Origin of the sequence: Mesorhizobium sp. B2-3-2 (assembly GCF_006442295.1) — a bacterium.
GTDB lineage: Bacteria > Pseudomonadota > Alphaproteobacteria > Rhizobiales > Rhizobiaceae > Mesorhizobium.
This window is the reverse complement of record NZ_VFWA01000002.1, coordinates 335,152-705,921: the sequence shown is the minus strand read 5'-3', so window position 1 is coordinate 705,921 and position 370,770 is coordinate 335,152. Positions and strand designations below refer to the sequence as shown.

The window sequence follows — 370,770 nt, the reverse complement described above, 5'->3', positions numbered from 1 at the left end:
ACCGATTGTCTAACCGGGTTGTCTAACCTATGCTGGAAGCCTTGGAAAACAAGGCGACTGGTGGGCCCGGAGGGACTCGAACCCCCAACCAAGCGGTTATGAGCCGCCGGCTCTAACCATTGAGCTACAGGCCCCACGCGGGCTGGATTAATGTTTTTCGCATCGCGACACAAGGCTTTCCGGGACCGCTGGTCACGATCGTCCAAATCAGCCCATAATCGCGCCATAAGGAGCCGCGTGCGCCCCGCTGGGCGCGGATATGCTTACCCGAGGAGATTTTCATGACCAGACCTCTTTTGCCCCTCGCACTCGCCGCCGCCATCGCCTTTCCGGCGCTGGCAGCGGCCGCTGAGTCGCCGACACCGCCCCGTATCGTGGTGTCGGGCGAAGGGGCGGCGACTGTAGCGCCCGACCTAGCGGTCCTGACGCTCAGCGTCATGCGCGAAGCCAAGACGGCGCGCGCCGCACTGGATGCCAACAACGACGCCATGGCCGCCGTGATCGCCGCGATGAAGTCGGCCGGCATCAAGGACCGCGACCTTCAGACCGCGGGCATCCAGATCAATCCGCGCTATAACTACACAAACAAGCCCGACGGCGGCCAGGAGGCCGAATTGATTGCCTACCAGGTAACCAACACGCTGTCGGTGCGCGTGCGCGACGTCGACAAGACCGGTGAGATCCTCGACAAGGCGGTGTCGCTGGGGGTCAACCAGGGCGGCGGCATCGTCTTCACCAACGACAATCCGGCTGCCACCGTCACCGAAGCGCGCAAAAAGGCGGTGGCCGACGCCATGGCCAAGGCCAAGACGCTGGCGGAAGCGGCCGGCGTCAGCATAGGCCGGGTGATCGAAATCACTGACCAGAATATCGCGCCGCCACCGATGCCGATCAACGCCAAGGCCTTCGACGCGGCCGTCGGTGCGGCTCCGGTGCAGGCCGGCGAGAACGTCTACAATGTCCAGGTCACCGTTACCTTCGAACTGAAATAAGCGCCTTCGAGGGTCCATGGCCGAGCCCGGCCCTGAACCGTCCGCCGTGGTGCATGAAAAACCCCGCGGGATCGCTCCCGCGGGGTTTTGGAGCCGCATTCTTCCCGAAGGAAAACGGCTCCACTACTCCAGACCGACCTTCGCAGAAGGTCGTGTCTCCAGACTAACCCTAAGAGGACATGTCTCCAGACGGATCTTCGCAAAGGGTGGTGTCTGCCGACTGACCCCGCAGAGGATCATGCCGCTACCAACCCTCGCAGAAGGTTGCGCCTTAAGAGGCTCAGCGGTTGATGATCGGGCAACCACGCTCATTGGCGAACACGATGACGACGCGGTCGCCATACTGGCGGCCCATCACCTTGACCGTGCGGCGGCTGACGTCGACGATGCGGGCACGGTGCAGCCCCATGCGTTCGGCCTTATTCAGGGCCCAGTCGGGCGAACAGCCGCGGCGCCAGTCGCGGCGTTCATCGCGGCGGTGGCGATAGCCGTCATCGCCGGCATAGACGCCGAAGCGCGGATCGTTGTTGTTGCCGAAGCCCAGGTAAAGGCTGTCGGCATGGGCGGGAATGGCCGCCAGCGTGCCGAGGCCGACGAGTGCCGAAAGGGCTGCCGTTTTCACCGTGTTGAACATGGTCTTCTCTCCTTGTTGCGGGCTATCGCCCGTCCTCTTGAAATCTATGATGGGAGAATGCACCCGCCTGTCTGAACTATTTACGAACCCGCCGTTCATCGGCGGTTCATGTGGCGGAAAAAGGAAGCTTCTGCCGGTTTTCCAACGATGTGCCCCAAACGTCTCGCAGGTTCCTGGTTCCTGCTCGCGCTTGCGGACACCGGCCTTATGGCTCGTCATCCCGATGCGAGCTTATGGCTCGTCATCGAGCATATAGTCGAAATAATCGTCCGGCTCGGCCAGGTCCGTCTCGCTGGCCTTGACCCGGCCGCGCATCGACATGCCGGCCTCATGCACCGTCTCGGCACTGCCCGACACCAGCCGGTGCCACCAGTAGAGATCGCGCCCCTCCGCGACCAGCCGGTAGGCGCAGGTGCTGGGCAGCCAGCTGATGGTGCGTACATTTTGCGGCGTCAGCCCGACGCAATCGGGAACGCGTGCCAGCCGGTTGTGATAGTCAGAACAGCGGCACGTCTGCGCGTCGAACAGGCGGCAGCCGACACTGGTCCAGTAGATGTCGCCAGTATCCTCGTCCTCGAGCTTCGACAGGCAGCATTTGCCGCAGCCGTCGCAGAGCGATTCCCACTCGGCCGGGCTCATTGCTTCCAGCGTCTTTGTTTTCCAGAACGGCGTTTCCATCCCCGGCATGTGGCCCCAGCCGCTGCGAAGGTCAAGCAGGGCAAGGGCTGGAATGGGGCGGCGACCCCGTCGAAAGACATGAAGTTGCCTTCAAAAGGCCGGCCAATCGCCCCGTACGGTCCCTAACCATGAGCTGCCGGAACCAATTTCGTTAAAATCGGTTTCGGCAAGGATGGGACCCCACAAGGAGAAATTTCGATGAAACGCCAACCACGGATTCTGGCAGGCACGGCACTCGGCCTGCTGATGGCATCCGCGCCGTTGGGCGCATCCCCGCTTCAGGGAAGTGCCGCGTTCGGCCCCATGCGAGACAGCGCAATGCCGCTGGTCCTGGCCCAGGACACCCAGACTGACGCACAGCAGAGCGACCAGGAACTGCTACGCAAGAAGAAGCGCGATCAGCAACAACAGCAGACCGAACAGGCACCCGCACAGCAGGCCGCGCCAGCCGCCGAGGAACAACAGCCACGCAGGAAGAAGCGCGACCAGCAGCAGGTCGAGCAGGCGCCCGCCGGTGAAGCCGCGCCCGCCGTCGAGGAACAACAGCCGCGCAGGAAGAAGCGCGATCAGCAACAACAGACCGAACCGGCACCCGCACAGCAGCCCGCGCCAGCCGCCGAGGAACAACAGCCACGTAGGAAGAAGCGCGACCAGCAGCAGGTCGAGCAGGCGCCAGCCGGTGAAGCCGCGCCCGCCGTCGAGGAACAGCAGCCGCGCAGGAAAAAGCGCGACCAGCAACAGCAGACCGAGCAGGCGCCAGCCGGTGAGGCAGCACCCGCCACCGAGGAACAGCAACCGCGCAGGAAGAAGCGCGACCAGCAACAGCAGACCGAACAGGCACCGGCCGGTGAGGCGCCGGCGATCCAAACGGAACCTGCCAACGACAACCAGCGTAAGAAGCGCAAGCAGGACCAGCAGGCCGAGCCCAGCGCCGTGCCAACACCGAAGGAAGCACCTGCCGCCGAGGCACCCAAGACCGAACAGGCACCGTCAGGCGAGCGGCCGGCAGCCCAGGGCGAACAACCCCAGGACAAGCGGAAAAAGAACGGCAGGCAACCGGCCGGCGAGCAGCCGGCCAATGGCGAACAGGAGCAAACCGGCAGGCAGCCGGCAACGGGCGAGCAGCCGGCCACGGGTGAACAGCCCGCTACCGGCAAGGCCGCGCCTGTCCAGGGGCAAAACCCCGAGCAGGCCGAGACGCCCGCCGACAAGAACGCTGCCCCCATTCTCGACAGCCAGAAGGATGCCCGGCGCCGCGGCCGCGGCGAGAACGGCCAGGCCAGCAGGAACCCCGCCAACCAGAATGGCGAGCAGCAGAATGACGAGCAGCAGAATGGCGGGCAAAACGCCCAGCAGGGCAGTGCTCAGGGCCGCCAGCCCGCGGTCGCTCCCGTCGACCAGGGCCCGCCTCCGACCGACGATAGAGCTGCCCAGCAGGAGATCAAACCGGAAAAAATCGTTCCGGTCACCGAGGAGAAGGGCAAACGCCTCGAGCGCGCACCGGACGAGAACATCCGCGACCGCCGCCGCCCCAAGGGTGTCGACGTGCTCAAGGAGATCGGCGATCGCGTCATCATCCAGCTCAACGATCAGACATACGTTCAGAGCAGTGACCGGCCGCGCCTGACCCGCGGCGCCAGAGATGTCTACTATGAGGATCTGTCGCAGGGCCGCACGCGCGAAACGGTCGAGCGCGACAACGGCGTGCAGATCGTCACCATCCGCAACCGCTACGGCGACATCATCCAGCGGTCGCGTATCATGCCCGACGGCCATGAGTATGTGTTGAGCTATGTCGACGAACGAAGCTACGACGACGATAATGATTGGCGCGATCCGGGCGACGACCTGCCACCGATGCGGCTGACCATTCCGCGCCGGGACTACATCCTCGATTCCGAAGAGGTCGAAAGCCCTGACGACTACTACACCTTCCTCGAGCAGCCGCCGGTGGAGAAGGTGCAGCGCCTCTATTCGATCAACGAGGTCAAGCGTTCCGCACGGGTACGCGACATTGCCCGACGCATCGATCTTGATACGCTGAACTTCGAATTCGGCTCTTCCTCGATCTCCGATGCCGAGGTGCAGAAGCTTGAGGGTGTCGCCACGGCCATGGAGAAGCTGTTGAAGAAGAACCCGGCCGAGACCTTCCTGATCGAAGGCCACACCGACGCTGTCGGCACACCGGAGGCGAACCTCGCTCTGTCGGACCGCCGCGCCGAAGCGGTGGCCGAAGCGCTGACCAACGCCTTCGGCATACCGCCTGAAAACCTGACCACTCAGGGCTATGGCGAGGAATATCTGAAGGTCGACACCTCAGGCCCCAACCGCGAGAACCGGCGGGTCGCCATCCGCCGCATCACCTCGCTGGTGGCGCCGGTGGCGAGCAACAACTGACCATGGTCGGGAAAGCTGGAAACCGGCTTTCGGAAAAGATCATGATCCATCAAATGTCTGCATTTCCAGACGCTTGAGCGGGCTTCTGGAATCAGATCGGTAAAGGCCCATCCCGGCGAAACCGGGATGGGCGAGATCGCGAGCAACGGCCCAAGTTCAACAAGAATTGTCCTGGCGTCAGATCCCGCTCATTGAATCGCGGGGTAGCCTACCCCAGATTCAGGATCGGGCGTTCCCTGCCCCGTCCCGACTCCAGCGGGACGCATTGAGCCCCGCCGGCCCTCTCCGGCGGGGCTTTTTGCCCAGAGCAGCTCCAGGAAGTCTGGAACCGAGTTCCATCCGGAATTGCGCCTCGAGACATCTTTTAGAAAGCCGTCCTGATCTTCGTGGCGGAATTGGCAAACACCTCGTCCGGGACAAAAAAATCGCCGGCCAGCGGCCCGGCCGCACCCGGCGCATAGACCGAAAAATCGCTGATCCCCTCGGCGCGCAGCACTTCCTCGTCGATGTAGAAATTGCCGGTCGCCTCGCGCGATGGCCGCATGAAGATGGCATGCGCGGCATCGGCCATGATGTCCGGGGAACGGCTCATCGCGGCCACCGTCGCGCCGCCCAGGAGATTGCGCACGGCCGCGGTATCGATGGTCGAGATCGGCCACAGCGAATTGACCGCGATGCCGTCTTTGGCGAACTCCGCGCTCATGCCCAGCGTGCACATGGACATGCCGAACTTGGCCATTGTGTAGGCGACATGGTTCTTGAACCACTTGGCCTTCATGTCGAGCGGCGGCGCCAGATTCAAGATATGAGGATTCCCGGCCAACTTCAGGTGCGGAATGCACATTTTGGAAACGAGAAACGTGCCGCGCGTGTTGATCTGGTGCATCAGGTCGTAACGCTTCATGTCGGTTTCCAGCGTGCCGGTGAGCTGGATGGCGCTGGCATTGTTGACGCAGATATCGATGCCGCCGAATTTTTCGACCGTCTTGGACACCGCTTCGGCCACTTGCGCCTCCTCGCGAATGTCGCACAGGACCGGCAGCGCCCTGCCGCCGGCTTGCTCGATCTCTTCAGCGGCGGTGTAGATCGTGCCCGGCAGCTTCGGATGTGGCTCAGCGGTCTTGGCCGCGATCGTCACATTGGCTCCGTCGCGCGCGGCGCGCAAAGCGATCGCCAGCCCGATGCCGCGCGATCCGCCGGAGATGAACAGCGTCTTTCCCTTGAGCGACATTTTTCCTCCGCTTGCATTGTCTCGCAGCGCGATCCTTGCCTGTGGCGGTCCCGGATACAAGAGCTTGCGGCAGCGGACGATGATGACGCTGCGGACGCTAGTGCGAGTTGATCGGAAAACGGTTGGATTGGCAGACTGGCGCGCTAACCCGCACGGCGTCCCTGAAAGCCATGCTGATCGATATCAGACCAGCACCAGCCCCTGCCGCATCGCAATGGCGATGGCGTCCGTCCGGTTAGCGGCGCCGAGCTTGATCAGGATCGCGGCAACATGGAACTTCGCCGTGTGAACGGAAATGTCGAGCCGGCGCGCGATCACCTTGTTGGGCGCGCCCTCGGCCAGAAGCGCCAGCACTTCCGCTTCTCGCGGCGACAGCGCCGGGCGGGCGGCATGCTCGTCGGGATGCTCGTCGCCGAAAAGGCCCTCACCGCCAATATCGCCGTCGTGGAAATCGTCGCGGCGGCCAGGAACGGATCCGCTGTCGCCAAAGACGCGGTAGCCGGCCGCCGCCAGCCTGGCGGCGGCCGCAATCAGCATTGCATCCGCCGCCGTCGGCAGCACGGCGAACACCTGCCCCTGCGGCCGTGCCAGGCCGGCCTGCGAAGACAACAGCACCCGCGCGGTCGCGGCGGGAACGGCGTCGCCCTTCCCTGTTCCCGCACCCGTGGACCCGACAGTGTCGTCGACGATGGCGACGTCGGCCGCTTCGCTGCTGCCCGGCGTCACCGGCAGCAGATCGTCGGTCGCGGCAAGCGACGCGGACAGGCGCTCGGCGCGCGCGGCGTCACCGAGCGCGATCAGCACGACCAGCTGCCGCTCGCCGGTGCCACTTCCCGTCATCTCGCCTGCCGCGATCGCGTCCATTAATCCTCTCAGCTGAGCGGCTTTTCGCCGATCGTCAGCGCCACGTCTCGCTGTTCTCCGCCGCGCACGACGCCGAGCGTAACCGAAGCACCGGCGCTGTCGGGCCCGAGCCTGCGGATCAACTCGCGCGGGCCGCTCACCGCCTCGCCGTTCCACGCGACGATGATGTCGCCGAGGGAAAGGCCGGCGGCCTTGGCCGGACCGTTTTCGTCAAGGCTCATGACGATGGCGCCGCGAGCCTCACCGTCGCGGATCGGATGCAGACCGGCGCCGAGATAGCCGCGGGCGACATGGCCTTTCTCTCGCAGCGTGGCGACCGCCCGCTCGATCGTCTCGTAAGGCATGACCAGCGCGCGGCCGCGCGGCCCGAACAACAACATGCCGATCAGCGCGCCCTTGGCATCGAGCACCGGGCCGCCCTCGAAACGGCCGCCGGCGCCCACCGCCAGGTTGATGCGCCGGTCGATGGTGCCGCCGCGCATCGAGCGCCAGGCCGGGCCGACTTCGCCGACCGAGCCTGAAACCGCCAGCGCCGAACCCCGGCTGTTACCGATGGCGACGGCAATATTGCCGGGCCGCACCGCATCCGCCCTGGCCAACAGCGCGGCATTGACGGCACCGGTCGGCTTGAGCAGGGCGACGCCAGTCGAGGGATCGCGGCCGACAAGATCGGCCTTCACCGTCTCGCCCGAAGCCAGCGTCAGCTCGATCTCCTCGCCGGCCTCGACGGCTTCCTCGGCGGCAACGAAGTAACCGTCTCGCCAATGGAAAGCGCTCGCTGTGCGATGATGGTGCGTGGTGAAGCTCGCGGTCGCTGGTGCCGCCTTGGCCGCCAGATCGGCGATGGCTTCCGAAAAGGCACTTAGATTGAATTCGCTCATAACGGTCTCCTGGGTTCATCCATGCCCCAGATATCGCGCGGCAGCGCGCTTGGAGATACTCGCCTGACGGCTAGTCGGCCGGGTGACTGGCCATCTGGTCAGGTCGCGGCGGATGAAGCCGCTCCGCACATATAGTCATCGTTGCGCCTGAAAACATGGAGCCCGCCAATGGCCGTCGCTGCCGCCAAATTCCAATCCGACGACACGCTGCTTGACGCCTATTCGACGACGGTCGCCGACGCTGTCGACCGCATAGGCCCGGCCGTCTGCCGCATCGAGCGTATCGGTGGTCAGGGCGGGCATGGTTCGGGCTTCGTCATTGCGCATGACGGGCTCGTCGTCACCAACTTCCACGTCGTCGGCGATGCCAGAACGGTGCGCGTGTCGATGCCTGACGGCGCCTCCAGCGAAGGCCGCGTGCTCGGCCGCGATCCCGATACCGACATCGCGCTGGTGCGTGCCGACGGCAGCTTTGCCGATGTCGCGCCGCTGGGCGATTCCAAGCGCCTGCGGCGCGGCCAGATCGCCATAGCCATCGGCAACCCGCTCGGCTTCGAATGGACCGTCACCTCGGGCGTCGTCTCGGCGCTCGGCCGCTCGATGCGCGCTTCCACCGGGCGGCTGATCGACGATGTCATCCAGACCGACGCCGCGCTCAACCCCGGCAATTCCGGCGGACCGCTGGTGTCCTCGGCGGGCGAGGTGATCGGCGTCAACACCGCCATGATCCATGGCGCGCAAGGCATTGCCTTTGCCGTCGCCTCCAACACCGCCAATTTCGTCATTTCGGAGATCATCCGTTTCGGCCGCGTCCGCCGCGCCTTCATCGGGGTGTCGGCCGACACTGTCAACCTGCCCCGTCGCGCGGCCCTTCTGTCACAAGTATCGAGCAAGACGGCGGTTCGGCTGCGCAGCGTCGAGAAGGAAGGCCCTGCGGCCAGGGCCGGCCTCCGGGAAGGCGATATCGTCGCCGCGATAGACGGCCGACCGGTCACCGGCGTCGACGACCTCGTGCGTTTGCTCGACGCCGAGCGGATCGGCCGCGAGACGCGGTGCACGGTCGTGCGCCGCACCGGTGTCAGCCAGGTGACGGTGATGCCAGTGGCAAGGGCTGGTTGAGGATTGCTACTCAGGCGCTCGCTGCACCTTGCGCATACTGCGCCAGGAATTCCTCGCTCGGCGGGATCGGCTTGATGACATCGATCAGGACGCCGTTGGGGTCCCTGGTGATGAAATGGCGCTGGCCGAAAGGCTCGTCGCGCAGGGACCTAAGGATGGGCAGGCCGGCGGCTGTGATCCGCTCGTAGACCGCATCGGGATCACGGACTTCGAAGTTGATCAGCAGGCCCGAGCTCCGACCCCTTCCCTCTTCCGGGATCGTCTCATGGTCGCCTTGCACGATGCCGAGATTGACGCGCTTGCTCTCCACCGATTGCAGATGCACGTACCAGTCGCTCGTAAACAGCGGCCGGAAGCCGAAATGCTCGACATAGAACGCCGCTGTGCCGGCAACGTCCCCGGTCATCAGCACCGGATAATAGCTGGTCGTCTTCATCTTTCCTTCTCCCGTCAAGCAACATACAGTCTGCATGTAAATTGAATTAACATACAGGCTGCATGTATGCAACAGAGATCAGCGCGCCGTTCCAACCGTGACCGCACCGAGGCGACACGAGCCGATCTGATCGCCGCCGCGCGAAAACTGTTCATCGAAAAATCCTACGCCGAGACCGGCACGCCGGAAATCGTCGCCGCAGCCGGCGTGACGCGGGGGGCGCTCTACCACCACTTCTCCGACAAGCAGGCGCTGTTTGGCGCCGTCGTCGAGCAGGAGGCAGAGGCGGTGGCGCGGGAGATCGAAGGCGCCGCGCCGCCTTCGCCCAATGCCCGCGACGCGCTCATTGCCGGCTCCGACGCCTATCTTGCCGCCATGCGCGCGCCCGGCCGCACGCGGCTTCTGCTGCTCGACGGCCCGGCCGTGCTCGGCCGCGCCGAAATGGACGCCATCGACAACCGCCACGGCAACCGTTCGTTGCGCGAGGGGCTGGTCGCGGCGATGCGCGCGCGGACGATGAAGAAGCTTCCGGCCGAAGCCACGACCGCCTTGCTCGCCGCCGCCTTCGACCGCGCGGCGCTTGCCATCGAGGCGGGTGGTTCGGCAGAAGACTACCGTGCCGTGCTCATGGCGCTGATCGATGGGTTGTCCCGCGCCTGACCCGAGGCTCTCGCCTGATATAACCGCCGAGCAAAAGTTTGAATCAAAATTCCGCGTTGGAATTTTCCGGCTCTTCATCCGGCACTTCGCCCGGCTCGAACTCGTTGAAGCAGCCGAGCTGACGCTTGAACTGCTCGATAAGCCAGGCCGCCGCCGGCTTCGGGCTGCGGTCGGCGCGGTGCATGGCATAGAGCGGCGAGCGCACCTCGCTGAACGGTTCCAGGTCGAGTTCCACCAGCCGGCCGCTGGCCAGATCATCGGCGATCAGCCAGCGCGGCAGCCCGCCCCAGCCCAGCCCGTCGCGCATCAGCGTGTGCTTGGTGCGCACATCCGTCAGCCGCCATGTGCGATACGCGAAGACACCATAGTCGCGCCCCTTGGTGCGCTCGGACTGGTCGGTGACGACAAGCTGCGTGTGTTCGCGCGCATCCTCGATCGCCACCGGTTTGGGTAGCAGCGCCAGCGGGTGGCTGGGCGCGGCAGCCAGCACTATCGACATGAAGCCTATGCGCACCAGGTGGACGTCGACATCGCCCAGCAGGCCGCCGATGCCGAGATCGGCCTGGCCACCGACAACATGGTCGGGGATAAGGCCGAGCGTGCCGATATGCAGACGCAGCATCACGGTCGGAAACTGCGCCTCGAACGCCTTGAGCACCCGCACCAGCACGGGTGAAGGCAACGCTGCATCGACCGACAGTGCCACTTCGGCCTCCAGCCCGTGATGATGGCCGTCGACGCGCGAGCGGATACGCTGCAGCACGCCGACCATCCGCCGCGCATCTTCCAGCATCGCGCGGCCGATCTCGGTCAGTTGGGGCTCCCGCGTGCCCTCGCGCTCGAACAGCTTCAGCCCGAGTTGCGCCTCGAGATTGGCGATGCCGTAGCTGATGACGGATTGCGCCCGGTTGAGCTTGCGGCCGGCGGCGGAAAAACTTCCGGTGTCGGCAACGGCCACGAGGATCTGAAGCTGGTCGAGTGTCGGGTTAGGCTGCATCATTGTATCTAATTCATGGATGGATCGTATAGAAAATATACCAGTTTATCTGATGGGTCGAAAGCCCATATGTAGCGGGACAACGCAATTCCACTGGAGAGACCCGCCATGTCCATTCTTCTCGTCACGTCGAGCCCGCGCGGCGCTGCCTCGCACTCGACCCGTATCGCCACCGAACTCGCTCAGAAGCTGCTCGCCGCCGATCCGACGAACACGCTTGTCGTGCGCGACCTCGTCGCCAACCCGCTGCCGCATATCGACACCGATTATGCGACCGGCATCTACACGCCGGCCGAATCCCGCACGCCGCGCCAGGCCGAAGTGGTCGGCGTCTCCGACGCAGTGCTGGACGAACTGTTCGCCGCCGACACGGTGATCCTGGCCACCGGCTTCATCAACTTCAACATCTCCTCGACGCTGAAGTCCTGGGTCGACCATGTCGCCCGTTCCGGCAAAACCTTTGCTTACGGCGAGAGCGGCCCGAAAGGCCTCGTCACCGGCAAGAAGGTCTATATTGTGCTCGCTTCCGGCGGCATCTATTCGGAAGGCGCTGCCGTCCAGTTCGATCACGCGATTCCTTACCTGCGCAGCGTGCTCGGCTTCATCGGCATGACCGACGTCGACGTCATCCGCATCGAGGGCGTCGCCAAAGGTCCTGAGGCGGTCACCGAAGCACTCGCCAAGGCGACCGCCAAGGTCGATGCCGTGGTGGCTGCGAGCCGGGACGTCGCGGCTGCGGCCTGAAGTACCCGTCCTCATCGCTATCAAAGGCAGGCGTCCGCGCCTGCCTTTTTCGTCTAGCCGACAAGATGTCTGAGCAGGCCCGCAGCGCCCACGCCGATCAACACGGTGGGCAGCATGGAAAGCCGGGTCGCGGCGACGAAGGTGACAGCCAAAGCCAGCAGATCAGCCGGGTTTTTCGACACGAAGGCCGGCGCGATGACAGAGATCAGTACGCAACCGGGCGCCGCCTCCATCACTGCGGTCGCACGCGCGCTGAGCACGCGGTTGCGCAGCACGACATAGCCGCCGATCCGGGTGAGATAGGTGACGCCTGCCATCAGCACCACGGCGAGAAGGGTTGTCATGTCGATCATGCATCACCTGCCGTCAGCCAGGCAGCAAGCAGCCCCGACAGCGCGCCCGCCGCGACATACCAGGCGCCGGGAACGAAAAGGTAGGTCAGCGCCGCGATGATGAGGCTGACCAGCCACGGTCGTGCCGCGGCAATGCTTTTCCACATGCCGCGCAGCAGCACCAGGAAGACGGCCGCGAAGGCCATGTCGAAGCCGTAGGTCTCGGCGTCGCCAAGCACCGGGCCGAGCAAAGCGCCAGTCGTGGTGAACGCCACCCAGGTCAAGTACATCGCCAGTGCCGCGCCCATGTAGTAGCGCGGACTGAAGGCCGGCGTGACGCCGTCGGCGGCGCGCCGTTTGGCGTCGGCCAGACCCAGCGCCCAACTTTCATCGCACATGAAGAACAGCGCCGGAAACACCCTGCGCCGCGGCAGGTCGCGCAGGAAAGGCGCCAGTGCCGCCCCCATCAAGAGATGGCGGCTGTTGACCAGGAAGGTGATGGCGACGATGAGCAGGATGTGCGGCGGCGACGTCCATAGCTGGATCGCCGCGAATTCCGAACCGCCGGCGAAGTTCAGGCCAGTCAGCAGCGACAGTTCGACGGTGCTCAGTCCCTTCTGCGTGGCCTGCGCGCCGAGCACCAGCGCATAGGGGATGGTGCCGAGCAGCACCGGCGCGCAGGAAGCCACGCCGCGCCGGAACTCCGATCCCGAACCCCCGTCAGCCGCCGATGTCGCCTCTGCAATGCTCATGGTTCTTCCCTGGGCGCCTCGCGGCCGCCTCTGCCGGTTCCGATGTCGGTGATGTCTGCGCCAACCATAGCCATTTGGTCCCGCAATTTGGTTGCGAAGATTGTTGTGTTTCATCATGTTTTGGCATCTGATGTCAGAAATAAGCGAAGAAATGGAATTGAGAGCCATGAAGCTGGATGAGATCGACAGGCGGATCCTACGGGCGCTGCAGCGGGACGGGCGTATGGCCAACAATGAGCTGGCCATCGAAGTCGGACTGTCGCCGTCGCCCTGCCTGCGCCGCGTCAAGCTCCTGGAGGAGGCCGGCGTCATCGACCGCTACGTCGCCGTGCTCAACCCGGCCAGCATCGGCAAGGGCCTGACGTTCTTCACCCGCATCTGGCTGAAGGCGCAGGACGAGGACACGATCGAGCATTTCGCCACCGAGGTCGCCAAGCTGCCGCAGGTGATGGAATGCTATCTGATGCTGGGCGACTGCGACGCCATGGTGCGCGTGGTGGCGGCCGGCATCGACGACTACCGTCGCTTCCAGTCGGAGCATCTCAGCCGCATCAAGGGCGTGCAGAACGTCAAGACCGATGTTCCCAGCCAGACCATCAAATACACATCGGAACTGCCGATCTAGGCGCCGGGAAACGGTGTCATCTCGGACTGGATAAAAAATGCAACCGGATTGTAGGATCGGAGCCGGCGCGGGCGTCCTTCGGACGCAAGCGGCAGGCCAAGCCAGGCCGTGCCGCACAACAAATGCCTTACGGCATGGGAGAAAACCATGAACCTTTCCTATCGTTGGGTCATCGTCGCGGCCGGCGCGCTGATGTCTTGTGTCGCCATCGGCACGATGTTTTCGCTGGCGATCTTTCTCGAGCCGATGGCGCTCGACACCGGCTGGTCGCGTGCCGGCATATCGAGCGCCATGACGCTCAATTTCCTGGTCATGGGCCTTGGCGGCTTCGCCTGGGGCGCGCTGTCGGACCGCTTCGGCGCCCGCATCGTCGTCACGATCGGCGCGGTGCTGCTCGGCCTGGCGCTGGTGCTGGCCAGCCGCGCCGGCTCGCTTGTCACCTTCCAGATAACCTTTGGCGTGCTCGTCGGGCTCGCGGCCAGCGCCTTCTTCGCGCCGATGATCGCATTGACGACCGCCTGGTTCGACACCAACCGCGGCCTTGCCGTGTCGCTGGTCTCGGCCGGCATGGGCGTCGCGCCGATGACGATCTCGCCCTTCGCCCGCTGGCTGATCTCAGCCTATGAATGGCGCACCGCCATGTTCGACATCGGCATCATGGCCTGGGTGCTGCTCCTGCCGGCGGTGCTTCTGGTGCGCCAGCCGCCAAAGCCGGCCGCAACCGGCGCGGCCGCCGCACCGGTTGCCGAGGGCGCCGGTATGAGCGTCGGCCAGGCGCTGCGCTCGCCGCAATTCATCGTGCTGGGGCTGACCTTCTTCGCCTGCTGCGCGGCGCATTCGGGGCCGATTTTCCACATGGTCAGCTACGCCATGCTGTGCGGCGTGGCGCCCATGGCCGCCGTCTCGATCTACAGCGTCGAGGGCCTTGCCGGGCTTGGCGGGCGTCTGCTCTATGGCGTGCTCGCCGACAGGCTGGGCGTCAAGCCGGTGCTGATCGCCGGATTGGTGATCCAGGCCGTGGTGATCGCCGCCTATCTCTCGATCAGCCAGCTCGACCAGTTCTACATGCTGGCCGTCATCTTCGGCGCCACCTATGGCGGCGTCATGCCGCTCTACGCGGTGCTGGCGCGCGAATATTTTGGCCAGCGCATCCTGGGCACCGTGTTCGGCGCCGCCACCATGCTGTCCAGCCTCGGCATGGCGCTCGGCCCGCTCGCCGGCGGCATGGTGTTCGACGCCTACGCCAACTACCATTGGCTGTTCATCGGTTCGGCCCTCATCGGGCTCGGTGCAGCCGGCATCGCCATCGCCTTCCCGCCACTGCCGCGCAGAACGTTGCAGCCGGCATAGCGGGAACAAACGAAAGGGCCGGCCCATATCTGGACCGGCCCTCGGCTCTCTGGAATTCTTGAGCCGTTCGTCGGCGGCCTACCCGAACATCCGCTCGCCCTGCTCGTCGACGAGCTGGATGCCCTTCTTGATCGAGATGTCGACGGCGTCGTCCAACCCGGCAAAGCGGTCGGCGCGGATGAATCTATGTTCCTTCAGGACGCCGTCGACGTCCTTGGAGACGACGCCGCAGGTCTGGTACTGGCCATCGGCCTTGTAGGGCGTGGCACTGATCGTGAAACCCTTGTGCTCCACCTGCTTGGCCGGTGCGGCGCTCTTGGGCTCGGCCGCTTCATCGCCGCCACCACCGCCGAAAAGACGCTTCAGAAAAGACATCGGGCTTCCTCCACACCATTCATCCTGCACCACATAATGCAGCGCGGGATGATTTTCACTATCGGTCCTTGCCTGTACGGGCAAGAGATGTGTCCGGCTGGACCGGAGACCAGCTATTTGCGCGACAGCGCTTCCAAAGCCGCGGCGGCGTCTTCGAGGATGCTCATCGCCTCGGCCTGCTTGTCCGCCGGCGCATCGACGATGTCGCTCAGCGCGGCGCGCAGCCGGTGGCGCAGCGCACGGAATTCATCGCGCTTCTCCGAACGGCCGCCTCGGCCGCCGCGCCGATCCTCGCCCTCGTCGTTCCAGCCGAACCAGTCGCGCGCCTTGGCCATCTTGCGGCCGAACCGCTCGAGATGGTCGAGCACGCCGTCGATCATCTCGCGGTTGTCGGCAAGATGCTCCTGCCCGGCCTCGGTGATCGAAAACACCTTCTTGTTGCCTTCGCTCGAGGACACGGCATAGCCTGCCTCTTCCAGGAAGGTCAGCGTCGGGTAGACCACGCCCGGGCTCGGGCTGTAGATGCCGCTGGTGCGCTCCTCCAAGGCCTTGATGATGTCATAGCCGTGCCGCGGCGCCTCGGCCAGCAGCGACAGCGTGATCAGCTTGAGGTCGCCGTCGGCCAGCATGCGCCCGGCGCGGAACATGTCGCCCGGGCCGCCGCGTCCGCCGCCCCTGCCGTGGCCGAACGGGCCAAAGCCGCCGCCCCCTCTGCCGCCAAATTTTCCGGCCATGTGCATGAAAACGCGCTCGGCGCGATCGCCAAAATGATTATGTCTGTGCATTGACTGCTCCTTGAGTTCTATCTTACGATATATCTTAATTAGGAGTGCTCAATCGAGGAGTCAAGATATATCTTACGATGTATCTAACTGGAAGCAGCATCTGTCGGCCTCAACCAGGCGGGCAGCGCTCGAACTATGCCTTCGTCATGATTGGAGCAGCCCGCGCTACCAGCGGCCGCTGCGCCGGTTCCATGCATAGAGCAGGTCGGCAAAGCGGTCGTAGCCGAAGCGAGCGAGCGGCAGCGTGACGGCGTTGCCGAACAGCTTTGCCAGCCAGCCCTCGCCCGGCGTTACCCGCCAGACCGCTACTGCAACATCGGCGCCGACCAGCAGCCTGCCCTGAGCATCCGTTGCGTGCAGCCGGCGGCGGATGTCTTCCAGCGAAGCGCCGAATCCGGCCAGTGCTTCGGGCTCATGATTGATGTCGCGAAATTCGATCCGTCCGGCCTTGACCGCCTCGATCAGCCGCCGCTTCTGCCTGCCAATGCCGGCATTGCAGACCGGGCAACGCGTGTTGTACCAGACGGTCAGCAAAGGCCCGGACCTCGAAACAGAAGTATAACCTGAACTATCCGGAAAATGCCGCCGCCCCGCAATATGCCGGCTTAACGGCTGTCCGTCGAAGACGGTCAGGAAGCTCGCCGCCAAGCGGGCGTCGTCAAGACGGCGCCCTGCCCGTCGGCCTGCGTGGCGGCTATCCAAGCGAGGAGATGATCTCGCGGTAAGCAAGTTCCGGAAAAGCCTTCAATGTCCTTGTCTTGACGTTGCCGCCCGTGGCCAGCATCAGCGCGAAACGCGCCAGCACCGCATCATCGGGCGCTTCGACAACTGCCACCATGTCGTATTCGCCCATGGTCAGGTAGAACGACTTGAATGATCCTCCCATCTCGCCCAACTGCGTCCTGGCGGCGTCGAGGCGCTTTGGCGAGTCGCGCACATTTTTGGCGCCCTGCTCGGTCCAGTTGATAAGTATGATGTAAGTCGTCATGGCACACCTCCTCCGGGGCCACGGAGCACGGTGCTCAGGCCATGGAAATGTCGACATGGCCTCGACCGGGGCAGGCTTCCCGGGTTGTCGCCCAGAAAAATGCATCCGACACGAAATTATCCTCCCCAAGGGCAAATGCCGCAAGCCGCCCCAAGAAAAAGGGCGCCACGATGGGCGCCCTTTTCTCCAATACCGATTGGCAAGTCTCAGCTGTCGAGGAAGCTGCGCAGCTTGCGCGAGCGGCTCGGGTGCTTGAGCTTGCGCAATGCCTTGGCTTCGATCTGGCGGATACGCTCGCGGGTGACCGAGAACTGCTGGCCGACCTCCTCGAGCGTATGGTCGGTGTTCATGCCGATGCCGAAGCGCATGCGCAGCACTCGCTCCTCGCGCGGCGTCAGCGAGGCGAGCACGCGCGTGGTGGTCTCGCGCAGATTGGCCTGGATCGCCGCGTCGATCGGCAGGATCGCCATCTTGTCCTCGATGAAGTCGCCCAGATGCGAATCCTCCTCGTCGCCGACCGGCGTTTCGAGCGAGATCGGCTCCTTGGCGATCTTCAGCACCTTGCGCACTTTTTCGAGCGGCATTGCGAGCTTCTCGGCCAATTCCTCCGGCGTCGGCTCGCGGCCGATCTCGTGCAGCATCTGGCGCGAGGTGCGCACGATCTTGTTGATCGTCTCGATCATGTGCACCGGAATGCGGATGGTGCGCGCCTGGTCGGCGATCGAACGCGTGATCGCCTGCCGGATCCACCATGTCGCGTAGGTCGAGAACTTGTAGCCGCGGCGATACTCGAATTTGTCGACGGCCTTCATCAGGCCGATATTGCCTTCCTGGATCAGGTCGAGGAACTGCAGGCCACGATTGGTGTATTTCTTGGCGATGGAGATGACGAGGCGCAGATTGGCCTCGACCATTTCCTTCTTGGCGATAGCCGCTTCGCGCTCGCCCTTCTGCACCTGGTTGACGATCTTGCGGAATTCCAGGATCGAGATGGCCGTTTCCGTGGCCAGATTCTGGATCTCGGCGCGCAGATCCCTGATCGCGTCCTTCTCGTTCTTGGTGAACTCCTTCCAGCCGCGCGAGGTCAGATTGGCGATCGAGCGCGTCCAGTTCGGGTCGAGTTCGGAGCCCTGATATTCCTTCAGGAACTCCTCGCGGCGCACGCCATAGCTTTCGGCGAGACGCAAAAGCTTGCCCTCGTTCTGCACCAGGCGCTTGTTGATGTCGTAGAGCTGCTCGACCAGCGCCTCGATGCGCGCCGTGTTGAGCGACAGCGACTTTACCGCCTTGATGAGCTGGTCCTTCAGCTCCTTCAAGCGGCGGTCCTGGCTGGGCGACAGCGTGCCGGCCGCGGCCAGCCGGTTCTCGACCTGCTGATCCTGCAGCTTGCGCAGCTTCTTGTAGGTGTCGGCGATGACGTCGAGCGTTTCCATGACCTGCGGGCGCAGCTCGGCTTCCATTGCCGCCAGCGACAGGCTGGCCTCGTCCTCGTCCTCCTCGTCATCATCCCCGATGCCGCGCGTGTCGGCGCCGACATTGGTGATGTCGTCTTCATCGTCGCGCCCGCGGCGCGGCTTTTCCTCGACCTTGGGCGCTTCCTCGACGCGCTCCACCACCGGCGCCTGCTTGGCCTCGGGGCCGGCATAGGTGGCTTCGAGGTCGATGATCTCGCGCAGCAGGATCTTGGATTCGTTGAGCTCGTCGCGCCAGATGATAATGGCCTGGAAGGTCAGCGGGCTTTCGCACAAGCCCGCGATCATCGTCTCGCGGCCGGCCTCGATGCGCTTGGCGATGGCGATTTCGCCCTCGCGCGACAACAACTCGACCGAACCCATTTCGCGCAGGTACATGCGGACCGGATCGTCGGTGCGGTCGGTCGGCTCTTTCTTCGTGGTTGTGGCGGCAACGGCGGTGCCGGTCTGCTCGGCCAGCTCGTTGGCGTCTTCCTCGGCATCCGCCGCGGTGTCGCCGGCCTCGGCCTCTTCGCCCTGCTCGTCGTCCTCTACGACGTTGATGCCCATGTCGGACAGCATCGCCATCGTGTCCTCGATCTGCTCGGAGGTCACTTCCTCGGAGGGCAGCACCGAATTCAGCTCGTCCATGGTGACATAGCCGCGCTTCTTGGCGGCCTTGATCATCTTCTTGACAGCATCATCGGAAAGGTCGAGCAGAGGGCCATCGGTGGCGCCTTCGCGTTCGGTCTCGACCTCTTCCTTTTCCTTTGTCGCCATAGTCTTTATCTTCTCCTAGCGGCCCGACATCGAGGCCGCGCAAGCTGTCGGACCGGTCAAATCGGCTGGGCTCGCTTTTGCAACGCGCTTCACCGGGCCAATAACTGCATCATCTCTTTGTTGGTGCCCTGTCGTCGCCCAAAACCGGTTTCCATTTTTGGGCGACATGCATTAAGTCCAGATTAACCCTGATATCTGTGGCAGGCTGGCTGCCTGTCCAGTGACCAAGACCTCACATCGCTGCTTTTCCCGTCGACGCGGGTGCGGGTTAACGTTTCGAATCGTCCTGATTCCGCCATTCTGCCGGAAGGTCAAGCGCCTCTCGCATGATTCGCATGAAAAAAGCGAATCAATTACCCGACTTAGCGCGGTCCGGCTCTAGAAGATCCATGACCACGCCGTCATTCCTGCACTTGCTGGCACGACCCCGTCCCAACCCTCGGGCCGGAATGAGCTCCGCCTTTCTTCTGCTGGAGCATGATCGTTCCCGAAACCAGGTCCCGCTTTCGGAACCATGCTTCAGGCCCGACCAGCCCTGCCCGACGAAACACCGAAGCCTTCGATCAGCGCTTCCGTCGCTTGTACATCCCGAAATTGCGCTTGAATTTCGATCAGATGGCGGAAATTCTCGTCCGAAGGATCCGCATCCATCGCCGCTTCCGCCTGTTTCAGCTCCTTATGTAAGGTGCGCGCGCTGCGCTGCAAGTGCAGCGCCTGGTTCAGAGCGTCGCGGGCATCCTCGAGCGCTGCCGTCTCCAGCGCCGGCCACTGCCGCGCCCGCCTGATCAGGCCGACGGCACGCTCCCAGATCTCGGCGCAGCCGGCGCGCTCGATCGTCGCCACCACGGCGTGGCGGTCATTGGCCATGTCATGCGCCATCGCGTCGAGGATGGCGCCGTGCAGCCGCCTCAACTCGGAGTTGGCGAGATCGAGGAACTCGACATGGGCGAAATTCTCGTCGATCAGCGCCGGGTGGTTGACCAGTGCCACGATGATCGTCGCTTCGCGCACCGGCATTCCTTCGTTGCCGCGCTTGACCAGTGCCGACTGGCCGAGGCTTTCCGTGATGGCGATGCGACCACCGCCGGCCTTAGCGAATTGTCCGCCGGGAGCGGGCGCCTTGCCCTGCCCCGGTTTCCAGTCCGGACGACCTTGCCGCGTTCCGCGCTGAGAACCGAAGAAGCTCAGCACGCGCTCGCGCATCTCCTGCTGGTAGTGATATCGCAGGCTTTCATCACGGATGCGGCTGGTCAGTTCGCGCAGCCGCTTCTCCAGTTCGGCCCGCCGCTCCGGCGTGTCGAAGACGCCGCCCGCCGTTTCGCGCATCCATAACAGATCGGCAAGAGGACGCGCTTCCGCCAGCACGGCGCGGAAGGCGTCCGGCCCCTCCGCCTTGACCAGGTCGTCTGGATCCTTGCCTTCCGGCAGCAGCGCGAAGCGCGCCGTGCGCCCGGCCTGGACTACGGGCAGCACCATGTCGGCGGCCCGCCATGCCGCCTTCAGCCCAGCCTTGTCGCCGTCGAAGCACAGCACCGGCTCGGCGGCCATACGCCACAACAGTTCGAGTTGGTTTTCGGTAAGCGCCGTGCCGAGTGGCGCCACGACATTTTCGAAGCCGGCCTGCGCCAATGCGATGACATCCATATAGCCTTCGACAGCGATGACCGTGCCGCCCTTGGCCAGCGCTTTTCGCGCGCGGGCGAAATTGTACAGCACGTTGCTCTTGTGGAAGAGCTCGGTATCGGGCGAGTTCATGTATTTGGCGAGCGCATCCGGCGTCAGCGCTCGCCCACCGAAAGCGATGATCTTGCCGCGCGAATCCGGAATCGGGAACATGATGCGGTCGCGGAACCAGTCATAGGAGACCGGAATGTCGTCGCCATGGCGCACCAGCCCACAGGCCTCGATGTCGGCCTTCGGCACGCCCTTTGCGGCCAGATGCTCCTTCAGCGCATTGCGGCTGTCGGGCGCATAGCCCAGCCGGAACGCATGCTGCGTCGCGGGCGTCAGTCCGCGGTCGCGCAGATACGCACGGGCTTTGGCGCCCTCCGCGCCCTGTAGCCGCTCCTGGAAAAAGGCAGTCGCCATTTCCATCACGTCGGTGAGGCTGGCGCGTTCCTTCTCGCGCCGCTCCTCCTGCACGTCGCGAACCGGCATCGGCACGCCGGCCATGTCCGCGATCTTCTCGACCGCCTCGGGAAAGCTCAGTCCGTCAAGCTCGGTCAGGAACTTGAAGTGATCGCCCGAGACCGAGCAGCCGAAACAATGATAGCGGCCCTTCTTGTCCTCGCAATGGAAGGACGGGCTCTTCTCGCCATGGAACGGGCAGCAGGCCCAATAATCGCCGCGCGACGCATTGGTCTTCTTGCGATCCCAGGCGACGCGCTGGCCGATGACCTGCGAAATCGGCACGCGGTCGCGTATCTCGTCGAGGAAGGCGGGCGGAAAGCGCATCGGGGAACTCGTTTATCCCCCATATAATCATGCCCGCGAAGTCCGGCGACCCCTAATGCTGACGATGCCCGGTTTCCACAGGGCAAAAGGAAAGGCGGCCGTTGCGGGCCGCCCTTCCTCCAGTCTGGCACTATCGGGACATTACTGCGCGGCAATGGCGCCAAAGATGATGCCGGAGAGGGCGCCGACCAGCACATAGTCGTTGCCGACGCGGATCCATTCCTGGCCACGGCCGGGACGATGCAGGCCGTAGCGACCATAATCGCGGACCGGCTGGTGCTGCCGCCAGCCGGAATATTTCTGGCCATTGCGCCAGTTGTTCCGCTTCACGACGACCTTCTTTTGAATGATGCGCTTCTGGATAACGCGCTTCTGGATGACGCGTTTCCTGACATCCCGGTTGGTGGGCTTCTGCCAGTCGACGTTGGTGTAATTCGACTGCGGCGCGACCGGCGCATTGAGCGGCGCGGCCTGGCCCGTCAGGGACGTAGCGGCGAGCATCGAGAATGCAAGACCGGAAAGAACAATGCGTTTCATGAAGGAATCTCCTTGGTTGTCGATGCCGCAGAAATAGCCGTCGAAGAATGAACCGAAACTGAACATGCGCATTACAATTCCGTAATAAATTCGAAGCTTTAGGCCGATTGGTTGAACATCCTCGCAAATTCCGGGCGAAGGGCGGGCGGCAACACCGGCCGATCCGCTGCGTCAAGGCGGCGAGGCTCATGCAACCATTTCGGCATCCGTCCATTCTCCGACACGTCCCGTCGCGCGTGGGGAGCCCTTGAAATCGACAAATTTTTATTATCCGGCTAAAATATTCGAGCTATTATCTGCCAACGCCATGATCATGATTCGCACCCCTCGTCTTTCCCCCGGCCGCCGCGCTGCCTGTGTCGCCGGCTTTGCCTGTATCGGTGCGCCGCAATGAGCGGCTCCGTGGTTCTTCTGCATCTGGCCGGCGCCGTGGCGTTGATGCTGTTTGCCACGCGCATGGTGAAAACCGGCGTCGAGCGCGCCTATGGCGACGTGCTGCGCCACAAGCTGCGCGCCACCATGCGCAATCCTGTCATGGCGGTGCTGGCCGGCACCGGCCTCGCTATAGCGCTGCAGAGCTCCACCGCCGTCACGCTGCTGGTCGGCTCTTTCGCCGGCTCCGGCATCGTCTCGGGCGCGGCCGGGCAACTGGCCGTGCGCGGCGCCGAGATCGGTTCGGCTCTGGTGGTCAAGCTGCTCACCTTCGACCTCACCCTGCTGGTGCCGCTTTGCCTGATCACCGGCACGGTCATGTTCATGGCCACCGAGCGGCGCGACTGGCGCCAGACCGGTCGCATCCTGGTCGGCATCGGCCTTTTGATCCTGTCGCTGGAAATGATCGGTCAGGCATCCGAGCCGCTGCGCAACAGCCAGTTGATGCCGGTCATCATCAATTACTTCTCCGGCGATTCCATCACCGCCTATCTGCTGGCGGCGCTGACCACGTGGCTGTTCCAGTCGAGCATCGCCGCGGTCCTGTTGATGGCGACGCTGGCGGGCCGCGGCCTGATCACGCCGGAACTCGGCGTCGTCCTCATCCTGGGTGTCAATCTCGGTTCGTCGATCATCGCGCCCATGCTGACCCGTTCCTCCGGCCCCGAAGTGCGCGTAGTGCCGATCGGCAATCTCTTGATGCGCGGGCTTGGCTCGCTGGTCATGCTGATCCTGGTCATGATCTTCAGGCCGCATTTCGCGTTCCTTGGCGCGACGGCAGCGGACCAGATCGTCAATGCCCACATCCTGTTCAATGTGCTGATCCTGCTCGCCGGCCTGCCGCTGGCGGGTCTCGTCTACCGCGCCTCTGAGAAGATCGTGGCGCTCGGCACCAAGGCGCCAGCCGCCACGCTTGACGTGGTCGAACTCTCGGCGCTCAACGAAAGCGCGCTCGACGTGCCGAGCCAGGCGCTGGCCAATGCCACCCGCGAGGTGGTGCGGGTCTGCGAGACGGTCGAGATCATGCTCAAGCGCATCATCGAGCTCTACGAGAGCGCCGATGCCGACAAGATCAAGGCGCTGGCCGCGCTTGACGACCGCGTCGACCGCAAGCACGCGGCGATCAAGCTCTACCTCGCCAAGGTCACCAAGAACCCGCTCACCGAGGACGAGGCGTTGCGCTGCCAGGAACTGATCGGCGCCTGCGTCAAGCTGGAGCAGGTCGGCGACATCATCGTGCGCAACATGCTGGTGCATGTGAAGAAGAAGTTCGACCGTGGGCTGGAATTCACCGACGAGGGCTGGAGCGAGCTGTGCGCCTTCCACGCCTCGGTGCTCGCCAATGCGCGGCTTGCCTTCAACGTGCTGGTGTCGCGCGATGCCGAGACAGCTCGCCAATTGGTGCTGGAGAAGGAACGGCTGCGCGACGCCGAAAAAGAGACCAGCGCCAGCCATTTCCTGCGGCTGCGCGAAGGCACTGCCAAAAGCGTCGAGACCAGTTCGATCCACCTCGACACGATCCGCGATCTCAAACAGATCAACTCGCTGCTGGCATCGATGGCCTATCCCGTGCTGGAAGAACGCGGCCTCCTCGGCGGATCCAGGTTGAAGGCGAGCTGATCAACGACATCTCTCCCTTGGGAAACCTCATACGACCTGGCTTTGCGACGCCACCCCCCAACAAACGAGAGCAGCAGGGAGAGCGCCGCACTCCCCGCAAAACTGTATGCACAAAATTGCATGCGTCTGCCTTTCCGCGGCAAATTGCCATTGCCGCGTTTCCATCGCTCGGGCTAGGCATATCAGCCAAAGCTTTCGGAGGAGATCGATGGATACCCATTCGCGCAGTTTCGCCAAGGCGCTTTCGTGGCGCGTGACCGGCACCATCGATACGATGATCATCTCGCTGGTGATGACCGGAAGCGTCAAGCTGGCGGCCGCCATCGGGGTGACCGAGGTCTTCACCAAGTCGCTGCTCTATTATTTTCACGAGCGGGCATGGCTGAAGGTTCCTTATGGACGCAAGACCCCGTTCTGAACCCGGGGATCAAGAAAAGCTAAAGCGGCGACAAAAATTTCTGGATTGCCGGCAGCGCGCATCCGTGGTTTGAGGCCTCCATTCGAGGATTTAATTCCCGCCATGTCGCTTCCGCTCATCGCCCTGTTCATCGCTGCCTTCGCTTTCGGCACCACCGAATTCGTCATCGCCGGCGTGCTGCCGCAGGTGGCACAAGGGCTTGGCGTTTCGGTTCCGACATCGGGCTATCTCGTCTCCGGCTATGCCTGCGGCATCGCCATCGGCGGTCCGCTTCTGGCGCTTGCCACCAAGTCCTTGCCGCGCAAGACCTTGCTGCTCGGCCTCGCCGTCGCCTTCACCATCGGTCAGGCGGCCTGCGCGCTGGCGCCCGACTTCACCTCGATGCTGCTTCTGCGCATTGCCGTCGCAGTCGCGCATGGCGCTTATTTCGGCGTCGCCATGGTGGTGGCGGTCGGGCTGGTGCGCGAGGACCAGCGCGGCATGGCGGTGGCCGTCATCCTGTCGGGCCTCACCGTCTCCAACGTGATCGGCGTGCCAGCGGGCACTGCCATCGGCAACATTTGGGGCTGGCGCGCGACCTTCTGGGTTATGTGCGCATTGGGCGTGGCGGCCACGCTTGCCATGGCAGCTCTTTTGCCGCGCACCACAGGCTATCTGGCCAAACCGGCCGGCCTCGCTCGCGAGGTCCGTGTGCTTGCCCGCCAGCAGGTCTGGACCTCGCTGATCTTGATGCTGATGCTGATGATAGGCCAGTTCGGCCTGTTCACCTACATCACCCCGACATTGCTCGAGGTCACCGGCCTCGACGAGGACCTGGTGCCCTGGGTGCTCTTGCTCAACGGCGTCGGCGCCACGCTTGGCGTCTTCCTCGGCGGCAGGCTAGCCGACTGGAAGCTGATGCCCTCGCTGATCACCATGCTGGCCCTGCAGGCGGTGACGCTTGCGGTGATCTATGCCGTCAGCCCCTATCCCGTGCCGATGGTCGTGGCGATCGTCATCTGGGGCGGCCTCAACTTCGCCATCGGTACGCCGATTCAGACCCGCATCCTGTCCTGGACTGCGGATGCCTCGAACCTGGCCTCCTCGCTGATCCCATCCGGCTTCAATGTCGGTATAGCGCTCGCGGCATCGCTCGGTGCCGCCATGCTCAATGGCGGTTACGGTTATCGCAGCCTGCCGCTGCTTGGCGCTTTGGCGATGCTGGTCGCCGTCGCGGTGGCGCTCGCCTCGCACATCTGGGAGTGGCGCAGCAACGCCACGCCACCGCTGACGGCAGCGGCGGAGTAGATTATCCGCGCCACGACATACCCCGATCATGCCTGATCCGGGCGTCCACCGGCGCAAGCGACGCGATGAACAGTCATGTCTCCCCGGTGGTTGCGCAGCTCCAACGCATTACAGATCGATGCGGAACCGCAGGCTCTCCGCTCCGCCATAGGCGGCATCTTCGAAGAAACGTTCGACCAGTCTGCCGCCGTTGGCCAGGATCACTTTGTGCGAGGCCGGATTGCCAGGTTTTGCGGTGATGTCGACATGAGCCAGGCCGACCGCCCTCGCCTCATCCAGCATCAGCCGCAGCGCTTCCGTCGCATAGCCGCGTCGCTGTTTCCACGGCACCACGGCATAGCCGATATGGCCAAGCACGTGCGGCGGCAGCGCCGACGTGCCCTTCTGCCAGCGCAGGCCGATCGAGCCTGACGCCTCGCCGTCCCATATCCAGCGCCTGAAACCCGGCAGGCGCGGGACCTGTCTGCCGTCGGGCAAGGTGATCGGCGGCCCCTTGGCCTCGGGATCATCGAGGCTGGCCAGGAACGCCGCCGGATCCTCATCGATTGCCGCAAGCTGCTCGCGCGTTGCCTCCATGAGCCGTACATTGTCGGGCGACCAGCCGCGCTCGAGCGCAGCCTTGTAGGACGCCAGATGCTCGAGCCCGGGCTTGACAATTTCGATCATGATCCATGCTCCCTCGCAGGCCAAGCAGGCATAGCGATGGCCACTGGAACGCTCAAGCGGGCTGGAAGCGGATCTCGCCGCTGTTGAGGAAACACGCCTTGCTGAACAGCGACAGATCCAGCGGGTTCGGCAACCGGACGTCACTGATATCGGGAAACGGCTTCATCGATGGATCGTATGACCTGTCGATCTGCGATGATGAACACCAGGATCACGCCCCTGTCGCGCGCAAAAGCTTCAATGTGCGGACCTGCACAGTTGGTCCGGTGATCGGATTGCCCCGCATGAACAATGCTTTCCCGACTGAGGGAGGAGGCGTGGGCGCGCCGGAATCAGACGATACCGCAATGCTGGCGGGTCGAAAACGCGCATATATGCGGGAAGCGCTGAACAAGATGTGTTTCGCCGGAGGGCGCGAGCCGATTTATGATCGTGTCGTAGTGATTCACCAAGAAAAACGCAAACGCTTCGACAGGAGAATGGGTCCGGTGCGGTTGATATCTGTCCCGCTGGGTGTCGTCGCCAGCCTCCTCCTCGTTGTCGTTGCCTTGACGGCACGGTCCTTTGCCGCGCCCTCGGCCATTCCGGCATGGCTGCAGGCCCATGTCGGCGAAGGTGATGGCCAGATCTCAGCTGTGGTCCTGGAGCGGGCCCGTGCGCTTTACCTGAAGAAAGTCGGCGCAGGAGTTGTTAACAATCCATGCTACTTCGCCATGGATGCGACGCGCCCTAGCGATCTGGGCAACAACCAACTGGGTCACCGTTATTACATCATCTGCGAAGCCAGCCGGGCGTTTCGCGCGGTTTCGGCGGGCCACGGCAGCGGCCGGAATCTGAAGGGCGTCGCCGATTTCGCCAATGGCAAGCGTTGCGCGAAAAACTTCGGCAATGCGCTGGATTCGTCACTGACCGCCGGCGGCGCCTATATGACCGGGGAGGCCAAAACCTCGTTCAAGGGCTATTATCGCACCGCGGCGAAGCAGGACGTGGCTTTCATGCGTACCTTCGTGCAGTTCGACGGCGAGGGCGAGGCCGCGAACGCCAGGCAGCGCGTGATCGGCGGGCATCCGGCGGAAGTGTTGAAGGGAATGTGTCTTCGCAAAGACCCGGCCAGCTCGCATGCCGACCATGACGGCTACGTGCCGTTCGGCAAGCTGGTGGATTATGCCGGCGGCCGCAGCAATGGCTGCACCAGTTGGTCGGCGGCGGATGCGCGGCAGATCGTCCAGATGGTGAAGGACAATCCGACGACGCTCTACATCTACCCTGAATCGCGCGACATCGCCGCCGTTGCGCAAATGGTGGCGGCGGGTCGTTCGCTGTCGGGCGCTGGGCCCTATTGGAACGCATCCTGCCTGAAGGAAATCGGCTCTCCGAAATTCTGGCCGCGAAAGACGCTCGAGCCGATCATTGCCCAATACAGGAAGGACCACCCGCCACCACCGCCGCAGCCGGTGCCGATCTGCAAGGAGCCGTGAAGTTCGCCCACAGTGCCGAATTGCGGACTTTGCAAGCCAAGAGAAACAGCACCCTACTGCAGCAGCCCCTTGACGATCCCGCTTGCCTTGCCGAAATCCATCTGGCCGGCATATTTTTGCTTCAGCACCGCGATCACCTTGCCCATGTCCTTCTGGCTGGCCGCACCGGTCGCTGCGATCGCCTCACGCGCCGCGGCGGTGATGGCGGCATCGTCGAGTTGCGTCGGCAGGAAATCGCGGATGATCGCCATCTCGCCGCGCTCCTGCGCGGCCAGTTCCGGACGCTTGCCGTCTTCGAAGGCCTTGGCCGATTCTTCGCGCTGCTTCACCATCTTGGCCAGGATCTGCAGGATCTCCTCATCGCTGGCCGGCTCTTTGCCGGCACCGCGATTGGCGATGTCGCGATCGTGGATGGCGGCCTGGATCAGCCGCAATGTCGGCAGCCGGTGCTTGTCCTGCGCCTTCATCGCGCTCTTCAGGGATTCGGCGATTTTTGCGCGCATCGTGCTTTCTCCTTCGGTCGGCGCGGACAATAGCGCCCGGTGCGGACCAACGCAAACCCTGATATGTTGAGGCAAGCCTATGATATTGCTCAATGAAATAAATCGCAGCGGCATTTCCCATCATCATTGACCGACCTGCCCCCTTCCCCTATGTACTGGGCCTTGCATGAACTGAAGCTTGAGTGCGTGGAGGCCGCGAATTCGCCGCTCCGCGCCGTTTGCCGCGCAAATGGGCCGCTGGGCCGGTTTGAAGCGCGCGGCCTGATAGGAGTGCCGCCATGGCCGACACCGCGTCCACCCCCGCTTGGGCAACCGAGAAACCGACGGCATTGCTGGTGCTGGCCGACGGCACCGTCATCGAGGGTCGCGGCCTGGGCGCAACGGGTTCGGCGGTCGCCGAGGTCTGCTTCAACACCGCGCTCACCGGTTACCAGGAGATCCTGACCGATCCGTCCTATGCCGGCCAGATCGTCACCTTCACCTTCCCGCATGTCGGCAATATCGGCACCAATGGCGAAGACATCGAGGACCTCAATCCGGCCGCTCGCGCCGGCGCCGTCGGCGCCGTGTTCAAGGCCGACGTCACCAATCCCTCCAACTACCGCGCTGCCGGCCACCTCGACCAGTGGCTGAAGAAGCGCGGCATCGTCGCCCTCTCCGGCATCGACACGCGCGCACTGACCGCGTTGATCCGCGAAAAGGGCATGCCCAACGCCGTTATCGCGCACGCGCCCGACGGCGTCTTCGATCTCGACGACCTGAAGCGCCGCGCCGCCGCGTGGTCCGGCCTGATCGGCCTCGACCTCGCCAAAGAGGTCACGTCAGGCCAATCCTCGGTGTGGCGCGAGACGCCTTGGGTGTGGGACGAGGGCTTTGGCGAACAGGACGAGCCCTCCATGCATGTCGTCGCCATCGACTATGGCGTCAAGCGCAACATCCTGCGCCTGCTTGCGGGGCTTGGTGCCAAGGTGACCGTGGTTCCGGCCAAGACCGGCGCCGAGGAGATCCTCGCCATGCAGCCGGACGGCATCTTTCTGTCCAACGGCCCGGGGGACCCGGAGGCGACCGGCGACTACGCCGTGCCCGTCATCCAGGACCTGTTGAAGACCGATATTCCGGTGTTCGGCATCTGCCTCGGCCACCAGATGCTGGCGCTGGCGCTGGGCGGCAAGACCGCCAAGATGCATCAGGGCCATCACGGCGCCAATCACCCGGTCAAGGACCACACCACGGGCAAGGTCGAGATCGTCTCGATGAACCACGGCTTTGCCGTCGACGCCGACTCGCTGCCGTCAGGCGTCGAGGAAACCCATGTCTCGCTGTTCGACGGCTCGAATTGCGGCATCGCGCTGACAGGCCGGCCGGTATTCTCGGTCCAGCACCACCCGGAGGCCTCTCCCGGCCCGCAGGATTCGCATTATCTGTTCCGCCGCTTCGTCAACCTGATCCGCGAAAAGCGCGGCGAGGAACTGCTGGCCGAACGGGCTTAGTCCCGACAGATCCTCATACGCGTGCCCCATCTTCCGCGACGCCTTTGGTGACCGTTCCGAGTGCCGCGGGCCTCGCCACTTTCGTAACGAAGACAACGAGCGCCAGCACTAGGAAAACCGCGCCAACCAGGTAAGGCGCACCGCCGAAGGTCACTGGCGCGCTTGGCCCGGTGAACCAGGAAAAGATCGCGGTATAGAGCAGCGGAGTGATGATCGATGTGATCGAGAAGATCGACGTCATCGCGCCTTGTAATTCACCCTGCGCCGAAGGCGGCACCTTGGCGGCGGCGAGGCTCCTGAGCGGCGGGTCGGCCAGCGCTTCCAGGCAGCCGACGACGATCACCGCATAAATCATCCAACCCTGCGTCGCGAAGGCGTAGCCGAAAGCGCTGAGCGCCGTGAACGCCAGACCGATCACCGCCGTCCTCCACTCGCCAAGCCTGGGAATGATGCGTGGCAGCACCGTTGCCATGACGATGGCACCGCACAGGCCGAAAGCGCCGAGCGAAAAACCGATCTGCTGCTCGTTCCAGCCATAGCGATAGTTGGAGACGAACGACCAGACCGCCGGATACATCATGTGGCCGAGCGTCATCAGGAAGAAGACCAGTCCGATCCAGCCAATGCCTTGATATTGGCGCATCTGCAGAAGCGTGCCGACCGGGTTGGCGCGCTTCCACTCGAAGCGGCGGCGGTGCTTTTCGTCCAGCGTTTCGGGCAGCAGGAACAGCGCGATCAGGAAGTTCACAAAAGCAAGCCCCGCGGCGAAAAAGAACGGCACGCGCGGCCCGAAGGTGCCGAGCAGGCCGCCAAGGACCGGCCCGATGACGAAGCCGACGCCGAAGGCGATGCCGAGCAGGCCGAAATTCTTGGCCCGGTTCTCATCGTTCGAGATGTCGGCGATGAAGGCTGATGTGGTCGAATAGCTGGCGCCCGAAATGCCGGCCAGCACGCGCCCGATGAACAGCATCGGGTAGGACCAGGCTATGGCGCAGATCAGATTGTCGATGGAAAACGTCAGCACGGAGGCGAGAAGGATCGGCCGCCGGCCGAACCGGTCGCTCAACCCGCCCATGATGGGCGCGAAGAAGAACTGCATGGCCGCATAGACGAAGAACAGCCAGCCGCCTTCGATCGCCGCCTCAGAGACGCCGACGCCGGTCAACTCTTGCAGGTAGGCCGGCAGCACCGGCATGATGATGCCGAAGCCGATGATGTCGAGGAGCAGCGTCGTGAAGACGAGCGCAAGACCCCGCTTGGCGGTTTTGGGATCGATCATGGGTTCGTTTGCTCCTTGCCCGACGCCTGGCGCACAGGCGGAGGCACTTATAGGTGAGCCCGCCGTCAGGAACAATGAGGGAACAAGCAGGACGTTCGCATCCTGACATCCCCTGACGGCATCCCTGCCGTCAGGTCACCCGTGAAAGAACCGGGATGCTCAGATCGGGTTGTTGAACGTATCGCAGTCGGAAAGCTTGCCGCTCTTGTAGCCGCGCGCCAGCCAGGTCTGCCGCTGCGCCGACGTGCCGTGGTTGAAGCTTTCGGGCACCACATAGCCCTGCATTTTCTTCTGCAGCGTATCGTCGCCGATCTGCCTGGCGGCATTCAGAGCGCTTTCCATATCGCCTTGCTCCAATATGCCCTTCTGCGCCGTATAATGCGCCCAGACGCCGGCGAAGCAGTCGGCCTGAAGCTCGACGCGCACCGACATCTGGTTGGCTTCGGCCTCGTCCATGCTTTGCCGCATCTGGTTGAATTTGGACATGATGCCGGTCAGATTCTGCACGTGGTGGCCGACCTCATGCGCGATCACATAGGCCCGCGCGAACTCGCCCGAGGCGCCGAACTGCTGGTCCAACTGCTGGAAGAATGTCATGTCGAGATAGACCTTGTGGTCGCCGGGGCAATAGAACGGTCCGGCCGCCGACGAGGCGAAGCCGCAGGCCGAGCGGATCTGCCCGCTGAACAGCACCAGCTTAGGGTCCTCATAGGTCAGTCCGTTGGCCTTGAAGATACCGGTCCATGTGTCCTCGGTCTCGGCCAGCACGGTTGCCACGAACTGCTTCATCTCGTCGGAAGCCGGCGCACCGGTGCCGCCGTCCTGGCTGCCGCTGTTGTCCGTTATCTCGCCGCCGCCAGGCAGCAGGCCTCCACCGCCGCCGCTCAGCACCTGGATCGGATCGATGCCGAAGGCTTTCAGGCCGAAATAGAGCACGACGAGGATGATGATGGTCGAGATCGACATGCCGCCGCCGCTGCTGCCGCCGATCGGAATGCGGAACTGGCCGGGTCCGCCGCCACCAAATCCGCCGTCGCCGCTGCTGCGCTGGTCCTCGACATTGTCACTCTGACGACGGCCTCTCCAGAGCATGGCAACTCCCCGCTGCGAATTTACTGGTCGATCCGGCGCGAGGCCGGCTCCACCTCATGAACAATTATCTCAATGGTTGCGCCAAGTCACAGCATTTTTCGCGGCCGTGGCCGTGCTGGCATGTTGGCTCCGCTGCTCTGGCCGCGACTGTGGTATGTCCATGGCTTCGCCGGCGAAACGAGCCCAACGGCTTGGCAAAGTCCCTAGCCCGCCGTCATCGCCTTGCGGAACGCTTCCAGCGTCTCGGCGCTGACATGGTGCTCTATGCCCTCGGCATCGATGCGCGCCGTCTCGGCGCTGACGCCGAGCGAACGCAAAAAAGCCTCCACCGTCTGGTGGCGAATGCGGCTCTCTTCCGCGACCTTGCGGCCGGCTTCGGTGAGGAACACGCCGCGATAAGGCTTTCTGGACACCAGCCCGTCGGCACACAGCCTGGTCAGCATCTTGGCAACTGTCGGTTGGGCGACCCCCAGCCTGGCAGCGATGTCGACCTGGCGGGCCTCGTTGCCATCCTCGATCAGGTCGGCGATCAACTCGACATAATCCTCGACCAGCGCGCTGCGGCGCGCTTCGCGCGTCTGCCGGAACCCTTCCGAATGGACATCGGCATCGGGCAGCGGCTCACGCGGGACCGGTCTGTTCTTCAGCGCCAATATGCGCTCCTCCTTGGCTGCCCGAAGATTGAATCGGCCCGCATTCATAGCACGGGACCCGACAATCCTGGCGTTTATTTGCATTCGGACCCAGGCGCAACCGCATCGCCGCCCCGTCAGCGCAAGATCGATCACATCACAAAAGCACGATCAATGAAATATAGCATATTGCATAATGTTGAGCCGTGGCATAGATAAGGGGTATCATCCATCAAGCGGAATTCCCCATGTCCGAGACCGACGCCGCCGCCATAGCCAGACCCGCGTGGCGGTTCGACAGGCCAGGCGACGAGCAGCCGAGCCTGCGCGAGGTCAATTCTTCGATCGCTGTGCCGAATTCGGGCGTCTGGTTCCGTCGCCTGTTTGCTTTCATGGGGCCGGGCTACATGGTCTCGGTCGGCTATATGGATCCCGGCAACTGGGCGACCGACCTCGCCGGCGGCGCCCAGTTCGGCTACACCCTGCTGTTCATCATCATGCTGTCCAACCTGATGGCGATCCTGCTGCAGGCCTTGGCCGCGCGTCTGGGTATCGCCACCGGGCGCGACCTCGCCCAGGCCTGCCGCGCCTACTATCCGCGTCCGGTCAACTTCGTGCTGTGGATCGCCTGCGAGCTCGCCATCATCGCCTGCGATCTCGCCGAGGTGATCGGCACCGCGATCGCGCTGCAGCTCCTGTTCGGCATTCCGCTAATCGGCGGCGCCATGCTCACCGCGCTCGACGCCTTCCTGGTGCTTTTGTTGATGAACAAGGGCTTCCGCTATCTCGAAGCCTTCGTCATCGCGCTTCTGATCATCATCTTCAGCTGCTTCGCCATCCAGATCTTTGTCGCCGCGCCGCCGGCCGGCACAATCCTGCATTCGATGTTCGTGCCGTCATCCGAAATCGTCACCAATCCGGCGATGCTCTACATCGCCATCGGCATCATCGGCGCCACCGTCATGCCGCACAATCTCTATTTGCACTCCTCGATCGTGCAGACCCGCGCCTATGAGCGCACCGACAAGGGCAAGCGCGACGCCATCAAATGGGCAACGACGGACTCGACCATCGCCCTGATGCTGGCTCTGTTCGTCAACGCCTCGATCCTGATCGTGTCGGCGGTTGCCTTCCACGGCACAGGCCACCAGGACGTGGCCGAGATAGGTCAGGCTTTCGAGCTGTTGTCGCCGCTGCTCGGCCTGAGCATTGCCTCGATCCTGTTTGCCGTGGCGCTGCTCGCCTCCGGCCTGAACTCGACGGTGACCGCCACGCTTGCCGGCCAGATCGTCATGGAAGGCTTCCTGCGCCTGCGCATCCCGCAATGGGCGCGGCGCCTGCTGACGCGCGGCCTCGCCATCATTCCCGTGGTGGTCGTCACCGCGCTCTACGGCGAAAAGGGCACCGGCCAGTTGCTGGTGTTCAGCCAGGTGATCCTGTCGATGCAACTGCCCTTCGCGGTGATCCCGCTGGTGCATTTCGTCTCCGACAGGAAGAAGATGGGCGCTCTCGCCATTCCGCGAGGCGTTGCAGCGCTGGCCTGGGTGGTCGCCGCCATCATCCTGGTGCTCAATTTCAAGCTGCTCTACGACACGCTGTTCGGGATCGGCTGAGATCGGCCGCGACAAAGACGCGGCCCGCGCTATTTTTCGGTCGGTCATGACCACGATAGCCCAATCCCGAAGCTTCTACGCCAAGCTGATGGCCGCCCAGGCACGTTCCGCCGATCCGCGTCTTGAAGAGGTGTTCGCGGCCGTGCCGCGCGAGGCGTTTCTCGGTCCTGGTCCATGGACGATCGTCGCCGGTCAAGGCGTCATCGAGACGCCGAGCGCCGACCCGCGTTTCATCTACCAGAACGTGCTGGTGGTGCTCGATGCCGATAAGGGCATCAACAATGGCGAGCCGTTCCTGCACGCCATGTGGATCGGGAAACTGGCGCCCAGGCCCGGCGAGGCTGTCACTCACATTGGCGCCGGCACCGGCTACTACACTGCTTTGCTGGCCAGGCTGGTTTCACCTGGCGGCACCGTTGCCGCCTTCGAACTGGACGCCGATCTTGCCTTGCGGGCCAAGGCAAATCTTACGGCCTACGAGAACGTCATTGTCGTTCCTGGCGACGCCGTCACATCGGGCTTGCCGCCATCGGACGCGATCTATGTCAATGCCGGCGTCGCGGCACCTCCACCCGGCTGGCTCAAGGCGCTGAAGCCGGGCGGCCGCATGATCTTCCCGTGGCGCCCGGCCGAGCGCGTTCCCCTCGCCGTACTGGTGACCCGCACCGAAAAAGGTTTTGCCTGCGACCCTTTCATGCGCTCCTGGTTCATCCCTTGCTCCGGTGCGTCGGTTGCAGGCCTCGCGGCAAAAATCCCGACGCGCGATCAGGCCGCGCGCAGCCGCTCGATCTGGCTGACCGCGGACAAGATGCCGGACCGCACCGCCACCGCGATCTTTGAGCATGTCTGGTTTTCGTCACGCAGCCTCGATGCGCGGCCTCGGGATTGATGCGCAAAATTTCGGCATGCCCTGTCGGACGGCCAGCCAGTCATCCGTCCTTGGGCTGAAGTCCCGCCCTAACGACGTGGATCGAAACAGGAGGAACATCCCATGAGAAAGATCAAAGCGGCGACATTCGTCAGCCTCGACGGCGTCATGCAGGCGCCGGGCGGCCCGGAAGAAGATCCGGCCGGCGGCTTCAAGTTCGGCGGCTGGACGTTCCATTACTTCGACGAGGTGGCGGGCGGGGCAATGGATGAGCTATTCTCCAAGCCCTTCGCCCTCTTGCTCGGCCGCAGAACCTACGACATCTTCGCCGCGTACTGGCCGTATCAGAAAGATCCGATCGCGGATGCCTTCAACCCTGCGACCAAATACGTGGCGACGCATCATCCGGACTCGCTCACCTGGCAGAACACGCAATCGCTTGGGCCTGATATCGTCGCGGCGTTGCGCCGCCTCAAACAGGAAGAGGGACCTGATCTGCTCATCCAGGGATCGGGCAATCTGATCCAAACCCTGCTCGCCAACGGGCTGATCGACGAGATTCGGCTGATGATCTTCCCGCTGTTGCTGGGCAAGGGCAAGCGGCTGTTCGGCGATAGCGCGATGCCGGCCGCCTTCAAGCTGACCCGCTCGCAGAGTTCCAGCACCGGCGTCATCATGGCGACCTACGAGCGCGCCGGCGAAATCAAGACCGGTTCCTTTGTCACGGGGGAGCCATCCGACGCCGAGCTCGAGCGGCGCAGGACCTGGAAGTAAACGCTTCTTTTCCTCTCCTCACGAACGTGGAGGAGAGGAAACCAAGTTCGGAGAAGTCCCTCAAGCCGCCTGCGGCCGCCGCGCCAGACCGTCGCGTATATGCCGAGCAAACTCTTGCGCTGCCGGGCCGACACCATGCCTGGGCAAATGCAGGTTGATCGAGAAATTCGGCAGCGGCGGCAGGCCGGACTCGGATGGCAATATGTCGAGATCGGCCGGCACCGTGGAGGCCAGCCAGGTGGTGACGGCCAGGTCGGAACGCACCGTCGCCGTTGTGGCGTCGATATTGCCGTTCTCGAACAAAGTGCGCCATTCCAGCCCATGCTCGTTGAGCGCCGAAAGCACGACCGGCCGGAAGGCGCAGCTGTCGGCGACCATCGAGACCGGCAGGGGGCGCTTGGCGCGCGCGACACCGCCCTTGGCGCCGACCCACACCAGCCGATCGATGGCGAGGCATTCGCCATCCGATGGCCCTACCCGTTCCTCGATGACCGCCAGGTCGATGGTGCCCGCCGCGAGCGCCGCGGCCAGTTCCGGCGAGGAGGCACAGACCAGCGATATCTCGACCTGCGGATAGGTTTGCGCATAGGCCTTCAGCACCGGCGCCAGCGTCGTGCCGACAAGGTCGTAAGGCACGCCGAACCGCACCTGGCCGGCCACGACATTGGCAGCCATTTCGGCCCAGATCTCGTCATTGAGGCTGAGCAGCCGCTTTGCCTTGCCGAACAGCCGCTCGCCGGAAGAGGTCAGCCGCAAGCCGCGCCGGTCGCGCTCGAACAGGCTGCGGCCGAGCGCCTCTTCAAGTCGCCGGACCTGCTGGCTGACGGCGCCTTGGGTCAGATGCAGCGCATTGGCCGCCGCCGTCATGCTGGCCTTGTCGGCGACGGTGACGAAGGTGCGCATGAGCGTCGTATCGAGATTGCGGATCATGCCTGCATTATAGATGCTAATGATCGTTATCGCAAATATTGCATTTACTGATATTCGGCTGCATCTACCATGGGGCCTCCGACTGAGGACGCCGCATGCTCCAGCCCGTCATCCCCCTGATCCTGTTCGCCCTGGTGGCGACCAGCACGCCCGGCATCGCCACCACCTTGTCGACGGCGTCGGGCGCGCAGTTCGGCTTTCGCCGCTCCATCCCGCTGGTGGTCGGCAGCGCGGCCGGCTTGGCCACCGTCACCGGGGCGGCGGCCGCCGGGCTGGCCGGCCTGCTTCTCGCCATGCCGTCCTTGCAGCTTGCCATGAAGATCGCCGGCTCACTCTACCTTGTCTGGCTGGCGCTCAAGATCGGCCGTGCGGGGGCACCCAAGCTCGACGTGACGATGGTCAAACCGAACAGTTTTCTTGGCGGCGCCGGCATTCAGTGGGTGAACCCCAAGGGCTGGGCGATGGGGCTTGGAGCCGCGGCATCCTTCGCCGCACTCGCCGACGGACCGGCGCGTCTGGCGCTGCTGCTCGGTTCCGCCTTCGGCCTCACCGCCGCTTTCTCGCTGTCGCTATGGTGCGTGGCCGGCATGCTGCTTGCCCGGCTGCTGAAGACCGAGCGGCAATGGCGCGCGCTCAATATCCTGCTCGGCCTGGTGCTGGCAGCATCCATCATTCCGATGTGGCGGCAGGCGTAGAGCGCAGCCTTGCAAGACTTGGGTTTCTAGTCCCCGCCAGAGCGGGGGAGAGGGGGCCGCGAAGCGGTCGGAGAGGGGGCCGGCGCCGCCGGTTGGGGAGATTCTCCAAGTCTGTTCACGGATAGGATTGCGCCAGTCCCCTCTCCGTCCCGGCTTAGCCGAGCCACCTCTCCCCACATTCGTGGGGCGAGGAACTCCCAGTCCTGCTAGCTCAAGCTGCGTAGCGTGCCGCCGGCTTGTCAGCGTGCAAGCTGCCAAAAAAGGCTTGCCGGGCGCCGAGGAAAGTGTCCAGCTTGGCGGGGTCGGCAAGTCCCGGCACGGTGACCGCCTCGCCCCTCGCCAGCCCGACAAGCGCGGCATCGACCAGATCGTCGGCCGTCATGACGATCTCCTGCGGAACGGCGTTGATATCGCTTCCGGCACTTTCCCAGAAATCGGTCCGGGTCGCCCCCGGCAGCACCACCTGCACCTGGACATGGGTGCCGGCGACTTCGCGCTGCAGGGCTTCGGTGAAGTTGACGACATAGGCCTTGGTGCCGCTGTAGATGCCGCCGAACGAGGTGTCGAAGGCCAGCACCGAGGCGATGTTGACGATGGCGCCCCGGTTGCGCGCCAGAAGTCCCGGCAGCACCGCGCGGGTCAGGCGCGTCAACGCGATGACATTGACCTTGATCATGCGTTCAGCCGCATCGGCGTCCGCCGTCGCAACCACCTGCGCACCACCAAGCCCGGCATTATTGACCAACAGCGTGACGCTGTCATCCGTCGATACCGCCCGCTCCACCCGCCGCACATCATCGTCGTCGGCCAGATCGGCACTGATCACGCTGACCTTGCTTCTATAGGCATAGCGCAGCTTTTCAGCCAGTTCCTCGAGCCGGTCGGCGCGGCGCGCCACCAGCACCAGGTCATAGCCCTGCCCCGCCAGCCGGTCGGCATAGACAGCACCGATGCCGGAGGAGGCGCCGGTGATCACGGCCGTGCCCTTGTTCTCATTCTTGCTCATTGTCTCCTGTTCCTTTTTCGCGCTCTTCGCTCTGGTTCGGCTTCGGCGGATGCCGGCTGCCGGGTTTCTGGATCAATTAGTGGCATATGCCACTTTTGGCGAAATAGGTATATGCCACTATCTTGTCAACCGCGGCCGCGAAAACTATTTCTGCGGCAGGCTGGCACAGTCTTTGCCGGCGAGGAGTTGACATGACCGACCTTCAGCAACCGGGATTCAGCCGGTGCAACAATGCCACCTTGCGCCGCACCGCGCGCAGGCTCGGCCGCTTCTACGACGACGCACTTGCGCCTTCCGGGTTGAAAGGTACGCAATTTGGCCTGCTCTTTCAGATCAGTGCCAGCAGCGAACCGGCGATGGGAACCGTTGCCGAGGCGCTGATCATGGATCTCTCCGCGCTCGGCCACACGCTGAAGCCGCTGGTCCGCGACGGCTATGTCGAAACCTTTCCCGACAAGGACGACCGCCGCGTCAAGCGCGTCCGGCTGACGCCGCACGGCCGGGCCAAGCTCGAAGAGGCGATCAAGCTGTGGAGTGTCGCCCAGCAGCGCTTCGAGGAGATGGTCGGTGCGGAGCAAGCCGCGAAGCTGCGTGCGACGCTGGATACTGTGGCCTCTCTGGACCTCGAAATGCCGGCGGCCGCTCCCTCCAGGTGAAGCGGCCGCGAAAGAACCAGCGACGAAAAGCTCGGCGCCCTCTACTCCGCCGGCATGGCGACCGGCCGCGCCAGCATCCGGCCGGCCAGCACGATGCCGAGCCCGACGATCGGGAAGACGGCCGCGATGAAGCCGAGATCGGCCGGCGCGCCATAGCGCAGCACGGCGCCGCCAACCACCGCGCCGAGCGCCACGCCGAGATAGAGCGCCGAGGCGTTGAGCGACAGCACGATCGGGGCAGCGTCGGGGGCGAGCTTGATGATGCGGCTCGCCTGCGCCGGCGGGAAGGCCCAGCCGACAATGCCCCACGGTACCATCATGCCCATCAGCGCCGGCCCGGCGAGATGATGCGGCAGAAAGGCCGGGATCAGCGAGAAGGTGACGAGCATGGCAGCGCTCAGCGCCAGCGACCAGCCGACGGTGCGCGTGGCGCCGAACCGATCCGCGGCCTGGCCGCCGGCGATATTGCCGATGACGGCGCCGACGCCGAAGGCGAGCAGCATGCCGGGCAGCGCTATCGGGGAGAGCCCGCTGGCTTCGATGGCCAGCGGCGCGATGAAGCTGAAGACGGTGAAGGCGCCGATAAGAGCAAGCGTGGTCGTGACCAGGATCGGCATCACGCCGGGACGCATTGCCGCCGCCAGCCGGCGCTTCAGCGGCAGCTTGGTGCCGATGATGCCGCGCGGTAGCCAATACCAGAGGATGGCGCCGGCGAGCGCGCCGAGGCCTGCGATGGCATAGAACGTGCCGCGCCAGCCGGCGATCGCCGCGACCAGCGCGCCGAGCGGGGCGCCCACCGCCACCGCCACCGTGGTGCCGCCGACGACGACGGCAATGGCGCGGGCCCGGTGATGGTCATCGACCAGCGCCACCGCCGTGCCTTGCGCGGTCGCCGCGAACAGGCCCGACGACAGCGCCATGATGATGCGCGCGGCGAGCAGCACTTCGAAGGAGGAACTCATCGCCGCGACAACGTTGCCAATGACGAAGAACACCAGCGTCCACAGGATGACGCGGCGCCGGTCCCATTCGCCGGTCAGCGTCGCCAGGATGGGCGTGCCGACCGCATAGGCGAGCGCGAAGGCGGTGATCAGCGTGCCGGCGAGCGGAACGGAGATGCCGGCATCCCTGGCGATGTCGGGCAGAAGGCTGGAGATGACGAAGCCTTCGGTCGAGATCGCAAACGATCCGAGCGCAAGCCAGAAGATCCGCTTGTCCATTGCGATGGGTCCTTAGTTCAAAAGTTATTGAACAATTGGACATAACCCGGCAGGATGTCAATGAAGCCAGGGAAAAATAGCACGACCATCCTGACAGCCCTGTGTCAGCACGGTCGTGAAAGGGAGAGCGGTGTGCATGGCAGACGCGGAGCGGATGCGTTGAAATCGGCCGAAACTGTGCTTAGGTTGCAGCCATGAGCCTGCCACATCCCAATACGGACCAGATCAGCCTGCCGATCGTGCTCGCCGTGCTCGGCGACCCGACGCGGCTGGCGATCGTGCGCTACCTCGCCAGCAAGGAAGGCGTGCCGCTTAACTGCAGCAAGTTCCTCGATCTCGCGTCGAAGACCAATCTTAGCTACCATCTGGCCAAGCTGCGCGAGGCCGGCGTCACCCGCGCCGAAGCGGCCGGCACCAACCGTCTGATCACGCTGCGCCGCGCCGATCTCGACGCCCGCTTCCCCGGCCTGCTCGACAGCATCATTGCCGCCGCCGCGGATGATGCCGCGCTGCCGGCGGTCGGCGGCCACGATATGGAAGTGCCGGCCTAGTAGATTTCGGCCACCGCGAACGTTGGTGGCGAAGGCCGTGGTGACCGCAATCTCCCCCTTGTGGGGGAGATTGGCAGCTTCGTCGCCGCGCCCTTCCTTCGCAAGCGCGAAAACCGGTTCGTTTCTGGTTGACTCCGTAGAACGTCAACCGTGGCGCTGCTATGCAAGTGCCCGACCAACGGAAGCCATCGCATGCGCATCGCCGTCCTCGCCGATATCCACGGCAATGTGCTGGCGCTTGACGCCGTGCTCGCCGACCTCGAGCGGCGCGGCGGCGCGGACATCACGGTCAATCTCGGCGACAGCGTTTCGGGTCCGCTCTGGCCGCGCGAGACGTTTGCGCGGCTGGAAGCGCTGGACCTGCCGACCGTGCGCGGCAACCATGACCGCCGCGTCGCCGCCGATCCGGCCGATGAGACCATGTGGGCCTCCGACATCTACGCGCAGGAACGACTGACCGGGGCGCAGCGCGAGGTGCTGTTCGCCCTGCCGCTGACGCTGGAGATCGCGCCCGGCGTGATCGCTTTCCATGCACGTCCAGACCACGACGAGAAATACCTGCTCGATGCGATCACCGATGGCCGGCTGGTGCGCGCGCCGCTGGCCGCGATCCGGCGGCGGTTGAAGGCGCTCGATCCGGCCTGCCGTCTGGCCCTGTGCGGCCACAGCCACCGCGCCGAGCTGATCCGCATGCCCGGCGGTCCGGTGATCTTCAACCCGGGCAGCGTCGGCTGTCCCGCCTATGAAGACTCGACGCCGCCGGCACATGTTTCCGAGCAGGGCGGGCCGCATGCGCGCTACGGCATCGTCACTTCAGGCGAGCCCGGCCGGCCCGACCGCTTCGAGGCCATCGCCGTCGACTACGATCACGAGGCCGCGGCGCGCCAGGCCGAGCAGGCGGGACGGCCCGAATGGGCCCATGCGCTGCGAACCGGCTTCATGCCGGGCTGAGCGAGCTCATGCCGGGCTGAGCGAGCTCATGCCCGGCTGAATGCTTTTTGCATTCATACCGCCCGGCTGAATGCCCTTGCATTCATGCCGCCAGGCTGAATGCTTTTGCATTCATGCCGCGATCAAGCGCATGCTTGGCTGAGCTCGCTCCTCGCTCCCCCGATGATCCCCTTCACACAGATCGGTCCATGCCGGAAGAAATCTCGCTTCTGGACATGGCGCGGCGTAGTCGCCTATAAAATCGGCTTCGCGTGTGGCGGCGTTTTCGTATCTGGCGGTGCCTTTGGTAATGCAATCTATCGGCCACGGCGAAGCGATGAAGCGCCGGTCTACGCTCCGAACGACGCTCTTCGCGCTGATCGCCGCTCCTTTGCTTCTGACGGTGGCCCATGCCGAAGATGGGCCGTTCATCTCCATCGTAACCGGCCTCGCCCCCGACGATCTCCTCAACGTCCGCGCCCAGCCATCGCCGATCGGCAAGACCGAGGCGCGTCTGGCCAATGGCGCCAGCGTGAACAATCTCGGCTGCACCGATGTCGACGGCCGGCAATGGTGCAAGGTCGAGGCCGAGAACCCGAAAATCAGCGGCTGGACCCCCGCCCGTTACCTCAACCCCGTCAATCCGGCATCCCCACCCGATCCGAATCAGGCGGATTCAGGCCAGGCGCTCGATGCCGCAACCGCCAGCCCCGCGGCCGCTCAGTCGCCGCCCGCCTTGCCGCCCGACCTGACGGCGCGGCTGGGCGGAGCCGACAATGCGGCTGCCCCCGCAACCACGCCGAAATCCGCAGCGGCGATCGCCATGCAAGATGCCTACGCCCTGGCGCTGGTGGCGAATGAACCGCCGCCCGGTGGGGAGAATCCGGCACAGGCGGAGGCCACCGGCGGAGGCGCCGCCATTGAAATTCCCTGCGCGCGCAATGTCGGCCAGCCGATGACCCTTTGCGCGGCAAGTGTCGAGCGCAAGGGCAGTGACAAGGCCGACGTCACCGTAACCTGGCCCGACGGCGGCAGCCGCGTCATCTCCTTCTACGGCGGACTGCCAGCAGGTTCCGACGGCGACAGTGATTTCCGCTTCACCCGCGAAGGCAGCCTGAGCATGATCCGCGTCGGCGTCTCGGAACGATTCGAGATTACGGACGCGGTCGCGTTTGGGGATTAGTTTTGGAAGGGGCAGTAGGGCAGTAGGGCAGCAAGGCAATATGTGAAGTGCCTGGAAGGCCTTGCCCTACTGCCCTACTGCCCTCATTTTCGGGGTTACATCAGGCAAAACTCTTCCCTATAAGGCCCTCCTAGCCTGATACCAGAATCGCAAGCACAACCGGCCGGGTCTCCCGTCCCGGTTTTTCGTGCAAGCCGCTCGCCGAACGGAATTCATAAAGATGCCAAGACGCACCGACATCAAGTCGATCCTGATCATCGGGGCCGGCCCCATCGTCATCGGCCAGGCCTGCGAGTTCGACTATTCCGGCACGCAGGCCTGCAAGGCGCTGAAGGAGGAGGGTTTCCGCGTCATCCTGGTCAATTCCAATCCGGCCACCATCATGACCGACCCGGAACTGGCCGACGCCACCTACATCGAGCCAATCACCCCCGAAGTCGTGGCCAAGATCATCGCCAAGGAGCGCCCGGATGCGCTGCTGCCGACCATGGGCGGCCAGACCGCGCTCAACACCGCGCTGTCGCTGCGCCGCATGGGCGTGCTGGAGCGCTACAATGTCGAGATGATCGGCGCCGACGCCACGGCCATCGACAAGGCCGAGGACCGGGCGCTGTTCCGCGAGGCGATGAAGAAGATCGGCCTGGAAACGCCGAAGTCGATGCTGGCCAACGCCACCGACGTCAAGAACGCCGACCGCAAGACGCATGAGGCCGAACGCGCCGCGCTGAAGGCAGAAAAGCCCGACCATCTCGACGCCGCGCTCGACGCGCTGGAGACAAGCTGGAACCTCGGCGAAGGCGACCGCAAGCAGCGCTACATCAGTCACGCCATGGCGATCGCCGCCCAGGCGCTCGACCATGTCGGCTTGCCCGCCATCATCCGCCCCTCCTTCACCATGGGCGGCACCGGCGGCGGCATCGCCTACAACAGGGCCGAATTCTTCGACATCGTCCAGTCCGGCCTCGACGCCTCGCCGACCACCGAAGTGCTGATCGAGGAGAGCGTGCTCGGCTGGAAGGAATATGAGATGGAGGTCGTCCGCGACAGAGCGGACAATTGCATCATCGTCTGCTCGATCGAGAACATCGACCCGATGGGCGTGCACACGGGCGATTCGATCACCGTCGCGCCGGCGCTGACCTTGACCGACAAGGAATACCAGATGATGCGCAACGCCTCGATCGCGGTGCTGCGCGAGATCGGCGTCGAGACCGGCGGCTCCAACGTGCAGTTCGCCGTCAACCCGGCCGATGGCCGGTTGGTGGTGATCGAGATGAATCCGCGCGTCTCGCGCTCCTCAGCGCTGGCCTCGAAGGCGACCGGCTTCCCGATCGCCAAGATCGCCGCAAAGCTCGCCGTCGGCTACACGCTGGACGAGTTGGAGAACGACATCACCGGCGGCGCCACGCCCGCCTCGTTCGAGCCGTCGATCGATTACGTCGTCACGAAAATCCCGCGCTTTGCCTTCGAAAAATTCCCCGGCGCGGAGCCTGTGCTGACCACCGCCATGAAGTCGGTCGGCGAAGTCATGGCCATCGGCCGCACCTTCCAGGAATCCTTGCAGAAGGCGCTGCGCGGGCTGGAAACCGGCCTCACCGGTCTCGACGAGATCGAAATCCCCGATCTCGGCTCGGCCAACAGCGCCGACGACCGCAACGCCATCCGCGCCGCCTTGGGCACGCCGACGCCCGACCGGCTGCGCATGGTGGCGCAGGCGATCCGCATGGGCACCTCTCTGGAAGACGTGCACGCCATGTGCAAGATCGACCCGTGGTTCCTCGAGCAGATCGCGGGCATCCTCGCCATGGAAGCCCGCATCCGCGAACACGGCCTGCCTGAGGATGCCGCCAATCTGCGCATGCTGAAGGCCATGGGTTTTTCGGACGCCCGCCTCGCGTCGCTGACGAAGAGCGACGTGGAAGTCGTTCAGAAGATTCGCGAAAAGCTCGACGTTCATCCGGTTTATAAACGCATCGACACCTGCGCGGCCGAGTTCGCCTCGCCGACCGCCTACATGTACTCCACTTATGAAGTGCCGTTCGCCGGCGCGCTCGCCAGCGAGGCGCAGGTTTCGTCGCGCAAGAAGGTCGTCATCCTCGGCGGCGGGCCGAACCGCATCGGCCAGGGCATCGAGTTCGACTATTGCTGCTGCCACGCGGCCTTTGCCCTGCGCGATGCCGGCTATGAAGCGATCATGATCAACTGCAACCCGGAGACGGTGTCGACCGACTACGACACGTCGGACCGGCTCTATTTCGATCCGCTGACGGCGGAGGACGTGCTGGAGATCCTGCGCGCCGAACAGGCGTCGGGCGAGCTGGTCGGCGTCATCGTCCAGTTCGGCGGCCAGACGCCGCTGAAGCTGGCCGACGCGCTGGAGAAGGCCGGCATCCCGATCCTCGGCACCTCGCCCGACATGATCGACCTGGCCGAAGACCGCGACCGCTTCCAGAAGCTCTTGCACAAGCTCAACCTCAGCCAGCCGAAGAACGGCATCGCCTATTCGGTCGAGCAGGCCCGCCTCGTCGCCGGCGAGCTCGGCTTCCCCCTGGTGGTGCGCCCCTCCTATGTGCTGGGCGGCCGCGCCATGCAGATCATCCATGACGAGGGCATGCTGCAATCCTACCTGCTCGACACCGTGCCCGGCCTGGTGCCGGAGGACATCAAGCAGAAATATCCCAACGACAAGACCGGCCAGATCAACACGCTGCTGGGCAAGAACCCGCTTTTGTTCGACACCTATCTCTCCGGCGCCATCGAGGTCGATGTCGACTGCCTCTGCGACGGCAAGGCGACCTTCGTCTCCGGCATATTGGAGCACATCGAGGAAGCCGGCATCCATTCGGGCGACTCGGCCTGCTCGCTCCCCGTTCACTCGCTGCCTTCGGAGCTGGTAGACGAGCTGGAGCGCCAGACGGCGGCACTTGCCCGCGCGCTCAATGTCGGAGGCCTGATGAACGTGCAGTACGCGATCAAGGACGGCACGGTCTATGTGCTGGAGGTCAACCCGCGCGCGTCGCGCACTGTGCCCTTCGTCGCCAAGACCATCGGCCGACCCATCGCCAAGATCGCAGCCCGCATCATGGCCGGCGAGAGCCTCGAAGACGCTTTCGCCCATTACGGCGCCATGCCCGACCCCAGGAACCCCGGTCACATCGCGGTCAAGGAAGCCGTCTTCCCCTTCGCCCGCTTCCCCGGCGTCGACATATTGCTCGGCCCGGAAATGCGCTCGACCGGCGAGGTCATGGGCCTCGACCGCGATTTTGCCCTCGCCTTCGCCAAGAGCCAGCTCGGGGCGGGTGTTGATCTCCCCCGCTCCGGAACCCTATTCGTCTCGGTGCGCGACGAAGACAAGAAAGGCATATTGCCGGCGGTCAAGCGCCTCGCCGGCCTCGGCTTCAAGGTGATGGCCACCTCAGGCACCGCCCGCTTCCTGGCCGAAAACGGCGTCGTCGCCGAGAAAATAAACAAGGTGCTCGAAGGCCGCCCCCACATCGAAGACGCCATCCGCAACCGCCAGGTGCAGATCGTGTTCAACACGACTGATGGCCAGAAGGCGGTGTCGGACTCCAAGTCGCTGCGGCGAGCAACGCTGATGCAGAAAGTGCCGTATTACACGACGCTATCGGGCGCGGCAGCGGTGGCGGAGGCGATCGCCGCGCTGAAGGCGGGGAGCCTGGAGGTCAGGCCGCTGCAGGAGTATTTTGCTTGAGGCATTTACTTCCGACAATCGAGCCGGCAGCGAGCATGAGTACATCCGTAGGATCAGATAGCCGCTCTCGCTGCGGGAACACATATTGACAGGTTTATTTCACTGTCCTGCGACTCCATTTCGATCCGGTCGACTAGACTCTTTAGAGTAGACGCAGAAACCCCTTCTTTCAGAAGTCTGATTTTATACTTTCTAATTAAAGAAAGAAACGTAGCGCGCGGTGCGGCATACGGATGTCTGAGGACAATTTCTATATCTTTTCTGAGCTCCAATCCTATATTTCCGTAAAGAAGATACTTTTTCAATAGCTGGCTTTCGTTCAGCCCCGATAAAAACTCATACTCATGTAGCTTCTCGCGCAGGTAACTCATCGCAAATAGCGTTCTAGCTTTCGGCTCAGCAGAAAGGAAATTAAGTGACGCCTTGACTACGGTATCAATTCTTCCACCTTTAGATGGATATCTCGCTGAAAACCTCCTTAGCTCTCTGTCGAAAGCGCCTATATTCTTCTTCGAAACAGAGCTAAGTAATGAGAGTGCCCGATACTCTCGGAACTCGCGCCTTGAAAAGTGCCTCGTCTTAGATGCATTGAAATTTAGGCCCAGATTTAGCAGGAGCCTCGATGCTTGATGCATTGTATTTTCAAGTTGAATCCTTGATTTTCCAAACAATACGATGTCATCAGCCCATCTTAGATATAATATTTTCTCAGTTTTGCAATGCTCAATAAATTTTCTGTCAAACTCATTTAGATAGAAATTTGAGACTATTCTAGACGCGTCTGAGATTATTTCCTGCGGTATACCTTTTGACGACGGGCTGTACCCCTTGATGCGTCGATCCCAATAATTCAAAAAATACCCCAACAGGGAAACGATCTCATCGTTTCCAGGAACTTTGCTTCTGATATTATTTATTAGGCCGCCTATATCGATCGTGTCATAAAAATTTGCGACATCGGACACTAGGACGTAATTGCCAACAGTAGAATCATTGCACGTCTCAATGAGAAGATCGGTAAACTGCGACCAATCTTTGAACCAAGCTCTCCTAGAAAACGTGTCGCGAAAATAAGGATCGATGATATCGTCTTCTTTCTCTGGGTCCTTTACCTTTTTGGCTGATTTGGGAACAGACCGGTATGCACCGTACACACCCTCGAAATCCTCAATGAGGTACTCTTGGAGGGCGAGCACGATTAGGTAATATACCGTCATGTCATCAGCTGTCAGAATCGGGACGAACCGAGTGCATCCAGCAGATTTCAGGTATCCTAAGTAGCCATGTCCTATTGATGGAATGTACTTATTTTGCTTAATATCTGCTTTTAATTGATCTACTGACGCAACGATCTCTTTTAATTCTTTTGCACCAATGATTGGAACGATACTCTCGCTAAGTTTTTTCCAGATGGGTCGGGCATTTTTAGCTGTGATTATTGCGTCAAAAGCACTCATACGTATCCTAAGTAATTGGAAGACATTTAGCGCCGGCACGGGCTAAGCCCGCAGTTGACTGCTGGTTGGCACCGGCAAGAGTGTTAAGAATCAACTGAAGTGTCACGTCTCAACGTTAATAGCAATTGGCTTCGCCGCCTTAGCTTTGGCTCTTTCTAATTTGCTCGCGGCCTTCCGTATCTTGGCCACCGCTTCCTTGGCTTTGTCGCCTTCGATCGTGTCCCGCTTGATTACTTCATTTTCAACCAGCAACGACAAGTTTTCATTGCCTACTTTGATGTCAGGAAAGAGCTTCCGAATTTCACGGCGCACAATCGAAATCACCGGCTCAGATCGGATAATCGCGGAAACGGTAAACTTGTTGAACAGTTGAGCGTGCTGATGAAAGGCATCCATTGCGTCGGTCGTCAGCCCTTCCTTGGCAAACAGGAAGAGGCATTGCAAGTGATCCTCGTTCTTGGGATTCATATTCGCAAGGACGATGCGGCAAACTTCTTCATGGCTGATTTGATTTGCCACATAGATACGGACCAGCCGCCATTCGACTGCATTGGTCAGGATCACCCAGTGAATGCCTTGGTGAGCCCCATAGTCGATAACCTGCCTCAGGTGATTGTCGGCCAAGCTGCTACCTGCTGATTTCACTTCGACAAGCAATCGAAGTTTTCCCGCGATCTTGATCGCGAGATCACAGTATGTCGCCTTAATCTGGTGCTCCGACGTCAGTTCGTCATATTTATCGTAGCCAAAGACATCAGCCAGAATATCCTTAACCAAGGTAACCGTGTCAGCCTCAGCGACATCGGATTTTTGCTGAGCCAGCGTGATCCGCTGATACTTCTTGAGACTCGACGCAACTCGTTCGATGAATTTCTTCGGCAGTTTGTTCAATGACTCGCCCTCCCTATCCCCCAAGAGAGTTGAGAGCGAGTTTACTTGAAAGACAAGTAAAAACTTACGCTAGGGATTGCCGGTCCTTCGCAGGCTCGGGCGTTCGAAGCTCGCAAAGTCAAGCAATTGGCTTTTCGGTCCGCTGCGCGGACAGCTTCTCACCCTCACGCCACCGCCACGCACTCGATCTCGATATCAAACTCCATCGGCCAAGACGCCACCGGCACAAAACTCCGCGCCGGCGGGTTCACGCTGAAATACCGGGCATAAACCCGGTTGATCGCGCTGTAGAATCCCGAATTGACGGCATAGATCCGCACCATCACTACGTTTTCCAGCGAGGTGCCGGCGGCTTCCAGGCAATGTTTCAGCGCCTTCAGCGACGCCTCGGTCTGCACCTCGATGTCGCCGCGCACCATCTCGCCGGTCACCATGTCCACCGGCGGCGTCGCCGAGATGAACACGAAGCCGTTGGCCTTCACCGCCGTCGAACAGGGCAGGCCGAGTGAGCGCACCTTGTCCGACATGACGGGTACTTCGATGACTTCTTTTTTCATGGTGATGCTCCCTGGGTTAGCGGGAGCTTATCGCGGCGCCGGCCGAATGCCAGCGTCTCTTCCTTCTCCCCTTGTGGGAGAAGGTGGATCGCCGCATAGCGGCGAGACGGTTGAGGGGTGTTCCAGCGGAGTGAGGCGTTGGCGTTCCCTGGAGCACCCCTCATCCGTCGCCTGCGGCGACACCTTCTCCCACAAGGGGAGAAGGGAGACCAGAGCCAGCGCTCACTCCTGCCCCGGATACGGCGTGCCGTCCTTGTGCAGAAAACGCCCATCGGCGCTGGGGCTCATCATGTCGACGTCGGAGCAGGTGATGACATCGTCCGGGTTGCGCGAGCCGACCTCGAGGTAGAGCGCCGTCGTGGACGAGCGGTTGATGAGATGGTGACCGTTGCCGCTGTTCTTGGCGAAGGTCGCGCAGTCGCCGGCGCTCAGCAGCGTCTCGCCGCCATCCTCGACCAGCGTCAACTCGCCTTCCAGCACATAGACGAACTCGTCCTCATAGCTGTGCCAGTGGCGCTGGCTCGACCAGCCGCCGGATGGCAATGTCATCAGATTGACGCCGAAATCGGTGAGGCCGCCGGCATCGCCAAGGCGGCGGCGCGTGCGGGTCGCACAAGGGGCGTCGAAGGGCGCGGGGTAGCCCGAGCCCTTGCGGATGGGCAGGGATGCAAGGTCGAGTTTGGGCATGGGATCCTTCTCTCGGATAGACGACCGCAGTCTAAATTCGCAGAGCGTCGCGCTCTACGGCGCCCCCCTCTGTCCTGCCGGACATCTCCCCCACTTGGGGGGAGATTGGCGGCTTCGGCGCCGGCTCTCTTCTTGCCACGTTGGAGATTGGCGAAGGCCGAAAGTACAGTCAATCTCCCCACCTGTGGGGGAGATGTCCGGCAGGACAGAGGGGGGCGCCGTAGAGCGCTATCGTCAGCCGTTCAGCTCCTGTCGAACGCCCCTCACCCCTGATGCGCCGCCCCCAGTTCCTTCACGTGCTTTTCGTGCATCTTCAGCACCGGCAGCGTCTTCTTGGCGAATTCCTTCATCGCCGGATCATCGCCCGATTTGGCATAGGTGCTGAACAGCGCCACCGCCTGTTTGTGCGCTTCGGCCTGCATCATGATGTATTTGGTGTCGAAGTCCTTGCCGCTGGCGGCCTTGAGTTCGTCGAGCTGGCCCTGTTCTTTCGGCTGCAGCGCCGGGCCGGCCGGCTTGGTCGAGGCGGTGGTCTGGCCTTGGGCGAGTGCCGCCTTGAAGTCCTCACCGGCCTTGGTGTGGTCGGTGATCATCTGTTTGGCGAAGGCCTTGACGTCGGCCGAGGCGGATTTCTGCTCGGCGAGCTTGCTCGACTGGATCTCGAACTCGTTGGCGCCGGGCACCGTTGTGATGAAGGTCTGCGTGTCGACCTTGCTGTCGGCGGCCAACGGGGTCGTTTGGGCGGTGGATTGGGCAAGCGCTGCGGGCGCCCCGGCGAGCAAGGCCGCGGCGGTCATGGTCAGAAGCGTTTTCATCTGCAATCTCCGGTCGGAATGGATCCCTCGGGATTCCAACGCCGCAGAGGAGCGGAAGTTGCGCCGGGCGCCCTGCCTTCAATGGCAGCACGCCTCGCCATATTGCAGCTGCTCGTCCCAGTTCGGCCGGCCTTCCGGCGTGAAATCCATCAGATTCCAGAGGATCTCGCAGGTGCCGATGGCGCGGGGGTCCTGGCCGGGTTCGGGCGCGGCGAAGTCCAGCTCGGACGACCAGAAATGGCGGATACCGTCAGCATCGCGGTGGAACACCGACAGCAGCGGGATCTGCGCGCCGTCGACCGCCTCCGCATTGTAGTCGCGCTTGAAGCTGTTGGAGGCCGACGACACCAGCCGCATGTTCTTCCAGCCGCGGTCGCGGCCGAGCGTGAGCAGGTTTTCGAGCGCGGTTTTCGCCACCACGGCGAAGTTGAAGCCGGCGGCTTCGAGATGGCCGACCGCGCCGTCGAACTGGTCGAGCAGCGCGGTGCAGGACGGGCATGGCTGCTCCTGCCGCGCCAGCTTCGCCGTGCCGCCCGTCATTGCCACGTCGCGCGTCTCCTGCGGATGGCGCGGAAACATCATCTGGTAGAGGATCAGCGTGTCCTTGCCGGGCGCGAACAGCTGCGACAGCTTTATCTCAGCCGGCCTGCCCTCGGCATCCAGCCCGTCGAACACGTAATCCTGTGGCACCAGCCCGCCCGGCGGCAGCGAGCGGCGCGCGACGGCAACCGCTTCCATGGCGCGGCGCAGCTCGATTTCCTTCTGCAGCAGTTTTTCGCGGGCGGCGCGATATTTGGCGGATTCGTTGGGAAAGGTGATCATGATCGGCTCCTTGGGTCACAGCGCCGGCGTCCCGGCGCGGTTGCTCTACGACCTAAGGACGGGCCGCTCAGGCCGATTCCGACAATTTCCCTTCACCCTTTCACGCCGCCGGCGGTCAGGCCCGAGACGATCTTGCGCTGGAAGATCAGCACCAGCACCACCAGTGGCACGGTGACGATCACCGACGCGGCCATGATGTTGCCCCACGGGATCTCGAACTGCGAATTGCCCGACAGCAGCGCGATCGCCACCGGCACGGTCCGCTGCGCGTTGTTGGAGGTGAAGGTCAGGGCAAACAGGAACTCGTTCCACGCGCCGATGAAGGCGAGCAGCCCGGTGGTCGCCAGCGCCGGCCACATCAGCGGCAGGAAGATGCGCGTGACGATGATCCACGGCGTCGCGCCGTCGAGGATCGCCGCCTCCTCGACCTCGACCGGCAGGTCGCGCACGAACGCGGTCAACACCCAGACGGTGAACGGCAAGGTGAAGATCATGTAGGAGAAGATCAGCGCGAAAAGCGAATTGTAGAGGCCGAACATCCGTACCAGCTCGAACAGCCCGGCCAGCACCGCCACCTGCGGGAACATCGACACCGACAGGATGGCGAAGAGCAGCGCCGAGCGGCCACGGAAGCGGATGCGCGCCAGCGCATAGGCCGCGGTGACGCCAAGGAACAGCGAGAGCGCGACGACCGCGCCCGAGACCACCAACGAGTTCATGAGGTTGCGCGCGAAGGCGCCTTCGGTCAGCACGTTGCGGTAGTTGCCGAGGCTGAACGTCCGGGGCCACAGGTCGGCCTGGAAGAGCTCGGTGCCCGATTTCAGGCTGGTGACGATGGCGTAGTAGAACGGGAAAACGGCGACCAGCACGATGACCGCGACCAGCAGGTAGAAAGCCGTCCGCTTCAGGATCCCCATCTCAGCGCCCTCCGTCCAGGCTGACCCGGCCGATCCGGATATAGGCCATGGTGAGAAGGGCAAGAATAAGGAACAGCAGCGTCGAAGCGGCCGAGCCGTAGGCGAACTTGTCGAACTCGAACAGGTTCTCGCGCGCGAACACCGACATCGATTTGGTGTGCACGTTGTTGGGCGTCAGCACATAGATGAGGTCGAAGATGCGCAGCGCATCGAGCGCGCGGAAGATCACCGCCACCATCACCGCCGGGCGGATGAGCGGCAAGGTCACCCGCCAGAAGATCTGCCACGGATTGGCGCCATCGAGCTTGGCGACCTCGATGATCTCGCGCGGCAGCATCTGCAGCGCGGCGAGGATGAGCAGCGCCATGAACGGCGTCGTCTTCCAGATGTCGACGACCAGCACGGCCGCCATCGCCGTGTCGGCGTTGGCCGTCCAGGCGATTTTGCTGTCGATCAGGCCGAGATTGAGCAGAACCACATTGATGATGCCGAACTGGTCGTTGAGCATCCACTGCCACATCTTGGCCGAGACGATGGTCGGGATCGCCCAGGGGATGAGGATCGCCGCCCTGACGACGCCGCGGCCCGGGAATTCGGCATTGAGCACCAGCGCGACGATCATGCCGAGGATCGTCTCGCAGCTCACCGAAATCACCGCGAAACGCACCGTGTTCCAGACGGCGCTCCACCAGACCGGGTCGGCCAGCACGCCGTCATAGAGCACCCGGCCGCTCGGCATATGCAGCACCGAGAAGTAATTGGCGAAGCCTGCCCATTGGCGGGCGTCGAGGTCGGCCAGCGAAGCGTCGGTGAAGCTGAAATAGATGGTGCGGGCGAGCGGCCAGCCGGCGGCGGCGGCGAGCACCAGGAGCATCGGCGCCAGGAACAGCCAGGCCGAGCGCACGCGCTGGCGCATCAGCCGCGCGCGCGGGCGGCGGGTCGCGGCTGTTTCAGGCATCGGCTCCGTTTCTGTCATCCCTCCGGCCGGGCGGGATATGGAGGCGCGTTGTGGCGTCACCAGCCACGACCCTTCAGCCTGGTCAGCATGGCTTCGAGGTCGGCCAGATTGTCGCCGGCGGCGCCATCGCCCGACAGCGTCTTGTGGACGGCGTTCCAGAACTGGCTCGACGCCTCGTTGTACTTGATCTTGGCCGCGGCCGAGGGACGCGGCACGGCATTGAGGAAAATCTGCTTCCAGCGCGGGACGATCGGCTGTTGCCTTGCGATGTCGGCATCGTCATAGAGCGCCTGGATGGTCGGCAGGCTGGAGTTCCTCAGCGCGCGGTATTTCTGCATCGCGGGCGAGGCGATGAATTTGACGAGCCCGATCGCCGCGTCCGGGTGCCCGGAATATTTGGACACGGCAAGATTCCAGCCACCCAGCACTGCCGCCGGCCGCGCGCCTTCGCCGGTGCCGGCCGGCAGCGGCGCGACGTCGAATTTGCCCTTGATCGGCGAGCCTTCGGAATTGCCGAGTGCATAGGCATAGGGCCAGTTGCGCATGAAGACCGCATTGCCGGTCTGCCACACGCCGCGCGATTCCTCTTCCTGATAGGCCAGCACGCCGGGTGGCGCGATGGTCCCGACCCAGCCTTTGGCCATATCGAGCGCTGCCGCCGCTTTTGGGTTGTTGATGGAGATGGTGCCGTCCGGCTCGATGATCTGGCCGCCGCCGTTCGACATCACCCATTCGAGCGCGTCGCAGGTCAGCCCCTCATAGGCATTGCCCTGGAAGACGAAGCCCCAGATATCCTTATTGCCGGCAGATCGCTCCTCGTCCATGACCAGCCTGGCGGTGTCGGCCAGCTCCTTCCAGGTCGCAGGCACCTTGGCGCCGTATTTGTCGAGCAGGTCCTTGCGGTAGTAGAGCGCCGGCGCATCGGTGAAGATCGGCAGCGCCACCAGCTTGCCGTTGACGGTCTGCGACTGGATGATCGAGGGGAAATGGGCGCCGACGACATCCTTGGTCGCCGCGGTCAGGTCGACGAGCTGGCTGGCGAGCTGCGGCGCCCAGATCACGTCGGTCTGGTAGACGTCGATATCGCTGTTGCCGGCAGCAAGCCACAGCCGGTACTGGCCGAACTGGTCGGTCCCGGATGCCGGCATGACGACGATGCTGACCGTGTTGCCGCTGGCCTTCTCATAGCGGTCGAGGATTTCACGCAGCACCTTGATGCCGATGCCGGTGTCGCCCGAGACGATCGACAATTCGACGGCTCGCGCAGGGACGGCCGCAATCATCGCGGCAGCGACCAGCGCGGCAAATGGATAAAAGAGCCTCATGGCGGCGGAGGATCTCCTTTTGGAACCGCGACGCAAGCCTTCCAAGCGCCGGAAGCTGGTCGGACCCCTCCACCACTCATTGAATGCGGAGCGGCGCTCTGGGTTCCCGAGCCATGCCGGCGAGGGGCGGTGGACAAGGCCGCGGTGGCCTCAGCCCCAGGCGACAGGACTCATCCCAAGCCGTTGATAGAGCCGGACTGCGGCGGCATTTTTCACCGTGTTGGTCTTGAGGTCGACATGGGGAGCGCCGCGTTCGCGAAAGACGGCGAAGGCGTGCCACATCAGCGCCTCGCCGATGCCCCTGCCCCGCGCCTGCGGATGCACGGCGAGATCCCTAACGAAGGCACTCGTCCAGCACAGCGCCGCCGCCGCCAGCAGGCCCTTGGCGTCGATGACGAGGAAACAGAGCGCCGGGTCGAATTCGGGGTCGCCTGAGACGCGCGGCCACCATTCGTCGAACGGGCCGTCGGCACCGTCGTCGAACACTTCGGTCAAAAGCGCATGCAAGGCCGGCGCGTCACCGTGCCCGAGGCTGCGCATGACGAAGCCTTCGGGCCAATGCGGCGCGACCAGCGTCTCGTCGAGGATCTTGCGCAGCCGGATGTCGTTGGGAGCCGGCGGGCGCGGTTCGGGCATTTCGCTCAGGCGTCGGGCAGCAGGCGCCGCCGCTTGCGGTCGACGCCGAGGCCGGTCGCCTCGAGCAGGCCTTTGCGCTTGGCGTCGAAATAGTAGCCGGTCTGGTAGAGCCAGTCGGCGCGCTTGGCGTTGCCGTCCGACACCAGCCAGGCGCCACGCAGGTATTTGACGGCGTATTTCAGGTTGGTTTCGGCATCGAACAGGCCCCTGGCCGGTCCGTCATAGCCCATGCCGCGCGCCGTCGCGTGCTTGATCTGCATCAGCCCCCAATGGCCGTTGTTGTAGGCCTTGGGATTGAAGGTGCTTTCGCGGTTGACGACATGGCGCACCAGGTCGACCGGCACCTGATAAAGCGCGGCGTATTTTACGATCAGCCGGTCGATATCGCCGCGCACGCCGGTCGCATGCTCTTCCTGCACCGGAGCGGCAGGGAACTGGACGAGGGCAGCCGGATTTTGCGGCACAACGTAGGCGGCCTGCTGCACGCCGGGCATGGCTTTCTGATCGTTCCTGGCGATCGCCGGCACGATGAGCCCGGCGGTGGCGTAGGCGGCTGCCGCCTTGATTGGTGCGCCGGCGCCAGCCGGCGGCGGCGCCTGCCAGGCATTGGCGGTCATCACCGCCGGCACGGCCGGCGCGGTTGGGGTCGCTCCGGCAAAGGCCGCGGTTGCCGCGGCCGCCTGCGTGGCCGGGCCGGCGGGCAACTCAGCGGTTTTAACGGGCGCAATCCCCGACGATTCCGGAAGCACCGAAACCGTCTCCGGCAACGGTATGGTGAAGCCGGCATCGGTGCCGGCAACGGTCGCCGTTTCGGTGAGGGAAGACGCGGATTTCATCTGCGAGGTCGACGTGCAACCGCTGACGCCGGCCATGGCCGCGATCACGCCGAGCAGGATAAGGGTTTGTTTTGCTGGCAAGCCGCGTTCGGGTCCGGTTCGTCGGATGTTAAGAAATCCCTTACACCAGCGATTCCTGGCGAGCAATCGGGGCGCTCAGGTGGTTTTCGGGTGGCGAGACTCAGGCTGAAATGCCATATTGTTCCTGATATGTACCGGCACGAATGCCGGTTTCTGGCCATTTTGCGAAAGGAGTACGGCATGCAAACGCCATCGCAGATCACAGCCGGCCACGCAGTGTTAGAAACAGTGATCGGCTTCATGGGCATTGCCTGGAGCGAAAAGGGCCTGATCCGGCTCTGCTTGCCCGAACGCAGCCGCGAGGCGGTGGAGCGGCGGCTGATGCGCCATGCCGGCGTTTCGGCCTCTACCGTGCAGCCGCCGTGGGTGGTCGAGCTGATCGCCTCGATCAAGGCCTATGCGGCCGGCGAGGACGTCGATTTCTCCTCCGTGCCGGTCGATCTCGACGGCATCGACGATTTCCGCCTCGCCATCTATGACGCTGCGCGAAAGCTCGCCTATGGCGAAACCACCACCTATGGCGAACTGGCCAAGCGCGCGGGCCATGCCGGCCTGCCGCGCGAAACGGGTGCCGCACTTGGCGCCAATCCGGTGCCTCTGGTCATTCCGTGCCACCGCATCGTCGCCGCCGGCGGCAAGATCGGCGGCTTCTCGGCGCCCGGCGGCTCGACCACCAAGGAAAAGATGCTGGCCATGGAAGGCGTGCGCGTCGGCCCGCCGCCGCCCGCGCAGGTCTCATTCGGGTTTTGACGCGACAACGGCCGCGCCGAGCGATTAGCTAGTCGTTATGAAAAAACCGCCGGCGGAAATGCCGGTCGTTGTCCGGGCGCTTGCAATTGTAGACGGGGCAGGATTTCGTATCGGCGCTCGGCACGTAGGCGCGTGTCCTCACCTCGCCCATGGTGCAGAATTGCTGGCTCTGCACATAGCGGTCGTAGAGCGGCAGCCCCGGCACCCGCCTCGACTGATAGCGCAGGATGACGGCGCCCTGCCGCGCGATCGTCGCCTGCACGCGGCCACAGTCCATCCGCGTCGGATCGTAGCGCGAGATCGCCTGCGCCTCGGCGGCAACCAGCGTCAGGCATGCCGCCAGCAGAATGGTCTTCATGGTCCTCTCCCCTGATGCGCGGCCCACGGACGGCGCCATCTGACGCAACGGTTTCAGCAGATTGGGGCGGCCGTTGGGCGATCCTCCGATCACGGCTTTCTCACGCAGTCTTGTATTTCGTGCGAAAGCAGCCTATATCAGCCCCATTGATATTTCGGCCGATCGATCCGGGCCTCGCGATCTTCGCGTTTGCTGACGTCTATCTCCAAAATCTCGATGCACACCGGCTGGACCTCGGTTCGGTCAAACCAAAGCAAATGTGAAGGACTATTTTAATGGCAACTGGAACGGTCAAGTGGTTCAACGCCACCAAGGGCTTCGGCTTCATCCAGCCTGACGCGGGCGGCGCGGACGTTTTCGTCCACATCTCCGCTGTCGAGCGCGCTGGACTGTCGACCCTGGTCGAAGGCCAGAAGATCAACTTCGAGATCGAGCAGGACCGCCGCACTGGCAAGTCGTCCGCTGGATCTCTGAGCAAGGCAGCCTGATTTTGAAAATGGCGCGCGCCGGGCGACAGCCCGGGGCGCGCGGCAAGTCACGGATGTACTGACGGTCGCGCGAGAAGCGCGCCGGAGCGGAAAGACCCGACAAGCTGGAACAGCAGATAGCTGCCAGCCCGGACCGGACGCTCCCGATCAGGCTACCGAAATGGGAAGGCGGGCACTGTCCCGCCTTTTTATTTGCCTGGATTCAAGGCATCTAAAGCCGAGCCTATGGTCCTACCTATGGTACCATCGAGCCAAATAGTGGTACTATCCGGCCATGAGCAAGCTTGAGCAAATCGAGAAATCCATCACTGAACTGAGCCCCGAGGAACTGAAAGCGTTTGCCGCTTGGTTCGAGGCGCTCCAGGCGGACATGTGGGATCGGCAGATCGAGGCCGACGCGAGGGCAGGCCGATTGGGCAAGCTTGCCGAACAGGCATTGGCTGACCATCGCGCCGGCCGGACTCGGCCTCTGTGAACCACGTCGCCTCTCCATCATTCTGGGAGGCTTATGAAAAATTGCAACCATCGATCAGAGCAAAGGCGGACAGGCGTTTTGTCAGACTGCGTTCCGATGCTTTTCATCCCTCCTTACATTTCAAGCAGGTCGGTCGCTATTGGTCGGCGCGAGTCGAACGAAACTACCGGGCTGTTGCCATACGCAACAATGAAGATGTGATCTGCTTCTGGATCGGAACCCATGCCGACTACGACCATTTGTTGAAATAGCTCCCGCGCAGCTTCTTGGACGATGGGGTGGCCGGGCCTCGCGCCTGTTGGCGCGCCTCGCCCCCAAAAGAGCCGCGAGGCGGCGGCGAGGTTAAGGATAAAACTACCCTACCCACTCCATTGAGACGTGCCCCGGATCCGCCACCACACGGTCAAGCCACGCGGCCACCGCCGGATAGGCGTCGAGCTGGAAGCCGCCCTGCTCCGCCGTATGCGTATAGGCATAGAGCGCGATATCGGCGATGCTGTAGGCGTTTCCGGCGAAGAAAGCGTTGCTCTCCAGGTATTTATCCATGACGCCGAGCGCCTTGTTGCCGCGCTCCAGCGTCACCGCCAGCCGCTCGGGCGTGGCGTCCTTGGCCCTTTCGGGAAAAGTCAGCAGCGCCTTGCGCACGGCGATATAGGGCTCGTGGCTGTATTGTTCGAAGAACAGCCATTGATAGGCGAGCCCGCGCTCATACTTGTCCGCAGGCAGGAAGCGCGTGCCCTCGGCGAGGTAGAGCAGGATGGCGTTGGATTCAGCGATCCGCCGTCCGTCGTCGAGTTCCAGCAGGGGCACCATGGCGTTCGGATTCTTGGCGACGAAATCCGCTTTTCGCGTATCGCCCGTGTGCGAACTCACCTCGACAGTGGTGAAAGGGAGGCCGAGCTTGGCCATCAGAAGGCGCGGCTTGTAGCAATTGCCGCTGTCGATCATGCTGTAAAGTATCATCGCGGGTCCCCCGAGCGCTGCCACGTGCAGACGCGATTATCGCAGCCGCGCCGTCCTCGCCAATGATTAGTTTTGGCGCGATGATCAGCGCCGCTGATGTGTAGCACGCGGCGCTACCCGAACAGCGGCACCACCTTGCTGTCCCTGCCCAGCAGCGCATCGATGGCGAGCGGTTTCTCGTCGAAGATCATCCCCGCCAGTGCCGGCCGGGCAAGCAGAAAACCTTGCAGGAGGTCGACGCCGCCATCGAGCGCGACGCGCAGATGGGTGGGCTGTTCGATGCCCTCGACCAGGACCTTGGCGCCGCGGTCGTGCAGGCTGGAGACCAGCGGGCGGAAGAACCGCTCGGCGGCGGCGTGCCGGCAGAATTGCGCAAACCAGCCACCGTCGATTTTGACGATATCGGGCTTGAGCAGGCTGACCCGCTCCTCGGTCGAGTGGCCGGTGCCGAAATCGTCGATGGCGATGCGGATGCCGTCGCGGCGCATCTCGCGCACCAGCCTGGCCAGCAGCGCGTCGTCGGCCGCCTGTTCGGTGATTTCGCAGACCAGCATGCCGGGGGCCAGGCCGAGCTCGCCGAGATGCCTGCTCATCAACCGGATTTCGGCCAAGGCCCGCCCCCGGTGGTCGTTGACCAATGGATTGTAGTTGAAGAACAGATCGAGCCCATCGACGCCGATATTGCGGAAATTCCTGAGATGCAGCACCCGGCACATGGTTTCGACGAACAGCCGGTCCTGGGCCGCGACGCCTTCGAAGAACGCCCGCGCCGCGCCCGGCTGGCCGGCGCGATGCGGCTCGATCAGACCCTCGACCGCCGTTGCGTGCAGGAAGCGGCCGCGCGGCGCGAAGATCGGCTGGTAGGCACTGCGCAGGCGGAAATCGCCATAAACGCCATACTCGATACCGACCTCGTCCATGAAGATCGCATCGCCGACATCGCGCCGCCGCTCGGGCCTCATCGTTTGCCCCTGCGCCCGAAGACCTTCGCCGCTCGCGCCGCATGCGGCGCGCCGGTCGTGACAGAAGATGCACCGGCGGCGACGGGCGACGGCCCATCCCTGCCGAAGACGCGGAAGCTGGTGGGCGCCAGCTCCGGCCGCGCCAGCACGAAACCCTGGACCATCGAAGCTCCGGATTTCTCGGCCAGCTCCAGCTGCCAGCCTTCCTCGATGCCTTCGAACACGGTGCGGATGCCTTGTGCCTCGAAGCTTTTCACCATGGACGTCAGCAGCGCGAAGCCGGCGCCGGACTCCATCAACTGCGTGATCCAGTGGGCGTCGAACTTGACGATGTCGGGTTTCAACTCCTTGATGCGGTTGATGTCGGAATCGTCGGCGCCATAATCATCGACGGCAATGCGAAAGCCGTTGCCCTTCAATGCCGCGACGAAGCCATGCAGTGTCTCCTGCGAGGCTGAGCGCTGCTCGGTCACCTCGCACACCACACGGCCCGGATCGATGCCGGCCTCGTGGAGCACCAGGCGCATTTCGCGCAAGGCATTGTCGGCAACGGCGCGCTCGGTGAACACCGACGGATCGAAATTGACGAAGATCGATGCTTCCTGCGGCAGGCAGGCGCCGGCATTCAGCAGATGCAGCGTCCTGGTCAGCGCCTCGACATGGAGCCGGTCGGCGGCCGGACAGGTGCTGAAGAAGCTCATCGGCGATTGCGGCTCGCCGTCGCGGAACGGCCGGATCAAGCCCTCGAAGGCGGCAACCGACAGCTTGCCTTCCCTGAAGGCGAAGATCGGCTGGAAGGCGCTTTGCAGCGTGTAGATGCCCCAGACACCTGACGAGGTGCCGTCATCATGACGGATGATATGGGCAAGCCCGACGCTGCGCGACAAGGTTCCTGGCTCCGCGAACTGGCGCAATTGGGTTGCGATCCTGCCACGCAAGCCTCTACCGCCCGTTAATGAACTTTCTGTTGCAGATCACGGCTCATTGACCTCCTTGCGGCACTGGCCCAGCCGACAATGCTTGCACTCACGGGAATGATGCGACATGAGAAGCGCCGCGGCCGCTCCTGGCCGCGCCGATCCTTTCTGGAGAGAAAAAGGTCATGGCCTTCCTTGCCGACACCCTTTCACGCGTGAAGCCTTCCGCCACCATCGCGGTGACGCAGAAAGCCCGCGAGCTGAAAAATGCCGGCCGCGACGTCATCGGCCTGGGTGCAGGCGAACCGGACTTCGATACCCCCGACAATATCAAGAATGCGGCGATCGAGGCCATCCGCCGTGGTGAGACCAAGTATCCGCCGGTGTCGGGCATCGCGCCGCTGCGGGAAGCGATCGCGAAGAAATTCAAGCGCGAGAACAATCTCGACTACAAGCCGGAGCAGACCATCGTCGGTACCGGCGGCAAGCAGATCCTGTTCAACGCCTTCATGGCGACGCTGAATCCCGGCGACGAGGTCATCATCCCCCGCCCCTATTGGGTCAGCTATCCCGAGATGGTGGCGATCTGCGGCGGCACCTCGGTGTTCGCCGACACTTCGATCGACAACGGCTTCAAGCTGACAGCAGAAGTGCTGGAAAAGGCGATCACGCCGCGCACAAAGTGGCTGCTGATGAACTCGCCGTCGAACCCGTCGGGCGCCGCCTACACCGAGGCCGAGCTTCGGTCGCTCGCCGACGTGCTGCTCAGGCATCCGCATGTCTGGACGCTGACCGACGACATGTACGAGCATCTGACCTATGGCGACTTCGTCTTCAAGACCATCGCCGAGGTCGAGCCGAAGCTCTATGAGCGCACCCTGACCATGAACGGCGTGTCGAAAGCCTATGCCATGACCGGCTGGCGCATTGGCTACGCCGCGGGTCCCGTCCAGTTGATCAAGGCGATGGACATGATCCAGGGCCAGCAGACGTCGGGCGCCTGCACCATCGCGCAATGGGCCTCGGTCGAAGCGCTGAACGGGCCGCAGGACTTCATCGCCAAGAACAAGGCGATCTTCCAGGGGCGTCGCGACCTCGTCGTCTCGATGCTCAACCAGGCGCGCGGCATTTCCTGCCCTTCGCCGGAAGGCGCGTTCTATGTCTATCCGTCCTGCGCCCAGTTGATCGGCAAGAAGACCAAGGCCGGCAAGGTGATCGACACCGACGAGGCCTTCTGCTCGGAGCTGCTCGAGGCCGAGGGCGTGGCTGTGGTGTTCGGTTCGGCCTTCGGCCTCGGTCCGAACTTCCGCATCTCCTACGCCACGTCGGAGACGCTGCTGGAAGAAGCGTGCACGCGCATCCAGCGCTTTACGGCATCACTGACCTGATCGTGAAAACAAAACCCGGCCAAACGCCGGGTTTTTAGATCGGCTCGACACGGTATTCAGCCGCCATATTGGGCCGGCGTCACCGTTTCCAGCCAGTCGGCATGCACGCCCTCGAGCGCTTCCTGCATGGCTATATGCGTCATCGCCGTTTTCGGCCCGGCGCCATGCCAGTGCTTTTCGCCTGGCGCGAACGAGATGACGTCCCCTGCCCTGATCTCTTGGATGAGACCGCCCCAGGTCTGGGCGAGGCCGGCGCCCGACGTGACGTACAGCGTCTGGCCAAGCGGATGCGTATGCCAGTGGGTCCGCGCGCCCGGCTCGAAGCTGACCAATGTCGCCCGCAGCCGTGCCGGAGCCTCCTTCTCGATGATCGGCGTTTGCAGCACCCGGCCGGTGAAGTACTTTTCCGGTGCGATGACGGTCGGCGTGCTGCCGCAGGCAATGATCTTCATCGTTCGATCCCTGGAACTGGTGGTGATGCGGCGGCGGCGACGCCGCTCTTCTTTCGAGACACTAGTTTCGGCCGATATGGCCGGCGACGCAACCGGGTCTGTTCGGCTTGCAAGGCAGCGGTGACCGCCCCCGCGCGCTCAGCCCCTGAGGCTACCTATTTTCCTTGCCCTGCCGGCAAACAAGTGGGACGATGCCTTTGGGCCGGTTGAAGACAAGCCCGCCCGCGACGGTCGAACAGGCCGGCCGCCGCTCAGGACCGACTGACCTTGGCCTGAACCATGAATGCCAGTCGGTCCCCAGGGAAACGCCTGAGTGGAGGCCAGTCATGGGTAATCGCGCCGGAGGACGACGCACGGGACCGAAATGCATTGCCATAGTCGGTCCCTTCGCAAGCGGTAAGACGACACTTCTCGAAGCCATATTGGCCCGCACGGGCGCCATTCCCCGCCAGAACCCGGTTTCCTCGGGCAACACCGTTTCAGACCATTCGCCCGAGGCGCGCGCCCACGCCATGAGCGTCGAGGCGACCTTCGCCACCACGGAATTCATGGGCGAGCAGTTCACCTTCGTCGACTGTCCCGGATCGATCGAATTCTCCTTCGAGGCCGAACCGGTGCTGGCCGCCTGCGACCTCGCGGTGGTCGTCGCCGAGGCCGATGAGAAGAAGATCCCCGCCCTCCAGCTCATCATGCGCAAGCTCGACGATCTCGGCGTGCCGCGCATCCTGTTTCTCAACAAGGTCGACAAGGCGATCGCGGGCGTGCGCGACACGCTGAAGATGCTGCAGCCGGCAAGTGCGGTGCCGTTGCTCCTGCGCCAGATCCCGCTGCGCAAGGACGGCGTCGTCATTGGCTCGATCGACCTGGCGCTCGAACGCGCCTACATCTACCGCGAATATGCCGAGAGCGAGGTGGCGCAGATCCCTGGCGACGAAAAGGCGCGCGAGCTCGAAGCCCGTTTTTCGATGCTGGAAAGGCTGGCCGACCATGACGACCAGTTGATGGAACAGCTGCTCGAGGAGATCGAGCCGCCCAAGGACGCAGTCTTCGACGATCTCGCCGCGGACCTGCGCGACGGCGCCGTCACGCCGGTGCTGATCGGCACCGCAGAGAAAGGCAATGGCGTGCTGCGCCTCCTGAAGGCGATCCGCCATGATGCGCCCGACATCGAGGCGACCCGCAAGCGGCTCGGCGCACCCGAAGGCAACGCGACCGTGGTTCAGGTGATGAAGACAATCCATACGCCGCATGGAGGCAAATTGTCGGTGTCGCGCATCCTTTCGGGACAGGTCGCCGATGGCTCCGAGCTCTGGCTGCCCGGCGGCGAGATGGCAAAGGTGTCCGGCATCTACAGGATGCTTGGCAAGGACCAGTCGAAGCTCACCGCGGCAAAGACCGGCGACACGGTCGCGCTCGGCAAGCTGGACGCGGTCAAGACCGGCCAGACGCTGACCTCGGCCAAGGGCGGCATGAAGCCGCTGCTCCAGTTCGAGCCGCCGCAGCCTGTCTTCGCTTTCGCCTTGCGGCCGAAGGAGCGCAAGGACGAGGTGAAGATGTCTGCCGCTATCCAGCGGCTGGCCGAAGAAGATCCCTCGCTCAGCCTGCATCATAATCAGGACTCGGCCGAGACCGTGCTGTCGGGCCATGGAGAAATGCACCTGCGCGTCGTGCGCGAACGGCTCGAGGGCAAGAACCAGATTCCGGTCGAAGGCCATCCGCCGGCGGTGCCCTACCGCGAGACGATCCGCAAATCGGCACAGCAGCGCGGCCGCCATAAGAAGCAGTCCGGCGGCCACGGCCAGTTCGGCGATGTGGTGATCGAGATAAAGCCGCTGCCGCGCGGCGCAGGTTTCCAGTTCACCGATACCATCACCGGCGGCGTGGTGCCCAAGACCTACATCCAGTCGGTCGAAAGCGGCATACGCGATTACCTGAAGTCGGGCCCGCTCGGCTTTCCCGTCGTCGACGTCGCCGTCAACCTGTCGGACGGCTCCTACCACGCGGTCGATTCCTCCGACATGGCCTTCCAGATGGCGGCCAAGCTTGCCATGAAGGAAGGCATGGCGGGCTGTTCGCCCGTGCTTCTGGAGCCGGTGATGAAGGTCGAGATCGTGACGCCCTCCGATGCGACCTCGAAGATCATCGCACTGATCCCGCAGCGGCGCGGCCAGATCCTCGGCTACGACGCGCGGCCCGGCTGGCCAGGATGGGACGTCGTCGAGGCGACCATGCCGCAATCGGAGATTGGCGATCTGATCATTGAGCTGCGCTCGGCCACCTCAGGCGTCGCCAGCTACCGCGCCGTCTTCGACCACATGGCCGAACTCACCGGCCGGCTCGCCGACGAAGCGATGAATGCCAACGGCAAGGCAGCCTGATCCTGATGCCCGTCGCCTAAAGTGATCTTGGCTTTGGGACATCGACATGCAGAGAGATTCGGGTGAGCGCCCTCTCGAACCTTGTTCGAGGGGGCGAAAAAAACGACGCCCGGGGACCGGACGCCGTTTTGTTTGCGGACCGTTTTCTTGGGAGGAAAAACGGCAGGTCCGCCGCATCTTGAAGTCGCCGCTTCGGCGAAAGAAGGTTCGGACGCGGTAGCCGCCTGAGCCCGGGCCGTCCGAGTGATGCCCCCATCTCCCGTCCGACCACACCGCGTCCTATCATCTGCTTAGCAGATACCGAGCGCCTTTGACATGTTACCAGAGGTTACATGTCACTGTTACGTGGCTATTTCGGTGGATTTTCCCGCCCTTCCGGCAGCGTCCGGGCAACAAAAAAGCCGGATCAATGAAGATCCGGCTGAGTTTGATTGGAAGTGCCTGTTAAGGCTAACCTCCAGAGGGGAACACTCAAGGGCGCTAATGGGAGGAGAACGCGCCCAGGAGATGAACTATATATGTGCTCATCATGCTCAAGAAACAAGCATCTATTTTGCAACACACGCATGCAAAAAGACCCAGGCTGTGGTCTAAGCCATTCCTGAAGCCGATAGGACCAGCAGAATCGCCGAAACGCAACGCGCGATGAGGTAGTTGCCACGACGGAACCGCGAACCATGCTCGGTTTTCATCTCGAAATGTCAAAAATGCGCAATGGCGTGGAATGAGGCAGCAGGCGTTTATTTCCGAGGCAACTAATGCATGTCGCGCAAAAGTGCCTCCGGTTCGGGCAATGACGTGCATAAAACCGCGTCGCAGGAATCGGTTTCGGCGCGACATGCTGTAGGCGAGAGACAAGCAATGCGGACCTTTTCGGCGATCGCCGGCAGCGCTGCCTTCTTCATCGCGGCACCTTGTGTCGTCGCCGGCCTCGTGCCGTGGCTGCTGACGGATCGCTGGGACCGGCCATGGTCGAACCTGCCGGGTCTCGCCCCTCTCGGCTGGATTCTCATCGCGGTCGCCGTGGCGGCTCTGCTGCATGCATTCGCCCGCTTTGCGCTTGAAGGCCTCGGCACGCCTGCTCCGATCGCTCCGACCGAGAGACTGGTGGTCGGCGGGCTCTACCGCCATGTCCGCAATCCGATGTATGTGGCGGTGCTGTCGATCATCATCGGCCAGGCGCTGCTGTTTTCAAGCTGGACGCTTGTCGCCTACGCCGCAATGGCAGCCGCGGCCATGGCCGCCTTCGTCAAGCTCTACGAGGAGCCGACGCTCGCCCGCCGCTACGGCGACGAATACGAGACTTACCGCCGCAACGTGCCCGGCTGGCTGCCCCGGCTAACGCCCTGGCGGGGATGAGGACCGTCTGCGGTCAATATGACCAGCTCCGCGCCTTGGCGATGATGAAGTCGCGAAACACGTGCAGCTTCGCCTGGTTCTTCATCGCGTCCGGATAGGCGAAATAGGTGTCGAAGGAAGGCACCTCCGTTTCCGGCAGAAGCTGCACCAGGCCGGCATCCTTGGAGATGACATAGTCGGGCAGCATGGCGATGCCGGCACCGCCCTGCACCGCGCGCTTGATGGACAAAATATCGTTGATCTGCAGCGTCGGCACGCGCTGGCCGCCCTCGAAATCGCCGACCGTTTCCAGCCAGTTCAACTCCGACAGATGCGCGGGCACCGGCACGCCGAAAGTGACGATGCGATGCGCCTTGAGCTCGGCCACCGAAGCCGGCCTGCCATGCTTGGCGATATAGCCGGGCGACGCATAGAGGTGGAAATGCACCGTGAACAGGCGGCGCTGGATGAGGTCCGGCTGCTGCGGCTGGCGCAGCCGGATGGCGCAATCGGCCTGGCGCATGGTGAGGTCGAGCTCCTCGTTGGCGAGGATCAGCTGCAGGCTGATTTCAGGATAGAGCTCGATGAATTCCTGCACGCGCTCGGTCAGCCAGCCGGCGCCGAGCCCGACCGTGGTCGTGACCCGGAGTACGCCGGACGGGCGGTCCTTGGTTTCGGTCAGCCGCGACTTGATGGTCTCGAGCTTCATCAGCACGTCATGCGCCGTGCGGAACAGCATCTCGCCCTGTTCGGTCAGCACCAGGCCGCGGGCGTGGCGGTTGAACAGCGGCACGCCGACATCATGCTCGAGCGCGCTGACCTGGCGCGAAATCGCCGATTGCGACAGGTGCAGCGTCTCGGCCGCATGCGTAAACGACCCCGCTTCCGCCGCAGCGTGAAACACGCGTAGCTTATCCCAGTCCAACGCCATGATTCCCCTCGTTCCTGTTTGGCGTCTGAATGAAAAATCAGGCTTTTACACGGCGTTTCTAAGCCGTTCTTTCAACAGTTTGCGAACGGCTATTCGGCCGCCTCGCGATGCACCTCGATGCCTGCCAGGTACTTCTCCGCCTCGAGCGCCGCCATGCAGCCCAGCCCCGCCGCGGTCACCGCCTGGCGGTAAATATCGTCGGTCACGTCGCCGGCGGCGAACACGCCGGGCACGTCGGTGCGCGTCGAATCCGGCGCCGTCCACAGATAGCCGTTCGGCTTCTGCTTCAGCTTGCCGACGAACAGCTCGACCGCCGGCGCATGGCCGATGGCGACGAACACGCCGTCGATCTCTAGCTGCGTCTCGACCCCGGTCACCACGTTGCGCAGCTTCAACCCTTCGACCGACGGCGGCAGTGGCGTCTTGCCCGGACGGCCGGTGATCTCGTCGACAACCGTGTCCCAGATGACGCGGACATTATCCTTCTTCAAGAGCCGTTCGCGCAGGATGCGTTCGGCGCGGAAGTCCGAGCGCCTGTGGATGACCGTCACGCTCTTGGCGAGGTTCGACAGATAGAGTGCTTCTTCCACCGCCGAATTGCCGCCGCCGACCACCGCGACATCCTTGCCGCGATAGAAGAAGCCGTCGCAGGTGGCGCAAGCCGATACGCCGAAGCCCATGAAAGTCTGTTCGGTTGGAATGCCAAGCCATTTGGCCTGCGCGCCGGTGGCGATGATCAGGGCATCGGCCGTGTAGACGGTGCCGGAATCGCCCGTTGCGCGGAACGGCCTCACGTTGAGATCGACCTCGGTGATGATGTCGGAGATGATGTCGGTGCCGACATGCTCGGCCTGCCTGAGCATCTCGCTCATCAGCCACGGACCCTGGATGGGTTCGCCGAAACCGGGATAGTTCTCGACGTCGGTGGTGATCATGAGCTGCCCCCCCTGCTGCAGGCCGGCGACCAGCATCGGCTTCAGCATGGCGCGGGCGGCATAGATCGCCGCGGTATAACCGGCCGGGCCGGAACCGATGATGAGGACAGGCGCGTGCTTGGTGGTCATGAAAGCCTCTGCGGAGGACTGCCGGCGTTTGCGGCATGGAAAACTCGTCGATATCGCGCGTAATGTAAGTGTTGCCCACGACGCCAGCAAGGCAAGTTGGCGTTCGTCCCCGGAAAGCTTTGTCGCACCGGGCGAACCGCTCCGGTACGGCGCGGGATTTCCCCGTGGGGGATGGCGTGGACAGCAAAGTCGTTTAATTACAAAATCCCGCAAGATTCTTTCGCCACCCATAATCATCGAAAGCCCCGAAAAATGCCGCTCAAGGCCGATCTCGACGCAATCGACTGGAAGATCCTGCGCGAATTGCAGGCAGATGGACGCATGACCAATGTCGAACTGTCGAACCGCGTCGGCATTTCGGCACCGCCTTCCCTGCGCCGCGTCAAGCGGCTGGAGGAAGCCGGCATTATTCGCGGCTATCGGGCGCTGCTCAACGCGCCGGCGCTCGGTCTCGACGTAGTCGCCTTCTGCCTGGTCGGCCTGCACCATCAGGCCGATGCCGAGCTTCGCACCTTCGCCGAGCGCACGCGCGGCTGGCCGGTCGTACGCGATGCCTGGATGGTGTCGGGCGAATCCGATTTCCTCCTGCACTGCGTGGCAAGCGACCTCGGCGCCTTCCAGACCTTTGTCATCGAGGAGCTGACCTCCACGCCGAACGTCGACACGGTGCGCACAGCCCTCACCATCCGCCGGGTCAAGGATGAAGGGCTAGTCTCGTTCGAGCGGCCGTGACGCGATGACGGCGCCCGATGCGAATTCGGGAATTTCGCCACATCGCCGCCGCGTTGATAACGGACAGACACAGGCAGCCGCAGTCCTGTACGATTTGGCGCCTGATTGGTTTCCTTGCCCAAGCAGCGTAAGTTCCAACGACAATCCGCCGTGGAAGGGGACCATGACCAGGTTTGCAAGCCCGATTTCGGCGCTCATCATCTGCATGAACGAGGCCGATATGATCGGCCCTTGCCTCGAAAGCATCGACTTTTGCGCCGAGATCGTCATCGTCGATTCAGGCTCCACCGACGCCACGCTGGACATCGTTCGACAGTTTGTCGCCGAGGGCTATCCGATAAAGCTGCTGCACAATGGGTGGCCGGGTTTTCCGCATCAGCGGCAATTCGCGCTCGAACACGCCACGCAGCCCTGGTGCCTTTCGATCGACCCGGACGAACGCGTCGACGACCGGCTGCGGCAGTCGATCGTGGCGGCCGTCGAGATGGCGGACGCCGGTATCAGCGGATGGTACATCCGCCGCCGCGACTGGCTGAAGGGCTACGGCTATGCCCATCGCTGGGTGCTGCATAACAGGCTGTTGCGGCTTTTCCGCCGGGAAGGCGCAACCATGGACGTGACCGCGCGGGTGCACGAATCCTTCGGCGTTTCCGGCGAGACCAGCACGATCGAAAGCGGCGTGCTGCTGCATCGTCGCGAAATATCGGTCGAGGAGGATATCGCCCGCGCAAATGCCTATTCCAGCCTCAAGGCGGCCACGCTGGTCGAGAAAGGCAAGAAGCCGGGCCTGGTGCGGCTGGTGCTTTCGCCGCTCGGCAACTTCCTGAAATTCTATCTGGCCAAGCGCTACTTCCTGTGCGGCCGGCACGGCTTCGTCTATTCGATGTCGGTAATGATCTATTCCTTCGCCACCGAGGCCAAACTGTACGAGGCCTCGCAAGGCAGCGAACCGGCGTGAGCGGTCGGATCCGGGTCAGGACGGCTTGGCTCGCCCATCGAGCCGCCCTATGGCGGCGACAAGACCGTCGAGGTCGCTGCTGTCCCGCAAGGGCTTGATGATGAAACCGGAGCGAAGCTGCGCCTCGCCGTCGACGAGCCAGCCCTGAGGCAGGCCGGCGCCCAGGCCTGCCTCCATGTCGGCCAGCTTGTCGCCGACGATCACGGATCGCCGGAGGTCGAGATCGAGGCGTTTCGCCGCCTCGAAGAGCATGCCGGGATTGGGTTTGCGCATCGGATGATCCGATATGCCCAGCGGCCCCACGCCGGCCTCGTGATAGGCGCAGGCCAGCACCATGTCCACGACAACGCCCTGATCGCGCAACAGGTCGAGCACGCGGCGGTTCACATCGGCGAAGGCACTCCAGCCGAAAAAGCCGCGCGCGATGCCGGACTGGTTGGTCACCACCACGACCGGGATGCCGGCATTGTTGGCCGCGGCTATCGCCGGCAGCATCTGCGGCCGGAGCTCGATCTCGGCCGGATCGCTCGGATAGTCGGTATCGACATTGATGGTGCCGTCGCGATCGAGAAACAGCGCCGGCTGGCGGGCGGAAAAAACCCTGCCGCCGATCCGCTCCACCCACAGGCCCGGCTCGGCCAGCGGGTGCGGCGCCTTGTCAGCCATTGCTGAGGCGGGCTTCCACCACCTCGCACAGATGATGGTAGAGGCACAGATGCCCCTGCTGGATGATCGGCGTCGAGGTCGAGGGCACGTTGAGCAGGATGTCGGTGAGCGGCGCGAGCTTGCCGCCTGTGTCGCCCGTCAGGCTGATCACCGTCATGTCCATGGTCCGCGCCTGTTCGGCGGCGGCCAGTATGCTCGGGGAATTGCCACTGGTCGAGATCGCCAGAAGCACGCCGCCGGCCGCTCCATGCGCCTCGACCTGGCGCGAAAAAACGGTGTCGAAGCCGTAATCATTGCCCCAGGCGGTCAGCACCGCGGCATTGGCCGGCAGCGCGATGACATTGTAGCCCTTGCGCTCCTTGAGAAAGCGGCCGACCAGTTCGCCGGCGATGTGAATGGCATCGCTGGCCGAACCGCCATTGCCGCAGATCAGCAGCGCCTTGCCCGACGAAAGGGCAGCGACGATCGCGCTCGCCGCACGTTCCATCGCGGCTGTCAGATCGCGCTCGACCAACGCCGTGATCGCGGCGGCCGAGCGGACCAGGTAATCGTTCAGTTCGGACATGAAACCCTCAATTCTTGTTGCCGGCCGAGCGCAGCCTGCCGATTGTGCCGGTCGTGCTCTTGCCGGCGATGAGATCGACCAGGACCACGCGCCCGCCGGCTTTCTGCACCACCTCCGCGCCGACCACGGTATCGACTGTGTAGTCGGCGCCCTTGACCAGTATGTCGGGGAGAAGCGCCTCGATCAGCGCCAGCGGCGTGTCCTCGTCGAAGACCACCACCGCGTCGACAGACGCGAGTGCCGCCAGCACGCAGGCGCGGTCATGCTGGTCGTTGACGGGCCGTTCCGGCCCTTTCAGCCGGCGCACCGAGGCATCGCTGTTGAGGCCGAGCACCAGCCGGTCGCACTGGCTGCGCGCCGCGTGCAGCAGACTGACATGACCGGCATGCAGGATGTCGAAACAGCCATTGGTGAAGCCGACGCTCAGGCCCTCTTCCTTCCAGGCCGCGACCATGCGCGCGGCCGATGCGGCGTCGAGAATGGCATCCTTGTGGGCGGTCGGTCCGTGCGAGCGGAACAGTGCGCCGGTGAGTTCCTCGACCGTCAGCCGTGCGGTGCCGCGCTTTCCCACCACAACGCCGCCGGCGGCATTGGCGATGGAGGCGGCCGCGGCCGGATCGGCGCCGGCGGCAAGCGCCAGCGCGAAGGTCGCGATCACCGTATCGCCGGCGCCCGACACATCGAACACTTCACGCGCCTGGGTGGCGATGTGGCGCGCCTCCGCCGGACTGACGACGCTCATGCCTTTCTCGCTGCGCGTGGCGACGACGAAGTCGAAGCCATGCGCGTCAAGCAGTTCGCGCGCCGCGGCCACGATCTCGTCATCGCTGAACACCGGCCGTTCGACCGCTTCGCCGAGTTCCTTGCGGTTGGGCGTGATAGCGGTCGCGCCGGCATAGCGAGCATAATCGCGGCCCTTCGGATCGACCAGCACCGGCTTTCCCGCCTCGCGGCAGATCGCGATCAATTCGCCGGCGACGCCTTCGAGCAGGATGCCCTTGCCGTAATCGGACAGGATGACGATATCGGCGCGCGCCAGCGCGGTGCGGAAATGCTGGACCAACGCCGCGCGTTCCGCCGCACCGAGCGGCCTGATCTCCTCCTCGTCGAAGCGCAGCACCTGCTGGTTGAGCGCGCTGAAGCGGCTCTTGGACGAGGTCATGCGGCCGCGCTCCCGCGCCAGGCCCGTCGTGTCGGCGCCAAGTTCGCCGAGCATGCGCACCAGGCTGTCGCCTGCCGTATCGGAGCCGATCACCGAGACCGGAATGGCGGCGGCGCCGAGCGAGATGATGTTGGCCACGACATTGCCGGCGCCGCCCATGGCCAGGCTCTCGCCGCGCCCATGGAGCACCGGGATCGGCGCTTCCGGCGAAATCCGCTCGATGACGCCGTTGACGAAACGGTCGAGAATGAGATCGCCGACCACCAGCACGGTGGCCTGGCCGAAATGCGCGATGGCGCGATGCAGGGGTTCGGGGGAAAGTGGATCGTGCTTGATCATGTCACTGGCAACGCGCGCAAAAACCGGTTGTGAAGATGCATCGGGGACAAATTGGCCGGGACCGGTCGTTCATGGCGATGCCGATATACCGCAATTCGAGCCAGCGCAACGCCGGCTGGCCTCGTCAGCTCTTCTGCAAGGCGACATGGACGCCGAGCCCGACCAGCACGGCGCCGCCCACCCGCTGCATCATGCGCTGCGCGCTGCCGGAGCGGCGCAGCCTGCCGATCACGGCACCAGCCAGGAACACGCAGACGATATCGGCCGAGGAGAACATCAGATTGACTGTCGTGCCCAGCACGACGAATTGCAGCCAGACGGGGAATACGGCAGAGGCATCGATGAACTGGGGCAGGAAGGCCATGAAGAAGATCGCGGTCTTTGGATTGAGCACCTCGACGGCGATGCTCTCGAAAAAGGCGCGGCGAGCCGATTTCCGCTCGATCGCCGGCAGTGCCATGTCACCTTCCGCGCGCTTGCGGAACAGCGTCACACCGAGCCAGATCAGGTAGAGCGCGCCGACGAGCTTGACCGCCATGTAGAGCGGCGGCACGGCGTGGAAAAGCACCGACAGTCCGGCGGCGGCGGCAAAGACGTGAACATAGCCGCCCAGATGAATGCCGAGCGCTGCCGTCAGGCCGGACCAGCGGCCGCGCGCCATCGTTTGCGCGGCGGCATAGAGCATGGCCGGGCCCGGAATATAGGCGAAGATCGCCGTGGTGGCGAAAAATGCGATGAGCAGTTCGGTCGACGGCATTCATGGCCCCTATGATGGCGCCCGGCGGGGCGAACCGACTGAAGCGGCAGCTTTGCGGCGCCACTGTGGCGCGCTGCGCCGCGCAAGGCAATCGCGGCGGGTTTCGCCCATCCTTCGTGCCGACATCGGGGGCCGCCCGCCACCCTGCTTTGTCGACAGCCTCGCAAGCCTCCCTTATAAGGACCGGAATCGCAAGCAACCAGAGGGCGTTCATGATCATCGTCACGGGCGGCGCCGGCATGATCGGCGCCAACATCGTCGCCGCGCTCAATGCCGAGGGTCATGACGACATTTTGGTCGTCGACGACCTTACCGATGGCCACAAGATCGCCAACCTTGCTGACTTGCGGATCGCCGACTATCTCGACAAGGGCGATTTCCTGGCCCGCATCGAGGGTGGCGGGCTCGGCCGCATCGAGGCCGTCTTCCATCAGGGCGCCTGCTCGACCACCACCGAATGGGACGGCAAGTTCATGATGGAGGTGAACTACGCCTATTCGAAGCGGCTGCTGCATGCCTGCCTGACGCTGCGCGTGCCCTTCCTCTACGCCTCCTCGGCGTCGGTCTATGGCGGCGGCTCCGAGTTCCGCGAGGACCCGGAGCTTGAGCGGCCGCTCAACGTCTACGCCTATTCAAAAAAGCTGTTCGATGACTATGTCAGGCGCAATGTCTTCGATACCGATCATTCGCAGGTCGCGGGCCTGCGCTACTTCAACGTTTATGGGCCCCGCGAGGCGCACAAGGGCGCCATGGCCTCGGTCGCCTTCCATCTGTTCAACCAGGTCGGGCGTGGCGAGAATCCAAAGCTGTTCGGCACCCATGACGGCTTCGGTCCCGGCGAGCAAAGCCGCGACTTCATCCATGTCGGCGACGTCGCCGATGTCAATCTGTGGCTGTGGAAGCGCGGCGCGAGCGGCATCTTCAATTGCGGCACCGGCCGGGCGCAACCCTTCCGCGCCATTGCCGAAACCGTCATCGACGCGATGGGCAAGGGCGAGATCGAGTACATCCCCTTTCCCGACCACCTCAAGGGCAGCTACCAGAGCTTTACGCAAGCTGATATGTCGCGTCTGCGCGCGGCCGGTTACAATGGGCAATTCCGCAACGTCGAAACCGGCGTCAGAGACTATGTCGAATGGCTGAAAGCCCAGCGATCCTCGTGATCGGCCCACGCTGGGTGGGCGATATGGTGATGGCGCAGTGCCTGTTCTCGGCGCTGAAGGAGCTCCATCCAAATGCCGCGATCGACGTGCTGGCGCCAGCCTGGGCGGCCCCTTTGGTCAAGCGTATGCCTGAGGTCCGCCAGCAGATCGATTTCCCCCTGAAACCCGGCGCGCTCGAATTTGCACATCGCCGCCGCTTCGGCCGCCTGCTGCGCGGCCGATACGACAGCGCCTATATCCTGCCGGGCAGTTGGAAGTCGGCGCTGATCCCGTTCTTTGCCCGTATTCCACGCCGTTTCGGCCATCTCAGGGAAATGCGCTACGGCCTGTTGACCGATATCGTTCCGCTGCCGGAGGCCGTGAAACGGCGCACGGCGCAGGCCTATTTCGGCCTTGCACGGGGTGGCGGTTTCCAGGCGCCTCATCTGACGGTGGACGCCAACAACCAGGCCGCCCTGCTCGACCGTTTCGGCCTGGAGCAGCAGAAATTCGTGGCGCTGATGCCGGGTGCCGAGTTCGGCCCGGCCAAACGCTGGCCGAGCGAACACTATGCCGGCCTTGCCCGGGAGTTCATGGCCAGAAGGTTCAAGGTCGCGCTGTTCGGGTCGAAGAACGACCGCGACGTGACCGCGGAGATCGCCGCCCTCGCTCCTGGCGTGGTCGACCTGGCCGGCCGGACACGGCTGGAGGACGCCATCGACCTGATCGCGGCCGCCGGACTGGCGGTCTCCAACGACAGCGGGCTGATGCATGTTGCGGCGGCGGTCGGCACGCCGGTTGTCGCCGTCTATGGTTCGACCTCGCCACAGAACACCCCGCCGCTGGCCGAACGGCGCGAACTGGTCTGGCTCGGCCTGTCCTGCTCGCCCTGCCACCGCAAGATCTGTCCGCTCGGCCACCTCAATTGCCTGAAGACGCTCGAGGTCGCACGGGTCATGGCGGCAGCGGACCGGCTGCTGGACATCCCGGCCGCCGCATGAAGGTGCTGATCGTCAAGACATCGTCGATGGGCGACGTCATCCACACTTTTCCGGCGCTCCAGGATGCGCGCCGCGCACGGCCCGATATTGCGTTCGACTGGTGCGTCGAGGAGGCTTTCGCCGGCATCGTCGCGCTGCATCCCGCAGTCGGCACCATTCACACGGTCGCCATCCGGCGTTGGCGAAAACATCTCTTCGATAGGGGCACCTGGCGCGAGGCGACCGTCTTGCGACGCGCCTTGCGCGCGTGCCGCTACGATCTGGTCATCGATGCGCAAGGCCTGTTGAAGTCGGCGCTGCTGGCCAGGCAGGCGAAGGCGCCGATCGCCGGCTTCGACCGTTCGAGCGCGCGCGAGCCTTCGGCAACGCTGCTTTACGATGTCGGCCACGCCGTACCCCGCAACCTCCACGCCATCGAACGGACGCGGCGGCTTTTCGGGCTGGCGTTGGGCTACCAGCCCGAGCTTTCGATGCTGGATTCGGGCATCGTGCCGCCGCCCGGCAATCTGACCGGCATAGCCGGCAAAACGGCCTTCCTGCTGCACGGCACCAGCCGTGAGGACAAGAAGTGGCCGGTTGAAGACTGGATCGAAACCGGCCGCCTGCTGGTTGAGCGGGGCATGACGCCGGTCACGACCTGGTCGAACGAGCGCGAACAGGCGATGGCCGAAGCGATCGCCGGGGCCGTGCCGGCCACGAACATCGTGCGTAAATCCCCATTGGCCGACATCGCGGCGATGCTCGGCCGCTCGACACTGGTGATCGGCGCCGACACGGGGCTGACCCATCTCGCCAGCGCCTTCGGGCTGCCGACGGTCGCGGTGTTTTTGGCGACGGAGCCGGGTTTAACCGGTCCACGCGGGCCGTATGCATCGACGCTGCTGGCCGCGCCGGGCGGGCGGGTGACGCCGGCGGAGGTGGTGGCTGAGGCTGAGAGGCTGATGGAGCACCAGGGTGAAGCCGCCGCTGGCAAGAATTGATCTATCCAATCGGAAAGCTGGCGCTGCCAATCTTAAAACGCGCAGATCAGCGCCCCTCGAGCTCCTTAAATAAACTGCACCTGGACGATCTCGTAGCCCCTTGCACCACCCGGCGCATTGACCTCGATGGCGTCGCCGACTTCCTTGCCGATGAGCGCCCGCGCGATCGGCGAGGAAATCGAGATGCGGCCAGACTTCACGTCCGCCTCCTGATCGCCGACGATCTGGTAGGTCTTCTTCTCCTCGGTGTCCTCGTCGACCAGCACCACGGTGGCGCCGAACTTGACCTTGTCGCCGCTGAGCTTGGTGACGTCGATGACTTCGGCCCGGGCGATGAGATCCTCGAGCTCGTTGACACGGCCCTCATTGAGGCTCTGCGCCTCTTTGGCGGCATGGTATTCGGCATTCTCGGACAGGTCGCCATGCGAGCGCGCTTCGGAGATCGCCTCGATGATGCGCGGCCGCTCCTCCTGCTGGCGCCAGCGCAGTTCTTCCTTCAATGACGCGAACCCCTCGCCTGTCATCGGGACCTTGTTCATGATACCTGACCTTTCCTGCCGCCACCCCCGTCTTTCGGGGAAAGCCTTGTCGATGGTGCAAAAAGAAAACGGTCCGGCAGCCTTGGGCTAACGGAACCGTTCACCGCAATTTCCCTGAATATAGCAATCTTTGCGGGGTTTTCACGCCCAAAAATCGGTTTCTGAAGAAATCATCACCGTTTTCGCGCGCACCGTCGCAGGAGCCGGCATGGCAACAAAGAACCGGCCGTCATTGCTCGCGGCCGGTTCGAAAGGCAATGAAGGATCAGCTCCTCATGAAATGATGGATCTGTTCGGCCAGCATGCCGTATTCGCGCGACCCTTTGCCGGCCCGCTTTTCGATCTCCATCAGCTGTTGCTGGGCGCCGGCCAGGTCTCCGATCTGGAGATGGGCCTCGCCAAGATATTCGCGCACCAGCGTGTAGTTGGGGTCGATGCGCAGCGCTTCCTCGTAATAGCCGAGGCCAACGGCGACGCGGCCGGAATGGCGGTGCGAATAGCCGAGATAGTTGAGGATGCGCGGGTCCTGCTTGTTGGCGGCGAGGCTGAGCACGGCGATCGCTTCGTCATAGCGGCCGGCCATCGCCAGGTCATGCCCGGCATCATAGATGCTGTCGTCGTCCAGCATGCCTTCCTGGGGTGCGACGCACTTGTTCTTCTTCTTGTCCCAGACCATGCCTTTCTTGCATTTGGTAGTCGTACTGGTGTCGTTACCGCTGCCCGCGGCAAACACCGGAACGGCAAGGAACTGCAGGGCGAGAAGCGCGCTCGCCGCCTGGATCAGCACTCTTTTATGCATCGGAGCCTCCTGGAGGGTGAGAATGCAACACTAACGCAGCGTGTCGGCGGTTTCATCCCGGAAAAAAGCACGGGGCTAACATGAGGTGACGGATGCTCGAAATCCGCTATCATCGGCGGCAATGAAAGCTGAGCCAGCGGAGACCGCCAGTGCAGCGACGGCTTGAAAAGAACTGGGATCTGACGATCGGACCCGACACCGTGCGGCTGCTCATCCTCAAATGCAAGGCGCTGAGCGCCGCCGTCAATGAAGACTATGCCGACGGCGCCGAACACGAAATCGAGTTCGACGGTGACACCCGTGACAATCACCACCATGACGGACTCGCCGAGGAAAGCTCGGAAAACCTCACCGAAGAGGAATTGCGCGAGCTGATCAACGACCTCAATGTCGACGAGGCGGCCGAACTCGTCGCGCTCGCCTGGGTCGGCCGCGGCGACTACGACGCCTCGGAATGGGCCGACGCCGTCGCCGCCGCGCGCGAGCGCGCCAACAGGCACACGGCCAAATACCTGCTCGGCTTGCCGTTGCTCGCCGATTGGCTAGAGGAAGGGCTGGAAGCGATCGGCGCGTAACGCGCCGGTAACTGATTGTGATCGGGCCTAAGCGCCCTCCAGGCAACTTCGGGCATCCCGGCACCGTTTCGAAGCGATGGCAACACTGAGCTTTTCCCGAAAATACAGGATTGCATTGTTCATGGTCGTGACAGCCCTGCTGGTGACGCCGGCCGATGCCAAACATCGTCACAGACATCACGAGCCACTTTCACCACGGGTGGAACAGCCGCTGACGCCGCGGGTCGACCGGCCGCTGAAACCGCGCGGCGAAAGGCATCGCAAGCCGAAGCCGGCACGGCAGAGGACGCAAAATCCTATCCCGGTACGTGCGGATGTCCCAGTGCCTGAACCGCGCCCCGCTGACACGCCAGAGGCGACAGAACCGAACACGCAAAATCCAGCCGCAACATCCGACCGGTTCCAGGACGAGGGATCGCCTCAGAAGCAACAAGCCCGGCCCGAGCCGCCAGACGATGCGAAAAGCGAACCTGAGCCGCCAGCCGTGGCGCCGACGCCGACACAAAGGCCTGAGACTGGGGAACCGGAGGTTGAGCCGCCGGCCCTCGCCCCGCCACCGCCGCCAAAACCGGCGGACGTGGACAAGAAGGAGATGCTTCCCGACCCGCGTTCGGCTGACCTGCCCGACGCGAAAATGCCTGCCGAGGAAGTCGCCTGCCGCGAGCGGCTGAGGGGTCTCGGCGTCCAATTCGAGGAGCACAAGGCGGAAAGCGATCGCGATATCGGCTGCTCGATCCCCTATCCCCTGGTGCTGAACAGCCTTGGCAAGTCGATCGCCATTGCCCCAGGCGCCGAGCTCAATTGCGCAATGGCCGAGGCGGCGGCACGCTTTGCCGGCGATGTCATCCAGCCGGCGGCGAAAGCCGAATTCGGCGCCGACCTGAAATCGATCGGCCAGGCATCGGCCTTTGTGTGCCGGCCGCGCAACGGCACGCGCAAACTGTCCGAACATGCCTTCGGCAATGCGCTCGATATCGCCAGCTTCACACTTGCGGACGGCAGGACGATCGAGGTCGGCCCGGCGCCACCGGACAAGGACGCCAAATTCCTCGACGCGGTGCGCAAGGCCGCCTGCGGGCCGTTCAAGACCGTACTGGGCCCGGGCAGCGATGCCGATCATTCGCTGCATTTGCACCTCGACCTCGAGCCGCGCCGCCACGGCGGTACCTTCTGCCAGTAGGGCCGGCTCAGAAGCGATGCCGCAATTCGGCCGCAGGCATGAACGCCGGCGCTGATTTTTCCTTTACCGTTGATCGTTAAAATCCCGCCTATCGGGGAAAGGGACTGCCGATGGACGGGATATTTCGTGCCGCGCTGGCACTTGCGCGGCAATCGAAACGCGCGCGCGCCGCGGCCGGCGGGCTGGCCGCCCTGCTTGCGCTGGCAGCGGTGTCGGCCTGCAACACCGGCAACGTGCTGGCACTGGAGCCGGCCGTCGATGTCGGCGCGCAGACCGCGGCCGTGCCGCAATATTCAGGCATGCAGCGGCTGGTTCCTTCCAATCCCTACATGACGCAGGCCGCCTATCCACGCATGGACGAGCCGATGTCGTCGGTCGAGCAGATGCCGGCCGGCGAGACCGACTGCCGTCAGCAGCTGAGGCGCCTCGGCGTCACCTTCACCGACCTGGCGCCGATCCATGAAGGCCAGTGCGGCATCGACTATCCCGTCAAGGTCTCGGCCATCGGCAGCGTCGAGATGAAGCCCGCCGCGACGCTGACCTGCGACATGGCCGCCAGCTTCGCCGCGTGGACGAAGAACGAACTCGTTCCTTCCGCCCGCTGGCGCTACTTCTCCGGCGTCAAGACCATCCACCAGGGTTCCAGCTATTCCTGCCGCAACATCGCCGGCGAAGGCGTGCTGTCGGAACACGGCAAGGGCAACGCGCTCGACGTGATGAGCATCGAACTCAACAATGGCGACGACATCGACGTGCGCAAGCCCGGCCTGTTCGCCTTCCGCACCCGCGGCTTCCTCAACAATGTGCGCGCCGATGGCTGCCAGTATTTCACCACCGTGCTCGGCCCCGGCTACAATTACGACCACCGCAACCATTTCCACTTCGACATCAAGAACCGGAAGAGCGGCTATCGCGCCTGCCGCTGAACTTTTGCCTGGCGGCGGCTTCGCCGCGTACAGTGATGTCGTAGAACTCGAGCGGCATCGATGAGCCAACGAAGCTTCCGACGACGCGCTGCGACCTGGCTGGTGTTGCTCCTGGCGACCTATCTGGCGCTGGCCTATGTCGCCGCGCCGGAATTCTGGACGTTTCGCGATCGCGGCTTTCGCAGCCAAAGCTTCGAGATGGTGACGCACACCCCGCAAGGCATTCCGGGCGACCCGATCAATGTCGGCCTGATCGGCACGCAAAAGGAGGTCGTCCATGCCTTCGCCGTCGCTGGCTGGGACACGGCCGACGCCGTGACGCTGAGAACCGCGATCGACATCGGCGAAAGCGTCTTGTTTTCGCGCCCCTATCCGGACGCGCCGGTGAGCCGGCTGCTGTTCGAAGGCCGCGCCCAGGATCTCGCTTTCGAAAAGCCGGTCGGCGTGAGCGCCGACCGCCGTCATCATGTGCGCTTCTGGCAGACCGATGCCACGGGCGACGACGGCCGTCCGCTATGGCTGGGCTCGGCCAGTTTCGACCGTGGTGTGGGCCTGAGCCACGACACCGGCGCCATCACCCATCACATCGGCCCCGACATCGACGCCGAACGCGACTTTCTTATCCGGGATTTGACCACCGCCGGGATGCTGGTTTCAACCAGCGACCTGGAAGGCATCGGCGCCACCACGCACGGGCGCAACGGCGGCGGCGACCCCTATTTCACCGACGGCAAGGCCGTGCTCGGCGTGCTGAAGGAACTGCCGTGATGGCTGAAGTCAACTCGTGACGATCACGACCTTGCCGAACGGTCCCTTCTCCAGATGCTGGAAGGCCTGCGCCACCTCCTCGAAGCCGAAGACCTTATCGACCACCGGCCGGATGCCGAGCGCCTCGATCGCCCGGTTCATCCGCTCGAAGGCGCGGCGGTGGCCAATCGATATGCCTTGCGCGACGATGCGGTTGCGCTGGGCGAGCATTTTTGGCGCCGCCCTGGGATGCCGCCTGACCGGCCGCATGCGCTGTCATCTTCTTGAAAACGGCTGCTGACTATTTTCCAATCCAGCACGGCAATGCTATTGACCCCTGATGCTGTATGTTGAAATCGCCACCGTGGTCGTCCTCATCTGCGTGAACGGCCTTCTGGCAATGTCCGAGCTTGCCATCGTCTCGTCGCGGCCGGCCCGCCTCAAGGCAATGATCGACCGCGAGGTCAAGGGCGCCGGCCGGGCGCTTGCGCTTGGCTCCAACCCCGGCAAGTTCCTGTCCTCGGTGCAGATCGGCATCACCCTGGTGGGCGTGCTGTCCGGCGCCTTTTCCGGCGCCACGCTCGGCGAAAGGCTGGCGCAGTTTCTGGCCTCGAACGGCATCCGCGAAAACATCGCCGATCCGCTCGGCGTCGGCATCGTCGTCGCCATCATCACCTATGCCTCGCTGATCATCGGCGAACTCGTGCCCAAGCAGATCGCGCTGCGCGATCCCGAGCGGGTCGCCGTGCGCGCCGCTCCGGCCATGACCGTCCTCGCCACCGTCTCGGCGCCGCTGGTCTTCCTGCTCGACATTTCCGGCCGGGCCGTGCTTTGGCTGCTCGGCCAGCGCGGCGAGAGCGAGGAGAAGGTCACCGACGAGGAGATCAAGATGCTGGTCGCCGAGGCCGAGCATCACGGCACCATCGAATCCGACGAGCGCCGCATGATCGCTGGCGTCATGCGGCTTGGCGACCGCGCCGTGCGCGCCGTCATGACGCCGCGCACCGAGGTCGACTGGATCAATCTCCAGTCCGACGATGCCACCATCCGCAAGCTCCTGATGGACACGCAGCATTCGCGCCTGCCCGCGGGCGACGGCGGCGTCGATGCCATGATCGGCGTCGTCCAGACGCGCGACGTGCTGGCGGCACTGCTGGGCGGTCGCGCGCTCGACCCGCGCCGGCACGTGCGCGCCGCGCCCATCGTGCACGACCAGGCCGACGCGCTCGACGTGCTGCAGACGCTGAAGGAATCCGACGTGCCGATGGCGCTGGTGCACGACGAATACGGCCATTTCGAAGGCATCGTCACCCCCGCCGACATCCTGGAGGCCATCACCGGCGTTTTCCGTTCGGACCTCGAAGCCGGCGAGGAGGAGAATGCCGTCAAGCGCGACGACGGCTCATGGCTGCTTGCCGGCTATATGCAGGCCGACGAGATGGCCGAGGTGCTGGGCATCGACTTGCCGGAAAACCGCGACTACGAGACCGTCGCCGGCTATGTGCTGTCGCACATGCACCATCTGCCGGCGACCGGCGAATGCGTCGATGCGCAAGGCTGGCGTTTCGAGGTGGTCGATCTCGACGGCCGCCGCATCGACAAGCTGATCGCCACGCGCCTGCCCAGCGGCCACCGCGAAGTGGTGCGCTGACTGTTCGAACGTCGCCGCGGGCCAAGAGCGGTCATTGGTCGTCGGTCCGCGCCTACTGCTCCGTGAAGGCGCGGGCGAAGGAATCGAGCATCGGCCGCGCGAGATATTCCAGGAAAGTCCGGTCGCCAGTGCTGATGAACGCCTCGACCGGCGTCCCGGGATAGAGCTGTTCGGGCTTCACGCGGGATGGCAGGGCGTCAATCTTCAGCTTCGCCCGGAAATAGGGTTCACGCGTAGCCTCGTCGATCAGCCGATCCGCGGAAACCTGTGTCACGGTGGCTGGAACCTCGGGCGTGAGCCGCGTGTTCAAGGCGGACAATCGCAGTTTCGCCGTCTGGCCGACGCGCACCTGATCGATGTCCTTCGGCCGCAGCTTCGCGTCGACGACCAATCCCGATACCGTCGGCAGGATCTCCATGATCTTTTCGCCCGGGGCGATTACGCTGCCCTTGGAATTGTAGGTCGACGACACCACGATGCCCGCTGCCGGCGCCTTGATTGTCGTGCGCCGCAGCACCGCCGCGGCCGCCCTGATCTGTTCCTCGATGTCGGCCAGGTTGGAGCGAACCTCGTCCAGCTTCGTCAGCGCCTCCTCCACCCGTTGCGTGGTCAAGCGCTCGGTCTGCTCCTGCGCTTCGACGATCTGGGTGCTGGCCGATGCAAGATTAGCCTCCAGTGCCCCCGCCTGGCCGACGAGGTCGGCTTCGCTGCGCAGAAGCTGGGAGTATTCGGTGCGGTTGGTCAGGCCCTTGTCCAAAAGGCTGGTCTTGATGCCGAGCTCCTTCTTCACCACCTCGACCTGCTGCTGGATGGCTTGTTTCTGGGCGTTCAATCCCACGACGGACTGCCGATGCATGGCGACCCGCTGCGCGAGGATGGATCGTTCCGACCGGAACCGGGCGAGCCTGGCGTCGAACTCCTTCTGCTGTTCCCGAAGCAGCATTTCGAAATCGTGCTGAAGCGGCGCCGGCGCCGCTGTCGTGATCGGCGCCAGCCTGTCCAGCCCGTCCCGCTCCGCCTCCAGCCGCGCCGCACTTGCCCTGAGCGCGATCGACTGCCTCGTCAGCCGGTTGAGCTCGGCCTGCGCGGCGGTTGGATCCAGCACGATCAGATCCTGCGCCTGCCGCACGCGATCGCCTTCGTGGACCAGCAACTCCTGGACGATGCCGCCCTCGGGGTGCTGGATGAGGATGTTCCCGCCCATCGCCGAGATCGTGCCTTGCGTGATCACCGCGCCGGCCAACGGGGCGCTGACCGCCCAATAGCCGAAGCAACCTGCAAATACCGCTATCGCAGCATAGCCGGCCAATGCCACGCGTCCCGTGTCGGTGCGCGGACTGCGTTCCCCGGCGAGGCCCTGCACTGCCATCGTCTACGATCCAAAGCGGGTTTTTTGCGGGGCGCTGCGGATCGTCGTGGCGAACGACCCCGTCACCACCGTATTCTGCTGGGGAGAATTGCCGGCGAGCGGCTGCCGCAGCAAATCGCTGCTCGGACCGAAGGCTTCGATCGCGCCGTCGCGCAGCAGCATCACGCGGTCGCAGGCCGCTGCCATCGAAGGGCGGTGCGTGATCACGATCAAGGTAGTCCCTGCCGCACGCGCGGCAGAGAGCACCACTTCGAGCGCCGCCTCGCCGGCGCCGTCGAGATGGGCGTTGGGCTCGTCCAGAACGAGAATTCTGGGATTGCCGTAGAGGGCGCGCGCCAGCCCGATCCTTTGGCGCTCGCCGCCCGACAGCGCCCTGTCAGACGGACCTATCATCGTCTGGTAGCCGTCGCGCTGCGCCAAAATCAGGTCATGGGCCTGGGCACGCTTTGCCGCCTCGACGATCGAGGCATCGTCCGCATCGGGATCGAAGCGGCCGACGTTTTCCGCGATCGATCCCGGGAAAAGTTCCACCTCCTGCGCGAGATAGCCGATATGCCTTCCAAGCTGCTTTTCGTCCCAGGTCCTGAGGTCCGCGCCGTCGATCCTGACCGAGCCGCTGACCGGTTGGAGCGCACCGACAAGCAATCTGGCGAGCGTTGATTTACCGGCTCCGCTCGGGCCCACGATCGCCACCGCCTCGCCGGCCCCGATGTGGAAATTCAGCCTCTTGACGATGGGCTGACTGCCTGGCGTATTTGGCGCGATGTAGATCAGATCCTGCGCCGATATCGCGCCTGACGGATCAGGCAAGGCCAGTTTTTGCGCCCCGGTCGGATGCGCCGAAAGGGTCGCCTCCAGGCGTTTCCATGACCGCCTGGCGTCGACGATCTGCCGCCACGAGCCGATCAGCTGGTCGAGCGGCTGCAGCGCGCGCGACGAGACCAGAGAGGATGCGAAGATCATCCCGGCCGTCATCTTTCCTTGCAGGACCAGCCATGCTCCCACACCCAGTATCGCCAGTTGCAGCATCATCCGCACGGCACGCGACGTTCCGCTGAAGATCGCATTGGCCGTCGATGCGCGGTCATGAACGATCAGCGCTTCGGCGACGTGCTTTCCCCACGCCCGCGCGGCGTTCTGGACCATGCCCATGGCGCGCAGCGTCTCCGCGTTGCGGGCAAAGGCCTGCTCCGACTGGCTGGCGACCGCCGAACGTCGTGAAAACAAGGCGTCGTTCCTGCCGACGGCAAGCTGGGTTGCCAGGACCAGTGCAAGCAGCATCGCCATGCCAGTCAGGGTAAGCCAGAACAGCACGGGATGGATCAGGTAGAGCAGGCCAAGGAACACGGGAGCGAACGGCAGGTCGAACAGGACCGCCACGCCGCGCGATCTGATGAAGGCGCATACCGAGGCGAGATCGCGCAATGGCGACAGGCCTGCGGAGGCATGGTTGGGCGCGAGGGAGGCGGCGAACGTCTGCGCACCGAGCTTGCTGTCGATGCTGGCCGCGACGCGCTGCGTGTAAATGGAACGCACTGCGTCCAGAAAACCCAGAAAGGCTAGCGCGAGAACCGCGATGATCGAAAGGTAGACAAGCGTCTCGACATTGGAAGAAGGCAGGACCCGATCATACACCTGCAACAGATACAACGGGATCACGAGCAGCAGGACGTTGATCAGCAACGAGAAAACGCCGACATCGGCGATGGCGCGCCACAAGACCGCCCGCAGACCTGATTGTCCAATCATTTCCCGCATTTCCCTAGGCCGAGTGGTCGCCCGCGACGTCCAACGGGTGGTGCTGCAGGTCATCCAGCGTATAGGCGCGGATGTAGTCGATCTTCATCTCCGCCGGCGTGGCGAGATGGTCGGGAGGCGCGCCGGCAAAGCCGCCCACGGCCAGATCGGCCAGCATGTACATGGGTGTGTGCATGTCGGACGGCGTCGCGGCTTCGGCGACCTTTACGCCGTCATATGTCCAGACGAGCGTATCCGGCGTCCACAGCAGGCCATAGGTATGGAAGCCGTCGGCGTCCGAAACATTCACCGAGGAAGAGACCTTGGTGTGCTGTCCCGTCTCGTTCGTGTGCGCCGTCATGATGAGCGTGTTCGGATCCTGCCCGCGCGCTTCCAGGACGTCCAGCTCCGGCGGCCACGAGCCGTCTTCCGGCAGCAGCCAGAAGGCCGGCCAAGCTCCTGCCGTTTCGGGCAGGTCCGCCCGCATTTCGAAATAGCCGTAAGTTTGCGAGAAGCTTTCGTGGGTCGTCAGGATGCCCGAGGTGTATTCGTAATTGTTGATCAGTGGCTTGATGTCTGCCGGCGCCTGCGCCGCGGTGATGGTGAGGACCCCGTTTTCCACGCTGAACGGATGCACTGAACTGGTCGGGCCGTAGTTGGCGTCGATGTACCATTGCAGCTCCCCATTGCTGCTCAACGTGCTTCCGTTCGGCGCACCCCACCAGAAGTTGGAATTCCAAGTGCCGTCATGGCCGTTCCAAAGGCTGAGCGTGTTGAAGTCGTCCGAAAAGGACAGCGTCATTCCTGACTTGTCGATCGGCAGTTCGAACTGGCCGGGCGCCAGCTTGTCCACCGTCGTGTTGTTGAACACCAGCACCTCGTCGGATCCGAGGTTCAGCAAGAGGTTCGCTCCTGCCTGGGTCATATGGGCCTTGACGTCATCAAACGACATGAAATCGTAGCCATTGAGGCGGACCGTGTCGTCGGCGCCGAAATCGGTGATCAGGTCGCTTCCGTTGCCCTTGGTGATGATGAAAGTGTCGGCGCCGCCGCCGCCAATCAGCACGTCGTTGCCCTGGCCGCCATCCAGTGTCTGATGGCCGGAGCCGCCCTTGATGATGTTGTCCAACGCATTTCCGAACGCATAGCGATTAGCGCCGGTGACGACGAGGTTCTCGAAATTTTCGGGGAGCTTGTAGCTCATCCATGTGTCGATCGTGTCGATGCCAGCCCCGGGATCCTCCACCACCTTGTTGTTGGTGGAATAGAGGTGGTAATAGTCGTCGCCCGCACCGCCATAGATGGTGACGTTGACGCTGGCGTCTCCCCAGAAGGAATCGTTGCCGGAGGTGCCGTGCAGTTCCGGCCCGGATCCGGTCGCCGAGAACCAATGGGTGGACGTGCCCGTATAGGGGAGAGGAATGCCTTTGGCGTTCACGACGGTGCTCATCAGGAAATCCTTTCCTCGCGCCTGTTCAAGGTCATTCGAAACGGCAACCGCTCACGGAGCAACGTTGCCATGCACGATGTCGTTCCAGGAGATTGCCACACAGTTCAGCATTACATCGGCTGTTGGATGACATTTTTTGATGCGGAAGCACTACAGGTCAGAGAATGGTCTATGGATCGTAATGAAATCAGTAAAACTTTTAATAAAATTCTCACTTATACCGAGAAAAACGGAGATATACTTGCCGCCACGCGTGGCGTAGGTCAAAAAAGGCGATTCCGGCTTTCTGGCGGGCCGTAACATTGCCGCTCTGGAGCAATGGGCGAATTCCAGGGCTGGCGCATCGAGCGAGGGAACAGGCCTCGGGCCGGCGGCGCGGTGCCCGCTATTTGTCTCAGGGGAAGACCGTCAAACCGCGGCTTCGATCGGTTCGGAAAGCTTCGGGTTCGAGTGCGAGGCGATCAGGCAACTGGCCACGATGAGGCCCGCTCCCGCCAGCGTGGTCCAGGTCACCGCCTCGTCGAAGAAGAACCAGCCAAGCGCGATCGCCCAGATGAAGGCGGAGTATTCGGTCGGGATCAGATATTGCGCTTCGGCGCGCGCGTACGCCCAGCTCATCAGGAATTGGCCGGCGAGCGACAACGCCGTCACCCCGGCGAGAGGAAGCCAGAGCTCGCTCGGCAGCGCAACGGCCAGCCAGGGCGCCGCAAGACCGAGGATGACGGCAACGCAAAGGTTCTGGAACAGCATGATCTCGATCGGCTTGGCCAGCAGCGCCTGTTGCCGCGCAAGGATCAGATTGTAGGCGTAGAAGACCGTCGATACCAACACGGCGGCCGTGCCGAGCAGGGCATCCTCGGCATAGGTCGCATGCCCGAACTGTCCGGCTATTATGATCGCGACCCCGGCAATGCCGGCCAGCGATGCCCAGATCGCCTGTCGTTGTATCCGTTCGCCCAGCAACAGCGCGGCCAAGAGGAGCGCAAACAGCGGCGCCACGAAGCTGAGACCGATCGCCTCCGCCAGCGGCAGTCTGGCAAGGCCCCAGAAAAACGACAGCAGGACAATGCCGACGACAACGGCACGCAGCGCATGCAGTCTCAGCACGGAAAGGGCGGGAAACACGCGCGACCCTGCCGACCAGCCGGCGCCCGCGACCACGCTCGCCAGCATGCTGCGCCATAGCACCGTGTTGTAGACGCCGACTGCAATGACCAGGACCTTCATCGCCGCATCCATTCCCGACAGAAGGAAGATGCCGAGCGCGCACACCAGCACCGGGATCATGGGGGAAACGACGCCTGCCAGGCTGGACGACTTCACGGGGCTTTGCTCATGTGATGGAACGCAGCCGGATATATCAGGGCAGAATGGCCGAGCCAGATGGCAGCTCCGCCCATATGGAGGGCCAATCCCATGTCCGTCCGTGATCGCGCGAAAGCAATCTCCACAGCTCCATGGCTCGGCCCGGATACGATGCTGAACTCCGCTGTGTTGCTCACTTCCGCTGCCCCGAACGTTGATGAAAACAGATGAACTTCCAGGCTTGGCCGACGTTCCCTGCGCATGATGCGGAAACTCTTCGTGTTTGGCACCTTGAAGAAAGGCTTTCCCCTTCACGGCGAGGGTTTGTCCGAAGCCGCCTTTCTGGGCGTCTACAGGACGCGAGAGCGCTTCCCGATGCTGATCGCAGGACCTCGCTTCGCTCCGATGATGTTCAATGAGCCAGGCGTCGGCTTCCAGGTCGGCGGTGAACTCTACGCTGTGGACGATCGCGCCTTGGCAAACCTCGACAGGATGGAATCCGTCGGCAAGCCCGGAAATTTGCGCGTGCTGATCGAAGCAGAGCCTGTCGGTGGCGGGGCGCCTGTCTCGGCATATGTCTACATGAAGACCCGGCATCTCGCCGCCCCGATCCACTCCGGATATCTCGAGGACTACGATGATCGGCGCTTCACGCTCTCATCGTGCAGCTAGAACCATTCCAGGAAAAGTGCATGGCGTTTCCCGCCTGGTTCGGCCCTCGTTTCTGCGACGCCAAGGATCCACCTCGCCACGGATACTCCGGCAGTTTTTTTCGGCGAGGGATTTTGAGCTAAGGTGACGCATCACCGATGCGGCAGAGAGCATCCAGATGACTGAACGTACCGGCACTCGAGACAGCAACACGGCAGTCGCAAGCGATCCCGCCGACGACGATCCTCGCCTGGCGTTCATCTATCAGGAGGCGGTGCGAGGCCTCAATCATCAGCAGAACCTCGTCGAGAACATGAACACGCGCGCCGGCAGCCTCATCTTTGCCACCGCGTTTGTGAACTCGTTACTTGGCGCAAGGGCGCTTTCCGACGGGCTCGGGCTCTGGGATTGGATCGCAGTGGCCCTGCTGTTCGGCATTGGCGGGCTGATCGTCTTCCTGCTTTGGCCCTATCACAAATACACGTTCCGCTTCGATCCGGAAGAACTGCTCCATCACTATGTCGATGGCGACAGGCCGCTGAAGATATCGGCCATGCAGCGCGCGCTTGCCCTTCGCATCAAGGCGGACATGGCCAGCAACTGGCGCATCATCCAGCGGCTTCGGGTAGCATTGCAGATCGCGCTCGTTCTTTTGTTGTTCGATATCCTCGCCTGGCTTTTCGCGGTGGCCGGCATTTGACACGCACGATTTTGGGCCGATGGCTGGGCGGCGCTGTTATCCTGCGCAGGCGCCGTCGCAAGCGAATTAATCGATCGAAACTGCAACTCTTCGGCTTTCCCGCGCAGGAACCCTCAACACCAAAAAAGGGCGGCGCAAGCGCCGCCCCACATCCTTGGGAGGATGATTTCGAAGCGGTCAGGCCGCCTTGATTTCCTCGTCGATGGCGTCGGCCTGGCGCGCGCTCTTCAGCGCCTTGGCCCACCAGGCGACGTCGTTGACCAGCGCGGTCGCGGCCTGGTTCAGGTGCTCGATCTCCTCGAGCTTCTTCTCGCCCTGACGCACGGCGAGGAAGTCGCCCCAGGCGATATGGACGGCCGACTTGACCGGCGCCATCTGCAATTCGACCGCATGGAGGCGGAGCTGTTCGACGGCCCGGGCGCCGCCGACGCTGCCATAGCCGACGAAGCCGGCCGGCTTCTTGTTCCATTCATTGGCGGCGTAGTCGATGGCGTTCTTCAGCACGGCCGTCGGGCCGTGATTGTACTCGGCGGCGGTGAAGATGAAGCCGTCATATTCGGCGACTTTCTTCTGCCAGCGCTGCGCCACCTCGTTGGTTGACGGCACCCAGGCGGAGGATGCGACCTCGTCGAAGAAGGGCATCGGGAAATCGCGCAGGTCGACGACATCGACCTCGATGTCGGCATGCGACTTGGCGATCTTGGCGATCCACTGGGTAGGCACGTCAGCGAAGCGCGCGGCGCGTGTCGAACCGACGATGATGGCGATCTTGGGTTTGGACATAGGGCTCTCCTGGTAAGCAATTCCGGGGCAGGTAAGACTGGTATCGTTTGGATACCGGGGCTATATGAGTTCCTGTCAACTTCGTGCGCAAGGAGGCACCTTTTTGTTACTGAGGAACCCGCACAACACCGAAGACTGCCGTGCCGTTTCGGAAATCCTGCAGCGCGTCGGCGACAAGTGGACCGTGCTCGTCGTCGGCAAGCTCGGCGACGGACCGCTGCGCTTCAATGAGCTGCGCGCGGCTGTCGGCGGCATCTCGCAGAAGATGCTGACCACCACCTTGCGCGGGCTGGAACGCGACGGTTTCGTCACCCGCACCGTGTTCCCGACCATTCCGCCGCGGGTCGATTACGAGCTGACCGAACTCGGCCATGAACTGCTGGTCCCCGTCAGCGCGCTCGGCGAATGGGCGCGCAGGAACACCACGCGCGTGCGGGCCGCGCGTGCGAAATTCGATGGTCTGCATGGCTGAAATTCTACTGTCGTTCAGCAATCGTTGACTGATTGTCTTCGTGCCTGCACCACCCACCCGGACTTAAAAACAGTTCGACAGCGGTCCTGGGCTTTAGCTTTCGGCTGGAACGGCCTTCGGCTTGCCCTCGCCGTCCAGCGCCACCATGACAAAATCGGCGTGCGTGACCTTTTCCATCAGGTCGGAGAGATAGCGCTGCGCCCAGGCCTCGACCTTGAGCGTCATCGAGGTGCGGCCGACGCGCTCGACATGGGTGTAGATGCACAACGTGTCACCGATCTTCATCGGCTTGGCGAACGACATCTCCTTGACCGCCGCCGTCACCACCCGGCCCTTGGCGCGCTCGGCGGCGCGGATGCCGCAGGCAAGGTCCATCTGCGCCATCACCCAGCCGCCGAAAATGTCGCCGGCGGCATTGGCGTCCGAAGGCATGGCCAGCGTGCGCAGCGTCAGATCGCCGACCGGCCGTCCGTCCGCGTAGTGCACCATGCAAGATATCCCCAGAGATCGACTGCTGCTGATCCCGTATCGTCAAGGCGCCAACGCGTCAACGCGGGATGATCGCGGTCCGCGGCTCGTGCCGGCTCTGACCTTCATTTCGCGTCCCACGCAAGGACTCGCGGCGTTCTAGAAATAGCGCTCGAGGTTCGCTCGAATGCGATCCAGAACGGTATGCCCGGAAACGTCGGGGACGAACGCCTTGCCGGTGATGGCCTCGTAAGCCTGCGCATAGACTTTGGAGGCCTGTTCGATGATCTCATCCGGAATTTCCGGAATAGGATCCCTGTAAGGGTCGCAGCGCGCCGTCACCCACGAGCGGATGAAATCCTTGTCGAAACTCTCCGGCCGCGTGCCGTTCGCCAGGGCCTGTTCGTAACTCCCGGCGATCCAGTACCGGCTGCTGTCGGGCGTGTGGATCTCGTCGGCCAGGATGATCGTCCTGTTTTTGTCGATGCCGAATTCGTACTTCGTATCGGCGAGGATCAGGCCGCGCTCGGCGGCGCGCGCCTGGCCGCGGGCGAACAGGTTCAAGGCGTAATCCGAGACGGTGTCCCACTGCGCCTGCGTGAGCAGGCGCTGTTCGATGATCTCGGCCCTGGACAGGGGCTCGTCATGGCCGCCATGCGCGGCCTTGCTGGTCGGCGTGATGATCGGTTCGGCCAGCTTCTCATTGTCGCGCAGACCGTCCGGCAGCCGCATGCCGTACATGTCCCGTTCGCCGCGACGATAGCGCGTCAGGATCGAGGTGCTGGTGGTGCCCGCCAGATAGCCGCGCACCACGATCTCGACCGGAAGGATGTCGAGCCTGGTGCCGACGACGACGTTCGGGTCGGGATATTCCAGAACATGGTTCGGGCAGATATCGGCGGTTTCCTCGAACCAGTACCGCGCCGTCTGCGTCAGGATCTCGCCCTTGAACGGGATCGAGGTCAGGATGGTGTCGAAGGCACTGAGGCGGTCCGTGGCGATGATGATGCGTCTGTTGTCCGGCAAGTCGTAATTCTCGCGGACCTTGCCCTTGTAGTGACCCGGCAGTTCGGGGATGAAAGCATCCGACAGGACACGCATGGGATCTCCTGCCTTGCGCAGAGTGGCCGATGTCCTCGCATAGGCTGTCGACCCCATGCGTATCAAGCGGGATGTTAAGGGTTTCCCCGCAAATGGACCCGGCATCGCGGTCGCTTTTTTCACAACGCATGCCGGAAGGTCCAGCGACGCGGCAAGCCCGCCCCGTCTAGGCTGCGGCCAGATTTCCGGAGCCGGCCGTACCCATCATGCAGACCTATGACTTCATCATCGTCGGCTCCGGTTCGGCCGGTTCGGTGTTGGCGAACAAGCTCTCGGCCTCGGGCCGTTTCTCCGTGCTAGTGCTCGAAGCCGGCGGCAGCGACCGCCGCTTCTACGTGCAGATGCCGCTCGGCTATGGCAAGACCTTCTTCGACCCCACGGTCAACTGGAACTACAAGACGGAAGCTGATCCCGGTCTTGGCGGCAATGTCGACCACTGGCCGCGCGGCAAGCTGCTCGGCGGGTCGAGCTCGATCAACGCCATGGTGTGGATCAGGGGCGCGCGCGAGGATTTCGACGACTGGCGCGACGCCGGCAATCCCGGCTGGGGTTACGACGACCTGCTGCCGGCCTTCAAGGCGCTGGAAGACAACCAGGCCGGGGCCGACAGATGGCGCGGCACTGGCGGCCCGCTGCACATCAGTGATACGTCTGATGCCGTCCACCCGCTGACAAAGCGCTACCTCGCCGCCGCCCAGCAGGCCGGACTGCCGTTCAATCCCGATTTCAACGGCGCTGCCCAGGAAGGCGTCGGCATCTACCAGATCTCGACCCGCAACGGCCGCCGCATGTCGGCCGCGCGCGCCTTCCTGCGTCCGGCGATGAAGCGCGCAAACGTCCGTGTCGAGACCAACGCGCTGGCAAGCCGCATCCTTTTCGAAGGCAAGCGCGCGGTCGGCATCGAATATCTCCAGAACGGCCAGACGAAGACGGTCCGCGCCGGCCGCGAAATTATCCTGTCGGCCGGCTCGATCAACTCGCCGCAGCTTCTGCAACTCTCAGGCGTCGGTCCGTCGGCGCTGCTGAAGGGATTGGGCATCCCGATCATTCACGCCAACGAGAATGTCGGCGCCAATCTGCAGGATCATGTTGGCATCAACTACACCTTCAAGGGCAAATTACCGACGCTCAACCAGATCCTGCGTCCCTGGTGGGGCAAGCTCATGGTCGGCATGCAATACATCCTGACGCGCTCCGGCCCGCTGTCGCTGTCGATGAACCATGGCGGCGGCTTCTTCCGCACCGACCCGGCCTTTTCGCGCCCCAACATGCAGCTCTATTTCCAGGCGTTTTCGACCGTGATCCCGAAGAGCGGCGAGCGTCCGATCCTGACTCCCGACCCTTGGCCGGGCTTCTCCATCGGCCTGTCCAACTGCCGCCCGTCGAGCCGCGGCGAGATCATGATCCGCTCCAGCAATCCGTTGGACTATCCCAGGATCGTCGCCAACGCCTATTCGACCAATGCCGATGTCGAGGAGATGCTGGCGGCGGTGAAATTCGTGCGCAAGATCGCCTCGATGCCGGCCATGGCCGAGATCATCGCCGAGGAGGTTTTGCCAGGCCCGTCAATCACTTCGGACGCCGACCTGATCACGGATTTCAGGAAACGCTCCGGCACCGTCTATCATCCGGTCTCGACCTGCCGCATGGGACCCGATCCCTCGCGCGCCGTGGTCGATCCGCGCCTCAAGGTACATGGGCTGGAAGGCTTGCGCGTCATCGACGCCTCGATCTTCCCCGACAACATCACCGGCAACACCAACGCCGCCTCGATCCTGACCGGATGGAAAGGCGCCGAACTGGTTCTGGAGGACCAAGAATGAAGATCACCGACGTCAAGACCTGGGTTGTCGGCAATCCCCCGCCCGGCATCGGCGGCAAGTATTTCATCTTCGTCAAGCTTACCACCGATGGCGGTGTGGTGGGATACGGCGAGGCTTATAACGCCACCTTCTCCGCCCATGTCACGGCCAGGATGATCGAGGACATGGCCGAGCGCTATCTCGTCGGCCGCGATCCGCATGACATCGAGAACTTCTTTCGTCGCGCCTATTCCTCCGGCTTCACCCAGCGCCCCGACGTGTCCGGCATGGGCTGTTTTTCGGCGCTGGAAATGGCCTGTTGGGACATCATCGGCAAGGAAGCCGGCAAACCCGTCTACAAGCTGCTCGGCGGCCAGGTGCATGAGACGCTGCGCTCCTACACCTATCTCTATCCGCATACTGGCAGCGTCCATTCCGAGGATGCCCCGAACGGCAGGAATGTCTACAACGATCCCGAAATGGCGGCGGCCTGCGCGCTCGAATATGTCGAGCAGGGTTTCAATGCCGTCAAGCTCGACCCGGCCGGTCCCTACACCGCCTTCGACGGCCACCAGCCGCGCCTGCTCGACATCGATGTCTCGACCCGAATGATCAAGGCGATCCGCGAGGCGGTGGGCACGCGCGCCGACATATTGTTCGGCACGCACGGCCAGTTCACCGCTTCGGGTGCGCTACGGCTCGCCCGCGCCATCGAGCCCTATGACCCCTTGTGGTTCGAGGAGCCGGTGCCGCCCGACATGCCCGAAGTAATGGCGCAAGTCGCCCGCGCGACCTCCATCCCGATCGCCACCGGCGAACGGCTGACGACCAAATTCGAATTCGCTCGGGTCATCGAGAACCGGGCCGCGACCATATTGCAGCCGGACCTCGGCCGCTCCGGCGGCATTCTCGAAACCAAGAAGATCGCCGCCATGGCCGAGGCCTACCACATCCAGATCGCACCGCATTGCTATTGCGGACCGATCGTCGGCGCCGCCAACATCCAGCTGGCGGTGACATTGCCCAACTTCCTCATCCTGGAATCACTGAAGCAATGGGACGGCTTCCACGCCACGCTGCTCAAGAAGAAGATCGAGTGGCAGGACGGCAACGTCATCCCGTCGAAGGAACCCGGCCTCGGCGTCGAGCTGAACGAAGCCGTCTGCGAAGCCCATCCCTACACCGGCAAGGACCTGCATTTGCAGATGATGCAAACGCCGCTGATGCCGTGAAACGGCGAAAGCCCAGCCGCCCGGCTATCGCATTAGGTTGCCATTGGGCTACCAGGCTCGTCATTCTCGGACTTGTCCCGAGAACCTACCGGCGTCCGATTTCTGGCCGCGGCACGTCCTCGTCTGACCGCAGATCCTGGGGACAAGCCCGAGGATCACGGCGCAGCGCGCCTTCTTCTTCGCTCGGTGGTCGCAAAGCAGCCGGATGAGGGGCTTTCATGCACGCTTGCCGGACCGCGGATTGATGGAGAACAACGCATGATCGACAAGCAAAGCTACGCCTTCATCGGCCTTGGCCATCTCGGCGGCAACCTTGCCGCCAGCCTGGTCCGGAACGGTTTTGCCGTCACCGTTGTCGACCGCGACCCAGCAGCCGTCGAGCGCCTCGTCGCGCTCGGCGCAACTGCTGCCGGCAGCCCCGCCGAGGCGGCGGCCCGGACCGGTAATGCCATCACCTGCCTGCCCTCGCCCAAGGTCAGCGAAGCGGTGCTCTCGGGCCCCGGCGGTCTGCTCGAAGGATTGCCCGAAGGCGGCACTTGGATAGAGATGTCGACCAATGGCCGCGACGAGATCATGCGGCTTGCGGCGCTCGCCTCGGCCAAGGGGATCGAGACGTTGGAATGCCCGGTCACCGGGGGCGTGCACCTGGCGGCGGCCGGGAAAATCACCGCGCTGGTCGGCGGCGATACCACACTCTACCAACGCCATCGCGCGGCGATCGAAACGATGTGCGCGAAGTCCTTCCTGATGGGACCGATCGGCTCGGCGGCGGTGATCAAGGTGATCACCAATATGCTGGCCTTCATCCATCTCGTCGCCGCCGGCGAGGCACTGATGCTTGCCAAGCAGGGCGGGCTCGATCTCGCCCAATCCTATCATGCCATCGTTGCCTCCTCCGGCAACAGCTTCGTCCACGAGACCGAAAGCCAGCTCATATTGAACGGCTCCTACGATATCGGTTTCACCATGGACCTGGCGTTGAAGGACCTCGGCTTCGCATTGGTCCTGGCCGAACGATCCGGCGTGCCGCTCGACCTTGCCGCGCGCGTCAACGCGATTTTTGAGCAGGGCAAAGCCGCCTATGGGGGCGGCGCCTGGTCGACTCAGATCGTCAAATTGCTGGAAGATACGGTCGGCACCGACCTGCGCGCGCCCGGCTTCCCGGCCAAGCTCGAAATCTGACCGAGGACCGGAAAACCAGGCAATTTCATCTGCTTGGGCAGATAGCCGGATTCAGTTTCGAAAAGACCTGAATCAATCCCGCAGCCGCTTGATTCAGAACCTGAGCTCCGCTCAGATAACCCGATGGCGCGAAAGCCTTGGAGGCTTTGGGGGCGGTTCATGTATCTGGCAGTCGTCGTGTTCTTGATGGGTGTCTTTCCCGTCGCCTCGATTCTCGTCGAAACCTTCGCGTTCCACGGCGATGCCGGCCTCGTTGTTCTCATCGGCAAGTGGTTCGTTTTCTGGGCTGTGGGCACGCGGCTGTTGCTGGCTGGGATGAGGCAAATGGCAAACCCTGCCTTCACCGCCGACACGATTTTCGGCATCAAGGACAAGGCGGCGGAAGTCATTGTCCGCGAGCTTGGTTTCGGCAATTTCGCCATCGGCGTGCTCGGCGCCGTCTCGCTGCTGAACCGCGACTGGGTAGTGCCGGCGGCGATGTCGGGTGGCCTGTTCTACGGGCTGGCGGGCGCCTTGCATCTGCACAAGGGCGGCCGCAACACCAATGAGAACATCGCCATGATCTCGGACCTGTTCATCTTCGTGGTGCTGGCATTCTTTCTCGCCGCCACCTTCGTGCGACCGGCCTGAATACCATCCGCTCAATATCTGAGCGTCAGCGCGCCGGGCAGGATCTCGAAGGTCGCCGGTATGCGCCCAGGCGACTCGCCGTCGATGTCGACCAGCGCGCCGTTCTTTTCCACGTCGCCCAGCGGTTCGACCACCACTTTCCTACCGCGCAATATGGTGATGGCCGGATGGTTGCGATGCCTGCCGCCATAGAGCAGGCGGATATCCCAGATCAGCTTCAGCTTGCTGGCCGCGCGCAGGATGACGATGTCGAATTGGCCGTCGGTCAGGTCGGCGTCCGGCGCGATCATCATTCCGCCGCCGAAGAATTTGCCGTTGGCCACCGCCACCAGCGCCATTCGCGCCTCGACCGGGGCGCCATCGTCGACCGAAATCGTCACATCCTGGAACCGGTAGCGGGCGAATTCGACCACGGTGCGCCACAGGAACAACGCCTTGGCCGCAACCTTGCCCTTGCGCTTGTCCGCATTGACGGCGCGATCGGTCGCGCCCGAGAGCCCCAGGCTCGCAATGTTGACGAAGTGCCGGCTGGCCAGCGCGCCATGGTCGTCGATATAGCAGATGCGTCCTGCATCGACCGCCCTGCCCTTGGCCCCGGCGATCCGCTTCAGCGTCGCATCCACCTCCTTCGGCAGGCCGAGCCCGCGCGCCAAGTCGATACCCGTGCCGCACGGCAGCAGGCCGAGTTCGGGCGCGCGGCCGTTTTCCATCGACGCCTGCAGCAGCCCGTCGGCCACCTCGCTCGCCGTGCCGTCGCCACCGGCCGCGATCACCAGGTCGAACCCGTTTACCGCGAGGTCGAGCGCGAGCCGCTCGGCGTCGCCTTCGGCCTGCGTTTCGCGCAGTTCGAACTCGCCGAAGTGGTCTTTCAGCGAAGCGGCGACCTCGGACCAATGCCGTTTCAGCCAGCCGCCGCCGGCAATCGGATTGAGTACCACCCCGACCTTCAATGCGCATCCTCCCCGCAAGGCGCCGAGCACGCGGCCCGATCTTTTGCCGGCATTGAAGCCCGCGCCCGTTGGCGGAGCAATAGGCGCTCTCGGTTCCAGGCCGAAAAAGCGGGGCAGGCTGTCTAAGGCCTTGGCGCCTGAATTTCCGAGGCTTCTGGCAATGGTCCCCGATAATCCCGCTATCCACAGCCTCAGGGCCATTCCCGAAGGCCCTTCCCCGGTGTAAATTCAACCCATCTCAGGCGGCTACCGATCATCTCGCCGAAAGGCGAAGTGAAAGGCGGATTTCCTGAGGCCCGTACGGCCCGAAGCGAGAGCAGGCTCGCCTGCTTCGAGGGACGGAAGCCGAGACCTACGGGGCCGCGGAAAGCGTGCCAACGCCGACGGCGGACCGATGCTGCCATGAAGGACGGCAAAAACCTTCGATGGCCGCAGGGCAAAGCCCGCAAGGGTGGAGACCGGCGTGGTCTGGAACGGGCGCGGCCTTCGGGCGGCGACTGGCAGGACCGTCAACATCAAGGCCGGTATGGTGCGACGACTTTACGGAAGTTGCTGCCGTGACCGTGTCCTGGTCTGACAGGGAGGCGCTGGGAGAAATCCCGGCGCCGACTGTCTTTTTCCTTCCCGCTCAGGCGCCTTCCCGGGGAAGTTGCGGGCACCGCTTCACCGCGCGCCAAAATCGGTTAGTATCGCCTTGTCAGAGCCCGCCTGCGTTTGCAGGCGGCTCGCTGAAGGGGGATACTTCATGACATTGATTCAGAAGCTTGCCGCCGCCACGGCCTGACCGGCCATGGTCCTGTTCCGCTTCATGAAGCGTATCATCAGGACGATCCTCTGGCTGATCGTCATCATTGTCCTGATCCCGGTCGCCGGGCTGGCCTACGGTTTCCTGACGACGCCGTCGCTGGACAAGGCACCCTTGCCGGGCATCGCCGAAGGCGCGCCGCCGTCGGCGCTCGCCGCCAGGGTGCGCGCCGAAATCCCCGGCTACCAGCGGCCGCAGGAATCGACCTTTCTCACCTACCCGGAATGGGCCATCGTCTATGCCGCGCGCGAATATGCCGGTTTCGTCGCCAAGGACCAGCCGAGCGGCTTTCCTTACTTTGCCTATGTCGGCCGCTTCTGGCAGGACTACGCCATGGTGATCCGCGCCAGCTCCGCCTATAAATTCAACTACGCCAACCACCAGATGCCGGTCGTCATCGGCACCAGCCACACGATTGAGCATGCCCTGCAATGGGCTTATGAAAACACGGTCGGCCGCATCACCGAGGCGATTGCGGGCAGGCGCACGGCGACTGACATCTACCAGGGCAAGGTGGCGGCCGAATACGCCGCCTTCCTCGACCAGGGGCCGTGGTACCAGTTTCCGTATGCCGAGAAGCGCGCCGGGCTTTTCGCCGTCCAGCCGGCGCCGGGCGACAGCGCCGTGCGCTCCAGCGAACGAAAGCTTGCCTTCGGCCTCGCCGACACTATCAAGCAGTTCTATGCCGACCTGATCAGGCAGGCACTCGCGGCAACGCCCGATCCGGCCTTGCTCGACATCCATGTCTGGGCCCGGGGGCCGGTCGGCGAAGCGACGCGCAACGAAGCCGACACCTTGCTCGAACGCGACTACGGCCCCGACGGCACCGTTTTCGTCACCAGGCGCTATCAGGTGTTCACCGACATGATCCCGCGCCTGATCGACAAGGGCGTCTCATTCGTCAAAATCGGCGGCAATGACGAGATCATGGTCACCGTGCTCTCCACGGATTCGATCGCCGTCCCCGAAGGCATGCGCATCCTGTTCAGCTATCCGCTGCCGGCCGATCCATCGACACGCCGCACCGGCATGGTCGTAGCCGTACCCAAGCTGCATCTGGTATTGCCGGCGCTGATCAAATCAGGCGCCAGGCTGGAGCACGTCTACGACTACTGAGGCCTTTCGGCCACGGTGCGCGGAGAACGGCTGTGTCGAGCGCCCCGCCATGCTCATTCCACAATCGTGGCCAAATCCCGCCTTGTTCGCGCGCGATGGACTGTCGCATGTCGCCTAAAGCGTGCCCGCGGGCTGCACCCAATGGGTCGCGACATGCATCTGAATGGGCTGCCGAGGGGCACATCGAGGGGACGAGACCGTGATCAAGACCGCCCTTGTCGCCATGACCATCGTCGGCTGCGACTGCGACGCCAAGCTTTGCGAATATATCGGCGAGACGCCGGCCAAGTGGTCGACCATCGCCGAGTGCGAGGCGGCTATGAAGAGCCAGATGCTGCACGAGCGCAATTTCAACTATCCGCTCGTCTCTGGCATCTGCCGCGCGAAAGGTTCCGCGTCCTCCTCGCAACTGGCCGCGACCGCTTCGCGCCCGGAGCTGAAGCCCGCCAGCCGCGCCGTTGAACCGACGAGCCCGCTGCCGCCCGAACTGAGCCACAGGCCGACCGTCCCGGTCGGCTCGCCGACGACGGCAATGGAAGCGGCCGCCGCGCGGCCGGTCGCCTATGAACAGGTGGTCGATGGCGGCACCGGCGCGCTCTACCGCACGAAAAACGGCTATGCCGTCGTCAAGACCGATCTTGGCCGCGCCGTATCGGCAACCGCCGACATGGCCAAGCGGTCGGCCAACTGGCTGGCTGGCCTGGTGCCGAGCAAGCTGTAGGGACGAAGCCTTCTTCACCGGCGTCACCAATGCCGGTCTTGTCATCGGTCGCCGCCACCTTGGATCTGAAGGGGCAAACTCGCGCCAGGGTTGCAAGCTGGATAGGAATGCAGCATTGTGTCGACCGCAATGATGAAGGGGGGCCTTCCATGAAACCAGCGGTCCGAACTGCGGCTGCCTTGATGCTGGCGCTTGCTCCGGGATCGGTCGGCGCGCAAGGCGTGGATCCAGGTGACGACAAGGGGATCATCTTCGCTCCGGGCGATCCCGACATGGCTGCGGCGACCAAGCAGGCGCTCGCCGGCCTGGATGAATTCCTGGCACTGTCCGAAATGCCTCCCTCCGGCACGAACAGGTTCAAATTGAAGGTCAAGGTGCGGGAGGGGCATGTCACCGAGCACTTCTGGGTCATACCGTTCCGCCGCGCCGGGACAGGGTTTGTCGGCATATTGGCCAATGAGCCGGAGGCAGTGCACAACGTCGTGCTCGGCCAGAACATAGAATTCACCAGGGACGACATTTCCGACTGGGGATATACGCGGGACGGCCATCAGGTCGGCAGCTTCACGATCTGCGTGATGTTCAAGCGGATGTCGAAAGAAGAGGCGGACGATATGCGCGAAAAGTACGGCTTCGACTGCTGACGGGAACGCCGGCCGATCAAGCCGCTTCGTCCCTGGCGCCGATCTTGCGCACCAGCGCCGCCGTCGCCAGCATGGCGCCCATGTCCGATATCATCGGCGCGACATGGGCCTGGTAGTCCAGTGGCACCGAAAGGGCGGGCAGTTCGAAGAAATTCTTCGCCTGCGGCAGGAGCAGAAAACCGTCGCTGCCGTTGAGGGCCACGCGCGCCGGTTCCTCCGGCCAAGTTTCGCCCAGCCATTTCAGCGCTTGCGCCAACCGGCCGCTCACCAACGGCCGCGCCGCCTCGGCATTGTCGGTGCGGAACTCATAGGCGGCATCGAGTTCCGGCACGCCGGACGACAGTTCCTGCATCTTGGCTGCGAACATGCCGCGGAAGAAGCCGACGACCGCATTGGTCCGCCGCGTCGCCACCAGGATTCCCGAGAACGGCTCGATGGCTTCGAAGGCGACGATCACGCCTTTGAAGGCCGTCGATGAGCCCTTGCCTGCCCCTTCCCGCAGTTCCGCTTCGTAGAGCTCGAACAAAAACTCTTCGTAGCGGCCGGAGACGACATCGTCGAACGACTGCCGGTTGAACGCCCCGACCGCCTCGCGTGGCAGCCGGTCGAAGGAGTTTGGCCGCCCGCCATGCGAATAGCGCACGTCGCGGATGAAGCTGAAGATGATGGGCAGCAGTGTTTGCCGAAATGATTGCTGCAGCCGCGTCGCCGGTTTCATCGCCTGGAAATAAAGCAGGATCGAAACCGCGAAGCCGGCGACATAGAGGAACACATGCGGGGTCGAGAACCATTGCTCGTTGGGATCGGCGATCTTGTTGAACAGCCAGGCGATCAGCACCACCGTCGCCAGCGCCAGGCCGACGAACAGCGGCACCCGCCAGCGCACCTGCCACACTGCCGAAGCCCGCGCCGCTTCACAGGCCTCGATGTTTTTCCGGATGCCGGCAATCACGGCGTCGCCGGGCATGAAATCCGCTGTTTCCACCGCCACCCCCGCTTGCCCGGACCGGTTCATGATAGCCGGTTTTGTCTGAAGGATCGACTGTGGCGCCTTTTCAACAGATGCTTGCGCCACCCCTCATTTCGCCAATCATCAGCGCTTGGAAAAGCGCCGACATGGCGATCTTGGCCGATGTCCACACCTGTAGTTACGGAAAAACCGCGCTCAACCGCCTCTCCACCTTGTCACGCATGCGGCCCTCCAATCCCTCCACCGGCGCCAGCCGCTCATGATCCCCGGCGCGCAGCCGCACAAACGGATGCATTCGGTAGGAAACGACAGACCCCCGCGTTTCCGCATCGGCGCTGATGTCGGCGACAAGGATCCCGCCAATGCGTCCCGGCCAAGGCTGGCGGACAAGGGCGGTGCCGAGGAAATCGCCAAGTCCATAGGCGACGATCGTATCGCCGATCCGCTCCACCGGCTGCAGGACATGGGCGTGGTGGCCGGCGATCAGCCCGACGCCCTGTCCTGCCAGGCGCCTCGCCAGTGTCCGCGTTTCGGCGCGCGGAAAGTGGCGGAACTCCCAATCCCAATGCGGCACGGCGCAGAGGAGATCGAACCCGTCACCTCGCCGGCGGGCAATATCGCCGGCCATCGAAACGCGGCCGGCGAACAGGTCCTCGCCCGCATTGCGCCACAACGTGAAGGCGGCGAACCCGACAGTCAGCGGTCCGACTTCGACAGGCTGCACCGGGCCGTTGCCGGCGAGGCCAATAGTGCGAATACCGAGCCGCGCGAGCGCAGCCACGGTCTGGTCGAAACCGGCGACGCCCTGGTCGAGCACATGGTTGTTGGCCAGCGACAGCACCAGTCTTTCGCGCGCGATGCCGACTGCCGCCAACGCGTCGCCGAGAAAGCGCTCGCTCATCGCGTGATGGGTGCCGAGCCTGGTGCCGAGCACGGCGTTTGGCTTGTCCACAACAGGGCTTTCGCAATTGCCGATCACCAGGTCGGACGCGCCAAGCAGCGTCTTGATCGCCGGATCGCAGTCCGGCGCGCGGCGGTTGGCCACCGCCGAAATGTCGCCGACGAAGGCGAGCCGCACCGTCCGCCCCGGCGCCCGATCCATCATCGTGCCGGCCATCGGCGCGAAGCCCTGCACATCACCGGCCAGCGACGGCTTCAGGAACCGCGGCAGCCACGACAGTTTGTAGGAGAGCGGATAGTTCGACACGCGATGCCCAATCGTTTGCCCTGTGTAGACCGTCCGCCGGGCGCGTTGAAGCCAGCCCAATGACAATCATGCGTCCGGGCCGGCAGACGCGGCATTGCAAATGCGTGTATGATTGCCGGCACGACGCCATGGGAGGGGGAAAATGACACCACTGGCAAGCCTGCTGGCATTGGCACTTGCTCTGGTTCTGCCGATGTCTTCGGCCCAGGCCGCTATGCCCGAAAGCGCGGCCGCTCTGTTCGAGGCCAAAACCGTGGTCGCGCGCGACACGGCGTTATCGGCGCTGGAGGCAGCCGCGCCCACCGACCCGGCATCCGCCTATGCCGCCGGCGCCGGCGAATTCTTCAGCGCGCTTGAATTGCTGGCCAGCGGCCTGCACCGCCACGGCTTCGAGAGCCCGCGATCCTTCATGCTGCCGCTGATGCGGCTACCGGTGCCGGAAAACCCGAATCCCGAGCCGCTGAGCTACGAGCAGTTCCGCGCCATTCTGGTTGCCTTCCGCGACCGGCTCGAGAAATCCGCAGCCACGCTCGGCTCGGTGCCGGCCGATGCCGATATCGGCATTGTCATCGACCTCACCCACGTCGGCATCGACCTCGACGAGGACGGCACGATCGCGCCCGACGAAAGCATCGCCGCCATCATGGCCTCGCTGTCGCGCGGCGGCGTAGCGCCCGACGATGCCGGGCCTGCGCTCACCTTCCGCTTCGACCGCGCCGACGGTTATTGGCTGCAGGGCTATGCCGAATTCCTGATGGCGCAGGCCGATTTCTGGCTGGCGCATGATTTCAGGAGCACGTTCGACGGTTCCTTCCACATGCTCTTCCCGCGTGCAAAACTGCCGTTGCAGGACATTCTTGTCCCGCCGGCTGGCGACATGGGCAGCAGCATCTTCTCCTCGGAATGGCGCATCGCCGATTTCATCTCTCTGGTGCATCTCGTGAACTGGCCGGTCGTCGAGCCCGAACGGCGGCAGGCAGCGCGCCGTCACCTGCTGGAAATGATCCGGCTGTCGCGCGAGGACTGGAAGGCAATCCGCGCCGAGACCGACAATGACCGCGAATGGCTGCCGGGGCCGCATCAGAAGGGCGAAAACCCGCTCACCGGCCTCGAAGTCGGCGAGCAGCAGGTCGCGGCCTGGCTCGCCACCTTGACCATGGCCGAGGACCTCCTCGAAGGCCGCGTGCTGCTGCCGCACTTCCGCATTGCCGGCAAGGGCATCAACATGAAGCGCTTCTTCGACGAGCCGAAACCTTTCGACCTGGTGCTGTCGATCACCGGCCCGGCCATCGCGCCGTATCTCGAAAGCGGCACAATCCTGACCAGCGACGATTTCGACCAGATCCAGAGCGAATTCGGCGGCGGTGGTTTTCTGACATTTGCGCTGTGGTTCAATTGACGGCCTAACAGGACTGCGTTCCTGGGTGGTCGGCGCCAGCCCCCACCCGGACCTGCGGTCCGACCTCCCCACAAGGGGGAGGTAGAAGCTCCGTCGCAACGCCTCGGAAGATCGCGCCCTGGTACAGCACCGCTTCCGCCTCCTCCGGCGCGAACCGCCGCGCCAGCGTGCGAAAGGCGCTGTGCACGCCGTCGCGATCGACGTTGCAGCTTCTGAGATGGCGCACGGCCAAGGTCGGATCGAACGCCGTGCGGCCATGCAGGACGCGCTGGTTGTCGAAGACCAGCACCTCGCCGGGCTGAAGCTCGGTGCTGGAACTGGTTTTGCGGGTCGCAGATCAATCGCGTCAGTTCGACCAGCACCCTGCCAGTGTGAAGCCAAGCAGGTCTATCGTTGAAGGCGAGCCAACAGCGCCGACAGCACGAGGCCGGACGGCGCGGCCTGCCGGAGAACCCGGTGGCCGATCAAGGGCCGCCGTGAGACCGCCATACGGGCCGGGAATCTGCGGCGGGCGGTAGCGGTTTTGGGCGACGCCATGGGCCTGCTCGGCAGCGCGGAATGACACGCGCTAGCGTCGCGGACCCGCTGGAACGGCCATTCGCTTCAATTAGCAAGAGCTGTTTTGCTTGACTCGGCCCGTAAAAGCATGCAGCAAAATAGTCTTGGAAGGGCTGCAATACCGCGTTCATGATCGTGGACGAGCCTTTTTTGGCACAAAGTCCACGTCTCTCGGTTGGTTTTGAGAGGGATTGGTTAACCAACTTTGTCCATATTTTGAAGCAATCGGCAACCAAAGACAGGCGCGGCAAACGCGTCGGGGACCACCTGGGATCACTCACAGAATGGTCGTCGCGGCTATCACAGCCGCGGACGTGGGAGCCGATTGGAGCAAGATTGGTTGAATGGCGTTCTTGAGTAAGAAAATCGTCGGGGACAGGCGGTGGGACGGCGAAACTGCCGACAACACGTCACGTGCCTCATCCCTCAACTCTAAGCGGATGGTCCGTTGGGTCGCCGTGCCCGGCGTCAGCGCTGCCGTTGGCCTGTGGCTGGTCGGGACAATGGCTGGTCTGAGCTCCGTCGGCGCTTCGCTGTCGTCGACCTCGAGCGTCCTGCCGCAGAGGCTGGCGATGCCGGGCTCGCTCGCTCTTGCCGATCCGCTGAAACAGCATTTGCTGTCGCCCGCTGCGCCATCCACACTGGCCAACGCCGATGGCGGCACGCAGGCGCTGAACAACCATGCCGTGCAATGCGGCTCCGGATGTTTCAGGCTGGCCGCGCTCGCCCCCCGGGCGGAAAAAGCGGCGCGCCTCGTGGCCGCGTCCACGGTACATCCTGTTACGATCGCCAAGACGACCTCGCAGGAGCGCTTCGAGCGCATGGAGGCATCACTCTCGCCAAGCAAGCTCGCCGCCGTATTCGCCAACGCGGCCAAGCCCGTGGTCGCGGCCGGCGCATCCGCCCGTCCCGTCATCTCGACCTCCGCTCCACAGGTCGCCGAGGCATCGCTGGTGCCGGGCGCCAAGCTCGTCGCCAGCCTGTCGGAAGACTTGCCGGCACCCGCGGCGGAGCGCTTCGCCCGGATCGACACCGGCTCGGTGGTTGTCCAGACCGCGCCGCAGCCGATGCATTTTGCCCGGCCGGATGCCGGCACGCCGGACAATTCGCAACTGGCCCTGGCGCTCGCCCGGTCGCTGCCTGTCGAGGACGAGGCTTTCGCCTCGCCATTGCCGATGACCGAGTCTTCGGCCGATGTCGCGGTTTCGCCCGTCGAAACGCAGCAGGAGCAGCCGGGCGATGCCGCAGCTTTACCCGACGCGCTCACCGATGACGTGCCGCTGCCGACCCGTCGCCCGCATTTCGACGCGCCGGAGCCGTTGAAGTCGGTGGAGCAGGAAAAGCCGGCTCAACAGCCCAAGGTTGTGCAGCAGAAGCCGGCACCTCAGACAAAGCCGGTCCAGCAAGCCCAGCCGGCAAAGCCGGCCCGGCAGGGCCGGCCGGCAGATGGCGGCGACGCGTTGGCCTATGCGAAGCCAGACACGCCTTCGGGCGGCTTCGGCCAGGCGTTCAGGAACCTGTTTAACGCGCCGGGCGGTTCCAGGAGCGGAGCCGGCAGCGGCGTCGCCGTCTATGACATCAGCGCCAAGACCGTCTACATGCCCGACGGTTCGAGGCTCGAAGCGCATTCGGGCATCGGCGCCATGGCGGACCAGCCGCGCTATGCCGATCAAAAGAACCGCGGACCGACACCGCCCAACACCTACAATCTGTCGCTGCGCGAGTCGCGCTTTCATGGTGTCGAGGCTTTGCGTCTGACGCCCGTCGATGGCCGCAATAAATACAATCGTGACGGCCTGCTGGCCCACACCTACCTGCTTCGGGGCCGCTACGCACAGTCCAGTGGATGCGTCGCCTTCAAGGACTATGCGCGCTTCCTCGCCGCCTTCAAGAAGGGCAAGATCAAGCGCCTCGTCGTGGTGCCGCGCCTGAACGGATCGCCGACACGCGTGGCGGACAACGCACGCGGCGCCTGACCGCAATCGGCAGGCATCACCGGCATTTGCCTCCTCCTGACAGCCTTCTGTCAGGAGCCGTACCTGGTGATGCGCCTCGGCTGATCGCGCTCTTTCCATTTTCGCCAAGACCTCCCATATTCCGGACATGGCCAAATCCACCGAAAAGAGAACGCCGCCGACGGCGAATGACGACCGCGCCGCGCCCAAGCGGCGCAGCCCGCTGACCGATTTCCTCGACGCCTCGGAACCGCTTCACAAAGGCGGCTTCGCCGAGATGCCGCAGCCCGAACTGTCCGGCACGCCGCTCACCGGTTCGGTCGCGGACTGGGCCGAGCAGATCGAGCAGGAAGCCGAACGCGAAGGGCGCCAGGCCGGCAAGGAGGGCGGCAAGTCGCCGAAGCCGTCGAAGAAGATCCCCGAGCGCTCCGCAGCGCCCGGGCGCACGGCGCGCGGCACCTCGATGGGCGGCGCGGCGACAGCCCGCGAGCGCGCGGCGGCCGGCCTCAATCCCGTCGCAGGCCTCGACGTCTCGCTCGAGGAAGCCGAGACGATGACGTCGAGCGGCCTCACCGCGACGGTGGCGGCTCTCTCGGCATTGATCGAATCCGGCAATCCGCTGCACAAGGACGGCGTGCTGTGGACTCCGCACCGTCCTGCCCGGCCGGAGAAATCCGAAGGCGGCATCACCATCAAGATGGTGTCGGATTTCGAGCCGGCCGGCGACCAGCCGACCGCTATCAAGGACCTGGTCGAGGGCGTCCAGAACAACGACCGCACGCAGGTGCTGCTCGGCGTCACCGGCTCGGGCAAGACCTTCACCATGGCCAAGGTGATCGAGGAGACGCAGCGTCCCGCCTTGATCCTGGCGCCGAACAAGACGCTGGCGGCGCAGCTTTATTCCGAGTTCAAGAAATTCTTCCCCGACAATGCGGTGGAGTATTTCGTCTCCTACTACGACTATTACCAGCCGGAAGCCTACGTCCCGCGCACCGACACCTTCATCGAGAAGGAATCCTCCATCAACGAGCAGATCGATCGCATGCGCCACTCGGCGACGCGCTCGCTGCTCGAACGCGACGACGTCATCATCGTCGCTTCGGTCTCCTGCATCTACGGTATCGGCTCGGTCGAGACCTATACCGCGATGACCTTCCAGATGCAGATCGGCGACCGGCTCGACCAGCGCGCTCTGCTCGCCGATCTCGTCGCCCAGCAATACAAACGCCAGGACGTCAATTTCGTGCGCGGCTCGTTCCGCGTGCGCGGCGACACGATCGAGATCTTTCCGGCGCACCTTGAGGATCGCGCCTGGCGCATCTCCATGTTCGGCGACGAGATCGAGGCGATCACCGAATTCGACCCGCTGACCGGCCAGAAGACAGGCGAGCTGAAAAGCGTCAAGATCTACGCCAATTCGCACTATGTGACGCCGCGCCCGACGCTGAACCAGGCCATCAAGTCGATCAAGGAAGAGCTCAAGCACCGTCTGGTCGAGCTCGAGCGCGCCGGCCGCCTGCTCGAGGCGCAGCGGCTGGAGCAGCGCACCCGCTTCGATCTCGAAATGCTGGAAGCCACCGGCTCCTGCGCCGGCATCGAGAACTATTCGCGCTATCTCACCGGCCGCCAGCCGGGCGATCCGCCGCCGACTCTGTTCGAATATATCCCCGACAACGCGCTGGTCTTCATCGACGAAAGCCACGTCACCGTGCCGCAGATCGGCGGCATGTATCGCGGCGACTTCAGGCGCAAGGCGACGCTTGCCGAATACGGCTTCCGCCTGCCTTCCTGCATGGACAACCGGCCGCTGCGTTTCGAGGAATGGGACGCCATGCGCCCGCTCTCGGTCGCTGTCTCGGCAACGCCCGGCGGCTGGGAGATGGAGCAGTCCGGCGGCGTGTTCGCCGAGCAGGTCATCCGACCGACCGGCCTGATCGACCCGCCGGTCGAGGTGCGCCCGGCCAAGACCCAGGTCGACGACGTCGTCGGCGAGATCCGCGAGACGACGAAGGCCGGCTACCGCACGCTGGTCACCGTGCTGACCAAGCGCATGGCCGAGGACCTCACCGAATATCTGCACGAGCAAGGCGTGCGCGTGCGCTACATGCACTCCGACATCGACACGCTGGAGCGCATCGAGATCCTGCGCGACTTGCGCCTCGGCGCCTTCGACGTGCTGGTCGGCATCAACCTTTTGCGCGAGGGCCTCGACATTCCAGAATGCGGCTTCGTCGCCATCCTCGACGCCGACAAGGAAGGTTTTTTGCGCTCCGAGACGTCGCTGATCCAGACCATCGGCCGCGCCGCCCGCAATGTCGACGGCAAGGTCATCCTCTATGCCGACCAGGTCACCGGCTCGATGGAACGCGCCATGGCCGAGACCAACCGCCGTCGCGAAAAGCAGATGGAGTGGAACGCCGCCAATGGCATCACGCCGGAATCGGTCAAGTCGCGCATCTCGGATATCCTGGACTCGGTTTACGAGAAGGACCATGTCCGGGCCGACATCTCGCAGTTCACCGACAGCGCCGGCGCCATGATGGGCAACAACCTCAAGGCCCATCTCGACGCGCTGGAGAAGCAGATGCGCGACGCCGCCGCCAATCTCGATTTCGAGAAGGCGGCCCGCATTCGCGACGAGATCAAGCGCCTGCGTGAGATGGAGATGTCGATCTCCGACGATCCGCTGGCCAAATATGCCGATATGGAAAGCCCGGTCTCGGGCCGCGAAAAAGGCAAGCACAACAAGGGCGTGGCCAAGCATCGTACAGCGGAGGAACAGGAGCGCTCCCGCAAGCTCGACGAAGCACGTGCCGCCGAAGAGGCCGCCAAGGCTGCCCGGCCCAACCTCTTCCGCAAGCCTGATCTCGACGAGATGGGCGCCGACGGCGCGGTGCCCGTGAAGAAGCCGCTGTTCGCCAAACCTTCGATCGACGATATGGGTCCGGGCACCGACATGCCGACGCCGGCCGGTGCGGTGTCGCGCTCGCTGTTCAAGAAACAGTCGGCGTCCGAAGCGCACCGTTCCGATTTCGGCATTCCGGGCGAGCCGGTCAAACCGCTGTTCAAGAAAAACTCTCTTGACGAGATGACCGTGCGTCGCACCGAGAAACCGGTCGAGGGAAAAGTGCCGGCGAAGCCACAGCCGATCTCCTCCCTTGTGGGGGCCGGCAGGACAGAGGGGGGCGCGAAGGAACGCGACGACAAACCAATCGTGCGCCAACGCGCCGGCATTGGTTCTTACGAAGACCCCGGCGACGCCCGCCGCGAAAAGCGCCGGCCCGCGAAGACCGGAAGGCCCGGAAAGTAGTTCATTCGAAATGCCGGCGGGACAGCGCCCCCCTCTGTCCTCCGCAGCAGTTGCGGAGGGTCGACCGGACATCTCCCCCCAGTGGGAAGATTGGCAGCTTCAGGCCCGCTCGACACTACCCTCCTCTTGCCCAGCGCATGACCTTTGGTGTACTCAGTCCCCACACCTGAACGTCTTGAAAGGAGGGCTGCGTGTTTATCGATCACCATCGTCAGCGTGGCCCGATTTCCGTCCTGCGAGCTTGCTTGCAGGGCTGACCAGGGACGGTCCGGGTTTTTCCCGCTTCGATTTTTGGTCTGCCCTTCGTGGTGCGCATTGCCGAGCCTGATGGCCGCTTGCGCACTGACAAAGTGCATTGAGCCGGACTTTCCGGACAGACCAGAGAAATCGACATGGCCCTGATCAGCCTCAAAGCCCTCGGCGTCACCATGAGTGCGCCGCTCTTTTCCAATCTCGACCTCACCATCGGCAGCGGCGACCGGCTCGGCATCGTTGCCGCCAACGGTCGCGGCAAGTCGACCTTGCTCAAATGCCTGGCCGGCGAGATGGAGCCGACCTCCGGCGACATTAGCCGCACGCGCGGCTTGCGCGTCGGCCATGTCGAGCAGTCCGTTCCCCCTGCCCTGCTTGGCCGCAGCTTTCATCAGGTGGTGGCCGATGCTCTGCCATCAGAGCAGGCCGAAAGCGAACTGTGGCGTGTCGATGCGGCGCTGGATTCGCTCGACGTGCCTGAGGCGATGCGCGAGCGAGAGATGCAGGCGCTGAGCGGCGGCTGGCAGAGGCTGGCACTGATCGCGCGTGTCTGGGTCACCGATCCCGACATGCTGCTGCTCGACGAACCAACCAACCATCTCGACCTTGCCCGCATCAGCCAGCTCGAAACTTGGCTGAACGCGCTACCGCGAGAGGTGCCGGTGGTGATCGCCAGCCATGACCGCGCCTTCCTCGACGCCGCCACCAACCGCACGTTGTTCCTGCGCCCGGACCAGTCGCCGGTGTTTTCCCTTCCCTACTCCCGCGCCAGGGACGCAATGGACGAGCTCGACGCCTCGACCGAGCGCAAGTTTCAGCGCGACATGAAGGTGGCGCAGCAATTGCGCCGCCAGGCCGCCAAGCTCAACAATATCGGGATCAATTCGGGCAGCGACCTTCTCACGGTCAAGACCAAGCAGCTCAAGGAACGCGCGGAGCGACTGGAGGATGCGGCGGCCCCGGCGCATCGCGAGAAATCGGCCGGTGCGATCCGGCTGGCCAATCGCGGCACACACGCCAAGGTGCTGATCACGCTCGACGACGCGGCGGTGGCAACGCCCGACGGCACGCTTTTGTTCAGGACCGGCAAGCGCCACATCTGCCAGGGCGACCGCATCGTGCTGCTCGGTCGCAACGGCGTCGGCAAATCGCGCTTCGTCACCCTGATCCGCAACGCCATCATCGACCCCGACACGGTTCAGAACGTGAAGGTGACGCCGTCGACGGTGCTCGGCTACAGCGACCAGGCGCTGTCCGGCATCGGCGGCGACGACACGCCGCTGGCGATGGTCTCGCGCCGCTACGACGTCGGCGAACAGCGCGCCCGCTCGCTGCTTGCCGGCGCCGGCGTCGGCATCGAGATGCAGGAGCGCAGGATCGGTGTGCTGTCCGGCGGCCAGAAGGCGCGGCTGATGATGCTGGCGCTGCGGCTCGCCAATCCGAATTTCTACCTGCTCGACGAGCCGACCAACCATCTCGACATCGACGGCCAGGAAGCGCTGGAGGAGGAATTGCTCAAGCACCAGGCAAGCTGCGTGCTCGCCTCGCACGATCGCTCTTTCATCCGCGCCATCGGCAACCGCTTCTGGCTGATCGACAAGCGGCGGCTGACCGAAGTCGACGACCCGGAGGCGTTTTTTCGGTCGGTGGCTGATGAAAACCGCTAAGCGACAGGACAAGCCATGCCATGCGAAACTCTGGCCTGTCATTGACAGGTCGGGGTTTCGTGTCATCTCATGAGACGTTTTCTTGACTTTCGAAACGTATCGTGCGATGGTACGTCGATTGGACCCGGCAGGTGATACGCTCGTTCAGGGACAAGACCAGCGAAGCTGTATCGAGCGGCAAGGCTCCAAAGGGTTTCCCGTAGGATCTTGTCCGATCGGCCCAGCGGAAGCTGTTCATGATCGACAATGCCGCTGAACTTTCGGATCTCAGGACGCCTCCCGGCAACAGGCTTGAGCCGCTGAAAGGCAAGCGTGCCGGTCAGCATTCGATCCGCATCAACGATCAGTTTCGCATCTGCTTTCGTTGGGTGGACGGACAAGCCGAGGACGTCGAGATAACAGACTACCATTGAAAGACAGGTTTCAAATGCTGAACATCAAGCCGCCTATCCATCCCGGCGAAATTCTCCGCGAAGAGTATCTCGCGCCGCTTGGCCTGAAGCCTTATACGCTCGCCAAAAAGCTGCATGTGCCGCGCACGCGCATCGAGCGCCTGGCCAACGAGGCAACACCGGTGACGCCCGATACTGCGCTGCGTCTGGCGAAATTCTTCGGAACCACACCACAGTTCTGGATGAACATGCAGGCCAGCTACGACCTCGCAGTCGAGGGAGAGGCGAAGAAAGCCGATCTCGACACGATCGAGCGCTTGGAAGTTGCCGCTTGAGTTAACCGCGCAAACCACCCGCCGCGAATCTACCGCGGTCCGACAAAAAATTTCGACGACCTGTCGGATCGCCAGAACCTGCCTCGTCCTTGGGATGCCGACACGATGATGCCGGCGCCAACCCAGGGAGAATGCATCATGTCCGTCCTTTCCTCCATCAGCCGCATCGCAACCCAATATGCGGCGGCGCGTGCCCGCCACCGCAGCGAGCGCATCCTGCTTTCGCTGCCCGCCGAACTGCGCAAGGATGTCGGTTTTCCGGAACTCTTCGATGCGCAGCACAGCCGCCGCTCAGCCGCCGTCCCGGCCAAGGTCATATGACCGGCCGAGCCATGCGCCTATCGCTTGAGTTCGCCGGTCGCCCGGCCAGTCCGGGCCCGGCCCACGAGAAAAATTTCACGCCCATGTAGGACCGCCGTCCCCTCGCGCGTCCTATGGTCCGCAAGGCCAAAACAAACGTGAAGAGGAACACGCAATGACCGACCAGACCCCTGTTCAGCCCAAGGCGAAAGTGCTCGGCGGATTGACCCCCTATCTGCAGGTGGACGGCGCCTTCAAGGCTGCCGAATTCTACCAGAAGGCGTTCGGCGCCAAGCAGGTCTTTTTCTACCCTGCGGACGAAAAAGGCCGCACCATGCACATCCATCTCCACATCAACGGTTCGACGCTGATGCTCTCTGACGCCTATCCCGAGCACGGCCACCCGCACCAGGCGCCGCAGGGCTACACGCTCCAGCTTCATCTCGGCAGCGACGAGATCGACGGCTGGTGGCAGCGCGCGGTCGACGCCGGCTGCGAGATCGTGACGCCGCTGCAGGTGATGTTCTGGGGCGACCGATGGGGCCAGGTGCGCGATCCCTTCGGCATCGACTGGGCGATGAACGCACCGGTCAAGTAAGCTCTTTCACCTCGCCTCTTGTGGGGTGAGCAGCCGGTTCGCCGAAGGCGAATTCATCGTGCAAGTGGCACGATGAAAGACCGGCGAACGCCGGGTCGCTGCGAAGCAGCGGGGACCCGGCAAGTGGATCGGCCACCGCCCGGCCCTTCGCGGGCTCAGGGCGTTCGAAGCTCGAAAAGCCAGGCAATTGGCTTTTCGTCCGCTATCGCCACCGCCTTTACCCCACAGGCGGATAAGAAAGAACCGCCGCCAATCAAGGAGACCCTAAATGTCCTATGTCGATGGTTTCGTGCTTGCCGTGCCAAAGGCAAAACTCGACGATTACAAGAAGTTCGCCAGCGACGCCGGCGCCATCTGGAAGGAACACGGCGCACTCGCTTATGTCGAGTGCGTCGGCGACGACGTGCCCTATGGCGAGATCACCTCGTTTCCACGTGCCGTACAGGCCAAGGATGACGAGGTCGTCATCTTTGCCTGGGTAACCTACGAATCCAGGCAGAACCGTGACGCGGTCATGGCCAAGGTGATGGCCGATCCGCGTCTGCAGCCGGACATGTCGACAATGCCGTTCGACGGCAAGCGCATGATCTTCGGCGGCTTCCAGACGTTCATAGAGTTGTAGGCAACGCGTCCGGGCAGAGCGGTTCAGCGCCCTGCCCGGGATGCCGAGCCGCTTTAGGCCAGTCTGTCCAGCAGCGGCTTCAGCCTGTCGCCGTAGCGCTTCCACAGGTCGACCGAGCCTTGATACATCGGCTGGCGCACCTGCGCGGCGGAAGCCGTGCGCACCGGCCGGTCGGTCTGGTGGAACGACAGCACGGCATCGTCCCATGGCAGCCCGAGATAGTCGATCAGCGCCCGGCTCTGGCCTTCCTGGTCGGCGACGAAATCCTCGTAGCGCACATCGTGCACGACGCCGGGCAGCACCTTGTGCCAATGCGCCATGATGTCCGTGTAGAGATTGTGGAAATCGGCGAGCTCGCCCAGATCATAGCCGTACCGGTGGCTGTCGCCGCGGAAATGCACCTTGTAGATCGAAAGGCAGGTTGCCGCCGCATCGCGGGCGCAATGGATGATCCTGGCCTTCGGCATCATCATGTGGATGAAGCCGACAAGCAGGAAGTTGCCCGGCATCTTGTCGGTGACGTGGCGCATGTGCGGATAGCGGGCATGCAGCATGTCGAGATAGGCGCGTCCCGCCTCGGCAAAATCCATATCGGGCGCATCCGAAACACCCCAGGGGAAACCGCCGGGCATGGTCGCCGGGAACTGCCTGCCGACCGCCGTCTTCAGGATGCCGAGCTCGCCGGCGCCGTAGACCTGCGGATGGCTGGCGATGATCTGCTCGACCAGGGTCGTGCCCGAACGAGGCATGCCGACGACGAAGATCGGCGTGTCGTCGGAGATCGCGCTGGGCCTGTGCTTCTGGAAGAAATCCCTATCGAACACCGTCTTCATGGCCTCGAATTCGGCGCGCGTCCTTTCGGCGTCGTAGTCGATGCCCTTGCGGCGGATGGCATTGCCTTCGGCGAAATAATCGAAGGCTCTGTTATAATCCTTCAGATCGTCGTTGACCTTGCCGAGGCCGAAGGCAAGCTGCATGCGCGCCAGGCTGTCCGGCAGCGCCTTGGCGTGCTGGGCCTCCATCCCGGTCAGTTCGGCATCGCGCTCCTTCTGGCGCTTGACCTGCGTCAGCATCAGCCAGGCGCGCGCCATGCCGGGATCGGCCGCCAGCGCCTGCCGGAACAGGTCGGCCGCCTCGTCGAGCTCGCCCTTTTCCATCAACCCGACGCCCAGCCCGTGCAGCAGTTCGGCGTCCTTCGGACGGATCGACAGCGCCTCGCGGAAGACGGCCAGCGCCTCGTCCAGGCGGCCCGCTTCCTGCAGGGTTTCGGCAAGCCCGATGCGGGCGCGGAAATGGAAGGGATTGCGCGCGACCGTGCCGCGATAGATCTCCTCGGCGCCCTCGAACTGGCCAAGCTGCTTCAGCGACGAGCCGAGATTGTCGCGCGCCGCGAGTTGGTCCGGCCGCAGCGCCACCGCGCCGCGGAAGAAATCGGCGGCCGCCGCGACACGGCCGAGATCGCGCATCACCGTGCCGAGGTTGTTGAGGAAATCCGGATTCTTCGGCTGCAAGCGCACCGATTGCTCGAGGAGACCGAGCCCCTCGGCGCTGCGCCCGGTCTGGTGCAGCAAAAGACCGAGGAAATGCGCAGCCGCCGCATGGTTGACCTTGTGGGTCAGCACCTGCCGATAAAGCGCCTCGGCCTCTTGCCGCCGCCCCGCCTGATGAAGTTGCAGCGCCCTCTGCACATGCTGGTCGAGACTCGACGGCGGCTGTCCGCCCGAGCCGGAATTGGCGCCAGCACCCGCCGCTCGTCTCTGATCTCTGTTAATGGGAAACCTGCCGTGTTTGTCCGCCTGCCGCGATCTAGGCCATTGGCGCGGCGGGTTCAAGGCTTTGCTTGGTTTCTTGCGCTTGCCATCGGCGCGGACGAGATCAAATCAGCCGGTTGGTCTCGGCCGTCTGCCTGGCGCGCCGAACCGTTCCGTCAGTATCGGCGATCGTCCGCCTTTCCGCCTCGTCGCTTCTGATGGTCAGCCGCGCCGACCTGACGATCACAGGTTTGCCGGTACGTCCGATGGCGACGGCATATGCGGTGGCCGGCCTGATGGGCGGGTTGATCGCGGTGGTATTGCCTCTCGAACTTCTCGCAGAAACCATGGTTTTGTCCTTATTTGGAGAAAATAAACGTAAATTTCGGGAATGAACCCCAAAATGATTTTTGAGAATTTTTGGAAACTATCATCAAACCATAGCAGAGTTTTTCGAATGAACGCAGCAATATTTTCCTTTGGCTTACTTATTTTTCAAAATCTTCTTGAAAAACGCCACCGCGCTCTTCCATACGCTCGCAATGCCGCAAATCCCTGACCGCGTGCGCATCTGCGATGAGCACGGCAGCGAGCTTTACGCCGGGCCGGCCGACGGGGCCTATCCATCCCCGTTCTAACCGTCACACGTCCCCGAAATTTGTTTTAGACGGCATCCGCTTTTCCCGAAGTGCGGAAAAGACGAACACCCGGCCTTTCAGCAGCGGCCCCCGCCAACGATGCGGTAGTCGGCGGCGCGTGCCTCGCAGGCGTTGGGGAAGGTTCGCAACTCGCCGCCCCGCCGGGCGCAGACCGGCGCGTATTCGCGGGTGCAGAAGGTCTGCTCGCCGCCACCCCCGCTGCCACCGTCACGGCAGGGACCGTCGCGCACGATGCGATAACCGGCCCGGTCGGCAAGACAGGCATTGGCGAAGGTCTGGCGGTCGCCACCGCGCCGGGCGCAGACCGGCTCGTACTGCTTGGTGCAGAATTGCGGTCCCGGCCGCGGCGGCCGTGGCCGCGGTCCAGGACCGTCGTCGACGACCACGGTACAGGCGGCAAGAACAGCCGGCAGGAACAGGATGACAAAACCCTGTCGCGAGAAGATTGCCGCAAGAAACCTCATGATCGTCTCTCCCTCGATCCCCGTCCCGCTGCGTGTCGCTCCAAATCCGCAGCGATCCCGGACAATGATATTCACGAAAGCAAGGCTCAAACCAGTCGCGCTGTGGCGATCCTCCTCATTCCATCGCCGATTGCAACCCTCGTTGCAGCCGACTGCTTAAAAAACGGCGCCTGGATTATCCCGGAGCCTCGCACCGCCAGCCGTCGCCGCCGCTGGCCCATGCGTGACGGGGCTGTGGCCGATGACCCCTCAGGCAACGAGGCCTATTTGCGGCGCGTCGATGCTCGGATTGGTCGATTCATGCGTCGGGACGCGCCCATCGGGGGCGGCCCGCGGCGCTATCTTGCAACCTTCACTTTTCCGTGCGATAAATTCCGTGTTCGGGCATTTGCGACCCGGAGAGCGGAACGTTTTGGACGACCTTTCCCCGATACTGTGAATCTCTGACGGCCCCGTTTTTCGGCGGGGGGTTTGACCATGCGCCAATGCATGACTGCCGAAAGCTACCACCGGGAACTGCCCTCGACGCAAGGTGGCGGGCAGGACCATCAAGACTGAACGGGTGAAGGAGTTTCCCCAATGGCCCAGACCGGCACCGTTAAATTCTTCAACGCGACCAAAGGCTTCGGTTTCATCACGCCCGACGGTGGCGCCAAGGACGTATTCGTCCACATTTCCGCGATCGAGGCCTCGGGCCTGCGCACGCTCGTCGACGGCCAGAAGGTCACCTTCGACGTCGAGCCGGATCGCATGGGCAAAGGCCCCAAGGCCGTCAACCTCCGCGCCGCCTGAGCCATCGGCCAAGGCGCACGCCCTTCCTGGCCGTGCGACTGGGCTCCGAAGCTTGAATGACTTCGGAAGAGGCAAACGAATTTTGAAGGCGCGGCGATTTTCGTCGCGCCTTTTTCATGTCGCAGCGCAGCAAAAATGCTGTCGCCCCAAAGTGGATCCGGTGTCGGGTCAACGACATGCATCATAACAAAAACTTAAAGCGCTACGCGCTTTAAGTGCCCGCAAAACTTTCTCTTGCCGATGACGCTAAAATAAAGGACAAATTTCCATTCGGGCATTTGCCGGCCCGAGACTGGAGTTTATGGGATCAAAGGAGCTTCCCATGCCGCAGACCGGCACCGTCAAATTCTTCAACCATGCCAAAGGGTTCGGCTTCATCACACCGGATGATGGCGCGAAGGATGTCTTCGTTCATATTTCGGCCGTGCAGGCGTCGGGTCTTCCCGGTCTTGAGGATGGGCAGAAAGTGACATTCGACACCGAGCCCGACAAGCGCGGCAAGGGTCCCAAGGCCGTCAACCTGTCGATCGGCTGAGCCGGCTCCAGACCGGCGGCGGTTCTGGCAGGACAGCTTCGCTCGCTGGAGCGGTCGATATTTGATGCCCGTGGCCCTCCGGTCAGGCAAAAATTCGTTCAGCCCCCGTTCAGCCATGGTCTCATATTAATCTTTCGTAAAGCCGGACCACATCCCCGGAATTCTTACGGGCCGGCACGAAGGAGATCGACATGAATCGAATTTTCAAGACAGCCGTGCTGTCCGCCGCAGTGGCCGCCACAATGCTCGTGGCCTTGCCCGCGGCCAACGCCGATGATTGGCGTCATCACCGCCACCACGGCCATGGCGACGCTGTTGCCGCCGGTGTGCTCGGCCTCGCCGCAGGCGCACTGATCGGCGGCGCGTTGGCCAACCAGCAGCCGCCGCCCCGCGACTACTACGATGACGACTATTACGATCGCGATGTGCGGATACGCCCGGCGCCGGTCCGCCGCTACTATGCCGAACCGCAAGTGGTCTACGCCGACCGTTATGCCGAACCGTGGACGCGTGGCTGGTACGACTATTGCTCCGACCGGTACCGCACCTTCAACCCCCGCACCGGCACTTTCACCGGCAATGATGGCGAGCAGCATTTCTGCACCGCCAACTGACCAAGGGCTTCCCTGCCCCAACAAAAAGCGCTGACCGCAAGGCCGGCGCTTTTTTGTCAAGCCGGCACCGGCTTCGGCGCGACGCGCTTCACGTCAAAAACGGATTGCTCCGCCGCTCCTCGCCGAAACGCCCGCCCGGACCGTGGCCGCAGATGAAGCCGATGTCGTCGCCGAGCGGCAAAAGCTTGTCCTTGATCGAGGCGATGAGTGCCGCATGATCGCCGCCTGGCAGGTCGGTGCGCCCGACCGAGCCGCGAAACAGCACGTCGCCGACATGGGCGAATTTGGCCGCGCGGTTGTAATAGACGACATGGCCGGGCGCGTGGCCGGGGCAATGCAGCACCTCGAAGAGATGCGAGCCGAACGAGACCGTCTCGCCTTCGGTGAGGAACCGGTCGGGCACGCAGTTGCGCACGCCGGCAATGCCATAGCGCCTGCCCTGGCTCTCGAGATTGTCGAGCAACATCCTGTCGGCTTCGTGCGGGCCGATGATCTCGACGCCGAGCGCTTCCTTCAACTCCATCGCGCCGCCGGCATGGTCGATATGACCATGCGTGATCCAAATCGCGCCGGCCGATATCGCATTATCCTTCAGCGCCGCCAGCACCTTGTCGATATCGCCGCCCGGATCGACGACGACACCGTGCTTGTCGTCCATGTCGAACAGGATCGTGCAATTCTGCTGGAAGGGCGTGACCGGCACGATGCCGGCATTGAGCTGACCCATGATCGTCCTTTCGATGTTCACGCCGTGATGTAGAGGCGCGAACGAAGGGCGTCCACCCTTGGGAACACCAACAATCGGTCGTTCCAAAGCGCGCCGCGCCTAAACGCATTTCATGCGGCGCGCTCTGGAAACAGAAATGGGCGGCCGAAGCCGCCCATTTGGCCAGCCCGAGATCGCAGGCTTACTTCTTCATGGCGCCCATGACCGCGCCGATAATGCCGGTCAGGATCGCACCGCCGCCGGCGCCGCCAACGATGTTCTGCAAGTTGAGCGCGCTGCCCAGACCACTCGTCGCTGCCGCAGCCGCTGCCGGATCGACTGTGCCGCCGAGCAGGCTGCCGAGGATCGCCGCGCCGCCGACGCCGCCAATGGCGCCGCCCAGGATCTTGGGAAGCTGCCCCATCGCCGCCGTCTTGATCGCCGCGCCGACCGCCTGACCACCGATGATGCCTGTAATGATCTGAACGATGATCGGAAGAAGCGTATTCATGTCCATCTTACCAGTCCCTCCATAGCTGCCAGCCTCCCGGGCCGACACCATCATGGAGACGCTGAATTCGGCGAAAGTCAAATGCAGAAACGCTGAAATAAAACGGGCGGTCCGAAAACCGCCCCTGCTTGCGCGAAAAGCTGTGACTTTCGTTATTCTGCGGCGATCGCGTGCTTCGGCTGAACGGCCGCAGAATAGTCATTCATCAGCGTCTTGGCGATCTCGCCGACCTCGAATCGGTACGGCCCGATCTCCGAAACCGGGGTCACTTCCGCTGCCGTTCCAGTCAGGAAGCACTGCTCGAAGCCATCGAGTTCTTCCGGCATGATGGCGCGCTCCACCACCTCCAGGCCGCGGTCCTTGGCGAGGCCGATGACCGTGCGGCGGGTTATGCCGTCGAGGAAGCAATCCGGCTTTGGCGTGTGGATCCTGCCGTCCTTGACGAAGAAGATGTTGGCGCCGGTGGCTTCCGCGACCTGGCCGCGCCAGTCGAGCATCATGGCGTCGGCATAGCCCTTGGCCTCGGCGGCATGCTTGGACATGGTGCAGATCATATAGAGGCCTGCGGCCTTCGATTTGGACGGCGCCGTGCGCGGGTCGGGCCGGCGCCACTCGGCCATGTCGAGACGTATGCCTTTCAGCTTCTGCGCCGGATCGAAGTAGCTGGGCCACTGCCAGATGGCGATGGCGCAATTGATGCGGTTGTTCTGCGCCGAAACACCCATCTGCTCGCTGCCGCGCCAGGCAATCGGCCTGACATAGGCATCCTTGAAGCCCTGCTTCTTCAGCAGGGTACTGGAGGCGTCGTTGAGCTCGGCCACCGAATAGGGAATCTTGAAGCCGAGCAGCCGCGCCGATTCATGCAGGCGCTCGGTATGCTCGTTGAGCTTGAAGATCTCGCCGCCATAGGCGCGCTCGCCCTCGAACACCGCGCTGGCATAGTGCAGGCCGTGGGTCAGCACATGGATCTTGGCCTCGCCCCATTGCACGAACTCGCCGTTCATCCAGATGAAGCCGTCCAGTTGATCAAAGGGAACGGATGCCATGGTAACCTCCCGCGGGCGGCAGCCCGCATATCGTTGTTCGTTGCGTGCTCTTGTCGGCCGCGCCATCTGGTTGGGGCGCCTGCCGCTGTCTGGAAAGGTAGGCGGATAATCGTGCTCTGGCAAACTCAGGAAGTTCCGGAAAACCCGGCCTGTCTTGCCTTTTCGTTCGCAATCCGCCCAAAACCTTGTCAAAAATTACCATTGCAGGGAAATTATGTCAATAGTACTGACATAATCTTCCCTGCCCATGGAGTAGAGATGACGGATCGAAGCCGAACAGCCGGGACACCGATCAGGACCGCGATGTCAATCGAGGATGGCATCGATTTCGCCCTCATCGAGCTGTTTTTCTTCGCCTATCGCGATTTCACCTCGGATCCCGATCAAATCCTGGCCGACTATGGCTTCGGCCGCGCCCACCACAGGGTGCTGCATTTCGTCAACCGCAGGCCGGGCCTGACGGTCGCCGAACTGCTCGATGTCTTGAAGATCACCAAGCAGAGCCTGGCGCGCGTGCTGAAGCAGCTGATCGACACCGACCATGTCGTGCAGTTGCAAGGGCCGCGCGACCGTCGCCAGCGCGAACTGTATCCAACCGCCAAGGGCCGCGCGCTGGCGCTGGCGCTGGCGCGGCCACAGTCGCGCCGCATCCATGCTGCATTGGAAGATTCCGGAGCCGCCGAACGGACCCAGGTGGAACGCTTCCTCGAAGCAATGGTCAATCCGGAACTGAGAGCCCAGATCGACGTTGGGTCCGCAAAAATGTCAGGGAAAAGCCATGGAGAGCACTGAACGCGCTGATCACGCGGCCGCACCGGACGACGATGCGCCGCATCTGCTTGTGGTCGATGACGACACCCGCATCCGCAACCTGCTCAAGCAATATCTGACCGAAAACGGTTTTCGCGTCACCGTCGCCGGCACTTCGGGCGAAGCCCGACGCAAGCTCGCCGGCCTCGACTTCGATCTTCTTGTGCTGGACGTGATGATGCCCGGCGAAAACGGCGTCGATCTGACCAAGGCGCTGCGGGCCGAGAAGAACGTGCCGATCCTAATGCTGACGGCGCTATCGGAGACCGACAGCCGCATCACCGGCCTGGAGGCCGGCGCCGACGATTACCTGCCAAAGCCCTTCGATCCGCGCGAATTGATCCTGCGCATCAACAACATCCTGCGCCGCGGCGGCCCTGCGACCACGCCCAAGGTGGAGCAGCTCGTCTTCGGTCCCTACACATTCCAGATCGCCAGGCGCGAATTGAAGCGTGGCGGCGAGGCGCTGAAGCTGACCGATCGCGAGCAGGAGATCCTGGCGATATTCGCCGCGCGCGCCGGCGAAACCATCCCGCGCCACGAACTGGTCGGCGACGAATCGGATGTCGGCGAGCGCACCATCGACGTCCAGATCAACCGGCTGCGCCGCAAGATCGAGCGCGATCCCTCCAATCCGGTCTGGCTGCAGACGGTCCGCGGTATTGGGTATCGGCTCAGCGTCGAATAGACTACCGCCTTCGGCCTGGCGGCCACGGAGCGAGCGAAAGGTGAATGGCGACCACGGAACTGGAACAGCCGGAATCTGACGGCTTGAGCACGCGTCCCACACGGCTGCTCAAGAGGGTTCCGCGCGTCTGGAACCGGTTCTGGCGCCTCGTTTCGCTCTACATGCCCAAGCGCCTCTACGCGCGCTCGCTGATCATCGTCATCGCGCCGATGATCCTGCTGCAATCGGTGGTCGCTTTCGTCTTCATGGAGCGGCATTGGGCGACCGTGACACAGCGCCTGTCGCAGGCGACCGTGCGCGACATCGCCGCCATCATCGACCTGATCGAGACCTATCCGCACGACGCCGACTACGCCAACATCATCCGCATCGCCCAGGACCGCATGCAGTTGAAGGTCGACCTCCTGCCGCCCGACCCGCTGCCGCCGCCCGGGCCAAAGCCGTTCTTCTCCATCCTCGACGACGTTCTCTCCGCCGAGATCACCCGCCAGATCAACCGGCCGTTCTGGATCGACACGGTCGGCAATTCCAACATCATCGAGGTGCGCGTCCAGCTCGAAGGCAAGGTGTTGCGCGTCTTCGTGCGCCGCAGCCAGGCCTATGCTTCGAACACGCACATCTTCCTGATCTGGATGGTCGGTACCTCGCTGGTGCTGCTGATGATCGCCATTCCCTTCCTGCGCAACCAGATCCGGCCGATCCTGACGCTGGCCGAGGCCGCCGAAAGCTTCGGCAAGGGCCGGCCGATGCCGCGTGATTTCCGCCCGCGCGGCGCGGAGGAGGTCCGCCGCGCCGGCTTTGCCTTCATCCAGATGCGCGAGCGCATCGAGCGCCAGATCGAACAGCGCACCGCCATGCTCACCGGCGTCAGCCATGACCTCAGAACCATCCTCACCCGCTTCAAGCTGCAGCTGGCGCTGGCGGGCGGCAAGGCCGAGACCAAGGCCGCGCTCAACCAGGACATCGACGACATGCAGTCGATGCTCGAAGGCTATCTCGCCTTCGCCCGTGGCGAGGCCTCGGAAGACACCGGGCGCTTCGATCTCGAAGCCTATTTCCAGAAGCTGAGCGAGGAAGCCCGGTTGCGCAAATGCAAATTGTCGACGACGCTTTCCGGCGATCCGACCGTGCATGTGCGGCCGAACGCCTTCGCCAGGCTGATGTCGAATGTCATCGGCAACGCCTTCCGCTACGCCAAGACGGTGGAGGTGGCCGCCAATCATGGCCGCGGCTCGCTCGTGGTCACCATCGACGATGACGGTCCGGGCATTCCGGCCGAAAAGCGCGAAGAGGTGTTCAAACCCTTCATGCGGCTCGACGAAGCCCGCAATCTCGATGCCAGCGGCACTGGCCTCGGCCTGTCGATTGCCCGCGACATCGCCCGCAGCCATGGCGGCGACATCACGCTCGACGTCAGCCCGCTCGGCGGCTTGCGCGCCGTGATCAAGGTTCCCGCCTGACAGGGGGTTTGATCGCGGGAAAGCGGAAACCGCTTTCGGACGAGGTCATGCTCGGCCGATTTCATTGGCCCGTCATGAAACCATGCTGAAGAGCGCGCATGAAGCGCGCGACCTCACTTGATTCGAGCCCGCCGTCTCACTTCGATCCCGTGCCCGCCCGGGTGCGCTGGAGCGAAGCGAGGGCCGCGGGCTGGTCGCCGTCCCGGCATCGTACCGAGGCAACCGCCGACCTTTCGAGCAAAGGCCCGCCATGCGCATATTGATGGTCACCGACGCCTGGCGCCCACAGGTCAACGGCGTCGTCCACACGCTGGAGCGGCTCACCGAAACGCTGAAAGCGTTCGACGTCGCGGTGGATTTCCTGACACCCAATATCTTCCACACCCTGCCCTTGCCGACCTATCCCGATATTCGCCTGGCGCTGACCACGCCAGGCCACGTCGCGCGCCTGATCGGGGCCTACAAGGCAGACCACATCCACATCGTCACCGAAGGTCCGCTCGGCATCATGGCGCGGCGCTACTGCCGCAATGCCGGCCGGCCGTTTACCACCAGCTACCACACACGCTTTCCCGAATATCTCAGCGCCCGGCTGCCGGTGCCGGAAAGCTGGGCCTATCGCTGGCTGCGCGATTTCCACAATTCCGGCCAGGGCACGCTGGTCGCGACGCAGTCGCTGGCGGATGATCTTGCAGCGCGCGGCTTCAACAAGCTGAGACCATGGACGCGCGGTGTCGATACCGATCATTTCCGGCCCGACAAGAGGAAGGATCTCGGCTTCCCCGGCCCGTTGTTCCTCTGTGTCGGCCGCGTCGCCATCGAGAAGAACCTCTCCGCCTTCCTCGATCTGGACCTGCCCGGCAGCAAGGTGATTGTCGGCGAGGGCCCGGAGCTGGCGAAGCTCAAGGCGCGCTACCCCGCCGCCCATTTCCTTGGCCACCGCCCCAACGACGAACTGGCCGAGATCTACGCCTCGGCCGACGTCTTCGTCTTTCCGAGCCGCACCGACACTTTCGGCAACGTCATCATCGAGGCGCTGGCCAGCGGCACGCCGGTCGCCGCCTTTCCGGTCACGGGACCGATCGACATCGTCGGCGACGGCTTCGGCGGCGCGGTCTCCAGCGACCTGCGCGAAGCCTCGCTCGCCGCCCTCGATGTCGACCGCGCCCAGGCGCGAGAACGCGCCATGCGCTACAGCTGGAAAGTCTGTGCGGAAATGTTTCTCGATACGGTCCAGGAAGCGCTGGGCACGACGCGGAAACTGGCGGCCTGACGCTCCCTCTCGGCTAAAACAGCCGCCCGCCGTCCGGCACCTTGCGCTCGATGGCGCCGAGCACCACGGCGCCCTCCTCGTCGGGAAAGCCGAGCGTCAGCACTTCCGACATGAATGGCCCGATCTGGCGCGGCGGAAAATTGACCACCGCGAACACCTGCCGGCCGATCAGCGTCTCGGGCGTATAATATTTGGTGATCTGCGCCGACGATTTCTTCACCCCGATCTCGGGGCCAAAATCGATCTTGAGCTTGAACGCCGGCTTGCGCGCCTGCGGAAACGGTTCGGCCTCGACGATCGTGCCGGCGCGGATGTCGACACGATCGAAATCGGCGAAACTGATCTCGGGCTTGCGCTCGCTGCTTGAACTCATGTCGAAGGCATCTTGGTCAGGCGTTGCCGAACGTCTCGAACAGCACCCCGGCCAGCGCGTCCTTGGCCGATGTGCCGGACCAGACGACGAACTGGAACGCCTGGAAGTAACATTCGCAGGCCTCCAGCGCCGACGACAGCAGCACCTCGACCTGCTGGCTCGACGGCTCGACCCCGCCGGCCAGAAGCAGCGACTGGCGGAACATGATCGCGCCTTCCTGCTCCCACAGGTCGAAATGGCCGAACAGCATCTGTTCGTTGATCAGCGACAACAGCCGCATCACTTCCAGCGCGCGCGCCTCCGGCACCTTGATGTCGAAGGCGCAGGCCAGATGCAGCGCCTCGAAATCCTCCATCCACGAGAAGGAGACGTGATAGTCGGTCCAGCTTCCGGCGACCGAGATCGAGATTTCGTCGTCGCCGGCCCGTTCGAAGGACCAGTCATTGTTGTGGGCCACCTGCTCAATGACATCCACCGGATGGATTTCGCGGGAGAATTCGAGTTCGAGAAGTTCCATGGAATGCTTCCTGTGTTCAGGGGAGCGCCACACGCTCCGCGGGGCACACACGACGAACAATCTGATCTAGAACTCGGACGGCCAGGACTTCTCGACGCAAAGACCCCAGACCGGACCCCTCCGCCCGGCGCATGACCCTGCTCCGAATCATGCAACAAATTCAGTCTATTGATCGGGAGTCGCGTGAACAGCCCAATTTTTCGCGCTGCGTCATTCGCATGTGGAAAGGCGCTGTCACACAGAGTCACGCAATGCCGGTAAGCGATTCACGGCAAAGCGCTTTTCAGGCTGGTGCTTTGTGGAAAAGTTTAACGAATTATTTTTTCGGCCTGGGCTTTGCGGAAGCCGCAGGTGTGGCCTGCCCGGTCAGTTCGGCAAGCCTGGCCTCGAGCGCCTCGATGCGGTCGACAAGGCGAGCATTCTCTTCCCTGGCCTTGGCGGCCATCTCGCGCGCGGCCTCGAACTCCTCGCGCTGCACCACGTCCATCGAATTCAGGATGCGTTCGGCCTGTCCCTTGAAGGCGGTCTCCACCTCACGCCGCACGCCCTGCGCGGCACCCGCGGCATCGGTCATCAGCTTGGCGAATTCGTCGAGAATGCGGTTCGGTCCGGTCGACATGGCAAATCCTCGGTTGCTGAAATTGAGTTAGTAGTGCGGCGCGCCGAATGCAAGAACGTTGAGGGTTGCCGCGCGATCTGCGTTGCTGTGGCGCATGGCGGTGGCATTCCTGTAAGAAGCTCAGACGGCGCCAGAGCTGTACTCGAAGGCGCCAGTTCGCCTATTCTCGTCTCGTATTGCCTCAAGCACACTTCAGTCAGGGTCACCAATGGCAACCCCTCCGCGCCGACCGACCAATCCGATGGCAGCCGCCGAAGCTGCCTTCAAACCGGTGAAGAAGCCGGCACCGCCAATTCGCGAAGCTTCGGCCGCGCCGAACGTCCGCGAGCTTGTTTCGATCCGGATCGACCGGGCCGTGCTCGATCATTTCCAGGAAGATGGCCCCGGCTGGCAGGACAGGATCAACGACGCGTTGCGGCAGTTGGTGGCCGCCAAGCCAAAGGATTGAGCTCACCGCCCGCACGGCGCGATGGGCCTGCAAGCGCTGATCCGATCCGATCCTTGACGCCGACCACCTTGCCTTGACCCCGCCAAAACCCTGCCGCATGGTCCGCGCCAAACGCAACCGAGAGCTCCCCGTTGAACGAATATTTCCTGCTGCCGCTGGCCTCGTTGCCCTTTCCCAACATCGACCCGGTGCTGATTCGGATCGGACCGCTGGCGGTGCACTGGTACGGCGTCGGCTACATCGTCGGCATCCTGTTCGCCTGGTGGTACGCCAAGCGGCTCGCCGCCAATCCGAAACTCTGGCCCGACGGCATCCTGCCGATGAAGCCGGAGAACCTCGATGATTTCATCATCTGGGCGGCGATCGGCGTCGTGCTGGGCGGGCGCACCGGCTACGTGCTGTTCTACGACCTGCCGCGCTATATCGCGCACCCGCTCGACATCTTCGCCGTCTGGCAGGGCGGCATGTCGTTCCATGGCGGCCTGCTCGGCGTCATCCTCGCCATGACGCTGTTTTCGATCAAGCGCGGCATCCGCACCTGGTCGCTGTTCGACGTCGTGGCCGCCGGCGTGCCGGTCGGTCTTGGCCTCGTGCGCGTCGCCAACTTCATCAACTCCGAGCTCTGGGGCCGGCCAACCGACGTGCCGTGGGCGATCGAGTTTCCCAATGGCGGCCCGTTTACCCGCCATCCGAGCCAGCTTTACGAGGCCCTGCTTGAAGGCCTGGTGCTCTTTCTCGTGCTGCGCTTCCTCACGCATTCGCGCCTCAAGCTGAAGACGCCGCGCTTCGTCGGCGGTGCCTTCATCTGCGGCTATGGCCTGTCGCGCATAGCAGTCGAATTCTTCCGCGAGCCCGACCAGCAGCTCGGCTATCTCCTTGGCACCAACTGGCTCACCATGGGCATGATCCTGTCCTCGCCGATGGTGCTGGCCGGCATTTGGGCGATGACGACAGCCAAGCCGGTGCCACAGTCACGGCCGCAGGCGACATGACGCGGCTGAAGGCACGCATCGTCGATCTGATCGAGGCGACGGGGCCGATCCCCGTCAACGAATACATGGCATTGTGCCTGTTCGATCCCGAGGCGGGCTACTACACCACCCGCGAACCGTTCGGCGCCGCCGGCGATTTCATCACCGCGCCGGAGATCAGCCAGATGTTCGGCGAGCTCGTCGCCGTCTGGCTCTACCAGGCCTGGCTGGCGGTCGGCCGGCCGACGCCGGTCACCATCGGCGAGATCGGCCCCGGCCGCGGCACGCTGATGAAGGACATGCTTCGCACCCTGTCGCGGCTCGAACCGGCACTGGCCAACGACGCCGCCTTCGCCATGATCGAGACCAGCCCGCGCCTGAGAGAGGTGCAGAAACAGACGCTCGGCGCCACACCCTTCTCCATTCGCTGGCACGAGACGATCGATACGCTGCCGCCGCAGCCGCTCTTCATCGTCGGCAACGAATTGTTCGACGCCATCCCCATCCGCCAGTTCGTCCGCGCCGGCACCGGCTGGCGCGAGCGCGTGGTCGGCCTCGACGCCACGAACAATCTTTCCTTCTTCGCCGGCGCCGGCTCCATCGACCCGACGCTGCTGCCCGCCGATGCCGGCGAAGCGCCGCAAGGCGCGATCGTCGAGATAGCTCCTGCCCGCACCGCCCTGATGGCGGCCATAGCCGAGCGCATAGCCGCTCATGGCGGCTCCGGCCTGTTTGTCGACTATGGCCATCTGCGGCCGGGTGTCGGCGACACGTTGCAGGCCTTGCGCCGTCATGATCACGAAGATGTGCTGGCCAATCCCGGGCAAGCCGACCTCACTTCCCATGTCGATTTCACCGCCCTTGCCGCGGTGGTGCGCGCGCATGGTCTCGACGCCCATCTGTCGACGCAGGGCGATTTCCTGCTCGGCCTGGGCATTCTCGAGCGCGCCGGCCGGCTTGGCGCCGATGCCAGCCAGGCGGCACGCGACAAGATCGCTGGCGATGTCGAACGCCTCGCCGGGCCGCAGGCCATGGGCGACCTGTTCAAGGTGCTTGCCATAGTGCCGCGCGGCGTTGCCGTTCGCCCCCTTGCCCAGGCTCCGGGCTCCGATTGACGAGCGCCTGACGGCGGTCCGTCCGGTTGTGCCGGTACATTTTCATGGCCGGCAACTCACGATAGGAATTTTTTCTTGACAGGGTGAAGGCAACTATGGTAGATATTTGGTTATGGTGCTGAGTTGCGCCAGGGACCCGCCGCACAGGCGGGTTTTTCCGTTCAAGGCTCTCTCAACAGCGCAGCGGCGAAGGAACCGTTTCCACGGATTCGTTGCATTGCCCCTTCGCCACGGCGGATTGACTTTTCACCGTCACCCCTCCCAATCTCCCGTCCGGCGAAAGAGCGGCTGAACGCCGGCCGTCTCGCTTTCCGACTTTTTCTTGACGAAACCGCCCACACGGACAACAACGCCCACATGCTGAATCAGACCAAACTGGATCCCGTGCGGTCGCCGCTGCTGGACCAGGCGCAGGCACAAGGCATCCGCCACGGTTATTTCACCCGCGTCGGCGGGGTCTCGACCGGCATCTATCAGGGCCTCAACATCGGCACCGGCTCGGATGACGACCAGGCGCTGGTCGCCGAGAACCGCCGCCGTGTCGCCGCCTGGATGGGCGTGCCGGCGGACCATCTCCTGACCGCCTGGCAAATCCATTCGCCTGATGTCGTCATCGCCAGGGAACCCTTTGCCGGTGAACGCCCCAAGGCCGACGCCATCGTCACCGACCGGCCGGGCATCGCCATCGGCGCCTCGACCGCCGATTGCGGCCCTGTGCTGTTCGCGGATGCGGGGGCGCGCATCATCGGCGCGGCGCATGCCGGCTGGAAAGGCGCGTTCACGGGGGTGCTCGAGAACACCATTGCCGCCATGGAAAGTCTCGGCGCCAGCCGTGAAAACATCGTCGCCGTGCTCGGCCCCTCGATCGGCCCCGAAAACTACGAGGTCGGGCCTGAATTCGTCGCCCGCTTCGTCGAGGCCGATGGCGAAAATGACAGGTATTTCGCGCCTTCGGCGAATCCCGGTCATTCGATGTTCGACCTCAACCGCTACACGGTGGACCGGCTCGACAGGGCGGGTGTGACCGCGCAAGGTCTCGGCCGCTGCACCTATGCCGAGGAAGATCTGTTTTACTCCTACCGGCGCACGACGCACCGCAAGGAGCCCGATTACGGCCGGCAGGTGTCGGCAATCGTCTTGGAGAGTGAATGATGGCGCTGCATTTTGAACGATCCGAATTCGACGCGCGCCGCGACCGGCTGGTGATCGAGATGGCCGAGAAGAAGCTCGACGCCATCCTGCTCTTCGCGCAGGAAAGCATGTATTGGCTGACCGGCTACGACACGTTCGGTTTCTGCTTCTTCCAGTGCCTGGTGGTGAAAGCCGACGGGTCCATGGTGTTGCTGACCCGCTCGGCCGACCTGCGCCAGGCGCGCCACACCTCGATCATCGACAACATCGTGCTGTGGACCGATCGCGATGGCGCCAATCCGGCGGTCGACCTGCGCAATCTGCTGAACGAGCTCGACCTGCTCGGCGCCCGCATCGGCGTCGAATACGACACTCATGGGCTGACCGCCTATAATGGCCGCCGCCTCGACGAGCAGCTGCAGACTTTCGGCCAGATCGCCGATGCGTCCGGCATCGTCAGCCGGCTGCGCCTGTTCAAGAGCCCGGCCGAGATCGCCAAGGCCGAGAAGGCGGCGAACCTTGCCGACGACGCGCTGGATGCGGCCTTGCCGCTGATCAAGCAGGGCGGTGACGAGGCGCTGATCCTTGCCGCCATGCAAGGCGCGATCTTTGCCGGCGGCGGCGACTATCCGGCCAACGAATTCATCATCGGCTCCGGCGTCGACGCGCTGCTGTGCCGCTACAAGGCCGGCCGCCGCAAGCTCACCAAGAACGATCAGTTGACGCTCGAATGGGCGGGAGTGTTTCATCACTATCATGCGCCGATGATGCGCACGGTGCTGACCGGCAAGGCCTCGAAGCGCCATCAGGACTTGTTCGACGCGGCCCGTGCCGCGCTGCTGGCGGTCGAGAAGGCGATGACGCCGGGCAACAGTTTCGGCGACGTGTTCGACGCGCATGCCCGTGTCATGGAGGCACGTGGACTGACCAAGCATCGGCTGAATGCCTGCGGCTATTCGGTCGGCGCCCGCTTCACTCCGTCCTGGATGGACATGCCGATGTTCTACCAGGGCAATCCCGAGCCGATCGCGCCGAACATGACGCTGTTCGCCCACATGATCATCATGGATTCCGAAACCGAGACGGCGATGACGCTTGGCCGCACCTATCTCACCACCGAATCACAGCCGAAGCCGCTTTCCCGCCATGATCTCGACTTGATCGTACAGTGAATCCACGGGTGGGAGGCGTTCTTCGCCAAGGAGTTAGAAGGCAAATGAGACGATCGCAGGTGACGACCGTGTCATTGCTCGTGGTCCTGGCGCTCGCCGCCTGCACCAACGCAAAAGACGTCCTCGAACCCTCCGCCATCACCCCGCCCACGGCCACGGCGCCGACAACCCAGGGCGGCGGCACCGCCACCCCGGCCCCGGCTGGCCCTGCCACGACCACGGCGGGCGCTCCTGCAACGACCACGACGTCAGCCACGCCGGCCCAGACCGCGGCAATCCTTGCCAGGACGCGCCTGCAGATCGCGCCGATCGTCGGCGCTTCGGTGGAAGCGGCCACGCCGCTGACGGCGGAGTTGCAGACGCGCGCCAGGCAGCGCGGCATCACGCTGGCCGGCAGCGCCGACCAGACCGCGACTCATGTGCTCAAAGGTTATTTCTCGGTGATCTCCGAAGGCAAGGACACCACCGTCATCTATGTGTGGGACGTCTACGATCCTTCGGGCAACCGCCTGCATCGCATCAACGGCCAGCAGAAGGCGGCTTCGGCCAATTCCGGCGCCAGCGGCGGCGGCGACAGCTGGAAAGCGGTGGCGCCAGCCACCATGCAGGCGATCGCCGACCAGACCATCGACCAGTTCGCGGCATGGCTCGGCGGCAAGGCGGGCTAAACCATCGGACCCGAATGGAAACGGCCGCGGGGAAATCCGATGCTCGAACAACGGGGAGGAGCAGCGGCGCCGGGTCCGCTGCCCGGTGTTGCCCATACGCGATGGCGCGAACATTTCCCAGGATTAGCCGGCGGATTTCCAATCACGGTGCTTGCAATAGCCGCGCGGGCCGCTAAAAGCCCGGTGAAAGCCTCCACCAGGAACGGTGCATGAAACTCTTCGCGGGCAATTCCAACAGGGTGCTGGCCGAAGCGGTCGCCCGCTATCTCAACATCCCGCTGGGCAAAGCCAGTGTCAGGCGCTTCGCCGACCAGGAAATCTTCGTCGAGATCCAGGAGAACGTGCGCGGCGAGGATGTCTTCATCCTGCAGTCGACTTCCTTTCCGACCAACGATCACCTGATGGAACTGCTCATCATGATCGACGCCTTCATGCGCTCCTCGGCCAAGCGCATCACGGCGGTGATCCCCTATTTCGGCTATGCCAGGCAGGACCGCCGCGCCTCCGGCCGCACGCCGATCTCGGCCAAGCTGGTCGCCAACATGATCACCCGCGCCGGCGTCGACCGCGTGCTCACGCTCGACCTCCACGCCGGCCAGATCCAGGGCTTCTTCGATATTCCGACCGACAATCTGTTCTCGGTGCCGGTCATGGCCCGCGACGTGAAGGCGAAATACAAGCAGCTTGGCAACGTCGTCGTCGTGTCGCCCGACATCGGTGGCGTGGTGCGTGCACGCGCGCTGGCCAAGCGCTTCGACGCACAGCTCGCCATCGTCGACAAACGCCGCGAGCGTCCCGGCGAATCAGAGGTCATGAACATCATCGGCGCGGTCGCCGGCAAGGACTGCCTGCTGATCGACGACATCGTCGATTCCGGCGGCACGCTGTGCAACGCCGCCGATGCGCTGCTGGCCAACGGCGCCACCAGCGTCACCGCCTATATCACTCATGGTGTGCTGTCGGGCGGCGCGGTCGCCCGCATCAGCGGCTCCAAGCTGCAGGAACTGGTGATCACCGACTCCATCCAGCCGACCCAGGGCGTGCTCGACGCTCCTAATATCCGCGTCATCTCGATCGCCGACCTGATGGGCGAAGCCATCTCGCGCACGGCAACCGAGGAATCGGTGTCGAGCCTGTTCGACTGATTGTCGATCCCGGCGGGCGCGCAGCGCAGCAAAACCGATTACAACGTGCAATCAGTGCTCCTGTAGATGGAACTTAGACCGAGGGTTGGCGCATCAGCTTGATGCTATCGGCGCTGCCTCAAGCGGCGATCGGACCGCCTATGCGCCGCGGGTTTTCGCCGGCATCTCGCGCGCCGCGCATATAGCCGCGCGGCGAGGCACCCAGCATGCGCTTGAACATGGTGATGAAGGCCGGCACGCTGTCATAGCCGAGATCGAGCGCCACCCGGGTGATCGGCTCGCCATCGGCGAGCCTCGGCAGCGCCGCGAACAGGCATGCTTGCTGGCGCCATGTCGATAGCGACAGTCCGGTCTGGCGATGAAAGGCGCGCGTGAAGGAGCGTCGGCTCATGCCGGCGGCGTCCGCCCACTCGTCGATTGTCGCGCGCGGCGACGGTGCCGCCACGAAACGCCGGCACAGCGCCGCCAGCCTGGGATCGGAAGGGAACGGCAGGCCAAGCGGCCGCTCCGGCAAAGTCGGGATTTCGTGCAGCAGGAGATTCATGATCAGCCCGCCGCGCCCTTCCAGCACGCCGCCTTGCGGCAGTTTCTCCGATTCCACGATCAGGCTGTGCATCAGGTCGGTGACGCCGACGACGCGCAAGCCTTCCGGCAGTCCGGGGATCGCTCCCGGCATGACATAGACCGAGCGCATCGAGACATCGCCCAGCATCTCGACGGAATGCTCGGTTCCCGCCGGAATCCACATGGCGTGATCGGGCGGCACCATCCAGCGCCCGTGCCGCGTCGTCACCAGCACGACACCGACCAGCGCATGCAGCAACTGGCTGCGGCTGTGGCGGTGCCGCGGCACATGGTAGCCGTCGGGATATTCGGTCGGCAACGCCACCGCCGGCCCGGCCACTTGCTCCAGCCATAGCCAGCGACGCTCGTGCAACTGCTCGAGGTCGGCACTATCAGCGTGAAAAATTTCCCTGCCATGCGGCATAAGCTATGGCCCACTTGCGAAACTATTGGACCAAACCACGAAAGAAGTCGTCCTGCAAGCAGCCTATAAGCCATCCGTTCCCAAAGCGGCCGCAGGAGCGTCCGCCAGCTTGCCTGTGGCATATACCCGCCAAAAAGACTACGGAGCCTGCCTTGACCGATACGACAGCCGTCGCCCCTCCCGCGACCGCCAGCCATGCTTCAGCCCAGGCGACAGCCTTCACCGTCATCCTGGCGGTGAGTTTTTGCCATTGCATCAACGACATCATGCAATCGCTGCTATCGGCCATCTATCCTCTGTTGAAGGAGAATTACGGCCTCGATTTCTGGCAGATCGGCCTCCTGACCTTTACCTTCCAGGTGACCGCGTCGCTGCTGCAGCCGGTGATCGGCATGATCACCGACAAGCGGCCGATGCCCTATTCCCTGCCCTACGGCATGGCCTCTTCGCTGATCGGCCTGATCGTGCTTGCCTATGCCGGCCACTACACGCTGCTCCTGATCGGCGCTTCGCTGATCGGCATCGGCTCGGCGATCTTCCATCCGGAATCCTCGCGCATCGCCCGCTTCGCCTCCGGCGGCCGCTTCGGCCTGGCACAGTCGCTGTTCCAGGTCGGCGGCAATTTCGGCCAGTCCATGGGACCGCTGCTGGCGGCATTCATCGTCGTGCCCTTCGGCCAGACCAGCATTTCATGGTTCGCCGTCGGCTCGCTGATCGGCATCGTCGTGTTGTGGCAGGTCGGCGGCTGGTACAGCCGCTTGCGCGCCACGCAGGCGAACCGCAAGACGTCCAGCTTCGTTTCGCCCTTCCCGCGCCGCAAGGTGATGGGCGCGCTGGCCGTGCTGACGCTGCTGGTGCTGACCAAGAACGCCTACATCGCCAGCCTCTCCAGCTACTACACCTTCTACGCCATCCATAAGTTCGACGTCTCGGTGCAGATGTCGCAGGTCATGCTGTTCCTGTTCCTCGGCGCCTCGGCGCTGGGCATCCTGCTCGGCGGTCCGTTCGGCGACCGCTACGGACAGAAGGCGATGATCTGGTTCTCCATCGTCGGCGTGCTGCCCTTCACGCTGGCGCTGCCCTACGCCAACATGGAATGGACGATGGTGTTGACGGTGCTGATCGGCCTGATCCTGTCGTCGGCCTTCTCCAACATCGTCGTCTTCGCGCAGGAACTGGTGCCGGGCCGCGTCGGCATGATCGCCGGCATCTTCTTCGGCTTCGCCTTCGGCGTCGGCGGCATAGCGGCAGCCGTGCTCGGCATCGTGGCCGACATGAAGGGCATCGACTTCGTCTTCCAGATCTGCTCGTATTTGCCGTTCCTGGGCCTGCTGACGGTGTTCCTGCCCAACATGAAGGAAGCGCGGAAGGCTTAGCCGGGAAAGCGCCTCGACACGTGCGAGCGCGTCGAGGCCTCAGTGCAGGCCGAATTCGCGCAGCAACTCTTCACGGTGGCGCACGAAGCGGCTTTCGCTGCGGTCACGCGGGCGCGGCAGGTCGACGCTGATCAGCCGTGCCGCGCCGCCTTTCTCCTTGGGCAGGATCAGCACCCTGTCGGCGAGATAGATCGCCTCCTCCAGATCGTGGGTGACCATGACCATGGTGACGTTCTCCTCGCTCCAGATGCGTGACAGTTCCTCCTGCATGGAGATCTTGGTCATGGCGTCGAGGGCGCCGAGCGGCTCGTCGAGCAGCAGGATCTCGGGCTGCACCGTCAGCGCCCGGGCGATGCCGACGCGTTGCGCCATGCCGCCCGAAAGCTGCCGCGGGTAGGCATCGCTGAACTCGGCAAGACCGACCAGCGCTATGTAGAAGCGCGCCCTCTGCTCGGCCTGCGCCTTGGGCACGCCGCGAACTTCGAGGCCGAAGGCGACATTGCCGAGCACGCTCAGCCAGGGCAGCAGGCGCGGTTCCTGGAAGATCACCGCCCGCTCCGCGCCGACGCCTTTTATTTGCTTGCCGTCGATCGCAACGGCGCCTTCGTCGGCGGTCTCCAACCCGGCAAGGATGCGCAGCAATGTCGTCTTGCCCGATCCGCTGGCGCCGACAATGACCAGGCACTCGCCGGAGCGGATGTCGAGATTGAGCGAACGCAGCACGGCGAGCGAGCGCCCGCCGAGCGCAAAGGACTTCGATAGGTCGCGGATCGTGACCTCGCCGCGTGCTGTGGCCATGCTGGGTGCCCCCTTGCTCAATTGGTCTTGGTTTCGCCTGGCCGGTAGAGGATGTCGGCAGCCTTGAGCTTGCCTTTCGGCAAGCGGCCGTCGCGCTCGAGCACAGCCACCCAGAAGTCGATGTCGCGGTCGGTCGCCACCGCCTTTTCGCGCAGGCCGAAACCCGTCCAGTAGCGCGCCAGTTCGCCGTTCTCGCCGCGTTTGTCGAGGATTTCGGCCAGCACCTTGCGTGCCTCGTCGGGGTTCTGCCGCGACCAGTCGGCCGCACGCGCGGACTGTTCGACGAAGTTTTTGGCGGCGTCGCGATTGGCGACGATGAAATCCCGCCGCAGCACGACGAAGCCGCCCGCGATCTCGCCCAGCACGTCGGCGTCGTTGAACACGCCGCGCACACCGCCATTGGCCACCAGGGCGCCGGCGAAAGTCGCCTGCCAGTAGCCGAGTCCGGCGACATCGACCTGATGCGAGCGCAAGGTCTGCTCGAGTTGCGGCCCGGGCACGACGACGAGCTTGGCGGCGTCCGGCGGCAGGCCGACGCTGTGCAGCGCCTCACGCACCGCGTAGTCGAGATGGGCGCCGAGCGTGTTGACCGAGATCGTCTTGCCGGCGATGTCCGCGATCGACTTGATCGGGCTGTCCTCCAGCACATAGAAGACGCTTTTGACCTGGCTGTTGATGCCGTTGCTCGGATAGGCGGCGACGAAGTCGTTGCCGCCGGCGATCGAGTTGATCACCGCCGGCGTGGCGGCCGAACCCAGGTCGACGCTGCCGGAGGCGAGCGCGAACAACGATTCCGGGCCGCCGCCGGCATAGCCGACATTCTCGAGCTCGATGCCGAGGCCTTTGAAATAGCCGAGTTGGTCGGCGAGCTCATGCGGAGAGATGCTCCCGCGGCTGGCGAGATAGCGTATCTTGACGGAAGCGGCCTGCGACCGCGCGATCGACGGTAACCCGACGGCGATGATGCCGGCGGCAAGAGGAGCGCGCAGAAGCAGCGAGCGGCGTGTGATGATAGTCATGATCCGGCCTTTCACTTTCAAAAAATGACGATGATGGGGGCGGCTGTTCAACCGGCGGAACTGCTCCAGCGGCAAAGCCGCCGCTGCAGGCTGACCAGCACCTGGTTCGCGATCAGGCCGAGCGCGGCCAGGATCACGATCGACGCGAACATCAGCGGGATCTGGAAATTGTACTGCGCGTTCATCACCTGGAAGCCGATGCCTTTGTTGGCGCCGATCATTTCCGAGGCGATCAGCAGCAGCAGCGCGGTGGTCGCGCCGAGCCTCAACCCGACGAAGATCGAAGGCACGGCGCCCGGCAGCACGACGCGCCGGAATATGGTGAGCCGCCGGGCGCCGTAGACGCGCGCCATTTCGAGCAGCTTCGGATCGACCTCCTTGACGCCGCTGATCGTGTTGAGCAGCAGCGGAAACAGCGTCGCCCAGAAGATGACGAACACTTTGGAGGCCTCACCCAGACCCAGAAGCAGGATGAAGACGGGATAGAGCGCCAGCGCCGAGGTCTGCCGGAACAGTTGGAGGATCGGATCGAGCGCCGTCTCGACGCTGCGGACCTGACCCATGACGAGGCCGAGCGGGATGGCGACCGTAGCCGCCGCGGCGAAGGCGAGGCCGGCGCGCTGCAGGCTGATGGCGACGTCGCCGAGCAGACTGCCCCCGGCGAGGCCCTTCCAGAGCGCTACGACGATCATGTCGATCGGCGGCAACACCGCGGCATTGACCCAGCCGCCACTCGCCGCCGCCTGCCAGAGCGCCAGGAAACCCAGAAGCACGCCATAGCGCGACAGCAGGCGCGCCAGGGTTCGGCCAGCGAGGCTCAGAATATCGGCACCGAGCCCGTTGCCGTTTTCCTGCGCGCCGATGCCGGTCGGCCGTTCAATGTGCTGCAAAGTCATCGTCATGCCTTTCGCTTCAACGCATCATTCGGCGGCGAGCACGGTCGAACGGGCGACCGTCCAGGGGTTCTGCGGCCGCTTGAGGCCAAGATTCTCGCGCAGCGTCCTGCCCTCGTAAGCGGTACGAAACAGGCCGCGCCGCTGTAATTCGGGGACCACCAGGTCGACGAAATCGTCTAGCGCGCCGGGCAGCCATGGCGGCAGGATGTTGAACCCGTCGGCGGCTTCGTTGCTGAACCATTCCTCCAACTGGTCGGCGACCTGGGTGGCGCTGCCGATAACGGTGTAGTGGCCTCGTGCGGTCGCGACCCATTGATAGAGCTGGCGGATGGAGAAGTTGTGCTCGTCGGCGATCTGGCGGATCAGCGCCTGGCGGCTTTTCATGCCTTCGGTTTCGCGGCTCGGCGGCAGCGGTCCGTCGAGCGGATAGCCTCTGAGATCGAGCGTTTGACCGGCAAGCCCGTTGAGCAGCGCGACGCCGTCCTCGGGCAGGATCAGGTCGTTCAATTGCTGATACTTGGCTCGCGCCTCTTCTTCGGTGCGGCCGACAAAGGGCGCCACGCCCGGCATGATCAGCACCTGTTCGGGGTCGCGGCCGGCCGCCGCCACGCGGGTCTTGATGTCGCGATAGAATTCCTGCGCGGAGGCAAGGTTCTGATGCGCGGTGAAAATGACTTCAGCCGAGACCGCGGCGAGCTTGCGCCCATCCTCGGACTGGCCCGCCTGCACGACCACGGGGTGGCCCTGCACCGGACGGGGCACGTTGAGCGGCCCTTTGACACTGAAATGCTCACCCTTGTGGTCGATGTCGTGAAGCTTGTCCTTGTCGTAGAAGCGGCCCGTTTTCTTGTCGCGGATAAAGGCGTCGTCCTCCCAGCTGTCCCACAGCGCCTTGACCGTCTCGACATGCTCATGCGCTCGTGCGTAGCGCTCGGCATGGTTGGGCTGGATGTCGCGGTTGAAGTTGCGCGCCGTGTCGTCGCCGGCCGAGGTGACGACGTTCCAGCCGGCCCGGCCATTCGACAAGAGGTCGAGCGAGGCGAATTTACGGGCAAGCGTGTAGGGCTCCTCATAGGTGGTCGAGGCCGTGGCGATGAATCCGAGATGCGTCGTCAGCGGCGCCAGCGCCGCAAACAAAGTCACCGGTTCGAAGCCCGCGATCTTGGCGTTGCCGCCTTCGCGGGCGCCAAGCCCGACCGTCAGGTTGTCGGCGAGGAAATAGGCATCGAACAGGCCGCGTTCGGCGGTCAGCGCGAGCTGCTTGTGAAACTCGAAATTGGTCGCGCCGTCGGCCGGAGCGTCGGGATGGCGCCAGGCGGCGACATGCTGGCCGCCACCGGGTAGAAAGGCGCCGAGCTTGATCTGTCTCGATTTGATGGTCATGGCTGGGTCCCTCTGTTCGAAAACCATTGGAGTTCAGGCGGCGAGGCCGACGCTGTGTGCGGTCCCGACGACGCGGGAAACCTCGGCAACCGCCTGCCGGGCGCGGGCATGGATTGCCTCCGACACCAGGACGCCGTCGGCGAAATCCTTGTCCGATGCATAGATCGCGGTCGGCACGGTCAGCGCCTCGAAAAAACCGAACAGCGGCCGCAGCTGATGTTCGACGATCAGCGAGTGGCGTTCGCCGCCGCCCGTCGCGGCAAGGATGACCGGTTTCCCGCGCAACGACGACGGATCGAGCAGATCGAACAAATGCTTGAAGAGCCCGGTGTAGCTGCCCTTGAAGGTCGGCGACCCCGCGACCAGCACATCGGCGCCGACCAGTTGTTCGACGATGGCGCGGGCCGCGGGATCGAGATCGCCGAGGCGCCGTGCCGCCGGCAGCGACGGACCGAAATTTTCAATATCGTATATAGCCGAGGTCGCCCCGATGCGGTTCGCCGTCTCGCCGGCGATATGGCTGATAAAGGCCTTGGTCTTCGATGGGCGGGTCAGGTTACCGGATATTCCCACCACAAGCTTGTTCGTCATCGGGCTCTCCTCGCGGTCCTTATTCATTAATACTACCGATTTGGTAGAATTAAATGAGCGAGAAGATTTCAAAACTGACGGGATAGGGAGATTGAGTTTGCGCCGCAGCGCCCTTCAATGGTTCGGCAGATGCGGACTTTCGCCGATGGGGTCTCGCCGCTCTCGGACACCGACGGTCCCGGTTTGGCCTCCCTCGGAACGGTTGACGGTGTTCTTGCCCAACATGGCACTGCGCCACGCATTGACGAGCGATCGTCAGGACCCGCCGCCTGGATCGGCGGGACCTGCCCCAGCCCGGATCAGGCGGATTTCAGCACGGTGAATGGACGCTTGACGGTCCGCTTTGCCTGGAAACTCCCGGCCGGAGCGGGACGGCCGACGTGAAAGCCCTGGACCTTGTCAATGCCGAATTCGCGCATGAGAGCCATCTGCTCGTCCGTTTCCACCCCTTCGACCAGGATCTTGTGGCCGCGGTTTCGGACCAGGGTGACAATGTCCTGGAGCATTGCCTTGCCGTTCGGGGTGGCGCAGTCGTGAAGGAAGGAGCGGTCGATCTTCACCGTATCGAAATCGATCAGACGAAGCCACGAGAGGCCAGCGAAGCCGGTGCCGAAATCATCAAGCCAGATCTTGATCCCCAGCAGCTTCAGGTCGCTGATGCAGCGAAGAATGTCCGAATGCATCTCCATCTCCAGCCCCTCGGTGATCTCGAAGGCCAGCCTGTTGCCGGTTACGCCGGTCTCGCCCAGTATGGTCGCGACCGACGCCGCGAAGCCGGGCGTCTTGAGCTGGATCGGAGAGACGTTGACGCTGACGACGCGCACATGATCGTGCGCAAGGAGCTCGGCGCACACAGTCCTGATAGCCCAGCGCCCGAGTTCCAGGATGGCGCCGGTTCGCTCCGCTACGGGGATGAACAGGCTCGGCGGGACCGATGTGCCGTCCAGCATTTTGAGGCGCATCAAGGCCTCCACCGCTTCCACCCGGTCCGTCGCGACATCCTGGATCGGTTGATAGACCAGTGAAACGAGATCCTGGCCGATCGCGATCTTCAGCAAAGCCGCAATGTTCTCGCTCTCGTCGCTGCTCTGGGGATCGGTTGGGTCGAACAGCCGGGCACAGTTTCGACCGCCTGCCTTTGCCAGATAGAGTGCGCGATCGGCCTCGTGGATGATCTTCTCCAGCTTGGCACCGGTCTGCGTCCTTGTGAATGCGGCGCCAACGCTTACCGTCACGACCGAGATGCCGTCGCGCCGCAGTTCGTGGGTAAGCGCCAGGTTCTCGACCGTGCGGCAAATGGCTTCCGCGATATCTATGATCTGATCCTTGTTCTCCATGCGGGCCAGGACGATGAATTCTTCGCCGCCGTAGCGACCGATCGAGCCATCGTATTCCCTGATCATATCCCGCAGGGCATTGGCGACGTGGATAAGGCAACGGTCGCCCTCCTGGTGGCCGTAGCAGTCATTGAACTTCTTGAAGAAGTCCACGTCGATGAGCATCGCCACGAAACTGGTGCCGACCCTTTGCCACTCCCCCCAGTAGTCCCGCAGCTTTTCGTCGATCGCCCGTCGATTCTCCAGACCCGTAAGCGGATCGGTCCGCGACAGCCGCAGCAGGGCCTTGCCGCGTTCGGTGGCTTCCTTGTGCTGGATTTTGGCTTCCAGCGCGTTCAGGAAGACGTTGTAGCGTTCCTCGTTCAGCTTCCAGTTCACATAGGACGTGAAAGTGAAGCACGAAACATAGAAGGCGCCGAATACCATTTTGTATGTTGCCGTGGCAGGCACAAAATAGTTCACGACATACAAGACACACATGATGATGGTTGATGTCACGATCGACAAGTTGAAACTGAATGTAAAGAATAGATTTGCACTCATCATGAATATGGTGCCGAATACCATATAGTAGGCGACGCTTTCCTTGTCCGCACTCATAAAGGCCGGGAACAACCAGCCGATATAGCCGAAAATGATGGCCCCGGCGCAAGTCACGTCGAGCCATTCCGTGGCCACTCCCCGGCGAAGTTGCGCCTCCAGGATCGACAGCGCGGTCACGCCGACGGCGAAGCGCGCCATGATCGTATAGGCCGCCACGTCCGGGATCAGCAGCAGATCCGTTGCCGAAAACAGGAGATAGATGGCCACGGCGATCCAAAGCCCAGGCCGGGCTTCCAATCTTCGCTTCGCCTGGGCTTCCCTTCGGTAAAGGACGCGGAGCTCGTCGGGGCCCGGCTCGTAGCGGACTTCGTACGGCTCTACATGCGCCATGTCGGCCAGTCTGGATGACACGCGTTCGCTCTCGACAAATCCTGGTTGAAGGGGATTTTGCGTTCCAAGTTCTTTTTTGGCTTCTGCCCCCACGCGGGCCAACTCCTTGGACGCGACGGCGACTGCGCACCTCGCACGACAATGCAACGGCGCGAAACAAATTTCAGTTAATTCGGACCGGGAATCCAATGCGGCGGGTTTTAACGCGCGAACATGGTTGGCGGGAAATTAAGCATACCATTAAAATGCGTTCGGGACGACATTGGCAAATCCAGCATTCTACGCAATAAGTTAACTGACTGTTAACTATGGAGTGCGGGTGTGCAAGGTGTCTTTGATGGCCAAAGCCTAATTACTGCCGAGATGATCGCCGGCAGTTTTCCTCGAAAAAAGCCCGAGAATCACGGCGAGGCATTCGAAACCGCCCGTGCCGAGCTAGCGCTCATTCTCCACGCCACACACCAGCAGGTCGAGGAAGGCAAAGACCCTGCCGAGATCGTTCGTCGCCTGCTGTCATACCTCAACGCCCTGCGGTCCAAGGTTCATCCCGACGTTTGGCAAGCATTGATCCCGGTGGCGCAGAACCATCCGATCCTGGACTACTTTCTCCAGGACCCGCTCACCCGGTGGTCGTTCACCAAGCCGAGGGGCTATTCCGGCGACGCGCAGTTGCTCGACTACATCTACTGTGATCCGCACGTGGCCGAAAGCGTGGCCGCCGCCTCGGACACCGGGAAAGCACTCTACAGCCATACCAAGGACGTACCGTCCTGCGTGGCGGCGCGGGAACGGCGCGATCTCCTGACCCGGTATGTCGACGAGACGGCGAACAAGAGCGGACCGCAAGCCGAGGTGCTGGCGATCGCCGCCGGTCATTTGCGCGAGGCCAATCGTTCGACCGCCTTGGCCGAGGGCCGCCTCAAGCGTTGGGTTGCGCTCGATCAGGATCCTCAGAGCGTTGGATTGATCGCGCGCGACTTCCAGGGGACCGCGGTCGAGGCCGTCGACGGTTCGGTGCGGACCGTGCTCACCAGGGGCCACAAGCTGGGCAAGTTCGACCTCATCTACGCCTCCGGCCTTTACGACTACCTCCAGCACAATGTCGCCGTGAAACTCACGAAGACTTGCCTGCAGATGCTGAAGCCGAACGGCAGGTTCCTGTTTGCCAACTACGCCGAGGGCAATCCCGACGCCGGCTATCGGGAAACGTTCATGGACTGGGTGCTGCTGCTGCGCTCCGAGGCCGACATGTGGAACATCATCAATGCCAGCGTCGACCGCAACACCGTCGAGGCGCAGGTGTTCTTTGGCGAGAACCGCAACGTGCTGTATGGCGTCATCGAAAAGCGCGGATAGGGCAATTCCAGGAAAAGTGCGCAACGGCTTCCCCCGGGAAAAACACGTAGCGCTTTCCCCCGGCAATTGCGTAACGACAAAGAACTGGAGCGGGTCGGCGGTTTTATCGAACACTGACCCGCTCCGGCGACAATCGTGGACTGGCTCCGGCGTGAAGCCTCGAGCGCTTTCGGCCGGGCGAGTCGTCCCGCCCCGGGGAGCCATTGCCTTTGGATGGTTGCCTTTGGCTTGCACCTCCGGCCGCCTTCCGCTATAGAGCCGCCACCCGCGTAGACACCCTTGGAGGCAACGCGGCGGAAGGCCGCCTCACCCGGCGGCTTTCGACGTTTACGGTCCAGGCGCAATTGCCAACCGCAAACGCTCCAGAACAACGCGAAAGGAAGTGCCATGAGCCACGATACTTACGAGCTCAAGGCCGAAGCGCGCGAACAGGTCGGTAAGGGGTCCGCCCGTGCAGTTCGCCGCAACGGTAAAGTGCCTGCAGTAATTTACGGTGACAAGCAGCCTCCCCTGGCGATCGCTCTCACCTACAAGGACATCTACTACAAGATCCACGGCGGCGGGTTCCTGACCACGATCGCCACGATCGATGTCGACGGCAAGAAGATCCAGGTCCTGCCGAAGGACTTCCAGCTCGACCCGGTCAAGGATTTCCCTGTCCATGTCGACTTCCTGCGCATCGGCAAGGACACCGAGGTCAATGTCGACGTGCCTGTCCACTTCATCAATGAGGACAAGTCGCCCGGCATCAAGCGCGGCGGCGTACTCAACATTGTGCGTCACGAGGTCGAGTTCCACTGCCCGGCCAATGCGATCCCGGAATTCATCACCGTCGATCTCACCGGCGCCGACATTGGCGATTCGATCCACATCTCGTCGGTCAAGCTGCCGGCCGGCGTCAAGCCCGTCATCTCCGACCGCGACTTCACCATCGCGACCGTCGCCGGTTCGTCGGCGATGAAGCCGGAGACGGAAGAGACGGTCGAGGCTGCACCTGAGGCGGCTCCCGCCGCCGAAGAGAAGTAACTTTTTCACGCCCGGAGCTGACGATGCCGCTTGTCTTTGCAGGCCTCGGCAATCCGGGCGCGAAATATGCCGCCAACCGGCACAATGTCGGCTTCATGGCGGTGGACGCGATCGCCCGCCGCCACTCTTTTTCGCCCTGGTCTAAGAAATTCCAGGGCTTGATCGCCGAGGGCACGCTCGGCGGCGAAAAGATCATCTTGATCAAGCCGCAGACCTTCATGAACCTGTCCGGCCAGTCGGTCGGCGAAGCGCTGCGCTTCTACAAGCTTGGTCCCGGGGCGCTGACCGTCTTCTACGACGAGATCGACCTTGCGGCCGGCAAGGTCAGGGTCAAGGTGGGCGGCGGCTCGGGCGGCCACAACGGCATCCGCTCACTCGACCAGCATGTCGGCAACGCCTATCGCCGGGTTCGGATCGGTGTCGGCCATCCTGGCGTCAAGGAGATGGTGCATGGTCATGTGCTCGGCGACTTCGCCAAGGCCGACCGCGAATGGCTGGACGTGCTGCTCGACGCGATCGCCGACGACGCTGGCTTGCTCGCCAAGGGCGACGACAACTCCTTCATGAACCGCATCACGCTGGCGCTGCGCGACAAGCTCGTGCCGACGGGCGACGACGATCGCCCGCCGCCCAAGTCCCCCAAGGCGCAAGGTTCGAAGGCCCAGAGCCACATTCGCCAGGCACGGCCGCAACAGGCGCCCGCCAAGCTGCCGGAGAGCGGCCCGATGGCCGCCATGCTGAAGAAACTGTTCGGCAACAAGGACTGAGCTTGGGTCCATGGGGCGTTACAGGGCTTGACGTTGATCACCCCTATCGCCCATAGCCCACACCAAATCTCGAATTCCCGATAGGACCGGACAAAAATGGGTTTCAAATGCGGCATCGTTGGCTTGCCCAATGTCGGCAAGTCGACGCTTTTCAACGCGCTGACGAGGACGGCCGCCGCGCAGGCCGCCAACTACCCGTTCTGCACCATCGAACCGAACACCGGCGAGGTGGCGGTGCCCGATCCGCGGCTGCAGAAGATCGCGGCGATCGGCAAGTCGAAGGAGATCATCCCGACCCGCATCTCCTTTGTCGACATCGCCGGCCTGGTGCGCGGCGCCTCGAAGGGCGAAGGCCTGGGCAACCAGTTCCTCGCCAACATCCGCGAGGTCGATGCCATCGTGCATGTGCTGCGCTGCTTCGAGGATGACGACATCACCCATGTCGAGGGCCGCATCGACCCGGTCGCCGACGCCGAGACGGTCGAAACCGAGCTGATGCTCGCCGACCTCGAGAGCCTCGAACGTCGTATCGCGCAATTCCGCAAGCGCGCGTCCGGCAAGGACAAGGAAGCCTTGACCGTGCTGCCGATGATGGAGGCAGCGCTTGAGCTTCTGCAGGCAGGCAAGCCGACCCGCATCCTGCTCGACGGCATCTCGGCGGAAGACCTGCGCATTTTGCAGGGCTTGAACCTTCTGACCTCGCATCCCGTGCTCTACGTCTGCAACGTCGCCGAGGCGGACGCGGCCACCGGCAACGAGCACACCAGGGCCGTGGAGCAGATGGCCGCGGCGCAGGGCGCCCGCACCGTCGTCATTTCGGCTGCGATCGAAGCCGAGGTTGCGCAGCTCTCCGACGAGGAAGAGATGGAATTCCTGTCCTCGCTCGGCCTTGACGAGCCCGGCCTGAACAAGGTGATCCGCGCCGGCTACGAATTGTTGCAGCTCATCACCTATTTCACTGTTGGGCCGAAGGAGACGCGGGCCTGGACCGTGCATAAGGGCGCCAAGGCGCCGCAGGCGGCCGGCGTCATCCACACCGATTTCGAGCGCGGCTTCATCCGCGCCCAGACCATCGCCTACAATGATTTCGTCACGCTGGGCGGCGAAGTAGCGGCCAAGGAAGCCGGCAAGGCGCGCGACGAAGGCAAGGAGTATGTCGTGCAGGACGGCGACATCATGCTGTTCAAGTTCAACACGTGAACAGGCCAAGCGGCGTCGCATTCCCGACAGGGTGAGGCCGTATGCAGCCGCCACCAGCCCGGCTTTTTGCCATTCCCCAGTGAAAGCGGAAGGGCGCGCATGAAAAGGACGATCCCGACCCTGGTCGGCTTCTCGGCCATCCTGACCTGGTCGTTCCTCGCGCTGCTTTCGACCGCCGCGGGCCCGATCCCGCCCTTTCAGTTGGCGGCAATGACGTTTCTGCTCGGAGGCTCAGTCGGAGCAGTCAGCTGGATCGTCCGGCCTTCGGCAGTCAGATCGCTGCGGCAGCCGTGGCAGGTCTGGGCGATCGGCACGGCAGGGCTGTGCATCTATCACTGTGCGTACTTTTTTGCCATCCAGTCCGCCCCGCCGGTCGAGGTGAGCCTGATCGCTTATCTCTGGCCATTGCTGATCGTCTTCTTCGCCGCCTTCCTGCCGGGAGAGCGGCTGAGGCCTCACCACATAGCGGGTGTGATCCTCGGCCTGGCGGGTGCGATCGTCGTCATCACCAAGGGCGGCAGCGTGGGCCTTGCCGACGGCGTGAAGCCGGGCCACGTCATTGCCCTGTTCTGCGCGTTCGTCTGGTCCGGCTATTCCGTCCTGTCGCGCCGTTTCGGCCAGGGCCGACCGACGTGGTGGCGGTGTACTGCCTCATTACCGCGGTCGTCGCCCTCACCCTCCATCTCACGCTCGAGACCACGGTCTGGCCCCAGACCATGACGCAATGGAACGCTATCGTCATTCTGGGCGTGATACCGCTCGGCGCCGGCTTCTACGCATGGGACTATGGCTGCAAGCACGGGGACATCATGATCCTGGGCGCGCTTTCCTATGCCGCGCCGCTGTTCTCGGTGATCGTTCTGCTGCTGGCCGGATTTGGTGTGTTCCACTGGTCCGTGGCGCTCGCTTGCGTGCTGATCACGGTCGGTGCGCTGATTGCCGCCAAGGACATGGTGTTCAAGCCGCGAAAAGAGCCCTCCGCGGAGGAAACAGCGCGCGCATAGGGCCCTGCGACTGGACGTGGCTATTCCCCCGCCACCGTCCTTCCGCTCACCCACACCTTGGCAATGTTGGCGCGCGCCGCATTGAGCACGATCTTCTGGAAGACATCGTCGAGCGTGTCGTCCGCCATGCTGATATGGATGTTCGAGGCCTTCGTCGTCGTGTCGATCAGCAGCGCGTCGAATTCATGCCCGACGCGAAAGCTGCCCGTCGGCAGGTCGAGCGCTTCGGCACCCCCGGCGGTGGCCAGCCAGAACGCCTCCTGATGCGTGATCGGCGCGCCGGGCGCGCCGCGCTGCGCTGCGTCCATGCCGGCATGGACACCGCTCTGCAGCGTCCTCGAGGCTGACAGCGCATGCCGGCAGCCGTCGAAGAGCGACGGGCTGTAGCCGCCGGAAATGTCCGTCCCGAGCCCGACATGCATGTGCCGGTCCAGCGCGTCGCGCAGCGGAAACACCGCATTGGCGAAATAGAAGTTGGACAGCGGGCAATGCGCGACGCCAGCCCTCTTCTCCTTGATGAGGTCCATATCCCGCCCGTCGATAAAATTCGAATGCGCCAGGATGGTGCGGCGCGTCAGCAGGCCGAAATCGTCCAGGCTTGCCGCGTCGGTGCGGCCGAGGCGCGTCTCGACGAATTCTTTCGCCCAATCGCTCTCCGAGCAATGTGTCTGCACGTGGCAGCCGAACTCGGAAGCGAGTTCGCCCAGGCCTTGCAGCGCCGCATCCGTGCAGCTTGGGATGAAGCGCGGGGTTATCACCGGCCGGACCAGGGGCCTTTCGCCCGAAGCCATCGCCCTCACCGCCTCGATGAACCGCCTGGTGTCCGACACCGCGCTTGCCGCGTCGGCATCGCGATAGAAAGGCGGGCACTGTTCGGGATCGTCCATCGCCACCTTGCCGACCAAAGCGCGCTGGCCCTTTTCGAGGCATATCTCGGCGAGCGCCAGGCTGGCCTCGACATGGACGGTGGCGAAATAGAGCGCCGTGGTGGTGCCGTTGGTGAGAAGGTTATCGACCAGGTCGGCATAGACCTCGCGGGCGTAGCCGACGTCGGCATAGCGCGCCTCGAGCGGAAACGTGTATTTTTGCAGCCAGACCTCGAGCGGCACGTCCAGTGCCTTGCCCATTTGCGGCCATTGCGGCGCATGGATGTGCAGGTCGATCAGGCCGGGCAGCAGGAACTGGCCCTCGCCGAGCTCCACCAGCCTGCCCGCCTGGCGGGCATCGCTCTTCCTCGCCGCATATTCTGGATCGCCGGGTGCGAGAATCTCCGCGATCCGTCCCCGTGCATCGATGCTGAACAGATGGTCCTTCAGCACCTCCAGCCGGCCGCGCTCGGGCGTATGGAAGGCGGTGCCAAGCAGCGTGAAGGCCTCTCTTGTCATGGATCGCTCCGGTTGCGCTGGCGCGTGTGGCCGTTATTGCATGGCGCGCAAGAAAACAGTTGGCAAACCTTTGCGCCGCTGTCCTTTGGCGCCGACTGATCCCATGATCGGCCGGGAAATTCCAGAGGGGACATCATGGAACGCACTGCACCGGAAATCACCTTGATCGCTCAGCCGGACGATCCGCTGCCACTGGGCAAGGCCGCCCTGCTCGGCCTCCAGCACGTGCTGGCGATGGATGTTTACATCGTGCCGTTCGTCATCGCATCGGTCCTGGCCTTCAGCGTCGGCGATGCCGGCGCCTTCATCCAGTCGGCCTTCGTCGCGGCGGGCATCGCGACCCTGATCCAGTCGCAGCTTCTGATGCGGCTGCCGGTGGTGCAGGGGCCGTCCTTCGTGCCGATCGGCGCAGTGCTGGCCATAGCCTTCGGCGCTGGCGGCGGCATTGCCGGCCTTTCCGCCGTGATCGGAGCGCTCATTCCCGGCGCCATATTGGTCATGCTGCTCGGTTCGCCGACGGGGCTCTTCCATCGCCTGGTGGACCGCTTTGTCCCGCCCATCGTCGGCGGCGCCATCATCATCGTCGTCGGCATCGCGCTGATGCCGGTCGCACTCCGCGAAAGCGTGTTCGCGGTCCACGGCACTGCCACCGTCGGCGGCAATATCATCCTTGCCTTTGTTGCGGCGGCGGTGCTCGTCGGCTGCATGCTGACCGGCATGGCGCTCGGCGCAAAGGGCGCCTGGCTGCGCCTGCTCTCCGTGATCATCGCACTTGTGGCCGGCTGCGTGGCCGCCGCCTCCATGAGCCAACTCAACATGGGAGCGGTCTCCGAGGCGACCTGGTTTTCGATGCCGCGCGTCGCATTCCTCAACCTCGACGTGACGTTCTCGCTCTCGGCGGCGCTCACGATGCTCATCGTCTATATCGTGGTCCTCGCGGAAACCACCGGCACCTGGTTCGCTGTCGGCGCCGTCATCGACAAGCCGCTGTCGAACGAACAGCTCGACAGGGGCGCCACCGGCGAAGGCCTCGGCTGCCTGGTCAGCGCACTGCTTTGCAGCACACCGGTCACCGGCTATTCGTCGAATGCCGGCATCATCGCCATCACCGGCATCGCCAGCCGCGCCGCCTTCGCCGCGGCAGGCATCTTCCTGGTCCTGTTCGGACTGATCGGCAAACTGTCGGCGGTCATCGCCTCGATCCCGGGCCCGGTCATCGGCGGCGTGTTCGGCGTGCTCTGCGTCATCATCGCCATGAACGGGTTCCGCGTCGTGCGCAGCACGCCGCTGACGGAAAGGAACATGCTGGTCGTCGGCCTGCCGATCCTGATGGCCCTGTTTGCCACGCTTGCGCCGCCGGATTTCGTCAAGACGCTTCCCGATATCGTGCAGTACATTCTGGGCTCGTCCATCGCCTTCGGCGCCGTCTGGGCTATCGTGCTGCACCAGATCCTGCCGAGCGCCCGATAGGGACATTCGCAGGCCGGCCCCCGGCGGGTCCGGCCTGCTCTCCACGATAAGCCCGAAGCGCGGTCGATTACCCGACCTGTCGAAGCTCTCATACTGCCGGCTGCTCGACGAATTTTTCTGAGCCTTCCTGGTGTCGACTCCAAGTCCGGCTTGTCTTGATTTTGTCATGCCGCAAGTCTAAGCGGCGGGCACAGGCTCGGCGCACGAAGCATAGTGCGATCCGATCCGACGCAGCAATCCGAACGCGCTTTCCGGCAAGGAGATCTGGCGATGATCAAGGCTTTCGTCGTGGACAATGATCGCCTGCGTCTCACCGACGATCTCCTGGCCAATGGCGACAAGGTCGTCTGGGCCGATCTCGCCAATCCGACCAAGGACGAAGAAGCCACCATCGAAAGCTGGCTCGGCATCGCCATCCCGACCCGCGAGGAGATGGAGGAGATCGAGATTTCCAGCCGCCTCTATATCGAGGACGGCGCCTACTTCATGACCGCCACCTTGCCCGCACAGACCGAGGTCGACGATCCCCTGATCTCGCCGGTCACCTTCGCGCTCGCCGGCAACAGGCTGGTCACCGTGCGCTATCACGAACCGAAGGCGTTCAAGACCTTCCCCCTGCGCGCCGAGAAGGTGGCGACCGGCTGCACCAGCGGCGACACCATCCTGATCGGCCTGCTGGAAGCGATCGTCGACCGGCTCGCCGACATCCTCGAGCGCGCCGGCCGTGACGTCGAAGCGATCTCCCGCGACATTTTCGAGGCGCGGTCGACCAAGGTGTCGAAGCGCAATCGTGACTTCCAGGAACTCTTGAAGGGCATCGGCCGCAAGGAGGACATCGCCTCCTCCGTGCGCGACAGCCTGATCTCCTTGCAGCGGCTAGCCGGCTTCCTCGCCCATGTCGCGACCCAGGCCAAGATGAGCAAGGACATCCGCGCCCGCATCAAGACCTTGTCGCGCGACGTGCTTTCTCTTGCCGACCACGCCACCTTCCTGTCGCAGAAGATCTCCTTCCTGCTCGACGCCACGCTCGGCATGATCTCGATCGAGCAGAACGCCATCATCAAGATCTTCTCGGTCGCCGCCGTCATCTTCCTGCCGCCGACGCTGGTCGCCTCGATCTACGGCATGAATTTCGACATCATCCCCGAGCTCAAATGGGAGCTCGGTTATCCGTTCGCGATCGCCATGATGGTTCTGTCGGCGATCCTGCCCTTCTGGTATTTCCGCCGCCGCGGCTGGTTATGATCACAACGGCCGGCCGATCGCCCGCGGCTGGCTCACCAGAAAGGGCTTGACCAAACGCCGTCCGGCCTGCATCCGGGTTTGCCGATCCATGTGGATCGCGCGTTCTGCAACCGGATTCCACGCCATGACTGGAAAGACATGGGCCTATGAGGACTTCGTCGAAGGAGCCTCGTTCGACCTCGGCACCAAACAGGTGAGCGCGGCCGAGATCATCGAGTTCGCCAGCGAATTTGATGCCCAGCCGATGCATCTCGACGAGGAGGCCGGCAAGGCAAGCATCCTGGGCGGCCTCTCGGCCTCGGGCTGGCATACCTGCGCCATGTTCATGCGCATGCTGTGCGACGCCTTCCTGCTGGACTCGACCTGCCAGGGCGCGCCCGGCGTCGATCAGGTCAAATGGAAGAAGCCGGTGCTGGCCGGCGACACGCTCAAGGGCAGCCTCGTCGTCCTCGCCAAGCGTCCTTCGAAATCGAAGCCCCAGCTCGGCTTCGTGACCATGCGCAGCGAGCTGGTCAACCAGCGCGGCGAAAGCGTCTTCGAGCTCGAGAATTCCGTCATGTTCCTCACGCGCAATGCCGCGGGGAGCCTCGCATGACGCTCGACGAATTCTTCCGCGTCGGCACCACCGTCACGCTGGGCTCGCATACGTTCGAAGCCGAGGCGATCAAGGCCTTCGCCCGCAAATACGACCCCCAGGTCTTCCACGTCGATGAGGACGCCGCGAAGAAAAGCGTGCTGGGCGGGCTGTGTGCGTCCGGCTGGCATACCGCCGCCACCTGGATGAAGCTCAACCTCGAAACCCGCATGGATGCCGAGTGGACCGGCCCTGGCCCGGCGCCCGAATTCGGCCCCTCGCCCGGCTTCAAGAACCTGAAATGGCTGAAGCCGGTCTATGCCGGGCAGACCGTGACCTTCACCCGCACCGTCCTTTCCCACCGCCCGATCGCCTCACGTCCGGGCTGGCGGATACTGACCTTGCGCTCGGAAGCCTTCGACTCGACCGGCGACAAGGTACTGGAATTCGAGAGCGCCGTGCTGGTTAAGGTGGAGTAGTGGCGCCTCTTCCTTCTTCCAGGGGGAGAAGGAGGAACTGCTCTCTCAATGTCCCTCGAACCCGATCAGCGTCCGCACAGGCACGCCGAGCGCTTCCAGCTTGGCGCGGCCGCCGAGATCCGGCAGGTCGATGACGAAGCAGGCGGCAAGGATATCGGCGCCGATCTGGCGCAGGAGATTCACCGCCGCCTCGGCCGTGCCGCCGGTGGCGATCAGGTCGTCGACCAGGATCACTTTCTCGCCCGGCGACACGCCGTCCTTGTGCATCTCCATCTCGTCCAGCCCGTATTCCAGGCTGTAGGCGACGCGCACCGTCTCGTAAGGCAGCTTGCCCTTCTTGCGGATCGGCACGAAGCCGGCGGAGAGCTGATGGGCGACGGCGCCGCCGAGGATGAAGCCGCGCGCTTCGATGCCGGCGATCTTGTCGATCTTCTCGCCTGCGTAGGGATGCACCAGCTCATCGATTGCGCGGCGGAAAGCGCGCGCATTGCCGAGCAGCGTGGTGATGTCGCGAAACAATATGCCGGGCTTGGGATAGTCCGGGATGGTGCGGATCGCCGCCAGCAGCGTGTCTTCGAGCGAAGGTTTCATGAGGCGGCTCCGGTGGTCCAGTTTCGGCGGAAAGGCGTGAAATGGCGCTGCGCCAAATCTAACCCGGCGCGACCGACAACGGCTAGCGCTATGTCGCGGCCGAGACAAGCGCATCCGGCGAAAGGACCACATACGTCCAAAGGCTTGCCTCTGCCGGCGCCGCGATCTTTCGCATCGAAGCGATGGCCATCACCGAAAACGCAAATTCTCGCGGGTCAACTGTTCGATCGAGCTGCACCCCATCAGCTTCATGCCGCGTTCGATCTCGATGCGCATCTGCTCGAGTGCCCGTTCGACGCCAGGCTGGCCCGCCGCTGCCAGCGGAAACAGATAGTAGCGTCCGACGCCGACGGCCTTGGCGCCGAGCGACAGCGCCTTGAGCACATGCGTGCCGCGCTGCACGCCGCCATCCATGATGACGTCGATCTTGTCGCCGACCGCATCGACGATTTCGGCGAGCTGGTCGAAAGCCGCCCGCGAACCGTCCAGCTGCCGGCCGCCATGGTTCGACAGCACGATGCCCTTGCAGCCGATCTCGACGGCGCGCCTGGCATCCTCCACCGACATGACGCCCTTGAGGCAGAACGGTCCCGGCCAGAGCCTCACCATCTCGGCGACGTCGTCCCACGTCATCGACGGATCGAGCATTTCGGTGAAGTAGCGGCTGATCGACATCGTGCCGCCGCCCATGTCGACATGCTCGTCCAACTGCGGCAGCTTGAACGCCTCATGCGTGAAATAGTTGATCGCCCATGCAGGCTTCAGTGCGAACTGGGTCATTCCCGCCAGGTTGAGCTTGAAGGGAATCGCAAAACCGGTGCGCTTGTCGCGCTCGCGGTTTCCCCCGGTGATGCTGTCGACGGTCAGCATCATCACTTCGACGCCGATCTCCCGTGCCCGCTGCATCATCGCCCGGTTGAGGCCCCGATCGCGATGGAAGTAGAACTGATAGACCTGTGGTCCACTGCTGATTTTTCGCACTTCCTCGAGGCTGACGGTGCCGAGCGAGGAGACGCCGAACATGGTGCCGTACTTTGCAGCGGCCCTGGCGACCGCCCGTTCGCCCTGATGGTGGAACAGCCGCTGGAGGGCGGTCGGCGAACAGTAGAACGGCATCGCCAGCTTCTGGCCCATGACGGTCACCGACATGTCGACCTCGCTCACCCCGCGCAGCACGTTGGGAACGAGGTCGCAGGTCTCGAAGCTCTCGGTGTTGCGGCGGTAGGTGACCTCGTCGTCCGCCGCGCCGTCGATATAGTTGAAGATCGGCCCCGGCAGCCGCCGCTGCGCCATGCGGCGGAAATCCGAAAAATTGTGACAGTCGTTGAGCCGCATCATGGAACCCCAAACGCCCTATAGGCGGCAAACCTTTCGCCGCCGTCGGGGCGTCGAATAGCAATCGCCTGCCGCGCTGCCAACCGGCTTGTTGGACAAGAAAGCGACCACCTCATGCGCCAGCCCCTTCGGCAAGCAAAAAGGGCGCCTCGCGGGCGCCCCTTTCTCGATCTGCGGCCGCGCGGCTTAGTGCGCGACGCCTTCCCAAACCTTGCGCTTGGTCATGTAGACCAGTGCGCCGAACAGGAGCAGGAACACCAAGACCCGGAAGCCGGTCTTCTTGCGGGCTTCCATATGCGGCTCGGCCGCCCACGCCAGGAACGCCGACACGTCGCGGGAGTACTGGTCGACGGTCTGCGGCGCGCCGTCGTCATAGGTCACCTGGCCGTCGGAAAGCGGCTTGGGCATCTTCAGCGACACACCGGACATGAAGTACGGATTGTAGTGCGTGCCCTCCGGGATGACCATTCCAGCCGGGGGCGTCTGGTCGTAGCCGGTCAGCAGCGAGTGGATGTAGTCCGGGCCGCCTGCATCATACTGGGTGAAGATGTCGAAGACGAACTGCGGAAAGCCGCGCTCGACGCCGCGCGCCTTGGCCAGCAGCGACATGTCGGGGGGAGCCGCGCCACCGTTGGAGGCGGCAGCAGCTTCCTGGTTGGCGAACGGCGCCGGGAAATGGTCGGACGGCTTGCCGGGACGGTCGAACATGTCGCCGGCATCGTTGGGACCGTCATGGATGGTGTATTCGGCCGCCAGCGTCTTGATCTGCGCGTCGGAATAGCCGAGGTCCGAAAGCGTGCGGAACGCCACCAAGTTCATCGAATGGCAGGCGGAGCAGACTTCCTTGTAGACCTTGAGGCCGCGCTGCAGCTGCGCCTTGTCATAGGTGCCGAACGGGCCGGTGAAGCTCCAGTCCATTTCCTTCGGTTCGTTGATCGGGAAATGCGTCGGCGCCGCTGCGTTATGCGCCTCTTCAGCCGCGATCGCCCAAGTGCCCGCGGCCCCAATGCCGGCGGCCACAAGGCCGACCAGCGCAAGCAAGGTGAGAATCTTTTTCATGCCAAATCCCCTTAGATTCTCTACCGCTCAGCCCTTGGTCTCAGGTGCCGCCGTGGCGCCCGCCGGATGCCCGCTGCCGCCCTTGTTCTTCTCGAGCACCGCCTCGGTGATCGAGTTCGGCAGTCTGCGTGGCGTCTCGATCAGGCCGAGCACCGGCATGATGATCAGGAAGAAGGCGAAGTAGAACAGCGTCGCCATCTGCGCCATGAACACATAGCTGCCTTCCGCCGGCTGTGAGCCCAGCCAGCCAAGCAGGATGGCATCGGCCACGAACAGCCAGAAGAACAGCTTGTACCAGGGCCGGTAGACCGCCGAGCGCACCTTGGAGGTGTCGAGCCACGGCACCAGGAACAGCATGGCGATGGCACCGAACATGCACAGCACGCCGCCGAGCTTGGAGTTGATCGGCCCTATGTTGAAGGTGATGGCGCGCAGGATCGCGTAGAACGGCAGGAAGTACCATTCCGGAACGATATGGGCTGGTGTCTTCAGCGGGTTGGCGACCGTGTAGTTGTCGGGGTGGCCGAGATAGTTCGGCAGATAGAAGACGAAATAGGCAAAGAAGAACAGGAACACGATCATGCCGAACGCGTCCTTGATGGTCGCGTAAGGGGTGAAGGCGACGGTGTCGGTCTTCGACTTGACCTCGATGCCGGTCGGGTTCGACTGGCCCACGACATGCAGCGCCCAGATGTGCAGCACGACCACGCCGGCAATCATGAACGGCAAGAGGTAGTGCAGTGCAAAGAAGCGCTGCAGCGTCGGATTGTCGACCGCAAAGCCGCCGAGCAGCAATTGCTGGATCCACTCGCCGACCAGCGGGATCGCGCTGAAGAAGCCGGTGATGACGGTGGCACCCCAGAAGCTCATCTGCCCCCAGGGCAGCACGTAGCCCATGAAGCCGGTCGCCATCATCAGGAGGTAGATGATGCAGCCGAGGATCCACAGCAGCTCGCGCGGTGCCTTGTAAGAGCCGTAATAGAGACCGCGGAAGATATGAATGTAGACGGCGACGAAGAAGAACGACGCGCCATTGGAGTGCATATAGCGCAACAGCCACCCGGAATTTACGTCGCGCATGATCTTCTCGACCGAATCGAAGGCGAGCGTGGTGTCGTTCGAGTAGTGCATGGCCAGCACGATGCCGGTCAGGATCTGCGCCACCAGCATGATCGACAGGATGCCGCCGAAAGTCCAGGCATAGTTGAGATTGCGCGGCACCGGATAGGCGACGAAGCTGTCATAGATCAGCCGCGGCAGAGGCATGCGCGCGTCGAACCAGCGCTCGATACCGGTCTTGGGCGTATAGGTCGAGTGTCCCTCGCTCATCGAAATATCCCCTGCCTCAACCGATAAGGATCTTGGTATCGGAAATGAACTTGAATACCGGCACAGCCATGTTCTCGGGCGCCGGGCCTTTGCGGATGCGGCCGGCGGTGTCGTATTGCGAACCGTGGCATGGGCAGAACCAGCCGCCGAAATCGCCTTCCTGGCCGAGCGGAATGCAGCCCAGATGCGTGCAGACCTGAACCATCACCATCCAGGCTTCCTTGCCGGGCGTGGTGCGGTTGGCATCGGTCGCCGGCGCGTCGGCCGGCAGGTTGGCATTGCGGGCGATCGGATCCTTGAGATCGGCGAGATTGACGGCCTCGCCGTCCTTCATCTCCTGTTCGGTGCGGTTACGCACCACGACCGGCTTGCCGCGCCACTTGACGATCAGCGACATACCCGGCGTCAGCGAGGAGACGTCGACCTCGACCGACGCGAGCGCCAGCGTCGAGGCATCGGGGCGCATCTGGTCGATGAACGGCCAGGCGACGGCGCCCGCGCCGACCACGGCGGCCATGCCGGTGGCGACGTAGAGAAAATCTCGACGGTTGGGATCCTGGGTGTCGGTTGCGCTCACGGGTGCCTGATCCTTTCGCCTCTTCCGTGCCGGTGGCCGAGCCTTGTTCCCCGCCCATTCACGCCAACCCGACAGCGCATGGCGAACAGGCTAGCGAATTCCTCCGGCATTTGGGCTTCGGTTTATGCGTGAAGTCCGTTTTTGTCCAGACGGGTGAAGGCACAAGGGCAGATTGTCGCGGGGGCAGAATCCGCCACCGCCCGACAAGACGGCGAATGGCTGTGAAACACCGCCAAACAACCGGGAAACAACGGCTAATCCGGCGTCCAGCTTCGCCTCGACACCTGGCCCGGGGATGGTCTATCCTGCGCCATGGCGCATGTCATAGACCGCGAGGAATGGGCTGTTCGCCCCGACCGCTGGAAGGGCGAGTTGCAATGCGCCCCCTACGGCTCCAACTCCTGCCTGATCTTCAACTATCTGCCGGAGACCGGCGGCGGACCGCGCCTGCATTCCCATCCCTACGCCGAGATCTTCATCATCCGCCAGGGCACCGGCCTGTTCACGGTCGGCGATGAGGAGATCGAGGCCTCCGCCGGCCAGATCGTCATCGTGCCGCCCGGCACGCCGCACAAATTCACCAATCTCGGCCCCGGCCCGCTGGAAACGACCGACATCCACGAGAACGGCACTTTCGTCACCCAGTGGCTGGAGTGATCCCGGCCAAACGGTTTTCCGTCCGCAACGGCATCAAAACAATCCAGCCCTGTCGGTTTTCCGATCGCCGCCTAGATCTATGGCATAGGCAGCCGGCAGGGCCAGGACATGCAAACCTCTGAAATCGAAATCGAAGGGCTGAGCATAGCGATCCGCGAGGCAGGCCCGGCTGAAGCGCCTGCATTCCTGCTGCTGCATGGCTGGCCGCAAAGCTCCTATGCGTTCGAAGGGGTGATCGGCCGGCTGGCTGCCGACTACCGGGTCGTCGCACCTGACCTGCCCTGCATCGGCGGCTCGCAAGGCATGCCTGAGGCCGGCGACAAGAGAACCCTGGCGAGGCTGATGAGAGGCGTTGCCGAGGCTTGCGGGCTGCGGCACCTCGTGGCGGCCGGTCACGATGTCGGCGGTCAGATCGTGTTCGCCCTGCTGCGCGACCATCCTGAGATCCTTTCCGGTGCGGCGATCATGGATGTCGCCGTTCCAGGTGTCGCGCCATGGGAAGAGGTCATTCGCAATCCGCGGATCTGGCACTTTGCCTTCCATGCCGTCCCGGCGCTGCCGGAAACGCTGGTGAGCGGCCACCAAAGCACCTATTTCGACTTCTTCTTCAATGTGCTTTCGAAGGATCGGGCGTCGATCCCCGCGCAGGCCAGGGAAATCTATGCGAGAGCCTATTCCCGGCCTGAAAGCCTCCAGGCCGGTTTCGATTGGTATCGCGCCTTCCCCGAAGATGCCAAAGCCAATGCCGCGCAGCCCGCGACGCCGATCGCGATTCCGGTGCTGTATCTCAGGGGTTCGGCCGAGTCCGGCGACATCGGCGACTATGTCGAAGGCCTTAGGGCCACCGGGCTTTCCAATGTCGAAGGCGACATTATCGCCGACAGCGGGCACTTCGTCGCCGACGAGAATCCCGAAGCGCTCGCCATCCGCCTGGCGAGGTTCCACAGGGAGATCGGCGCGGCAAACGCCGACCCTACATGGCGCCGAGCCTGACCAGCACCGCCTTCGGAATGTTGTATTCGCTGATGACGGCATCGTGCTTTCGAAGGCCGCAGAGCTCGCGCTGGATGAAGTAGCCGTGCACCGCCACCGCCGCCTCCTTGAGCAGCCGGGGACGCAACTGCTCGTCGTCATTGTCGCGCAGCCGGGCCAGCGTTTCTTCGACGCGCTGTCCGGCGCGGCCGAGCGCCGCCGCCTTCTCGGCAAGGACTTCATGGCCGAGCGCGTCGAAGGCGGCCTCAGCGGCCGAGGCGCCGGTCAGACGGGACGGCGGGCGCAAGGACATTTCAACCTCCTTTCTCGAAAATCATCCGGTGCGTGACGAATTCTTCGCCCGCCACCGGCGCGAAGCCAAGCCGCTCATAAAAGCCGAAGGCTTCCTGAGGCGCACGGGTGTTGAGCACGGCGAAATAGTGGCGCGCCCTGTCGACAACGGTCTCGACCAGCATGCGGCCAAGGCCCGTGCGCCGATGGCGCGCGCCGACGAACAGATGCCGGACCCGGCCGTGGTCCCTTCCCTCGAAATAGGGATCGATGTTCAGCCCGCACACGCCGGCGAGTTCGGCGCCGTGCCATGCTCCGAACAGCGCCTCGCCCTGTTTCAGGAACTTGTTGCGGCCGCTTGTCCAGCCGTCGCGAAGCCGCACCAGCATCCAGTAGCCTTCCCGTCGGCTCTCTTCCATCAGCGCATCGAAGGCCGGCGTCGTCGGCCGCAGCCGTTTCAGCAGATAGCCGGTCTCCTGCGTCGCGCCCATGCCGCTACTCCGCCGGCCGCGTCTCTTCCAGCACGGCTTCCTCGTGATAGAGGAAGCCGCCGGACTGACGCTTCCACAGCCGCGCGTAGAGCCCGTCGAGCGCCACCAGCTCGTCATGCGTGCCTTGTTCAACAATGCGGCCGCCGTCGAGCACGACCAGACGGTCAAGCGCGGCGATGGTCGACAGCCGGTGAGCGATGGCTATGACCGTCTTGCCTTCCATCAGCCGCGTCAGGTTTTCCTGGATCGCCGCCTCGATGTCGGAATCGAGTGCCGAGGTCGCCTCGTCCAGGATCAGGATCGGTGCATCCTTGAGGAAGACACGGGCGATCGCCACGCGCTGGCGCTGGCCGCCCGATAGTTTGACGCCGCGCTCGCCGACATAGGCTTCGTAGCCCTGGCGGTCGCGATTGTCGCGCAAGGTCAGGATGAAATCATGCGCCTCGGCTTTCCTGGCCGCCGCGATCACCTGCGCGTCGGTGGCGTCGGGCATGCCGAGTTTGATATTGTCGCGCAGCGAACGGTGGAAAAGCGCCGTGTCCTGACTGACGACGCCGATATTGGCGCGCAGCGAATTTTGCGTCACCCGGGAGACGTCCTGGCCGTCGATGGCGATCTTTCCGCCTTCGAGTTCGTACAACCGCAGGATAAGGTTGGCGAGCGTGGTCTTGCCGGCGCCGGACGGCCCGACCAGGCCGACCTTCTCGCCCGGCCGCACCACGAGATCGATGCCGTTGAGCACGCCGAACCCCTTGCCGTAGTGGAACTCGACATTCTTCACCTCGATGCGCCCGCCGGCCACGACCAGTTCCCCGGCGTCGGGTGCATCGACTAGGCCGAGCGGCTGCGAGATCAGCGCCTTGGAATTCTCCAGCACGCCGAGATTGCGCAGGATGCTGTTGAGCTGCATCATAAGCCGGCCAAGCAGCATGTTGAGCCGCAGCACCAGCGACAGCGTGAAGGCGACCGCGCCGACGGTGATCGAGCCCTCGACCCAGAGATAGACGGCAAAGCAGCCGATCGCCGTGATCATGATGCCCGACAGCGTCGTCAGCGCCATGCGCACGCCGGTCAGCCGGCGCGTGAATGGGCGCAACGCGTCGAGATAAATGTCGAAGCCGCTCCTGATGTAGCGGTCGTCGCCATCGGCGGAGAACAGTTTCAGCGTCTGCACGTTGGAGTAGGAATCGACGATGCGGCCGGTGATCATCGACCCCGCCTCCGCGGTGGCCTCGGCATGTTTGCGGATCGCCGGCAGATAGAGCCTGGCCAGAAAGCCGAACGCTGTGATCCAGATCACCACCAGCACAGCGAGCCTCAGATCCAGCCCCGCGACCAGCGCCAGCGTCGTCACCGTATAGACGATCATGAACCAGACGACCTCGATGAAGCTTTCCATCAGGTCGCCGGTCGCCTGCCCGGCCTGCCAGACCTTGGTGGCTATGCGGCCGGCGAAATCGTTCTGGAAGAAGGAGTAGGACTGGCGCGACACGTGCCGGTGCGCCTGCCAGCGCACCAGATTGTAGAAGCCGGGCGTGATCGTCTGCTCGTCGACCAGCGCCGACAGGCCGACGACGATGGTACGGACGACCAGCACGACGACGACCATGAACACGAGCTCCGGCCCGGCGGCCGTCCAAAGCGCATGCCAACTGCGTTCGCCGGGAAGCTGGTCGAGGATGTCGACCAGCCGCCCGACAAAGTAGAACAGCCCGGCCTCGACCAGCGGCGCGATGCCGCCGATGACCAGCATGGCGAAGAAGGCGAACTTGGCCTGGCCGACATAGTGCCAGAGAAAACCGGCGACGCCGGACGGCGGCCGAAGATTCGCGGGCTCCCTGAACGGATAGACCCAGTTCTCGAACCAGCGATAGACGGCTGTCATCATGCGGCGGCGGCCATCATTCAGCGGCTTGTCCCTTTGCGCCATCGTCATTGGCAACAACGTCGTTTGCGACACCGATCGGGCCGTCATCGAGCAGGAAACCGCCCGACTGGCGCTGCCAGAGCTGCGCGTAGAGCCCGCCCTTGGCCACCAGTTCCTCGTGCGAACCTTCCTCCATGACGCGGCCCTGGTCCATCACCACAAGCCTGTCCATCGCCGCGATGGTCGACAGCCGGTGGGCGATGGCGATGACGGTCTTGCCTTGCATGAGCTTGTAGAGGTTCTCCTGGATGGCCGCTTCCGCCTCGGAATCCAGCGCCGACGTCGCCTCGTCAAGGATAAGTATGGGCGCGTCCTTCAACATAACGCGAGCAATGGCGATGCGTTGCCGCTGGCCGCCGGACAGTTTGACGCCGCGGTCGCCGACATAGGCGTCGAATCCCTTGCGGCCGCTATGGTCCGAGAGCCCGCCGATGAAGTCCAGCGCCTCAGCGCGCCGCGCAGCCTCGACAAGCATGTCGTGGCTGGCGTCGGGCCGGCCATAGAGGATGTTTTCGCGCACCGAACGATGCAGCAACGAGGTGTCCTGCGTGACCATGCCGATCTGGGCGCGCAGCGAATCCTGTTTCACCGCTGCGATCTCCTGGCCGTCGATCAGGATACGGCCGGCTTCGAGGTCGTAGAACCGCAGCAGAAGATTGACCAGCGTCGACTTGCCGGCGCCGGAGCGGCCGACAATGCCGACCTTCTCGCCCGGCTTCACCGCCAGCGACAGGTTCTCGATGACGCCCTTCTGCTTGCCATAGTGGAAGCGGATGTCTTCGAAGCGGATCTCGCCTTTGGCGACCGTGATCTCCTTCGCACCGGGCCTGTCCTCGACAAGGCGCGGCAGCGAGATCGAGGCGATGCCGTCCTGCACCGTGCCGATATTCTCGAACAGGCCCGACATCTCCCACATGATCCACTGCGACATGCCCCACATCCTCAGAACCAGGCCGATGACCACGGCGACCGCGCCGATCGTCACCGCCTGGCCGAGCCACAGCCACAGCGAGATGGCGGTAACCGAGAACAGGAGAAGCGCATTCAGGATGTAGAGCGAGCCGAACAGCACCGTCACCAGCCGCATCGACCGGTAGACCGTGTCGAGGAAGCCCATCATGCCCTCCTTGGCGAAGGAGGCCTCGCGGCGGGCATGGCTGAACAGCTTGACCGTCTGGATGTTGGAGTAGCTGTCGACAACGCGGCCGGTCATGACCGAGCGCGCATTGGCCTGTTCCTCGCCGACCTTGCCCAGCCGAGGAATGAAATAGCGCAGCAGAAGGATGTAGCCGACCATCCAGACGCCGAGCGGCGCGGCCAGCCGCCAGTCGGCCGAGCCGACGATGAGCAGCATGCCGAGGAAATAGACGATGACGTAGTTCAGGACGTCGATCACCTTGATCACGCATTCGCGCACGGCGAGTGCCGTCTGCATCAGCTTAGTGGCGATGCGGCCGGCGAATTCGTCCTGGTAGAAGCTCATCGACTGCTTGAGCAGATAGCGATGCACCTGCCAGCGGATACGCATGGGATAGTTGCCCATCAGCGTCTGCTGGTTGAGCAGCGAATGCAGCCATACCGTGCCGGGCAGCGCGAACAGCACGATGAAGGCCATGCCGGCGAGCTTCCAGCCCTCCGTCTGCAGGAAGGTTTCGCGGTTCTGCCCCGAAAGCCAGTCGACGATGCGGCCGAGGAAGCCGAACATCCATACTTCCGCGATGGCGATTGCAGCCACCAGCACCGCATCGACAAGGATATAGGGCCATGCGCCGCGCGTGTAATGCAGGCAGAAGGCAACCAGGGTCTTGGGCGGCTCGACCGGCTCCGCGGCCGGGAACGGATCGAGCCTTTTTTCAAACCAGCTAAACAACAACATAGGTCATGCTCATGAAATCTGTTTCCGCTCACGCGGCGCGTGAACGTACGAAGTCCTCGGACCGCATGGCGCCGAGGGCCGACGGTCCGGAATCATCCGGACCGTCGGCCCTGCTTCGCGCTATATAGGGGCTCGCGGGCTTTTCGCCGACAGGCTCTTTTGCCGATCCTGACGGTGCGGTGTCGACAAGTCGGATCTTCGCGCCCGGCCGGATCGCCCGGATGATGCGGCGCACCAACGAGGGCCGGCTCGGGTCGGGAACCGCTCGCGAGAAATCGACATCGGGCAGCATGCCGCGATGCGGACGCCGGCGAACCTCGGCGTGGACCGCCGACGAATAGGTTTCGCCGATCAACAGCGCCCAGGTCGGCAGCCGGTGGATATGCAGGCTCCTCGAGCCAGGGATTCTGTAGGGATCGAACATCGGTCCGTCCTCCGTGTGGAAATAAAGATAAAAAGGGTGTTCGACGTCCTGCCGCGGGATCGGCGGCTGATCAGTCGAGACGCGTTGGGGTGGGGCCATCGGCCCCTTCGGCAGCTTGAAAAACATCGCAGGATTCCTTCGAAGACCAGAAAATGGTTTCGGCGGAAATCGGTGCGGAAGCGTCTAAGAGATCAGGAGAACCGTCGTACCGAAACCGCCAGCGGGCATGTAAGCCCACGGAGAGGGTGCTGGATGTGCATGGTCATCATGAATTACCCCTCCTTCGGTTCGGGTTGACAATGTACGCTGTATACCCGACTTCGCAGAAAATGGCCACCCGCAGGTCCAGCAATTTCCAAAACCGCGAAGCCGCTGTGGCCGATTTGCCACTTAATAGAAGGATGCGGAAATGAACGACCGTCTCCGCATTGCCCTCTACCAGCCTGACATCGCCGGCAACACCGGCACAATCCTGCGCTTCGCTGCCTGCCTCGGAATCGGCGTCGACATCATCGAACCGGCCGGCTTTCCGCTCTCCGATAAAACGCTCAGGCGCGCCGGCATGGATTACCTCGAAATGGCTGCCCTGACCCGGCATGTCGACTGGCACGCCTTCGAGGAGTGGCGCAAGGCCCGCACGCACCGGCTGGTCCTGCTGTCGACCAAGGCCGCGACCCCATACACCAGCTTCAACTTCGCCACTGGCGACATCCTTTTGTTCGGCCGCGAATCCGCAGGCGTGCCAGATCCGGTCCATCAGGCGGCGGACGCGCGGCTGACGATTCCGATGCAGGCCGGCGCGCGCAGCATCAATGTCGCGCTCTCCGTCGCCATGGTGGCCGGCGAAGCCATACGGCAATTGGGCCAGAATGCCATCTGCTGAAGCGGCGGTCGCGGTACCGCCGGCGGCGGCGACACGGCCCTCGCCCGTCATTCTCACCCAGGCGCACATCGCCATCTCCTGTCATTTGCATGTCGATGGCTTCTTCGCTACAAGCTCAACTTAACTTGAGGTCAAGCGGAAAGTGCGAGATGGCGCCAGCAGCGGAATTAACGGTTGGCCAAGTGGCCGCGCGCAGCGGTGTCGCGGTGTCGGCGCTGCATTTCTACGAAGCTCGCGGCCTGATCCGCAGCCACCGCACGTCAGGCAACCAGCGCCGCTACGGCCGCGACGTGCTGAGGCGCGTGGCCATCATCAAGATCGCGCAGGAGGTCGGCATTTCGCTGGCCGAGATAGCGACGGCGCTTCAATCCCTGCCCGAGGGCCGCACCCCGACGCGCGACGACTGGAGCCTGCTGTCGACCGCCTGGCGCGACGGGCTCGACCGCAAGATCGGTCAATTGAAGAAATTGCGCGACGGGCTGACCGACTGCATCGGCTGCGGCTGCATGTCGATCGACAAATGTCCGCTCCGCAACAAGGATGACCGGCTGGCCAGGCAAGGAACAGGGGCGAGAAGGCTGGTTCTTCCTTCTCTCGGTTCACGGAGAGAAGGTACCTGAGCGTAGTGAAGGCGGATACAAGGGCGGCGCCTGTATTGGTTGTCCCCGTAAACAGGGCGAGGAAATCCTAATCCGCCGCCGGCAGGCGCCTTATGGTGAACTCGATCAAATCGCCCGGCCGTTCGAACCAGCTTTCGATCTCGGTCCAGTAAGCCTGCTTGGGGAAGCGCTCGAACCATTCCTTTGCCTTCAGGCGAGCGTCCGAACGCGGCAGGACGAAGGTTTCGCGCAAAAATCCGTCGCGCGGCATGCGCGCGCGTTCAGCCCGGCTTTGATCGAGCCTTTTCTTCAGGCCATCCAGCGGCGGTCTTGCCGGGGTGCGCACGAAGGTCTCCTTGCTCCGATCAGATCAGACTTGACCCTTTCCCCTAAGAGATTAGGGATCGCGCCGGCAAAAGACGAGTCATTTGTAGGGGCCGGCCGCCCCGAAACCGGAGACAGCACTTGGAACGACCTGAAATACCGGCTGGCCTGCCCGCCGACATCGAAGAAAAGAAGATGAAGGCACGCCTGTGGTTCGAGGCATTGCGCGAACGCATCTGCGGTGCTTTCGAGCAGATCGAGCAGGATCTCCAGGGCCCGCTCGCTTCATGGTCGCCGGGTCGGTTCGAAAGGACGCCGTGGGAGCGTGACTCCGGCAAGGGCGGTGGCGGAACCATGTCGATGATGCACGGCCGAGTCTTCGAAAAGGTTGGCGTCCACACCTCGACCGTTTACGGCGAGTTCTCGCCCGAATTCAGGAAGCAGATGCCCGGCGCCGAGGAGGACCCGCGGTTCTGGGCATCCGGCATTTCGCTGATCGCGCACCCTTGGAACCCCAACGTTCCGGCCGTGCACATGAATACGCGCATGGTCGTCACCTCACGCCATTGGTTCGGCGGCGGCGCCGACCTCACCCCGGTGCTCGACCGGCGCCGCGCGCAGGACGACCCCGACACAATGGCCTTCCACCGCGCCATGCAGTTCGCCTGCGAGAAGAATGCCGGTGTCGCCGACCATGCGAAATTCAAGGCCTGGTGCGACGAGTATTTCTTCCTTCCGCATCGCAACGAGCCGCGCGGCACCGGCGGCATCTTCTTCGACTGGCTGCATTCGGGGCAGGACAAAGGCGGCTGGAGTGCCGATTTCAACTTCGTCCAGGATGTCGGGCGCGCTTTTCTCGTCGTCTATGGCCATCTCGTGCGGGGCAATTTCAACGAGAACTGGACCGATGGCGACCGCGACGAACAGCTCATCCGCCGCGGCCGTTACGTCGAGTTCAACCTGCTTCATGATCGCGGCACCATCTTCGGCCTGAAAACCGGCGGCAACGTCGCCTCGATCCTCTCCAGCCTGCCGCCGGAGGCCCGCTGGCCGTAAAAAGATGGTGAGCGCGCCGTGAGCCGCATTGATGTCCCATTCGCCTCGAAATGGGCATCGAATGTGGCGCGGGAGCCCTCGCAAAGTTTCTTTTTCGTCTAATAGGCTTCGGAAAAGACCGGGCTATTTGTCAGGACGGGTCGGGAAGCGCCGGCGGTTCGCCTGCGCAATTCCAGGAGCGCAGAGCGGTTCTCCGTCCGGAATTGCGTCAGAACGAAGCGGATCGCGACTCGACGCAACCGGACGGCCCAGGACGATGCGGGACACCTTCGCCAAAAAGGGGTGCCCGCGCTTTCCAGGAGTACTTCGCAATGCGCAAGATCATTGTTTCGGCCGCAGCGGCTGCCCTTCTCGCTTCCGGTTCGGTGGCATTCGCCGCCGTCAAGCACACCACCGGCACGATCAAGACCTTTGATACGGCGGCCAAGAGCCTGGTTCTCGACAATGGATCGTCTTTTACGCTTCCCCGGACCTTCAAGGATCCTGGCCTGAAGGTCGGCGAGAAGGTCAGAGTTTCATGGGACATGAGCGGCAAGGATAAGGTTGCCGAGGCAGTCAAGATCATGAAGTGATGACCTGCCCACAGGGCTGGCGTAAGAGGGCGGAGCAGCGCTGCTCCGCCTTTTTGCCGTTGACGGCAATCAATGCCACCCCATCTGTGTTATGGTTTCACCCGCTCGCGGTCCAACCGGCTTCAAGGTCGGACAACGCGCCAAGAAGATGTGGAGTCCCTGCCGCCTTTTGCAGGACGGTCGACCGGACTCCATGGAGGAAAAGGAGAAATCCCATGAAGGAATTCCACTGCGGCTCGCTCGTTCCAGGTTGTGAATGGCACACGCGCGCCGAGGAGGAAGCCGAGGTCATGCGCCGTGCCGTCGAACATATGCGTGAGACGCATGGCGAGACGATCATCCGCGAAACGATGATCGAAGCGATCCGCTCGCGCATCGAGAAGGTCCGCGACGCCGCCTGATTTGGAGCAAGTTCCGGGAAATCGCAGCGATTTCCGCCCGGATTGCGTTGACGGATGCTTTATCCGGCCTTCAGGGCCTGCGCGGCGCGCTTGAGCAGCGCGTCGCGATCGGGCCCGAACCCGGCATCGACCCATTCCACTTCGAGATTCCTGAGGATCGCGCCGAGTTTTGGCCCGGGTATCCCCCCGATCGCCGTCAGATCGGCGCCCTTGAGTGGAAACACGGGCCTTTCCCATCTCAGCGCGAAGGCGAGAAGTCGGGAAAAGCCGCCGGCCTCGATGAGCGCATCGGTCTGGTCCACCGCGCGCACCCGTGCCGCTGCGAGTGACAGGCGAAGCCGGTCGACAACCCCCTGCCGGTCGCCGCGGTAGAGCGTCTTGGCCAGTTCGCCTTCGGTCGTTTTCGGCTCGATTCCCGGCGTAAGCGCCCAGTGGCGCAAACGGTTTGCTTCCGCCGTCGACAGTCTCAGCCGCTCGGCCAGCGTCTTCATGCGCGCCGCATCCGGCGGCACGATCGCCTCCAGCCTGAGCATCGGCTCCGCGGTCCAGCCCAGATCCTTCTCGGCTCTGGCCAGGCCGTGAATCGCATCGATGCCCCATTTCTCGCTTTCCGGCAGCACGCTGGTCAAAACGCTCGCCTGCCGCATCCACAGCAGCGCGCGGGACGGATCAGCCGCCGACAACAGCTTCTTGAGTTCGGACCAGACGCGCTCGGCCGAGAGCTGCACGAGCCCTCCCTTCAGCCGGGCGCAAGCCTTCAGCCCCTCGGCGTCCGGCCGGCCTTCGCCATACCAGGCGAAGAAGCGGAAAAAGCGCAGGATACGCAGATAGTCCTCGCGGATACGCGCTTGCGGATCGCCGATGAAGCGCAGTCGGCGCGCCTCGATGTCGGCGACGCCGCCGACCAGATCGACGACCGTGCCGTCGGCTTCCGCGTAGAGCGCGTTGATGGTGAAGTCGCGCCGCTCGGCATCAAGCTTCCAATCCCGCCCGAAGGACACTTTGGCGCGGCGGCCGTCGGTCTCGATATCCGCGCGCAGCGTGGTGATTTCATAAGGCTTGCCGCCGGCAATCACGGTGATCGTGCCGTGCTCGATGCCGGTGGGAACGGTCTTGAACCTCGCCGCCTCGGCGCGGCGGATTGTCTCGTGCGGCAGGCAGGTGGTGGCGATGTCGATGTCGGCGACGGGCTGGCCGATCAGCGTGTTGCGCACCGCGCCGCCGGCGACCCGCGCTGTCTCGCCGCCGCTCGCCAGAATGGCAAGCAGGCGCTGCAGATGCTTGTCGCCGAGCCAGTCGGCCCTGTCAGCGATCGAGACCTTCACCCATAGAGCCTTTCATAGAGCGTGCGGATGATGCCGGCGGTGACGCCCCAGATGCGCCGGTCGCCATAGGGCATGTCGTAGAAGAACCATTCGAGATCGTTCCAAATGCGGCTGTCCCTGATGTGGTTGGCCGGATCCATGAGGAAGCGCAGCGGCACTTCGAAGGCCAGGTCGACCTCCTCGGTATTGAGCGTCAGCTGGAAAGGCGGCCGCACGATGCCCAGCACCGGCGCGATCCTGTAACCGCTGCCCGCGACGTAATCGGGCATGCGGCCGATGACCTCGATATGGTCCCGGCCAAGGCCGATCTCCTCGAAAGTCTCGCGCAGCGCCGCTGCTTCCGGACTGGCGTCGGTCGCATCGATCGTTCCGCCGGGAAATGCCACCTGCCCGGAATGGTTGCGCAGCGTCTCGGCCCGCTTGGTCAAAAGAACCGTGGCATCGCCCTGGTGATCGACGATCGGGATCAGCACCGCCGCATCGCGCAGCGGTTTTGCCCGGTGGAGGCGCGGATGGCCTGGATTGAAGCGATGATCGCCATAGTCGTCGCCGGCATGCGCCTGCGGCTGCGCGGCAAAGCGGGCGCGCAGATCGGCAATGGAAAACGGCGTCCGCATCACCTGGTCCATCATGAACTGTCCGTCACGCGCTCAGCTGCCTCAGCCTGTCGGCCGGCATGATCGGATAGGCCTGGCCTTTGGAGCGAACGGCAAACATCAACCTGCCGTCGATCTCGATTTCCTCGCCATGCTCGACCAGTTCGTACATCACCGGCCGCGCCACCAGCGCCTCCAGCCGCCCGCGCACCAGCACATAAGGCTTCAGCCCGCCGGTCTCGTGCTCGTCGACGAAACGCAGCGGCCGCTCCGGCCCGGCCTCGACGACGTCGCCGACATTGGTGCGAAACGTGATGATCTGGCTCTCGCCACTGCCCGAGACATCCAACTCGACGGCGATGAAGGGTGCGTCGACGACGCGGATGCCGACCTTTTCCACCGGCGTCACCAGATAGGTCCTGCCGTCCGCGTCCTTGCGCAGCACCGAGGAAAAAAGCTGCACCAGCGGCATGCGGCCGATCGGCGTGCCGAGATAGAACCAGGTGCCGTCAGCCTTGATTTCCATATCCAAATCGCCGCAGAAGTCGGGATTCCAGCGCTCCACCGGGGCCGGCCCCTTGCCGGCGCGGGCCGCGCGCGAGATCAGCGCCTCGAGGCCGCGCGCCTCGGTCGCGGCCGCCAGGCTTTGCTGTCTTTGTTCGGAGCCCTCTGCCATCGTCACGAAATAGTCACTGTTGTTGCGCTTGTCAGCCTAACTCTGTGATTTAAATTTGACGGCAGGCGCCAGACGGAGCCGAATCGCGGCATTCTGCGTCAAGCTGGTATTTCCAACCACAAGGATCGATGCTGCATGAGCGTGATGGTCAAGGAAAGCCCGATCAGCGAAAAAGACATGATCGCCGAGGCCGAGAAGGCGCTGGCCGACATTTCCAGGGTCCGCGACGGGGTCGGTCGCATCATCTTCGGCCAGGAAAGTGTCGTCGAACGCGCTTTGGTGGCGCTTCTGGCCGGCGGCCACGCGCTGCTGGTCGGCGTGCCCGGCCTCGCCAAGACCAAGCTGGTCGAGACGCTGGGCATCGTGCTCGGCCTCGATTCGCGTCGCATCCAGTTCACCCCCGACCTGATGCCCTCGGACATTCTCGGCTCCGAGGTGATGGAGCAGGACGAATTCGGCAAGCGCTCCTTCCGCTTCATTCCGGGGCCGATCTTCGCGCAGTTGCTGATGGCCGACGAGATCAACCGCGCCTCGCCGCGCACCCAGTCGGCGCTGCTGCAGGCCATGCAGGAGTATCACGTCACCATCGCCGGTGCCCGCCACGACCTGCCCTCGCCTTTCCATGTGCTCGCGACGCAGAACCCGCTGGAGCAGGAAGGCACTTATCCACTGCCCGAGGCACAGCTCGACCGTTTCCTGATGCAGGTCGACATCCTCTATCCCGAACTCGAGGCCGAGCGCCGCATCCTTTTGGAAACCACCGGCGTCGAGGACGCGAAGGCGCAGAATGTGCTGCAGCCGGCGCGGCTGAGGGATATCCAGACGCTGATCCGCCGCATGCCGGTGCCTGAAAGCGTGGTCGAGGCGATCCTGGCCCTGGTGCGCTCGGCGCGCCCCGGCCAGGGCAATGCCGAAACCGACAGGCATGTCGCCTGGGGGCCGGGTCCCCGCGCCAGCCAGGCACTGATGCTGTGCACGAGGGCGCGCGCGCTCTATGATGGGCGGCTGGCGCCGTCGGTCGACGATGTGCGTGCCCTGGCCGAGCCGGTGCTGCAGCACCGCATGGCGCTGACCTTCGCCGCCCGCGCCGAAGGCACCAGCGTGCGCGACGTGGTGGCCAAGCTCGTGAAAGGGATTTGATGGCGCGCATCGGCGAGCTCCAGGCTCCGGCAGCGACGCGCGACGCGCTCGCCCGCGGCCGGTTGCGGGCTTCGCTCGTGCCCGACCTGCTGGTCGAGGCGCGCCGCATCGTCAACACAGTGATTGCCGGCTGGCATGGCCGCCGCAAGCGCGGCATCGGCGAGAATTTCTGGCAGTTCCGGCCCTATGTCGAAGGCGATTCCTCGCGCATCGACTGGCGCCGCTCGGCCCGCGACGACCACACCTATGTGCGCGACCGCGAATGGGAAGCGGCCCATACGGTGTGGCTGTGGGCCGACCCCTCCCCGTCGATGCTCTACAAATCGTCCGGTGCCGCCGTTTCCAAGCAATCGCGCGGCCTGGTGCTGGCGCTGGCCATGGCCGAGCTGTTGTCGCGCAGCGGCGAGCGCATCGCCTGGCCCGGCCTTACCGATCCGTTCACCGCCCGCAATGGCGCGGAGCGCATCGCGGCCCAGCTTATGCATGCCGGCGAGTTGCCGGCCAAGCCCGATCTCTCCGGCATCCGCCGCTTCTGCGACATCATCATCGCCAGTGATTTCCTCGACCCGGTGGAGGAGACCATGGCTTGGCTCGACGTGCTCGCCCGCCACGGCGTGCGCGCGCATCTGATCGAGGTCGCCGATCCGGCCGAGGAGACATTCCCCTATGCCGGCCGCACCGAATTCACCGACCCGGAGAGTGGCGACAAGCTGACCGCCGGACGCGCCGAGACGCTGGCCGATGAATATCGCCTGCTCTATGGCGCCCGACGCCAGGAACTGGCCAGCTGGTGCAAGCGGCTCGGCTGGAGCTTCACCGTCAACCACACCGATCGGCTGGCTTCCGACGCTCTGGTACGCCTGCACATGGCGATGACCGATGGCGGTCAGCCCGGGCTGACCGCTGTTGGTCGCGCCGGAAAGGCCTCCGCATGAGCTGGCTGCCGCTTTCCTTTGGCGCGCCCATGCTGCTGTGGGGTCTTTTGGCGCTGCCGGTGATCTGGTGGCTGCTCAGGCTGACCCCGCCCAGGCCGCAGACCGAGGTGTTTCCGCCGCTGAAGATCCTGGCGCGCGTGCTGAAGCGCGAGGAAACCCCGCAGCAGAGCCCCTGGTGGCTGACGCTGCTCAGGCTGCTGATGGCGGCGCTCATCGTCGCCGCCCTTGCCGAACCGGTCTTCAATCCGCGCGAGAAATTGCCGGCCGAGGGCGCGGCCCTGGCGCTGGTCGTCGACAATGGCTGGGCAAGCGCCGCCGACTGGAACAAGCGCATCGCAACCGCCGAGCGGCTGATCGCCGACGCCGGTTCGAACGGCGTGCCGATCATCATCGCCTTCACCGCCGAAAAACCCAATGCCGAGATCGGCCCGTTCGATGCTGCCGCGGCGCTCGACCGCCTGCGCGCGGCAAAGCCCCGGCCGATCCCGACCGACCGACCGGCGGTCTATGCGCGCGTCGCCGCCGCCCTGGAGCGCCTGCCGGGCGCTAGCGTCGCCGTGCTGGCCGACGGCCTGGCGGCGAAGGGCGACGAGGCCGCCTTCAACACGCTTCTGTCCAAAAACGCTGCCCGGGTCGTGTGGGCCGTCGCCGACCGGATGTCGCTGACCGGCCTGACGGGCGCCGAGAACGAGGTCGACGGTTTTGCCCTCACCGCCATCCGGCCGCCCGGCGATGCGGCGCCGGCGCAAGTCACCGCCGGCGCCTTCGACGACAAGGGCCGCCGCATCGCCGATGCGACGCTGACTTTCGCACCCGGCCAATCCACCGCCACCGGCACCATGGCGGTGCCGTTCGAGCTGCGCAACGATTTCGCTTCGATCGCGCTCGATGGCGAGCGTCAGGCGGGCGCCGTGCGCGTGCTGGACGAAAGCTCCAAGCGCCGCCGGGTCGGGCTCCTGTCGCAGGCCGAGGCCGACCAGGCGCAGCCGCTGCTGTCGCCGCTCTACTACATCAGGCGCGCGCTGCAGCCCTTCGCCGACCTGGTCGAACCCTCCAGCGCCGACCTGGCCGACGCCATTCCGCAGATCCTCGACCAGAAGCCGGCGATGATCGTGATGGCCGATATCGGCACCATTCCCGCACAGATCAGGCCAAGGCTGGTCGACTGGGTTGAAAAGGGCGGCACGCTGGTGCGTTTCGCCGGGTCGCGGCTGGCCGCCGCCGGCAATGACGACGACCTTCTGCCGGTGCGTCTGCGCACCGGCGAACGCTCGCTCGGCGGCGCACTGTCATGGACCACGCCGCAGCCGGTCACCGAATTCCCCAAGGCTGGCCCCTTCGCCGATCTGGCGCCGCCGACCGAGGTGACCGTTTCCAGGCAGGTGCTGGCCGAACCGACGCCCGATATCGTCGAGCGCACCTGGGCAGCGCTTGCCGACGGTACGCCGCTGGTCACCGGGCTGAAGAAGGGCAAGGGCACGCTCGTGCTGTTCCATGTCACGCCCGAAGCAACCTGGTCGAACCTGCCGATCTCGGGAAGCTTCGTCGAGATGCTGCGCCGCATCGTGCAGCTGTCGCGCAACCAGGGCGCCGCGGTTGCCAATGCCGAAGCCGCCGCCACCTCGCTGGCGCCCTACCGCATGATAGCGGCCGACGGAATGCTGGTGCCGCCGACGCCGGATGCGCGCCCGCTGGTGCCGGGCGCCGGCGCTCTGCCGGTGACGTTCGAGAACCCGCCCGGCCTCTATGGCTCGGAGGCCGGCGTCTTCGCTCACAATCTGCTCGATGCGACAAGCACGCTTGCGCCGCTGGCGCGCCCGCAAATCACTGTCCCGGTCACCACGATCCAGTACGCCTTTGACGAATCGCGCAATCTGAAGGGTGCGCTGGTGGCCGCCGCGCTGGCGCTGATGCTGCTCGACACGCTGGCGGTGTTCTGGATGGGCGGCCTGTTGTCGCGCAGGCCTCGCCGCGCCGCCGCCGTAACCGCCATGGCGGCCATTCTGATCGCGCTCGGCGCGTTGTTCGGCCATGTCGGCCCCGCGCGCGCCGACGATGCCAAGCCTGGCGACACCGCCGCCATAGAGGACATCTCCAAGACCCGCATCGCCTATGTGCTTACCGGCGTGCCCGGCGACGATTCGATCAGCCGCGCCGGGCTCGAGGGCCTGACCCGCTTCCTGATCGAAAAGACCGCGCTCGAGCCGGGCGCGCCGGCCGGCGTCGACATCTCCAAGGACGAGCTGTCGTTCTTCCCCCTCATTTATTGGCCGATCGATCCGGCCGCAGCCATGCCCAGCCAGGCCGCGATTGCCCGTATCGATGCCTATATGCAGCAAGGTGGCACGGTGCTGTTCGACACGCGCGACCAGTTCGCCAACGGCATCGGCGCCGACTCGACCAGCCCAGCCACCGAGCGGCTGCGCGACATCCTCGGCAACCTCAACGTGCCGCCGCTGGAGCCGGTGCCGTCGGATCATGTGCTGACCAAATCCTTCTTCATCCTGCCCGAATTCCCTGGCCGCTTCGCCGGCAGCCCGCTCTGGGTCGAGGCATCGCTCGACGCCAGCAATGCCGAAAACCGACCGGTGCGTACTGGTGACGGCGTCTCGCCGATCATGATCACCGCCAATGATTTCGCGGGCGCCTGGGCCGTCGACGAGAATGGCGACCCGCTGCTGCCGACCGTGCCCAACGATCCGATGCAGCGCATCTATGCGCTGCGCGCCGGGGTCAACATCATGATGTACATGCTGACCGGCAACTACAAATCCGACCAGGTGCACGTGCCCATATTGCTTGAACGGTTGGGGCAGTAAGATGACGCTCGTTCTTGCGCCCGCCCTCCGGATCGGCCCTCCCTGCAAGGGGGAGGGTAAGACATGAACTGGTCGATCTCCTTCGAACCGCTGATCTCCTGGCCGCTTTTGGCCTTGGTGCTGGTGCCGCTGGCCCTGCTAGCGGCCGTCGGCCTTTGGTTTCGCCAGCGCGGCGCGGTCCTGCGCCTCGTCGCCTTGCTGGCGCTCGCCGCCGCTCTCTTCAATCCGGTGTTCCTCAACGAGGAGCGCGAGCCGCAGCAAAGCGTCGTCGCCCTGATCGTCGACCGCAGCCAGAGCCAGGACATCGGTGAGCGGACCAAACAGACTGACGAGGCGCTGGCCGGGCTGCAGCAGCGTCTGAGCCGCTTCAAGCAGTTCGATGTCCGCGTTGTCGAGGCCGGCAAGTCCGCGGCCGCCGAGGAACGCACGGAAACGCGGCTGTTCGGCGCGCTCGAAAACGCCTTTCGCGATGTGCCGCCCTCGCGTATCGGCGGCGCCGTCATGATCACCGATGGCGAAGTGCATGACGCGCCCGCCGGCGCGCCCGATTTCAATGCCCCGCTGCACGCCTTGATCACCGGCAACGACCACGAGAAGGATCGCCGCATACGTTTCGAGAACGCGCCGCGCTTCGCCCTCGTCGGCAAGCCGCTCGACATGACCTATCGCGTCATTTCAACCAGCAACGAGACCGGGCCGGTCGATGTGCGCGTTTCGGTCAATGGCGAGCAGGTCGCGGTCGAGCATGCCACCGTCGGCCAGGCCATGCCGCTGCAGGTGACCATCCCCAGCGCCGGACGCAACATCATCGAACTCGCCATCGATCGTGAGCCGGGCGAGCTCACCGACACCAACAACCGCGCCATCGCGCTGGTCGACGGCATTCGCGAGAACCTGCGCGTGCTGCTCGTCTCCGGCGAACCGCACGCGGGCGAGCGCACCTGGCGCAATCTTTTGAAATCCGACGCCTCGGTCGATCTCGTCCATTTCACAATCCTGCGGCCCCCGGAAAAGCAGGACGGAACGCCGATCAACGAATTGTCGCTGATCGCCTTCCCGACGCGGGAACTGTTCGTCGAGAAGATCAAGGATTTCGACCTCATCATCTTCGACCGCTACCAGCACCGCGACGTGCTGCCGATCCTCTATTACGACTACATCTCCGAATATGTCGAAAAGGGCGGCGCGCTGCTGATCGCGGCCGGACCCGAATATGCCGGCGAAAGCTCGATCGCGCGTACGCCGCTGATGTCGGCGCTGCCGGCGATGCCGACCGGCGAGGTCGTCGACAAGGCGTTCTACCCACGCCTCACCGACATCGGCCAGCGCCATCCGGTGACGCGCGGTCTTGACGGTTCTGCCAGCGAGCCGCCGCACTGGAGCCGCTGGTTCCGCACCATCGGTGTGCAGAATCCCGAAGGCGAGGTGGTGATGAAGGGAGCCGACAACCGGCCGCTGCTCCTGCTCGACCGCAAGGGAGAAGGCCGCGTCGGCATGCTTCTGTCCGACCAGGGCTGGCTGTGGGCGCGCGGCTTCGAAGGCGGCGGCCCGCATGTCCAGCTCTACCGCCGCATCGCCCACTGGCTGATGAAGGAGCCAGAGCTCGAGGAGGAGCGATTGACCGCCGACGGGCGCGGCATGGTGCTGGAAATCCGCCGCCAGACCATGGCCGACGACCCCGGCCCGGCTCAGATCATCACGCCCTCCGGCAAGACCATCACCGTCAAGCTCGAGAAATCCGAACCCGGGGTCTTCCTGGGCAGCGCCCAGACCTCCGAGATCGGTCTTTACCAGGTCGGCAATGGCGACCTTACCGCGCTCGCCCATGTCGGGCCGGTCAACGCACCCGAATTCGCCGACGTCGTTTCGACGCAGGATCGGCTGAAGGCTCCCGCCGAAGCCACCGGCGGCAGCGTTCGCAGGCTTGCGGGATCGACCCTTGGAGGCGGCGACGTGACCTTGCCCTCGATCGTCCCCGTACGGTCCTCGGGCGAAGCATCCGGCGCCGACTGGATCGGCCTGCGCACGACCGACGACAGCGTACTCAAGGCGGTCTCGCGCGTGCCGCTGTTCGGCGGCTTCCTCGGCCTCGGCCTGCTGCTGCTGGCGATGGGTTCGATGTGGTACCGCGAAGGGCGGTAGGAGCGCCTTTCCCCTCCCACAAGGGGAGAAGGGAAAGCCCTGCTCTACTCCTCCGGCTCCGTCGTGAACATCAGCGGATAGCCCTTGGCCTTGCCGGCGTCGGTGGCCCGTGTCGCCTTTGTCTCGGCGACGTCCTTGGTGAAGACGGCGACGACGCAGACGCCGCGCCGGTGCGCCGTGATCATCACCCGATGCGCCTGGTCTTCGCTGAGCTTGAACTCGCCCTTCAGCACCGTCACCACGAATTCACGCGGCGTGAAATCGTCATTGAGCAGGATGACCTTGTAGAGCTTCGGCCGCTCGGTCTTGGGTAGGGTCTGCGTACGGGGCTTTGTCGTGATTTCAGGCATGGGAACCGGCAATTGCGCGAGCCTCGGCTACGCCCCTATTTTCGCACGGGCGAAAGCGAGCGTCCAATCACAGAGCTATGTGGGAAGTGTGGCCCGCGGTTCAACGGCCCTGACGGCCGAAGCCGCGCCGGGAGGGCAAATTTCCGGCCGCATCCGACCGGCGTTCCATCCAGGACGCGACCGGCCAGGCGGCGACGCAGATCAGCGTCACGCTGGCAAGTGCGATGAGCAGCCAGGCCTGCGCGGGCGTGATGTAATCCCAGTCGGTGGAAATCACAGGCGCGAACAGTGACGGCTCGGTGCGGCCGCTGGCCGGATCCGGCACGGGACTGGCGGTAAACAGGATCAGCAGCCGGGCGGCGCCGGTGGCGACCAGGCCACCGAACACGATCGAGCGCAGAATGGACGAAAGCCGCCTCTTCATGCGGATTGTCCTACGGCGCCGGCCTTGCAATCGGGTTAAGGGCCGATCGAGGCGGAAGCCGCCGGCACCGGCTTCGGCCACATCTTTCGGACCTGTCCGCTCGCTCCATTGCCGATACACGGCCTTCGGCTTTTCCGGGCAGGAAGAAGGCCGCTCCAGCAAAACGCGACTGGAGCGGCCTTGTCATAAGGCAGGCAGTTGTGCCCGACCTGGATTAAGCCTTCGGAGCGACCTTCTTGTCGGTCTTCTTGACGATCTTCTTCGCCTTCTTGTGCTTCTTGGCAACGACCTTCTTCACCGGAGGCTTGGCGGTCGTGGTCGCCGGAGCGGTGGTCGTCGAGGACGCAGCCGGAGCCGTCGTGGTGGCAGCGGCGTTGCCGAGAGCCGGCATGGCGAAGGCGAGAGCAACGGCGAGACCGGTGGCGGAGAGGATGGACTTTTTCATGACTTCATTTCCCTTTTCATGCGGGTCGGGTTTCGAGTGTCACTGAACCGGGTCGTTCGGTGTCACCCCCAGCAGCTTCAAAGCGTTGGCGAGCATCCGGATGCCCTGTGCCTGTTTCTTGGCGGCGCAGTACCGGTTGCCCTTTCTCTGAAGTGCCTTTGCCGCGGTGACCTGCGTTGCCGTGGCATGGGTTTCGAGGGCTTCGTCGAATTGGTGGCTGAGATTGGCACACCGCTCGGTCCGGGTGGTGAGCGTCACCTTTGCATCCGATTGTCCAGCAGCGGCTGTGACGAGCGAAATGCCCATCAACGCACCCAACAAACTGATCGACAACCTCGGCATCGGTTAATCCGTGAACCCGGAGACTTGTGTCGCGGCCAAATGACCTGACCGCCACGGCACCGTTATGCCGGCCTAGTTTTTCAGGAGTTTTTCCCGATTATAGAATTTTGTTTCTGGATTGTGTCTGGCCACCCCGGTGCAAGGCCGCCAGCGCATTCGGTGGGGAGAATGCTGGATTTGCCTTGCCTTGAAATCCAGGCATTGGCCAACATATGGCCCGAATTCTATCGTGTGGGTGGCCGCCTGCCGGCTTGGCAAGTCAACAAAGACAGGATTCCCGTGAAATCCGACGCACACATACTGATCGTCGACGACGACAAGGGCATTCGCGACCTGCTGCAGGAGTTCTTCCAGAAGCGCGGCCTGCATACCTCGGTTGCCGCGGACGGCACCGAGATGGAGACGATCCTGCGCCGCGCGCAGGTCGATCTCATCGTGCTCGACGTCATGCTGCCTGGCAGGAGCGGGCTGGAACTGTGCCGTGACATCCGGGCCCAGTATTCGACGCCTATCATCATGCTGACCGCCGTCACCGAGACGACAGACCGCGTGGTTGGCCTCGAGATGGGCGCCGACGATTATGTGCCCAAACCTTTCGATCCGCGCGAATTGCTGGCCCGCATACGCGCCGTGCTGCGGCGCAACGGCGCCCGCGAGCCCAAGCGCGCCACATCGAAGCAGATCTACCGCTTTGCCGGCTGGACGATGGATTGTTCGCGGCGCCGGCTGACCGCGCCCGACGATGTCAGGGTCGAACTGACCATGGCGGAGTTCAACCTGTTGCAGACCTTCGTCAAGAGCGCCCAGCGTGTGCTGACCCGCGATCAGCTCATCGAACTCTCCGGCGGCGACAGCGATTATTCCTTCGACCGCAGCATCGACATCCTGGTCAGCCGGCTGCGGCGCAAGATGGAAGACGACCCCAAGACGCCCAAGCTGATCCTGACGGTGCGCAGCGGCGGCTATCAGTTCCTTCCCGAAACGACCTCCGAATGAGACGTTTCCTGCCGCAGACCCTGCCTGTGTGGGTACTGCTGATCGTCATTGCCGGCCTGCTGATCAGCCAGGTCGCGACGCTCTACATCGTGTCGCGCGACCGCGCCGCCGCCAATGACGTGGTCGATCTCTACCGCCTCAACGACCGGGCCTATTCGCTGGTGCAGTTGATGCATGCCGCCACGCCCGAGGAACGAAAGGCGACCGCATCCGGCCTGTTCAACGCCACCTATGCTCTCACCGTTTCAGATACCCCCGCGGTCACCTCGTCGATCGCCGGCGACGATGAACTCGCCGAATTGGAAGACATTCTCGTCGGACGGCTGTCGAAGTTCGGCGTCACCGACGCGCGCGTCCGGCGCGATCCGGCGACGCAGGAATCCGACACCCCCGGCGGCGAGGTCATGAACAGGGACGTCGGCCAGGTCGAGCGCGACCTTCTGGTACTGGCGGCGAACTTCGCCCAGAGCGACAAACTGACGGCCTCGCTGCGCTTCGCCGACGGCCAGTGGCTGAACTTCACCGAGCCGATCACGCCTGTCGGCCCGATCCTGAGCTTCGACAGCCTGCCGCTTTATTCGCTGATCGCGGGGCTGGTGGTGATCATGTCGATCTGGTCGCTGCGCCGGCTGACCGCGCCCTACCGGATGATGGAAACCGCCGTGAACCGGATCGGCAATGACCTCAAGAGTCCCCCGATCGCCGAAAGCGGCAGCCGCGAGGTGCGCGCCGCCGCCAAGGCGATCAACGCCATGCAGGCAAGGCTGCGCGAATATGTCGAGGACCGTGAGCACCTGGCCGCGGCGCTGGCGCACGACCTGCGCACGCCGATGACCAGGATGCGGCTGCGTCTGGAGCTGTTGCGCAAATCCGCGGTTCGCGAGGCGCTGGCGCACGATCTCGCCGATGTCGAGAGCATCGCCAGCTCGGTGATCGACTTCGCCACCTTCGAGGTGACCGAGGAAAAGAGCGAACGCATCGATTTCTGGTCGCTGGTGGAATCGATCGCCGACGCCTATCCGGACGTGTCGTTCGACAATGACGACACACGCTCGCGCGGACTGATTTGCATGGCACGACCGGTGGCGCTCAAGCGCTGCGTCACCAATTTGGTGCAGAACGCCGTCACCTACGGCAAGAAGGCGCATCTCAGCCTGTACCGGTCGGGCGACACGATCACGCTGGCCATACGTGACGAAGGGCCAGGCATTCCCCAAGCCCAGATCGATGCCGTGTTCGGATCTTTCGTGCGCCTGGAGCAGTCCCGCAACCGCCAGACCGGCGGCCTCGGCCTCGGCCTCACCATCGCCCGCAACATCGCGCGCGCCGCCGGCGGCGAGATCCGCCTGTCCAACCATCCGGACGGCGGCCTGCTGACGGAGCTGCGCCTGCCGCTGGCGGCTTGAGCCGCGACTGCGCGATTACCGTCGCAGCACCGCGCTCAGCACGTCCCTGATGCCGATCGCGCCGACGAAGCGCGACTGGTCGTCGAACAGCGCCACGGGCGCGGTCTGCGACCGGTGCATGGCCAGCATCACCGTCTTCAGCGACGTGCCCGGGTTGGCCCAGAACACCTGTGCCGCTTCCTCGGACTGGCCTTCGACATCGGCGCACGACACCCATACCGCCGGCTTGCCGTCACGCTCGGCCGCCGCCACGAGGCCATGATCGTCGATCTTGAAGCGCGTCGTCTTGCGTCGGTCGAGCCACACCCAGCCGTCCTTGCCTTGTTCGAGGTCGCGGCGGTCGCGCATCACGTTCCAGGCGGTGAGCACCGACAGCGGATTCACATTGGCGATAAAGTCGCGGACATAGTCGTTGGCGGGCTTGAGCACGATGTCCTCCGCCGCGCCAGTCTGCACGATGCGTCCGCCCTCCATGATTGTGATGTGGCTGCCGATCTTCAGCGCTTCCTCGAGGTCGTGGCTGACGAAGATGATGGTCTTCTTCAGTTCGGCCTGCAGCTGAAGCAATTCGTCTTGCAGCTTGGTGCGGATCAGCGGATCGAGCGCGGAGAACGGCTCGTCCATCAAAAGGATCGGCGCCTCGGTGGCGAAGGCGCGCGCCAGCCCGACGCGCTGCTGCATACCACCCGAAAGCTCATGCGCGTATTTCTTCGACCACTGCTCGAGATTGACCAGCTTGAGTTGCCTGTGCACGCGCTCCTTGCGCTCGGCGTCCGGCACGCCGGCAAGTTCGAGGCCAAGGCCGACATTTTCTTCCACCGTCCGCCACGGCAGCAGTCCGAACTGCTGGAACACCATGGCCACCTGCTTCTGCCGCAGGCGCCGCAAGGTGGCTTCGTCGCAGGTGACGACATCGACGGTGCGGTCGCCATCCTTGACCAGAACCTGGCCGCGCGAGACGACGTTCAGGCGATTGACCGCTCTCAGCAGTGTCGACTTGCCCGAGCCGGACAGACCCATGAGGACGGAAATCTCGCCCTCATGCACGGTGAGGCTGGCGCCGGCGCAGCCGAGCACATTGCCGGTCTGCTCGAGGATCTCGGCACGCGTCGCGCCCTTGTCGATGAGCGCCAGCGAACCCGCCTGGTCGGCGCCGAAGACGATATCGACGTTCCTGAAATCGACGGCGACGGTCATTTCTTGCCTCCAACGCCAATGCGGGTCATGCGGTCGAGCACGATGGCGAGCACGACGATGGCGAGCCCGGCCTCGAGGCCGAGATCGATGCGGCGCGAACCGAGTGCACGGTTGATCTCGGTGCCGAGCCCGCCGGCGCCGATCAGTGCCGCGAACACCACCATCGACAGCGACAGCATGATCGACTGGGTCAGGCCCGCCATGATGGTGGGCAGCGCCGAGGGCAGTTCAACCTTCCACAGCAGCTGTCTCCTGGTGGCGCCGAAGGCCTCGCCGGCTTCGATGATCGATTTGGGCACCGAGACGACGCCGAGATGCGTGAGCCGGACCGCGGTCGGGATGACGAAGATGATGGTGACGATAAGGCCGGGCGCATTGCCGAGGCCGAACAGGGTCAGCACCGGGATCAGATAGACGAAGGTCGGCAGCGTCTGCATCAGGTCGAGCACCGGCAGCATGAAGCGGTAGACCTTCGGCTTGTGCGCCGCCCAGATGCCGAGCGGCACGCCGATGGCCATCGCCATGGCGGCGGCGGCCACGACCAGCACCAGCGTCTGCACCGTCTGCTTCCACAGGTTCTGGTTGATGATGAAGATCAGGCCGAGGAAGACGCCGATAGCGAGCGGGCGCGAACGCTGCAGCAGCCAGGCGATGATGGCGATGATGAGCGCCAGCAGCACCGGCGGCACCACCAGCAGGAGGTCGACCAGTCCGTCGAGGATGAAGTTCAGGCCATTGGAAAAGGCCCTGAAGACGGTGTCGAAATTGTCGGTGAGGAACCCGAAGAACGCCTTGCCCCATGGGCCGATAGGAATCTTGTAGCTGACCAGGAATTTGGAAATCGGATCCATCTTGCCCCCTCTCCTACCGGCATCGCCCTGCCACGGTGTCCGCTGTCGTCAAATCATCTTCTCACAGCATATGAAAAAGGGCAGCCTTTTCCAGTGGCTGCCCTTTGTTCTCACGCGCGCATGCCGAAGTCGGTCGGCTCAGCTTCCCAGTGCGGTCTTGATGGCCGCTGCCGCATCGCCGCCGTCGAAGGTTGTCACGCCGGCGATCCAGGGTGTCACGGCACCCGGATTTTTCTTCAGCCAGTCGGTGGCGACAGTCTGGGCGTCGCCGCCCTTGAGGATGGCGTCCATCAACTGGCCTTCCATGTCCAGGTTGAACTTGAGGTTGGCAATGAGCTTGCCAGCGTTCGGGCACTCGGTGGTGTAGCCCTTGCGCACATTGGTGTGGACGGTGGCGGCACCGAAGCCGCTGTCGCCCATGCCGTCGAGATAGGTGATCTTCATGGCGCCCATCACCGGGTGCGGCGTCCAGCCGAGGAAGGCGATCCACTCATTGTTCTTCATCGACTGCTCGGCCTGCGTCAGCATGCCGGCCTCCGAGGATTCGACCAGTTCGAAGCCTTCGAGATTGTCCTTCGGGTTCTTGATCATGTCGAGGATGATGCGGTTGCCGTCATTGCCGGCCTCGATGCCGTAGATCTTGCCGTCGAACTTGTCCTTGAACTTGCCGAGGTCGGTGAGTGTCTTGACGCCGGCATCCGCCACATAGGTGGGCACGACGATGCCGTAGCCGGCGCCGGTCAGGTTCGTGCTGATGGTCTCCACCGAACCGTCGGCCGTGTAGTCCTTGATGTCGTTGGTCATCGACGGCATCCAGTTGCCCAGGAACACATCGAGGTCTTTGTTCTTCAGCGACGCCATCGTCACCGGCACCGACAGCTGGATCACCTGCGGCTCGTAGCCGAGCGCCGTGAGCAGCACCGAGGCGATGCCGGTCGTCGCCTGGATATCGGTCCAGCCGACATCGGAAAGGCGTACCGTCTTGCAGCTTGCCGGATCCCCGGCGAAGGCGGCACCCGTCGACAAGAAAGCCGCAAGGCCGAGGCCTGCGACGAAGGAATTCATACGCGACATGAACTTTCTCCCATTTCGATTCTGTGGCGAAGCGAAGTTACGGCTTTTGTGCCCGCCTTGTTTCGTCAGCCAAACACCATTCTCGTGCGGTTTCAAGCACTAAGGCAATCACGATCAACGGCGCGGACTGGCCGATCAGCGACACGTCTGCCGCTTTTTCCATGCAAGCCGGCTTTTTTGGTGGAAGGCCTGCCATGGCCCCTCCCCGCGCCCGGCCAAGTGGGCTTAAAAGGGCGCCATGGCCAAACTGTATTTCCACTACGCGACGATGAATGCGGGCAAGACGACGATGCTCCTGCAGGCGTCGTACAATTACCGCGAGCGCGGCATGACGACGATGCTGTTCGTCGCCGGACATTACCGCAAGGGCGACACCGGCCTGATTTCGTCACGCATCGGGCTGGAAACGGAAGCCGAGATGTTTCGTGACGGCGACGACCTGTTCGCCCGCGTCGCCGAACATCATCAGCACGGTGCCGTGCATTGCGTCTTCGTCGACGAGGCGCAGTTTCTCGAGGAGGAGCAGGTCTGGCAGCTCGCCCGGATCGCCGACCGGCTCGACATCCCGGTCATGTGCTATGGCCTGCGCACGGATTTCCAGGGCAAGCTGTTTTCCGGCTCGCGCGCGTTGCTGGCCATAGCCGATGAGCTGCGCGAAGTGCGCACCATCTGCCGCTGTGGCCGCAAGGCGACGATGGTCGTGCGCCTCGGCCCCGACGGCAAGGTCGCTCGGCAGGGCGAACAGGTGGCGATCGGCAAGGACGTCTATGTCTCGCTCTGCCGTCGCCATTGGGAAGAAGAAATGGGTCGCGCCGCCCCCGACGATTTCATCGGCTTTGTCGCGCCTTGACCGGGCTGTGGCATCACGGCCGCCGCTCTTGCCGCCATGGGCGGTGCAGTCTTCCGCAATCCGCCACGATGCAGCGTTTGTTAAGGCCTCGGCCCTATTTTGCGTCCTCTCGGTCCAGCCAGAACTCGTCGGGGTCAGCCATGTTTCGAGCCGCTTCGTCTGCCGCAGCCTTTCTGCTTGCCGGCGTCCTTGCCGCCCATGCCGGCGGCGATCCGGCACTGGGCAAAAGGGTCTTCAACCGATGCATGGCCTGCCATGAAGCAGCGAGCGACCGCGACAAGGTCGGCCCGCATCTGATGGGTGTCGTCGGCCGCGCCGCCGGCAGTGCCGAGAGCTTCCTCGGCCATTACTCCGAAGCGATGAAGAGTGCAGGCGCCGCCGGTCTCGTCTGGGACGAGGCCAACCTCGCCGAGTATCTGAAGGCGCCGCGCCAAAAAGTGCCCGGTAACAAGATGGCCTTTGCCGGCCTGAGCAACGACGACGATATCGCCAATGTCATCGCCTATCTGAAGGCCGATCCCAAACCCTGAGCCGGGATTATTCCGTCCCCGCAACGGACGCCGAGCTGCCACCGTCCTCACCGCGCTCAATGCTCTGTCGGATTTCAGGCATTCGTGGCAGCGGGGATTGAATGCCTGGCCGACATCCGCCGACGTTGAAGTTCAATGACAGTTGAACCACGCGCATTCCAAACGATCCTTTCGCCATGATCGCGGATCGATTGCGTTTCAAGGGCGTGGGCAAGGTTTTTGTTTTCGAAGTGCCCCTGTCTTCACGTCTTTCAATCCCCTGAAGCCCCACATATATTCGCCGCTGTTCGCAATCAGCGACCTGATGCCGGAGCGGGAGGCCCTTATGGCGACATTGCAGAATTTCGATGCCGAAATTGCCAGGACCAAGCAGGTCGTCCAGGACATGCGCACCAAGATTGACCAGTCCGGCACCGTGCTCGACAAACTTGCCACCGCCGACAAGAAGATCGGCGATGCCAATTTCGATATCGAGAACGCCCGCATCGAAGACGTGCTGAAGCAGCAGAAGGTGATGGAAGGCAACATCGCCGACCTGATCATCGGGCTGGAGGACGCCACCAACGTTTTCGGCGCTGAGTTCGAGAGCATGAAGAACTACACCGGCTGGGAAAACTTCATCGGCATCTTCTCCAGCCAACGCAAGCAGCGTCTGCGCACCGACCGCGTCCGCAACATGTCACTGGCCGGCAACCTGCAGGAACTGCTGGCCAAGTCCGACACCATCGTCGGCATATTGAAGGCGCAGAAAGAAGTCCTCGACCAGCGCTACAAGACCTCCGAGACCAGCCTGTCGCAGGTCATCGAGCGCCGCAAGGCCACCATGTCCAACCTGGAAACCGTGCAGAAGCGCATCGAGGAGCTCAATCCGATGCTGCTCGACATCGAAAACAAGATCGCCGCCTCCACCAGCCAGAAGGAACGCACGCAACTCGAGGGCGAACGTTCCAAGCTCGCCACGGAATACAATGAGAAGCAGGCCAAGGAACAGGAATTGCTGGCCGAGAGCCAGACGCTGGAGCGCTACACCTCGATGTTCCAGACCTTCGTCGATTCGCTCAACAACCAGATCGCCGCGCAGTCGACCCTGATCAACAAGCTGACCATCGACACCGAGCAGCGCATCGTCCTCTACAAGGCACTGGAGGATTCGCTGAAGACCGCCGCCCAGCAGGATGTGGCCCACAAGATCAACACGCTGGGCAGCCAGGTCGACAACACCGCCGAGGAGACCATGGCCGGCATCGGCGCCGCCTCGCAGAAGCACATTGGCGACCTGCTCGAGATGCACGAGAAGAACATGGTTGCCACCGCCGACATCCAGCGCCGCAAGAAGCTGGCCGACGACGCCTTCGCCCGCCGTTTCGACGAGGTGCTGAAGAAGCACAATTCGGCCAATTACGTGCAGTCGTAATTGCCGCCCGCACCGGTGCGACAATGCCAAGGCCCAATAGCATGACCTCCGAAAACGACGCGGCGGCGCGGTATTTCTCGGCAATCACGGCAGCACTCGGCGGGCTGGAAGTGTTCATGCGCGACGATCGCTCGCCGCTCTACCGGCACGGCATCGTCGCTAAGATCGTCGCCGAATACATCGCCCGGCTCGAAAAGTCGTTCTCCTGCTGGCGCAACCGGCTGGGCTTCATGGACACGTTCCGCATTTCGCGCGCCGAAAGCGGATTCCCGGTGTTCCAGAACCTGCTCGAGCTCGAAAACGACCGCCGCCAGGCTGACACGCGGCTCGCCAACATCCCGCTGGCCGACGAATTGCGCGAGGAGATGGCTGACTTCATCCTGCGCCACAAGGAATTCCCCCAAGCGCTGCAGAAGTCGATGGCCGAGAGGCTTTATCTCGAGGACGTCAAGAGCGAGCAGACCTTCGGCCCCTTCACCCTGGCGCAGACGGCCAAGGTTTCCGTCAATCCGAAGACGGCGCGGCCCTACTACCTCGTCCATTGGGCGACCTTCGACGGCAGCGCCAACCTGCCGCTGGTCTATATGGTGACGGTGGAAGATTCCTCCGAAGACATGATCCGCCAGCTCGTCGACCGCAATGGCAAGCTTAACGACCAGATCGACATTCCATTGCCGGTCGATGGCCTGCTCAATCCCGAGCTTGCCCATCGCTTCGACGATTTCACCGAAAAGAACTCGGCCTATACGCTGTCGCCGGCAACGATCGCCGTCAATCTCGACAAGGACTTCGAGCCGCTGCACCCCAAGCAGCTTCGGCGCGTCGTGCTCGGCCCCTTCTATTCGGCCGGGATCACCGACAACAATTCTACGGTGACCGAGGTTCTGGCCAAGGTGCGCAAGCCGGAGAACGCCTGGCTGCTGACCTGGACCATCCAGGAGGTCTACTCCAAGGGCGAAAAACCCGGCCGCAGGGGGCTGTTTTCGAGCGAGAAGACGACGCAGGAGTTCTTCATCAACACCGACGACCTCGAGGCCGCGCGCCAGGGCGTGTCGAGCTACGAGAACCACGCGTTGATCCCGCACGAGGCATACCAGGCGCTCTATGCCGCGGGCGAAGCGCAGAAGATCTTTTCCCGATACAAGGTCCACATCCTGTCCAACGGACAGGTCATCTCGGACGTCTGACCGTCACACCACGGAGCAACCTTCATGGATACCGGCCTGACCACCATCCCGGAAGCGGCGATCGAGAAGCACCGCGCCATCGCGCAGAGCTTCATCACCCGCATCGTCGTGCTGGAAGACCCGTCCAGTTCCTCAGGCACCGCGCTTGCCGGCACCAACCGCCGCTTCGTCTCCACCGTCTCGGTCGGTTCGGTGCGCCGCACACGCGAGGTCGAGCTGGCGAAGACCGTCGGCGCCGTTCACCCCGACGACCAGTTGCTGACCATCCCGCAGCACACACTTTTGTTTCGCGCCCGGCGCGGCACGGCGCTCGCGCTCGCCATATCGGATGTTTTCGCCGAAGGGTCGGATCTTGAAAGCCTGCAGGCCAGGAACACCCGCGCTCCTCTCGAAGGCGAGGAGGCCGCCACGTTCAAGAAGCTTCTGTCGGCCTCGGCTTACATTGCCGCCTTCAGCCTGTCCTCCTATCTGTTCCAGCTCATCGACAGCGACGGCGAGGCGCCCAACGACATTCCCGAGCCGGATTTCCTCTTCGACACGCCGCAGGACGCGGTGAAGTCGATCCTGGCCGGGCTCGACAAGGCGATTTCGGGCGCATCCGACGATGCCGACCTGATGACCAGGGCGCGCGCCTTCGCCCGCGTCGCCATCGACGGCCTCCTGGCACGAAAAGGCCGCTTCGACGGCATCGGCCCGTTCGAGAACGCCCATATCCGCATCGATGCCGACGATTTCACGCTCGACGGCTTCGACGTCGCGCCGGGCAAACGTTCCAAGCCGCTGGTGATGACCTTCAAGAAACCGGAAGAGGTCGTCGGCAACCACATCGCCAAATATCAGTCGGTCAAGCTTGCCAAGATGCTGATGGCCTATGATTTCGAACGCGAGCTGAACCCGTTCGTCGAGCTCGGCGGCTTCCTGTTCACCTTCATCGGCGACGGCGCGCCCGGCACCGGCAAGACGACGCTGATCCAGATGATCGCCGGTCTCGTCAACGGCTACTGCCAGGTCGCCGGCTATCCCTTCGCCTATGAGAATTTCGGCGTCGACCAGATCTCGTCCTATCAGGGCAAGTCCGGCCAGAACTGCCGCCAGTTCATCAACAATGTGTTGAACCCGCGCGTCATCGGCTTCGGCACCATCGACGACATCGACCAGGTTGCGGCGCGGCGCTCCGACGACCGCGCCTCGGCCGGCCAGCAGGAGATCACCGGCGTCCTGATGGATGCCTTCGCCGGTGCCGCCACCGTGGTGCGCGGCAACTGCTCGTTCGGCATGTTCTCCAACTATCCCGAGAATGTCGACGACGCGCTGCGCCAGCGCGCCGGCGCCCGCTGGCTGGTCGACGGGCCGCAGACCCGTGACGATTACATCGACATCTTCGTGCTGCTCGCCGGCAAGAACCACAAGATCCCGCTCGGGGACCACAAGCTCTATGCGGCGCAGGAGATCCAGCGCGCCGTGGCCGAAGCCTATGAGGAGCACGAGAAGCCGCAGGAGGACGGGCTGATGCGGGTCCATGAGCGCTACATGAAGGAAAATGGCGCGCCCAAGACCATGGCCGACATCGGCACCTATCTGCACCTGATCAAGCAGGCCGAGCCGCGCTTCACCGGCCGCGCCATCAAGAACGTCACCGACGCCATCAAGATGCGCGCCATGGACATCGAGCTTCCCGACGACTGGTTCGAGAAGCCGGAAGCCTTCATGCACAAGAGCTATGACGAGAAGAAAGCGATGATCGAGGAACTGCGCGGCCCGTTCTCGATGGACATGGTCATGCAGGAGATCAACCGCTACGCCGATTCCGAATTCCGCTACGCCGACAAGTCCGACGACTCCGCCGTGGAAAAGCTGCTGCGTGACGCGCGGCTGCGCGAACGGGCGGCGCGTGAGATGGAGGAGATGAAGAAGAAGGGGCTGTGGAATGCGTGATGCGCTCCGGCCTTTCCTTCTCCCCTTGTGGGAGAAGGTGTCGCCGAAGGCGACGGATGAGGGGCGTTCCAGGGAACGCCAAGGTCTCACTCCGCTGGAACACCCCTCATCCGTCTCGGCGCTAGCGCGCCGATCCACCTTCTCCCGCAAGGGGAGAAGGAAAGGTCGTGCCCCTCATCGGCCCTTCGGGCACCTTCTCCCCATAAACGGGGAGAAGGAATAATGGCCCGCAAACCCGACCTTCTGCGCGACAACGAACTCATCTACGGCCGGCTGCTCATCGTCGACGAGCCGCACCTCATCCAGCGTTACAACAAGGCGCTTGCCGCCTTCGGCCTCAAGCCCACCAAGCTGAACAGCTTCCAGATCGACCGCACCGGCTTTTCGCCCGAAGTGGCGGAGGAATGCGGCGACTACGGCTATCTCGATCCCAATGAGGTCAATCGCCGCTTCATCATCCTGACACCGTCGCAGATCGATCTGCCGGTGGTGCACACCGCCTTCTCCAACACCTCGCAGCTGATGTTCGAGTTCATGTCCAGGAACCAGCGCGCCATCGACGCGCTGACCATCAAGGACGTCATCTACGGCGAGATCGAGGATTCCATCCCCAAGGTCAACGACATCGAGGATCTGCTGTCGATCAATCAGGTCGAATTCAAGGTGCTGTCGGCCGAGGATGTGCTGGGCAAGGCCGCCGAGCTCGGCAAGCTCGTCGACCGCCTGAAACAGGAGCCCGACGCCTGGCGCGACAACGCCATGCTCAGCCGCATGGTGGAACTGGCCAAGATCTGCGGCGACATCCGCGAGAACGCGCTGGTGCCCGACCAGGTGATCTTCCGCCACAACGCCTACTGGACCAGTCATTTCGGCGGGCTCTACGTGTTCGTCGACCCCGACATGACGACCGTCATCAGCGATCCAGCGGCCCCCGGTTTCCGCCGCTCGCGGCCGTGGCAGGTAAGCTATCTTTCGATCAAGGACGCCGACAAGGTGTTCAAGTTCCTCGCCGCCACCGGCCGCATCGAACTGCCGCGCGCCTCCTGGGTCGAGGCCTCGGGCTATCTCGAGCACCGCGCCGAGATGGTGGTGCGCGCGCTGATCCGCGACGCCGAGCCGGATCGCAATCTGACCGACGTCGACAAGGTCTGGCTGCAGACCTGGATCCAGGGCCATGCCGACCTGATCGCCAAGGAGGGCAATTTTCCCTTCCTCAACGCCGCCAAGCGCGAGATTGCCCAGCTCGGTCATCTCAAGATCGAGGATGTGTTCCCGCAGCAACGCTTCCTGGTGGTCCGCGCCAAGCCCGACCATCCCGACGCCTGGCTGACCAATCGGCTGATCTCGGATTTCGTGCCGTCGGACTTCGTCTCGCGCTACGTCTTCAACAAGCAGGGCTTCTACAAGGATTATGAGGGCTTCAGCGACGCCTGGCGATCGCATGTTGTGGACGTTCTGAAAACCACATATCTGAAGGACAAGGTGGCGTTCCGCACGCGCCTCTACGGCCTGACTGACTAGAACGAAACCGGCCGTCATTTCGTTCTAACTTGTTGTTTTGGCGCATGATGTTATCCAAAAAGTCCGCAACTTTTTGACATTATGCTTTGAGGGGTGACACAGCCATGCTCGATCCGATCGTGAACTTCTTCGTCAGGATTTTCCAATGGATCGGCCGCGGCATCGGCCTCCTGATCGGCGTCATCTTGTGGCCGTTCATGTGGGCCGGCCGCTGGTATGCGCAGCGCGGTTGGATCCTCAAGGCCGTGCTCGGCCTCGCCCTGTTGGTGCTGCTCGGCCTCTACGCCAATTTCTTCTACGCCACCCAGTGGTGGAACAATTTCAACCCGAGCTATCCCGACACCTACACGTTCGAGAAGCGCAACATCTCGGCGGGCGAACAGGTAGCCGCTGGTGCCGGTGCCGACACTGCCAGGACCTGTGGCAACTCCGGCATCGCCCAGATTGCCGCCGACCTGACCGACTTCAACGTCAACCAGAATGCCTGGATCTCGTCGATGATCCTCTACAAGCTCGGCCTGTTCGGCATCAGCTGGGACAACACGCCGTGGATGGACAACAAGGCCTCATTCCAGCGCGGCATCAACCAGGCGGTGCGCCGCACCGCGACCGAGCTCGCCGACAATCTCGGCCGTGTGCGCACGACATCGCAGATCGATGCCGACCTGCAGGATGCGCGCGGCAATCTGCAATTCGACGAGTACACCTGGTATTTCGGTGTAAGCCCGTTCGGCCCGAAGACGCCGACCCCGAGCTATTATCGAGACGCCGTGCGCAAGCTGCGCTCCTTCAACGCCCGCCTCGCCACCTGCCAGGCCACCTTCGATGCCCGCGCCGACAATCTGAAGCAATATATCGACCGTATCGCCAGCGATATCGGCTCGACCTCGGCCATCCTCAAGGAACGTGCCGAAAACCATAATAATGGCTGGTTCGATTTCCGCGCCGACGACCGCTACTGGTTCGCCTATGGCCAGCTCTACGCCTATTACGGACTGATGAAGGGCGCGCAGGCCGACTTCGAGGACGTCATCAAGGAAAAACACCTGCAGAGCCTGTGGGATACGATGGACGCGCAGTTCGTCTCGGCGCTGCGCATCCAGCCCTTCATCATCGCCAATGGCCGCGAGGACGGCTGGCTCCTGCCCACGCATCTGACGACCATGGGTTTCTATGTGCTCAGGGTGCGTTCCAACATGGTCGAAATCAGCAACGTGCTGACGCAGTAAGGCTGGTCGGCCCAATGCATGTGGCCCAAAAGTGGCCCGGCCTGGGGAGAACGGCATGTATGGAAACAAATGCCTGAAGCGCGATGCGCTTTAGGCCGGCGATGGCGGATTCGCGCCGCCTTGTCTGTCGCATTCCGTGCATTGCGCGGCTGTTTTGAGACGGCGGACGCGTCCCCGCTCTGGCTTCTATACGGCGCGGCAAGCGGAGCCAGAAAGAACCGGAGGCAGGTCGGTCCGCCGCAGAGGAATTTTCTTCATAGGAAACATAGTTGCATGAAAGTTGACGCCACGGCAGCGAGAGGGCTAGAACATGCCCTTGCCCGCGCGGCGTATCGAACATGCACCAGTGATCAACCCGTCCCCTCCACCGTCCAATCCAGAGGAAAGCCGTCATGGCAGAAGTGAAGTCCGACATCGAGATCGCCCGCGGTGCGAAGAAAAAACAGATCCAGGAGATCGGCGCCAAGATCGGCATCCCGACCGAACACCTTTTGCCCTATGGCCATGACAAGGCGAAGGTCTCCGCCGAATTCATCAAATCGGTGAAGGGCAACAAGGACGGCAAGTTGATCCTCGTCACCGCCATCAACCCGACCCCGGCAGGCGAAGGCAAGACGACCACCACCGTCGGCCTCGGCGACGGCCTGAACCGCATCGGCAAGAAAGCGATCATCTGCATCCGCGAAGCCTCGCTCGGTCCGAATTTCGGCGTCAAGGGCGGGGCCGCCGGCGGCGGTTATGCGCAGGTGGTGCCGATGGAGGACATGAACCTCCATTTCACCGGTGACTTCCATGCCATCACGACGGCGCACAACCTCCTGTCGGCGTTGATCGACAATCACATCTACTGGGGCAATGAGCTCGGCATCGACACCCGCCGCGTTGCCTGGCGCCGCGTCATGGACATGAACGACCGGGCGCTGCGCGAGATCATCTGCTCGCTCGGCGGCGTCGCCAACGGCTATCCGCGCGAGGCCGGGTTCGACATCACCGTCGCGTCGGAGGTCATGGCCATCCTGTGCCTCGCCACCGACCTGAAGGACCTGGAGAAGCGTCTGGGCGACATCATCGTCGCCTATCGCCGCGACAAGTCGCCGGTCTATGCCCGCGACCTCAAGGCCGACGGCGCCATGGCCGTGCTGCTCAAGGACGCCATGCAGCCGAACCTGGTGCAGACGCTGGAGAACAATCCGGCCTTCGTGCATGGCGGCCCGTTCGCCAACATCGCGCATGGCTGCAACTCGGTGGTCGCCACCACGACGGCGCTCAAGCTTGCTGACTACGTCGTCACGGAAGCCGGCTTCGGCGCCGACCTCGGCGCGGAAAAATTCTTCGACATCAAGTGCCGCAAGGCCGGGCTGAAGCCGGCGGCGGCGGTCATCGTCGCCACCGTACGCGCCATGAAAATGAATGGCGGCGTCAAGAAGGAAGACCTCGGTAAGGAAAACATCGAGGCGGTGAAGAAGGGCTGCGCCAACCTCGGCCGCCACATCGAGAACATCAGGCAGTTCGGCGTGCCGGCGGTAGTTGCCATCAACCACTTCTACTCCGACACAGATGGCGAAATCCAGGCGATGAAGGATTATGTCGCCTCGATGGGCGAAGAGGCGATCCTGTGCAAGCACTGGGCCAACGGCTCGGCCGGCATCGAGGATCTCGCCAAGAAAGTGGTGGCGCTGGCCGAATCCGGTGCCTCGCAGTTCGCGCCGCTCTATCCCGACGCCATGCCGCTGTTCGAGAAGGTCAACACCATCGTCCAGCGCATCTATCGCGGCTCGGAAGCGATCGCCGACAAGTCGGTGCGCGACCAGTTGCACGCCTGGGAGCAGGCCGGCTACGGCCACTTGCCGGTCTGCATGGCCAAGACGCAGTATTCCTTCTCGACCGACCCGAACCTGCGCGGCGCGCCGACCGGCCACACCGTGCCGGTGCGCGAGGTCAGGCTTTCGGCGGGTGCCGGCTTCGTCGTCATTATCTGCGGCGAGGTCATGACCATGCCCGGTCTGCCCAGGGCGCCGTCGTCGGAAAAGATTTTCCTCAACGAAGCCGGCCAGATCGAAGGCCTGTTCTAGAAATCCTCAATTCCAAAAAGTGCAAAGGGCGCCGCAGCGATGCGGCGCCCTTTCTGTTTCCGGAAATACTAGGCAGCGTTGCGCGACAGCGCCCGCTGGTTGGAGCCGAAGATCGTGTCGCGTTCCGGCAAGGTGCCGGTCTTCAGGCACTCGATCCATTCGGCGGTCTTGAGCACGGCGGCGAAGCGCGACTGCAGGATGATTGTCACCACGCGGTGAATCTCCTCGGCCGAGGCATAGCCGGCGCTGTTGGCGTAAGGCACCGACCCGGTCGCGTCGGACAGGAACTCGACGGCAAAGCCCATATGCACGGCGTGGATGATGGTCGACAGGTCGCAATTATGCGTCATGTAGCCGACCACCACGATCGTATCGACAGCGTTGGCGCGCAGCCACTCTTCGAGATCGGTGCCGGTGAAGGCGGAAGGCAGCGTCTTCTCGACATAATGGTCGCTTGGCCGCCTCGATATCTCGGGATGCAACTCCGCGCCTTGGCTGCCCTTGGCGAAGATTGGTGACGTCTCCGGCGCCATCTGCTTGACGACCACCACCTTGATGCCGGCCGCGGCTGCCGCGTCCATGGCGCGCGCCACGTTGACGACGCTGTCGCGGAACGGCGGATGCTGGATGGCGAGATTGCCGCCATCATAGTCATTCTGGACGTCCACGACGACGAGCGCGCGGCGCGGCGTCTTGCTGGCTGGTTCGGACATGATGCATTCCTTCAGGCTTGATGTGATGCCCCGAGCATAGGTCCGCCACCATCGGACGAAAGTGGCCCGATTGACATCATTCGAAAGAATTGGGACAATCCGGCATAACCTCGCGCAGAAATCCCTGGCACAGACATGACCCACCCGATCGTCGCCGTGCTCGCCTTCGACGGCATCAGCCCGTTCCATCTCTCCGTGCCTTGCCTGGTGTTCGGCGAAGATCGCACATCGTTCGGCCTGCCGCGCTTCGACTTCCGCATCTGCGCGATCGAGGCCGGTCCGGTCCACACCGAGGCCGGGCTGAGCGTCGCCGCGCCGCATGGGCTTGAGGGCCTCGATGGCGCCGACATCGTCATCGTGCCGAGCTGGCGGGATCTCGAAGACCCGCTGCCGGAACCGCTGACGCAGGCACTGCGGCGGGCCCACCGCAATGGTGCCCTGATCGTCGGCCTTTGCCTGGGAACATTCGCAGTCGCTGCTGCCGGACTGCTTGGCGGTCGGCGTGCGGCCACGCATTGGGCCTATGCCGAGCGGCTTCAGAAGCTTCATCCCGACATCGTCGTGGATGCCGAGGTGCTCTATGTCGACAATGGCGACGTGGTGACGTCGGCCGGCGTCGCGGCCGGGCTCGACTGCTGTCTCCACATCATCCGCGCCCGCTACGGCGCCGAGGCAGCACTGCGGCTCGCGCGGCAGATCGTGCTCTCCCCGCACCGGCAAGGCGGGCAGGCGCAGTTCATCGAACGCCCGCTGGCGAGGAGCGCCGATACCGACAGGTTCACACTAGCACTGGACGACGTGCGTGCGACGCTCTGCGAATCGCACAGCCTGGGCCGCGTCGCCGAGGCCGCCGGCCTGACCCGGCGCACCTTCACCCGCCGCTTCCAGAAATCGATCGGCACCAGTTTCGGCGATTGGCTGATCGAGCAACGGCTTGAACTGGCGCAGCGCCTGCTCGAGGCTACGGAAAAATCGATGGACGTCGTGGCCTTCGAGGCCGGCTTCGGCAGCGCCGCCTCGCTGCGACAGCATTTTTCGGCGCGTCTCAGGACTTCACCGGCGCAATACCGGCGTGAATTTTCCAGGCGGGCCGACCTGGGCGAGCGGTCACCGCACGCGCTTTCGCACTGAGCGTCCGCCGGGTATTCAATCGCGCTTGACCGCCCGCGCCGGATTGCCGACCACCGTCATGTTCGCGGGCACGTCGCGCGTCACCACGGCGCCTGCACCGACGATGGCGCCCTCGCCGATGCTGACGCCACCGAGGATGACCGCACTGCCGCCGATCCAGGCATTGGCGCCGATCTCGACCGGCCGCGCGACTTCCAGTCCGGCTTGCCGCCCGGCGACCTCCCTGTGATGCTCGGCGCAATAGATCTGCACATTGGGGCCGAGCAGCGTTCCCTCGCCGATGCGCACGCTTGCCGTGTCGAGAATGATGCAGCCGGCATTGAGAAAGACGCCGCCGCCCAGAAAGATGTTGAAGCCATAGGCACAGTGGAACGGCGCCTCGATGCGGGCGCCCTCGCCCGCGCCACCGAGCAGATCCCGCAAGGCCGGCCCGATGTTGCCGCGCTGACGGGGCGCAAGCGAATTGTGCTCGAATACGGCGCCCGCTGCCACGCCGCGCAGCGCCTCCAGTTCGTCATCCATGCACGTATACCACTCGCCCGCCGCCATTTTTGCGCGTTCGGTCTCAGCCATGCGGTGTCTCCGTCATCATTGCCACGCACGGTTACGGCGCATGAAAACGCCGATGCAAGTGCTGGCCAAATACCGGACCTATGGTAGCCTGCCGTTTCAGGGCTGTCCCGGCCCGGGATCGAGGGGGATCGACATGCTTTACATTCTTGCACTTCTGATCGGGGTCATTGCCGGCTTGCGCGCCATGACGGCGCCGGCCGCCGTCGCCTGGGGCGCCTATCTCGGGTGGCTGCCGGTTGCCGGCACCTGGGCCAGCTTCATGAGCCACTGGGCCGCTGTCGGCATTTTCACGATCCTGGCCATCGTCGAGCTGGTCACCGACCAGTTGCCGTCGACGCCGAGCCGCAAGGTGCCGCAGCAATTCGGCGCCCGCATCCTGCTCGGCGCCTTCAGCGGCGCGGTCATCGGTGCGACCAGCGGCGCCACGGTCGTCTGCCTGATCGCCGGCGCCATTGGTGCCGTTCTCGGCACGCTAGGTGGCGCTGAAGCACGGGGCCGGCTGGCGGCCGCTTTCGGCAAGGACCAGCCAGCGGCCTTCATCGAGGACGCGGTCGCGATCGTCGGCGGCCTCTTGATCGTGGCGGCTGTGGCATGACGGCGAAGACCTTCGACGCCATCGTCATCGGCGCCGGCCAGGCCGGCCCTTCGCTGGCCGGCCGGCTGACCTCGGCCGGCATGAGCGTGGCGCTGATCGAGCGCAAGCTGGTCGGCGGCACCTGCGTCAACACCGGCTGCATGCCGACCAAGGCCATGGTCGCCAGTGCCTATGCCGCGCATCTGGCGCGGCGCGCCACAGACTATGGCGTGACCCTTTCCGGCCCGGTCGGCGTCGACTATGCCAGGGTCAAGGCGCGCAAGGACAAGGTGTCGAACGACGCCCGCGGCAATCTGGAGACCTGGATCGCCGGCATGGACAAATGCACGCTCTATCGCGGCCATGCGCGTTTCGAATCTGCCAACACGGTGCGCGTCGGCGATGAGCTCCTGACCGCCGGCAAGATCTTCCTCAACACCGGCGGCCGCGCCTCGGTGCCGGACCTGCCCGGCATCCACGACATCGACTATCTCACCAACTCCTCGATGATGGACCTCGACGTGCTGCCGCGCCACCTCGTGGTGGTCGGCGGCAGCTACATCTCGCTCGAATTCGCGCAGATGTTCCGGCGCTTCGGCGCGGAGGTCACGATTGTCGAAAAGGGTTCGCGCCTGATCGGCCGCGAGGACGAGGATGTGTCCGACGCCATCCTGTCGATCCTGGAAAACGAAGGCATCATGGTCCATCTCGGCGCCGACGCCATAAGCTTCGCCAGGCAGGGCGAGGATATTGCCGTGGCCTTCTCCGCCGGCAAGCCGCCGGCCGTCGGCTCACATGTGCTCTTGGCGCTGGGGCGAACGCCCAATACCGACGATCTCGGTCTCGACAAGGCCGGCATCGAGGTCGACAAACGCGGCTTCATCACCGTCGACGACCAGTTGCGCACCAGCGTGCCCGGCATCTGGGCGATGGGCGACTGCAATGGCAAGGGCGCCTTCACCCACACGTCCTACAACGATTACGAGATCGTCGCGGCCAATTTGCTCGACAATGACCCGCGCAAGGTCAGCGACCGCATCGAGGCCTATGCGCTCTACATCGATCCGCCGCTCGGCCGCTGCGGCATGACCGAGGCGGCGGTGAAGAGATCGGGACGCCGCGCGCTGGTCGGCCAGCGGCCGATGACCCGTGTCGGCCGCGCCGTCGAGAAAGGCGAGACGCAGGGCTTCATGAAGATCCTCGTCGACGCCGACACCAGGGAAATCCTCGGCTGCTGCGTGCTTGGCCCCGGCGGCGATGAAGCCGTGCATTGTGTGCTTGACCTGATGTACGCCAAGGCGCCTGTCGACACGCTGGCGCGCGCCATGCACATCCACCCCAATGTCTCGGAACTGCTGCCCACCATCGCCCAGGAGTTGAAGCCGCTGGTCTGAACTTCGGCTTCAGCCGATCGGTTCGGCCGCTCGGCTGGGGTTCGGTCAGGGTCGTTTAGGCGGCACGGCCTAAGCACCGCTGGCAGTGCTCTTTGCTCTCCGCTTTCTGCATTGCTGCATTGCGGCAATGGCGCTTGTGCGCCATGGAGCGCTCGCGCAGTTTCCATTTGAACCGATTCAGCCTGGACCTCCCATGCCTTTGCCGATCCTTGCGCTTGCCATTGCGTCCTTCTGCATCGGCACCACCGAATTCGTCATCATGGGCCTGCTGCCTGAGGTCGCCGCCGACCTCGGCGTGACCATTCCCGCTGCCGGGCTCCTGGTCACGGGCTATGCGCTGGGCGTGGTCTTCGGCGCGCCGATCGTGGCGATGGCCACCGCGCATCTGGCGCGCAAGCCGGTGCTGGTCGGACTGGCCGCGCTGTTCGTCGTCGGCAACCTGCTCTGCGCCATCGCGCCCACCTACTGGATGCTGATGGGCGCACGCGTCTTCACCGCCTTTGGCCACGGCGCCTTCTTCGGCATCGGCTCGGTCGTCGCCGCCAGTCTGGTGCCCCGCAACAAGCGCGCCAGCGCCATCGCGCTGATGTTCGCCGGCCTGACGCTGGCCAACATCCTCGGCGTTCCCGCCGGAACGGCGCTTGGCGAAGCGTTCGGCTGGCGCGCCACCTTCCTGGCGGTGGTCGGCATCGGGCTGATCTCGGTCGCTTCCATCGCGTGGCTGGTGCCGTCGGATGTCACCGAGCCAAGCGGCGGCGGCCTGCGTGGCGAATTGCGCGTGCTGGGCAAGCTGCAGGTGTGGCTGGCCATGCTGATCGCGGCGCTCGCCTCAGCCAGCCTGTTTGCCGTCTTCACCTACATCAAGCCCTATCTCACCGACGTGTCCGGCCTCTCGACTTCAGCGGTCACCTGGGTGCTCTTGCTGTTCGGCGCCGGCATGACCATCGGCAACATCATCGGCGGCCGGCTGGCCGACTGGAAGCTGATGCCGACGGTCATCGGCACGCTGCTGCTGCTGGCGATCCTGTTTGTCGGCTTCATGCAGTTCGGCGCCATCGCCAGTGTCGCCATCGGTATCGTCTTCCTCTGGGGCACGCTCGTCTTCGTCGTCGTGCCGCCGCTGCAGATCCGCGTCGTGGAGGCCGCTTCCGAGGGACCGAACCTTGCCGCCACGTTGAACCAGGGCGCCTTCAACGTCGGCAACGCCAGCGGCGCCTGGATCGGCGGCGTGGCGCTCTCCTGGGGCGTTTCCTATGCCAACCTGCCGCTGGTGGGCGCTGCACTCGCTCTGCTGGCGGTTGCCGTGGCCATAGCCTCGCGGGCACTGGACCGGCGTGCTCCGGCCGTCGCTTTTCAGCCTGCCGCGCAGTAGCTGCTTGCGCCCATAGCGCGACAGTCTGGACCAATCGACAAGCGCACCGTCGAAGAGGCATGTCCTTCTCGCCTCTCGACGGAGAAAGACCCATGCAGAAATCGATCGAACGCATAGCTGGCGACAGCGAAGGCGTTTCCTACGAATTCCCCCTGTTTCGCTTCGCTGGAACGGACGAATCCGCGCCCTCGGCCTATCTGCAGGCGGCACTCCATGCCGGCGAACTGCCTGGAGTCGTCGCCATTGACGCGCTGATGCCAATGCTGGCCAGGGCCGAGGCGGAGGGGCGCATCAAGGGCGACATCACCATCGTGCCTTGGGCCAATCCGATCGGCCGCGCCCAGTATCATTTCGGCGAACATCAAGGCCGTTTTCATCTGGGCACGCGCACCAACTTCAACCGCGGTTTTCCGCTGCTCGCCGCGCCCGACGCGGCACTCTTGCCCGACACCGCGCATGGCACGCCCGACCAAAGGCTGAAGACGAGACTGGTGCAGCTTTCGCTCGGCCACGATATCGTGCTCGACCTGCACTGCGACGACGAAGGCCTTGCCTATCTCTACATCCACAGCAGCCTGTGGCCGGCAATGGCCGACTGCGCCGCCGCCATGGGCGTCGAGGCGGTGGTGCTGTGGAGTGAAGACACGGACGGCACTTTCGAGGGGGCCTCGATCATGCCCTACCGGAACGTTCCCGCCGATGTGGCGAAGCTCGACCGGCGCGTCGTCACCACGGTCGAATATCGCGGCATCCTCGATGTCGATGGCGCGTTCGCTGCGTCCGACGCCGCGGGGCTCTACCGGCTGCTGGTGGCGCGCGGCGTGGTCGCCGACCCGGCCCTGCCCTCACCCGGTGCCTTCACCGGGGTTGTCGCACCGCTCGAAAACATCGACATGATGCCGGCGCCCCGGGCGGGTGCCGTGCTTTACGACGTGGAGCCCGGCGACCGCGTGGCCAAGGACACGCGGCTTGCCGTCATCGTCCACGCACCGGGCGAAGCTGATGGCCGCACCGAGGTGTTCGCACCGCAGGCCGGCATCGTCCTGACCCGGCGCTCGCGCCGCATCATCCGCGCCGGCGAGGATCTGTTGAAACTGGTGGGCGACAGGAAGAGCGCCGACGCAAGGTCCGGCACCCTGGAAGATTGAGCCTCCATCGAATCCAGTTGCGTGGTCGCTCAATCGCCGCTATGGGAATCGCCATGAACATGCGTTCGATCAAGACCGTTTGGTGGTGGGCCTGCTGACAGCGGCCTGTTCGAACGCGTGCGCGTGAAAAGAGAAGGTGGCCGCAGCGGAATGTCCGGGCGGCCATTTGTTTTTTCCAAAGCCATTCCCGGGTCCGTTGCCCAAGAAGCTGATGGAGACGGCAATGACGATGAAGGTTCTGGACAACGGCGCAGAGAGTTTTGTGACCGGGGGTGGCATCACCATCACCCGCGAGCGCCACGACCGGCCTTATGAAGGCGCCATCGACGCCTATGTCGACGGGCTGAATGCGCGCCGGGGCGCGGTGTTCTCTTCGAACTATGAATATCCCGGCCGCTATACGCGTTGGGACACCGCTATCATCGACCCGCCCCTGGTGATCTCGGCGCGTGGACGGTCCATGCGCATCGAGGCGCTGAACCGGCGGGGCGAGGTGCTTCTGCCGGTCATCGTCAAGACGCTCGGCGATATCGCCGAGATCGCGATCGCCGAGGCGTCGAAAAAGCTGATCCGCCTCGACGTCGCCAAGCCGGGCCGTGTCTTCACCGAGGAAGAGCGCAGCCGCGTTCCTTCCGTTTTCACGGTGCTGCGCGCCATCACCGCCTTGTTCAAGACCGCCGAAGACGCCAATCTCGGCCTTTACGGCGCCTTCGGCTACGATCTCGCCTTCCAGTTCGACCCAGTCGACTACAAGCTCGAACGCAAGCAAAGCCAGCGCGATCTCGTGCTGTTCCTGCCCGACGAGATCCTGGTCGTCGATCATTATTCGGCCAAGGCCTGGACCGATCGATATGACTACGCCGGCAAGGGTTTTTCGACCGAAGGCCTGCCGCGCGACGAGATCGCCGAGCCGTTCAAGACCGCCGACCGCATCCCGCCGCGCGGCGACCATGAACCCGGCGAATACGCCAATCTTGTGCGCCGCGCGATGGACAGCTTCAAGCGCGGTGACCTGTTCGAGGTCGTACCCGGGCAGATGTTCTACGAACGCTGCGAGACCCAACCCTCCGAAATTTCGCGCAAGCTGAAGTCGATCAACCCCTCGCCCTATTCCTTCTTCATCAATCTGGGCGAAGGCGAATACCTGATCGGCGCTTCGCCCGAAATGTTCGTGCGCGTCAACGGCCGTCGTGTCGAGACCTGCCCGATCTCGGGCACGATCAAGCGTGGCGACGACGCCATTTCGGATAGCGAGCAGATCCTGAAACTGCTCAATTCCAAGAAGGACGAATCCGAGCTGACCATGTGCTCGGATGTCGATCGCAACGACAAGTCGCGCGTCTGCGAACCAGGTTCGGTGCGCGTCATTGGCCGCCGCCAGATCGAGATGTATTCGCGGCTTATCCACACGGTGGACCATATCGAGGGCCGCCTGCGCGAAGGCATGGACGCCTTCGATGCGTTTCTTTCGCACGCCTGGGCGGTGACCGTTACCGGCGCGCCGAAACTATGGGCCATGCGCTTCATCGAGCAGAACGAGAAGAGCCCGCGCGCCTGGTATGGCGGCGCCATCGGCATGGTCAATTTCAACGGCGACATGAACACCGGCCTGACACTGCGCACCATCCGCATCAAGGACGGCATTGCCGAGGTGCGTGCCGGCGCCACATTATTGTTCGACAGCATTCCCGAGGAAGAAGAAGCCGAAACCGAACTGAAGGCATCCGCCATGCTCTCCGCCATCCGCGACGCCAAGACGGGCAATGCCGCCAGCACCGAGCGCACCACCGCGCGCGTCGGCGACGGCGTCAACATCCTGCTCGTCGACCATGAAGACAGCTTCGTCCACACGCTGGCCAATTACTTCCGCCAGACCGGCGCCAATGTCTCGACCGTGCGCACCCCGGTGCCGGAAGAAGTTTTCGACCGGCTGAAGCCGGATCTCGTCGTGCTGTCGCCCGGTCCCGGCACGCCAAAGGATTTCGACTGCGCCGCCACCATCGCACGAGCGCGCGCCCGCGAGCTGCCGATCTTCGGCGTCTGCCTCGGCCTGCAGGCGCTGGCCGAGGCCTATGGCGGCGAATTGCGCCAATTGCACATTCCCATGCACGGCAAGCCGTCGCGCATTCGCGTCTCCAAGCCCGGCATCATCTTCTCCGGCCTGCCCAAGGAAGTCACCGTCGGCCGTTACCATTCGATCTTCGCCGATCCGGTGCGGCTACCTGACGATTTCGTGGTCACCGCCGAGACCGAAGACGGCGTCATCATGGCCTTCGAGCACCGCAAGGAGCCGATCGCCGCGGTGCAATTTCATCCGGAATCGATCATGACGCTCGGCCACAATGCCGGCATGCGCATCATCGAGAACATCGTCGCCCACCTGCCGCGCAAGGCCAAGGACAAGGCCGCCTAGAGACGATGGTCGAAACGCGGGACACGATGGCGGTCGCGGCGAAGGCCGCGACCAGGCGCAAGGTCGCAAAACTTGCCTTCTGGTCGATCGTCGTCGCTTGTGTGGTGCTCGCACTCAAGCTTGCCGCCTGGTACATTACCGGTTCCGTCGCACTCTATTCGGACGCGCTGGAATCGATCGTCAACGTCATCGCCTCGGCCGCCGCGTTCTGGGCGATCCAGGTGAGCTACAAGCCAGCCGACCAGGACCATCCGTTCGGCCACCACAAGGCCGAGTATTTCTCGGCCGTCCTGGAGGGCGTGCTGATCGTGGTAGCGGCACTCTTGATCCTGAACGAGGTCTGGCAATCCTGGCTCAATCCCGTCCCGCTCCAGCAGCCGTGGAAAGGCCTCGCCGTCAACGGTGTGGCGACGGTCATAAACGCCTTCTGGGCCTGGGCGCTGATCCGTACAGGGCGCAACGCAAGATCGCCGGCACTGGTCGCCGACGGCCAGCACATCATGACCGACGTCGTGACCTCGGTCGGCGTCTTCGCCGGCCTGGTCGGCGCGGTGCTGACCGGATGGCAGATCCTCGATCCGGCGCTGGCCGTGATCGTCGCGCTAAACATTCTTTGGCAGGGCTGGCATGTTATCGGCTCGTCGATGAACGGGCTGATGGACCGCGCCGTCGATACCCAGGAGCACATGCGCATCCGCGACATCATTTCGGCCAATTGCAAAGGCGCGCTCGAGGTGCACGACCTCAAGACACGCATCGCCGGCCGCGCCACCTTCATCGAATTCCATCTGGTCGTCGATGCCGACATGTCGGTCGGCGCCAGCCATGTCATCTGCGACCGCATCGAGGATGCGCTGCAGGCGGAAATCCCTTCCGTGCGCGTCACCATCCATGTCGAGCCCGATGATGAAGCCAAGCTGCCAAAGGGCACGACGGCGGTGCCGTTCGCGTGAGGTGGTTTCCCGTCACGACCTTGGAAAATTAGCCGAAGCTTCTCGACTTCGGGGGCGCTTACGGCGCGCAGGCTGATTGCGGCATCGGCTGCAGCCGGTAGACCTTGTCGTCGGACGTCGTCTTGCCGTTGGCCGCGGTCGAACACAGGTCAAGGATGGGCAGGCTGTTATTGGGATTGGCCAGCATCATCGTGCCGTTGGCGCCGCGCTTGAGGAAGATTTCCTTCTGCGCGATGTCGCAGGCAAAATCGCTCACCTTCGAGCTCGCCGCGCAGCGCCACTGGTCGGCCTCGCCCTGGCAGGAATAGGCCTGCGTGACCTTGCCCGACTTTTGTCGCGTCGTGACCGAAACGGCGATTTCGGCGCCGTCAGGCCAATTGGGAAGGTCGCCGCCCGCCGCGAAGGAAGCCAGTTCGACCGGCCCACGGAACACGCGGATCGACTGCGTCACCTGGTCAGGATGCGAGCCGAAATGCGCGGCATCGTAGTCGCGGCCGTAGCAGAAAGCCTGGTCCGGCTTCAGCCGCTCGCGCAGCGGGGGCCCGAGCGCCGGATCGATCGGGTCGATGCGGGCGAATTCCGCCTTGCAGGTCGCGGCCGGCATGGGGTCGAGGCGGAACTTGTCGTCCTGCGAGCCGAGCGCCTGCCTGTTGTATTCAGTGGTGCCGAGTTCCTCTTCCGAACCGGCATCGAGATAGATATCGGGCTGCAGGTCCGACAGGATCAGCCGGCCTTCGTCGTCGACCTTCAGCGACGCCAGCGTGCGGTCGCATTCCATGCCGCAGTGGATCAGGCCTGGCGTGCCCTCCTCGGATTGGTGATTGCACCAGCCGCCGGCCCATTCCGGAGCCTGGGCGCCACGCACCGTGGTGGTGACGAAGCCATTGTAGGACGTGTCGGCATTCGCGGCCGGTTCCTCGTTCGGCCTGCTGACCGGATCATGGCCATAGTAGAAGAAGATCCGCGCCACCTTCTGCTCCGGATGCGCCTTGAGGTGCTTGGCATCGTAGATGCGGCCGAAACAGGCGTCCTGACCGTTGGGACTGAGTTCGGTGAGCTTGGCGGCCTCGTCGGCGAAAGCCGTCGCGCCCAGCAGAGTTAACAAAGCCGCTCCGGACAGGACGCTTGCCAGTCTCTGTTCGAACGCCATGTGACCCCTCCGCATCGGCAGGACGCAACGTCAATTCATGCTACACTCGGCGCCGCGGCCACGCAATTCGCGGCCATCTGTCAACCGGGAGACTATTGTCATGCGCCGACGCGACATGTTCCGCGCGATTCTCGCCGGAGCCGGCACGCTGATTGGGCTCCGGGCGGCGCAAGTCGCGACCACCGAGCCTACGAGATTGAAGGTCGCCTACCATCTCAGCGACCTCGACAAGGTCAATTTTGTGCTCGGCAACATCAAGAACCATTACGAAGGCACCGGCGGCAATGTCGATATCGCGCTGGTCGTCCATGGTCCGGCTCTTGCCGGTTTCAAGTCGAAGGGGGTATCGGCGGCGATCTCCGGTCGTTTCACCGGTCTCGTCCAGCAAGGGCTAGATCCGCATGCCTGCGCCAACACCATGCACGGCATGGACATTTCCCTCGCCGACCTGCTCGACGGGTTTCATGCGGCTGACAATGGCGGTGTCGTCAAGCTCGCCGAACTGCAAAGCCGGGGCTATGCCTATCTCAGGCCTTGAAGCTGCATGGACTTGAATGCAAGGGTGGCAAGACCCACGAAAAACCCGGAGGAACGACAGTGCCAGCGACGACCATTCCCCTTGGGCTTGTCATTCCCGATCTCGCCGGCAAGGCGGTGCTGGTCACCGGTGCCTCGACCGGCATTGGCGCGGCACTCGCCTTGGCCTATGCGGCGCAGAAATGTCTCGTCGCACTGCACTACAATTCCAGCCGTGACGCCGCCGAGAAACTTGGCAGGGCCATCCGCGACAATGGCGGCGAGGTGTTTCTCGTCCAGGGCGATTTTTCCCTGGCCGCCGACGTCGAGCGTGCCGTCGAGGACAGCGCGCAGCATTTCGGCCGTCTCGACGGGTTGGTCAACAATGCCGGCGGCATGCTCGGCCGCGTGCCCTACGCCGAACAGACAGAGGCGCATTACGACGCGGTGATGGATCTCAACGCGCGTTCGGTGCTGACCGCCTCACGCAAGGCGATGCCGTGGCTGAAGAGACAGGGCGGCTTCATCGTCAACACCTCCTCGATCGCAGCGCGCAACGGCGCCGGCGGCGGCGCCGGGCTCTACGGTTCGGCCAAGGCCTTCGTCTCCAACGTCACGCGCGGCATGGCCAAGGAACTGATCGGCTTCGGCATTCGCGTCAACGCGGTTGCACCCGGCACCATCCTCACGCCGTTCCACGAACGCTATTCCACCGAAGAGCAGATCAGGGGTATGGTTGCCACCATTCCGCAAGGACGCGCCGGCACGGCTGAAGATTGCGTCGGTGCTTATCTGTTCCTCTCTTCCGATTTGTTGAGCGGCTACATTACCGGCCAGGTGATCGAGGTGAATGGTGGCCAGTTGATGCCTTGAGCCGCGACCTGCATACTGGCGAACGGCATACTCTTGTCGAAAACGCTGAAGGGAGACGAAGGGATGTACGGTCTGATCGGCAAGATGCGAGCGGCCCGCGGCCAGCGCGACGCTGTCATGGACGTCCTGCGCGCCAGCACCGGCGCCCTGCCCGGCTGCCTGAGCTATATCGTTGCCACCGACCCGGCCGATGCCGATGCCATCTGGGTCACAGAAGTGTGGACTGACCAGGCAAGCCACAAAGCTTCACTGCAGCTTCCCGAAGTCCAGGCGGCTATCGCCAAGGCGCGGCCTTTCATCGCCGGCTTCGAGTTCCAGGTGGAAACCAATCCCGTCGGCGGCTTCGGATTGGCGGACACCACAACCGGCTGACCGGATGGGCGACCCGATAACGACAATCGGAGCCATGGCCCAAAGATTCCTTTGATCGAATCCTGATCGCCCAGGCAATGGTGGACGGCATTACCTTCCTGACGATGGACGATCTTGTCGCCAGCGGTCCAGGTCCTGTTCGAAGGCTTTGACTGGGACGCCCCAGTAAAACCAGCCACGAGTGTCACAGCTTTTGGCGTCGCAGGGTTGCATCGTGCCGCTTCGAGTCTAAGACCAGAACATGGATTCCTCGCCCAAGCAGCCATCTCCGGGCCAACCGGCCGTCGAACGCATGGCGCGCATGCGCAAACCCTGGCAGTGGCTGGCCCTCCTCGTCATCTCCGTTCTGTTTGCCGGCGCGCTCGAACTGGCCGCCCTGCCGGCGGCGCTGCTGATCGGGCCGATGCTGGCGGCCATCGTCGCCGGCACCAACGGCGCCACGGTGCGCGTGCCGCGGCTTCTGTTCGGCTCCGCCCAGGCAATCGTCGGCTGCCTTATCGCCGCTTCGATCTCGGCCGACATTTTTCGCGTCTTCTACGCCGAATGGCCGCTCTTCCTCGGCGCCGTGACAGCCACTGTCGCGGCGTCCAGCCTGCTCGGCTGGCTGATCAGCCGCTGGCGCATCCTGCCCGGCACGACCGCCGTCTGGGGATCCTCCCCAGGCGCGGCCACCGCAATGGTGCTGATGGCCGGCGCCTTCGGCGCCGACCAGCGCCTCGTCGCCTTCATGCAGTATCTGCGCGTCATCTTCGTCTCGATGACGGCGGCGCTCGTGGCCAAGATGTGGGTTGACACGTCGGGCATCGAGGTGCCGCCTATCGTCTGGTTTCCGCCGCTCGACGCCCAGGCCTTCGCCGCAACCATCGGCATCGCGCTGGTCGGCGGGCTGGCGGGAAAGCTTTGCCGGCTGCCTTCGCCCTTCTTTCTGGGCACCTTCATCTTCGGCGCGGTGATCCACCTTGGCCTCGGCGTACCGATGCAATTGCCGCCATGGCTGCTGGCTGTCAGTTACGCCATGGTCGGATGGTCGATCGGGCTGAACTTCACCAGGCCGATCCTGCGCCATGCGACACGGGCCCTGCCGCAGATCGTCGCTTCGATCGTGGCTCTGATCGCCTTTTGCGGCGGCCTCGCCTTCATGATCAGCCATCTGCTCGGCATCGATCCGCTGACCGCCTATCTCGCCACCAGTCCCGGCGGCATGGACAGCGTCGCCATCATCGCCGCCGCCGCCCAGAACGTCGACATCTCCTTCATCATGGCGCTCCAGTCGGCGCGTTTCCTGATCGTGCTGCTTGTCGGCCCGAGCATCGCGCGGCTGGTGGCGCGCACGGTGAAGGAATAGGTTGCTCCGCTCCGGCTGCCGGCACACTTATGGATTCCTAATCCTCGTCGCCCTCGGCCTGCGCGTCGCGACGCCAATAGGCCGTTACCAGGTGCCGATCGCGGCCCAGGCCCCACTCCTTGCGCACGATCTTGCGGATCTCCCGGAAGTCGGTGAACTCGCATCCGGCCCAGACGTAGAGGCTATCGGCAAGCGTCATGTGGCTGCGCTCGCGCAGGGCGGCCGTCAGCAGGCCGGCGGTGCCGGCCGGGCGGTCGTGCCGGTAAAGCCAGGTGATGTCGATGTTGTCGCCTTGCGCCAGCGCGATGCGGTCGTCCGGGCCGTCGACCTCTATGAGCGCCTCGACGCGGGTTGACGGCCGCAGTTCCTCCAGAATCCGGCCAATTGCCGGCAGCGCGGTGTCGTCGCCGACCAGCAGCAGGGTTTGCGCCGTCGGCGTCTCGCCGCCGCTTGGTCCGACCATGCCGATGACGTCTCCCGCCACCGCGTTCTGCGCGAATGTGGCGGCGGGCGTGTCATGGCCGGGGTGCAGCACGAAGTCGACATCGAGCCAACCGCTAGTCGGATCCACCGCCCGGATCGTGTAGATGCGCACGGTGAGCGCATCCTCACCGGCAGGCCACACAAGCAGGCCGTCGGCGCCCATCGAGGGCCAAACGGGCGGCCTGCCTCGCGGCGGCAGCAGCAGCCGGATGTGCAGGCCGCCATGGGTAAACCGCCCAAGATCATCGCCTGCAAAGCGCAAGCGCTGCATGTGCGGAGAAATCCGCGTTGAGGAGACCACCGTGATTTCGCGGAAGAAGATCGGAGTGCCGGTGTCGCGGCCATCGCCTTGCCAGCGCAGTCCGCTCGTCGTTCCGAGATGCTGCGCGACGTGGCCGGCGACCGTCATCTTCATGTAGGAGAGGCAGGTTTCGTCTATAGCCGAGACGCGGATCAGCATGGAGTCGCCCTCGAGTGCCGCGCTCAGCGAACCGTAGTACAGGCGAAGTTCCCATCGATCGGCAACACCGGTCTCGACCTCGAATTCGCTGTGCTCGGTGCGCAGCCGGTCCATCACCGACCTGATCGCCGCATTGCTGATCCGGGTTTGCGCTCGCAGTTGGTCCATCGTTCGCGTCCTTCGAAACGGTTTGAAGCAATAGGCCGCAAGACGGCCGCGCCGGCAGCGGCATGCCATAGACGTTCCGAAGTTTCCACAGAAACTTGAATACATAAGTCATATTATATACCGTCAGGCGGGACATGGTCCGGCACGCTCCCGGCTGTCGGCATGGCTCTCGGTACTGCTTGCCTCCGGCTGGCCGCTCCTGTATGAAACCGCCATGAACACGCGCGCCACCACCGCTTCCCGTCAGACCGGCTTTGCCGGCGAGACCGTGCGCGCGCTTGCCTCGACGCTGCTTCTTCTCGGCCTTATCGGCGATCGCCGGGTTCGCTGAAGGAGCGCCCGGCGGTCGAGCCGCCGCGCAAGCGCATGCTCCTTGGCAGTCACATCAAGCGAACGAAAAACTGGTAAAAGGCGCCACTCGCCACCCATCCGTCTGAAGGCGGATTCGAGGGTCGCCGGGAGAAACGACGATGAACGCACGAGAAGAAATCCGCGTAAGCGAGGCCCCGGCGGGCCAGCAGAACGGCGGCATGCCGGATGCCGCCCGCAAGTACCAACCCTACCCAATCGTCGGCCTCACCGACCGGACCTGGCCCTCGAAAGTGATCGACAAGGCGCCCATCTGGTGCTCGGTCGACCTGCGTGACGGCAACCAGGCGCTGATCGACCCGATGGGCCACGAACGCAAGGCGCGCATGTTCGCGCTGCTGCTCGACATGGGTTTCAAGGAGATCGAGATCGGCTTCCCTTCGGCCTCGCAGACCGATTTCGACTTCGCCCGCTGGTGTATCGAAGAGGGCAGCGTACCGGCCGACGTTTCGCTTCAGGTTCTGGTGCAGTGCCGGCCCGAACTGATCACCCGCACCTTCGAAGCGCTCAGAGGCGCCACCAACCCGATCGTGCATTTCTACAATTCGACCAGCGAGCTGCAGCGCCGCGTCGTCTTCGAGAAGGACGTCGCCGGCATCAAGCGGATCGCCACCGATGCCGCCAAGATGATCACCGACATGGCAGCCAATGCCGGCGGCGGCTACCGTTTCGAATATTCGCCCGAAAGCTTCACCGGCACCGAGCTCGAAGTGGCGCTGGAGATCTGCAACGCGGTCACCGAGATCGTGAAGCCGACGCCTGACAACAAGCTCATCATCAACCTGCCGTCGACCGTCGAGATGTCGACGCCCAATATCTATGCCGACCGCATCGAGTGGATGTGCCGCAATCTCGACAGACGCGAGAACCTGATCATTTCGCTGCACCCGCATAATGACCGTGGCACCGGCATCGCCACCACCGAGCTCGGCCTGATGGCCGGAGCCGATCGCGTCGAAGGCACGCTGTTCGGCAATGGCGAGCGCACCGGCAATGTCGACATCGTCACGCTGGCGCTCAACATGTACACGCAAGGCGTCGATCCGGAGCTGGACTGCTCCGATATCAACCGGATGAAGGATGTCTACGAATATTCGAACCAGCTGAAGATTCCCGAGCGCCATCCCTATGTGGGCGAACTCGTCTACACCGCCTTTTCCGGCTCGCACCAGGATGCCATCAACAAGGGTATGAAGGCGCTGAAGAAGGCCAACACGCCAGTGTGGGAGGTTCCCTATCTGCCGATCGACCCGGCCGACGTCGGCCGCAGCTACGAAGCCATCATCCGCATCAACTCGCAGTCCGGCAAGGGCGGCATCGCCTATGTGCTGCAGGCGGATTACGGGCTCAACCTGCCGCGCAACCTGCAGATCGAGTTCAGCCAGGCAATCCAGGCGATCACCGATGCCGAAGGCAAGGAAGTGCCGGCCAGGCGCATCTATGAGCGCTTCCTCGATACCTATGTCGACCAGCCGGGCGCCAGGCTGAAATTCCTCGATCACCACACCTATCCGGACACCGAGGTAAAGGGCCGACGCGTTGTCGAGGCGGTCATTCTCGACAACGGCAAGGAGATGACGATATCAGGCACAGGCACAGGCCCGATCGACGGCTTCGTCGATGCGCTGTCGCGCCATGTCGGCGTCGATATGTCGGTGCTCGACTATTCCGAGCACTCGATGCAGCGCGGTTCGAACGCCTCGGCAATTTCCTACGTCGAGATGGAATATCCCGACGGCAAGCTCTTCGGCGCCGGCATCAACACCAATATCGTCGCTGCCTCGCTGGAGGCCGTGGTGTCCGCCGCCAACCGGATTATCGGCAAAAGAGCCGGTTGATACAGGCCCGGAACGACATCGGGACCATCGTCATCTGGCGATTGGTCCCGACCTCTGTGTCATTAACCACCGGGAAATTATCCGGTGTGGTACGCGATCGCATAATATGTGTATGCTTGTACGGTGGTGCGGTAACGATATGATCGCGCCTCAACCTGTGCCGACTTCGAGAGGATCGACACTTGCAGCATGCCACGCCTGCCGCCCCCGCAGTGCGCGATACACTGGAGCGACTGCTTGCCAGCGAAACGTTCGGAAGATCCGAACGCGCGCGCAAACTGCTTCGCTATCTCGTCGAGCGCGAGCAGGCCGGGGAAGCCGACAGACTCAAGGGCTTTTCCATCGCCATGGATGTTTTCGGCAAGGACGGCGATTTCGATTCGTCCACCGATGCCGTCGTGCGGGTGCAGGCGGGCCGGCTGCGTGAGTTGCTGCAACATTATTTCGCCAATGAAGGCATTGCCGAGCCGGTCCGCATAGCCATTCCGCGCGGCGGCTACGTCCCGGCCTACGAACTCAATGCGATCCGCTTGCCGCAAGCAGCGGAAACCGTCAGTCAGGCAGAGCCGACAGCCACCCTGCCCGAACAGTCCGGTGCCGCGGGTGACGCCGCACCCATGGCGGCCTTGCTCGGCCAGGTTCCTGCGGCGGGCCTCTCTGTGACACGCCATCTCAGGTTCTTCTGGATGGCGATCGCCGTGGTTATCGCCATGTTGGGCGTTCTGATCCTGCGCCAGGGCGGCGGTGCCTTGCTGGCGGGAGGCGACATCCCAGCAACGTTGGAGACCGCCGGCGAAACCGGCAGCATCACGCCGTCGCCCATGGTCGAAGCGCTGCCGCTCGTCTACATCGCCCTCAAGTCCAACACTCCCAACGCCAGTCGCGTCGCCGCATCGCTGCGTGCCGGCCTGAGCGGCTTTGATACGATCGACTTCATCGGTCGCAACACCGTCAACAAGGCCGATCCGGTCGCCGATGCGACGAGTTTCATTTTCGATATCCTGCCTGGACCAGACGCGGGCGACGTTACAATCGAACTGCAAAGCTTGGCGTCCGGACGGGTGCTGTTGTCGCGCAACCTGACCGCCGCCGACAGTGCGCCAACCGTGGTCGAGGATCGCATATCCGGCATTCTCAGCGCGGCACTTCCCGCTTCTGGCACCATCTACAATTACATTGAGCAGTCCGGCGCGGAGACCGGCCTGACGCAGTGCCTGCTGCTTAACGACAAATACTATCTCGACCAGAACGCCAGGACTCACGAGACGGCCTATCGTTGCCTCGAAGCCCTTGCCAACAGTGGCGCGAAATCGTCGCTGGTTTATTCGGAACTCGCCTCATTGCATTTGGAGGCCGTGACCGACCACTATGCCTACCCACCGGACGCAACGATCGAGAAGGCGATGACGTTTGCCCATCGCGCCGTGCAGATGGGGCCGACCAGCCCGTACGCACATCGCTCCTACGGCTACATCAATTCACGCCTCGGCAACGCCGACGAGGCCCTGCGATGGATGCGCAAGGCCCATGATCTCAACCCCTACGATCTCGCCATGGCCGCCGCCTATGGCTACGGGCTGGTTTTCGCCGGCCGGTACGCCGAAGGAACACCTCTTCTGGCGCACGCCGTGGATGCCTCGAGCGGCCACCCGACCTGGTGGGACTTTGGGCTTTTCGCCGGAGAATTAATGCTGGGCGATACCAGCAAGGCAGCGATAGCCAGCAGCGCTCTGAGAACCACTGCGGCGAAATCGCACTATCTCGCCGCCCGTCTGATCGGCGCCAAGATCAGTGGTCGAGACAAACAGGCACGCAGGCTGCTTGATGAGCTGATAACCGAGTTTCCGAAATTCGCCGCCAATCCGCGCGCAACCTTCATCGACAGAAAATATCCCGCCGATCTGACCGAGCGGCTCGTCGACGCCTTGCGTGCCGCCGGGCTCTTCAACGCGAGCTAGAGCCATTCCAGGGCAGCGAGTGCCGGTTTCCCTTCCGGAGTTGCGTAAAAGGCAAAGACTTCAAGCAGACGGCGATTCCATCGAATCCTGAAAGACCCCTAAAAGCGTTTCGCGTCGAAACGGATTCATGCGACACGCCTTAGGTCTCTTGTCTCGCGTGTCGTTCGCCCAAATCGAGGTCGCTTTTGGGAGCGGCATCCGCCAGCAGCCGGCTCGCTGTTCGGCCAATCGCCTAATCGCGAAAATTTTACTGGCGAATGCTCTGGACTAGGAGCAATTCAGCCACATTTCCATCGCGCCTTCTTGAATAAAGCCTCAACCTTTCATGACTTCATCACTTTATGCCGACGAACGAGGTGTTGGTTCGAAGACCATCGTCCTGCTGCATGGTTTTGGCGGCAGCCACGATGTCTGGCGCGAGGTGATCTCCTTGCTGCCACCTTCCGTACGCACATTGGCCTATGATCTGCCGGGACACGGCCTGTCGCTCGACTTTCCGTCGGCTGGACCGGCCAAGATCGCGGCAAACGCCATCCTTGCCGACCTCTCCGCACGCGCGATCAAGCGCGTCCACCTCGTCGGCCATTCGATGGGCGGAGCGGTTGCAGCGCTGATGGCGTTGGCGGAGCCGGCAAAAGTCGCCTCGCTGACGCTTCTGGCGCCGGGCGGTTTTGGCCCCGAAATCAATGGGCCCTTGTTGCGCCGCTTTGCCCGCGCACAGGACCTGGCCGAAGTCCAGGCCTGCCTCGCCGCAATGTCGGGCCCTCGAGCCGCGCCCTCGCGTCGCATGGCCGAATTGCTGTGCGAAATGCGCGACCGCCCCGGACAAACGGAAAAGCTCGTCGAGATCGCGGCCGCCATGACCAGGGGCGATCGACAGGGCGTCATCCCACGCGAGCGGCTCGATGCGCTGAACATGCCGGTGATGGTGGCGTGGGGATCGGACGACGCCGTTCTACCCTTTACCCAGGTGGATGACCCGCCGGAGCGCTTCCATGTGCACCATGTGCTGGAGGCCGGCCATATGCTGGCCGAGGAAGCGCCCGACCTGATCGCCGAAATCATTCGCCGCAACAGCAATCGCCGCGTCGGGCCGCATCGGGTGAAACTGTCCGCCGCGGCCAGCTGACTTCTTCGCGGTATGCGCCGCCTGCGCCGGTGCCCGGATGCCTTGATCTCGCCAGTGCATTTTGCCGGCGGCTGTGTTAACTCCATGTTAACCAAACCCGCGAGGCCACGCCCATGAAGGATGCAGGCGAAAAGATCATCGACCCGTCGAGAAAATTGTCCGATGCCATTCGCGATGTAAAGAATGCCTTTGCCGATCGCGACGACGTCGTCGTCGACATGCGCGAGGCACATCGCATGCGGCTCGACCTTCTTGCCGCAGAACTCGCGCCCGTTTTTGCCGACGTTCCCGCCGACATGGACAGTTTCGACTTCGTCGTCTCGTCCGGCCTGCAGCCGCGCCTGTGGATCGACGCCGTCAGCCATGTCGCCATGGGGCGCGACCGCCGCACCTACAGGTTTCTGAAGGACACCCGCATCGGTCGCGTGGTGCTGGCTGAATCGAGCGACATGAAGCCGGTTGCCGATTCCGTGACGCGCTATGTCGCCGAGCGGATCGTCGAACGCCAGAGAATGATGGAAGGTGGCGTCGAGGCTGCCGTTCCCGGCATGAAGCGGCACGTGGTGCCGGAAGCCGAGCCTCCTTTGCGATCGCCGCCGCGCAACAAGGGCTGGTCGGCCGTCCTGTCCGGTCTTGGCCTGATCGCCGCAGGCGCGCTGGTGGGACTGGCGGTTTCGATCGTGCTGTTCTGGGACCGTATCGTGGCGCTGGGGCTCAGCTTGCGGCCATAGCCGGTTGCGCCCCGAGCTCCAGCGTCTGCATATCCGAAGGCGGTATCGCCGGCCCGGTCAAGCCGCGCCGCGTCAGGCGGATGCGCCAATCGCCTTTTTCACCGTCTATGTCGAACAGATTGTACTGCGCCGCCGGAGCCTTGCCGCCGGGGGCCTGGCCGGCCGCGGCGACGCCGACCACCGGGACCTTGGCGTCGCGCGGGCCGATCTGAAACAGCGACGGCAGATGTGAATGGCCATGCAGGACGAGCTCGGCACCGTGCCGGCGAATGATTTTATGGAAGCGGGCGATGCCGAACAGCCGCTTGTGCTGCGGGACGGCGCCCCGCACCGGCGGATGATGGATCATGATCGCACGGAACAATCCTTGCTTCGCCGTCGCATCAAGCATTTTGCGCAGCCGCTCGGCCTGGCCTTCCATGAAGAAGCCATTGGCCATAAAGGGTGCCGTGGCGCGCGCCGTGGTGATGCCGATCAACGCGACATTGCCGCGCACGCGCAGATAGGGAAACGAATTGCGATCGACCGGACTGTTGACGCCGTCGCCCGTCATCCATGCCGCCCAGGACCGGCACACCTTGTCGAAGGCGCCAGGCACATAGGCGTCATGATTTCCCGGGACTACCGACACGTCATGCGGCGAGCCGAGCGTCTCCAGCCAGTGCTTGGCCATCTCGATCTCGCCGTCGAGTGCCAGGTTGACGAGGTCCCCGGTGACCGCGAGGTGATCGGGCGCGCTGGCCTTGATATCGGCCACGATGGTGTCGATGACGGCATCGTGCATGTGCCGGCGGCGGTTGCGCTGCCAGTTGACGTAGCCCAGCACCCGCTTGGAGGCGAGATCGCGATAGGTTACTTCAGGGAGTGGCCCCAAATGGATATCGGAAATATGCGCGAGCCTGAACATTTCTCCTTCATAGGCGACGCGCACGCGGCTTTCCACCCACGGTTTCGCGACTGATGACGACCGATCCCGAGAGCACTTTGCGCCAGACCGGCTGGCCGGGACTGCGAGCCAGGCTGTTCCATCTCTACTTCGTGCTGCGGCGGCCAATGACGCTTGGCGTGCGCGGGCTCATCCACGAAACGGCATCCAACTCCCTCTTCCTCATCCGCCACACCTATGTGCCGGGCTGGCAGCTTCCCGGTGGCGGAGTCGAGATCGGCGAGACGATGGCCGAAGCGCTGACGCGCGAACTGGCGGAAGAGGGCAATATCACGCTGACCGCTCCGCCGGTGCTGCGCTCGATGCATTTCAACCGCCGCGCCAGCCGCCGCGACCATGTCGGCTTGTATTTGATCGAAAAATTCAGCCAGACGGCCCCGAAACTGCCGGACCGCGAGATCGCCGAGGCCGGTTTCTTTCCCCTCGACCGTTTGCCGCAGGGCACGACGCCGGCAACGCTCCGGCGCATCGCCGAGGTTTTGGGCGGGAAGCCGCCGTCACCCTACTGGTAGTTCAGGCAGCCGCCTTGGCGAACCGTGCCCTGTCATGCCGCGCGCCGTAATCAAGTTCCGGTCCCACAGGCACGATGCGCGTCGGGTTGATCATTTCGTGGCTGCCGTAATAGTGCGACTTGATATGATTGAGGTTCACCGTGCCGGCTACGCCCGGCACCTGGTAAAGATCGCGTAGATAGTTCGATAGGTTCGGATAGTCGGCGATGCGGCGCCGATTGCATTTGAAATGGCCGACATAGACCGGATCGAAGCGCACCAGCGTGGTGAACAGCCGCCAGTCGGCTTCGGTGATCCGCCCGCCGACGAGATAGCGCTGGTTCGACAGCCGATGCTCCAGCGTGTCGAGCGCGGCGAACAACTCCCCGAACGCTTGCTCGTAGGCGGCCTGCGTGGTGGCGAAGCCAGCGCGATAGACACCGTTGTTGATGGCGGGATAAACCAGCGCATTGACCGCGTCGATCTCGCCGCGTAGCGCCTGCGGATAGAAGTCGAGATTGGGGTCACCCCAAGCATCGAAAGCTGAATTCAGCATCCGGATGATTTCAGAGGATTCGTTGGAGACGATGGTCTCATCCTTTTTATCCCATAGCACCGGTACTGTAACCCGGCCGGAATAGTTGGGGTCGGCTCTGGTGTAGATCTGGTGCAGGAAATCCAGGCCGTAGAGCGTGTCACCTGTGGCTCCGTCCTGCGCCAGGAACGTCCAGCCATCGGCGCCCATGAAATGATGGACGACGGACACGGAGATGATGCCTTCAAGCTTCTTCAGCGCTCGGAAGATCAGCGTTCGGTGCGCCCAGGGGCAGGCAAGCGAGACATAGAGGTGATAGCGACCGGGCTCCGCCTTGAAGCCGCGGCCGCGGCCTTCGGCAGGCGCCCCGTCACGAGTGATCCAGTCGCGCCATTGCGACTGCGCCCGCACGAATTTGCCGCCGCTGCCTTTGGTGTCGTACCAGCGGTCCTGCCATTTACCTTCGACCAGCAATCCCATCGCTTGTCCTTTCCTGTCTGAGACATGATGTAGGGCTTCAAGCCGTTGCGTGGAATCATCGGGCGCTGAACAGATCGTCAAGCACGTCGCGGCGCCCGTTGCTCTCTACTTGCAAACCGCCGATTGCAGCGGCGGGAAATTGATGCTAGCGGACACTCCGCATGTTCGATTTTGCTTTGATCCGGTTCGACCGACGACGAAAGGGCGCCCACGCTTGATAAAGCGCTGATTGGCGAATGCTGCCGTTTGCAGCAAACCTTTCCTCCTGTACCGGATGCAAAGACCATGAGCCTTGCCGACGTAGAATACCTGCCGGAAACTCCGGCGCATGACCCTCAGATCGAAGCCATCAATGACGAAGCCTTCGGGCCCGGCCGTTTTGTGCTGGCCGCCTACAAGATCCGCGAGGCCGGCGGGCATGAACGCGCGCTGTCCTTCGTGGCCGTGGACGGCGATCTCGTGGTAGCATCGGTTCGCATGACCCGCATCGCCGCAGGCGCCGGACGCGCGCTGATGCTCGGGCCGCTCGCGGTGCGGCCGGCCTTCAAGAATCTCGGCATCGGCCGCCGGCTGGTGGCGATCGCGCTGGAAGCTGCCGCCAAGGCCCGCGCGCCCGCCGTCATGCTGGTCGGCGACGAGCCTTATTATGGACCGCTCGGCTTCAAGCGGATCCCGCGCGGCCAGATATCGATGCCACGTCCCGTCGATCTCGACAGGCTGCTGTCGCACGAGATCATGCCGGGCGCGGTTGCAAGGCTCACGGGCGAGGTCTGCCATGCCGACCAGGCCAGGGTCGCCGAGCACTTCGCCGCGATGGCTTGACCATTCCCGCCGATTGCGCGCCTGATCCACGCCTGACTCTCATGTGAAAGGATGACGCCATGAATCCGAACGGCGAGGTCGCGGTTGTTACCGGCGGCGGCTCCGGCCTTGGCGAGGCGACGGCGCGCGCGCTGGCCGCCAGGGGCGCCCGCGTCGCCATCTTGGATGTCGGTTACGATCGGGCGGCCAAGGTGGCGGCGGAGATCGGCGGCATCGCTGTCCAATGCGATGTCGGCAGCGCCGACAGCGGTGTTGCCGCGCTTGCCGAGGTCACGGCCAGGCTTGGCGAACCGCGCATCCTGGTCAATTGCGCCGGCATTGCCATCGGGGTGAAGACGATCGGCAAGGATGGTCCCCATCCTCTCGATCAGTACCGCAAGGTGATCGAAGTCAATCTGATCGGCACTTTCAACATGATCCGCCTCGTCGCCGACCGCGCCGCAAAGCTCGAGCCGCTGCAGGGCGGCGAGCGCGGCGTCGTCGTCAACACCGCATCCGTCGCCGCCTATGACGGCCAGATCGGCCAGGCCGCCTATTCGGCATCAAAGGGCGGGGTCGTCGGCATGACGCTGCCGGTGGCGCGCGATCTTGCCCGTTCCGGCATCCGGGTCTGCACCATCGCACCCGGCATATTCAGGACGCCGATGATGGCCGGCATGCCGCAGGAGGTGCAGGATTCGCTGGGCGCCGCAGTGCCCTTCCCCTCGCGCCTCGGCGAGCCGTCGGAATATGCGGCCCTTGCCTTGCACATCATCGAGAACCAGATGCTCAACGGCGAGACCATTCGTCTCGATGGTGCCATTCGCATGGCTCCGAAGTAGCACTTGCCAGCCTGGCGCCATCGTCTGATAAGTGGAATGGATAAATCAACTTAGCAGGGCGAGCATTTGGCCGATCGAACGAAGGACGTGATCCGCGAGACCGACGCCGAGGCGATCCGGCTGGCCAAGACGCTCATGCGCTGTGCCCGCTTCGGCGCCCTAGCGGTGCTGGAGCCGCAAACGGGTTCGCCGCTGGCCAGCCGGGTCGGTGTCGCCACCGACATCGACGGCACGCCGCTGATCCTGGTGTCGGAGCTTTCGGCCCATACGCCCGCCATCCTTGCGGACCCGCGCTGTTCGCTGCTGCTCGGCGAGCCGGGCAAGGGCGACCCGCTCGCGCATCCCCGGTTGACGCTGATCTGCCGGGCAGCGCGGATCGAGCGCGGATCGGACGCGCATGCACGCGCCGAACGCCGCTATCTCAACCACAACCCGAAGGCCAGCCTCTATGCCGGCCTCGGCGACTTCTCGATCTTTCGTCTCGAACCGCAGCGCGCCAGCCTGAACGGCGGCTTCGGCAAGGCCTACCTGCTCGATCGCACCGATCTCATCACCGACGGGCCGATCGTCGAGGAACTGGCATCCAGCGAGCAATCCGCGATCGACCACATGAATGCGGACCATGTCGATGCCGTCGCCCTCTACGCGCGTCATTTTGCCAGGGCATCCGGTGACGGCTGGATCATCGCCGGATTCGACGCCGACGGCATGGATCTGGCGTCCGGCGACGATGCCAGCAGGGTCTTCTTTCCGCGGCCCTTGGTCACGGCGCACGAGTTGAGGCACCTCTTGGTCGATATGGCCAAGAGCGGCCGGGCGGCGACGTCGGCAAATAACCGCACTTAAATTACGTTTGATCAAAAGCAACGCTTGAGATTTGAACGAAATGTTCTACCCTTTGGCTGTGGCGCTGACTCGTGGCGACCATTCACAACTGAATTTATGGATTCAGGCACCATTGCCCCCATGGTGCCTCGATGAGCAAAGAGCATGGGGGATCGATGATCTCGACAAAGCTAATCGCCAACGCCGGATCGGCGGCCGAATTTCTGATGCTGATGGGCAACGAAAAACGGCTCTTGATCATGAGTTATCTCATCGACGGTGAAATGTCGGTCGGAGCCATCGCCGAGAAGGTGATGCTCAGCCAGTCCGCCCTGTCGCAGCATTTGGCAAAGTTGCGGGCGCTGGACCTTGTGGACACCCGCCGCGACCGCCAGATGATCTACTACTCCTGCAAATCCGACGCTGTGCGCGAACTGCTTGCCACGCTCGACGGCATTTTCGGCAGCGGCAAGGATGATCTGTCCCAGATGGCACAAAGGCTGCGCCGCGCCGGAACTTGAACGGCTGGTCGCGTAAACGTTTACGCCACCGGCGGCCTTCGGCAATGTGCGTCCATCCTGGGCGCGCAAAATACACTTTGACACTGCATCCGCGCATCGTGTTCTTGGCAACCGATTCCGATTGTCAGCCGAGGCTCAGATGATCCTTGTCCACATCGACGATCCGCGGGACCTGCGCGTCGCCGCCTATCTCGACATCCGCGAGCGTGACCTCGCCGGTCGACAGGGCCGCTTCATTGCCGAGGGCAAGGTCGTGCTCGACATGCTGCTGTCGGCCGCGCGCTTCCGCGCCGAATCGGTGCTGGTTCTGGAGAACCGGTTGGCCGGCCTCGAAGAAATCCTGCACAAGGCATCTCCTGACCTGCCGGTCTATGTCGCCGCCGGAGCTGTGATGGATGCCATTGCCGGGTTTCACATGCATCGCGGCATTCTTGCCATTGGTCGCAAGGAGGCGCCCCAGCCGGCCGAGGCCCTGCTGGACGGCTTGCCTGCCCAAGCATTGATCGTGGTGCTCGTGGGCATCGCCAACCATGACAACATGGGCTCGATTTTCCGCAACGCCGCCGCGTTCGGCGCCAACGCGATCCTTTTGGATGCGACCTGCTGCGATCCGCTCTATCGCAAGGCGATCCGCGTTTCGGTCGGCGCGGCCTTGAAGGTTCCGTTCGCCTCGTTCAGCGACACCGCGCGGTTCGCCGCGACGCTCGACCGGCGTGGCTTTACCCAATTTGCGCTGTCGCCACGCGGGACATCAGACATACGCGATGCAAAGCCGGCCGAACGCCTGGCACTCTACCTCGGGACTGAGGGCCAAGGTCTGCCCGAAAGCCTGCTCGCCCGTCTCAATACTGTTCGGATCAAGATGTCGGAAGGCTTCGACAGCCTGAACGTAGCGGCGGCGTCCGCCATCGCCCTGCATCATTTCTGCGCCGGCGGTGCCTGAATTCAATCTGCCGCAGCCGCCTTCTGTAACGCCCGCACGCGGTCGGCAAGGCTGCGGCCGCCGCTGTTCGGACGCGCATCCTGCGGCGCCTCTAGCGCCTTGGCGATCGGCGACCCCGGCCCTTCGAGCTTGGCTGTCAAGTTGACGACCTCCGCCGCCAGGTCATTCATCTGTTCGCGCAACATGGAACTTGCGTGGCGTGTATCGCCCTGCGGGCTGGCGGCCTCGGCGGCGGACAGATCCGCCTTCAGCCGCTTGTTCTCGCGTGCCAGTGCCGTAAGTCTGGCCTCCAGTCGCTCACGGTCGGCGTCGAGCCTGGCGATCGCCTTTTCGACGTCGTCGCGCCTGTCCGCCTGTACCTGCCCGCCGATCAACCGCAAGGCCGACGCGCCGTCCTCGGCCTTCGCTTTTTCGCGCTGCCGCGCCAGATCTTTCTCGCGGCGTTCGAGCTTCTCCTCTCGGTCGGCAAGCGTGGCGAGCAGCCGCTCGACTTTCTTGTCCAGTTCGGCGGTTTTTTTCCTCTCGGCCTTCAGCGCCTCACGCGCGGCCTTGCTTTCGGCCGCGATCTCCTGGTTGCGCCTGTCCGCCTCCTTGCGCTGGCCGCGCAGCAGCGCGATATCGCTGGCTAGCTTCTGCAACTCGGATTCGCGCGCCACGAGTTCGATCTGACGGCTGCTGGAGGAGAAGCTGGCGTCGTCATACATGCGTTCCAGCTTCTCAAGCTCAAGCGCGCGTTTCTCCAGTTTGCGTTCGGTCTCCTTGAGCCGCTCGGACAGCCGGTGCAGTTCATCCTCGCGCTCGTGCAGCGCCGCGTTCTTGGCGGCCAGTTCATCGAGCACCTGGTTCTTGTCCATGCGCTCCACCGCCAGCCCCTTCAGGGCCTCGCGGCCGCGATTGATCTCGATGAGCTGCTCGGTCGACTTCTCGCGCAGCGCCTTGACGTTCATCTCGAGGCGGCGCGTCGCCATGGCGAATTCCGCCCGGATCCGGTCCTTGTCGGCCCCGATTTCGGCTTGCGTCAGCGGGATCGAGGCTTCGATGCGTTTGCGCGTCAGGGCGACCGCCCGCCGCCAGATGGCCGGAGCCACCATCAGCGCCAGAAAGCCGGCGCAGAGAAAGCCGAGAGCAAAGAACAGGACCGACTGAACCAAGTGACTATCCGTTATCGCGCGCCGACATGCAACAATGCGAGGATCAAAAGCCGGTCGCGACCTTTGACCGTTACTCTGTTGGCATGACGGAAATCCGGCGCTGCGGCAAGGGCTCGCCGCGGCGCATGTGGGTCATCGGATCTGGATTCTCATCGAAAGCGTATGCAACATTCCGGTCGTGAGCTCGGGTCAGAACGGATTCCACGTCGCCCGTTCGGTAAGCTTCAGGTAGCCGAGATTGACGCCAAGCCGGGCGCCGACGCCGGTGCGGATCGGCACCAGCAGCACATTGTTGTTCTTCAGCACGTTGAATCCGACGCCCGCCACCACATAGGCCGAACCGGCGACGCCGCCATAACGGTTGTAGAGATTGCCGACGTCATCGAGATTATAGACGAGCATCATCACCCGCGACCCCTCGCCGCCGAAATCCCAGCCGAGCGACGGGCCTTGCCAGAACACTTTATGGTCGCCGGCATTCTTGGTGTAGAGCGTGCCTTCGCCATAGGTCAGGCCGCCGATGAGCGCGCCGGATCCCTCCTCGCCAAGCAGATAGCCATTGGGCAAGCCATAGGAAGCAAAAATCTTCTCCACGACTGTGGCAAGGCCGCCCGATGTCGCGCCGAAGAACTTGTGACCGGAATCGACAATCTCCTGAGCGGTATACTCCTGGGCCCGCAGGGCCGATGTCGAGAAGACGAGAACGCCCATGAGCGTGATCGCCATTGAGAGGACACGGAAAAAACTCCGGCCGTAGAATCGGGAAAACATGCTTCCAATCTCCGTCAGGGAGCACTTTCGCCGACGCCTCGCACCCGTACGGCTCTTTAGGCGGCCGTTAAGGATGGCTGTTAGGGGCAAACTATGCCGTAATCCTTTTTCAACCATTAAACTCGCACATGAAGATGGCGGTTCGAAGGCTGTTGGGGTCGTTCATACAGGCAAGCAGCCTGCGTGAACGCGCCATAGGCCCCAACGGCGATTTTGGGTTTGTTGCTGCACGCACGGGCGCTGTGTATTCAGAAAGCCAGGGAAGAGAGCGTGATTCGTGTGGGCAGGCGACGATCGATCGCGCGGCCATGATTTATGGGATTTTGCAGGGATTTTCGCCGATGTCCGATCTTTTCACCCTTTCCGCACCCGATCTGGCGGCACTTTTGTGCAGCCGGGTCTGCCACGACATCATCTCGCCTGTCGGCGCGATCAACAACGGGCTTGAACTGCTCGATGAAGGCGGAGCCGACGAGGACGCCATGAAGCTGATCCGTCAGAGCGCCCGCAACGCCTCGGCGCGCCTGCAGTTCGCCCGCATCGCCTTCGGCGCGGCTGGTTCCGCCGGCATGCTGATCGACACCGGCGATGCCGAAGCCGTCGCTATCGCCTTCCTCAAGAACGAGAAGCCGGAACTCACCTGGAATGGAACCCGTGCACTGTTGCCCAAGAACAAGGTCAAGCTGCTGCTTAACCTGATCCTGGTCGCCAACGCCGCCATTCCACGCGGCGGCAAGCTTTCGGTGACGCTGGAGAATCTCGAGACCGAGCCTCGCTTCGCGCTTTCGGCGAGCGGCCCCATGTTGCGGGTGCCGCCGAAATTCCTCGAACTGCATTCCGGCCACAAGCCGGACGAACCGATCGATGCGCATTCGGTGCAGCCTTACTATACGCTGCTTCTGGCGCGGGAGGCCAATATGACCATATCGATCCATGCGACCGCGGAAGAGATTGTGCTTTCGGCGGCCTGAGATTCGCACAAACCAGCAGCAAAGTATTTCAGCGCTGTAATATTGGTTGAATGGACCTGCGGGTGAAAGATGAACTTCGCCTGACAGCGCGAGCCAAAGCATCTGTAAGAAAAAGCTTGCAAACCGGCATCTTTGCAAAAATTTTACCTAATGGCTTTTCGGCTTCTTTACCAGATCGGCCTATGCTGTGCCGCAGATACCCGACGCGACCGGATTGCCACAAGGCAAAGAGGACCCGGAAATGAAGCGCTGCATGTTCGTCGACGATTCTAGCGTCATCAGGAAAGTTGCGAAGCGCATCCTGGGCGGTTCCGACATGATGGTCATCGAAGCCGCCAGCGGGCTTGACGCGCTGGAGATGTGCGCCGCCGATATGCCTGATATCATCGTCGTCGACGGTGCACTGCCGGATGTACAGGCGGTCGACCTGATCCGGCGCGTGCGCGCCATGGAAAGCCCGACCAAGCCGCAGATCCTGATCTCGCTGGTCGAACTGGACATCGCCTCGATCATGCGAGCCAAGCGCGCCGGCGCCCAAGGGTATCTGTTGAAGCCGTTCAACCGCCCGCAGCTACTCGAGCGCTTTCGCACCCTGAAGATCGCTGCCTGATCCATCGGATCACGGTTACCACTGGTCTGTGACGCAAAAACCCGGCTGTCGCCGGGTTTTTGTCTGGAATCTCGATCGGCCGTCGCTCAGGCGCTGACGCGGATGTCTTCCGGTTCGCGCAGCACATAGCCGCGGCCCCAGACCGTCTCGATATAATTCTGGCCGCCCGACGCAGCATCGAGCTTCTTGCGCAGCTTGCAGATGAAGACGTCGATGATCTTCAGTTCCGGCTCGTCCATGCCGCCATAGAGGTGGTTAAGGAACATTTCCTTGGTGAGCGTGGTGCCCTTGCGCAGCGAGAGCAGCTCCAGCATCTGGTATTCCTTGCCGGTAAGGTGCACGCGCTGGCCGCCGACTTCGACGGTCTTGGCATCGAGATTGACCACCAGGTCGCCGGTGGTGATGACCGATTGGGCATGTCCCTTCGAACGGCGCACGATGGCATGGATGCGCGCCACCAGCTCGTCCTTGTGGAACGGCTTGGTCATGTAATCGTCTGCGCCGAAGCCGAGGCCGCGCACCTTGTCCTCGATGCCGGCCATGCCGGAAAGGATGAGGATCGGCGTCTTGACCTTGGAAAGACGAAGCGTTCTCAAGACCTCGTAGCCGGACATATCGGGCAGGTTGAGGTCGAGAAGGATGATGTCGTAGTCGTAGAGCTTGCCCAGATCGACACCCTCTTCGCCGAGGTCGGTCGTATAGACATTGAAGCTTTCCGATTTCAGCATCAGCTCGATGCTTTGTGCGGTTGCACTGTCATCTTCTATCAGCAGAACACGCATTTCATTCCCCTTTTCTGCTGCCGGACCATCTTGCGACCCGTCCGGGACCGGAGCAGTGATTGCCTGGTGCAGAGGCTGCCATGGAATGGTTAACAAAACCTAATTCCGCGTCGATGACGGTACCAGATTTTTTAACCACTTTCTACACCCTCTTGAATTTAATAATGAATCACAGGACCAAACCGCTAATGCAACACATTAAAAACCTGGACTAAGTGACTCCAGGGACTCATCGACATCGCTTCCATGTCGCCCGCCGGATTTTTACCCGGCCTTAAGTCCTGACCCGTATGATTAACAATGCCCGTAAACGAATGGTTACCGCCGGCAAAAAACTTTAGGGTTTTGTTTCCCATAGGGCGGGGAAAGCCGGTGGACACGGGCAGCGCTTGGGCCTTTCCAAGTGGTTTGGACGATATGTGCAGGTGTGCGTTTCCGGGAGTACCGAATCATGAAGTCACGTGAAAACCTCGTTCGGCTGAAACAGTTTCAGGTGAATGAGAAGCGGCGGCAACTGCTGCAGCTCGACATGATGATCGCCGAATTCGAACGCATGGCCGCCGAGCTGGAGCTTCAGATCAGCGCCGAGGAAAAGAAGGCCGGTATCACCGACATCAATCATTTCGCCTATCCGACCTTCGCCAAGGCGGCCCGTTTGCGCCGCGACAACCTCAGAAATTCGCAAGGCGACCTCGCCCAGCAGCGAAGCGCCGCCGAATCATTACTCGGCGAAGCTGAAGCGGAGCTTTCCAAGGCGGAGATGCTCGAATCGCGCGACACCAAGATTCGCGAGGCCGAAACAGGCGGTCGCAGCGCGATGATCGGCTGAATCGCCCGATATACGCGTCTTTGAGCACGTCCAAGCGGGCGCGCAACGCATTGAACGAGCGCTAAGCGGCCCACTCCCCTTCATTCACGGCCGCAGCCCGCGCCCGGGCCTCCTTGATGTCGGGAACGTGTTGTTCCGACCAGGATCTGATCTGGTTGAGCAATCCCGCCAGACTCTGGCCAAGTTCGGTCAACTCATATTCCACCCGAGGCGGGACGACCGCAAACACCTCGCGCCGCACTAGGCCGTCGCGCTCGAGCACGCGCAACGTCTGCGTCAGCATCTTCGGCGTGACGCCTTCGAGCTTGCGGGCAAGCTCGCCATTACGCTGCCGGCCTTTGCGCAGCGCACAGACAACCAAGTAGACCCACTTGCTGGCCAGCGTCTCCAGCACCGTGTGCGAAGGACAGGTCCGCCGGAACGCATCATAGCCGAAGGGGGAGTCGAGATCGCTATCCATACGGAGAGTATATATCAAAAAGGTACATACTAGACAAGAGACTATTACTCTCCAAATGATAGTGGGGCCGGTCAATCAGGAGAAATCTTATGCGTGCCATTATCCAGAATTCCGTCGGCGGACCCGATGTCCTCGTCATCGCCGAGCGCCCGGCGCCCTCGCCCAACGCCGGCGAAGTGCTGGTCCGCATCAAGGCGGCCGGCATCAATCCGGTCGATGGCGCTGTGCGCGCCGGCTATTACCCGCTGCTCGGCGAACCACCCTTCATCCTCGGCTGGGACCTTTCGGGAACCGTCGAGGCGCTGGGGCCTGGTGTCAGCGGCCTCAATCCAGGTGACGCGGTGTTCGGCATGCCGCGTTTCCCAAAGCAGGCGGCAGCTTATGCTGAACTGGCCGCCGTGCCCGCCGATGAAATCGCGCGCAAGCCCGCGCACGCCGATTACATCCAGGCAGGCGCATTGCCGCTGGCCGGCCTCACCGCCTGGCAAGGCCTCGTGCGTCACGGCGCGCTGAAAGCCGGCCAACGCGTGCTGGTCCATGCCGGGGCCGGCGGCGTCGGCCATCTGGCGGTGCAGGTCGCCAAGGCGGGCGGCGCCTGGGTTGCCGCCACCGCCAGCACGGAAAAGTTGGATTTCGTCCGCAAGCTCGGCGCCGACGAAGTCATCGACTACACCAAGGATGATTTTACCGACAAGGCGAAGGACATCGACCTGGTGCTCGAGACGGTGGGCGGCGAGCACGCCCATCAATCGTTGAAGGTGCTCAGGGACGGCGGCGTGCTGGTGTCACTGCTCGACGTCAGCGACAAGACCAGGGCGGACGCCAAGGCTCGAAGCATCCGCGTCGAACGCATGTCCGTTGTTCCCGACCGCGAAGGCCTTCTGGAACTTGGCAGGCTCGTCGATGCGGGAAAGCTTACCGTGCACGTGGCAAAGACCTTCCCGCTCGAACAGGCCGGCGCCGCTCACGCTTTCCTCGCCAGCAAGCCGGTCGGCAAGGTGGTGCTGACGGTCTGAAACGGATGCAGATGCTGTTAAAAAACCAAAAGGGCGCGAACTTCGCGCCTTTTTGCAGATCCTCGACCGTCAGTGCCGGTATTGCTGGATGCGCGTCGTGCGCAGCCCGGCGAGGCCGTATTCGTCGATCGAGGCCTGCCAGGACAGGAACTCCTCGGTGGTCAGCTTGTAGCGCTGGCATGCCTCCTCGAGGCTCAAAAGCCCGCCGCGCACCGCCGCAACCACTTCCGCCTTGCGCCGGATAACCCAGCGACGTGTATTCGTCGGCGGCAGATCGGCAATTGTGAGAGGGCTGCCGTCCGGCCCGATAACATATTTGACTCGCGGTCTAACCAGATCGGTCATCGTACTCTCTACAAAAAACTCAAAGACCCAATCCCCGCCACGTTACCGCCACAGCTTTAAAAATTGCCTAAGCAGACCCTAACAGCTAGGTAATGATCATGAACGCCGCGTTAGCCTTTTCGCAAGCATTTGAAATATCTGCCGGGAAGCCCCGGATTCGGTCGAAAAATCTGCATGTGCACCGGGCCGGCAGCCGCCCGCCGATCGGTGCCCCAAGCTGGCGCAGCCGCCAAGCTTGACCTATATTCGCGTCATTGGCATGCAAGCGCCGCGCAGAACGAAAGAACCATGAACAGCCTCGATCTCCCCGGACGTCCCGAAAACACCCGTATCGTCGTCGCCATGTCGGGCGGCGTCGATTCGTCCGTCGTCGCGGGTCTCTTGAAGCGCGAAGGCTATGATGTCGTCGGCGTCACCTTGCAGCTTTACGATCATGGCGCCGCGACGCACCGGGCCGGCTCCTGCTGTGCCGGACAGGATATCGACGACGCCCGCCGCGTTTCCGAGACGCTCGGCATTCCGCATTATGTGCTCGACTACGAAGAGCGCTTCCGCAAGGCGGTCATCGATCCTTTCGCCGAGAGCTATGTCGCCGGCGAAACGCCGATCCCTTGCGTTTCCTGCAACCAGACGGTGAAGTTCGCCGACCTGCTGGCGACCGCCAAGGATCTCGGCGCCGATGCGCTGGCCACAGGCCACTACATCCGCTCCGGCGCCAATGGCGCCCATCGCGCGCTCTACAGGCCGGTTGACGCCGATCGCGACCAGAGCTATTTCCTCTTCGCCACCACGCAGGCGCAGATCGACTATCTACGCTTTCCGCTCGGCGGCCTGTCGAAGCCGCAGGTTCGCGCCATTGCCGAGGAGATGGGCCTGACGGTAGCCGCCAAGCAGGACAGCCAGGACATCTGCTTCGTGCCCCAGGGCAAATATTCCGACATCATTGCCAAGCTGAAGCCGACGGCCGCGAATCCGGGTGACATCGTTCATATCGACGGCCGGGTGCTCGGCCGCCACGAAGGCATTCTGCGCTACACGATCGGCCAGCGCCGCGGCATCGGCGTGGCCTCCGGCGAGCCGCTCTATGTCGTCCATCTCGACGCCGAGCGCGCCCGTGTCGTGGTCGGGCCGCGCGAGGCGCTGGAGACGCACAAGATCTACCTGCGCAACATGAACTGGCTTGGTGACGGCGCGCTGGCCGACATGCCCGCCGGCGGGCTGGAACTGTTCGCCAAGGTCCGCTCGACAAGGCCGCCACGCCCGGCGATGCTGCGTCACGAGGCGGGCGTCACATCGGTCGAATTGGCCGATGGCGAGTCCGGTATCGCGCCTGGACAGGCTTGCGTGCTCTATTCCGACGACGGCAACGAGGCCCGCGTGTTCGGCGGCGGCTTCATCGAACGCTCCGAGCGCGGCGCCGAGGCCGAGGCGATGTTGAGCCGGCTTGCCGCGTCACCGGCGCAGGTTCCCGCCGAGTAGGCAACGATCTCTCCGCCGCGACGCGGCCCGGCCTTCTTCAGGGATTGGATTTGGTGTGCGTGACCGTACCTGCGGTCAGGATGCGCAGCACCCGGATTGCCTCCTCGCCGCTGGTGCGCGGTTCGGCCCGCGTTTCGATGCAATGGATGAAGTGCTCGAGTTCGCGAGTCAGCGGCATGCCTTGGCCAACCGCGACATAGGAGGGCTCATTGGTGGTGAATGCCCATTGGCCGCTATCCTGCCAGACCGCGTGGCGATAGACGGCGAGCTTACGCTCCCATGGTTCGACATCGTCGAAGACAGCCATCGCCTTGGTGCCGACCACGGTCAGCCGCCGCTCCCGGTAAGGGTTTAGCCGCGAGGCAAAGAGATGGCTGCGCAAGCCGTTGGGAAAGCGCATGTGCAGATGGGCGAAGTCGCTGAGATTGTCGAGCAGCGCCGCTCCTTCGCCGCGCACCTCGATCGGCTCGGTGCCGGTGATGGCCAGGATCATCGACAGGTCATGCGGCGCCAGATCCCATAGAGCATCGTTCTCGGTGTGGAATTTGCCGAGGCCGAGCCGGTGCGAATGGATGTAGCGGACCTCGCCGAGCTCGCCCTTGTCGATCAGCCCCTTCAGCGTCTCGAACGCGGGATGGAAGCGCAAGACGTGGCCGACCATGAAGACGCGGCCCTTGTCCTTCGCCGCCTGCACCGAGCGCTCGGCATCGGCAACCGTCAACGCGATCGGCTTCTCCACCAGCACGTCCTTGCCGCTTTCGGTGGCGCGCACCGCCATCTCGGCATGAAATTGCGGCGGCAGCGCCATGACGATGGCGTCGATGTCATCGCGGACGAACAACTGGTCCGGTTCGATCGCGAGGCAGTCCTGTTCGCTGGCAAAGCCTTCGGCACGGGCACGGTTGGCATCGGAGACCGCGTGCAGCGCGCCGAGCGCCTTGAGGGTGCGGATGTGGTTGGAGCCCCAGTATCCGCAACCGAGGACTGCAATGCGCGGCTTCATCTGTTCTCAAACTCTAAAAACTCGTGGCCGAGACATAGCGACGTGCCTCTTCGAACTCAACCCCGGCGGCTGCAACCAATTATCGGCGCGGCAAAGCTTTTCAGCCGAGAGAATAAGCGCTCTGGCCGAGCGGTTCGAAGCTTGACAGGCTCACCCTCCCAACCTTATATCCGCGCGACCTTGGCGAACGCCTCGAAATGCCTTGCGATTTAAGGCGGATTTCGGGCCTTTCGCCGCCCTGGCGGGGTAGCTCAGTTGGTTAGAGCACGGGAATCATAATCCTGGGGTCGGGGGTTCAAGTCCCTCTCCCGCTACCACCTTTCCCCACACTCCTTTGACGCCGTTGGGAAAAGCGGCCTCACCGAGGAGTTTGGTGAGGCGTCCTGCGATTTCCACCTGAATTCCACCGAGCCTCGACGAATCTCGAGAAACGGTAACGGTGTCGACCAAGTTTCGCATCGCCTCTGCAGCTTCGGAATCATGATCTGCGGCGGGAAACGATGGCGCTTGTAGCTGATGTTCGCGGTGTTCATGCCATCGATCTAAGCCGCAAATCCCTGAACCCGAGTTAAGTTGATAACGCGGTTGAAACGCTCCAACAATAGCTGTGCGTAACGGATGGTCCAGCGGTGAATGGTCGTGTGATCGACGACAATACCCCGCTCGGCCGTCATCTCTTCCAGACCACGCAGGCTGAGACTGTAGGCCAGGTATCAGCGCACGCAAAGCAGGATCACCGATTGGTCAAACTGCCGGCCCTTGAACATTCAATCCCCCGAAAATGTCAGAGGCTCTCCTTGCCACAGTGCCGGTATTCAAAACGTTGCAACAGAACCAGATTTCGAACTGTTCGGCGATTGAGGGATGTGGATCAAAGCAAACCGCGCTTGCCGTTTGTGGCGACAGGGATCGCTTGTGCTCGCGCCCTTTCATCCATTGAAATTACCGGCAAGATTTATTGTCCGCTCAAGATAGCCGTGCAAGCATTCGCCCTGGCACTTCAAACAAGCTGGCCGTGCTTCAGGGCAGAAGCCCAACGCTGCGATCTTGGCGGTGGCATGGCTTGACTCCGCGAAGATCACGTAGCCGGCGGGATGAACGGTGCGACACCGGGAGGAAGGCATGGAACAGGAACAAGCCACGATGGCGCGTGTGACGTGGCGCCTGGTTCCGCTGCTGATCACAGCGTATCTCATCGCATATCTCGATCGCGTCAATGTCAGTTTCGCCGCGATAAGAATGAACGCTGACCTCGGCCTCTCGGCAGCCGCCTATGGTTTCGGCGCCGGGATATTCTTCATCACCTACACCCTGTTCGAGGTGCCTTCCAACATCATACTGGAAAAGGTGGGCGCGAGGCGCTGGATCGCGCGGATCATGCTGACCTGGGGCCTGGTCTCGGGCGCCATGGCATTCGTGACCGGCGAGACCAGTTTCTACATCTTGCGGGCTTTGCTCGGCATTGCCGAAGCCGGCTTTTTCCCGGGGGTCGTCTTCTATCTGTCTCTCTGGTTCCCTGCCGGGTATCGTGGGCGCATCTCCAGCTATTTCATGGTGGCCATTCCGCTCTCGACAGTGATTGGAGCTCCTCTCTCTGGGATAATTCTTGGAATGGACGGCATGCTCGGATTTACCGGCTGGCAATGGCTGTTCGTCATCGAAGCGGTGCCCGCGATCGTGCTGTCGGTGATTGTCTTCTGGTATCTGACCGACAGGCCCGCGGAAGCGGGATGGCTTGAGCCGGACCAGCGCAACTGGCTGCAGGCGCGCATGGACGCCGAGAACAAGGAGGACGCCGGCGGCCACCACAGCATCGCCGCGACTCTCAAAAGCCCCAGGGTCCTGGCCCTCGGTCTCGTGTGCTTCGGAGCAGTCATCACGAATTACGGCGTCAGCTTTTTTCTGCCGCAGATCATATCCGGCTTCGGCCTGTCCGCCCTTGCGACCGGCTTCGTCGCAGCCCTGCCCTATGTCGTGGGCGCCGTTGGCATGATCTGGTGGGGACGGCGTTCGGATACTCGTGGCGAGCGTAAGATACACACTGCGATCGCCATCGCGGTGGCCGTCATCAGCCTGATCGTTTCCACTATGCTGTCGGACCCCGTTCTAAAGATCATCGCCATATCGATCGCCGGCTTCGGCATGTTTGCCTATCTCGGCCCGTTCTGGGCCATACCGAACACCTTCCTGCGCGGACCGGCCCTGGCCGCGGGCATAGCGGCCATCAATTCCATCGCAAACGTGGCCGGGTTCACCGGGCCTTACATCGTCGGCTACGTCAAGACGCTGACCGGGAGTTTCGAAGGCGGGCTGCTGGCTTTGGCCGGGCTCGGCTGCGTCGCGATCGTCATCCTGCTCTGCCTTCCGATCGAGCGTACCGCGCCGCTCGCACGGACAAAGCCGCATCCCGCGGAATAGTGATTATGGGGCTTCACAGCCTGGGAGGACGGAAATGGACTATATCGAGGTCAACGGCACATCGCTGCGCTACGACCTGCATGGCGCGAGCGGCCCCATCCTGGTGATGATCCATGAGATGGGAGGCATGATCGAAAACTGGGATCTGGTCGCGCCACGGTTTGCGCAGAGGTTCAGGGTTCTCCGCTACGATACGCGTGGCTGCGGCCTGTCGGCGAAGGTAGGCGGCGAACTGTCGGTCGAATTGCTGAGCGACGATCTCCTGGCGCTCCTCGATGCGCTCGGCTTGAGGGAGCCGGTGGCGCTCGCGGCATGCGCCCTGGGCGCGGCGACGGCCTTCGCGTTCGCCGCGCGTTTTCCGGAACGGACGTCGGCAGTCGTCGTGATGAGTCCGGCGATCGACATGAAGCCGGAAGATCGGCCCAGCCGGCGTGCCATGCTCCAGAACGTATTGCGTGACGGGATGCAATCTATCGTCGACGGTGCGATGGCAAGCGGATACCCGCCAGTGTTGCGCGAGCGCGATCCCGAACGATTCCGCGCCTTCCGGGCGCGCTGGCTCGGCAACGACCCTCACAGCTTCGTCGCTCACTACGAATTGTTGATCGACATGGACATCGCCCACTACGTCGAGGCCGTGCGATGCCCGGCACTTGGTATCGGCGGCACGCTAGATGTGTTCCGCTCCCCCGAATATGTGCGCAACGTCATGCGTTCCATCCCGGACGTCGAGTTCGTCACCATCGAGACGAGCCATCACCAGACGGTCGAGACACCTGAGGAAATCGCCGAAGCGATCGACGGCTTCTTAAAGCGTCGCGTGTTGAGCCAAGCCTAGCCCGATCAAGGATGCGACCGATGAAACTCTATTATTCCCACCGCTCTCCATATGTACGTCTTGTCATGGTTGCGATCCATTGGGCGGGTCTGGCTCAGCGCATCGAATTGATGAACACGGTCGTCGACATCTACCGACCGTTGCCGGATCTGATGCGGGACAACCCACTGGCCAAGATTCCGACACTGGTTCTCGACGATGCCAGCGCGATCTATGATTCACGTGTCATCTGCGAATATCTGGACGGCTGCCATCAAGGGCCGCGTCTCTTTCCCGAGCGAGGAAAGGCGCGCGTGGAGGCGTTGCGCCGCTTGGCGCTGGGCCACGGCACGATCGACCTGCTTCTGGCCTGGTTCACGGAGCGGAACCGGCCGGGCGCCTTGAAGTCACCTGAATTCGTCGCCGCGCTGGAGACCAAACATCAAAACGTCCTGGACCGGATGAACGAAGAGGTGCCCGACCTGATCGCGACGCCGTTCTCGATCGGCCACGCAGCCATCGGCACGGCCCTGTCCTACTCGGATTTTCGTTTTGGCACGCTCGACTGGCGCACGGGGCGTCAGGCGCTGGCCGAATGGCACGATGACTTCCTGAAAATACCGGCGGTGGCGGCGGACCCGTTCTTCGACGATCTGGCGGCGGCGGCTGCCAGGTAACTGAAATTTACCGCAAGCCGTTGAGAAATCTTCCGAAAGCCTGGAAATGATTATATCCACCAGCTTAATCCGCCGCCGGGAGGACATTTCGCCCGCCGCGTTTAAAAGCCATTGGCTCGATCCTCATGGACCATTGACGGCGAAATTGCCCGGCGCGCGCAAATACGACCAGAACCATGTAGTTGCCGACGCGCCCGGAACGAATGAAGCGGCGCGCCGGCTCCGCGTCGATGGATTTCCCGTGCTTGCCTTCGACAGCCCGGAAAGCCGTCGCTTGTCGCATGGCTCGCCCGAAATGGCGGCTTGCAACAAGGATTCCCTTTTTTTCATCGGTGCCGTCGCGCGGGTGATCAGCGACGATGGTGGGGCGCAGGCGCCGGCCGGAACCGAAACCGCGATCAAGCAGCTTCTTCTGGTCCCGGGGGACAGGGGAGTCTTCGCCCTGCCGGACGTCATCGCCGAGCTCGATGGCGTCCTCGGCTCGATCTCGCATACTATCCTCGAGCAGGGAGCCGCCCCCAGCAGTGCCGTCCCATTCATCGGTTTCGGGGTGAGCGCCCTGGCGGAGCTATGGGTTCGCGACGATAGGTCAGTCGTCGCGAATGCGGCCCGGCTCGAACGGGAAGCTCCCGAAGTCGCGACCTTCGCCGTTCAGGTGCACAGGTTCTTCTGAATACAGTACCGGTTTCGTGGGGCGGAAACATCAGGGCGGGTAGCAGCCGCGCTCGTCGCGAACTGTCCATAGTTAGTCTTACCTTGCCGAAAAATTGTGCGACGGGCATTGCTCCTCGCACAATACGTGCCGGAGATCCCGGTCGATCACTCCAGCACCATCACGTCGCTTGGCTTGACGCTGAGCGTGATGGACCGGCCACGCTCCATCGCTCGGAAAGCCCTGGTCGTCAGTCGCCGCACATTAACCGTCTCGCCATCGCCCAGGCGAACCTGGATATCGACGACACCACCCGTAAGGGTAACATCTTCCACCGCGCCGGTAACGGTATTCGGCCCCTGTTCGCCATCCGTTGCGACGGCGAAGGATTCCGGGCGGATCATGATCTTGGCCGTGGGCGCGGACAAGGACGTCGCAACGCCCGCTATCTGGAAGCCGCTCCGGGTAGACAGCTTCGCCTCTGTTCCACTGGAGACGACAGACACGTCGAGAATGTTGGATTCTCCGAGGAAATCGGCGGCGAAGACGGTCCGCGGCCTGAAATACAGATCATCAGGGGTCCCGATCTGCTCCACCTCGCCCCCGTTCATCAGACAGATGCGGTCGGACAGGACCAACGCCTCGCTCTGGTCATGCGTGACATAGAGCAGAGTGACGCCCAGTGTCCGGTGGATGCGTTTGATTTCGAGCTGCAACTGATCGCGAAGCTTCTTGTCGAGCGCGCCGAGCGGCTCGTCCATCAGGATCAGATCCGGATTGTAGACGAGGCACCTGGCAATGGCGATGCGCTGCTGCTGACCGCCGGACAGTTCCTTCGGCTTGCGCGCCCCGTAGCCGCCCAACCCAATCACATCGAGAACTTCGTCCACCTTTTTCCTTATTTCCGTCTCGGAGCATCTCCTCACCCGGAGAGGAAAGGCGATATTCTCGAACACGGTCATATGCGGCATCAGCGCATAGTTCTGGAACACCATGCCAAGTTCGCGCTGGTTGGGCCGCAATCCGGTGACGTTGCGCCCTCCTATCCAGATCGTCCCCGCTGAAGCGGCGATCGATCCCGATATCAGGTTGAGGATTGTGGTCTTGCCGGAACCGCTCGGTCCGAGCAGCGTCAGGAATTCACCCTTGGCAATCTCCAGGGACGTGGGAGACAGCGCCCGCACGGCGCCATAGTCTTTCCCGACGGCGTCCAGCCGGACCATCGCTTCCGTCATCGGTCATTCCTTTGCAGCAAGGACATCGCGACGCACGCGCCGAACGACAGGACAGTCAGCAGACTCGAAATCGCTGCGAGAACCGGAGAAATCTCCCAATGGATGCTGCTGTACATCTTCACCGGCAGCGTTTCCGATTGAACGCTCGAGATGAAGTAGGAAATAACGACCTCATCGAACGACAGAAGGAAGGCGAACAGGCCTGCCACGACAAGCGAGGGCATGACCAGCGGCAGCACGACTTTCCAGATGATGCGCAGTCTGCCCGCTCCCATCGTTTGCGCGGCCAGTTCAAGGTTGCGGTCCACGTAGCGAAGGCCGGTGAAGGCGGTGACTATGACGAAGGGAACCGTAACCACGGTATGGGCCGCGACAAGTCCGAAAGTGGTGCCGACCAAGCCGAGCTGTGACAGGTAGAGATACATCGCGAGCGCAACGGCGATGTGCGGCATGAACATCGGGCTGAGCAGCAGGATCGTCAGCGGCCCCTTGCCTGTGAAATCGGCCCTGGTGATCCCGTACGCGGCGGAAAATCCCAATCCTAGCGACGCGGCCATGGTCGCCAGGCCGACCTTCACGCTTTGCGCGGTGACAGCCATCCAGGTCGATTCCTGGAAATACTGCCGGTAGAGTTCGAGCGAATACGAACGGGGCGGGAATACGAGTTCGCCTCCTGTGCCGAACGACATCGGAATGACGATCAGGCTCGGCAGGACGAGAAACACGTAGCCGAAAATGGCCGCCGCGATTCCAATACGTGGAAGGAGGCGTTCCGCGAGTGATGCGGCGCCGGGAAGTCGATCAGCCATGAGTTCCCAGCCCCCCGCCTCTGATACGCGAAATGAGAGCGCTCAATGCCGCCGTCATGACGATCAGCATCACGGTAAGGGCGGCAGCCAGGCCCCAGTCCAGCGTCTGCCGGATATGCATCTCCACCAGATTGGCCAGCATCATGTCTTTCGGCCCGCCAAGCAGCGCCGGCGTCACGAACATCCCCAGCGACAGGACGATACAGATGAGACAGCCGGCGCCGACGCCCGGCAGGCTGAGCGGCAGCGTGATGCTGCGAAATATCTTCAGCCGGCCCGCTCCCATCACTTCGGCCGCTCTTCGTAAGTCCGGATTCTGGGCCATCAGGCTGGTCAGTATGGCGAAGATCATGAAGGGCAGCAGGTAGTGCGCCATACCTATGATGACCCCCGGTCGGTTGAAGAGCAGCTTCAATCCAGTCTCGGGGCCGAACAGGGCGCGGGCAATGGTATTGATGACGCCGTCCTGCCCTAGCAGCACGGTGAAGGCGAAGCTCTTGACGAGGATGCTGGTCCAGAACGGCAGCAGAACCAACGTCATCAGCATTGTACGTCGCCGCGGCGGCTGCTTGTAGAGATGATAGGCCACCGGGTAGGCGATCAGAAGCGTCACGATCGTCGACAGGCCGCTGATCTCAAGGGTCGAACGCAGAACTCGCACGTAGAGCAGCGATGTGAACAGTTCCTGGTAGTTCGACCCGGTCACGACCGGATCGAACAGACTGGCCAGAACGACCATCCCGAGCGGCAGCAGGAAGAAAACGACAAAGAATGCCGCGATGGGAAGGACAAATATGATCATTCGGCCGCACTCACGCGAACGCCGTCACCGACCGGGTGGATGTGAACGTCACGTCAAGCGCCACTCGAGAAAGCGACGGCTCGTCTCGACGTAATTCTGGGCCCACCAGTCAACATCCACGAACATGACTTCTGGATCGTCGAATTTCGGCTGATTGGCTTGAACCTCCGCCTTCATGAGCGGAACCGCGCCCGGATTTATAGGAGTGGAACCGGTCTGATTGCAGAATTCGGCTTGCAGGTCGGGCCGCAGGAAATGCCCCATAAGCTGCATGGCGATGTCGCGCTTCTTTGTCCCCTTGGGGATTACGTGCGTTCCCGGCGTCAGGAAGTTCGGCCCGTAGGCAAAATCGACCGAAGACCCCTGCTTCTGCGCGGCCTCGATGCGTGAACTGTAGGTGAATACGAAATCCACCTCGTTGTTCTGCAGGAGTGACACGGTCTGGGGCGTTTCCGCGATCCAGTGCGCAACGCTCTGCTTGATCTTGTCGAGCGACGCGAACGCGCGATCGACATCGATGGGATAGACATCACGCGGAGCGACGCCATCCGCTATCAAGGCCATCTCCAAATTGTCTTCGGGCCGCGAGCGCAGTCCCCGCCTGCCGGGAAAACGTTCAATGTCCCAGAATTCCGCCCAACCGGTCGGATGCCTGCCGGCGGGGAATTTCTCGGGATTGAAGCCTATGCCGCCCCGGGAAAAATAATAGGTGTTGAAGAATTTGGACTGGCCCCGCTCAAGCGGCCCGTTCTTGTGGACAACCGCATAATCGATCTCCTCCAGCAGCCCGTCATTGCCGGCTGCCGACGCCTGCGGCCCGATAAGATTGACTAGGTCCCATTCGATATTTCCGGTCTGCACCTGCGCCTTCAACTTGGCCAGGTCTGCGCCGGGATTGGAGATGATTTCGATGCCGGTTTCCTTGGTGAACGATTCGATGAATACCTTGTTGATTACGTCCTGTGTCGAACCGCCATATCCGATATAGACAAGAGATTCAGCGGCCCGAGAGCGGGTCGTCAGTAGACTTGGCGCGGCCAAACCGATGCCCACCGCTGCCGAGTTTCTCAAAAACTGTCGGCGCGTCACGGTTTTGTGGATCGAATTCTTGGATATTATCGACATTCCACCCCTCCCGATGGTGAAAGTGCGCCAAGGCGCTCTTCAGTCTGATGTGAAAATCATATCAAGCAGCGGCCTTTGCCCGCGCGCTTGAATTCGCCGAATTCCGGACAATGAAATTGGCCTGCATTCAACCAGATTTGGAAATAGCCCACCGGCACCGGCGCGGCGTTCCTTGTCCCGGTTCTGAAAAGACCGCGCCGCTCACTTTGCTCGGATATGAATTCGGCCATCGCCTGGGGCCGGCCAGATGTCTAGGACCGAGTGAGGGAGTTTCGGATCTGGCGCGATTTGCACGGCGCCGATGCGCTCCAGCGCATCTTCGGGCACAAACGTGCTCGCCATTGCTCTATGCCTAGGACGGAAGGCGCAAGACAGGCACGGCTCAAATGGCTTCGCGACTTCTGTGCGTCCGGGCGACCGACCCAATTGAGGTCAGCGCTTGTTCAGCAGCCCCATGTCGCCTGCAATGTCGTGGATGAGGAATTTCCTGCTGAACAGCCATTGGCCGCCGACTTCCTTGAAACTGTCTTTGTAGGTGCCGCCCATCACCGGGATCAGTCCGGCTTCCGATTCCCTGACGATGAGATAATCGGAAACGGCGGATGCCTCCTTGCCCGCCACCTCGATCGCGGTGTTGCAGATGTAGTGCTTGCGCTGGGGGCCGTTTCCCTTCGTTGGAACGACCGTCGCCAGGAAGGCTTCGATCTCGCCTCGCCCCGTCGCGGCGCCATAATCGGTTTCCCATAAGCCATCCTCGGCGAACAGGGAGGCGACTCCAGCGAAATTGCAGGCATCGAGGTTATGGCAGTATTTCGCCATCGCTTCGCGGATGGCATCCTTTGCCAACAGGACGTCAAGTGTGCTCATTTTCAACTCCGGGATCGACCGTGCCACAAGAGGACGCGTCGCTGCTGTTGTCACTGAAATCTTCCGTCAGGGGGTTGGCCTTCGCCAGTTGCGATCGCAGGAGCGACAGCTTCTCGTCGATCCGCTCGATGGCATCCGCGCCGAGGATAAGGTGCAAGGGCGGATCCGCCTCGCTCGCCAGGTTCCATACGGCCGCTGCCACGGCGCGTACGTCGCTGCCCCTGCGGGCGGCATTGCGCCCAAGTTCGTCCGTGCGTGCGCCGGCGGTCGCCTGATAGGCCTCCATCCGGACATCCGCCTGCCAGATCGAAGGACCGTTGAAACCGGTGCGCATTCCGCCCGGCGCGACCATAGACACCCTGATGCCCATGCTGGCGACCTCCTTGCGGAGTGCTTCCGTTAAGCCTTCCAGCGCAAACTTGGTGGCGCAATACGCGCCAGTTCCGGGATTTGAGACAAATCCGGCCACAGAGCCAATGTTGATGATGAACCCACTGCCGCGCTCGCGCATCGAAGGCAGCACTTCGCGTATCAGCGTAGCGACTCCGAAGAAATTGACGTCGAACAGGGCGCGCAGGCTCGTGTCGGACGTCTCCTCGATCGCGCCGTGAATTCCCTGCCCCGCATTGTTCACCAATATGTCGATGCGGCCCGCCCATTGTTCCACCTTGCGAACGGCTGCACGAATGCTTTCGGAGTTGCTGACATCAAGCGCCACAGGCAATGCCGTGTCTGGAAATTCAGCAAATACCGGGTCTGCCGGGGACATTTTGCGTCCCGTTAGCGCCACCCGGTCTCCACGAGCGAGCGCGGCACGGGCGATAGCTGAGCCAAGCCCCTTGCTGGCCCCCGTTACGAGCCAAATACGCATGTTTCCTCCGCATACTCGAACCCGAGGGGAAAGAACAAGCTCACGCACATATCCGTCGCGACCTTACAAACGATATCGTTTGACAGCGGTGACATCGATGTCCAGACCGAGCCCGGGCGCTTCTCCCAGGTGCAGATATCCATCTCGCGGCCAGGGGACTTCCCGGAACATGGCGATGGACCATGGCATGTATTCCACCGTCCGGCCGTTTGGAATCGCAGCGACGAGATGAAGTTGCACCTCGGGCGCGAGGTGGCTCACGACCGGCTTGCCGTGAACCTGCGCCAGTTCCGCGATGGCGAGCCACGGCGTTATTCCCCCTGCGCGAAACGGATCGATCATCACGTAATCCGGCGGCGCGGTATTCAGAAGTTGGTCGAAGCCGTTGAGCCGATAGATGAATTCGCCGGTCGCGACCGGGACGGGCTGCCCGCCGTTCACCGCCACCTGCCCGCGCAGGTCGTCATGGGCAATCGGATCCTCGAGCCAGCAAAGGTTGAATTCAGCCATCGCATGGCCCATTTCGATCGCCTGCTGGATAGTCCAGCGCTGGTTGACGTCGCACATCAGTTCGACATCCTCGCCGAGCGCCTCTCGAACCCGACGAATTCGATCCACCTCCCTGTCCCGATCGTAAGCGCCAGGCAGGGCAAGCTGCATCTTGACCTGCCGGTGGCCGTCGTCGGTTAGGCGACGGCATGCCCGCAGGACTATGTCGAGATCGAAATCTCGCATCATGGCTCCGCTGGCATAGGCCGGCACCGGTGTGCCCTTCGCCCCAAGCAATCGCCATAGCGGCTGTCCCGCCACCTTGCCCTTGATATCCCACAAAGCGATATCGAGCGCCGCCTGAGCAAGCGTGAAAATACCCGCTGGGCCAGAGCCACCCGCCAGTGCGCTGATCTTTTCGAATAGTGGCGCAGGATCAAGCGGGTCATGCCCGAGGCACATTTCCGCCATGTCCTCCACGGCCACTTTCAATGCGCGAGAAAGGCCCGCGCCAAGGAAGGTGAAACCGATACCCTCCACGCCTTCGTCGGTACGCAGCAGAAGCAATACCGTGGGCCTGCTCGCGTTCGGCCTGGATGGTCCGCCCGCGAGAGGCTCATTGACCGGCAGGCCGAGCAGCAGAACCTCGAAGCCTGTGATCACCATCGGGTGGTCAGTCCGCCAAGGAGTGGGTAACGAATTTGGAAACCAGATACGGCTCCATCGCTTCCGAGCCGCCCTCGGAGCCGTAGCCGCTGTCCTTCACGCCGCCGAACGGCGTCTCCGGAAGACCGAGGCCATGATGGTTGATCGAAACCATCCCGCTCTCCATCGCATCGCTCACCATGGCTGCCGTGCGTGCGGAACGCGTGTAGGCATAGGCGGCCAGTCCATAGGGAAGCCTGTTCGCCTCTTCGACCATGCTGTCGAAATCGGCGAAGCGCTGCAGCGTCATGATCGGACCAAAGGGCTCCTCGTTCATGATCCTTGCCGGCTGCGGAACGTCCTCCAGGATCGTCGGCTCGAAGAAATTTCCCTGGTTGCCGATTCGGCGGCCGCCTGTGGCGACGGAAGCATTACGGTCCGTGGCGTCCTGCACGAAAGCCTCCATCGCCTGCACGCGCCGGGGATTGGCCAAAGGCCCCATGTCCGTGCCGGGGTCGGAGCCATTGCCGGTCTTCAGCCGGGCCGCGCGCTCGACGAGCTTGGACTTGAACTCACCGTATACCTTGTCCTGGATCAGGATGCGCGCGGGCGAGGTGCAGACCTGGCCGGCATTCCGGAACTTGAACGCCGTGAGCAGGTCGGCGGCACGCTCGAGATTGGCGTCCTCGAACACGAGCGTGGGCGAATGTCCGCCCAGTTCCATCGTGGCGCGTTTCATGTGCGCACCGGCCATGGCGGCGAGTTGCTTGCCGACGACGGTCGATCCCGTGAAGGAAATCTTACGGATGGCTGGATGGGGGATGAGAAACGACGATATTTCGCTCGGCACGCCATAGACCAGATTGAGGACGCCGGCGGGAATACCCGCGTCATGCAGGGCGCCGACGATCCGGGCAAGCGCTTCGGGGGCTTCTTCCGGTCCCTTCAGGATCACGGAACAGCCGCTGGCAAGCGCTGCGCCGATCTTGCGGGCAGCCTGCGCGAGAGGAAAGTTCCACGGGCTGAACGATGCCACCGGACCGACCGGCTCGCGCGTGACGGAGAGCCTTACATCCGGAGCCCGAGACGGAATGATCCTGCCATAGACCCTGCGCCCCTCCTCTGCGAACCATTCGAAGATGTCGGCGGAAGATTCCACCTCCTGCCTTGCCTGTGCGAGGGGCTTGCCCTGCTCTCGGGTCAGAAGAGGCGCTATGACGGCGCTTCGCTCACGGATCAGCGCCGATGCCTTTCGAAGAAGGGCGCTGCGTTCGACGGCCGATTTCGCCCGCCACAGCCGGAAGCCTTTGTCAGCGGCGCTGCAAGCTTCTTCGAGATCCTTGGAGGTCGCCACGGCCACCGCTCCCGCCGTGGCGCCGGTTGCCGGATCCCAGAAATCGGTAGTCTCGCGCGTCGCGCCGTCGCGCCACATGCCATCGATATAAAGTTGAACCGTTTCACCCATAATCTGTCAGTCCTTGGTTTGCGGCGCAGCGCTTCCCCAGCACTACTGGATCAGTTTGCTGAGGAGCTTGAATTGCGGCGCGGCGGCCGTCTTCATCATCTCGAACACGACCATTTCGGCCGTGACAATCGCTATACCCGCAGCATTCATCCTGTCGCGGGCGATCTCCTTGCTGGAATCGGCCCGCGAGCCGGTGGCGTCCACCGCAACGAACACCTCGAAGCCTCGACGTTTGAGTTCCAGCGCGGTCTGGAGAACGCAGATGTGAGCTTCCAGGCCGCACAGGATCGCCTGCTTCCGCCCCAAACCCTCGATATGCGCCATGAGGCCCGGGTCGCGGGCACAGGAGAATTCCACCTTGGCAAAGATGGCATCGTGACCGACAAGCTCCGCGAGAGCCGGAACCGTCTTTCCAAGCCCTCTGGGATACTGCTCCGAAACGACCGCGGGAACCTCCATTTCGCTTGCCGCCTTCAAGAGCACGGCGCAGTTGCGTTCCACCGCGACATTGTTTGCGACCGCCGGAAGCAGCCGCTCCTGGACGTCGATGACCAGCAGGAATGCGGTCGTGGCTTCCACAAGCATCATCGTTTTCCCATATCACGCGGCCGAAGCTTCGCTAGGAACCGTATTGGACGCGCGTTCCTTCTTGATCAGATCCGCCATGCGTTCGGCGACCATGATCGTCGGTATATTCGTGTTGGCGCGGGGGATGGACGGCATCACAGATGCATCGCATACGCGGAGCCTTCCAACGCCGTAGACACGGCCACTGTTGTCCGTCACCGCCAGCGGATCGTCCTGCCTGCCCATCCGGCAGGTGCCCACCGGATGCCAGACCCCCGTCACGCACTCGGTCAGATAGTTGTCGAGGACCGTGTCGTCGGAAAGGATTTCCGCAAGCGTCGCCCCCTCGGTCACGAATTTCCTGACAAGCCACGGCCGCATGGCCGGAAGGGCGTCAAGCATCGAGGCAAAGATCTGCATCACCGCCTGGTTGCGCATACCCGGCACGGAGAAATGCCGGACCCGGTCGGAATAATTGGCGGGGAAGGCTATGCTGGAAATGCCCGAGACGGTTTCGGATTGTGCCAGCGCCGCCACGAAGCGGAATGCCTCTCTCAACCTTTGCATGTCGCGATCGTCAGAAAGCATCCTGAAATCAACGATCGGCTCAGCCTCGACGCTGCCGCTGGCCAATCGCACGCTTCCCTGGGAATAGGATTTGTTGACCCACACATAGAGCGTGCCGATCCGATATCCCATCGCGTGCCAGCCGGAGCGGGCAATTATGGCGAGGCTCATATCGCCGTCGGGACAATCCTCCAGCCCGGACGAATATCTGAGATGGGCTTGGGTATGATGGCGAAAGGGATTGTGCATGCGGGCGGAGCGGTCGAGCAGACACGACACCGAGATGACCGGGTGCTCAATCAGGTTGCGCCCGACGCCACGACGATCGGCGATGCCCTTCAAGCCCAGCGCGGCAACTTCGCTCGCCGGCCCGATGCCGCTACGCAAAAGCATTGCGGGGCTGTGTATGGTTCCGCAACTCAACACGGTTTCGCGCGCGGCAACGGTGTGATGCCGGCCTTGGCCGTCCCGCAGGACGGCGCCCGTGGCTTCCTTGCCGTCGAACATGATCCGTTCGACCATCGTCTCCGTCAGCACCGACAAATTGGATCGCGCACGCACGCTCGGCGTCAGATACGCATAGGCGCAGGAAACGCGCTGCCCGTTTTCATCGACTGAAGTCGCCACCGGCATGTAGCCGTCGCGCCAGGCGCCGTTCTGGTCATCGACCAGCCCGTAGCCTTGCCGGCCGAGTTCGCCCGTCACAGCCCGGACGAAGCCTGTCCAGTCATCCGTGGGAAAGCGGCTGATCGCCACCGGGCCATCGGCACCGTGCAGGTCGTCGTGGAAATTCAGGTCGCGTTCGAGCTTGCGGAAATAGGGCAGAACGGACTCCCAATCCCATCCGCCCGCCCCGAGGCGCTCCCATTCATCATAGTCGGATGGCGCGCCCCTGTTGGCGCAGAGACCATTGATCGTCGAGCCGCCACCCAAAAGCCGCGACTGCTCGTAGCGGGCGATGCGCCCGGCTTCGGGATCGTTTCGCCGGCCGCCGCCCAGGCGCGCCTTCAATCCGGGCCATGTGTAGTCCGGATTGAAATATGCTTTGCCCGGATAGTTGGAAAGCACGTCGTCGGACGCGGTCTCACGGGTCACGTTCTTGCCGGCCTCCACCAGCACGACCGAGACGTTCGGATCCTCGGAGAGCCGGGAAGCCAAGGTACAACCGGCAGAACCGCCACCGATGATCAGGTAGTCGCAAGTTTCGCCGGGCGCGGCGGGATGGCTGCGAGGGGACATCAGCGCTTCTCCTGCCCGGCACCCAAGGCAAGTGGAGACGACGCGCCCTCGCGCACGAAAATCCAGGTTATAATGCGCTCCTTGAAACGCCAGCGCCCGTCGTCCCCGCATTCGTAAATGTCGTCGTAGTCGGCCACGACCATCGGGTCGGCGGGATGCGGCGGCAGGCCGTCTTTGGCAAAGAGTGTCAGGACGCATGATCCACCCACGCGGCCATCATCGAGAGGCGTCAAGCGCAGATTGCTAAAGATGTGTCTCGCCGTGCGCGGCCCATTGTCCTTGCGGAGACTGTAGCTGTTGCGGATTGCCTCTCTGCCGACGCTGCGGCCTCCCGTCGAACGGCCATAGACGCCATCGACGGTAAACAGGTCCGCGACCCTTTCGGACTGATCGTGGTCGATCAGGTAGGCGAACTCCGAGTTCAGGGCTTCGATTTCGAGCCGCAGCAAGAGCAGGTTGCGAAAGTCCATGGCAGTCATTCTAGCCGATCGCTATTACGGTGTTAGAGAGAGTCCCGATTTTTTCGATGGAGACGGAAACCGGCCCCCCCAGTGTGCGCAGATCGACATTCTGCACAGCCCTACCGGTTCCGTTCGCGCGCTGGAGCGCGGTTCCCATTGAGACGATGTCACCCGGCACCATCGTCATGTAGCCGGAGATGAACTCCAGGACTTCGGGGATTTTGTGGGTAAGGTTGCGGGTGCTGTCTTCCGTGACGAGCTCGCCCTTATGGTCGCATCTAACCGAAAGCGCGTGCGGATCAGGCACCTGGGTTCGCAAGACGATCCAAGGCCCCATGGGGGAGAACGTGTCGCTGCATTTGTAGCGTCCCGAATAGGATACGAAGGTGTCGACATATTCGATCACCGTATCGTCGTCCTTGCGCGGATGGATCGCACGATAGTGAAACGTATCCTCGGCCCGCATGGTGGGAGATGTGATGTCGTTGTGGATTGTATAGCCGAAGACGTAATCCATTGCCTCGGCGGCGCGAATGTCCTTTGCCGTCTTGCCGATAACCAGCGCCAGTTCCGGCTCGGGGTGGACACGTCCGTAATGCTCCTTGACCAGAATCGATTCGCCGTGCCCTACCAAAGCGTTCGCGCCTTTCACGAAGATCGCCGGATGGTTCGGCCCCGAGAGGATCCGATCCGAATTGGCGCTGTTGTTGAGCGCGAGGCAACAGATTTTTGACGGCCTGCGGACTGGCGGGTGCCACTGAATGGCCTCCGGAGCTATCGCCGGTATCGCATCGGGATTGGCCGAGAAGGCGTCGTGGACCTGTGCCAGGTCTTGCAGAGCAGCCGGGCCTGCCTCGATCAACGACACCATGTCGCCGCTCCAGGCCGGCGAAGCGCCCGTGAAAGCCTTCAGGGCGTCCGCGAGACTTGCAATCCGACCGTCAGGGCCCTCGGTAACCAGGATATCGGCTCCCGCTGCTTTCACACTTGCGATTTTCAAATCCCGCACCTTTCTCGTTATTGACGGCGCGGCACGAATATTGGCCGCGTTGAATCTGCCTGATGCCGCCAATGATTTGCCAGGCAAACGCCCGCTTGGAGCTTGTTGATGCCCGAATTCAGCAAAGAGACCCTCCAGACGCAAACGACTTGCGCTCCAATTTCGACCACTGAAACTCAAATCGGCAATCCGATCCGCCGCGCACGCCCGTGATAGAAGGAAGCGGAACCATGAGGAGGACGACTTGAAGATCGAAACCGTCGACAGTTTCATGCTTTCCCTGCCGTATCGGACGAGCGGAGGTTTTCATTATATTGCCGGCCGGCCGTCGAATGCGCTTGCGATGCTGCTGGTCCGAATCAGGACCACGGATGGGTTGACGGGATGGGGCGAAGCCTTTGGCCACGCCGGCGCGGTCGCGACAAAATCCATGATCGACAGTTTGGTGGCGCCGCTGCTGGTGGGCGAAGACGCGCGCGACATCGGCACACTGATGGAGAGCGTCCGCCGCAAGATCCATTTGTTTGGGCTCAGCGGACCGGCAGTCTACGCGATTTCCGGCATCGACATCGCCCTGTGGGACCTCCGCGGTAAACGAGAGGGCAAATCAGTGTCCGACCTTCTCGGGAAGAGGCGGCATGAATTGCCGGTCTATGCAAGTTTCCTGCGGTGTTCGTCGGACGAGGCCTTGGAGAAAACCTGTTCCAGCGCGCTGGGCGAAGGCTATGGAACCGTCAAGCTGCATGAGATCACCCTTGAACGGATACGGCTGGCGCGGCGCAGCCTCGGCGAACCGACCGCGTTGGCGGTCGATACGAACTGCCCGTGGAGCGTCGAACAGTCGAAGGAAGTGCTTGCGGCGGTCCGCGACCTGAACCTGCGATGGATAGAGGAACCCGTATGGCCGCCGGACGACTATGCCGGGCTTGCGCGCCTGCGCGGGGCCGGGACGCCGATTTCCGCCGGAGAGAACACGGCATCCGTCGACGATTTTGAACGGCTCCTCGCCGCCAAGGCGGTGGATGTCCTGCAACCCAGCGTCTGCAAGGTTGGCGGCATCACCGAAATGCTCAAAATACTGACGATGGCGGATAAGTATGGCGTCGAAGCGATCCCCCATTGCGGATATATGGGTTCCGGTTATCTCGCCAACCTGCACATCGTCGCATCGCTACAGCCGGAAATTCCGGTGGAACGCCTCTATATCGAGCTGGAAGAATCTCCCTTCCCCACGATGCCCGTGGCCGCTAACGGACATACGGTTGTTCCCGCCGGCCCAGGACTGGGTTGTGACCCGGATATGAGGATTGTTGAAAAATGGCAGGCCACATAAGCTGTTTTCCCATGCCGCTGGTAACCCCTCAGCCACAGGAAACCGACGAAGAGTCTCCCAGCTCTTCGAAGCGGCGCAGCTACGCGGATGTGAGCCTGGTGCAGCGAACGCTTGCGGTGCTGGAATGCGCCAACCGGCTTGAATTGATCACGGTGCAACGGATCAGCGACGAATGCGCGATCCCGCCCAGCAGCGTCGTACGCATCCTCGAAACGCTTTGCGCGGAAGGTTATTTTGAACATGTTTCGCGGCGGGGCGGATATTCGCTCACCTCCAAGGTCAAGGCGCTCAGCGCGGGCTATCACAGCAAATCACTGATCGTCGAGATCGTGAAGCCTGCCGTGGACGCCCTGACTAAGGAATATCTCTGGCCCTTTGCCGCGGCGACGCTCGAGCACAATGCGATGGTTGTCCAATACTCCTCGATTCCGCTTAGTCCGCTGGCACATGTGCGAAGCACGCTGCACAAGCGCGCCTCCCTGATCAGTCGGGCTCACGGGCTCGCTTACATGGCATTCTGCAGCAGCCGCGAAAGAACCCTGCTCCTGAGGCTCGCACTGGAGCGCGACTTCGAAGAAGACAAGATCGTCAGCACCAACTATCAGTGGCGCAAAGCGCTGCGAATGACGCGCAAGGCAGGATATGCAAGTCGACTTTCGAGGGCCGATCCTTTCACGAATTCATTGGCGGTGCCAATCGTGGTCGAGCCCGGGCACGTCGTTGCCACTATCGGTGTAACCTACTTTCGAAGGGTCGTTAAACGTTCGCAGATCACGGTCATGGCCGATGCGCTTCGTGCGGAAGCTTCATCCGCCGCCGACGCGATAAGGCGCAGAATGTAGCCTTTCCGAAGACCGATCGAACGCATCGCGTGTCTTACCTGCACGCTGGGGCTGAACCGCCGAATGCTCAACGCGGCCGGTGCTCCGGTGGATGACCGGAGCACCGGATGCTCCAGTTTCATTCGCTGAAAGTGACGATGGTGCTTATTGCCTCCATCGATATTTTCCGTCTGGCTCGAACGCCTTGTTCGATTCAAGTGCCGAGCCACGCGTCTTCCGGAAATACCGATGATCAAGAAATTGCTTCCTCCACGCTTCGCCACGGATACCGAGCACGCCGTCCTTTACCGGCGTGAAAACGAGTTCGCGAGCCACCCCTTTTCCCGCGGCTTCTGGGAAACCGCGGCGGGCCATCTCATCTGCAATTTTTCGGTTGCCGCCGCCGATTATTCCGGAGACCCCCGCGGCCTTGCCCACCACAATCTGATCAAGAATCCGGGCGGCAGGCGTGGCGTCACGATTCGATCGGAGGATCGGGGCCGGACATGGCATATTTGGAACGAGGACAGGAACCGCCCCGGGATGGACGTTAGAAGCCCGCAGCCGGGGATAGACGGAAAGCCCGGCGGCTTGGCGGAAATCGGGCCGATCGACTTCACCGACAGGGATGTCCTCGTCTCGAATTTTTATTACCAGTACACACAGGAAGATCCACAAATCAGGGATTTCGTGCCGACCCTGACCACCGCTTTCGGCCCCCCGGACAACCAAGTCTTTTTCCGCATTTCAAAAGACGCTGGCCAGACATGGTCGCGCTCGGCGATGCTGCCGCTCGACGGCCTCTATTCGCTAAGCGCCGTGGAATCCTCATTGGTCCGACCCGATGGACGATGTCTGCTCTTCCTGACGGGCGGCGAGACCAGCAAAGGACAGCACAACCGGTTCCCTGCCGGGCCCGAACACGGCGCGCCCAACCGGCCACTTGTCTACCGCAGCACTGAAGATGGCACCGAATTCCACTTTCTCTCCTTCATAACCCCGCGAGACGATCCCGATTTCAGCGGAATGCAGCGAATGTATCCGCGCGGCATCATGTTGCCGAGCGGCAGAATCGTCTGCACGTTGCGTGTCGATCGGAACTGGTCAGGCGACATGTGGACCGAAGCTTTCAAGAGCGACGATGGCGGGCAGACCTGGCAGTTCCTTTCGCGAGTCAACGATTTCGGGGCGCCAGGCTCCCCTGTGCTGCTGAACGACGGGCGCCTGGTGGTCGTCTACACCTATCGGCTGCCGCCCTATGGCATGCGCGCCATTGTCAGCGAGGACGAGGGAGAGACATGGGGTCCGGAAATCATCATCCGTGGCGACGGCGGCAGTTGGGATATCGGCTATCCGCGCGCTTGGGAGGTTGAGCCGGGCAGGGTTGGAACGGTTTACCACTACAACGATATTAACGATCCCATCCAGGTAAAGCCGGCCGACACTCTTTGGGGTGCGGGCGGCGTGCGCTACATAGCCCGCAGCATCTTCTCGGTGGATTGATCGTGAAAGGTCGGCCCGCCGCACTTTCGGCAGCCATTGACGATCAACAACCATGACGAGGCCACTGCGGCCTGGCCGCCAAAATCGTCGCCACCGATCGCCGGTATAATTTCACTTGATGAAATTATAGACAGTCCGCATTGCTATCCGGCCCTGCGAGGAAGTATTCGACCCTGCAAGCAGCGGCCGGGTACGCGGACAGGCGGGCTACTGGAACCCAGCCTCAAGCGGCTGATCTGCCTCGAGTTCGTTCGGCTGAGACTCGTCATTCCTTAATATTCTAATGCCTTGGGAGGGGTAATGAGGTCGAGCAACAATGCGTCCAACCCGGAAGAAGCAGGCACCGGCAAACCGGCGTTGGCCGGCATCAGGATCGTGGATCTGACGCAATTTGAGGCGGGAACGTCTTGCACCGAAACCCTGGCCTGGCTTGGCGCGGACGTCATCAAGGTCGAGCCGCCGAAGCGCGGAGAACAGGGTCGCGGCGCGACCACCGACAAGCTCGGCTCCGACTCCCCTTATTTCCTTCTGCTCAATGCAAACAAGCGCAGCGTGACATGCAATTTGAAGACGGAAGAAGGCCGTAAGCTGATTGAGAAGCTGATCGCGCAGGCCGACATCTTCATCGAGAATTTCGCGCCCGGCGCGATCGAGCGGCTTGGCTTCGACTATGAACACGTGCGCTCGATAAACCCGCGTATCATCTATGCGCAGATCAAGGGGTTTGCACCGACGGGTCGGTTCAGAAACTTCCTCGCATTCGATCCGATAGCCCAGGCCGCCGGTGGGGCATTGTCGATCACGGGTGAAGACGGCGGCCGCCCTTTGAAGCCAGGGCCGAACATCGGTGATACCGGAGCGGGGCTTCACTGCGCGATCGGCATTCTGGCCGCGCTGCATCAACGTCATACAACCAATAAGGGCCAGCGCATCGAAGTCACGATGCAGGACGCCGTCATCAATTTCGGCCGCATCGCCTATGCGGCGCAATATATGTTCGGCGCCCCCGCGCCACGCTGCGGCAACCAGAGCATCATCGCCGGTACGTCGCCAAGCGAGGTTTATCCCTGCAAGGGCGGCGGGCCCAACGATTACTGCTATGTCTACACGACTCGCGCCAGCAATGCCCATTGGCATCGCCTGCTGGAAGTCGTGGACCGCAATGATCTCCTGGACGATCCGCGTTTCATCGACGCCAAATCCCGTGCGGCCAATTTCCGCAGCGTGGACGAAGTCATATCGGCCTGGACCGTCCAGCATGACAAACACACCGTCATGCAGCTTATCGGCGACGCCGGAATCCCGGTCAGCGCCACCTTCGACACCGTCGAGCTTTCGCAGGATCCAGACCTGCGCGAGCGAGGCACGTTCGTTACTGTCGATCATCCAGTGCGTGGCGAATTTGTTCTCCCCGGAGCCATGATCAAGCTATCGGCCAGCCACGTGCCGGTGAAACCCGCACCTTTGCTCGGCGCCGACAATATCGAGATCTACCGGGATCTGCTTGGGGTTCCCGAAGATGAAATCGCGCGCCTGCAGGAAGCTGGCGCGATCTAGGCAGCTTGATCTAGCCACTCCCTGCCCCTGAACAGAAGAAGACGAAAATGGTCCGTGGATATACGTTGTTTGGCGAAGCTCTCGCGAGAGAGGGTGTGGAAACTGGCTTCTACATCATGGGAGGACCGATAAACGATGCGGTCAAGGCTGCCATCAGCGGCGGTGTGCGCATGGTGGATACCCGGCACGAGCAGGCGGCTGCAATGGCCGCGCAGGCCTACGCGCGAGTAAAATGCAAGCCTGGCTTATGCATGGGCGCATCCGGGCCGGGGACGATCAATCTTACCCTGGGCCTCGCCAATGCACTGGTCGACTGTGCGCCCGTCGTCGCCTTCGGAGGAGCAAGCCCAGTTGGGCAGTATCTGCAGGGCTCGTTTCAGGAGGTAGATCAGTTGGCAATCATGCGGCCGGTCACGAAATGGGCCGAACGTGTCTATGACGCTCGACGTATTCCGGAGTACGTCAACATTGCCCTCCGGCGGGCCATGGCCGGCAAGCCAGGCCCGGTTTATATCGATCTACCCGGAGACGTGCTTTATGCCGAAGTGGACGAGGCCGAAGTCGTATGGCCCAAGACGCCGGCAAGTGCGGCACGCAGCAGACCGGCTGCCGACGCGGCTACGTTGTCCAAGGTCGCCGACGCGCTTGCAAAGGCAAAACGCCCTGTCATCGTGACAGGCAGCGGCATCCTGTGGTCGCAGGCTTCCAAGCAGCTTGGCGCCTTCGTCGATGCGACCGGCATTCCATTCTACACCACGCCTCAGGGCCGCGGCGTGATTCCTGAAGACCATCCTTATTTCTACGCTCATGCGCGTTCCACGGCCTTCAAAGAAGCCGACCTCGTGCTGATTGTCGGTACTCGCCTCAACTACGTCATTTCTCACGCCCGCCCGCCACGTTTCTCGGAAACCGCGACGATCGTTCAGATCGACACGGACGCCGATGCCGTCGGAGCAAGCGACCGGGTCGATATCGGCATCGTGGCGGATGCCGCCGCGGTGCTGGAACAACTCCGCGACGCCGTGAAGTCATCGCTCACGCCGGACGGGTTCGCAGAATGGCGGGAGCAACTTGCCACGGTGGAGCGCAAGCGGGCGCCAAAGCACGAGGACGCCATCGCTACCGACCAGATGCCTGTTCATCCCCTCCGGCTTTGCAAGGAGGTTCGCGATTTCATCGACCGGGACGCCATACTGGTTGTGGACGGCCAGGAGATTCTCAATTTCGGCCGTCAGACAATTCCAACCTACCGGCCAGGCCACAGGCTGAACTCGGGGCCGTTCGGCACCATGGGCGTGGGCATGCCCTTCGGCGTGGGCGCCAAGGCCGCGCGACCCGACGCTCAAGTCGTGGTGCTGCATGGCGACGGCTCGTTTGGCCTCAATGCGATGGAACTCGATACAGCGGCCCGGCATGGCCTGCCGCTCCTCGTCGTCATCAGCCTGAACGGAGGGTGGACAGCCGATCCTACAAAGGTCAAGCCTGGCCGGGATCTCGGTTACACGCGTTTCGACAAGATGGCCGAATCCCTTGGTTGCTATGGCGAATATGTGGAGCGCCCAGAAGACATCAGGCCGGCTCTCGAACGTGGCGCCGCGGCAGTCTCGAAGGGGCAAACCGCCGTCATCAACGTCGTGACTGACTGGCGTGCGCAGTCCACCACCGCGAGTTTCACCGCTTATCGAACCTGAGGGGGTTCAGGTGGACCAGGCGCGCCCGCGCTGCTCGTCGGACCACAGCGAAATGGCGCGCCGTCGCCATCACCGACACATCGACCACGGAAGTAAAGTGCAGAAACGTGGGAGGGGCTGTCCAGTTCGGAAGCAGAAAACGTTCAAAAGTGGAGGAGACTATGGGCACGAACGACAAGACTGAAATCGACGCGATCAACCGCAGCCGGCCAACCCGGCGTAGCGTGATACTTGGATCGGCGGCGGCGCTGGCGCTCTTTTCCTCGGCAGGCGCGCTTGCCGAGGAATGGCCGTCCCGGCCGATCGAACTGATCGTTCCGTTTGCGCCGGGAGGCGGCACCGATCTTCTGGCGCGGGCGCTGGCGGATGAACTTTCAAAGCAGTTTGACGTGCCCGTGCAAGTCGTCAATCGCGCGGGCGGTGGCGGCGTTGTCGGCTTCGAGGACATCAAGGCGGCAAAACCCGATGGCTATACGCTCGGCATTCTCACGGCGCAGTTGATCACGGCGAACCTGCGTGGCGTGATGAAAACGTCCTACAAGGACTTCGCGCCCGTGGCGATGCTGACGATTGACTATGCCGGCCTGAGCGTCCAGGCCAATTCCAAGTGGAAGACGCTGCCCGAGTTTCTGGACGCCGCAAAGGCCGATCCAGGTTCGATAACGGTTGGCAACGGCAGCCAGGGCGGCAGCTTCCATATGCTTGCCCGCAATCTGGAGGAAGCCGCGGGCGTGAAGTTCAAGCACGTGCCGTTCGATGGAGGACCGGCGGCCATCGTTCAGTTGCTTGGCGGACATATCGACAGCACCGTCAACGGTGTCACCGAGACGTTGCCCTACATCCAATCGGGACAGCTACGCATGCTCGCCGTGGCGGGAACGAAGCGATACCCTGAGCTGCCCGAAGTGGCGACGTCGGCCGAACTGGGCTATCCGCTCGATATCGCCACCTGGCGAGGTGTGGGAATGCCGAAGGACACGCCTGCCGAAATTGTTTCCAAGGTCTCCGACGCGGTTGCAAGCGCCGTGAAAAGCGAAAACTTCCTTGATTCAATGAAAAAGATCGGTGCCAACGTCGAATATATGAACTCCCCCGATCTGACAGCGTATCTCGCGAAGCAGGAAGAAGTTTACAAGAAAATATTCTGACATCCAAAAATCGCACGACATCGTCGATGATTCCAGAGAGTTTCGAAAATGAAACTGAATAAACCGGAATGCGCCGTAGCTGCCTCCATTGTTATTTTTGGCATAGTCATGGCATGTTTCGGGAGTTTCTATGGCGTTGGCTCTCTTGAAAATATGGGGGCCGGGTATTTCCCGGTCCTCCTTGGCATTATCACTGCGGCTGCCGGCATCGCGGTCTTGCTTGAGGTCCGGCACTCGGACACTCCAGCGCCCGAAATTCCCTGGCGGGCCTTCATCTGTGTTTTCTCGGCGCTCCTGATCTGGGCTCTCCTGGTCGAGCACATCGGGCTGTTTCCAAGTTCAATGCTGCTCGTGATTCTCGGGTCGCTAGGGCGCAACAAGGTCAGGATGCGAGCCATGATCCTCACCGCGCTCATCGCCTCGGCTGCCTCCGTGGTGATTTTCATCGAGGGGTTCGAGCTTCCCCTGCGCGCTATTGCCTGGTGACGCGATGACGAATTCCCTTGTAAATCTCATGCATGGCTTCGGGCACGCCCTGACGCCTGAGGCTCTTCTATTCTGCCTGATCGGTGTAACGATCGGCACGCTTGTGGGCGTTCTGCCCGGCATCGGCGCGCTAGCCGCAATTTCGCTGAGTCTGCCGTTGACGTATTATGTCGATCCGCTGCTTGCGCTGATCATGTTGTCCGGCATTTTCTATGGAACCCAGTATGGCGGGTCGATCACGGCGATCCTGCTCAACCTCCCCGGTGAGCCGTCAACCGCGATCACTTGCCTTGATGCGCATCCGATGGCCAAGAAAGGTCGAGCGGGAGCCGCCCTGTTCATTACGGCTGGCGCTTCTTTCGTGGGTGGGACGCTTGCGCTCGTCCTGCTGGTTTGCTTCACGCCGTTTCTGGCGAGCATCGCGCTGCGCTTTTCCTCGGCCGACTACTTTGCGCTCATTCTCTTCTGCCTGATTGGGGCCTCGATGCTCGGGCTTGGGTCGCCGGTGAAAGGCTTCTCCATGGTCGCTGTGGGACTGCTGCTCGGCATGGTCGGGACGGATGTCACCACAGGGCAGGCACGCTTCACGCTGGGCGTCCCATCCTTGATCGACGGTGTCGATCTCGTAGCAATGATGATGGGGCTGTTCGGGGTGTCGGAGATCATTTCTACCTACCTGCACGAGGACGGCGCTTCAAAGCCCGAGCGGGTAACGCTCCGCTCACTCATCCCGACACGCCAGGAGGTACGGGAGGCGACGATGCCAACCCTGCGGGGTTCGGTTCTGGGTTCCGTGATCGGACTGCTGCCCGGCATGGGCGCCACTTTGGGAACCTTCATCGCCTACTCGATCGAGAAGCGCATTTCCCGCGATCCATCTAAATTCGGCACCGGCGCGATCGAAGGGATCGCTTCGCCCGAGGCCTGCAACAATGCGACGGTCCAGGCCTCGTTCATCCCCATGCTCGGCATCGGAATCCCCAGCGGCGCGGTCATGGCGGTGCTGATGGGCGCGATGATGATTCATGGAATCCAGCCCGGACCGCTGATGATGGTGCAGCATGCGGATATTTTCTGGGGGGTGGTCGCGAGCATGTGGGTTGGAAACGTGATGCTGCTGGTTCTGAACATTCCGCTCATCGGCATATGGGTCAGACTGCTTTCGGTGCCTTCGCACATCCTGAGCCCCATCGTTCTGCTGGTGATGTGTATCGGTGTCTACAGCGTCAACAACAACGTCTTCGACATCTACACGATGATGATATTCGGAATCCTGGGCTACATATGCTCTTCCTTCGGGTATTCGCCGGCGCTTCTCATACTGGGGGTCATATTGTCCCCCATCCTGGAGGAGCATTTCCGACGCGCCCTGCTGATTTCGGATGGAGATTATTTCGTCTTCCTGCAGGAGCCGATCAGCGGCACGTTCATCGTTCTGGGCCTTATGATCGTTGCGCTGTCGCTGCGCGGCGGCGCATCGGCGCTGATCCTGAAGAGGCGCAATGCCCGGATCATCGATGAGTAGTCGCACCTTTTGCGACGCCTACTGGATCGAAAGGCAGGAGACGAGCGATTGTCGGGAGTCAGATATTGGTAAAGCCGTTGTTCGTGATGGTGGCGCCGAACGGTGCGCGCCGGACCAAGGCCGACCACCCGATGCTCCCGATTTCAGCCAATGAACTGGCAAGCACTGCCGTCGAATGCCGTGCGGCAGGCGCCGCAGCCATGCACCTTCATATACGAGACCCGTTCGGCAGGCATAGTCTCGACGTCTCCGGATACGCCGAGGCCGTGCGCGTGGTTTCGACGGCGGTCCCCCGCCTTACGGTACAGGTCACGACAGAAGCGGCGTCCATTTGCACGGTGTGCGATCAAGAGCGGGTCCTTTCGGAGCTCAAACCGCATTATGCATCGGTTTCGATAGCGGAGATCTTGCGTGACGGTGAAGAAAGGGCGATCGAAATCGTCCAGCGCGCCATCGCTTCCGAAATCTCCATCCAGTACATTCTCTATTCGGCCGAAGACATTCGCACCCTCTCCGGCCTGCGCGGGCGGCTCTTCGATGACGATCGGCAGCCCAGTACCCTGCTTGTCGCCGGTCGGTACGGTGTCATCGACGACGCCACCGTGGATATGGTCGACGACCTCTACCGCGTTTTGAGCGCGGAAGGTCTCGCAGGCCAGGGCAAATGGATGGCTTGTGCTTTCGGTCGCGGGGAAATGGCTTGCTTGGAAGCCGTGATCGAACTGGGAGGGCATGTCCGTGTGGGATTCGAGAATGCGATAGTCGACGCCCATGGCAAGCTGGCTGTCAGCAATGCGGAGCGTGTCGCGAAAGTAGCGGAAATGGCCGCAACCGCCGGCCGGCCTTTGGCCGATGAACACCTGGCGCCGTCGGTTCTCGGATAAAGACCGCATATAGCGTTGCACCGGCCGTATGACCGTCTTGCATATTCGACGGCGTCATCAGGCGCACCCTAGAGTTGTCGTAACAACGTGTCGACCGTCCGAGACCGATAACCCGGCGAAAAAGGGAATAAGCCTTGCCTCATGATTCACGATCGCGCCACAGCGGCCGGGACCGGCGAAACGCAGTCGTCAATGAACCGATAATACCGATGATGCCTTCGCGGAAGCTCATGACACAGACCACGAAGATCATCCCTTGGATGATCGTCACCCAGGCGCCGAACGGGGCGAGGTAGTATTCCATAGTCGTCACGACCGTCGCACCGATGATCGGACCGAACATTGTTCCGATGCCGCCGACCAGCGTCATCATGACAACTTCGGCCGAGGTGGTGCCGACAACATCGACCAGGGACACCACCTGAAAGACCACCGATTTGAGACTGCCCGCCAAGCCCGAAAGCGCGGCCGACAGGGTAAAGAGAAGGATCTTGTAATGATTGACGCGATAGCCGAGCGACACCGCACGATCCTCGTTCTCTCGTATTGCCTTGACTACTTGACCGAACGGCGAATGCACGATCCGGTAGGTGGCGAAAATGGCCGTCGTGACAACGGCCAGGACGATAAAGTAGAGAAGAAGGTCGTTCTCAAGCGGGACCAAACCGAATAGCTTGTTGCGCGGCAGGCCCTGCAAGCCGTCTTCGCCACCTGTAGCTTTAAGCTGGTTGCAGATGAAATACACAAGCTCGGACAATGCCAGCGTGATCATTGCAAAATAGACGCCGAGACGCCGGACTGCCAAGGCTCCGAACGCAAGCCCAAGCAGCGCCGCGGATGCAGTCGCCGCCAGAACTGCCAGTTCGGGCGTAAGCCCCCATTCTTTCAGAAGGTAACCGGCAACATAGGCCGCAGCCCCGAAATAGGCCGCATGACCAAATGAAAGAAGTCCTCCATAACCGAGCAGCAGGTTATAGGCGCACGCAAATAGCGCGAAGCAAAGAATCTTCATCGCGAATATGGGATAGACAAAGAATGGAGCAATCACGGCGATTATGGCAAGACCATACCAGAACAATCTCTTGGTCGAGGCTGAAAGTTCGCGCCACCAGCGCTCGCCATCTGGGCGCTCCAGATGCGCATCGATCTTCATGCCCCCCATCTTGCCGAACAGTCCTTCCGGACGCGCCACCAGCACCACGATCATCACGACGAAAATGACGACATATGCCGCCTGCGGGTAGAGGTACTTGGTAAGTCCCTCGATGAGACCAAGCGACAGGCCGGTTATCGCCGCGCCGCCGATCGAGCCCATGCCGCCGATGACTACGACGGCAAACACGACCAAGATGATCTCAACGCCCATATTCGGGCTAACCGAGAAAATGGGCGCTGCCAAAACGCCTGCAAGTGCCGCAAGCGCCACTCCTCCGCCATATGTCAGTGTGATCAGCAGCGGCACATTCACACCGAACGTGCCAACAAGAACCGGATTTTCTGTCGCCGCTCGCAAATAGGAACCGAGCTTGGTTTTCTCGATCGCAAGCCACACCAGAAAGCAGACCGCCAGAGAAAACGCGATGACCCAGCCGCGATAGATGGGCAGAATCATGAAACCGAAATCCCAGATACCGGAAAATTCCGCGGGAATTTCGTACCGAAGGCCCGCGCTGCCAAAATAAACGCGGGCCAGGCCCTGAATGATGAACGCCAGGCCGAAGGTCAGCAAAAGCCCGTAGAGATGGGCCTTGTCGTAGAGGTGTCGGATAAGCATCCTTTCAAGCGCGATGCCGAAGGCACCGGCCAGCAGCGGCGCAAGAAGCAGCGACCACCAGTAACCGAGCCCAAGATAGTTCAGCAGCATCCAGGAAATATACGCGCCCAGCATGTACTGCGCCCCGTGGGCGAAGTTAACGATGTTGAGCATACCGAAGATGATCGCGAGCCCAAGGCTCAGCATAGCATAGAATGCTCCGTTGATCAGACCGACGGTCAATTGAGCGAGGAGGGCATCCATTTGCTTTGTCCTTACGGGCACAGGGCCATCGAGGCATGGAACACCTCGATGGCCGTCGCCGGGATCGGTTTCAATAAAAGGGCTACTTGATCACACAGCCAGCGTCGGTGGCGCTACGAAAAGCCTTGTCGGCGGGAATGCGCGACACCACCTTGAGGAAGTCCCAATCGTATTTCGACTCATCCTCGGTCTTCACCTGGACGAGATAGCGATCAAAGGCCGCCCTGCCGTTTTCAAGGATGTGACCGTTTTTAGAGATCAGGCCGTCAATCGGCGCTTCCTTCATCTGCTTCAGGACCGCCTGGGTTTCGTCGGTGCCCGCAGCCTTCACCGCCTCTAGATAATGAGTAACCGCCGCGTAAAGCGCCGCGTGGCTTTCGTTCGGCATCTTCTTCATGCGGTCGAAATATCGATGAGCCCAAGCACGGCTGGACTCGTCCTGGTCCCAGTACCAAGTCTGGATAAACTGCAGTCCGGCCAGATTTTTCAGCCCGATAGCCTTGATATCGGTCAGGAACAGGATTGGCGCCGCGATTTTCTGCTTGGCGGCGATGCCGAACTCCGTCGCCTGTTTCATCGACGTGACGAGGTCTGTCCCCGATTGAGCCAGTACGATGACATCGGCGCCAGAGGCCCGCGCCGAGAGCAGATAAGACGACATGTCCATGGTATTAAGTGGCACCAACACGCTGCCGACGACTTCGCCACCCGCCGCCTTGATCGCCGCGCGCGACACGTCTTCAAGCTGATGCCCGAAATTGTAGTCCACCGTGATGAAGAAGAAGGTGGTTCCCGGCTTGCCGGATGCAAGGGCGGTCATCAGCGACGCGCTGTTCGACCAGTTTTCGGCGCCCCACTGCTGGCCGTTCGGAGAACAGGCCTTGCCGATGATATCGGACGAGCTTGCCGTTGTATAAAGCGCTATCTTGTCGAGTTCACGCGCGATATCCTGGACGCCGAGAGCGATTGCGGAGGAGGCGAAATCGACGATGACGTTGACGCCCTCTTTCTCATACCATTCGCGTGCGATGGCGACACCGACATCGACCTTGTTCTGGTGATCGGCCACGAGCACCTCGATCGGGCGGCCGAGAACACTTCCTCCGAAATCCTCTACCGCCATGCGCGTGGCGGTTACCGAACCGGGCCCACCGGAGTCAGCGAAGTTGCTGGACTGGTCTCCCAGAACTCCAATCCGAATAGGACCGTCGGCCGCGATCGCTGGCGAAGCGGCTAAAGCGCTTCCCACGATAAATGATGCGGCGATCAACGATCGTAACATGAGTTTCATTATCTTCCCTCCCGTTTGCTGTCAGTCTTCCGCTGGCCCTGGACCACCCATACGGCCTCCAGCCATGCTAAACTCCAAGATAGGAATGGAGCTTGGCCAGATTGTCCTCTATTTCATCATTGACGAGCATCTCGACGATCGACCCCTCGTGCACGATGTAGTGCCGGTCGGCGACCGTCTGCGCGAACCTAAAATTCTGCTCGACTAAAAGGATGGTGAAGCCGTCCTGCTTCAACCACTCGATGGTCTTGCCGATCTGTTGCACGATGACCGGAGCTAGCCCTTCGGTCGGCTCATCCAGAAGAAGCAGCTTTGCGCCGGTGCGCAGAATGCGCCCAAGTGCAAGCATCTGCTGTTCGCCCCCAGACAGCTTCGTCCCGCGGCTCTTTTTTCTCTCCTCAAGATTGGGAAACAACTCGTAGATCTGCTCGACGGTCAGGCCGCCACGTTTCACTTGCGGTGGCAGAAGGAGGTTTTCCTCGGTAGAAAGGCTTGAGAATATTCCCCTTTCCTCGGGCACATATCCGATGCCCAAACAGGCAATCTTGCGCGAGGGAAGCCCAATCATCTCCACCCCGCCAAACATGACCGACCCTTTAGAATGGGCAAGAATACCCATCAGCGCGCGCATGATCGTGGATTTGCCGGCGCCGTTGCGTCCAAGTAGGGTAACGACTTCACCTGCATGAACATCGAAGTTCACACCATGCAGGACTGAGCCATCGCCATAGCCCCCCTCAAGGCCCCTTACCTGCAAAAGAGCAGGTGGCAGGGAAGCTGAGTCTGCTGCCATATCAAACATGACCGGCCCCGATATATGCCTCGATCACACGCGGATCGGCCGACACCGTGGCATAGTCGCCATGCGACAGGATTGCGCCGCGCGCCAGAACCGTGATGGTGTCCGACAGCGCAGCAACCACCGAGAGATTGTGCTCGACCATCAGAATTGTCCGATTTGCCGAAGATGTCCTGATCAGGTCCTCGATTAGTTTGATGTCCCCTTGGCTGACCCCGGCCATCGGTTCGTCCAGCAGCATCAATTCGGGATCGAGCGCCAGCGTGGTCGCAATCTCCAGCGCGCGCTTTCGCCCATAGGGCAGTTCGGCCGCCGCCCTGTCTGCGACGTCGGCCAGATTGACCGCCTCCAGCAGTTCCACGGCTCTTGCGTCAAGCGCATGGAGCGCCTTCTGCGGCCGCCAGAAATCGAAGTTATCGCCACGTTTGCGTTGCAGCGCGACTCGGACATTCTCGAGGACCGTCATATGGCCAAAAACAGCCGAGATTTGAAATGAACGAACCAGGCCCAAACGCGCGACATCTGCGGGGCGCATCCGGGTGATATCGCGCCCGCGGTAGGAAATCGTGCCACGGGAAGGTTGCAGGAATTTTGTAAGAAGATTGAAAAGGGTTGTCTTGCCCGCGCCATTCGGCCCGATCAATGCGTGAACAGAGCCGCGGCGGATATCGAGATCCACCTGATCGACAGCGCGGAAACCAGCAAAGTCTTTTCCAAGTCCGCGGGCCGAAAGTATTATGTCATTATGCATTCAGCGCTCATCACCGGAGATTTATGGGACGCTTTTCAAGCGCGTTGCAGCACCGTCGGATTTGCGTCTTTCCGGGACAAGCACTGCGCTCCTAGAACGCCGCGTAACGCTAGCAGCAGCGATCGGCCGATCAATCGACGTTTCCAACAATTTCGCCAAATGAAATTCGCCCTGCGCATCCGTGAAGGATTCATTTCCTACTCGCCACGATGAGGGCCGCACCGGCTTGATCGAGCTGATCCGATAATGGGACGGTCTGCTTCCTCCTCAGGAAGAAGGAAGCCGGTGCAGTCGTAGAAACTGTGTCCGTGATAGTAGCTGTAACGACCGACGACGATGTTCGGGTTCGTGGCCTGCTTGTCGAGCGTGATGCCCCTGAAAGGAACAGCGGATGCGAACACGTTGGGTCTTGTCCATACCCTTTGACGACATACCCGCTCCAGAAGCACCGCACTGGTCTTGTCAAGCGGTTGGCCGGGCTCTAGGCCAGGGGCCGACCGCCGTCGACCGGAATGATAACACCGGTCACGAAACGAAGGTGGGTTGCGGCCGCCAATACGGCCTCGGCGACATCGTCGGGCGTGCCCAGTCGCCCCAGCGGCGTCCGGTTTGCCTGTTCGTCCCGCCAGGATTCGTCACGGCCCTTGATGAAGTCGGTGTCGACGACGCCGGGCGAGACCGACACGACCCTGATTCTCGGGGCCAGGGCACGCGCCAGCGACTTGGTCAAATTGTCGACAGCGGCTTTCGACGCACAATAGGCGACGTTGCTTCCCATGGCGGTGACCCCTGCGATCGACGAGATGTTGACGACAACCCCGCTGCCGGTGCGGTCGAGCAGCGGCCGCATGGCCCGCGTAGCAGCGATCACACCGCGCACGTTGACGCTGAAGATGCGGTCGATCAGTTCGTCGTCCAGGCTGTCGAGGTCCGGGTGTGGCACGAAGCGGGTTGTCCCGGCGCAATTGACCAGGACATCCAGCTGGCCAACGCTTTTCTCGATCCGACCGGCAAGGCGCGCGAGGCAATCGCTGTCCGTCACGGTCGCCTCGGCGACAAAGTGACCGCCGGGCGCCAGTGACGAAACCAGATCGTCGGCCACCTGCCGCGAACGGTTGTAGCCGATGACAACCGAAGCCCCTTCCGCAGCAAGCCGCGATACGATCCGCGCGCCGATACCGCCGGTTGCTCCGGTGACCAGGGCGACCTTGCCCGTGAGTGTGCCTGTCATGGCCGTCTCCTGAGTGTCAAACTCCGGTGCTTCGCTTATGGGCGGCCAGCGCCATGAGATTGCGGTCGCGCCAGGCGCTGCGTTCGGCGAGTTGGGATGCGGACAACTTTTCGCGGCGCGCTTCCTCGGCCTTGGCAATCAGCCCTTCCGACCAGGGGGCCGGATCGCGCCTGGCGAGGGCGATCGAATGGTAGAGCGGTCCCAGACGTCTCGCATAGTCCGCGATCCCGCCGGGCGCATTCAGGTCGATCGTCTCGAAAGGCCCCATGAAGGACCACCGGTAGCCGAGCCCATGCGACACCGTAAGGTCAATATCGGCGGCACTTGCCACGCCCTCCTCGAGCAGGGCCCAGGCTTCGTTCAGCAATGCCCCCTGAAGCCGGTTGAGGACGAACCCTTCGACTTCCTTGCGCACGATGATGGCAGCCTGCCCCATGGCCTGCATCTGCACCCGCAGCCACGCAACGGCCTCCGCGTCGGTCCAGGACGCCGGGACCAGTTCCACCAACGGGATCAAATGCGGTGGATTGACGGGATGAGCGACAAGAAAACGCCGGCGGTTGGCACAGGACCCGGTGAAGGCCGAGGCCGGAATGCCGGAGCTGGAGCTGCCTACGACCGCGTCGGGCCGCATCGCCCGGTCAATCTCCAGACAGACCGCCTCCTTGATGTTGCGCACTTCCAGCACCGACTCCTGGATGTAGTCGGCGTCCGCTACCGCACCCTTCAGCGTATCGACAACGTGCAGCCGCCGCATGACTGCATCGACGGCATCGACCAGCCCGGCCTCTTGCATATCGGCAAGACTAGCCCGGATCTTGTCGAGCACCGCGGCGCGGATGTCGGCGCTGCCGTCATAGATGATCACATCATGGCCGGCCCTGGCGAAGACGATCGCCCAGCCACGGCCGACCAGTCCGGCACCGACAATGGCGATCTTGCGGATTGCATCCATCATTGCACCCGCGACGTCTCGCCGTCCGCGAGGCAAATTTCGGTGATCCGCAGGCCATCCTGAGTGATGCGGGACGGGAACCGGTCCTTCAGCCGCTCTTCGTGGATGGGAATGACCCGCCGCGCTTCATGGCCCACCTGCGTCATCATCTCCTCGGTGGCGAGAACGAGATTGGTCTGGCTGCCGACCGCAAGCCCCACCGGAACGTAGAGCGTCTCGATGTCGACGGCAGCTCCCGAGCCCTCGATGTTGTCGAAGACGTAGACCAGATCGCCAGCCAGCACCCAAGTGTCGTCCTTGCCGTTGCGTATGGTGACCCACATCGATCCGTAGGTATGGCTGTCAAAGGCGGCATGGAGATCGATGTCGGGCAGGACGTCCTGTTTCGCTCCGTCGATCGTCACCAACCGCTTCTGACGGGCCAGGTCGACGCCGCGCACGATGTCGCCGGGGTCGACGGCTACGTTCATCCAGCGCATGCGATCCGGCAGCGACATCGCCCAGACCCACTTCGCGATCTCCCTCTCCTGGATGTAGAAGGTCGCATTCGGGAAGTCCTCGACATTGCCGAAATGGTCGAAATGCGCGTGCGTGACGAAAACCGTGTCGACGTTCTTGGGCGAGAGGCCGATTTCGCCAAGAACGGCCTCTGGCGAGTGCCAGTTCTCGACGCCAAATTTGTCCGCGAGATGCTTGCCGTAATCCTTGTTGTTGTAACCGACATCGACCATCGCGACGCGACCGTTGCCCTTGATCAGCGCGTAGCAGTAGGGAAGCTTGACGTAACCCTGGTTGTGGGCGCCGTAGAGCACGCCACTCTTGTGGTAGTTGCTGACATAGCTATACTCAAGCACCCAGATCGAATATTGGCCCATTGCTTCCTCCCTGTTGTCGCCAACGCTGCGCACAGCTGCAGCAGGCGTGATTGAAATCGATTGGCGTCATACCGGCCCGCGGTTCCGACGCCGCCTGCAGCCCGGCGTAGGCGCGTTTGATCCTCTGCCCAGCCCGGTCGAGCTCCTGCTGCCAGTCGCGCCGCAGCCGGGCTGAACCGAAATCGTCCAGGACCTCGCCCAGCGTTGCATGAGCGGCCCGCAGACGCGCGCAATGGCTTTCGAGCCCATGCGGCGCCTGCAAGGCGCCCAGCCGCTGCTCCATCTCCGTCCACCGTTCGCGGGCCACCGGGATGTCAGGCAGGTCGAGCACGTCGCGGCGTCCGCCGGCCTGAACCAGGACCAGCAGGCCGGCGAGTTGGCCGATCAGCCGGCGCAGGCCTTCGTAGACCGGGCGGGTTGCCACCACGTAGCGGACGATGGCTTCGTCGGCCAACGCGGCATCGTTGATGGCCGCGACGGGTTCCTCGCTTCCGGTGACGGAGACATGGGGCGCCGCGACGACCTCGCAGTCATAACGGTGGACGCTTACCGCCCGCTCGAAGAAGCGCTTTCCGGAGATATCAGCCATGGTGCCTTTTTCGCGTCGTCGCGCGCTCGATCACCGCGCCGGGCGGGATTAGTTGGACGATCGGCTCCCGGCCGGAATTCGTGCTCAATTCCTTCGCCAGGCTGACCGTGGCCTCGAGCATCTGGTCGATGGGCTGCCGGACGGTCGTCAGCCCGTGTGAGGGCCAGTGGGCCATCTCGATATCGTCGAAGCCGACGATCGAAATGTCGTCCGGCACGCCGAGGGCCAGCTCTCGCCGCACGCCGTCGAGAAAGCCGATGGCGAGAATATCGTTGGCGCAGAAAACACCGTCGGGAACCTCTTTCAGGTCACGTAGCTTGCGCGCCGCTTCGTAGCCGGCATGATAGCTGAACTGGCCTGCCTCGATAACCGCCGGCGCGGCGAGGCCGCGCTCGACGGCGCGTTCGCTGAAGCCCCTGTGGCGCGCGACATTGGTGGAGGCATCGGGCAAGGCGGCGATGTAGGCCAGGCGCCGGTGGCCGGTGTCGACGAGATAGTCGGCGATGCTGCGGCCGCCGCGTATGTTGTCGCAGGAAATGCCGAACGCGTGGTCGTCGGCCGAGAGCCGGTTGAAAAAGATCACCGGAGTGCCGGCCCTACGGCATTCCTGCGCGGCCGCCGAAGACAAGGTGGCCGCCAGGATGATGGCAAGATCTGGCTGGTAGTTGAGCAGCAGGCGTAGCGCCTGGTCGACGTCTCCCGACTGGTCGGCGGCGACGAGCATCACGTTCATGTCGATGGCGCGAAGGGCGGTGGTCAGCCGCGTCAGCACTTCCGGATAGAACGGGTTCTTGATGTCCGCGACGACGATACCCACGATACGCGTCTTCTTGGTGATGAGGCTGCGCGCGAAAGGATTCGGCGAATAGCCGATCTCCCTCGCACGGTTCAGCACCAGATCCCGCGTATCCTTGGCGATCACGGCATCGGCGTGAAAGGCCCTGGATACGGTCGAAACAGACATGCCGAGATCGCGCGCCAGATCCTTCACGGTCAGGCGGGGCTTGCTGTTCTTGTTGCGGGCAATGATCGACATGAAAACTCCGTTGGCGCGCTGGCTTAGGCCTGGTTGCGACCTCCATAGCGGCGGACCCGGATGTTTGCCTGCTCGGCATGCCCATAGAACCCCTCGAGGACACACAGGCGCGAACAGTACTCGCCTATCATGGCGCTCGCTTCGTCGGTCAGGACGCGCTGATAGGTGCAGGTCTTGATAAACTTGCCAACCCACAAACCGCCTGTGTAGCGGGCCGCCTTCTTGGTGGGCAGCGTATGGTTGGTGCCGATGACCTTGTCGCCATAGGCAACATTCGTGCGCGGTCCCAAAAACAGAGCGCCGTAATTGCGCATGTTGTCGAGGAAGTAGTCGGGATCGCGCGTCATGACCTGGACGTGCTCGGATGCGATCCGGTCGGCCTCCGCGACCATCTCCTCATAGGAAGCGCAGACAATCACTTCGCCATAATCCGCCCATGCCTTGGCGGCGATCTCGGCGGTCGGCAGGATCTTCAGCTGCCGCTCGATCTCGGCCAGGGTGTCGCGCGCGAGCTTCTCCGAGTTTGTCAAAAGCACGGCGGGACTGGTTGGCCCGTGCTCGGCCTGGCCGAGCAGATCGGTCGCGCAGATCTCACCGTCGACACTGTCGTCGGCTATGACCAGCGTCTCGGTCGGGCCGGCGAACAGGTCGATGCCGATGCGGCCGTACAATTGCCGCTTGGCTTCAGCGACGAAGGCATTGCCAGGACCGACGAGCATGTCGACGCGGCCGATGGTTTCGGTTCCGAGCGCCATGGCGCCGACGGCCTGCACACCGCCCAGAACGTAGATCTCGTCCGCGCCGGCCATGTGCATTGCGGCCACGATAGCCGGATGCGGACCGCCCTGGAACGGCGGCGCGCAGGCGATGATCTTCTTCACCCCGGCGACCTTGGCCGTCACCACGCTCATATGCGCGGAGGCGACCATCGGGTATTTCCCGCCAGGCACGTAGCAGCCGACCGTTTCCACGGGGATGTTCTTGTGGCCGAGGACAACGCCGGGAAGCGTTTCCACTTCGAGGTCCTGGAGGCAGGCGCGCTGCTTCTCGGCGAAATTGCGAACCTGGGCCTGGGCGAAGCGAATATCCTCGATGTCGGTTGCCGACACCTTGGACATCGCCTGCTCGATCTCGCTGTCGCTGAGCCGGAAGCTTGGCGGCGACCATTTGTCGAAACGCTCCGACAACTCCCGGACAGCGGTATCGCCTCGCTTTTCTATGTCGGCAAGGATCGTTTCGACGGTCGTCCGGACGGCCGCATCGCTCTGGGCGACAGCTTCGGGATCCCTGCCCCGCTTCAGAAAAGTCGGCATATTCTCATCCTTATGTTGAGTCAGGTGGGCGGCAGGATGCCGTCCACCTGTTGCATTGCTGATCGTCAGGGTTTTACCGTCGGCTCGATCTTGGTGAGCTTGTATTCGTCGGCCGGAGCCTTGCACGACGAGCAGTTGATGCCGGGCGCATCGGGCGCCTGCTTCACGTCCGCGGGCAACGCCTGAATGGTCGCTCCTGGCGTTGGCTTGCCCTCGAGCGCCGACTGCAGCGACAGCTCCGGCAGCAAATCGGGATTGAAGACCTCGGTGACGAAGGAACTCGGGACCTTGTCGGACGGGAAAACATTGCACCCGTCGGCGAACGTATCGCCCTTGCAAGGTTTGACTTGATCCGCTGGCACCCATGGCAGCGGATACTCGATGTTCATCGGCTTCAGGTCGCGCTTCTTGGTCAGGATCTCCATCATCAGCTTGAAGGCATAGCCTGACGTAGCAGGCGGCGAACCGGCGGATACCCCCTTGAGACCCATGCCTTGCATCTTCGGGTCTGCCAGTCCGAGACGAAAACCATCCGAGTTCTCGCCGGTCATCGGAACCAGTTTGTTGCCCTTGTCGAGCAGCGCTTGTACGGCGCCGTATTCGCCCGCCTGAGCCCAGATGCCGTCGACGTCGGGATGCGCGGCGAGAGCCTTGGCTGTCTCCTGCTGTGTGGTGCGGTCATCCCAGTAGGAGTAGTATTCCGCGACGACCTTGATGCCGGGATACTGGTTGAAAATGTGCATCGCGCCGTCGGTGTGGCGCTTGTCCACCGAGTTGCCCGGGACGCCACGGCTCAGGAAGATCTTGCCCTTGCCTCCCAGGATATTGACCAAGGCCTGAGCGGTGTTCTCGCCGAAGCCTGCGGTGATATAGCTGACATTGTATGCGCAAGGCTCGGTCACCGTGGCGTCGTACATGAAGAAGAGCACGCCCTTCTGGCAGCCGCGATGGACCGTGCGGTTCAGCGCCGTCGAGGAGATCGGGAAGCTGATGATGCCGTCGGCGCCAGCCTGTATCATGCTTTCATAGGCCGAGATCTGAGCCTGGGGGTCGGTTCCCGAGATGACTTCCTTCAGCTCCACCGTCTTGTCGTAGGGCGGCGTCTGTGCCAACGCCTTGACGATGTTCGCAGCCTCCGACTGCCACGAATTGCCGCTGTAGCTCAGCGACAGATATATCTTGAACTTCTTGTCCTGCGCTTGGGCATGGTCGACAACCGTCCCAACGCCCATGGCGGTGGCAAGCGTCAGCGACGCGGCCAGTCCCAGTCTTTTTAACAGCCTCATTTCGATCAACCTCCCGTTGGAATTTGGCCCCTGCAGGTGCCGGACCAGAGCTTGTGAGAACGTTCTCACAATTGGACAAAACACATTTCACGCGCAGGCATGGTCACCTCCTCCGCGTCAGCATTCGATTTCCGAGATCGGCCAGAAATTCACCGCGCAGCACCAGCAGGGCGGCGACAATGATTGCGCCCTCTATGACGGTGCGCCATCCCTCGTTGAGGCCGATAGCGGAGATAACGGTGCCAAGTGTCGTCAGAAGAATTGCGCCGCCGACCGTCCCGATGAAAGTTCCGCTGCCGCCGAGGATCGAGGAGCCGCCGACGACGACGGCAGCGATGGAAGGCAGCATGTAACTGTCGCCCATCCTCAGCGTCGCCCCGTTCGAATAGCCCACCAGCATCATGCCGACGAACCCTGCGCAGGTGGCACTGATCGCATAGGGGACGAACTCGAGCCGATTGACAGCGATGCCGGCGATGAGGGCGGCGTTCCTGTTGGTGCCAAGGGCGTAGAGCCGGCGGCCGAGCGCAGTGAAGTTCTGCAAGAACCAGCCCAACAGGATGAAAGCGACGGTGAAGTAGATGACCAGCGGCACGCCGAGGAACCATTCCTTCATCAGCCACAGCAAGACGGACGGGGAACCCCCGCGCGGCGTCCCGCTGGTATAGCCGAGCGCCACCGACGCCACGACGATCGAGGTCGCCATGGTCATGATGAAGGGAGGAACTTTCAGCCAGACAATTCCCAGTCCGCTGATCGTGCCGACCAGCGCGCAAATGACCAGGATGGCCGGCAGCATGTACCAGATGCCGGCGTTGCCGTTACCAATCCAGGTCGTCGTCAACACGCCGCCGAGCGTGATGAGGGCGGGGACCGATAGGTCAAGCCCGCCGATCAGGATGACGAGCCCTTGCCCGAACGACAAGACGATCAAGAAGGACGCGAGGATAAGAACCGTCAGCACCTGATCCCAGGAACCCAGCGCCGGACTGATGAAGCGCGAGCACACCACAAGCACGATGCTCAGCCCAAACACCACAAGCGTATTGACCACCTCCCGATCGAGCCTTTGCCTGCCGCGCCGGTCGGAATTGGCCTCGAAACGCGTCGCGACGTCCTTATGCGCGTTCACCGGATCTCTTCCTTCTTGAGCAGGCGCGCCACGGCGCTGCCGAACACGATCGCAAGCACCAGCACGAAACCTTGGAATATGCCGGTGTAGAAGGACGAGACCCCACCCGAGAAAAGCACCTTCTGCAAAAGCATCAGCGTGCCGGCGCCCAGGATCGAGCCAACCAGGCTGCCCCGGCCGCCGCTCAACGGCGTGCCGCCGAGCGCCACCGCGGCAAAGGTGAGCATCAGGAATGGCGTGCCGGCTGTCGGATTTCCTGTCGCCGTCTGGGCGCTCAGCATGAAGCCGGCGACGCCATAGAGGATGCCGGCGCCGACAAAGGCCGTGATGCGTACCCCTGCCACGGGCACGCCGGAGAAGCGAGCCGACTGCTCGTCGGCTCCGATCGCATAGAGGCCGATTCCGGTATTGGTCCGCCTGAAGGCAAGCCAAAGCGAGATGGCGGCAACCAGAAACAGCCCGGCGATCGGGATGATGCCGAACAGGGTGTCGGTCAGCGTGTAGGTGACGAAGTCGGCAACCATACCGCCAGGCGCGTCCAGGATAACCAGCGCAAGCCCCTGGCAGACGATCATCGTGCCGAGTGTCGCCGCGATGGTCTGAAGCCCAAGCCTGGCCACGAGAATGCCGTTGATTGCACCGACGGCAGCACCGATCGCGCAGCACATCAGGAGGCTGGCTAGTGCACCGCCCGGACCGTCCAACGGATAGACCGCCATAAGCACATTGGTCAGCGAGACGACGCCCGCGACGGACAGGTCGAAGCCGCGGCTGATGACGACCAGCGTCTCGCCCGCTGCCGCGAGCGCCAATGGCGTCGAGTTGTTGACGAGGTCGGTGAAGGTGTAGACCGAAAGCGCATCCGGTTGCCAGAACGCGTAGAGCGCATAAAGCAGGACATAGATCATCGCCACGATGCCGGTGCCGCTGATGACAGCCCTCCATAACGCGGAGCGGCGGGGCGCGGGATTTGCCTGGACCGCGGTCATGCGGCCACTCCATTCACCGCGCCCGCAGCGTGGCCGATCAGCGCGCCGACGATAGTCGGCTCATCGATGGCATCGCCTTGATATTCGGCGAAGACGCGGCCGCCATAGAGCACCATGCAGCGATGCGCGAGATGGACGAGTTCCGGCAGTTCGGACGAGTAAAAGAGCACCGAGCCGCCCTCGGCGGCGAACTTCCGGATCGCCTCATAGATCGACTGCTTGGTTCCGACGTCAACTCCACGCGTCGGATCGAAAAGCAGTAGAGTGCGCGCGCCCGTCATCATGACGCGCGCCAGGAGCGCCTTCTGCTGGTTGCCACCGGAAAGCTCGTCGATCTTGAACTGTAGATAGCGCTCCTGCAGTTCGACCGCCTCAGCGGTTTTTTTCGCAATGCGACGCTCGCTGGCCGGCCAGACGACGCCGCCCTGCGCGATACGCGAAATGATAGGCAACACCATGTTGCTGGCGGTGCTGAGGCCGGCGAAAATCCCTTCTGACTTGCGGTCCTCCGGCAGGTAGGCAAGGCCGTTGCCGAAATGGAGCGCGGCGCCCGGGCTGGTGATCTGGGCGGGCACGCCGTCGATCTCGATGCCGCCGCTTTTCGCTTTGGAGAGGCCGATCATCGTCCTGAACAGGTCGCGCTGCCCCTGCCCCTCGAGCGCGGCGATGCCGACGATCTCACCTCGCCTGACATCAAACGACACGTCGCGCAAGATGCCGCCGGAGAGGCCCCGAACACTGAGCGCGACGGGCGCGGTGTCGGGGATGGAGGGCTGCGAGGCGGTCGTCTCACGCGCGCTGCGGCCGACCATCATCTCGAAAATGTTCTCATCCGAAGCGCCGGACAACTCGACCGTGCCGATGCTGCGGCCATTGCGCAGGATGGTGGCGCGCGAACATAGGGTGCGCACCTCGCCGAGGCGGTGGGAAATGTAGAGGATGGCGGTCTGCAGGTTCTTCTGCCGGCGCACGAGCTCAAACAGCCATTCGACGTCCGCCAGCGCGGCCGTCGGCTCATCGAGGATCAGCAGCTTCGAGGCATGGGTGAAGGCGCGCACGATCTCAAGCCGCTGACGATCCGAAAGCGAAAGCACGCCGACCGGCGTGTCGGGATGAAAGTGGGAGAGACCGTAGTCGTTAAGAATCTTGCCAGCTGATGCCGTGGCGGTGCGGCGCGAGACGAGACCTAGCTTGCCCTTGGGCATTTTCGGCAGCACGAGATTCTCGGCGATGCTGAGATTCGGCAGCAGGCTGAGTTCCTGAAAGGCCGTCGCCACGCCCTGCGCCCGCGCATCGACGATGCCATGCGGCGCATAAGGCTTGCCGAAGATCGACATGGATCCGCCGTCAGGCGTCACGACGCCGCTGAGGATTTTCACGAGCGTCGACTTGCCGGCGCCGTTCTCGCCCAACAGCGCATGGACTTCGCCTGGCCGCAGATCAATGGAGACGGAATCGAGTGCGACTGTCGGTCCGTAGGATTTTGCAATGTTCGCGATGCGAACAGCCAGCCGGATCTCGTCGGTACCCATACCTCCTCCCGAAAGGTAAGTCCGCCACAGCGGTGAGAACGTTCTCTGAGAACGTTCTCACTAATCCACAGGCACCGCCTGTTTGTCAATTGTGAATCGTTCATTCTTTACCCTACGGACCAGGCTCCCGATCTCCGGGCGGCACTTTGTCGTCTTGGGAAGTGGCCGAGCCGGCGCCTTTTTTCCGGGGTTGGTCTGGGGTCGCACGCCGGGATGGATTCTGCCCATCGGACTGATGCGTTTTCTCATTCACCTCGCCTGAAGGGCGCGTCAGGCCTTGCCCGGACGCCGGCGGCTTGTTGCCTGCGGCGTCCTGGGAGAATGAATCGGCGGGATCGACGTCGCTCCTGGCAGGATATTTGGTGGCACCAGTTTCGCGGCGATTTTCGTGTCCAGTCATGGGCCGATCCTCCTTTGGCACAGTCATAACCTGGTTTCGACCGGCAGGTTCCAGCGGCTAAGCCGGAAGCGCGGATTTGAATCCGCCGCCGCCCCTATGGCCGGAAACCAATTTGGTGGCGTTGCGTTGACCCGCGGGATCAGATCCCCCAACAGCTTCGGAGAAAATCCATGCTCGACCGCAGCGGAAGCGCCGTCCTGACGACCGACAGTCTCTGATAACGAGCAGCAACATGGCTCGCATCGAGCGCGGACATTGTTTCTGCGGTGCCGTCACGGCGGTGATGGAAGGAGAGCCCTTCTGGATCTGCTTCGACCATGACGACGATTGCCGGCGGGCGATCGGCGGACCTATGACCATCTGGATCGGCTATCGTCCGCACCAGGTCGAACTGACCGCCGGGAAGCCGAAGACCTTTTCGAAGACGAAGGGGGTCGTTCGCTCCTTCTGCGCCGATTGCGGTACCTCGATCTTCTATGCCGACGAAGGCCTGCCTGACGAACTCTATGTCTCGATCGGCTTCATGGACGCGCCGGAGCGGTTTCCGCCACAGGCACAGGCCTATTGGGATATGCGCCTGCCATTCATCGAAATGGCCGACGGCTTGCCCCGCGTCGACGGCTACACGAGGCGCCGCGATCCAGCCCTGGGCAATCCGCGCGACCGTTGATGGCCCTTCAAACACAGAACCGCTCTACTAAGCCCAGGCTATTGCCCGATCAGGGTCAGGCCGAAGAGAATGGCCAGCCACAGGCCCACCGCAGCGACCGCAAGCCTGGGGAGGATGCCCTCGCCCGCAAGATGCATGAACAGCAGCGCGATCACCACTGTCTTGGCAGCCGCCGCGGCGAGGTTGATCGCGGAATTGAATCCGCCGAGGTCGACAAACGAAGAGCCGACGGTAAGCGCCAGCAAGGCGAGCAGCGCGAGATAGGCGAATGTGAGCTTGGCGAGGTCGCTCATCGTCGTCAGGTCCGGTTGATCAGATAGAGGACCGGGAACAGGAACACCCAGACGATGTCGACGAAATGCCAGTAGAGTCCGATCGCCTGCACGCGGCGCGCCCGGCTGGCCTGCGCGGTCCCCGGCCAGAGCAACAGCATGCCGGCGATCACCGCGATGCCGCCTATCAGATGCAGCGCGTGCAGCGATGTCATGGCGAAATAGAGCGCGAAGAAGAACTCGGCATGGGCCGGATCGGGGCCTGCGAAGCTGAATGGCGCGCCAAGCACCGCCGCCAGGCCCTCGCTGAATTCCTTGCCGTATTCGATCGCCTTGATCACCAGGAACATGCAGCCAAGCAGGCTCGTGGACATCAGGGCCCAGAAGGCGGGCCGCCAACGCCGCGCCACGGTGAACATATGGGCAAGTGCCATCGCGAAACTGCTGGTGATCAGAACCGCCGTATTCAGCGTGCCGAGTGGCAATGACAGATGTTGCGACGCCGCGGCGAATGCCGCACCATAGCTTAATCGGGCGTAGAGGAACACCAGCACGATCGCGCCAAACAGCATCGCCTCGGAGCCGATGAAAATCCACATGCCGAACGCATCGGCCGCCTTCTCGCGGGCCCGCGTGTCGAAGGCAATGCTTTCGGTCGGCCCGCTCATGAGGCTTCGTCCCTGTGCGGGCTGAACGTCTCGTGCCTCAGCCCTTTCATGGCATAGTCATAGGCCGGCCGCCTGACCACGGGCATGGTGTCGAAATTATGTGGGGGCGGCGGCGAAGCCGTCTGCCATTCAAGGCCGGTCGCGCCCCACGGGTTGGCCGGCGCCCGCGCGCCGCGAAACAGCGACCAGCCGAGATAGAGCAGTGGCATGAGGTAGCCGACGGCCAGCACGACGGCACCGGCGGAGGACAATACGTGCCAGAACTGAAACTCTGGCGGATAGGTGTGATAGCGCCGCGGCATGCCGAGAAAACCGAGCACGAATTGCGGAAAGAAAGTCAGGTTGAAGCCGAGGAAGGTCACGGTGGCGGCGATGCGGCCCCAGGTTTCGGAATAGACGCGGCCGGTGATCTTCGGCCACCAGAAATGCAACCCCGCCATATAGGCCGTCACCATGCCGCCGACCATGATGTAATGGAAATGCGCCACGACGAAATAGGTGTCATGAACGTGGACGTCGACGGCGAGAGCGGCCAGGAACAGGCCGGCCAGCCCCCCGAAAGTGAACAGCGCCAGGAAAAACAGCGCATAAAGCATGGGCGTCTCGAAAGTGATCTCGCCCTTGCGCAGCGTCAGGGTCCAGTTGAACACCTTTATCGCCGAGGGGATGGCGACGCAGAACGACAGGAACGAGAACACGATGCCGGCATAGGCCGACTGGCCTGATACGAACATATGGTGCCCCCAGACCAGGAAGCCGAACACGGCAATCGCCATCGACGACATTGCCACCGCCTTGTAGCCGAACAGCGGGCGCTTGCTGAAGCAGGGCAGCACTTCGGAAACAACGCCCATGCCGGGCAGGATCATGATGTAGACCGCGGGGTGCGAGTAGAACCAGAACAGATGCTGGAACAGCAGCGGGTCGCCGCCCAGAGCGGGATTGAAGATGCCGATACCGAAGGCACGCTCCAGCACGATCAGGATCAGCGAGGCGGCCAGCACCGGCGTCGCCAGCACCATGACCAGCGCGGTGGCATACATCGTCCAGACGAAGATCGGCAGCCTGAACCAGGTCAGCCCCGGCGCCCGCAGCGTGTGGACGGTGACGATGAAATTGATGCCGGTCATGATAGTCGAGAAGCCGACGATGAAGACGCCCAGCGCGGCCATCGATACGAAGCCGTTGGCATAGAGCGTCGAGAGCGGCGTGTAGAAGGTCCACCCCGTGTCGACCCCGCCGGCGAGCACCGCGGCCAGGGCAAAGGCGCTGCCGAAGATGAACACGTACCAGCTGGCGAGATTGAGCCGCGGAAAAGCGAGATCGCGCGCGCCGATCATCAGCGGCAGCAGGAAATTGCCGAGCGTCGCGGGGATCGACGGCACCAGGAAGAACCACACCATGATGATGCCATGCAGGGAAAACAGCCTGTTATAGACATCGTCCGACACCAGATCGCCCGCAGGCGACGCGAGTTCGATCCGCATCATCACGGCGAAGGCGCCGCCAAGAAAGAAGAATGCCGTCAGCGACATCAGGTAGAGCCAGGCGACGCGCTTGTGGTCGGTGGTCAGGAGCCAGGCGGCAGGTCCGGCCTCCCCATGCAGATAGCTCGAAGGCGCCAAGGCTTGCCTGCTCATTGGGTCGCCCCGCTTTCCCTGGTTGCTCGCGGTGACAGGGATTTCAGGTAAGCCAACAGCATCTGCAACTCCTGCTCGTCGACAAGACCGTCGAAACTCGGCATCACGGGCTCATATCCTGCGGCGATCTCCTTCTTCGGATTGAGGATGGAATCGCGCAGATAGCGTTCGTCGGCAATGACGGTCTGTTGATTGTCCAGGGCTACCGGCCGTCCGAAGACCCCGGCCAGATCCGGCGCCCTCACCTTGCTGGAATTGCCATGACAGCCGGAGCAGCCGAGCGCGCGGAAGAGTTTTTCGCCGTCAGCGGCAAGCGTTTCGCCCTGGCCCTGGTTGCCCAGCCACGCCGCATACTCTTGCGGCGGCATCACGGTCACCCAGCCGCCCATCTCCGAATGCTGGGTGCCGCAATATTGCGCGCAGAACAAATGATACCGTCCAGGCTCGCTGGCGATGAACCAGACATGCGTGGTGCGTCCCGGCACCGCGTCCTGCTTGACCCGGAAGGCAGGTACGAAGAATGAGTGGATCACGTCCTGTGATGCCAGCGACACGATCACCGCCTTGCCGACCGGCACATGCAGTTCGTTGATTTCACGCTGACCGCCGGGATGACGGAACTCCCACATCCATTGCTTGCCGAGGCCGGCGATCTCGAGCGCGTCGAGCGGTGGGTGCTCGCGGCGCAGGAACAGCACGGCTCCCCATCCGAAGATGGTGAAAGCGATCAGCAGGCTGGCGACTGTCCAGGTGACCTCGAGCGGCGTGCTGCGCGCACGCTCCCCCGTTCGCTCCACCTTGGAGCCGGCGCGATATTTGACGGCGTAGAAAACGACCAGGCTGGTCAGGAAGACGCCCAGCGCGACGGTGAAGGCAAGCAGCACGTAGAACAGCGCGTCGACACTGCTGGCAATCGAGGAGGCCTGCGGCGGCGTAAAGGGGATGCCGAACGTCAAATCGGCCTCCTTCGCGAAAGTACGAGGATGGTGACGCCAAGGCCAAGCAGCGTCGCCATGCCTGTCACTTTCACGACTGCCCAGATCGCTGGCGTGTACTGGCCCTTTGACGCGTCGAAGCCGGCACACAGCAGAAAGACGTGATCGGCGATGGAGCCAAGCCGCCCGGCCGACGCCTCGACCAGGGCAAGCCTGAGGTCCCTCGGCTCGAAACTCAGCGCCGGAAGGACTTGCGCGATCCGGCCCTGCGGCGTCAGCGCGATGACCGCGATCGGGTGGACATATTGCGAGATCCGGTCGCGCCGATCGAATGTGATCCCGGCCTCCGCGGCAAGGGCCGCGCCAGCGCCATCCTCGCTGGTCAGGAAGCGCCACGCGGACAACCCTGCCTGACCGGCGGAACGCCCGACCTCGGTTCGCACCGACGCCGCATCCGCGCTGGTCTCGGAAGCATCTATCGAGACGAAGAGAGCATGGTAGGTCGCAGGATCGAGGCCGGTCTTGTTCAGATCCGAGGCAACCGCCTGCTGGGTCACGCCGCAGAGGTTGGGGCATTTGTCGTAACCGAAGATGAGCAGCGCCGGCCGCCCGCCGAGGATGCCGGAAAGCGTCTGCCGACCGCCCGAAGCCTCGCGGAAGACCGTGTCGAGGCTGAGCTGCGCGCCGATCTGCGGGTCGAAAGCCGGCCGCGCGCACACGCCGGCGGTCATTGCAGCCAGGAGCACGAGCGGCAGGACCGAACGCCTCATGGCCTCGCCCCCGTGGCCGGTGCGGCCTGGTGCTGCGGCGTCGTGGCGTTTGGCTGCGCCGCGTCCGCATTGGCGCGGCAAATGCCGGCCTGCGGCGCACGCGGAACCTGGCCTTCGAGCAAGGCGCAGTCCTTACCGGCCGCAGCGGGCGCTCCCGCCCAGTCCGGCAGCCCCTGCGCGGCGACCAGCTTCATGGCGTCGTCGATCGGAATGCGCGCGATGCCGCCATTGCGGTCGACCCAGCCAAGCGTGTCGAGTTCACGGTCTTCCTGCTGACGGAACGCGGCAAGATCGGCCCCGGGAAAATGCTGCAAGGCGGGACCTGCGGCGCTGCCCTTCATCTGCGTGCCCGCAAGTGGCCAGAACGGGGCCGTATCGAAAATCAGTCTCAGCCCAAGCGCGGCGAGCGCCAGGAAGACAACCAGGCCGAGGCCAATGAGCACGAGCGCCCTCGGCCAGACATCGCGTGTTTCGGGATGACGCACGACCTTAGCCACGGGCCAGCCTCCCGCGCCAGACAGCGATGCGATCCGGCCTGGTCCAGACATAGACGAAGCATCCGCACCAGATGCCGCCTGCGCCGGCAATTGCCGCGAGATCCGGCCACGACACTCCTGCACCGAAGACGGACAAAGGCGGGCGGATGCGCCAGGCGACATCGGCGAAATGTCCGGTCAGCAGGAGCACGCCGAGCCCTATCAGGCCAACGCGGCTGCGCTTGACGGAGCGGTTCAGGAAACCGGCGAAGGGCAAGGCAAATTGCAGCGCGATCAGCAGCCAAAGCAGATACTGCCAGCCATTTCGACCACGAATGACATACCAATGGATTTCGTCGGGCAGGTCGCCGCCCCAGACGACCAGCCACTGCATGAATGCCATATAGGCCCAGATGAGCATGAAGCCGAACATCATGTTGGCGAGGTCTTCGCCGAGCGCCACGTCCTCCTCGCCACCCGGCGCCGACTTGATCGCGCGGCCCGCCGAAAGCACCGCCAGCGCCAGCCCGCACACGCCGACGACCTCGGCCGCCGCTTCGAGCATCGCATAGATGGTGGAGTAGAAATCCGGCTCTATCGACATCATCCAGTCGATGGCAAACACCGTCACAGCAAAGCCGTGCGCGACGAGCCCGATGGCGTAGCCGCCGCCAGGCCTGCTTGCAACCCTTTCCGAACCGGGCGCCGTCCAGCCAAGTACAAGCCAGGCCAGCGCCAGCCAGACGAGAGCACAGGCGATGAAACGAACGACGAAGAATGGCACGTTGAGATAGGTCAGTTTCTGGCGCGCCACTTCCGTCAGCGCCGGGTCGGCTCCTGCCCAGGGAAAGACCAGATCGGACCGCGCAAGCACCGGCAGCATCAACAGCAGCGCGACAGGCAAGGTCGCGACGGCCGCCCGCAGCGGCGGCCGCAACGCGTCGCCCCAGCGCCCGCCGGTCAGCCCGTGCACCATGAGCAGGGTCATTGCACCGAGCGGCAATCCGAGCAGGAATACCGCCGTCATCAGCCAGCCGGCCAGTGTCGCGCGCGGGGCGACGAACAGCCCGGCCGCGCACAGAGAGAGCCCCGCGGCAGCCGCTGCGAGCAGCAGGACGAGGTGGCCGTCGGGCCGGGCGGCGCGCTTCATCGTGCCGCCTCCGCATCGAGTTTCGCGCGAAGGGATTCGGGCAGCCTGCCGGCCGCAGCATGACGCGAATATTGCAGCGCCCGGATGTAGGCCACGATCGCCCAGCGGTCCCGCGGCTCGACACGCGCGGCATAGGGATACATCGCACCGTAGCCGTTTGTGATGACGTCGTAGAAATGCCGGTCCGGCGCCTTGCGAAGGGCATCCTGATGATAGGTCGGAGGCGGCGGGAAACCGCGCCTGACCACCATCCCGTGCCCGTCGCCGGTGCGGCCGTGGCAGGGAGAGCAGAATATATCGAAGCGTTGCTGCCCACGCTGAAGCAGCGCCATGGTGATCGGGTACGGGAATTTGTCCGGCGTCGCCGCCAGGTCGGCGTCGCGCGTCACCGTGCCTTCGACCGGTGTCCTCGCCGACATGCCATCGGCGAACTCTCTGCTGTTTTCGAGCGGATCGTAGCGAGGCTGGTCGGCCATGTCCTGCTTGCAGGCGCCGAGGAGCAGGCAAACCGGCAAAAGCAGCCGCGGGTTCATGTCGCCACCTCCTCGACCGTCTCGGCGCCAAGCCGTGTCAACTGCCCCTTAGTGACGCCCTTGCGGTATTTCGGGTCGGTGGCCTCGATCAGCAGGTAGAACTTGCCGCCGCGCGCGTAGGTAAAGCTCTGGGCGTTGAAGACGGGGTGATAGTATTGCGGCAGCCGGTTCGCGGCCAGCATGCCGAAGAAGCCGGCAAACACGCTGGCCAGGATCGCAACTTCAAAGGCGATGACCGTGAACGGCGGCCAGGAATGCAGCGGCCGGCCGCCGACATTGACCGGATAGTCGATCTCGACGGAATAAAAGATCAATGCATAGGCCAGCACGCCGCCGGCGACGCCACCGGCCAACATGACCCACGGCAACCGTGTCTTTCGCATGCCCAATATGTCTATCAGGCCATGCACCTCGAACGGCGAGAACGCATCCATATGCCGGTAGCCCTTGTCGCGCATCGTTTGCGCCGCCCTGGTCAGCGCATCCGGATCGGCGAAAGCCGCGATGACGCCATGGACGCTCATGCCGCGCGGCCTTTCTGCTCGGCCAGTTCCTCGACCTCGAAGATGGTGATCGCCGGCAGGATGCGGATGAACAGGAAGACAAGCGCGAAGAAGGTGCCGATCGATCCGAACAGGATGCCGAAATCGAGCCAGGTCAGCGACTGCTCGCCCCAGGACGACGGCAGGTAGTCGCGGCTCGGGCCGGTCACCACGATGATGTAGCGCTCAAGCCACATGCCGATGTTGATGACCAGCGCGATCGAAAACAGCAGCGGCATATTGGATCGCACGCGGCGAAACCAAAGCAGTTGCAGCACCGCGCAATTGCAGAAGAGCATGGTCCAGAACAGCGGTGCATAAGGGCCGACGGCGCGCTGGACCATCATCGCGCGCTCGTAAGGCTCACCCGAATACCAGGAGAAGAACGCTTCCGACGCATAGCCGTAGATGACGATCATGCCAGCCGCGATCATCAGTTTGGCGGCGTTGTCCATGTGGCGCGGCGTGATCAGGTCCTCCACAGCGAATGCCCAGCGCAAGGGAATGGCGATGGTCAGCACCATGGCGAAGCCGGAGAGGAGCGCGCCGGCGACGAAATAGGGCGGGAAGATCGTCGAATGGAAGCCCGGCGTGATGGCGAAGGTGAAATCGAGAGCGACGATCGAATGCACCGAGACGACCAGCGGTGTCGCGAGCGCCGCCATCAGGAAATAGACCGTCCGATAGCGCGCCCAATGATAGGCCGAGCCGCGCCAGCCAAGCGCCAGTATGCCGTAGAAAAGTTGCCCGGCGCGCGACTTCGCCCGGTCGCGCAGCACGCCGAGATCGGGCAGCAGTCCCGTGTACCAGAACAGCAGCGAGACGGTGGCGTAGGTGGAAATCGCGGCGAAGTCCCAGACCAGCGGGCTGCGCCATTGCGGCCAATGCATGTGGGTGTTGGGCAGGGGCAGCAGCCAATAGAAGAACCACGGCCGGCCAAGATGCAGGATCGGGTAAAGGCCGGCCATCGCCACGGCAAACAGCGTCATCGCTTCGGCGAAGCGGTTGATCGAGGCGCGCCAGGGCTGGCGCAGCAGCAGCAGCACCGCCGAGATCAGCGTGCCGGCATGGCCAATGCCGATCCACCACACGAAACTCGAGATCATCGTGCCCCAGACCACGGGAACGTTGACCCCATAGGCGCCGACGCCGACCGAGACCAGGTAGGTGATGGAGTAGAGGAACAGCAATACGAAGGCGAAGCAGACGAAGAACGCCGACCAGAAGAAACGCGGCAGCTTCCCTTGCAGGACCACCGCGCTGATACGGCCGCTGATCTCTGGAAAATCGTGACGCCCGCGCAGCACAGGTGTCACGCCTTTGCTCGTCCTGCGGGCGGCCACGTCAGCCATCGCCGCCCTCCGCGCCGGATGCCGCGGCGAGCCGGTCGTTCGGGTTGCTGACCTTGCCCAGATAGGTGGTGCGCGGCCTTGTGTTCAGTTCTTCCAGCAGCGCGTAATTGTGCGGCGAGGCCTTTTCCTGGACGACCTGCGAATCCTTCCTGTTGAGATCGCCGAAGGTGATGGCTTGTGTCGGGCACGCCTGCTGGCAGGCGGTGACGATTTCACCGTCCTCGATCTCCCGGTTCTCGATCTGGGCGCGGATCCGTTTTTGCGAAATGCGCTGTACGCAGTAGCTGCATTTTTCCATGACGCCGCGCGAACGCACGGTGACATCGGGATTGTGGACGGCCTGCTCCGGCCCCGCGCTGTCCTTGTCGAACTCCTGGTACTCCAGGAAATTGAACCGCCGAACCTTGTAGGGACAGTTCTGCGAGCAGTAGCGCGTGCCGATGCAGCGGTTATAAACCTGCGCGTTCAGCCCGTCATGCGTATGGATGGTCGCATTGACCGGACAGACCACCTCGCACGGCGCCTTCTCGCAATGCATGCACGGCACCGGCTGGAAGAAGGTGTCCGGATCGTCGACCCCGCCCGCATAGTAGCGGTCGATGCGCAGCCAGTGCATTTCGTGGCCGAGTGCCGCCTCGTCCGGCCCCACCGTCGCGATGTTGTTCTCAGCCTGACAGGCCGAAACGCAGGCCATGCAGCCGATGCAAGCCGACAGGTCGATCGACATGCCCCAGGCTTCCTGGTCGTAGTTCCAGTCGGGGTAGAGCGATTCCATGGGCGCTGGCGGCACGCCGTCGCGCACGAAATGGGGATTTGCCCTGAACGCATCGAGGGAGGCATGGCGGATGATCGCCCTGCCCTCCATCGCCTGATGATGCTGGGTCGTCACCACGCGCGCCGAACCGCCGCGTGGGGTCAGGACGACATTGTCGGCAAACCATGGCGCATCGCTGGTCCGGATCGCGAAGGCATCGTAGCCGCCAGCGAGTGCCGCCACCGAGCCGGCCTTGCGTCCAAAACCGAGCGACAGCGTCACCGTGTCGTCAGGCTGCCCCGGCGTGATCCAGACCGGTGCGTCCAGATCCTTGCCGCCTCGTGCCAGGTTGACCACCTGCCCGCTTTCGAGCCCCAGGCGCTGCGCGGTGGCTGGCGACACCAGCGCCGCATTGCCCCAGACGAGCTTGCTTAGCGGCCTGGGCAATTCCTGAAGCCAGGATGAATTGGCGTGGCGGCCGTCGCGAAGCCAGGGATCGGCGACGAAGCGAACCTCCAACCCTTTGGCGGCGGCATTGGGTGCCGAGCCATCGCTATCCGGCGGTGCCGAAACGACAGCGGGACCAGCAGCAGTGTTCGGCACGATGCCGTCGCGCAGCGCCTTGCGCCAGGCCACCTCGTCCATGGCGGCCCACGTCCGGCGCACCGCTGCCTGCGCATCGGCGCCGAATTCACCGCCCAGCGCGGCAAGCAACTGATGCAGGCTCTTGCCGCCGAACAGAGGCTCAATGAGCGGCTGCACGATCGAGACCGTACCGTCATAGGCCCGGATATCACTCCAGCTCTCCAACTCATGCGCGGCCGGAATATGCCATTGAGCCAGAAACGCGGTCTCATCGCGATAGAGCCCCCAATGAACAAGAAGCTTCAGGCTCGAAAAAGTTTTCCGCGCATCGATGTCCGATGGCGCCGTGTGCAAGGGATTGGCGCCAAGCACGACGGCCTTGTCGACTGAACCGTCCATGATGGCCCGGCAGAGCGCGGCAAGATCGCCATCGATCGGCATGGCATCAGGCGGCTCGATCAATTGCAGCGTGTTGCCAAGGGCGCCAAGCCTGGCATTCATCGCGAGGGCCAAGGCATGCACGGACGGTGCCTGGTGCGCCCCGGGCACCACGAGCGCGTTGCGGCCGGCGCCGCGCAGATCGTCGGCAAGCGCATTTGTCCATTCCGGACCGAGCGGCGATAAGCCGGCCGCCGCATTGTTGCCCTCGAGAGCGGCCTTGATTGCCGCCGCGACGCTTGCGACGGCGCTTGGCCTGACGGCGCGGCGATGGTCGGCGGCGGCACCCGTGATGGTCGGAGTCGCCTCGACGACATAGAGGCGGCTCATCGTGTCCGTCGATTTGCGCACCCGCCGCCGCTGCGCGAAATCACGAGCATAGGCCAGGCGCCCCGGGCCATCGCCCAGGAAATCGGCATCCAGGCTGACGATCACATCGGCGCGGTCGAAACGGTAGATCGCCGTCAACGGCCTGCCGAACAATGTACCCGTTGCCTGTTCACCGGAATTGGCGGCAAGCGGATCGTGGCGGAAGACACGAACTCTGGGATAGTGCGCCCTCAGCGCCGCGATCTGCACCTTCGTCGTCGGCGAGGTCGTCGCTTCGAGCAGCAGTGCCAGCCCTTGCCCGCCTGAAGCGAGGAATCCACCAGCCAATTCGGCGATCTCTTTCAGGAACTCGTCGTAACTCGCCGGCTCGCCCTTCCTGAGCGGCGTGCGAGACCGCTCGGGATCGAACAGCGACAACACCGCCGCCTGCATGACGGCATCGGTGGCGCCGCGCGATGCCGGATGATCCGGGTTGCCCTCGACCTTTGTCGGCCGGCCTTCATGGCTCTCGATCACGGCTCCGATGCCGTAGCCATCGCTGGAGAGGGCTGTCGCGTAGTAGAGCGGCCGGCCGGGGATGATATTCTCCGGCTGGCGGACATAAGGCACGATGCGCTCGGCCTCGCTGCAGGCGGTCAGCCCGGCCAGCGACAGCGATGCCCCCATCAGTTTCAAGACGGTACGCCGGTCGAAGCCAGGCTGAAGGCGATCGGCCATCGCGGGGAATTCCGCCTCCACAAAGCGCTGGAATTCCACCGTGTCAGCCAGTTCGTCCAGGCTTCGCCATGGCTCGCGCCCCGCCGCGGCGAGCCGCAATGCCGCAAGATCGAAAGCCGGGTTTCGGTCAACGGTGGCAGACATAGCAATCCGTCATCGTCTCGGGATGAATGTCGAGCACGCCGATCAGGGAACGCCGGATCTGCTCGATGTCGTCAGGCGGCTTCCAGTGCATCAGGAAAACGTCTTGCGGCGGGCGAAGGTTGGGACCTGGGTCGCGGTGGCAGCCAAGGCACCACTCCATCGACAACGAATGCGCCCGTCGCGTCAGCGGCATCTCGTCAACCGCGCCATGGCAGGTCTCGCAGGCGACGCCCTTGGCGATATGGATGGAGTGGTTGAAGTAAACGAAATCCGGCACCGCATTGACCCGCTGCCATTGCAGCGGCTGTCCCGAAGCGAGACTTGCGCGCACCGGCGCCAACATCTCGGCAGCGGTGAAGAGCTGCGAATGACAGGTCATGCACACTTCCGTTGCCGGCAGTCCCGCCGAGGCTGACGTCTCGACCCCGTTGTGGCAATAACGACAGTCCAGTCCGATATCGCCGACATGATGCTTGTGGCTGAAGGGAACGGCCTGGGCCACGGGTTGCCCCACGCCGGTAACGAACCCTGAACGCAAAAACGCCGTGCCGCCGACGGCCGCCAGAAGCGCGAAACAGCAAACACCCCACAGAAAAAAGCGGGCAATCCCATTGGCGTTGCTGGAAAAGACCTGCGGCATCCTCGCCGATTTTTCGCTTGGAACAAGCTTTTGGATCGAGCGCCTAACGGCGGCAAAGCGACAAAGGTTCCGTCAACGCGGAACGCTCACAAAATGGTGAGTTGGGAGCGCCCTCGAAAACCGCGACCGATCGCAACCATGCGAGACGGCCAGCGTTCGAAACAATCATGAGCCTGTCGTAATGGAAATGCTGTCATGACTTCTGCCAATCCGAATCTCGCCGGCAGGCGTCGCTCCGGCGTCGCCTTCTGGTGGACCATGTTCGTGGGTGTGCTGCTGGCAACACTTGGTTTGCTGATTGGCGCAGGCGGCGCCTGGCTCGTCGCGCTGGGCGGCTCCTGGTACTATTTGCCCACCGGGGTGGCTCTCCTGGCGGCGGGGGTTTTGCTTTTGAGCGGCAATGCCGCCGGAGTCTGGCTCTACGTCCTGACCTGGATCGCGACGCTCGCCTGGGCTTATTGGGAAGTCGGCATGGACGGCTGGGGGTTGATGCCCCGTGTACTCGCGCCCACGGTCATCCTGATCTTCGTTCTTTTGACCTTGCCCGCCTTCCGCGCCGGGCGCGCGAAACGGGTTCGCGACCGCGGCTGCGCGACCGCATCCGTTGCCCTTTTCATTGTTGGCTGCGCGATCGGGCTTCAGCATTTCACGCCCTCGGCACAATCCCAGGAGGCATCCCCGGTTGCCCCGGTCACGCCACCGGCCGCAGGAAGCGCATCTGGTCAGGTTCCGGTCAGCCCTCAGCCCGATGTCGCGATACACCAGGCTGGACCGAATTGGCCCGTCTATGGCGGCTCGGAACTTGCCACCCGCTATTCGCCTCTCAAACAGATCACCGCCGACAACGTCGCGAAGCTGACCAAAGTTTGGGATTTCCACACGGGCGATATGCCTAGCAAGGCGGCGACCGACAAATACTCCGCGGAAAACACCCCCCTCGAAGTGGACGGGCACCTGTTTGCATGTTCGGCCAAGGGCATCGTCATCTCGGCCAATGCGGCAACCGGCAGGGAGGAGTGGCGCTATGATCCGAAGGTGTCCGACGCCGCCATCCCATACGGCGCCAGTTGCCGGGGCGTCGCCTACTACGCCGTTCCGGGCGCAAGCGCCGATCGACCATGCGCAACACGCATCCTGTGGGGCACGCTCGATGCGAGGCTGATTGCCATCGACGCCAGGACCGGGAAGGCATGTGGCGATTTCGGCCAGCAGGGCGTCGTCGATCTCACCCAGGGGCTCGGCAAAACCGTGCCCGGCTGGTATTCGGTGACGGCGCCTCCGACCATCGTGCGCGGCATTGCCGTGCTTGGCGCTCAGGTGCAGGACGGCCAGGCCGAGGATGCCCCGTCAGGCGTCGTGCGCGGCTATGACGTGATGTCGGGGAGACTAGTCTGGGCTTGGGACATGGGCCATCCGGACCGCACCGGCGCACCGCCCCAGGGCGATACCTACACGCGCGGCACGCCCAACATGTGGACCGTAGCCGCCGCCGATCCGCAGCTCGGCTATGTCTTCCTGCCGCTCGGCAACGCCGCCGTCGACTATTATGGTGTCGATCGCAAGGACTTCGAAAACCAATACAACTCCTCAATCGTCGCCGTCGATGTCACGACGGGCAAGCCGGTCTGGCATTTTCAGACCGTCCATCACGACCTTTGGGACTACGACCTCGGTTCGCAGCCGACGCTCGTCGATTTTCCGTCAGCCAATGGAAAGGTTCCCGCAATCATCGTGCCCAGCAAGCAGGGCCAGATCTACGTGCTCGACCGCAAGACCGGAAAATCGCTGTTCCCCGTCGAGGAACGGCCGGTGCCGTCGGGCGGCGTCGAACCAGAGAAATTGTCCAGGACGCAGCCCTATTCCGGCTATGCGCATCTCGACCAGCCTGTGCTGACCGAGAAGGACATGTGGGGCATGAGTCCGCTCGACCAGCTCTACTGCCGCATCCAGTTCCGGCAGGCTTCCTACCAAGGCGAATATACGCCCCCGACGGTGGACAAGCCGTTCATCGAATATCCCGGCTACAATGGTGGCTCCGACTGGGGAAGTGTCGCCGTCGATACCGATGCCGGCATCCTGGTCGCCAATTACAACGACATGCCCAACTACAATCAGTTGATACCGCGCCAGAAGGCGGACCAGATCGGCTTCAGGTCGATCGAACAGGGTGGCGCTTCGAAAAGAGCCAAGGACATGGGTGACCCGCAGATGGGATCGCCCTACGCCATTGCCGTCAACGCGGGCTGGCGCCTCTCGACGGGGCTGCTTTGTTCCGAGCCGCCTTATGGCCATATCCGGGCCATCGAGCTGAAGACGGGCAAGACGCTCTGGGACAAGCCGCTTGGCGAGGCGGTCGAGAATGGCCCCTGGCGCATCCCATCCATGTTGCCGTTGGATATTGGCACGCCCAACAATGGCGGGCCGCTCGTGACCGCCGGCGGCCTGATCTTCATCGCGGCGGCGACGGACGACAAGCTGCGCGCCATCGATATCAGGACCGGCAAGGTGGTCTGGCAGACGGACCTGCCGGCCGGCGGTCAGACCACCCCGATGACCTATGAGGTCGGCGGGCGGCAATATGTCGTCATCGCGCCCGGCGGTCATCATTTCATGGAGACGAAGGTCGGCGACGACGTGATCGCTTATGCGTTGCCGGCGGACTGATCGCGCCTGAACCGGACTGGCTTGCGCTTTTCGGCTGGTAAAGCGTGATCCCGGCCGCCGGCCCGGCGATTTGTGGGGAACCTTGCCGGGATGAGCAGGTTTTAGCTGCCTGAGACACTCCAAATTCGTCGGAAGGAGCAACTCATGAGCAACGATCCCGACAAGGAGGGGCCTGTCTTTTCCGCAGAGGATGCGCGGCAAGGCGAGATTATCCTGCGAACGCGAACGCGCCGTATCATCTTCATTGCGGGACTTGTCGGCATCGTCCTGGTGATGGTGCTGCTGCGCTTCGCTTAGCGCGGGCGGCCACAAACACTCGATCTGAAACAGGAACTTTCTCGGACGCGGATCCGTTGATTTACGTCCTTCCAGTACGCGGCTTTTGCCGCACCAACCCTACCGCGGACCGCTAACGTGGACACGAACTCTCCAGACGTCGCACCAGTCGACGAAAGACCTCAAACAAAGCGGCGCCCCGATTCACGACCGAAGGGCGCCTCGTCGCGCCCACAAGCAAAACAGGACTCCGATGCTTCCTCCGGGAAAAAAGAGGGCCTGTTCGGCTCACTCAGGCGGCACCCCTACGTCACCGCGGCGGTCATCCTTGTTCTGCTGCTGGCGGCGGCCGCAGTGATCATCTGGTGGCTCCAGGCGCGACAGTATGAATGGACCGATGACGCCTTCATCGACGCCCGCACCGTAACCATAGGCGCCGAAATCGCCGGCCGCATCACCGATGTGGCGGTAACCGACAACCAGAGCGTAAAGGCCGGCGACGTCCTGCTGCGCATCGACGACAGGGATTATCAGGCATCCCTCAAGCAGGCTCAGGCGCAGGTGGCGCAGGCCGACGCCGAAACCGCCGACATTGCAGCCCAGATCGAAGCGCAGCAGGCCAAGGTGGACCAGGCCGAAAAGCAGGTGTCGCAAGGCCGGGCAGCGCTTGATTTCGCCAAGGCCGAAAATCAGCGCAACAGCGAATTGCTCGCCAAGGGAACCGGAACGCTGCAGCAGGCGCAACAGGCTGCCTCGACGCTTCGCCAGGCCCAGGCGACGCTCGACAGTTCGCAGGCGAACGTCGTGGCCGCCCGGAGACAAGTCGCCGTCCTTGAGGCTCAGCGCAAGAGCGCCGCGGCAAAACTCGACCAGGCCCATGCCAGCGAAGAGCAGGCCCGCACCGCGCTTTCCCGTACCGCGATCACCGCTCCGGTGGCCGGACGGGCGACGAACATATCCGCCGCCGTGGGCGCATATGCCCAACCGGGGCAAGTGCTGATGATGTTCGTGCCCGAAGACGTGTGGGTGAAGGCCAACTTCAAGGAAACACAACTCGACCTAATGCGGCCTGGCCAGCCCGTCGAGATCAATATCGACGCCTATCCGGAGCAGACCTTCAGGGGCCACGTCGACAGCATCCAGGCCGGCAGTGGAACCGCCTTCAGCCTGTTGCCCGCGGAGAACGCGACCGGCAATTTCGTCAAGGTGGTGCAGCGCGTGCCCGTGAAGATCGTCTTCGACAAGAAGACCGGCCTGCTGCTCGGGCCCGGCATGTCCGTGGTGCCGACGGTCAAGGTGCGATGACCGGCCAGGCGACCGCGCAAGCCGGCGAAAGCCGGTCCGCCGCCGGCGGGCGCAATCCCTGGCTTATCGCCGTCGTCGTCTCCATCGCCACCTTCATGCTGGTGCTCGATACCTCCATTGCCAATGTGGCGCTGCGCAACATAGCGGGCAGCCTCGCGGCCGGAATGGACGAAAGCACCTGGATCATCACCACCTATCTGGTCGCCAATTCCGTCGTCATCCCGATCAGCGGCTGGCTCGCCGGCGTGATCGGTCGCAAACGCTATTACATGATCTGCGTCGCCACCTTCACGCTCGCCTCGCTGCTCTGCGGCCTGGCGCCGAACCTGGAAATGCTGATCCTGTTTCGCATCCTCCAGGGACTGGGCGGCGGTGGGATGGCGCCCAGCGAGCAGTCGATCCTCGCCGACACCTTCCCGCCCGAAAAACGCTCGCAGGCCTTTGCCCTCTACGGCATCGCCGTGATTGTGGCACCGACGGTCGGGCCGACCATCGGCGGCTGGCTGACCGATCATTTCTCCTGGCACTGGATCTTCTTCATCAACGTGCCGTTCGGCATCATGTCGTTGGCCCTTGTGCAATGGCTGCTGGTCGAACCCGACGTGCTGGAGCGCGAGCGGCAGGAGAGGCTGAAGGGTGGCCTGAAGATCGACTGGGTCGGCTTCATTTTCGTCGTGCTGGCGCTCGGATCCCTTGAGATCTTCCTTGACGAGGGCCAGCGCAATGACTGGTTTGCGTCGGGCTTCATCACGACATTCGCCGTGATCTCGGCCGTCTCTTTCCTTTTCCTGATCCCCTGGGAGTTTCGCCATCGCGATCCGATCGTCGACATGCGGCTGGTTTTCACCCGCCAGTTCGGCACATCCTTCCTGGTGATGTTGGCGGTCGGCGCGGTGCTGTTCAGCACCACGCAGATATTGCCGCAGCTCCAGCAGACCACCTTCGACTATACCGCGACGCTTTCGGGGCTTTCGATGATGCCCGGCGGCATCGCCATGCTGATGCTGATGCCGATTTCCGGCTTCGCCTCCGGCTTCGTGCAGCCGAAATACCTGATCATGATCGGCATGTCGGCGGTTGCCGTCGGGTTGTGGCATCTGACCTCACTGTCGCCGGATGCCGGTTTCAGCTATTTCACCTATGCCCGCATTTTCATCACGGTAGGGCTTCCCTTCCTGTTCATCCCCATTTCGACGGCCGCGTATGTCGGCCTACCGCCGCAAAAGACCAATCAGGCCTCGGCGCTGATCAATGTCGCACGCAATATCGGCGGCAGCGTCGGCGTATCGCTCTCCAACACCGTCGTGGCGCAGAACGCGCAGCTGCACCAATCCCATCTGATCGGAAACACGGCGCAGTCCTCGCCTGTCTATCAGCAGATGCTTCGGCGCATGACGGACTATTTCGTCGCTCAGGGCTCGCCCGCGGTCGAGGCGAAAGTCCAGGCGGTCGGCTGGATTGGCCAGACGATAGGCCGGCAGGCGACGCTTCTGGCTTACGTGGACTTGTTTCGCTACTCGGCGATCGCGACCGCCCTTCTCGTGCCGCTCGCACTTTTGCTGCGCTCCCCGAAGTCGAGTTCCTCCGCGAAATAGCTTCTGCCGAGGCAGGCGCTCCCTCGAGCAGGGCAGTTTCATGGAACCGGGCGGCCCTTGTCTGGTTACGTCCCATGACACGGAAAAAAGGAGACAGACCGATGGCCAAGGAAAAGATCCGGCCACAGGACGAAGATCGCGAAGCCGTGCATCTGGCCGAAACGACCGACGTTTCGCCCAAGCAGGCGAAAGATCTCATCCGCAAGCACAACAACGACAGGAAAGAGGTGAAAAAGGAAGCCAAGAACTTCAAGGCTGAGGGGTAGGCGTTCGGATATTAGCCGGTCGCTTCGACGTCACAAGCCTGCCGCAATATGGAACAAGGACGCGAACGGTTCGTTCAAATAAGTGGGCCGGCCTGAAAATTCACCGCCAAGGTTTCTGCGCCTTGGCTACAGGACAACGGCAATGAAATCGAAACTGGTTTCGAAAGTCGCGGGACAGAGGACCTTCGTGGTGGTGCTGGAGCCTGGCGAGGAGGCGATTGGCGCGCTCACTGCCTTTGCCAGCGAAGAACAGATCGACGGCGCATCGCTGACGGCACTCGGCGCGTTCGAGCGAGCAGCCGTCGGCTGGTTCGACTTCGAGGCAAAGGACTATCGCAAGATACCGGTCAACGAACAGTGCGAGGTTCTCAGCGCGATCGGCGATATTGCCGTGGGCGATGAGGGCAAGCCCAGCCTTCACTTGCATGCCGTGCTCGGACTGAGCGACGGAGCGACGCGGGGCGGACATCTGCTGGGCGGCGTCGTGCGACCGACGCTGGAGGTCACACTGGTCGAGTCCCCCACTCATCTGCGCCGCAGGAGACACGCCGATCTCGGCATCGCCTTGATCGACCTGAGCGCCTGACCTGGACATTGCTTCGAGATCAGGTCCAGTTGGAAAGAACCGTCTCCATCTCGACCGTTTCGACCTGCTGCGCGAACCGCTGATGATAGACGGTCATCAGCGCGTCGTGTGTTGCATCCGAAGAGCTGCACAAGGCATCCGTCACCAGAACCACGCGGTAGCCGATATCGATCGCGCCAAGCACCGTCGCCAGAACGCAGACGTCGGTCTCGCCGCCCGTGATAACCAGAGTGTCGATCCGGCGAGATGAAAGCAGCGCGTGCAAACGGCCTTCGGGCCACGGTGAATAGATGTGCTTGTCGACGACGATCGCCGGCGGGCAGCATGCCGACAGCGGCGGCAGGAGTTCGATCATCTCCTCGCCGATCCTGTCGATGGTCATCGATGCCCAGCGTTCATAGTACCGCTTCCAGGTGCCGGCGCCCTGCCCCGGGCTTCGCGCCGGAAGGAAGCGCGTAAAGATCGTTTGTGAAGGATATCTTTCGGCAAGGCTGACGATCCGGGGAAGGACACGGGTGATCCAGGGTGTCGCCCATTCCGACGGCTCGGCGAACAGCCGCTGCATGTCGACACACAGATGAGCGCAATGATCCCCCAAGGGCCCATATGCCAGGCCCGGAGCCGACATCAACAGCGGCCCGCTTTATCGTGTCCGGCGTCGAGCCGGCAGAAGGCGGCCCGGGACGGATACCCGAACGCACATGCCAGCCGGATACGGGTTCCGTTCAAGTCGACATCCTTACGCTGGTCCCCGGTTTCTGGAGTACCGACCAAACGCGAGGCAACGAAACTCGTTCCCTCGGGCTTTCGGAAACCACATCATCGGTGGAACGTTGACCAGCATCGAGGTTCGAGAGATCGGCAATGGTCGCGCTGCAAGAAATGAGAGAACGAACCGGGGGATGCCTGTGCGGCAATGTCCGCTATCGCACCATCTCCAAGCCGCGCGCTCACTATTGCCACTGCGACATGTGCCGACGCTCGACTGGCAGCGCGTTTGCAGTCCTGGCCTGGGTCCCTTCAGCCAGCTTGCAATGGCTTTCCAACCAGCCTTTCTGCCGCCGGTCATCGCCCATCGCACAAAGAAGTTTCTGCCGCGACTGCGGATCGCCCATCGCGTTGGCCTATGATGCATCGCCGGATGAAATCGCCCTGCATGTCGGAACCTTCGATCATCCCGCCGATCTTGAGCCACAATACAACTACGGATCCGCGCAACGGCTCGGATGGACATGCTGCGGTGTGGACCTGCCGCACCACGACGCCGAAGAGCGGTGGTAGAGGCCGTGGCCGCTGCTTTTCCGCTGCCTTTGGATACCCGCCCCATGGAGGCCAAGGCGGCCGACGCGCTGCCGGGCGACGGTCTCTGGCAGTATGAGCCGAAGTGGGACGGATTCCGCTGCCTGGCCTTCAAAGGCGCCGCAAGCGTCGATCTCAGGGCCAAGTCCGGCAAGCCGCTTGGCCGGTATTTTCCGGAAATAACGACACTGTTGCGCGATCTCGATACAAAGTCTTTCGTTGTCGACGGCGAGATCGTCATCGAAGTGAATGGCGATCCCTCCTTCGAGGCCTTGCAGATGCGGCTTCACCCTGCTGAAAGCAGGATTCGCATGCTGAGCGCGCAGACCCCGGCCCATCTCGTCCTGTTCGACATTCTCGCCGATCCGGATGGCGGGATCATGCTCGACAAGAGCTTGACGGAACGACGGGCCGCGATCGAGCGCTTCGTCACGGGGTCGGGCGTTTCCTCGTTGCGGTTGTCGCCGCGCACCACCGACGTGACCACCGCCAGACGCTGGCTGGGCGAGGCCGGCCACGGCTCCACCGATGGAGTTGTCGCCAAACTGCTGACGGACCCCTATCGGCCGGGCGAGCGCGCCATGATCAAGGTCAAGCGGCTGCGCACGGCGGACTGTGTCGTCGGCGGGTTCCGCTATCTTACGGGCAGCAGCCAGGTCGGATCCCTGCTGCTTGGACTCTATGACGACCACGGCAAGCTCGACCATGTCGGGTTTACGTCGACGATCGGCAAGGACGACAGGACGGAAATTACCGCGAAGCTCGAGAAACTGCGAGGCGGACCCGGCTTCACCGGCAAGGCTCCCGGTGGGCCGAGCCGCTGGAGCACCGAACGCAGCGGGGAATGGGAGCCCGTGCTGCCGGAGTTGGTTGTCGAAGTCCGTTTCGATCATGTCACCGGCAATCGGTTTCGCCATGGAACCAAACTGTTGCGATGGCGGCCGGATAAGGCGCCGCGGCAATGCCGCTTCGAACAGATCGAATGAAGGGAGGCTGGCAATGAGCATGCTCTACCGGGCGGCCAAGATTGCCGAGGACGCGCATCGATCGCAGACCGACAAGACCGGGCAACCCTATATCGAGCACTGCAGGCGCGTGGTCGACGCCGTCGAAACCCTTGACCAGAAGATCGTGGCTTATCTGCATGACGTCCTCGAAAAAGGGGAGGGCTGGACAAGGACGAGGCTGAAATCCGCAGGCTTTGGTCCCTCGATTGTCGCCGCGGTCGATGCACTGACGAAGAGGCGTGGCGAGAATGAAATCGCTTTCGTGCGCAGGGCTGCGTCAAATCTCCTGGCGCGACCGGTCAAGCGTGCCGATCTGGCCGACAACCTGTGGCAAGCGCGGCAGGCCGGGATTCCCATCGCGAAATTTGAAGAGGGCCTGCGCGTTCTCGACGAAGACGGCGCAGCGTGAAGGCGACCTGGGCCGCGGCGCCCTGCTATTCCACGATGTGAGGCGTATGGCGCTCGTCTTCAGCGGGATCGGCGTCTATGCGAGCCTTGCCGGGATCGAAGGCGGCGTGGCGAGCAAGCATCCGGACAGGCGCCTCCGGCTCTTCATACGCCCACATGAAATCATCCGCCGATCCGCCAACGGCATGCACGCGCCAATAGCTCGCAGTGCCTTTTGGCGATATCGAGGTGGTATCGGTTTTCTCGAGCAGGTCGAAATAGATATCCTGGAACGGGATGTAGAACACAGGATCCCTCCCCCTTTCCTGGACCTGCAGTGCATGTTCGGTGGAGGCGATGATGGCGTCGGAGAATCTGACGGTCACCGTTCCATGGAAAGGCTGAATATGGAGATTGTTTCCCGACGGTGATCGGGGCTCGGCTGAGGGGTTCATCTGAGTGTCTCTGAGGTTTCCAATCGGTACAGTTCGATCAAGGGCGGTCTCAAAGGCAAAACGAGGTAATACGGGATTGGTTGCGCGAATGCGGCGGCTGCCCCGCGATGCGGCATCCCAGGCCCGCGGCGAAACACCAACCTCTCCCACTGAGAGGAACAACGGGCCGGGTCGGCGGTTATCCGTTAGCCTTTCCGATTCCACGACCCATCAGGATAGCCGACGGCGGAAAGCGACGCACTGGCGACAAAGGGGCCACATGAGGCACCCCGTTCACATCGGAGACATGAGATGGAACCGCGCAAGAAGCAACGATCCGAACAACGGGACGAAACTGAAGCCCCGGCAATCCAGCAGGCGGACTGGGATGCAATCAAGGGCGGCAGGGTTCTTCCAGACAAGGTGTCCGACAATGTCGACGCCGTCGTCGACGTCGAGAAGGAAGGGGACCTGCCGGAAGAGGACGATGACAACGCCTACCAGAACAGCGACGAGGCGTTGCCCGACGACGAAGAGGAAGGTGCCATATCGCGCGATCTGGCCAGGCGAGGCGGGCCTTTTGACGAGACGTGACACAAGAGGACGCCAACCGGCAACCATCGAGTGGACGATGGTGTCAGGGCAACGGGCACTCCGTGCCGCCACGAAAATCTCTTCACTTTCTCACGCCGGGATACTGCCTTTCCTTCAGCACGGTAGCCAGATGGGCCGCATTCGAAGCCGTCATTTCGATCATCTCGACCACGGCTTCCGGCGTTCCGGGCAGGTCGACATAGTTGACGTCGCCCATAGCCTGCCCAACCCAATACACGCCGCCATTGGCAGGAATCGTGAAGCCGACGTCGTTTAGCGCCTGAAAGCACGCTGCATGGCAGGCATGGGCGCCGTCTTCATTGCCGACGATCGCCACGATCGCGATCTTGCCGGCGGCCGGCATCCGGCCTTGTTTGTCGGTCTCCGATAGAAACGCATCCATTCGTTCCAGGACGCGCTTGGCGACACTCGAAGGCTGGCCGAGCCAGATGGGCAAGCCCAGCACGAAGATGTCGGCCTCGAGGATCTTCCTGCGGAGCTGTGGCCATCCGTCTCCCTCGCCCATGTCCGACAGCACGCCGGGTTTGATCTCATGGTCAAGCGCGCGAACGATTTCGCCCCGAACCCCATGCGGCACCATCGCCGCCAGCAGATCCGCCAGCAGGCGGTCCGTGGACGATCTCTCGGCGTCGTCGGAGGCCTTCAAGGTGCAATTGAGCGCAAAGGCGGTGAGCGGCATGGAAAGATCTCCCGAGTGCGTTCTGTGCCAAACGCACCCGGTCGCCGTGGGTTGCCTGAAACCCGACAAGAAGCTTCGCCTTCCACCGTGGGAACCATCGAACGCTTCGCGGTGTTGGAGAACGAGCCCATTGCGTGAGTCGTCCCCGCTGTGACCATGCCGCTTCATCCAACCTTGACCGACCTCGCCCTGCGCCTGGCTCTTGCTTTTGTTGCCGGCGTGATCATCGGAATGAACAGGGAAGCCCGCGGCCACACCGCCGGGCTAAGAACCACCATCCTCGTCGGCCTGGCGGCCGCGATCGCGATGATGCAGGCCAATATCCTGCTCGAGGTGGGCGGCAAGGATGCGGATTCGTTCAGTGTGATGGACGTGCTGCGTTTTCCGCTGGGCGTGCTGACGGGCGTTGGCTTCATTGGCGGCGGAGCCATTCTCCGCCGCGGCGATTTCGTGACAGGTGTCACCACGGCCGCCACCTTGTGGGTCCTGACCGCAATCGGCCTCGCCTTCGGCGGCGGCCAACTGGCACTTGGCACAGCGGGGACGGTTTTGACGTTGATAACGCTTCAGGTGCTGAAGCAGGTCGATCTGTGGATCCCACGCACCCATCATGCGATCCTGGCGATCTCGTCGGCGAACGGCGTTCCGCCTGACCTCGATCCATTGGTTCAACCGCTGGGCTATCGCTGGCGCTTTCTCGGAATGCAGCACGACATCGAGCGCGGCCGTTTCATATTCTCCTTCGAGCTGAGCTGGAAACAGCCCGATGCGGCCAAGCCGTCCGTCGAGATACTGGCGCGGATCAGTCCGCGCTACGACATCGAACGGTTTGAGGCGACCAGCGACAAAGGCCCCTGACCATAGGCAGGCAGCGGAACCGGTTGCGTCTTGTCCCTGGCTCCGGATTCGACTGGAGCCGGAACAAATCCGGGCTTCGCGCTTTGAACACGCAACGCTGTTCGAGGCGATGGCTGCATTCGGCAGTTCCTGTCGCGCGGCATCCCGATCGATCCTCCTCGAACAAGGAAGGAAACATCATGAACAAGACGATCATCATCCTGGCGGCGTTCGCTTTGGCTTTGCCTGCCCATGCACAGTCCCAAAACGCGCCTCTTCCCCCAGCCGCACCGGCACCGGAAGCCGTGCCTGATCAGACCGGTCCCGACCAGGGCATCGCCGGACAGACATTCACCAACGTAGCCATCGTCGCATTGGCGGACTTACCCCCCGACCTCAAGGCCAAGGTCGAGACCGTGGTTGCCCAGACCAGCCAGGAAGACCTTCACGTCCTGCAGAGCTCGGTCAGCGCATCGCCGGAAGCCTCGTCGGTGCTGGCCGCGAATGGGCTTGATGCCTCCGAAGTCGTGGCGGCCAACATTGACGGCGACGGCACGCTGACGCTGATCATCCAGACCACGACCTGACGGCATGGGTCAGCACCCGATGCCGGGGCGGATATCCCAGCTCCGCAGCCAGGCGGCAAAGGTCGAAGGAGGGCGTCATGGCTGACGCGACGGTCCGCAATTTCACGATAAACTTCGGACCGCAGCACCCTGCGGCGCATGGCGTCCTGCGGCTGGTGCTCGAACTCGATGGTGAAGTCGTCGAACGCGTCGATCCGCATATCGGGCTACTCCACCGAGGCACGGAGAAGTTGATCGAGTACAAGAACTACCTGCAGGCCCTGCCCTATTTCGACAGGCTTGACTATGTGGCGCCCATGAATCAGGAGCACGCCTTCTGCCTGGCGGCGGAGAAACTGCTCCAGATCTCGGTTCCACAGCGCGGCCAGCTCATCCGCGTGCTGTATTGCGAGATCGGCCGGCTGCTGTCCCATCTGCTCAATGTCACCACGCAGGCGATGGATATCGGCGCCCTCACGCCGCCGCTGTGGGGTTTCGCCGAACGCGAGAAACTGATGGTGTTCTATGAACGCGCGTCGGGCGCCCGCATGCATGCCAACTATTTCAGGATCGGCGGCGTACATCAGGATCTTCCACCGGACCTGTTGGACGACATCTGGGATTTCTGCGATCCGTTCCTCAAGGTCTGCGACAATCTCGAAGAGCTGCTCACCGAAAACCGCATCTTCAAGCAACGCAATGTCGACGTCGGCGTCATCGGTCTCGACGATGCCTGGGCTTGGGGATTTTCCGGCGTAATGGTGCGGGGGTCGGGCGCGGCATGGGATTTGCGCAAGGCGCAGCCTTACGAATGCTACCCGCAGATGGATTTCGATATTCCCATCGGCAAGAACGGCGACTGCTATGACCGCTATCTCGTGCGAATGGAGGAGATGCGCCAGTCGGTCCGGATCATGAGGCAATGTCTTGACAAGCTGCGGTCGCCGCAAGGCCAGGGACCGGTGGCAATTCCCAACCGGAAGATCACGCCCCCGCGCCGCGCGGAGATGAAACGCTCCATGGAAGCGACCATTCACCATTTCAAACTTTACACGGAAGGCCATCACGTGCCCGAAGGCGAGGTCTATGCCGCCGTCGAGGCGCCGAAAGGCGAATTCGGCGTCTATCTGATTTCGAACGGGGGCAATGTTCCTTACCGGTGCAAGATTCGCGCGCCGTCCTTCGCGCACCTGCAGGCGATGGACTATCTGTCCCGGGGGCACATGATCGCCGACGTCTCCGCGATCATCGGCTCCCTCGACATCGTCTTTGGAGAGATCGATCGCTGAACATCCACCGCCGCCCGCGTTCCGCGGGCGGCGAACCTCGCCATGTCGGCGATAGTCAGTGCGCCGTCTGCGAATGCGCGCCGCCTGCCTGCGAGATGCCGTTCAGCGCTTCGCCGGCTCGGGCGGCCTCGCCATTCTTCGTGAGATCGCCAAGCGAGATGATGCCAACCAGCCGTTTTTCACGGTTGATCACCGGCAGCCGCCTAACCTGAAGGTCCCCCATCTGCTGGAGCACGTCTTCGATCTCCTCGTCGTCGTAACAGTACCTGATCTCGGCACTCATCACTTCGCGCACCCGGGTATCAGGCCCCCTGCCCTGGGCGACGCCACGGACGGCGATGTCGCGATCGGTAATCATTCCGACCAGTCGGTCGTCCTCGCCTACGGGCAGAGCCCCGGCATCGAGGCTGGCCATGGCGGCGGCGGCCTCCCGTAGGGTCTGGTCCGGACTGGCGACCTGAACGCCTTGCGTCATGCAGTTGCCAACTTTCATGATGTTCTCCTTTGCTTGATGCGCCCCTTGCCATAGTTGCAATGGAAACACGATGAAGGGACGATGGAGCTGGCACGAGACGTTCCATTGCCACCCGGGATCAGGATCTCACGCGTCGCACGGTCAGACGACGCGGCTCCCGGCATGCATCGGCGACTCTTCGTTCTCGTCGGGATTGGGCAAAGGCGTCTCGTCCGGAAGTTGCTCCGGATCCGGCTCCTCGATCGGTTCCGGCTTCCAGGTCGGCGCCGGCATCGGCACGTCGCGATTGGGATCTGGTTTTCCTGGGTTTGGCACGGGATCACCTCCCTTCATTCGGGACGCAACTCCTGGCCGGCGTCATTTGTTCCATGGAGGTGACGCGCTGTCGATCGCATCCGCGATCGACTTCAGCCGTGTCTTTCGGAACCGGACGGTTTTCCAATCCGTTCTCTCGACAATCGATCGAGGAGAAAGACGATGGCTGGTGACGAGAGAATTTCCGGCAGCAACTTGCCGCAGGTCGCGGTCGACAGTGAACAGGTCCGGCAACTGGCGGCAACAGCCGATCTGCCGTCGAATCAGGCACGCGAGCTCGTGCGCCGTCACGGCAACGATCCGCACAAGCTCGAAGAATTGGCCAAATCGATCAAAGCGGTAAGCTGATCGTCGGGACGGCGTCCCACTCCGTCAGATTTCAAGCAAGGCATATGGTCGGCCGGTCGGTTTGGAGACGTGCATGGCGACGTTGTAGACCCTCGCCCCGCCCGGCGTGCGGCCCTCATAGCTTCCCCGATGCGCATGGCCGTGGACGACAGCACTGACCTGGAACCGGTCGATCGTTTCCGCCAGCCGCGACGAGCCCAGAAACGGAAATATCTCCAAGGGCTCGCCGGCGATGGTCTCGACGATCGGAGCGTAGTGCAGAATGACAAGTGTGCGTTTTGCGCGAACCTGGCGCATCGCGTTCTCAAGCCGCATCGCCTCGCTGACGCTCTCGGCGACCATTGACTTGATGGCCGGCTCGCCGAAGGAGCCGAGCATGCGTGACCCAAACCCTCCGACGAACCCCTTCACGCCGACGAAGCCGACCTCCTCTATTTCCGTCGTCTGCCCGTCGAGGAGATGGACGCCCGCTTGACGTAGGATTTCCGCGACGTCCTCGACCGCTCCGGATTCATAATCGTGGTTGCCGAGCACGCCGACCACCGGGATGGAACAGGCGCGCAGGTCTTCGGCGAGGATCTCGGCCTCGCGGGGTTTGCCCAGATTGGTCAGATCGCCTGGAAGGACGAGGATATCGGCCTCGCGTGACATCTCGCTGAAGAGATCGCGATACGACGTCTGGACGTCCTCCTTCACATGCAGGTCGCCAACGGCTGCCACCTTGAGTGTAGTGTTGCTATCCATCGCCGCAGCGTTTTCGGCCCGTTCAGCCATCGCGAAATTCTCCTGTACCGCCGACGCCGGCAAAACCCCATTCCTTGACGTCGATTTCGTAGTCGGTTTGCGAAAGCAGGCGGCCGCGGCAGATCTTCATTCTGGGGGAAGGCAATTGACGTTGCTTGGCAAGACGGTCGAGCAGTTCGTCAAGCAGCCACGCGGGGATGCGGTCGCGCTCGCTCGGATAGATCCATCTGAAACTGAGAAGCTGCATCAGCAGCACTTCCCAGTGGACTTCCAGGTAGGACAGAAGCCTGTGCCAGTCGATCTGGTCCTGCGCCTTGAGGATCGTATGGGCGATGTCCGCGCCATCATGGCGCCCTCTGTCCTGGATGAAGCATTTGGACCATATGAGCTCGGTCGGGCTGATGATCCTCACCCGGCTTCCCAACAGTTCGGTTTGGCGGGCATGCTCCAGCCACTGGTCGCTTACCGGCACCGTTCCGTTCGCGGAGGCGAATATGATGTCGAAGAAATGCGTACCCTTGAAGACCTTTCCAAGCCATCGGTCGTCCTCGATCTCGACCGCGTAGCCGAGTTGTTTGAAATGAGCCAGGATGCGCGCGTAGTCGCCTGCCTTGCAGAAGATGTCGAGATCCTTCGTCTGACGAATGACGCCGGTGTAGGCGCTTACCGCATAGGTTCCGGCGACAAGGAAAGGAATGTCGGTGGCGGCGAGTTCGCGAATGGCCTCGGTATAGAACACCTCGGCCTCGGCGTTCTTGAGCGTCGGCGCGGCCTTTGCATCGATCGTGGGAAGGGATGCCGGAACAGTTCCCGGCAACGGATCGTTGGTCATGACACGCATGGCTCCCACACATCGGCAACCGATTGATCGCCCGCGTTGTTAACAGCGGGGACCTTGCCTGGTTCCGCCATCGTCGCGTCACGGCTGGGGAAAATCCGGTGGCGGCGGGCAAAATCACCCGCAGGACCTCGGGTTTCCGCATGTTGCGGGGACCGTTTCCTGCATTGGAACCAACGCCATCCGGCGCCGTTAGCCCGGACCAGCCGAAGCTGCCTTCGGGCGATCGGGGTGTCTGGTTTCAAGCGCAGACGATATCCAGGATGTATGTTCTTGCCCTAGCGACAGACTATGACGGCACGCTCGCCGAAGACGGGGCCGTCTCCGATGCGACCTATGCCGCGCTCGAACGGCTGAAGCAGACGGGCCGCAAGCTGATCATGGTGACCGGCCGCGAGCTTGCCGATCTCGAGCGGGTCTTTCCGGCACTCGATATCTTCGACAGGGTGGTCGCCGAAAACGGCGCGCTGCTCTATACGCCCGCTTCGAAGAAGGAACGGCTTTTGGCGCCGGCGCCCCCGGCTGAATTTGTCGACCGGCTGAAACGTCGCGGGGTCGCGCCGCTGTCGGTCGGACGCTGCGTCGTGGCCACCTGGGAACCACAGGAAGCCGCCGTGCTGGCGGAGATCAAGGAGCTTGGACTTGAGCTCGAGATCATCTTCAACAAGGGCGCGGTGATGGTGTTGCCAAGCGGGGTCAACAAGGCCACCGGCCTTGCCTGCGCGCTCGAGGAATTGGGGTTTTCCGCCCATAACGTCGTCGGCGTCGGCGATGCCGAGAACGACCATGCATTCCTGCGCGCCGTCGGCTTCGGCGTCGCCGTAGCCAACGCATTGCCGACCGTTAAGGAGACGGCGGATTTCGTCACAGCCAGCCCTCGAGGTGCCGGCGTGGTGGAACTGATCGAACAGCTCATATCGGGCGATGCCGGCTTCGTGGAGACGGCTCGCCAACACGTGGAGGTGGGAACCGACAGAGCGGGCGCGCAGGTGCACCTTTCACCGCATGGCGGCGGCGTGCTGCTGGCCGGCACGTCCGGTATCGGCAAATCCACGCTTGCCACCGCGTTGACCGAGCGCTTTGTCGAGAAGGGGTTTCAGTTTTGCGTTCTCGACCCCGAAGGCGACTACCAGGAACTCGAGAATGTGGTGGTGGTTGGCGACGCCAAGACCCCGCCGATCTCGCGTGAGGTCTTCGATCTTCTGTCCAAGCCAACCAACAATGTCGCTGTCAACATGCTGGGGCTGAAGACCGCCGAACGGCCTGGCAATTTTGCCAAGCTGCTGCCGGACATGGCCAGCATTCGCGCGCGCACCGGCCGACCGCATTGGCTGATCATCGATGAGGCGCATCATCTTTTGCCCCGGGCCCGCGACGGCGCGTCTTTCGCGCTGCCCAAGACCCTCCCCGCGACCATCCTGATCACCGTGCACCCCGATCTGGTTTCGCGCGACGTACTGGCTGGCGTCGAAACCGTTCTGGCGCTTGGACCGGAAGCCGACAAGATCGTCGGAAGCTTTTGTGCCACGCTCGGCATCGACGTTCCCGACGGCGCCGTGCCGCCTCCTAAGGACGAAGTCCTGTTCTGGAAACGATCGTCGGGCGAGCCGATCAGGACGGTCAAGGTCGAACGGCCCCGCCAGGTTCGCAAGCGGCACATGCGCAAATATGCCGAGGGCGACCTTGGCGACAACAGCTTCTATTTCCGGGGGCCGGACGGAGCGCTTAACCTGAAAGCGCAGAACCTGATGATGTTCCTTCACATCGCCGAAGGCATCGACGATCGCACCTGGGAACATCACCTGCGCGCCGGCGATTATTCGGAATGGTTCCGCAACAAGATCAAGGACGAGAACCTCGCCGACGAGGTGGCGGACATAGAAGCGGATACCGGCACGGATATGCAGGAGAGCCGCGCCGCCATCGCCGAAGCCATTGGCCGCCGTTACACTGCTCCCGCGGACTGATCTTGAACCTGGGCAGACATAGGCCCATCCCGATTCCTCGGGATGGGCCTTCTCACGTCATGAGAGGTCAGCGTCTGGCCGAAATCCTCTAGCGATTTTTGTGGCTCTGTTGGCCCGCTCTTACATGTTGTTCGTGCGAGCCGCCCCGCATGTTGGAGCCGTCGCCCTGTTGCCGCTCATTGTTGCCCGCGGCCTGTTGCTGCTGGCGGTTCTTGTTTTCCGTGTTCTTGTGGCTCTGCTGGCCCGCCTTCACATGTTGCTCGTGGCTACCACCTTGATTGGGCATGCTAATTCTCCTTCAGTCCAACTTCGAGACGACAGTTGTCTCCCCGGAAAATGCAGATTTCAGCACCGACGTTCCCTCACGTAATATTTCGTGACCATCCTGCCAAAGGGACGAAGGCGGACCGAGCTTGATGGCCGACCGGCGGGAGAGCGACATGCCTGACGCGGCAATCATTACCCCGAAGGTGTGACGCGCCACACTGTGTTTCCGACATCGTCCGCGATCAGCAGCGCTCCGGTTTTGTCGATGGCAACGCCGACCGGCCGACCACGCGCCTCCTCCTGGTCGTTAAGGAAACCTGTGACGACGTCTTGAGCCATGCCGCTCGGTCGGCCACCGCTGAATGGCACGAAGACGACTTTATAGCCATTCAACCCGGGACGGTCCCAACTGCCGTGCTCGCCGACAAAGGCGCCGCCCCGATATGTCTGCGGCAGGCTGGTTCCCGTGTAGAAAGCCATGCCCAACGGTGCCACATGCGAACTCAGCGCATAATCGGGAACGATCGCCTTGGCGACCAGATCCGGGCGCTGCGGCATTACTCGGGGATCGACATGCTGGCCGTAGTAGCTGTACGGCCAGCCGTAGAAGCCGCCGTCCTTCACCGATGTCATGTAGTCTGGAACCAGATTTGGCCCAAGTTCGTCGCGCTCGTTGACGACGGTCCAGAGTGCTCCCGTCTGCGGCTCGAAACTCAAGCCGTTCGGATTGCGCAATCCGCTGGCAAAAATGCGTGATCGCCCAGTGGCCCTGTCCACCTGCCAGATTGCGGCGCGGTCCTTTTCCGCGCCGATGCCGTTTTCGGTGATGTTGCTGTTCGAACCGACGCCGACATAGAGCAACGAACCGTCCGGACTGGCGACGAGGCTTTTGGTCCAATGATGATCGATCGGGCCGCCCGGCAATTCCGTCAACCTGACGCCGGGCGCGGTGATCTTGGTGTCGCCTGGCTTGTAGGGGTAGCGCATGATCGCGTCGGTGTTGGCAACGTAGAGGTCGTTTCCCACCAGGGCGACGCCGAAGGGCGAATTCAGGTGATCAAGGAACACATCCCGGACGTCAGGCACGCCGTCGCCATTGCTGTCACGCAGCAAGGTGATGCGGTTGCTTGGTCCCGTATCGCCGCCCGAGGTGACAAGCGATTCGATCAGGCCCATCACGATATCCTTCGGCCGGTTGGCTGGCGGTTCCGGCGGGGCCTTCGATTCGACGACCAGCACATCGCCGTTCGGCAGGATGTAGAGCGAGCGCGGATGCTGAAGCCCGGTGGCCAGCGCATGGATCTGAAGGCCCTGCGCTACCGTTGGCGTTTCATCCTTCTTCCAGCCGACCACGGATGCAAGATGCATCGGCGGGAACAGATATTGCTTTATCTCCGGCAAATTCGGGTTAGGGCCTATCTGAGTGCTTGGGTCGGCGGCATCGTCGCTGCAGCCCGCGGCGCCGAGCGTCGCAAAGCAAAGCAACACAAGCCCTGTACCATAAGCGCGTCGCTTGCCGGATCGATCAAACGGTTTCATCGGCCACTCCTACGTGGTGGCGGTAGACAAGGGCCCAGCCCAGCCAGCCGGTAAATATCAGGATGAGTACCACCAGCGCCGACAGGATCAGGCCTGTCGGCAGGACTGAGGTCCAGGCATCACGGGTATGTATGAGCATGTTGAAGAAGGAGAGTATGAGCGCCAGCGCATTGCCCAGCATGTGCAGCCACGCGGTTTTATGTGCGCGCACCCGGCGATCGCCCAGGAAGTCGGTGAGGCCGGCAATGGCGGCCAGCACGCCAACGATCACGCCGACCGTCAGCAGCCAGGCGGAGAAATTCGCCCACATCATCTCCGCCGTCCGCCAGTAGTTCAGGTCTGTCAGCAATGCGCCGACGAAGCAGGCGATGGGGATGGGCACGAGCATCGGATGGATGGGATGGCCGGCGATGCTGGCCGTGGAAGCCGGATTCTCCCTTGCCATGAGGAAGTCCTTCCATATCAACTCTTGGTTGGTCCATAAACAATCCCCAAGGCCGGAGGTTCCTGCCTGATGGTCCCGGCGGGTCGCCGCGGACCGAGTTCAGCGGTCAGATCGGCACGGTCGCCAGCACCTGGCGGGCGATGATCAATTCTTCGTTAGTGGCGATTGCGTAAACCTCGACCGCGCTGCCCTCGCCGGTGATCCGCCCTTTTCCCGACCGGTTCGCATGCGGGTCGAGCAACACGTCCAGCCATCGCAGGCGCTCGCAAACCGCTTCACGGATCTGCCAGGAATGCTCTCCGATCCCTCCCGTGAACACCAGCGCCTCGAAGCCCTGGAGCGTGGCTCCCACCGCCGCGATCTCGCGGGCGATCCGAAACGTGAAGAGATCGATTGCCTCTGCCGCACGAGGATCCTTGCTGCCAAGCAAGGTCCGCACATCTGCCGACACTCCCGAAACGCCGAGCAGGCCGGACTTGTGGTAGAGCAAGGTCTCCAACTCATTCACGGACATGCCGCGCGCCTGCTGAAGGTAGAGAAGCACGCCGGGGTCGATGGCGCCCGGCCGCGTGGCCATCATCAAGCCGTCAAGCGCGGTGAACCCCATGGTGGTGTCGAGACTTCTGCCTTCGCGCATGGCGCACAGGCTGCATCCGCTGCCGAGATGCGCGACCACGCAACGCTTGCCGAGGAGTCCGGGCGAAAGCGCCTGCAGCTGGCCGGCGACGAATTCGTAGGAAAGGCCGTGGAAGCCGTAACGGCGGATCCCGCTTTCCTCGAACTCGCGCGGAAGCGCATAGCGGTTGACGGGCGGCTCCAGCGTGCGGTGAAAGGCGGTGTCAAAGCAACCGATCTGGGGCAGGCCGGGCAGCAGTTTGGAGATCGCGCGAACCGGCGCTAGGCCGGCCGGCTGGTGGAGCGGCGCCATCGGTGTCAGCGCGTCGAGCGCCTCGACGATTTCGCCGGTCAGCACGACCGGAGCCGAAAACCGTTCGCCGCCATGGACGATGCGATGCCCGACCGCGCTCAGCGGAGCCTGCGCGAGATGCGGATCGAGGACATCGAACAAGTCCCGCAGGAGAACCTCTACGGCCGGGCGTGGGGGCTTGACGGAGGGTTTGACAATGGATTTGCCCGACGCGTCCTTGGCGGTGAGGCTTGGCCCGTCGTCCAGGTCTTCGAACGCGCCGCTCAGCCTGAGCACTGGCCCCTCTCTTGATCCGGCTTCGAACAGGCCGAACTTCAGGCTGGACGAGCCCGCATTGAGGGCGAGTATTGCGCCGGTCACGAGCGGCGCTCCCAGGCGGGCGCGGCCTCAATCATCCGCCGCGCCCGCACTGTCGCGCCAGACCCAGTTCCGGATCTCGGGCATGTCCTCGCCATGTTCGCGGACATAACGCGTGTGTTCGCTCAGGCCGTCGGCAAATCGGGCCCTCGCATCCGCTGCCCTGGCGCTCAGCCCCGGAACCCGCTCGATCGCCTCGATGGCAAGGTGGAAGCGGTCCAGTTCGTTTAGCACCGCCATGTCGAACGGGGTGGTCGTCGTGCCCTCCTCCTTGAAACCGCGCACGTGAAAATTCTCATGATTGGCCCGTTTATAGGTCAACCGGTGAATGAGATAGGGATAGCCGTGATAGGCAAAAACCACCGGCCTGCCGGTCGTGAACAGCCTGTCGAATTCCGCGTCCGCCAGGCCGTGTGGATGCTGCTCCTTGGGCTGCAGCGCCATCAGGTCCATCACATTGACGACCCGTATCGCGAGATCCGGTATCGCGCGGCGAAGAAGGTCGACAGCCGCGAGCGTCTCCAGCGTCGGCACGTCTCCCGCGCAGGCCATCACCACGTCGGGATCCTCTCCTCCACGCTCGGTCCCCGCCCAACCCCAGATCCCGATGCCGGCCTCGCAATGACGTATGGCGTCCTCCATCGGCAGCCACTGGGGAGCCGGCTGCTTGCCGGCAACGATCACGTTGACCCGATTGTAGGTTCGCAGGCAATGATCCGTGACCCAGAGCAGCGTATTGGCGTCCGGCGGGAAGTAGATGCGCACGATATCCGCCTTCTTGTTGGCGACGAGATCGACGAAGCCGGGATCCTGGTGGCTGAAGCCATTGTGGTCCTGCCTCCACACATGGGAGGTCAACAGATAGTTGAGCGACGCGATCGGCCGCCGCCAGGCAAGTTCACGCGAGACCTTCAGCCATTTGGCGTGCTGGTTGAACATGGAATCGACTATGTGAATAAACGCCTCATAGCATGAGAAGAGGCCGTGCCGGCCGGTCAGCAGGTATCCTTCCAGCCAGCCCTGGCAAAGATGTTCGCTCAGCACCTCCATGACGCGGCCGTCACGCGCCAGATGCTCGTCATAAGGCTCGATCCTTTCCATCCAGACGCGCTCGGTCGCGTCGAACACCGCATCCAGCCTGTTGGACGATGTTTCGTCCGGCCCCATGAGCCTGAAATTGCGGGCATCGGCATTCAGCCGTACGACCTCCTCGATGAATGCTCCCATGAGCTTCGTCGCCTCGGCCCTTGCGCCGCCGGGTTTCGGTACCGGCACCGCGAAGCGGCGGAAGTCCGGCAATCGCAATTCCTGCTTGAGCATCCCTCCATTGGCGTGCGGATTGCTGCCCATGCGCCGCTCGCCGGCCGGCGCCAGAGCCTGGAGCTCGTTCCGAAACCTGCCCGCTTCATCGAAAAGCGTCTCGGGCCGATAGCCGCGCATCCAACTTTCCAGAGCTGCGAGATGGCCTGCATCGTTTCGCGGATCGGTGATCGGCACCTGGTGCGCGCGCCAGAAACCTTCGACCATCTTGCCGTCCAGCTCCTTCGGGCCGGTCCAGCCCTTCGGGCTTCCCAGCACGATCATCGGCCAGCGAGGACGATGATCCACTCTGCCGGTCTCGCGCGCTCCCCTCTGGATTTCGCCAATGCGATCGAAGACCGTATCGAGTGTTTCGGCCATCAGCCGGTGCATCGCGGGCGGATCGTCGCCCTCGACGAAAAAAGGTTCATAGCCGTACCCGGCCAGAAGGCTTCGCAACTCCTGTGGGTCGATCCGCGCGAGCACCGTCGGGTTCGCGATCTTGTAGCCGTTGAGGTGAAGGATCGGCAGGACAGCGCCGTCATGGATTGGATTGAGGAACTTGTTCGAATGCCAGGAGGCTGCCAGCGCCCCCGTTTCCGCCTCGCCGTCGCCGATCACGCAAGCGACGACGAGCCCGGGATTGTCGAAAGCGGCGCCATAGGCATGAGCCAACGCATAGCCGAGTTCGCCGCCCTCGTGGATCGACCCCGGTGTTTCCGCGGCCGCATGGCTCGGGATGCCGCCCGGAAAGGAGAATTGGCGAAAGAGCTTGCGCAGCCCATCCTCGTCGCGACTGACCTCGGGATAGATTTCGGTGTAGGTCCCTTCGAGATAGGTATTGGCGACCATCCCCGGTCCGCCATGGCCTGGGCCACAGATGTAGATCACGTCGGCATCCCGCTGCCGGATGATGCGGTTGAGATGGGCGTAGATGAAGTTCAGGCCGGGCGTGGTGCCCCAGTGGCCAAGCAGGCGAGGCTTGATATGCTCCGGCCGCAACGGCTCTCTCAGCAGCGGATTGTCGATCAGGTAGATCTGTCCGACCGACAGAAAATTCGCCGCCCGCCAGTAACGGTCGATAAAATCGAGCTCTCCTTGTTCAGGCTGGCTACGCATTGCCCCCACGAGTTTCTCCTTGGCAAAGCTAGTGAAATACGATGCGTCCCGCCCGCATTGAATAATCCGACAGCGAGGTCGAGGTTCCCATGAAATGCGAGCCGCCCGCGGCCGGCCGGGGAAATCTTGTCTCAGCCGCGGATTTCACCATCTAAAGGCGATGCCATCGCCCGGATCCAGCAATCCCACGGACCCTCGCCAGGACGACCTCTTTGGTGCGCCCGACAGCTCGCCGGAAGGATTTCGTTACCGGCCCGAACTGATCACGCCAGCGCAGGAAGCTGAACTGGTGCGGGAGCTCGGGAGCCTGTCCTTCCAGCCATTCGATTTCCACGGCTATCTCGCCAATAGACGCGTGGCAGGCTTCGGCCTGCGCTACGACTATGAGCGGCGCCAGGTAATGGAGGCGCCGCCCATACCAGGTTTCTTGCTGCCCTTGAGGGACAAGGTAGCCGGCTTTGCCGGCCGGCCTGCCACCGATTTCGTGCAGGTCCTCATCAACGAATATCGGCCGGGCGCCGGCATCGGATGGCATTGCGACAAGCCGCACTTCGGCATTGTCGCCGGCGTGTCGCTGTTGGCTGCTTGCAGTTTCCGCCTGCGCCGCAGGAACGGTGCGAAATGGGACCGCGAAACCGTTATCGTCGAGCCGAGATCCGCATATCTGATGACCGGCGCCTCCCGAACCGAGTGGGAGCACAGCATACCGCCTCTGACGGAGCATCGCTATTCGATCACGCTGCGGACACTCCGGCCGTCGTGATCGTGGGGTAGCAAATGCGGGCCGGCCGGTACACCGCCTCGCGGAGAGCTGCTGGGGCCAGGAAATTTCACCCGGGCATGAAACTTTCCCCGCCACCGATGGTTTTGCCGACAGGTTTTATGGGCGCTGCCCGAGGACGTGCGGCAGCTCTGTTTCGATTCCGACACGAACTCCTGAAGCTCCCCTCAAGCGGACGGTTTTAGAAACCGTCGCGCTTAATGAAGGAAATCCGCCATGCCCAACGCTGCCGAAATTCTCGTCGATACCCTGATCAACTGGAAAGTGGAGGTCGTCTTCGGCCTGCCGGGCGACGGCATAAACGGCATCATGGAGGCGTTGCGCACCCGTCAGGACCGCATCCGGTTCGTCCAGGTCAGGCACGAGGAATCTGCCGCCTTCATGGCGTGCGCCTATGCCAAATGGACCGGCAGGTTGGGCGTCTGCCTGGCCACCTCGGGACCGGGGGGCACACACCTCCTGACCGGGCTCTATGACGCCAAGCTCGACCAGGCTCCCGTGCTTGCCATCACCGGCATGCAGTTCCACGACCTCATCGAGACCTTCACGCAGCAGGACGTCGACCTGACCCGCGCCTTCAACGACGTCGCGATCTTCAACGCACAGGTCTCCGATGCCGCCCATATGGAAAACCTGGCCGGCCTCGCCTGCCGCTCGGCCCTTGCCCGGCGCGGCGTCGCCCATCTCTCGATTGCCAGCGATGTCCAGGAAAACGAGTTGCCCGAGGCGGACCGTTCGAAGCGAAACCGGCCCTCGCACACCCCCGATCGCTGGTTCGAAGGCAGCCGGCTTCCGGCCGCCGACCAGCTCGACCAGGCGGTTGAGATTCTCAACGCGGCAAAAAAGGTCGCCATCCTGGCCGGGCGCGGCGCACTCGGCGCACGCGAAGAACTCGAACGCGCGTCGGACCTGCTGGCGGCACCCGTCGCGAAGGCGCTGCTCGGCAAAGCCGTGCTGCCCGACGACCATCCGAATACGACCGGCGGCATCGGCATTCTCGGCACCCGCGCCTCGCAGGATGCGCTGAACGAATGCGACGCCCTGCTGATTGTCGGATCGACGTTTCCCTACATCGAATACTATCCCGAACCCGGCAAGGCGCGCGGCGTCCAGATCGACCGTGACGCGCAGAGGATCGGCCTGCGCTATCCAGTCGAGGCGGGACTTGTCGGCGATGCCGCCGAAACCTTGCGCCTCCTCAACGAACGCCTCGAGCGCAAGAGCGACCGCTCGTTCCTGGAAAAGGCACGGCGGGAAATGGCCCGCTGGCGCGACGCGATGGCGTTATCCGAAGCCAAGCCGGATGTGCCGCTGAAGCCGCAACTCGTGGTCAAGGCATTCGGCAGGCGTATGCCCGAGAACGCGATCCTGGCAGCCGATTCAGGACAGAATACCGAGATGGCTGCTAGGCACATCGACATGAAGGCCGGACAGGCGTTCGGGGTTTCTGGAGCGCTCGCCTCTATGGCCTGCGGCCTTCCCTATGCGATTGCCGCCGGCATTGCCTTTCCGGGGCGCCCTATCTTCGCGGTGGTTGGCGATGGCGGGCTTGCCATGCAACTCGGCGAATTCTCGACCGCGGTACGGCACGGCATTCCGCTCAAGGTCCTCGTGCTCAAGAACGGCATGCTGAACCAGATCGCCTGGGAGCAGATGATGTTCCTTGGCAATCCGCAATTCGGCTGCGAGCTGCAGCCGATCGATTTCGCCATGGCCGCCGAGGCCATGGGCGGCATCGGCTACAGCGTCTCGCGGCCGGAAGAGGTCGAGGGTGTGCTGGAGGCGGCCTTCGCCACGCAGGGACCGGTGATTATCGAGGCGGTGGTGGACGCCTATGAGCCGATGATGCCGCCCAGGATGCCGCCCGATTATGCAAGGAATTTCCGCAAGGCGCTGCCGGACACGCCTGGACACGACCAGATCGAGGACAATGTCGGCGAGGAACCGCTGAAGTCCATGATGAGCGAAGTTTCCGAGGAGGCGTAGGCACAGCCGGTCTCGCCCCACGTCTGCGGTCAGATGGCGACCGCACGGCGACACTGCATAGGGATACTTCTACCGAGTCCGCGCGATCGCTATCGGCGCCCGACCATCGCGGGAGTCCCGGGCATGTACCGCTTCGGGGCAGATCCTGCTGTTGCGAGAGTGAAGTGCTGTGCGGCCGAAACTACCGCAAGCCACTGTTTTTGCACGGAAACCCAGCATCAAAAATTTTTTGGGACGCCTCTTGAAGAGATTTTTGGCCATTCCCAAATCGTTTCGCGTCGAGGCTTCGGCTCGGCGAAAAACGTCGCGGCATGCGCGGCGTTCCATGTTGCTTTTCGGAGGATATGGCTATGAGAAGCGTGGATTATACACCCCTTTACCGCACGACGGTCGGCTTCGACCGTCTCTTCGACATGCTCGACAGCAGCGTTCGCTCGGACTGGCCCCCCTACAATATCGAAAAGAAGAGTGAGAACGACTACCGCATCACCATGGCGGTAGCAGGCTATGACCTGGACGAGATCGAACTCGTGCAGAACGGCGCCGAACTGTATGTCACTGGACGCAAGAAGCCCGATACTGAGCAGCGGCAAGTTCTCCACCAAGGCCTTGCGATAGGCAATTTCAGACAGGCCTTCAAGCTGGCCGACCACGTGAGAGTGGAGGCTGCGACGCTGAACTGCGGTTTGCTCGCCATCGACCTCGTGCGTGAGGTTCCCGACGAACTCAAGCCGCGTCGCATCGAGATTGGCGTCCGCGACCCCAAAAATACAACGAACTCGATACGCCAGGATATGCCGCGCAAGGCGGCGTAGGACGTGGCAACAACCTGCGGTCCGCCTCCCGGCAACATCGGGAAGCCAAGATTGCGGAGAACGGAGATGACAAGCGAAGCTGATATCTTTCTTCAAACCGGCGCAAGAAGACCGACCCGCATCGACGTCTCGTCGTTGCCGAAAAACCCCGGCGACGTCCTCAACTGCTCAACCATGAGCCTTGCGGCGAAGCGTGCCTTGCTTGCCTCATGGGCCTCGGACAGGCATGCGGTTGACGACGCTCCGTCGCTGCGCAGGCTGGATGATGGCTCGGTCATGAATGTGGATGAGATCCTTCGCGCGCTGAAGGCACTGGATGAGCGTGAGCAAAGAAATCCGCCGCATAGGGCTGCGTCTCCATCGCAGCGGCGTTCTTTCGGCCGCTTCCGTCGAGGGAGTTGGTCCCGCTGGATCGCGGGCGTCCGAGGTGAAGACGATGATGACGATCCACCTCCGAGCCCGGTCTGCACTGCCATCCCGCCGAAGGCAGGCGGTGGCGGGGCATTTTCCCTGCCGGAACCTGAAGCAGCCTAGAGCAATCCAGGGAAAAGCGCATACCGCTTTCCCTGGAAATTACGTGGAAACAAACAGTTAGAGCAGTTCGGCGTCTCGTGAAACGATGAACTGCTCTAATGAAGGGGTTGGCACCAACCCTTAAAAAAGCATCCAGCCAATGGAGGAGGTTCATGAACGACAAGATGTTCGAGCAGCCCGTTCTGGTGAAGAACGGGGACTTCACGATCGAGGAAGTAGCGTGCCTCGAAGATGCATTCGACTTTCTGCAGAATTGGCCTCGGAACCGCAGAGGTCCGATTTTCGAAACCGCCCTGCGCGCGTGCCAACGCGCCTATGACGGCCATGTCCCCGTCTCGCTGGCGCGCGATGCCTTTGCCGGCTTTGCCCGCTCGGCCAGGATCCTTGAAGACGTCTCGACCTCCATACCCTGGATGGCGGGGGTCAAGACGGGCAGAGGCGGCGTTTCCGCCTGAGGAGAACCTTCGCGGGACCTTCGGTTTTCAAGGCAAGTGAAGTTCTGAGAGCGCTTGGGACAGTTCACCCTTTCACAGGCGCGGTGACCGGTGGCCAACGCCGGTCGCCATAGCTCGGTGCCGGTCAACGGAACATCGAGCCGCCATCAACGTCGAGGGCCGCGCCATAGACGAAGCTCGCGGCGTCTGAGCAGAGGAACAGGATCGCGGCGGCCATATCGTCGGGCCGGCCCATGCGGCGCATCGGCAAATTGGCCGCGATGCGGTCCTTGAGAGCCTGGTCGATATGGGAATGCATCGGCGAATCGGTCGGCCCCGGATTGAGGGCGTTGATGCGCACCTTCTTTCCCGCCAACTCGCGCGCAACCGACTTCACCAGCGACAGCGTGCCAGCCTTGGACGCCGCATAGGCTGTGTCGGCGATGAGCCCGCCGCCGCCCTGCACGCCGGCGTCTGAGGCCACGCACACGATATTCCCCCCGCCGGCATTGCCTTGCATGCGCTGCACCGCCCCCTGGACGGTGAAGAAGGTGCCCAGCAGATTGACCCCGAGGACGCGCTGCCAGTGCGCCCAATCCTGCTCCGCGATTCTCTTGGCCGTGATGATCGCCGCGCAGGTGACGACATTGTCGAGCCGCGCCAGCCTGGCGTCGCAATAGTCGAACATGCGCCCGATGCTGTCGGGGTCACCCATGTCGGCCACCACCTTGTGCGGTGTCCCGGCCATTCCGCTCAGTTCGTCATGGCGCTTGGCCAGCCCCTCCGCGTCGCGGTCGCACATCACCACCTCGGCGCCCTTGGAGAGAAAGGCACGGGCGGTCTCGAAACCCATGCCGCTCGCGGCGCCGGTCACCAGCACGGTCTTGCCGGCGAAGCTGTCCTGGGAAAATGTGGCGTATGGGTCGATCATGATGTCTCCGTGAACCGATAAGAGGTGGCCGGCGGCAAGGTTTCCCGCGCGGCGTGTTCAGGCCTTCAGGTGCAGCGTCACGAGCACGCTGCACTCCGCGCCGCTGTCGAAACGCGCCGCGACGCGCAGCCAGTTGCCGAAATGGCTAAGCCGCGCCATTGCCACGCCATCGCGCTCGGCCGGCATGGCAAACTCGGTGCCTTCGCGCAGCCAGTGCATTCCATCCGGCGAGATCTCGACCCACGCCGTTGCCGCAGGGCCGACAGGTTGCTTCAACGCGCGCACGAAGAAGATCGCCTCGCGCGCCCATCCTGCCTCATAAGGCTCGCTGGCGGCCTCGCCGCGCCAGCGCTCGTTGCGCGAGACGACCGCGGTGATGTTCTCGGGCAGCATCAGAAGTCTCCGGAAATGCAGATGGAGTCGACATAGAGAAAGGCCCGTTTGGCAACGTCGGTTTCAGCGAAGAGGCCGAAATTGAGCATGCACCACAGGTTCTTCATCGCCGGAATGCGGATCGAATCAAATCCCGAGAGGTCGAAGCTGCGATCGTTGCAGCGCAGCCCGAGCGCCGTCATCGATTCCAGATCGAAATCGAAGCACAGATAAGTCCAGTTCACCTTGGTGGGGATCTCGTTGTAGCACAGGCGCTGCGATCCGCCGGGAAGATCGAGCCAGCCCTCCGGCGACAGATGATAGTGGCTGATCGTTTTGTCGTCGGTGCCAATAGGGACGATCCTTTCGGTCTCGCGCTTGTACTGCCATTTCTGCAGATGCTGGCCGTCGAGCGCGTTAAGAAAGCGCAGATGCGGCATGACGCGATCGTTGCCGCTGTTGCCGTCCTGGTCTCCGCCTTGCAGGTCGAACAGGAAGCCGACGGAGCGCACATCGGTTTCGGACAGCTTCAACGTGTTGGCTTCGGGCTTGAAGGTGAAGTACATTTCGAAACGGACCGGCCCGCGCTTCCTGAATGTGTGGCGTTTGATGGCGACGTTGCGGGCCCCCGCCACCGGGCGTGTCGCGATCTTCAGGGCATAGGATGAATCCATCCCGCCATGCGAGCCGGCGTCCCAGTGCGCCAGCGTCGAGAGCATGGCGCTGGTGTGCTGCGCGTAGCCCGGCAGCATCGTGTCGAGATCGTCCTCGTAGTTGCCGACAAGCTGCGACCAGCCGCAATGACCGCGCGCGAAATTGTCGAACGACAATATCCGCGGCAGCGGGTCGAAGCGGCTGAGCGCGGGGTCCGCGCGCAACAACGCCAGCCGCATCGCCTCGGCGAGGTCAGCGCCCTGGTTTGGAGCCTGGTTCTTCATCTCGGCCTCATCCGGCTTTCAGTTTCTTGACGGCGTCCCAGTCGATCTCGATGCCCAGCCCCGGTTTCTGCGGGACGTCGAGCGTGCCGTTCTTCTGCCTGACGCAACCGGGCGCGAGATCGGCCAGACTGGTCTTGAACGGGCTGGCGTCGCACTCGCACTCCATGACGCCGAAGTTCGGCATCGCGGCTGCCAGATGGACGCTTGCGGTCTCGCAGACAATGCCCGACATGCCGATATGCGGCGCATAGCGGACGTCATGCGCGGCGGCGTAGTCGGCCATGCGACGCGTCTCGGAGACGCCGCCCGCGCGCGCCACGTCGGGCTGCAGCACGGACAGCGTCCGGTTGGCGATCAGGCGCTGCGCCTGGTCCAATGTGAAATTGCTCTCGCCCGCAGCCAGCGGCACGTCGCAGCGCCGGCGCAGTTCCTCATAGCCCTGCTCGTTTTCCGGTTGCAGCGGCTCCTCGAACCAGAAATAGCCGTTTGCCGAAAGCACACGGCCCACCTCGACCGCCTCGTCCAGATTGTAGGCCCAGTTCGCATCGACGCAGAGCCCGATCGCATCGCCGGCGCGCTTGCGGATGCGCTCGATCCGTTTGCAGGCGTCGCGCACGGGCCGCGCCATCTTCACCTTGATGCGCGTAAAGCCCTCGCCGACATAACGATCGAGTTCAGCATCGGCGGCATCGTCATCGACCCAGTTGACCGCGGCGGCGTAGACGTCGATGCGGTCGCGTCCGACACCGCCGAGAAGCTTCGCGACCGGCTGTCCAGTCGCCTTGCCCAGTATGTCCCAGAGCGCGATGTCCACGCCGGCGATGGCCTCGATCAGCATGCCGCCTGCCCTGCCCGACAGCGCGCGGCGCATGGACTGCCACAGGGCGCCGATGTTGCGCGCGTCCTGGCCGAGCAAGCGCGGCTTGAGCGAGCTTTCGATCAGCTCGACATAAGCCTTGGGCGAGAACCGCGCCAAGGTTTCGCCGACGCCGACAATGCCCTCGCTCGTGCGCACTTCGACCAGGACCAGCGAGACCTTTTCATAGACGCCCCAGGACGTGACCGTGGGCCGGGGCAATGTCTGGCTGAGGGGATGGGCAATCACCTCGGCAATCTTCAGCGGCCCCGCCGCGATTGGATCGCTCACGTGCATCGGCTCCAGATTTCTCCCTTGTCCTCTCGCACCGCCCTCATAGCTCTCACTTGTAAACTTAGCAACCAAAAAACTTAGTTGCTATGTTTGAGGAAACCGTGCTAGTGATCCGCGGAAAGGATCCCGAATGCCCCTGGACGCAGCACGAAAGCCGATTTTCGCCGCGAAGCTCGCGAGCCCTTCCCGCCTCGCGGACGGCGTTTCGGACGCGATCGCCGCGGCGTTGTTCGACGGACGCATCGCGCCTGGTGAAGCGCTGCCGCCGGAAGGCGAGATCGCCAGGGAATTCGGCGTCTCCAAGCCCATCGCCCGCGAGGCGTTGCGCCAGTTGACCAGCGCGGGCCTCGTTTCGACGCAGCAAGGAAAGGTGGCCCGCGCCAAGGCGCTCAGCGGCGAGCCGATGGAGCGCATCTACGCCTATGCGGTCCGTTCGAGCCTGACGCGGCTTCAGGAAGCCAACGAGATGCGCCGCGTCATCGAGGTTGGCATAGCCAGGCTGGCTGCCGAGCGCCGCGATCCGCGCGGCCTGGAAATGATGCGCCAGGCCGTGCTCGACATGCATGCCGGCATCGGCAGGCCCGGCGATTTCACGCAAGCCGACATTCTGTTCCACCTCGGCCTCGCGACGGCCACGGGCAACTCCATGATCCGCATCCAGATGGAAGGGATGCGGTCGGTCCAACGCGAGGTTTCGGAACTGTTCTCCCAGCGCTCCAACCGCACGGAAGCGGATTGGCGGGCCACCGTCGAACGGCACCAGGCGATCTACGACGCGATCGTGGCGGGCGACACCGATCTCGCGGACCGGCGCATTCACGAGCATTTCGACGCGGCCGACATCGCCTCGTTCGAGGTGGCCGGCAAGCTCGGGGAGCCGTCGCCGTGAGCAAGGACCGTTTTTCCCTTGCCGGACGGCGGGCGCTGGTGACCGGCGCCAACTCCGGCATCGGGCGCGCGGTTGCGATTGCCCTGGCGCAGCATGGCGCCAGCGTCGCGCTGCATCACTTCGGCGACGCCGTCGGCGCGCGCGACACGGCGGCGGTCATCGGCCCGGGCACCGTGGTTCTCGAGGCCGATTTCACCGATAGCAAGTCAATGTCGGCTTTTACCGATGAAGCCGCCGGCGCCGGCCCCATCGACATTCTCGTCGCGAACGCGGCGATCGAGCGGCGCCGTGCATGGAACGAGGTCGACGAGGCCCATATCCAGGCCCATGTGGCGGCAAACTTCACGGCCCTGCTCACCTTGGCCACGCGGCTCGTTCCCGCCATGGCCAAGCGCGGATGGGGACGCGTGGTCGCGACCGGCAGCGTGATGGCGAGGCGTCCGCGCGCCGAGACGATCGTCTATGCCTCGCTGAAGGCGGCGCAACTGACGGCGATGCGCGCCATGGCGCGCGATGTCGCGTCGCATGGCGTCACCATGAATGTGGTATCGCCCGGCGCCATTGAGACGGAGGCAACGGCCGAGCGCTACCGGGACGTCGCCTTTCGCCAGGCGGTCGCGGCGAAGATTCCCGCCGGCCGCCACGGCCAGGCCGACGACCTCGTCGGCGCCTTCGTTTTTCTGTGCAGCGACGCCGCCCGCTACATCACCGGGGCCGACCTGCCCGTCGACGGCGGCTGGACGATCGGCGACGCGCCCGGCGCGCTGCCGGGGACAACAGCATGACAAGCCGCCTGTCGGGCCGTTCGTAGCGCACCGCAGTTGTTGATTGGACCATCAGCGTTTCGGGAGGAAACCATGAAGACCGCAATGAAGCTTGCAATATCGGCCCTGGCGCTGTGCACCCTGTCGGCGCAGTCACTGGCCCAGGAACTGCGGGTGACCGTGTGGACCGGCAGTGAAGCCCATCTCAAGATGCTGAACGGCATCGCCGGGGGCTTCATCGCCAAGCATCCGGGTGTGACGGTGAAATTCGAGACCGTTCCGGTCGCCGACTACACGCAGAAGCTCACCTTTCAGGTCGCCGGCGGCAACGCCCCCGACGTCGCCTGGATGATGGAGGATGCCGCACCCGCCTTCGAGAACGCCGGGCTGCTGATGGACATCGGCCCGACGCTCAAGGCGACGCAGGGATACAACTTCGACGATTTCTCCGAGCCCGCCATGGCGCTCTGGCAGAAGGACGGCAAGGTCTACGGCGTGCCCTTCTCCACCTCGCCGTTCCTGATCTACTACAACAAGGACATGTTCGACAAAGCGGGTGTCGAAGATCCCAACCAGCTCGCCGCGAAGGGCGAGTGGAACATGCAGAAATTCCAGGAGGTCGCCAAGAAGATCACCGAGGCCAATCCCGGCAAATGGGGCTTCGAATTCAAGGATGGCGAAGGCTACGCATCGCGCATGACGCATGCCTTGCTGCCGCCCGTTCGCGCTTACGGCGGCGATCTGTGGGCCGACGGCCAGTGCGGCCTCGACAAGCCGGAGGCGGTAGCCGCCATCAAGCAGCTTCACGACATGGTGTTCAAGGACAAGTCGATCGTGCCGCCGGGAGAGCAGGGCGACTATTTCTCCGGCAATTCGGCGATGACCGTGAACCAGATCTCGCGAGCCTCGAAGATGCCCGAGGCGGGTTTCAAATGGGGCATCGCCCCCTTGCCTTCGGGACCCGCCGGCGAGGCTCCGGTCATCGGCCAGGCCGCGTTGACCGTCTTTGCGTCCGGCAAGAACAAGGAGCTTGCCGCGCAACTGGTGGCCGACATGACCAGCAAGGACAATGTGGCTGTCATGGCCCAATTCTTTCCGCCGGCCCGCAAGAGCGTCCTGGAGAGCGACGCCTTCGTCAACTCCAACAAGCTGATCCCGCCGCAGCAGATGAAAAGCGTCGCCGCAGCGATCGTCAACGGCCGCGTTCACCCTTCGCATGAGCATGTGCCGCAGATATTCGCCGCGATGGCGCCGCGCGTCGACGCGCTGTGGCGGGCCGATGCCAATGTCGAGGAAGCGCTGAAGGGCGTCTGCGCCGCCATTCAGCCATTGCTCTGACAGGTTTTCGGTTCATGGCCGGCATGGCATCCCGAGACAATGCGGCGCGCCCTGCCAGCGCGCCGTGGCTGAGCTTGAAGGCCAGGGAGATGCTGGAGGCGTGGCTGTTCGTCAGCCCGACCTTGATCGGCTTCCTGGTCTTCTTCCTTGGGCCGCTGGTCGCTATCTTCTATTATTCCACGACCGAGTGGAACCTGCTCAGCCAGCAGGCGACCTTCGTCGGGCTTCGCAATTTCCAGAATGCGCTGCTGGAAAACCCCGACTTCTGGCATGTCGTGCGCAATTCCGTGATCTTCGCGCTGGGGCTCGTTCCCCTGAACATGGCGCTGGCGCTCTTGCTTGCGCTGGCGCTTTCGCGGCCGTTCTTCGGCGTCGTCTTTTTCCGCACGGTTTTCTTCGCGCCGGTGGTCACATCGGCGATCGCCTGGGCCATCGTGTGGAAATTCATGCTGCAGGGCGAAGGCGGCGCCGTGAACCAGATGCTCGCCTGGATCGGCATCGATGGCCCGAACTGGTTGCGCGAGCCCAACTGGGCGATGGCGGCCGTCATCGTCACCCGCGTCATCAAGATGGTCGGCCTCAACATGATCCTCTACATCGCCGCGCTCCAGTCGATACCGCGCGACTACGAGGAGGCAGCCGCGCTGGAAGGTGCCTCGCGCTGGCAGATCTTTCGCATGATCACCTGGCCGCTGCTCGCGCCGACGACGCTGGTCATCATGGTGCTGACGACGATCGGCTCGTTCAAGGTGTTCGACCACATCTACCAGATGACCGGCGGCGGCCCGGAAAACGGCACCCTGGTGCTGGCCTTCTACATCTATCAGCAAGGCTTCAAATTCTTCAACGTCGGCTACGCGGCCGCGCTCGCTCTGATCATGTTCGCCATCGTGATGGCGCTCACCCTCGTGCAGGTGATGTTGCGGCGGAAGGAGATGGAGTGACCCCGCGTCGGATCGAGATTCTCTATCGCATCTGCTGGACCATGGCGCTGCTGCTTTTGGCCGTGCCCTTCGTGTTCCCGTTCCTGTGGATGATTTCCGGCGGCTTCAAGAGCACCACCGAGATATTCGGCGCGCCGACCCTCATTCCCCGCGTCTGGCGCTTCGAGAACTTCGCGGAAGTGTTCACCTATCAGCCCTTCGCGCGGCAGTATTTCAACTCGCTCTATATCGCCGCAACGGTGACGGTGCTGACCCTGTTCATTGCCTCGCTCGCGGGCTACGCGCTGGCGCGCATCCGCTTTGCCGGCGCCGGGCTGTTGATGCTGTTCCTGGTGATGGCGCTGATGGTGCCGGAAGAGGTCACCATCATCCCTAACTTCTTCCTGATCCGCGCCATGGGCCTGATCGACACGCACTGGCCGCTCATCCTTTTGCCGGTCTTCGGCCCGCAGGGCGTGGTGGCGACGTTCCTGATGCGTCAGTTCTTTCTGGCGCTGCCCAGGGAACTCGAAGAAGCCGGCAAGATGGATGGCCTTTCGCGGTTCGGCGTCTGGTTGAAGATCGCCCTGCCCATGGCGCGGCCGGCGCTTGCCGCGGTTGCGATCATCACCTTCCTACATTCGTGGAACCTCTTCCTCGAGCCGCTGATCTTCCTCAGTTCGCTCGAAAAATTTACGCTGCCGCTGGCGCTGTCCAACTTCAACGACAGCTACGGCCTGCCCTTGTGGAACCTGCAGTTGGCGGCGACCAGCCTGGCCGTGGTTCCCATCCTCATCATCTATCTGATCGCCCAGCGCCAGATCATCGAGAGCTTCGCCCTCTCCGGCGTCAAGGGATAAGGGGAGTCATGACAAAGCTTCTGCTCAAGGACATCCGCAAGCGGTTCGGAACGGTCGAGGTCATCCGTGGCGTCGATCTCGAGATCGAAGATGGCGAGTTCGTGGTCTTCGTCGGCCCGTCGGGGTGCGGGAAGTCAACGCTGTTGCGGCTGATCTCCGGCCTGGAGCACATCAGCGAGGGCGAACTCCACATTGGCGGGCGGCTGGTCAACGAGGTTCCGGCGGCCAGGCGCGGCGTGGCGATGGTGTTCCAGTCCTATGCGCTCTACCCCCACCTGACTGTCCGCGACAATATGGGTTTTGGCCTCAAGGTCCGCAAAGTGCCGGCCGGCGAGCGCGCCCGGCGCGTCTCGGAAGCCGCCGCGACGCTGAAGCTCGAGCCGTTGCTCGACCGTTTCCCGCGTCAGTTGTCGGGCGGACAGCGCCAGCGCGTCGCCATCGGCCGCGCCATCGTCGGCAACCCCGACGTCTTCCTCTTCGACGAGCCGCTTTCGAACCTCGACGCCGAATTGCGCGTGCACATGCGCTCCGAGATCGCAGCACTCCACCAGCGCCTGTCGACGACAATGATCTACGTGACCCACGATCAGATCGAGGCCATGACCCTTGCCGACAAGATCGTGGTGTTGCGCGACGGAAGGATCGAGCAGGTCGGCTCGCCGCGCGAACTCTACGACAGCCCCCGAACCATTTTCGTCGCCCAGTTCATCGGCAGCCCGAAGATGAACATCCTGCCGCTCGCCGATGGGCGGCCAATCACCCACGGGGCGTCCGTGCCCCCGACGGCCGTCTCGGTCGGCATTCGGCCCGAGCACCTGTCGCTGGCCCAGCCTTCGTCCGCCACGCTGCGCGGCAAGGTAAAGCTTGCCGAATACACCGGCGCCGTCACGCTCATCCACGTGGAATTGGAGGCAGGCCAGACTTGCCTTGTCATCCACAATCAAGGGACGGCGCCCGAGATCGGCGTCGAGATCGGCCTGAACGCAGCCCCCGCGCACCTGCACTTCTTCGACGGCGAGGGCCGCGCGGTCTGACGCGATCATGAATGGCCGCAGCGCGTGGCGCATGGGAACGCGGCGAATGATCGTCCGCATTGCCTTCTGTATCCGCTCGCTGGATAGTTCCGGCCATGCTGCAGAGCCTGGCGACTCACTGGCCTCAAATCCTGGCGATCATCTCCGTGGTGATCGCGAGCGTTGGCATTGCCCATGCCGTCATGACCAAGGAGGACGTCCGGGCCGCTACTGGCTGGGTGGGCGTGATGGTGCTGTCGCCGATCCTCGGCGTGCTGATCTATGCCGTGGCCGGTATCAACCGCATCCGTCGCGCCTCGATCAGCGCGCAGCGCTCGCTTGCCGGCGATCTGGCGTCCGCCAGGCACGACCGCGACATTGCCGCCGAGGAGGCCCTGATCGTCGAACGGTACGGGCTGCGCTTCATCGGCCTCAGGACGCTGGGCGACAGGGTGGCGCGGCGCGCGCTCCATCCGGGAAACGCGATCACTGTCCTGGAAACAGGTGACGAAGCCTATACCGCTATGTGCGCGGCCATCGACGGCGCCGAACGCAGCGTCCTCCTCGAAACCTATATTTTCGACAATGACCCAGTCGGCCTGCTCTTCGTGGAATCCCTTGCCCGGGCCGTCCGGCGCGGCGTCAGCGTGCGCGTGTTGATCGACGCTGTGGGCGCCCGCTATTCCGTGCCAAGCATATTGGGCCACCTGCGCGGCGCCGACATCACCGCCGGGCTCTTCAACGGCAACATCGTCATGGGCCTGCACCTGCCCTATGCCAATCTGAGGACCCATCGGAAGATCCTGGTGGTCGACGGCACGGTTGCCTTTACCGGCGGCATGAACATTCGCAAGGGCTTTTCCGCCGAGTTTGCCGGCTCCAACAGTTCCAGGGACACGCATTTTCGCGTGACCGGTCCAGTGGTAGCCGACCTCTTTTCGGTTGCCGCCGAAGATTGGCGTTTCGCCAGCAACGAGGCGCTGAAGGGCGATGCCTGGCGAATTGCCCCGCTGTCGCCGGCGCCCGCCACGCCCATGCTGGTGCGGGCGGTCGCGTCCGGCCCGGACGCCAGCGTCGAGACCAATCACAAGCTGCTGATTGGCGCCTTCTCCGTCGCGCGCAAATCGATCCGCCTCATGTCGCCCTATTTCCTGCCGGACCGCGAACTGATCAGCGCCCTGACGACCGCCGCAAGACGCGGTGTCGAAATCGACATCGTGGTACCGGCGGTGAACAATCTTTTCCTCGTCGACCGTGCGATGACGGCGCAGTTCGACCAGGTTCTGAAGCACTATTGCCGCCTCTGGCGCACGGAAGGACCTTTCGATCATTCGAAGCTGCTTTCGATCGATGGCGCATGGGCCTATGTCGGGTCTTCCAACCTGGACGCCAGGTCGCTGCGGCTCAATTTCGAGATCGACCTGGAGGTACTCGACGCCGGCTTCGCCAGCGAGGTCGAAAAGCGGATCGCGGCGGCGATCGAGACGGCCGTCCCCGTCACGCTGGAAGCATTACGGGCGCGGCCATTCGTCATCCGTCTGTTCGATCGCATCCTGTGGCTGGGCTCGCCCTATCTTTAACAAAAGGACGTGTTTGCCAGATAGCTTGACGTGAACGGTGGAACAGATGCCGAAAGGTTCTATCTTTTGAGGTGCACGGTGACAGCAGCAGGAATGGCGGGCAAACGATGCGGGTGAACGGGCGCAGCCTGCCGGCAAGCATGCTTTTGTCCATTCGCGACAAGCGGATGCGCAAGGCCAATGCCACGTCGACGAACAAGGCGGACGCCACCGGAACGCTGGTCGCCTCCTACAATGTCCACAAATGCATCGGCGTCGACCGCAAGTTCGATCCCGAGCGCACCAGCCGCGTCATCCGCGAGATCGACCCGGATGTCATCGCCCTGCAGGAAGCGGACAATCGTTTCGGCGACCGGACCGGACTTCTCGACCTGTCCCGGCTCGAACTGGAAACCGGCCTGGTGCCGGTGCCGATTTCGGCGACCGGCAAGGGCCATGGCTGGCACGGCAACGTCCTGCTTTTCAAGAAGGGCGTCGTGCGCGACGTGCATCAGATCAGGCTTCCCGGGCTGGAACCGCGTGGCGCACTGGTGGCGGAAATCGATCTCGACGGAAGCCAGTCCCTGCGCGTCATCGCGGCGCATTTGGGCCTGCTGCGCCGTTCGCGGTCGCAGCAGGCACAGGTCGTGCTGGATATCATGAACAGCCCCGACGAGAAGCCGACGCTGCTGCTCGGCGACCTCAACGAATGGCGCCTCGGAAACCGCTCGGCGCTGAACACGCTGCATCTGACGTTTGGACCGCTGCCGCCGGCTGTTCCTACCTTCCCCTCGAACCTGCCCCTGCTGGCGCTCGACCGCATCATGGCCAACCGGCACGGAATGATCGCGGCCGTCGAAGCGCATGACACGCCGCTGTCGCGGGTCGCCTCCGACCATCTGCCGCTGACCGCCTTTGTCCGCCTGTAGCCGCACACCGATAACGCCTTGATGTCGACCGCGTTGGAAAGCGTGTAGGGCCGCGTCGGAACGGCGGCTGTTCTTGCGAGTTGATATGGCTTGAACAACAGGAGGACGAGACATGAAAAGCTTTTTCCTGGCCTCGATGATGGCGCTGGCCGCTTCGGCTTCCGTCATTGCGCCGACGCAGGCTGCGAGCGTCACCATCCAGTCCGGCGACGAGCCCCAGTATTCGCCTGACGACGACTATGACAATGGCGAGGTCGTCGTGCGCCGCCATCACGATCGCCAGCGTTATATTGACAATCGCTATAACGACGACAGCGATGTTCGTTACAGCGACCGCGAATACCGCCGCTATCACAGGCATCACCGCTGCCACATCGAGCTGGTCAAACATTGGCGACACCACCACAGGGTGGTCGAAGAGGTTCGTGTCTGCACCTGACCCGCGGATCGCGCTGAGGCGCATCTGCGTGGCCTGATTGCAATGCGGTAAGCTGCGGCCACGCCCTTTCCGCTGCACTGGGTATGCCGCATTGCACAATTCCGCGACCTTGCCCACAATGCGGGGCATGGTCAGATCTTCCCTAGCCGTCCTGGTGATCGACGAAAACCGCATCCGCGCCTCGATCATCGAGGCGGGACTGCGCGAGGGCGGCCATCAGCGGGTGACCGTCGTCCACGACGTGGCGGGCATTGCGCGCCGCATCGCCGAGATCGAACCCGACGTCATCGTCATCGACCTCGAGAACCCCAACCGCGACATGCTGGAGAACATGTTCCAGCTGTCGCGCGCGGTGAAGCGGCCGATTGCGATGTTCGTCGACCGCTCCGACCAGGCCTCGATCGAGGCCGCCGTCGATGCCGGCGTGTCCGCCTATGTCGTCGACGGTCTCAGGCAGGAACGCGTCAAGCCGATCCTCGATATGGCCGTCAGCCGCTTCAACGCCTTTTCGCGCATGGCGCGCGAACTGGAAGAAGCGCGCAGCGAACTCGAGAACCGCAAGGTCATCGACCGCGCCAAAGGCATATTGATGAAATCGCGGGGTCTGAGCGAAGACGCGGCCTACACGCTGCTGCGCAAGACAGCGATGAACCAGAACCGCAAGATCAGCGACATTGCCCACAGCCTGGTGACGACAGCCGGGCTGCTCGGACCGCTGGAGGACGAATGAGCATGACTGCTGCGCATCAGATTATCGCCGGCTTCATGCCCCTGTTCGACAGCGCCGTGCTGGTCGCGGCCGGCGAAATGGGCTTTGCCGCGCGCGAAGGCGTCGATCTCGTCCTGCACCGCGAGACCTCCTGGGCCAACATTCGCGACCGCATCGCCATTGGCCATTTCGACCTTGCCCACATGCTTGGGCCGATGCCGCTCGCCTGCAACCTCGGGCTCACGCCCCTGGCGTCCGAGACGATCGTGCCCTTTTCGCTAGGCCTCGGCGGCAATTGCGTCACCGTCTCCAACGCCGTCTGGGAAGGCATGGCGGCGCATGGCGCCGTATCGGATCTCGATCCGGCCCGCGCCGGCGCGGCGCTTGGCGCGTTTATCCGCGAACGCGCGGCGGCCGGCCGTGACCCGCTGCGCTTCGCCGTCGTGCATCCGCATTCCGGGCACAATTTCGAACTGCGCTACTGGCTCGCCGCCTGCGGCATCCACCCCGACGGTGAGATCGAGATCGTCATCGTACCGCCGCCCTTCATGGCCGACGCGCTGGCCGCCGGCCGCATCGACGGCTATTGCGTCGGCGAGCCCTGGAACAGCGCCTCCGTCGCGGCCGGCACCGGCCACATCGTCACCGTCAAGGCGCTTTTGTGGCGCAACAGCCCCGAAAAGGTCATCGGCGCGCGCAAGGCCTGGGCCGAAGAGCACCCGGAGGCGCTGGCGGCGCTGCTCAGGGCACTGCACCACTCCGCCCGCTGGTGCCAGGATCCGGCCAATCGAGGCGAACTGGCGGCGCTGATGGCGCAGCCCGGCTTCCTTGGCCAGTCAGCCGAAATCCAGATGCCGGTCCTGACCGGACATCTCCGCCTCGGCAGCGGCACCGAGCGGAACGTCGAGGACTTCTTCGTTCCCTTCGACAAGGCGGCGAACTTTCCCTGGAAAAGCCATGCGCTGTGGTTCTACACCCAGATGGTGCGCTGGAGCGACATCACGCACACGCCTGAAAACCTCACCATCGCCCGAGACTGCTACCGGCCCGACCTGTATCGGGCGGCGCTGAAGCCGCTCGGCGTAGCGCTGCCTGGCGCCAATGCCAAGGTCGAGGGGGCGTTGAAGATCGCAACGCCGGTCGGCTCGGCGGGGGCAAGCCTGGTGCTCGGCCCCGACGGCTTCTTCGACGGGCGCATCTTCGACCCGGACCAGATCGACGCCTATATCGGCGCGCAAAAGCAGGCGTGATCATTTACGCGCCATTCTTGTGCATTGCACAAAATTTATGCGCACCGATCGCATAGCTGACCAATGTTTGACCTTGTTAACAGTCGGCCGGATCTACCCATGATTCGGTTATTCAGCTGATTTCATTCGAAATTCTTTTCTGAAGCGAGACTGGCACGGTTCCTGCTTTGAAATAACCAGGCCCTTCGCGGGTCACGCAAATAGGCGTCCAATGGCGGGCGCCACAGGCAAAGCTGCCGCTCAGGTCACGACACGATCCCGGATGTACGGGTCGCGCGGACTTGGCCGGCGGCTTTTTTGTTTTGGCCGAACACGCAATCGACGGCGCTGGTCCCAGGCAGCGCCCAACCGGAGACGACGATGAGGAAACGGATCGGAACTGGAACAAACCTGAAGGATTTCACGCGCCGCGATTTTGTCGCGAGCAGCGCGCTGACGGCGGCGCTGTTCATCGCTGCAAAGATGCTGTTCCCCGCCGGCGCCATGGCCGAAGGCAAAGGGCCCGAAGTGAACGCGCCAGGCTCGCCGCGCTGATACCGGACCGCCAAACATCGATCAAGAAACACGCGCGGTGCCTCCTACCGCAAACCGGAGCCTGACATGACCGCAAATCTCCAAGCCGCGCCCAGCCAGGATTGTGCTCCCCGGCAGGCGCTCGTGATGTCCACCATCGCCTTCACCGTCTGCTTTGCGGTGTGGACGATCTTTTCCATCATCGGCGTGCGCATAAAGCAGGAACTTGGGCTGAACGAGACGGAATTCGGCCTGCTCGTCGGCACGCCGATCCTCACCGGCTCCCTCGTGCGCATGGTACTCGGCGTCTGGACCGATCGCTATGGCGGACGGCTGGTCTACACCGCCACCATGCTCGCCGCGGCAGTCGCGACCTTCCTGCTCGCCTTTGCGCACACTTACGCGCAGATGCTGATCGCTGCGCTCGGCGTCGGGCTTGCCGGCGGCTCCTTCGCCGTTGGCGTCGCCTATGTCTCACGCTTCTTCCCGGCCGGCCGGCAGGGCACGGCGCTCGGCATCTTCGGCGTCGGCAATGTCGGCGCCGCCGTCACCAAATTCCTGGCGCCTTTCGTGCTTCTCGCCTGGGGCTGGCAGTCGGTCGCGCTGATCTGGGCGGCGGCACTTGTCATCATGGCCGCCATCTTCTGGTTCACGACCGGCGACGATCCGGTCATCCGCGAGCGCCGCGCCGGCAAGACCGCGCCCGCGAGGAGCTTCTGGCAGGAATTCGCGCCGCTGAAGAACCCGCAGGTCTGGCGCTTCGCCTTCTATTACTTCTTCTCCTTCGGTGCGTTCGTGGCGCTGTCGTTGTGGCTGCCGCGCTACCTGATCGGCGTCTACGGCTTCGGGCTGGCGACCGCCGGCATGATCGGCGCGGCCTATTCAATTCCCGCGAGCATCTTCCGCGCCTATGGCGGCGTGCTGTCCGACCGCGTCGGCGCCCGCGCCGTACTCTATTGGACCTTCTCGGTTTGTGCCGTCGCGACCTTGGTGCTGTCTCTCCCCTCGGCAGACTATGTCGTGCGCGGCATCAGCGGGCCGATCTCCTTCCATTTCGAGATCGGCCCGCTCGCCTTTATCGCCGTCGCCAGCGTGCTCGGCTTCTTCATGAGCCTCGGCAAGGCCGCCGTCTACAAGCACATCCCCGCCTACTATCCGCGGAGCGTCGGTGCCGTTGGCGGCGTCGTGGGCATGATCGGCGGCCTCGGCGGCTTCATCCTGCCGATCGCCTTTGGAGCGCTGAACGACCTCACCGGCATCTGGTCGAGTTGCTTCATGCTGCTCTTCGTCATCGTCGCCGCCTGCTTTGTCTGGATGCATGTCAGCGTCAGGCGGATGGGGCGCGCCGCATCAACCAAGGCGTCGACCCTTTCCTATGCTGCAGAATGACACCGGAGCGGATCAGGACATGACCGAGAAACTCGTCATCATCGGCAACGGCATGGCTCCCGGGCGCATGCTGGAACACCTGCTGGAGAAGGCGCCCGGCCGTTTCCAGGTCACCATCTTCAACGCCGAGCCAAGGGTCAATTACGACCGCATCATGCTGTCGCCGGTTCTCTCGGGCGAGAAGGCCTACGAAGAAATCATCATCCATGGCGACGGCTGGTACATCAAGCACGGCATCACCCTCTACAAGGGCCACAGGATCGTCGCCATCGACCGGCAGGCGAAGACCGTCACCTCCGACCACGGCGTCACCGAGCCCTACGACAAGCTGATCATTGCCACCGGCTCGGTGCCGTTCATCATTCCGGTCCCCGGCCACAACCTGCCCGGCGTTCTCACCTATCGCGACCTCGACGACGTCCAGGCGATGATGCTCGCCGCCCAGTCGCGCGCCAAGGCGGTGGTGATCGGCGGCGGCCTGCTCGGGCTGGAGGCGGCGGCGGGCCTCAACGCGCAAGGCATGGACGTCACCGTGCTGCATGTCATGCCGACTTTGATGGAGCGGCAGCTCGATCCGGCCGCCGGCTACCTGCTGCAGCGCGCCGTCGAGCAGCGCGGCATCAAGGTCATCACCAAGGCCAACACCCAGGCGATCACGGGCAACGGCAAGGTCGAGCGGGTGGAACTCGCCGACGGCACAATCATCCCCGCGACGCTGGTCGTGATGGCGGTCGGCATCCGGCCGAACGCGGCGCTGGCCAAAGATGCCGGCATCGCCGTCAACAGAGGCATCGTCGTCGACCCGGGCATGCGCAGCAACGATCCGGACATCTATGCGCTCGGCGAATGCGCCGAGGTGAACGGCCAGGTCTACGGGCTGGTCGCCCCCCTCTACGAGATGGCGCGCGTCACTGCCAGCCAGCTTGCCGGCGACGAGACTGCCGCCTTCGTGCATTCGGATACGCCCACCAAGCTCAAGGTCACCGGCATCGACCTCTTCTCGCTCGGCGACTTCGCCGATGGCGAGGACCGCCAGGAGATCGTGCTGCGCGATGCCGCCGCCGGCGTCTACAAGCGCCTGGTGCTGAAGGACGACCGCATCATCGGCACCGTGCTCTACGGCGAGACATCGGACGGCGCCTGGTTCAACGACCTCAAGAAGAAGCAGACCGATGTCTCGCAGATGCGCGATACGTTGATCTTCGGCCAGTCCTACCAGGGGGGTGCCCCGCTGGACCCTATGGCGGCCGTTGCAGCCTTGCCGGATGATGCGGAAATCTGCGGCTGCAACGGCGTCTGCAAGGGCAAGATCACGGGCGCGATCACGGCCGGGGGCCTGACCTCGCTCGACGACGTGCGCGCCCACACCAAGGCATCCGCCTCCTGCGGTTCCTGCACCGGCCTGGTCGAAAAGCTGATGGTGCTGACCATCGGCGACAAGTACAACCCCGCCGCCGTGCAGCCCATGTGCTCCTGCACCACGCTCGGCCATGACGAGGTGCGCCGGCTGATCAAGGCCAAGGCGCTGAAGACCATTCCCGCGATCATGCAGGAACTGGAATGGAAGACCTCCTGCGGCTGCGCCAAATGCCGGCCGGCGCTGAACTACTATCTCGTCTGCGACTGGCCGGACGAGTACGCCGACGACTACCAGTCGCGTTTCATCAACGAGCGCGTGCATGCCAACATCCAGAAGGACGGCACCTATTCGGTGGTGCCGCGCATGTGGGGCGGCGTGACCAATGCCGCCGAGCTGCGCGCCATCGCCGACGTCGTCGACAAGTTCGAGATCCCGATGGTCAAGGTCACCGGCGGCCAGCGCATCGATATGCTCGGCATCCGCAAGGAGGACCTGCCCGCGGTGTGGGCCGATCTCGGCCAGGCCGGCTTCGTCTCCGGCCATGCCTATGCCAAGGGCCTGCGCACGGTGAAGACCTGCGTCGGCTCCGACTGGTGCCGCTTCGGCACGCAGGATTCCACCGGCCTCGGTGTCCGCATTGAAAAATTCATGTGGGGCTCGTGGACGCCGGCCAAGGTCAAGATGGCGGTGTCGGGCTGCCCGCGAAACTGCGCCGAGGCGACCTGCAAGGATGTCGGCGTGATCTGCGTCGACAGTGGCTACGAGATCCATTTCGCCGGTGCGGCCGGCCTCGACATCAAGGGTACCGAAGTGCTCGGCCTGGTCAGGACCGAGGACGAAGCGCTGGAGCATATCGTGGCGTTGACGCAGATGTACCGCGAACAGGCCCGCTATCTCGAGCGTATCTACAAATGGGCCAAGCGCGTCGGCATCGCCGAGATCAAGCGCCAGATCATGGACGACGCGGACAAGCGCAAGGCCTTCTACGAGCGCTTCGTCTTCTCCCAGAAATTCGCCCAGGTCGACCCGTGGTCGGAACGCGTGTCGGGCACGGACAAGCACGAGTTCCGGCCAATGGCCTCGGTCGGGTTCGCGCAGGCGGCGGAGTGAGACAATGACTTGGACACCCATCGGCACCCTCTCCGACATCCCCCGCCGCGGCGCACGTTGCGTCGCCACGCCGCAAGGCAAGATCGCCGTCTTCCGCACCGCTGACGACCAGGTCTTCGCCATCGACGACCATTGCCCGCACAAGGGCGGCCCGCTGAGCCAGGGCATCGTGCATGGTGCGGCGGTCACCTGTCCCCTGCACAATTGGGTGATCTCGCTCGAAACCGGCAAGGCGCTCGGCGCCGACGAGGGCGCGGTGCGCACCATTCCGGTCAAGATAGAGGGCGAGCGTCTGTTCATCGCGCTCGAAGCGCTGGCCAGCCGCGCGGCCTGACCCATGCAGATTGGCGAAGCACGCGAGGTGAGGACCACTTGCCCCTATTGCGGGGTGGGTTGCGGCGTGCTGGCGAAGGTCGCCGCGGACGGGCAGGTGTCGGTCCGCGGCGACCCCGATCATCCCGCCAATTTCGGCCGGCTCTGCTCCAAGGGATCGGCGCTGGCCGAGACCATCGAGCTCGACGGCCGGCTGCTCCATCCCGAGATCCACGGCCGCCGCGCCTCCTGGGACGAGGCACTCGATCTCGTCGCGTCGACCTTGACACAGACCGTCGCCGAGCACGGGCCGGATGCCGTCGCCTTCTATGTCTCGGGCCAATTGCTGACCGAGGATTATTACCTCGCCAACAAGCTGATGAAGGGGTTTCTCGGCTCGGCCAACATCGACACCAATTCGCGCCTCTGCATGGCGTCCTCCGTCGCCGGCCACCGCCGCGCCTTCGGCTCCGACACGGTGCCCGGAACCTACGAGGATCTGGAGCTTGCCGACTTGATCGTGCTGGTCGGCTCCAACCTCGCCTGGTGCCATCCCGTGCTCTACCAGCGCATAGCTGCCGCACGTGAGAAGCGCCCGGAGATGAAAATCGTGCTGGTGGACCCGCGCCGCACCATGACATCCGACATCGCCGACATGCATCTGGCGATCGCACCGGATGGCGACGCCGCCCTGTTTACCGGCCTGCTCGCTTACTTGGGTGAACACAATGCGCTCGACCGCGCCTACATCACGGCGCACACGACCGGCTTCGGACAAGCCCTCTTCGCCGCCTCGGCGCTCGACCTTGCCGGCATCGCTGCCGCCACGGGCCTGAGCGAGGACGAGCTCGGCCGCTTCTACAGCCTGTTTGCCAGGACCGAAAAGACCGTGACCGTCTACAGTCAGGGCGTCAACCAGTCGTCCTCGGGCACCGACAAGGTCAACGCCATCATCAACTGCTATCTTGCCACCGGTCGTATCGGCAGGCCCGGCGCCGGGCCGTTCTCGGTCACCGGCCAGCCCAACGCCATGGGCGGACGCGAGGTCGGCGGCATGGCCAACATGCTGGCCGCCCATATGGAGATCGAAAACCCCGGGCATCGCGAACGCGTGAAGCGCTTCTGGAATGCACCTGACATCGCGCAAAAGCCCGGCCTGAAAGCGGTCGATATGTTCCAGGCGGTCGCCGACGGGCGCATCAAGGCGTTGTGGATCATGGCCACCAATCCGGTCGATTCGATGCCGGATGCCGATGGCGTCGAAGCGGCGATCAAGGCCTGTCCGTTTGTGGTGGTGTCGGACGTGCTGGCCGAGACCGATACTGTCCGCCATGCCCATGTCCGGCTGCCGGCCGCCGCCTGGGGTGAGAAGAACGGCACCGTCACCAATTCCGAGCGCCGCGTCTCGCGCCAGCGCCCGTTCCTGGCAGCACCCGGCGAGGCGCGGCCCGACTGGTGGATCGTCGCCGAGGTGGCGCGGCGGATGGGTTTTGGCGAGGCGTTTTCCTATGACGCGCCGGCGGAGGTTTTCGCCGAGCATGCCGCGCTGTCGGGTTTCGAGAATGACGGGGAACGGGATTTCGATATTGGAGCGTATGCCGATATCGATGCCGAGCGATATGAGGCGTTGAGGCCATTCCAATGGCCAGCGCCGAGCCCAGGCGTCCCCCTCTGGCCTGCCGGCGCCGGCAGGCCAGAGGGGGGCGCTCAAGCTCGACGCCGGTCAGAGGGGGACAGCACGGCTGGAAGCCAAACCACCCGCTTCTTCGCCGACGGCAACTTCTACACCCCCCACCGCAAGGCGCGCTTCATCGCCGTCCGTCCCGCAATCGTATCCCGCACCTCGCCCGACTTCCCGCTCATCCTCAACACCGGTCGTGTCCGCGACCATTGGCACACCATGACGCGCACCGGCAAAAGCCCCCGTCTGTCGCAGCACATCGCCGAACCCTTCGTCGAAATCCACCCCGACGACGCCGCGCGATACGGCATTGGCGACGCCGACATCGTGCGCGTTTCCAGCCCGCGCGGCGCCGTGCTCGTGCGCGCGCTGGTCACGTCCCGCCAGCGCCGGGGCAGCATCTTCGCGCCGATGCACTGGACGGACCAGTTCACCGCCAAGGGCCGGCTCGACACGCTGACCGCGCCGCTCACCGACCCGGTTTCCGGCCAGCCGGCACTGAAGCACGTCGCGGCCCGCATCGAGAAATTCGCCGCCAGGGCGTTCGGTTTTGCCGTGATGCGCCGGAAGCCCGCGACGATTGCCGCCGACTACTGGGCGGTTGCCCGGTGCCGGGGCGGCTGGCGGGTCGAGCTTGCCTTTGCCAATGACGAGATCGACTGGGCTGCCTTCGCCGTCTCACTCTTCGGCACCGCGGATGCCGAAGTACTTGCCTATCACGATCGCGACTACGGCCAGCACCGTATCGGCGCCTTCGACGGCGAGCGCCTTGCCGGTGCCCTGTTCGTCGCGCCCGGCCCGGTGGCCGTGTCGCGCGGCTGGGCGACGCAGCAGCTCGAAGAGGCCCACGCCAGCCAACGTGAACGCTTCCGCATCGTCGCCGGCCGCGCCGGTGCCGAACGGCCCGATGCCGGCGCGACCGTCTGCTCCTGTTTCAACATCGGGGTCAACCAGATCACGGCGGCGGTGGCTTCCGGCTGCACGAATCTGGAAGCCATCGGTGCCGCGCTGAAGGCCGGCACCAATTGCGGCTCCTGCCGCTCCGAGATCCGCGCCATCATCCAGGCACATCGCGTTCAGGCGGCCGAGTAGGCGGCGACCCCGCTTCAGCCCGTCATAGCCGAGCGGCACGACGCTCGTAGCTGCGATTGCCCGGATTGCCGCTGACCGGACCGTGCTTACCGCCGCCAGCATAGCCGCCAGCGTCTCGCCACCGTCTTCGCCCCTATGGAACTGGACTATAGTTCGAGCCGTCTCGTCTGGACACAGATGCGTCAGGCTGAAAATGTCTCGGAGCGCAGGACTGTTGGCGAACCAGAAGGAGGCGGATGCTGGACATCGAGGACATAGCGGCTCATCCGGATCTGCACCGCCACGTCAGGGAACAGTCGCTGGCGCTGATCCACATCTACGAAGCCAGCCCGCGGCTTGCTTCCATATTCGCCACGCAGCAGCGCTGGCTGATGGGCCATGTCGGCCTTGCCATGCACTTCAGGCGCGACCCGGACGACCGCCGCAGCGCGTTGACGGTGTCGCGCTTCATCGAATTCGTGCATCAGCACAAGGTCGCCAGCCGCAACACCGCCGACGCTTTCATCAAGGAGATGCTGCACTACCGCATCGCCGAATACGTAGCGGGCGGAGACGGGCGCACCCACCCGTTGCAGCCGAGAGCGGACACGGTGCGGACATTTACCGGATGGGTGCACGCACATCTACGGACCCTTGACCGACTCGACGGCGCGGACCGGCTGACGAGATACCTGGAGCGGCCCGATATGCTCGCCGCCCTGCAGCCCCTCGTGGCCGACGGCCTGCTTTCGTCCAAACCGGTGCGCGAACCCAACCAGACCTTTTCCCTGTTCATCTGGCTCAACAATGGCGGCATCGTCATGGATCGGCTCATGTCCGGCATCGACCCCGACCATGCCGGCCTAGATCGGATTCCGACCAGCGTGGTCTCGGTGGCGGAATTCGCCAGTTGGCTCAAACTGTCGCGCACCCACCTCGCCCGAAAACTACGCGATGCCGAGGCGCTCGGCAGCATCGGCTGGTTGGGCCAGCGCGGCAATTCCGTGATGTGGGTCTCGCACCGCTTCTTTCAGGAATACATGACCGTCCAGGCCGCCAAGCTGGCGATCGTGGATGCCGCCTTCGAAGCGTGTTTTTCCACCGACCAGTGAGAGAGAGACTCGCCGCTGCCCCGGGCAATGAAGGCGGTCCGAGCCGCTGCGTATCCTTCGAAACAAAAAGCCGCCTCGGCGGCGGGTCGTCAGCACCATACGAAGAATGACAGCATAACTGCCTTCAGCAGTGAACCTCAGGTCGCAGGCCCGGGTGCGCAACGTCACCCGAGCCGGACCCGCAGTCTCACTCGATGTCGAAGGAGACGCCCTGGGCGAGCGGCAGCGCCGTGGAATAGTTCACCGTGTTGGTGGCGCGGCGCATGTAGGCCTTCCACGCATCGGAACCGCTCTCGCGGCCGCCGCCGGTTTCCTTTTCACCACCGAAGGCGCCGCCGATTTCTGCGCCCGACGTGCCGATATTGACATTGGCAATGCCGCAGTCCGATCCGTCGACGCCGAGGAAGCGCTCGGATTCCTGCAGGTCGCGGGTGAAGATCGACGACGACAGCCCCGCTCCCACCGCATTGTGCTCGTCGAGCACGGCGTCGAAATCGGAATACTTCATCACATAGAGGATCGGCGCGAAGGTCTCTTCGGTCACTGGCGAGACTTGGCTGGGCATTTCGACCAGCGCCGGATGCACGTAATAGGCGTCCGGATGGCCATTCTCGACCCGCGTGCCGCCGGTCACTTTGCCGCCGTGGGCGGTCGCTTCCTGCAGCGCCTTCTGCATGGCCTCGTAGGCTGCCTTGTCGATCAGCGGCCCAACGAGGGCCGACGTCTCCAGCGGATTGCCGACAGAGACGCTCTGATAGGCCTTCTTCAGCCGCGGTATCAAGGCGTCGTAGACGCTGTCATGCACGAACAGGCGCCGCAGCGTCGTGCAGCGCTGGCCCGCCGTGCCCATCGCACCAAAGGCAATTGCGCGCAACGCCATGTCGAGATCGGCGGTCGGGCAGACGATGCCGGCATTGTTGCCGCCGAGCTCCAGCACCGCGCGTGCAAAACGCTTGGCCAGGCGCGGCCCGACGTCGCGGCCCATGCGGGTCGAGCCGGTGGCGGAGACCAGCGGCACCTTCGGATGATCGACCAGGATCTCGCCGACGGCGCGGTCGCCGATCAGCACCGACGCGAGCCCTTCCGGCGCATCAGTGCCGAAGCGCTTGACGGCGCGCTTGAAGATCGCCTCGCAGGCAAGCGCCGTCAGCGGGGTTTTTTCGGAAGGCTTCCATACCACCGCGTCGCCGCAGACCAGCGCCAGCGCCGCATTCCACGACCACACCGCGACCGGGAAGTTGAAGGCGGAGATGACGCCGACCACGCCGAGCGGATGCCAGGTTTCCATCATGCGGTGTCCCGGACGCTCGGTGGCGATGGTCAGCCCGTACAATTGCCTGGAAAGACCGACCGCGAAGTCGCAAATGTCGATCATCTCCTGCACTTCGCCGAGCCCTTCCGAGGGGATCTTGCCGACCTCGATCGACACCAGCCGGCCAAGTTCGGCCTTGTGCGCGCGCAATTCCTCGCCGAGCAGCCGCACCAACTCGCCACGCTTCGGGCCCGGTACCAGGCGCCAGACCTGGAACGCCTTGTGCGCGGCATCGATGGTCCTGGCCGCGTCGGCCGGCGAGATCATGCTCAACGCCGCGATCTGCTCGCCCGTCACCGGGCTGCGCACGATCAGGTCGCCGCCGGCAAGCGCCTCCTTGGCAACACCCAGTTTCGCCAGAAGCTCGGCGGTTTCCTTCGCTATCGTCATGTCTGTCCCTTTCAGATCCCGCCATTCATGTGGCGTGGTCAAAGCATTGCGCCATGCGTTCCCTATGCCATCAGGCGCAAGGAGGCGCTGTCTGGCGTGCCAATAGCGGTTCCAGGGAAAAATCGCCACCCCGGCATGGTCCAAGCCCGGGCCAGACCATTGAACCAGGGTCAGCTTGCCGTCCGCGCGGCGCCGTCCTTCATCAGCCGGTCGATATGCATGCGTATATGGGCCGCTTCCGCCGCCGTGTTGGCAAGCGCGATGGCGCGGTCGAAGGCGACCCGCGCCTCCTCGCCCCGGTCAAGCTGCATCAAAAGCCCGCCCTTGAGGCCGAAGAAATGAAAATAGCCGGAAAGCCTCTGCTCCAGCGGCTCGATCATGGCAAGTGCCGCCTCCGGGCCACGCACCTTGGAGACCGCGACGGCACGGTTGAGGGTGACGACTGGCGACGGCTGCATCTGTTCGAGCAGGCCGTAGAGCAGGTCGATCTCGACCCAGTCCGTGTCCTCGGCCTTCTCGGCCCGCGCATGCAGCGCGGCAATCGCCGCCTGCACCTGGTAAGGGCCTGGCTTACGGTGGCGCAGCGCCTTGTCGACCAGCGCCAGCCCCTCGTCGATCATCTTGCGGCTCCATAGGCTGCGGTCCTGATCCTCGAGCAGAACGATCTCGCCGTCCCCATCGAAGCGGGCCGGTGCGCGCGCATGCTGGAGCAGCAACAGCGCCGTCAGCCCCATGATCTCCGGCTCGGTCTGGAAGAGCCTGAGCAGCAGCCGGGCCAGCCGGATCGCCTCTTCGCACAGCGGCGCGCGGGCCGGCGCCTCGCCGCTGTTGGTCGAATAGCCCTCGTTGAAGATCAGGTAGACCATGGCCGCGACCGCGGCGAGCCGCTCCGAGCGCTCCACCGCGCCCGGCGTCTCGAACGGCACGCCGGCGTCGGCGATACGTGCCTTGGCGCGGGTGATGCGCTGCTCCATGGCGCTTTCGCCGACCAGGAAGGCGCGTGCGATCTGCTTGACCGTGAGGCCCGAGACGATGCGCAGCGCCACCGCGATCTGCTGCGTTGCCGGCAGGTCGGGATGGCAGCAGATGAATAGCAGCCGCAATATGTCGTCGCGGTAGTGCGCGCCATCGAGCCGCTCGGCGATGTCGCTCTCTGCGTCCTCGAGATCGGAGATCTGGTCCTCTTCCGGCATCGGCGCCTGCTTGGCACGCTTGCGCACCGCGTCGATGCCGCTGTTGCGTCCGACGAAGATCAGCCAAGCCGCCGGATCGCGCGGCGGACCGTTCTGCGGCCAGTTCTTCAGCGCCCTGAGGCAAGCGTCCTGGAAAGCTTCCTCCGTCGTGTCGAGGTCGCGGAAATAGCGCAGCAGCGCACCCATCGCCTGCGGGCGGGCGGCGCTGATCGCGGAGCTGATCCAGGCAAGTTCGGTCATACGGCTACCCTGGTGGGATTGAAGATGGATACCGGCCGGATTTCGTAGGAGCCGCCGCTCGGATTGACCTCGGAAAGTTCGCGCGCGAACTCCACCGCCTCGTCGAGATCGGCGCATTCGAGCGTGTAGAAGCCGAGGAACTGTTCCTTGGTCTCGGCGAACGGCCCGTCGATGACGATCGATTCGCCCTTGACCTTCCTCAGCGTCGTCGCCGCCGTCGTCGGCAAAAGCCGCGCCACCGGGCCAAGCCGGCCGGCGTCCGCGTATTTCTGCTGGACATCGAGAATGTTGGCCATGACCTTGTCGTCCTGCTCCTTGCTCCAGGAGCAGACGACGTCTTCGGAAGCATAGCACAAGATCGCGTAGAGCATGGTTTGTCCTCTTCTGTGTCAAAGGACGAAACACTAGGACCGATCCCGACACGACGTCGATAAAAAAATCGAGGCGCCGCGGATTCAGCGGCCGGTGGTTGCCGCGGGTCCGCTTTCGTGCGTCTTCAGCCATCGCAGCACGAGCGCTTCCTCATCATCGAGACCGTCTATCGATCGTTTGCGTTTGTTGGCTTCTGCCATTTCGGCAAGCAGCCGTCCCTGCAGCCAGGCTTCGAAGACTTGCGGATGGATGTAGCATTGGCGGCAGACGGCGCGCGTGTTGCCCAGCCGCTCGGCGACCCTGTCGATGACGCTGTTCATCGCCCGTTTCTGCTGTGCCTGGCTGTCAGGCAGCACCGTTTGCGCAAACAGCGACGCGGCGTGGATGGTGCCGCCCCATGTACGGAAATGTTTCGAGCTGAATGCATCGCCGATGGCCTCCCTGATGTAGCGGTTGACGTCCTCGGAGCGCACCGGGTGTCTGGTGCCGTCCTCGTCGAGATACTGGAACAGCTTTTGGCCCGGCAGGTCCTGCGCGCCTCGCACGATTCGCGCGATGCGGCGATCGACCAGCTTCAATTTCCATTCCTTGCCCGATTTGCCCTTGAAGGCGAACCGCAGACTCGATCCCTTGATGTCGACATGGCGGTCCCGCAATGTCGTCAGGCCGAAGCTCTTGTTGTCGCGGGCGTAAGCGGCGTTGCCGACGCGGATCATGGTGTTGTCGAGCAGCCAGACGATCGCGGCGACGACGCGTTCGAGCGGCAGGCCGTGGCGGCGCAGGTCGCTGTCGATCCTGTGCCGAAGCTCCGGCAGGCTTTCGGCGAAGGCGACAAGGCTCGAATATTTGGCGCTGTCGCGTTCCTCGGCCCAATGCGGATGATAGCGATATTGCTTGCGCCCCCGCTGGTCCCTGCCGGTCGCCTGGATATGTCCGTCCGCCTCGGGCGAGATCCAAACATCCGTCCAGGCCGGCGGGATCACGATCGCCTCGATGCGCGCTCGCGTGGCATCCGAGACCGGCCCGCCATGAGGTCCCCTGTAGGAAAATCCCTTGCCCGATTTCAGCCGGCGGATACCGGGCTCGGTATCGCTGACATAGATCAGTGCGGCGTGCTCGGCAGAAATCTGAGCACCGTTCTTTGGTGCGGCGTCGCCGTCGATAGTCAATCCGGATTTCTGCAGCATGCTGGCCCCACGGAAACACCCGTAGATAAGCCTCTAGGCCGAGCACTGGTTCCACTCCTGTCCGAAAAGTCGGCGGCCACCCACGCCGGCGGCGGAACCCTGCACTGCGCGTTGCGCAAAGCAGGCCTAACGTCAGGCCTTCTCGAGCACCACCGGGATGACGTCGACGGCTTGCTCGCCGACCTGTCCGCCGGTGGTCTTGAGAACGCCGACGATCGGCGCGACATCCGAATAGTCGCGGCCATAGCCAACGGTGATGTGATCGTTGGAGGCCCGCATGCCGTTGGTCGGGTCGAACTCCTGCCAGCCGGCATCGCGCCCGCACCACACCTTAACCCATGCATGCATGGCGTCGGCACCCTCCAACCTGGGCTTGCCCTTGGGCGGAATGGTGCGCAGGAAGCCGCTGACGTAGCCGGCCGGTATGCCGAGCCCGCGCAGGCCGGCGATCATGATATGCGAGAAATCCTGACACACGCCGCGCTTCAGCCGGAAGGCATCGCCTGCCCTGGTGCGGACGGTGGTCGCCTCGTTGTCATAGGTGAAATCGCGGTGGATGCGATTGCAGAGGTTCATCGCCGTACCGGCGGCCGAGCCGCCGACGCTGTCGCGCGCATAGGCGGTAATCGCCGCATCGATGCCGGCGTGACCGCTGGCGGCCAGGAAATGATGCGGTGTATCGGGCGCCAGCGAGCGCACGGCGGCGAGCTCCTGACGCAGCCGGCTAAGGTCGGGCGACACGTCGAGCCCGGGCTCGGGCCGCGACACCGCCACGCGCGCGCTCATCCTGATGTCGAGTGCGTCATGCGCATCGCGGAAGGCGATCGAGGTGACGTTGTTGCCGAAGAAATCGGAAAAATCCGAGCGTTCGTTTGGCGCAGGCGCGAAGGACAGCGACGCGGCGACGACGCGCTGCACGCCGTCGATGGTCGGCGGCAGCACGCGCACCTGGTGACGGCCGCCGCCGGCGACGGCGGCGTAATCGTAGTGAAGGTGAAGCCTGATGTCGTAGAGCATGCCGGAGCGCCGCCTTAACCGAAATAGGCCTTGGCGAGGCTGCTGTAGAGCCCGCCTATCTCGCCGGCGAGATCGTTCAGCGCCTTCACAGTCATGTCCGCTGGCTCCTTGATGGCGATGGCCGTGTTGAGCTGCAGGATCTCCTTGGCCGCAGGCGACATGTGCCCTTCGCCGCCGATCGCCGGCAGCAGCCCGATCTCGGCCTTCAGCCGTTCGAGCTGGAACAGGATGGAACGCGGATTGAGCGGATCGAGCGCCAGAAGGTCGATCACCGTGCGGCGGCCGGCTTGCACAGGGTACTGCCGCCGGTGCGTCATGACGCTGTCGCCGATCTCCAGCATCATGTCGAGCGAGCCGTCCGGCGCCTTGTCGTTGGTCAGCCGGGCGAGCGTGCTGGCGATCTGTATGCCGCGCTCCAGCCGCCGGCCGATCTCAAGGAAGCGCCAGCCCGCGAAGCGGTACATGTTCTCGTGCAGCAGGCCGGAAAAACCGGCGAGCTTGCGCAGGATGACGGTCATGGCCCGTGTCGCATCATCCCCCGGCGCCACCGTCGTCGCGAACTGATGAATGGTCTTCGACAGGTCCTTGAGCGCCAGCCAGCCATCCGGCGAGAAACGGTCGCGGATCTGGCCGGCGCTGTAGACGGCGCTGTCCAGCGTGCCGATCAGCCCCGATGGGATCGCTGTTTCGACATCGATGCCGAACGGTTCGAGATGATCCCTGATGTCGGCCAGCAACGGCATATCGGGATCGGAGGTCTCAGCCAGCCGCACATGATAGGCGCGGAGGATGCGCACCGTGTCTTCCGAGCGTTCGATGTAGCGGCCGAGCCAGGTCAGGTTTTCCGCCGCGCGGCTGGGCAGGCTGCCCGGCCTGGTGCGGCTGAAGCTGTCGCCCTCTTGCGGCAGCAGCGTCTCGCGCTCCACCGGCCGCTCGCTGACCACCCAGACGTCGGCCGCCTGGCCGCCGCGCTGCATGGCGATCGCCGTCGGATCGAGCGACAGGCCGACGCGGGCGAACCCGCCCGGCATCACCGTCCAGCCCTCGGGCGTGCGCGCCAGATAGACGCGCAGGCTCGCCGGCCGCGGCTCCAGTCGACCGTCGACATAGACGGGCGTCGTCGAAAGCGTCACCGCTTCCTGGCCGACGAAAGCGTCGCCGTCGCGTTCGATGCGCGCCACCAGTTCCGCCCGCTCCCCGGCCGACAGCGCCGAGCCAAGCCTGGTCTGGTCATCGTCCTCGAATGCCAGCCTCGTCGACAAGGCCGGACCGATCATCATACGGTCGATATTGGCCAGCACATGGGCGCGTTCACTCGCTTGCCCGCACCACCATGTCGCGACCGTGGGCAGCTTCAATTCCTCGCCCCGCAATTCGCGCGCGATCCTGGGCAGGAAGGCAAGAAGTGCGCGCGTCTCCATCAGGCCCGAACCGAGCGCGTTGACCGTGGAGACGCTGCCTTGCCGGATCGCCTCGACCAGCCCCGGCGTGCCGATCTGCGAATCCGAGCGCAGTTCGAGCGGATCGGCGAAAGCGGCATCGAGCCGCCGCCATAGCACACTGACCGGCATCAGGCCCGAAACCGTGCGCACCATCAGCCGTCCCCCGGAAACGGTCAGGTCCTCGCCTTCGAGCAGCATGATGCCGAGATAACGGGCAATGTAGGCGTGTTCGTAATAGGTTTCGTTGAGCGGCCCCGGCGTCAATATGGCGACGCGGCCGTCGGCTTCCTTGGCCATGCCGATCAGCGCGTCCCTGAAACGGCGAAAGAAGCCGGCGAGCCGGTGCACATGCATTTCGCCATAGATATCGGAAAGGGCGCGTGTGGTGGCGACGCGGTTCTCCAGCGCGAAGCCGGCGCCGGATGGTGCCTGAGTGCGGTCGCCCAGCACCCACCAGCGCCCGTCGGGCCCGCGACCGAGCTCGAAGGCGCAGAAATGCAGGAAGTGGCCGCCGGCCGGCCTGGTGCCGATCACGGGCCGCAAATATTCCGGGCTCGCTGCGATCAGACCCGCCGGCAGGACGCCCCTTTCGACCAACCGGTTTGGCCCATGAATATCGGCGATGATGTCCTCGAACAGTTCGGCGCGTTGCACGAGACCGGCGCTGATCGTCTCCCACTCGCCGTCCTCGATGAGCATTGGCACATGCGCCAGCGGCCATTCTCGCTCGTTGGCGCCGGCCTTGTCGTAGACGCGGTAATAGACGCCGGCGTCGCGCAGATACTGGTCGGCGCGGGCAAAGCGCTGGGTGAGCTCTTCGGCGCCGAGATCGTCGAGCGCCTCGATGAAATGCTTCCAGGCCGGACGGGGATTGCCCGACGCGTCGACCATTTCGTCGACGACGCCGTCGATCGGCTGGTAGTGCTCCAGCAGGCGATGGATCTGCGCCTTGCCGCGTACCCGCTTGTGAGTCCCCTTTGCCATTGCTGATCAGAATCTTGGCGGACGCCGAAGGTCAAGCGTCATCGGGAAATCTTCCGCAGCTTGTTCCTCGCGCGGCACATAGCTGGATGGCGTATGGCCACGCGGCTCGAAGCGGGCGAGCCGCCGCGCCTCCGCCTCGTTGCCGTTGACGGGGAACGTGTCGTAGCTGCGTCCGCCTGGATGCGCGACATGGTAGACGCAGCCGCCGGCCGCCCTGCCCGACCAGCGGTCATAGATATCGAACACCAGCGGCGTGTTGACCGGCAGCGCCGGATGCAGGCCCGAAGCCGGCTGCCAGGCCTTGAAGCGCACACCCGCCACGGCGATCTCCCTGTTGTCGGTCACCTTCATCGGCACGACGCGGCCGTTGCAGACGATGGCATGGCGCTCAGGGTTCAGCCCTTCGGTCTTGACTTGCAACCTTTCGACCGAGGAATCGACGAAGCGCACGGTGCCGCCGATAGCCCCCTGCTCGCCCATGACATGCCACGGCTCCAGCGCCTGCCGCAGTTCCAACTTGACGCCCGCATATCGGACTTCGCCGTAGAGGGGAAAGCGGAACTCGAGCTGGGCGTCGAACCATTCGGGTCGGAACGCGAAACCGTTGAGCTTGAGGTCGTCGAGCACGTCGAGAAAATCCGCCCAGACATGATGCGGCAGCATGAAGCGGTCGTGCAGCGAGGTGCCCCAGCGCACGAAGCGGCCGTCGAGCGGGTTCTTCCAGGCGCGCGCGATGATCGCCCTGACCAGCAGTTGCTGCGCCAGGCTCATGCGCGCATTGGGCGGCATCTCGAAGCCGCGGAATTCCACCAGCCCCAGCCGTCCCGTCGGTCCGTCAGGCGAAAACAGCTTGTCGATGCAGATTTCCGAGCGATGTGTATTCCCGGTGACATCGGTCAACAAATTGCGAAACAGCCGGTCGACCAGCCACGGCAAGGGCGCTTCGCCCTTGTCGGGATGTGGCACCTGCGCCATGGCAATTTCGAGCTCGTAGAGCGTATCGTGGCGCGCCTCGTCGAAGCGCGGCGCCTGGCTGGTCGGACCGATGAACAGGCCGGAGAACAGATAGGACAGCGAGGGATGCCGCTGCCATTGCAGCACCAGGCTCTTCAACAGGTCGGGACGGCGCAGGAACGGGCTGTCATTGGGCGTCGCGCCGCCGACCACCACATGGTTGCCGCCGCCGGTGCCGGTGTGGCGGCCGTCGATCATGAATTTATCCGCGCCAAGCCGCGTTTGCCGCGCCTCCTCGTAGATCGCCGTGGTCGTGGCCACGCAATCCTGCCAGTTGGAAGCCGGGTGGATGTTGACCTCTATGACGCCGGGGTCCGGCGCGACGCGGATGACGTTGAGGCGCGGATCGTGCGGCGGGCCGTAGCCCTCGATATGCACTGGCAACCCGATCGCCTTGGCCGCGTTCTCGGCTGCCGCCACCAGCTCAAGATAATCCTCCAGCGCCTCGACCGGCGGCATGAACACGCAAAGCCGTCCGTCGCGCGGCTCGACCGAAAGTGCGGTGCGCACCGCGCCGCCGATCTCGGTGAGCTCCTGCTCGACCCGGTCCTGCTGGGCGGTCGCGGCCGTGAACGAGGCCGCCTGCTGGCGGCGAGCCATTTCATCGGCGCCCTCGCGTTCGGCCGGGGCCGGGCCAGGCAAGATCGCCTCTCGCGCGGGCAACTCACCGCGCGGCTGCGACGGATCGACCGGCACGACATAGGGATACTGCTCCGGCGGCACGTAAGGCAGCGTTCCCAGCGGCAAGCGATAGCCGACCGGTGAATCGCCCGGCACCAGGAACAGCCGCCCGCGCCGTGTCGTCCATTTTTCCGAGCGCCAACGCTGGCCCGACGCCTGGCTGTTCCAGCGCTGCACCGGCAGCACATAGCCCGACGGCTTGGTCAGCCCGCGTTCGAACACTTTCGCCATGCGGCTGCGTTCTTCGGGATCCTCCAGCTTCGAATTGGTCGGATCGACATTCTCCGGCAGCTTGCCTTCCTTGAGTAGCCATTCGGCCGGATCCTCATAGGCTTCGCTGACCATGGAGCTATCGATGCCGAGCTCGCCGGCGATCGCGGTCAGCAGGCTCTCGGCCTGCCTGGCATCGATATCGGCCTCGCTCTTTTCGCGCGCGATCAGGGACGGATCGCTCCACACCGGCTGGCCGTCGGTGCGCCAGTAGAGCGAAAACGTCCAGCGCGGCAGGCTCTCGCCGGGGTACCATTTGCCCTGGCCATAGTGGAGGAAGCCGCCGGGCGCGAAGCGCTCGCGCAATCTCCGGATCAGCGCATCTGCCTTCTCGCGTTTGGTCGGGCCGACGGCGGCGGTGTTCCACTCGGCGGACTCGAAATCGTCGATCGACACGAATGTCGGTTCGCCGCCCATGGTCAGCCGTACGTCGCCGGCATCGAGCGCGGCGTCGACGTTTTTGCCCAGCGCATCGAGCGCCTGCCAGCTTTCATCCGAGAACGGCTTGGTGATGCGCGGATGCTCCGCGATGCGGTCGACCCGCATCTCGAAGCCGAACTCGACATTGGCGAAGCTCGCCATGCCGGAAATGGGCGCCGCGTTGCGGAAATGCGGCGTGGCGGCAAGCGGCACATGGCTCTCGCCGGTGAGCAGGCCCGAAGTCGGGTCGAAACCGACCCAGCCTGCGCCGGGAAGATAGACCTCGCACCACGCATGCAGGTCGGTGAAGTCCACTGATGTGCCGGCCGGCCCATCGAGCGCGACGAGGTCGGGCTTAAGCTGGATCAGATAGCCCGAGACGAAGCGTGCGGCGATGCCGAGATGCCTCAGGATCTGCACCAAGAGCCAGCTCGAATCGCGGCACGAGCCCTTGGCCGCTGCCAGCGTTTCCTCCGGCGAGAACACGCCGGTCTCCATGCGCACGATATACGTGATCTCGCGCTGCAGCCGGGCATTGAGGTCGACGAGAAAATTGACCGTGTTTTTCGGGCTGGTATCGATGGTTTTCAGGAACGCCGAGAGCAGTGGGCCCGCCGCTTCCGGTGTGCGATAGATGGCGAGGTCGTCACGTGTCTCTTCCGGATATTCGAACGGGAAATTTTCCGCCGTCTCCTCGACGAAGAAATCGAACGGATTATAGACCGTCATGTCGGCGACGAGGTCGACCTCGATCTTCAGTTCACTCACCGGCTCGGGAAAAACGAAACGGGCAAGGAAATTGCCGTAAGGGTCCTGCTGGAGATTGACGAAGTGGTTCGCCGGCTCGACCTTCAACGAATGGCTGAGCACCTTGGTGCGCGAATGCGGCGCCGGCTGCAACCTGATCACCTGCGGACCAAGCACCACCGGCCGGTCGTATTTGTAATGGGTCAGGTGATAGACGGCGGCCAGAATTGCCATGGAGCCCCGGAGATCGGCGTTTAGCTGGCCGAACCCTGACACATCTGGCCGTCATTCTCCAAGCGGATGTTGCGCTGCACCTAACTTAAACGGCTATCCAACCCTCAGAAAAACGCCTGGATCCCCGTCTGCGCCCGTCCCAGGATCAGCGCGTGCACGTCATGCGTGCCCTCATAGGTGTTGACCGTCTCCAGATTCTGCGCGTGGCGCATCACGTGATAGCCGATCTGGATGCCGTTGCCGCCATGCATGTCGCGCGCCTGGCGCGCGATGTCGAGCGCCTTGCCGCAATTGTTGCGCTTGACGATCGAGATCATCTCCGGCGCCATCTTGCCTTCGTCGAGCAGCCGCCCGACGCGCAACGAAGCCTGCAGCCCGAGTGCGATCTCGGTCTGCATGTCGGCGAGCTTCTTCTGGTAGAGCTGCGTGCCGGCCAGCGGCTTGCCGAACTGCTTGCGGTCGAGGCCATATTGGCGGGCGCGGTGCCAGCAATCTTCGGCCGCGCCCATCGAACCCCAGGAAATGCCGTAGCGGGCCCGGTTGAGGCAGCCGAACGGCCCCTTCAGTCCCGACACGTTGGGCAGCAGCGCATCCTCGCCGACCTCGACGCCTTCCATAACCACCTCGCCGGTGATCGACGCTCGCAGCGACAGCTTGCCCGCGATCTTCGGCGCCGACAGCCCCTTCATGCCCTTTTCCAGAACGAAGCCACGAATCTCGTCCTTGCCGCTCTCGCCTTTCAGCTTCGCCCACACGACGAAGACGTCGGCGACGGGCGCATTGGAGATCCACATCTTGGAGCCCGTGAGCTTGTAGCCGTTGGCGGTCTTCTCGGCGCGCGTCTTCATGCCGCCTGGGTCAGAGCCGGCATCCGGCTCGGTCAGGCCGAAACAGCCGATCCACTCGCCGCTGGCGAGCTTGGGCAGGTATTTCCTGCGCTGTTCGTTCGAGCCGTAGGCATGGATCGGATACATGACCAGCGACGACTGCACCGACATCATCGAACGATAGCCGGAATCGACGCGCTCCACTTCGCGGGCGACCAGGCCGTAGGTGACATAGTTGGCGCCGAGGCCGCCGAATTCTTCCGGAATGTTGATGCCGAGCAGGCCGGCCTCGCCCATCTCACGAAAAATCGCCGTGTCGAAGGTTTCGTTGAGATAGGCCTCCTCGATGCGCGGCGCGAGCTTGTCGGCGGCGAAGGCCGCCGCCCCGTCCCGCACCATGCGCTCGTCTTCCGAAAGCTGGTCCTCGATCAGGAACGGGTCTTCCCAGACGAATGCATTCTTGTCGGCGGCCATGGCTCTCGATCCTCAAAAACGGGTGAAGCCCGGCTTATCGGCCCGCGGCTTGGAAAAATCAAACGAAATTGCTTCACCGATCAATGAGCGTTAGGAATGGATCATGAGTGTCCAACGCCGCCTTTTGCCCAACATCAGCGCGCTTGCCGCCTTCGAGGCGGTGGCCCGGCTTGGCAGTTTCACCGCCGCAGCCCAGGAGCTGGATTTGACCCAAGGCGCCGTCAGTCGGCAGATCAGGCTGCTTGAGGACCAGTTCGGCCGCCGCCTGTTCGAGCGCGACAGCCGCAATGTCCGGTTGTCGGCGGCGGGCGAAACATACGCCGAAGCGGTGCGTTCGGCGCTTGGCCAATTGCGCGACGCAGCGCTTGGATTGATGAGCAATCGGCATAGCGGCATCCTGAATCTCGCAATCCTGCCGACCTTCGGCACGCGCTGGCTGATGCCGATGATCCCAAATTTCGTCGACAACAATCCCGACATCACCATCAACTTCGTCACCCGCATCGGCCGCTTCGACTTCGCGAGGGAGCGGCTGGACGCGGCTATTCATTATGGCCTGCCGGACTGGCCCGAGGCAGACTCGACGCTGCTGGTGCGCGAGGTGGTGGCGCCGGTGGTGTCGCCCGAATTCCTCGCCGAGCGCGCCATCGCGACGCCCGCCGACATCGGCCGTCTGCCGCTGCTGCACATGGCAACGCGGCCTGGCGCCTGGACAGCATGGTTTGAGCATCAGGGCCTGAGCGCGCCGACCGGACCGGGTATGCAGTTCGAACAGTTCGGCACCGCCGCCCAGGCCTGCATGGCGGGTCTGGGCGTGGCTCTGCTGCCGCAAGTCCTCATCTCAGGCGAGTTGCAGCGCGGCCAACTGGTGCCTGCGCCCGGCCAGCCTATGCACAGCCGCAGCGCCTATTATCTCGTCGTCCCGCACGACAAGCGCGGCCATCCGCCAGTCGCGAGTTTTCGAGATTGGCTGATGGGCCAGGTTGAAAAGGACCCGGCTGTTCTGGCGTGGTAGCTACTTCCGCTTAAACGCATCCGCGAGTGCCGCGCCGAACGCGCCTTGCTGCGCCGGCCGCTCGGGCTGGCGCTGCGGCGCGGGCGAGCGTGGCGTCGGCCTGCCGCCGCCATTGTCGCGCGGGCCTCTCGATGCGCCGCCCTCGCCGCCATCCCTGCGCATGGAAAGCGCGATTCGCTTGCGCTTGATGTCGACATCGACGACCCGCACCTTGACCACGTCGCCGGCCTTGACCACCTCATGCGCGTCCTTGATGAAACGGTCGGCCAGTTGCGAAACGTGCACCAGCCCGTCCTGGTGGACGCCGATGTCGACGAAGGCGCCGAAGGCGGCGACATTGGTGACGGTGCCTTCCAGCAGCATGCCGGGCTTCAGATCCTTGATGTCGTCGATGCCATCGGCGAAGGTTGCCGTCTTGAAGCCGGGGCGCGGATCGCGGCCGGGCTTTTCCAGCTCGGCCAGAATGTCGCGCACCGTCGGCAGGCCGAACCGCTCGTCGACGAAAACGCGCGGATCGAGCGCCTTCAGCGCCGCACTGTCGCCCATCAGCGAACGCACGTCGCGCCCGCAGGCGGCGACGATCTTTTTGGCCACGCCATAGGCTTCCGGATGCACCGCCGAGGCGTCGAGCGGCTCGGAGCCGTTCGGGATGCGCAGGAAGCCGGCGCATTGCTCGAACGCACGCGGCCCGAGGCGGGAGACCTTGAGCAAATCCTTGCGGCTGGCGAACGGGCCTGCGGCATCACGATGCGCGACGATGGCGTCTGCGAGCGACGCCCCGAGCCCTGAAACCCGCGCCAGGAGCGGCGCCGAAGCCGTGTTGAGATCGACGCCAACCGCGTTGACGGCGTCCTCGACCACCGCCTCCAGCGAGCGGCCAAGCCGGTACTGGTCGACATCGTGCTGGTACTGGCCGACGCCGATCGATTTCGGTTCGATCTTGACCAGTTCGGCCAGCGGATCCTGCAGGCGGCGCGCGATCGACACGGCACCGCGCAACGACACGTCGAGGCCGGGGAATTCCGCCGCCGCTGTCGCCGAAGCCGAATAGACCGAGGCGCCGGCCTCGCTGACGATCACCTTGAGCGGCTTCGGCCCGCCGTCGGAAGGCATGTCGGACAGCATGTCGGCCACCAGCTTCTCGGTTTCGCGGCTGCCGGTGCCATTGCCGATCGAGATCAGCTCGACCTTGTGCAGGCGAACGAGCTTGGCGAGCTCCGCCTGCGTGCCGCGCACATCGTTCCTGGGCGGGAACGGATAGACCGTTGTCGTCGCCACCAGCTTGCCGGTGCCGTCGACCACCGCGACCTTGACGCCGGTGCGGATGCCGGGGTCGAGCCCCATCGTCGGCCGCGACCCGGCGGGGGCGGCGAGCAGCAGATCCTTCAAATTGCGGGCGAAGACGTGGATCGCCTCTTCCTCGGCCCGTTCGCGCAGATCGCGCATCAGATCGAGTGTCAGGTGCAGCGACAGTTTTATGCGCCAGGTCCAGCCCGCAACCTCCATCAGCCAGCGGTCGCCCGGCAGGCTGCCGCCGATCGCGTAGGCATTGGCGATCATCCGCTCGACCGGCTTCACCGGCGACGAGTCGTCGGCATCGACCTCGATATCGAGCGACAGCACCTCCTCGTTGCGGCCGCGCAGCATCGCCAGCGCGCGGTGGCTCGGCACGGTGGCCCAGCGCTCGACATGGTCGAAATAGTCGGAGAATTTCGCACCCGCCTCCTGTTTGCCGTCGACCACCCTGGCGCGCATGAAGGCGCGTTCCTTCATGTAGCTTCGCAGCTTGCCGACCAGGTCGGCATTCTCGGCGAACTGTTCCGACAGTATGTCGCGCGCGCCCTCAAGTGCCGCCTTGGCGTCGGGCACGTCCTCGGTCAGATAGGCCAGTGCGAGTTCCGCCGGCACCAGCGAGCGGTCGGCCAGGATGGCTTCCGCCAGCGGTCCCAGCCCACGCTCCCGGGCGATCTCCGCCTTGGTGCGGCGCTTGGGCTTGTAGGGCAGGTAGATGTCTTCGAGCTCGGCCTTGGTGACGGCAGCGGCGAGCTTGGATTCAAGCTCGTGGGTCAGCTTGCCCTGCTCCCGGATCGAGCCAAGGATGGTGTCACGCCGCGCATCTAGCTCGCGCAGATAGGCAAGGCGCTCCGACAGCAGGCGCAGTTGCGTGTCGTCGAGCCCGCCCGTCACCTCCTTGCGGTAGCGCGCCACGAACGGCACGGTCGCGCCTTCATCGAGCAGCCCGATGGCAGCGGCGGCCTGTTCGGGCCGCGCCGTGATCTCGGTCGCGATAATGGCTGCGATGCGCTTGATGTCGGATGCCATGCCGTTCCTGCTCTTCTCGAAAAGAGCGGCGACCATAGGCGCAGATATCCTGCCCGCCAACCTTCCCGGTTTCACCGGCGACAGAGGTCCACAGGAAAGCGCGCACTAATGTTGCCGCCGCTCAGACCATCCGGCTCAGCGCTTCGAAGAACGCGACGATCTCGAGATCGAGCGGATCGTCGACCGGCTCGGGCTGCGACGACATCTTGGCGATCACCACTTCCGTCCGAGGATCGACATAGAGCCACTGGCCATGGATCCCGATGCCGCAATAGGCGCCGTTCTCATATCCTGTCTGGTACCATTTGTTGCGGTAACGGCCCTTGGGAAACAGCGGCACCATGGCGCCGCGCTGCCAGGCTTCAGCACTGCCGCCGGTTACCGTGGTGTCGCGCACCCAGGCCTCGGGCACGATGCGGCGGCCATTCGCAGTGCCTCCTTGCCGCATCATCTCGCCGACGCGCGCCAGGTCGCGCGGCGTCACCGAGATGCCGCCGGCGGTGCGCGCCGTGCCCTCCATGTCGACCGCCACCGAAGCTTCGCCGGCAGCACCCAGCGGCAGCCACAGTTTCTCGCGCATCAGGTCGGCGAAGCGCTGGCCGGACGCCCGTTCGAGCAGCAGGCCAAGCAGGTCGGAATTGGGCGACCGGTAGCGGAAGGTCTGGCCGTGCGGCTCGGCGAGGCGTTGCAAGGTCAGGAGGAATTCACGCAGGCTTTCCGTGCCGCCGCCGGGGTTCCACAAGGTGGCCCGACGGTAACGAGCAAAGGCGCTTTCGGGATCGAGATAGGCTTCTTCGAAATCGAGGCTGACACTCATATCGAGCACATGCCGCACGGTAGCCTCGCCATAGGCCGAATCGCCGGCTTCCGGCATGTAGGCCGTCACCGGCGCTTCCGGATCGAACACGCCCTCGCCTTCCAATATGCCGGCGACGATCGCCGTCACCGACTTGCTGATCGAAAAGATGATGTGGCGGGCGCCGAAATCCATCTCCGGCGCGAACCAGTCGCCGACGATCCTGCCGCCTTTCATGACGGTCAGCGCGTCCGTGTGCGAGCGGCTGAGAAAAGCCGCGACGGTTTCCGGCGTGCTCGCCAGCGCGACCTTTTCGTCGAGCAATCCGCCGAAATCCTCCGCCGGCGCCTCGTTGACCCGCAGGGCGGCGACGCGCGCGCTCGGCACCAGCTCGCCGACGTTCTGGAACGACCATCGGTTGAACGGATTTTCGCGCCAGTTGGCGAGCAGCACCTCGTCGCGGCGGAAGCCGTAACGGGTCTCGAACGCGGTTTTGCCGGCCATGGCATTTCCTTTCAGGTCGTTTCTTGCGGGGTTTCAGCTCAGCGCGGCGGCGATGGCATGTACGGTCTTCAGCGTCGCCATGGAGTAGGCGACATTGCTGAAATCCGGCCAGCTCGAAAGTTTGACCACGACCATCCGAGTATTCCAATCGATGTGGATCATCTGCCCGAACACGCCCCGGCACATCAGCGCCCGTGAATGCGGATTCTCGATCCAGAACTGGTTGCGGTAGCTGCCCTCCGGCAGGCTCGGACTGAAGCCCGGCCCGTGGCTGCCGCTGCGCGTCGCCTCGATCCAGTCGGCCGGTATCACGCCGCCGCCATCGTCGAGGATCAACTGGCCGAAGCGGGCATAATCGCGCAGCGTCGCGTTGAAGCCGCCATCGGCCAGCGCGTAGCCGGCGCTGTCGACGGTGAAGCAGGCGCTTTCATCGGCGCCGAGCTTTTGCCAGAGTTCTTCCGAAACCAACTGCGCCAGCCGCTTGCCGGTGACGCGCTCCATGATGAAGGCCAGCACATCGGTCTCGACCGAGCGGTACTCGAATGCCGCCCCATGTGGCCGGACAATGTCCTTCAAGCCCAGGATCAGCTCGAACATGTGCGCGGGCCAGCGAAAGTCCGGATCGCTGCCTGGCGGCACCGGCTTCCAGCCGGTGGCGACATCGACCTGGCCGATATCGGAATAGCGATCGGTGTACTCTTCGGAAAAACGCACCCCGCTCGTCATGTCGAGCACGTGCTGGACGTTGGCGCCGGCCCATCCGGTTGCCTTCAGCTCCGGCAGGTAGTCGGTAACCGGCTTTGCCGGATCGACCAGCCCGCGCCCGGCCAGTATGCCGAACACCGAGCCGGTGACCGACTTGGCCATGGACTGCGACAGATGCAGCGTGCGCTCGTCCATGCCGTTGAAGTAGCGCTCATAGGCGATCTTGCCGTCCTTGAGCACCAGGAAGCCATCCGTGTAGGTCTCGTCGAGCAGGCCCGCGAGCGTCGTCTTCCGTCCCGTGCTGTCCTCGACCGGCAGACCGTCGAGATCGACCTCGGCGCGTTCGAGGCGGCGACGATGGCCGTTGCCGCGCCAGACTTCGACGGTCGGCAGAATTTGCCTGATGTGCTGGAAGGCCCAGCGGTTCCAGGGCGGCCTGTCCCAGTCGAGCCTTGGTGGCACCATGGCGGGCGGCGAGCCCTGCATGATCGGCGGCCGCGGATCGCTGTTGCGATAGGAGTCCATGAAAGCCATTCCCGGAAACGGAAAAGACCCGGCGGCATGTGCCGCCGGGTCCGTCATGCAGCGATTACTTCTGCAGTTCGGTCCAGATCTTGGTGTAAAGTTCCTGCGTCTCTGGTGCACACATCTGCTGCAGTTCGCCAAGCGGCTTGGCGTCGGCCGGAATGACGACTTCCGGCGCGTCCTTCATGTCGGCAGGCATATACTTGTCCGAACCGGCGATGGCATTGGCGTAACGGTGGAAGGCCGAGAGGCCGGCCGCGTTTTCCGGATCCATGATGAAGTTCTGGAACAGCTTGGCGTTCTCGACGTTCTTGGCCTCTTTCAGGACGACGACGTTGTCGCTCCACAGGCCAAAGCCTTCCTTCGGATAATTGTAGTGAATGGCCGGGTTGGCGAGCCGCTGGCGCAAAGCCGAGCCGTTCCAGTCGCTGGTTGCCTTGAAGTCGCCGGCGCCCATCTTCTCGATGGTGTTGTATTCCATCGCGATCCAGTTCGGCTTGGCCGCCACCAGGAGGTCGCGCACCTTCTTCAGGACCGCCTTGTCGTCGGTGCACTGCTGGCCCCCGACATATTTGATCGCGGCGAACATCACGTCGCCCATCTCCGGAACGACGTTGACCTTGCCCTTCAACTCGTCCGGGGTGTTGAAGATGATGCCCCACGTGTTGGCCGGGCCCTTGTAGGCGTCGGTATTGACGACGACGCCGATCGTGCCCCAGGCCCACGGAACCGTGTATTTGCGGCCCGGATCGAAGTCGGGATTGGCCCATTCCGGCGCCACGTTCTTGAAATTCTCCATCTTGCCCGGATCGGTTTCCTGAACGAGGCCTTCCTTGATCCAGATCGGTACATAGGTCTGCGAAGGCACGGCAATGTCGAAACCGGTCCCGCCCTGGCGCACCTTGGCAAGCGCGGTATCGTTGGAATCGTAGTCGGTGATGGTCACCTTGACGTTGTAGTTGGCTTCGAACTTCTTGATCACGTCGGGGCTGGTGTAGTTGCCCCAATTGTAGATGTTGAGCACGCCGTCGGCGCGGGCAAGGCCCGTCGAAGCGAGCAACGCCAACCCCATGGCGGACGCTGTTGTCTTCCAGTTCATCGTTTTAGCTCCCATTATCGGTTTCAGTCTCGTTTCCTGCTGACAAAGAAAAACAACGTGACGATCGCGACCGAAAGCAGCAGGAAGGCGGTCGATATCGCGTTGATCTCGGGTGTGATGCCGCGGCGGATCTGGCCGAGCATGTAGGTAGGCAGCGTGTCCTGGCCGCCCGACTTGACGAATTCGGTGATGACGACGTCATCGAGCGAGATGACGAAAGCCAGCATCAGGCCGGCGAGGATGCCAGGCCACAAAAGCGGCAGCGTGATGCGGCGGAAGGTCTTCCACGGCGTCGCATAGAGGTCGGCGGCGGCGCGTTCCAGCGTCAGGTCCATATTCTCCAGCCGCGCCCGGATCGGCAGGTAGGCAAACGGAATGCAGAACGCCGTATGCGCGGCGATCAGGTAGCCAAGGCCGGAATAGCCGGTGAAGATCTTGATGCGCGAGAAGAAGATCAGCAGCGCCACGCCGGTGACGATTTCGGGCACCATCAGCGGCTGGTTGATGGCCGCGTATTTGAAAGTCAGCCCGGGATAGGGCGGAGTGCGCGTGGTGGCGAGCGCGGCCATTGTGGCGAAGATGGTGGCAAGGGCCGCCGCTATGGCGGCGATCTGGAAGGAACGCAGCGTCGCATCGATGACCTGCGTGTTCTGCCAGGCCGACTGGAACCATTTGAGCGAAAACCCGCCCCATTCCGAGGTCGAGCTCGCCGCGTTGAAGGCGTAGACGACCAGCACGATGATCGGCAAATAGAGCACGACGAAACAGGTTGCCGCGATCGCGGTGAAGCCAGGCTGGTGCTTGATGGAGAAGTTGCTAGCCATGACGCACCCCCGACTTGCCGGCGTTGCGCACATAGGCCAGCAGCGCCACCATGACGATGATCATGACCGTGATCGACAGCGCCGAGCCAAGCGGCCAGTTGCGGCCCTGTCCGAACTGCAATTCGATCAGGTTGGACAGCATCATGTTCTTGCCGCCGCCAAGCACGCTCGGTGTCACATAGGCGCCAAGGGCGGGAATGAAGACCAGGATGGAGCCGGCGATGACCCCGGGTTTGACCAGCGGAAAAATGATCTTGCGCAGCACCTTGAAGCGTGTCGCGTAGAGATCGTAGCCGGCCTCGACCAGCCGGAAGTCGAGTTTTTCCATGCTGGCATAGATCGGCAGCACCATCAGCGGCAGGTAGACATAGGCCATGCCGATCAGGATCGCCGTGTCGGTGTAGAGGATCTGGACTGGCGCCGAGACGATGCCGAGCTTCAGAAGGATGGTGTTGACGATGCCTTCGTTGCGGATGATCTGCAGCACCGCGAAGGTGCGGATCAGGAGGTTGGTCCAGAATGGAATGGTGATCAGGAATAGCCAGAGATCCCTGGTCTTTTCGCTGCGCGTCGCCATGAAATAGGCGGTCGGGAAGCCGAGCGCCAAAGTCGCCAGCGTCGTCACCACCGCGAGCTTGATCGAGCGCAGGAAGATGGTGACGTGGGCGGCCGCGAGCGACAGCGTGTCGTCGAAAATATCGCGTTCCATGAACACCGACACCCAGGCTTCCGGCGAAAATTGCCACTTCACGTCGCCATAGGCGCCGGGCGTCAGGAACGAATAGACGAGCACGATCAGCAACGGGCCGGTCGCGGCGAGAAAAATGACCAGCAAGGCCGGCGCTGACAGCAGCCAGCGGTCGCGGACGTCGCGCCGCTCCGCTGCCTTGGCGACTTCTTCGGCGGTGGCCATCAGTCCCTCAGCACTTGCGCGGCGTCGTTGCCGATCAGGATGCCGACCTTGTCTCCGCGCTCGAAACCGCAGCCTGCGCTGCGCGTGTTCTGCTGGCGCACGGTGAAGGCTTCGCCGCTGTCGAGCTGGACATGGATATGCGTGTCGGTGCCGAAATAGACGATGTTGTCGACCGTGCCCGACAGGTCGCCCTTGCTCTTGGTCAGCTTGGCATGCTCCGGCCTCACCACCACGGTGGCATTGTCCTTCGGTTGGAAGCCTTCGGCGACGGTCGCCTCGATGGTCGTGCCGGATTTGAGCGTCGCGCGCGCCTTGCCGTTGCCGGTGCCCGATATGGCCGCGGTGAGAAAGTTGGTCTCGCCGATGAAGTCGGCGACGAAGCGTTCGGCAGGCTTGTCGTAGATATCCCAGGGTGAGCCGACTTGCAGAATCTTGCCCGACGACATCACCGCGATGCGGTCCGACATCGTCAGCGCCTCTTCCTGGTCATGAGTGACGAAGATGAAGGTGATGCCCGTCTCGTGCTGCAGCCGTTTCAACTCGATCTGCATCTCCTTGCGCAGCTTGTAGTCGAGCGCCGAGAGCGGCTCGTCGAGCAGCAGCACCTTCGGCTGCGGCGCGAGCGCCCGGGCCAGCGCCACGCGCTGCTGCTGGCCGCCGGAAATCTGGCCGGTGCGCCGGCCCGCCAGCGCCTCCATCTTGACCAGCTTCAGCATCTCGGCGACGCGCGCCTTGATCTGCGCCTTGGGCTTGCCCAGCATCTCCAGGCCGAAGCCGATATTGTCTGCCACCGTCATGTGCGGGAACAGCGCATAGGACTGGAAGACGGTGTTGACCGGCCGCTTGAAGGGCGGCAATGGCGCGATGTCCTGGCCGTAAAGCAGGATTTCGCCGGCGGTTGGGAAGTCGAAGCCGGCGATCAGCCGCAGCAAGGTGGTCTTGCCGCAGCCGGATGGTCCCAGCAGTGTGAAGAATTCGTTCTCGCGGATGGATACCGAGACTGTGTCGAGAGCAGCGACCTGCCCCTCACCCGATCCGAAAATTTTGCTGACGTTTACTACTTCAATCGCATTCCGATCCGGTTTGTCCGGCACGATTACGCCTCACTGTTGACCCCGCTCTTGCTGGCGGAGCTTTTCCCCTGTTGGATGTGACCACACGGCCGGTGGGTTGGCAAGTCCGGCAGTGAATCACAGTTCAGTCGGTCATTTCAGTCCGCCATTTCAGCAGGCAAGCCGCATGCCATGTCAGGCCTGGTAGGTGACTTTGCCGCCGCAGATCGTTGTTACCGGGCGCACCTTGTGCAGGTCAGCCGGCGCCGTCTTTTCGATGTCGGCCGACAAAACCACCAGATCGGCCATATAGCCCGGCTTCAGCGTGCCCTTGCGGTGCTCGGCGAATTCGGCATAGGCGCCCTCGACCGTGTAGGCGGCAAGCGATTCACGCAGCGAGAAGCTCTGGTCCGGATCGCTTGATGCCCATGGTTTGCGCATCACTGCCGCCTGGATGCCCAAGATCGGATCGATCGGCGACACCGGCCAGTCAGACGCGAACACGACATGCGCGCCGGCGCTCTTCAAGGTGCGCCAGGCGTAGCTCAGCGGCCAGCGGGCCGATCCGATGCGCGACACGGTCGGCTCCAGCGGAAAATCCATGGCGCCCGGCGGATGCGGCGGCTGCATGGAGGCGATGACGCCGAGTTCGGCGAAACGCGGCACATCAGATGCGGCGATGACCTCGATATGTTCGACACGATGCCGGCTATCGCGCTTGCCATTGGCCTTTTGCGCCGCCTCGTAGCCGTCGAGCACGGCGCGCACAGCGCCGTCGCCGATCGAGTGCACCGCGATCTGCAGCCCACGCCTGTCGACGGCGACGGCGAGATCGATGAATTGCCGAGGCGTGAACAGGGGTTCGCCCAGCCAGTCGGGACGATCGGCGTAGGGCTCGATCATGACAGCCGTCCAGGAATCTAGCACGCCGTCGTAGAACACCTTGACCATGCCTGACGACAGCCATTCGCTGTTGTAGCGTTCAGCCATCGCGGACGCCTTGTCGAGCATGTCGAGCGTCATGAAATTCTTGTAGTGGAAGGGTATCTGCACACGGCAGGGTAGCCCCTCCTCGGCCTCGATCTCGGCCAGCAGTTCGAGCTGGTAAAGATTGCCGTCCATGTTCTGGATCGAGGTGATGCCGTGGCGCGCGCACCAGGCGAGCCCGCGCCGCATGATGTCGCGGTCGGCGGCGCGTTCTTCCGCTGACGGCATCGGGTCTGGCTCGCCGCCTGTCGCCAGCCCGAGCCGCACCCGGCCCTCCCCGGCAAGATCGAGCACCGGGCCGAAAGCCTCGCCCTCGCGCAGTTCGCCATTGGCCAGGCCGTCGTCACCCATGACGATCTCGTTGCCCGGGCCAAGCGTGCGCCCACTTAGGATGCCTGCCATGTCCAGCGCCCTGGTGTTGGCCCACATCGTATGGTGATCGGGCGCGGCCATGACGAAGGGCCGGTCCGGCAGGATCGCATCGAGATGATGGCGCGTCACTCGCTCGTCATCGAGCACGGTGTAGTCGACGCCCTGTCCCACCAGCATCTTGGCATCGGGGTGCGTCGATGCGTAGTCGCGGATCGCCCTTTGCAGCGCCTCAAAACCGTGGACGCCCGACAATTGGAGATGGGCAAGCTCGGCCGCGCCTGAAAACAGATGCATGTGGGCTTCGATGAAACCCGGGAGCACCGAACCGCCCCTGGCGTCGATGACCCTGGTGGCCGGGCCCTTGAACTCTTCGATGGAGGCACGGCTGCCGAGGGCGAAGATGGCGCCGTTCTTGACGGCAACGGCGTCGGTGGCCGGATTGTCATCGTCCATGGTCAACACACGACCGTTGATGACGATCAGATCCGCCTTGTGACCCGCACCCGTTACAGACATCGCGACTCCGCGCCTTTGACTGGCTGAGACCGACACCCCTGTGCCCACGACCGCCGCTCCGCGGGAGCGGCACTGGGAAAAAAATGATGTCGCAGCGCTGTCTTGGAAATTCCCCTTGTTATCCCCAAGGCAGCGTGGATAAAAGAATGCGACTAATCATTCGCGTTTGTCAACATGCGGAATTTGCAATGTATTGTGGACAACCCCGCCCCGATGTTGGGACCGGGCGGGGAACGAGGACATCAAGCCGTGAAGCGCAGTCTTGATCGCAAAACCAGGATAGCGCTCGAACCGCGCAAGCAGCCGCGGCAGCAACGGTCGAGCAAGGTGGTGGACCGGATCCTCGACGCGGCGCTGACCTTGACACGCGAACAAGGAACCAGGACGCCGACGACGCTCGCCATAGCGCAGCGCGCGGGCCTGTCCGTCGGTTCGGTCTACCAATACTTCCCCAACAAGGAAGCCATTCTCCTGGACCTCGCCCGGCGCTGGTTGTCATCCTTTCCCGAAGTGATCGCGAGGCGCATCAGGGTCGACCCGCCCACCAACCGCGAGGAGTTTCGGCGGGAGGTACGCAAGCTCTTCACGGACACTTCCAGGCTTTATCTCGACAATGCCAGCCTGATGCCGGTGATCGAAGCGATTTCAGGTAACGCCGACCTGAGACCGATCCAGAACGAGTATGACGACCAGATCGTCGCCCTCTACGCGGCATGGCTGCGGCATGTGAACCCGGCTCTCGAAGACAAGGTCGCCAGCCGGCTCGGCCTGCTGATGATGGAGGTCGGGCACGCTTGCCGTCTTGTCGGCCTGAAAAAGGATCGCCGGACATACGACCTTATCGAGGACGATGTCGAAAGCATGTGGCTCGCTCTGGTCACCCCTTATCTCAACCTTGACTGATTTCGCATTCGAGAGGAATTTCATGAAGACTGTCTATTCGCCGCTTCATGCCGGCCATGCCGGCCAGATGGAACTGGTCACATCGGCGATCGTGCCGGGGTTCGAAAAGCCCTCGCGAGCCGAATTCATCAAGGCGCGGGTCGAGAGCGAGAATCTCGGGCCGATCATCGCACCGGCCGAGCATGATCTTGCCGCCGCCAAGCGCATCCACAGGGCCGACTACGTCGATTTCCTGCCGACGGTCTGGCCGCAATGGATCGCCGAAGGCCACACAGGCACAGCCATGCCCTTCACCTGGCCGACGCGCGGCCTGCGCGGCGACGTGCCGCCCAAGCGCGTCGATGCCCTGCTCGGCTATTATTCCTTCGACGGCGGCGCCACCTTCGTCGAAGGCACATGGGCCGCGATCAAATCGTCCTACGACGTCGCGCTGACGGCAGCCGGCCTGGTCAAGGCCGGCGAAAGGTCTGCCTTCGCGCTCTGCCGTCCGCCGGGCCACCATGCCGGGGCCGGCTTCATGGGCGGCTATTGCTACATCAACAACGCGGCCGTTGCAGCGCAGTGGTTCCGCGACCAGGGCGCAAAGCGCATCTCGATCCTCGATGTAGACTATCATCACGGCAACGGCACGCAGGAGATCTTCTACGACCGCGCCGACGTGCAGGTCCTCAACCTGCACGGCGACCCGATGGTCGAATATCCGTTCTTCCTCGGCCATGCCGACGAGCGCGGCGCGGGCGCGGGCGAAGGTTTCAACATCAATTACCCGATGCCGTTCGGTACCGGCTGGGACGCGTGGAGCGCCTCGCTGGAAGACGCCTGCGCCAGGCTCGCC

General features: G+C 63.4%; 361 protein-coding genes, 2 tRNA genes and 5 pseudogenes (1 of these 368 only partly in view). 185 read left to right on the top strand and 183 right to left on the bottom strand.

The features are described 5' to 3' along the window. Window positions 1–58: 58 nt before the first annotated feature. Window positions 59–134: transfer RNA gene (locus tag FJ964_RS08715), tRNA-Ile, on the bottom strand. 147 nt (window positions 135–281) lie between these two features. On the opposite strand from FJ964_RS08715, the gene FJ964_RS08710 reads away from it, so the two are divergent. Continuing rightward, window positions 282–992: an SIMPL domain-containing protein gene (locus FJ964_RS08710; RefSeq protein ID WP_140549984.1), complete on the top strand. Its 711-nt coding sequence runs from the start codon at window positions 282–284 to the stop codon at window positions 990–992. A gap of 280 nt (window positions 993–1,272) precedes the next feature. Here FJ964_RS08710 and FJ964_RS08705 read toward each other — a convergent pair whose 3' ends face one another. Both FJ964_RS08705 and FJ964_RS08700 read right to left on the bottom strand, forming a co-directional pair. Continuing rightward, a complete protein-coding gene (locus FJ964_RS08705) occupies window positions 1,273–1,626 on the bottom strand; it encodes a hypothetical protein (protein ID WP_140549983.1) in 354 nt (117 codons plus the stop codon). A gap of 231 nt (window positions 1,627–1,857) precedes the next feature. Further along, a complete protein-coding gene (locus FJ964_RS08700) occupies window positions 1,858–2,304 on the bottom strand; it encodes a YcgN family cysteine cluster protein (RefSeq protein ID WP_140550023.1) in 447 nt (148 codons plus the stop codon). A 198-nt stretch (window positions 2,305–2,502) separates the two neighbouring features. Here FJ964_RS08700 and FJ964_RS08695 point away from each other — a divergent pair, with 198 nt between their 5' ends. Further along, window positions 2,503–4,701 carry an OmpA family protein gene (locus FJ964_RS08695; protein WP_140549982.1) on the top strand — a complete coding sequence of 733 codons (2,199 nt, stop codon included), beginning with the start codon at window positions 2,503–2,505 and terminating at the stop codon, window positions 4,699–4,701. A gap of 364 nt (window positions 4,702–5,065) precedes the next feature. On the opposite strand, the gene FJ964_RS08690 is transcribed toward FJ964_RS08695, so the two are convergent. From FJ964_RS08690 to FJ964_RS08680, 3 genes are all read right to left on the bottom strand, one after another. Beyond that, a complete protein-coding gene (locus tag FJ964_RS08690) occupies window positions 5,066–5,932 on the bottom strand; it encodes an NAD(P)-dependent oxidoreductase (protein ID WP_140549981.1) in 867 nt (288 codons plus the stop codon). 183 nt (window positions 5,933–6,115) lie between these two features. Continuing rightward, on the bottom strand, window positions 6,116–6,796 hold the full coding sequence (locus tag FJ964_RS08685) for a helix-turn-helix transcriptional regulator (RefSeq protein ID WP_140549980.1): 681 nt from the start codon (window positions 6,794–6,796) through the stop codon (window positions 6,116–6,118). Window positions 6,797–6,804: 8 nt separating this feature from the next. Then, the gene (locus FJ964_RS08680) at window positions 6,805–7,677 is read right to left on the bottom strand and encodes a S1C family serine protease (protein ID WP_140549979.1); all 873 of its coding nucleotides are present in this window, start codon (window positions 7,675–7,677) and stop codon (window positions 6,805–6,807) included. A 168-nt stretch (window positions 7,678–7,845) separates the two neighbouring features. On the opposite strand from FJ964_RS08680, the gene FJ964_RS08675 reads away from it, so the two are divergent. After that, the gene (locus tag FJ964_RS08675; protein ID WP_140549978.1) at window positions 7,846–8,796 is read left to right on the top strand and encodes a trypsin-like peptidase domain-containing protein; all 951 of its coding nucleotides are present in this window, start codon (window positions 7,846–7,848) and stop codon (window positions 8,794–8,796) included. 10 nt (window positions 8,797–8,806) lie between these two features. Here FJ964_RS08675 and FJ964_RS08670 read toward each other — a convergent pair whose 3' ends face one another. Then, a complete protein-coding gene (locus FJ964_RS08670) occupies window positions 8,807–9,232 on the bottom strand; it encodes a VOC family protein (protein WP_140549977.1) in 426 nt (141 codons plus the stop codon). Window positions 9,233–9,298: 66 nt separating this feature from the next. Between FJ964_RS08670 and FJ964_RS08665 the strand changes: the two genes are divergently transcribed. Beyond that, window positions 9,299–9,892, top strand: a complete 594-nt coding sequence (locus tag FJ964_RS08665; RefSeq protein WP_140549976.1) for a TetR/AcrR family transcriptional regulator — start codon at window positions 9,299–9,301, stop codon at window positions 9,890–9,892. Window positions 9,893–9,935: 43 nt separating this feature from the next. Here FJ964_RS08665 and FJ964_RS08660 read toward each other — a convergent pair whose 3' ends face one another. Further along, window positions 9,936–10,889 (bottom strand): LysR family transcriptional regulator, encoded by a 954-nt coding sequence (locus tag FJ964_RS08660; protein ID WP_140550022.1) that lies wholly within the window; start codon window positions 10,887–10,889, stop codon window positions 9,936–9,938. Between the two features lie 108 nt (window positions 10,890–10,997). Between FJ964_RS08660 and FJ964_RS08655 the strand changes: the two genes are divergently transcribed. Continuing rightward, window positions 10,998–11,633, top strand: a complete 636-nt coding sequence (locus FJ964_RS08655) for an FMN-dependent NADH-azoreductase (RefSeq protein WP_140549975.1) — start codon at window positions 10,998–11,000, stop codon at window positions 11,631–11,633. A 53-nt stretch (window positions 11,634–11,686) separates the two neighbouring features. On the opposite strand, the gene FJ964_RS08650 is transcribed toward FJ964_RS08655, so the two are convergent. Continuing rightward, a complete protein-coding gene (locus FJ964_RS08650; RefSeq protein ID WP_140549974.1) occupies window positions 11,687–11,986 on the bottom strand; it encodes an AzlD family protein in 300 nt (99 codons plus the stop codon). Further along, entirely contained in the window at window positions 11,983–12,717 is a 735-nt protein-coding gene (locus FJ964_RS08645; protein WP_140549973.1) for an AzlC family ABC transporter permease, read from the bottom strand. Before FJ964_RS08645 ends, FJ964_RS08650 begins: the two co-directional genes overlap by 4 nt. Before the next feature lie 166 nt (window positions 12,718–12,883). Between FJ964_RS08645 and FJ964_RS08640 the strand changes: the two genes are divergently transcribed. Together FJ964_RS08640 and FJ964_RS08635 are read left to right on the top strand one after the other, a co-directional pair. Continuing rightward, window positions 12,884–13,342 (top strand): Lrp/AsnC family transcriptional regulator, encoded by a 459-nt coding sequence (locus tag FJ964_RS08640; protein ID WP_140549972.1) that lies wholly within the window; start codon window positions 12,884–12,886, stop codon window positions 13,340–13,342. Between the two features lie 147 nt (window positions 13,343–13,489). Next, complete coding sequence (locus FJ964_RS08635) at window positions 13,490–14,692, top strand: MFS transporter (RefSeq protein WP_140549971.1); 1,203 nt, start codon at window positions 13,490–13,492, stop codon at window positions 14,690–14,692. A 78-nt stretch (window positions 14,693–14,770) separates the two neighbouring features. Here the strand turns inward: FJ964_RS08635 and FJ964_RS08630 are convergent, their stop codons facing one another. The 7 genes from FJ964_RS08630 to FJ964_RS08600 form a co-directional block, all read right to left on the bottom strand. Beyond that, window positions 14,771–15,067, bottom strand: coding sequence for an HlyU family transcriptional regulator (locus FJ964_RS08630; protein ID WP_140549970.1), 297 nt, complete (start codon window positions 15,065–15,067; stop codon window positions 14,771–14,773). 113 nt (window positions 15,068–15,180) lie between these two features. Further along, window positions 15,181–15,852, bottom strand: a complete 672-nt coding sequence (locus FJ964_RS08625; protein WP_140549969.1) for a PadR family transcriptional regulator — start codon at window positions 15,850–15,852, stop codon at window positions 15,181–15,183. Window positions 15,853–16,017: 165 nt separating this feature from the next. After that, window positions 16,018–16,386 (bottom strand): DCC1-like thiol-disulfide oxidoreductase family protein, encoded by a 369-nt coding sequence (locus tag FJ964_RS08620; protein WP_140549968.1) that lies wholly within the window; start codon window positions 16,384–16,386, stop codon window positions 16,018–16,020. Between the two features lie 160 nt (window positions 16,387–16,546). Then, a complete protein-coding gene (locus FJ964_RS08615; RefSeq protein WP_140549967.1) occupies window positions 16,547–16,840 on the bottom strand; it encodes a GYD domain-containing protein in 294 nt (97 codons plus the stop codon). A gap of 206 nt (window positions 16,841–17,046) precedes the next feature. Beyond that, window positions 17,047–19,071, bottom strand: coding sequence for an RNA polymerase sigma factor RpoD (rpoD, locus tag FJ964_RS08610; protein WP_140495911.1), 2,025 nt, complete (start codon window positions 19,069–19,071; stop codon window positions 17,047–17,049). A gap of 519 nt (window positions 19,072–19,590) precedes the next feature. After that, window positions 19,591–21,525 (bottom strand): DNA primase, encoded by a 1,935-nt coding sequence (gene dnaG / locus FJ964_RS08605; RefSeq protein ID WP_140549966.1) that lies wholly within the window; start codon window positions 21,523–21,525, stop codon window positions 19,591–19,593. A gap of 141 nt (window positions 21,526–21,666) precedes the next feature. Further along, complete coding sequence (locus FJ964_RS08600) at window positions 21,667–22,062, bottom strand: RcnB family protein (protein ID WP_140495913.1); 396 nt, start codon at window positions 22,060–22,062, stop codon at window positions 21,667–21,669. Between the two features lie 390 nt (window positions 22,063–22,452). Here FJ964_RS08600 and FJ964_RS08595 point away from each other — a divergent pair, with 390 nt between their 5' ends. The 3 genes from FJ964_RS08595 (at window position 22,453) to FJ964_RS08585 (ending at window position 25,819) form a co-directional block, all read left to right on the top strand. Continuing rightward, the gene (locus FJ964_RS08595; protein WP_140549965.1) at window positions 22,453–24,114 is read left to right on the top strand and encodes a Na/Pi cotransporter family protein; all 1,662 of its coding nucleotides are present in this window, start codon (window positions 22,453–22,455) and stop codon (window positions 24,112–24,114) included. Between the two features lie 208 nt (window positions 24,115–24,322). Continuing rightward, window positions 24,323–24,532, top strand: a complete 210-nt coding sequence (locus FJ964_RS08590) for a DUF2061 domain-containing protein (protein ID WP_140549964.1) — start codon at window positions 24,323–24,325, stop codon at window positions 24,530–24,532. Window positions 24,533–24,634: 102 nt separating this feature from the next. After that, entirely contained in the window at window positions 24,635–25,819 is a 1,185-nt protein-coding gene (locus FJ964_RS08585) for an MFS transporter (protein ID WP_140549963.1), read from the top strand. 108 nt (window positions 25,820–25,927) lie between these two features. On the opposite strand, the gene FJ964_RS08580 is transcribed toward FJ964_RS08585, so the two are convergent. Further along, window positions 25,928–26,485: a GNAT family N-acetyltransferase gene (locus FJ964_RS08580; RefSeq protein WP_140549962.1), complete on the bottom strand. Its 558-nt coding sequence runs from the start codon at window positions 26,483–26,485 to the stop codon at window positions 25,928–25,930. 488 nt (window positions 26,486–26,973) lie between these two features. On the opposite strand from FJ964_RS08580, the gene FJ964_RS08570 reads away from it, so the two are divergent. Continuing rightward, a complete protein-coding gene (locus FJ964_RS08570) occupies window positions 26,974–27,963 on the top strand; it encodes a hypothetical protein (RefSeq protein WP_140550021.1) in 990 nt (329 codons plus the stop codon). A gap of 53 nt (window positions 27,964–28,016) precedes the next feature. Here FJ964_RS08570 and FJ964_RS08565 read toward each other — a convergent pair whose 3' ends face one another. Further along, entirely contained in the window at window positions 28,017–28,466 is a 450-nt protein-coding gene (locus tag FJ964_RS08565) for a GatB/YqeY domain-containing protein (protein ID WP_140549961.1), read from the bottom strand. Between the two features lie 278 nt (window positions 28,467–28,744). Here FJ964_RS08565 and carA point away from each other — a divergent pair, with 278 nt between their 5' ends. Next, window positions 28,745–29,956, top strand: coding sequence for a glutamine-hydrolyzing carbamoyl-phosphate synthase small subunit (gene carA, locus FJ964_RS08560; protein ID WP_140549960.1), 1,212 nt, complete (start codon window positions 28,745–28,747; stop codon window positions 29,954–29,956). A 13-nt stretch (window positions 29,957–29,969) separates the two neighbouring features. Here carA and FJ964_RS08555 read toward each other — a convergent pair whose 3' ends face one another. The 3 genes from FJ964_RS08555 to mntR form a co-directional block, all read right to left on the bottom strand. After that, window positions 29,970–31,235: a TCR/Tet family MFS transporter gene (locus tag FJ964_RS08555; protein WP_140549959.1), complete on the bottom strand. Its 1,266-nt coding sequence runs from the start codon at window positions 31,233–31,235 to the stop codon at window positions 29,970–29,972. A gap of 159 nt (window positions 31,236–31,394) precedes the next feature. After that, window positions 31,395–32,327 (bottom strand): neutral zinc metallopeptidase, encoded by a 933-nt coding sequence (locus FJ964_RS08550; protein WP_140549958.1) that lies wholly within the window; start codon window positions 32,325–32,327, stop codon window positions 31,395–31,397. 203 nt (window positions 32,328–32,530) lie between these two features. After that, entirely contained in the window at window positions 32,531–32,980 is a 450-nt protein-coding gene (mntR, locus tag FJ964_RS08545) for a manganese-binding transcriptional regulator MntR (protein WP_181165236.1), read from the bottom strand. A 227-nt stretch (window positions 32,981–33,207) separates the two neighbouring features. Here mntR and FJ964_RS08540 point away from each other — a divergent pair, with 227 nt between their 5' ends. The 3 genes from FJ964_RS08540 (at window position 33,208) to FJ964_RS08530 (ending at window position 36,214) form a co-directional block, all read left to right on the top strand. Beyond that, window positions 33,208–34,572, top strand: coding sequence for an Nramp family divalent metal transporter (locus FJ964_RS08540; protein ID WP_140549957.1), 1,365 nt, complete (start codon window positions 33,208–33,210; stop codon window positions 34,570–34,572). A gap of 46 nt (window positions 34,573–34,618) precedes the next feature. Next, a complete protein-coding gene (locus tag FJ964_RS08535) occupies window positions 34,619–35,461 on the top strand; it encodes a protein-L-isoaspartate O-methyltransferase (protein ID WP_181172401.1) in 843 nt (280 codons plus the stop codon). Between the two features lie 102 nt (window positions 35,462–35,563). After that, the gene (locus FJ964_RS08530; protein WP_140549956.1) at window positions 35,564–36,214 is read left to right on the top strand and encodes a dihydrofolate reductase family protein; all 651 of its coding nucleotides are present in this window, start codon (window positions 35,564–35,566) and stop codon (window positions 36,212–36,214) included. Between the two features lie 60 nt (window positions 36,215–36,274). Here the strand turns inward: FJ964_RS08530 and FJ964_RS08525 are convergent, their stop codons facing one another. Next, entirely contained in the window at window positions 36,275–37,144 is an 870-nt protein-coding gene (locus FJ964_RS08525) for a LysR substrate-binding domain-containing protein (protein ID WP_140549955.1), read from the bottom strand. Window positions 37,145–37,239: 95 nt separating this feature from the next. Here FJ964_RS08525 and FJ964_RS08520 point away from each other — a divergent pair, with 95 nt between their 5' ends. Next, window positions 37,240–37,839, top strand: a complete 600-nt coding sequence (locus FJ964_RS08520; protein ID WP_140549954.1) for a LysE family translocator — start codon at window positions 37,240–37,242, stop codon at window positions 37,837–37,839. Between the two features lie 211 nt (window positions 37,840–38,050). Here the strand turns inward: FJ964_RS08520 and FJ964_RS08515 are convergent, their stop codons facing one another. After that, complete coding sequence (locus FJ964_RS08515) at window positions 38,051–38,845, bottom strand: SDR family oxidoreductase (protein WP_140549953.1); 795 nt, start codon at window positions 38,843–38,845, stop codon at window positions 38,051–38,053. 191 nt (window positions 38,846–39,036) lie between these two features. On the opposite strand from FJ964_RS08515, the gene FJ964_RS08510 reads away from it, so the two are divergent. Further along, window positions 39,037–39,501, top strand: coding sequence for a MarR family winged helix-turn-helix transcriptional regulator (locus tag FJ964_RS08510; protein ID WP_140549952.1), 465 nt, complete (start codon window positions 39,037–39,039; stop codon window positions 39,499–39,501). Between the two features lie 41 nt (window positions 39,502–39,542). Here FJ964_RS08510 and FJ964_RS08505 read toward each other — a convergent pair whose 3' ends face one another. Further along, on the bottom strand, window positions 39,543–40,721 hold the full coding sequence (locus FJ964_RS08505; protein WP_140549951.1) for an MFS transporter: 1,179 nt from the start codon (window positions 40,719–40,721) through the stop codon (window positions 39,543–39,545). A 194-nt stretch (window positions 40,722–40,915) separates the two neighbouring features. Between FJ964_RS08505 and FJ964_RS08500 the strand changes: the two genes are divergently transcribed. The 4 genes from FJ964_RS08500 to carB all read left to right on the top strand — a co-directional run bounded on the left by FJ964_RS08500 (window position 40,916) and on the right by carB (window position 47,097). After that, window positions 40,916–41,272 carry a helix-turn-helix transcriptional regulator gene (locus tag FJ964_RS08500; protein WP_140549950.1) on the top strand — a complete coding sequence of 119 codons (357 nt, stop codon included), beginning with the start codon at window positions 40,916–40,918 and terminating at the stop codon, window positions 41,270–41,272. A 192-nt stretch (window positions 41,273–41,464) separates the two neighbouring features. Then, the gene (locus FJ964_RS08495) at window positions 41,465–42,223 is read left to right on the top strand and encodes a metallophosphoesterase family protein (protein ID WP_140549949.1); all 759 of its coding nucleotides are present in this window, start codon (window positions 41,465–41,467) and stop codon (window positions 42,221–42,223) included. Window positions 42,224–42,539: 316 nt separating this feature from the next. Beyond that, complete coding sequence (locus FJ964_RS08490) at window positions 42,540–43,385, top strand: SH3 domain-containing protein (RefSeq protein ID WP_140549948.1); 846 nt, start codon at window positions 42,540–42,542, stop codon at window positions 43,383–43,385. Between the two features lie 220 nt (window positions 43,386–43,605). After that, the gene (gene carB, locus FJ964_RS08485) at window positions 43,606–47,097 is read left to right on the top strand and encodes a carbamoyl-phosphate synthase large subunit (RefSeq protein ID WP_140549947.1); all 3,492 of its coding nucleotides are present in this window, start codon (window positions 43,606–43,608) and stop codon (window positions 47,095–47,097) included. Between the two features lie 53 nt (window positions 47,098–47,150). Here the strand turns inward: carB and FJ964_RS08480 are convergent, their stop codons facing one another. From FJ964_RS08480 to FJ964_RS08425, 11 genes are all read right to left on the bottom strand, one after another. Beyond that, complete coding sequence (locus FJ964_RS08480) at window positions 47,151–48,554, bottom strand: RNA-directed DNA polymerase (RefSeq protein WP_140549946.1); 1,404 nt, start codon at window positions 48,552–48,554, stop codon at window positions 47,151–47,153. Window positions 48,555–48,656: 102 nt separating this feature from the next. Next, a complete protein-coding gene (locus tag FJ964_RS08475; protein WP_181172400.1) occupies window positions 48,657–49,445 on the bottom strand; it encodes a type I restriction enzyme HsdR N-terminal domain-containing protein in 789 nt (262 codons plus the stop codon). A gap of 164 nt (window positions 49,446–49,609) precedes the next feature. Next, complete coding sequence (locus tag FJ964_RS08470; protein WP_140549944.1) at window positions 49,610–50,002, bottom strand: RidA family protein; 393 nt, start codon at window positions 50,000–50,002, stop codon at window positions 49,610–49,612. Between the two features lie 222 nt (window positions 50,003–50,224). Beyond that, entirely contained in the window at window positions 50,225–50,689 is a 465-nt protein-coding gene (locus FJ964_RS08465) for a cupin domain-containing protein (RefSeq protein WP_140549943.1), read from the bottom strand. Window positions 50,690–50,952: 263 nt separating this feature from the next. Beyond that, entirely contained in the window at window positions 50,953–51,504 is a 552-nt protein-coding gene (locus tag FJ964_RS08455; protein ID WP_140549942.1) for a DUF4142 domain-containing protein, read from the bottom strand. A 78-nt stretch (window positions 51,505–51,582) separates the two neighbouring features. Continuing rightward, window positions 51,583–52,326 carry a DUF899 family protein gene (locus FJ964_RS08450; RefSeq protein ID WP_140549941.1) on the bottom strand — a complete coding sequence of 248 codons (744 nt, stop codon included), beginning with the start codon at window positions 52,324–52,326 and terminating at the stop codon, window positions 51,583–51,585. Window positions 52,327–52,418: 92 nt separating this feature from the next. Next, complete coding sequence (locus tag FJ964_RS08445; RefSeq protein WP_140549940.1) at window positions 52,419–53,243, bottom strand: carbohydrate ABC transporter permease; 825 nt, start codon at window positions 53,241–53,243, stop codon at window positions 52,419–52,421. Between the two features lies 1 nt (window position 53,244). Continuing rightward, the gene (locus FJ964_RS08440; RefSeq protein ID WP_140549939.1) at window positions 53,245–54,201 is read right to left on the bottom strand and encodes a sugar ABC transporter permease; all 957 of its coding nucleotides are present in this window, start codon (window positions 54,199–54,201) and stop codon (window positions 53,245–53,247) included. Window positions 54,202–54,257: 56 nt separating this feature from the next. Further along, complete coding sequence (locus FJ964_RS08435; RefSeq protein WP_140549938.1) at window positions 54,258–55,526, bottom strand: ABC transporter substrate-binding protein; 1,269 nt, start codon at window positions 55,524–55,526, stop codon at window positions 54,258–54,260. 150 nt (window positions 55,527–55,676) lie between these two features. Further along, complete coding sequence (locus tag FJ964_RS08430; protein WP_140549937.1) at window positions 55,677–56,162, bottom strand: GNAT family N-acetyltransferase; 486 nt, start codon at window positions 56,160–56,162, stop codon at window positions 55,677–55,679. 5 nt (window positions 56,163–56,167) lie between these two features. Beyond that, entirely contained in the window at window positions 56,168–57,079 is a 912-nt protein-coding gene (locus FJ964_RS08425; RefSeq protein WP_140549936.1) for a lytic transglycosylase domain-containing protein, read from the bottom strand. Window positions 57,080–57,259: 180 nt separating this feature from the next. Here FJ964_RS08425 and FJ964_RS08420 point away from each other — a divergent pair, with 180 nt between their 5' ends. Beyond that, window positions 57,260–57,829, top strand: a complete 570-nt coding sequence (locus tag FJ964_RS08420; RefSeq protein WP_140549935.1) for a methylated-DNA--[protein]-cysteine S-methyltransferase — start codon at window positions 57,260–57,262, stop codon at window positions 57,827–57,829. Window positions 57,830–57,857: 28 nt separating this feature from the next. On the opposite strand, the gene FJ964_RS08415 is transcribed toward FJ964_RS08420, so the two are convergent. Next, window positions 57,858–58,187: a hypothetical protein gene (locus FJ964_RS08415; protein WP_140549934.1), complete on the bottom strand. Its 330-nt coding sequence runs from the start codon at window positions 58,185–58,187 to the stop codon at window positions 57,858–57,860. Window positions 58,188–58,462: 275 nt separating this feature from the next. On the opposite strand from FJ964_RS08415, the gene FJ964_RS08410 reads away from it, so the two are divergent. The 3 genes from FJ964_RS08410 (at window position 58,463) to FJ964_RS08400 (ending at window position 59,401) form a co-directional block, all read left to right on the top strand. After that, window positions 58,463–58,675 carry a cold-shock protein gene (locus FJ964_RS08410; protein ID WP_010910991.1) on the top strand — a complete coding sequence of 71 codons (213 nt, stop codon included), beginning with the start codon at window positions 58,463–58,465 and terminating at the stop codon, window positions 58,673–58,675. A gap of 274 nt (window positions 58,676–58,949) precedes the next feature. Then, window positions 58,950–59,150: a hypothetical protein gene (locus tag FJ964_RS08405; RefSeq protein ID WP_140549933.1), complete on the top strand. Its 201-nt coding sequence runs from the start codon at window positions 58,950–58,952 to the stop codon at window positions 59,148–59,150. Next, complete coding sequence (locus tag FJ964_RS08400; protein WP_140549932.1) at window positions 59,147–59,401, top strand: hypothetical protein; 255 nt, start codon at window positions 59,147–59,149, stop codon at window positions 59,399–59,401. The genes FJ964_RS08405 and FJ964_RS08400 overlap by 4 nt, the downstream gene beginning before the upstream one ends. Before the next feature lie 103 nt (window positions 59,402–59,504). On the opposite strand, the gene FJ964_RS08395 is transcribed toward FJ964_RS08400, so the two are convergent. The 3 genes from FJ964_RS08395 to FJ964_RS08385 form a co-directional block, all read right to left on the bottom strand. Continuing rightward, window positions 59,505–60,113 (bottom strand): glutathione S-transferase family protein, encoded by a 609-nt coding sequence (locus tag FJ964_RS08395; RefSeq protein WP_140549931.1) that lies wholly within the window; start codon window positions 60,111–60,113, stop codon window positions 59,505–59,507. 113 nt (window positions 60,114–60,226) lie between these two features. Then, window positions 60,227–61,075, bottom strand: a complete 849-nt coding sequence (locus FJ964_RS08390) for an EAL domain-containing protein (protein ID WP_140549930.1) — start codon at window positions 61,073–61,075, stop codon at window positions 60,227–60,229. Continuing rightward, window positions 61,072–61,962, bottom strand: coding sequence for an EAL domain-containing protein (locus FJ964_RS08385; RefSeq protein ID WP_140549929.1), 891 nt, complete (start codon window positions 61,960–61,962; stop codon window positions 61,072–61,074). The genes FJ964_RS08390 and FJ964_RS08385 overlap by 4 nt, the downstream gene beginning before the upstream one ends. 215 nt (window positions 61,963–62,177) lie before the next feature. Here FJ964_RS08385 and FJ964_RS08380 point away from each other — a divergent pair, with 215 nt between their 5' ends. Beyond that, window positions 62,178–63,380, top strand: a complete 1,203-nt coding sequence (locus tag FJ964_RS08380) for a pyridoxal phosphate-dependent aminotransferase (protein WP_140495950.1) — start codon at window positions 62,178–62,180, stop codon at window positions 63,378–63,380. A gap of 56 nt (window positions 63,381–63,436) precedes the next feature. Here FJ964_RS08380 and FJ964_RS08375 read toward each other — a convergent pair whose 3' ends face one another. Further along, on the bottom strand, window positions 63,437–63,832 hold the full coding sequence (locus FJ964_RS08375) for a cupin domain-containing protein (protein ID WP_140549928.1): 396 nt from the start codon (window positions 63,830–63,832) through the stop codon (window positions 63,437–63,439). Between the two features lie 326 nt (window positions 63,833–64,158). On the opposite strand from FJ964_RS08375, the gene FJ964_RS08370 reads away from it, so the two are divergent. Both FJ964_RS08370 and FJ964_RS08365 read left to right on the top strand, forming a co-directional pair. Then, window positions 64,159–66,210, top strand: coding sequence for an elongation factor G (locus FJ964_RS08370; RefSeq protein ID WP_140549927.1), 2,052 nt, complete (start codon window positions 64,159–64,161; stop codon window positions 66,208–66,210). Window positions 66,211–67,071: 861 nt separating this feature from the next. After that, complete coding sequence (locus FJ964_RS08365; RefSeq protein ID WP_140549926.1) at window positions 67,072–67,569, top strand: isoprenylcysteine carboxylmethyltransferase family protein; 498 nt, start codon at window positions 67,072–67,074, stop codon at window positions 67,567–67,569. Window positions 67,570–67,582: 13 nt separating this feature from the next. On the opposite strand, the gene FJ964_RS08360 is transcribed toward FJ964_RS08365, so the two are convergent. Beyond that, window positions 67,583–68,479 carry a LysR family transcriptional regulator gene (locus tag FJ964_RS08360; protein WP_140549925.1) on the bottom strand — a complete coding sequence of 299 codons (897 nt, stop codon included), beginning with the start codon at window positions 68,477–68,479 and terminating at the stop codon, window positions 67,583–67,585. Window positions 68,480–68,568: 89 nt separating this feature from the next. After that, window positions 68,569–69,543 (bottom strand): thioredoxin-disulfide reductase, encoded by a 975-nt coding sequence (gene trxB / locus FJ964_RS08355; protein ID WP_140549924.1) that lies wholly within the window; start codon window positions 69,541–69,543, stop codon window positions 68,569–68,571. Between the two features lie 252 nt (window positions 69,544–69,795). On the opposite strand from trxB, the gene FJ964_RS08350 reads away from it, so the two are divergent. Both FJ964_RS08350 and FJ964_RS08345 read left to right on the top strand, forming a co-directional pair. After that, complete coding sequence (locus FJ964_RS08350) at window positions 69,796–70,275, top strand: Lrp/AsnC family transcriptional regulator (protein ID WP_140549923.1); 480 nt, start codon at window positions 69,796–69,798, stop codon at window positions 70,273–70,275. Window positions 70,276–70,438: 163 nt separating this feature from the next. After that, complete coding sequence (locus FJ964_RS08345) at window positions 70,439–71,233, top strand: glycosyltransferase family 2 protein (RefSeq protein ID WP_140549922.1); 795 nt, start codon at window positions 70,439–70,441, stop codon at window positions 71,231–71,233. 15 nt (window positions 71,234–71,248) lie between these two features. On the opposite strand, the gene FJ964_RS08340 is transcribed toward FJ964_RS08345, so the two are convergent. From FJ964_RS08340 to FJ964_RS08325, 4 genes are all read right to left on the bottom strand, one after another. Beyond that, entirely contained in the window at window positions 71,249–71,899 is a 651-nt protein-coding gene (locus FJ964_RS08340) for an HAD-IIIA family hydrolase (RefSeq protein ID WP_140549921.1), read from the bottom strand. Next, window positions 71,892–72,464, bottom strand: coding sequence for an SIS domain-containing protein (locus FJ964_RS08335; protein ID WP_140549920.1), 573 nt, complete (start codon window positions 72,462–72,464; stop codon window positions 71,892–71,894). The genes FJ964_RS08340 and FJ964_RS08335 overlap by 8 nt, the downstream gene beginning before the upstream one ends. A gap of 7 nt (window positions 72,465–72,471) precedes the next feature. After that, window positions 72,472–73,965, bottom strand: coding sequence for a D-glycero-beta-D-manno-heptose-7-phosphate kinase (gene rfaE1, locus FJ964_RS08330; protein ID WP_140549919.1), 1,494 nt, complete (start codon window positions 73,963–73,965; stop codon window positions 72,472–72,474). Window positions 73,966–74,089: 124 nt separating this feature from the next. Beyond that, a complete protein-coding gene (locus tag FJ964_RS08325; RefSeq protein WP_140549918.1) occupies window positions 74,090–74,722 on the bottom strand; it encodes a LysE family translocator in 633 nt (210 codons plus the stop codon). 212 nt (window positions 74,723–74,934) lie between these two features. Here FJ964_RS08325 and rfaD point away from each other — a divergent pair, with 212 nt between their 5' ends. Genes rfaD through waaC form a run of 3 tightly spaced genes read left to right on the top strand, consistent with a single transcriptional unit; the run spans window position 74,935 to window position 77,845 of the window. Next, window positions 74,935–75,885, top strand: coding sequence for an ADP-glyceromanno-heptose 6-epimerase (gene rfaD / locus FJ964_RS08320; protein ID WP_140549917.1), 951 nt, complete (start codon window positions 74,935–74,937; stop codon window positions 75,883–75,885). Further along, a complete protein-coding gene (gene waaF / locus FJ964_RS08315) occupies window positions 75,858–76,865 on the top strand; it encodes a lipopolysaccharide heptosyltransferase II (protein ID WP_140549916.1) in 1,008 nt (335 codons plus the stop codon). Before rfaD ends, waaF begins: the two co-directional genes overlap by 28 nt. Next, window positions 76,862–77,845, top strand: coding sequence for a lipopolysaccharide heptosyltransferase I (gene waaC, locus FJ964_RS08310; protein WP_140549915.1), 984 nt, complete (start codon window positions 76,862–76,864; stop codon window positions 77,843–77,845). The genes waaF and waaC overlap by 4 nt, the downstream gene beginning before the upstream one ends. Before the next feature lie 65 nt (window positions 77,846–77,910). Here waaC and greA read toward each other — a convergent pair whose 3' ends face one another. Both greA and FJ964_RS08300 read right to left on the bottom strand, forming a co-directional pair. After that, entirely contained in the window at window positions 77,911–78,384 is a 474-nt protein-coding gene (greA, locus tag FJ964_RS08305) for a transcription elongation factor GreA (protein WP_008877613.1), read from the bottom strand. Window positions 78,385–78,649: 265 nt separating this feature from the next. Then, the gene (locus FJ964_RS08300) at window positions 78,650–79,183 is read right to left on the bottom strand and encodes a tetratricopeptide repeat protein (protein WP_140549914.1); all 534 of its coding nucleotides are present in this window, start codon (window positions 79,181–79,183) and stop codon (window positions 78,650–78,652) included. A gap of 149 nt (window positions 79,184–79,332) precedes the next feature. Between FJ964_RS08300 and FJ964_RS08295 the strand changes: the two genes are divergently transcribed. From FJ964_RS08295 to FJ964_RS08280, 4 genes are all read left to right on the top strand, one after another. Further along, window positions 79,333–79,758 carry a DUF3775 domain-containing protein gene (locus FJ964_RS08295; protein WP_140549913.1) on the top strand — a complete coding sequence of 142 codons (426 nt, stop codon included), beginning with the start codon at window positions 79,333–79,335 and terminating at the stop codon, window positions 79,756–79,758. A 199-nt stretch (window positions 79,759–79,957) separates the two neighbouring features. Beyond that, window positions 79,958–80,938, top strand: a complete 981-nt coding sequence (locus tag FJ964_RS08290; RefSeq protein WP_224713192.1) for an extensin family protein — start codon at window positions 79,958–79,960, stop codon at window positions 80,936–80,938. A 110-nt stretch (window positions 80,939–81,048) separates the two neighbouring features. Beyond that, window positions 81,049–81,864: an extensin family protein gene (locus FJ964_RS08285; protein ID WP_140549912.1), complete on the top strand. Its 816-nt coding sequence runs from the start codon at window positions 81,049–81,051 to the stop codon at window positions 81,862–81,864. A 60-nt stretch (window positions 81,865–81,924) separates the two neighbouring features. Continuing rightward, entirely contained in the window at window positions 81,925–82,632 is a 708-nt protein-coding gene (locus FJ964_RS08280; RefSeq protein ID WP_140549911.1) for an LssY C-terminal domain-containing protein, read from the top strand. A 9-nt stretch (window positions 82,633–82,641) separates the two neighbouring features. On the opposite strand, the gene FJ964_RS08275 is transcribed toward FJ964_RS08280, so the two are convergent. After that, on the bottom strand, window positions 82,642–82,842 hold the full coding sequence (locus FJ964_RS08275; protein ID WP_224713182.1) for a zinc-binding dehydrogenase: 201 nt from the start codon (window positions 82,840–82,842) through the stop codon (window positions 82,642–82,644). A gap of 109 nt (window positions 82,843–82,951) precedes the next feature. Here FJ964_RS08275 and FJ964_RS08270 point away from each other — a divergent pair, with 109 nt between their 5' ends. After that, on the top strand, window positions 82,952–84,262 hold the full coding sequence (locus FJ964_RS08270) for a hemolysin family protein (RefSeq protein WP_140549910.1): 1,311 nt from the start codon (window positions 82,952–82,954) through the stop codon (window positions 84,260–84,262). Window positions 84,263–84,314: 52 nt separating this feature from the next. Here the strand turns inward: FJ964_RS08270 and FJ964_RS08265 are convergent, their stop codons facing one another. The 3 genes from FJ964_RS08265 to FJ964_RS08255 are packed head-to-tail and all read right to left on the bottom strand — an operon-like array spanning window position 84,315 to window position 88,818. After that, window positions 84,315–85,631, bottom strand: coding sequence for an HlyD family type I secretion periplasmic adaptor subunit (locus FJ964_RS08265; RefSeq protein ID WP_140549909.1), 1,317 nt, complete (start codon window positions 85,629–85,631; stop codon window positions 84,315–84,317). Window positions 85,632–85,634: 3 nt separating this feature from the next. After that, the gene (locus tag FJ964_RS08260; RefSeq protein WP_140549908.1) at window positions 85,635–87,380 is read right to left on the bottom strand and encodes a type I secretion system permease/ATPase; all 1,746 of its coding nucleotides are present in this window, start codon (window positions 87,378–87,380) and stop codon (window positions 85,635–85,637) included. Window positions 87,381–87,393: 13 nt separating this feature from the next. Beyond that, a complete protein-coding gene (locus tag FJ964_RS08255) occupies window positions 87,394–88,818 on the bottom strand; it encodes a family 16 glycosylhydrolase (RefSeq protein ID WP_140549907.1) in 1,425 nt (474 codons plus the stop codon). Between the two features lie 69 nt (window positions 88,819–88,887). Between FJ964_RS08255 and FJ964_RS08250 the strand changes: the two genes are divergently transcribed. Further along, window positions 88,888–89,118: a hypothetical protein gene (locus tag FJ964_RS08250; protein WP_140549906.1), complete on the top strand. Its 231-nt coding sequence runs from the start codon at window positions 88,888–88,890 to the stop codon at window positions 89,116–89,118. A 108-nt stretch (window positions 89,119–89,226) separates the two neighbouring features. On the opposite strand, the gene FJ964_RS08245 is transcribed toward FJ964_RS08250, so the two are convergent. Beyond that, on the bottom strand, window positions 89,227–90,105 hold the full coding sequence (locus FJ964_RS08245; RefSeq protein WP_140550018.1) for a DMT family transporter: 879 nt from the start codon (window positions 90,103–90,105) through the stop codon (window positions 89,227–89,229). Between the two features lie 297 nt (window positions 90,106–90,402). Between FJ964_RS08245 and FJ964_RS08240 the strand changes: the two genes are divergently transcribed. Next, window positions 90,403–90,795: a gamma-glutamylcyclotransferase family protein gene (locus FJ964_RS08240; protein WP_246676172.1), complete on the top strand. Its 393-nt coding sequence runs from the start codon at window positions 90,403–90,405 to the stop codon at window positions 90,793–90,795. Between the two features lie 157 nt (window positions 90,796–90,952). Beyond that, window positions 90,953–91,474 (top strand): hypothetical protein, encoded by a 522-nt coding sequence (locus tag FJ964_RS08235; RefSeq protein ID WP_181172398.1) that lies wholly within the window; start codon window positions 90,953–90,955, stop codon window positions 91,472–91,474. A gap of 177 nt (window positions 91,475–91,651) precedes the next feature. On the opposite strand, the gene FJ964_RS08230 is transcribed toward FJ964_RS08235, so the two are convergent. Then, window positions 91,652–92,257 (bottom strand): NADPH-dependent FMN reductase, encoded by a 606-nt coding sequence (locus tag FJ964_RS08230; RefSeq protein WP_140549905.1) that lies wholly within the window; start codon window positions 92,255–92,257, stop codon window positions 91,652–91,654. Window positions 92,258–92,360: 103 nt separating this feature from the next. On the opposite strand from FJ964_RS08230, the gene FJ964_RS08225 reads away from it, so the two are divergent. Further along, complete coding sequence (locus FJ964_RS08225) at window positions 92,361–92,729, top strand: helix-turn-helix domain-containing protein (RefSeq protein ID WP_181165214.1); 369 nt, start codon at window positions 92,361–92,363, stop codon at window positions 92,727–92,729. 93 nt (window positions 92,730–92,822) lie between these two features. Here FJ964_RS08225 and FJ964_RS08220 read toward each other — a convergent pair whose 3' ends face one another. Together FJ964_RS08220 and FJ964_RS08215 are read right to left on the bottom strand one after the other, a co-directional pair. After that, the gene (locus FJ964_RS08220) at window positions 92,823–93,218 is read right to left on the bottom strand and encodes an acyl-CoA thioesterase (protein WP_140549903.1); all 396 of its coding nucleotides are present in this window, start codon (window positions 93,216–93,218) and stop codon (window positions 92,823–92,825) included. Between the two features lie 138 nt (window positions 93,219–93,356). Then, window positions 93,357–94,298, bottom strand: coding sequence for a phosphoribosylaminoimidazolesuccinocarboxamide synthase (locus FJ964_RS08215; protein WP_140549902.1), 942 nt, complete (start codon window positions 94,296–94,298; stop codon window positions 93,357–93,359). A 206-nt stretch (window positions 94,299–94,504) separates the two neighbouring features. Here FJ964_RS08215 and FJ964_RS08210 point away from each other — a divergent pair, with 206 nt between their 5' ends. The 4 genes from FJ964_RS08210 (at window position 94,505) to FJ964_RS08195 (ending at window position 99,144) form a co-directional block, all read left to right on the top strand. Further along, window positions 94,505–96,121 (top strand): GMC family oxidoreductase N-terminal domain-containing protein, encoded by a 1,617-nt coding sequence (locus FJ964_RS08210; protein ID WP_140549901.1) that lies wholly within the window; start codon window positions 94,505–94,507, stop codon window positions 96,119–96,121. Beyond that, entirely contained in the window at window positions 96,118–97,332 is a 1,215-nt protein-coding gene (locus FJ964_RS08205) for a mandelate racemase/muconate lactonizing enzyme family protein (protein WP_140549900.1), read from the top strand. Before FJ964_RS08210 ends, FJ964_RS08205 begins: the two co-directional genes overlap by 4 nt. Window positions 97,333–97,590: 258 nt before the next feature. Continuing rightward, window positions 97,591–98,514, top strand: coding sequence for an NAD(P)-dependent oxidoreductase (locus FJ964_RS08200; protein WP_140549899.1), 924 nt, complete (start codon window positions 97,591–97,593; stop codon window positions 98,512–98,514). A gap of 159 nt (window positions 98,515–98,673) precedes the next feature. After that, window positions 98,674–99,144 (top strand): hypothetical protein, encoded by a 471-nt coding sequence (locus FJ964_RS08195; protein WP_140549898.1) that lies wholly within the window; start codon window positions 98,674–98,676, stop codon window positions 99,142–99,144. A gap of 11 nt (window positions 99,145–99,155) precedes the next feature. On the opposite strand, the gene FJ964_RS08190 is transcribed toward FJ964_RS08195, so the two are convergent. Continuing rightward, window positions 99,156–100,094 carry a diacylglycerol kinase family protein gene (locus FJ964_RS08190; RefSeq protein WP_140549897.1) on the bottom strand — a complete coding sequence of 313 codons (939 nt, stop codon included), beginning with the start codon at window positions 100,092–100,094 and terminating at the stop codon, window positions 99,156–99,158. 808 nt (window positions 100,095–100,902) lie between these two features. Between FJ964_RS08190 and FJ964_RS08185 the strand changes: the two genes are divergently transcribed. The 3 genes from FJ964_RS08185 (at window position 100,903) to FJ964_RS08175 (ending at window position 103,380) form a co-directional block, all read left to right on the top strand. After that, window positions 100,903–102,015 carry a hypothetical protein gene (locus FJ964_RS08185; protein ID WP_224713180.1) on the top strand — a complete coding sequence of 371 codons (1,113 nt, stop codon included), beginning with the start codon at window positions 100,903–100,905 and terminating at the stop codon, window positions 102,013–102,015. Between the two features lie 199 nt (window positions 102,016–102,214). Beyond that, window positions 102,215–102,736 carry a hypothetical protein gene (locus tag FJ964_RS08180; RefSeq protein WP_140549895.1) on the top strand — a complete coding sequence of 174 codons (522 nt, stop codon included), beginning with the start codon at window positions 102,215–102,217 and terminating at the stop codon, window positions 102,734–102,736. A gap of 149 nt (window positions 102,737–102,885) precedes the next feature. Beyond that, window positions 102,886–103,380, top strand: coding sequence for a DUF2314 domain-containing protein (locus FJ964_RS08175; RefSeq protein ID WP_140549894.1), 495 nt, complete (start codon window positions 102,886–102,888; stop codon window positions 103,378–103,380). Between the two features lie 16 nt (window positions 103,381–103,396). Here the strand turns inward: FJ964_RS08175 and FJ964_RS08170 are convergent, their stop codons facing one another. Together FJ964_RS08170 and FJ964_RS08165 are read right to left on the bottom strand one after the other, a co-directional pair. Continuing rightward, entirely contained in the window at window positions 103,397–104,365 is a 969-nt protein-coding gene (locus FJ964_RS08170) for a DUF3137 domain-containing protein (RefSeq protein WP_140549893.1), read from the bottom strand. Between the two features lie 163 nt (window positions 104,366–104,528). Beyond that, window positions 104,529–105,557 carry a CapA family protein gene (locus FJ964_RS08165; RefSeq protein WP_140549892.1) on the bottom strand — a complete coding sequence of 343 codons (1,029 nt, stop codon included), beginning with the start codon at window positions 105,555–105,557 and terminating at the stop codon, window positions 104,529–104,531. A gap of 142 nt (window positions 105,558–105,699) precedes the next feature. Between FJ964_RS08165 and FJ964_RS08160 the strand changes: the two genes are divergently transcribed. After that, a complete protein-coding gene (locus tag FJ964_RS08160) occupies window positions 105,700–106,956 on the top strand; it encodes a hypothetical protein (protein ID WP_140549891.1) in 1,257 nt (418 codons plus the stop codon). Between the two features lie 4 nt (window positions 106,957–106,960). On the opposite strand, the pseudogene FJ964_RS08155 reads toward FJ964_RS08160, so the two are convergent. Then, window positions 106,961–107,257 (bottom strand): annotated as a pseudogene (locus tag FJ964_RS08155) (TauD/TfdA family dioxygenase); the annotation flags it as partial. 760 nt (window positions 107,258–108,017) lie between these two features. On the opposite strand from FJ964_RS08155, the gene FJ964_RS08150 reads away from it, so the two are divergent. The 8 genes and pseudogenes from FJ964_RS08150 (at window position 108,018) to FJ964_RS08115 (ending at window position 116,945) form a co-directional block, all read left to right on the top strand. Continuing rightward, complete coding sequence (locus tag FJ964_RS08150) at window positions 108,018–109,490, top strand: tlde1 domain-containing protein (RefSeq protein WP_318013050.1); 1,473 nt, start codon at window positions 108,018–108,020, stop codon at window positions 109,488–109,490. Between the two features lie 127 nt (window positions 109,491–109,617). Continuing rightward, entirely contained in the window at window positions 109,618–112,779 is a 3,162-nt protein-coding gene (gene uvrB, locus FJ964_RS08145) for an excinuclease ABC subunit UvrB (protein ID WP_140549888.1), read from the top strand. Between the two features lie 392 nt (window positions 112,780–113,171). Further along, on the top strand, window positions 113,172–114,698 hold the full coding sequence (locus tag FJ964_RS08140) for an ABC-F family ATP-binding cassette domain-containing protein (RefSeq protein ID WP_140549887.1): 1,527 nt from the start codon (window positions 113,172–113,174) through the stop codon (window positions 114,696–114,698). A 131-nt stretch (window positions 114,699–114,829) separates the two neighbouring features. Further along, window positions 114,830–115,111: pseudogene (locus FJ964_RS08135) on the top strand (type II toxin-antitoxin system RelE/ParE family toxin). A gap of 14 nt (window positions 115,112–115,125) precedes the next feature. Further along, the gene (locus tag FJ964_RS08130) at window positions 115,126–115,425 is read left to right on the top strand and encodes a HigA family addiction module antitoxin (protein WP_140549886.1); all 300 of its coding nucleotides are present in this window, start codon (window positions 115,126–115,128) and stop codon (window positions 115,423–115,425) included. Between the two features lie 138 nt (window positions 115,426–115,563). Further along, a complete protein-coding gene (locus tag FJ964_RS08125; protein ID WP_140549885.1) occupies window positions 115,564–115,746 on the top strand; it encodes a hypothetical protein in 183 nt (60 codons plus the stop codon). 154 nt (window positions 115,747–115,900) lie between these two features. After that, the gene (locus FJ964_RS08120; protein ID WP_140549884.1) at window positions 115,901–116,323 is read left to right on the top strand and encodes a glyoxalase/bleomycin resistance/extradiol dioxygenase family protein; all 423 of its coding nucleotides are present in this window, start codon (window positions 115,901–115,903) and stop codon (window positions 116,321–116,323) included. Window positions 116,324–116,591: 268 nt separating this feature from the next. Then, window positions 116,592–116,945, top strand: coding sequence for a DUF1428 family protein (locus tag FJ964_RS08115; protein WP_140549883.1), 354 nt, complete (start codon window positions 116,592–116,594; stop codon window positions 116,943–116,945). 53 nt (window positions 116,946–116,998) lie between these two features. Here FJ964_RS08115 and FJ964_RS08110 read toward each other — a convergent pair whose 3' ends face one another. Further along, window positions 116,999–118,633 carry a tetratricopeptide repeat-containing sulfotransferase family protein gene (locus FJ964_RS08110; protein WP_140549882.1) on the bottom strand — a complete coding sequence of 545 codons (1,635 nt, stop codon included), beginning with the start codon at window positions 118,631–118,633 and terminating at the stop codon, window positions 116,999–117,001. Window positions 118,634–118,833: 200 nt separating this feature from the next. Between FJ964_RS08110 and FJ964_RS30940 the strand changes: the two genes are divergently transcribed. Next, entirely contained in the window at window positions 118,834–119,091 is a 258-nt protein-coding gene (locus FJ964_RS30940; protein WP_181172395.1) for a hypothetical protein, read from the top strand. Window positions 119,092–119,411: 320 nt separating this feature from the next. On the opposite strand, the gene FJ964_RS08100 is transcribed toward FJ964_RS30940, so the two are convergent. Continuing rightward, window positions 119,412–119,819, bottom strand: coding sequence for a Kazal-type serine protease inhibitor (locus FJ964_RS08100; protein ID WP_140549880.1), 408 nt, complete (start codon window positions 119,817–119,819; stop codon window positions 119,412–119,414). A gap of 579 nt (window positions 119,820–120,398) precedes the next feature. Between FJ964_RS08100 and FJ964_RS08095 the strand changes: the two genes are divergently transcribed. From FJ964_RS08095 to FJ964_RS08085, 3 genes are all read left to right on the top strand, one after another. Continuing rightward, entirely contained in the window at window positions 120,399–120,611 is a 213-nt protein-coding gene (locus FJ964_RS08095; RefSeq protein WP_006202520.1) for a cold-shock protein, read from the top strand. 322 nt (window positions 120,612–120,933) lie between these two features. Next, window positions 120,934–121,146 carry a cold-shock protein gene (locus FJ964_RS08090; protein ID WP_006202521.1) on the top strand — a complete coding sequence of 71 codons (213 nt, stop codon included), beginning with the start codon at window positions 120,934–120,936 and terminating at the stop codon, window positions 121,144–121,146. Window positions 121,147–121,337: 191 nt separating this feature from the next. Next, complete coding sequence (locus FJ964_RS08085; RefSeq protein ID WP_140549879.1) at window positions 121,338–121,760, top strand: BA14K family protein; 423 nt, start codon at window positions 121,338–121,340, stop codon at window positions 121,758–121,760. Between the two features lie 88 nt (window positions 121,761–121,848). Here the strand turns inward: FJ964_RS08085 and FJ964_RS08080 are convergent, their stop codons facing one another. From FJ964_RS08080 to FJ964_RS08070, 3 genes are all read right to left on the bottom strand, one after another. Continuing rightward, window positions 121,849–122,487, bottom strand: a complete 639-nt coding sequence (locus FJ964_RS08080; RefSeq protein WP_140549878.1) for an MBL fold metallo-hydrolase — start codon at window positions 122,485–122,487, stop codon at window positions 121,849–121,851. Between the two features lie 181 nt (window positions 122,488–122,668). Further along, window positions 122,669–122,983, bottom strand: coding sequence for a hypothetical protein (locus FJ964_RS08075; RefSeq protein WP_140549877.1), 315 nt, complete (start codon window positions 122,981–122,983; stop codon window positions 122,669–122,671). Between the two features lie 146 nt (window positions 122,984–123,129). After that, on the bottom strand, window positions 123,130–124,023 hold the full coding sequence (locus FJ964_RS08070) for a branched-chain amino acid aminotransferase (protein ID WP_140549876.1): 894 nt from the start codon (window positions 124,021–124,023) through the stop codon (window positions 123,130–123,132). 258 nt (window positions 124,024–124,281) lie between these two features. Between FJ964_RS08070 and FJ964_RS08065 the strand changes: the two genes are divergently transcribed. The 4 genes from FJ964_RS08065 (at window position 124,282) to FJ964_RS08050 (ending at window position 128,254) form a co-directional block, all read left to right on the top strand. Beyond that, window positions 124,282–124,815: a MarR family transcriptional regulator gene (locus tag FJ964_RS08065; RefSeq protein WP_181172411.1), complete on the top strand. Its 534-nt coding sequence runs from the start codon at window positions 124,282–124,284 to the stop codon at window positions 124,813–124,815. Then, a complete protein-coding gene (locus FJ964_RS08060; protein ID WP_140549875.1) occupies window positions 124,802–125,521 on the top strand; it encodes a response regulator transcription factor in 720 nt (239 codons plus the stop codon). Before FJ964_RS08065 ends, FJ964_RS08060 begins: the two co-directional genes overlap by 14 nt. Window positions 125,522–125,565: 44 nt before the next feature. After that, complete coding sequence (locus FJ964_RS08055) at window positions 125,566–126,981, top strand: ATP-binding protein (RefSeq protein WP_140549874.1); 1,416 nt, start codon at window positions 125,566–125,568, stop codon at window positions 126,979–126,981. 250 nt (window positions 126,982–127,231) lie between these two features. Then, window positions 127,232–128,254 carry a glycosyltransferase family 1 protein gene (locus tag FJ964_RS08050; protein WP_140549873.1) on the top strand — a complete coding sequence of 341 codons (1,023 nt, stop codon included), beginning with the start codon at window positions 127,232–127,234 and terminating at the stop codon, window positions 128,252–128,254. 13 nt (window positions 128,255–128,267) lie between these two features. Here the strand turns inward: FJ964_RS08050 and FJ964_RS08045 are convergent, their stop codons facing one another. The 3 genes from FJ964_RS08045 to FJ964_RS08035 all read right to left on the bottom strand — a co-directional run bounded on the left by FJ964_RS08045 (window position 128,268) and on the right by FJ964_RS08035 (window position 129,763). Continuing rightward, window positions 128,268–128,627, bottom strand: coding sequence for a tRNA-binding protein (locus tag FJ964_RS08045; protein WP_140549872.1), 360 nt, complete (start codon window positions 128,625–128,627; stop codon window positions 128,268–128,270). A gap of 16 nt (window positions 128,628–128,643) precedes the next feature. Next, entirely contained in the window at window positions 128,644–129,144 is a 501-nt protein-coding gene (locus tag FJ964_RS08040; RefSeq protein WP_127855850.1) for a YbjN domain-containing protein, read from the bottom strand. A 316-nt stretch (window positions 129,145–129,460) separates the two neighbouring features. Next, complete coding sequence (locus tag FJ964_RS08035) at window positions 129,461–129,763, bottom strand: accessory factor UbiK family protein (protein WP_140516880.1); 303 nt, start codon at window positions 129,761–129,763, stop codon at window positions 129,461–129,463. A 208-nt stretch (window positions 129,764–129,971) separates the two neighbouring features. Between FJ964_RS08035 and FJ964_RS08030 the strand changes: the two genes are divergently transcribed. From FJ964_RS08030 to FJ964_RS08000, 7 genes are all read left to right on the top strand, one after another. Continuing rightward, window positions 129,972–130,211, top strand: a complete 240-nt coding sequence (locus tag FJ964_RS08030) for a BrnA antitoxin family protein (RefSeq protein ID WP_140549871.1) — start codon at window positions 129,972–129,974, stop codon at window positions 130,209–130,211. A gap of 131 nt (window positions 130,212–130,342) precedes the next feature. Then, window positions 130,343–131,203 carry a prolipoprotein diacylglyceryl transferase gene (gene lgt / locus FJ964_RS08025; RefSeq protein WP_140549870.1) on the top strand — a complete coding sequence of 287 codons (861 nt, stop codon included), beginning with the start codon at window positions 130,343–130,345 and terminating at the stop codon, window positions 131,201–131,203. Further along, window positions 131,200–132,297, top strand: coding sequence for a class I SAM-dependent methyltransferase (locus tag FJ964_RS08020; protein WP_140549869.1), 1,098 nt, complete (start codon window positions 131,200–131,202; stop codon window positions 132,295–132,297). Before lgt ends, FJ964_RS08020 begins: the two co-directional genes overlap by 4 nt. 357 nt (window positions 132,298–132,654) lie before the next feature. Then, window positions 132,655–133,449, top strand: coding sequence for a peptidoglycan editing factor PgeF (gene pgeF, locus FJ964_RS08015; protein WP_140549868.1), 795 nt, complete (start codon window positions 132,655–132,657; stop codon window positions 133,447–133,449). Continuing rightward, window positions 133,449–134,600 (top strand): Xaa-Pro peptidase family protein, encoded by a 1,152-nt coding sequence (locus tag FJ964_RS08010; RefSeq protein WP_140549867.1) that lies wholly within the window; start codon window positions 133,449–133,451, stop codon window positions 134,598–134,600. The genes pgeF and FJ964_RS08010 overlap by 1 nt, the downstream gene beginning before the upstream one ends. A 44-nt stretch (window positions 134,601–134,644) precedes the next feature. Next, window positions 134,645–135,268 (top strand): hypothetical protein, encoded by a 624-nt coding sequence (locus FJ964_RS08005; RefSeq protein ID WP_140549866.1) that lies wholly within the window; start codon window positions 134,645–134,647, stop codon window positions 135,266–135,268. A gap of 209 nt (window positions 135,269–135,477) precedes the next feature. Next, window positions 135,478–136,413: a ribose-phosphate pyrophosphokinase gene (locus FJ964_RS08000; protein WP_019860650.1), complete on the top strand. Its 936-nt coding sequence runs from the start codon at window positions 135,478–135,480 to the stop codon at window positions 136,411–136,413. 118 nt (window positions 136,414–136,531) lie between these two features. Here FJ964_RS08000 and FJ964_RS07995 read toward each other — a convergent pair whose 3' ends face one another. Beyond that, complete coding sequence (locus tag FJ964_RS07995; protein ID WP_140549865.1) at window positions 136,532–137,401, bottom strand: helix-turn-helix transcriptional regulator; 870 nt, start codon at window positions 137,399–137,401, stop codon at window positions 136,532–136,534. 152 nt (window positions 137,402–137,553) lie between these two features. On the opposite strand from FJ964_RS07995, the gene FJ964_RS07990 reads away from it, so the two are divergent. Further along, window positions 137,554–138,777 carry an MFS transporter gene (locus FJ964_RS07990; protein ID WP_181165220.1) on the top strand — a complete coding sequence of 408 codons (1,224 nt, stop codon included), beginning with the start codon at window positions 137,554–137,556 and terminating at the stop codon, window positions 138,775–138,777. 39 nt (window positions 138,778–138,816) lie between these two features. Here the strand turns inward: FJ964_RS07990 and FJ964_RS07985 are convergent, their stop codons facing one another. The 6 genes from FJ964_RS07985 to FJ964_RS07960 all read right to left on the bottom strand — a co-directional run bounded on the left by FJ964_RS07985 (window position 138,817) and on the right by FJ964_RS07960 (window position 145,734). Continuing rightward, on the bottom strand, window positions 138,817–139,575 hold the full coding sequence (locus FJ964_RS07985) for an ABC transporter ATP-binding protein (protein ID WP_140549864.1): 759 nt from the start codon (window positions 139,573–139,575) through the stop codon (window positions 138,817–138,819). Window positions 139,576–139,592: 17 nt separating this feature from the next. Beyond that, on the bottom strand, window positions 139,593–140,594 hold the full coding sequence (locus tag FJ964_RS07980) for an ABC transporter substrate-binding protein (protein ID WP_140549863.1): 1,002 nt from the start codon (window positions 140,592–140,594) through the stop codon (window positions 139,593–139,595). Window positions 140,595–140,641: 47 nt separating this feature from the next. Further along, the gene (locus FJ964_RS07975; protein ID WP_140550013.1) at window positions 140,642–141,490 is read right to left on the bottom strand and encodes an ABC transporter permease; all 849 of its coding nucleotides are present in this window, start codon (window positions 141,488–141,490) and stop codon (window positions 140,642–140,644) included. A gap of 24 nt (window positions 141,491–141,514) precedes the next feature. Beyond that, complete coding sequence (locus tag FJ964_RS07970; RefSeq protein ID WP_140549862.1) at window positions 141,515–142,873, bottom strand: LLM class flavin-dependent oxidoreductase; 1,359 nt, start codon at window positions 142,871–142,873, stop codon at window positions 141,515–141,517. Between the two features lie 33 nt (window positions 142,874–142,906). Then, the gene (msuE, locus tag FJ964_RS07965) at window positions 142,907–143,464 is read right to left on the bottom strand and encodes an FMN reductase (RefSeq protein WP_140549861.1); all 558 of its coding nucleotides are present in this window, start codon (window positions 143,462–143,464) and stop codon (window positions 142,907–142,909) included. Window positions 143,465–143,763: 299 nt separating this feature from the next. Beyond that, window positions 143,764–145,734, bottom strand: coding sequence for an EAL domain-containing protein (locus FJ964_RS07960; protein WP_140550012.1), 1,971 nt, complete (start codon window positions 145,732–145,734; stop codon window positions 143,764–143,766). 321 nt (window positions 145,735–146,055) lie between these two features. Here FJ964_RS07960 and FJ964_RS07955 point away from each other — a divergent pair, with 321 nt between their 5' ends. From FJ964_RS07955 to FJ964_RS07935, 5 genes and pseudogenes are all read left to right on the top strand, one after another. Next, window positions 146,056–147,090 carry a class I SAM-dependent methyltransferase gene (locus tag FJ964_RS07955; RefSeq protein ID WP_140549860.1) on the top strand — a complete coding sequence of 345 codons (1,035 nt, stop codon included), beginning with the start codon at window positions 146,056–146,058 and terminating at the stop codon, window positions 147,088–147,090. A 387-nt stretch (window positions 147,091–147,477) separates the two neighbouring features. Continuing rightward, window positions 147,478–148,116: a 50S ribosomal protein L25/general stress protein Ctc gene (locus FJ964_RS07950; protein WP_140496025.1), complete on the top strand. Its 639-nt coding sequence runs from the start codon at window positions 147,478–147,480 to the stop codon at window positions 148,114–148,116. Between the two features lie 23 nt (window positions 148,117–148,139). Next, a complete protein-coding gene (gene pth / locus FJ964_RS07945; protein WP_140549859.1) occupies window positions 148,140–148,883 on the top strand; it encodes an aminoacyl-tRNA hydrolase in 744 nt (247 codons plus the stop codon). Between the two features lie 96 nt (window positions 148,884–148,979). Beyond that, window positions 148,980–150,083, top strand: coding sequence for a redox-regulated ATPase YchF (ychF, locus tag FJ964_RS07940; RefSeq protein ID WP_140524909.1), 1,104 nt, complete (start codon window positions 148,980–148,982; stop codon window positions 150,081–150,083). A gap of 99 nt (window positions 150,084–150,182) precedes the next feature. Then, a pseudogene (locus FJ964_RS07935) lies at window positions 150,183–151,087 on the top strand (EamA family transporter). A gap of 20 nt (window positions 151,088–151,107) precedes the next feature. Here FJ964_RS07935 and guaD read toward each other — a convergent pair. Beyond that, a complete protein-coding gene (guaD, locus tag FJ964_RS07930) occupies window positions 151,108–152,472 on the bottom strand; it encodes a guanine deaminase (protein WP_140549858.1) in 1,365 nt (454 codons plus the stop codon). A gap of 135 nt (window positions 152,473–152,607) precedes the next feature. Here guaD and FJ964_RS07925 point away from each other — a divergent pair, with 135 nt between their 5' ends. The 4 genes from FJ964_RS07925 to FJ964_RS07910 all read left to right on the top strand — a co-directional run bounded on the left by FJ964_RS07925 (window position 152,608) and on the right by FJ964_RS07910 (window position 156,240). Further along, window positions 152,608–153,942, top strand: a complete 1,335-nt coding sequence (locus FJ964_RS07925) for a solute carrier family 23 protein (protein WP_140549857.1) — start codon at window positions 152,608–152,610, stop codon at window positions 153,940–153,942. A 270-nt stretch (window positions 153,943–154,212) separates the two neighbouring features. Further along, window positions 154,213–155,187, top strand: a complete 975-nt coding sequence (corA, locus tag FJ964_RS07920) for a magnesium/cobalt transporter CorA (protein ID WP_140549856.1) — start codon at window positions 154,213–154,215, stop codon at window positions 155,185–155,187. Window positions 155,188–155,311: 124 nt separating this feature from the next. Further along, entirely contained in the window at window positions 155,312–155,782 is a 471-nt protein-coding gene (locus tag FJ964_RS07915) for a MaoC family dehydratase (RefSeq protein WP_140496031.1), read from the top strand. Beyond that, complete coding sequence (locus FJ964_RS07910; protein WP_140549855.1) at window positions 155,779–156,240, top strand: MaoC family dehydratase; 462 nt, start codon at window positions 155,779–155,781, stop codon at window positions 156,238–156,240. The genes FJ964_RS07915 and FJ964_RS07910 overlap by 4 nt, the downstream gene beginning before the upstream one ends. A gap of 45 nt (window positions 156,241–156,285) precedes the next feature. On the opposite strand, the gene FJ964_RS07905 is transcribed toward FJ964_RS07910, so the two are convergent. The 5 genes from FJ964_RS07905 to petA form a co-directional block, all read right to left on the bottom strand. Further along, window positions 156,286–156,831, bottom strand: a complete 546-nt coding sequence (locus FJ964_RS07905; protein WP_140496033.1) for an adenine phosphoribosyltransferase — start codon at window positions 156,829–156,831, stop codon at window positions 156,286–156,288. Window positions 156,832–157,020: 189 nt separating this feature from the next. Then, on the bottom strand, window positions 157,021–158,166 hold the full coding sequence (locus FJ964_RS07900) for an alpha-hydroxy acid oxidase (protein WP_181172410.1): 1,146 nt from the start codon (window positions 158,164–158,166) through the stop codon (window positions 157,021–157,023). 186 nt (window positions 158,167–158,352) lie between these two features. Then, the gene (locus FJ964_RS07895; RefSeq protein WP_140549853.1) at window positions 158,353–159,225 is read right to left on the bottom strand and encodes a cytochrome c1; all 873 of its coding nucleotides are present in this window, start codon (window positions 159,223–159,225) and stop codon (window positions 158,353–158,355) included. Window positions 159,226–159,252: 27 nt separating this feature from the next. Further along, window positions 159,253–160,554: a cytochrome b N-terminal domain-containing protein gene (locus FJ964_RS07890; protein WP_140549852.1), complete on the bottom strand. Its 1,302-nt coding sequence runs from the start codon at window positions 160,552–160,554 to the stop codon at window positions 159,253–159,255. 16 nt (window positions 160,555–160,570) lie between these two features. After that, on the bottom strand, window positions 160,571–161,131 hold the full coding sequence (gene petA / locus FJ964_RS07885) for a ubiquinol-cytochrome c reductase iron-sulfur subunit (protein WP_027024461.1): 561 nt from the start codon (window positions 161,129–161,131) through the stop codon (window positions 160,571–160,573). 312 nt (window positions 161,132–161,443) lie between these two features. Between petA and FJ964_RS07880 the strand changes: the two genes are divergently transcribed. Together FJ964_RS07880 and FJ964_RS07875 are read left to right on the top strand one after the other, a co-directional pair. Next, a complete protein-coding gene (locus FJ964_RS07880; RefSeq protein ID WP_140549851.1) occupies window positions 161,444–161,788 on the top strand; it encodes a cupin domain-containing protein in 345 nt (114 codons plus the stop codon). A 108-nt stretch (window positions 161,789–161,896) separates the two neighbouring features. After that, the gene (locus tag FJ964_RS07875) at window positions 161,897–162,781 is read left to right on the top strand and encodes an alpha/beta hydrolase (protein ID WP_140549850.1); all 885 of its coding nucleotides are present in this window, start codon (window positions 161,897–161,899) and stop codon (window positions 162,779–162,781) included. On the opposite strand, the gene FJ964_RS07870 is transcribed toward FJ964_RS07875, so the two are convergent. From FJ964_RS07870 to FJ964_RS07850, 5 genes are read right to left on the bottom strand one after another with little or no spacing between them, the layout of a single operon-like run. Then, window positions 162,762–163,073 (bottom strand): DUF6665 family protein, encoded by a 312-nt coding sequence (locus tag FJ964_RS07870; protein WP_140549849.1) that lies wholly within the window; start codon window positions 163,071–163,073, stop codon window positions 162,762–162,764. The two genes, FJ964_RS07875 and FJ964_RS07870, sit on opposite strands and share 20 nt — an antisense overlap. 1 nt (window position 163,074) lies before the next feature. After that, window positions 163,075–163,542, bottom strand: coding sequence for a GNAT family N-acetyltransferase (locus FJ964_RS07865; RefSeq protein WP_140549848.1), 468 nt, complete (start codon window positions 163,540–163,542; stop codon window positions 163,075–163,077). A 4-nt stretch (window positions 163,543–163,546) separates the two neighbouring features. Continuing rightward, window positions 163,547–165,430 (bottom strand): ABC transporter ATP-binding protein, encoded by a 1,884-nt coding sequence (locus FJ964_RS07860; RefSeq protein WP_140550011.1) that lies wholly within the window; start codon window positions 165,428–165,430, stop codon window positions 163,547–163,549. Between the two features lie 13 nt (window positions 165,431–165,443). Further along, entirely contained in the window at window positions 165,444–167,345 is a 1,902-nt protein-coding gene (locus FJ964_RS07855; RefSeq protein ID WP_140549847.1) for an ABC transporter ATP-binding protein, read from the bottom strand. Window positions 167,346–167,373: 28 nt separating this feature from the next. Further along, window positions 167,374–167,895, bottom strand: coding sequence for a hypothetical protein (locus tag FJ964_RS07850; RefSeq protein WP_181172394.1), 522 nt, complete (start codon window positions 167,893–167,895; stop codon window positions 167,374–167,376). A gap of 283 nt (window positions 167,896–168,178) precedes the next feature. On the opposite strand from FJ964_RS07850, the gene FJ964_RS07845 reads away from it, so the two are divergent. Then, window positions 168,179–168,652 (top strand): tRNA (cytidine(34)-2'-O)-methyltransferase, encoded by a 474-nt coding sequence (locus FJ964_RS07845; protein ID WP_140549846.1) that lies wholly within the window; start codon window positions 168,179–168,181, stop codon window positions 168,650–168,652. A gap of 149 nt (window positions 168,653–168,801) precedes the next feature. Next, the gene (gene soxR / locus FJ964_RS07840; protein ID WP_140549845.1) at window positions 168,802–169,272 is read left to right on the top strand and encodes a redox-sensitive transcriptional activator SoxR; all 471 of its coding nucleotides are present in this window, start codon (window positions 168,802–168,804) and stop codon (window positions 169,270–169,272) included. Between the two features lie 67 nt (window positions 169,273–169,339). Here the strand turns inward: soxR and FJ964_RS07835 are convergent, their stop codons facing one another. Continuing rightward, on the bottom strand, window positions 169,340–169,597 hold the full coding sequence (locus tag FJ964_RS07835) for a hypothetical protein (protein WP_023770299.1): 258 nt from the start codon (window positions 169,595–169,597) through the stop codon (window positions 169,340–169,342). 119 nt (window positions 169,598–169,716) lie between these two features. On the opposite strand from FJ964_RS07835, the gene hemF reads away from it, so the two are divergent. The 3 genes from hemF to FJ964_RS07820 all read left to right on the top strand — a co-directional run bounded on the left by hemF (window position 169,717) and on the right by FJ964_RS07820 (window position 171,604). Beyond that, the gene (hemF, locus tag FJ964_RS07830; RefSeq protein WP_140549844.1) at window positions 169,717–170,631 is read left to right on the top strand and encodes an oxygen-dependent coproporphyrinogen oxidase; all 915 of its coding nucleotides are present in this window, start codon (window positions 169,717–169,719) and stop codon (window positions 170,629–170,631) included. Window positions 170,632–170,942: 311 nt separating this feature from the next. Beyond that, a complete protein-coding gene (locus FJ964_RS07825; protein WP_140516926.1) occupies window positions 170,943–171,203 on the top strand; it encodes a DUF1344 domain-containing protein in 261 nt (86 codons plus the stop codon). A gap of 215 nt (window positions 171,204–171,418) precedes the next feature. Beyond that, entirely contained in the window at window positions 171,419–171,604 is a 186-nt protein-coding gene (locus FJ964_RS07820) for a DUF1059 domain-containing protein (protein WP_140496047.1), read from the top strand. A 59-nt stretch (window positions 171,605–171,663) separates the two neighbouring features. Here the strand turns inward: FJ964_RS07820 and FJ964_RS07815 are convergent, their stop codons facing one another. The 3 genes from FJ964_RS07815 to FJ964_RS07805 are packed head-to-tail and all read right to left on the bottom strand — an operon-like array spanning window position 171,664 to window position 174,201. Beyond that, window positions 171,664–172,929: a CCA tRNA nucleotidyltransferase gene (locus FJ964_RS07815; protein WP_140549843.1), complete on the bottom strand. Its 1,266-nt coding sequence runs from the start codon at window positions 172,927–172,929 to the stop codon at window positions 171,664–171,666. After that, window positions 172,926–173,558 (bottom strand): CoA pyrophosphatase, encoded by a 633-nt coding sequence (locus tag FJ964_RS07810; RefSeq protein WP_140550009.1) that lies wholly within the window; start codon window positions 173,556–173,558, stop codon window positions 172,926–172,928. The genes FJ964_RS07815 and FJ964_RS07810 overlap by 4 nt, the downstream gene beginning before the upstream one ends. 13 nt (window positions 173,559–173,571) lie before the next feature. Further along, entirely contained in the window at window positions 173,572–174,201 is a 630-nt protein-coding gene (locus FJ964_RS07805) for a DUF1285 domain-containing protein (RefSeq protein WP_140550008.1), read from the bottom strand. Between the two features lie 135 nt (window positions 174,202–174,336). Between FJ964_RS07805 and FJ964_RS07800 the strand changes: the two genes are divergently transcribed. The 4 genes from FJ964_RS07800 (at window position 174,337) to FJ964_RS07785 (ending at window position 181,237) form a co-directional block, all read left to right on the top strand. Next, a complete protein-coding gene (locus FJ964_RS07800; protein ID WP_140549842.1) occupies window positions 174,337–175,341 on the top strand; it encodes a MoxR family ATPase in 1,005 nt (334 codons plus the stop codon). Continuing rightward, the gene (locus FJ964_RS07795) at window positions 175,341–176,276 is read left to right on the top strand and encodes a DUF58 domain-containing protein (protein ID WP_140549841.1); all 936 of its coding nucleotides are present in this window, start codon (window positions 175,341–175,343) and stop codon (window positions 176,274–176,276) included. The genes FJ964_RS07800 and FJ964_RS07795 overlap by 1 nt, the downstream gene beginning before the upstream one ends. Next, entirely contained in the window at window positions 176,273–179,095 is a 2,823-nt protein-coding gene (locus tag FJ964_RS07790; protein WP_140549840.1) for a DUF4159 domain-containing protein, read from the top strand. The genes FJ964_RS07795 and FJ964_RS07790 overlap by 4 nt, the downstream gene beginning before the upstream one ends. Before the next feature lie 63 nt (window positions 179,096–179,158). Further along, window positions 179,159–181,237 carry a hypothetical protein gene (locus tag FJ964_RS07785; protein ID WP_140549839.1) on the top strand — a complete coding sequence of 693 codons (2,079 nt, stop codon included), beginning with the start codon at window positions 179,159–179,161 and terminating at the stop codon, window positions 181,235–181,237. A gap of 44 nt (window positions 181,238–181,281) precedes the next feature. On the opposite strand, the gene clpS is transcribed toward FJ964_RS07785, so the two are convergent. The 4 genes from clpS to FJ964_RS07765 all read right to left on the bottom strand — a co-directional run bounded on the left by clpS (window position 181,282) and on the right by FJ964_RS07765 (window position 182,798). Further along, window positions 181,282–181,587 (bottom strand): ATP-dependent Clp protease adapter ClpS, encoded by a 306-nt coding sequence (gene clpS, locus FJ964_RS07780; protein WP_140496053.1) that lies wholly within the window; start codon window positions 181,585–181,587, stop codon window positions 181,282–181,284. Window positions 181,588–181,687: 100 nt separating this feature from the next. Continuing rightward, entirely contained in the window at window positions 181,688–182,011 is a 324-nt protein-coding gene (locus FJ964_RS07775) for a hypothetical protein (protein ID WP_140549838.1), read from the bottom strand. A 214-nt stretch (window positions 182,012–182,225) separates the two neighbouring features. Further along, the gene (locus tag FJ964_RS07770) at window positions 182,226–182,456 is read right to left on the bottom strand and encodes a hypothetical protein (RefSeq protein ID WP_140549837.1); all 231 of its coding nucleotides are present in this window, start codon (window positions 182,454–182,456) and stop codon (window positions 182,226–182,228) included. A 39-nt stretch (window positions 182,457–182,495) separates the two neighbouring features. Beyond that, a complete protein-coding gene (locus FJ964_RS07765; protein ID WP_140549836.1) occupies window positions 182,496–182,798 on the bottom strand; it encodes a hypothetical protein in 303 nt (100 codons plus the stop codon). Between the two features lie 279 nt (window positions 182,799–183,077). On the opposite strand from FJ964_RS07765, the gene FJ964_RS07760 reads away from it, so the two are divergent. Next, a complete protein-coding gene (locus FJ964_RS07760) occupies window positions 183,078–183,794 on the top strand; it encodes a response regulator transcription factor (protein ID WP_140549835.1) in 717 nt (238 codons plus the stop codon). Beyond that, on the top strand, window positions 183,791–185,200 hold the full coding sequence (locus FJ964_RS07755) for an ATP-binding protein (protein ID WP_140549834.1): 1,410 nt from the start codon (window positions 183,791–183,793) through the stop codon (window positions 185,198–185,200). The genes FJ964_RS07760 and FJ964_RS07755 overlap by 4 nt, the downstream gene beginning before the upstream one ends. A gap of 15 nt (window positions 185,201–185,215) precedes the next feature. On the opposite strand, the gene choV is transcribed toward FJ964_RS07755, so the two are convergent. From choV to FJ964_RS30935, 4 genes are all read right to left on the bottom strand, one after another. Then, on the bottom strand, window positions 185,216–186,397 hold the full coding sequence (gene choV, locus FJ964_RS07750; RefSeq protein ID WP_140516936.1) for a choline ABC transporter ATP-binding protein: 1,182 nt from the start codon (window positions 186,395–186,397) through the stop codon (window positions 185,216–185,218). Then, complete coding sequence (choW, locus tag FJ964_RS07745) at window positions 186,394–187,248, bottom strand: choline ABC transporter permease subunit (RefSeq protein WP_140549833.1); 855 nt, start codon at window positions 187,246–187,248, stop codon at window positions 186,394–186,396. The genes choV and choW overlap by 4 nt, the downstream gene beginning before the upstream one ends. A 138-nt stretch (window positions 187,249–187,386) precedes the next feature. Further along, window positions 187,387–188,322, bottom strand: a complete 936-nt coding sequence (locus FJ964_RS07740; RefSeq protein ID WP_140549832.1) for a choline ABC transporter substrate-binding protein — start codon at window positions 188,320–188,322, stop codon at window positions 187,387–187,389. Between the two features lie 37 nt (window positions 188,323–188,359). Next, window positions 188,360–188,518: a hypothetical protein gene (locus FJ964_RS30935; RefSeq protein WP_181172393.1), complete on the bottom strand. Its 159-nt coding sequence runs from the start codon at window positions 188,516–188,518 to the stop codon at window positions 188,360–188,362. 42 nt (window positions 188,519–188,560) lie between these two features. Here FJ964_RS30935 and FJ964_RS07735 point away from each other — a divergent pair, with 42 nt between their 5' ends. The 8 genes from FJ964_RS07735 to FJ964_RS07700 all read left to right on the top strand — a co-directional run bounded on the left by FJ964_RS07735 (window position 188,561) and on the right by FJ964_RS07700 (window position 199,060). Next, entirely contained in the window at window positions 188,561–189,172 is a 612-nt protein-coding gene (locus FJ964_RS07735) for a thymidine kinase (protein ID WP_140516940.1), read from the top strand. A gap of 140 nt (window positions 189,173–189,312) precedes the next feature. Then, window positions 189,313–189,702 carry a cytochrome c family protein gene (locus FJ964_RS07730; RefSeq protein ID WP_140549831.1) on the top strand — a complete coding sequence of 130 codons (390 nt, stop codon included), beginning with the start codon at window positions 189,313–189,315 and terminating at the stop codon, window positions 189,700–189,702. Window positions 189,703–190,027: 325 nt separating this feature from the next. Next, complete coding sequence (locus tag FJ964_RS07725) at window positions 190,028–191,116, top strand: hypothetical protein (protein ID WP_140549830.1); 1,089 nt, start codon at window positions 190,028–190,030, stop codon at window positions 191,114–191,116. A gap of 41 nt (window positions 191,117–191,157) precedes the next feature. Then, complete coding sequence (locus FJ964_RS07720) at window positions 191,158–192,303, top strand: hypothetical protein (RefSeq protein WP_140549829.1); 1,146 nt, start codon at window positions 191,158–191,160, stop codon at window positions 192,301–192,303. Window positions 192,304–192,327: 24 nt separating this feature from the next. Beyond that, window positions 192,328–194,238, top strand: coding sequence for an ATP-binding protein (locus FJ964_RS07715; RefSeq protein ID WP_140549828.1), 1,911 nt, complete (start codon window positions 192,328–192,330; stop codon window positions 194,236–194,238). A 222-nt stretch (window positions 194,239–194,460) separates the two neighbouring features. Continuing rightward, window positions 194,461–195,759: a DUF6638 family protein gene (locus tag FJ964_RS07710; protein WP_140549827.1), complete on the top strand. Its 1,299-nt coding sequence runs from the start codon at window positions 194,461–194,463 to the stop codon at window positions 195,757–195,759. A gap of 104 nt (window positions 195,760–195,863) precedes the next feature. Beyond that, window positions 195,864–196,988, top strand: coding sequence for a DUF2333 family protein (locus tag FJ964_RS07705; protein WP_140516950.1), 1,125 nt, complete (start codon window positions 195,864–195,866; stop codon window positions 196,986–196,988). A gap of 392 nt (window positions 196,989–197,380) precedes the next feature. Beyond that, window positions 197,381–199,060 carry a formate--tetrahydrofolate ligase gene (locus FJ964_RS07700; protein ID WP_140549826.1) on the top strand — a complete coding sequence of 560 codons (1,680 nt, stop codon included), beginning with the start codon at window positions 197,381–197,383 and terminating at the stop codon, window positions 199,058–199,060. 68 nt (window positions 199,061–199,128) lie between these two features. Here the strand turns inward: FJ964_RS07700 and FJ964_RS07695 are convergent, their stop codons facing one another. Beyond that, window positions 199,129–199,773, bottom strand: coding sequence for a cysteine hydrolase family protein (locus tag FJ964_RS07695; protein WP_140549825.1), 645 nt, complete (start codon window positions 199,771–199,773; stop codon window positions 199,129–199,131). A gap of 135 nt (window positions 199,774–199,908) precedes the next feature. On the opposite strand from FJ964_RS07695, the gene FJ964_RS07690 reads away from it, so the two are divergent. After that, a complete protein-coding gene (locus tag FJ964_RS07690; RefSeq protein WP_140549824.1) occupies window positions 199,909–200,904 on the top strand; it encodes a helix-turn-helix domain-containing protein in 996 nt (331 codons plus the stop codon). 15 nt (window positions 200,905–200,919) lie between these two features. Here FJ964_RS07690 and FJ964_RS07685 read toward each other — a convergent pair whose 3' ends face one another. Next, on the bottom strand, window positions 200,920–201,477 hold the full coding sequence (locus FJ964_RS07685; RefSeq protein ID WP_140549823.1) for a sugar O-acetyltransferase: 558 nt from the start codon (window positions 201,475–201,477) through the stop codon (window positions 200,920–200,922). 133 nt (window positions 201,478–201,610) lie between these two features. On the opposite strand from FJ964_RS07685, the gene FJ964_RS07680 reads away from it, so the two are divergent. The 6 genes from FJ964_RS07680 to FJ964_RS07655 all read left to right on the top strand — a co-directional run bounded on the left by FJ964_RS07680 (window position 201,611) and on the right by FJ964_RS07655 (window position 209,331). After that, on the top strand, window positions 201,611–202,072 hold the full coding sequence (locus tag FJ964_RS07680; RefSeq protein ID WP_140549822.1) for a DUF4126 domain-containing protein: 462 nt from the start codon (window positions 201,611–201,613) through the stop codon (window positions 202,070–202,072). Beyond that, window positions 202,069–203,445: an FAD-containing oxidoreductase gene (locus FJ964_RS07675; RefSeq protein ID WP_140549821.1), complete on the top strand. Its 1,377-nt coding sequence runs from the start codon at window positions 202,069–202,071 to the stop codon at window positions 203,443–203,445. Before FJ964_RS07680 ends, FJ964_RS07675 begins: the two co-directional genes overlap by 4 nt. Before the next feature lie 193 nt (window positions 203,446–203,638). Continuing rightward, entirely contained in the window at window positions 203,639–204,817 is a 1,179-nt protein-coding gene (locus FJ964_RS07670) for an MFS transporter (RefSeq protein WP_140549820.1), read from the top strand. Window positions 204,818–204,909: 92 nt separating this feature from the next. Next, window positions 204,910–205,965, top strand: a complete 1,056-nt coding sequence (locus tag FJ964_RS07665; protein ID WP_140549819.1) for a succinylglutamate desuccinylase/aspartoacylase family protein — start codon at window positions 204,910–204,912, stop codon at window positions 205,963–205,965. 223 nt (window positions 205,966–206,188) lie between these two features. Further along, complete coding sequence (locus FJ964_RS07660; RefSeq protein WP_140549818.1) at window positions 206,189–208,378, top strand: anthranilate synthase; 2,190 nt, start codon at window positions 206,189–206,191, stop codon at window positions 208,376–208,378. 5 nt (window positions 208,379–208,383) lie between these two features. Beyond that, on the top strand, window positions 208,384–209,331 hold the full coding sequence (locus FJ964_RS07655) for a cation diffusion facilitator family transporter (protein ID WP_140549817.1): 948 nt from the start codon (window positions 208,384–208,386) through the stop codon (window positions 209,329–209,331). A gap of 58 nt (window positions 209,332–209,389) precedes the next feature. Here FJ964_RS07655 and FJ964_RS07650 read toward each other — a convergent pair whose 3' ends face one another. Further along, a complete protein-coding gene (locus FJ964_RS07650) occupies window positions 209,390–210,481 on the bottom strand; it encodes a hypothetical protein (RefSeq protein WP_140549816.1) in 1,092 nt (363 codons plus the stop codon). 100 nt (window positions 210,482–210,581) lie between these two features. Between FJ964_RS07650 and FJ964_RS07645 the strand changes: the two genes are divergently transcribed. The 4 genes from FJ964_RS07645 (at window position 210,582) to FJ964_RS07630 (ending at window position 213,587) form a co-directional block, all read left to right on the top strand. Continuing rightward, window positions 210,582–211,019 (top strand): DsrE family protein, encoded by a 438-nt coding sequence (locus FJ964_RS07645; RefSeq protein WP_140549815.1) that lies wholly within the window; start codon window positions 210,582–210,584, stop codon window positions 211,017–211,019. 59 nt (window positions 211,020–211,078) lie between these two features. Then, complete coding sequence (locus FJ964_RS07640) at window positions 211,079–211,870, top strand: SDR family oxidoreductase (protein ID WP_140549814.1); 792 nt, start codon at window positions 211,079–211,081, stop codon at window positions 211,868–211,870. A 63-nt stretch (window positions 211,871–211,933) separates the two neighbouring features. Continuing rightward, the gene (locus FJ964_RS07635) at window positions 211,934–212,242 is read left to right on the top strand and encodes a putative quinol monooxygenase (protein ID WP_140549813.1); all 309 of its coding nucleotides are present in this window, start codon (window positions 211,934–211,936) and stop codon (window positions 212,240–212,242) included. Window positions 212,243–212,483: 241 nt separating this feature from the next. Continuing rightward, window positions 212,484–213,587 carry an AbrB family transcriptional regulator gene (locus tag FJ964_RS07630; RefSeq protein ID WP_140549812.1) on the top strand — a complete coding sequence of 368 codons (1,104 nt, stop codon included), beginning with the start codon at window positions 212,484–212,486 and terminating at the stop codon, window positions 213,585–213,587. A 37-nt stretch (window positions 213,588–213,624) separates the two neighbouring features. On the opposite strand, the gene FJ964_RS07625 is transcribed toward FJ964_RS07630, so the two are convergent. Beyond that, complete coding sequence (locus tag FJ964_RS07625; protein WP_140549811.1) at window positions 213,625–214,698, bottom strand: siderophore-interacting protein; 1,074 nt, start codon at window positions 214,696–214,698, stop codon at window positions 213,625–213,627. Between the two features lie 470 nt (window positions 214,699–215,168). On the opposite strand from FJ964_RS07625, the gene leuA reads away from it, so the two are divergent. The 4 genes from leuA to FJ964_RS07600 all read left to right on the top strand — a co-directional run bounded on the left by leuA (window position 215,169) and on the right by FJ964_RS07600 (window position 220,723). Then, the gene (leuA, locus tag FJ964_RS07615; protein WP_140549810.1) at window positions 215,169–216,905 is read left to right on the top strand and encodes a 2-isopropylmalate synthase; all 1,737 of its coding nucleotides are present in this window, start codon (window positions 215,169–215,171) and stop codon (window positions 216,903–216,905) included. 182 nt (window positions 216,906–217,087) lie between these two features. Beyond that, window positions 217,088–218,863, top strand: coding sequence for a hypothetical protein (locus FJ964_RS07610; protein WP_140549809.1), 1,776 nt, complete (start codon window positions 217,088–217,090; stop codon window positions 218,861–218,863). Window positions 218,864–219,188: 325 nt separating this feature from the next. Continuing rightward, window positions 219,189–219,992: an alpha/beta fold hydrolase gene (locus tag FJ964_RS07605; protein ID WP_140549808.1), complete on the top strand. Its 804-nt coding sequence runs from the start codon at window positions 219,189–219,191 to the stop codon at window positions 219,990–219,992. 113 nt (window positions 219,993–220,105) lie between these two features. Beyond that, window positions 220,106–220,723 carry a hypothetical protein gene (locus FJ964_RS07600; RefSeq protein WP_140549807.1) on the top strand — a complete coding sequence of 206 codons (618 nt, stop codon included), beginning with the start codon at window positions 220,106–220,108 and terminating at the stop codon, window positions 220,721–220,723. Here the strand turns inward: FJ964_RS07600 and FJ964_RS07595 are convergent. Further along, window positions 220,707–221,630 carry a metallophosphoesterase gene (locus tag FJ964_RS07595; RefSeq protein WP_140550007.1) on the bottom strand — a complete coding sequence of 308 codons (924 nt, stop codon included), beginning with the start codon at window positions 221,628–221,630 and terminating at the stop codon, window positions 220,707–220,709. The genes FJ964_RS07600 and FJ964_RS07595 overlap by 17 nt on opposite strands. A gap of 53 nt (window positions 221,631–221,683) precedes the next feature. Between FJ964_RS07595 and FJ964_RS07590 the strand changes: the two genes are divergently transcribed. After that, the gene (locus tag FJ964_RS07590; RefSeq protein WP_140549806.1) at window positions 221,684–222,181 is read left to right on the top strand and encodes an NUDIX domain-containing protein; all 498 of its coding nucleotides are present in this window, start codon (window positions 221,684–221,686) and stop codon (window positions 222,179–222,181) included. A 1-nt stretch (window position 222,182) separates the two neighbouring features. Here the strand turns inward: FJ964_RS07590 and FJ964_RS07585 are convergent, their stop codons facing one another. Further along, window positions 222,183–223,175, bottom strand: coding sequence for a glutathione S-transferase family protein (locus FJ964_RS07585; protein WP_140549805.1), 993 nt, complete (start codon window positions 223,173–223,175; stop codon window positions 222,183–222,185). Window positions 223,176–223,460: 285 nt separating this feature from the next. Between FJ964_RS07585 and FJ964_RS07580 the strand changes: the two genes are divergently transcribed. The 5 genes from FJ964_RS07580 (at window position 223,461) to FJ964_RS07560 (ending at window position 227,107) form a co-directional block, all read left to right on the top strand. Further along, window positions 223,461–223,997, top strand: coding sequence for an N-acetyltransferase (locus tag FJ964_RS07580; protein ID WP_140549804.1), 537 nt, complete (start codon window positions 223,461–223,463; stop codon window positions 223,995–223,997). A 59-nt stretch (window positions 223,998–224,056) separates the two neighbouring features. Continuing rightward, on the top strand, window positions 224,057–224,818 hold the full coding sequence (locus FJ964_RS07575; RefSeq protein ID WP_140549803.1) for a 3-hydroxyacyl-CoA dehydrogenase: 762 nt from the start codon (window positions 224,057–224,059) through the stop codon (window positions 224,816–224,818). A 66-nt stretch (window positions 224,819–224,884) separates the two neighbouring features. Then, complete coding sequence (locus FJ964_RS07570) at window positions 224,885–225,664, top strand: HugZ family protein (RefSeq protein WP_140549802.1); 780 nt, start codon at window positions 224,885–224,887, stop codon at window positions 225,662–225,664. Window positions 225,665–225,819: 155 nt separating this feature from the next. Further along, on the top strand, window positions 225,820–226,164 hold the full coding sequence (locus FJ964_RS07565; protein WP_140496438.1) for a metalloregulator ArsR/SmtB family transcription factor: 345 nt from the start codon (window positions 225,820–225,822) through the stop codon (window positions 226,162–226,164). Between the two features lie 139 nt (window positions 226,165–226,303). Then, complete coding sequence (locus FJ964_RS07560) at window positions 226,304–227,107, top strand: RNA methyltransferase (protein ID WP_140549801.1); 804 nt, start codon at window positions 226,304–226,306, stop codon at window positions 227,105–227,107. Between the two features lie 2 nt (window positions 227,108–227,109). Here FJ964_RS07560 and FJ964_RS07555 read toward each other — a convergent pair whose 3' ends face one another. Both FJ964_RS07555 and FJ964_RS07550 read right to left on the bottom strand, forming a co-directional pair. Then, a complete protein-coding gene (locus FJ964_RS07555) occupies window positions 227,110–228,258 on the bottom strand; it encodes a hypothetical protein (RefSeq protein WP_140549800.1) in 1,149 nt (382 codons plus the stop codon). 189 nt (window positions 228,259–228,447) lie between these two features. Further along, the gene (locus FJ964_RS07550; protein WP_224518884.1) at window positions 228,448–228,984 is read right to left on the bottom strand and encodes an EipA family protein; all 537 of its coding nucleotides are present in this window, start codon (window positions 228,982–228,984) and stop codon (window positions 228,448–228,450) included. 386 nt (window positions 228,985–229,370) lie between these two features. On the opposite strand from FJ964_RS07550, the gene FJ964_RS07545 reads away from it, so the two are divergent. After that, window positions 229,371–230,000 (top strand): histidine phosphotransferase family protein, encoded by a 630-nt coding sequence (locus FJ964_RS07545; RefSeq protein WP_140549798.1) that lies wholly within the window; start codon window positions 229,371–229,373, stop codon window positions 229,998–230,000. A 241-nt stretch (window positions 230,001–230,241) separates the two neighbouring features. Continuing rightward, on the top strand, window positions 230,242–230,610 hold the full coding sequence (locus tag FJ964_RS07540; protein WP_140496100.1) for a response regulator: 369 nt from the start codon (window positions 230,242–230,244) through the stop codon (window positions 230,608–230,610). Between the two features lie 86 nt (window positions 230,611–230,696). On the opposite strand, the gene ctrA is transcribed toward FJ964_RS07540, so the two are convergent. Then, a complete protein-coding gene (gene ctrA, locus FJ964_RS07535) occupies window positions 230,697–231,392 on the bottom strand; it encodes a cell cycle two-component system response regulator CtrA (protein ID WP_006203583.1) in 696 nt (231 codons plus the stop codon). 451 nt (window positions 231,393–231,843) lie between these two features. Here ctrA and FJ964_RS07530 point away from each other — a divergent pair, with 451 nt between their 5' ends. Beyond that, window positions 231,844–232,221: a flagellar export protein FliJ gene (locus tag FJ964_RS07530; protein ID WP_140496101.1), complete on the top strand. Its 378-nt coding sequence runs from the start codon at window positions 231,844–231,846 to the stop codon at window positions 232,219–232,221. A 61-nt stretch (window positions 232,222–232,282) separates the two neighbouring features. Here FJ964_RS07530 and FJ964_RS07525 read toward each other — a convergent pair whose 3' ends face one another. Beyond that, the gene (locus FJ964_RS07525; RefSeq protein ID WP_140549797.1) at window positions 232,283–232,681 is read right to left on the bottom strand and encodes a helix-turn-helix domain-containing protein; all 399 of its coding nucleotides are present in this window, start codon (window positions 232,679–232,681) and stop codon (window positions 232,283–232,285) included. Window positions 232,682–232,770: 89 nt separating this feature from the next. Here FJ964_RS07525 and FJ964_RS07520 point away from each other — a divergent pair, with 89 nt between their 5' ends. Further along, complete coding sequence (locus FJ964_RS07520) at window positions 232,771–233,697, top strand: NADP-dependent oxidoreductase (protein WP_140549796.1); 927 nt, start codon at window positions 232,771–232,773, stop codon at window positions 233,695–233,697. Between the two features lie 69 nt (window positions 233,698–233,766). On the opposite strand, the gene FJ964_RS07515 is transcribed toward FJ964_RS07520, so the two are convergent. Further along, entirely contained in the window at window positions 233,767–234,042 is a 276-nt protein-coding gene (locus tag FJ964_RS07515) for a DUF1153 domain-containing protein (RefSeq protein ID WP_006203587.1), read from the bottom strand. 288 nt (window positions 234,043–234,330) lie between these two features. On the opposite strand from FJ964_RS07515, the gene mnmA reads away from it, so the two are divergent. Beyond that, complete coding sequence (mnmA, locus tag FJ964_RS07510) at window positions 234,331–235,521, top strand: tRNA 2-thiouridine(34) synthase MnmA (RefSeq protein ID WP_140549795.1); 1,191 nt, start codon at window positions 234,331–234,333, stop codon at window positions 235,519–235,521. Window positions 235,522–235,558: 37 nt separating this feature from the next. Here mnmA and FJ964_RS07505 read toward each other — a convergent pair whose 3' ends face one another. Beyond that, entirely contained in the window at window positions 235,559–236,524 is a 966-nt protein-coding gene (locus FJ964_RS07505) for a Gfo/Idh/MocA family oxidoreductase (RefSeq protein WP_140549794.1), read from the bottom strand. 240 nt (window positions 236,525–236,764) lie between these two features. Here FJ964_RS07505 and FJ964_RS07500 point away from each other — a divergent pair. Then, window positions 236,765–236,841, top strand: a tRNA-Met gene (locus FJ964_RS07500). A 297-nt stretch (window positions 236,842–237,138) separates the two neighbouring features. On the opposite strand, the pseudogene FJ964_RS31300 reads toward FJ964_RS07500, so the two are convergent. Then, a pseudogene (locus FJ964_RS31300) lies at window positions 237,139–237,234 on the bottom strand (IS6 family transposase); the annotation flags it as partial. Window positions 237,235–237,646: 412 nt separating this feature from the next. On the opposite strand from FJ964_RS31300, the gene FJ964_RS07485 reads away from it, so the two are divergent. Genes FJ964_RS07485 through FJ964_RS07470 form a run of 4 tightly spaced genes read left to right on the top strand, consistent with a single transcriptional unit; the run spans window position 237,647 to window position 241,109 of the window. Beyond that, on the top strand, window positions 237,647–238,942 hold the full coding sequence (locus FJ964_RS07485) for an MFS transporter (RefSeq protein ID WP_140549793.1): 1,296 nt from the start codon (window positions 237,647–237,649) through the stop codon (window positions 238,940–238,942). 34 nt (window positions 238,943–238,976) lie between these two features. Next, window positions 238,977–239,780 (top strand): alpha/beta hydrolase, encoded by an 804-nt coding sequence (locus FJ964_RS07480; protein ID WP_140549792.1) that lies wholly within the window; start codon window positions 238,977–238,979, stop codon window positions 239,778–239,780. 20 nt (window positions 239,781–239,800) lie between these two features. After that, a complete protein-coding gene (locus tag FJ964_RS07475; protein ID WP_140549791.1) occupies window positions 239,801–240,436 on the top strand; it encodes a glutathione S-transferase in 636 nt (211 codons plus the stop codon). Between the two features lie 46 nt (window positions 240,437–240,482). Further along, window positions 240,483–241,109 carry an EthD family reductase gene (locus tag FJ964_RS07470; RefSeq protein WP_140549790.1) on the top strand — a complete coding sequence of 209 codons (627 nt, stop codon included), beginning with the start codon at window positions 240,483–240,485 and terminating at the stop codon, window positions 241,107–241,109. Between the two features lie 146 nt (window positions 241,110–241,255). Here FJ964_RS07470 and FJ964_RS07465 read toward each other — a convergent pair whose 3' ends face one another. The 12 genes from FJ964_RS07465 to FJ964_RS07410 form a co-directional block, all read right to left on the bottom strand. Further along, complete coding sequence (locus FJ964_RS07465; RefSeq protein WP_140549789.1) at window positions 241,256–242,323, bottom strand: ABC transporter ATP-binding protein; 1,068 nt, start codon at window positions 242,321–242,323, stop codon at window positions 241,256–241,258. After that, window positions 242,320–243,132, bottom strand: coding sequence for an ABC transporter permease (locus FJ964_RS07460; RefSeq protein WP_140549788.1), 813 nt, complete (start codon window positions 243,130–243,132; stop codon window positions 242,320–242,322). The genes FJ964_RS07465 and FJ964_RS07460 overlap by 4 nt, the downstream gene beginning before the upstream one ends. Continuing rightward, a complete protein-coding gene (locus tag FJ964_RS07455) occupies window positions 243,125–243,934 on the bottom strand; it encodes an ABC transporter permease (RefSeq protein ID WP_140549787.1) in 810 nt (269 codons plus the stop codon). Before FJ964_RS07455 ends, FJ964_RS07460 begins: the two co-directional genes overlap by 8 nt. Before the next feature lie 48 nt (window positions 243,935–243,982). Further along, on the bottom strand, window positions 243,983–245,059 hold the full coding sequence (locus FJ964_RS07450; protein ID WP_140549786.1) for an ABC transporter substrate-binding protein: 1,077 nt from the start codon (window positions 245,057–245,059) through the stop codon (window positions 243,983–243,985). 432 nt (window positions 245,060–245,491) lie between these two features. Continuing rightward, window positions 245,492–245,926, bottom strand: coding sequence for a nuclear transport factor 2 family protein (locus FJ964_RS07445; RefSeq protein WP_140518043.1), 435 nt, complete (start codon window positions 245,924–245,926; stop codon window positions 245,492–245,494). After that, complete coding sequence (locus FJ964_RS07440) at window positions 245,913–246,797, bottom strand: SDR family NAD(P)-dependent oxidoreductase (RefSeq protein ID WP_140549785.1); 885 nt, start codon at window positions 246,795–246,797, stop codon at window positions 245,913–245,915. The genes FJ964_RS07445 and FJ964_RS07440 overlap by 14 nt, the downstream gene beginning before the upstream one ends. Window positions 246,798–246,860: 63 nt before the next feature. After that, window positions 246,861–247,952 (bottom strand): mandelate racemase/muconate lactonizing enzyme family protein, encoded by a 1,092-nt coding sequence (locus FJ964_RS07435; RefSeq protein WP_140549784.1) that lies wholly within the window; start codon window positions 247,950–247,952, stop codon window positions 246,861–246,863. A 7-nt stretch (window positions 247,953–247,959) separates the two neighbouring features. Beyond that, window positions 247,960–249,396, bottom strand: coding sequence for an NAD-dependent succinate-semialdehyde dehydrogenase (locus tag FJ964_RS07430; protein ID WP_140549783.1), 1,437 nt, complete (start codon window positions 249,394–249,396; stop codon window positions 247,960–247,962). A gap of 42 nt (window positions 249,397–249,438) precedes the next feature. Continuing rightward, complete coding sequence (locus FJ964_RS07425) at window positions 249,439–249,981, bottom strand: hydrolase (RefSeq protein WP_210243362.1); 543 nt, start codon at window positions 249,979–249,981, stop codon at window positions 249,439–249,441. A 15-nt stretch (window positions 249,982–249,996) separates the two neighbouring features. Then, window positions 249,997–251,769 carry a GMC family oxidoreductase N-terminal domain-containing protein gene (locus FJ964_RS07420; protein ID WP_140549781.1) on the bottom strand — a complete coding sequence of 591 codons (1,773 nt, stop codon included), beginning with the start codon at window positions 251,767–251,769 and terminating at the stop codon, window positions 249,997–249,999. Next, window positions 251,769–252,239 (bottom strand): nuclear transport factor 2 family protein, encoded by a 471-nt coding sequence (locus FJ964_RS07415; RefSeq protein ID WP_181172391.1) that lies wholly within the window; start codon window positions 252,237–252,239, stop codon window positions 251,769–251,771. The genes FJ964_RS07420 and FJ964_RS07415 overlap by 1 nt, the downstream gene beginning before the upstream one ends. 10 nt (window positions 252,240–252,249) lie before the next feature. Continuing rightward, the gene (locus FJ964_RS07410; protein ID WP_140549779.1) at window positions 252,250–253,503 is read right to left on the bottom strand and encodes a fumarylacetoacetate hydrolase family protein; all 1,254 of its coding nucleotides are present in this window, start codon (window positions 253,501–253,503) and stop codon (window positions 252,250–252,252) included. Between FJ964_RS07410 and FJ964_RS07405 the strand changes: the two genes are divergently transcribed. From FJ964_RS07405 to FJ964_RS07365, 9 genes are all read left to right on the top strand, one after another. Then, window positions 253,475–254,563: a mandelate racemase/muconate lactonizing enzyme family protein gene (locus FJ964_RS07405; protein ID WP_140549778.1), complete on the top strand. Its 1,089-nt coding sequence runs from the start codon at window positions 253,475–253,477 to the stop codon at window positions 254,561–254,563. The two genes, FJ964_RS07410 and FJ964_RS07405, sit on opposite strands and share 29 nt — an antisense overlap. Then, a complete protein-coding gene (locus FJ964_RS07400) occupies window positions 254,548–255,405 on the top strand; it encodes a helix-turn-helix domain-containing protein (RefSeq protein WP_140549777.1) in 858 nt (285 codons plus the stop codon). The genes FJ964_RS07405 and FJ964_RS07400 overlap by 16 nt, the downstream gene beginning before the upstream one ends. Before the next feature lie 228 nt (window positions 255,406–255,633). Beyond that, window positions 255,634–256,887, top strand: coding sequence for a sialidase family protein (locus tag FJ964_RS07395; protein ID WP_140549776.1), 1,254 nt, complete (start codon window positions 255,634–255,636; stop codon window positions 256,885–256,887). A 357-nt stretch (window positions 256,888–257,244) separates the two neighbouring features. Continuing rightward, window positions 257,245–258,444, top strand: coding sequence for a CoA transferase (locus tag FJ964_RS07390; protein ID WP_181172390.1), 1,200 nt, complete (start codon window positions 257,245–257,247; stop codon window positions 258,442–258,444). A 47-nt stretch (window positions 258,445–258,491) separates the two neighbouring features. Beyond that, a complete protein-coding gene (locus tag FJ964_RS07385) occupies window positions 258,492–260,135 on the top strand; it encodes a thiamine pyrophosphate-binding protein (protein WP_140549774.1) in 1,644 nt (547 codons plus the stop codon). 161 nt (window positions 260,136–260,296) lie between these two features. Then, window positions 260,297–261,283 carry a tripartite tricarboxylate transporter substrate binding protein gene (locus tag FJ964_RS07380; RefSeq protein WP_140549773.1) on the top strand — a complete coding sequence of 329 codons (987 nt, stop codon included), beginning with the start codon at window positions 260,297–260,299 and terminating at the stop codon, window positions 261,281–261,283. Between the two features lie 48 nt (window positions 261,284–261,331). Continuing rightward, window positions 261,332–261,769: a tripartite tricarboxylate transporter TctB family protein gene (locus tag FJ964_RS07375; RefSeq protein WP_140549772.1), complete on the top strand. Its 438-nt coding sequence runs from the start codon at window positions 261,332–261,334 to the stop codon at window positions 261,767–261,769. A gap of 4 nt (window positions 261,770–261,773) precedes the next feature. After that, window positions 261,774–263,294: a tripartite tricarboxylate transporter permease gene (locus FJ964_RS07370; RefSeq protein ID WP_210239639.1), complete on the top strand. Its 1,521-nt coding sequence runs from the start codon at window positions 261,774–261,776 to the stop codon at window positions 263,292–263,294. A 65-nt stretch (window positions 263,295–263,359) separates the two neighbouring features. Next, window positions 263,360–264,178 carry a 3-keto-5-aminohexanoate cleavage protein gene (locus FJ964_RS07365; RefSeq protein WP_140549771.1) on the top strand — a complete coding sequence of 273 codons (819 nt, stop codon included), beginning with the start codon at window positions 263,360–263,362 and terminating at the stop codon, window positions 264,176–264,178. A gap of 139 nt (window positions 264,179–264,317) precedes the next feature. On the opposite strand, the gene FJ964_RS31200 is transcribed toward FJ964_RS07365, so the two are convergent. From FJ964_RS31200 to FJ964_RS07290, 15 genes and pseudogenes are all read right to left on the bottom strand, one after another. After that, window positions 264,318–265,190 carry a branched-chain amino acid ABC transporter permease gene (locus tag FJ964_RS31200; protein WP_318013055.1) on the bottom strand — a complete coding sequence of 291 codons (873 nt, stop codon included), beginning with the start codon at window positions 265,188–265,190 and terminating at the stop codon, window positions 264,318–264,320. A gap of 150 nt (window positions 265,191–265,340) precedes the next feature. Beyond that, window positions 265,341–266,195 (bottom strand): annotated as a pseudogene (locus FJ964_RS31195) (branched-chain amino acid ABC transporter permease); the annotation flags it as partial. Between the two features lie 82 nt (window positions 266,196–266,277). Then, on the bottom strand, window positions 266,278–267,486 hold the full coding sequence (locus tag FJ964_RS07355; RefSeq protein WP_140549769.1) for an ABC transporter substrate-binding protein: 1,209 nt from the start codon (window positions 267,484–267,486) through the stop codon (window positions 266,278–266,280). 67 nt (window positions 267,487–267,553) lie between these two features. Beyond that, complete coding sequence (locus tag FJ964_RS07350; RefSeq protein WP_140549768.1) at window positions 267,554–268,288, bottom strand: ABC transporter ATP-binding protein; 735 nt, start codon at window positions 268,286–268,288, stop codon at window positions 267,554–267,556. Continuing rightward, the gene (locus FJ964_RS07345) at window positions 268,281–269,036 is read right to left on the bottom strand and encodes an ABC transporter ATP-binding protein (protein ID WP_140518025.1); all 756 of its coding nucleotides are present in this window, start codon (window positions 269,034–269,036) and stop codon (window positions 268,281–268,283) included. Before FJ964_RS07345 ends, FJ964_RS07350 begins: the two co-directional genes overlap by 8 nt. A gap of 481 nt (window positions 269,037–269,517) precedes the next feature. After that, window positions 269,518–270,267 carry an SDR family oxidoreductase gene (locus FJ964_RS07335; RefSeq protein ID WP_140549766.1) on the bottom strand — a complete coding sequence of 250 codons (750 nt, stop codon included), beginning with the start codon at window positions 270,265–270,267 and terminating at the stop codon, window positions 269,518–269,520. Window positions 270,268–270,283: 16 nt separating this feature from the next. Then, window positions 270,284–271,225, bottom strand: coding sequence for a 3-hydroxyacyl-CoA dehydrogenase (locus FJ964_RS07330; RefSeq protein ID WP_140549765.1), 942 nt, complete (start codon window positions 271,223–271,225; stop codon window positions 270,284–270,286). After that, on the bottom strand, window positions 271,222–272,097 hold the full coding sequence (locus tag FJ964_RS07325; RefSeq protein WP_140549764.1) for an N-acyl homoserine lactonase family protein: 876 nt from the start codon (window positions 272,095–272,097) through the stop codon (window positions 271,222–271,224). The genes FJ964_RS07330 and FJ964_RS07325 overlap by 4 nt, the downstream gene beginning before the upstream one ends. After that, a complete protein-coding gene (locus FJ964_RS07320; RefSeq protein ID WP_140549763.1) occupies window positions 272,069–272,686 on the bottom strand; it encodes a hypothetical protein in 618 nt (205 codons plus the stop codon). The genes FJ964_RS07325 and FJ964_RS07320 overlap by 29 nt, the downstream gene beginning before the upstream one ends. Next, window positions 272,679–273,722 (bottom strand): LacI family DNA-binding transcriptional regulator, encoded by a 1,044-nt coding sequence (locus FJ964_RS07315; protein ID WP_140549762.1) that lies wholly within the window; start codon window positions 273,720–273,722, stop codon window positions 272,679–272,681. Before FJ964_RS07315 ends, FJ964_RS07320 begins: the two co-directional genes overlap by 8 nt. 23 nt (window positions 273,723–273,745) lie before the next feature. After that, window positions 273,746–275,035, bottom strand: a complete 1,290-nt coding sequence (gene hisD / locus FJ964_RS07310) for a histidinol dehydrogenase (protein WP_140549761.1) — start codon at window positions 275,033–275,035, stop codon at window positions 273,746–273,748. Window positions 275,036–275,100: 65 nt separating this feature from the next. Next, window positions 275,101–276,321, bottom strand: coding sequence for a sugar ABC transporter substrate-binding protein (locus tag FJ964_RS07305; RefSeq protein ID WP_140549760.1), 1,221 nt, complete (start codon window positions 276,319–276,321; stop codon window positions 275,101–275,103). A 103-nt stretch (window positions 276,322–276,424) separates the two neighbouring features. Next, window positions 276,425–277,453, bottom strand: a complete 1,029-nt coding sequence (locus FJ964_RS07300) for an ABC transporter permease (protein WP_181172389.1) — start codon at window positions 277,451–277,453, stop codon at window positions 276,425–276,427. Continuing rightward, on the bottom strand, window positions 277,450–278,442 hold the full coding sequence (locus tag FJ964_RS07295; RefSeq protein WP_140549758.1) for an ABC transporter permease: 993 nt from the start codon (window positions 278,440–278,442) through the stop codon (window positions 277,450–277,452). The genes FJ964_RS07300 and FJ964_RS07295 overlap by 4 nt, the downstream gene beginning before the upstream one ends. After that, window positions 278,439–279,974 (bottom strand): sugar ABC transporter ATP-binding protein, encoded by a 1,536-nt coding sequence (locus FJ964_RS07290; RefSeq protein ID WP_140549757.1) that lies wholly within the window; start codon window positions 279,972–279,974, stop codon window positions 278,439–278,441. Before FJ964_RS07290 ends, FJ964_RS07295 begins: the two co-directional genes overlap by 4 nt. A gap of 632 nt (window positions 279,975–280,606) precedes the next feature. Here FJ964_RS07290 and FJ964_RS07280 point away from each other — a divergent pair. After that, window positions 280,607–281,044 carry a GFA family protein gene (locus FJ964_RS07280; RefSeq protein ID WP_140549755.1) on the top strand — a complete coding sequence of 146 codons (438 nt, stop codon included), beginning with the start codon at window positions 280,607–280,609 and terminating at the stop codon, window positions 281,042–281,044. A 38-nt stretch (window positions 281,045–281,082) separates the two neighbouring features. Here FJ964_RS07280 and FJ964_RS07275 read toward each other — a convergent pair whose 3' ends face one another. Genes FJ964_RS07275 through FJ964_RS07220 form a run of 12 tightly spaced genes read right to left on the bottom strand, consistent with a single transcriptional unit; the run spans window position 281,083 to window position 292,852 of the window. After that, complete coding sequence (locus FJ964_RS07275; protein ID WP_140522223.1) at window positions 281,083–281,337, bottom strand: cytochrome C oxidase subunit IV family protein; 255 nt, start codon at window positions 281,335–281,337, stop codon at window positions 281,083–281,085. Window positions 281,338–281,342: 5 nt separating this feature from the next. Next, a complete protein-coding gene (locus tag FJ964_RS07270; protein ID WP_140549754.1) occupies window positions 281,343–281,984 on the bottom strand; it encodes a cytochrome c oxidase subunit 3 in 642 nt (213 codons plus the stop codon). Next, window positions 281,981–283,624: a cytochrome c oxidase subunit I gene (ctaD, locus tag FJ964_RS07265; RefSeq protein WP_140549753.1), complete on the bottom strand. Its 1,644-nt coding sequence runs from the start codon at window positions 283,622–283,624 to the stop codon at window positions 281,981–281,983. Before ctaD ends, FJ964_RS07270 begins: the two co-directional genes overlap by 4 nt. Beyond that, window positions 283,621–284,580: a cytochrome c oxidase subunit II gene (gene coxB, locus FJ964_RS07260; RefSeq protein WP_140549752.1), complete on the bottom strand. Its 960-nt coding sequence runs from the start codon at window positions 284,578–284,580 to the stop codon at window positions 283,621–283,623. The genes ctaD and coxB overlap by 4 nt, the downstream gene beginning before the upstream one ends. After that, complete coding sequence (locus tag FJ964_RS07255) at window positions 284,577–285,329, bottom strand: SCO family protein (protein ID WP_140549751.1); 753 nt, start codon at window positions 285,327–285,329, stop codon at window positions 284,577–284,579. The genes coxB and FJ964_RS07255 overlap by 4 nt, the downstream gene beginning before the upstream one ends. Further along, on the bottom strand, window positions 285,326–285,826 hold the full coding sequence (locus FJ964_RS07250) for a hypothetical protein (protein ID WP_140549750.1): 501 nt from the start codon (window positions 285,824–285,826) through the stop codon (window positions 285,326–285,328). The genes FJ964_RS07255 and FJ964_RS07250 overlap by 4 nt, the downstream gene beginning before the upstream one ends. Next, a complete protein-coding gene (locus FJ964_RS07245) occupies window positions 285,819–286,955 on the bottom strand; it encodes a hypothetical protein (RefSeq protein ID WP_140549749.1) in 1,137 nt (378 codons plus the stop codon). Before FJ964_RS07245 ends, FJ964_RS07250 begins: the two co-directional genes overlap by 8 nt. Continuing rightward, window positions 286,952–287,488, bottom strand: coding sequence for a cytochrome c (locus FJ964_RS07240; RefSeq protein ID WP_140549748.1), 537 nt, complete (start codon window positions 287,486–287,488; stop codon window positions 286,952–286,954). Before FJ964_RS07240 ends, FJ964_RS07245 begins: the two co-directional genes overlap by 4 nt. Then, complete coding sequence (locus FJ964_RS07235; RefSeq protein ID WP_140549747.1) at window positions 287,485–288,012, bottom strand: DUF3341 domain-containing protein; 528 nt, start codon at window positions 288,010–288,012, stop codon at window positions 287,485–287,487. The genes FJ964_RS07240 and FJ964_RS07235 overlap by 4 nt, the downstream gene beginning before the upstream one ends. Then, the gene (gene nrfD, locus FJ964_RS07230) at window positions 288,009–289,382 is read right to left on the bottom strand and encodes an NrfD/PsrC family molybdoenzyme membrane anchor subunit (RefSeq protein WP_140549746.1); all 1,374 of its coding nucleotides are present in this window, start codon (window positions 289,380–289,382) and stop codon (window positions 288,009–288,011) included. The genes FJ964_RS07235 and nrfD overlap by 4 nt, the downstream gene beginning before the upstream one ends. Continuing rightward, window positions 289,375–292,350 (bottom strand): TAT-variant-translocated molybdopterin oxidoreductase, encoded by a 2,976-nt coding sequence (locus FJ964_RS07225; RefSeq protein ID WP_140549745.1) that lies wholly within the window; start codon window positions 292,348–292,350, stop codon window positions 289,375–289,377. Before FJ964_RS07225 ends, nrfD begins: the two co-directional genes overlap by 8 nt. After that, window positions 292,334–292,852, bottom strand: coding sequence for a cytochrome c3 family protein (locus FJ964_RS07220; protein WP_224713178.1), 519 nt, complete (start codon window positions 292,850–292,852; stop codon window positions 292,334–292,336). The genes FJ964_RS07225 and FJ964_RS07220 overlap by 17 nt, the downstream gene beginning before the upstream one ends. 333 nt (window positions 292,853–293,185) lie before the next feature. Between FJ964_RS07220 and FJ964_RS07215 the strand changes: the two genes are divergently transcribed. The 6 genes from FJ964_RS07215 (at window position 293,186) to FJ964_RS07195 (ending at window position 299,682) form a co-directional block, all read left to right on the top strand. After that, a complete protein-coding gene (locus FJ964_RS07215) occupies window positions 293,186–295,654 on the top strand; it encodes a membrane-bound PQQ-dependent dehydrogenase, glucose/quinate/shikimate family (RefSeq protein ID WP_140549743.1) in 2,469 nt (822 codons plus the stop codon). Window positions 295,655–295,798: 144 nt separating this feature from the next. Then, on the top strand, window positions 295,799–295,951 hold the full coding sequence (locus FJ964_RS07210) for a peptide ABC transporter permease (protein WP_140549742.1): 153 nt from the start codon (window positions 295,799–295,801) through the stop codon (window positions 295,949–295,951). A 117-nt stretch (window positions 295,952–296,068) separates the two neighbouring features. After that, on the top strand, window positions 296,069–297,235 hold the full coding sequence (locus FJ964_RS07205) for an HlyD family secretion protein (RefSeq protein WP_140549741.1): 1,167 nt from the start codon (window positions 296,069–296,071) through the stop codon (window positions 297,233–297,235). Next, a complete protein-coding gene (locus tag FJ964_RS07200; RefSeq protein ID WP_140549740.1) occupies window positions 297,232–298,830 on the top strand; it encodes a DHA2 family efflux MFS transporter permease subunit in 1,599 nt (532 codons plus the stop codon). The genes FJ964_RS07205 and FJ964_RS07200 overlap by 4 nt, the downstream gene beginning before the upstream one ends. Before the next feature lie 101 nt (window positions 298,831–298,931). Next, the gene (locus FJ964_RS30930; RefSeq protein WP_181169370.1) at window positions 298,932–299,096 is read left to right on the top strand and encodes a hypothetical protein; all 165 of its coding nucleotides are present in this window, start codon (window positions 298,932–298,934) and stop codon (window positions 299,094–299,096) included. A 142-nt stretch (window positions 299,097–299,238) separates the two neighbouring features. Continuing rightward, the gene (locus FJ964_RS07195) at window positions 299,239–299,682 is read left to right on the top strand and encodes a PPC domain-containing DNA-binding protein (RefSeq protein WP_140549739.1); all 444 of its coding nucleotides are present in this window, start codon (window positions 299,239–299,241) and stop codon (window positions 299,680–299,682) included. A gap of 19 nt (window positions 299,683–299,701) precedes the next feature. Here the strand turns inward: FJ964_RS07195 and FJ964_RS07190 are convergent, their stop codons facing one another. Then, entirely contained in the window at window positions 299,702–300,310 is a 609-nt protein-coding gene (locus FJ964_RS07190; protein ID WP_140549738.1) for a cysteine hydrolase, read from the bottom strand. Between the two features lie 236 nt (window positions 300,311–300,546). On the opposite strand from FJ964_RS07190, the gene FJ964_RS07185 reads away from it, so the two are divergent. Genes FJ964_RS07185 through FJ964_RS07175 form a run of 3 tightly spaced genes read left to right on the top strand, consistent with a single transcriptional unit; the run spans window position 300,547 to window position 302,397 of the window. Then, on the top strand, window positions 300,547–300,963 hold the full coding sequence (locus FJ964_RS07185) for a GFA family protein (protein ID WP_140549737.1): 417 nt from the start codon (window positions 300,547–300,549) through the stop codon (window positions 300,961–300,963). Beyond that, entirely contained in the window at window positions 300,915–301,967 is a 1,053-nt protein-coding gene (locus FJ964_RS07180; protein ID WP_140550005.1) for an ATP-dependent DNA ligase, read from the top strand. The genes FJ964_RS07185 and FJ964_RS07180 overlap by 49 nt, the downstream gene beginning before the upstream one ends. 13 nt (window positions 301,968–301,980) lie before the next feature. Then, window positions 301,981–302,397, top strand: coding sequence for an HD domain-containing protein (locus tag FJ964_RS07175; protein WP_140549736.1), 417 nt, complete (start codon window positions 301,981–301,983; stop codon window positions 302,395–302,397). Between the two features lie 25 nt (window positions 302,398–302,422). Here FJ964_RS07175 and FJ964_RS07170 read toward each other — a convergent pair whose 3' ends face one another. Continuing rightward, a complete protein-coding gene (locus FJ964_RS07170; RefSeq protein ID WP_318023190.1) occupies window positions 302,423–303,034 on the bottom strand; it encodes a DUF427 domain-containing protein in 612 nt (203 codons plus the stop codon). Window positions 303,035–303,121: 87 nt separating this feature from the next. On the opposite strand from FJ964_RS07170, the gene FJ964_RS07165 reads away from it, so the two are divergent. Continuing rightward, window positions 303,122–303,403 carry a hypothetical protein gene (locus tag FJ964_RS07165; RefSeq protein ID WP_140549735.1) on the top strand — a complete coding sequence of 94 codons (282 nt, stop codon included), beginning with the start codon at window positions 303,122–303,124 and terminating at the stop codon, window positions 303,401–303,403. 82 nt (window positions 303,404–303,485) lie between these two features. On the opposite strand, the gene FJ964_RS07160 is transcribed toward FJ964_RS07165, so the two are convergent. Beyond that, entirely contained in the window at window positions 303,486–304,103 is a 618-nt protein-coding gene (locus tag FJ964_RS07160; RefSeq protein WP_140549734.1) for an NAD(P)H-dependent oxidoreductase, read from the bottom strand. 156 nt (window positions 304,104–304,259) lie between these two features. Here FJ964_RS07160 and FJ964_RS07155 point away from each other — a divergent pair, with 156 nt between their 5' ends. From FJ964_RS07155 to FJ964_RS07145, 3 genes are all read left to right on the top strand, one after another. Continuing rightward, window positions 304,260–304,961, top strand: a complete 702-nt coding sequence (locus tag FJ964_RS07155; protein WP_140549733.1) for an MgtC/SapB family protein — start codon at window positions 304,260–304,262, stop codon at window positions 304,959–304,961. Window positions 304,962–305,140: 179 nt separating this feature from the next. Then, window positions 305,141–305,527, top strand: coding sequence for a hypothetical protein (locus FJ964_RS07150; RefSeq protein WP_140549732.1), 387 nt, complete (start codon window positions 305,141–305,143; stop codon window positions 305,525–305,527). Window positions 305,528–305,604: 77 nt separating this feature from the next. Continuing rightward, window positions 305,605–306,795 (top strand): NADH-quinone oxidoreductase subunit D, encoded by a 1,191-nt coding sequence (locus FJ964_RS07145; protein WP_140549731.1) that lies wholly within the window; start codon window positions 305,605–305,607, stop codon window positions 306,793–306,795. Window positions 306,796–306,850: 55 nt separating this feature from the next. On the opposite strand, the gene FJ964_RS07140 is transcribed toward FJ964_RS07145, so the two are convergent. Then, window positions 306,851–307,288, bottom strand: a complete 438-nt coding sequence (locus FJ964_RS07140; protein WP_140549730.1) for a CBS domain-containing protein — start codon at window positions 307,286–307,288, stop codon at window positions 306,851–306,853. 123 nt (window positions 307,289–307,411) lie between these two features. After that, entirely contained in the window at window positions 307,412–307,585 is a 174-nt protein-coding gene (locus FJ964_RS07135) for a hypothetical protein (protein ID WP_140496150.1), read from the bottom strand. 162 nt (window positions 307,586–307,747) lie between these two features. On the opposite strand from FJ964_RS07135, the gene FJ964_RS07130 reads away from it, so the two are divergent. Continuing rightward, a complete protein-coding gene (locus FJ964_RS07130; RefSeq protein WP_140549729.1) occupies window positions 307,748–307,933 on the top strand; it encodes a hypothetical protein in 186 nt (61 codons plus the stop codon). A 24-nt stretch (window positions 307,934–307,957) separates the two neighbouring features. Here FJ964_RS07130 and FJ964_RS07125 read toward each other — a convergent pair whose 3' ends face one another. Both FJ964_RS07125 and FJ964_RS07120 read right to left on the bottom strand, forming a co-directional pair. Further along, window positions 307,958–308,707: a metallophosphoesterase gene (locus FJ964_RS07125; protein ID WP_140549728.1), complete on the bottom strand. Its 750-nt coding sequence runs from the start codon at window positions 308,705–308,707 to the stop codon at window positions 307,958–307,960. After that, window positions 308,700–309,509, bottom strand: coding sequence for a nucleotidyltransferase family protein (locus tag FJ964_RS07120; protein WP_140549727.1), 810 nt, complete (start codon window positions 309,507–309,509; stop codon window positions 308,700–308,702). Before FJ964_RS07120 ends, FJ964_RS07125 begins: the two co-directional genes overlap by 8 nt. A gap of 269 nt (window positions 309,510–309,778) precedes the next feature. Between FJ964_RS07120 and FJ964_RS07115 the strand changes: the two genes are divergently transcribed. Next, window positions 309,779–311,482: an HAD family hydrolase gene (locus FJ964_RS07115; RefSeq protein WP_140549726.1), complete on the top strand. Its 1,704-nt coding sequence runs from the start codon at window positions 309,779–309,781 to the stop codon at window positions 311,480–311,482. Between the two features lie 88 nt (window positions 311,483–311,570). Here FJ964_RS07115 and FJ964_RS07110 read toward each other — a convergent pair whose 3' ends face one another. The 5 genes from FJ964_RS07110 to FJ964_RS07090 form a co-directional block, all read right to left on the bottom strand. Further along, complete coding sequence (locus FJ964_RS07110) at window positions 311,571–311,768, bottom strand: hypothetical protein (protein ID WP_140496155.1); 198 nt, start codon at window positions 311,766–311,768, stop codon at window positions 311,571–311,573. A gap of 173 nt (window positions 311,769–311,941) precedes the next feature. Further along, on the bottom strand, window positions 311,942–313,288 hold the full coding sequence (locus FJ964_RS07105) for a sorbosone dehydrogenase family protein (RefSeq protein ID WP_140549725.1): 1,347 nt from the start codon (window positions 313,286–313,288) through the stop codon (window positions 311,942–311,944). Continuing rightward, window positions 313,275–313,733, bottom strand: a complete 459-nt coding sequence (locus FJ964_RS07100) for a DUF2231 domain-containing protein (RefSeq protein WP_140549724.1) — start codon at window positions 313,731–313,733, stop codon at window positions 313,275–313,277. The genes FJ964_RS07105 and FJ964_RS07100 overlap by 14 nt, the downstream gene beginning before the upstream one ends. Window positions 313,734–313,839: 106 nt before the next feature. After that, complete coding sequence (locus tag FJ964_RS07095; protein WP_140549723.1) at window positions 313,840–315,021, bottom strand: acetate/propionate family kinase; 1,182 nt, start codon at window positions 315,019–315,021, stop codon at window positions 313,840–313,842. 27 nt (window positions 315,022–315,048) lie between these two features. Next, window positions 315,049–317,436 (bottom strand): phosphoketolase family protein, encoded by a 2,388-nt coding sequence (locus FJ964_RS07090; RefSeq protein ID WP_140550003.1) that lies wholly within the window; start codon window positions 317,434–317,436, stop codon window positions 315,049–315,051. A 160-nt stretch (window positions 317,437–317,596) separates the two neighbouring features. On the opposite strand from FJ964_RS07090, the gene FJ964_RS07085 reads away from it, so the two are divergent. The 5 genes from FJ964_RS07085 (at window position 317,597) to FJ964_RS07065 (ending at window position 322,007) form a co-directional block, all read left to right on the top strand. After that, a complete protein-coding gene (locus FJ964_RS07085; RefSeq protein WP_140549722.1) occupies window positions 317,597–318,199 on the top strand; it encodes an alpha-ketoglutarate-dependent dioxygenase AlkB in 603 nt (200 codons plus the stop codon). A gap of 234 nt (window positions 318,200–318,433) precedes the next feature. After that, the gene (locus FJ964_RS07080; protein WP_140549721.1) at window positions 318,434–320,203 is read left to right on the top strand and encodes a thiamine pyrophosphate-dependent enzyme; all 1,770 of its coding nucleotides are present in this window, start codon (window positions 318,434–318,436) and stop codon (window positions 320,201–320,203) included. A 350-nt stretch (window positions 320,204–320,553) separates the two neighbouring features. After that, window positions 320,554–321,018, top strand: coding sequence for an Hsp20 family protein (locus FJ964_RS07075; RefSeq protein ID WP_140549720.1), 465 nt, complete (start codon window positions 320,554–320,556; stop codon window positions 321,016–321,018). A 66-nt stretch (window positions 321,019–321,084) separates the two neighbouring features. Next, window positions 321,085–321,552: a hypothetical protein gene (locus tag FJ964_RS07070; protein ID WP_140549719.1), complete on the top strand. Its 468-nt coding sequence runs from the start codon at window positions 321,085–321,087 to the stop codon at window positions 321,550–321,552. Window positions 321,553–321,704: 152 nt separating this feature from the next. Beyond that, window positions 321,705–322,007: a DUF982 domain-containing protein gene (locus FJ964_RS07065; RefSeq protein WP_140549718.1), complete on the top strand. Its 303-nt coding sequence runs from the start codon at window positions 321,705–321,707 to the stop codon at window positions 322,005–322,007. 124 nt (window positions 322,008–322,131) lie between these two features. Here FJ964_RS07065 and FJ964_RS07060 read toward each other — a convergent pair whose 3' ends face one another. Genes FJ964_RS07060 through FJ964_RS07045 form a run of 4 tightly spaced genes read right to left on the bottom strand, consistent with a single transcriptional unit; the run spans window position 322,132 to window position 325,374 of the window. Further along, window positions 322,132–322,917, bottom strand: coding sequence for an SDR family oxidoreductase (locus tag FJ964_RS07060; RefSeq protein WP_140549717.1), 786 nt, complete (start codon window positions 322,915–322,917; stop codon window positions 322,132–322,134). A gap of 57 nt (window positions 322,918–322,974) precedes the next feature. Continuing rightward, window positions 322,975–323,310 (bottom strand): hypothetical protein, encoded by a 336-nt coding sequence (locus tag FJ964_RS07055; RefSeq protein WP_140549716.1) that lies wholly within the window; start codon window positions 323,308–323,310, stop codon window positions 322,975–322,977. Beyond that, a complete protein-coding gene (locus FJ964_RS07050) occupies window positions 323,310–324,182 on the bottom strand; it encodes a DUF6772 family protein (protein WP_140550002.1) in 873 nt (290 codons plus the stop codon). The genes FJ964_RS07055 and FJ964_RS07050 overlap by 1 nt, the downstream gene beginning before the upstream one ends. A 52-nt stretch (window positions 324,183–324,234) precedes the next feature. Beyond that, window positions 324,235–325,374: a mandelate racemase/muconate lactonizing enzyme family protein gene (locus tag FJ964_RS07045; protein ID WP_224713177.1), complete on the bottom strand. Its 1,140-nt coding sequence runs from the start codon at window positions 325,372–325,374 to the stop codon at window positions 324,235–324,237. Window positions 325,375–325,507: 133 nt separating this feature from the next. On the opposite strand from FJ964_RS07045, the gene FJ964_RS07040 reads away from it, so the two are divergent. The 17 genes from FJ964_RS07040 to FJ964_RS06965 all read left to right on the top strand — a co-directional run bounded on the left by FJ964_RS07040 (window position 325,508) and on the right by FJ964_RS06965 (window position 344,598). Next, complete coding sequence (locus tag FJ964_RS07040; RefSeq protein ID WP_140549714.1) at window positions 325,508–326,266, top strand: FadR/GntR family transcriptional regulator; 759 nt, start codon at window positions 325,508–325,510, stop codon at window positions 326,264–326,266. Further along, entirely contained in the window at window positions 326,263–327,051 is a 789-nt protein-coding gene (locus FJ964_RS07035; protein WP_140549713.1) for an SDR family oxidoreductase, read from the top strand. The genes FJ964_RS07040 and FJ964_RS07035 overlap by 4 nt, the downstream gene beginning before the upstream one ends. A 72-nt stretch (window positions 327,052–327,123) precedes the next feature. Then, window positions 327,124–328,368 (top strand): sugar ABC transporter substrate-binding protein, encoded by a 1,245-nt coding sequence (locus FJ964_RS07030; protein WP_140549712.1) that lies wholly within the window; start codon window positions 327,124–327,126, stop codon window positions 328,366–328,368. Window positions 328,369–328,391: 23 nt separating this feature from the next. After that, window positions 328,392–329,312 (top strand): sugar ABC transporter permease, encoded by a 921-nt coding sequence (locus FJ964_RS07025; RefSeq protein ID WP_140550001.1) that lies wholly within the window; start codon window positions 328,392–328,394, stop codon window positions 329,310–329,312. After that, on the top strand, window positions 329,309–330,151 hold the full coding sequence (locus tag FJ964_RS07020; protein WP_140549711.1) for a carbohydrate ABC transporter permease: 843 nt from the start codon (window positions 329,309–329,311) through the stop codon (window positions 330,149–330,151). The genes FJ964_RS07025 and FJ964_RS07020 overlap by 4 nt, the downstream gene beginning before the upstream one ends. 8 nt (window positions 330,152–330,159) lie before the next feature. Beyond that, complete coding sequence (locus tag FJ964_RS07015; RefSeq protein WP_140549710.1) at window positions 330,160–331,185, top strand: ABC transporter ATP-binding protein; 1,026 nt, start codon at window positions 330,160–330,162, stop codon at window positions 331,183–331,185. Between the two features lie 95 nt (window positions 331,186–331,280). Continuing rightward, window positions 331,281–332,744, top strand: a complete 1,464-nt coding sequence (locus FJ964_RS07010; RefSeq protein ID WP_140549709.1) for a phosphatidylserine/phosphatidylglycerophosphate/cardiolipin synthase family protein — start codon at window positions 331,281–331,283, stop codon at window positions 332,742–332,744. 107 nt (window positions 332,745–332,851) lie between these two features. Beyond that, on the top strand, window positions 332,852–333,652 hold the full coding sequence (locus FJ964_RS07005) for an endonuclease/exonuclease/phosphatase family protein (RefSeq protein WP_140549708.1): 801 nt from the start codon (window positions 332,852–332,854) through the stop codon (window positions 333,650–333,652). Between the two features lie 112 nt (window positions 333,653–333,764). Then, on the top strand, window positions 333,765–334,091 hold the full coding sequence (locus FJ964_RS07000; protein WP_140549707.1) for a hypothetical protein: 327 nt from the start codon (window positions 333,765–333,767) through the stop codon (window positions 334,089–334,091). A 127-nt stretch (window positions 334,092–334,218) separates the two neighbouring features. Beyond that, on the top strand, window positions 334,219–334,821 hold the full coding sequence (locus FJ964_RS06995; protein WP_140549706.1) for an ANTAR domain-containing response regulator: 603 nt from the start codon (window positions 334,219–334,221) through the stop codon (window positions 334,819–334,821). Between the two features lie 2 nt (window positions 334,822–334,823). After that, entirely contained in the window at window positions 334,824–336,050 is a 1,227-nt protein-coding gene (locus tag FJ964_RS06990) for a CmpA/NrtA family ABC transporter substrate-binding protein (RefSeq protein ID WP_181172408.1), read from the top strand. A 360-nt stretch (window positions 336,051–336,410) separates the two neighbouring features. Beyond that, window positions 336,411–336,584, top strand: coding sequence for a hypothetical protein (locus FJ964_RS30925; protein ID WP_181172388.1), 174 nt, complete (start codon window positions 336,411–336,413; stop codon window positions 336,582–336,584). A 66-nt stretch (window positions 336,585–336,650) separates the two neighbouring features. Further along, window positions 336,651–337,952, top strand: coding sequence for a nitrate/nitrite transporter (locus FJ964_RS06985; protein WP_140549704.1), 1,302 nt, complete (start codon window positions 336,651–336,653; stop codon window positions 337,950–337,952). A gap of 19 nt (window positions 337,953–337,971) precedes the next feature. After that, window positions 337,972–340,422, top strand: a complete 2,451-nt coding sequence (gene nirB, locus FJ964_RS06980; RefSeq protein WP_140549703.1) for a nitrite reductase large subunit NirB — start codon at window positions 337,972–337,974, stop codon at window positions 340,420–340,422. Between the two features lie 4 nt (window positions 340,423–340,426). Next, window positions 340,427–340,756 carry a nitrite reductase small subunit NirD gene (gene nirD / locus FJ964_RS06975; protein ID WP_140549702.1) on the top strand — a complete coding sequence of 110 codons (330 nt, stop codon included), beginning with the start codon at window positions 340,427–340,429 and terminating at the stop codon, window positions 340,754–340,756. Between the two features lie 3 nt (window positions 340,757–340,759). Further along, window positions 340,760–343,507 carry a nitrate reductase gene (locus FJ964_RS06970; RefSeq protein ID WP_140549701.1) on the top strand — a complete coding sequence of 916 codons (2,748 nt, stop codon included), beginning with the start codon at window positions 340,760–340,762 and terminating at the stop codon, window positions 343,505–343,507. 236 nt (window positions 343,508–343,743) lie between these two features. Beyond that, window positions 343,744–344,598, top strand: coding sequence for a hypothetical protein (locus FJ964_RS06965; RefSeq protein WP_140549700.1), 855 nt, complete (start codon window positions 343,744–343,746; stop codon window positions 344,596–344,598). A gap of 187 nt (window positions 344,599–344,785) precedes the next feature. Here the strand turns inward: FJ964_RS06965 and FJ964_RS06960 are convergent, their stop codons facing one another. The 8 genes from FJ964_RS06960 to FJ964_RS06925 form a co-directional block, all read right to left on the bottom strand. Next, a complete protein-coding gene (locus FJ964_RS06960; protein WP_140549699.1) occupies window positions 344,786–346,300 on the bottom strand; it encodes an aldehyde dehydrogenase family protein in 1,515 nt (504 codons plus the stop codon). A 170-nt stretch (window positions 346,301–346,470) separates the two neighbouring features. Then, on the bottom strand, window positions 346,471–347,733 hold the full coding sequence (locus FJ964_RS06955) for an RNA polymerase sigma factor (RefSeq protein ID WP_140549698.1): 1,263 nt from the start codon (window positions 347,731–347,733) through the stop codon (window positions 346,471–346,473). After that, the gene (locus tag FJ964_RS06950) at window positions 347,730–348,104 is read right to left on the bottom strand and encodes a YciI family protein (RefSeq protein WP_140496184.1); all 375 of its coding nucleotides are present in this window, start codon (window positions 348,102–348,104) and stop codon (window positions 347,730–347,732) included. Before FJ964_RS06950 ends, FJ964_RS06955 begins: the two co-directional genes overlap by 4 nt. An 84-nt stretch (window positions 348,105–348,188) precedes the next feature. Continuing rightward, window positions 348,189–349,292 (bottom strand): DNA topoisomerase IB, encoded by a 1,104-nt coding sequence (locus FJ964_RS06945; protein WP_140549697.1) that lies wholly within the window; start codon window positions 349,290–349,292, stop codon window positions 348,189–348,191. A 132-nt stretch (window positions 349,293–349,424) separates the two neighbouring features. Then, window positions 349,425–350,309, bottom strand: a complete 885-nt coding sequence (locus FJ964_RS06940; protein ID WP_140549696.1) for a transglutaminase family protein — start codon at window positions 350,307–350,309, stop codon at window positions 349,425–349,427. 14 nt (window positions 350,310–350,323) lie between these two features. Next, window positions 350,324–352,735, bottom strand: a complete 2,412-nt coding sequence (locus FJ964_RS06935; protein WP_140549695.1) for a circularly permuted type 2 ATP-grasp protein — start codon at window positions 352,733–352,735, stop codon at window positions 350,324–350,326. A 6-nt stretch (window positions 352,736–352,741) separates the two neighbouring features. Continuing rightward, window positions 352,742–356,101, bottom strand: coding sequence for a transglutaminase family protein (locus FJ964_RS06930; RefSeq protein WP_140549694.1), 3,360 nt, complete (start codon window positions 356,099–356,101; stop codon window positions 352,742–352,744). 104 nt (window positions 356,102–356,205) lie between these two features. Beyond that, window positions 356,206–357,402, bottom strand: coding sequence for an acyl-CoA dehydrogenase (locus FJ964_RS06925; protein ID WP_140549693.1), 1,197 nt, complete (start codon window positions 357,400–357,402; stop codon window positions 356,206–356,208). 103 nt (window positions 357,403–357,505) lie between these two features. Here FJ964_RS06925 and FJ964_RS06920 point away from each other — a divergent pair, with 103 nt between their 5' ends. Beyond that, window positions 357,506–358,417, top strand: coding sequence for a LysR family transcriptional regulator (locus FJ964_RS06920; protein WP_140549692.1), 912 nt, complete (start codon window positions 357,506–357,508; stop codon window positions 358,415–358,417). Here the strand turns inward: FJ964_RS06920 and FJ964_RS06915 are convergent, their stop codons facing one another. The 8 genes from FJ964_RS06915 to FJ964_RS06880 all read right to left on the bottom strand — a co-directional run bounded on the left by FJ964_RS06915 (window position 358,418) and on the right by FJ964_RS06880 (window position 369,032). Beyond that, a complete protein-coding gene (locus tag FJ964_RS06915; RefSeq protein ID WP_140550000.1) occupies window positions 358,418–360,739 on the bottom strand; it encodes a Tex family protein in 2,322 nt (773 codons plus the stop codon). A gap of 121 nt (window positions 360,740–360,860) precedes the next feature. Further along, window positions 360,861–362,039 carry a serine hydrolase gene (locus FJ964_RS06910; protein WP_140549691.1) on the bottom strand — a complete coding sequence of 393 codons (1,179 nt, stop codon included), beginning with the start codon at window positions 362,037–362,039 and terminating at the stop codon, window positions 360,861–360,863. A 33-nt stretch (window positions 362,040–362,072) separates the two neighbouring features. After that, window positions 362,073–363,269 (bottom strand): serine hydrolase, encoded by a 1,197-nt coding sequence (locus FJ964_RS06905; protein WP_140549690.1) that lies wholly within the window; start codon window positions 363,267–363,269, stop codon window positions 362,073–362,075. A 64-nt stretch (window positions 363,270–363,333) separates the two neighbouring features. Next, a complete protein-coding gene (locus tag FJ964_RS06900) occupies window positions 363,334–364,368 on the bottom strand; it encodes an extracellular solute-binding protein (protein ID WP_140549689.1) in 1,035 nt (344 codons plus the stop codon). 23 nt (window positions 364,369–364,391) lie between these two features. Further along, window positions 364,392–365,192, bottom strand: coding sequence for an ABC transporter permease (locus FJ964_RS06895; RefSeq protein ID WP_140549688.1), 801 nt, complete (start codon window positions 365,190–365,192; stop codon window positions 364,392–364,394). Continuing rightward, complete coding sequence (locus FJ964_RS06890; protein ID WP_140549687.1) at window positions 365,185–366,105, bottom strand: ABC transporter permease; 921 nt, start codon at window positions 366,103–366,105, stop codon at window positions 365,185–365,187. Before FJ964_RS06890 ends, FJ964_RS06895 begins: the two co-directional genes overlap by 8 nt. Continuing rightward, window positions 366,105–367,199 (bottom strand): ABC transporter ATP-binding protein, encoded by a 1,095-nt coding sequence (locus tag FJ964_RS06885; protein ID WP_140549686.1) that lies wholly within the window; start codon window positions 367,197–367,199, stop codon window positions 366,105–366,107. The genes FJ964_RS06890 and FJ964_RS06885 overlap by 1 nt, the downstream gene beginning before the upstream one ends. Window positions 367,200–367,352: 153 nt before the next feature. Next, on the bottom strand, window positions 367,353–369,032 hold the full coding sequence (locus FJ964_RS06880; protein ID WP_140549685.1) for an amidohydrolase: 1,680 nt from the start codon (window positions 369,030–369,032) through the stop codon (window positions 367,353–367,355). Between the two features lie 249 nt (window positions 369,033–369,281). Between FJ964_RS06880 and FJ964_RS06875 the strand changes: the two genes are divergently transcribed. Both FJ964_RS06875 and FJ964_RS06870 read left to right on the top strand, forming a co-directional pair. Further along, complete coding sequence (locus FJ964_RS06875; RefSeq protein WP_140549684.1) at window positions 369,282–369,935, top strand: TetR/AcrR family transcriptional regulator; 654 nt, start codon at window positions 369,282–369,284, stop codon at window positions 369,933–369,935. Window positions 369,936–369,957: 22 nt separating this feature from the next. Then, on the top strand, window positions 369,958–370,770 hold the 5' portion of the coding sequence (locus FJ964_RS06870; protein ID WP_140549683.1) for a histone deacetylase family protein. Its footprint extends 219 nt past the window's final position; the window shows 813 of its 1,032 coding nt (coding positions 1–813); it begins with the start codon at window positions 369,958–369,960; the stop codon falls past the right edge of the window.

Bases quoted from the DNA above. Each gene is read 5' to 3' on its own strand.
- FJ964_RS07735 (WP_140516940.1), top strand. From the start codon at position 188,561: ATGGCCAAACTGTATTTCCACTACGCGACGATGAATGCGGGCAAGACG.
- FJ964_RS07540 (WP_140496100.1), top strand. From the start codon at position 230,242: ATGAAGCGCTGCATGTTCGTCGACGATTCTAGCGTCATCAGGAAAGTT.
- choV (WP_140516936.1), bottom strand. From the start codon at position 186,397: ATGACCGTCGCCGTCGATTTCAGGAACGTCGATATCGTCTTCGGCGCC.
- FJ964_RS07670 (WP_140549820.1), top strand. From the start codon at position 203,639: ATGCCTTTGCCGATCCTTGCGCTTGCCATTGCGTCCTTCTGCATCGGC.
- FJ964_RS07985 (WP_140549864.1), bottom strand. From the start codon at position 139,575: ATGGCCACAGCACGCGGCGAGGTCACGATCCGCGACCTATCGAAGTCC.
- FJ964_RS07235 (WP_140549747.1), bottom strand. From the start codon at position 288,012: ATGAGCGTCCATGGCGTCATCGCGGCTTTCGCCGATCCGGATGCGCTG.
- FJ964_RS07140 (WP_140549730.1), bottom strand. From the start codon at position 307,288: ATGAAAGTTGGCAACTGCATGACGCAAGGCGTTCAGGTCGCCAGTCCG.
- FJ964_RS06915 (WP_140550000.1), bottom strand. From the start codon at position 360,739: ATGGCATCCGACATCAAGCGCATCGCAGCCATTATCGCGACCGAGATC.
- FJ964_RS08100 (WP_140549880.1), bottom strand. From the start codon at position 119,819: ATGAGGTTTCTTGCGGCAATCTTCTCGCGACAGGGTTTTGTCATCCTG.
- FJ964_RS07785 (WP_140549839.1), top strand. From the start codon at position 179,159: ATGAACTGGTCGATCTCCTTCGAACCGCTGATCTCCTGGCCGCTTTTG.
- ctaD (WP_140549753.1), bottom strand. From the start codon at position 283,624: ATGAGCAGGCAAGCCTTGGCGCCTTCGAGCTATCTGCATGGGGAGGCC.
- FJ964_RS08175 (WP_140549894.1), top strand. From the start codon at position 102,886: ATGAAACCAGCGGTCCGAACTGCGGCTGCCTTGATGCTGGCGCTTGCT.
- FJ964_RS08195 (WP_140549898.1), top strand. From the start codon at position 98,674: ATGTATCTGGCAGTCGTCGTGTTCTTGATGGGTGTCTTTCCCGTCGCC.
- FJ964_RS07655 (WP_140549817.1), top strand. From the start codon at position 208,384: ATGGTCGAAACGCGGGACACGATGGCGGTCGCGGCGAAGGCCGCGACC.
- pgeF (WP_140549868.1), top strand. From the start codon at position 132,655: ATGCTGAATCAGACCAAACTGGATCCCGTGCGGTCGCCGCTGCTGGAC.
- FJ964_RS07385 (WP_140549774.1), top strand. From the start codon at position 258,492: ATGGTCCGTGGATATACGTTGTTTGGCGAAGCTCTCGCGAGAGAGGGT.
- FJ964_RS07105 (WP_140549725.1), bottom strand. From the start codon at position 313,288: ATGAAACCGTTTGATCGATCCGGCAAGCGACGCGCTTATGGTACAGGG.
- FJ964_RS07280 (WP_140549755.1), top strand. From the start codon at position 280,607: ATGGCTCGCATCGAGCGCGGACATTGTTTCTGCGGTGCCGTCACGGCG.
- FJ964_RS08495 (WP_140549949.1), top strand. From the start codon at position 41,465: ATGCGCATCGCCGTCCTCGCCGATATCCACGGCAATGTGCTGGCGCTT.
- FJ964_RS08635 (WP_140549971.1), top strand. From the start codon at position 13,490: ATGAACCTTTCCTATCGTTGGGTCATCGTCGCGGCCGGCGCGCTGATG.
- FJ964_RS07400 (WP_140549777.1), top strand. From the start codon at position 254,548: ATGGCAGGCCACATAAGCTGTTTTCCCATGCCGCTGGTAACCCCTCAG.
- FJ964_RS07000 (WP_140549707.1), top strand. From the start codon at position 333,765: ATGAAAAGCTTTTTCCTGGCCTCGATGATGGCGCTGGCCGCTTCGGCT.
- FJ964_RS07425 (WP_210243362.1), bottom strand. From the start codon at position 249,981: ATGCTTGTGGAAGCCACGACCGCATTCCTGCTGGTCATCGACGTCCAG.
- FJ964_RS08120 (WP_140549884.1), top strand. From the start codon at position 115,901: ATGACCGACCAGACCCCTGTTCAGCCCAAGGCGAAAGTGCTCGGCGGA.
- FJ964_RS08510 (WP_140549952.1), top strand. From the start codon at position 39,037: ATGACCGACCTTCAGCAACCGGGATTCAGCCGGTGCAACAATGCCACC.
- FJ964_RS07075 (WP_140549720.1), top strand. From the start codon at position 320,554: ATGAGAAGCGTGGATTATACACCCCTTTACCGCACGACGGTCGGCTTC.
- FJ964_RS07845 (WP_140549846.1), top strand. From the start codon at position 168,179: ATGAACGACCGTCTCCGCATTGCCCTCTACCAGCCTGACATCGCCGGC.
- FJ964_RS07700 (WP_140549826.1), top strand. From the start codon at position 197,381: ATGGCAGAAGTGAAGTCCGACATCGAGATCGCCCGCGGTGCGAAGAAA.
- waaC (WP_140549915.1), top strand. From the start codon at position 76,862: ATGAAGGTGCTGATCGTCAAGACATCGTCGATGGGCGACGTCATCCAC.
- FJ964_RS07305 (WP_140549760.1), bottom strand. From the start codon at position 276,321: ATGAGGCTGTTAAAAAGACTGGGACTGGCCGCGTCGCTGACGCTTGCC.
- FJ964_RS08040 (WP_127855850.1), bottom strand. From the start codon at position 129,144: ATGGAACTTCTCGAACTCGAATTCTCCCGCGAAATCCATCCGGTGGAT.
- FJ964_RS07895 (WP_140549853.1), bottom strand. From the start codon at position 159,225: ATGAAAAAGATTCTCACCTTGCTTGCGCTGGTCGGCCTTGTGGCCGCC.
- FJ964_RS07715 (WP_140549828.1), top strand. From the start codon at position 192,328: ATGGATACCGGCCTGACCACCATCCCGGAAGCGGCGATCGAGAAGCAC.
- FJ964_RS08455 (WP_140549942.1), bottom strand. From the start codon at position 51,504: ATGAAAACGCTTCTGACCATGACCGCCGCGGCCTTGCTCGCCGGGGCG.
- FJ964_RS08565 (WP_140549961.1), bottom strand. From the start codon at position 28,466: ATGCGCGCAAAAATCGCCGAATCCCTGAAGAGCGCGATGAAGGCGCAG.
- FJ964_RS07755 (WP_140549834.1), top strand. From the start codon at position 183,791: ATGAGACGTTTCCTGCCGCAGACCCTGCCTGTGTGGGTACTGCTGATC.
- FJ964_RS08360 (WP_140549925.1), bottom strand. From the start codon at position 68,479: ATGGCGTTGGACTGGGATAAGCTACGCGTGTTTCACGCTGCGGCGGAA.
- FJ964_RS06880 (WP_140549685.1), bottom strand. From the start codon at position 369,032: ATGTCTGTAACGGGTGCGGGTCACAAGGCGGATCTGATCGTCATCAAC.
- FJ964_RS08630 (WP_140549970.1), bottom strand. From the start codon at position 15,067: ATGTCTTTTCTGAAGCGTCTTTTCGGCGGTGGTGGCGGCGATGAAGCG.
- rfaE1 (WP_140549919.1), bottom strand. From the start codon at position 73,965: ATGATCAAGCACGATCCACTTTCCCCCGAACCCCTGCATCGCGCCATC.
- FJ964_RS07565 (WP_140496438.1), top strand. From the start codon at position 225,820: ATGATCTCGACAAAGCTAATCGCCAACGCCGGATCGGCGGCCGAATTT.
- FJ964_RS07275 (WP_140522223.1), bottom strand. From the start codon at position 281,337: ATGAGCGACCTCGCCAAGCTCACATTCGCCTATCTCGCGCTGCTCGCC.
- FJ964_RS07730 (WP_140549831.1), top strand. From the start codon at position 189,313: ATGTTTCGAGCCGCTTCGTCTGCCGCAGCCTTTCTGCTTGCCGGCGTC.
- FJ964_RS07025 (WP_140550001.1), top strand. From the start codon at position 328,392: ATGGCATCCCGAGACAATGCGGCGCGCCCTGCCAGCGCGCCGTGGCTG.
- leuA (WP_140549810.1), top strand. From the start codon at position 215,169: ATGAACGCACGAGAAGAAATCCGCGTAAGCGAGGCCCCGGCGGGCCAG.
- FJ964_RS08185 (WP_224713180.1), top strand. From the start codon at position 100,903: ATGAAGCGTATCATCAGGACGATCCTCTGGCTGATCGTCATCATTGTC.
- FJ964_RS07155 (WP_140549733.1), top strand. From the start codon at position 304,260: ATGCCGCTTCATCCAACCTTGACCGACCTCGCCCTGCGCCTGGCTCTT.
- FJ964_RS08700 (WP_140550023.1), bottom strand. From the start codon at position 2,304: ATGGAAACGCCGTTCTGGAAAACAAAGACGCTGGAAGCAATGAGCCCG.
- choW (WP_140549833.1), bottom strand. From the start codon at position 187,248: ATGGATCCGATTTCCAAATTCCTGGTCAGCTACAAGATTCCTATCGGC.
- FJ964_RS07875 (WP_140549850.1), top strand. From the start codon at position 161,897: ATGCAAACCTCTGAAATCGAAATCGAAGGGCTGAGCATAGCGATCCGC.
- FJ964_RS08140 (WP_140549887.1), top strand. From the start codon at position 113,172: ATGGCCCTGATCAGCCTCAAAGCCCTCGGCGTCACCATGAGTGCGCCG.
- FJ964_RS07925 (WP_140549857.1), top strand. From the start codon at position 152,608: ATGGAACGCACTGCACCGGAAATCACCTTGATCGCTCAGCCGGACGAT.
- uvrB (WP_140549888.1), top strand. From the start codon at position 109,618: ATGGCCAAATCCACCGAAAAGAGAACGCCGCCGACGGCGAATGACGAC.
- FJ964_RS06945 (WP_140549697.1), bottom strand. From the start codon at position 349,292: ATGCTGCAGAAATCCGGATTGACTATCGACGGCGACGCCGCACCAAAG.
- FJ964_RS07350 (WP_140549768.1), bottom strand. From the start codon at position 268,288: ATGTTTGATATGGCAGCAGACTCAGCTTCCCTGCCACCTGCTCTTTTG.
- FJ964_RS07120 (WP_140549727.1), bottom strand. From the start codon at position 309,509: ATGACCAACGATCCGTTGCCGGGAACTGTTCCGGCATCCCTTCCCACG.
- FJ964_RS08655 (WP_140549975.1), top strand. From the start codon at position 10,998: ATGTCCATTCTTCTCGTCACGTCGAGCCCGCGCGGCGCTGCCTCGCAC.
- FJ964_RS07660 (WP_140549818.1), top strand. From the start codon at position 206,189: ATGACGATGAAGGTTCTGGACAACGGCGCAGAGAGTTTTGTGACCGGG.
- FJ964_RS07395 (WP_140549776.1), top strand. From the start codon at position 255,634: ATGATCAAGAAATTGCTTCCTCCACGCTTCGCCACGGATACCGAGCAC.
- FJ964_RS08350 (WP_140549923.1), top strand. From the start codon at position 69,796: ATGCCGCTCAAGGCCGATCTCGACGCAATCGACTGGAAGATCCTGCGC.
- msuE (WP_140549861.1), bottom strand. From the start codon at position 143,464: ATGACGAACAAGCTTGTGGTGGGAATATCCGGTAACCTGACCCGCCCA.
- FJ964_RS08090 (WP_006202521.1), top strand. From the start codon at position 120,934: ATGCCGCAGACCGGCACCGTCAAATTCTTCAACCATGCCAAAGGGTTC.
- FJ964_RS08365 (WP_140549926.1), top strand. From the start codon at position 67,072: ATGCGGACCTTTTCGGCGATCGCCGGCAGCGCTGCCTTCTTCATCGCG.
- FJ964_RS07530 (WP_140496101.1), top strand. From the start codon at position 231,844: ATGAAGTCACGTGAAAACCTCGTTCGGCTGAAACAGTTTCAGGTGAAT.
- FJ964_RS08070 (WP_140549876.1), bottom strand. From the start codon at position 124,023: ATGGCATCCGTTCCCTTTGATCAACTGGACGGCTTCATCTGGATGAAC.
- FJ964_RS07005 (WP_140549708.1), top strand. From the start codon at position 332,852: ATGCGGGTGAACGGGCGCAGCCTGCCGGCAAGCATGCTTTTGTCCATT.
- FJ964_RS06900 (WP_140549689.1), bottom strand. From the start codon at position 364,368: ATGAACTGGAAGACAACAGCGTCCGCCATGGGGTTGGCGTTGCTCGCT.
- FJ964_RS08230 (WP_140549905.1), bottom strand. From the start codon at position 92,257: ATGTCCAAACCCAAGATCGCCATCATCGTCGGTTCGACACGCGCCGCG.
- FJ964_RS08695 (WP_140549982.1), top strand. From the start codon at position 2,503: ATGAAACGCCAACCACGGATTCTGGCAGGCACGGCACTCGGCCTGCTG.
- FJ964_RS08160 (WP_140549891.1), top strand. From the start codon at position 105,700: ATGACACCACTGGCAAGCCTGCTGGCATTGGCACTTGCTCTGGTTCTG.
- FJ964_RS07795 (WP_140549841.1), top strand. From the start codon at position 175,341: ATGGCGCGCATCGGCGAGCTCCAGGCTCCGGCAGCGACGCGCGACGCG.
- FJ964_RS07870 (WP_140549849.1), bottom strand. From the start codon at position 163,073: ATGTCCTTGCGCCCGCCGTCCCGTCTGACCGGCGCCTCGGCCGCTGAG.
- FJ964_RS08525 (WP_140549955.1), bottom strand. From the start codon at position 37,144: ATGATCCGCAATCTCGATACGACGCTCATGCGCACCTTCGTCACCGTC.
- FJ964_RS08555 (WP_140549959.1), bottom strand. From the start codon at position 31,235: ATGATCGATCCCAAAACCGCCAAGCGGGGTCTTGCGCTCGTCTTCACG.
- FJ964_RS08270 (WP_140549910.1), top strand. From the start codon at position 82,952: ATGCTGTATGTTGAAATCGCCACCGTGGTCGTCCTCATCTGCGTGAAC.
- FJ964_RS08705 (WP_140549983.1), bottom strand. From the start codon at position 1,626: ATGTTCAACACGGTGAAAACGGCAGCCCTTTCGGCACTCGTCGGCCTC.
- FJ964_RS07560 (WP_140549801.1), top strand. From the start codon at position 226,304: ATGATCCTTGTCCACATCGACGATCCGCGGGACCTGCGCGTCGCCGCC.
- FJ964_RS07450 (WP_140549786.1), bottom strand. From the start codon at position 245,059: ATGTCGATAATATCCAAGAATTCGATCCACAAAACCGTGACGCGCCGA.
- FJ964_RS08480 (WP_140549946.1), bottom strand. From the start codon at position 48,554: ATGAGTGCTTTTGACGCAATAATCACAGCTAAAAATGCCCGACCCATC.
- FJ964_RS08285 (WP_140549912.1), top strand. From the start codon at position 81,049: ATGGACGGGATATTTCGTGCCGCGCTGGCACTTGCGCGGCAATCGAAA.
- FJ964_RS08665 (WP_140549976.1), top strand. From the start codon at position 9,299: ATGCAACAGAGATCAGCGCGCCGTTCCAACCGTGACCGCACCGAGGCG.
- FJ964_RS07625 (WP_140549811.1), bottom strand. From the start codon at position 214,698: ATGGACCAACTGCGAGCGCAAACCCGGATCAGCAATGCGGCGATCAGG.
- FJ964_RS08625 (WP_140549969.1), bottom strand. From the start codon at position 15,852: ATGCACAGACATAATCATTTTGGCGATCGCGCCGAGCGCGTTTTCATG.
- FJ964_RS08080 (WP_140549878.1), bottom strand. From the start codon at position 122,487: ATGGGTCAGCTCAATGCCGGCATCGTGCCGGTCACGCCCTTCCAGCAG.
- FJ964_RS08490 (WP_140549948.1), top strand. From the start codon at position 42,540: ATGAAGCGCCGGTCTACGCTCCGAACGACGCTCTTCGCGCTGATCGCC.
- FJ964_RS07335 (WP_140549766.1), bottom strand. From the start codon at position 270,267: ATGACAGGCACACTCACGGGCAAGGTCGCCCTGGTCACCGGAGCAACC.
- FJ964_RS08670 (WP_140549977.1), bottom strand. From the start codon at position 9,232: ATGAAGACGACCAGCTATTATCCGGTGCTGATGACCGGGGACGTTGCC.
- FJ964_RS07810 (WP_140550009.1), bottom strand. From the start codon at position 173,558: ATGGACCAGGTGATGCGGACGCCGTTTTCCATTGCCGATCTGCGCGCC.
- FJ964_RS08415 (WP_140549934.1), bottom strand. From the start codon at position 58,187: ATGAAGACCATTCTGCTGGCGGCATGCCTGACGCTGGTTGCCGCCGAG.
- FJ964_RS07880 (WP_140549851.1), top strand. From the start codon at position 161,444: ATGGCGCATGTCATAGACCGCGAGGAATGGGCTGTTCGCCCCGACCGC.
- FJ964_RS07070 (WP_140549719.1), top strand. From the start codon at position 321,085: ATGACAAGCGAAGCTGATATCTTTCTTCAAACCGGCGCAAGAAGACCG.
- FJ964_RS07960 (WP_140550012.1), bottom strand. From the start codon at position 145,734: ATGGCGCATGTAGAGCCGTACGAAGTCCGCTACGAGCCGGGCCCCGAC.
- FJ964_RS08200 (WP_140549899.1), top strand. From the start codon at position 97,591: ATGATCGACAAGCAAAGCTACGCCTTCATCGGCCTTGGCCATCTCGGC.
- FJ964_RS07090 (WP_140550003.1), bottom strand. From the start codon at position 317,436: ATGCGTAGCCAGCCTGAACAAGGAGAGCTCGATTTTATCGACCGTTAC.
- FJ964_RS07150 (WP_140549732.1), top strand. From the start codon at position 305,141: ATGAACAAGACGATCATCATCCTGGCGGCGTTCGCTTTGGCTTTGCCT.
- FJ964_RS08505 (WP_140549951.1), bottom strand. From the start codon at position 40,721: ATGGACAAGCGGATCTTCTGGCTTGCGCTCGGATCGTTTGCGATCTCG.
- FJ964_RS07125 (WP_140549728.1), bottom strand. From the start codon at position 308,707: ATGGCTGAACGGGCCGAAAACGCTGCGGCGATGGATAGCAACACTACA.
- FJ964_RS08405 (WP_140549933.1), top strand. From the start codon at position 58,950: ATGAGCAAGCTTGAGCAAATCGAGAAATCCATCACTGAACTGAGCCCC.
- FJ964_RS08005 (WP_140549866.1), top strand. From the start codon at position 134,645: ATGAGACGATCGCAGGTGACGACCGTGTCATTGCTCGTGGTCCTGGCG.
- FJ964_RS07185 (WP_140549737.1), top strand. From the start codon at position 300,547: ATGGTCGCGCTGCAAGAAATGAGAGAACGAACCGGGGGATGCCTGTGC.
- FJ964_RS07605 (WP_140549808.1), top strand. From the start codon at position 219,189: ATGACTTCATCACTTTATGCCGACGAACGAGGTGTTGGTTCGAAGACC.
- FJ964_RS06960 (WP_140549699.1), bottom strand. From the start codon at position 346,300: ATGACGATAGCGAAGGAAACCGCCGAGCTTCTGGCGAAACTGGGTGTT.
- FJ964_RS07255 (WP_140549751.1), bottom strand. From the start codon at position 285,329: ATGAGGCGTTCGGTCCTGCCGCTCGTGCTCCTGGCTGCAATGACCGCC.
- FJ964_RS08345 (WP_140549922.1), top strand. From the start codon at position 70,439: ATGACCAGGTTTGCAAGCCCGATTTCGGCGCTCATCATCTGCATGAAC.
- FJ964_RS06910 (WP_140549691.1), bottom strand. From the start codon at position 362,039: ATGGCCGGCAAAACCGCGTTCGAGACCCGTTACGGCTTCCGCCGCGAC.
- FJ964_RS08530 (WP_140549956.1), top strand. From the start codon at position 35,564: ATGAGAAAGATCAAAGCGGCGACATTCGTCAGCCTCGACGGCGTCATG.
- FJ964_RS07055 (WP_140549716.1), bottom strand. From the start codon at position 323,310: ATGCTGCCCGAGAACATCACCGCGGTCGTCTCGCGCAACGAGCGCTGG.
- soxR (WP_140549845.1), top strand. From the start codon at position 168,802: ATGGCGCCAGCAGCGGAATTAACGGTTGGCCAAGTGGCCGCGCGCAGC.
- FJ964_RS31200 (WP_318013055.1), bottom strand. From the start codon at position 265,190: ATGAAGATTCTTTGCTTCGCGCTATTTGCGTGCGCCTATAACCTGCTG.
- FJ964_RS08125 (WP_140549885.1), top strand. From the start codon at position 115,564: ATGTCCGTCCTTTCCTCCATCAGCCGCATCGCAACCCAATATGCGGCG.
- FJ964_RS07800 (WP_140549842.1), top strand. From the start codon at position 174,337: ATGAGCGTGATGGTCAAGGAAAGCCCGATCAGCGAAAAAGACATGATC.
- FJ964_RS08380 (WP_140495950.1), top strand. From the start codon at position 62,178: ATGGCCTTCCTTGCCGACACCCTTTCACGCGTGAAGCCTTCCGCCACC.
- FJ964_RS08055 (WP_140549874.1), top strand. From the start codon at position 125,566: ATGGCGACCACGGAACTGGAACAGCCGGAATCTGACGGCTTGAGCACG.
- FJ964_RS07575 (WP_140549803.1), top strand. From the start codon at position 224,057: ATGAATCCGAACGGCGAGGTCGCGGTTGTTACCGGCGGCGGCTCCGGC.
- FJ964_RS08325 (WP_140549918.1), bottom strand. From the start codon at position 74,722: ATGCCGTCGACCGAACTGCTCATCGCATTTTTCGCCACCACGGCGATC.
- FJ964_RS07375 (WP_140549772.1), top strand. From the start codon at position 261,332: ATGAAACTGAATAAACCGGAATGCGCCGTAGCTGCCTCCATTGTTATT.
- waaF (WP_140549916.1), top strand. From the start codon at position 75,858: ATGGCTGAAAGCCCAGCGATCCTCGTGATCGGCCCACGCTGGGTGGGC.
- FJ964_RS08685 (WP_140549980.1), bottom strand. From the start codon at position 6,796: ATGGACGCGATCGCGGCAGGCGAGATGACGGGAAGTGGCACCGGCGAG.
- FJ964_RS08390 (WP_140549930.1), bottom strand. From the start codon at position 61,075: ATGAGGCCCGAGCGGCGGCGCGATGTCGGCGATGCGATCTTCATGGAC.
- guaD (WP_140549858.1), bottom strand. From the start codon at position 152,472: ATGACAAGAGAGGCCTTCACGCTGCTTGGCACCGCCTTCCATACGCCC.
- FJ964_RS07065 (WP_140549718.1), top strand. From the start codon at position 321,705: ATGAACGACAAGATGTTCGAGCAGCCCGTTCTGGTGAAGAACGGGGAC.
- FJ964_RS07100 (WP_140549724.1), bottom strand. From the start codon at position 313,733: ATGGCAAGGGAGAATCCGGCTTCCACGGCCAGCATCGCCGGCCATCCC.
- dnaG (WP_140549966.1), bottom strand. From the start codon at position 21,525: ATGCGCTTTCCGCCCGCCTTCCTCGACGAGATACGCGACCGCGTGCCG.
- FJ964_RS07240 (WP_140549748.1), bottom strand. From the start codon at position 287,488: ATGAACCCGCGGCTGCTTTTGCCGGTTTGCCTGCTCCTCGGCGCCTGC.
- FJ964_RS07765 (WP_140549836.1), bottom strand. From the start codon at position 182,798: ATGCCGAGGTTGTCGATCAGTTTGTTGGGTGCGTTGATGGGCATTTCG.
- FJ964_RS08675 (WP_140549978.1), top strand. From the start codon at position 7,846: ATGGCCGTCGCTGCCGCCAAATTCCAATCCGACGACACGCTGCTTGAC.
- FJ964_RS07410 (WP_140549779.1), bottom strand. From the start codon at position 253,503: ATGAAACTGTCGACGGTTTCGATCTTCAAGTCGTCCTCCTCATGGTTC.
- FJ964_RS08550 (WP_140549958.1), bottom strand. From the start codon at position 32,327: ATGCTCTGGAGAGGCCGTCGTCAGAGTGACAATGTCGAGGACCAGCGC.
- FJ964_RS07440 (WP_140549785.1), bottom strand. From the start codon at position 246,797: ATGCGTATTTGGCTCGTAACGGGGGCCAGCAAGGGGCTTGGCTCAGCT.
- FJ964_RS07630 (WP_140549812.1), top strand. From the start codon at position 212,484: ATGGATTCCTCGCCCAAGCAGCCATCTCCGGGCCAACCGGCCGTCGAA.
- FJ964_RS07860 (WP_140550011.1), bottom strand. From the start codon at position 165,430: ATGATGACAGCCGTCTATCGCTGGTTCGAGAACTGGGTCTATCCGTTC.
- FJ964_RS08590 (WP_140549964.1), top strand. From the start codon at position 24,323: ATGGATACCCATTCGCGCAGTTTCGCCAAGGCGCTTTCGTGGCGCGTG.
- FJ964_RS07695 (WP_140549825.1), bottom strand. From the start codon at position 199,773: ATGTCCGAACCAGCCAGCAAGACGCCGCGCCGCGCGCTCGTCGTCGTG.
- FJ964_RS08075 (WP_140549877.1), bottom strand. From the start codon at position 122,983: ATGGACATGAATACGCTTCTTCCGATCATCGTTCAGATCATTACAGGC.
- FJ964_RS07910 (WP_140549855.1), top strand. From the start codon at position 155,779: ATGACGCTCGACGAATTCTTCCGCGTCGGCACCACCGTCACGCTGGGC.
- FJ964_RS08000 (WP_019860650.1), top strand. From the start codon at position 135,478: ATGAAACTCTTCGCGGGCAATTCCAACAGGGTGCTGGCCGAAGCGGTC.
- trxB (WP_140549924.1), bottom strand. From the start codon at position 69,543: ATGACCACCAAGCACGCGCCTGTCCTCATCATCGGTTCCGGCCCGGCC.
- FJ964_RS07295 (WP_140549758.1), bottom strand. From the start codon at position 278,442: ATGACCGCGGTCCAGGCAAATCCCGCGCCCCGCCGCTCCGCGTTATGG.
- FJ964_RS07805 (WP_140550008.1), bottom strand. From the start codon at position 174,201: ATGGCAGAGGGCTCCGAACAAAGACAGCAAAGCCTGGCGGCCGCGACC.
- FJ964_RS08340 (WP_140549921.1), bottom strand. From the start codon at position 71,899: ATGGCTGACAAGGCGCCGCACCCGCTGGCCGAGCCGGGCCTGTGGGTG.
- FJ964_RS08275 (WP_224713182.1), bottom strand. From the start codon at position 82,842: ATGCTCGCCCAGCGCAACCGCATCGTCGCGCAAGGCATATCGATTGGC.
- FJ964_RS06925 (WP_140549693.1), bottom strand. From the start codon at position 357,402: ATGGCCGCCGACAAGAATGCATTCGTCTGGGAAGACCCGTTCCTGATC.
- FJ964_RS08645 (WP_140549973.1), bottom strand. From the start codon at position 12,717: ATGAGCATTGCAGAGGCGACATCGGCGGCTGACGGGGGTTCGGGATCG.
- FJ964_RS07705 (WP_140516950.1), top strand. From the start codon at position 195,864: ATGCTCGATCCGATCGTGAACTTCTTCGTCAGGATTTTCCAATGGATC.
- FJ964_RS07200 (WP_140549740.1), top strand. From the start codon at position 297,232: ATGACCGGCCAGGCGACCGCGCAAGCCGGCGAAAGCCGGTCCGCCGCC.
- FJ964_RS08035 (WP_140516880.1), bottom strand. From the start codon at position 129,763: ATGTCGACCGGACCGAACCGCATTCTCGACGAATTCGCCAAGCTGATG.
- FJ964_RS07950 (WP_140496025.1), top strand. From the start codon at position 147,478: ATGAGCCACGATACTTACGAGCTCAAGGCCGAAGCGCGCGAACAGGTC.
- FJ964_RS08535 (WP_181172401.1), top strand. From the start codon at position 34,619: ATGACCACGATAGCCCAATCCCGAAGCTTCTACGCCAAGCTGATGGCC.
- FJ964_RS07790 (WP_140549840.1), top strand. From the start codon at position 176,273: ATGAGCTGGCTGCCGCTTTCCTTTGGCGCGCCCATGCTGCTGTGGGGT.
- FJ964_RS08210 (WP_140549901.1), top strand. From the start codon at position 94,505: ATGCAGACCTATGACTTCATCATCGTCGGCTCCGGTTCGGCCGGTTCG.
- FJ964_RS07775 (WP_140549838.1), bottom strand. From the start codon at position 182,011: ATGAAGAGGCGGCTTTCGTCCATTCTGCGCTCGATCGTGTTCGGTGGC.
- FJ964_RS07455 (WP_140549787.1), bottom strand. From the start codon at position 243,934: ATGATCATATTTGTCCTTCCCATCGCGGCATTCTTTGTCGTTTTCTTC.
- FJ964_RS07865 (WP_140549848.1), bottom strand. From the start codon at position 163,542: ATGGGCGCGACGCAGGAGACCGGCTATCTGCTGAAACGGCTGCGGCCG.
- FJ964_RS08680 (WP_140549979.1), bottom strand. From the start codon at position 7,677: ATGAGCGAATTCAATCTAAGTGCCTTTTCGGAAGCCATCGCCGATCTG.
- FJ964_RS07060 (WP_140549717.1), bottom strand. From the start codon at position 322,917: ATGATCGACCCATACGCCACATTTTCCCAGGACAGCTTCGCCGGCAAG.
- FJ964_RS08205 (WP_140549900.1), top strand. From the start codon at position 96,118: ATGAAGATCACCGACGTCAAGACCTGGGTTGTCGGCAATCCCCCGCCC.
- FJ964_RS08265 (WP_140549909.1), bottom strand. From the start codon at position 85,631: ATGGCAGTGCAGGGCCTCGCCGGGGAACGCAGTCCGCGCACCGACACG.
- FJ964_RS07010 (WP_140549709.1), top strand. From the start codon at position 331,281: ATGCTGCAGAGCCTGGCGACTCACTGGCCTCAAATCCTGGCGATCATC.
- FJ964_RS08150 (WP_318013050.1), top strand. From the start codon at position 108,018: ATGGCTGGTCTGAGCTCCGTCGGCGCTTCGCTGTCGTCGACCTCGAGC.
- FJ964_RS06890 (WP_140549687.1), bottom strand. From the start codon at position 366,105: ATGGCCACCGCCGAAGAAGTCGCCAAGGCAGCGGAGCGGCGCGACGTC.
- FJ964_RS08220 (WP_140549903.1), bottom strand. From the start codon at position 93,218: ATGGTGCACTACGCGGACGGACGGCCGGTCGGCGATCTGACGCTGCGC.
- FJ964_RS08445 (WP_140549940.1), bottom strand. From the start codon at position 53,243: ATGGGGATCCTGAAGCGGACGGCTTTCTACCTGCTGGTCGCGGTCATC.
- FJ964_RS07550 (WP_224518884.1), bottom strand. From the start codon at position 228,984: ATGGCGATCACGCTCATGGGCGTTCTCGTCTTCTCGACATCGGCCCTG.
- FJ964_RS07270 (WP_140549754.1), bottom strand. From the start codon at position 281,984: ATGAGCGGGCCGACCGAAAGCATTGCCTTCGACACGCGGGCCCGCGAG.
- FJ964_RS07825 (WP_140516926.1), top strand. From the start codon at position 170,943: ATGCGCAAGATCATTGTTTCGGCCGCAGCGGCTGCCCTTCTCGCTTCC.
- FJ964_RS07890 (WP_140549852.1), bottom strand. From the start codon at position 160,554: ATGAGCGAGGGACACTCGACCTATACGCCCAAGACCGGTATCGAGCGC.
- FJ964_RS07180 (WP_140550005.1), top strand. From the start codon at position 300,915: ATGCTGCGGTGTGGACCTGCCGCACCACGACGCCGAAGAGCGGTGGTA.
- FJ964_RS08095 (WP_006202520.1), top strand. From the start codon at position 120,399: ATGGCCCAGACCGGCACCGTTAAATTCTTCAACGCGACCAAAGGCTTC.
- FJ964_RS07900 (WP_181172410.1), bottom strand. From the start codon at position 158,166: ATGCGGCTCAACGACTGTCACAATTTTTCGGATTTCCGCCGCATGGCG.
- FJ964_RS07690 (WP_140549824.1), top strand. From the start codon at position 199,909: ATGACCCACCCGATCGTCGCCGTGCTCGCCTTCGACGGCATCAGCCCG.
- FJ964_RS07975 (WP_140550013.1), bottom strand. From the start codon at position 141,490: ATGACTTTGCAGCACATTGAACGGCCGACCGGCATCGGCGCGCAGGAA.
- FJ964_RS07580 (WP_140549804.1), top strand. From the start codon at position 223,461: ATGAGCCTTGCCGACGTAGAATACCTGCCGGAAACTCCGGCGCATGAC.
- FJ964_RS07370 (WP_210239639.1), top strand. From the start codon at position 261,774: ATGACGAATTCCCTTGTAAATCTCATGCATGGCTTCGGGCACGCCCTG.
- FJ964_RS30925 (WP_181172388.1), top strand. From the start codon at position 336,411: ATGAGGAAACGGATCGGAACTGGAACAAACCTGAAGGATTTCACGCGC.
- FJ964_RS06955 (WP_140549698.1), bottom strand. From the start codon at position 347,733: ATGACCGAACTTGCCTGGATCAGCTCCGCGATCAGCGCCGCCCGCCCG.
- FJ964_RS07430 (WP_140549783.1), bottom strand. From the start codon at position 249,396: ATGGGTGAAACGGTTCAACTTTATATCGATGGCATGTGGCGCGACGGC.
- FJ964_RS07590 (WP_140549806.1), top strand. From the start codon at position 221,684: ATGACGACCGATCCCGAGAGCACTTTGCGCCAGACCGGCTGGCCGGGA.
- FJ964_RS08235 (WP_181172398.1), top strand. From the start codon at position 90,953: ATGACTGAACGTACCGGCACTCGAGACAGCAACACGGCAGTCGCAAGC.
- FJ964_RS08595 (WP_140549965.1), top strand. From the start codon at position 22,453: ATGAGCGGCTCCGTGGTTCTTCTGCATCTGGCCGGCGCCGTGGCGTTG.
- FJ964_RS08520 (WP_140549954.1), top strand. From the start codon at position 37,240: ATGCTCCAGCCCGTCATCCCCCTGATCCTGTTCGCCCTGGTGGCGACC.
- FJ964_RS07030 (WP_140549712.1), top strand. From the start codon at position 327,124: ATGAAGACCGCAATGAAGCTTGCAATATCGGCCCTGGCGCTGTGCACC.
- carB (WP_140549947.1), top strand. From the start codon at position 43,606: ATGCCAAGACGCACCGACATCAAGTCGATCCTGATCATCGGGGCCGGC.
- FJ964_RS07115 (WP_140549726.1), top strand. From the start codon at position 309,779: ATGTATGTTCTTGCCCTAGCGACAGACTATGACGGCACGCTCGCCGAA.
- FJ964_RS07680 (WP_140549822.1), top strand. From the start codon at position 201,611: ATGCTTTACATTCTTGCACTTCTGATCGGGGTCATTGCCGGCTTGCGC.
- FJ964_RS08540 (WP_140549957.1), top strand. From the start codon at position 33,208: ATGTCCGAGACCGACGCCGCCGCCATAGCCAGACCCGCGTGGCGGTTC.
- FJ964_RS08615 (WP_140549967.1), bottom strand. From the start codon at position 16,840: ATGACGACTTACATCATACTTATCAACTGGACCGAGCAGGGCGCCAAA.
- FJ964_RS07085 (WP_140549722.1), top strand. From the start codon at position 317,597: ATGCCATCGCCCGGATCCAGCAATCCCACGGACCCTCGCCAGGACGAC.
- FJ964_RS08050 (WP_140549873.1), top strand. From the start codon at position 127,232: ATGCGCATATTGATGGTCACCGACGCCTGGCGCCCACAGGTCAACGGC.
- FJ964_RS08045 (WP_140549872.1), bottom strand. From the start codon at position 128,627: ATGAGTTCAAGCAGCGAGCGCAAGCCCGAGATCAGTTTCGCCGATTTC.
- FJ964_RS07525 (WP_140549797.1), bottom strand. From the start codon at position 232,681: ATGGATAGCGATCTCGACTCCCCCTTCGGCTATGATGCGTTCCGGCGG.
- FJ964_RS07040 (WP_140549714.1), top strand. From the start codon at position 325,508: ATGCCCCTGGACGCAGCACGAAAGCCGATTTTCGCCGCGAAGCTCGCG.
- FJ964_RS08450 (WP_140549941.1), bottom strand. From the start codon at position 52,326: ATGATCACCTTTCCCAACGAATCCGCCAAATATCGCGCCGCCCGCGAA.
- FJ964_RS07445 (WP_140518043.1), bottom strand. From the start codon at position 245,926: ATGAGCACACTTGACGTCCTGTTGGCAAAGGATGCCATCCGCGAAGCG.
- FJ964_RS07645 (WP_140549815.1), top strand. From the start codon at position 210,582: ATGCGCCGACGCGACATGTTCCGCGCGATTCTCGCCGGAGCCGGCACG.
- FJ964_RS07980 (WP_140549863.1), bottom strand. From the start codon at position 140,594: ATGACTATCATCACACGCCGCTCGCTGCTTCTGCGCGCTCCTCTTGCC.
- clpS (WP_140496053.1), bottom strand. From the start codon at position 181,587: ATGCCTGAAATCACGACAAAGCCCCGTACGCAGACCCTACCCAAGACC.
- FJ964_RS07380 (WP_140549773.1), top strand. From the start codon at position 260,297: ATGGGCACGAACGACAAGACTGAAATCGACGCGATCAACCGCAGCCGG.
- greA (WP_008877613.1), bottom strand. From the start codon at position 78,384: ATGAACAAGGTCCCGATGACAGGCGAGGGGTTCGCGTCATTGAAGGAA.
- FJ964_RS08440 (WP_140549939.1), bottom strand. From the start codon at position 54,201: ATGCCTGAAACAGCCGCGACCCGCCGCCCGCGCGCGCGGCTGATGCGC.
- FJ964_RS07210 (WP_140549742.1), top strand. From the start codon at position 295,799: ATGAGCAACGATCCCGACAAGGAGGGGCCTGTCTTTTCCGCAGAGGAT.
- FJ964_RS08130 (WP_140549886.1), top strand. From the start codon at position 115,126: ATGCTGAACATCAAGCCGCCTATCCATCCCGGCGAAATTCTCCGCGAA.
- FJ964_RS07330 (WP_140549765.1), bottom strand. From the start codon at position 271,225: ATGATGGATGCAATCCGCAAGATCGCCATTGTCGGTGCCGGACTGGTC.
- nirB (WP_140549703.1), top strand. From the start codon at position 337,972: ATGACCGAGAAACTCGTCATCATCGGCAACGGCATGGCTCCCGGGCGC.
- FJ964_RS08660 (WP_140550022.1), bottom strand. From the start codon at position 10,889: ATGCAGCCTAACCCGACACTCGACCAGCTTCAGATCCTCGTGGCCGTT.
- FJ964_RS07315 (WP_140549762.1), bottom strand. From the start codon at position 273,722: ATGTCGATCATTGCCCGCAACAAGAACAGCAAGCCCCGCCTGACCGTG.
- FJ964_RS08085 (WP_140549879.1), top strand. From the start codon at position 121,338: ATGAATCGAATTTTCAAGACAGCCGTGCTGTCCGCCGCAGTGGCCGCC.
- FJ964_RS07355 (WP_140549769.1), bottom strand. From the start codon at position 267,486: ATGAAACTCATGTTACGATCGTTGATCGCCGCATCATTTATCGTGGGA.
- FJ964_RS07175 (WP_140549736.1), top strand. From the start codon at position 301,981: ATGAGCATGCTCTACCGGGCGGCCAAGATTGCCGAGGACGCGCATCGA.
- FJ964_RS07460 (WP_140549788.1), bottom strand. From the start codon at position 243,132: ATGGCTGATCGACTTCCCGGCGCCGCATCACTCGCGGAACGCCTCCTT.
- FJ964_RS08465 (WP_140549943.1), bottom strand. From the start codon at position 50,689: ATGCCCAAACTCGACCTTGCATCCCTGCCCATCCGCAAGGGCTCGGGC.
- FJ964_RS07015 (WP_140549710.1), top strand. From the start codon at position 330,160: ATGACAAAGCTTCTGCTCAAGGACATCCGCAAGCGGTTCGGAACGGTC.
- FJ964_RS08030 (WP_140549871.1), top strand. From the start codon at position 129,972: ATGGCAACCCCTCCGCGCCGACCGACCAATCCGATGGCAGCCGCCGAA.
- FJ964_RS08515 (WP_140549953.1), bottom strand. From the start codon at position 38,845: ATGAGCAAGAATGAGAACAAGGGCACGGCCGTGATCACCGGCGCCTCC.
- FJ964_RS07915 (WP_140496031.1), top strand. From the start codon at position 155,312: ATGACTGGAAAGACATGGGCCTATGAGGACTTCGTCGAAGGAGCCTCG.
- FJ964_RS07195 (WP_140549739.1), top strand. From the start codon at position 299,239: ATGAAATCGAAACTGGTTTCGAAAGTCGCGGGACAGAGGACCTTCGTG.
- FJ964_RS07465 (WP_140549789.1), bottom strand. From the start codon at position 242,323: ATGACGGAAGCGATGGTCCGGCTGGACGCCGTCGGGAAAGACTATGGC.
- FJ964_RS06940 (WP_140549696.1), bottom strand. From the start codon at position 350,309: ATGCTCTACGACATCAGGCTTCACCTTCACTACGATTACGCCGCCGTC.
- FJ964_RS07650 (WP_140549816.1), bottom strand. From the start codon at position 210,481: ATGGCGTTCGAACAGAGACTGGCAAGCGTCCTGTCCGGAGCGGCTTTG.
- FJ964_RS07325 (WP_140549764.1), bottom strand. From the start codon at position 272,097: ATGGGCCAATATTCGATCTGGGTGCTTGAGTATAGCTATGTCAGCAAC.
- FJ964_RS06935 (WP_140549695.1), bottom strand. From the start codon at position 352,735: ATGGCAAAGGGGACTCACAAGCGGGTACGCGGCAAGGCGCAGATCCAT.
- FJ964_RS08065 (WP_181172411.1), top strand. From the start codon at position 124,282: ATGACGGATCGAAGCCGAACAGCCGGGACACCGATCAGGACCGCGATG.
- FJ964_RS08060 (WP_140549875.1), top strand. From the start codon at position 124,802: ATGGAGAGCACTGAACGCGCTGATCACGCGGCCGCACCGGACGACGAT.
- FJ964_RS08250 (WP_140549906.1), top strand. From the start codon at position 88,888: ATGCACGATGTCGTTCCAGGAGATTGCCACACAGTTCAGCATTACATC.
- FJ964_RS07420 (WP_140549781.1), bottom strand. From the start codon at position 251,769: ATGTCCCCTCGCAGCCATCCCGCCGCGCCCGGCGAAACTTGCGACTAC.
- FJ964_RS07545 (WP_140549798.1), top strand. From the start codon at position 229,371: ATGTCCGATCTTTTCACCCTTTCCGCACCCGATCTGGCGGCACTTTTG.
- FJ964_RS07970 (WP_140549862.1), bottom strand. From the start codon at position 142,873: ATGACCATCAAATCGAGACAGATCAAGCTCGGCGCCTTTCTACCCGGT.
- FJ964_RS07595 (WP_140550007.1), bottom strand. From the start codon at position 221,630: ATGTTCAGGCTCGCGCATATTTCCGATATCCATTTGGGGCCACTCCCT.
- FJ964_RS08435 (WP_140549938.1), bottom strand. From the start codon at position 55,526: ATGAGGCTCTTTTATCCATTTGCCGCGCTGGTCGCTGCCGCGATGATT.
- FJ964_RS08375 (WP_140549928.1), bottom strand. From the start codon at position 63,832: ATGAAGATCATTGCCTGCGGCAGCACGCCGACCGTCATCGCACCGGAA.
- FJ964_RS07905 (WP_140496033.1), bottom strand. From the start codon at position 156,831: ATGAAACCTTCGCTCGAAGACACGCTGCTGGCGGCGATCCGCACCATC.
- FJ964_RS07245 (WP_140549749.1), bottom strand. From the start codon at position 286,955: ATGAAGCGCGCCGCCCGGCCCGACGGCCACCTCGTCCTGCTGCTCGCA.
- carA (WP_140549960.1), top strand. From the start codon at position 28,745: ATGGCCGACACCGCGTCCACCCCCGCTTGGGCAACCGAGAAACCGACG.
- FJ964_RS07345 (WP_140518025.1), bottom strand. From the start codon at position 269,036: ATGCATAATGACATAATACTTTCGGCCCGCGGACTTGGAAAAGACTTT.
- FJ964_RS08650 (WP_140549974.1), bottom strand. From the start codon at position 11,986: ATGATCGACATGACAACCCTTCTCGCCGTGGTGCTGATGGCAGGCGTC.
- FJ964_RS07435 (WP_140549784.1), bottom strand. From the start codon at position 247,952: ATGGTGATCACAGGCTTCGAGGTTCTGCTGCTCGGCCTGCCGGTCAAT.
- FJ964_RS07725 (WP_140549830.1), top strand. From the start codon at position 190,028: ATGGCGACATTGCAGAATTTCGATGCCGAAATTGCCAGGACCAAGCAG.
- FJ964_RS07320 (WP_140549763.1), bottom strand. From the start codon at position 272,686: ATGGCTGATATCTCCGGAAAGCGCTTCTTCGAGCGGGCGGTAAGCGTC.
- FJ964_RS07720 (WP_140549829.1), top strand. From the start codon at position 191,158: ATGACCTCCGAAAACGACGCGGCGGCGCGGTATTTCTCGGCAATCACG.
- FJ964_RS07685 (WP_140549823.1), bottom strand. From the start codon at position 201,477: ATGGCTGAGACCGAACGCGCAAAAATGGCGGCGGGCGAGTGGTATACG.
- FJ964_RS07145 (WP_140549731.1), top strand. From the start codon at position 305,605: ATGGCTGACGCGACGGTCCGCAATTTCACGATAAACTTCGGACCGCAG.
- FJ964_RS07165 (WP_140549735.1), top strand. From the start codon at position 303,122: ATGGAACCGCGCAAGAAGCAACGATCCGAACAACGGGACGAAACTGAA.
- FJ964_RS07505 (WP_140549794.1), bottom strand. From the start codon at position 236,524: ATGAAGCCGCGCATTGCAGTCCTCGGTTGCGGATACTGGGGCTCCAAC.
- FJ964_RS07665 (WP_140549819.1), top strand. From the start codon at position 204,910: ATGCAGAAATCGATCGAACGCATAGCTGGCGACAGCGAAGGCGTTTCC.
- nrfD (WP_140549746.1), bottom strand. From the start codon at position 289,382: ATGGCTGACGTGGCCGCCCGCAGGACGAGCAAAGGCGTGACACCTGTG.
- FJ964_RS08430 (WP_140549937.1), bottom strand. From the start codon at position 56,162: ATGCCCGAACCGCGCCCGCCGGCTCCCAACGACATCCGGCTGCGCAAG.
- FJ964_RS07080 (WP_140549721.1), top strand. From the start codon at position 318,434: ATGCCCAACGCTGCCGAAATTCTCGTCGATACCCTGATCAACTGGAAA.
- rpoD (WP_140495911.1), bottom strand. From the start codon at position 19,071: ATGGCGACAAAGGAAAAGGAAGAGGTCGAGACCGAACGCGAAGGCGCC.
- FJ964_RS07480 (WP_140549792.1), top strand. From the start codon at position 238,977: ATGGACTATATCGAGGTCAACGGCACATCGCTGCGCTACGACCTGCAT.
- FJ964_RS07995 (WP_140549865.1), bottom strand. From the start codon at position 137,401: ATGCCGCATGGCAGGGAAATTTTTCACGCTGATAGTGCCGACCTCGAG.
- FJ964_RS07635 (WP_140549813.1), top strand. From the start codon at position 211,934: ATGTACGGTCTGATCGGCAAGATGCGAGCGGCCCGCGGCCAGCGCGAC.
- FJ964_RS08420 (WP_140549935.1), top strand. From the start codon at position 57,260: ATGCAAACGCCATCGCAGATCACAGCCGGCCACGCAGTGTTAGAAACA.
- FJ964_RS06985 (WP_140549704.1), top strand. From the start codon at position 336,651: ATGACCGCAAATCTCCAAGCCGCGCCCAGCCAGGATTGTGCTCCCCGG.
- FJ964_RS07415 (WP_181172391.1), bottom strand. From the start codon at position 252,239: ATGGACTTTCGCAACCTGCTCTTGCTGCGGCTCGAAATCGAAGCCCTG.
- ctrA (WP_006203583.1), bottom strand. From the start codon at position 231,392: ATGCGTGTTCTGCTGATAGAAGATGACAGTGCAACCGCACAAAGCATC.
- FJ964_RS08710 (WP_140549984.1), top strand. From the start codon at position 282: ATGACCAGACCTCTTTTGCCCCTCGCACTCGCCGCCGCCATCGCCTTT.
- FJ964_RS30930 (WP_181169370.1), top strand. From the start codon at position 298,932: ATGGCCAAGGAAAAGATCCGGCCACAGGACGAAGATCGCGAAGCCGTG.
- FJ964_RS07710 (WP_140549827.1), top strand. From the start codon at position 194,461: ATGGCCCGCAAACCCGACCTTCTGCGCGACAACGAACTCATCTACGGC.
- FJ964_RS07600 (WP_140549807.1), top strand. From the start codon at position 220,106: ATGAAGGATGCAGGCGAAAAGATCATCGACCCGTCGAGAAAATTGTCC.
- FJ964_RS08690 (WP_140549981.1), bottom strand. From the start codon at position 5,932: ATGTCGCTCAAGGGAAAGACGCTGTTCATCTCCGGCGGATCGCGCGGC.
- FJ964_RS08370 (WP_140549927.1), top strand. From the start codon at position 64,159: ATGGGTAATCGCGCCGGAGGACGACGCACGGGACCGAAATGCATTGCC.
- hisD (WP_140549761.1), bottom strand. From the start codon at position 275,035: ATGCCGACTTTTCTGAAGCGGGGCAGGGATCCCGAAGCTGTCGCCCAG.
- FJ964_RS07050 (WP_140550002.1), bottom strand. From the start codon at position 324,182: ATGCGGCTGGCGTTGTTGCGCGCGGACCCCGCGCTCAGCCGCTTCGAC.
- FJ964_RS07160 (WP_140549734.1), bottom strand. From the start codon at position 304,103: ATGCCGCTCACCGCCTTTGCGCTCAATTGCACCTTGAAGGCCTCCGAC.
- FJ964_RS08010 (WP_140549867.1), top strand. From the start codon at position 133,449: ATGGCGCTGCATTTTGAACGATCCGAATTCGACGCGCGCCGCGACCGG.
- FJ964_RS08470 (WP_140549944.1), bottom strand. From the start codon at position 50,002: ATGAAAAAAGAAGTCATCGAAGTACCCGTCATGTCGGACAAGGTGCGC.
- FJ964_RS08280 (WP_140549911.1), top strand. From the start codon at position 81,925: ATGAGCCAACGAAGCTTCCGACGACGCGCTGCGACCTGGCTGGTGTTG.
- FJ964_RS06995 (WP_140549706.1), top strand. From the start codon at position 334,219: ATGGTCAGATCTTCCCTAGCCGTCCTGGTGATCGACGAAAACCGCATC.
- FJ964_RS06905 (WP_140549690.1), bottom strand. From the start codon at position 363,269: ATGGACTCCTATCGCAACAGCGATCCGCGGCCGCCGATCATGCAGGGC.
- corA (WP_140549856.1), top strand. From the start codon at position 154,213: ATGATCAAGGCTTTCGTCGTGGACAATGATCGCCTGCGTCTCACCGAC.
- rfaD (WP_140549917.1), top strand. From the start codon at position 74,935: ATGATCATCGTCACGGGCGGCGCCGGCATGATCGGCGCCAACATCGTC.
- pth (WP_140549859.1), top strand. From the start codon at position 148,140: ATGCCGCTTGTCTTTGCAGGCCTCGGCAATCCGGGCGCGAAATATGCC.
- nirD (WP_140549702.1), top strand. From the start codon at position 340,427: ATGACTTGGACACCCATCGGCACCCTCTCCGACATCCCCCGCCGCGGC.
- FJ964_RS07290 (WP_140549757.1), bottom strand. From the start codon at position 279,974: ATGGGTACCGACGAGATCCGGCTGGCTGTTCGCATCGCGAACATTGCA.
- FJ964_RS07855 (WP_140549847.1), bottom strand. From the start codon at position 167,345: ATGTTGTTGTTTAGCTGGTTTGAAAAAAGGCTCGATCCGTTCCCGGCC.
- FJ964_RS08335 (WP_140549920.1), bottom strand. From the start codon at position 72,464: ATGTCCGAACTGAACGATTACCTGGTCCGCTCGGCCGCCGCGATCACG.
- FJ964_RS07110 (WP_140496155.1), bottom strand. From the start codon at position 311,768: ATGCCCAATCAAGGTGGTAGCCACGAGCAACATGTGAAGGCGGGCCAG.
- FJ964_RS07740 (WP_140549832.1), bottom strand. From the start codon at position 188,322: ATGTCGCGTATGAATTCCTTCGTCGCAGGCCTCGGCCTTGCGGCTTTC.
- FJ964_RS08115 (WP_140549883.1), top strand. From the start codon at position 116,592: ATGTCCTATGTCGATGGTTTCGTGCTTGCCGTGCCAAAGGCAAAACTC.
- FJ964_RS07585 (WP_140549805.1), bottom strand. From the start codon at position 223,175: ATGGGATTGCTGGTCGAAGGTAAATGGCAGGACCGCTGGTACGACACC.
- ychF (WP_140524909.1), top strand. From the start codon at position 148,980: ATGGGTTTCAAATGCGGCATCGTTGGCTTGCCCAATGTCGGCAAGTCG.
- FJ964_RS08640 (WP_140549972.1), top strand. From the start codon at position 12,884: ATGAAGCTGGATGAGATCGACAGGCGGATCCTACGGGCGCTGCAGCGG.
- FJ964_RS06990 (WP_181172408.1), top strand. From the start codon at position 334,824: ATGACTGCTGCGCATCAGATTATCGCCGGCTTCATGCCCCTGTTCGAC.
- FJ964_RS08255 (WP_140549907.1), bottom strand. From the start codon at position 88,818: ATGAGCACCGTCGTGAACGCCAAAGGCATTCCTCTCCCCTATACGGGC.
- FJ964_RS07215 (WP_140549743.1), top strand. From the start codon at position 293,186: ATGACTTCTGCCAATCCGAATCTCGCCGGCAGGCGTCGCTCCGGCGTC.
- FJ964_RS08215 (WP_140549902.1), bottom strand. From the start codon at position 94,298: ATGCGTGTCCTGTCGGATGCTTTCATCCCCGAACTGCCGGGTCACTAC.
- FJ964_RS06965 (WP_140549700.1), top strand. From the start codon at position 343,744: ATGCTGGACATCGAGGACATAGCGGCTCATCCGGATCTGCACCGCCAC.
- FJ964_RS08260 (WP_140549908.1), bottom strand. From the start codon at position 87,380: ATGATTGGACAATCAGGTCTGCGGGCGGTCTTGTGGCGCGCCATCGCC.
- FJ964_RS07675 (WP_140549821.1), top strand. From the start codon at position 202,069: ATGACGGCGAAGACCTTCGACGCCATCGTCATCGGCGCCGGCCAGGCC.
- FJ964_RS08245 (WP_140550018.1), bottom strand. From the start codon at position 90,105: ATGATCCCGGTGCTGGTGTGCGCGCTCGGCATCTTCCTTCTGTCGGGA.
- FJ964_RS07225 (WP_140549745.1), bottom strand. From the start codon at position 292,350: ATGTCTGCCACCGTTGACCGAAACCCGGCTTTCGATCTTGCGGCATTG.
- mnmA (WP_140549795.1), top strand. From the start codon at position 234,331: ATGAACAGCCTCGATCTCCCCGGACGTCCCGAAAACACCCGTATCGTC.
- FJ964_RS07130 (WP_140549729.1), top strand. From the start codon at position 307,748: ATGGCTGGTGACGAGAGAATTTCCGGCAGCAACTTGCCGCAGGTCGCG.
- FJ964_RS08600 (WP_140495913.1), bottom strand. From the start codon at position 22,062: ATGAAACGCATTGTTCTTTCCGGTCTTGCATTCTCGATGCTCGCCGCT.
- FJ964_RS08585 (WP_140549963.1), top strand. From the start codon at position 24,635: ATGTCGCTTCCGCTCATCGCCCTGTTCATCGCTGCCTTCGCTTTCGGC.
- FJ964_RS08410 (WP_010910991.1), top strand. From the start codon at position 58,463: ATGGCAACTGGAACGGTCAAGTGGTTCAACGCCACCAAGGGCTTCGGC.
- FJ964_RS07820 (WP_140496047.1), top strand. From the start codon at position 171,419: ATGAAGGAATTCCACTGCGGCTCGCTCGTTCCAGGTTGTGAATGGCAC.
- FJ964_RS06970 (WP_140549701.1), top strand. From the start codon at position 340,760: ATGCAGATTGGCGAAGCACGCGAGGTGAGGACCACTTGCCCCTATTGC.
- FJ964_RS30935 (WP_181172393.1), bottom strand. From the start codon at position 188,518: ATGGCAGGCCTTCCACCAAAAAAGCCGGCTTGCATGGAAAAAGCGGCA.
- FJ964_RS07475 (WP_140549791.1), top strand. From the start codon at position 239,801: ATGAAACTCTATTATTCCCACCGCTCTCCATATGTACGTCTTGTCATG.
- FJ964_RS07520 (WP_140549796.1), top strand. From the start codon at position 232,771: ATGCGTGCCATTATCCAGAATTCCGTCGGCGGACCCGATGTCCTCGTC.
- FJ964_RS08300 (WP_140549914.1), bottom strand. From the start codon at position 79,183: ATGCATAAAAGAGTGCTGATCCAGGCGGCGAGCGCGCTTCTCGCCCTG.
- FJ964_RS06895 (WP_140549688.1), bottom strand. From the start codon at position 365,192: ATGGCTAGCAACTTCTCCATCAAGCACCAGCCTGGCTTCACCGCGATC.
- FJ964_RS08500 (WP_140549950.1), top strand. From the start codon at position 40,916: ATGAGCCTGCCACATCCCAATACGGACCAGATCAGCCTGCCGATCGTG.
- FJ964_RS06930 (WP_140549694.1), bottom strand. From the start codon at position 356,101: ATGGCAATTCTGGCCGCCGTCTATCACCTGACCCATTACAAATACGAC.
- FJ964_RS07770 (WP_140549837.1), bottom strand. From the start codon at position 182,456: ATGAAAAAGTCCATCCTCTCCGCCACCGGTCTCGCCGTTGCTCTCGCC.
- FJ964_RS07515 (WP_006203587.1), bottom strand. From the start codon at position 234,042: ATGACCGATCTGGTTAGACCGCGAGTCAAATATGTTATCGGGCCGGAC.
- FJ964_RS07190 (WP_140549738.1), bottom strand. From the start codon at position 300,310: ATGTCGGCTCCGGGCCTGGCATATGGGCCCTTGGGGGATCATTGCGCT.
- FJ964_RS08580 (WP_140549962.1), bottom strand. From the start codon at position 26,485: ATGATCGAAATTGTCAAGCCCGGGCTCGAGCATCTGGCGTCCTACAAG.
- FJ964_RS06920 (WP_140549692.1), top strand. From the start codon at position 357,506: ATGAGTGTCCAACGCCGCCTTTTGCCCAACATCAGCGCGCTTGCCGCC.
- FJ964_RS06950 (WP_140496184.1), bottom strand. From the start codon at position 348,104: ATGCTCTACGCGATCTTGTGCTATGCTTCCGAAGACGTCGTCTGCTCC.
- FJ964_RS07470 (WP_140549790.1), top strand. From the start codon at position 240,483: ATGATTATATCCACCAGCTTAATCCGCCGCCGGGAGGACATTTCGCCC.
- FJ964_RS07850 (WP_181172394.1), bottom strand. From the start codon at position 167,895: ATGTTTTTCAAGCTGCCGAAGGGGCCGATGGCCCCACCCCAACGCGTC.
- FJ964_RS07485 (WP_140549793.1), top strand. From the start codon at position 237,647: ATGGAACAGGAACAAGCCACGATGGCGCGTGTGACGTGGCGCCTGGTT.
- FJ964_RS08020 (WP_140549869.1), top strand. From the start codon at position 131,200: ATGACGCGGCTGAAGGCACGCATCGTCGATCTGATCGAGGCGACGGGG.
- FJ964_RS08395 (WP_140549931.1), bottom strand. From the start codon at position 60,113: ATGATACTTTACAGCATGATCGACAGCGGCAATTGCTACAAGCCGCGC.